Here is a 458,968-nt window from a genome sequence, read left to right as displayed (position 1 = left end):
GATGCGTTGCGCATCACCGTCGGCACGCCGGCGGAGAACGAACAGGTGCTGGCCACCCTGGCGTATCCGGCGACGGCGCGGGGAGCGGCTTCTCTGAAGAGTCCGGCCATGGATGGCCGGGGTTTTGCCGAGGGATCGGCAACATGAATGCAAATCGCAGGGTCCTCTTCGTCGATCGCGACGGCTGCCTGATCGAGGAACCGGCGGACGAGCAGATCGACAGCTACGAGAAGCTGGCCCTGCTGCCGGGCGTGATCGCCGCGTTGCAGCGCTTCGTCGCCGCCGGCTACGAGCTGGTGATGGTGACGAACCAGGACGGGCTGGGCACGGCCAATTTCCCCGAGGCGCATTTCAGCGGACCGCACGAGCTGCTGATGCGCATCCTGTCTTCGCAGGGCATCCGCTTCCGCGAGGTACTGATCGACCGCAGTTTTCCGCATGAAGGGCTGGACACGCGCAAGCCGGGCGTCGGCATGATGCACGCATGGCTTGCCGACGACGGCTGGAGCCGCGCTGCCTCGTTGATGGTGGGTGACCGCGAGACCGATCTGCGCTTCGCCGCCAACCTGGGCGTGCGCGGCTTCCGGGTGGGGTCGCAAGGCATGGCCTGGGACGAGCTGGCGCACCAGGTGCTGGACGCGCCGCGCATCGCCGACGTGGTGCGCAACACCAGGGAAACCCGCATCCGCGTGCGCGTGGATCTGGACCGCATCGCCGAGCCGAAGGCTCACACCGGTCTCGGTTTCTTCGACCACATGCTGGAGCAGATCGGCAAGCACGGTGGTTTCGCGCTGGAGCTGAGCTGCGACGGCGACATCCACATCGACGATCACCACACCATCGAGGACTGCGGCCTGGCCCTGGGCCAGGCCCTGAAGCAGGCCCTGGGCGACAAGCGTGGCATCGGCCGTTACGGTTTCGCGCTGCCGATGGACGAGAGTGCGGCGGAAGCGCGGCTGGATCTGTCCGGCCGCCCGTACTTCGTGTTCGAAGGCCAGTTTCCGCGTGAGCGCGTGGGCGAGCTGGCGGTCGAGATGGTGCCGCACTTCTTCCGCTCGCTGTGCGAGACGCTGGGTGCGAACCTGCATCTGTCGGTGCGCGGCGAGAACGCGCATCACATGATCGAGGCCTGCTTCAAGGTGGTGGCGCGCACGCTGCGCCAGGCGATCTGTCGCGAGGGCGACGAGCTGCCCAGCACCAAGGGGAGCCTGTAATGCTGCAATCGATGCGCATGGTTGTAGGAGCGCACCTTGTGCGCGATAGCTCTTCGTCACGTGACGGAAAGCATCGCGCACAGGGTGCGCTCCTACGCGCGAGGTGCACATGACGGTCGTGCTGGTCGACGCCGGCGGCACCAATATCGGCTCGGTGCGCTACGCGCTGCAGCGCCTGGGCGCGGATGCGGCGCTGACCTCGGATGCTGCGGCGATTCGCGCCGCCGACAAGGTGATCCTGCCCGGCGTGGGCTCGGCGGGGCCGGGCATGGCACGCCTGCGCGAGCTGGGTCTGGTCGAGCTGTTGCGCTCGCTGACCCAGCCGGTTCTGGGCGTGTGCCTGGGCATGCAATTGCTCTGCGCGCATTCGGAGGAGGGCGATACCAAGTGCCTCGGCCTGATTCCGGCAGAGGTGCGCCGTTTCGCCGAGCGCCCCGGGCTGCGCGTGCCGCACATGGGCTGGAACCGGCTGTCCGTGCAGCGCGAGCATCCGCTGCTGGCCGGGCTGGGAGAGGACGAACAGGCGTATTTCGTGCACAGCTACGCGGTGCCCGCGGGCGAGTGGACCCTGGCCACGGCGGATTACGACGATGCGTTCTCCGCCGTGGTCGCGCGCGGCAACTTCCACGGCATGCAGTTCCACCCCGAGCGTTCCGCCGCCGTCGGCGCGAAGCTCCTCAAGAATTTTCTAGTGCTATGACGTTCACTGTCATTCCCGCCATCGACCTGCGCGACGGCTGCGTGGTGCGCCTGAAGCAGGGCGACTACGCGCAGCAGACAACTTACTCGGACGATCCACGCGCCGTGGCGCGGCGCTACGCCGAGGCCGGTGCACGCTGGCTGCACCTGGTCGATCTCGACGGTGCGCGCTCTGGCAAGCTGGACAACCTGGCGGCGATCGAGGCGATCGCCAAAGACGGCATGCAGGTGCAGGCCGGTGGCGGCGTGCGCGAGGATGCCGACCTGCGCCGGCTGTTCGATGCGGGCGTCACCCGTGTAGTGGTGGGCAGCGTGGCGATCCGCGATCCCGACCGCGTGGCCGGCTGGCTGCGCGAACATGGCGCCGAACGCCTCACGCTGGCCCTCGATACCCGCCGCATCGACGGACGCTGGAGCCTGCCCAGCGCGGGCTGGACGGAAACCGAGGCGCGCACGCTGGACGAACTGGCGCCGTGGTATGCCGCACAGGGCGCGCGCCACCTGCTGTGCACCGACATCGACCGCGACGGCATGCTGGCCGGCTTCAACCTCGACCTGTACCGGCATCTTGCCGAAACCGCGCCGTCGCTGGCCGTGCAGGCCTCCGGCGGCGTGCGTTCACTGGACGACATTCGCGCGGCCCGCGAGGCGGGGGCGCGCGGCGTGATCCTGGGTCGCGCCTTGCTGGAAGGACGCTTCGACGTGGCAGAGGCACTGGCATGCTGAGCCGCCGCATCATTCCCTGCCTCGACGTGCGCGACGGCCAGGTGGTCAAGGGCGTGCGCTTCCGCGACCACGTGGCGATGGGCGGCATCGTGGATCTCGCACTGCGCTACCGCGACGAGGGCGCCGACGAGCTGGTGTTCTACGACATCACCGCCAGCCCCGAAGGACGCAGCGTGGACCGCGGCTGGGTGGAGAAGGTGGCGCGGGTGATCGACATCCCGTTCTGCGTGGCTGGCGGCATCCGCTCGGTGGACGAGGCGCGCGCGGTGCTGCACGCCGGCGCGGACAAGGTGTCGGTGAATTCGCCGGCGCTGGAGCGGCCGGAACTGGTCGACGAACTGGCCGCCGCCTTCGGCGTGCAGTGTGTGGTGGTGGGCGTGGATTCGCTGCGCGACGCCGACGGCGAGTGGCGCGTGCGCCAGTACACCGGCGATCCGTCGAAGACGCGCGCCCTGGCGCGCCGCACGCTGGACTGGGTGGCCGAGGCGCAGAAGCGCGGCGCCGGCGAGATCGTGCTCAACTGCATGGGCAGCGACGGCGTGCGGCAGGGTTACGATCTGGAACAACTCAAGGTGGTGCGCGCGCTATGCAAGGTGCCGTTGATTGCATCGGGTGGTGCGGGCGCGATCGAGCATTTCCGCGAAGCCTTCGCCGAAGCCGACGTGGATGGCGCACTGGCCGCGAGCGTGTTCCACTCCGGTGCGATCGCGATTCCCGAACTCAAGCGCTACCTGCAAGGGCAGGGCGTGGCCGTGCGAGCCTCTTAGCTCGTCATTCCGGCAAAAGCCGGAATCCAGAGTCTTTGGCCTTGATGCCGGACAAAAAGCATTGGATTCCGGCTTTTGCCGAAATGACGGAGAAACCATACTTTCCTGTATGCCTTGGCGCATACGACTGCAGGTACCGCCCATGAGCGACATCCAAACCGATCTTGCGCGGCTCGACTGGCCCAAGGGCGACGGCTTGCTCCCTGCCATCGTGCAGCACTGGCTGACCGGCGAAGTGCTGATGCTCGGCTATATGAATGCGGAGGCGCTGGCGGAGACGCAGCGCAGCGGCCGCGTCACGTTCTGGAGCCGCAGCAAGCAGCGGCTGTGGATGAAGGGCGAAAGCTCCGGCCACGTGCTGGCGCTGAAATCCGTCCGCGTCGACTGCGATGCCGATACCTTGCTGGTGCAGGCCGAGCCGCACGGGCCAACCTGCCACCTGGGCACGTCCAGCTGTTTCGGCGGGGACGCGCGTCCGCCGCTGGGTTTCCTTGCCGAGCTCGATGCGCTGGTGGCGCAGCGCCACGCCGAGCGCCCGCAGGGCAGCTACACCACGAAACTGTTCGAGGCCGGTACGCGCCGCATCGCGCAGAAAGTGGGCGAGGAAGGCGTGGAGAGCGCGCTCGCAGCGGTGGCGCAGGGCGACGAGGAACTGCTGGGCGAGGCGGCAGACCTGGTGTTCCACCTCACCGTGCTGCTGCGCGCCCGCGGGCTGTCGCTGGCCGATGCGGTGGCCGTGCTGGCCACGCGGCACGCTGCGCGCTGAGCGCGGCGCTTCAGGGCGTCGCTGCGGCGGCGCTGGTGGCAGGCGCGGGTGGGGCGGGTGCGAACGGCACTGCCGGTCCCGGCACGATGTTCTTGCGCCATGCATCGAGCTGCGCCTCGATGCCCTTGCCGACGTAGCTTTGCGGCTCCGATGGCGTGAGCTTGTCGCGTTGCTCCCATTGCCCGATCTCGGCCTTGGCCCGGGCGAAGGCATCGACGAAGTTGTCGGTGCGGTTCAGCGCATCGACCAGCCAGGCGTGGCCGAAATAGGTGAGCTCCGATTCGCTGCCGCAGCCGAATGAGCTGCGGTCGCTGCGGGCAGCGGTCAGCACCAGGGTGCCGTCGCCGGCAAGCGGCGGGATGAAGCCGCCGGAGTAGCAGGCGTTGACCACCACCACCTTCCACTTGAACGGGTGCTCCTTGAGGATGTCGGCCAGGTCCTGTGCGTCGATCTGGTCCAGCGGCAGCGGATCCATGTCCACCAGCAGTTCGTGGTCCTCGCTGCCGTGGGTGGCCATGTAGAGCATCAGGATATCGTCGGGCTGCATCACCTTGGCGAGGCCGTCCAGCGCGCCTTCCAGGTTGCTCCAGCCGGCCAGCGGGTGCGTGGAGAGCGAGGCCGGATTGTTCTCCAGCACCAGCGTATGGGCGCTGGCACCGAAGCGCTGGCGGAACAGCCTGGACGCGTATTCGGCCTCGTTGCGGAACACGTCCTCGCTGCCGTCGCCCGCGAAGGCGACCAGGTAGAGATTGGGTTTGCCGGGCACGCGCGGACCGAGCTTCGCCAGCGCGTCCTGCAGCAGCTGCGGCTGGGCGTAGAGCACCTGTTCGGGCGTGGGACCCTGGTCCGGCCAGTTGGCGTTGCCGTCATCGTCGTCGCCGCTGTCATTGTCTGCGACGGAGCTGGTGGTTGCAGCGCTGCTCGCTGTCGCCATGGCGGGGGCGGCCGTGTCGGCGGGGGCGGAAGCGCGGTTCGGCAGCCACAGCATCAGCAGCACGCCGGCGGCGAAGGCGAGCAGGGCGGTGAGTACGGTGCGCATGATGCGAAGGCTCGGCTCGTGGGTCAGGGCGTGATGGCGTCGAAATCGGTGTAGGCGGGGTGGCGTGGCTGCGCTGGCAGCGTCTGTGGCGGCCGCAGCAGCCAGCCGGTGTGGAAACCCGCGGCCTGTGCGGCGTCCAGTTCCTCGACGATGTCGGACAGGAACAGGAGATGTGCAGGCTGTTCGCCGATCGCCATGGCGATCTTCTCGTAGGAGGCCTGTTCGCGCTTGGGGCCGGTCTCGGTGTCGAAGTAGCCGGCAAACAGCGGCGTGAGGTCGCCCGCCTCGCTGTAGCCGAAGAACAGCCGCTGCGCGGGCACCGAACCCGAAGAGTACACGTACAGCCGCAGTCCTTCGGCGCGCCAGGCGCGCAGCCGCGCCGCCACCTCGGGATAGACATGGGCGCGGTAGTCGCCGGCCTCGTAGCCTTCCTGCCAGATCATGCCCTGCAGCGCCTTCAGCGCGGTGGACTTGCGATCCTCGGCTATCCAGCGCAGCAGCAGCTCGATCACTTCCTGCCGGCTGGCCTCGATGTAGCCGGCCTCCTTCGCCGCCTCGTGCAGCCAGTGTTGCACCTCGGGGCGATCGGCATGGGTTTCGACGAAGGCGGGCAGGCGCTTGCGCGCATAGGGGAACAGCACGTCCTTGACGAAGCTGATCGAGCTGGTGGTGCCTTCGATGTCGGTGACGATGGCGCGGATTTCGGGCATGGCCATGGGAACAGGTGGCGGAGCGGCCAGTTTACCCCGGCCATGGAACTCATCCCCTATCCCTTCGGGAGAGGGTGCCCGCAGGGCGGGAGAGGGTACGGGCGGAGCGTGGCGCCGCGCGCGGGACGTATCCTCTTCCCGGGCCCCTCTCCTCGCTCCTCAGAGCCGGCGCCATCCATGGCGCCTCCCCGCGTGCCCTTCGGGAGAGGGGAGAAAAGCTCAGCCCACGGCGGCGACGGGTTCCATGCGCGGGAAACCCTGTGCGATATCGCTGCCGGTGAAGTTCGCCACCCAGCCGTCCTTGTTGGTGAACAGGCGGATCGCCACAAAATAGGGTGCCTCGCTCATGTCGAACCAGTGGCGGGTACCGTCGGGCACGCCGATCAGGTCGCCTGCCTGGCACAGCACGTCGTAGACCTTGCCATCGATGTGCAGGGTGAACTGGCCGGCCCCGGCCACGAAGAAGCGCACCTCGTCCTCGCTGTGGGTGTGCTCGCTGAGGAACTTCTGGCGCAGCGCGGCACGGTCCGGATGGTCCGCCTTGAGACTGATCACGTCCACCGCCTGATAGCCTTCTTCGGCCATCAGGCGGTCGATGTCGCCGCGGTAGGCGGCGATCACCTCGTCCTGGCTGGCGCCGGGGGCGATCGGCTGGCTGGCGGCCCACTGCTCGAAGCGCACGCCCACCTTGTCCAGTTCACGGGCTATGGCCGCATGCACGGTGTGCGTGGAGAGCGGCGCCTCGGGGCGGTGTTCGTCGAAGATGCGCAGACGGCTCATGCGGATAGTCTCCTGAGATCGAGTTCGCAGCCCAGCAGGAATTCCAGCGCCTCCAGGTGGCGGCGCGCCTCGGCCATGTCGCGGCCCCAGGTATAGATGCCGTGCCCGTCGATCAGGTAGGCGGCGAGCGGCTTGCCGGCGTCCAGCCAGGCGTCCACGCGTTCCACCAGCTCGGGCATGTGCTGGGTGTTGGGAAACACCGGGATCTCCAGCACGCTCGCGTGCGTGGTGTGGCCGGCGATGGCCTTCTGCAGTTCCCAGCCTTCCAGGCGCACCACGCCAGCCTGCGCGAACAGCCGCGAGGCCACGCTCTGCGTGCGTGAGTGGGTGTGCAGCACGGCCTGCGCTTCGGGCCAGCGGCGGTAGACCTGGGTGTGCAGCGCGGTTTCCGCGCTGGGGCGGGCATCGGTGCCCACGGCGTGGCCCTGCATGTCCACCAGCATGATGTCCGCGCGACCCAGCTTGCCCTTGTCGCGGCCGGAGATGGTGATCGCGGCGTGGTCGGTGTCCACGCGCATCGAGAAGTTGCTGCTGGTGGCGGGCGTCCAGCCGGCGAGCGCCAGCTCGCGCGCGGCGTCGGCGATGGCATCGGCGCGAGCGGCGAAGAGTGGGGCGGGAATCGTTTCCGGGAGTTTCTGGTGCATGACGAATGGACGTCCAAACGGAGGGCGACTATAACACGCGTGGCGGAGATGCCCGGCAGTAATGCGATCCATTCTCGCAAGTCAGGAGGCATCGCGCACAAACGCGCTAAGATCGCCGCATCGTGCTTCACTCATCCCGCCGCATGCTGCGCCGGATTTTTCACAGACGGAGGTTTTGCCCATGTCGAACGAAAAAGATCTCGAATCGCGTCGCCGTTTCCTGAAGGTGGCTGCCGGTACCACGGCGGCTGCGGTGGTGATGGGCGGACTGCCGCGTTACGCGCGCGCCGCCGATCTGCCGCACGTGACCGATGCGGATCCGACCGCCAAGGCACTGGGCTATGTCGAGGATGCCAGCAAGACCACCAACCCCAAGCACAAGGCTGGCGACGACTGCGCCAACTGCCAGTTCTACTCCGGCGGTCCGACCGGCTATGGCCCTTGCGCATTGTTCCCGGGCAAGGCCGTCAACGCGAAGGGCTGGTGCGTGTCGCATTCGCCGAAAGCAGGCTGATCGCACGGCGCGCTTCCGATCGAAGCAACAGGAGGCCGGCACGTGTTGCCGGCCTTTTCGTGTGCGACATCTCGCAGGCACGCGCAGACTGCGCGCGATGGCGGCGCAATTGATATCGGAGAAGGGAGTGTCGCGAGAAAAGTGCTGCCCGGCGCGTCAGGCTGAGGAGCTACCCACCTGACGCGCCGGGCGGCGATCCGGGGCCCACTGCCAAGTGATCAACCCTCGGACTCGGGATGATACCCCTGGTCGGGCCAAATGGGCGGTCGCGAGTCGAGATTCTTTCGGAAAGATTCCGTTAAGTTGTTCAAAAACAACAACTTGTTTCGGCTTTCCAGCACAAGCCCGATAAGAATCGCGCTCTAGATTCGAGTAGTCGTTATGACTACGTTTCGCCGAAAATTCGTCATTTTCGGCGAAATTCCAGAGTGTTGAAGCGTCAGGCTCGCTGGACGCCCGCTTGCGAGCGACGCAACTGGCTGTGCCGGTAGCCGTAGCCGAAATAGATCGCCAGGCCGATCAGGGTCCAGATGCCCATCAGCAGCCACTGGTACCAGTTCTCCCAATACAGCAGGCCGAGGCAACTGACGACGCCCAGCGTGCAGATCACCGGCGCCCACGGCACGCGGAAGGTGCGTGGCAGTTCGGGGTGGGTGTAGCGCAGGATCAGCACGCCGGCGCAGACCGCGACGAAGGCGATCAGCGTGCCCATCGAGACGAGGTCGCCAAGGATGTCCAGCGGGAACACCGCCGCCAGCGCCGCGATGCCGAGGCCGGTGATCACGGTGTTGATGTGCGGAGTCTTGTAGCGCGGGTGGATCTTCGCGAACACCGGCGGCAGCAGGCCGTCGTTGCCCATGATCATGAAGATGCGCGGCTGCGCGATGATCATCACCAGCACCACCGAGGACAGGCCGATCAATGCGCCGATCTCCACCAGCCAGCGCAGCCAGCCCAGCTGCGGATGCGCCTTTACCGCAGTGACCACGGGTTCGCTGGTGCCCAACTGGTCGAACGGCAGCAGGCCGGTGATCACGGCCGCCATGCCGATGTAGAGCACGGTGCAGATCGCCAGCGAGACCAGGGTGCCGATCGGCAGGTCGCGTTGCGGATTCTTCGCCTCCTGCGCCGCGGTGGAGGTGGCCTCGAAGCCGATGTAGGCGAAGAACACCAGGGTCGAGGCGCGCATGATGCCGGCCCAGCCGTATTTCTCCGGCCCCTGCTGTGGCGGGATGAAGGGCTCCCAGTAATGCGGGTTCACGTACTGCCAGCCGGCCACGATCACGACCACGATCAGGCCGACCTTGAGGATCACCATCGCCAGGTTCGCACCGCTGGATTCGCGGATGCCCACGTAGCACAGCCAGGTCAGCGCCAGCGTGATCGCCACCGCGGGCAGGTTGAGCAGCGCGCCGGTGGCGACGAGGTGGCCGTCCTGGTAGGCCAGCGGCGCATTGGTGAGCGCCGCGGGCAGGTGCATGCCCATGTTGTCGAGGAAGCTGGTGAAGTAGCCGGTCCAGCTCACCGCCACCGCCGAGGCGGAGACGCCGTATTCCAGCACCATGTTCCAGCCGATGAACCAGGCCACCAGCTCGCCCAGCGTGGCGTAGGCGTAGGAATACGAACTGCCCGACATCGGGATCAGGGTGGCGAACTCGGCGTAGCACAGCGCGGTGAAGCTGCAGCAGATCGCCGCGATGACGAAGGACAGGATGATCGCCGGGCCGGCGTGCTCGGCCGCCGCCTGGCCGGTGATCACGAAGATGCCGCCGCCGATCACCGCGCCGATGCCCAGCGCGGTCAGGCCCCAGGGGCCGAGCGTGCGCTGCAGCGCGGTACCGTGGGCGCCGTCAGCGCCGGAAAAATTGGTCTTGCGGGCGAGCAGTTGCTTGAGCATGGGGCTTCCGGACGTAAAACCGGCACGACGTGGTCGTGCCGGCAGCGTGACAGTCGGTGTGCGCGGGTGCGGGAATCAGTCCGCCTCGACGCCGCGGGCCAGGTGGCTCTTGCGGTAGCCGTACAGGTAGTACACCACCAGTCCGATCGCGCCCCACACGAAGAAGGTGATCTTGGCTTCCTTCGACAGGTTGAGGAACAGCAGCAGGCAGCCGATCACTGCCAGCGGGCAGACCACCCACGGCAGCGGGGTGCGGAACGGGCGTGGACGCTCGGGCTGGGTACGGCGCAGGATCAGCACGCCCAAGGCCACCATGATGAATGCGAACAGCGTGCCCGAGTTGGTGATGTCGGCGAGGATGCCCACCGGGAACAGCGCGCCGAACAGCGAGACGAAGGTGCCGGTGATCAGGGTGATGATGTGCGGCGTGTGGAAGCGCGGATGGATCTTGGCGAGCTTGCTGGGCAGCAGGCCGTCGCGCGACATGGTGAAAAAGATGCGGGTCTGGCCGTAGGTCATCGTCAGGATCACCGACGGCAACGCAATGCCGGCGGCAAAGGCGATGAAGGCGGCGACGGTGTTGTGGTTGAGCAGGCGCACCACGTGGGCCAGCGCCTCCTTGCTGCAGACCAGTGCCTGCGAACCATCGCAGGCCGCGGCAAACGCCGGGGTGCCTGGTTCAAGGGCCAAGCCGTTCGGGCCCAGCATGGGCTGCGCGCCCACCGAACCCACGGCGGCGTAGCTCACCAGCAGGTAGTAGATGGTGCATACGCCGAGCGAGCCGATCAGGGCGATCGGAATGTTGCGGTTCGGGTTCTTGGTTTCCTCGGCGGCCGTGGAGATGGCGTCGAAGCCGATGTAGGCGAACACGATGGAGGCTGCCGCGCCCAGCACACCGATGCCACCCATCGGGCTGCCCCAGCCGTTCGGCACGAAGGGCGTGAAGTTCTGGTCCTTCACCGCCGGCAGCGCGACGAAGATGAAGGCAGTAAGCGCGATGATCTTGATCAGCACCAGCACGGTGTTGACCTTGGCCGATTTCGAGGTGCCGATCACCAGCAGGAAGGTGATCGCCAGGCCGATCAGGCAGGCCAGCAGGTTGAAGCTGCCGCCGTCCATCGGGCCCGCCTGCAGGAAGTGCGGCAAACCGAATCCGGCATGCGCGAGCAGGCCGTTGACGTAGCCGGCCCAGCCCACGCACACCGTGCTGGCGGCAATGGTGTACTCCAGCACCAGCGCCCAGCCCACGATCCATGCGACACCCTCGCCGAGCACGCCATAGGTGTAGGTGTAGGCCGAGCCAGCCACTGGCACCATCGCGGCGAGTTCCGCATAGGCCAGCGCGGCGAACGCGCAGACCACCGCGGCGATCACGAACGCGACCATCATGCCGGGGCCGGCCTTCTGGCCGGCTTCGGCGGTGAGCACGAAGATGCCGGTGCCGATGATCGCGCCGATGCCGAGCATGGTGAGCTGGAAGGCGCCGAGCTGGCGGGTGAGACTCTTCTTTTCCGCCGTGGCGATGATCTGGTCGATCGGCTTGATGCGCTTGAACAGCATGCGATGTTCCCCGGGAATACAAGACGTCACGCTCGTCCATACCGCGACGAGAACTGACGCGACGAGCCGGCGGACGGCCAACCATAGCGGAGCGACTGTAGGGGTACAAGACGCGATGCAGCTAGAATGCGCGTTGTTTTCGCGTCCCCTGCCACAAGTCATGTCACACGCTTTTCCGCAGTTTGCCGCCGCCCTGGGCGACTATCGCTCGCGCCATCCGGAGGAGGGTGGCGCCATCGATGGCTTCGCGGTTTTTCTTGCTTCGGATGCGTCGGTGTTCGAGCGCAGCCACGTCGCGGGGCACTTCACCGGCTCGGCGTGGCTGGTCAGCGCGGATGGCCGGCGCGTGTTGCTGATGCACCATCGCAAACTTGGGCGCTGGCTGCAGCCGGGCGGTCATGCCGACGGCGATGCCGACCTCGCACGCGTGGCATTGCGGGAGGCCGAAGAAGAGACCGGGGTAGTCGGGCTGCGCGTGGAAGATGGCATCTTCGACCTCGACCGCCATCGCATTCCGGCGCGCGGCCACGAGGCGGAACACTGGCATTACGACGTGCGCTACGTGGTGCGTGCAACGGTGGGGGAATCGTTCGCGGCGAACGAGGAGTCGCTCGGGCTGGCATGGCGACCGGTGTGTGAGGTCGCCGACGATGCGGATGTCGACGAATCCGTGCGGCGCATGGCACGCAAATGGATGGGGCGTTTGCTGTAGGAGCGCACCCTGTGCGCGATCGCTTTTGCTTCGATCAAACGCCCGTCGCGCACAGGGTGCGCTCCTACGCGTAGCGCGCGGGTGCGGGGTTGAGATGGCCGCAACCCTGGCAGGTGCGCGCCTGGCGTGAACGGTAGAAGCGTTCGAACACCGGCGGGAAATCACGCTCGATGCTGCCGAGGATGAAGTACTCCTCGTACAGCTTGCTGTTGCAGCGTTCGCAGAACCACAGCAGGCCGTCCTTCTCGTGCGGCAGGCGGCGGCGCTCGATCACCAGGCCGATCGAATCGGCCATGCGTTGCGGCGAATGCGGTACGCGCGGCGGCAGGTAGAAGATCTCGCCGGCGCGGATCGGGATGTCGCGCGCCACGCCCTCGTCCTGCACCTTCAGCACCATCTCGCCCTCGAGCTGGTAGAAGAACTCCGGGCCTTCGTCGTGGTGGTAGTCGGTGCGCGCGTTCGGGCCGCCGACGATCATGATGATGAAATCGCCATCGACGATGCACTTGTTGCCCACTGGCGGCTTGAGCAGGTGGCGATGCTCGTCGATCCAGTGCCTGAGGTCGAATGGGGGCGTCAGGGTCATGCGCGGCGATCCGTGGAAGCTCCGCCTACCTTAGCGCTGCAGACACCGCGGCGGAACCGTCCCGGCGTACCGGGACGGTTCCGTTTCCGTGCTTACGGCATCAGCACCTTGTCGATCACGAAGATCACCCCGTTGGACTGCATCACGTCGCCGATGGTGACGTGAGCGGTGTTGCCTTTGGCATCGGTGATCGCCCAGCCACTGCTGTCCTTGCTGACGGTGAGATCCTCGCCCTGGACGGTCTTCAGTTCAGCCTTGCCGCCACCGGCGGCGACCTTCGCGGCCAGGTCGCTCGCGGTCAGCCGACCGGGCACCACGTGATACGTGAGAATGCCTACCAGGGTGGCCTTGTTCGCCGGCTTGAGCAGGTTGTCGACGGTGCCGGCCGGCAGCGCGGCAAACGCTTCGTTGGTCGGCGCGAATACGGTGAATGGGCCCGGGCCTTCCAGCGTGCCGACCAGGCCGGCGGCCTTCACCGCAGCGACCAGGGTGGTGTGATCCTTCGAGTTGACCGCGTTCTGGATGATGTTGCGCGACGGATACATCGCCGCACCGCCGACCATCACGGTTTTATCCATACCCTGCGGCGCAGCGATGGCGGCCGGGGCGGCGGCGACGGTGGCAAGCGCGAGCGCCAGTGCGGCGGACAGCATGCGGCTACGGTGGCTGAGAACTTTCATGGTGCGATCTCCCTCGTCGATGACATGGACTTCCGGAGCGGAAGCACGGGGAGATACGTGGGCTGCGGCGCAATGGATGCAGCCGCAGCGGAAGTGGTTCAGGTGCCGCTGATCGCGCCCTTGGCGACGACCGGGCCGGTGGGCTGGCCGGTGGGCGAGCCGCCGAGCGGTTCCACCGACACTGCGAGCAACGCCTTGGCGCTCAGGTTGGCCAGCAGATCGGGGCGCAGCCTCACGGTGGTGGGTTTGTCGCGTGCGATAACGCCCAGAGCCATCGGCTTGCCGCCGGGCGGGATCAGCCACAGTTCGGGTGAGCGGTTGCTGGCGATCGCTGCCGGGGTGGCCGGCACCACCACCATTCGCGCATGCTGGATATCCATCGTGGCCGTCCAGCCGGCGACGCCGTTGTCCTGCTGGATGCTGGAGACCATGTAACCCGCACTGATGGCGGTCGGCGCCGGGCGCGGCGCGGTGAACAGCATCACCAGGCAGGCCGCAGCCAGCACGCTGGCGCCGATGCCGAGCCAGCGCCACAAGGGCAGGTTGTCCCACAGCCGTCGGCGTGTCGGCGCGGGAGTCGGGATGTCGCGGGTGAGGCCAAGTTCGGACTGCAACCGCGCCCATACGTAATCGGCGGGTGCGACAGCCGGGATGTCCTCGCTCAGCGGCAACAGGTGCCGTTGCCACAGCGCGACGGCCGCGGCGGCCTGTGGATCGTCGCGGACCTCCCGCTCCACCGCGGCACGCGCCTCGGCATCCAGCACGCCGAGTACGTACTCGGCGTAGCGCAGATCGTCGCGATCGTGGTCGGTAGGCGTGTTCATCGCGCCGTCCTATGACTCCAGGCAGGTCCGCAGGCGGATCAGGCTGCGCCGGATCCAGCTTTTCATGGTGGCCAGCGGCACGCTGCAGTGTGCCGCCAATTCGTTATACGTAGCGCCGCTGAAAAAGGCTGCGCGCACGGCTGCCTTGTGTCGGGGCTCGAGCGCATCGAGGCAGCGTTCGAGGCGCTGGCGTTCCTGGCTGCGTTCGGCATTCGCGGCGGGCGTGGGTTGCCCGTCGACGAGGTCCAGCGCGATCGATGGGGCCGCCACTGGTGCCTCGCGATGCTGGCGCAGGCGATCGATCGCCTTGTTGCGCCCCAGGGTGACCAGCCAGGTGATGGCGCTGGCACGGGCCGGGTCGAAGCTTTCCGCGCGGCGCCACACCGTGGTGTAGATCTCCTGCAGCACATCCTCCGCCTCGCCGCGATCACGCAACATGCGCAGGCATACGCCGAACAGCTTGGATGAGGTGCGCCGGTACAGTTCGGTGAAGGCACCTTGGTCGCCATGGCCGGCAGCGGTCAGGATCTGCGACAGTTCTTCGCGCTCGGCCGGACTGGCGCTCATGCGGCGATCGCTTCCCGCCCGCGTGTTGCGCGGAGCGGGATGCGGATGGCGAGGAGGGCCGGCATGCGCGACAGCATGCCGGCTGGACCGGTGGCCGGCAAGCGGCCGGACGTGGGTTGGGTTCAGACCTCCAGCGTGGCCAGGTCGCCTTTCTCTTCCAGCCAGGCTTTGCGATCACTCGCGCGCTTCTTGGCCAGCAGCAGGTCCATCAGCTTCGCGGTGCCGTCGTCGCCGTCCACGGTGAGCTGCACCAGGCGGCGGGTGTCGGGATGGATGGTGGATTCGCGCAGCTGCGGCGGGTTCATCTCGCCCAGGCCCTTGAAGCGGGTGACGCTGACGGCGCCCTTCATCTTCTCGCGCTCGATCTTCTGCAGCATCGCCTGCTTCTCGTTCTCGTCGAGGCAGTAGAACACCTGCTTGCCCACGTCGACGCGGAACAGCGGCGGCATCGCCACGAACACATGGCCTTCGCTGACCAGGTGCGGGAAGTGCTTCAGGAACAGCGCCGAGAGCAGGGTGGCGATGTGCAGGCCGTCGGAGTCGGCATCGGCGAGGATGATCACCTTGCCGTAGCGCAGGCCGGTGAGGTCGTCCTTGCCGGGGTCGCAGCCGATCGCCACGGCGAGGTTGTGCACTTCCTCGGAAGCCAGCACCGAGGTCGATTCCACTTCCCAGGTATTGAGGATCTTGCCGCGCAGCGGCAGGATCGCCTGGAACTCCTTGTCGCGCGCCTGTTTGGCGCTGCCGCCGGCGGAGTCGCCTTCGACCAGGAACAGCTCGGTGCGCGAGAGGTCGGTGGAGGTGCAGTCGGCCAGCTTGCCGGGCAGGGCAGGGCCTTGCACGATCTTCTTGCGCACCACCTGCTTGGCGGCCTTGAGGCGCGCGCTGGCACGCTCGATGGCGAGCTGGGCGATGCGCTCGCCGGTGTCCACGTTCTGGTTCAGCCACAGGCTGAAGGCATCGTGGATCACGTTCTCCACCATGCCGGCGGCCTGGCGCGAGGACAACCGCTCCTTGGTCTGGCCGGCGAACTGTGGATCGAGCAGCTTGGCGCTGAGCACGAAGGCGAGCCGTTCCCACACGTCCTCCGGCGCCAGCTTCACGCCGCGCGGCAGCAGGTTGCGGATGTCGCAGAACTCGCGGATCGCATTGGTGAGGCCGGAACGCAAGCCGTTGACGTGGGTGCCGCCCTGCGCGGTGGGGATCAGGTTGACGTAGCTCTCCTGCACCAGCTCGCCTTCCGGCAACCAGGCCAGCGCCACGTCCATGCCTTCGGTGTCGCGCGCCACATGGTGCACGAACAGTTCCGCCGGCAGTGCTTCGCCGCCGTCCAGCTCGCCGCGCAGGTAGTCGCGCAGGCCGTCCTCGTAGCGCCATTCGACGACTTCGCCGCTGGCTTCGTCGGTGAGCTTCACCGCAAGGCCGGCGCACAGCACGGCCTTGGCGCGCAGCAGGTGCTTGAGTTTCGACAGCGAGATCTTCGGCGAATCGAAGTATTTCGGGTCGGGCCAGAAGTGCACGGTGGTGCCGGTTTTCTTCTTCGGCACCGTGCCGACCACTTCCAGTTCGCTGACGCGGTCGCCGTGCTCGAAGGCCATGCGGTATTCGCTGCCGTCACGGCGGATCGTCACCTCCACCCGTTGCGACAGTGCGTTCACCACCGACACGCCCACGCCGTGCAGGCCGCCGGAGAAGTTGTAGTTCTTGCCGCTGAACTTGCCGCCCGCGTGCAGGCGGGTGAGGATCAGCTCGACGCCCGGGATGCCTTCCTCGGGGTGGATGTCCACCGGCATGCCGCGGCCGTCGTCCGTCACTTGGACCGAACCGTCCGCATGCAGCACCACTTCGATCGATTTCGCGTGGCCGGCCAGCGCCTCGTCCACCGAGTTGTCGATCACCTCCTGCGCCATGTGGTTCGGGCGCGTGGTGTCGGTGTACATGCCGGGGCGGCGCTTGACGGGGTCCAGGCCGGAGAGGACTTCGATGTCGGCGGCGTTGTAGCGACTGCTCATGCGGGAACGTCTGCTGGGATCAGGCGAGGGAGGATGGTCGGCGCGTGCGGGCAGGTCAAGGCTTGCCCTGTAGGAGCGCACCCTGTGCGCGAATGCTCTGGTGTTGACCGGAACAAAAGCATTCGCGCACAGGGCGCGCTCCTACTCGGTAGATTGCGTGGACATCACAAGGGCGCGCAATGGCGCTCCAGCCAGGCGAGGTCGGCGCCTTCCAGCAGCGGAGCCAGCGCGGCGCGCACGGTGGCGTGGTAGTCGTCCAGCCAGGCACGCTCGTCGGGAGCGAGCAGGCCGGGCTCCAGCGCGCGGCGGTCGAACGGGCACAGGGTGAGCGTCTCGAAGGCGAGAAAGTCGCCGAACTCGGTGCGGTCGGCTTCGACCACCACGGCGAGGTTCTCGTGACGGATGCCGTGGCGGCCGGGCTTGTACAGGCCGGGTTCGATCGAGGAGATCATGCCCGGCTCCAGCGCCACCAGCGCGCCGCCGCCCACTGGCGGACGGATGGACTGCGGGCCTTCGTGCACGTTGAGGAAGTAGCCCACGCCATGGCCGGTGCCGTGGCCGTAGTCGCAGCCGGCGGCCCATAGCGGCGCACGCGCCAGTGCGTCGAGCTGCGGGCCGCTGGCGCCCTTGGGGAAGCGGGCGCGGCTGAGCGCGATCATGCCCTTGAGCACCAGGGTGGCGTCGCGGCGCTGCTCGGCGGTGGTCTCGCCCAGCGCCAGCACACGGGTGATGTCAGTGGTGCCGCCGAGGTACTGGCCGCCGGAGTCGATCAGCAGCAGGCCCTTTGCCTGCAGCGCGCTGTGCGATGCCTGGGTGGCGCGGTAATGGGGCAGGGCGCCGTTGGCCTGGTAGCCGGCGATGGTGGCGAAGCTTTCGCCCACGAATTCCGGTTGCGCGGCTCGGGCGGCGTGCACGAGGCGGTGCACGTCCAGCTCGCTGAGCGGCTTGCCCTGGGCGAGCTGGTGCTCGATCTCGCGGAACGCGCCGGCCAGCGCCGCGCCGTCGCGGCGCATCACATCGCGCACGCGGTCCAGTTCGGCGGGGCTCTTCATCGCCTTGAACGCGGTGCTGGGGTTGGCGGTCTCGATGCGCTGCACGTCGGCGGGGATCGCGTTGCTGATCGCGCAGACCACGCGCGCGGGATCGAACAACAGGACGTCGCCCTTGCGCAGCTCGGCCAGCGCGCCGGTGATGCCGGCATAACCGGCGATCGCGACGCCGTCGGCGGCAAGCTGCGCGACCAGGGCATCGTCGAACTTGCCGCGCTCGGCGAACAGGGTGGCCTTGCCCTCGGCCGCGACCAGCAGGTGGGCGAGGAAGACCGGGTTGCACTCCACGTCGCTGCCGCGCAGGTTGGTGAGCCAGGCGATGTCGTCGAGGCTGGAAACGAGGTGATGCGTGGCGCCACGCTTGCGCAGCGCGTGGCGCAGGCGCGTCAGCTTGTCCGCGCGCGAGGTGCAGGCCCAGGCGATCGGGTGTTCGACGATGCGCGCGTGGGGCAGGGCAGGGCGGTCGTGCCAGGCCGCGCCGGGCAGGTCGAGATCGGTGCGCACGCGCACGCCGTGTTCGCCCAGCTTGGCTTCCATCGCGCGCAGGCTGGCCAGCGAGACGCTGTCGCCAGCCACGGCCAGCAGGTCGCCTTCATGCAGATGCGTGGCCAGCCAGTCCATATGCTCGGGCGTGTGCGGCACGTGCAGCTTCATCAGGACGATGCCGCTGCCAGCGAGCTGCTGCTCGGCCTGCGCGAAATAGCGCGAGTCGGTCCACAGGCCCGCCTGCTCGCGGCTCACCACCAGGGTGCCGGCCGAGCCGGTGAAGCCGGACAGCCACGCGCGGGCCTGCCAGTGCTCGGGCAGGTATTCGGAGAGATGCGGGTCGGCGCTGGGGACGATCACGGCGGCGATGCCGTGCTGCTGCATGGCCGCGCGCAGTGCGGCGATCCGGGCGGGAATGGGTGTGCTCATGCGCGGCATGGTAGCAGGCACGCCTGCCGCACGATGCTTGCCACAACGGCGCGGGGCAGACAACGCGCAAGATCATCGCGCAGCATGTTTCAGCTGCGGCATTGTGTCTCGGAAGGGTGTCATTTCGTGCCGTCACTCACTACGATGCGCGCGCCGCATCCCCACGGCATCCCCTTTCAAGTCGTCCAAAGAGTCGTTCGTGAGCAAACGTAGCGTCGTTTCCGCCTTGCGCTGGTCGTGCGCAGGTATGGCCGTGTTCCTCGCCGGCTGCAACATGGAGGTCCTCTCGCCGAAGGGCGACGTGGGCATGCATGAAAAGAACCTGATCCTGATCGCGCTCGGGCTGATGTCCGTGGTGGTGATTCCGGTGATCGTGCTGACCCTGTGGTTCGCCTGGCGCTACCGCGCCTCCAACACCAAGGCCACCTATGCGCCGAAGTGGTCGCACTCGACCAGGATCGAGGCGGTGATGTGGGGCATCCCCTGCGTCATCATCGCGATCCTCGCCGTCATCACCTGGCGCAGCACGCATGCGCTGGATCCGTACAAGCCACTGGTCTCGGACGTGAAGCCGGTGACCATCGAGGCAGTGGCGATGGACTGGAAGTGGTTGTTCATCTACCCGGACTACGGCGTGGCCAGCGTCAACCAGATCGCGTTCCCGGTGGACACGCCGGTGAACTTCAGGATCACCTCGGCCACGGTGATGAACGCGTTCTTCATCCCGCAGCTGGGCAGCCAGATCTACGCGATGGCGGGCATGCAGACCAAGTTGCACCTGATCGCCCGCGAGTCGGGCGATTACGACGGCCTGTCCTCCAACTACAGCGGTGCCGGCTTCTCCGACATGCGCTTCAAGGCGATCGCCACCTCGCAGCAGGGTTTCCAGGACTGGCTGGCCAAGGCGAAGGCCAGCGCGGCCACGCTTGACCTGCCGACCTACCAGGCGCTGGAGCAGCCCAGCGAGAAGGTGCCGGTGTCGTACTACGCGACGGTCGCGCCCGACCTGTTCGAGGACATCCTGCACAAGGACATGGGCGGCAATCCCGCCGGCGACAAGCCGACGGAAGGCGCGCCGATGAAGGACATGTCGATGCAAGGCATGCCGACGCACGAGGGCGTCGCCGTCGCCGCCTCGCACAACGATCACGCCAAGGCTGCGGAGTAGGCCATGTTCGGAAAGCTTTCCCTCTCGTCGATTCCGTTCGACCAGCCCATCGTGATGGGCACCCTGCTGATGGTGGCCATAGGCGGCGCGGCCCTGTTCGGCGGCATCACCTATTTCCGCAAGTGGGGTTACCTGTGGAACGAGTGGTTCACCACGGTGGACCACAAGAAGATCGGCGTCATGTACGTCATCCTGGCGCTGGTGATGCTGCTGCGCGGCTTCGCCGACGCGATCATGATGCGCGGCCAGCAGGCGCTGGCCGCCGGCGGTGCCCAGGGCTACCTGCCGCCGCACCACTTCGACCAGATCTTCAGCGCCCACGGCACCATCATGATCTTCTTCATGGCGATGCCGTTCATCGTGGGCCTGATGAACCTGGTGGTGCCGCTGCAGATCGGCGCGCGTGACGTGGCCTATCCGTTCCTGAACTCGCTGAGCTTCTGGCTCACGGCGTCGGGCGTGGTGCTGATCATGCTGTCGCTGTTCGTGGGCGAGTTCTCCACCACCGGCTGGCTGGCCTATCCGCCGCTGTCCGAGCTGCAGTTCAGTCCGGGCGTCGGCGTGGACTACTACATCTGGGCGCTGCAGCTGTCAGGCCTGGGAACCACGCTCAGCGGCATCAACTTCATCGTCACCATCCTGCGCATGCGCGCCCCGGGCATGACGCTGATGAAGATGCCGGTGTTCAGCTGGACCGCGCTGGTCACCAACGTGTTGATCGTGGCGGCGTTCCCGGTGCTGACCGTGACGCTGGCGTTGCTTGGTGCCGACCGTTACCTCGGCATGCACTTCTTCACGAACGACCTTGGCGGCAACGCCATGATGTACGTGAACCTGATCTGGATCTGGGGCCATCCCGAGGTCTACATCCTGGTGCTGCCGTGCTTCGGCGTGTTCTCCGAGATCATCTCCACGTTCTCGGGCAAGCCGCTGTTCGGCTACAAGTCGATGGTGTGGGCCACGGTGGCGATTGGCGGCCTGTCCTTCCTGGTGTGGCTGCACCACTTCTTCACCATGGGTTCGGGCGCCAACGTCAACGCGTTCTTCGGCATCGCCACCATGGTGATCTCGATCCCCACCGGCGTGAAGGTGTTCAACTGGCTGTTCACCATGTACCGCGGCCGTGTGCGCTTCACCGTGCCGGTGCTGTGGACGATCGGCTTCATGGTGACCTTCGTGATCGGCGGCATGACCGGCGTGCTGCTGGCGGTGCCGGGCGCGGACTTCGTGCTGCACAACAGCCTGTTCCTGATCGCGCACTTCCACAACATGATCATCGGCGGCGTGGTGTTCGGCTGCCTGGCCGCGCTGAACTTCTGGTTCCCCAAGGCCACCGGTTTCAAGTTGGAGGAACGCTGGGGCAAGTGGTCGTTCTGGTGCTGGCTGGTGGGCTTCTACGTGGCCTTCGTGCCGCTGTACCTGCTCGGCTTCATGGGCGCCACCCGCCGCATGCAGCACTACGACAACGTCGCCTGGCAGCCGTACTTCGTGGTGGCCCTGATCGGTGCGGTGATCATCATGGCCGGCATCGGCTTCACCGTGCTGCAGATCGCGGTGAGCATCCGCAACCGCGACAGCAACCGCGACCTTACCGGCGACCCGTGGGGCGGCCGCACCCTGGAGTGGGCGACCAGCTCGCCGGCGCCGTTCTACAACTTCGCCGTGGAGCCGCAGATCACCGAGCTGGACCAGTTCTGGGCGGACAAGGAGCACAAGCGCGCCTACCCGCGCCATGCGCACTACGCCGACATCCACATGCCGCGCAACACCGGCGTGGGCGTGGTGATGGGCGGCTTCGCCACGCTGCTGGGCTTCGGGCTGATCTGGCACATCTGGTGGCTGGCGATCCTGGGCCTGGTCGGCATGGTCGGTTCGTTCGTCGTGCGCGCCTACGACCGCGACGTCGACTACTACGTACCCGGCGCCGAGGTCGAGAAGATCGAGCGCGAGCGGCTGGTGCCGCTGCACAAGCTGATTGACCAGGTGGGTGCCGCTCCCGCCGAGCAGAAGGTGGCCTGAGCATGAATACTTCCGTCATCACCGCCGGCCACGACGTCGCCGGCCACCACGAGCACCACGACGACGGCTCCAAGACCCTGCTGGGGTTCTGGATCTACCTGATGAGCGACTGCCTGATCTTCTCGGGTCTGTTCGCCACCTTCGCCGTCATGGCCCATTCCTACGCGGGCGGTCCGACCGGCAAGGAGATCTTCGATCTCAAGTATGTGCTGGGCGAAACCATGCTGCTGCTGGTCTCCAGTTTCACCTTCGGCATGGCGATGCTGAACATGCACGCCGGGCGCCGCGGCAAGGTGCTGGCCTGGCTGGCGATCACCTTCCTGTTCGGTGCGGCCTTCGTGGGCATGGAAATCCACGAGTTCGTCCACCTGATCCATGAGGGCGCCGGTCCCGACCGCAGCGCATTCCTGTCGGCCTACTTCACCCTGGTCGGCACGCACGGCCTGCACGTCACCTGCGGCCTGATCTGGATCGTGGTGATGCTGGACATGGTGCGCCGTTACGGCCTGGACGGCCTCGTCAGGCGCCGCCTGTCCTGCCTCAGCCTGTTCTGGCACTTCCTCGACGTGATCTGGATCTGCGTGTTCACTTTTGTCTACCTGCACGGGGTGCTGTGATGTCGCACGCTCACGAACAAGCCGCCCACGGCGGCAAGCACGGCTCGCTTTCGTCCTACATGGTCGGCTTCGGGTTGTCGCTCGTGCTCACCCTGCTGTCCTTCGGCTGCGTGATGACCGGCATGGTGCCGCACCACCTGGTCGTGCCGGGCCTGATGGTGTTCTGCGTGGCCCAGGTGCTGGTGCAGCTGGGCTTTTTCCTGCACATGGGCATCGCCCCGGAGCAGCGCGAGAACCTGATGGTGGCCGTCTGCGCGCTGGTCTTCATCGCCATCGTGGTGATCGGCTCGCTGTGGGTGCTGCACAACATGAACGCCTACATGATGCCGGGGATGTCGCACGGCTGAAGCTGGCATTCCCGATTGTTCTGCTGCCGGCGGCTTTGCGAGGGGCCGCCGGTTTTGTTTGGGTGACGACGCAAGTTTCAAAGCGGTTTCGAGCGCCTGCCGGCGCCCGAGTTACTTCTCCTTTGCTTGTCTACACCACTGCAGGATGCAGTGGTGAGCAGCGCAGCTGGCCCGAAGGGCGGAGGGCAGGAGGCTCGGAGTCAAGGAGAAGGAACCAAGAGGAAACCACACCCTGATGACGCGCCCTCTGGGCCTCCTGCCCTGCGGGTGCGCAGGCGGGTTCCGGGGTTTTTCGACGAGACTCCTGTCCCGGCGAAAAACTGGCCCGCATCCCTGCGGGCCATCCTGCGGACTTTTCGCCACCCGCCCGCCGCGCCATAGGGGCCCCGGGTAGAGCAGCGCGCTCCCGGCGCGCAGAAGCAACGGCCAAAGCGAAAGCCGCGAGCTTGCGGCGCTCTGGCTTCGGCTTCTGGCGCGCGGGAAGCGCGCCTGCTCTTGTGGGGCCCCTGGGCGGCGGTGAGGCGGGGACGAAAAGGCCGCGCAGCGGGCGAGCCCAGGGAGGGGCTCGCCTTTTCGCGCGGGCAGGAGCCCGCTCGAAAAGCCCGGCCCCGCCTCACGGACTTGCCGGGCAGGAGCCCGGCAAGCGCCAACCGGGGTGGCCTTCTCTTTGGGTTACTTTTCTCTTGGCCACACAAGAGAAAAGTGACTCGGGCGCCGGCAGGCGACCGAAACCGCTTTGTTCCTCGTGAGCAAGGCAGTCAATTACTCGTCTCCCGCAAGGCAAAACGAACCCCGCAACCGCAATTCCGGATGAATCCGCCCACCGCGACATCTCGCGGCGGAGGCCGACTGCCGCTAGAATATGTATTTCCAGCACGGCTGCATTCCATGACCCCCCTGATTTTCGTCACTGGCGGTGTGGTGTCCTCGCTTGGCAAGGGCATCGCCGCGGCGTCGCTGGCCTCCATCCTGGAAGCGCGTGGCCTCTCGGTCACCATGATGAAGCTCGATCCCTACATCAACGTGGATCCGGGCACCATGAGCCCGTTCCAGCACGGCGAGGTCTATGTCACCGACGACGGCGCCGAGACCGACCTCGACCTCGGCCACTACGAGCGCTTCGTCCATACCCGGCTCACCGGCAAGAACTCGATCACCACCGGCAAGATCTACGAGAGCGTGATCCGCAAGGAGCGCCGCGGCGATTACCTGGGTGCCACCGTGCAGGTGATCCCGCACATCACCGACGAGATCAAGCACTGCATCCACGAGGCCACCCGCGGCTTCGACGTGGCGCTGGTGGAGATCGGCGGCACGGTGGGCGACATCGAGTCGCTGCCGTTCCTGGAGGCGATCCGCCAGCTGCGCATCGAGCACGGCCCGGAAAAGTGCCTGTTCATGCACCTCACCCTGGTGCCGTTCATCAAGGCCGCCGGCGAGATCAAGACCAAGCCGACCCAGCATTCGGTGAAGGAATTGCGCTCGATCGGTATCCAGCCGGACATCCTGCTGTGCCGCAGCGAGCAGCCGCTGCCCGAGGGCGAGCGGCGCAAGATCGCGCTGTTCACCAACGTGGCCGAGAACGCGGTGATCAGCGCGGTGGACGTGGACGTGATCTACAAGACCCCGCTGTGGTTGCATCAACAGGGCTTGGACGAGATCGTGGTGCGAAAGCTGGGCCTCGACGCCAAGCCGGCCGATCTTTCCGGGTGGCAGCGCACGGTGGACGCCGTGGTGCACCCGAGGGACGAGGTCACCGTGGCCATCGTCGGCAAGTACGTGGAACACAAGGACGCCTACAAATCGCTGGGCGAGGCGCTGCGCCACGGTGGCATCAAGCAGCAGACGCGGGTGAACCTGCAGTGGATCGATTCCGAGCAGGTCGAGGCCGAAGGCGCTGCCAAGGTGCTCGGCGGCATGGATGCGATCCTGGTGCCGGGCGGCTTCGGCAAGCGCGGCTTCGAAGGCAAGATCATGGCCGCGAAGTACGCCCGCGAGCATGGCGTGCCGTACTTCGGCATCTGCTACGGCATGCATGCGGCGGTGGTCGACTTCGCCCGCCATGTGGCCGGCCTGGCCGACGCCGACTCCAGCGAGAACGACCGCAACACGCCGAACCCGGTGATAGCGCTGATCACCGAGTGGACCACGTCCAGTGGCGAAGTGGAGCAGCGCAGCGAGCGCTCGGATCTCGGCGGCACCATGCGCCTGGGCGCGCAGGAATGCCGGCTCAAGGCCGGCACGCTGGCGCGCGAGATGTACGGCCAGGAAGTGGTGCGCGAGCGCCATCGCCATCGCTACGAGTTCAACAACCGCTACCGCCAGTCGTTCGAGGACCTCGGCCTGGTGATCTCCGGCAAGTCGATGGACGACCTGCTGGTCGAGATCGTCGAACTGCCGCAGCAGAAGCATCCGTGGTTCCTCGGCTGCCAGGCGCATCCGGAGTTCACCTCCACGCCGCGCGATGGCCACCCGCTGTTCATCGGCTTCGTGCGTGCCGCGCGCGAATGCAAGGCGGTGCGCGAGGGCGTGAAGCTGGCTAAGGAGCACGTGGCATGAAGCTGTGTGGCTTCGAAGTTGGCCTGGACCAGCCGCTGTTCCTGATCGCCGGTCCCTGCGTGGTCGAGTCCGAGCAGTTGCAGCTCGATACCGCGGGCAAGCTGAAGGAGATCACCGCCAGGCTCGGCGTGAACTTCGTCTTCAAGTCCAGCTTCGACAAGGCCAACCGTTCCTCCGGCACCAGCTTCCGTGGCCCGGGTATGGAAGAGGGTTTGCGCATCCTCGGCGAGGTGAGGCGCCAGATCGGCGTGCCGGTACTCACCGATGTGCACGAATACACCCCGTTCGGCGAAGTCGCCGCGGTGGTGGACGTGCTGCAGACTCCGGCCTTCCTGTGCCGCCAGACCGATTTCATCCAGGCGGTGGCGCGCGCCGGCAAGCCGGTGAACATCAAGAAGGGCCAGTTCCTCGCTCCCTGGGACATGAAGCACGTGGTGGCCAAGGCCAAGGCCGTAGGCAACGACGACATCCTGGTCTGCGAGCGCGGCGCCAGTTTCGGCTACAACAACCTCGTTTCGGACATGCGCAGCCTCAGCGCGATGCGCGAGACCGGCTGCCCGGTGGTGTTCGACGCCACCCACTCGGTACAGCTGCCGGGCGGACAGGGCTCCAGCTCCGGCGGCCAGCGCGAGTTCGTGCCGGTGCTGGCGCGCGCCGCGGTGGCCGCAGGCGTGGCCGGGCTGTTCGCCGAAACCCACCCCGACCCGAGCAAGGCACTCTCCGATGGCCCCAACGCCTGGCCGCTGGACAAGATGGAAGCCCTGCTGGAGACCCTGCTGGAACTGGACGCCGTGACCAAGCGCCACGGCTTCCTCGAAAACACCTTGTGATGCCGAGGCCCGCCTCGGATCGCCCCTGAATCGCCACTTCTGGACTGGAACCGCATGAGCACTGACATCACCCGCATCCACGCCCGTGAAATCCTCGACTCGCGCGGCAATCCCACACTGGAAGCCGAAGTCACCCTGGCCGGTGGCGGTTTCGGCCGCGCCGCGGTGCCCAGCGGCGCCAGCACCGGCACGCGGGAGGCGGTGGAGCTGCGCGACGGCGACAAGGCGCGCTACCTCGGCAAGGGCGTGAAGCACGCGGTGGGCAACGTCAACGGTGCGATCGCCAGCGCGCTCAAGGGTTTCGATGCAGCCAACCAGGGTGGCCTGGATGCGAAACTGATCCAGCTCGACGGCAGCCCGAACAAGGGCAAGCTGGGCGCGAACGCGCTGCTCGGCGTGTCGATGGCCGCCGCGCACGCGGTGGCGGCGCAGCGCAAGCAGGCGCTGTGGCAGTACCTGGCGGAGATCAACGGCACCACCGGCAAGCCCGGCGCGTTGCCGGTGCCGATGATGAACATCATCAACGGCGGCGCGCATGCCGACAACAACGTCGACGTGCAGGAGTTCATGGTGCTGCCGGTGGGCGTGTCCAGCTTCGCCGAGGCGCTGCGCGCCGGCGCGGAGATCTTCCATGCGCTGAAAAGCGTGCTGAAGGGCAAGGGCCTGAACACCGCGGTGGGTGACGAGGGTGGTTTCGCGCCGAACCTGCGTTCCAACATCGAGGCGCTGGATACCATCCTCGAGGCCGTCGACAAGGCCGGTTACAAGGCTGGCAGCGAGATCCTGCTCGGCCTCGACGCGGCCAGCTCGGAATTCTTCAAGGACGGCAAGTACGACCTGGCAGGCGAGGGCAAGCTCTACACCTCCGCACAGTGGGTCGATGTGTTGGCCGGCTGGGCCAGGCAGTACCCGATCGTCACCATCGAGGACGGCATGGCCGAAGGCGACTGGGATGGCTGGAAGCTGCTCACCGACGCCATCGGCAAGAACATCCAGGTAGTGGGCGACGACCTGTTCGTCACCAATCCGGCGATCTTCAAGGAAGGCATCGACAAGGGCATCGCCAACGCCATCCTGATCAAGGTGAACCAGATCGGCACCTTGTCCGAGACGCTGGAAGCCATCGCCATGGCCGACGCGGCGAAGTACGCGGCGATCGTTTCGCACCGCTCGGGCGAGACCGAGGACACCACCATCGCCGACATCGCGGTGGCGACCACCGCCACCCAGATCAAGACCGGTTCGCTGTGCCGCACCGACCGCGTGGCCAAGTACAACCAGCTGCTGCGCATCGAGGAAGCGCTGGGCACGGCGGCGCGCTATGCGGGCCGCACGGCTTTCGTGAGCCTCGACCACCTGCCGGGCTGACCCGGCGCGCCCCGGCCCATGCTGCGCTGGATCGCCCTGGTTCTGCTCCTGCTGCTGATCGGACTGCAGCTGAAACTGTGGTCCGCGCACGGCGGCATGCACGAGGTGGACGGCTTGCGCGTGTCGATCAAGAAGCAGACCGACGAGAACACGCGCCTGCAGCAGCGCAACCAGGCGCTGGCCGCCGACGTGTCCGACCTCAAGCATGGCGACCAGGCGATCGAGGCGCGTGCACGCACCGAATTGGGCCTGATCAAGCCGGGCGAGACGTTTTACCAGATCGACAACCAGCCCGCGGGCGCCAGCAGCACGCTGCCCCTGCCGCCGCCGGCCCGGCCCGGCGGCGCCACCGGTGGCGTCGTCAAATGAGCGCCACCTTGTGGTGTGTGGTGCCCGCCGCCGGGCGCGGCACGCGGATGGGCGCGGACTGCCCCAAGCAATACCTGCCACTGGCCGGGCGGCCGCTGATCGCACACACGCTGGAGCGGCTGGCCGCGCATCCGCGCATCGCCGGCCTCGTGGTGGTGCTGGGCGCGAAGGACGAGCACTGGCCAGGCATCACGACCCTGCGCGGCAAGCCGGTGCGCACCGCGATCGGCGGCGCCGAACGCAGCGATTCGGTGTTGGCGGGCCTGCATGCCTTGCCGTCCGGGGTAGATGACGCCGACTTCGTGCTGGTGCATGACGCCGCGCGCCCCTGTGTGCGTGCGACGGACATCGTGCGCCTGATCGAACGGGCGGCGCAGGCGGATGGCGGCCTGCTTGGCGCGCCGCTGCGTGACACGCTCAAGCGCGCGGACGAAGGCGGGTGCAGTCTCGCCACCGAACCGCGCGAGCAGCGCTGGCGGGCCTTCACGCCGCAGATGTTCCGTCGCGGCGAGCTCACCGCCGCGTTGCGCGCGGTGGCGCTCGACGGCCGGCCGGTCAGCGACGAGGCGATGGCGATGGAACTGGCCGGCTTCCGGCCGCTGCTGGTCGAGGGCGCCGAGGACAACATCAAGGTGACCACGGCGGCGGACCTCGCGCTGGCCGAATTCCTGCTGGCGAGGACGGCATGAGCATTCGTATCGGCAACGGTTTCGACGTGCACGCGTTCGGCGAAGGCGACCACGTCGTCCTGGGTGGCGTGCGCATCGCCCACAGCCACGGGCTGGTCGCACACTCGGACGGCGACGTGGTGATCCACGCCTTGTGCGACGCGATTTTCGGCGCGCTGGCGCTGGGCGACATCGGCAGACACTTTCCGCCATCGGACGAGCGCTGGCGCAACGCCGACAGCCGCCAGTTCCTACGCCACGCGGCACTGCTGATGGCGCAGCACGGCTATGCGCTGGGCAATGCCGATGTCACCGTGATCGGCGAATCACCGAAGGTGGGGCCGCATGCGCAGGCGATGCGCGAGAACCTGGCCGCCGACCTTGAGTGCGAACCCGGCCGCGTCAGCGTCAAGGCCACCACCACTGAAAAGCTGGGCTTCACCGGCCGCGGCGAAGGCATCGCCGCCCAGGCCTGTGTGCTGTTGGAGCACCGCTGAGCCTTTTGAACTTTTGCATGCCGGCACGGCCGGCGGAGCATCATGTCCGATTCCGAACTGCCTTTCGCGTACGGCACACCGCCGCTCGCCGCACGCCTGCGCAGCACCCCCGAGGATTTCGTGGTCGAGGAAATTCTCGGTTATGACGCCGACGGCAACGGCGAGCATGCGCTGCTGTGGGTGGAGAAGCGCGGCGCGAACACCGACTGGGTGGCGCGCGAGCTGGCGAAGTTCGCCAGCGTGCCGCCATTGGCAGTGGGCTACGCGGGCCTGAAGGACCGCCATGCGGTGACCCGGCAGACGTTCTCCGTGCAACTGGCAGGCAAGCCTGACCTGGACTGGTCCGTGTTTCCGCATGCGGAAGTGAAGGTACTGGCTGCCACGCGCCATGGCCGCAAGCTCAAGCGCGGAGCGCTGCGAGGCAACCGTTTCGTGCTGGTGCTGCGTGAAGTGCAGGGTGAGCGCGAACGTGCCGAACAGGTGCTGGCCGCGATCGCCGCGCGCGGCGTGCCGAACTACTTCGGCGAGCAGCGCTTCGGCCGCGAAGGCGGCAATCTCGCGCAGGCGCGGGCGATGTTCGCGGGGCGCCGGGTGGACCGCGACAAGCGCGGCTTCCTGCTTTCCGCCGCGCGCTCGCAGATCTTCAACAGCGTGCTCGCCGAACGCGTCGAACGTGGCGTGTGGGATGCGCCGCTGGATGGCGAGATCTGGTCGTTGGCCGGTTCCCGCTCCTGGTTCGGGCCGGAGCCGTACAACGACACGCTGGCGCAGCGCCTGGCCAGCGGCGACATCCATCCGTCCGGCCCGTTGTGGGGGCAGGGCGAGCCGCCCGCCACGGGCGAGGCAGGTTTGCTGGAGCGCGAAGTCGCTGCCGCTCATGCAGACCTCGCCGAAGGCATCGCCGCCGCGCGCATGGACCAGGAACGCCGCCCGCTGCGCCTGTTGCCGAAGGACTTGCGCTGGCGCTGGCTGGCGGACGACGCGCTGGAGCTGTCGTTCGAACTGCCGGCGGGGGCGTATGCGACGGTGGTGGTGCGGGAAGTGGCTGCTACGTCGTAGGGCGGACAATCAAGGGCGCCTTTATCGATGCCCGCGAAGTGCATCCTGCACCTCGCGGGCTCGCCAGCTCAGGGCCGTGCCCTGCGCCGGCTCCGTCCTGCTGGCACTGAGTGCCAGCAGGACGTTGGGCCAGTCATGGCCCAAGGTGCTCCTCAGTTCCTGAGGAGCACGATCACAGCTCCGGTGCCGCCCTGTGCAGGGCGCGCCGAAGCAAACGCCACCACGTCGTCGCGCCGGCGCAGCAAGCGGTCGGTGAGCGCCTTCAGCACCGGCCCGGCAGCCTTCGAGCGCAGGCCCTTGCCGTGGATGATGCGCACGCAGTGCAGGCCGCGCTGCCGCGCTTCGGCGAGGAAGCTGGCGATGGAGAGCTGTGCAGCAGCGGCATTCATCTGATGCAGATCGATCTCGTCCTGCACGCTGAACTGGCCGCGCTTGAGCTGGCGCAGCAGCTTCGGCGGATAGCCGTCGCGCAGGTAGCCCAGTTCCTCGCCCACCTCGAGCACGGCCGGGTCGAAAGCCATTTCCAGCAGTTCGCCCGGCACCGCGGCCTCGTCGGCTTCGAGCATGCGCGGCAGCGGCGCGGGTTTCGGCACCGGCGGCGGCGCGGCGACCGGGTCGATGCGGCGCACCTCGCCGATCGCCTCGCGGAACAGGCGGGCATCGTCTTCGCTGATCGGCGTGGACGGGCGGCGTTTCATGTCCCGATGCTAGCAAGCGGGAGGGCGCTACGCGTGCTCCCGATCCGTGAAACCACGGGTTCGCTCCGGTAAACTCGGGCGGCTACAGGGTGCGTACGCCGCGAATGGCGATGCGCTGCGGTCGACTCAACACGGATCAGCATGCGAGTTCTTGTCAGCAACGACGATGGCGTGGATGCGAAAGGCATCCATGTGCTTGCCGAGCGTCTCGGCGAGGTGGGCGAAGTGACGGTGGTGGCGCCTGACCGCGACCGTTCCGGTGCGAGCAATTCGCTGACCCTGGATGCACCGCTGCGCGTGCTGCACATGGAGGACGGCCGCTACCGCGTGGCCGGCACGCCCACCGACTGTGTGCACCTGGCGCTGTCCGGCATGCTGGAGAACGAGCCCGACATCGTGGTGTCGGGCATCAACAACTCGGCCAATCTCGGCGACGACGTGATCTATTCCGGCACGGTGTCGGCGGCGATGGAGGGGCGTTTCCTCGGCCTGCCGGCGATCGCCGTGTCGCTGGTGAGCCACGACCACCGCGGCATCCATTACGACTCGGCCGCGAACGCGGTGCTGCTGCTGATGCGCCGGCTGTTGGTCGATCCGCTGCCGGCCGATACCATCCTCAACGTCAACGTGCCGGATCGGCCGTGGGCGGAGATCCGCGGCTTCGAGGTCACCCGGCTGGGTCGCCGTCATCGCGCGGCGCCATGCATCGCGCAGACCGATCCGCGCGGCCGCCCGATCTGGTGGATCGGCCCGGCGGGCGAGGTGGACGATGCCGGCCCGGGCACCGATTTCGACGCAGTACGGCGCGGCTATGTCTCGGTCACGCCGATCCATGTCGACCTCACCCGCTTCCAGGCGCTGGAGAAGGTCAGCAGCTGGATGCAATCGCTCAGCGACGACATGGCCGTTCCCGGCCACAAGGTGGCCTGAGCGATGAACATGCATACGCTGCCTCCCGCGGCACTGAAGGGCGAGGGCATGACCTCGCAGCGCGCGCGCGACCGGCTCGCCGCCCAGCTGCGGGAAAGCGGCATCCGCGATCCGCGGGTGATCGACGTGATCCGCAACCTGCCGCGTCACCATTTCATCGACCAGGCGCTGCACTCGCGCGCCTACGAGAACACCGCACTGCCGATCGGCCACGGCCAGACCATCTCCCAGCCCTGGGTGGTGGCGCGGATGACCGAGGCGCTGCTCGAGCATTTCGACGCGCGCAAGGAGAAGCCCGGCCGGGTGCTGGAGATCGGTACCGGCTCCGGCTACCAGGCGGTGGTGCTGGCCGCGCTGGTGGAGCAGGTCTACACCGTGGAGCGGATCGAGGAACTGCTGCGCCAGGCGCGTCGCCGCTTCCGCCAGCTCGGCCTCGGCAACATCCGTTCGCGCTACGACGACGGCAAGCTGGGCTGGGCCGACGAGGCGCCGTTCGACGCGATCATCCTCACCGCTGCGGGCGACACCATTCCCAGCCGCATCCTCGAACAGCTCAGCCCCGGCGGCGTGCTGGTGGCTCCGGTGGGTTCGCCCAGCAGCCAGGTGCTGATCCGCCTGCGCGGCGACGGGCAGGGCGATTTCGCCCAGGAAGAACTCGGCGCGGTCAGTTTCGTGCCGCTGCTGGGCGGCATCGGCTGATGCAACGAAGAGTCTGCTCAATGTCTCCGCATAGCCCGCGTTGCCTTGTCGTGGTCGTCAGGTGGTGGCGCGTGGCGCAGCGCCTACCTGGCTGGCAGGTCAAGCCGCGCGCCACCGCATGGCGGCCACGGCAAGGCAACCCTTCGGGCCGGGTCTGTTTGCCCGCATCCCCGCGTCATCACTCGGTCGTGGACGGACGTCCACTCCTCGCTCCTCAAAGCCGGCGCCATCCATGGCGCCTCCCCGCGTACCCTCCTTCTTCCTTGGCCTGCGCGCAAACAGCTCCCGGCGCGGGCCATGCGGAGGCATTGAGCAGACTCTCCAAGGAAACCGACTAGATGCGCCTGTTCGGCAAGCTCTATGCCCGCGCCCTGGTGTGGGCGCGCCACCCCCACGCGATTCGTTACCTGTGCGGGCTCAGTTTCGTCGAGGCTTTCATCTTCCCGGTCATGCCGGAGGTGATGCTGGCGCCGATGATGCTGGGCAAGCGGCATCGGGCATTCTTCTACGCGAACGTCAGCCTGGCGTTCTCGCTGTTGGGCTCGCTGGTCGGCTACGCGCTGGGGCACTGGGCGTTCGAGGCGCTGAAGCCGCTGCTGGGCACGCTGCACCTGCTGGTGCCGATCGAGCAGGGCGTGTCCAGCCTTCGTGCGCAGATGGCCGAGCACCGCTGGGGACTTTACGGCGTGCTGGTCCTTGCCGCGCTGCAGCCGGTGGTGCCGATGAAGTTCGTGACCTGGGCCTCGGGCATCGTCGGCGTGCCGGTGCTGCCCTTCCTCGGCTGCGTGGCACTGGGCCGTGGCAAGCGCGTGTGGTTGCTGGCGCTGCTGATCTGGCTGTTCGGCGAGCGCGCCGAGCACTTGTTGCACAAGTACATCGAGTGGATCGGCTGGATCGTGCTGGTGCTGCTGGGCCTGCTGCTGGCGTGGTGGCTCTGGCGGCATTGAAGGTGCCAGGAGCCCGCATGAAAAAACAGGGAGCCCTCGCTATGCTGGCGCGCATGAATCGACTCCTTGCCCCGTTGCTGCTTGTCGCCGCCTTGCTGGTGTTGTCCGCCTGCAGCACCGTGGTGGTGGAGCCGGCCACGGGCCAGGGCGGCAGCCACATCCAGCCCGTCGCAGCACGCACGCCGATTCCCGGTGGCAGCTACGAAGTGGCGAAGGGCGACACCCTGTATTCGATCGCCTTCCGCAAGGGCGTGGATTTCCGCGACCTGGCGAAATGGAATGGCGTTGCCGCGCCCTACACGATCTGGCCGGGACAGCGGCTGCGCCTGTCGCCAGCTGCCGGCGGTGCGCCGGTTTCACACGCAGTGGCGGCTACCGCCGAACGGGCAAAGCCGGCACCTGTTCCGGCAGCACCGGCCGCGCCCGTGTTCGAGAACGTGCCAACGCCAGCCTCGACGCCACCGCCGTCAGGCTCCCATGTGCCGGTAGCGACGGGATCGGCCGCCGCGGCTGCGCCGGCAAGTGTCGCGGCTTCAGCACCGGCTACCCCGCTGAGCACCGAGGTGCCGGTGGCGGGAGAGCCCAGGATGGCCGTGCCGCCACCGGCACCGGTGGTGGCGGGCGGCAGTTCGCGTGCGTCCGGAGGCGTGACCTGGCACTGGCCGGCCGATGGCCAGATCATCAAGCGTTTCACGCCGGGTGACGCGGTGCCCGGCATCGAGATTGCCGGCAAGGCGGGCGACCCGGTGCGCGCCGCGGCCGATGGTGTGGTGGTCTACAGCGGCAACGGCCTGGTTGGCTATGGCGAGCTCGTCATCATCAAGCACAGCGACAGCCTGCTGTCGGCCTACGGGCACAACAGCAAGCGGCTGGTGAAGGAAGGTCAGCGCGTCAGCGCCGGGCAGGAAATCGCCGAGATGGGCTCCAGCGGCAGCTCGCGCGTCGAGCTGGGCTTCCAGATCCGCAAGGACGGCAACCCGGTGGACCCGATGAATTACCTGCCAGCGAAGTAGCGCCCCAGGGACGGAGCCGAGCCGGGCTTGCCCCAGCTCGGCGAGTCGGGAAAGTGCAGGAGCACTTTTCCGACCATCAGGCAAGGCTGTTCAAGCTGTTTATGACACCGTGCTTGAATCCCGCCGTGTCAGGCCGGAAGCATAAACGCGGCGACCACCTGTCGCCCTTCGCCGGCCAGCAGGTTGTAGGTACGGGCAGCGGCGGCATTGTCCATCACCTCCACGCCGATGCCCTTGCGCAGGAAGCCGGCCATGAACGCGGCGGCTGGGAATGTCTGCTGCGTACCGGTGCCCAGCAGCACCAGTTCGGGTTGCAGGTCGAGCAGGGCGTCGACGTGGCTGGCGTCGAGCGAGCCGGCCCCGTGCACCGGCCAGTGCTCGACGACACGGTCGGGAGCCAGCAGGAAGCTGTCGGTGAGCTCGCGGTCGATCAGGGTGATGCTGTTTTTGCCGACCCGGCGCACGAACAGGTAACCCTCGGGACGTTCGAGCGACAGGTCCATCAGCGGGGTAGCGCGATCTTCGGTTCGTCGGCGTTGCGGCGGAACAGCACGGCGACGTGGCCGATCTGCTGCACCGCCTCGGCGCCGGTGCCGGCAAGCAGGGTGTCGAGCTGGGCCTGCCGCTCCTCCTTGTCGCCGCCGGAGAGTTTCACCTTGACCAGCTCGTGGATCTCCAGGGCCTGGTGCAATTCCTTGACCACGGCATCGCTGGCGCCCTTGTTGCCGAGCAGGACGACCGGGTTCAGACCGTGGGAAAGGCTGCGCAGGTAACGGATCTGCGAGGGGGAGAGGGCCATGTGGCGGCTTCAATTCGCGGGGAGTCGGCCGCAAAGGGTATCATGCGCCCTGATTCCCCTGTAGCGATGCTGTCCCATGAGCCGCAGCAAGAGCAGCGCCGGCTGGCTGCGCGAACATTTCAGCGACGTCTACGTGAAGAAGGCGCAGGCCGAGGGCGTGCGCTCGCGCGCGGTCTACAAGCTGGAGGAGCTGATCGACCGCGACCGCCTGCTCAAGCCGGGCATGACCGTGGTGGATCTGGGCGCGGCGCCGGGTGGCTGGTCGCAGCTGGTACGCCAGCGGCTGGGCGATCACGGCAAGGTGTTCGCGCTGGACATCCTGCCGATGCAGGGCATCGCCGGGGTGGATTTCCTCGAAGGCGATTTCCGCGAGGAAAGCGTGCTGCGGGCGCTGGAGGCCCGGCTGGAGGGGCAGAAGCTGGATCTTGTGCTGTCCGACATGGCCCCCAATATGAGTGGTGTGGCCTTGGCCGACCAGATCCGGGCCATGGATCTGGCCGAGTTGGCGCTGGATTTTTCCCGGCAATGGCTGAAGCCGGGGGGCGCGTTCCTGATCAAGTTGTTTCAGGGCGCAGGCTTCGACGATTACCTGCGCAGCTTGCGCGCGGACTTCTCGCGCGTGACGATGCGTAAACCAAAGGCCTCGCGCGCGCGTTCGCGCGAGGTGTACGCGCTGGCAATCGGCCGCAAGGCCGCTGCGGCGCAACCGGGCGAGAACCGCGCATGAATGAAACAGCGAAAAACGTGTTGCTCTGGGTGATCATCGCGGTGGTGTTGTTCACCGTGTTCCAGAGTTTCAATCCGCACGGCTCCGCGTCGTCGAACATGGCCTACAGCAGCTTCGTGCAGAGCGTGGCCAACGGCAACGTTTCCAGCGCCGTGATCAGCGCCGACCAGCCGCCGGCCATCAGCGGCAAGCTGAAAGACGGCAGCAGCTACCGCACGGTGGCTCCGATGCTCGGCTTCTCCACCAATGCGGTGGTCAAGCAGATGCAGGACAAGGGCGTGGAAGTGCGCCAGGATCCGGCCGAGGGCTTCTCGCTGCTGGGCCTGCTGGTGAGCTGGCTGCCGGTGCTGCTGATCGTGGGTGTGTTCATCTGGTTCATGCGCCAGATGCAGTCCGGCGGCGGCGGACGCGGTGCGATGAGCTTCGGCCGTTCGCGCGCCAAGCTGCAGGGCGAGGACCAGATCAAGGTCAACTTCAGCGACGTGGCCGGTTGCGACGAAGCCAAGGAAGAGGTCGGCGAGCTGGTCGAGTTCCTGCGCGATCCGGGCAAGTTCCAGAAGCTGGGCGGCAAGATCCCGCGCGGCGTGCTGATGGTGGGCCCGCCCGGTACCGGCAAGACCCTGCTGGCCAAGGCCATCGCGGGCGAGGCCAAGGTGCCGTTCTTCTCGATCTCCGGCTCCGACTTCGTGGAGATGTTCGTGGGCGTGGGCGCGAGCCGTGTGCGCGACATGTTCGAGCAGGCCAAGAAGCACGCTCCCTGCATCATCTTCATCGACGAAATCGATGCGGTGGGTCGCCACCGTGGCGCGGGCCTGGGCGGTGGCCACGACGAGCGCGAGCAGACGCTCAATCAGCTGCTGGTGGAGATGGACGGCTTTGAAGGCAGCGAAGGCATCATCGTGATCGCCGCCACCAACCGTCCCGACGTGCTCGACCCCGCGCTGCTGCGCCCGGGCCGTTTCGACCGCCAGGTGGTGGTGGGCCTGCCCGACGTGAAGGGGCGCGAGCAGATCCTCAAGGTGCACCTGCGCAAGGTGCCGGTGGCCAGCGACGTCGATGCGATGACCATCGCGCGCGGCACCCCGGGCTTTTCCGGCGCCGACCTGGCCAACCTGGTCAACGAGGCGGCATTGTTCGCCGCGCGCGAGAACGCGCGCGAAGTGCGCATGGTCCATCTGGACAAGGCGCGCGACAAGATCCTGATGGGCACCGAGCGTCGCTCGATGGCGATGAGCGAGGACGAGAAGAAGCTTACCGCCTACCACGAGGCCGGCCATGCCATCGTCGGCCGCTTGGTGCCCGAGCACGACCCGGTCTACAAGGTCACCATCATCCCGCGCGGCCGTGCGCTGGGCGTCACCATGTATTTGCCGGAAGGCGACAAGTACAGCATGAACAAGGTGGCGATCGAGTCGCAGCTGTGCTCGCTGTATGGCGGCCGCGTGGCCGAGGAGCTGATCTTCGGTGCCGACAAGGTCACCACCGGTGCGTCCAACGACATCGAGCGCGCCACCAAGATGGCGCGCAACATGGCGACCAAGTGGGGTCTCTCCGACGAGCTCGGTCCGATCACCTACGGCGAGGACGAGGACGAGGTGTTCCTGGGGCGTTCGGTGACCCAGCACAAGAGCATCTCCAACGAGACCGCCAGCAAGATCGACGAGGTGGTGCGCGGCATCCTCGACCGTGCCTACGCGCGTAGCACGCAACTGCTGACCGACAACATCGACAAGCTGCACACGATGGCCGAAGCGCTGCTGCAGTACGAGACGATCGATGCGCATCAGATCGACGACATCATGGCCGGTCGCGAGCCGGGGCCGCCCGCCGACTGGAACCGCAACGCCAGTGGCGGTTCCACGCCACCCCCGCCACCGCCGCCCAAGGGTGGGGACTCCACGGTTGGCAAGGTGGGTGATCCGGCGACGCAGAACCGTTCCGGGCTGGATACCTGATACGGACGTCTGGACGTCCAGACGATTCGCGATGACCGATCATGCGAAGGGAGTGGCGGCCGCCACTCCCTTCATTGTTCGCAGGTGTGCGAGACGTGCCGCCTGTTGCCTGCGTGGCAGGGCCATTGCGTGGCGTGGCGAAGCAAAGGCGAGGTATCGACGGTGCGTGTGAAAAAAAATTTCACAAAAGTGTTGACCTTCGCGGCATGACCCTGAATAATTCCGCTCCTCGCTTCGGCGGTTCGGGAAACCGTCCGACGGAGTGGCAAGTTAGTGCGCGCCCGTAGCTCAGTTGGATAGAGTACCTGGCTACGAACTAGGTGGTCGGGAGTTCGAATCTCTCCGGGCGCGCCATTTGTACTGCATGGCGGGGTGTTCGCACTTCGACTTGCTTCCGCGGAACGGGCGGTTCGCCGAAGTCGCGGAATGGTGGGCATGGTGCCCTGAGCGATGCATGCGGAATGACGGACGGTATGGTCATCCACAGCATTCCAAGGCTCTGTTGATGAAGGTTGTCGCGGGCTCGATCGGGGTATAGCTCAGTCTGGTAGAGCGTTGCGTTTGGGACGCAAAAGTCGGGGGTTCGAATCCCTCTGCCCCGACCAACGTCGTGTTCTGCCGTAGGCGTCCGCGCCTGTAGCTCAACCGGATAGAGCATCGGCCTTCTAAGCCGACGGTTGCAGGTTCGAATCCTGTCGGGCGCACCACTGAAAGTGTTTATGGTGGACGTAGCTCAGCTGGTAGAGTCCCGGATTGTGATTCCGGTTGTCGTGGGTTCGAGTCCCATCGTTCACCCCAGTTCAAGTTTCAGGGCCGTTAGCTCAGTTGGTAGAGCAGTTGACTCTTAATCAATTGGTCGTAGGTTCGAATCCTACACGGCCCACCAACACCGAACGCCGACCCTTGCGGTCGGCGTTTCGCTTTGGGCAACGCAAGGCCGTTCAGCGTGTGCTGCACGCTTGTGCTGTGGCTTGGCGCGACCGTACAATGAGCCGCTTTAGCGCTGGTAATCATCGACTTAGGCTGCGGCTGGGCGGACGTGGCGAAAGCGCCGTTTCCGCCCCATAAGCCGGACATGGCAAGGCGAAAGTGGCGGAACTGGTAGACGCACCAGATTTAGGTTCTGGCGGGTAACCCCCGTGCGGGTTCGAGTCCCGCCTTTCGCACCAACCCCCGATGGTTTTCCGGCGCCGAACGGTTGCCGCCAGGGCGCTCGACGGGCGCCACAACAATCAGGTTCCAGGAGACGACATGCAGGTTTCGGTTGAGAACATCGGCACGCTCGAGCGCAAGCTCACGGTGAAGTTTCCCGCCGAGCGCTACGAGACGCAGGTGAGTGCGCGCATCGCGGAGCTGGGGCGCACGGTGCGCCTGAAGGGTTTTCGCCCGGGCAAGGTGCCGGTGACCGTCATCAAGCAGCGTTTCGGCGAGCAGGTGCGTGGCGAGGTACTGTCCGACCTGATCGGCAGCACGCTGCGCGAGGCTGTGACGCAGGAGAAGCTGCAGCCGGTCGCCAACCCCTCGATCGATACCACCGGCAAGCCGGAGAACGGCGAGATTGCCTACACCGCCACCTTCGAGGTGATGCCGGAATTCCCCGAGGTCGACGTGTCCGCGCTGGAGATCAAGCGCCCGCAGGCCGAGGTGGCCGATGCCGACGTGGAGAAGATGCTGGAAACGCTGCGCCAGCAGCGCCGCAGCTTCGAACTGGTCGAACGCGCCTCGGTCGATGGCGACTTCGTGATGTTCGAATATGCCGCGCAGGCGGGCGACTATCGTTTCCCGGCGGAAGGTTTGGAGCGTGCAGGCAGCGTGCTGGGCTCGGGCAACCTGTTCAAGGCGCTGGACGAGGCGCTGACCGGCCGCCAGGCCGACGACAGCTACGAGGCCGACATCGAATTTCCGGCGGATTTCCGCAACGAGAATCTGGCCGGCAAGAGCGCCAAGGTGAATTTCAAGGTCATCAAAGTGCAGGAACCGAAGCTGCCGGAGATAGACGCCGAGTTTGCCAAGTTGTTCGGTATTGCCGATGGCGACCTGGAGCACTTTCGCAAGGAAGTGCGTGCGAACCTGGAGCGTGAGCTGAAAGCCGCGCTGATGGGCCGGCTGAAGTCCGAGGTGGCCGAGAAGCTGGCCGACGCGCATGCAGCGCTGGACGTGCCGAAGCTGATGGTGCAGTCCGAGGCACAGGCGATGGCCGCGGGCAGCGTGCCGCGTGGCCAGCAACCGCCACCGCAGCTGGTCGAGGCCGCGCTGCCGATGGCGCGCAAGCGCGTGATCGCCGGTCTGCTGATGGGCGAGATCGCCCGCAAGCAGGAGCTGAAGATCGATCGCAAGCGCGTGGCTGAACAGCTTGCCGCGATCGCCTCGACCTACGAGGAGCCGGAGAAGGTCATTGAACTCTACAACGGCGACCCCCAATTGATGTCCGGGCTGCAGAACCGCGTGATGGAAGACCAGGTGGCCGAGTGGGTGGCGGATCACGCCAATACCACCAACCTGGACCTGAGCTTCGACGAGGTGATGCGCCCCGCGGGCGCCTGATCATCAGGTGCCGTCCGTCGGGTCTGGCGTGTGCCGGGCCCGATGGCATACTCAAGGCACACAACCGGAGAGCGCAAAGACCATGGAACCGATTCAGAACCTCAACCTGGTGCCGATGGTCGTCGAGCAGACTGCCCGCGGCGAGCGCTCCTACGACATCTACTCGCGCCTGCTCAAGGAGCGGGTGATCTTCCTGGTCGGCGAGGTCAACGACCAGGTGGCGAACCTGCTGGTCGCGCAGATGCTGTTCCTGGAGTCGGAGAATCCGGACAAGGACATCCATCTGTACATCAACAGCCCGGGTGGCGCGGTCACAGCGGGGCTGGCGATCTACGACACCATGCAGTACATCAAGCCCGACGTCAGCACCATGTGCATCGGCCAGGCCTGCAGTGCGGCTTCGCTGCTGCTGATGGCTGGCGCCAAGGGCAAGCGCTACTCGTTGCCGAACTCGCGCGTGATGATCCACCAGCCCTCGGGCGGCGCCCGCGGCCAGGCGACGGACATCGAGATCCAGGCGCAGGAAATCCTGTACCTGCGTCGGCGCCTCAACGACATCTACGTGCAGCACACCGGCCAACCGCTGGAGAAGATCGAGCGCGACATGGAGCGCGACCGCTTCATGAGCGCCGAGGCCGCCCGCGAGTACGGCCTGATCGATGCGGTGCTCGACCGCCGTGCCGTCGATACGGTCAAGTCGGCCTGACACGGGGCCATTGTTCTTGCGATCGTCCCTGATCGCGAAGGTCAAGCGGGCGGCCATCCATGGCCGCACTCATCACGATTTGAACCCAGGGGGCTTCGCGTCTGCCAGTCGACGCGGAGCCCTGTGCTATTCTCCGGCCGCGACCTGAATAACCCACAGTTTTACAGCGGAATCAATGTATGAGTGACGATCGGCAGGGACGTTCCAGCGACGGCGGGAAGATTCTCTACTGCTCTTTCTGCGGCAAGAGCCAGCATGAGGTGCGCAAGCTGATCGCGGGTCCGTCCGTGTTCATTTGCGACGAATGCGTGGAGCTGTGCAACGACATCATCCGCGAGGAGCTGGAGGAGAAGGCCGCCTCCGGCCGCACCCAGCTGCCCAAGCCCAAGGAAATCCGCGAGTCGCTGGACCAGTACGTGGTGGGCCAGGCGCGCGCCAAGAAGGCGCTGGCGGTGGCGGTGTACAACCACTACAAGCGCATGGAGTCGCGCCAGAAGGGCGACGACGTCGAACTGGGCAAGTCCAATATCCTGCTGATCGGCCCCACCGGTTCGGGCAAGACCCTGCTGGCCGAAACGCTGGCCCGTCTGCTCAACGTGCCGTTCACCATTGCCGACGCCACCACGCTGACCGAAGCCGGCTACGTGGGCGAGGACGTCGAGAACATCATCCAGAAGCTGCTGCAGAAGTGCGACTACGACGTCGAGAAGGCGCAGTCGGGCATCGTCTACATCGATGAGATCGACAAGATCTCGCGCAAGAGCGAGAACCCCTCGATCACCCGCGACGTGTCGGGCGAGGGCGTGCAGCAGGCGCTGCTGAAGCTGATCGAGGGCACGCTGGCCTCGGTGCCGCCGCAGGGCGGGCGCAAGCATCCGCAGCAGGAATTCCTGCAGGTGGACACCAAGAACATCCTGTTCATCTGCGGCGGCGCGTTCGCGGGTCTGGAGAAGGTGATCCAGCAGCGTTCCGAGAGCACCGGCATCGGCTTTGGCGCCGAGGTGCGCAGCAAGGAGCGCACCCAGAACCTAGGCAAGGTGCTGGCCGATGTCGAGCCGTCGGATCTGGTGAAGTTCGGCCTGATCCCCGAGTTCGTCGGCCGTCTGCCGGTGGTCGCCACGCTGGACGAGCTGGACGAGCCGGCGCTGGTGAAGATCCTCACCGAGCCGAAGAACGCCGTCACCAAGCAGTTCAGGAAGCTGTTCGAGATGGAGGACGTGGAGCTGGAGTTCCGTCCGGAGGCGCTGCAGGCGATCGCCAAGAAGGCGCTGAAGCGCAAGACTGGCGCCCGCGGCCTGCGCACCATCCTCGAGCAGGTGCTGCTGGACACCATGTACGAGCTGCCTTCGCTGGAGCACGTCAGCAAGGTGGTGGTGGATGACGCGGTGATCGAAGGCCAGGCCGAGCCCTACCTGATCTACCGCGGCAACCTGCAGCAGCGCGTGGCAGGCGAAGGCGGCGACGCCGCCTGATCGACGCAGGTTTCGCAAGCACGGCTCCGGCGCCAGCGCCGGAGCCGTTTTGTTTTGAAAAGTGCAGCCATGGTCGGCTGTCCGTTCGACTTTCGCGATCATGGATGATCGCAAAGGACGCCTTGAAAGTGCGGCCATGGGTGGCTGCCCGCCTGATCTTCGCGAACAAGGGCGTTCACGGGGTCAGCGTCGCTTGAGTAATCCCCGGTTAGCCTCCACTTGACGACTCATGGTGCCCGGCGCAGTGTCGGGCCTGTCCCATCGGATTTTCTGCGAGAACCCCTCAATGGCCAAGAACGCTCCTGCGCCCGCCGTACTCGACGCATTGCCCGTGCTGCCACTGCGTGACGTGGTCGTCTACCCGCACATGGTCATCCCGCTGTTCGTGGGCCGCGACAAGTCCATGCGTGCACTGGAGCGCGCGATGGAGAGCGAGCGGCAGATCCTGCTGGCGGCCCAGAAGAGCCCGGACATCGACGATCCGGCCGTAGGCGACCTGCACCAGATCGGCACGCTGGCGAACGTGCTGCAGTTGCTGAAGCTGCCCGACGGCACGGTCAAGGTGCTGGTCGAGGGGCAGTCGCGCGTGTCCATCGAGGACTGCCACGAGGATGGCGGCATGCTGGTGGCGCGTTCGCGCGTGGTCGAGCCGGTCTACAGCGCCAAGGAGCGCGAGCTGGACGTCGTCTCGCGCACGCTGATCTCGCTGTTCGAGCAGTTGGTGAAGCAGAGCCGCAAGCTGCCGCCGGAAGTGCTGGCCAGTCTGTCCGGCATCGAGGATCCCTCGCGTGTGGCCGACTCCATCGCCGCCCATCTGTCGGTGCGCATGGCCGACAAGCAGAAGGTGCTGGAAACCGCCGACGTCGGCGAGCGGCTGGAGCTGCTGATCGGCCTCGTCGACGGCGAAATGGACCTGCAGCAGGTGGAGAAGCGCATCCGCGGCCGCGTGAAGTCGCAGATGGAGAAGAGCCAGCGCGAGTACTACCTCAACGAGCAGATGAAGGCGATCCAGAAGGAGCTGGGCGAAGGCGAGGACGGCCCGAACGAGGTCGAGGAGCTGCAGAAGAAGATCGAGTCCGCCGGCATGCCCAAGGCGGTGCTGGCCAAGGCGCGCCAGGAGTTCGGCAAGTTGCGCCAGATGTCGCCGATGTCGGCCGAGGCCACGGTGGTGCGCAACTACCTGGACTGGCTGGTCGGCGTGCCGTGGAAGAAGCGCAGCAAGGTGCGCAAGGACCTTGCGCTGGCGCAGCAGGTGCTGGACGCCGATCATTTCGGTCTGGAGAAGGTCAAGGATCGCATCCTCGAATACCTCGCCGTGCAGCACCGCGTGTCGGTGATGAAGGGGCCGATCCTGTGCCTGGTCGGTCCGCCCGGCGTGGGCAAGACTTCGCTCGGCCAGTCGATCGCCAAGGCCACCAATCGCAAGTTCGTCCGCATGTCGCTGGGCGGCGTGCGCGACGAAGCGGAAATCCGCGGCCATCGCCGCACCTACATCGGCTCGATGCCGGGCCGCATCGTGCAGAATCTCAACAAGGCCGGCAGCAAGAATCCGCTGTTCGTGCTCGACGAGATCGACAAGATGTCGATGGACTTCCGCGGCGACCCGTCCTCGGCGCTGCTCGAGGTGCTCGATCCCGAGCAGAACCACGCCTTCAACGATCATTACCTGGAAGTCGACCTCGACCTTTCCGAGGTGATGTGGATCGCCACCGCGAACTCGCTGAACATCCCGGGCCCGCTGCTCGACCGCATGGAGGTGATCCGCATCCCCGGCTATACCGAGGACGAGAAACTGGCGATCGCGCAGAAGTACCTGCTGCCCAAGCAGCTCAAGGCGAACGGGCTGAAGCCCGAGGAGCTGGGCGTGGTCGAGGAGGCCGTGCGCGACATCGTGCGCTACTACACGCGCGAATCCGGCGTGCGCAACCTGGAGCGCGAGATTTCCAAGATCTGCCGCAAGGTGGTGAAGGAGCTCACTTTGGGCGAGGTGCGCAAGGCCAAGGGCAAGGCGAAACCGGCAGCGAAGTCCGCGAAGGGCAAGGTGAAGGCCGTGGCGGCTGTCACGGTGGATTCGGTCAACCTCGACCATTACCTGGGCGTACGGCGCTTCGACTTCGGCCGCAAGGAGCTGCAGAACGAAGTGGGCCTGGTCACCGGCCTGGCCTGGACCCAGGTGGGCGGCGAACTGCTCAGCATCGAAGCCTCGGTGGTGGCCGGCAAGGGCCGGCTGGTGCACACCGGCCAGCTCGGCGACGTGATGAAGGAATCGATCCAGGCCGCGCTGTCGGTGGTGCGCGCGCGCGTGGACCGGTTGGGCGTCGATCCGGAGTTCCACCAGAAGTTCGACATCCACGTACACGTGCCGGAGGGCGCCACGCCGAAGGACGGCCCCAGCGCCGGCATCGGTATGTGCACTGCGCTGGTATCCGCGCTCACCAAGGTGCCGGTGCGTTCGGAAGTGGCGATGACCGGCGAGATCACGCTGCGCGGCCGCGTGCTGCCGATCGGCGGGCTCAAGGAGAAGTTGCTGGCTGCGCATCGCGGCGGCATCACTACGGTGATCATTCCCGAGGACAACAAGAAGGATCTGGCCGACATGCCGGCCAACATCACCGCTTCGCTGGAGATCCACCCGGTGCGCTGGATCGACGAGGTGCTGGACATCGCGCTGGAGCGTCCGCTGCAGCCGAACGAGCCGAGGGCAGAGTCGCATACCGCGCGCGAGGAGCAAGCGGACGTCGACGAGGCGGAGTCGCACGCACGCCCCCATTGATGATCTTCCGTTGGCAAGGCGCCGCCGAGTCCCAACCGGTTCGTGGCGCCTTGCGTTTTCGTGCATTCCGGAAAATCCGCCCGTGTCGGGGGCGTTTTGTGATGCAGTCGCCGACAAAGTCGTCCGGCCGCTGCACGCCGCCTGAAAACCTTGTCGCAGCTTGTATTGCGGTGTTCGGCGAGGCACTGGTATAAAGGCGAAACCGCAATCCCGGCGTCTGCTGCAAGTGCCCGTGATGCGGAGGTTGCGATACGGCGCCATGCAGGTACCAACCATCCACGACGGCTGCGTGCGTCCATGCCACGGACGCGCCTGCCGCAAAACGTAATAGGGAGCTTTCAATGAATAAAACCGATCTGATCAATGCCATCGCCGACAAGGCCGAACTGACCAAGGCCGACGCCGGTCGCGCGCTCGAAGCGTTCTTCGAGGTGGTGCAGAAGTCGCTGAAGAAGGGTGAGGACGTGTCGGTGGTCGGTTTCGGTACCTTCACCGTGCGCAAGCGCGCCGCCCGTACCGGTCGCAACCCGCGCACCAACGAGACGATCAAGATCAAGGCTTCGAAGGTTCCCGCCTTCAAGGCTGGCAAGACGCTCAAGGACGCCCTAAACTGAGCGGCTGACGCTTGGTTTCGGGTGCTTAGCTCAGCGGTAGAGCGCCGCCCTTACAAGGCGATGGTCGTAGGTTCGATCCCTACAGCACCCACCAGAAAACTGTGGAGCGGTAGTTCAGTCGGTTAGAATGCTGGCCTGTCACGCCGGAGGTCGCGGGTTCGAGTCCCGTCCGCTCCGCCACGGTTCGCAAGGGCGCCCCTGTGGCGCCTTTGTCGTTTGGACGGCGTTCCCGGGGGAATCAGCCGTGACTGGCGTCTCGCCGGCGCCCGAATGGTTCATGCAACGTGCGCCGCGTGCGCCGATCAACACTGGCAGGAAGGTAGGCAATGCTGCAGGCAATGCGTAACAAGATGCATGGATGGCCAGCCGTCGTCCTTCTCGGCGTGGCCACCTTTGCGATGACGTTCTTCGGCATCGAGGGATACATCATGTCCCGCGCCGACACCTACGTGGCGAAGGTGGGCAAGCACGAAATCAGCCAGCAGGACTTCCAGGACCGCATGAACCAGTTGCGCCAGCAGCTGAGCGCCGAGCAGGGCGACAGCTTCGATCCGGACGCGTTCGAGAAGCCGGAGATGAAGCTGAAGGTGCTGGACGGCATGATCGACCAGCAACTGCTGCTGAAGGCGAACCAGGACTGGGGTGTCCGCGTGCCTGACCAGGCTGTGCGCGACTACATCGCGGCGATTCCCGCGTTCCAGATCAATGGCCAGTTCGACCCCAACACGTACCGCACCCTGCTGGCGGAGCAACGCAAGACGCCCGAGATGTTCCAGGACGACGTGCGCGCCTCGATGGCCACGCAGGCACTGCCGAACGCGATCGACGCCAGCACCATCGTCACCGACGCCGAGATCGATCATTTCCTCGACCTGCGTATGCAGCGCCGCGATATCAGCTACGCCGTGCTGCCCAAGCCGCAGCCTGCCGATGCCAACGTCACCGACGCGCAGATCGCGGATTACTACAAGGCGCACCTCGCCGATTACATGAATCCCGAGCAGGTGTCGCTGCAGTACATCGAAGTGAAGGGCAGCGAGCTCAAGCCGGAGGCACCGCCCAGCGATGCCGACCTGATGAAGCGCTACGAGAACGAAAAGCAGCGCTTCGTGCAACCCGAGCAGCGCGAGGTGTCGCACATCCTCGTCAATGTGCCCGCCAACGCCTCGCCTGACCAGCAGAAGGCTGCGCTGGCCAAGGCCGACAAGATCGCCGCCGAAGCCACCCCGGAGAACTTCGCCAAGATCGCCGCGCAGGATTCGGACGACCTTGGCTCGAAGCGCCAGGGCGGCGACCTGGGCTGGCTGCAGAAGGGCGTGACCAATGCCGCGTTCGACACCGCGATGTTCGCGCTGAAGAAGGGCGAAATCTCCAAGCCGGTGCTGACGCCGGACGGTTACGACATCATCTGGCTGCGCGACACCCGCAACGGCGAGGCCAAGTCGTTCGCCGAGGTGCACGACCAGTTGGTGGCTGAAGCCACGGCTGGCGACAAGGATCGCAAGTACAACGAAGTGGCCGGCAAGCTGTCCGACAACACCTACCAGAATCCGTCCTCGCTGGAGCCGGCCGCGCAGGCGCTGGCCCTGCCGATCAAGACCACGGCACTGTTCTCGCGCAACGGTGGCGAAGGCATTGCTGCCAATCCCAAGGTCATCAAGGCGGCATTCGGCAACGACGTGCTGGCGCAGGGCAACAACTCCAACCTGATCGAGCTCGGCAACGACGACGCGGTGGTGATCCGCATGGCCAAGCACGTGCCCGCTGCGGCCAGGCCGCTGGCCGATGTCCATGACGAGATCGGCAAGACCATCCTGGACCAGCGCATCGAAACCGCCGCGAAGCAGCAGGCCGACAGCCTGCTGGCGCGCTTGCGCAAGGGTGAGACGATGGCGGCTGTGGCGGCTTCCGCCAATGCCAGCGTCAAGAACGCCGCCAATGTGGTTCGCATCCAGCCGGATGTGCCGGCGGCGCTGCGCGACGAAGCCTTCCTGCTGCCGCATCCGGTCGACGGCAAGCCGCAGTACGCCACGGTGGACATGCACGACGGCAGTTATGCGCTGTTGGCGGTGGGCAAGGTGCAGGGCGCCGACCTGTCCAAGGTCACGTCCGAGCAGCGCGACATGCTGCGCCAGCAGATGATCCAGGCCTACGGTGCCGTGGCGACCGAGGAGCTGATCAAGTCGCTGCGCAACAGCACCGAGATCAAGATCGCCAAGGATCGCATGTAAATCCGGGCGATCGCGCGACTGAATGACGAAGGCGGCCAGCAGGCCGCCTTCGTCATTCAAGGATCGAGGAATTGCAGACTCAGTGCGGCGCGCTGACCCTGATCACCTGGCCGGGCCTGATGTGCTGTCCTTGCAGGTGGTTCCAGCGCTGCAGGTCGCGCACGCTCACCGAATAGTGGCGGGCCAGTTGCCACAGGTTCTCTCCGGACTTCACGCGGTGCGTGCGGGCGTACCCCATGGGCTGCCGTGTCGACTTCGCCCCGGCAGATGCCGTCGTCGAGCCGATGTCCGCGGCACCGGTGCCGGCCACGAGCGCGGCATCGGCGCTGGCGCTGGCCGACTGCTCCAGCAGCGCGTCGCGGAACTGTTGCGCGTGGTTGACCGGCATCATCAGGTAGGAGGCGACGCTGGTGTCGGCAATGTCGTTGCGGAAGGCGGCGTTGAGGTCCTTCAACTTGTCCAGCGGCATGCCGGCACGGTCGGCGGCGCGCGCCAGCGGCATCGAGTGCGGCAGCGGCACCGAGACGAGATGCTGGCTGGGCGACAGCGTGGGCAGGCTGACGTGGAAGCGGTCGGGTTCGCGTACCACGCAGGCCATCGCCAGCAACTTGGTGAGATGCTCGCGGGTGATGTCGTGCACCGGCCAACGCGGGATGACCGGCATCTCCGGTGGCGGTCCGTGTCGTTGGATCAACTGGAGCGTCTTGTATTCGCCGGCGTTGTACGCGTAATCAGCGATGCGCCAGTCGTGGAACTGGTCGTAATAGCGGCTCAGCAGCTTCATCACTGCGTCGGCGGCGGCCTGCACGTCGAGGCGGCCATCGTAGTGCCGGTCCACGTGCAGGCCCATCGCGGCTGCCGTGGCCGGCATGATCTGCCACATGCCGGCCGGGCGGCCATGCCGGCCGGGAATCGGGCGGAAACCGCTCTCGATCCATGGCAGCAGCGCGAATTCGCCGGCCACATGGTGCTCGGCCGCCACCTGCTGCACGTAGGCCAGCTTGGGCAGCGCCGCGCTGGCTTCCTGCTCGAAACGTTGTGGGTCCTGCGTGTAGCGGCGTGCCCAGGACAGCACCGCGGGATCGGCATCACAGTCGGCCATCGCGAAACTGCCACGCAGTCGATCCCAGACATTGCCGGTTTGCGGAGCCGGTTCAGCCGTTATGGCGGGCGGCACCGTTTCGACGGATGTGGACGTGGACGGGGCAGGGAGAGGCGCCGGTTCGGGACGCGGCGGTGGCGTGGTGGCGCAGGCGCTCAGGAGGGCCGACAGTGCCAGCGGCAATAGTCGCTTCGGGTACAGGTGCCTGCTCATGCGCGGAACGCGTCCTTGGCCGCCCGCACGGCGGCGAAGCGGGCGGTGCGATCCGTGGGATGGCCGGCCTGTTGCCGACACCAGTCGATCACCGTCGGCGCATCGGTGCGCAGGAAAGGATTGGTCGCCAGCTCCCTGGCCATGGATACAGGCAGGCTGGGATGTTGCCGTGCGCGCAGTTCGGCGACTTCCCTCAGGCGGGCTGACAATTCGGCATTGCCCGGTTCGATCCCGCGGGCAAAGCGACCGTTGGCGGCGGTGTATTCGTGCCCGCAGCAGAGCAGGGTGCTGGCCGGCAACGCCGCAAGACGGTCCAGCGAGGCCAGCATTTGTGCGGGCGTGCCTTCGAACAGGCGCCCGCAACCCAGGCTGAACAGAGTATCGCCGGCCAGCAGCACGCCTTCGCCGAAATAGGCCACGTGGCTCAGCGTGTGGCCAGGCACCGCGATGACCTCGAAGCTGGCGTGTGGCTGCGACAGGACGATGCGTGCGCCGTCGCGCACGCGCACGGTGGCTGTCTCGATCCGTGCATCTTCCGGTGCGTACACGGGCACACCGTGCTGCTGGCATAGCGCCGCCGCGCCGCCGATGTGGTCATGGTGGTGGTGGGTCAGCAGGATCGCCCGAAGTTTGAGTTCGCGTGCGGCCAGCGCCTGCTCCACCGGAGCGTCGTCGCCGGGATCGACGACGATGGCGTTGCCCGCGTCGTCGTGCAGCAACCAGATGTAATTGTCGGCCAGTGCCGGTAGCGGTACGAGATGCATGGCATGCTCCGCTGCGTTGGTCGAACGGCAGACGCAGCCATCCCGGCATGCGTGAATCGGTCGACTATAAACAGCCTTCCCCGGGGGCTCGTTAGCATGTCGTTAACGCGCGTAGCGACGGTTCAGCGATGTGAGATGTGCCCGCCTGGATCTGCGACACGGTCGACACCGTCAAACGCTACACTGCGAACTGGATTTCGATGATGACCGGAGCCCGGGTTCACCGGAGCCGGATCGAGTGCATGCCGCTTCAACGCGATCAGGACATTCACGCCAGCGTCCCCTTGAGGCAATTGCGCGGCGGGCAATGGCGCAGCATGGCGCCGTTGCTGCAGCGCGAGACGGGGCGGCGTGCCTTGCGTATCGGCGTGGCCGATGACGACGCGGTACCGCCCTTGCCTGGTGTGACATGGACGCGCCTGTGGCTGGCGCATGGCGACTATCAGGGCGATCTGCGTGGCCGTGCCGATGAGCCGTTGCCTTTCATCGATGAGGCTTTCGACCTCGTCTGGCTGCAGCACGCGCTGGAGCCGGCACCACAAGTCGCCGCGCTGATTGGCGAAGCCTGCCGCGTGCTGGCGGCCGGTGGCGTGCTGGCGGTGACCGCGCTACATCCGCTGGGCGGATGGGCCCCCTGGTTCTGTTGGCGCACGAGAGGGCAGCAGCAATCGCTGCTGTGGCCGTGGCGCCTGCGCCAGTACCTGCGGCGGGAAGGGCTGGAAATCGAAAGCCTGCGCCGGCTGGGCACGCCTTGGCCCGGCAATGAATTCCCGGCCGGGGGCGACAGCCGCTGGGGTGGTGGCTACCTGCTGCTGGCGCGCAAGCAGCGACGCCAGGCCATCCCGCTGAAGTTGCGGCCGTTGCCGGCACGTGCGCCGGTGAACGCGCGCTTGTCGCCGGGCACGCGGCGACACTCTGTATCTTGAGGAAACCATGCGTGACGATTGAAGAAGTGGAAGCATTCACCGATGGCGCCTGCCTCGGCAATCCGGGGCCTGGCGGCTGGGCGGCGCTGCTGCGCGCCAAGGGTCGTGAACGCCTGCTGGCCGGTGGCGAGGCCGACACCACCAACAACCGCATGGAGCTGATGGCGGCAATCGGCGCGCTGGAGGCGCTGACCCGGCCTTGCGTCGTGGTGCTTACCACCGACTCGCGCTACGTGATGCAGGGCATCGAGCAGTGGTTGCCGAAGTGGCGTGCCAACGGTTGGCGCACCGCCGACAAGCAGCCCGTGAAGAACCAGGACCTGTGGGAGCGCCTCTCCGCGGCCACCGGCAACCATCGCGTGCGCTGGCAGTGGGTGAAGGGCCACAACGGCCACGCCGAAAACGAACGCGTGGACCAGGCTGCGCGCGAGCAGGCCGAACAGCGCAGGAGCAACGCATGAGGCAGGTGGTGCTGGATACGGAAACCACCGGCCTGGAAGTGCGCCAGGGCCATCGGCTGGTGGAAATCGCCTGCGTGGAAATGGTGGAGCGACGCCTCACCGGCCGCTACTGGCAGACCTATCTCAATCCCGAACGGGCGATGGACGAGGGGGCCAGCCAGGTCACCGGCATCCGTGACGGCGACCTCGTCGACAAGCCGCTGTTCGCCGACAAGGTGGACGAGTTCCTCGCCTTTGTCGATGGCGCCGAGCTGGTCATCCACAACGCCAGCTTCGACGTGGGTTTCCTCGATGCCGAACTGGCACGGCTTGGCGGGACCCATGGCCGCATCGGCGACCGCTGCAGCGTGCTCGACACGCTGGCGATGGCACGCGAACGCTACCCTGGCCAGCGCAACAGCCTCGACGCGCTATGCAAGCGCCTCGGCGTGGACAACTCGCGGCGTGACCTGCACGGCGGCCTGATCGACGCCCAGTTGCTGGCCGACGTCTATCTTGCGATGACGTCGGGTCAGGTGGCGCTGGATCTGGCCTTCGAGCAACCGCAGGAAGCGGCGCTGACGGCGGCGGCGACACCACTGGTCCTGCATGGGCGGCCGCGCGTGCTGCGTGCATCGGCCGAGGAGTCCGCCTTGCACGAGCAACGCCTCGATGCGCTGGACAAGAGCGCCGGTGGCATCAGCGTCTGGCGCAAGCTGGAGACGGCCGAGGCGCCTGCGGAAGCAGGTTCAGCTTGAGCGCACCAGGATCGCGGTGATGTTGTCCTTGCCGCCGCGGTCCAGCGCATCCAGCAGCAGCTGATCGACGCATTCCTGCGCGGCCAGGTCGGTGCGCGCCACCGTGCGTGCGATCGACGCCGCATCGAGGTCCTCGGTCAGGCCGTCGCTGCACAGCAGGAAACCCATACCCGGCACGACACGGCCGTGCGCCATGCCGATGTGGAGCTGGGAAGCGGCGGTCACGCCCAGTGCCTGGGTCAGCACGTTGCGCTGCGGATGCCGTGCGGTATGCGCCGGGTCCAGTTGACCCGCCTCGACCAACGCCTGCACCAGCGAATGGTCGTGGCTGATCTGGCGCAGCTCGCGTCCCGTGGTGTAGATGCGGCTGTCGCCTACCCACGCCGCCTCGTAGCCATCCTCGCCCAGGCGCAACGCCGCGATCGTGCTGCCCATCGGCATCACATCGGTGCTGTCGTGCATCTGCGCCAGCAGGTGCTCGTCGGCACCGCGGATGGCTTCGGCGAGGCTGTGTCCGCGGCTCACCAGCTCGACCACGCTGTTGCGCACCAGGGCTGAAGCCACTTCGCCGTGCAGATGGCCGCCCATGCCGTCTGCAACCAGGAACAGGCCCAGCGTCGCATCGGCGTAGTAGGTGTCCTCGTTGCGCGTGCGGCGCAGGCCGACGTGGGTGGCGTGTCCGAATTCGATCATGGGGGAAGCATGGCGGATGTTGGGGGAGGGTGCAAAAGCGCTGGATTACGCGAGATTGTCGGGTGGGATTGTTCGGCTCATCCATGAGCCGAACCCCTCCGCGCTTGCGCGCTGCGGGGCCAGCCTGCGGCTGTCCAAATTCGCTCCCGGCGAATTTGTCGAACCTGAGTGGGCTCGTCCACACCACCCTCTCCGCCAGCCACAAAAACGCCCCACGAGGGGGCGTTTTTGTGTCTGGCGGAGAGGGTGGGATTCGAACCCACGGTACGCTTACACGTACGCCTGATTTCGAGTCAGGTACATTCGACCACTCTGCCACCTCTCCAAAAGGGTCGCGTGGTCTGCGCGAGCCGGCGATTTTACGTGGTGGCTGCGACCGTGGCAAGCGAGAGGCCCTTGCTTGCCACGGCTACCGTGGGGCTAGCCGGCCTTCTTCTTCGCCAGCCGCAGCCAGGTGTCGACCACGGTGTCGGGGTTCAGCGACACGGATTCGATGCCCTGGTCCATCAGCCACTCGGCCAGGTCGGGGTGGTCGCTGGGGCCCTGGCCGCAGATGCCCACGTACTTGCCCTTGGCGCGCGCGGTCTTGATCGCCATGGACAGCAGCTTCTTCACCGCAGGATTCCGCTCGTCGAACAGGCCGGCGACGATGGAGGAGTCGCGGTCCAGGCCCAGGGTGAGCTGGGTGAGGTCGTTGGAGCCGATCGAGAAACCGTCGAAGATGTCGAGGAACTCCTCGGCGAGCAGGGCATTGGAGGGCACCTCGCACATCATGATGACTTTGAGGTTGTGCTCGCCCTGCTTGAGGTGGTTCTTCGCCAGCACCTCGACCACCTTGCGGCCTTCGTCCAGGGTGCGCACGAACGGGATCATCACCCACACGTTGTCCAGGCCCATCGTCTCACGCACGCGCTTGACCGCCTTGCACTCCAGCCCGAACGCTTCGGCGAAGCTGGGATCGACGTAGCGGCTGGCGCCGCGGAAGCCGATCATCGGGTTTTCCTCGTGCGGCTCGTAGCGCGAGCCGCCGAGCAGGTTGGCGTACTCGTTGGACTTGAAGTCGCTCATGCGCACGATCACCGGCTTCGGGTACACCGAGGCGGCGATGGTGGCGATGCCTTCGGCGAGGCGATCCACGTAGAACTCGACCGGGCCGGGGTAGCCGGCGATGCGTTCGTCGATCTTCGCCTTGGTCTCGGCATCCTGCTTGCCATATTCCAGCAGCGCCTTGGGATGCACACCGATGTGGCTGGCGATGATCATTTCGAGGCGGGCGAGGCCGATGCCGGCGTTCGGCAGCATGCCGAAGTCGAACGCGCGCTCGGGGTTGGCCACGTTCATCATGATCTTCAGCGGCGCCTCGGGCATCGCGCCGAGGTCGGCGGTGATGCGCTCGAACTTCAGCTGACCCGCGTAGATCGTGCCGGTGTCGCCTTCGGCGCAGGATACGGTGACTTCGGCGCCGTCAGGGATGAGCTCCAGCGCATTGCCGGTGCCCACCACGGCGGGTACGCCCAGTTCGCGGGCGATGATCGCCGCGTGGCAGGTGCGGCCGCCGCGGTTGGTGACGATGGCGCTGGCGCGCTTCATCACCGGCTCCCAGTCGGGATCGGTCATGTCGGCCACCAGCACGTCGCCGGGCTGCACCTTGTTCATGTCGGCCAGCGAGCGCACCACGCGTGCGTTGCCGGCGCCGATCTTCTGGCCGATGGCGCGGCCCTCGGCCAGCACCTTGCCCTTCTCGTTGAGCTGGAAGCGCTCGAGCTGGGTGGCGTGCGCGCGCGACTTCACCGTTTCCGGGCGTGCCTGCACGATGTACAGCTTGCCGGTGTGGCCGTCCTTCGCCCACTCGATGTCCATCGGGCGGCCGTAGTGTTGTTCGATGATCAGTGCCTGCTTTGCGAGTTCCTCGACGTCGGCGTCGCTGATGCAGAACTTGGTGCGCAGGCCGGCCGGGGTGTCTTCCGTCTTCACGCGCTCACCGGGCTGGTTCGAATACACCATGCGCAACTGCTTGGCGCCGAGATTGCGGCGCAGCACGGCCGGCTTGCCGGCCTTCAGCGTGGGCTTGAACACGTAGAACTCGTCGGGGTTCACCGCGCCCTGCACGACCATCTCGCCGAGGCCGTAGCTGCCGGTGACGAACACCACGTCGCGGAAGCCCGATTCGGTGTCCAGCGTGAACAGGACGCCCGCGGCGCCCACGTCCGAGCGCACCATCAGCTGCACGCCGGCGGAGAGGAACACGTTCTCGTGGGCGAAGCCCTGGTGCACGCGGTAGGCGATGGCGCGATCGTTGTACAGCGACGCGAAGACTTCCTTCACCTTGTGCAGCACGTCCTCGATGCCGACCACGTTGAGGAAGGTTTCCTGCTGGCCGGCGAAGCTGGCGTCGGGCAGATCCTCGGCGGTGGCGGAGGAGCGCACAGCCACGGCGATGTCAGGATACTTTTGCGATCGTCCCTGATCGCCAGAATCAAAAACCGGCGATCCATCGCCGGACTTTTCAACAGGAGCAGCGTCCTTGCACAGCTTGGCATAAGCGTCGCGGATGGCCTGGTCGAGATCGGCCGGCAGCGGCGTTTCGGTGACCCACTCGCGGATCTCCTTGCCTGCCCTGGTGAGCGCGTCCACGTCGTCGACATCGAGGTCGGCGAGGCGCGCCTGGATGCGCTTGGCCACGCCGCTCTTTTCCAGGTACTGCTGGAACGCGTCGGCCGTGGTGGCGAAGCCGCCGGGCACGGAGACACCGAGCTTGGCAAGGTTGCCGATCATTTCGCCGAGCGAGGCATTCTTGCCGCCGACCTTGCCGAGGTCGGTCATGCGCAGTTGGTCGAGCCAAAGCACCAGATGGTTCAAGGCAATCTCCTAGAGGGAAGTGCGGTAAAGAGTGGAATGCACGCGCAGCGAAGGCCCGAAGCGGGCTGCAAAGGATTGGTATTGTCCGCTGTCGATGGTGCGCGGCACAAGAAGACCAATGCCAACCGGCGTCGAGCCAACTGCATACCAGTCAGGCTGGAGTCGGCGTAGGCGAGCGCGTCTGCGGCGGTCACGCGGCGCTGGCGACATTCGCCCCGGGGCTGCCGGGCGAGCGGCGACAGTTTTCAAGCCTTGCGCTAAGGTGCGCGGCAGGTAAGTGCCTCGACCAGCGGACCCTCCATGCAGCGCACGGTTTTCTTCATTTCCGATTCCACCGGCATCACGGCGGAGACGATCGGCAACAGCATCCTGGCGCAGTTCGAGGGCCTGAGTTTCGACAAGCACCGCTTGCCCTTCATCGACGATGCGCACAAGGCCGAGGCAGCCGCGCTGCGCATCAAGACACACTATGCGAAGAGCGGCGAACGGCCGATCGTGGTCAACACCATGGCCGACCGTGCGCTGTGCGAGATCGTTGCGGCCAGCGGCGCCCTGATGCTGGACGTGTTCGCGCCGTTCATCGGTCCGCTGGAAACGGAGCTGGGGGCCAAGCGTTCCGGTGCAGTGAACCGCTCGCACGGCTTGGTGGACTTCGACAAGTACGAGGCGCGCATCAACGCCACCAACTATGCGTTGTCGCACGACGACGGCATCGACGTGGACTACGCGCAGGCCGACCTGATCCTGGTCGGCGTGTCGCGCTCGGGCAAGACGCCGACCTGTTTGTACATGGCCTTGCATTACGGCGTCAGCGCCGCCAACTATCCGCTGACCGACGAGGATCTGGAAAAACTGGAACTGCCGGCGCGCCTGCGGCCGTACCGCGATCGCCTGTTCGGCCTCACCATCGAGCCCGAGCGCTTGGCACAGATCCGCGAGCAGCGTCGCGCGGGCAGCCGCTACGCCACGCTCAAGCAGTGCCGCTGGGAGCTGGAGCAGGCCGACCGGCTGATGCGCCAGTCCGGCATCCCGTTTCTCAACACCACGCACGTCTCGATCGAGGAGATCGCGAGCAAGATCTTCGCGAGCTTCGGCATCGAACGCACTATGTTCTGAAATTGCATTGGAGTAGCCAGCGCCCGCCATGAGTGCCGTACTCGACGATCGCCACAGCCTGTTGCCGGGCCGCTTCGAGTTCCTGATGGGCTTGTATGCGGAGAACTACCACCGGCTGACGCGGCTGTTCGCGCCACAGCAGCTGGTGCCGGGCCAGTACGTGTCGGACGTGGACGACGGGCTCAACGTGCACCTGGCGGTGCAGGAGCGACACCCCTATACGCTGGAGCTGGAGCTCACCTACGATTTCGTCGATGCGCATACCGGCCATCGCGCACCATCGGCGCAATTGCGCATGTACACCGACGCCCATGTGGCGGAAGCGCTGCATTGCCATCCAGGGCGGCACCTGTGGCAGGTACTCGGCCCGTTCGCGCCCGCGCACACGGTGTTCCAGCATCGCCTGCAGATGAACGGCTTTCTCGCGCGCTGGCTGGAGTACCTGGCGGAGCAGGGGCATTCCATTGGCACGCTGGTGCGCGCCGACTCTGGGCGCGTGTAGGAGCAACCGTAGGAGCGGCTTCAGCCGCGATTCCACACCCTATCTGTCGCGGCTGAAGCCGCTCCTACGAAGCCAACAAAAAAGCCGCCCAAAGGCAGCTTTTTTGTTGATCGTGGCGGAGCGGACGGGACTCGAACCCGCGACCTCCGGCGTGACAGGCCAGCATTCTAACCGACTGAACTACCGCTCCACATTTGTTTCCAGCCAACGTACAACGCGTTCCGCCCTTGGCGTCCCCACGGGGATTCGAACCCCGGTCGCCACCGTGAAAGGGTGATGTCCTAGGCCTCTAGACGATGGGGACGTTGCTTTTTCGAAAAGTCCGCACATGAGAAGTGCGGGTTCTCGCAAAGGACTTGCGTTGAATCAAACCCTGGTGGAGCCAGGCGGGATCGAACCGCCGACCTCCTGCATGCCATGCAGGCGCTCTCCCAGCTGAGCTATGGCCCCGCCGCTGGAAGCCGCAAAGAATAGGCGGGGGTCACATATCCGTCAAGCTTTTTTTCAAGAAATTCTCACGCGACTGCCGATGGCTGTTCCGCTGAGATTTGCCCGGCACCGGCCACGACACGTGCGAGGCATCGTTTAAGCTTCCTTCCCGGGCGCAACGAGAGGAAGACATGCACGAGATCGGCTTCATTCGCGACCTCGCGATGGTGATGCTCGTGGCCGGCGCCACCACGATCCTGTTCCAGCGCCTGCGCCAGCCGGTGCTGCTGGGCTACATCCTGGCCGGCGTGCTGATCGGCCCGCATACGCCGGGCATGCTGGTGGCCGATCCGCGCGCGATCGACGACATCTCCGACCTCGGCGTGGTGCTGCTGATGTTCACGCTTGGCCTGGAGTTCAGTGTGCGCAAGCTGCGCGAGGTCGGTATAGGCGTGCTCGCGGTGGCGGTACTCGAAGTGGGCCTGATGCTGTGGATTGGCGTGGGCCTGGGCAACCTGTTCGGCTGGAAGGGCATCGACGCGCTGTTCCTCGGCGCGATCATCGCGCTGTCCTCGACGATGGTCGCCACCCGCACGCTGAAGGAGGGCGGCAGCCAGGGACAGCCATTCGCGAAGCTGGTGGTGGGCCTGCTGGTGGCCGAAGACGTGCTCACCATCGTGATGCTGACCCTGCTCACCGCGGTGGCGATCGGCGGCACCGTGCATGCGGATACCGCGTTCGCACTGATCGGCCACCTCGGCCTGTTCGTGGTGGTGGGCATGATCCTCGGCCTGCTGCTGCTGCCGCGGCTGGTGGACTACGTGGCTGGCTTCGGGCGCGACGAAACCCTGCTGGTGAGCGTGCTCGGCATCTGCTTCGGCGCCAGCCTGCTGGCGGTATGGATGGGCTTCAGCGTGGCGCTGGGCGCCTTCCTCGCGGGCGCGGTGGTGGCCGAGGCGCGCAGCGTGGGGCGTGTGCTGCATCTGATCGAACCGCTGCGTGACATGTTCGCGGCGCTGTTCTTCGTGGCGATCGGCCTGAAGATCGATCCGGCCATGCTGTGGCAATACGCGTTGCCTGCGTTGCTGATCGCGGCGGTGGTGATCGTGGGCAAGACGCTGGCCTGCGGTCTGGGCATTCTCGCCGTGGGCCACGATGCCCGTACTGCCCTGCGCTCGGGGCTGAGCATGGCGCAGATCGGCGAATTCTCGTTCGTGATCGCCACGCTGGGCCTGTCGCTGGGTGCGATCAGCGATTTCATCTATCCGATCGCGGTGGCGGTGTCGGTACTGTGCATGGCGGTGTCGCCGTACCTGAATCGTTCCGCCGACCGGCTGGCCGGCGGCCTGTCGCGCATCACGCCGCGCCCCCTGCGCTTCCTGGCCGACAGCTACAGCGGCTGGCTGGAGAACCTCAAGCCGGTCGACGAGAACGCGGTACTGGCGGCGATGCTGCGCCGCCTGCTATGGCATATCGCGGTCAACGTGCTGCTGGTGGTCACGCTGTTCGTGATCGGCGCCTATGTGAACTCGCACAGCTGGGGCTGGTTCGCGCAATTCGGCATCCATCGCGACCTGCGCCACACGCTGATCTGGGCCTGTGCGCTGTTCCTGTCGCTGCCGATGCTGATCGCGGTGTACCGCAAGGCCGAGGCCCTGGGCATGCTGCTGGCCGAGCTGGGCATCCGCGAACGCTTCGCCGGCGCCTACACGCAGGCGATCCGCAATGTACTGGCGCGGATGATTCCGCTGGCCACCCTGTTTGCCCTGGCGCTGCTGGTCAGCGCACTGGGCTCGGCGATTCTGCCGCCACGCGGGGTGGCGTTGTCATTGCTGGTGGCCGGCGTGGTACTGGCGGTGGTCCTGTGGCGCACGCTGGTGAAGCTGCACGCGCGGTTGCAGGCTGCCCTGAAGGAGACGCTCGACAAGCCGGAGCCGCCCCGGCACGGTGATCCCACCTGAAAAGATGTCATCGCATGCATCCGGTGCTGCGTTTCCGGCGGGTCGCGGCTGAACCTTTCGGTGGCTTGACTGTCTTATCCGGACCCGATTGCAAGCCCGGCGCGGTCGCCCCACAATGGGCGACCATGCCTCCGCGGTGGGGGCCCGGCCGGCGGCACCGGCATATCCAATACGAGGGAGTTTCGAATGAAGCATTTTCTGCGCCCCACGCTGACGGCGGTGGCGATGACCGCGGCGCTGGGCCTGTCGGCGGGTGCATTCGCCGCCCAGAAGACCACCAAAGCCGCCAGCAGTGCCACTGGCACGGTCGACAAGGCCAAGGCCAGCTACGTGGTGGGCTGGGAGATTGCTTCCCAGGTTCCGCCGATCATGCGCGACGAGCTGGACCCGACCGAGGTGGCGAATGCGGTGAAGGCCGCACTGTCCGGCCAGAAGCCGACCATGAGCGAGGCCGAGGCCAAGCAGGTGCACGACACGTTCATGGCCAAGATCAAGGCCAAGTACGAGGCCGAGATGACCAAGCTGGCGGCCAAGAACAAGGCCGAGGGCGATGCCTTCCTCGCCAAGAACAAGACCCAGCCGGGCGTGAAGACCACGGCCTCGGGCCTGCAGTACCAGGTGGTCAGCCAGGGTACCGGTGCCCGTCCGGGTCCGAGCGATACGGTGAAGATCAACTACACCGGCACTTTCGTCGACGGTACGGTGTTCGACGCCTCGGCCAAGCATCCGGGTGGTGGCCCGGCCGACATCCCGCTGGCCGGCGTGATTCCGGGCTTCCGCGAAGGCCTGCAGCTGATGCAGGTGGGCGGCCACTACAAGCTGTTCATCCCGGCGAACCTGGCCTACGGCGCCGAGCCGCAGCCGCCGATGCCGCCGAACGCCACGCTGATCTTCGACGTGACGCTGGTCAGCACCAAGCCGACCCCGGCTTCCGCCGCCGGTAACGGTGGCCCCGGTGGTGGCGACACGGGTGGTAGCGACAACAGCCAGTAAGCGCTGCTGCCCAGTCCATGGCAAGAGGGCGCGAAGCGATTCGCGCCCTCTTGCTTTCCTGCCTTGTCCAACCGCGGCAATGGTCGCGCGGTTAGAATGCGCATTCGCGTTCCAGAGGAATCGACCGCACGATGAAAGTCACGATCTTCGGCACCGGCTATGTCGGCCTGGTCACCGGCGCCTGCCTCGCCGAGATGGGCAACCACGTGGTCTGCGTCGACATCGACGCGGACAAGGTCGAGCGCCTGAAGCGCGGCGAGATTCCGATCTACGAGCCGGGCCTGGAGCCCATCGTCAAGCGCAACCACGCCGATGGCCAGCTCGATTTCACCACCGATGCAGCCACCGGCATCGCGCATGGCGACGTGATCTTCATCGCGGTGGGCACCCCGCCTGACGAGGACGGCAGCGCCGACATGAAGTACGTGCTGGGCGTGGCGAAGACCATCGGCCAGCACATGGACCGTTACGCCGTGGTGGTGAACAAATCCACCGTCCCGGTAGGCACTGCCGACCGCGTACGCGCAGCGATCGTGCCGGAACTGGCGACGCGCGGCATCAGCGTGGAATTCGATGTGGTTTCCAATCCCGAATTCCTCAAGGAAGGCGACGCGGTGGAGGATTGCCTGCGCCCCGACCGCATCGTGATCGGCAGCGGCAGCGCGCGCGCGGTGACGGTGCTGCGCAAACTGTACGCTCCGTTCAACCGCAACCACGAGCGCATCGTGGTAATGGACGAACGCTCCGCCGAGCTGACCAAGTACGCCGCCAACGCGATGCTGGCGACCAAGATCAGCTTCATGAACGAGATCGCCAACATCGCCGAGCGCGTGGGCGCCGACGTGGAACTGGTGCGCCAGGGCATCGGCGCCGACCCGCGCATCGGTTACCACTTCATCTATCCCGGCGCGGGCTACGGCGGCTCCTGCTTCCCGAAGGACGTGCAGGCGCTGGAGCGCACCGCGCGCGGCGCGGGCTACGAGGCACGCCTGCTCGGGGCAGTCGAGGCGGTGAACCACGACCAGAAGACCAAGTTGTTCGAGCTGATCTCGCGTCACTTTGGCGGCGAGTTGAAAGGCAGGACCATCGCGCTGTGGGGCCTGGCTTTCAAGCCGAACACCGACGACATGCGCGAGGCCTCCAGTCGTCGCCTGATGGAAGCGTTGTGGTCGGCTGGCGCGCGCGTGCAGGCCTTCGATCCCGAAGCGCGCGGGGAAACCCGGCGCATCTACGGTGAGCGTGCCGACCTGATGCTGTGCGAGCATGCCTACGATGCGCTGCAGGGTGCCGACGCGCTGGCCATTATCACTGAATGGAAGGCCTTCCGCAGTCCTGACTTCGTGCGCATCCGCGGCGCGTTGAAGTCGCCGGCGATCTTCGACGGCCGCAACCTTTATGACCCTGCGGCAGTGGAAGAGGCTGGCTTGGCCTATTACGGCATCGGCCGCGGGCGCAGCCTGCGGGTGGCACGCTGATGGACGCGATCGAGCAACGCCTGGCCGATCTGGAAGTGCGGCTGACCTTCATCGACGACACCGTGCAGGCGCTGGCCGCGGCCGATGCCGAGCAGGCGATGCGCATCGTCGAGCTGGAGCGCCTGCTGCACCTGCTGCGCCAGGAACTGCAGAGCGTGCGGCTGGGCCCGGCATCCGACCCGCACAGCGAACCGCCGCCGCCGCATTATTGAAGAGTGCGGCCAAGGATGGCCGCCCGTTTGATCTTCGCGATCATGGACGATCGCAAAGGGTTGAAAGAGTGCGGCCAAGCATGGCCGCTTGTTCGATTTTCGCGATCATGGATGATCGCAACGGAAAGCATCACCGGAATCACGATCATGGGTGAATCCCTGCGCGACCAGCTGCTCAAGAGCGGCCTCGTCAAGCAAGTCCGCGAAGAAAGGCGCGGCACCGAAGGCAAGGGCAGGCCGTCCGGCAAGCCGCATGGCCAGGGTGGCAAGCCGCCGGCACCGCGCCGCAGCCAGGAAGACATGGATCTCGCCAAGGCCTACGCGATCCGCGCCCAGACCGAGGCGAACGAGCGCAAGCGGGCCCAGCAGGAAGCCGAGGAGCAGGCGCGCCAGCGCCGCGAGCGCAAGCAGAAGATCCAGCAGTTGCTGGACGGCAAGGCCTTGAACAAGGCCGAGACCGAGCTGGTGCGCAACTTCGAGTACGGCGGCAAGATCCGCCGCATCCACGTGGACGCGGCCCAGCTTGCGGCGCTCAATGCCGGCGAACTGGGCGTGGTGCAGCAGGCAGGGCGCTACCTGCTGGTCGCGCGCGAGATCGCCGAACAGGTGCGCGTGATCGATGGGCACCTGCTGGCCCTGCTGGTCGATCCGGATGCGGCCACTGCCGACGACGGTGTGCCCGACGATCTGGTCTGGTAGATCGCTTCGCGCCTGCCGCCGTCTGGAGAATGCGCCCGGTCATGTACCGGGCGTTTCCACAGGCGATGCGCGTGGATTCAGAGCATGTCGGTACCGGCTGCCAACGCCGGGTGATCCCAGCCTTCCTTGGGCGTGAAGCGGGCGCCGTGGCGCTGCGCCAGCTGTTCCAGCTTCGCCTTGACCGTGGCTGTACCTTCGCTGCGCAGGTACTGGATCGGGCCGCCGCGGAACGGTGCGAAGCCGGTGCCGAAGATCACGCCCGCGTCGAGCAGGTCGGCATCGTCCACCACGCCGTCGGCGAGGCAGGCCACCGCCTCGTTCACCATCGACAGGATCATGCGGTCCGTGAGGTCGGGGGCCGGGGTGTAGTCGGGATCGATTTCCGGCTTGATCGGCTTGCCGTCCTGCCACACGTAGAGGCCCTGGCCGTCCTTCTTGCCGCGCTTGCCGGCGTCGAGTTTTTCCTCCAGGCCGGGCGGCAGTTCCAGGCCGAGGAAGGGTGCCAGCTCCTTGCCGACCGAGGCGCATACGTCCAGGCCCACGGTGTCGGCCAGCTCGATCGGCCCCATCGGCATGCCGAACCGCTTCGCCGCCTTGTCCAGAACGGGGCCGGGCACGCCCTCGTTGTACAGGCGCAGCGCCTCCAGCAGGTAGGGCATCAGGATGCGGTTGACCAGGAAGCCGGGTGTGCCTTTCACCGCCACCGGCAACTTGCCGAGCGCCTTGCAGAAGGCCAGCGCGCGCTTCTCGATGGCGGGATCGAGCTGGTCGTGGCGCACCACCTCGACCAGCGGCATCTGCGCCACCGGGTTGAAGAAGTGCAGGCCAAGGAAACGCTGCGGCGACTTGAGGTTCCTGCGCAGCTCGTCCAGTGGAATGCTGGAGGTGTTGCTGGCGAGGATTTCCCCGGCCTGGAATTGCGGTTCGATGCCGGCGTACAGCGCCTGCTTGGCCTCGGCGTTCTCGTAGATCGCCTCGATGGCGAGGTCGGCGTCCTTGATGCCGGCGCCTTCCACGTCGGCACGCAGGCGGCGGGTGGCGGCCTCGATCTTTTCCGGCGTCTTCAGCTTCTTCTCGTACAGTTTGCGGGCTCGATCCAGCACGGGCTGGATGAACTTCAGTTCGCGGTCCTGCAGGGTCACCGCAAACCCCTTGAGTGCTGCCCAGGCGGCGATGTCGCCGCCCATCACGCCGGCACCCACCACATGCACGTGGGCGATACCGTGCTCGGTGCCGGCGCCCTGGTTCTTCAGCCGCTCCTGCAGGAAGAACAGGCGGATCAGGTTGCGTGCGGTGGGCGTCTGCGCCAGCTTCGCCACCGAGCGCGCTTCGTGCTGCAGCCGCTGGCGGATGTCGCCGCCGCCGCGCTGCCACACATCGATCAGCGCGAACGGGGCAGGGTAGTGTTCCTTGCAGACCTTGGCGGCGGTCTGCTTCATCACCATCGGTGCAAGGATCTGTCGTGCCGGCCAGCAGTTGGTGAGCCAGGCCTTGGCGCGCCGTGCGAACGGCCGCGACTGCGGGCGGCGCAGCAGCGCGCGCGCCTCGGCCAGCAGTTCCTCGGGGGGCGCCACGCGATCGATCATCCCCAGCGCCAGCGCACGCTTCGCCGACAACGACTTGCCGGTGAGCATCAGGGGCAGTGCATCGAGGGCGCCGATCAGCCGTGGCAGTCGCGCGGTCCCGCCCCAGCCGGGATGGATGCCGAGCATCACCTCGGGCAGGGCGATCCTGGTCTTGTCGTCGTCCGCGGCGATGCGCTGGTTGCAGGCCAGGATCAACTCGGTGCCGCCGCCCATGCAGGCGCCATGCACTGCCGCAACCGTGGGGCAGGGCAGCCGGGCCAGCGCTTCGTACACATGCTGACCGTTCTCGATGTTCTCCAGCACGCTGCCCTGCTTCGCGTACTCCACGAATTCCTTGATGTCCGCACCTGCGGCGAAACCGGCAGGCTTGGCGGAGTGCACGATCACGCCGGCCGGCTTCTCGATCGCCAGCCGCTCGACGATCTGGCCCAGTTCGTCGAGCACCGCACGGTTGATCGCATTGACACTGCTGCCGGCACGATCGAGGCTGAGCGTGACGATGCCGCGCTCGTCCAGGCTCGTCTTCCAATGGTTGAAGCGCAATCCTTCGAACATGGACAGGGGGAGGTGGTGGACGAAGTCCGAACCATACCGTTCCGTCCGGACGAATGCGAGATGTGTGCCGGGCGGGCACCGGCAGACGCCGCTTACGGACTTGCGTTGGTTTTCGGAATCTTCCGATCGGTCGAATGTGAAGCGGTTCGCCCTCCACGGCAACGATCAGGCTCCAGAATGGGTGCAAACCAGTGGAGAATGCGCCATGGGGACCGACGGCTGGCGTACCTCCCGCCGGCCGTCGCCGAACGACTCAGGGAGCCACGATGACATCGATGATGGACATGCCCTTGCCATCTTCCGGTGATGACGTTTTCGAGCGGATTCTGGCAGCGCCGGCCGGAGTGGTGGCCGTGCGCAGCGAGGACGGCGTGACCCTGCTCGAGCAGTTCCGCAGCATTGCCCGCCACAGCGGGCAGGCGGTGTATCTGTGGCAGCCGGGCCTGGGGCTGTCCAGCCTGCGCGATGCGCATGCACGCGTACCCGATGCGCAACGCCTCGGCCAGGCGTTGCGCTACATGCAGCAGAGCATGCATTTCGGCGTCTATGTACTGCAGGAACTGGAATTGCCGCTGGCGCCAGCCGATCTCGCACTGTTGCGGCAACTGGCGCGGGCGACTACCGGGCATCTGCGCCGCGTGGTGCTGCTCAATGCGCCGCTGGCACTGGTCGAGCAGCTGGGCGAGCTGATCACCTGCATCGACAGCGAACCACAGTTGCCGCAGCGCCTGCGCCTGCGCGATGGCCGCTGGCTGAGTTGAGGCGGACAGACATGAGCGAGGGCATTCTGGTACTGGCCGCACGACGCGATTTGCGGCGCCGCCTGTTCGACGTGTTCGATCAGGCGGGGTATCGACATATCCATAGCGCACGCGATGCGCAGCACGCGGCGATCCTGCTGGAGGGGCGTCAGCCGCTGGAATTGATGGTGGCCGTGCTGGGCCACGGTGCGGTGCAGGCGCGCCAATGCTGCGAGCAGTTGCGCGCCCTGGGCGCCGGCACGGGCGTGCCACTGCTGGCGATCCTCGACGAGGATGCGTCGCTGCAGGCTGCGCAACTGCCTGACGAGGTCACCGGCTGGCTGCACGCTGCGCAGATCGAGGCCGAACTGCTGACGCGCTGGCAGCAGCAGCCACCTGCCGTTCCGCCGGCGGCGACCCAAACCAGGAGTGCGGCGGAAAACGCCTTGGACCTGCTGACACGCATCTTCGCCAGCAGTGGCGGCGGTGCCACCCGCGACGCCACCGCGCGGCTGCTGTTTGACGAGATGGCGCTGGATTACCTTGCGGTGTGGCCGGTGCGCAACGAGGGCGGCGAGTTTCCGGTACCGCTGCTGCAGTTGTGGAATGGTGCGGAGCCCGCTTGGCCGCCGGTCGAGGCGCAGGTGCTGCTGCAGCGTGTTCTGGGCGGGGAGCCGGTGCTCTATCGCAGCGAAGTGCAGCAGCGGGTGTCTGCCGACGCGCTGCTGCCATTGCTCGATCTGTCCGGTTTCGTGGGCCTGCCGCTGTACGACGAGCGCCGGGTGGTGCTGGGCGCGATGCTGGCTGGCAGCCGGCGCGGCTTCGGTGACATGGCGATCGTCGAGCCGCTGCTGCGCTGCGCATCGGCCCGTTTCGCGCAGGGACTGGAGCTGGGGCTCACCCGTGAGCAGGGACGCGCCGAAGGTCTGCTCGATGCGCTCACCGGCCTGCCGAACCGGCTGCTGTTCGGCGACCGGCTGGAGTCGATCCTGCGCGAGGCGGTGCGCAACGGCGAGTGCTTTGCCGTGCTGTTCGTGGACCTCGACCATTTCAAGGCGGTCAACGACACGCACGGCCACGCCGCCGGCGACCAGGTGCTGCAGGAAGTCACCCGTCGCCTGCGCGGCAGCGTGCGCGCTTCCGATACGGTGGCGCGCTATGCCGGCGACGAGTTCACCGTGGTGCTGCGCCACATCGTGAAGAACGACGACGTGCAGCGGGTCGCCGAGAAGATCCTGCAGGTAATCGGCGACCCGCTGCAGCTGGAGAACGGCACGCGCCTGCAGGTCGGCGTGTCGATCGGCGTGAGCTTCTTCCCCGATGACGCGGCCGACGCGGAAACCCTGCTCAAGCATGCCGACGAGGCGATGTACGCGGCCAAGAGGCAGGGGCGCAACACCTTCCGCATCTACGAGGTGAGTCCGGAATACGCGCGCGAGCATGGCCTGGCGCTGCGCTCGCGCCTGCGCCACGCGCTGGGCAACGGCGAGCTGCGGCTGGTCTACCAGCCGCAGGTGGGCACCGAGAGCGAGGACATCGTGGGGATGGAGGCGCTGCTGCGCTGGGAGCATCCCGAGCTGGGGCCGATCAGCCCCGCGGTGTTCATCCCGCTGGCTGAGGAAACCGGGCTGATCGTGCCGATTGGCGAGTGGGTGCTGCGCACGGCCTGTCGCCAGGCCCAGGAATGGGAGCAGCGCTATGGCCTGCGCCTGCGCCTGGGCGTGAACCTTTCCGCGCTGCAACTGATGGAGCCGAAGTTGCCGGCCACGGTGTTCCGGGCACTGCAGGAGAGCGGACTCGACCCCACCCTGCTGGAGCTGGAGATCACCGAGAGCATCAGCATCAAGGCCGCGCCGAACCTGGTGGAGAACCTGCAGGCGCTGCACCGGCTGGGTTGCCGCCTGGCGATCGACGACTTCGGCACCGGCGCCGCCTCGCTGGACTATCTGCGCAAGCTGCCGGCCGACCGCATCAAGGTCGACCAGAGCTTCGTACGCAACATCGGCGTAGATCCGGATGACGAGGCGATCGTGCGCGCCACCATCGAGATGGCACACCGGCTCAACCGCAGCGTGGTCGCCGAGGGCGTGGAGACCGAGCAACACCTGGCCTTCCTGCGCGCCCACCACTGCGACGAGCTGCAGGGTTACCTGTTCTGCCGGCCGTTGCCGGTGGTTTCCTTCGATCGCCTGCTGGACGAGCGCCAGCACCTGCTGGGCCAGCCCGCTGCTACCGTGCCGGCTTGAGCCGGGCGTCCATCGTCCCCATAGCTCTGGCGACCCGCCGCGACGGGTCAACCGATGGCAGGTCCGTGCGTCAGGATGAAGTCGCTACACTGGCGCGCGACGCTGAACTTGCGCGCCTGGCCCCGGTCTGAGCAGCGCGCTCGTTCTGGCACAAGCTCCGCAGCGGAAGACGGCATTGACGACGGATACGGCCCGAACGGGCGAAAACGAACTGGACCGGGCACTGGTCGAACGCGTACAGGGCGGCGACAAGCGTGCTTTCGACCTGCTGGTGCGCAAGTACCAGCACAAGGTGGTGGGGCTGGTCTCGCGCTACGTGAAGAGCTACGCCGAGTGCGAGGACATCGCCCAGGAGTCCTTCATCCGCGCCTGGCGGGCGATCGGCTCGTTCCGCGGCGACAGCGCGTTCTACACCTGGCTCTACAAGATCGCGGTGAACACCGCCAAGAACCACCTGGTGGCGATGGGGCGGCGTCCGCCCACCGACGACATCGATGCGGACGAGGCGGTATTCCTGTCCGGCGCCGAGCGCATGCACGACAGCGCCACCCCCGAACGCGAGCTGATGCGCCAGGAAATTGAACATTCGGTGTTTTCCACTGTCCAAGCGCTGCCTGAGGAACTCAGGGTGGCCATCACGCTGCGCGAGGTGGACGGCCTGAGTTACGAGGAAATCGCCGAGGCGATGGGCTGCCCGATCGGGACGGTGCGTTCGCGCATCTTCCGGGCCCGTGAGGCGATCGATGAAAAGTTGCGGCCGCTGTTGTCGGATCGTGAGGACCAGACATGAACCAGTCAGATCAGCATGCGCGTGAGCACCTTTCAGCCGGTATCGACGGCGAGCTGTCGCATGAGGAACTGCGCTTCCTGCTGCGCCGCCTCGACCACGACGGCGAGCTGCGGCGCACCTGGGTGAGCTACCACGTAGTCCGTGATGGACTGCGCCGGCAACTGCCGCCACTGGCCGAAGCCGGCTTCGTGGCGCGGGTGATGCTGGCGATCGAGCAGGAATCCGTCGTGGCCGCCGCGCCGCGGCATCGCTGGTTGCGCTGGTCGGCCGGCGGCGCGATCGCAGCCGGCGTGGCTGCCGCCGCGCTGATGATCGCCCAGCCTACTGGCGACGCTGAACGGCACACTGCTCCGCAGACCGCGCAGACCACGCCGGGTATGCCGGCAGTGCACAGCGCACCGACCGTCGCGCCGGAGGTGGCGGTGGTACCGCCATGGCTGAGCGGCAAGGCTCCAGGGCTGCTCAGCGAGCGTGCTTCAGCCACGCTGGGAGCCCCGGTCGATGCCGGCCTGTCTTCGCCCTATGTCCGCCGCGGCATGTCGCCGTTCGGCGCGCAGCGTTACCGCACGCTGGACAACCACGATGGCAGCTACCTGATCCTGCTCGACCCTGCCCAGCAGCAGGTGCCGGACGCCATGCGCCAGGGCGCCGCCAGCACCCAGTAAGGCCGGGCCGCGTGCGCGCTCCGCGGTCCGTCACCCTCATCCCATCCCGCTCGCACACGGCCCCCTTCCGGGCCGCGGGCGACGCGTGTCCGTTCCCATGTCTGAACCGATACTAGGAGGCGTCATGACATCATCCATCCTGCGCAGCTCCCGCCTGAGCCTGCTGGTGTGCTGTGCCTTGGCCGGCACGGCCCTGACGGTGCAGGGCGTGCAGGCCCTGCCGGCGCCTGTCGCGGCTTCCCTGCCTGACTTCACCGGCATCGTGCAGAAGAACGCGCCAGCCGTGGTGCAGGTGGAGGCGAAGTACAGCGGGCGCAGCAAGCCCGGCGCGCGCAGCCTGTCGGGGTCCGGCGGCATGCCGGACGATCCCCAGGCCGAGATCTTCCGCCGCTTCTTCGGCATGCCGATGATGCCGTCCCCTGCGGAGCAGGCGCACACCTCGCTGGGCTCGGGCTTCATTATCTCCGCCGACGGCTACATCCTGACCAACAACCATGTGGTCGATCATGCGGACAAGGTGATCGTGCGGCTGCAGGATCGGCGCATCCTCGACGCCAAGGTGGTGGGCACCGACCCCACCTACGACATTGCCCTGCTCAAGGTCAGCGCCGGCGGCAACCTGCCCACGGTGAGCATCGGCGACTCACGCAGCCTGAAGCCGGGCCAGTGGGTGCTGGCGATCGGCTCGCCGTTCGGCTTCGACTACACCGTGACCCAGGGCATCGTCAGCGCGGTGGGACGCAACCTGGGCAGGGACGACCAGCCCTATACCTCGTTCATCCAGACCGACGTGCCGATCAACCGTGGCAACTCCGGCGGCCCGTTGTTCAATCTGCAGGGGCAGGTAGTGGGCATCAACTCGCAGATCTATTCCGGCACCGGCGGCTACCAGGGCGTGGCGTTCTCGATCCCGATCGACGTGGCGATGAACGCAGTGGAGCAGCTCAAGACCAAGGGCTACGTGACGCGCGGTCAGCTGGGCGTGATGGTGCAGGAGGTCAGCGATGACATGGAAAAGGCCTACAAGCTGCCAGACGCTTCCGGCGCGGCTGTGGCCCAGGTGACCCCGGACAGTGGCGCTGAGAAGGCGGGCCTCCAGCCGGGCGACATCATCCTCGACTACGACAACCATGCAATCCACAGCCCTGCGGACTTGCCACCACTGGTGGCCATGACCAAGCCGGGCACGCGGGTGCCGCTGGAGATCCTGCGCCAGGGCAAGAAGCAGACCGTGCAGGTCACCATCGGTACGATGCCGCGCGACCAGAACGCGGTGGACAACGGCAGCACGGCGCCGGGCGCGAGCAGCGGCAGCGCCGTGCTGGGGCTCACCGTGCAGCCGCTGGACAACGCCACCCGCAAGCAGATGGACCTGAAGCCGGGGCAGGGCGTGCTGATCGGCGATGTCACCGGCGACGTGGCGGCCCAGGCCGGCCTGCAGCCGGGCGACGTGATCCTGATGGTCAACCAGCAACCGGTGGGCAGCGTGGAGGCGTTCCGGGCCGCGACCAAGGATGTGAAGGCCGGTTCCACCGTCCTGCTGCTGGTGCGCCGCAATGACCAGAACCGCTTCTTCGGCCTGACCGTGCCGGACGACAAGTAATGCAGGCGGACGCAAAGGGTGGCGGCCTTGCTGGCCGCCGCCCTTTGCGGGGCCACGGACGTGCCAGGCCGCCGGAAAGGTGATGCGGCGACAATCCATGGTTCCATGCGACAATACGGGGTTCACGCCGCCGTTCCGGTGGCGTACCCAAGGCAAGGCTGGCTTCCTGCGCTCCATGGAACTGATCCGCAACTTCTCCATCATCGCCCACATCGACCACGGCAAATCCACGCTGGCCGACCGCATCATCCAGATCTGCGGTGGCCTTGCCGACCGCGAGATGGAAGCGCAGGTACTGGACAACAACCCGATCGAGCGCGAGCGCGGCATCACCATCAAGGCGCAGTCGGTGTCGCTGCCGTACAAGGCGCGCGACGGCAAGACCTACCAGCTCAACTTCATCGACACCCCCGGCCACGTGGATTTCAGCTACGAGGTGAGCCGTTCGCTGGCCGCCTGCGAAGGCGCGCTGCTGGTGGTGGACGCGGCGCAGGGCGTGGAGGCGCAGTCCGTCGCCAACTGCTACACCGCGGTGGAGATGGGCCTGGAAGTGGTGCCGGTGCTCAACAAGATCGACCTGCCCACCGCGGACGTCGAGAAGGTGAAGGGCGAGATCGAGGCGGTGATCGGCATCGACGCCACCGACGCGGTGGCGATCAGCGCCAAGACCGGCCTCAACGTGGTCGAGGTGCTGGAGGCGATCGTGGCGCGTATCCCGGCGCCGAAGCCGCGCGACACCGACAAGCTGCAGGCGCTGATCATCGATTCGTGGTTCGACAACTACCTCGGCGTGGTGTCGCTGGTGCGCGTGATGCAAGGCGAGATCAAGCCCGGCGACAAGCTGCTGGTGATGTCCACCGGCCGCGTGCACGAGGTGGACGACGTGGGCGTGTTCACGCCCAAGCGCAAGAAGCTGGAAAAACTCTCCGCGGGCGAGGTGGGCTGGATCAACGCCTCGATCAAGGACGTGCACGGCGCGCCGGTAGGCGACACGCTCACGCATGCTGGAAAACCTGCTTCCGAACCGTTGCCCGGCTTCCAGACCATGCAGCCGCGCGTGTTCGCCGGCCTGTTCCCGGTGTCGGCCGACGACTTCCCGGCGATGCGCGAGGCGCTGGACAAGCTGCGCCTCAACGACGCCGCGCTGTTCTTCGAGCCGGAAAGCTCCGAGGCGATGGGCTTCGGCTTCCGCTGCGGCTTCCTCGGCATGCTGCACATGGAAATCGTGCAGGAGCGCCTCGAGCGCGAATACGACCTCAACCTCATCACCACCGCGCCCACCGTGGTGTACGAGGTGCTGAGGACCGACGGCACGGTGCTGGCGCTGGACAACCCGGCCAAGCTGCCACCGGTGCCGCAGATCGACGAGATCCGCGAGCCGATCATCGTGGCCAGCATCCTCACGCCGCCGGACTACATCGGCAACATCATCACGCTGTGCGAGGAGAAGCGCGGCGTGCAGCGTTCGATCCAGTACCTCGCCACCCAGGTGCAGATCACCTACGAGCTGCCGCTGGCCGAGGTGGTGCTGGACTTCTTCGACCGCCTGAAGTCGGTGTCGCGCGGCTACGCCTCGATGGACTACCACTTCGAGCGCTTCGATGCCGGCCCGTTCGTGCGCGTGGACGTGCTGATCAACGGCGACCGTGTGGATGCGCTTTCGCTGATCGTGCATCGTACGCACGCGGATCGCCGCGGGCGCGAGCTGGTGGAGCGCATGAAGGACCTGATCCCGCGCCAGCAGTTCGACGTGGCGATCCAGGCGGCGATCGGCGCGCAGATCATCGCGCGCTCCACGGTGAAGGCACTGCGCAAGAACGTGCTGGCCAAGTGCTATGGCGGCGACGTCAGCCGCAAGAAGAAGCTCCTGGAAAAGCAGAAGGAAGGCAAGAAGCGCATGAAGCAGGTCGGCCGGGTGGAGATTCCGCAGGAAGCCTTCCTCGCCGTGCTGCGGACAGACAAATAAGCAGCGGTACTCTCGGGAGTAAGCATGGAATTCGACTTTTCCGCCATTCTGCTGGCCCTCACCGTGCTGTTCGGCGTGGTGTGGGGACTGGATCGCCTGTTCCTCTACAAGAAGCGCAAGGCACGCCTCGAAGCGGCCGGCAGCGAGTATCGCGATCCGGCACCGGTGGACTGGGCGCGCTCGTTGTTCCCGGTGGTGCTGGTGGTGCTGGTGCTGCGCTCCTTCGTGGCCGAGCCGTTCCGCATTCCATCGGGCTCGATGATGCCGACGCTGGACGTGGGCGATTTCATCCTGGTCAACAAGTTCGCCTACGGTCTGCGCCTGCCGGCGTTCAACACCAAGTTCCTCGATCTCGGCGAACCGAAGCGCGGTGACGTGGTGGTGTTCCGCTTCCCCGGCTTCCTGTGCCGGGACGCCAGCGGCAAGCTGGTGCGCAGCGGTGACATGAGCTGCGCCGATCCGCAGGCGCCCGTGCCCAGCCAGAACTGGATCAAGCGGGTGATCGGCTTGCCTGGCGATACGGTGGAGATCCAGGGTTCCGACCTGCTGATCAACGGCAAGCCGGTGCAGGCCGACGAGATAGGTCCCTACGTGGGCAACCCCCAGCGCGACGAGGAGCGCCTGATGCTGGACATGGGGGCCACGGTCTGGACTGAGCACCTGCAACGCGAGGATGGCCGTATGGTCAACCACCTGATCGCCCGCATGCCGGCCTACACCACGCCCTATTCGATCCCGAACGCAGTGGTGCCGTCCAAGGTGCCGCAGGGCTGCTACCTGGTGATGGGCGACAACCGCAACAACAGCACCGACAGCCGGTGGTGGGGTTGCCTGCCGGAACAGAACCTGGCGGGCAAGGCCTTCATGATCTGGATGAGCTGGAAGGGCTGGGGCACCGGCGGCGTGGACTTCCACCGCATCGGCAGGATCATCCATTGATGTGATCCAGCTGCGCTGCAGCCTGCATGGCCACTGGCATAATCGGCCCGGCGGCCACATGGGCATGTGGCCGCACGACACAATGACAGCCGGCCGTGCCGGTCACATAGCGAGGGGACTATGAAAACGAGACAGTCGGGCGTGACCCTGATCGGGCTCCTGGTGATCCTGCTGGTGGTGGGGTTCTTCGGCTACATGGCGATGAAGCTGGTACCGGCCTACATCGAGTACATGGGTGTGGTGAAAGCGATGAGCCAGGAAGCTTCGAGCGGGGCATCCGGCAAGTCGCTGGATGGGATTCGTCGTGATCTGGTGTACAAGTTCAGCATGCAGTATGTCGACGACAACACCATCACGCCGAGCGACATCACCATCGTGCGCGACAACGGTGGCACGAGCACGCTGCAGATCGCCTACGACAAGGATGTCCCGTTCATGTACAACATCGACTTCCTGCTGCACTTCGAGAAGAGCGTGCCGCTGCCGGGCAACGTGAACGAGTGAGCCGTCCCGCTTGACCCTGAACTACCGTTTCCGTGATCCCGAGCTTGCCGCGCTGGCGCTGACCCACCGCAGCGTCGGCAAGCCGAACAACGAGCGCCTGGAATTCCTGGGCGACGCCATGCTGGGCGCCTTTGTGGCCGAGATGCTGTACGAGGCGCACCCGAAGGCCAGCGAAGGCGAGCTGTCGCGACTGCGCGCACAGCTGGTCAATGGCCAGGCGCTGGCGGCGATTGCGCGCGAACTGGAACTGGGTGATGCCCTGAAGCTCGGTCCCGGCGAGCTGAAGAGCGGCGGCTTCCGCCGCGATTCGATCCTTGCCGATGCGTTCGAGGCATCGCTGGCGGCGGTCTTCCTCGATGGCGGCCTCGACGCCTGCCGGCAGGTGGTGCGCGAGCTGTTCGAGGAGCGCATCGCCGTGCTGCGGCGCTCCTCCAAGGATGCCAAGACCCGCCTGCAGGAATGGCTGCAGGGCAAAGGCTGCGCATTGCCGCAGTACGAATTGATCGACAGTCACGGCGAGGACCATGCCAAGATCTTCGACGTGCGCTGCACAGTGACCGAACCCGGGCTGTTCAGCGCCGAAGCCAGCGGCTCCAGCCGCCGCCACGCCGAACAGGATGCTGCCGAGCTCGTGTTGGCCCATCTGATCGAGCCGTCGCGCGCTGTCTGAAGCGCCTGGCCGTGCATCGAACGGGCTGCCGTCCGGTACGGGCCGGCGCACTACAATGCCCCATACCTATCCGAGTACCTTTCATTCCATGGACCATCCAATCGAATCCGGCGCCGACGGCGCGCTGCCGCACGCGGACTATCGCTGCGGCCTGGTGGCGCTGGCCGGTCGACCGAACGTGGGCAAGTCGACCCTGCTCAACGCACTGATCGGCTTCCGCCTCTCCATCGTCAGCCCGCGTCCGCAGACCACCCGCCACCGCATCCTCGGCATCGCGAGCAGCGAGGCGGGGCAGATCCTCTACGTCGACACGCCCGGCCTGCACCGCGGCGCCAAGCGTGCGATGAACCGCAGCCTTAACCGTGCCGCGCGCGCGGCGATCAGCGACGTCGACCTGGTGGTACAGGTGATCGAGGCGGGGCGCTGGACCGACGAGGACGAGGCGCTGTACGCCGCGCTCACCGAGCAGAAGGCGCCACGCCTGCTGGTCATCAACAAGGTGGACCTCAGCAAAGACAAGGCGGCGCTGCTGCCGTTCGTGGCCACGCTGAGCGAGCAGCACGATTACGACGAGATCCACTACGTAAGCGCCCTGAAGAAGAAGGGCCTGGCCGAACTGGAGCGCGCCATCCTCGCCCGCCTGCCGGTGCGCGCGCCGGTCTACGGCGAGGACGAGATCACCGACCGCAGCGAGCGCTTCCTCGCCGCCGAGATGGTGCGCGAGCAGCTGATGCTGCGTCTGGACCAAGAGCTGCCCTACGCCACCACGGTGGAGATCGAGCAGTTCAGCGACCGTCCCGACGGCGTCGCCGAGATCCACGCGGTGATCTGGGTGGAGCGGGACGGCCAGAAAGCCATCGTGATCGGCCAGGGCGGCGCCCAGCTCAAGGCCATCGGCAGCGCCGCGCGCCGCCACATGGAGCGCCTGTTCGAGCGCAAGGTCTTCCTCAAGCTGTGGGTGAAGGTGCGCGAAGGCTGGGTGGACGACGAGGCGATGCTGAAGAAGTTCGGCTACACCGACTGACGCCCGCCGGGTTGCCATGCGTCTCGACCAGCAACCCGCCTACGTGCTGCATGCGCGACCCTACCGCGAGACTTCGCTGTTGCTGGAATGCCTGACCCGTGACCACGGCCGGCTCGGGGTGGTGGCGCGCGGGGTGCGTGGCGAGCGGGCCAGGGTACGGCGGGCGCAGCTGGAACCGTTCCAGCCGCTGCTGCTGGACCTGCTGATGCGCGGCGAGTTGGCTGCGCTGGCCGCAGCCGAGACGGTAGGCATGCCGCTGCGGCTGGCAGGCGATCATGGTCTTGCGGGGCTTTATCTCAACGAGCTGGTAGTGCGCCTCACCGCGCGGCAGGACGCGCATCCGGTGTTGTTCGACGCTTACGCGCGCACACTGGCGCGACTCGCCGCTGGCGAGCCGGCGGGGTGGACGTTGCGCCGCTTCGAGCGGGATCTGCTGCAAGCGATCGGCTATGGACTGCAGTTGCGCCACGAGGCGGGTGGTGAGGCAGTGCTGCAGGCCCGGGCGTATTACCGCTACGACGTGGAGCAGGGCGCAATGCGCTGTGCTGCCGGTACGACCAGTGCCATACGCGGCGCAGATCTGCTGGCGCTGGCCGAAGACCGCATGCCGGACCACGAGGGCCTCACGGCGTTGCGCCGGCTGATGCGCGAGGTGATCCGTTACCACCTTGGCGGGGGTGAACTGCGTGCGTGGCGCGTGCTGGCGGGTATGCGACCAAGCCGCTGACGTGGCCTGCAACAGGCTCTCAGGTATCCAGCGCCAGCAGCGTGATCTGCACGGCGCCGCGGAATTGCGCGATGGCCGGGACGGCATCGTGCGGATCCTCGCGCAGCCGCCGCTGCAGGCGCGCCACTTCGGCGGCCAGGGCAGCGGTGCCGCAGAAGCCGCAGGACGAGCGCAGTCGGTGCAACCGGTCATCGAGCGCAGCATGGTCGCGGTCCGGCATGCCCAGTTCCTGGTACAGCAGGGCCAGTTCCCCGCGCAACAGCTGGCGCAGCGCCTGCATGGTGGTGACATCGCCGCTGGCGCGCAGGGCCGCTTCGTCGTCCAGCACCGGCATGTTGCCGGGCAGCAGGGCCAGCACGCGCTGTAGCTCGGCGATGCCGCAGGGCTTGTGCAGCACGTCGCTGAAGCCGGCAGCAAGCAGATCGCGCCGCCCGGCGGCGTCCAGTTCGGCAGAGCTGGCAACCGCAAGGCTGCCGGAGGAACAGGCCTGGCCCTCAGCGCGCAGCGCCGCCAGCACTTCCCGGGCACCGGCGCCGGGCATGCGGCAATCCAGCAGCAGCAGGTCGAAGGCCTCGTCGTGGGCCTGCTGCAGCGCTTCCATGCCATCGGCGCATTCCACCGTCCGGGCACCCAGTGAACGCAGTCCGTCGCCCAGGAAGCGGCGACTGGCGGGATCGTCATCGGCCACCAGCACACACGGCGGCGGGAAGGCGGCAGGGCTGGTTTGCATGACCGGGTCCTTGGTTCAGCTGATTTTGGCAGAATGGGCCGACATGCGCCTGACATCAAGCCATCTGCTGCTGTGCCTGTTCCTGCTGCTGGGTCTCGGCCTGGCGCAGCCTGTGCGGGCGGACATCACGATTGCCGCGAAACAGTTCAGCCTGCCGGGCCTGCGCCTGCAGGACCTGAATGCACAACTCGGCGATGATCCAGCCGGCGGCCTGCACCTGCAGTTGCAGGCGAGCCAGGTGGATATCGCCGCGATGGGCTGGCGGCACGTGGGCCTGCATCTCGATGGTCGACTGCAGCGCGATGCGCAGCTGCGCTGGGTGTTCGACGGCCATGTGCAATTGCGTGGGGCACCGGGCGGCGCGCTGAGCAATGCGCAAGTGACCTGGGTGGTGAACCCCGACTCCGACACCATGCAGGTCGAGCTGCAGCAAGACAAGGCACAGGCCAGCGCATGGCTGCCGCTGGACCAGCTCAGCCATGCAAAGATCAGCCTGCGGCAGCTGCCGGCCGGCTGGCTGCAGGGGCTGCTCGGCACGGTGTGGTCGGGCCGGCTCACCGGCGGCCGGCTGGATGCCGATCTCGCAGTGGATACGAGCGCCGCGGGCGTGCAATCGTCCGGGCAGTTCACGTTGGCCGGCGTGGGCTTCGACACTCCCGGCGGCACGCTGGCGGGACAAGGGGTCGACGGTACGGGGCGTTTCGGCTTCGACGGCGGCGACGATGGTGCACAGATCAGCCTGCAAGGCAGTCTGGGGGGCGGCGAGCTGTTGCTGGGGCAGCTGTACGCCAGGCTGCCCGCACATCCGGTGCAACTGGACCTGAGTGCCAGCGCCCGACGTGGCGCGGTCGAGCTGGAGCGGCTGCGCGTCAGCGATGCCGATGCGCTGCAACTGGACGGCGCGCTGGCATTTGACGCGAAGGGCGAACTGCAGACATTGCGGCTGGATCGCTTCCGCGCCAGCTTTCCGGCGGCCTATCAGCGCTACGGTCAGGCGTGGCTGGCCACGCTGGGCCTGCGCGACGTGCGTTCCTCCGGGCATCTGAGCGGCAGCCTGGACCTGCGCAGCGATGGTCTGCACGCTTTCGCGTTCGACACCGATGGGCTGGAGCTGGCCGACGGCGGTGGCCGTTTCGCGGTGAGCGGCCTGCACGGCGGCCTGGACTGGTCGGCGCAGGGGGATCGCCCCGCCACCACGCTGGGTTGGCGCAGCCTGCAGTTCTACCGCATTCCCAACGGTGCCGCGCAGTCGCGCTGGCAAAGCCGTGACGGTACCCTGGCCCTGTTGCAGCCGCTCGAGGTGCCGGTGCTGAAGGGCCGGTTGCGGCTGGCTAGCATGGACTGGCGTCCGGCAGCGGCGAAGGGCCAGCGCCTTGCCACCAGCCTCACGGTCACCGGTGTCGACATGGCCAGCTTCAGCCATGCGCTGGGCTGGCCATCGTTCCCCGGTACGCTGGGTGGGGCGATCCCCTCGTTGCGCTGGGTCGGTGACCGTTTCGAGCTGGAGGGCGGCCTCTCGGTGAGCGTGTTCGACGGTTTCGTGGACGTCACCCATCTCTCCGTGCAGCAGCCGTTTGGTGATGCGCCAGTACTGGCCGGCAACATCAGCCTCAGCCAGCTCGATCTCGGCACGCTCACCAGCGTATTCGACTTCGGCAGCATCACCGGGCGGCTGGATGGTTCCATCGATGATTTGCGCCTGGTGAACTGGAGCCCGGTCGCGTTCAAGGCCTCGCTGCTGGCCGGTGCTGGCGGGCGCATCAGCCAGCGTGCGGTGAACAACCTCACCGTGGTGGGTGGGGGGGGGCTGGCCAGCGGTCTGCAAGGTGCGATGCTGAAACTGTTCAAGACCTTCGGCTACAAGCGCATCGGTCTCAACTGCACGCTGCACGGGGCGGTCTGCCAGATGGGCGGGCTGGAGAGCGAGGATGGCGGTTACACTATCGTCGAGGGGAGCGGCCTGCCGCACCTGCAAGTGATCGGCCACCAGACCCGGGTCGACTGGCCTACCTTGGTGCGCCGCCTGCGCGAGGCAGTCAATGGTCACGCGCCGGTGGTCCGCTGAGCCGCGGTCGTTCCCGCCGTCGTTCTCAAGGAGTGGCACATGCGCAAGCTCACCTGCATCGTCCTGACCATGCTGGCCATTGCGCTGGTGGGCTGCGTCACGATCAACGTCTACTTTCCCGAGGCGGCTGCACAGAAGGCCGCCGACCAGTTCATCGGCACGGTGCTCGACGGCAGTGGCCCGAAGACATCATCCACAGCGGACAAGAGCGCGCCGGCGCCGGACAATCCGCCGCCCGCGCGCCAGCCTTCGGCGATGCTGCTGGACCTGCTGGTGCCGGCCGCCCAGGCCGCCGACGTGCCGAACCTGCGCGTGCAGACGCCGGCGGTGCAGGCGATCCACGACCGCATGCGCGTGCGCTTCCAGAGTTCGCTGCAGGCCTTGCTGGACAGCGGCGCGGTGGGTTTCACCCATGACGGCATGGTTGCCATGCGCGACGCTGCCAAGGTGCCATTGAGCGAGCGTGCCCAGGCCAACGCCACCGTGGCCGACGAGAACCGCGACCGCGCTGCGCTGTACCGCGAGATCGCCAACGCCAACAACCATCCCGAGTGGGAGGCGCAGATCCGCGCCACCTTCGCCCAGACCTGGATCGAGCACGCGCGCACCGGCTGGTATTACCAGGACGCTTCCGGTGCCTGGTTGCGCAAGTAGCGCCAGGCGGGCATGAGGCGAGGCATTCGGCCATAATGGACGGTCTGCCCTTGTCGTGTTGAAGCCCCGCAGACCATGTCCCGATCCAACTCCCGCTCCCGCGCGCCTGTTCCCGAGCTCGAAGCCGACATCACCGATCTGAGCCACGATGGTCGCGGTGTCGCCCGTGTGGACGGCAAGGCGGTGTTCGTCGCCGGCGCGCTCGAAGGTGAACGGGTACGCCTGCGCATCCGCAAGCGCCATCGCCATTTCGACGAGGCCGAGGTGGCTGAAGTGCTCAGTCGCTCGCCGCACCGGGTCGAGCCGAAGTGTCCGCACTTCGGGCAGTGCGGGGGCTGCTCGCTGCAGCACCTGGATGCCACGGCGCAGATCGCCGCCAAGCAGCGCGTGCTGGCCGACAACTTCGCGCGCATCGGCAAGGTGGAACCGGCACAGTGGCTGCCGCCGCTCGTCGACGAGCCCTGGGGATATCGCCGCAAGGGGCGGCTGTCGGTGCGCGCGGTGGCGAAGAAAGGGCGTGTGCTGGTCGGTTTCCGCGAGGAGGCCAATCCGCGCTACGTGGCCGACATCCGTCATTGCGACGTGCTGCACCCCGCGCTGGGTTCGAGGATCGAGCTGATCGGTGACCTGGTCGGTGCCATGGATGCCGCTGCCGATATCCCCCAGATCGAGTTCGCTGCTGGCGATGACGCGGTCGCGCTGGTGTTTCGCCACATGCAGCCCCTGAGCGAGCGCGATCGCGAGGCGCTGATCGCATTCGGCAAGGCGCACGGCTTCGCGATCTACCTGCAGCCCGGCGGCGTGAGCGGCGTGCATCCGCTGTGGCCGGAGGCACCGCGGCTGGCGTTCAAGCTGTCGCCCGGTGGCGGCGCGGACGATGTGGAACTGGAGTTCCAGCCACTGGATTTCGTGCAGGTCAACGCCGGCATGAACCGCAGGATGATGGCGCGCGCGATGGAACTGCTCGATCCGCAGCCCGGCGACCGCGTGCTCGACCTGTTCTGCGGGCTGGGCAACTTCACCCTGCCCATCGCGCGCCGGGTGGCCGAGGTGGTCGGCGTCGAGGGCGAGCATGGTCTCGTGTCGCGCGCTGCGGACAATGCGCGGCGCAACGGCATCGCCAATGCGGGGTTCCTTGTCGCCAACCTGTTCGAGGATCAGCGTGGCGTCGACTGGGCGCGGCAGCCCTGGGACAAGCTGCTGCTCGACCCGCCGCGCGCTGGCGCCGACCAGGTGCTGGCCTACCTGCCGCACAAGACCACACGGCGCATCGTCTACGTCTCCTGCCATCCTGCCTCGCTGGCGCGCGACGCCGGCATCCTGGTCAACCAGCACGGCTTCAGGCTCGGTGCGGCGGGGGTGATGGACATGTTTCCGCACACCGCCCACGTCGAATCGATTGCCCTGTTCGAGCGGTGATGATTGAGTGCGCCAGCTGCCGCGACGTCATTCCGGCGAAAGCCGGAATCCAGTTGGATACTCGTGCGCAGCACGCAAAATCTGTCTGGAGTGCTTCGCACGCATGTTTCACTGGATTCCGGCTTTCGCCGGAATGACGGACTTGGAGGCGAAGTTCCTTCATTGCCTGTGCTTGCTTTCGAGATAAAAGACACCCCATGCCCATCGAGATAGAGCGGAAATTCCTCCTGCGCGACGACAGCTGGCGCGAGCAGGTCGAGCGCAGCGAACGCATCGCGCAGGGCTACCTGGTCGGTGCGGCGGCGCTGGCGGCCGGGCTGGCGCGCGCCTCGGTGCGCGTGCGGCGGGCGGGCGCCGGGGCCTGGCTCAACATCAAGGCCGCGCGACTGGGCGTGGAGCGCGCCGAGTACGACTACCCGATGCCGCCGGACGATGCCGATGCGCTGCTGGCCACGTTGTGCGACGGCGTGCTGAGCAAGCAGCGCCATCACGTCACGGTCGACGGCACGTTGTTCGAGATCGACGAGTTTCTGGGCGACAATGCCGGCCTCGTGGTGGCCGAGGTGGAACTGTCGCATGCGGACGCGCCATTCCCGCGGCCGCCGTGGCTGGGGCGCGAGGTGAGCGCGCTGGCGCGCTACTACAACGTCAACCTGATCGCGCACCCGTATGCCCGCTGGACGCAGGCCGAGCGCGACGCCAATGATGGAGCGAGCGCCTGATGCTGCTGATCGGCCTGAGCGGACTCGAAGTCGCCGAGCACGAACGGGCGTGGCTCGCCGCGCCCGGCGTGGCGGGCGTGATCCTGTTCGCGCGCAACTACGCCGACCGTGCGCAGCTGATGGCCTTGTGCGAATCCATCCACGAGACCGGCGGCGAGAAACTGCTGATCGCGGTGGACCAGGAAGGCGGCCCGGTGCAGCGCTTCCGCGACGGCTTCACGCGATTGCCCGCGCTGGCGCGGATCGGCGAGATGTACGACCGCGATCCGGCCGAAGCGGTGCGCCTCGCCGAGGAGCACGCCTGGGTGATGGCCAGCGAGCTGCGCGCCTGCGGCGTGGACTTCAGCTTCGCGCCGGTAGCGGATCTGGCGCGCGGCAACGCGGCGATCGGCATGCGTGCCTTCCACGCCGACCCCGCCGTTGCCGCGGAGCTCGCCACGGCCTATGTGCGCGGCATGCACCTGGCTGGCATGGCCGCGGTGCTGAAGCACTTCCCAGGCCATGGTTCGGTGGCTGCCGACACGCACAAGGCGCAGGCCGTCGACCCGCGTCCGCTGGATGACATCCGTCGCGACGACCTGCGCCCGTTCGCCGAGTGCATCGCCGCGCGGGCGGAAGCGGTGATGATGGCGCACGTGGTCTATCCCGCCGTCGATGCGCAGCCAGCCGGCTACTCGCGGGCGTGGATCGGCGAGGTCCTGCGCGGCGAACTGGGCTTCGCCGGTGCGGCGATCAGCGACGACATCAGCATGGCCGCCGCGGGCGTGGCCGGCGGCGTGGCCGAGCGCGTGCACGGGCACCTGGACGCCGGCTGCGACCTGGTGCTGGCCTGTTTCCCCGAAGTGGTGGACGAGGCCATCGCCGCCATCGCCGACCGCGTGCCGGTGCATCCCGAACGGCTGGTTCCGCTGCGCGGCGCGATCGGCGCCAGCTGGGACAGCCTCACCGACAACCCCCAGCGCGACCGCTTCGTCGCGCGCATCACGGCGCTGGACGCCGCGCAGGGCACCGCATGAATCAGACGCATCCCTCCCTCCGTGACGCACTGGCGCACGCCGACGTACTGTTCGAACGCGCGGAGATCGAAACCGTGATCGCCGATCTCGGCCGGCGGATCGACGCCGCGCTGGAGGGCGAGCGAGCCGTGTTCCTCACCGTGATGAACGGCGCGCTGATGTTCGCCGGCCAGCTGGCGCTCTCGATCCGCACCGATCTCGAATTCGACTACGTGCACGCCACCCGTTACCGCGGCGCCACCTCCGGCAGCGACCTGCACTGGCTGCGCGAGCCGGCGGTGGATCTCGACGGGCGCACCGTGCTGCTGGTGGACGACATCCTCGATGAAGGCCACACGCTGAAGGCCGTGCGCGAAGATTGCCTGCGCCGCGGCGCGAAGCGCGTGCTGATCGCCAGCCTGTGCAGCAAGCAGCACGATCGCCTGGTCGAGGGCATCGCCTCCGACTTCAACGGCGTCGAGCTGCCCGACCGCTATGTGTTCGGCTACGGCATGGACTACCACGAGCAGGGCCGCAACCTGCCGGCCATCTACGCGTTGCGCTGAGCGGACCCTACGGGAGCCACGCATGGACATCCTGGGCATCTCCGGCAGCCTGCGCCGGGCCTCGTTCAACACCGTGCTGCTGCACGCGGCACAGGAGCTGCTGCCGGCAGGTACGACCCTCACGATCCATGACCTGCACGGCCTGCCGCTGTTCGACCAGGACGTGGAGGAGCAGGGCGATCCCGCACCGGTCGCCGCGCTGAAGGATGCGGTGGCGCAGGCCGATGCCCTGCTGCTGGCCTGCCCGGAATACAACGGCGGCATCACCGGCGTGCTGAAGAACGCCATCGACTGGATCTCGCGGCCCGGCATCGCCCGGCCGTCCGCGCCGCTGGCCGGCAAGCGCGCCTGCATCGTCGGCGCCAGCCCCGGCGTCACCGGTACGGTGCGCGCGCAGGACCAGTTGCGGCTGGTGCTGCGCCGGGCCGGTGCGGTGGTCGAACCGCAGGGCGAGGTGCTGGTGTTCCAGGCGCATACCAAGATCGTCGATGGCCGGCTTGCGGACGAGCGCACCCGCGAACTGCTGGCACGCCACCTGCACAACTTCCTCGGGACCCTTCCATGAGCAATCACCTGATCGACCTGGCCGTGATCGGCGGCAGCGGCCTGTACAAGTTTCCCGGCCTGGAAAACGCCGGCCGGCATGCGGTGGAGACACCGTACGGCGCGGCTTCGGGCGAGGTGGTGCTGGGTGATTTCGCCGGCGGGCGCGTGGCCTTCCTCGCCCGCCACGGCGAAAGCCACAGCCTGCCGCCGCACCGGGTGAACTACCGCGCCAACCTGTGGGCGCTGCACAGCCTCGGCGCGCGCACGGTGATCGGCGTCAACGCGGTGGGCGGCATCCGCACCGACATGGGGCCGCGCGCCATCGTGGTGCCCGAGCAGCTGATCGACTACACCCACGGCCGCTACACCAGCTTCTGCGACGTCGAGGGCGCCGAGGTGAAGCACATCGACTTCAGCGAGCCGTACACCGCGTCGCTGCGCCACCGCCTGCTGCAAGCCGCGCGCAAGGCCTGCATCGCGGTGATCGATGGCGGCTGCTACGGGGCCACCCAGGGGCCGCGGCTGGAGACCCGCGCCGAGATCGCCCGCATGAAGCGCGACGGCTGCGACCTGGTCGGCATGACCGGTATGCCCGAGGCAGCGCTGGCGCGCGAGCTGGGACTGGACTACGCCTGTCTCGCCCTGGTGGCGAACTACGCGGCGGGCTGCGGCGACGAGGCGGAGATCAGCATCGAGGAGATCTTCGCCCACCTCGCCGCGGCCACCGCCGAGGTGCCGCGCCTGCTGGAGGCGATGCTGCGCGCGTGACCGTGCGCTAACGCATTACCGCATAGCGCATTTTCATAAGCCCGAATGGGGATTCGCGCCGTGAATCGGCAGGCGCATATTGCGCTTTGCCTTGAAACATGTTGATACTTTCCGGGCACCAGGACGGTGAGCCAGGGGGATGGTTCGAGCTCGGTCGGGTGCATCCTGTCCATGCTTCCAGAGGTTCCAGCAATGCGTTTCGGTACGGTCAAGTGGTTCAACGACGCCAAGGGCTTCGGCTTCATCGCGCCCGAGGACGGTGGGGAGGACGTGTTCGTCCACTTCTCGGCGATCAATTCCAAGGGGTTCCGCAGCCTGCAGGAAGGCCAGCGCGTGAAGTTCGAAGTCACCACGGGCCCGAAAGGCGCCCAGGCTTCGGGCGTCGAAGTCGCGGGTTGAGTTCCATCGGCCGTCCTCGGGTCGGCCATGCAGTGAAATCGAGCCCCGCGCCTTGGCGCGGGGCTTTTTGCTTGGGCAGCGCGGCCACCGATGACTGCCCGCCTGATCTTCGCGATCATGGACGATTGCAAAAATTTGAAGAGTGCAGCCATGGGTGGCTGCCTGTTTGATTTCCGCGATCAGGGATGATCGCAAAAATACGGGAGCACACATGGCTGATCGTCGGCAATTCCTCAAGACCTCGTTGCTCGGCGCCTCGGCGCTGGCGATCAGCGGGCAGCTCGCCGCCACCGACGCGGCGGGCGCGGCACGCAAGCCCGCCACCGTGCGCGTGGCCTCCACCTGGGATTTCGGCATCGCCGCCAACCAGGCGGCGTGGGCGATCCTGGGCCAGGGCGGCCATGCACTGGATGCAGTGGAGGCTGGTGCGCGCGTGCCAGAAGCCGATCTCAAGAACCACAGCGTGGGCAAGGGGGGCTACCCCGACCGCGACGGCAAGGTGACCCTGGACGCCAGCATCATGGATGCCGAAGGCAACTGCGGCGCGGTAGCCGCGCTGAAACACGTCACCCATGCCATCTCGGTGGCGCGCCGGGTGATGGAGCGCACGCCGCACGTGCTGCTGGCCGGTGACGGCGCGCTGCAGTTCGCGCTGGAGCAGGGCTTCAAGAAGGAGAACCTGCTGACGCCGGAAGCGGACCAGGCCTGGCACGAATGGCTGAAGACCGCGCACTACCGGCCGGTGATCAACAGCGAGGTGCGTGACTACGGCGCCGGCAGCCCCGACGGGTTGCCGGGTGGCAAGGACAACCACGACACCATCGGCATGCTGGCGCTGGATGCGCACGGCAAGCTGGCCGGCGCATGCACCACCAGCGGCATGGCGTGGAAGCTGCACGGCCGCGTGGGCGATTCGCCGATCATCGGCGCCGGCCTGTACGTGGACGGCGAGGTGGGCGGCGCCACGTCCACCGGCGTGGGCGAGGAGGTGATCCGCAGCGCCGGCAGCTTCCTGGTGGTGGAACTGATGCGCCAGGGCCGCACGCCCACGGAAGCCTGCCGCGAAGCGGTGCTGCGCATCGTGCGCAAGAAACCCAAGACCGCGAAGGAAATCCAGGTGGGCTTCCTCGCCATGAATCGGGACGGCGAGGTGGGCGCCTGGGCGATCCAGCCCGGCTTCTCCTACGCCGTGTGCGACGCGAGGAACCAGCGTGCGCTGCTCCCCGCGAAAAGCGTCTACCCCGCATGAGCGCCCGACTGCTGGAAGTGGCCGCGAACTCGGTGGCCTCCGCGCTGGCCGCGCAGGCGGGCGGGGCCGGGCGGGTGGAACTGTGCAGCGCACTGGAACTCGGCGGCCTCACCCCTTCGCATGCCACCATCGCGATGGCACGCGAGCGGCTGCACATCCCGCTCTACGTGCTGATCCGCCCACGCGCCGGCGACTTCTTCTACGACGACGACGAATGCGAGGCCATGCGCCGAGACATCGAAACCTGCGTGGCGCTGGGTTGCGACGGCGTGGTGCTGGGCGTGCTCGACGCCGAGGGCGACGTGGACATGGAGCGCTGCTACGGCCTGATCGCCGCGGCAGGTCACCTTGGCGTCACTTTCCATCGCGCCTTCGATCTCGTGCGCGATCCGCACCGCGCGCTGGACGACGTGATCGCGCTGGGCTGCGAGCGCGTGCTCACATCGGGCGGGCAGGCGAGTGCGCCGGATGGCGCGGCGCAGATCCGCGAGCTGATCGTGCAGGCGACCGGCCGCGTCAGCATCATGCCCGGTGCCGGCGTCACGGCCGATAATCTGGCTGTACTCGCCGCGGCCACTGGCGCCCACGAGTTCCACGCCTCCGCCAAGCGGCAACTCGCCTCCGGCATGCGCCATCGCCCGCCGCTGCTCGCCGACATGCAAGGCGGCGAAGTGCGCAGCGACGCGGCGCAGGTGCGCGCGCTGGTGCAAGCTCTGCAGAGCACCGGCTGACAGCTTGTCTCCCTCTCCCCTCCGGGGAGAGGGCCGGGGTGAGGGGCCAACCTCGCGATGTCCTTGCATCGAAGCGCGTGTCGAACTGATGTTCCCGAGAACACCCGTTCTTCACCTCAATCCTCTTTCCTGCTCCTCGCATTGCGGCCATCCACAGCCTTTCGCCGAATCCGAAAGGGGCAGCCACGGCAAACGCCTCCCTACCGCAGCGCATGTTCCCCCACCTTCGCTAAGATGCCGCTTTGCAATTCCCTTGCGGAGCGAGTCCCAGTGATCATCAAACCCAAAGTGCGCGGCTTCATCTGTGTCACGGCCCACCCGGTCGGTTGCGAACGCAACGTGGCCGGGCAGATCGCCACCACCCAGGCCGCGATCCACGACGACGGCAAAGGCCCGAAGCGCGTGCTGGTGATCGGCGCCTCCACCGGCTACGGTCTGGCCTCGCGCATCACCGCCGCGTTCGGCTACGGCGCCGCCACGCTGGGCGTGTTCTTCGAAAAGCCCAGCAGCGAGGACAAGCCCGGCACCGCCGGCTGGTACAACTCCGCCGCGTTCGACAAGGCCGCCAAGCAGGCCGGCCTGTACAGCAAGTCGATCAACGGCGACGCGTTCGCCAACGAAACGCGCGCGCGCGCGATCGAGATCATCAAGAACGACATGGGCGGCCCGATCGACCTGGTGGTCTATTCGCTGGCCTCGCCCGTACGCAAGTTGCCGGACACCGGCGAAGTGGTGCGCTCCGCGCTCAAGACCATCGGCCAGCCGTTCACCAACACCTCGGTCGACACCAACAAAGACACTGTGATCGAGGCCACCATCGAGCCGGCCACCGAACAGGAAATCAAGGACACCGTCACCGTGATGGGGGGCGAGGACTGGGCGCTGTGGATCGACGCGCTGAGTGCCGCCGGCGTACTGGCGAAGAACGCCAAGACCATCGCCTACAGCTACATTGGCACCGAGATCACCTGGCCGATGTACTGGCACGGCACGCTGGGCCAGGCCAAGCAGCATCTGGACAACACCGCCAGGGCGCTGGGCCAGCGCCACGCCGCCGAAGGCCTCGACGCCCGCGTGGGCGTGATGAAGTCCGTGGTCACCCAGGCCAGCGCCGCGATTCCGGTGATCCCGCTGTATGTCTCCATCGCCTTCAAGATCATGAAGGAGAAGGGCATCCACGAAGGCTGCATCGAACAGATCAACCGCCTGTTCCACGATCGCCTCTACCGCGCCGACGGCGCCGCCCTGCCCACCGACGCCGAAGGCCGTGTGCGCCTGGACGACTGGGAGCTGCGCGACGACGTGCAGGACGCCTGCAAGACCCTGTGGCCCACCGTCACCACCGAGAACCTCAAGCAAATCACCGACTACGCCGGCTACAAGCACGAGTTCCTCAAGCTGTTCGGGTTTGACCGGGCGGACGTGGACTATGACGCCGAGGTGGAGACGGATCGGCGGTTTGATTGTCTGGAGCTTTGATATCGCGCAAGTCGCCGTACAGATAATCGTGGCTCGAATAGCAATGGCGATGATCAGGCTGCCGCTGTAGTAGGAACCGCACCAGCACCAGCTCCGCATGCAAGCTGTCTTCGGCCTGCAGACTCCCGTGTTTGCATTGGGCCACGATGATGAAGAGGCACCGCAATGCGGGCTTTTCCTGTGCGTCTGAAACGACGAAGCCCGGCGCCGTGACGGCGCCGGGCTTGCACATGGTGTCTGGGAAACGGATCAGTCGTGCGACTGGGCGACCACGCTGCCATCGTCCGGATCGGCCAGCAGGGCGACACTGTGGCCCTCAGGAGACTTCGCCTTCGCGCTCCACAGGCCGTGGTCGAATTTCACGTCCTTGACGTTCTGGTAGCCGGCGGCGGTCAGCTTGGCGCTGACCTCGTCCTCGTCGAGCCTGGACGGTGCATCGGACGGGTAGACCCTGCCGGAAACGGGGCCGACGGCGAGCTTGACCCACTTCTTGTTGCCGCCGCGAGCCTTGCTGCGCCACACGCCGTCCTTGAACTCCAGGCCTTTTACCTGCTTGTAGCCAGCGTTGGTGATCGTGGCCCTGATCGCGCTCTCATTCAATGCGCCGTTCGGTGGCTGCGTCGACCAGGTGCTCGTGGTGGTAGTCGTGATGGTCCGGGTCGTGGACGACGCGGCCACCGGCGAGGGCTGGGTTTGCGCGAAGACGGCACCGCCAATCGACAGTCCGATCAACAGGGGAAGCAGGCGCTTGCTCATGATGCACTCCTGGGTGATGGGGCCGGGTCGTGCCGGCAGACAGGCTCATGGCCCGACGATTGCGAACTGGTGGGGGCGTCGGATCGAGCCTGACAACACAGATAGGACCATCGCGTTCGGGACCGAGGCGTGAACAAAGCCGTGACCGGCAAGTGAAAGACGGGCTGCGGTTCAGTTGGCTCCGGAACCAGGCGCGCACAAACCCGGCCAGCGGCTTGTCGGGCTTCGCAGCACTGTCAACGGCGCAGTCGCATTGATGCAGCGTGCCGCGACCCCATATACTTGTGCAGCCATACCGTTTCCCCGGGGGTGTACTGGCTTCGACGGGGGTAGTGAGATGGCTTGGTGCATGCCGAGGGGGCAGCTTTCCTCGTTAATCCAGCCGCAAACTCATAGTTGCCAACGACGACAACTACGCTCTGGCCGCTTAAGGCCTAGCCCCGAACCCGCTTGTGCTCGTGCTCGCCGGTGTAGGGTCATTATCACGGGATCGCCCGAAGCCGCCGCCTGTCGGCCAGGGTCAAATCAAGCAGGCTGGTCCTTCGATGCGCTTCGCACATCGTGCTGTCGCGGGACGAGATTCAACGGTGGGCTAAGCATGTAGTACTGGGCGTCAAGCGCCTTCGGACGCGGGTTCGACTCCCGCCACCTCCACCAATACAGCGTCACGGGATATCCCCTGATCCCCCTGAAACCGCGCTCTGGCGCGGTTTTTTGTTGTACGCTTGTCCCGCAACGTCCCCGGGACGTACCCGTACATCACCCAATTTTGCGGGTACGGGTATGGGTAAAGAGACGACCGGCGGAACGCGTACCCGAAAAACCGGAGCGGTCCCAATGCCCAAGCGCGCAGACCCGTTGACCCCTTCCACCGTGACCAATGCCAAGCCGCAGGCGAAGCCGTACAAGATGCCCGATGGCCGGGGCATGTTCCTGCTGGTGAACCCGGACGGCAGCAAGCTATGGCGCTGGCGCTACCGCCGACCCATTACGGGTACGGAAAACATGCTGGCGCTTGGCGCGTACCCGGAAACATCCCTGCGCCTGGCGCGTGAGAAGCGCGAGGAAGCCCGCGCCCTACTGGCGGCGGGGATAGACCCCGGCGAGCACCGCAAGGCCGAGAAAGCGGCAGGAGAGGAGCGAGCGGCCAATAGCTTCGAAGTGGTCGCCCGCGAGTGGCTAGGTAAGCAAACGTGGGTCGAGCACTACCGGGTCAAGGTCGAGGCATGGATGGCGAACGACGTCTATCCGTACATCGGTGGCCGGCCCGTGGCCGAGCTGAGCGCGCCGGAGTTCCTGCGAGTAGGGCGCCGAATGGAGGAGCGCGGCGCCATCGAGTCGGCGCACCGTGTGTTGCAGACCTGCGGGCAGGTGATGCGCTACGCCATCGCCACCGGGCGTGCCGACCGGAACCCCGTGGCCGACCTGAAAGGCGCCATCGCCTCGCCGGCAGAGCGCCACCACGCCGCGATCACCGATCCTGCCGTGCTGGGCGGACTGCTGCGCGCCATCGAGGGCTACACGGGCGACATCACCACGCGGGCGGCGTTGCAGCTATCCGCACTGCTGTTCGTGCGCCCCGGTGAGCTTCGGCATGCGGAGTGGGCGGAAATCGACCTGGACGCGGCAGAGTGGAACATCCCCGCCGGCAAGATGAAGATGCGCCAGCCCCACTTGGTGCCGCTGTGCGAGCAGGCGGTGGCGATCCTGCACGAGCTGCGGCCGTTGACCGGACGAGGGCAGTACGTGTTCCCCGGTGGCCGCTCACCACGGCGCCCCATGTCGAACAACGCGATCAACGCGGCCCTGCGACGCATGGGCTACGGCACCGACACCATGACCGCCCACGGCTTCCGTGCCACCGCCCGCACGATCCTTGATGAAGTGCTGGGCTACCGGCCCGACTTCATTGAGCACCAGTTGGCGCATGCCGTGAAAGACCCGAACGGACGCGCCTACAACCGCACGGCGCACCTGCCGGAGCGGCGGAAGATGATGCAGGGCTGGGCGGACTACCTGGACGCGCTGCGTGCTGGTGGCGACGTGGTGCCGTTCAAGCGCAAAGCTGGGTGATGGCGCTAGCAGGGCTGGGGCTTAGGCAGTCAATTTCGACCTTTCAGGAAGGCGCCAGGCTGCTCCATTTGGCTTGGTAAGGTGGCTTACGCGGGCACGGGGCCGAGGGTGAGCTCAAGGACGCGGAATTTTGCTGTTGATCGTGTAGAGTGCGCGGCATGACTGCCGGACTAATTCCTGGTGGGCTGCTGATCGCTGTTGAGGGTATCGATGGCGCCGGCAAGACCACGCTTGCACGCACGCTTGCTGAGTCGATGCGTGGCAACGGTGTGCCCGTAGTCTTTAGCAAAGAGCCTACGAATGGTCCGTGGGGCACGCAATTGCGGAAGAGTGCCAGCGAAGGGCGGCTCTCCCCGGATGAGGAGGTGCGGTTGTTGTTACTCGACCGCCGTCAGCATGTGGATGAGTTAGTGCGTCCAGCGCTTGAAGCAGGAAAGGTGGTGATCTTGGATCGCTACTTCCCATCGATGGTCGCGTACCAAGGTGCGCATGGGCTCTCAGCATCGAGTCTCCTTCTGCAAAATGCCTTTGCGCCCGATCCTGACGTAACGCTCTTGTTAGACGTAGAGCCGGTGGTGGGTTTGGCTCGCATTCGTGCCCGTGGGGATGAGCCCAATCTGTTCGAGACGCAAGAGAACCTAGCGAAGTGCCGCTCCATCTTCCTGAACATGAAGTTGCCCAGCCGACATGTGATCGATGCCTCTCGCACGCCACCCGATGTGCAGGCCGACGCGTGGAAAGCGGTGCTCGTGGCAGCGGCAGACAAGCTAGGTCGCCAAGGCGGTGCTACGCCAGAAAATGCTGAGCGCATGAGACAGCTAGGAGCGGCAGTTTCGGCTTAGCAAAAGCCCCGCCAAGCGCGGGGCTTCTGCTTTCTGGGCTACTCGTCGCCTGGCCGATCTCGCTCGCGCCACTTGACGGTGTGCCGGCGTTGGCAGACGGTATCTCATGAGGATCTGGGGAGATCCGCGCCACAGGGGGCGTCGTGGGATTCTATCTACGCAAAAGCATCAGCGTCGGACCGCTGCGCTTCAACCTTTCCGGTTCCGGAGTCGGGGTTTCCGCAGGCATCAAAGGGTTTCGCGTCGGCACGGGGCCGCGCGGAAACTACATCCATATGGGGCGCGGTGGTTTCTACTACCGGGCCACCCTGCCGCCAGCAGGCAATGACACTCGTGCACCGCGACAACAGTATTCGTACACGCCGCCGATCCAACACACGCCGATCAGTGCCACGCACGAACCGCTGAAGGAGATCGACTCACTCGATGCGAATCACATAGTTGATTCGTCATCTAAGGCGTTGTTGGATGAAATCAACCAGAAGCGCAAGCGACCCCTGATGTGGCCCATGGTTCTCATTGGCGCCGTTATGTTGTTGGCGTGGTCAGTTCACGTGGACGCGCCGCAGTGGGTGAATTCGTTGATCGCACTCGCAGGTCTGATTGGCGCTGTGTACGTTGGCGTCCGAGACCAACTTGCGAAAACAGTGGTGCTTTTCTACGAGTTCGATCCGCATGTAGAGGCCGCATATGAGCAACTACACTCTGCGGCGCTTCAGTTGGCAGGTTGTGCCCGCGTGTGGCACATCGAGGCTAGCGGGCGCGTACTAGATCGCAAATATCACGCCGGTGCCGCAAGCCTTATAAGGCGCAAGGTGACTTCCATCCGGCGTGGGGCGCCATCACATCTCAAATGCAACATCGAGACAGTGGCTATAGGCGTCGGGCGTCAAGTGCTGCACTTCTTCCCCGACCGTGTGCTGGTCTATGCGCCTGAAGGTGTGGGAGGTGTGGAGTACAGTCATTTGAGCATAGCCGTAGTAGAAAAGAACTTCATCGAGGATGAAGGGGTGCCACGCGACACAAGGGTGGTCGGGCACACTTGGCGCTTCGTCAATAAGAACGGTGGTCCTGACCGTCGTTTCAACAATAACAGGCAAATACCCATCTGCCGGTACACCGAGATGTGCATTCAAAGCGCATCCGGCATCAACGAGGTCATCCAGCTATCGCAGCCTGGAGTGGGTGGAGATTTTGTCGGAGCCGTCAGGCGTTTGGCGCGAGTAACACCTGCCGCACCTGGCTGACACAAGATTTCCTGAATCCCGTTTCCACTAGGTACTTGACACAGTTCGGCGATCTCGTCGCGAGACAAGCAGAGACTCATCCGGGCACCCTTGCATTGCCGAGCGGCAGATGCGATGTCATAAGTTTGCGCGAGCCCCTATCCACCCACACGCGGCAGCGGATGCACTTCGTTTCCTTGCCTGGCGCTTGGATTCTCACAGTAAGTTCCGCTCCATCGGCTGGGACGGATAGACGGTTCCCTCCAAAACCAGCACCCACTGGACCGCAAAGGTTGATCTCCTTGTCGTCTGACGGCTCGACATCACGTGCGAACCAGTACGCGACGTAGACGTTCTTGGTCGACTGTGGCGGGAGGTCGAACTTCTCGACAAAGCGATCATGCTTCTCTCCGGCAGGCAGCGTCACGCCAAGAATGTGAGCTGCGCAGTCAAGCAGGTATTCGTGCGAGCGGTTCGTCACCTTCACGGTCGAGTTGAACCCGCGAGCGATCTCATGGAAGACATAGTCCGGAGACCGATCATCGCCGCTGATATGCAACACGAGTGGCCACATCAGCCGGTGTGTTTTTCCCGGAGCAACCAGCACGAGGTTGATGAAGAAGGCGATTACTAGGCCTACGAGGAAGCAGCCTGCCGCATAGAGAAGGATGCTTGGCCAGCCTTGGCTGGAATTGATCGCGATGCCTGCTCGGCCAGCCAAATAAACAAGCGCTGCACCATTGATCACGGTGGCCCAACCGAATGCAGCGCTCAGCGCATCAGTCGCCGCAAAGCGAAAGCAGTGACGCGCAAAGCTGGCCGCCACCAACAGCCGAGATACGAGCTTAGAAGGCCGAACATCTTCGTGCTTGGCGTCCTTCATCATGCCGCCCCTGTTGTGGTGCCAATCGCCAAATTCTCGCTGGTACTGGGGCGCTTGCAAATCCTCCAGGCGAGGAGCAATCTGTCCGTGTCCCCGCCAATTCGGGGGCCAGGTTTGGCGACCTGAATATTCAAACGGCGCAACGGCGCCGAGGAGCGTCGTTTTTTGTGCCCTCGGCAAGCGTGCGTTCCCACTTTGCGGTGGGCGTGCAGGGCAGCCTTCGGGCTGGCCGGTTTCCGTTTGAGCCGGTTCGCCAACCCTGCACGTCCGCCACCCTGCCGCAACGGCTTGGTGGCCTCTTCAACATGCAGAGGGGAACGACCATGGCAGACGGGAGTCTAGTAGCTCAGCGGCACATCAACATTTCGATAATGCAGCCGATACCGCACAACCCGGTTTCCGGCAGCGGTGTGGCCCTTCTCACGCCCGAAGTGTTCCTCGCACTGGATATGCGCGCCCGCGCCATCTGCGGGATGCCTATTGCCGTGAGAACACAACAAGAGATGGGGCGCGACTGGGGGCGTGTCAACATGATGGCCCAGGACGTCATCATCGACCTTGCGAAGCTTCGCGACAGGAGGGCGGGGCAGCGGTGCTACGACGAAATCGGCTTGATCGAGGTATCTCCTCGGGTGCCTGTTGCACAGATGCATGCAGTACATCGTCCAGAGCTGGATTGGTCGAAAGTGCCAGCCGATCGGATGTTCGAGTTCATCGTGATGCATGAAGTAGGCCACACGCAGAACAACTTCGAACCAGTCGAACGCGCCTTTTCCAAGTCATTTCCACACAACGACAGGGAGTGGGGGCTTGCGTATTTGGCGGTTGCGGAAGCGATCGCTGATCGCTATGCATGGAGTGCTCTCTTCCCTGGTGAGCCTCTACCTGCCGACCCTCAGCGGGTCGTCAGCGGTGACTACCTCAACGAGTGGATGGAGCGTCTTCCCGAGCATCTGAGGCGCACGACCCGTTCTCGTTCGCGTGAACAGGATCCGGGCAAGTGGGTGCCAACGAAGCATGTCAGCAAGGGGATTCCCTGGGCACCCGAAGTTGCACGAGATCTGCGCACCAATACGCCGGGCTGGCTCGCGAGGCTGAATCAGGCGCGTATCGATGAGCGCAACATGCAGCGGCGCAACGACAGGAGATGGGCGCGGGAGCTATCCCAAGCGTGGGCAGAGTACGCGCGGCGCCCCACAAAAAGCGGGAAGAAATTCCTGATGCGCGGCGACGTGTGGGGCTGGAAATATTCGGTAGCATCGGAAGCCGAGCGCGAAGAAATGCACGCGAGGCTGATTGCATGAGCGCGCAGATCATCCAGTTTCCGCGAGCAACGCAGACGCGCGCAAAGGCCGGGCGCGGATCGCCTGCCAACGTTAGCGCCATCCCGTGCTTGTACCCGCCCCACTGGGATGGCCACCAGCAGTACATTTTTGACCACCTGGTGCAAGACGGCCGCAGCGTTGAAGATGCGACGGCGCACATCGAGGCCGAGATACGCGATTTGGAGGATGCGAAGGCACTGCCGTCCGAACGGGATCAGCTGCTGTTTCTGGCCCGCCGAGCGATGCAGCGCATGAAGCCGATCAAGCGCTAACCGTTAAACGCCGCGCCTAGGACGGCCATCCGAACACTGGGCACCTTCCCCGGCTGGCGCGGCACCTCTTGAAGGGCGCAGAGGTGTGCGCGTGTGGACGTTATTCCGCTTACTACCGTTGATTTAAGCAACACCGATGAGGAGCTGGGTTGGTGGCTGGTGGCGACGTGGGTGGGTCATCACGCACTGAAGGCCGGTTATCAACTCAACGAAATACCACCGGCGTGGGCGGAACGCTTGATTGAAGACACGGGCAAGTTGGACTCCGATTCAGTGCGGAATGCGGCGCTTGAAAGCATGTTCCGTAAGGCATGTGCGGGGCACATGGAGACTGCCGGGAAAATGCTGCGCGAACATTTGCGTCTTTGTGCCGTCGAGATTGCAAAAGAAAAGGCGGCGCGCACCGGTGCGAAGGTGCGCAAGCCGTTTGCGGAGCATAACCGTGAACGTGGCCTTGCATCTGCAACTGCCGCTGCGACGTGGCAGGCACAAGCTGCCGCCCTATGGGCGATGCCGCAGCATGCCAACAAAACCAGTTCCGACATTGCGCGCCTGATTGATCCCGAGCAATGGAACACGATTCGCCGGAAGATCAAGAAGCCATGAAATAGTTGTCCGGGCCCGGGGCGCGGACAACTGCAACCACGGCATATTCGTCACCGAAGGCACCGCCATACGCGCCGGTAGTCATCGGAGACGCTGAAATGTCCATGCAGCCCCCGCTCGTCGCCAAGCTTGAACCCGGCAGCCTTGTAACAGACATCGAGGCTGCTGCGATTCTCGGCATACAGCCAAGGACCTTGAGAAATTGGAGGGCCTTGAAGAAAGGCCCGGTTTTTCGTCGCATCGGCGCGAGAGCCATTAGGTATCACATCGCCGACTTGGCCGAATTTCAGTGCGTCGTGGCTGGCGAGGCGGCGTAATGACCAGCCCCCAGAAACGACGAAGCCAGCCGGTGAGGGCTGGCTCCAAAAACAATCGTCTTGGCGGACGCGCTCAGTTTACCACCCCAGCGGAAGTCAGCAACACCAGTACCGCCGCCCAGCGTCAGCGCCTGCTGGCACACCTGCGCCACGACTCCCTTGACACGATCACCGCGCGCCGTGACCTCAACGTCATGCACCCGGCCATTCGCGTGAAGGAACTGCGCGAGGAAGGCCACCGCATCATCACCGTGCGCGTAGACCGCCACGATGACCAGGGACGTGCGCACCACAACGTGGCGCTGTACACGTTGTTGCAGGGAGTCGCCTGATGCAGGCCAACCGTCCCCTTACCGACATCCATGACGACCTGCTCGCCGCGTGTGTATGCATCGGTGTCTTGGCCGATCACATCGCCGAGCATGGTCTGAAGGACCAGGTGCTGATCAACTTGGAGCGTGCCATGGACGGCCTGCGCCGCTTGATGGTCGAGCGCCGCACGCTGGGGGGCACCGTATGAGCGCGGTGACTTCCCTTCACGACACGCTGCATGAGCGTCGCATTCGCGACCTTGGCAAAGCCTGTGCAGAAGCGCACGCAGCCGGAGATCGTGAGACAGCGTCCGCCCGCTGGGAGCAAATGCGCCGGGCTATCTCTGAGCGCTCGCCTTCGCAGATCCGACGCATGGAAGCATCGCTGCGGCGACGCGCTCGCCGCCAGATCAAGTCGAAGTTGATCGCCGGTTTTTGCCACGGAGTAGTTCCGGCCCCAGCAGTCGAGATCGCGTTTCGCCTCTTCGACTTGAAGGAGGTGTGACATGGCCCGCTCTCGCAACATCAAGCCCGGATTCTTCAAGAACGAGGTGCTCGTAGAGTTGCCCTACGAGTACCGGCTCTTGTTCGTCGGCCTCTGGACGATCGCTGATCGCCAAGGCCGGTTCGAGGATCGCCCGGCGCGAATCAAGATGGAGGTCTTTCCGGGCGACAACGTGGATGTCGAAGCCGGACTGCAGGCGCTCCACGACAAGGGTTTCATCCTCCGTTATTCCGCCGAAGGTGAGCGCTATTGTCAGGTGCTGGCATGGGACAAACACCAGACTCCGCATGTAAAAGAAGCCCAGAGCACCATTCCAGCACCAGACAAGCACAGTGCCCGCATCGTGCAGGCACCGGGCAAGAACCATGCGAGCACTGCCTTTTCCGGAACGAGCCCATCTGATTCTCTGATTCCTGATTCTCTGATTCAAAAACCTCTTGCTCAGCGAGCTGAGCGATCGACCGATCCAGCGGCGCACTTCGAGCGGTTCTGGTCAGCCTATCCCCGACATGTCGGCAAGCGGGCTGCCGTGAAGGCGCTCGCCAAGCTCCGACCCGATGTGGCACTGCTGGACGTGATGCTGGCTGCGCTGGCACGGCAACGGCAATCAGACCAATGGCAGCGTGACGGTGGGCAGTTCATTCCCCATGCCGCGACGTGGCTCAACGGGCGGCGCTGGGAGGACGAGACCGAGCCGGCGCGGAGCGATGGTGTCCACGGCTCACCGGGCAGCGGCGATGAAAGCTGGCTGCGGAGGGCGGTGTGATGCGAGCGACCGAGATCGCACAACGGCTATCCGCCCAGGTCGACGGCGTGGTGCGTCTGCTGCTGCCGAACGGTAAGCGCGTGGGCCAGGAATGGCGCGCCGGATCGGCGGATGGTGAAACAGGCCAGTCGCTCGGCGTACACCTCACCGGCGACAAGGCGGGCGTGTGGAGCGATTTCAGCTCGGGCGAGGGCGGTGACCTGGTCGGGCTGTGGATGGCCTGCCGGAAGCTCTCGCTGCGGGATGCGTGCAAGGAAGCTCTCGATTACCTCGGCATCCGCGAGGATCGAATCGATCCGCCACAGAAACGCTTCCAGAGGCCGACGAGGGAGGGGGTGGTACGTCTCCATTCCGAGCACGCCGCGTGGCTCACTGAGACGCGAAGAATCGCCTCCAGCACCATCGAGGCCTATCGCCTCGCCTCCCGTGACGGCTGGTTGATGTTTCCTTACTTGCGTGACGACGAATTGGTGGCTGCAAAGTACCGCAAGTTACCGAAGTCGTTCCGACAGGATGCCGAGTGCGAACCGTGCTTGTTCGGATGGCAAGCGATTGCCGAGAGCGCGCGTTGCGTGATCATCACTGAGGGCGAGCTGGACGCCATGGCCTGGCACACCTATGGCTTCCCGACGCTGTCGGTGCCGATGGGTGGTGGTGGTGGTGCCAAGCAGGGATGGATCGCCACGGAGTTCGATCGCTTGGCGGTGTACGACACGATCTACCTTTCGTTGGACAGCGACGGCCCCGGGCAACAAGCCGAGCGCGAGATCGCCGAACGGTTGGGGCGAGGACGTTGTCGCGTGGTCCGTCTCCCACACAAGGACGCCAACGATTGCCTGATGCAGGGCGTGTCGACTGTCGACATGGCGGCGTGTCTGCGAGATGCACGCACGCTCGATCCGTCCGAACTGAAAGGCGCCGCGGATTTCGAGGATGCAGTCTGGAGCGAGTTCACCCGCGTCGATGACGGGTTGCGGTTGCCATGGCAGAAAACCCACAACCTGCTGCTGCTTCGTCCGGGCGAGACATCCATCTGGGCGGGCGTGAACGGTCACGGCAAGAGTGCAGTCATCTCGCATGTTGTTGCCAGCATGGCCACGCAAGATGTCCCCTGCTGCGTCGCGTCGATGGAATTCCGGACACCGGTTTGGCTAATGCGGATGGCGCGACAGATCGCCGGTACACCGAATCCGACCGAAGCCTACATTCGGGCCATCATCCGAGCGCTCAAGGGGAAGCTCTGGGCCTTCGATGTGGCTGGTGCAGCCAAGGCGAAGCGGATTCTTGAGGTCTTCCGCTACGCCAGGCGTCGGTACGGCATTGAGCTGCTCGTGATCGATAACCTGACCAAGTGTGGGTTTGCAGACGACGATTACGCGGGCCAGAAGCAGTTTGTCGAGGAGCTTTCGGACTTCGCCCGACTGGAAGGCACGCACGTCGCCATCGTGGCCCACATGCGCAAGGTCGAGAGCGAAGACCACCCGGCCGGCAAGATGGCCGTGAAAGGCTCAGGTGGCATTACCGACATGGTCGACACCGTGATCGAGGTGTGGCGCAACAAGCCACTGGAACGCGCTCAGGAAGCGTTGGAAAGGACCGGTACGCCGATCCCGGATCGCATTGGTTCGGCGAGCACGTACCTCAACGTTCTCAAGCAGCGCGCCACTGGCAACGAACCATCGATCGCATTGTGGTTCGACAAGTCCACGACTCAATTTCTCGCGGGATCGGAGCATATGCCGCGCTCATTGCTGCCGTTGTCACTGGCCTGTACTGCCGCATGAAGAAACGACCTTTCTCCATGCTTCTGTGGAATTAAGGAGTGGAGCGCGTGAGCTATTTAGTCGTAGACAACTTTTGCGAGGACGTGGAAGCGGTGCGTCAGTCAGCGCTCGCAGCAGGTATCGGTACATGGCGTCCGAACCAGGGCGAGGTTGGGTCGTCGGTATACGAGGGCATGGGCTTCTGGGGCGAGCATGCCCTGATGGTTCGCGCCTTGATGCGAGCGACCGGTGGCATTGTCATTCCGAACGCCTTGTTCTTCCGTTCGACCAACGTGGGCATGGAAAAGGCGTACATCCACAGCGACCGCGAATCGGGCAACCACACCTGTATCTGCTACCTCACGGAACATCCGGAGCCCTATGGGACGGCGTTCTACCGGCACAAGCGCACCGGCTTGTGCGAGATGCCGTCGTTTCAGCAGATGACTGCCATGGGCATCCTGGACGAGCTGAAAGCCGATATGGTGTCCCGCGATCCCGACAAGTGGGAGCAACTCGATTTTGTGTGTGGTGCCAAGAACCGCGCGCTGATCTTTCAAGCGCCCCTGTTCCATTCCCGCATGCCGATCGAGGGCTTAGGCAACCTGCCTGAGAACGGCCGCATGGTGTGGGCGTGTCACTTCAAGAAACTGTCGCCGACTGGCGACTTCGCCTAGGAGAACGAACATGGCCGAGATATGGGGTGTAGCTGCTGCAGCCGGTGGTGCCATTCTGGGAGGCGTCATTTCTTCCAATGGTGCACAGGACCCCGCGCAAACGCAGGCCAACGCCGCGAACAACGCGACGCAGGCCGAATTGGAGATGTACAACCAGAACGTCCAGCGGCTGTCGCCATGGACGGGTGCGGGCCAGATTTCGCTAGGCAATCTGATGAGCTTGCTTGGCTCCAACGGAGCAAACGGCCTGCTGACCACGCCGTTCTCTGCGGCGCAATATCAGGAATCGCCGGGATATCAGTTCCAAATGCAGCAGGGCACGCAGGCGATCATGAATAACGCCGGTGCGCTCGGCGGGTTGAACTCCGGCAATACGCTGAAGGCGCTGCAGACCTACGGGCAGGGCTTGGCGAATCAGGACTACTACCAGGCTGCGAACCAGTATTCGAACTGGCAGAACCAGGTCTACAACATGTTGTCCGGCGCCTCGAATACCGGAGCTAATGCGGCGGGTCAGACCGCGGGTCTTGGTGCGAGTACGGCGAACCAGATCGGCAGCAACATGATGTCGGCGGGCAATTCGATTTCTGCCGGACAGGTGGCGTCTGCAAATGCCATGGGCAACAGCTTGAGCAGCCTTGGCAATCTCGCCATGTACGGGCAGATGAACGGCATGTTCGGAGGTTCGGGCGGTTCGGACCCGTGGAACCTTGGCGATGGTTCGGGTGCCGTCATGTATGGATCGGGCGGCCTTGGCATGAACATGCCTTCGTACTGACTGAGGCGAGCCATGGCAACTAACACTTCCACGGGGACATTCCAATGACTCAGACCGTGATCGTTCCGGGTGTCGGCACGCTGCAATTCCCTGATGGCATGTCGCAGGCCGACATGGCTGCGGCGATACGGAAGAACTTTCCCGAGATCCATCCGCCGAAGCCTCGCATGTCGCCAGCCGACATGAAGGCTTACCTCGCCGCGCACTACCAGGAAGTGCAGGACAAGATGGTCACGGACATGCCTTGGTATCAGAAGCTTGCAGCGGGCGCGGGCAAGGCTGTGGTCGATACTGGGCGCGGTTTGGGTCAGATCGTCGGTCTGGAAAGCAAGCAGGACGTGGCGGACGCGCGCGAACGCGATCAGGCCCTGATGAAAACCGGCGCCGGCAAGGTCGGCAATGCTCTCGGGTACGTCGGTATGGCTGCCCCCGCAGCGATGGCCGCCCCGGAAGTTGCTGGCGCTGGCTTGGGTGTTCGTGCGCTCGCTGGTGGCGCCTCCGGTGGCGCGCAGGGCTATGCCGCGCCCTATACCTCCCAAGGCGAGCACATTGCGAACACCCTCGTGGGCGCGGGCTTGGGCGCGGCTATTCCCGGCGCGGGCGCGGCAGCGGGCAAACTCGTTCGCGGGGTGGCTACTCCGGAAGCCAAGCAACTGCTGCAGGCGGGCGTGCGCCTCACGCCGGGGCAGATGTTGGGCGGCGCGGCAAAGCGCGTAGAGGATGGTTTGGCGAGCGTTCCCGGCGTGAGTTCGGCCATTCATCGCGGCCAACAACGGGCGCTTGATGACTTCAACCTTGCCACGGTGCAGAAGGCACTTGCGCCCATCGGGGTGAAGCTCGGCAAGGGGGTGTCGGCAGGTTACGACGCGATTGAGTCAGGCCGAAATGCCATCTCGGACGCCTACAGCAATGTGCTCGGTCAAATGCGCGGCAAGGTGGATAGCAAGTTCACCAATGGCATCGCCAGCACGTTGAATCAGCACCTGAACACGCTTCCTCAGCATCTCTCGAACAGGCTCGTGCAGATCGTTGATGAAGATGTAATGCAGAAACTTGGCCGTGGCGCTTCGGTAGGCGGCGACACGATCAAGAAGGTGATATCCAACTTGGGCAACGAATCCCGCACTGCCCTCAAGTCGCAAGACCCTGCCTATCGTCAACTCGGTGAGGCATTGCAGGAGGTGCAAAGCAATGTCACGAACATGCTTAAGCGGAATAACCCTGCGCATCTAAGTAAAGAATTGAGCAGTGTCGATGCTGCGCACGCGCGTATGTTGCGCGTGGAACGTGCGGCTTCGGTTGTCGGAGCGGACGAAGGCAAATTCACCCCTGCGCAGCTGCGCAATGCGGTTCGCGCCGAAGATTCGTCCTATAAGCATCGCGCATTCAGTCAGGGCAATGCGCTGATGCAGAATTGGGCGGACGCCGCGAAGTCCTCGCTTCCGCAAAAGGTTGCCAATTCGGGAACGACGGACCGCCTTCTTTTGGCTGACCTTGCTACAGGTGGCGCGCTTGGCGTGGCACACCTTCCTGGCACGCTTTCCGCTGCTGCTGCCGCGCATGCCGCCTATAGCCCCGCGGGACAGCGCTTGATGCAGGCCGCCCTTGCGCCACGCCCGAACCCGGTCACCAACTTCCTTTCCCAGCTGGCGCAGAACCGGATGCTAAACGCGCCGACCAATGCGCTTGTTGGCCGCGCCTTTGCGCCGCAGCCGATTCCAGCGCAAGTGCAGGGAGGCAGTCCAGCATGGTGACCTCTACCTCCGCTATTCAAGCAGCGAGAAAAGACTTCATCGCCTTCCTGGACGAGATCGGTACGACGCTGACGCAGGTGCAGGCCTATCGCGATGGATTACAGGACGTGGCCGCGATGGCTCCCGAGTTCGGCAACCTGCATGCCCGGTCATCGGCCATAGACGGCATTGGCCTGTTCACAGCCAGGGCGCTGCAGCGGAATGAGCTGGTCGCACCTGCACGCATTCAGGGCGTGGAGACTCTGGCAGGCCGGTACATCAATCACAGTCCCCACCCGAATGCCCGCATGGTCGCAGGCATGGATGGCACGCCGATGATCGTGGCCCTCAAGTCGATCAAGGGCGACTGCGAGCAGGAAATCACCATGGACTACCGGCAGGCGCGTCGCGAACTTGGGTTTACCAAGAAAATCGGCGGATCTGCAGATATCACCGGGCACAGCACATGACCGCCCAGCGGCCACCGCGTAAATCAGCCTGGAAGAAAGGCCAGTCAGGCAACCCGGCTGGTCGCAAGAAAGGCTCCATCAACGTTGCAACACGCCTGCGCACCATGATCGACGCCGAGGCTATCGTGAGGATGTTGGAGCTGAAGGCGCTTGAAGGCGACGTGCAGGCTGCGCGGACGCTGTTGGAGCGTGCGTTGCCGGTCTACCGGAGTACGGCGTCCCCGGTGGAACTGTCGGCGATGGAATCGGCTGAAACGCTTTCGGACAAGGCTCACGCGGTGCTGGCTGCGGTGGCCAGCGGTGAGTTGCCGCCCGACCTTGGCGCCTCACTGGTGACGGCTATCGGCAATGTGACGCGTGTAGTGGAAGTAGACGAATTGCTACGCCGGATCGAGGCGCTGGAGAAACACCGTGAAGAAGCTCGTTGATCGCATCGAACAACTGGAAAAGGGGAGCGCCGCTTGGGCGGGATGTCGCCTCATCCATATCAAAGAAAGCGAGGATGCTGATGCCGCCGTGGAAGAGGACAGGCGCGAAACGGGGTTCACGGGCGAGTATGTAGTGGTCGAGTTTGTCAGTCCTGCTCCGCACGTGCCGATGACCGCGTACACTTGATGTGCATGAAGTCGCAGGGGGCGAACCATGAAAACTTCGGCCGTGGCTTTGATCGTATTGCTGGCCGGATGCAGCGTTCAAAATGGCGACGCACCACAAATTGCCGCGTTGCAGAAGCAAGTGGACGCACTTTCTTCGCAGGTGCAGGTGCTCAATGCGCGATCTTCCGCGGCGGACAATCTGGATTTACAAAGCAAGTGCACGATTGACGCGAAAAGAACCTTTGAACTTCTCGGGTATAGCTACCGCGAAGCGAACCATGGCGGCACGGATTCGTTTGTCAGTCATTACAACGCTGCAATGCAGCGGTGCTTCATGGTGATCACGGACGTCGATGCTAGCTCTGGACATCTCTTGACCCAGATGTATCTATTAGACGCGAATGAGCAGCTTGGCTACGGAACATGGACAGGCAACGGCAGCGATCCGATCGAATGCACGTTGACACCTGCTGGTGGCAACGCCCAAGGGTGCAAGTCTGAGCAAGAGTTCGATCAGTATGTGGTGCGCTACATGGGAGCGGTTCCGCGCTGACTATTGTATGGCGTGAGCAATCACTAGACGCGCAAGCTGGCGTGGAACCGCGGTTCGCACCTTACACCGTACTGACCCAGCCGGCTTCGTGGCGAGCAGCTGCGTGCATCGGAACCTGTCGGCCTCGCAGCGTGCTCTGATCGCCGCGGGGTTCCTGGAGTACGAGAGAGAGCAGGCGAAGAAGCGATCCGGTGCACGGACAGACCTATGCGAAACATTTCACACAGGTTCCGAAGCGGGACGCGCCAGCGATAAAGCCGGCGAGCGCATGCACGTCTCCGGGCGCACGGTCGATGACGCGGCCAAGCCGCCCACATCGCGCGCGCGAGGCTGCCTCAGTGGCCTGATCGGTACGTCGCCCAGTTCGGCCCGAGAAACGCTACGGTGTCCGCGACGAGCCGCTCCGCTTCTGTGCGCCGCTGGACCGCCCGCTTCTTCTTCTGCGGCTCCAGCGCCTCCCGCTCCCGTGCCTCCGCAACGGGGTCCGGAGCGACCGTGAGGGTTCTGCGTACCTTCACCCGCTTAGGCGCATCCGCGGCGACCAGATACACCATCCTTCCTTTGTCCTGGAGAAGCCAGCTGCGACGCGCCGTGTGCCTTTCCTGGAGATCGGTGATGCGCGCCTGGGCTGCGCCGAGCCATCCCAGGTAGGACCCGTTCGGGCCGTGCGTATCGAGTTGGAAGTTGATGTCATGGCGCTCGCTCTGCCCCGCGGTTACGAACGCGGTCGCCTCATCCCACGAAAAGCCTCCGCCATGTCGCACGAGGTACGTCATCATCGCGAACGCCGTCCGACTGTTGCCATGCCCACAGTGGAGATAGACCTTGCGGCCGGGCGCGCCAAGGATGCGTTCGATCAGATCGGCCGCCGCGATGAAGCACGGGACGGCCTGATCGGCACTGTCGTCGACGCCGTGCGCCATGTCCGACAAGTCGATGGCTTGCAGATTACCGGCGCCGCCACGTCGCTGCCGGTTGATCCCCTTCCTGCTCCCGAAGATGATCGCTCCCTTCTGGTCGTGGCTCAGGGTTCCGTAGTTGTCACCGGCGGTGATCGTCCAGTTATGCTGTTGGTGTGGCATCGCGGGTTCCCACGGTGAGTGCGCGTCCTTCCTCTGGCTAATGCGCACGCAAGCCGAATATCCGGTCACCCAGTCGTCCAAGCCAACCATCGCGAGGCCTCCACGCTACCCACCCCTACTGTTCCAGACGACAAAGGGAAGCTTCGCGACCGAGTTGCGCTGCTGGTGACGCGCCCAAACTGCCCGCACTCGAGCCATGCGTTCATGCACGGGCCAATGCCATACATACCCCGTGGGGTGCTTAGGCTGGTGCTGTAGGGGCATACGTATGCACGGTGTGCGCGTGCGCCTGGATCGGACGGATCGCTACAGGGCTCCCCGACAGTCCTGTCAGGGAATGCCGACATCGGCCAGTTCGCCGCTCCGGCATCCTTGCTCTTGCCCCGCGAGCCCAGCTCTGGGGCGGCCATTGTCCAAGGCCTACCTTCGACCCAGCCCAAGGCGCTAAGCATGAACATCCTGTTCGCCATCCGGGAAGATGACGCTGGCATGTGGTGCATCTGTCGCGCACAGACCTGTCTGAGAAACCGCCTCACCCTGGCGCAGGCCATCACCGAGGCGCGCAAGCTGGCGCGGGATCACCACGATCGAACCGGCTTGACCGCTTCCGTGGATCTGGTCAGCCCGGAAGGCACGACACGCCTTGGTCACTACGCTCACCCCAGCGCCGAACCTGACGAAACCGCTGTGGCCTGACCAGGGGCGTCGTGCACGGGAACGGGTACGTTTGAGGGTATTTCTGTCGGCGCAACTCTCGAAGCCTTTGCAGCGCAACGCTTGCGGCTGATTGTTGGATAGACGCCACCCCAATTCGCCGTCCAACGGCATCCAATAAAGGCCGGTAAGCCCAGTAATACCAAGGCTTCCGGCCTTTTTCTTGTCCAAATATCGTCCGATGGCATCCATCTCGTCTGCGTTTTTGGCTATGCCCTCCGGATCGCGCTACTGCCCGGGCAGCTTGCCGCACTGTCGCTCACCTCGTGACCACAATCCGCGCAAGCGATCAAAGCCATGCTTCCCCCTTGGTTTGAGGCTCTCCGTTGAATTGAAAGCGATCAAAGCCAACGCGCCACACCACCATGATGCGAGCAGGTGCCCCGATGATGCTGGCTGAAACTGTACGTGCTGTCCCGGCATTGTGCAGTGGCACCTTCGGGAGGTCGACCGGACTCCGTGTGGGCCGGACGATGGATGCTCTGCCCACTGCTGTTCACGTAGCTGCCGGGCTCTACCAGATGGTTGTCATAGCCTTTTGCTGGTGCTGCTGGTGCTGCTGGTGCTGCTGGTGCCGTCTGTGCGCTTTGGAAGGTTGCCGCAGGTGCGATGGCAGCGAACGAGATGGCCGACGCGAACGCCAGCGTAAGTAGCTTGGACATGGTTTCCCCCTATTCCTGTAGGGAGATCATCCCGCAGACCTGCGCCTGCGACTACCTGTTGTCGGACTTCACCTACGTAGGCTGATATCCCCCACATCGCGCGCATGCACGATGCTCCCCAATCAATGATTCGCGTCTGAAAGCCCTGGCTAGTCACGATGACTTGCCGCTTTGTATCTAATTGGATACAATCCATCCATGCCTATACCGTCATGCAAACCGAAGCATTCGCGGCATGGCATCGCGGACTGCGTGACCTGAAAGCCCGTGTGGCGATTGCGCGACGGATCGAGCGCGCCAGCGCCGGCAACCTGGGCGACACCAAGGCGGTGGGCGACGGCGTTTCGGAAATGCGGATCGACGTGGGCGCAGGCTATCGCGTGTATTTCACGCTGCGGGCTGGCGTGCTGGTAGTGCTGCTGTGTGGTGGCGACAAGGCATCGCAGCGGCGCGACATACGCCACGCCCAACAACTGGCGAAGGAGGCATGACATGAACGCAAAACTGCAACCCTTCGAGATGGCTGACTTGCTGGACAGCGAGGTGGCGATTGCCGAGTACCTGTCGCAAGTGCTGGCCGATGGCGACACCGACGAGCTGCTGCGCGCGCTGGGGCATGTTGCCAAGGCGCGCGGCATCGCGGAGATTGCCGAGGCTTCCGGGCTGGGGCGCGAAAGCCTGTACAAGGCGCTGCGTCCTGGTGCCAAACCCCGATTCGAGACATTGGCAAAGGTCTGCCATGCCGTGGGCGTGAAGCTTGTCGCCGTGCCAGCCTGAGAACAGGTCGGAGCAAGTAGTCACCGTGACGCGCTGACGGTAACTTTGACGGTAGATTGGAAACTCAAACTGGCGAAATCGCTGCAGGGCAAGGCTTCTAGGGAATTGTTGGATAGACGCCACCCAATTCGGCAGCCTTCGATCATTAAAAGGAAAATTTGGTGCCTCGCGCAGCCTCCGGGTACTGCACGGGGTACCATGCCGAAACCCTGCTCCAACGGCCAAGCGGACTTTACGTCCGCTTTTCCGTGTCCAAAGACCTGCGGCCCCGGTCGGCTCCGAATATCTGGTTCGAAGCCTTCAAGGGGCGGGCCGACGCGGCGCAAGCCTCCAGACAGGGTGGGCGGCTGACCCGCCGATCAACGGCGATGGCCGCCCTTCTGATCCCTGGGGTTCAACGGCGCCTGGCCAGTGTGTGCGGGATCGCGCGCAAAACGTTTCGTCGAATGGAACTGCGTTGCATGTTCGGCTACAGAATCGACTTTCTTGCTTGAATACACCGCGTGGATGTCAGCGGCAGTCAGAGTCTCGGGTGCTTTGCTCATTCGGGTGGCTCGTGGCGAGAGGGAAGCATTGACCATACTCCCTATTCGTTGGCCGCGTAGCAGGAGGGGTACGCCGGCATGACCGGCCCACGCCGCACACATCGGGCACGAGGCGCCCCGGTCATCGACTTGCGCCTGATAGCACGGCAGTGCAGCACTTGCTGCATCGAGTCCAATCGAGCCTTTACAAAGGCGCTGCGTTCAGGCGGCAAACCCTGGTCCGAGATGCTGGCGAAGGTCTGCCATGCCGTGGGCGTGAAGCTTGTCGCCGGGCCAGCCTGAGGACAGGCCGGAACAGGTAGTCACCGCGGTGTGCTGGGGGCATCTTCGGGGGTATCCTGCTGGGTGCAGCTTCCGAAGTCGTTGCAGGGCAAGGCTTCTAGAGGATTGTTTGATGGATGCCACCGCGACGAAGGCCGGAGCCGCGAGGTTCCGGCCTTCGTGCTTTCGCAGGTCCGTGACGGGTTAACTTGCGTTCGTATTCATTCGCCGGTAACGCGGCCGGTCACATGCTCGGCACTCCAACCAATGCGGGAGGTCGTCATGGGGATTCTCGATACCCTGGGTGAAGTCGCTGGTGCCGTGGCTGCCGTTGAAGGCGCCGAAAAGCTCGATCCGAATGCAGGCCTGTTGACGAAGGGCATTGCGGCCGTGGCCGGCTTCAAGGGCGCGGGAGCGCTGGAATCGATGCTCGACAAGAAGGAAGAAGGCGAGGCTGGCGCGAACGATGCGGATGCCGCGCCAGGCGACGACAGCCAGTCCTGAATTCGTCATCCCCATGAAAATGGCCGCCCAAGGGGCGGCCTTTTTGCTTGCGGTACTGCAGCGATTGCTACGGCATGTCCTCTGATTCGTCGTCTTCGTCAGGATGCGACGGCTTCGCTGCCGCCAGCGTCACCGCGGGAAGATGGGCCGCCTGCAGTCGATGGTCGAGCTGCGGCAGGTCGGTATCGCGGACCGACTGCCACAGCGCCAGTGCCTTGCCGAGGTTGGCGTCGTATTCGGCGAGAGCCTGCTGCTGGCCGTCGGTGGGGGCACGGTCGGCGCCTTCGACATCGGTGGCGATGGCGGTGAGCGCATCGCTCATCGCGTGCAGGTTCGAGGCGTACTCGCCGCTGCCGCTGACCAGCGGCTTGGCCTTCGCGTCCAGCGCATCGACCGCGTCGAGCAGGGACTTGCGGGCGGCGTCGCCGGCCAACTTCGCGTGCAATGCGCCCAACTGCTTGCGCAGCGACTGCACCTCGCCGTAGTTGCTCCAGACCTGCTGCAAGGTGTCGCCGATGCGGCGCGAGAAGGCGAGGCCGGCGGCGAGGTCGGCGGTGGCCACGTGTTCGCGCGGATCCATCGTCACGGTGAGCGGGGCGCGGTAGTCCTTGCCGTCGGCGTGCAGCACCACCTGGTAGCTGCCGGGCAGCACCAGTGGGCCTTCCGGCGTGAGCGGGGTATCGCTGTCCCAGGTGGCGGCGATGCTGTAGCCGTATTCGATGGCGTGCGGGCGCGGGTAACGCAGGTCCCACACGAAACGGTGCATGCCTGCATCGGCCGAAAGCTGTCGCGGCGAGCCCAGCCAGCCCTTCTCGAAGTAGCGGTCGGCGTCGAGATGGGCGGGTTGGTCGTCGCTGCTGTAGCGGCGCACCAGCTGGCCCTTGTCGTCGTAGATGCTGAGCGTGACCGGGCCGTGGGCCGCATGCGCGAGGCGATAGTCGATGATGGCGCCGGTGGGCGGGTTGGTGCCCAGCGGCGTGCCGGGCGGCAGCGGCGTGTCCCTGTTCTCGTTGGCCCGCACGCGGATCGCCGGCGCCGGCGCATACAGCTGCACGGCGGCCGTGGTGCTGGCCTGGCGCATCGGACTCACGTCGTCGAGGATCCAGATGGCGCGGCCCTGGGTGGCGGCTACCAGGTCGTCGCCGTGCACCAGCAGGTCGCGCACCCAGGCGGTGGGCAGGTTGCGTTGCAGCGACGCCCAATGCGCACCATCGTCGGTAGAGACGTATACGCCGCGGTCGGTGCCGGCGTAGAGCAGCCCCGCCTGTTGCGGATCGGCGCGCAGCACGCTGACGAAGTCATGCGCGGGCAGGCCGGCGGCGATGTCGGTCCAGTGCGCGCCGTAGTCGCTGGTGCGCCACGCGTGCGGACTGAAGTCGGCCTGGCGATGGTTGTCCACCGCGACATAGGCCGTGCCGGGCTGCAGCGCGGAAACATCGATGGAGCCGACCTTGCCCCAGATCGGCAGGTCCTTGGGCGTGACGTTGTGCCAGCTCTTGCCGCCATCGCGGGTGAGCTGCACCAGGCCGTCGTCGGTGCCGATCCAGATTTCGTCGTTGTCGCGCGGCGAGGGCGCAATGGTGAAGATCACGCCATAGCCGCAGTCGCGGGCCTCCTGCGACGTGGGCTTGCCCTTGCAGTTCTGCGCACCGGCCGCCTTGCCGTTCAGTTCGGGGCTGATCACGCTCCAGTGCTGGCCCTGGTCGGTGCTGCGGAACAGCACCTGGGCGCCCATGTACAGCGCATACGGCGGCTTGGCCGAGAACGCGATCGGGGTGATCCAGGTGTAGTGGTACTTGAAGTCGGTGGCGCGTTGGCCGTAGCTGCTCACCGGCCACGGCGCGACGTTCTGCACCACGCCGGTGCTGCGGTTCCAGCGCGACACGCGGCCGCCGAGGCCGGAGCCGAACACGATGCCCGGATTGCCTGGGTAGGGCAGGTCATAGTCGCGCTCGTCGCCGCCCACCGGGTTCCAGTCGCGGAACGAGATCGAGCCGTAGTCGCTGCGGCTGGCTATGCCCACGGTGCCGGAATCCTGCTGGCCGGCGTAGATCCAGTACGGGAACTGGTCGTCGGCGCCCAGGTGGTAGAGCTGGGCGGTGGGCTGGTTGTACCAGCTGCTCCAGCTCTTGCCGCCGTTGACGGTGACCACCGCGCCCTGGTCGCTGGCGGTGATCATGCGCTGCGTGTCGGTCGGATCGATCCACAGGTAGTGGTAGTCGTCGCCGCCAGGCGCACCCTTGAAGACGTGCCAGCTCTTGCCGCCATCGTCGGAGCGGCGGATCGACTGGCCGGCCGAGTAGATGCGGTCCGGGTCGGTGGGATCGACGGTGATGCGGCTGAAGTAGTCGTTCGGCAGCCAGCCGGCGTGGCTTTGCGCCTGCCACGTCGCGCCGCCGTCGTCGGAGCGGTAGAGGCCGCTCTGTTCCGGGTGCGTTGCGTCGTTCACCACGGCGTAGATGCGGTTGCCGCGCGTGCTGGCGAGACCGATGCGCGCGAGGTCGCCGGTGGGCCAGCCGTGGCCGTCCAGGCGCTTCCAGCTCACGCCGCCGTCGGTGGACTTGTACAGGCCGCTGCCCGGCCCTGCGTTGGGCAGGTAGTACGACAGCCACGGCCAGTTGCGCACCTGCCAGGTTGCCGCGTAGACCACCTGCGGATGAACTGGATCGGCGGCCATGTCGACCACGCCGGTGTCGTCGTCCACGTGCAGCGTCTGCTTCCAGGTCTTGCCGCCGTCGACGGAGCGGAACACGCCGCGCTCGTGGTTGGGCCCGAAGTAGTGGCCGAGCGCGCCGACCAGCACGGTGTCCGGGTGATGCGGATCGACGAGGATCTTGCCGATGTGCCTGCTGTCGTCCAGGCCCAGGTGCTTCCAGGTCCTGCCGCCGTCGTCCGAGCGGTACACGCCGTTGCCGGCAGCGATGTCGTAGCGCGCGGCCACCTGGCCGGTGCCGGCATAGATCACGTCCGGATTCGACGGCGCCACGGCGATCGCGCCGATCGCGGCAGCCGGCACGTGATCCATCAGCGGATACCAGGTGCGGCCTGCGTCGATGGTCTTCCACACGCCGCCGCCCGCGGTGCCGATGTAGAACGTGTCGGGCTGCGTGGGCACGCCTTCGGCCATGGTGGCCCAGCCGCCGCGGAATGGTCCCACCAGCCGCCATTCCAGTGCGCCGGCCGCCGGTGCCGGCGGTGGCGCATCAGCCGCCGCGAACGAGGGAGCGCCCGGTGACAGCAGGCAGGTGAACACGAGCAGCGGACCCACGGCACGACGCAGCGACATGGCAGGCTCCAGGCAAGGCAGGCGGCGAAGATAACGCCGATGCCGCATGAATGCAGGTGTCGTGAGGCATGCGTGAGATCTTGCGTTGCGGGGTGCGGCCGGCTTCAGCCGGTCGTTGTGTGCTGCGCGCAGGTCGAGGCGCGCGCCTGCAGCAGCTCGCGTTCGCGCGCATTGCGAGTGAGCGCGGCGGCACGTTCGAATTCCACGCAGGCTTCGTCGTGGCGCTCGAGTTTTTCCAGCAGATCGCCGCGCACGGCGGGCAGCAGGTGATAGTTCGCCAGTGCGGGTTCGTTGCGCAATGCCTCGACGAGGGCGAGGCCGGCGGCCGGCCCGCTGGCCATCGCCACCGCCACGGCGCGATTGAGCTCCACCACCGGCGAGGGCGCGACGGTGGCGAGCGTGGCGTACAGCGCGGCGATGCGGTCCCAGTCGGTCTGCTGCGCGGTGGGCGCGCGGGCATGGCAGGCGGCGATCGCGGCCTGCAGGGTGTAAGGCTCCACGTCGCCACCCAGCTGGTGCGCGCGTTCCAGCGCCGCGAGGCCGCGCTGGATCAGCAGCCGGTCCCAACGTGAGCGGTTCTGCTCCAGCAGCCGGACCGGCTCGCCGCCCGGGCCGCTGCGCGCGTGCGTGCGCGAGGCCTGCAGCTCCATCAGTGCGAGCAGGCCGAACACCGGTGCCTGCCGCGGCATCAGCCCGGCGAGGATGCGGCCCAGCCGCAACGCCTCCTCGCACAGCGCGGGACGCATCCAGTCGTCGCCGGCCGTGGCGGTGTAGCCCTCGTTGAAGATCAGGTAGATCACGCCGAGCACGGCGTCCAGCCGTTCGGCCAGTTCCTCGCCGCGCGGCACCTCGAACGGCACCTGCTTCTCGGCCAGCGTGCGCTTGGCGCGCACGATGCGCTGGGCGACGGTCGGTTCCGGCTGCAGGAAGGCACGGGCGATCTCGACCGTGCTGAGGCCGCCCAGCATGCGCAGGGTGAGCGCCACCCGCGATTCGGCGGGCAGCGCCGGATGGCAGGCGGTGAAGATCAGCCGCAGCAGATCGTCGCCGATGTCATCGTCAAGCATGGCGTCGAAGCGGGGCATGGCATCGGCTTGTTCGGCCTCCAGCTCGCGGGCGATTTCCTCGTGCTTGCGCTCCATCAGCTGATGGCGGCGCAGGCGGTCGATCGCGCGGTGTTTCGCCGTGGTCATCAGCCAGGCGCCGGGGTTGTCCGGCACGCCGGTCTGCGGCCACTGCTCCAGCGCGGTCACCAACGCGTCCTGCGCCAGCTCCTCGGCCAGGCCCACGTCGCGCAGCATGCGCGCGAGCCCGGCTATGATCCGCGCCGATTCGATCCGCCAGATGGCCTCGATGCTGCGATGGGTGTCGGTCGCCGTCATGGCGACCGATCAAACCATCATCGTTCCGCGGCGGCAAGTGGAGCGGGTGCCGGCGGTGCAGTCGCCATCCCGCGATCAGGGACGACGAGCAGGATAGGTGCGCGGCGGCGTCATTGTGCCGGCGGGCAGTTGATCATCCACGGCACGCCATAACGATCCACCAGCGAGCCGAAGCGCGCGGCCCAGAAGGTCTGTTGGATCGGCATCTGCACCGAGCCGCCCTCGGCCAGCGCGTGGAAGATGCGCTCGGCCTGCTCGGGCGAGTCGAGCTGGATCGATACCGAGCAGCCCTTGATCGGCGTGTAGGGGCATTGCGGTGCCATCGCGTCCGAGGCCATCAGCACCTGGTCGCCCACTTCCAGCCGCACGTGCATCATCTTGTCGCGCATCTCGGGCGGCATGGGCATCTCGGGCGGTGCGTCGCCATAGCGCGCGCGCACGGTGACCTTGCCGTCGAAGCAATGGGCGTAGAAATCGAAGGCGGCTTCGGCGTTGCCGTCGAAATTGAGGTAGGCGACGAATTGCATTGCGGTTCTCCGGTAGGGGAAGGGATGGGATCAGTGGCGGCTGTCGATCTGCGCACGCAGTCGTTCTTCCTGCTCGCGCAACTCGGGCGTGAACTCGGCGCCGAAGTCCTCGGCCTCGAACACCGGACGGATCTCCACCTCGGTGCCGCCGTCGAACGGGGCGCGCTTCAACCATTCGACCGCCTCCGCCATCGACTTCACCTGCCACAGCCAGAAACCGGCGATCAGCTCCTTGGTCTCGGCGAACGGGCCGTCGGTCACCGTGCGCTGTCTACCGTCGAAGCGGACGCGTGCACCGCAGGAGCTGGGATGCAAGCCTTCGCCGGCCAGCATCACGCCGGCCTTCACCAGCTCTTCGTTGTACTTGCCCATCGCAGCGAGCAGATCCGTCTTCGGCATCACGCCGGCTTCGCTGTCCTTGTCGGCTTTCACGATCACCATGCATCGCATCGTCATTTCTCCTGTAGGAGGGCGGGGCGCCTCCAGTGGCGCTCCCACAGATACGACGAACGGCGAGCCGTGGGATCGACACGGCGGCGCCCGCGGATTTTCCTGCAGTCCGGAGATTCAGAGCCTGAGCTGGACGCCGGTGTACCAGGAGCGCCCGTAGGCCGGCTCGAGGCCGGTCTGCCACACGCGATCGAAGTAGCGGCGGTTGGCGAGGTTGCTGATGCCGGCCAGCAGCTTCACGTTGTGGTCGAGTTGCCAGTCGCCGGCCAGGTCGAGCACGGTGTAGGCGGGGATGCGCGCGGGCAGGTAGCTGGCGCCGCTGCCGAGCGGCTGGTCGGAGTCCTGCCAGTACTGCGCCGCGGACGAGACCGCGGTGAGGCTGAACTTCACGCGCTGCTCCATGCGCCAGGTGAGGCCGGCCTTGGCAAGGTAGCGCGGCGCGTAGGCCGGCACCTTGCCGACCTGGCCGGGAATCGCGCTGGCGGTGAACCTCGCATTGAGCAGGCTCACGCTCGCGAACGCTTCCAGGTGCTCGCCATGCGTGGCCAGCGCGGTGGGCGCGAGGAAGTCGTAGCTGAGCTGGCCCTCGAAGCCGCGGTTGCGCGTGTCGCCGGTGTTAACCTCGACCACGTCGACGTTGTTGATGTACTGCGCCTCGATGCGGTCCTTGAAGTCGATCCAGAACAGGCTGGCGTCGTAATACAGGCCGGTGAGCGGCACGCCGTGCACGCCGGCCTCCCACGACAGCGATTTCGATGGATCGGGCGCATGGCCGGGCACGATGTTGGCGAACGGTGAGGCCATGTCGAAGTAGCGCAACGGCCGCCAACCCTGCGACACGTTGAAATAAGTCTCGTTGCCGTGGCCGAAGTCGTTGCCGATGCCGAGGCCGAACAGCGGCACGGTGCGCGCGTCGGCCTCGTGGATCAGCGGGCGGCTGAGGAAGGGCGGCCGCACCGTCTCGTCCACCGCCACGCGCTCGTGCTCCAGTCGCACCGAAGGCACGATGTGGATTTCGTGCGGCAGGCGGAACACGTTCTCGGCGAACGCCGCGTAGTAGTCCGAGCTGCGCGCCTGGCGCAGGATCGGCGTGCCACTGCGGTCGAAACGGTCGACATAGAGATCTGAACTGCTCCACTGGCGGAACGGGTCGTTGCCGTGGAACAGCACCGTGCCTGCGGTGAACGCATTGCCGTGCCCCCAGGCCTTGCGCACGCGCAGGTCCAGCCCCTGGGTGCGGAACTGCTCGTCCTGCAGCGTGGTGCTGGCGGGCGGCGGCTGCGGCGGCAGCGCATTGTTCGCCGCACGACTGGCGAGGTCCTGGTAGGCGAACCACAACTTGCCGGTGACCCGCCAGCCGTCGCCGAATTCACGCGTGTGGCCCAGCACCAGCTGGTCGCGGTCCACCCAGTCGCGGTTCCATGGCGTGGGCGTGGCGCGCGGATCGGCCTGCCATTGCGGATAGCTCAGCCGGCCCGGGTCACCGGAATCGGCGTCGATCGCATGCAAGTCCAGCCACCAGTAGTTCTTGTCGCTGGGGCGATATTCCAGATAGAAGTCGGCCTGGCGCATCTGCGATTGCGCATTCGGTCGCGTGCCATCGCTGCGCACGTAGGCGGCGTCGGCGCGGAACGTCCATGCGCCGCTGCTGCCTTCGAGCGTGTTGTAGGTCGAGTACAGGCCGTGGTCGCCCACCACCTGTTCGGTGCTGGCCGAGAACGGCGCGCCGGGTTTCGGGCGCTTCGTGACCAGGTTGATCACGGGCGCTGGCTCGGGCCCGTACAGCAGGCTGGAGCCGCCACGGATCAGTTGCACCTCGGCCAGGTTTTCTGCCAGCGGCATGGCGTACAGCGTGGGAAAGCCGATCCAGTCGCTTTCCAGCGGAATGCCGTCCTGCATCACCAGCACATATTCCGATTCCTGCGGGTTGCCGAGGCCGCGATAGCTCAGGTTGAACTGGGTGGGCGTGGGCTGCTGCGAGACCAGCACGCCCGGCGAGCGCGCCAGGAGTTGCTGCAGGTTGTTGTCGATCACGGTGGGCTGCAGGTCGAGATGGGTGACCGTGGTCTTCTTCGTCACCGTGATCTTGGTGCCGGCCACCTCCGCCATCTGGTGCTTGAGCTTGGCCGCCACGTACTGGCGCCAGTCGTAGCCGTGCACGTCGATGCGCGGCAGGTTGGTGACCGACTGCGGTGTGGGCGTGGCGACGCCCGGTGCCGTGTCGGTCTGCTGCGCCGCAGCCGTGAAGGCGATGAACGTGAGGGCCGTGGCTAGCGCAAGGGGCAGGGCGGCGCGACGTGGCATCGTAGGTAATGGGTGTGATGGGAGAATGCCGGGTTATCGCGCATTCCCGGCCATATCGCCATAGGCCAGGCGTTTACCCGTGACGCGGCGTCGACACCGCCACGTGCCGGCGGGAGTAGGCTTGGGTGTCCCGCACCGGGAGGATCGCGTCATGCTGCGCCGAACCCGCAAGCTGCTGATCGTGCTGGCCGCGTTGCTGCTGCCTGGTCTGGCCGCGGCATCTTCCATCGCCACCTCGTCGCCTGAAGACACGGCCGCCTTGTTGCAGAAGGCCGTGGACGGCAGCTGGCGTTCCGCGGCGAACAAGGCGCGCGACCGTTATCGCCACCCGGTGGAGACCCTGCAGTTCTTCGGCATCCGGCCGGACATGACCGTGGTCGAGCTGGCACCCGCCGGCGGCTGGTACACCGAGATCCTCGCACCGTTCCTGCGCGGGCACGGCCATCTGGTCGAGGCGCCATCGCCATCACCCGCGTTCATGGCGAGGATGCAGGCCGATCCGGCGGTGTTCGGCCACTTCGAGCAAGTGTTGCCGTTCAGGCCGCCGGCATCGGTGAACCTCGGCGCGCCGGGTTCGGCCGACATGGTGCTTACCTTCCGCAACACCCATGACTGGCTCAACCACAGCCCCGAGACGCTGGCCGCAGTGTTCAAGGCGGCCTACGGCGTGCTCAAGCCCGGCGGCGTGTTCGGCATCACCGAGCATCGCGCCAAGCCGTTCGCCGATGCGCAGGAGAGCAGCAAGGCCTTGCATCGCCTGCCCGAGGATTACCTGATCGCGCTGGGCCTCAAGGCCGGCTTCCGCCTCGGCGGTGTGTCGGAGATCAATGCGAATCCGAAGGACCCCGAAGACGTCAACGTGCACCGCTTGCCGCCCGACCTCGCCGGCCCGGCCAGCGAGCATGCGGCGATGCAGGCAATCGGTGAGTCGGACCGGATGACGCTGCGGTTCGTGAAGCCATGAAGAGGATCGCGCACATGCTCGCTTCAGTCGCGGGCTGCTTCGGGTTTCGTGGAGGCCGCCTGACGACAGATCGCTCGATCGCGGGGTTGCAGATCGTGGTTTCCCTGCTGCTTGGCGTGGGCATCAGCGCGGCAGCGGTCGCCCAGAGTCTGCCGGCACAGGATTGGCCCATGTTCGGCGGTAACCTGGAAAGCGCCAGTGCCAATCCGGAGCCCGCCGGCATCACCGCGGCCAACATCGCCGGACTCACGCGCCGGCAGGTCAGGCTGGATGGCACCGTGGACGCCAGCGCCATCTACCTGCACGGCGTCGCCATCCGCGGTACCCGCCATGACGCCATCTTCGTCACCACTACCTATGGCAAGACGCTGGCGCTCGATGCCCACAGCGGCGCCGTCCTGTGGGAATACACGCCGCCCGGCTACCAGGCGCTGGCGGGTACGCGGCAGATCACCAACTCCACCCCCGTGGCCGATCCCGACCGGCAATCCGTCTACGCCGCCTCGCCCGATGGCTATATCCAGAAACTCGCCATCGGCGATGGCCACGTCGTCTGGCGCACCGCCATCACCAGGCTGCCGTTGCGCGAGAAGATGGATTCGCCGCTGAAGTTCTTCCGCGGCCGCGTGATCGCCGTCACGGCGGGCTACATCGGTGATCGGCCGCCTTATCAGGGCCATGTCGTCGCGCTCGACGGCGGCTCGGGCAAGTTGCTCGCGGTGTGGAACTCGCTGTGCAGCCAGCGCGCCGGCCTGCTGCAGCCGGACTCGTGCCCGCAAAGCGATTCGGCCATCTGGGGACGCGCGGGTGCGGTGATCGATCCCCGCGATGGCGACATCTTCGTCGCCACCGGCAATGCCGACTGGAACGGCACGACCGACTGGGGCGATGCGGTGATCGAGCTCGATGCCGCCGTCACGAAAATGCGGGGCAATTACGCCCCGGTCAATACTGATGAATTGAACGAGAAAGATCTCGACCTGGGTTCGACTTCGCCCGTGCTGCTGGGCGGCGACCTGATCGCCCAGGGCGGCAAGGACGGCAAGATCCGCCTGCTCAGCCGCAGGGCCATGGCCGGCGACGCTCCCAACAAAGGCCATGAGCTGCAGATCGTTGCCACGCCCAGCGGCTCAGACCTGTTCACCCAGCCTGCGGTATGGCAACACGGCGGCCAGACCTGGATGTTCGCCGCCGACAACGGCGGCACGGCGGCCTGGGAACTGGAAAACGGCCGGCTTCGGGAGAAATGGAAGAACGGCAGCAGCGGTACCAGCCCGTTCGAGGCGGACGGCCTGTTGTTCGTCTACGCGCGCGAAGGCGGGCTGAACGTGTACGAGGCCGCTTCGGGCAAGCGCGTCGCCACGCTGCCCTGCGGTCCGGGCCATTGGAACAGCCCCATCGTGCTGCAGGGCGAGGTCATCCTTCCCGAGGGCAATGCCAACGCCCATGCCACCAGCGGTGTGGTGGATATCTGGAGTTTGCCTGACGGGGCAGCGGGTCGCGCCCGTTCTGCGAGGGCCCCGTGACGAAATTTCCATGACTTCCGGCCCTTGAGCCTCGCGCAATGTCGCACCCACAGTTTCCCCTTGGCCTTGCCCATCCCCAAGGAAAATCGATCATGCGTCTGTCGCATCGTCTTGCCGTGCTTGTCCTTGGAATCGCGGTCACCTGGGCCGCGCAGGCCACGGTGGCGCCCTCGTCGTACCAGGCGCTGAACTGGCGATTGATCGGGCCGTTCCGCGGCGGACGCGTGCTGGCGGTATCCGGCGTCCCGGGCGACGCGCGGCATTTCTACTTCGGCGCGGTGGATGGCGGCGTGTGGGCCACCCAGGATGCGGGGCGCACCTGGCAGCCGATCTTCGACAGCGAACCGGTAGGCTCGATCGGCGCGCTGGCGCTGGCGCCGTCGAACCCGAAGGTCATCTACGTGGGCAGCGGCGAGGCCGACATGCGCTCGGACATCGCCCATGGCAACGGCATGTACAAGAGCGCGGACGGCGGCAGGCACTGGACGCACATCGGGCTGGCGGACAGCTACCAGATCGGCAAGATCCTGGTCGATCCGCGCAATCCGGACGTGGTGTACGTGGCCGCGCTCGGCCATGCCTACGGGCCGAATGCCGAGCGGGGCGTGTTCCGCAGCAACGATGGCGGCAAGACCTGGGCCAAGGTGCTGTTCAAGAACGACGACACGGGCGCGATCGATCTTGCGTTCAAGCCCGGCGATCCGGACACGATCTATGCCGCGCTGTGGCAGACCCGCCGCCCGCCGTGGAGCGTGTACCCGCCCTCGAACGGCCCGGGCAGCGGTCTGTACGTGTCGCACGATGGCGGCACGCACTGGAGCCAGGTGCAGGGTGGCGGCTTCCCCGCGCACCCGGGCCGCATCGGCCTGTCAACCTCGCCGGCGCGGCCGGATCGCGTCTATGTGCTGGTGGACGCCGGTGATGGCGAAGGCGGCCTCTACCGTTCCGACGATGCCGGGGCGCACTGGAAGCATGTCACCGGCGACCAGCGCCTGTGGCAGCGCGGCTGGTACTTCGGCGGCATCACGGCGGACCCGAAGGATGCCGACCGCGTTTACGTGATGAACACCATCATGCTGCGCTCGGATGACGGCGGCGCGCACTTCATCGCGCTGAAGGGCGACCCCACCGGCGACGACTTCCACACGCTGTGGATCGACCCCACCGACTCCGACCGGCAGATCCTCGGCGTGGACCAGGGCACGCTGGTCACGCTCAACGACGGCAAGACCTGGAGCAGCTGGTACAACCAGCCCACCGCGCAGATCTACCACGTCAGCACCGACAACCGTTTCCCGTACTGGGTGTACGGCGCGCAACAGGATTCCGGCGCGGTGGCGCTGCCCAGCCGCAGCGGCAGCGGCGACGGCATCACCATGGAGCAGTTCCACGAGATCACCCCGGGCGGCGAGAGCGGCATGATCGCGCCCGATCCGGACGACCCGGACGTCGTCTACGGTGGCACGGTGGACAAGCTGGACACGCGCACCGAACAGGTACGCAGCGTCGATCCCACGCTGGCCTATCCGCTGGCGCATTACCGCGGCGCGTGGACGCTGCCGCTGGCCTTCTCCAAGCGCGGCACCAGGACGCTGTACTTCGCCAACCAGCGCCTGTTCCGCACCACCGACGGCGGCGACCACTGGGCGCCGATCAGTCCCGACCTCACTCGCGAGGACGCCGGCATCCCGTCCAATCTCGACGCGCCTACCGCGGCCGACGACGACCACGTGAGCAAGCGCCGCGGCGTGATCTACAGCATCGCGCCCTCGCCACTGGACGCGAAGACGCTGTGGGTGGGCACCGACGATGGCCTGGTCTGGCGCAGCACCGACGATGGCGCGCACTGGCAGTCGATCACGCCCAAGGCACTCACGCCATGGTCCAAGGTGGCCGGCATCGAGCCCTCGCACTTCGATCCGGGCGTCGCCTATCTCGCGATCGACCGTCACCGCCTCGACGACGACACGCCCTACATCTACCGCACCGCCGATGGCGGCAAGGACTGGACGCGCATCGACAGCGGCATTCCCCGCGACAGCTTCGTCAACGTGGTGCGCGAGGATCCGCAGCACCGCGGGCTGCTCTACGCCGGAACCGAGCGCGGCATGTACGTCTCCTTCGACGACGGCGCGCATTGGCAGCCGCTGCAGCAGAACCTGCCGATGACCTCGGTGCGCGACATCGACGTGCACGGCGACGACCTGGTGATCGCCACCCATGGCCGTGGCTTCTGGATCATGGATGACGTCACCGCGCTGCGGCAGCTGGCCGAGGCGCGCACGAACGCCGTCACGCTGTTCAAGCCCGCGGTGGCGCTGCGCGTGCGGCCAGCCGGCTTCACCGGCACGCCGTTCCCCAAGGACGAGCCGATGGCGGCGAATCCGCCCGACGGCGCGATCATCGACTACCTGCTGCCCGCCGGCGTGCACGGCCCGGTGACGTTGACCGTGCGCGACGCACAGAGTCAGGTGGTGCGCAGCTACAGCAGTGCCGAAAAGGTCGCCAAGCCTGATCCGGCCAAACTGCCCATCGCGCCGGAATGGGTGCCGGTGCCGGTGCAGCTGTCCACCGCGCCCGGCATGCACCGCTTCGTGTGGAACCTGCGCTATGCGCTGCCCGGTGCCCCGAAGGAGGGCCGGCGGAAGATGGACGGCGTATGGGCGCCGCCCGGACAGTACAGCGTGGAACTCGATGTCGACGGTCACAGCCTGCGGCAATCCCTGACCCTGCAGCCTGATCCGCGCGTGCACCTGCCGCCGGCCGCCTACCAGCATCAGTTCGCGCTGGCCCGCCAGGTCGAGGATGCCGGCATGCAGGCGATGGAGGCCACCCAGGCCGCCACGGCCTCGCTGAAGTCATTGGAGGCGCGGGAGGCGCATGCCGATGCCGCTGCCCGTGCCCGCATCGAGACGGTGGCCGGCAAGATTGCCGACGTGTCCGGCGTGGTCGCCCATCCCGACCCGCGCAACTCGATGGGCGCGCCGCCGAAGCGCGTCGACAGCCTGCGTGCGCTGTCGATGGACCTGATGAAGCTGGAGCAGGCGGTAGATGGCGCGGACGCCGACCCCAGTCCGGATGCGCAGGCCTCCTATGCGCTGCTGTCGAAGACGCTGGGCGCCACGCTGGCCGAATGGCGGGCCCTGCAGACGGGCGAACTGGCGGCATTGGACGCCAGCCTGCCGAAGACGGGGCAGAAGTCCGCCGGCGCACATTGACGAACCATGCCGGCGAGCCTTGTGCCTCGCCGGCACGGGCAGGAGGCGAAGCCGGGATGCCGGGTCCCGGAAGTGCAGGGCGGGGTTTCAGGCCTGGCTCAAGCCTGGCGGTTGTGCGAGCGCATGGTGCGCTGTTTCTCGATCTGCCAGTCGCGCTGCTTCTCGGTGTCGCGTTTGTCGTGCTCCTGCTTGCCGCGCGCCAGGCCGACTTCCACCTTGACCTTGCCGTTCTTCCAGTACATCGCGGTGGGTACCAGGGTGTAGCCCTTGCGCTCCACTGCGCCGATCAGCTGGTCGATCTCCTTGCGATGCAGCAGCAGCTTGCGCGTGCGCCGGTCCTCGGCGATCACGTGGGTGGAGGCGCTGATCAGCGGCGGGATCGAGGCGCCGACCAGGAAGATCTCGCCCTTGATCACGATCGCGTAGCCATCGCCGAAGTTGATCCGGCCCGCGCGCAGCGCCTTCAGCTCCCAGCCTTGCAACGCGACGCCAGCCTCGTAGCGTTGGTCGATGTGGTACTCGAAACGCGCGCGCTTGTTCAGCGCGATGGTGCCCGTGCCCTTGGTGGTGTCCTTGTCCTTGCTCTTGGCCATGTCCGCTAAACTTCGGGCCTCTGGCGGCCGCGTTGCCTACGCGCCCCATCGGAGCGACGCTTTTATTGAGAGTGCGCCCATGGATGGGCGCCCGTTTGATCTTCGCATTCATGGACGAATGCAGAAACCACTGAATGCGTCCATGGATGGACGCTTCTTGATCTTTGCATTCATGGATGAATGCACAAATTTAAGGACTACCGTGATCGAGATACGCCGCAGCGCGCTGGTACGCCACTCGCCGGAGCAGATGTTCGATCTGGTCGACGTGGTGGAAGCATACCCAAAGCGCTTCCCCTGGTGCTCGTCGGCCACCGTGATCGAGCGCGCGGACAACGTGCTGGTGGCCCGGCTCGACCTGCATTTCGCGGGCCTGCGGCACAGCTTCACCACGCGCAACACCGCCGAGCGGCCGCAACGCATCGACATCCGTCTGGTCGATGGTCCGTTCCGTTCGCTGGATGGCCTGTGGAGCTTCACCGCGCTGGGCGAGGATGGCTGCAAGGTGGCTCTGGCGCTGGATTTCGACTATGCCGGGATCGGTGGCAGCGTGCTCAAGCTGGGCTTCCAGGGGCTTGCCAACCGCATGGTGGACGACTTCTGCCGCGCCGCGGACCAGGTGTATGGCTGAGCCGGCGATCATCGTCGAGGTAGCGCACGCCGGGGTGCATGACACATGGCGTCGTCGTGTTTCCCTGCCGGCCGGCAGTACCGCGATGCAGGCGGTCGAGGCCGCGGGAGGGTTGCAGGAACTGCCGGCGGAAGTGCTGAACCCGCTGCGGCTGGGCATCCATTCGCGCCGGGTGGAGGCCGACCATGTGTTGCGCGACGGCGACCGGCTGGAGCTCTATCGGCCGCTGGCGCTCGATCCGATGGCTGCACGCCGGCGCCGGGCTGGCCAAGGCTGAATTCCGCGGCAGTGGGCGATCAGTTGCTGTTGTCGCCGCCGGAGTCACCGCCTGAACTGTTGCCCGAATCGCTGCCGGAACCCTTGTCGTCCTTGCCGCTCATGTCCTTGTCGCCCTTGGCCTCGTCGACCGGGTAGTCGACGTGGTACTTCTTGCTCTCCTTGAGCAGGTTCTTGTTGTTTTCGAGGTAGGGGCTGCCCTCGACGCGTGCCAGCGTGTCATTGTCGAAATACAGGGTCATCGTGCTGACCTGCATCGGGCCGCCCCGGTGCGAATAGGTGGAGGTGTAGTCCCAACGGCTCTGGTCGAACGGCGAGGTCACCGATGGCGTGCCTACCAGCAGCAGCACCTGGCGCTTGGTCAGGCCGGGCTTGAGCTGATCCACCGCCTTCTGGTCGATGGTCTTGTCGAGCAGGTTGCCCTGGCGCACATCGGGCGTGTAGACCAGATGGCAGCCGGAAACGGCAAGCGCCAGCAGGGCGACAACCGGCAGGGTGATCAGCTTTTGCATGCGTGTCGCGTCCAGATCGTGAAGGAGTCGGATGATACACTACCGGTTCGGCATCGCCGCGCCGGCGTGAGGTGGCAACGATGGAACAGGAAACCAAAGAACTGCGCCGGGTCGGCCTCAAGGTGACCCACCCGCGCATGCGCATCCTGCAGATCTTCGACGAGGAGGAGGGCAACCATCTCACCGCCGAGGACGTCTACAAGAAGCTGCTCGCCCATCAGGAGGACATCGGCCTGGCGACGGTGTACCGCGTGCTGACCCAGTTCGAGGCGGCGGGCATCATCATCAAGCACAACTTCGAGGGCGGCCAGGCCGTCTACGAACTCGACCGCGGCAGGCACCACGACCACATGATCGATGTGGACAGCGGAAAGGTGATCGAGTTCGTCAGCGAGGAGATCGAGCGCCTGCAGCGAGAGATCGCGGCACGCCACGGTTATGTGATCGAGGATCACAGTCTGGTGTTGTACGTGCGCCCCAAGAACCACGCGCGCAAGGCCTGAGCCGGCGCCGGGCGTCGTTCCAGCTTGCCTGGCGACTCACGGAGGTGCCCAAAATCGCGTCGGCGAGGGCCCGAAAGGTCTCCGGGCGGGAATGATGGGCACAAAAAAATCGCGAGGAAGGACTCCTGTCCACCTCGCGATTGCTTCGATACCTCATTGGACGTACGGCAGGGCGAGTTGCTCACCCAAGCCGTGCGCGTCCCAGGTAACGACCAGATGGCATCCTGCCATCTCTCCGGAGTCGCCGTCCCCACGAGGACTCCGGCACGCCATCTCACGATGGCGGCTCCCCCACATCGATGGATGGATCGTAACGAAGCCTTTACGGTCTGTGTATCGGAAAATTTCCTAGATGCTCCGATTTGTGACCGGTGATTCGATGTTGCTGCGCAACAATACGCGCAGGTGCACGCCGCGCAGCACGGGACGCAGCCGGAACAGTCCGCCCAGCGAGGTAACCCGGTCGCGCATGCCCTGGAGGCCGCGGCCTCCGCGCGGCAGGCGCTCGGGCAGGCCGATGCCGTTGTCGCGCAGGTCGAGCAGGGCCAGCGCCATGCCGTGGCGTTCGCCGATGCGCAGGCGCACACGGAATTCACTGGCCCTGGCGTGCTTGACGGCATTGGTGGCGCTTTCCTGCGCCAGCCGGTAGATCGTTGTGCGGGTGTCGTCGTCGAGCAGGCGCGGATCGCCGCGCAGCTCGGTGTGATAGCTGATCCCTGCGGCGTTCAGCAGGTCGCGGATCGGTCCCTCGTCCAGCGCACGCAGCAGGCCGAATTCGTCCAGCACGGCGGGGCGCAGGTCGTCCAACAGCCGATGCAGGGCGCGGCGCATGTGGGCGAGGATGCCGTTGATCGAGGTGCTGATGTCCTCCAGCCCGGCCTGCTGCAGGCGCGTCTGCGCCAGCTTCACGTGGGTCTGGATGGCGGTGATGTTCTGGCCCAGTTCGTCGTGCAGCTCGGCGGCCAGGTGCCGACGCTGGTTCTCGTCAGCCTGCAGGTTGCCGCGGGCAGCGGCGCGCAGCTGCCGTGCCAACTGGTCCAGCCGTCGGTTGACGGCGGCCAGATGGGTATTCTGCTCGGCCACCCGCAGCTTGCTGCGGCGCAGGGCGTCGGTGGCGGAGCCGAGCATCAAGGTGCCGGTGCCGGCCACGGCCAGGAACAGGTAGCCGGCCGCCGAAGGAGCGTGGCCGAGCCGCTGGTCCAGCACCGTCATGCCGAGGCTGGAGACGATCATCGCCAGACTGGCGCCGCGCCAGCCGTGGCGGAAGGCGAAGAACAGCACCGGTGCCAGCGACAGCGCACGGGCGAACTGCGGCTGCGACGTGGCCTGCTCGGACAGCAACAGCAGGATGGCCATGGCCGGCAGCATCACCTGCAGGCCGTCCAGCAGCAGACCGGCCACCGCGCGACGGTCGGGCGGGGCGCGCAACAGCAGCACCATCACCGGCACCACCAGCAGCACGCCCAGGTAGCCGCCCAGCAGTTCGTTGCCCAGCACGTGGATCAGCGCATCCTCGGCAGCGGCGGTATGGATCACCGTGAGCAGGCCCACGTCCACCGCGGTGGTGGAGAGCACCACCAGGATCGCGGCCAGCAGCAGGCGAGCTGCTTCCTGCGGATTGTGCAGATTCGCGCCCGCATGGGGGTTGAGCCGGCGCAACAGCCACAGACCCGCCGCAGTCACCAGCGGCTCGGGCAGCTCGCCCAGGAAGTAGCCGCTCCAACCCATTGGCAATCCCGCGTGGATGCTCATGCCGGCAGAGGCGATCAGTTCCGCCCCGATCAGCCAGCCCCAACTGCGCATGGGCAGCAGCAGCAGCGCGCCGAAGCGCAGGCCGTAAGGCAGCATCCAGTACGGCTGCGAGGTGGGCCACAGCAGCAACCACAGCAGCAGGTAGAGCACGCCGAGCAGCGGGCCGGAGTGCAGTGGACGGAACGGTTTCAGGCGCATCCGCGGATGGTACATGGGCGTTCGGCGGTGCTGGCGCAGACCGGTCCCGGTCCGTATACAGTAGGCCCATGTACAGCATTGTCCTGGTCGACGACCACGCCATCGTGCGCGAAGGCTTCAAACGCCTGATCGGGCTGGAGCCCGATCTGCGGGTGGTGGCCGAGTGCCGCAGCGCCGACGACGCCGTGGAGGCGGTGTCGCAACAGCACCCCGACCTGGTGGCGCTGGATCTGTCGTTGCCCGACGGCAGCGGCCTGCCGCTGATCGAGCATCTGCGCAGCGTGGCGCCGGAAACACATATCGTGGTGCTGAGCATGCACGATGGCGAGCCCTACGTGTCAGAGGCCCTGCGCCGTGGCGCCAGCGGCTATGTGACCAAGGGCGTGGCGCCGGAAGAGCTGGTGGCCGGCCTGCGCGCGGTGATGCAGGGCGAGCAGTTCCTGAGCTCCGACCTGCGCCAGCGTCGCGCGGAGCAGCCGGAGTCCACGCTCGACCCGCTGCATCGCCTCACCGCGCGCGAGCACGAGGTGTTCCTGCTGCTGGCCTGCGGTCGCACGCCGAAACAAGTGGCAGCCGAACTCGGCATCGGCCAGAAGACCGTCTACATCCACCGCGCCAGCGTGATGGGCAAGCTCAACGCCGGCTCGGAACTGGAGTTGTACCGCATGGCCAGCGAGCGGGGGCTGTTGCCGGCTGCTGGCTGAGGCCTGCCCTCAGGCCTGGGCCTTTTCCAGCATCTGCTTCGCGTGGGCGCGGGTCTCGCGGGTGATCTCCACGCCACCCAGCATGCGCGCCAGCTCGTCGCGGCGGCCATCGGCATCCAGCACCTGGATCTGCGTGCGGGTGTGGCCGCCGTCGCTGTGCTTGCTCACATAAAGATGCGCGTGGCCTTGCGCAGCCACTTGGGGCAGGTGGGTGACGCACAGCACCTGGCGCTGGCCACCGAGCGCGCGCAGCTTCTGGCCCACCACCTCGGCCACCGCGCCGCCGATGCCGCTGTCCACCTCGTCGAAGACCATGGTGCCTATGCTGTCCTTGCCCAGGGTAGCGACCTCGATGGCGAGACTGATGCGTGCCAGTTCGCCGCCGGAGGCCACCTTGCGCAAGGCGCGCGGCAGCTGACCGGGATTGGCGCTGACCAGCAGTTCGCAGCGTTCGCGGCCTTGCGGATCGGGTTCCGCGCCTTCGGCCGGTTCGAGTTCGATCTGCAGCACACCACCAGCCATGCCCAGCTCGGCCATCAACGTGCTGACTTCCTTGCCCAGCAAGTCTGCAGCCTTGCGGCGCGACTTGCCCAGCACCGCAGCAGCCTTGTCGTAATCGGCTTGCACGCGGTCGCGTTGGGCGGTGAGCTTTTCCAGCACTTCGCCTGCGCCTTCCAGTTCGGTCAGTTCATTGCGCATCGAGGAAGCCTTGTCGTGCAGCTCGGCGACCGGCAGGCGGTGGCGGCGGCCGAGTTCGTGCAGGCGGGCGAGGTGGGTGTCGACTTCGGCGAACCGTTCGGGATCGAGATCGACGTCCTGCGCGTAGCGGCCCAGGCTGTCGGCGGCCTCGCCCAGCTGGATCGCGGCGTTGTCCAGCAGCTCCAGCGTAGGGTTCAGCGTCTCGTCCAGCATGGCCAGCTTGCCCAGCTCCACGTGGGCGCGACCCAGCGCGCGGCGCAGCGCGAACTCGCTGTCACCGTCGAGCAGCTCGACCACCCCGGCCGCGCCTTCGGCGAGCCGGCCGGCATTGGCGAGGCGTTTGTGGCTGGCCTCCAGTTCGGCCAGTCCCGCCGGGGGCAGCGCCCACTGTTCGAGCTCGGCCAACTCGTGATGCAGTAATTCCAGCCGCTGTTCGCGATCCTCGCCGCCGCTGAGGCGGCGGATGCGTGCACCCAGCTCACGCCATTGCGTGGCCAGCTCGCGCACTTGCGCAGCCAGTGCCTCGTGATCGGCAAAGGCGTCGAGCAGGGTGAGCTGGTGGGCGCGGGAGAGCAGGGCCTGGTGCTCGTGCTGACCGTGGATCTCCACCAGCAGGGTGGCCAGCTCGGCGAGCTGGCCAGCGTTGGCCGGGCGGCCGTTGATCCAGGCGCGCGAGTTGCCCTCGGCACGGATCACCCGGCGCAGTTGGCAGGCCTCGCCGTCGTCCAGTTCCTCCTGCGCCAGCCAGGCACGGGCCTCGGGCAACGCGGCCAGGTCGAATTCGGCGGACAGCTCGGCCCGGTCGCTGCCCGCGCGCACCATGCCGCTGTCGGCGCGGGCGCCGGCGAGCAGCAGCAGTGCGTCGACCAGCAGCGACTTGCCGGCGCCGGTTTCGCCGCTGACCACGGTGAGGCCGGTGCCGAAATCGACCTCGGCTTTTTCGACGACGGCAAATTGGCGGACGTGGAGCGAAGTGAGCATGGCGGGCTGGCGGCAGTCCGGGTGATGGTCGGGCGATTGTAACGGCAGGCCAGCCGCTACAATGCCCAGCCTGATCGGTGCCCGCCGGCTTGCACGGCGGGCCGACAGACCTTATCTCTTTGTCGTCTCATCCATTGCTACAGCAGCGCATGACCCGTCTCCACGACCAAGAACTCGATGCTCGCACGCGGCGCCTGCTGCGCAGCCTCATCGCGCAGTACCTGGTCGACGGCGAACCGGTGGGTTCACGCACGCTGTCGCGGTCGTCGGGGCTGGACGTGAGCCCGGCGACGATCCGCAACATCATGGCCGACCTGGAAGAAGCTGGTCTGGTGGCCTCGCCGCATACTTCGGCGGGACGCATCCCCACGCCGCGCGGCCTGCGCCTGTTCGTGGACAGCCTGATCGAACTGCAGCCCTTGCCGCGTGAGGAAATGGCCCGCCTGCAGCGTGAGCTACCGCCGGGACAGGCCACCACGCGCGACCTGCTCGGCAACGCCTCGGCCCTGCTGTCGGCGATGACCCGTTTCGCCGGCGTGGTGACCGTGCCCCGGCAGGTGGATTTCCCGCTGCGCCACATCGATTTCGTGCCGCTGCCCGATGCACAGGTGCTGGTGATCCTGGTGTTCTCCGACAACCAGGTGCAGAACCGCGTGGTGCAACTGGCGAAGCCGCTGGACGGCCGCGAGCTGGAGCAGGCGGCCAACTACATCAACACGCATTTCGTGGGCCTGCGCGTGGACGACATCCGCGCGCACCTGCTGGCCGAGTTGCGCGCGGCAGGCAGCGAGCTGAACCGGCTGGTGGCTTCCGCCACCGAACTGGCCACGGCCTCGTTCGCGCCGCAGGCCGGTGGCGACGAGGTGCTGGTCAGCGGCCAGACCAACCTGATGGGTTATGCCGAGCTGGCCGACCTGCAGCGCCTGCGCGAGTTGTTCGAGGCGTTCCAGCAGAAGAACGAGCTGCTGCAGCTGATGGAAGTATGCGCGCGGGCCCCCGGCGTGCGCCTGTTCATAGGCGAGGAATCGGGTTTCGCGGCGCTGGATGGCTGCAGCGTGGTCACCGCCAGCTACGGCGTGCAGGGCCGCGTGCTGGGGGCGGTGGGCGTGATCGGCCCGACCCGCATGGCCTACGAGCGGGTGATCCCGGTGGTGCAGGCCACGGCAGGCCTGCTCAGCGATGCCTTGAATCGCGCCGCGTCGGCCTCATAGAGGCCACGGGAGGCGGGGATGCCCGCAAGTTTGGAGCGGTCGGCAACGCATGCCGGCCATGGACGAGGTTTGGAGTCATTCATGCAGAACAACGATCCGCACGCGTCACAGGCGGCGCCTGACGCCGATGCCGCCAGCGAGGCAGCCAACGCCGATCTGGAGGCGCTCAAGGCACGCGTGGCCGAGCTGGAAGCCAGCAACACCGAGCTGCGCGAGACCGTGCTGCGCGAGAAGGCCGAGATCGAGAACCAGCGTCGCCGCCTGCATCGCGACCTGGAGCAGGCCCGCCGCTTCGCCAACGAAAAGCTGCTCAACGAACTGTTGCCGGTATTCGACGGCCTGGAAAGCGGCTTGGCGGTGGAAACCGCCGATGTGGCGGCGATGCGCGAGGGCCTTGGCCTGACACTGAAGTCGCTGCTCAAGGTGGGCGAGAGCCACGGCCTGGCGCAGGTCGATCCGCTGGGCCAGCCGCTGGACCCGGAGCGCCATCACGCGGTGAGCATGGTCGAGGCGCCCGGCGCGGTGGCCGGCACCGTGGTCAGCGTGCTGCAGAAGGGCTACGTGTTGAACGACCGCCTGCTGCGCCCCGCGCTGGTCGCCGTGGCGAAGGACTGAACCGCGCGGCGCTGAACGCAACGCATCCGGAGCTCCGTCGGCATTGATTCGCCGCACGCGGGCCCCATCTGGAAAACCATTGCGCGGTCATGGGGCCGCATACGAGATTCGGGAGCTACGTACATGGGCAAGATCATCGGCATCGACCTGGGCACCACCAACTCCTGCGTGTCCGTGATGGACGGCAGCACCGCCAGGGTCATCGAGAATTCGGAGGGCGATCGCACCACGCCGTCCATCGTGGCCTTCAGCAAGGACGGCGAAGTGCTGGTGGGCGCGCCGGCCAAGCGCCAGGGCGTGACCAATCCCAAGAACACGTTTTACGCGGTGAAGCGCCTGATCGGCCGCAAGTTCACCGACGCCGAGGTGCAGAAGGACATCCACATCGTGCCCTACGCCATCGTCGCGAACGACAATGGCGACGCCTGGGTGGCAACCGCCGACGGCAAGAAGATGGCGCCGCCGGAGGTTTCCGCGAAGGTGCTGATGAAGATGAAGAAGACCGCCGAGGACTATCTCGGCGAGCCGGTCACCGAGGCCGTCATCACGGTGCCCGCCTACTTCAACGACAGCCAGCGCCAGGCCACCAAGGACGCCGGCCGCATCGCCGGCCTGGAAGTGAAGCGCATCATCAACGAGCCGACCGCGGCCGCGCTGGCCTATGGCCTGGACAAGAAGGGCGGCGACCGCAAGATCGCGGTGTACGACCTGGGCGGCGGTACTTTCGACGTCTCGATCATCGAGATCGCCGAGGTCGATGGCGAGAAGCAGTTCGAGGTGCTGGCCACCAACGGCGACACCTTCCTCGGTGGCGAGGACTTCGACATGCGCGTCATCGACTACCTGGTCGAGGAATTCCAGAAGGACCAGGGCATCGACCTGCGCAAGGACCCGCTGGCCCTGCAGCGCCTGAAGGATGCCGCCGAACGCGCCAAGATCGAGCTGTCCTCGTCGCACCAGACCGAGGTGAACCTGCCTTACGTGACGGCCGACGCCTCCGGTCCGAAGCACCTCAACATCAAGCTGACCCGCGCCAAGCTGGAAGCGCTGGTGGAAGACCTGGTCAAGCGCACCATCGAGCCGTGCCGCACCGCGCTCAATGATGCCGGCCTGCGCGTGTCCGACATCGACGAGGTGATCCTGGTCGGTGGCCAGACCCGCATGCCCAAGGTGCAGGAGTCGGTGAAGGACTTCTTCGGCAAGGAACCGCGCAAGGACGTCAACCCGGACGAAGCCGTGGCCGTGGGCGCGGCGATCCAGGGCGGCGTGCTGGGCGGTTCGGTCAAGGACGTGCTGCTGCTCGACGTCACCCCGTTGTCGCTGGGTATCGAGACCATGGGCGGCGTGATGACCAAGCTGATCGAGAAGAACACCACGGTGCCGACCAAGGCGGCGCAGACCTTCTCCACCGCCGACGACAACCAGACCGCGGTGACCGTGCACGTGTTGCAGGGCGAGCGTGAGCGCGCCAACGCGAACAAGTCGCTGGGCAAGTTCGACCTGCAGGGCATCGAGCCGGCGCCGCGCGGCATGCCGCAGATCGAGGTGACCTTCGACATCGACGCCAACGGCATCCTGCACGTGTCGGCCAAGGACAAGAAGACCGGCAAGGAGCAGAAGATCGAGATCAAGGCCGGTTCGGGCCTGTCCGAGGAGGAGATCGCCCGCATGGTGGCCGACGCCGAGGCGAACAAGGAAGAGGACAAGAAGTTCCACGAGCTGGTGGGTACCCGCAACAAGGCCGACCAGCTGGTGCACGCCACCCGCAGCGCGCTGAAGGAGCACGGCGACAAGGTCGGCGCGCAGATCGGCAGCATCGAGGAGGCGCTGTCGGAGCTGGAGAAGGTCAAGGACGGCGACGACAAGGCACTGATCGAGTCGAAGATCTCCAAGCTGGAGCAGGCAGCGCAGGCACTGTACGCCGCTGCCCAGGGCGGCCCGGCCGATGCCGGCGCCCAGTCGGGCCCAGGCCCGGGTGGCTCGGCCCAGCCGGACGACGTGGTGGATGCCGAGTTCACCGAAGTGAAGGACGACAAGAAGTAAGCGCGCCTTGGCTCAAAACGAGCGCCGCGAAAGCAACGCTCGTTATTGAGTTATTGAAAAGTGCGGCCAAGGATGGCCGCCCGTTTGACTCTCGCGCTCATGGACGAGCGCACAAGCTTTTCTGGGGGAGCGATGGACAAGGGGCGGTTGGAAGCCTTCAGCGATGGCGTGATGGCCATCATCATCACCATCATGGTGCTGGAGCTGAAGGTACCGCACGGTGCCGACTGGAGCGTGCTCGCGGCGCAATGGCCGGTGTTCCTCAGCTACGTGCTGAGCTTCGTCTACGTGGGCATCTACTGGAACAACCACCATCATTTCCTGCATGCGGCCAAAAGGGTGGATGGCAGCGTGTTGTGGGCCAACCTGCACCTGCTGTTCTGGTTGTCGCTGATGCCGGTAGCCACCGGATGGATGGGTGAGAACGAGTTCGCCCGGTTGCCGGTGGCTGCCTATGGTTTCGTGTTGCTGATGTGCGCCATCGCCTGGCTGCCGCTGCAATACAGCCTGATCTGCGCGAACGGCGGCAAGACCTCGCTGCTGGCGCAGGCGCTCGGCGGCGACTGGAAAGGCAAGCTGGCCGTCGCCATGTACCTGGGAGGCATCCTGCTGGCGTTCGTGGCGCCGTGGGTGTCGTGTCTGTTTTATGCCACGGTGGCAGCGATCTGGTTCATTCCTGATCGGCGCATCGAATCGCGGATCAAGCAATGAGCAAGCGTGATTACTACGAAATCCTGGGTGTCGAACGTACTGTCACCGAGGTCGAGCTGAAGAAATCCTTCCGCCGCCTGGCGATGAAGTACCACCCGGACCGTTGTCCGGACGATCCCCACGCGCAGGAGAAGTTCAAGGAGGCCAAGGAGGCCTACGAGGTGCTTGCCGACGCGCAGAAGCGCGCGATGTACGACCAGTACGGCCACGCCGCTTTCGAAGGCGGCATGGGCGGCCGCGGTGGTGGCGGCTTCGGCGACATGGGCGACATCTTCGGCGACATCTTCGGCGACATCTTCGGCGGTGGCCGTGGCCGCCAGCCGCGCCGCGGCGCCGACCTGCGCTACATCATGGAACTCGATCTCGAAGAAGCCGTGTTCGGCGTCGAGCGGAAGATCGAGATTCCCACCCAGGTCAACTGCCATCACTGCAACGGCAGCGGCTCGGCCGACGGCAAGACGGTGCAGTGCAAGACCTGCCACGGCCACGGCCGCGTGCGCATGCAGAACGGCATCTTCTCGATCCAGCAGGCCTGCCCGCATTGCGGCGGCAGCGGCCAGGCCATCGAGAAGCCGTGCAGGCAGTGCCATGGCGAAGGGCGGCTGGAGGAAACCCGCACGCTGTCGGTGAAGATTCCCGCCGGCGTGGACAACGGCGACCGCATCCGCCTTACCGGCCAGGGCGAAGCCGGCCCGGCCGGCGCGCCTGCCGGTGACCTGTACGTGGAAGTGCAGGTGCGCGAGCACCGCATCTTCCAGCGCGAGGGCAGCGACCTGTACTGCGAAGTGCCGATCCGCTTCTCGCAGGCGGCGCTGGGCGCCGAACTGCCGGTACCCACTCTGGATGGCGAGGTGCCGATCAACATCCCGCCGGAAACCCAGACCGGTCAGAGCTTCCGCCTGCGCGGGCGTGGCGTGAAGTCCGTGCGCAGCGGTCGTGCCGGCGACCTGATCTGCCGCGTGGTGGTGGAAACCCCGGTGCGCCTCACCAGGCAGCAGCGCGAACTGCTGGAGCAGCTCGAGGCCAGCTTCAACGACGGCGCGGCCGAGGAGCACATGCCGCGCGCGAAGAACTGGGTCGACGGCGTGAAGCAGTTCTGGTCGCGGGTGACTTCGTAAGTCACGCCGGTCTCTGCTAGTTTGGACGTCCGTTTGCCGTTCACGCCGGGATGTCCGTCATGACCAGTTCGCCACTACGCCTAGCTATCAATGGTGCCTCCGGCCGCATGGGGCAGGCCCTGCTGTCGCTGCTGCGTGCGGATGGGCGCTTCGAGCTGATGCATGCGGTGGTATCGCCGGGCTCGATGCACGACGGCGAGCCGGTCTGGCTGGGGCAGGCCTTGCGTCACGCACATGACTGGTCGAAGGCGCCCGCGCTCGACGTGGTGATCGACTTCAGCGGCCCGGCCGGTCTGGCCGCGGCGCTGGACCATTGCCTCGCGCACGGCATTCCCCTGGTGACCGGCACCACCGGTCTCGATGCAGCCCTGCAGGCGCGGCTGGAGACGGCCGGTACGCGCATCGCGCTGCTGCGCGCCGCGAACTTCAGTCTCGGCGTGGCGCTGCTGACGCGGCTGCTGCGCGAGGCTGCCGCAGCCTTGCCGGATTGGGACCTGGAAATCGTCGAGGCCCACCACGGCCGCAAGCAGGACGCGCCTTCGGGCACGGCGCTGGCGCTGGGGCAGGCCGCCGCCGCCGCACGCGACACCACGCTGGATGAGGTGGGCGTCTACAGCCGCGAAGGGCGTACCGGCGAGCGTGTTCCCGCCAGCATCGGCTTCGCGGTGGTGCGTGGCGGCGACATCGTGGGTGAGCATCAGGCGCTGCTGATCGGGCAGGGCGAGCGGGTGGAGCTGGGTCATCGCGCCACTGACCGCGCGATCTTTGCGCGGGGGGCGTTGCAGGCCGCGCACTGGCTGGTCGGCCGCGCGGCCGGTCACTGGCAGATGGAAGACGTGCTCGCATCGCCGGCCTGATCCCGCCCGGCTTGCCCCACCCGGCCGCCGTCGCTACCATCGTCGACCTGTCATTGGGGAGTAGCCAGCCTCGTCCCCAGAGGCGTTCGCATCAACAGACTTGGTCGCCGTTTTCCGGCGCCATGGTGCGGACAGCAGGCGCCACCGTCCGGTGGTGCTTCGCCCGGCGAGACCTTTGGCCAGCGACGCATTCACCCGGCCGGGCGAACGGTGTCGTTGAGCCATCGGTTTATCCGTTCGCCCGGCCCCGCGCATCCCATGCTGCTGACCCTCTGCCTGTTCCTCGTCTCGGCCGGCGCGATCTATCTCGCCTGCGAATACTTCGTCAACGGCATCGAGTGGCTGGGCCGCAAGCTGCGGCTGGGCGCCACGGCCACCGGCACCGTGCTGGCGGCATTCGGCACGGCCTTGCCGGAAAGCGCGGTGACCTTCGTGGCGGTGATCTTCGGCAAGACACCCGGGGCACGCGACATCGGCGTGGGCGCGGCGATGGGCGGCCCGCTGGTGCTGGCCACGATTGCCTATGCGGTGGTCGGCGTGGCCTTGTGGAGCAACCGCCATCGGCTGCAACGCAGCGACCGGCTGGTGCGGGTCGACCATCAACGACTGGCGCGCGACCAGTCGTGGTTCCTGGCGATCTTCGCGGTGAAGGTGGGCCTGGGTCTGGTGGCGTTCGCGCTCAAGCCGCTGCTGGGCGTGTGGTTCCTGCTCGCTTATGCGCTGTACGTGTGGCGCGAGATGCGCAGCGACGACAGTGCGCCGGAGGACGAGGAACTGGAGCCGCTGAAGCTGCGCCCGCACCAGGCCGAACCCGCGATGCGCTGGGTGATGGCGCAGACGGTGGCCGCGCTGGCGGTGATCGCCGTGGCTTCGCGGGTGTTCGTGGGGCAGTTGGAGGCGATCGGCGAAGCCTTCGCGCTGCCGCCGCACCTGGTGGCGCTGGTGCTGAGTCCGGTGGCGACGGAGTTGCCGGAAACGCTCAACGCGCTGATCTGGGTGCGCCAGGGCAAAGAGCGCCTGGCGTTGGCCAACATCTCCGGCGCGATGATGATCCAGGCGACGATTCCCAGTGCGCTGGCGATCTTCGCCACGCCGTGGCTGTTCGACCCGCCGCTGATCGTGTCCGGCGTACTCACCGCAGCCGCCATCGTCTATCTGTGGTGGCTGTTCCGGCGTGGTCGCGTGGATGCGCGCCGGCTGTTGCCGGTCGGCCTGCTGTACGGCGTGTTCGCCGCCTTCGTGGCCTGGCACTTCATCGGTTGACGCTTCAGTCCGGATGCGCGGCGTTGCGGTCGCGATCGGCGCCGTAGCGCGTATCCAGCTTGCCGAACAGCTTCTTGAACAGGCGGGAGAATTTGCCGCGCTTGGTCTTGCGCAGCTTTTCCTCCTCGCTGGTGAGCCAGGCCACCTGGATCACCCGGCGCTCGCCCTCGTAGGGCAGGTGGCCGTGGAAGGAATTGTCGCAGCGCTTGAATACCGCGAATTCGCCATACAGCGGCGGCAGTTCGGGGGCCACCGTGGCGTCGATGTCGTTGATCTTGTCGAGGAAGCGCAGGCAGCCGTCGCTGGTGTCGGACCACTGCGGATTGAGGTAGAGCAGGGCCGTGGCCACCTTGGATTTGCTGTCGGTGTGGATGGTGCCGTGGCGCTTGTTCAGCAGCCGGCACAGCGTCACCAGGGTGGGGTATTGGCCGAGGTCGGCGATGCCCAGCCGTTGGCCGATCAGCCCGGCGAAGGCCGGCGTGGTGAGCTGTTCGACCAGCGCATTGACCGAGGGGCCGCAGTCGGCCGGGTCCCAGGGAAAGAAGCCGGCGCTGGGGTAGCGTGGAAAGTCGCGGTCCAGGTCGCCACGCGCCTCATCGGGCAGCTGGCCGTGGGCAATCATGAACGGAAACGGCGCGTGCCGTACCAAGGTGTCCGGGCGATCGAGGCGCGCGGGATCGAGCAGGGCGTCCGGACTCATGAACAGGCTTCACTCCCCAGGAAACTTTGCACCAGTGTAGCGCCGGACAGCGATACGGAGGCTGACGGATGCGGCGTCTTTTGCCTCGATCGAAGTGGACAGCCGGCGCCGCTGCGCCTATCATTGCGACCCGCCCGAATGTCCTCCCTTCCAAGGTTCTCAAGCCTGCTTCCTGCGGCTTGCGGACTTTGCTGCACCCGAAAGGCGGTTCCCATGCCCATCCCCGCACTGCTTGCCCTCGAAGACGGCAGCGTGTTCCACGGCCATGCCGTGGGCGCGACTGGTGAGACCGTCGGCGAGGTGGTCTTCAACACCGCCATGACCGGCTACCAGGAGATCCTCACCGATCCCTCGTACAGCCGGCAGCTCGTCACCCTGACCTACCCCCACATCGGCAACACCGGCTGCAACGCCGAGGATGTCGAATCCGGCAAGGTGCATGCCGCCGGTCTGATAGTGCGCGACGTGCCACGCAGGGCGAGCAACTGGCGCAGCACGGAGAGCCTGCCCGATTATCTGAGGCGCCAGGGCGTCGTGGCGATTGCCGGCATCGATACCCGCCGCCTTACCCGCATCCTGCGCGACAAGGGCGCCCTGAACGGTTGCATCGTCGCGGGCGAGCAGATCGACGTCGAGGCCGCCCTGGCCAAGGCGCGTGCCTTCCCCGGCCTCAACGGCATGGATCTCGCCAAGGTGGTGTGCACCGACCAGGCCTATGCGTGGAACGCGGGCGTCTACGACCTCGACCGCCAGGCCTTCAACCAGCCAGCCAGGCGCTTCAAGGTGGTGGCCTACGACTACGGCGTGAAGAACAACATTCTGCGCCTGCTGGCGGAGCAGGGCTGCGACATCACGGTGGTGCCGGCGCAGACGCCAGCATCCGAAGTGCTGGCGATGCAGCCCGACGGTGTGTTCCTCTCCAACGGCCCCGGCGACCCGGCGGCCTGCGATTACGCGATCGTCGCCGCCAAGGCCTTCCTCGACGCGAGGATCCCGCTGTTCGGCATCTGCCTCGGCCACCAGATCATGGGCCTGGCGCTGGGCGCGAAGACGCTGAAGATGAAGTTCGGCCACCACGGCGCAAACCATCCGGTGAAGGACCACGGCGATGGCCGCGTGCTGATCACCAGCCAGAACCATGGTTTCGCGGTGGACCCGGCCACGCTGCCGGCGAACGTGCGGGTCACGCACACCTCGCTGTTCGACGGTTCGCTGCAGGGTTTCGCGCTCACCGACCGCCCGGCGTTCTGCTTCCAGGGCCATCCGGAAGCCTCACCCGGTCCCCACGACATCGGTTATCTGTTCGACCGGTTTGCCAAGCTGATGCAGGAGGCCCGCTGAGATGACCAAGCGTAGCGACATCAAGAGCATCCTGATCATCGGCGCCGGCCCGATCGTGATCGGCCAGGCCTGCGAGTTCGACTACTCCGGCGCCCAGGCCTGCAAGGCGCTGAAGGAGGAGGGCTACCGGGTGATCCTGGTGAACTCCAACCCCGCCACCATCATGACCGACCCGGAAATGGCCGATGCCGTCTACATCGAGCCGATCAACTGGCAGACGGTGGAGCGCATCATCGCCAAGGAGCGCCCGGACGCGGTGCTGCCCACCATGGGCGGCCAGACCGCGCTGAACTGTGCGCTCGACCTCGCCGACCACGGCGTGCTGGACAAGTACAAGGTCGAGCTGATCGGCGCGAAGCGCGACGCGATCCGCATGGCCGAGGACCGCGAGCTGTTCAAGCAGGCGATGGCCGAGATCGGCCTGGACTGCCCCAAGGCGGAAGTCGCCAGGAGCTACGAGCAGGCAGTCGAGATCCAGGCCAAGGTCGGCTTCCCGACCATCATCCGCCCCAGCTTCACCCTGGGCGGCTCGGGCGGCGGCATTGCCTACAACAAGGAAGAGTTCGAGGAGATCGTCAAGCGCGGCCTCGATCTCTCGCCGGTGCACGAAGTGCTGGTCGAGGAGTCGGTGCTGGGCTGGAAGGAGTTCGAGATGGAAGTGGTCCGCGACACCGCGGACAACTGCATCATCGTCTGCTCGATCGAGAACCTCGATCCCATGGGCGTGCACACCGGCGACTCGATCACCGTGGCGCCGGCGCAGACGCTCACCGACAAGGAATACCAGCGCCTGCGCGATGCCTCCATCGCGGTGCTGCGCAAGATCGGCGTGGACACCGGCGGTTCCAACGTGCAGTTCGGCATCAATGCCGAGAACGGTCGTGTCGTCGTCATCGAGATGAACCCGCGCGTGTCGCGCTCGTCCGCGCTGGCCTCCAAGGCCACTGGCTTCCCGATCGCCAAGATCGCCGCGAAGCTGGCCGTGGGCTACACGCTGGACGAACTGAAGAACGACATCACCGGCGGCCTCACTCCGGCCTCGTTCGAGCCGACCATCGACTACGTGGTCACCAAGATTCCCCGGTTTGCGTTCGAGAAGTTCCCGGCCGCCGATGCGCGCCTCACCACCCAGATGAAGTCGGTGGGCGAGGTGATGGCGATCGGCCGCAGCTTCCACGAGTCGCTGCAGAAGGCGCTGCGCGGCCTGGAGATCGGCAAGACCGGCCTCAACCCGACCGGGCTGGACATCGGCACGGACGATGGCCTGGCCATGCTCAAGCGCGAGCTGCGCGAGCCACGGCCCGACCGCGTGTTCCACCTCGCCGACGCGTTCCGCGCAGGTCTCACGCTGGAAGAGGTGTACGGGCTCAGCCGCGTCGATCCCTGGTTCCTCGCCGCGTTCGAGGACATCGTGCTGGCCGAGAAGGAAGTGCAGGCGCAGGGCATCACCGCACTGGATGAGCCGCGCATGCGCGAACTGAAGCGCATGGGCTTCTCCGATGCGCGCCTCGCCGAACTGACCGGCTCCGGCGAGGCCGCCGTGCGCCACCTGCGTCGCACCCTGGGCGTGCGCCCGGTGTACAAGCGCGTGGACTCCTGCGCCGCCGAATTCGCCACCACCACCGCCTACATGTACTCGACCTACGAGGAAGAGTGCGAGGCCAACCCGACCAGCCGCGAGAAGATCGTCGTGCTCGGCGGCGGCCCGAACCGCATCGGCCAGGGCATCGAGTTCGACTACTGCTGCGTGCACGCGGCGCTGGCGCTGCGCGAGGACGGGTTCGAGACCATCATGGTCAACTGCAACCCGGAAACCGTGTCGACCGACTACGACACCTCCGACCGCCTGTACTTCGAGCCGCTGACGCTGGAAGACGTGCTGGAGATCATCGACCTCGAGAAGCCCAGGGGCGTGATCGTGCAGTACGGCGGCCAGACCCCGCTGAAGCTGGCGCGTGCGCTGGAGGCGGCCGGTGCGCCGATCATCGGTACCTCGCCCGACTCGATCGACCTGGCCGAGGACCGCGAGCGCTTCCAGCAGATGATCGAGAAGCTGGGCCTGCGCCAGCCGCCGAACCGCACCGCGCGCAACGCCGACGAGGCGCTGGCGCTGGCGCGCGAGATCGGCTATCCGCTGGTGGTGCGCCCCAGCTACGTGCTGGGCGGCCGCGCGATGGAAGTGGTGTACGACGATGCCGACCTGTCGCGCTACATCCGCGAGGCGGTGCAGGTGTCGAACGATTCGCCGGTGCTGCTGGACCGCTTCCTCGACCACGCAGTCGAGGTGGACGTGGACATCATCGCCGACGCCGCCGGCAACGTGCTGATCGGCGGCATCATGGAGCACATCGAGGAGGCCGGCGTGCACTCCGGCGACTCCTCCTGCTCGCTGCCGCCGTATTCGCTCACCGCCGAGGTGCAGGACGAGATGCGTCGGCAGGCGGCAGCGATGGCGAAGGAGCTGAAGGTCGTCGGCCTGATGAACACCCAGTTCGCGATCCAGGGTGACACCGTGTTCATCCTCGAGGTGAACCCGCGCGCCTCGCGCACCGTACCGTTCGTCTCCAAGGCCACCGGCGTGCCGCTGGCCAAGATCGCCGCGCGCGCGATGGCCGGCAAGTCGCTGCCGCAGCAGGGCGCCATGAAGGAAGTGATTCCCTCGTACTACTCGGTGAAGGAGGCGATCTTCCCGTTCCTCAAGTTCCAGAACGTGGATCCGATCCTCGGCCCCGAGATGCGTTCCACCGGCGAGGTGATGGGCGTGGGCCGCAGCTTCGGCGCCGCCTTCGCCCGCGGCCACGACGCGGCCGGCATCAAGACGCCGCCGAAGGGCAAGGTGTTCGTGTCGGTGCGCGACGCCGACAAGGATCGTTTGCTGCCGGTGGCGCAGGAGGTATTGCGCCGCGGTTTCAGCCTGGTCGCCACTTCCGGTACGGCGACCTATCTCAACGGCCACGGTGTGGCTTGCGAGCGCATCAACAAGGTGCTCGAAGGCCGCCCGCACATCGTCGACCTGATCAAGAACGGCGAGATCGTCTACATTGTCAACACCACCGAGGGCAAGCAGGCGATTGCCGACTCGTTCTCGATCCGGCGCGAGGCGCTGCAGCAGCGCGTCACCTATTCCACCACCGTCGCGGGTGCGCGTGCGCTGGTCCATTCGCTGGATTTCCACGGCAGCGAGGACGTGCACAGCCTGCAGGAACTGCACAAGGAGCTGAATGCATGAGCGCCCGTGCCCCTATCACCAAGGCCGGTTCGGAACGCCTGCGCGCCGAACTGGAACGCCTGAAGTCGACGGAGCGTCCGCGCATCATCGCGGCGATCGCCGAGGCCCGCGCGCACGGCGACCTCAAGGAGAACGCCGAGTACCACGCCGCGCGCGAACTGCAGAGCTTCATCGAGGGCCGTATCGCCCAGCTGGAGGCGCTGCTGTCCACGGCCCAGGTGATCGACGTGTCGCGGCTGAGTCCAGGCAGCAAGGTGGTGTTCGGTGCCGTGGTGGATCTGGCGGACGAGGACAGCGGTGCCGAGGTGACCTACCAGATCGTGGGTGACCTCGAGGCCGACATCAAGCAGGGCCTGATCGCCGTGTCCTCGCCGATCGCGCGCGCATTGATCGGCAAGCTCGAAGGCGACAGCTTCGAATTCAACGCGCCCAACGGCGTGAAGCGTTACGAGATCACGGGTGTGCGCTACGAGTGAACTGGCGACCCGGTTGAAAGCAAAGGCCCCGCTTTCGCGGGGCCTTTGCTTGGATGGCTTGCGTGGTTCCATTCCCAGGGCCAAGGCAGCAAAAAGGCCGCGCATGGCGCGGCCTTTTCGTCGGCACAAGCCGCGCTGGACTCAGCGCTGGCGAGCCTTGAAACGCGGGTTGCTCTTGCAGATCACGAACACCTTGCCGCGACGGCGCACGATCTTGCAGTCGCGGTGCCGCGCCTTGGCGGACTTCAACGAGTTAAGCACCTTCACGGCCAGCTCCTGATACCAAACGGAAAACATCAGCGAGCAAGTATAACTTGCTGAATCGCCAGCCACAAGTCATCGGGTCAGCCCCCAGGGCCAGCGGCCGATTGCTCAACCGTGGCGAGGAATTGTGCCAGCACCGGCGACGGGTCACCGATGCGGCTGGCCACGGCGAGCAGCAGATGGGCCGAGTGGTCGGCCAGCGGTACATAGCTGACCCCGGCGAGGTGCACGACCCGCATCGTCGCCGGCACCAGCGCCAGCCCCAAGCCGGCGGCCACCAATGCCAGCAGGCCGTTGATCTGCTGGGCCTGCTGCACGATGCGGGGCTGGAAGCCGGCCTCGCCGGCCAGCTTCCTGAGTCGGTCGTGCAGGGTGGCAGCCAGTTCGCGCGGCTGGGTGACGAAGGCCTCATCAGCCACGTCGGCCATGCGCAGTTCCTCGCGGGTGGCCAACGGATGGCTGGAGGGCAGGGCGAGCAGCAGGGGTTCGCGGTCGAGCACGCGCAACTGCAGCTGGCGGGCGTCCTGAATGTGGCGAGGCTCGTCGCGCACGAAACCAACGTCTATTTCGTTGGCCAGCAGGGCCGCGAATTGCGGCTCGGTGTACATCTCGCACAGCTGGATGCTCACTTCCGGTGCCGCCTGGCGATGACGCAACAAGGCGCGCGGCAAGGCGGGATGGAACGATACCGACACCGTGTAGGCCAGCCGCAGCTGGCCACTGTGGCCGGCCGCGACTGCCGCAGTGCGGCTGCGTGCCAGCTCGGCCTGGGCCAGGATCTGGCGCGCCTGTTCCAGAAAGACCTGGCCGGGTTCGGTCAGGGCCACCTTGCGTTTGCTGCGTTCAAGGAGAGACACGCCCAAATCCCGCTCCAGCGCCTGGATCTGCTGGGAGAGCGGCGGCTGGGAGATGTGCAGGCGGATCGCGGCACGGGTGAAGCTCAACTCCTCGGCGACCGCGATGAAGTAGCGCAACTGGCGGAAGTCGAACATAGTCGCTTTCCATATAAGAATCGATCTAAATATATATTAGATACTTGAACGTGTCGCTCATAAAATACCCCTCGTCCCATCATCCTCCCCCCCTCCCCCGGATGGTGGCGACCTCGCCTCGCAGCGACGCTGGACACGATACTGGCCACCTCCCCCCCGGGCCCTATCGATGCGTCGTTTCGCGAGGCGTTTTCTTTGGGCGCGTGCCAGGAACGACCAGCTAGCCGATGCCCGGTGGCTTGCCATCGCAGGCAACCAAAGGGTTTAGATCCGGCAGGCCAGTCGCATTCCTTGGTCGATGGCCCGCTTGGCGTCGAGTTCGGCGGCCACGTCGGCGCCGCCGATCAGATGCGACGTGACACCCAAGGCCGCCAGTTCGTCGGCCAGGCGACGGTCCGGCTCCTGGCCGGCGCAGACCACCACATTGTCGACCGGGAGGATCTGCGGCTGACCATCGACGGTGACGTGCAGGCCCTGGTCGTCGAAACGCTCGTAGGTGACCTTGCCCAGCATGGTCACGTGCTTGGCCTTGAGGGTGGCCCGATGCACCCAGCCAGTGGTCTTGTTGAGCCTGGCGCCGGGACGGCCGTCGCTGCGCTGGAGCAGCCAGACCTGCCGCAGCGGCGCTTCAGGCTGTGGCGGCTGGAGGCCACTGCGCTGAACGAACTGCATGTCCACACCCCATTCGCGCGTCCAGCGTGCCACGTCGGTAGTGGGGGAGGGCTGGTGTTCGACCAGGAATTCGGCCACGTCGAAGCCAATGCCGCCGGCACCGATGATCGCCACCCGCGCGCCCACCGGCCGGTCGCGTGCCAGTACGTCGAGGTAGCCCAGCACGCGCGGGTCGGCGCTGCCCGGAAAACTCACGCGGCGCGGCAGGACCCCGGTGGCGACCACCACCTCGTCGTAGCCGGCTGTCTTGAGCGAGGCGGCATCGGTCTCGTGGTCCAGCTTCAGCTCGACGCGGGCATCGGCGAGACGGTGGCGGAAATAGCGCAGGGTTTCATGGAATTCCTCCTTGCCCGGAATGCGCTTGGCGTAGTTGAACTGGCCGCCGATCTCGCTGGCGCGATCGATCAGGGTCACCGTGTGGCCGCGCTCGGCCAACATGGCGGCGCAGGCCATGCCGGCCGGTCCCGCGCCGACCACGGCAATGCGTTTGCGCCGCACCGCCGGCTCGATCTTCAACTCGGTCTCGTGGCAGGCGCGCGGGTTGACCAGGCAACTGGCGCGGCGATTCTGGAACACATGGTCGAGGCAGGCCTGGTTGCAGGCGATGCAGGTGTTGATGCGTTCGCTGCGGCCGGTTTTCGCCTTGTTCGCCCATTCGGGGTCGGCCAGCAGCGGACGTGCCATCGACACCATGTCGGCATCGCCTTCGACCAGCACGCGCTCGGCCACCTCGGGCAGGTTGATGCGGTTGGTGGCGACCAGCGGGATCGACACTTCGCCCCTGAGCTTCCTCGTCACCCAGGCGAAGCCGGCGCGCGGCACGCTGGTGACGATGGTGGGCACACGCGCCTCGTGCCAGCCGATGCCGGTGTTGATGATGCTGGCGCCGGCGGCCTCGATGGCCTTGGCCAGCGCCACGATCTCCTCCTGGTTCTGCCCGTCTGCAACCAGGTCCAGCATCGATAGCCGGTAGATGATGATGAAGTCGCGGCCGGTCGCCTCACGCGTGCGGCGCACGATTTCCACGGGGAAACGCATGCGCCGTGAGGCATCGCCACCCCAGGCGTCGCTGCGGTGGTTGGTACGCGCGGCGATGAACTGGTTGATGAGATAGCCCTCCGAGCCCATCACCTCGATGCCGTCGTAGCCCGCCTCGCGGGCGAGTACGGCGCAACGCACGAAGTCGCGGATGGTTCGCTCCACACCACGCGCGGACAGCGCCCGCGGCGTGAATGGGGTGATCGGCGACTTGATCGCCGAAGGGGCGACCGACAGCGGGTGATAGCCATAGCGTCCAGCGTGCAGGATCTGCAGGCAGATGCGGCCGCCTTCGGCATGCACAGCATCGGTGAGCTTGCGGTGGCGCGGCTTGTGCCAGGGCATCGTGAGGCGGCCGCCGAAGGGTTTCAGCCAGCCACGGATGCTGGGCGCGATGCCGCCGGTCACCATCAGTCCCACGCCGCCGCGGGCGCGCTCGGCGAAATAGGCGGCCAGCTTGTCATAGTCGGCGGCCTTATCCTCCAGCCCCGTGTGCATCGAACCCATCAAGATGCGGTTGGGCAGGGTGATGTGACCCAGGTCCAGCGGGGCGAACAGATGAGGGTAGTTCATGGTGCGACCGTGTTCAAACGATCGTATGAATGTGCCCGTTGCGGGGCTCGGACGCAAGCGGCGTCCAAGACTCAGGCCCGCAACTGCTCCACCAGGGCGACGTAGCGGTGCATCGCCTCGTCTTGCGGGAGGCCGCGCAACTGCATCCAGGCTTCGAGTTTGGCAGTGCCCACGAAATCGAAGAAACCGGGCTGTTCGCCACGGGCATCGCCTTCCGAGCCCTGCTTGTAGAGCGCGTACAGCTTGAGCAGGGTGTCATTGTCGGGGCGGTAATCCAGCCGCTTCACGTCCTCGGCGGCCTGATCGAATGCGTGGCGAAGATCGTTCATGGCGGCTCGGCGGAACGCACGGTGCAGAATTTCGCCATGGTACGCGATGCTGCGGGGACCGGCGCGATACCATGCGAACCCCTCGCCCGACCAGGATCCGTCATGAGCCGAACCGCTCCCGTCCCCGTGCTGACCATCGACGGCCCCTCGGGCTCAGGCAAGGGCACGATCAGCCGACAGGTGGCCGAGCACCTGGGCTGGCGGCTGCTCGACTCGGGCGCCTTGTACCGGGCGGTGGGTTACGCCGCCGGGGCGGCGGGGCTGGACCTGTCCGACGCCGAGGCGGTGACCCGCTGTGCGCAGACCACGAAGATCCGCTTCCAGCCCAGTGCCGACGGCAGTGACACCCGCATCCTGGTCAATGGCCACGATGCCACCGACGAGCTGCGCACCGAGACCGCCGGCGCGGCGGCCTCGGCGATCGCCTCGATCGCCCCGGTGCGGCAGGCGTTGGTGGAATTGCAACTGGGCTTCCGCAAAGCCCCCGGCCTGGTGGCCGACGGGCGCGACATGGGTACGGTGATCTTCCCGGATGCGCCGTTCAAGGTGTTCCTCACCGCCAGCGCCGCCGAACGGGCGAAAAGGCGCTATAAGCAGTTGAAGGAAAAGGGGCTGAACGTTACACTAGCGAGTCTGCAGCGCGAGATCGAGGCGCGTGACCACCGCGATGCGTCGCGGGCGGTCGCGCCGCTCAGGCCCGCGCCGGAGGCCGTGCTGGTGGATACCACCGGCATGGACATCGACCAGGTAGTCGCAAAAGTTCTCACTGTCGTGCAGCCCTGAACGGGGCGGCGCGGCGGTTTCCGTTCCCGGCCATGACGGTCGGGACTCAACCATGGTGGCGACGGGCGTCCCGTAAGGACGCTCCATAGACACCCCAACCGGTGGATCGCTGTCGATACAGCCCTTCGCAGGGTTATGGCAGCCTTCCTTTCCCATTCTGGAATCAACATGACTGAAAGTTTTGCCGAACTGTTTGAACAGAGCCAGCAGGCCATCGCCAAGCTGAAGCCCGGCGCCATCGTCACCGGCATCGTGGTGGAAATCCGCAACGACGTCGTCGTGATCAACGCGGGCCTGAAGAGCGAAGGCATCGTCCCGATCGAGCAATTCAAGGGCGAGGATGGCACCCTCGAGGTGAGCGTCGGCGATCCCGTGAAGGTGGCCCTCGAAGCCCTGGAAGACGGTTTCGGCGAAACCAAGCTGTCGCGCGAGAAAGCCAAGCGCTCGATGGTGTGGGACGACCTCGAAGAGGCGTTCGACAAGGAAGAGACCATCAAGGGCATGATCTCCGGCAAGGTCAAGGGCGGCTTCACCGTCGACATCAAGGATGTCCGTGCGTTCCTGCCGGGCTCGCTGGTCGACGTGCGCCCGGTGCGCGAGCCGACCTACCTCGAGGGCAAGGAACTCGAGTTCAAGATCATCAAGCTCGACCGCAAGCGCAACAACGTGGTGGTCAGCCGCCGTGCCGTCGTCGAGACCGAGTTCTCCGCCGAGCGCGAGCAGCTGCTGGAGCGCCTGGTCGAGGGCGCCATCATCAAGGGCGTGGTCAAGAACCTCACCGACTACGGCGCGTTCGTGGACTTGGGCGGCATCGACGGCCTGCTGCACATCACCGATATGGCGTGGAAGCGCGTGCGTCACCCGAGCGAAGTCGTCAACGTCGGCGACGAGCTGGAAGTGCGCGTGCTGAAGTTCGACAAGGAGCGCAACCGCGTCTCGCTGGGCCTGAAGCAGCTGGGCGACGATCCGTGGGTGAACATCTCGCGCCGTTACCCGGTGAGCTCGCGCCTGTTCGGCAAGGTCTCCAACGTCACCGACTACGGCTGCTTCGTCGAGATCGAGCCGGGCGTCGAGGGCCTGGTCCATGTGTCCGAGATGGACTGGACCAACAAGAACGTCAACCCGGCCAAGGTGGTGCAGGTCGGCGACGAGACCGAAGTGATGGTGCTGGACGTGGACGAGGAGCGTCGCCGCATCTCGCTGGGCATCAAGCAGACCCGCTCCAACCCGTGGGAAGCCTTCGCCGCCATGCACAAGAAGGGCGACAAGGTCTCCGGCCAGATCAAGTCGATCACCGACTTCGGCGTGTTCATCGGCCTGGAAGGCGGCATCGACGGCCTGGTGCATCTGTCCGACATCTCCTGGCAGATGTCCGGCGAAGATCTCGTGCGCAACTTCAAGAAGGGCGACGAGATCGAGGCCGTGGTGCTGGCCGTGGATCCGGAGCGCGAGCGCATCTCGCTCGGCATCAAGCAGATGGAGCAGGATCCGTTTGGCCAGTTCATGGCCAACCACTCGCGCGGCAGCGTGGTCACCGGCACGGTGAAGGAAGTGGACGCCAAGGGTGCGGTGATCGACCTGGGCGAGGGCGTGGAGGGTTACCTGCGCGCCAACGACATCGCCAAGGAGCGCATCGACGACGCCACCCAGCACCTGAAGGTGGGTGACAAGGTCGAGGCCAAGTTCACCGGCATGGACCGCAAGGGCCGTCAGCTCTCGCTGTCGATCCGCGCCAAGGACGAAGAGGATGTGCAGGAAGCGCTGGCCGAGTATTCCTCGGCGGCCGGTGGCACCACCAAGCTCGGCGCGCTGCTCATGGAGCAGCTAAACAAGGCCGTGTACGCGTTGCGCAAGGGGCGCGGGGCGGCACGACCGCCCCGCGCCACGCAGCGTAGAGACACACGTCGCGGACATGGGGACCATGACCAAATCCGAATTGATCGAGGCGCTGGCCAGGCGCCAGACCCATCTTGCGTTTGCCGATGTCGAACTGGCGGTCAAGAGCGTGGTCGAGCAGATGAGCCAGGCGTTGTCCCAGGGCGAACGGATCGAGGTGCGCGGCTTCGGCAGCTTCGCGCTGCATTACCGGCCGCCGCGCATGGGGCGCAACCCCAAGACTGGCGACTCGGTGGCGTTGCCCGGCAAGCACGTACCGCACTTCAAGCCCGGCAAGGAACTGCGCGAACGCGTCAACCTGCGGCTGGAAGAAGCGGCGGCTGGCTGACGGCATACACGAAAGCACGATGCTCAAGGGCAGGCGGCGCGAGCCGGTCCTGCCTTTTTCTTTGCTTTTGCACTTGTCGCGGGAATCAGGCGGACGGCCCCTCATGACCGCACTTTCCATTTCTATCTTCACGGCTGAATCGCGGCAGCATGGCCGGGCCTGTTTGCTGCGCCATGCACGAACGATCGGGTAAAGTCGTCGAATGCGCTTGATCGTGATTATCGTCCTGGTGTTCTTCGCCGCCGCCGGCGTGGTGGTGGGCGCGCTCAACGCCGACCTGGTCGGTTATGATTTCGGCTTCGCCCGCCTGCAGCTGCCCAAGGGCGCGGCCCTGCTGGCCGCGCTGGTGCTTGGCTGGCTGCTTGGTGGCCTCACCGCGTGGCTGGGTGTGAGCATGCGGCACCGGCGCCTGCAACGGCGGCGGCGCAAGGAGGCCGGCAAGACGCCGGCCGGCGCATGATGCCCTGGTACGTGCTGCTGCCGCTGGCGATCGCGGCCTTCGCGCTGGGCTGGTGGGCTTCCCGCCGCATCAGCGCGCGGCGTTCCGGCGCCGCGGTCAACGAGCTTTCCTCGGACTATTTCCGCGGCCTGAACTACCTGCTCAACGAGGAGCAGGACAAGGCGATCGAGGTGTTCCTGCGCCTGGCCGAGTACAACCGCGACACGGTGGAGACGCATCTCGCGCTCGGCAACCTGTTCCGTCGCCGCGGCGAGGTGGATCGGGCGATCCGCCTGCACCAGCACCTGGTGTCGCGGCCGAACCTGTCCGAGCCGATGAAGACCGTGGCCCTGCTCGAACTGGGCGAGGACTACATGCGAGCGGGCCTGCTCGACCGTGCCGAGGCGCTGTTCTGCGACCTGGTGGCGATGAATGCCCATGCGCCCTCGGCATTGCGCCACCTGATCGCGATCTACCAGCACGAGCGCGACTGGAACAAGGCGATCGAGCACGCACGCCGGCTGGAGGTGATGACCGGCGAGGACGAGGCGCCGATGATCGCGCAGTTCTACTGCGAGCTGGCCGAGCGTTCGCGCCAGCATGGCGCCCGGGTCGAGGCGCGCGACTATCTCGAGCAGGCCTTCCGCTGCCAGCCGGATTGCGTGCGCGCCTGGATGCTGACCGGGCGACTGCAGGCCGAGGAAGGGCAGCACGCCGAGGCGGTGCAGGCCTACGAGGCGGCGATCGGTGCGGACATCGCGTTCGTCCCCGAGATCCTGCCGCCGCTGTTGAATAGCTATGCCTGTTCGCAGCAGATGGATCGCGCCGAGCGCTTCCTGCGCGAATTGCTGGAGCGCTACCACGGCATTTCACCAGTGCTGGCGCTGACCCGGCTGTACCAGCAGCGCGACGGTCAGCGGGCATCGGTGGGCTTCCTCACCGCGCAACTGCGCCAGCGCCCTTCGGTGCGCGGGCTCATGGCATTGATCGACGCCACCATGGACCGGATCGAGGGCGAGGCGCGCGAGAATTTCCTGATACTGCGCGACCTCACCAGGAAACTGCTGGAAGGGCAGGCGATGTACCGCTGCAGCCGCTGCGGCTTTGGCGCCAAGGCGCACCACTGGCAGTGCCCCAGCTGCAAGAGCTGGAGCACCATCCGGCCCATCCACGGCGTCGCCAACGAGTGACATCCGTGATCACGGCCATCGGATGGTTGCTGTTGTCGTTTCTCATTGCGTGGGTATCGGCGCGGGCGGCGATCGCCTATGCGCACCGCCGCGGCATGCTGGATCGTCCCGGTCAGCGACGGTCACACAGCATCCCCACCCCGCGCGGCGGTGGCATCGGCATCGTCGTCGCAAGTCTGGTGTGTCTACCCGGGGCACTGCTGGCGGGCACGGCAACGCCTTGGCCGCTCGGGGTAGTGGCCGGCCTGCTCGTGGCCCTGTTGCTGGTGGCACTGGCCGGTTGGTGGGACGACCATCGATCCCTGCCGATCCTGCCGCGCTTCGGTGCGCAGTTGCTGGCCGTGCTGCTGTTCACTGCCGGCCTGGGCGCCGGTGGCATGTCGTGGTGGTGGCTACCCGTGCTGTTGCTGGCCGGTGCCTGGAGCATCAACCTGCACAATTTCATGGACGGCATCGACGGCCTGCTGGCCCAGCAGGCGATGTTCGTGGGGACGGGGCTGGCATGGCTGGCGTGGAGTGATGGACAGCCGGGGCTGGCGCTGGCTGCTGCCTGCCTCGCCACGGCCAGTTTCGGCTTCTGGTGCCTGAACCGCTCGCCGGCACGCATCTTCATGGGCGACGTGGGCAGCGGCAGCGTGGGGCTGCTGATCTTCGCGATCACGGCGATGCTGTGGCAGACTGATGCGCGCTTGTTGTGGCCGGGGCTGATCCTGTCCTCGGCCTTTGTTGCGGATGCCAGCCTGACCCTGTTGACGCGCTTTTTCCGGGGGCGGCGCTGGTACACTGCGCACCGCGAGCACCTGTACCAGTGGCTGGTCAGGTGTGGTCTCACGCATGCCGGGGGAGGCGTGATCTACATGACATGGAACTTGCTGCTGGCGGCGCCGCTGGCTTGGTTGGCCTGGAGTCATTCTGGACTGGGCTGGCCGATTACCATGGCGACTTATGTGGTTGCGGCGGCGCTCTGGCTGCTGCTCAAGCGTCGCTGCCTGCGACGCCACTCGCCAAGGGATCGCCATGTCGCTGCGTAGGCTCATCGGCATCATCCATCCTCGCGTGGCCGTCATGTTGCACGACCTGGCCATGGCCGCGCTTGCCTGGTGGGTCGCCAAGCTGCTGCGCTACGCGGTGCGGCCGGAAGACGTGGTGCATTTCCGCTGGTTCGAGTTTCCGGTGGTACTGCTGGCACAAGGACTGATCTTCCGCTGGACTGGCCTGTACAAGGGCGTCTGGCGTTTCGCCAGCCTGCCGGACCTGTGGAACATCCTGCGTGCCGTGGTGCTTGGTTCGGCAGCGGCCTGGTTGCTGCTGTCGATGTTCGACCGGCTGGAGGGTGTGCCGCGTTCGATGCTGCTGCTGTATCCAGTGGTGCTGGCCATAGTGCTGGGCGTGCCTCGGCTGGCCTACCGTTACTGGAAAGACAGCCGCCGCGGCATGACCGGTGTGCATTCGGTGCGGCGGGTGATGATCCTCGGCGCGGATCGTGCCGGCGAGGTGCTGTCGCGCGATCTCCACCGGGATGGTGGCTACATGGTGGTGGGTTTCCTCGACGACCGCCCCGCATTGCGCGGCGCCAGCATCAACGGGTGTCCGGTGCTCGGGCAGTTCGATCAGCTGCCGGAGATCGCCCGCGAGGCGGCCGTGGAGATGCTGCTGATTGCCTTGCCAGCCGCCTCGGTGAGCGAGATGCGCCGAGTGGTGGCGCTGTGCGACGCCAGCGGCCTGCCGTACCGGACCATTCCGCGGCTGGAGGACGTGGTCGCCGGACGCGCGCAGTTCAACGAGATCAAGGAAGTAGCGATCGAGGACCTGCTCGGCCGCGACGCGGTGGAACTGGACTGGACTGCAATCCGCGAGACGATCAGCGGTCGTCGCGTGCTGGTCACCGGCGGCGGCGGCTCGATCGGCTCCGAACTGTGCCGCCAGGTGGCGCGACTGGGAGCCCAATCGCTGGTCGTGGTCGACCATAGCGAATACAACCTCTACCAGATCACCCGCGAATTGCGCGCAAATTATCCGGAGCTGCTGCTCGACGGCGTGCTGGCCAGCTGCGGCGACAGCGTGCTGATGCGCAAGGTGCTGGCCGAGGCTCAGCCGCAGGTGGTGTTCCATGCGGCTGCCTACAAACATGTGCCGATGCTGCAGGGGCAGCTGCGTGCCGCCTTCCTCAACAACGTGCTGGGTACGCGCACCATGGCCGACCTCGCGCGCGACGCGGGCGTCGAGTGCTTCGTGCTGATCTCCACCGACAAGGCGGTCAACCCAACCAGCGTGATGGGGGCCTGCAAGCGCATCGCGGAAATCTGGTGCCAGAACCTCGATGCGCATGCCAACACCCGCTACATCACGGTGCGTTTCGGCAACGTGCTCGATTCGGCTGGTTCGGTGGTGCCGCTGTTCCGCCAGCAGATCCGCGAAGGCGGCCCGGTCACCGTGACCCATCCGGAAATCTCGCGTTATTTCATGACCATCCCCGAGGCCTGCCAGCTGATCCTGCAGGCGGCCAGCCTCGGCAAGGGTGGCGAGATCTTCGCGCTGGACATGGGCGAGCCGATGAAGATCCGCGATCTCGCCGAACAGATGATCCGGCTGGCCGGCAAGAAGCCGGGCAGCGAAATCCCCATCGTCTACACCGGCCTGCGTTCGGGCGAAAAGCTGTTCGAGGAGCTGTTCCACCCGCTGGAACAGTACAGCGCCACCACGCACGCGAAGATCTTCCTGGCGCAGCATCGCCAGGTGTCGTGGGAGTTGCTGCAGGCCATGATGCACAAGGCGGCCGAGATGGTTGCTACGGACAACGACGAAGAACTGCGGCGCTGCGTGTCGAGCCTGCTGCCCTCGTTCCGCTGGAGCGAAACGGCGCAACCGGACAACGTGGTCTCGATCCGCCGTCAGGAAACAGGAGAGAAGTGAGTGAGCAAGCCCCTGCGCAAGGTGGTGTTCCCCGTGGCCGGCCTTGGTACGCGTTTCCTGCCTGCCACCAAGGTGGTTGCCAAGGAAATGCTGCCGGTGCTGGACAAGCCGCTGATCCAGTATGCGGTAGACGAGGCCGTCGACGCCGGTGCTGACACGCTGATCTTCGTCACCAACCGTTACAAGCACGCCATCGCCGACTACTTCGACAAGGCCTACGAGCTGGAGGCGAAGCTGCAGGAGAAGGGCAAGGACGCGCTGCTCGCCTTGGTGCAGGGCACGCTGCCGAAGCACGTGCGCGCGATCTTCGTCACCCAGCCCGAAGCGCTGGGCCTGGGCCACGCCGTGCTGTGTGCCAGGCCGGTGGTGGGCGACGAGCCGTTCGGCGTGATGCTGCCCGACGATCTGATCTGGAATGGTGCCGGCAAGGGTGCGCTGCGCCAGATGGCCGAGGCCGGTGAGCGGGAACATGCCGGCGTGATCGCGGTGGAGGAAGTGCCGCGCGAACAGACCGACAAGTACGGCATAGTCGATGCCGTGCCGGTGGACGAGCGCAGCGCGCGCATCCGCCACGTGGTGGAAAAGCCCAGGCCCGCCGAGGCGCCGTCCAATCTCGCCGTGGTGGGCCGCTACGTGCTGCCGGGGCGCATCTTCGAGCTGCTGGAACGCACCACGCCGGGTGCTGGTGGCGAGATTCAGCTCACCGACGCCATCGAGGCGCTGCTCAAGGAACAGGGCAAGGTGCTGGCCTGGCGTTTCGAGGGCACCCGCTTCGACTGCGGCAACAAGGCCGGCCTGGTGCGTGCCACCATGCACATGGCGCTGCAGGACCCGAGCCTGGCACCGGTGGTGCGAGAGATCGCCGCCACACTCTGACGCCCTGCATCAGATCCAGATACCACGCGCACCCGCAATCCTCGCTATGCTCGGCCTCTTGCCGTCGCACAGGGGCGTTCGCGCATGAAGCAACCACCAGTTCCGTCGTACTACCGCGCCACGGCCACGCCGTACGAGGCGTATGCACCGCTGCAGGGGCGGCAGGAAACGCGCATCGCCATCGTGGGTGGTGGTTATGCGGGGCTCAATACCGCATTGGGCCTGGCCGAGCGTGGCATGCGCGACGTGGTGTTGCTGGAACGTGAGCAGATCGGTTTCGGTGCTTCCGGGCGCAACGGCGGTTTCGTGTTCGCCGGCTACTCGCTGGGCGAGCAGGCGCTGCTCGACCAGCTCGGCGAGGCACGTGCCCGTGCACTGTTCGACCTCACCACGGCAGCGGTGCAGCGTATCCGCGAACGCGTGGCGTCCTATGCCATCGCCTGTGACGCGGTGGACGAGGGCGTGATCTGGGCCAACTGGTTCCGCGATCCCGGTGTGCTGCGCCGGCGCCAGCAACTGCTGGCCGACCGTTACGACGTGCACTGGGGCTGGCTGTCGCAGGAAGAGCTGCGCGAGCGCGTGCAGAGCGAGCGTTATCACGACGGCCTTTACGAGCGCAACGCGTTGCACCTGCATCCGCTCAACTACGCGATCGGCCTTGCCGCGGCTGCAAGCGGGCTGGGCGTGCGCATCCATGAGGAGAGCGAAGTGTGGCGCCTGCAGCGCGAGGGTTCGCGCTGGCTGCTCAGCACGCCGCACGGCGAACTGTTGGCCGAGCAGGTGGTACTGGCCTGCGGCGGCTACCTTGCCGGACTCCGCAAACGCATCGATCGTGCCGTGCTGCCCATCGCCACGTACGTGATGGTCACCGAACCGCTGGGCGATCGCCTCACCGAATGCCTCGCTACGCGCGCGGCGGTCTACGACAGCCGCTTTGCCTTCGACTACTACCGTCCGTTGCCCGACACGCGCCTGCTCTGGGGCGGCCGCATCTCCATCCGCAACCGCCCGCCGCAGGCAGTGCAGCGCCTGCTCAGGCATGACTTGTCGCGGGTGTTCCCGCAGCTCAAGGATGCGAAGATCGATTACGCATGGTCGGGCCTGATGAGCTACGCGCGCCACCAGATGCCGCAGCTCGGTCGGGGCGAGGGCGAGGATGCCGGCCTGTGGTGGGCGCAGGCCTTCGGCGGCCACGGTCTCGCACCGACCTGCGCGGCGGGCGAACTGCTGGCTGCGGCGATCGCCGAAGGCGACGAGGGTTGGCGCCAGTTCGCGGACTACGGGCTGGCCAGCACGCACAAGCCCTTCGGCCTGCTCGCCGCGCAATGCAGCTACTGGTGGCAACAGGCACGTGACGGATTCAAGACGAGGCTGGAAGGATGAGCGAGACGAACGAGACGAGCCAGGCGAGCGAGATCGGCTGGGCCGACTTCGAGAAAGTGCTGATCGTGGCCGGTACCGTGACCAGGGTGGAAACCTTTCCCGAGGCACGCAAGCCGGCGTGGAAGGTATGGGCCGACTTCGGCCCCTACGGTGAGAAGAAGACCAGCGCGCAGGTCGTGGCGCTGTACAAGGCCGAGGATCTGGTGGGCCGGCAGATCGTGGGCGTGATCAACTTCCCCGAGAAGCAGATCGGCCCGTTCCGCTCGCAGTTCCTGCTTACCGGCTTTCCCACACCCGACGGCGTGGTGCTCACCGCGATCGAGCGCCCGGTGCCCAACGGCACGCGGCTGGCCTGAGATGGCTATGCTGCGCGCGGCACGTGTCGAGGACGCCGCAGAGGTTGCACGGCTGGCCGGCGAGCTCGGTTATCCGGTGGAAACGGCGGCGATGGCCGCCCGGCTGCGCGCGATCCTGCCGTTGCCGCAACATCGCGTGACGGTGGCACAGGGCGGGCACGGCAGCCTGCTTGGCTGGATCGCGGTCGAACGGCGATTCTCGCTGGAGTCGGGCGAGCGCATCGAGATCGTGGGGCTGGTGGTGGATGCCGCCGCGCGCGGCGGCGGTGTCGGTCGCGTGCTGGTGGCGGATGCGGAGCAGTGGGTGCTTGCGCAGGGTTTCGACGCGATCGGCGTGCGTTCGAACGTGATGCGCGAAGGTTCGCATCCGTTTTACGAGAGCCTTGGGTTTGCACGGGTGAAGACGCAACACATGTATCGCAAGGTACTGGAGTGATGCCAGCGGCTTTGATTGCATTTGTCGCAAGCGACTAGGTGGTCTCGAGCTGCTGCCGCGGCCCGGGTTGCTTTCTCTCTTTGCGTGCGCAACGAGAAGGAAGCACCCCGATGCAGCGCTCCCCAGGCCTCCTGCCCTGCGAGTGCGTGAGGTGTGGCCGTATGGTCTATCGCGTAGGCGGGAGTGGCTCCAAAACCCTCGATACAGCCTGCTTGCAGTACCGGCGGATTGAACCAGGCCATTTCCCTGGGTTGCTTCTCTGGCTCCGGACATCCCGCTCTCCGCCCTTCGGGCCGGCAGGCGCCCGAGACCGCTCTGTCATCTGCGATCACGCCAGCAAAAACCGCGGCAACATCAAGCATCGCCTGTTGGCCGATCCAGCCACACCTCCAATCCCTGCGCATTCAATTCGATATCCATCGACAGCAACGCGACCAGCGCCTCGCGCCCCCGCGTCCAGCCATGCGCAACGGCGCGTTCGGCGTACAGGTCGGTCAACGCCTCGGCCATCGCGGCATGCCGATCCGGTTTGCCGTGCGCGGCGTGCGCGATCGCCACCATCGCGTCGATCTGCGTGTGCAGGTCGTCGGCGAGGCGCGCCACGCCTTCGACGCGACCGTAATGGGTGAGGTGCATCGCCGTCGGGTCCAGCGCGACGAGGCGGCGGATCGAGGCGTGCAGCGCCACGGGATCGAACTGCACCGGCGAGGTGGTGGGCAGGACGAAGGGGCCGTTCGCGGTATCGAAGTCGCGGTAGGACAGGCCGAACACGTCACCCGTGAAACAGGTATTGCTACGCACATCGTGCACCGCGAGATGGTGTTTCGCATGGCCGGGCGTGTCGAGACAATGCAGGGCGCGTCCGGCGAGATCGACGACATGGCCATCAGGCGCCTCGACCACGCGTTCGACGGGCACCGGGCGCAGGCGGCCGTAGGTCGACTCCATCACGCTCTCGCCGTAGACCGCGCTGGCGCCGGCCCAAAGCTTCGCGGGGTCGATCATGTGCCGCGCACCGCGCGGGTGCACCACCAGCTTCGCGTTCGGCAGCCGCGCGACCAGTTCGCCGGCACCGCCGGCATGATCCAGGTGCACGTGGGTGAGGATCAGCCAGTCCACGTCGGCAGGCGCGAGGCCGGCATTGTCCAGCGCGGCCAGCATGCGCGGCACCGCGTAGTTGGTGCCGCAGTCGATGAAGGCGCCGCGGCCACGTTCCACGATGAGATAGGCCGCATCGAAGCGTGGCCGCACGAAGCCGGTGTCGATGGTGTGGATGCCTTGTGTTGCCGTCATGCCCGATCCCTTCGCCGTGAAGGCGGCAGCGTAGCAAACGCGCGCCGGGCGCTCCGTTGAACCTTGGTCGAAACCAATACGAAGCCGTATGGTGGGTGGTGCAGCCATGTGCGAAAATTGTGTCAACCTTACGTAAATTCGTCCGTTTATCTGGCGTTGATACAACGCGCCAGCAGCGCCCACACAGGGGGCATACCCATGCAACGCATCTTCATCGTCGGCTGCCCGCGTTCCGGTACCACGCTCGTGCAGGCCATGTTGGCGCGGCATCCGGCCGTGCTGACCCTGCCGGAGACGGCATTCTTCGAACACCTGTGCGGCGATCTCAGGTGGCGCTGGGGCGATCGCGACGCCAGGCCGCAGCGACGACGCCTGCGGCAGCGGCTGGGGTTCGCGCACAAGCGGGCGCGTGTGGCGCTGGCGACATTGCAGCGCCGGATGTCGTGCGAAACGACGAGGCGCCCGTGGCCTTTGCGCACCGAAAGCTGCGTGCGCCGTTTCATCGACATGCTCGACGCACGTGCGCAAGCCGAAGGGCGCTCGGCCTGGGTCGAAAAGACGCCGTATCACCTGCTCTACATTCCCGAGATCGAGCGCCATGTGCCGGATGCACGCTTCGTGCACGTGATCCGTCCCGGCGAGGACGTGCTGGCCTCGATCGCGGATGCGAACATGCGCTACGAGAACAACAATGCTTTCGGCGGTGGCACCTTGCACTGGTCGCGACGCTGGAACCGTGCCGCCCAGATCCATCGTGAGTACGCGCAGCAACCACACCACCATTTCGTCTTTCTCGACGACCTGACCCGCGACTTGCAGCGCGAATGGCGTCGCCTGTGCGCCTTCCTGCACATCGATGTCACGGCGGAGCTTGATGCCAGCTGCGACCAGTCGATTGCCGATCTGCGCAACGAGCCGTGGAAGCGCGAGGCGGTGAGCGGTCTTCCCGGAAAGGCCAGGCGCAAGGCCGAAAACATGTTCGGGCCGCAGGTGCGCGAGTGGCTGCATCGGCAGCTGACGCCGTACGAGGAATTGCGCCGCAGTTGCAAGGGGTGCGAGGAGCAGGGCGAGCGCAGCGTCCGCTACCTGTTCCGCTGACGCGCCAGGCTGGCCTTCCTTCGCGACCGGTCCGGGCGCCTGGTCGCGGGGACATCCTCCGCCTGTCGTCCCGGGCAAGACCGGCCGAAGCCGTATACGCTATCCCGCGCGTGACGGGGTGAGGGCATCGCAACGGCAATCGCATCCTTCAGACGGGGAGGGGATGGCATGAATTTCGACAGGAAATACCTGGTGTGGGCGTTGGGTTATCTGATCGTCGGCATGGGCCTGGGCCTGTACATGGCGGCATCGAAGAACCACGCGCAACTGGTGACACACGCACACATCCTGATGGTCGGTTTCGCGGTGTCTTTCATCTACGGCATCATCCACCGGCTGTGGCTGAAGCAGCCCGGCAAGACGCTGGCCACCATCCAGTTCGCGCTGCATCAGGCAGCCGCTTTCGCGATGTGCACGGGATTGCTGCTGCTCTACGGCGGCGTGCTGCCGGAGTCCACGCTCACGCCGCTGTTGGGTGCCGGCTCGCTGGGTGTATGGCTGGCTGCCCTGTTGATGATCTGGCTGGTGCGCCAGTCGGGCCGGACTACATCCGCGGCATTGCGCTGATCCTCGATTGACGCACGCTCAGCGCTTCACGCTGGCGTCCTTCCGTCGCAGGCGATGGACGCTGGTGTGAAGCGCCGTCACGCCGGCTTCCCGGAACCGCGGCTCGCTGTCGAGGATGTCGCGCCGGTCCAGCACGCTCATGTCCCAGTCGCGGCTGAACAACGCATCGACGTTGCCGGCGTCGACCGAGAACGGTGGGCCGTCCATCTCCCGCTGCGGATACTCCAGCGTGACCATCAGGCCCTGGCAGCCGGCGGGCAGGCGCGCATAGACCTCGCGCGCATAGCGTGCCCGCAGCAGCGGGGGCAGCGCGACCACGGCGGCGCGGTCATAGAACGCGGTGCAACTTGCGAGCGTGGCGTCGTCCAGCGCGAACACATCGCCCTGGATGATTTCGATGTTGCCGGCCACGTGGTGCACGCCTATGGGGGACCGATGCCGTGCGGTCGCCAGGCCATGCTCGGCGAAGAACTGCTCCACGGCCAGCGGCGACAGCTCCACGCCCAGCACGCTGTGGCCCTGCGCGGCCAGCCAGGCCATGTCCGGCGTCTTGCCGCACAGCGGTACCAGCACGCGGCAGTCCTTCGGCAAGGCCAGTGCGGGCCAGTGTTTCAGCAACAGTGGCAACGGCTGCTCGCGGTGGAAGCCGATGCGGCCCTCGCGCCATTGCTGCAGCCAGAATTCCGCTTGCATGGTTTGTGCTCCATCGGATGGCGTCGAGCCAGAGTTTGTCAGGCTTCCCACGCCAGCATGATCTTGCCGATATGCATGCTGCTCTCCATCAGTGCATGTGCGCGATCGGCCTCGCGGGCGGGCAGCACGGTATGGACCACCGGGCGTACCCTGCCGGCTTCCAGCAATGGCCAGACCGCATGGTGCAACTCGCGGGCGAGGCCGGCCTTGAAGGCCACGGGCCGGTTGCGCAGGGTGGAGCCGGTGAGGGTGAGCCGTCGTCGCATCAACAGGCCGGCATCGATGCGTGCCTCGCGTCCGCCCATGGTGGCGATCAGCACCAGCCGGCCACCCTCGGCCAGCGCGTCCAGTTCGCGCGGGACGTAGTCGCCCGCCACGTTGTCGAGGATCACGTCCACGCCCCGACCGTCGGTAGCCTGCTTCACTTCGGCCACGAAGTCTTGCGTGCGGTAGTTGATGGCCTGCTCCGCGCCAAGCTTCTCGCAGGCGGCGCATTTCTCCGTGTTGCCGGCGGTGGCAAACACGCGATGGCCGAACGCGCGCGCCAGCTGGATCGCGGTGACGCCGATGCCGCTGGAGCCGCCCTGCACCAGCAGGCTTTCCCGCAGGCCGCCTTCGCCACGGCCCAGCCGGCCGCGCACGAACACGTTGTTCCATACGGTGAAAAAGTTTTCCGGCAACGATGCCGCCTCGACCATCGAACAGCCCTTCGGTACCGGCAGGCACTGCGCGAGCGGCGCCACGGCATATTCGGCGTAGCCGCCGCCGGCGAGCAGGGCGCACACGGCATCGCCCGGCCGCAGGCCGAACGGGTTGTCACCGTCGAAGTCGCCTTCGACCAGGATGCCGGCCACCTCCAGCCCCGGCAGGTCGGAGGCGCTGGGCGGCGGCGCGTAGTGGCCCTGTCGTTGCAATACATCCGGCCGGTTCACGCCCGAGGCCGAGACCTTGATCAAAACCTCGCCAGGACGTGGCTGCGGTATCGGGCGTTGTACAAGCTGCAGTACGTCAGGTTCACCGAAACGGGTGATCTCGATGGCTTGCATGACGGGCATGTTGATTCCTGGCGCTGCGCAGATTGCTTCTTCAGTGGAGGTGCTTGTCTGCCGGCGCAAGGGTCAATTTGCAGCATCGGTCTGAAACCGCCGTCAGGTGAGCGGATTGTCCTTTGGCACGAGCGTGATGGAGCCATCGACGTGGTTCATGACTCCTCCATGGCCGGGGATGGAAGCGACTCGTGCGAGGTGGCCGCATGCGACCGGGGACGCAACAGGCTGCCACCCAGCACGGCGGCCAGCGTGGCAAACAGGGCGCCGGCGAGGAAGGCGGACTGGTAGCCGCCCACCAGCGCCACGGCCTGCGAGTTGCCCGTCGCCAGCAGGCGATCGCTGTGTGCCGCAGCAAGACTGGCCAGCACTGCCAGACCCAGTGCACCACCCATCATGAAGGATGTGTTGACGATGCCCGAGGCCAGCCCGGACTCCTCCGGCGGCACATCGCCCATCGCCGCCAGCAGTACCGGGTTGAACGCAATGCCGGCGCCGAGGCCGAGCAACAGCATGCCGGGCAGCACATCCGTCGCGAAATGTCCGTCCACCGGCGCCCGTGCGAACAGCGTCAACCCCGACGCGGCCAGCAGCAGGCCGATGGCCAGCGGCACGCGGATGCCGAAGCGCATCACCATCTTCGCCGACAGGCCCAGCGAGAACGCCGCCATGATCAGGTTGGCCGGCAGGAAGGCCAGCCCCACCTGCAGCGGCGGATAGCCCAGCACCCACTGCAGGTACAGCGCGGAGAGAAAGAACCACGCGAACATCGCCGCTGCCCACAGCACACCGGTGGCGTTGGCCACCGCGATGTTGCGCAGGCGAAACAGGGTGAGCGGCATCAGCGGCGCGCGCACCCTCGACTCAACGAACAGGAAGGTCGCCAGCAAGACCAGGGCGACGCCGAGCAGGCCCAGCGTGCGCACCGACAGCCAGCCCGCCGCATTGCCGTTTACCACTGCATACACCGCCAGCAGCAACGCAGCGGTGACGCTTACCGCTCCGGCCACATCCAGATGCCGGTGCGCCAGCGCCACGCGCAGCGTCGGCAGCAGGCGCAACGAAAGCAGCAACACCGCCACACCAATCGGCAGGTTGATCAGGAACACCCAGTGCCAATTCAGCGCGCCAGTCAGCGCGCCGCCGAGCAGGGCGCCGAGGCTGCCGCCGCCGGAACAGACGAAACCGTACACGCCCATCGCCTTGGCGCGGTCACCGGGCGTGGTGAACAGGTTCATGATCAGCGACAGCGCCACTGCGGTGACCACGGCGCCGCCCAGTCCCTGCACGCCGCGCGCCACCACCAGCATCGTGCGCGTGGCGGACAACCCGCAGGCCAGCGAGGCCAAGGTGAACAGCGCGATGCCCAGCAGGAACAGCCGCCGGTGGCCGTACAGGTCGCCCAGCCGGCCGCCCAGCAGCAGGAAGCCGCCGAAGGTGAGCATGTAGGCGTTCACCACCCAGGCCAGGTCGGTCTCGGTGAAGCGCAGGTCGGCGCGGATCGATGGCAGCGCCACGTTCACCACCGTGGTATCCAGCACGATCATCAGCACGCCCAGGCACAGCACGGCGAGCGCCAGCCAGCGGCGGTCGTGCGGCGCGATTGCGGAAGCAGCAACGTTCACGGCGTGTCCCCGCAACAGGAAGCAGTCGCTGCGACAGGCGCAGGCGCTTCATCGTAGCGGTCGTGCAGGCGCTGCCATCCCATGCCCTTGCCGTCGAGGTCGGGCATGCCGCCCCAGCCCTCGCCGCGGCCGAACGGCGTGAGGTCGAGGTAGTGATAGGTAGTCAGCAGCATGTCCAGCCCGCGGGCATAGCTGGAATAGCTGTGGAAGACCTGCTCGCCGTCGCGCAGGAACACGCTGACGCCAGGTAGTTCGCCCGCGAGGTTGCCTTGCTCGCCGCGCGCGAGCATCTCGGCCTGGTCGCGGTAGTTGTATTCCACCGGCGCCACCGCCTCGTCCTGGCTCACGTGGAAGTCGTAGTTGAAGTCGCTGCCCCAGGACGAATACCACGGCAGCGTCCAGCCCATGCGCACCTGGAAGCGCAGCAGCTCCGCCAGCGGCGCGCGCGAGACCAGTGCGAGCGTGGTGTCGCGCGCGTGCAAGTGGGCGAGGTGGCCGAGGTTGTCCACCAGGAAGGAGCAGCCGTGGCAGCCCTCGCCGCGGTCGCGGTGGAACATGAAGTGGTAGACGATCAGCTGGCGCCGGCCTTCGAACAAGCCGAGCAGGGTGGCTTCGCCGTCCGGCGTGTCGAACAGGTAGGGCTTTTCCACCGGCACCATCGGCAGGGCGCGGCGTTGCGCGTTCAGCCGGTCCAGCATGCCGGTGGCGGCCTTCTCGGCAGCGAGCAGTTCCTTGCGGGCGGTCAGCCAGGCTTCGCGGCTGGCAATGGCGGGGAGTGTCGGCATCGTGCGTCTCCAGGTTCGGGGATTCCTGGAGGCGACGAACGGGGCAGGTTGGAATCGACAACGCCCCGTGGTCACCCGGTCGCCGCCACGGCAACCGGGCGAAGCTTCAGGCGGCCACGTCCACCAGCACCAGCTCGACATCTTCCAGCGCGGTGACGCGCAGGCTGCGCTCGTCGCGGATCGCCGCGCCGTCGCGGGCTTCCAGCTTCACGCCGTTCAATTCCACCGAGCCGCGGGCCGGCACCAGGTAGCCGTGGCGACCCGGCGCCATGGCGTATTCCGCCGTCTCGCCGGCCTTCAGCGTGGCGCCCAGCACGCGCGCATCGGTGCGCAGGGGCAGGGCGTCGGCATCGCCGGGGATGCCGCTGGCCAGCGCCACGAAACGCCCGGCCCGTTCGCCCCTAGGGAACGGCCGCGTGCCCCACGACGGCGGCTGGCCGTGCGCATCGGGGATGATCCAGATCTGGAAGATGCGCGTGGTCTCGTCTTCCATGTTGTACTCGGCATGGGTGATGCCGCTGCCCGCGCTCATCACCTGCACGTCGCCCGCCACGGTGCGGCCCTTGTTGCCGAGGCTGTCCTGGTGGCTGATCGCACCCTCGCGCACGTAGGTGACGATTTCCATGTCCGCATGCGGATGCGGCGGGAAGCCGGTGTGCGGCGCGATGGTGTCGTCGTTCCACACGCGCAGCGCGCCCCAGCCCATGTTCGCCGGGTCGTGGTAGCTGGCGAACGAGAAGTGGTGCTTCGCCTTCAGCCAGCCGTGGTCGGCGTTGCCGAGGCGGTCGAAAGGCCTGCGTTCGATCATGGGAATGCCCTCATGGATGGATGGGCACAGCATGGGGCTCGGCGTGGTGCAGGGGAACCGGCAGCCAGTGAACGGATTGTTTCCGCCGTGAGCCTCAGCGTGCGGTCCCAGTGAGTGTCAGCACCAGTCCCACACAGGCGCCAAGGCAGGTGATCGCCAATACCGCGCGGAACACATGCAGCAGCCAACCGCCTCCCGCGCAGCGCACGCCGAACAGGAACGCCGCCAGCGCGGCCACGAACAAGGCACTGCCGACGGCGACCAACGCAGGCGAGACCCGCAGTGTTCCGGCGATCACCCCGGCATTGCCGGCGTTGAACAACAGCCATTCGCCGGCGCGCCAGCGCGGCGCGGGCGGTTGCGCCGGCAACAGGGCCTGGCCCAATCCCAGCACGCCTTGCGCCACGCCGGCCACCAGCACTAGGTAGGCCACCATCCACACCAGCGGGCGGGTCGGCGCATGGGCCACCGCGGCGGCCACGAAGCCGGCGATCAACAACGCAACCAATGCCGTCAGCAGGAATGGCCACGCCACATCCAGGCGTTTGCACGGGCCGGAAGGGAACGGGGCATTCATGCGATTCTTTCCGTTGACAACGCGTCGGCACGCCACGCAGTGACGGGGGCGGCCAGCGCCGCGACCTGCGCATGCCAGTGTTCCAGTGCGCAGGCGTCCTCGTCGTCCACCTCGATGCGTGGGAACCACGCCTGCGCGCCGTTGGCCTGAAGCCACGCGTCGAGCGTGCGGCCGAAGCCGCAGAAGTCTTCGTAGCCGCGATCGCCCAGCGCCAACAGGCCGTAGTGCAGTTGCGCGAGCGATGCGGATTGCACCATCACCATGTGGCTGAAGGTCTCTGCCATGTCCGGCCGATCACCGTCATACGTGGTGCTGACGAGGAACAGCACCTGGCTGGCGGATTCCAGCATGGCCCTGTCCAGCGCCTCGAAATCCACGACCTGCGATGCGACACCCGCGCCGCGCAATTGCTCGTGGGTGGCTGCGGCCAGATCCTCGGCCACACCGGTCTGCGAGGCATAGGCGATCAGCACCGGGTCCGGCACGAAACGCATACCCGTGACGGGTTCGGCCGGCGCCGCTGGGCGGCTGCCGGCCGGTTCACCGATCAGCTCCTGCAACCACACGGGTTGAAACATGCCCATGACGTCTGTCGTTGTTCCTGCTGCCTGCGATTCATCCTAGCCGCCGGCGTCTGGAGCGCGCTGATATGGGTCAAGCGTCGTCCGCGCTGGAATTCCGGCTCGCGCGGCCGCATATTCCAGTGTCAGCCATAGCGTGCGGAGGTTCCCATGGCTACCGGATGGGCCGGCGACGGCGCCGTGCAGGACCAGATCGATGCCACCGTTGCCGATGCGGTGCAGCGCGCCCGCAGCCAATTGAAGCGTGGGCCCAGCCTCGCCCGCTGCGAGGAATGCGACGCGCCGATTCCCGAGGCGCGCCGCCAGGCCGTGCCCGGCGTGCGCCTGTGCGTGGCCTGCCAGGAGGCGCAGGACGCCGAACGCGCCGCCAACCTCTACAACCGCCGCGGCAGCAAGGACAGCCAGCTGCGCTGAGCGCCCGCACTTCCGCGCATTCATGCAAGACCCAGCGCGATTGCGCGACACTTCGCCTCTTTGCTCCCCGCGAGGCGCGTGATCTTGCCCGATTCCCTTCTTTCCCGCGGCGCGACGCTGTTGCTGGCTGTGGTGGGCTGCGCACTGACGGTTCCGGCGATGGCGAAGTCGAAACCGTCCCCTGGCTTCGACGGCCCACTCACCGTGCACCTGCGCAGCGACAGCATCACGCTGCGCATGGCCAAGGCGCCGCAGCTTTACCTGGCGGGCACCATCAATGCCGCCGCGGTGGAACAGCTGCGCAGGCTGCTGCAGTCGGACAAGGCCCCGCCGGGCACGGACGTCTACCTCGACTCGTCCACCGGCGATGCCGCCGCGGGCATGGAACTCGGCAGGCTGTTCCGCGCCGCGCGCTTCAACACGCACCTGGGCACCTGGCATACGGGTTCCGCGCCCGCGCTGCCGGCGACCTGCCTGGATGCCTGCGCCTACGCCTGGCTGGGCGGCGTGTACCGCTGGTCGCCCAGCGGTACCGACCGCATCGGCCTGCACGAAAACCTGCTGCCGAACCGTGACACCGCCTCACCCGGCGCACCGTCGCCCACGGAGCTGCGCAGCTACATCGCTGCGATGGACGTGCGGCCCGAGCAGGTTGCCCAGGTCAGCAACCTGGTGATGAACGGCATTGCCTGGTGGAACACGGAGCAACTGCTGCCCGCGCAGGTGGCGAACAACGGCCGCCTGCCGCTGGAGGCGTCCTACCAAAAGGCTCCCGGCGACGCTCCCACCCTGCTGCTCTCGCAGATCGTGCGCGGCCATGAGAACCAGGTCACCCTGCAATGTGCACCCGGCCAGATCACCGTGAGCGCCCGCTACGCCGTGGGCGGCGAACGCGCCCCGAACCTGGCTGCGCGTGCGATGTATGCCTATTTCGAGGTGGGCGGACAGGCCTGGGAACCACGGCTGGGCAAGCGCCCGCAGGCCGATGGCGATGCGCTGGTATTCGAACGGCAGATGCCGTTCGCTCAACTCGCGCCCATGCTGCACGCCGGGTCGCTGGCCGCCTGGATCGAGATCACCGGCAGCCCAGTGCGGCTGGGGTTCTGGATCGCACCGTCATCGGCCGAAAAACTCACGCAACCGTTCTATGCGGATTGCCAGGCGCTGCAGCCGGGCTACGTGCCGCCGAAGGCGCCTGCGGAACAGGCCAAGCCGTCGTTCTGGAAACGGATCACCAGCAAGTTGCGGCACCAGTGAGCTTGCCTCCCGGTTGACCCGGGTGGCGTGGGCCGCGCACGTCACGTCGCATCCATTGCGACGGCGCACGTCGATCCTGCCGCGGGCCGCGCCGGTGCATGGCATCATCCGAGGCTGCGTCGACCTCATGCGTCGTGCCACCGGTGCGTCGGCGCATGGGGGAGCGTCCGCAGTTGCAGTCCAGGTGGCAGATGGACGTGCCCGACCCCGAGCTGCGTCGGGCATTCGAGGCGCAGCAGGCCAGTCACGGATAAGGCCGGACCAAGGTGGAAGCGCAGACGGCACCGCATTGTTGCGGTGCCGTCTGCGCTTCGGGCGGAAGTCACTGGATGCCAGCCTGACCCGCCTCGCTGTCGAGGCGGGTCAGGCTGGCAATGACGTAAAACTTAAAGCGCCTCGAAGATCCCCGCCGCACCCATGCCGGTGCCAATGCACATCGTCACCATGCCGTACTTCTGCTTCCTGCGGCGCAGGCCGTGCACCAGCGTGGCGATGCGCACCGCGCCGGTGGCGCCGAGCGGGTGGCCGAGGGCGATGGCGCCGCCGACCGGGTTGACCTTGCTGGGGTCGAGCTTGAGGTCGCCCATCACGGCCAGCGCCTGCGCGGCGAAGGCTTCGTTGAGTTCGATCCAGTCCAGCTGGTCCTGGGTGATGCCGGTCTGCTTGAGCGCCTTGGGGATCGCTTCCTTCGGGCCGATGCCCATGATCTCGGGCTTGACGCCGGCGACGGAGAAGCCGACGAAGCGGGCCAGCGGCTGCAGGTTGTATTCCTTGATCGCTTTTTCGCTGGCGAGCAGCACGGCGCCGGCGCCGTCGGACATCTGCGAGGAGTTGCCGGCGGTGACGGTGCCGCCGAACTGGCCGTTGCGGAACACGGTCTTGAGTTTGCTCAACACCTCGAGTGTGGTGCCGGCGCGCGGGCCTTCATCGGCGGCGATGCTGCGGCTGTCGGTGACGATGCTGCGGGTGGCGAGGTTCGGGTAGTGGTCGTCCAGTGCGAACGGGCTGATCTCGTCGTTGAACTCGCCGGCGGCCTGGGCGGCCAGTGCACGGCGGTGGCTTTCCACTGCGAACGCGTCCTGCTGCTCGCGGCTGACCTTCCACTGCTTGGCCACGTTCTCGGCGGTGATGCCCATGCCGTAGGCGATGCCGATGTGTTCGTTGCTGAAGATCGCGGGGTTCATCGCGATCTTGTGGCCCATCATCGGCACCATGCTCATGCTTTCGGTGCCGCCGGCGAGCATCAGGTCGTCCTCGCCGAGGCGGATGCGGTCGGCGGCCATCGCCACGGCCTGCAGGCCGGACGAGCAGAAGCGGTTGATGGTGACGCCCGGCACGGTGTCGGGCAGGCCGGCCAGCAGCACGCCGATGCGCGCCACGTTCATGCCTTGCTCGGCCTCGGGCATGGCGCAGCCGATGATGGCGTCGCCGATGCGGTGCGGATCGATGCCCGGCGCCTGAGCCATCACGGCCTTGATGACGTGGGCCAGCATGTCGTCAGGACGGGTGTTGCGGAATACGCCGCGCGGCGCCTTGCCGACCGGGGTGCGGGTGGCGGCGACGATGTAGGCGTCTTGCACTTGCTTGGTCATGATTTTGCTCCGTGGCGTCGCGCTTTCAGCGGCGACGCTTTCAGTTTTTGATCGTCATTCCGGCGCAGGCCGGAATCCAGTCGTAGCAGTGATCGGTTTTCGCCACTGGATCCCGGCCTGCGCCGGGATGACGTGCCTGTGAAGTTCGGTCAGTTCCTGAGCGGCTTGCCGGTGGTCATGGTGTGTGCGATGCGGGCCTGGGTCTTTTCGGTCTTTGCAAGCTCCACGAAGTGCTTGCGCTCCAGTTCCAGCAACCATTCCTCGTCCACGAGCGAGCCGCGTTCCACGCTGCCGCCGCACAAGGTGTCGGCGATGCGGGTGGCGATGGCCACGTCGTGCTCGGAGGCGAAGTAGCCGGCCTGCAGGTTGGCCAGCGAGGCCTTGAAGGTGGCGGTGCCCACGTCGCCGGCGACCGGAATGGCGCGCTGGTACAGCGGCGGGCGGTAGCCGGAGTCGGCCAGCGACAGCGCCACCTTCTTCGCCACGTAGAGCAGCTCGTAGGCGTTGAACACCACCACGTCGCTGTCGCGCAGCAAGCCCATGTTCTTCGCCTCGATGGCGCTGGGCGAGACCTTGGCCATCGCCACCGTCTCGAACACCTTCTTCAGCGATTCGAACGGATCGGCCGGGTTGGCCTTGGCTGCGCGCACGGCCAGTTCGTGCAGGCCGCCACCGGCGGGCAGCAGGCCCACGCCGGCTTCGACCAGGCCGATGTAGCTTTCCAGCGCGGCCACGGTGCGCGCGGAGTGCATCTGGAACTCGCAGCCGCCGCCCAGGGCGAGGCCGCGCACGGCGGAGACCACCGGCACCAGCGCGTGCTTGATGCGCATGCTGGTGCGCTGGAAGTTGGCGACCATCTTCTCGAAGTCGTCGAACTTGCCGGCCTGCAGCAGGCCCAGCGCGCCCTTGAGGTCGGCGCCGGCGGAGAACGGTTCGCCGTTCTGCCAGATCACCACGGCCTTGAGTTTTTCCTCGGCGATGCCGATGGCATGCTGGATGCCGTCGAGCACCTGGTCGTTGACCGTGTGCATCTTGGTCTTGAACGAGATGATGCCCACGCCGTCGTCGCCCAGCGTCCACAGGCGAACGCCGTCGTTCTCCCAAACCGTGCTGCCCTGGTCGAACTGCTCGTCCAGGATGGGATCGGGGAACAACTGGCGCGCGTAGACCGGCTGCGCGGAACGCGGCTTGTAGCTGCTGGACGCTGCGGACCAGGAGCCGTCCTTGCCGTGCACGCCGGCGCGGCCGTCCAGCACCCACGCGGGCAGCGGTGCCTTGCTCATCGCCTTGCCGGCGTCGATGTCTTCCTGCACCCACTGCGCCACCTGCTGCCAGCCGGCGGCCTGCCAGGTCTCGAACGGGCCGAGCTTCCAGCCGTAGCCCCAGCGGATCGCGAAGTCGACGTCGCGCGCCGTATCCGCGATGTCGGCAAGATGGTAGGCGGTGTAGTGGAACAGGTCGCGGAAGGTGGCCCACAGGAACTGCGCCTGCTTGTCGCCGGAGGCGCGCAGCTGGGCGAACTTCTCGGCCGGGTTCTTGATCGCGAGGATCGCGGCGACTTCATCCGAAGCCTTTTGCTCGGAGGCGCGGTAGTCCTGCTTGGCGACGTCGAGCACCACGATGTCCTTGCCGGCCTTGCGGTAGAGGCCGGCGCCGTTCTTCTGGCCAAGCGCGCCCTTCCCGATCAGCGCGGAGAGCCACGCCGGCGCCTTGAAGTAGGCGTGCCACGGGTCGTCGGGCAGGGTGTCGGCCATGGTCTTGATGACGTGCGCCATGGTGTCCAGGCCCACCACGTCGGCGGTGCGGTAGGTGGCGCTCTTGGGGCGGCCCACGGCCGGGCCGGTGAGCGCATCGACCACGTCGAAGCCCAGCCCGAACTGTTCGGTGTGGTGCATGGTGGCCAGCATCGAGAACACGCCGATGCGGTTGCCGATGAAGTTCGGCGTGTCCTTGGCGATCACCACGCCCTTGCCGACGGTGGTGACGAGGAAGGTTTCCAGGCCCTCGACCACCTTCGGGTCGGTGAGGCGGGTGGGGATCACTTCGACCAGGTGCATGTAGCGCGGCGGGTTGAAGAAATGCACGCCGCAGAAGCGGTGGCGCATCTCCTCTGGCAGCGCCTCGGCGAGGCCGTTGATCGACAGACCCGAGGTGTTCGATGCCAGCACGGCGGTGGGCGAGACGTGCGGGGCGATCTTCCTGTAGAGGTCCAGCTTCCAGTCCATCCGCTCGGCGATCGCCTCGATCACCAGGTCGACGTCCTTGAGGTGGCCCATGTCCTCGTCGTAGTTCGCCGGGATGATCGCGCTCGCGAGGTCCTTGTCGGCCAGCGGCGCGGGCGACAGCTTGGCCAGGTTGGCGATCGCCTTGAGCGCGATGCCGCTCTTCGGGCCGTCCTTGGCGGGCAGGTCGAACAGCACGGTCTCGACGCCGGCGTTGGTCAGGTGCGCGGCGATCTGCGCGCCCATGACGCCGGCGCCCAGCACGGCAGCCTTGCGGATGCGCAGTGTCGGGGTGGAAGTGGATGGAGCGGTCATCAGGATTCTCCAGTCAGAGACTGCTTGGGAGTACGAACGAAAGCCGTTCAAGATGGGCGCGCGACCGTGGCCGCACGGTGAAGTCAGGTGGCATTGAGGCCGGCGGCGGCGAAGCGGATCAGGTGCTGCACGGTCTGCTCGCGGTGGGCGCGTTCGCTGACGTCGCTCTTGCGCTGGATGATGCCGAAGCCGGACATCGCATGGGTCAGCGCCCCGGTCGCCAGGTCGATGCGCCAGTACAGCTCCTCCTTGCTCAGCCGCGGCAGCAGCCGGGCGAACTCGGCGGTGAACTGGCGCATCACGTGGCCGTAGTTCTCGGACAGGAATTTGCGCAGGCTGTCGTCGTGCTCGGCGAAGGCGCGCGCCAGCACGCGCATGAACAGCGAGCCGCTGTCGTCGTGCGAGAGCTCCAGGGCAGGGCGGATGAAGGCATCGAGCACATCCTCCAGCCGGGTGTCGGGCTGGCCGGCCACCTTGGCCAGCGCGGCCAGGCGCTGGGCGTTCAGTGCGTCCAGACGGCGCCGGAACACCTGTTCGACCAGCTTCTCCTTGGAGCCGAAGTGGTAGTTGACCGCGGCGAGATTGACCCCGGCAGCGCTGGTCAGCTGGCGCAGCGAGGCGCCGTCGAAGCCGCGCTGGGCGAACAGGGTCTCGGCGGCGCCGAGTATGCGTTCCTTGGTGGAGCCGGTGCGGTTCACGGATCGGTTCTTCCCATGTGGCCAAGGGATGTCGTTCAAACGATCGTTTGAGCATACGCGGGCGGCTTCGCTGCCGTCAAACCATGGGGCTGGCCGGTCCGTCGTCGACTTGCGAATGAGGTAGAATCTGTCAAACTTCGCAGGCTAAACCCGCATTCCGAGTCGGTTTTGGCCGATTCGCGGCGCGACGCCGACCCATCTCACCATCCTGTTTCCCGGAGCACACCCATGGCGCTGGAGCGCACCCTTTCCATCATCAAGCCCGATGCCGTTGCCAAGAACGTGATCGGCGAGATCTACGCCCGTTTCGAGAAGGCCGGCCTCAAGGTCATCGCCGCCAAGCAGAAGCAGCTGTCGCGCGCCGAGGCCGAAGGCTTCTACGCCGTGCACAAGGAGCGTCCGTTCTTCAAGGCGCTGGTGGAATTCATGATCTCCGGCCCGGTGATGATCCAGGTGCTGCAGGGCGAGAACGCCGTGCTCAAGCACCGCGAGCTGATGGGCGCCACCAACCCGAAGGAAGCCGCGCCGGGCACGATCCGCGCCGACTTCGCCGACTCTATCGACGCGAACGCCGTGCATGGTTCCGACGCGGTCGGGACGGCCGCCGTCGAGATCGCGTACTTCTTCGCTGCTACCGAGATCCACAGCCGGTAATCCGTTACTTGTGCGTTCGTCCATGAACGCGGGGATCAAAAGGCGGCCGTCCATGGTCGCACTCTGAAACAAGGACATGAACCAGGTACTCACCACTCCATCCGACCAGTCCGGCACCGCCGGCAAGGTCAACCTGCTCGACTTCGATCGCCAGGGGTTGCGCGACTTCTTCGCGCAGCTCGGCGAGAAGCCGTATCGCGCCGAGCAGGTGATGAAGTGGATCTACCACCACCTCGAGTCCGATTTCGCGAACATGACCGACGTGGGCAAGGCGCTGCGCGCCAAGCTCGAGGCGAGCTGCCACGTCGGGCCGCCGCAGACGCTGGTGGACAAGGCGGCTGCCGACGGCACGCACAAGTGGCTGCTGGGCATGGACGGCCGCAACGCGGTGGAGGCGGTGTACATCCCCGAGCCCACTCGCGGCACGCTGTGCGTGTCCTCGCAGATCGGCTGCGCGCTGAACTGCCAGTTCTGCTCCACCGGCGCGCAGGGCTTCAACCGCAACCTCGCCACCGCCGAGATCATCGGCCAGATGTGGGTGGCGGCGAAGCACCTGGGCAACGTCACCCACCAGAACCGCCGCATCACCAACGTGGTGATGATGGGCATGGGCGAGCCGCTGGCGAATTTCGACAACGTGGTGCGCGCGATGAGCCTGATGCGCGACGATCTGGGCTTCGGCCTCGCCTCCAAGCGCGTCACGCTGTCCACCGCCGGCATGGTGCCGATGATCGACAAGTTGTCGGAAGTCATCGACGTGTCGCTGGCGGTATCGCTGCATGCGGCCAATGACGAGCTGCGCACCGAACTGGTGCCGCTCAACAAGCGCTACCCGCTGGCCGAACTCACCGCAGCCTGCCAGCGCTGGATCGCGCGCAAGCCGCGCACCTCGATCACCTTCGAATACACCCTGATGAAGGGCGTGAACGACCAGCCCGAGCACGCGAAGCAGCTGATCCGCTTCATGCGCAGGCTGCCGACCTGCAAGGTCAACCTGATCCCGTTCAATCCCTTCCCGGGCACGCGCTTCGAGCGCTCGGACGCCGAGACCATCCGTGCGTTCCAGACCCAGTTGCTGAACGCCGGCATCCTCACCATGCTGCGTCGCACCCGCGGCGACGACATCGACGCCGCCTGCGGCCAACTGGCTGGTCAGGTGAACGACCGCACCCGGCGCAGTGCCGGGATCCGCCAACGTGTGGACCAAGAGGTGACGCATGCGCTGTAAGCCGCTGCTGGGGTTCGGCCTGTCGCTGGTGCTGGCTGGCTGCGTGACGGTGGGTGGCAACCCCAACAGCGGGCAGGACAGCAGCCACTTGCCGCAAACCAGCAAGGCTGACCAGCGCCAAGCCGCGGCGCGCATCCACACCGAGCTGGCCCAGCACTACTTCGCCGACGGCGACCTGCAGGATGCACTGGCCAAGCTGCAGCTGGCGCTGAAGTTCGACCCGGACTACGCGCCGGCCCACACCGTGATCGCGGTGGTCTACGAAAGGATCAATAATCTCCCGGAGGCAGAGATCCACTACCGCAAGGCGGTGGCGCTGGAGCCGACCAAGGGTGCCCCGAACAACAACCTCGGGCAGTTCCTGTGCCGTACCGGCAAGGTGCAGGAATCGATCGGCTACTTCCGCAAGGCGGTAGCCGACCCGTTCTATGCCACCCCCGACGTGGCGCTCACCAATGCCGGCATCTGCCAGCTGCAGATAGGCGATACGGCCGGCGCGGAAGCGAGTTTTCGTGACGCAATCGCGCGAAATCCCGGCAACGGCGATGCACTTTTCCATCTTGCCGAAGTACTCTACCGGCAGGGGGATGCGTTTCGTGCTCGGGCCTTCATCCAGCGCTTTGATGCGCTGGGCAAACCCAATCCGGCCGCTCTCAAGCTTGGTTACGATATCGAGTCGCGCTTGGGCAACACGGACGCAGCCCAGACCTATCTCAGGCGTTTGCAGAGCCAGTTCCCGGACTCGGAGCAGGCTCGCGCCCTGAAAACCACTGCCAGCAGTCAATGACCACGATGCAGCCTTCCAAGCCCGGCCACGACGAGGTCGCGCACGATCTGTTCGCCGGCCGGCCGGACGTCACGGAAGAGACCTCCGCCGCCAGTCACGTCCATGTCAGTCCCGACGTCGCCTTCGGCAATCGCCTGCGGGCGGCGCGCGAGGCGCGCGGCATGGAACTGGACGCCTGCGCCCACGCACTGAAGCTGCCCTTGCGCGTCCTGCGCAAGCTGGAGCAGGGTGAGCACGACGGCATCGACTCCCGGGTCTACCTGGCCAGCTACATCGGCAAGTACAGCCAGTATCTGGGTATCGACGAAGCGGCGATCCAGGCCGAGCTGGTGCGTATCCGCCACGTCGAACCGCCGCTGGTGGCCACCGGCGGTGTTTCGCATTCGCGTTTCCTGTTCGACCGTTACGCCACTGCCGCCACCTACGTGGTGTTGACCCTGGTCATCGCGGTGCCGACGATCTGGTTCGGCGTGCGCAGCACGCTGGATCGCGACCTCAGCCACCTGACCCCGCTGGATGCCTCGCCGGTGGCGCAGCAGGATGCGCAGCAGGCCGCCGCACCGGGCAAGCCGGGCGTGGCATTGACGACGGCGACGGCAGGGAAGGCGCCGGCGGCACAGCCGGCCCAGGATCAGCCACTGTTGGCCTCGATGGCTCCGTTTCCGAACCTTGGCGACGACGCGCTGCAGCCACCGAAGGTTGCCGCACCCGCGGTCACCGCGGACGAGGGAGCCGGTGGTCATAGCCTCAGCCTGAATCTCAGCGCGGCCAGCTGGGTCGAGGTGATCGGGCAGGACGGCACGCGCCTGGAGTATGGCCTGCTGCCTGCCGGCACCAGCAAGACCTGGCGCAGCGATCAGCCGCTGGACGTGCGCATCGGCAACGTCGTCGGTGCGCAGGTGAGCATCGATGGCCAGCCGGTGACGCTCGACGGTTTCCGTCACGCCAACGTGGCACATTTCCGCATGCAGATCGCGGACGGCAAGGCCGCTGCGGCCAGCCTCTGATCGCCGCGCCACGCGCGCTCGCCGCGCCTGCAGGCCATCCATTTCGGTTATGCTTGCCCATTCTTCGCCCGTGACCGGGCGAAGGGTGCCGGTGGGTTGTTTTTCGCCCTCCTGCACGCGGTGCGCGACGCGCACGATTTCCACCAACGGTGAAGCATGGCATTCGACGCATACGACGATTACGAACAAAGCGAACGTGTCCAGAAATGGCTGCGCGAGAACGGCCTCTCCATCGCCGTGGGCATCGCGATCGGCCTGGTCGGCATCTTCGGCCTGCAGCAGTGGCGCAAGCACCAGGCGAACAACGAAGCCGCCGCTGCCGGCCTGTACCAGCAGGCCGAGGTGGCACTGGCCAGCGGCAAGCCGACGGCGGCGACCGCCTTCGTCGATGAGCTGATGAAGGACTACGCCAAGTCGCCGTACGCGCTGTTCGCCGTCAGCGATCGCGCAAAGCAGGAAGTACAGGACAAGCAGCTGGACAAGGCCATCGCCTCGCTGCAGTGGGCCGAGGCCCACGCCGCCGATCCGGTGCTGAAGGGACTGGTGCAGTTGCGCATCGCCCGCGTGCAGTTGGCCAAGGGCGACGGCCAGGCCGCGCTGGCCACGCTCGAGGCGATGCCGGCCGGCCAGTACACCGGCCTGAACCAGGAACTCCGTGGCGATGCGCTGGTCAAGCTGGGACGCGCCGACGACGCACGCAAGGCCTACCAGGCGGCGATGGCGGCATTGGGTGAGGACGCGCCGCAGCATGCCGTCCTGCAGATGAAAATCGACGATCTGGCCGTGGCCGGAAAGCAGGGTGCATGAAAGCTGTGGTGAAGAAGAGCGTATGGCTGGTTGCCTTGGGTTCGCTGGTCCTGCTGGCCGGCTGCAACTCGTTCAAGAAGAAGAACCTCGAACCACCGACCCCGCTGGAAAAACATTTCACACCCACGGTGCAGGTCAGCAAGGTGTGGACTGCACGCATCGGTGACGGTCCAGGCATCAGCGGCGTGCTCCTGCGCCCGACGGTGGTGGATGGCGTGCTGTATGCCGTGAGCACCGACGGCAGGATCGCGGCGTTCGACGCCGCCAGCGGCAAGCAGTTGTGGGAAAAGACCACCAAGGTCAAGAAGGGCTGGTTCGGCTTTGGCGGCAAGAAAGGGAAGGCGGTCCCCGAGGGCTCCTACGCCGGCGGTCCGACCGTGGTCGGCGACCTGCTGGCGGTTGGCACGCTGGACGGCTACGTCTACGGCATGAATCCGAAGGACGGCAGTCAGCTGTGGTCGTCCGAGCTGGATTCCGAAGTGATCTCCGCGCCGGCGATCAGCGGCGACCTGGTGATCGCGCGCACCCAGGACGGCCGCGTGTACGGCCTCGACGCCGCCACCGGCAAGCGCCGCTGGGTCTACGACCAGGGCAACGTGCCGCTGCTCAGCCTGCGCGGCAACGGCGTGCCGCTGACCGCGAACGGCGTGGTGTTCATCGGTAGTGACGACGGCAAGCTGGTCGCGCTGCGCCAGGACAACGGCGAGAAGCTGTGGGAGCAGCGGCTTGCCAGCGGCGAGGGGCGCACCGACATCGAGCGCCTCAATGATGCCGACGGTTCGATCCTGCTCGACGGCAGCACGCTGTATGCCGCTGCCTACCACGGCAATCTCACCGCGATCGACGGACCCAGCGGCCGCCCGCTGTGGAGCCGCGCGTTCTCCACCTACACCTCGCTCGCCATCGGTGGTACTGCCATCTACGGCGTCAACGACCAGGGCGAAGTATGGGCGTTCGACCGCAGCGGCGGCGCGGACATGTGGAAGAACGACAAGCTGAAGTATCGCTGGCTCACCGGCCCCGCCGTGCAGGGCAACTACGTGGTGGTGGGCGACGCCTATGGCTACGTGCACTGGCTGCAGGCCGGCGACGGTGCGCTGGCCGCACGCATGCGCCTGTCGAAGAAGGCGATCCAGGCCCAGCCGCTGGTGGTGGGCGACACCGTGTACGTCGAAGACGTGAAGGGCCACATCGGCGCCTACCGTCTCGCCGCGCACTGATCGCGCAGGAACCATGCCTCGTCATGCTGCCCGTCGTCGCCCTGGTCGGTCGCCCCAACGTCGGTAAATCGACCCTGTTCAACGCGCTGACGCGCAGCCGCGACGCCCTGGTGGCCGACCTGCCGGGCGTCACCCGCGACCGCCATTACGGTGTCTGCCATCTCGGCGAACGGCCGTTCGTGGTGGTCGACACCGGCGGCCTGTCCGGCGTGGACGAGGGCCTCGATGCGCTCACCGCGCAGCAGGTGCGCCTCGCCATCGACGAGGCGCAGGCGCTGGTGTTCGTGCTCGATGCGCGCGATGGCCTGCTGCCACAGGACCGCAGCATCCTCGACGAGCTGCGCCGCAGCGGCAAGCCGATCATCGCCGCGGTCAACAAGACCGATGGTCTGGACGAACAGGCCGCGCTGGCCGAGTTCGCCGCCTTCGGCATCGCCACCACGCTGCCGCTGGCTGCCGCGCACAACCGCGGCACCGACCAGCTGTTCGCCGCGCTGCTGCCGCTGCTGCCTGAAGACGCTCATGAGGAGCTGGCGCCGGACGAGAACGACAGCATCCGCGTCGCCATCGTCGGCCGGCCGAATGCGGGCAAGTCCACCCTGGTCAACCGCCTGCTCGGCGAAGACCGGCTGATCGTCTCCGACGTGGCCGGCACCACCCGCGACCCGATCCGCGTGCCGCTGGAACGCGACGGCCGCAAGTACACCCTGATCGACACCGCCGGCGTGCGGCGCCGTGCGCGCGTCGAGGAGGCGGTGGAGAAGTTCAGCGTCATCAAGACCCTGCAGTCGATGGCCGCCGCACAGGTCGTGGTGCTGATGGTCGACGCGCGCGAGAACCTCGCCGACCAGGATCTCACCCTGATCGGCCATGCGCTGGACGAGGGCAGGGCGCTGGTGATCGCGGTCAACAAGTGGGACGGCCTGGACACCTATCAGCGCGAGCAGTGCCAGCGCGCGCTGGAGCGCCGGCTGCAATTCGTGGACTGGGCAAAGAGCGTGTTCATCTCCGCGCTGCACGGCTCCGGCCTGCGCGAGCTGATGCGCGCGGTGGTGCGCGCGCATGCTGCCGCCACCAAGGAACTCGGTTCCTCCGATCTCACCCGCACGCTGGAAAAGGCCTATCAGAACTACCAGCCGCCACTGGTACGCGGGCATGCGCCCAAGCTGCGCTTCGCCCATCCCGGTGGCAGCAACCCGCCCACCATCGTGCTCCACGGTAGCCGCACCAAGCACATCGCGCCGGCCTACCAGCGCTACCTCGAGAACTTCTTCCGCAAGCGTTACAAGCTCGAAGGCACGCCGATCCGCATCGTGTTCCGCGAGGGCGAGAATCCCTACGCCGGCAAGAAGAACGTGCTCACCGAGGCGCAGCAGCGCAAGCGCCAGCGCATGATCCGCGAGATGAAAAAGCGCAAGCGCTGAACGTCGACCGCACTCGCGCTGCTGGGTCTAAACTGACGCGATGAATGATTCCCTGAATCGCGAAAGCTGGCTGGATTCGCTGCGTGCCAGCATCCCGGAAATCCCTCCTAGCGAAGCACTGGCACGCCAGGCACGGGGCGCATTGCTGATCGACGTGCGCGAGGAGGGGGAGCGCGTTGCCGGCATGCCGGCCGGAGCGCTGGGACTGTCGCGTGGCTTCCTCGAATTGCGCATCGAACAGGCCGAACCGGATCGCGCGCGACCGCTGCTCGCGCTGTGCGGCAGTGGCATGCGTTCGCTGCTCGCGGCCGAAGCGCTGCGACGCATGGGCTACCGCGAAGTCGCTTCGGTGGCCGGCGGTTTCGAGCGCTGGAAGACCGAAGGGTTGCCGGTAAGCGCCGGCGTGCTGGACGCGGATGCCGCGGAACGCTATGCGCGCCAGCTGCGCCTGCCGCAGTTGGGTGAGGCGGGGCAGGCGAAGCTGGCGGCGGCGAAGATCGCGTTGCTCGGGGCCGGCGGCCTGGGTGCACCCGCGGCGCTGTATCTCGCCGCGGCCGGCGTGGGCCAGCTCACCCTGATCGACGACGATCGCGTGGAACGCTCCAACCTGCATCGCCAGGTGATCCACGCTGACGCGCGCGTAGGCATGGCCAAGACCGAGTCGGCACGCCTTGCGATCAACGCACTGAATCCGCGCGTGCGCATCGAGACGCGCGACGAACGCCTGTGTGCCGACAATGTGGAGCGCCTGCTCGACGGCCACGATCTGGTGATCGACGGCGCCGACAACTTCCCCGCGCGTTACCTGCTTGCCGCGGCGACGCGGTGCCTGCGCCTGCCGATGGTCTACGGCGCGGTGGAACGCTTCACCGGGCAGGTCAGCGTGTTCGATCCGCGCCGCGACGATGCGCCGTGCTATCGCTGCCTGTTCCCGGAGCCACCCTCGGCCGCCGAGGCACCGAACTGCAGCGAGGCCGGCGTGCTCGGCGTGCTGCCCGGCATCGTGGGCCTGCTGCAGGCCACCGAGGCGCTGAAGCTGATCCTCGGCATCGGCGAGCCGCTGGTCGGGCGGCTGCTGTCGTTTGATGCGCTGGGCATGCGTTTTCGCGAGACGCGCCTGCCGCGCGATCCGGCCTGCCCGGGTTGCGGCGCGGCCGCGCGCTTCGCCGGTTACGAGGACATCGCCGCGCTCTGCGCGGCAGCCGGCTGATCGAGGTCGGCGGGTATCAGCGCATATACCGCGGCATCGTGAGCGCGATCCCAAGCCCACAGCCGTTGCCGTGCCATGCCTTCGAACACGGCGCCCAGCTTTGCGGCGACGCGGCGGCTGGCGTGGTTGTAGGGCAGGGTGACGATCTCGATCCGGACCAGACCCAGCTCGGCGAAGCCGAAGCGCGCCACCAGCCTCGCGGCTGCAGCGGCGAGGCCCTGGCCCTGGCGCGAGGCGCGTACCCAGTAGCCCAGGTTGGCGCTGCGGTGCATGGCATTGAGCTGGTTGAGCCCGCAACCGCCCAGCAATTCGCCGCTGGCCGCATCGCGCACGGCAAATGCGAACTGCTCGCCGGTGTGCCAGTTGTCGCGGCACTGCGTCGCCCAGGCCTCGGCTCGTTCCAGCCCGTAGTCCTCGTTGCACCACGGCAACCAGCGTCCCACGCTGACCACCGACTCGCGTACCGCGGCATGCAGCTCGATGGCATCCGTATCGCGCCACGGCTGCAACAGCAGACGGCCGTCGGCAAGCGCAGGCGCGACGTGGGTGATGGCTTCGACCATGGCTTGGCGTTTGTGCACTGCGGTTGGAGCTTGGATAATGGCGCGTCTTTCGGCCTGGCACCAACATGAGCGCACGCATCCTCGACGGCAAACGCATCGCGCAGGAACTGCTGGAGCGGATCGGCCGGCGCGTGGCCGAACGCAAGGCGCAGGGCCACGCCGCGCCCGGGCTGGCGGTGGTGCTCGTGGGCGACGATGCCGCCTCGTCGGTATACGTGCGCAACAAGCGCAAGGCCTGCCACCAAGTCGGGTTTCGCTCCTTCGATTTCGACCTGCCGGCGAGCACCACGCAGGACGAGCTGTTCGCGCTGATCGACCGGCTCAACGCCGATCCGGCGGTGCACGGCATCCTGGTGCAGTCACCGTTGCCGGAGCATATTGACGAGGACGCACTGGTCGACCGCATCGACCCGGCCAAGGACGTGGACGGCTTCCAGGCGGTGAACGTGGGGCGCCTCGCGCTGCGCCGCTTCGGCCTGCGCCCGTGCACGCCGAAGGGCGTGATGACCCTGCTCGGCCACACCGACCGCCCGGTGCGCGGCCAGCATGCGGTGGTGGTGGGCGTGTCCAACCACGTCGGCCGGCCGCTGGCGCTGGAGCTGCTGATCGCCGGTTGCACCACCACCTGCTGCCACAAGTTCACCCGTGATCTGGAAGGCCACGTGCGCCAGGCCGATATCGTGATCGTCGCGGTGGGTCGTCCGGGCCTGGTGAGGGGCGAATGGATCAAGCCCGGCGCGGTGGTGATCGACGTGGGCATCAACCGGCTCGACGATGGCCGCCTGGTGGGCGACGTGGAATTCGAACCGGCCGCCGAGCGCGCCAGCTGGATCACGCCCGTGCCCGGCGGCGTGGGCCCGATGACCGTGGCCACGCTGATGGAGAACACGCTGGAAGCGGCCGAGGCGAGTGCCGCAAGCTGATTTTCGCGGTGGCATTCAGCCGCCGCGCTGGCGACATGCTGCACTGCCGCGTATAATCCTCTCTTTGCCGCGGGGCATACCATGCGCATTCTCGCCGAGGCTCTCACCTACGACGACGTCTACCTCGTTCCGGGCCATTCCGTCGTGCTGCCACGCGACGTCGATACCTCCACCCGGTTCACCCGCGGCCTGCGCCTGAACATTCCCATCGTCTCCGCTGCGATGGATACCGTGACCGAAGCGCGCCTCGCCATCACCATGGCACAGCAGGGCGGCATCGGCATCATCCACAAGAACATGACGTTCGAGCAGCAGGCGGCCGAAGTGCGCCTGGTGAAGAAGTTCGAGGCGGGCGTGATCCGCAACCCGTTCAGCGTGAGCCCGGACACCTCGATCAGCGAGGTGCTCAAGCTCACCCGGGCGCACAACATCTCCGGCGTGCCGGTGGTGGAAGGCGAGAAGCTGGTCGGCATCGTCACCAGCCGCGACATGCGCTTCGAGCGCAAGCCCAACGACCCGGTGCGCAACATCATGACCCGCCAGGAGCGCCTGGTGACAGTGAAGGAAGGCGCCAGCCAGGACGAAGTGCTGCAGCTGCTGCACAAGCATCGCATCGAGAAGGTGCTGGTGGTCAACGACGACTTCCAGTTGCGCGGCCTGATCACCGTGAAGGACATCCAGAAGGCGCGCGACAACCCGAACTCGGTCAAGGATCGCAACGAGGCGTTGCTGGTCGGCGCGGCCGTGGGCGTGGGCGGCGATACCGAGCGCCGCGTGGAAGCGCTGGTCGAGGCCGGCGTGGACGTGCTGGTGGTGGATACCGCGCACGGCCATTCGCAGGGCGTAATCGACCGCGTGGCCTGGGTGAAGAAGCGGTTCCCGCAGGTGCAGGTGGTGGCCGGCAACATCGTCACCGGCGATGCCGCGCTGATGCTGCGCGACGCCGGCGCCGATGCGGTGAAGGTGGGCGTGGGCCCTGGTTCCATCTGCACCACCCGCGTGGTGGCCGGCGTAGGTGTGCCGCAGATCACGGCCGTCGACCTGGTTGCCACCGCGCTGAAGGATTCCATCCCGCTGATCGCCGACGGCGGCATCCGCTATTCCGGCGATATTCCCAAGGCACTGGCAGCCGGCGCGTCCACCGTGATGCTCGGCTCGATGTTCGCCGGCACCGAGGAATCGCCGGGCGAGGTCGAGCTGTTCCAGGGTCGCTCGTACAAGAGCTATCGCGGCATGGGTTCGATCGGCGCGATGCAACTCGGCTCCAAGGACCGCTACTTCCAGGACAACGAAGCCGACGCAGACAAGCTGGTGCCCGAGGGCATCGAAGGCCGCGTGCCGTACCGCGGTCCGCTGCGCAACATCATCCACCAGCTGATCGGCGGCCTGCGTGCCTCGATGGGTTACCTCGGTGCGGCCACCATCGACGACGTGCGCAACAAGGCGCAGTTCGTGAAGGTGACTTCGGCCGGCGTCACCGAAGCGCACCCGCACGACATCCAGATCACCAAGGAAGCGCCGAACTACCGGCTGAATTCCTGACGAATGCGGGAGCGCTTGCGCTCCCCCGCGTCATTCCGGCGCAGGCCGGAATCCAGTAGCGATGTCGCAGGTGGCTTGCCTGGTTGCGCCAGGTGTCATCCGGAATGCACTCGCGATAACCGGAACGCGTGGCCACTGGATTCCGGCCTGCGCCGGAATGACGACAACAGAGATTTCCAGCTCTTGGCCAGCCACACATGACCGCCAACATCCATTCCGACAAGATCCTCATCCTTGATTTCGGCGCGCAGTACACGCAGCTGATCGCGCGCCGCGTGCGCGAACTCGGCGTGTACTGCGAGATCTGGGCGTGGGATCACGACCCGGCCGAGATCGCCGCGTTCGGCGCCAAGGGCATCATCCTCTCGGGTGGCCCTGAATCCACCACGCTGCCGGGTGCGCCCAGGGCGCCGCAGGAAGTGTTCGATGCGGGCCTGCCGATCCTCGGCATCTGCTACGGCATGCAGACGCTGGCTGCGCAGCTGGGCGGCGCGACGGAAGCGGCCGACCAGCGCGAGTTCGGTCACGCGGAAGTGGACATCGTGGCGAAGAGCCGCCTGTTCGACGGCTTGAGCGACCACGCCGGCAGCCACCGGCTCGACGTGTGGATGAGCCATGGCGACCACGTCAGCAAGGCGCCGCCGGGCTTTGCCATCACCGGCGCCACGGACCGCATCCCGGTCGCGGTGATGGAGGACGAGGCCAGGCGCTGGTACGGCGTGCAGTTCCATCCCGAAGTGACGCACACGAAGCAGGGCAGTGCGCTGCTCAAGCGTTTCGTCACCGGGATCTGCGGCTGCGCCACGCTGTGGACGGCGGCCAACATCATCGAAGACCAGATCGCCCGGGTGCGCGAACAGGTGGGCGGCGACCACGTGCTGCTTGGCCTTTCCGGCGGCGTGGATTCTTCGGTGGTCGCCGCGCTGCTGCATCGCGCGATCGGCGAGCAATTGACCTGCGTGTTCGTGGACACCGGCCTGCTGCGCTGGAAAGAGGGCGACCAGGTGATGGCCACGATGGCCGAGCACATGGGCGTCAAGGTGATCCGCGTCAACGCCGCCGAGCGCTATTTCAAGGCGCTGGAAGGCGTGGCCGACCCGGAGGCCAAGCGCAAGATCATCGGCCGGCTGTTCGTCGAGATCTTCGACGAGGAATCCGCCAAGGTCACCGCCGCCGGCCACGGCCAGGTGAAGTGGCTGGCGCAGGGCACGATCTATCCCGACGTGATCGAGTCGGCCGGCAGCAAGACCGGCAAGGCCCACGTCATCAAGAGCCACCACAACGTGGGCGGCCTGCCCGAGCACATGAAGCTCAAGCTGGTCGAACCGCTGCGCGAACTGTTCAAGGACGAGGTGCGCCGCATTGGCGTGGAACTCGGCCTGCCGCGTGCGATGGTCTATCGCCATCCGTTCCCGGGCCCGGGCCTGGGCGTGCGCATCCTCGGCGAAGTGAAGCCGGAGTACGCCGAGTTGCTGGCCCGCGCCGACGCCATCTTCATCGAGGAACTGCGCAAGGCCGACCTGTACGACAAGACCAGCCAGGCCTTCGCCGTGTTCCTGCCGGTGAAATCGGTGGGCGTGGTGGGCGACGCGCGCGCCTACGAGTGGGTGATCGCGCTGCGTGCGGTGGAGACCATCGACTTCATGACGGCGCACTGGGCACACCTGCCTTACGACTTCCTTGGTCAGGTTTCCAATAGAATCATCAATGAGCTGCGCGGTGTTTCTCGCGTGGTTTATGACATCAGCGGCAAGCCGCCGGCGACGATCGAGTGGGAGTGAACCGGGCGGCTGTCGGCAATCCGGCTCGACGGTCAGCCGTCGGGCGGCCTTCGATGTAGCGCGAACCGTTCCAGAGGTGGTGTTGCGTTGAAGCCGGATGACGCGGGCCGGCCACAGTCAGGTCGTAGGCTCCCTGGTACTGGGGTATGTCGAAATGCGCGATCCTGCTGTCCTGCTCAGCGCCATCCCCAGTCTTGTCGATCTCCGAATGGCCGATCCTGGTCGCGAGGACCAGGGCCAGTTGCCCGCTCTGCCGGTGGCTGAGGTAATGCGTGGTTGCACTGGCGCTGGTGGAGGTCGAGTTGAATTCCGCCGTGACCGCACGGCGAAGGCGTTCTCGTTCTCGGCAAGCGCATACGGGACCGGATCGACATCGACGTAATAGTTGGTCACCGGATCGAACGGGGCATCCACGGCCGGTAACCGACCCTCCGGCAAGCGGGCGAGCAACGCGTAACCATTCCTGGCTGGCCCCTGGACCAGTGCCACGCACAGCGTCGGTGCAGCCACGGTGCCACTTGGTGGTTCCAGCGCGGCAAGTACCCGGGCATCGGCGTTTCTTGCCCCATGCCATGGAGCCGAGGCGATGGCGTGCGGGAAATCCGGACTGGTCGCACAGCGGCCAACCGATTCGGCTGCAGCGATGGACAATGCGTCGTCGTCTGCGCTCCGGGCCACGCAGGGCTGGACGGGCAGCCACCACAGCAGCATGGTTGCCGCGTGTCGCCTGATCTGCCGCGCCAGTCGCCTGCCAAAGTTGCGTGTGCAGGTAGGCTTGTCCAATCCGCGGGTACATGGGTGTACCCGGTGGCCATCTCCCTGGGACTCCTTGTGTCGACACGGGCACTGCACCCGATTGTTCGGCGGTGCCGACGACCACGCAAGATTGCGTGGCAAATCCCGCAGCCATGGCAGCAGCTCGGCAGGACGCAGACGGTACAATCGACGCAGCGCCTGTACGGCAGAAGCCTTCCATGACCGATATCACCACGCCCCAGGCGCCCGTCTTTTCCCCCGGGGACGAGGCCCACATGCGCCACGCGTTGCAGCTGGCTGCGCATGCCCGCGATGCCGAGAACGAGGTGCCGGTGGGTGCAGTGCTGGTGCTGGGCGGAGAGATCGTGGGGCTGGGCTGGAACCGCAACATCACCCTGCACGACCCCACAGCGCACGCCGAGGTGATGGCGCTGCGCGCGGCGGGAGAAAAACTCACCAATCACCGGGTAGTGGGTGCCACCTTGTATGTGACCCTGGAGCCTTGCGCGATGTGCGCGATGGCCTTGATCCACGCCCGCATTGGCCGCGTGGTGTACGCCGCGACCGACCCCAAGACCGGTGCGGCTGGCAGCGTGTTCGATACCCTGATCGACCCGCGCCACAACCACCGCCTGGAAGTGCAGGGCGGTCTGCTGGCCGAGGAGTCGGCCACGATGCTGCGCGAATTCTTCCGCGCCCGGCGCTGAGCCGGGCGATGCGATCGATGGCTTTGGTCAGTCCCACGCGGGTGCAAGATCGGCCGGATTGACCTCGCTGCCGTTGCGTTGCCCCATGGCGCTATTTGACCGACTTGGAAAATCGGTACCTGAGATACTGGCCGAGGGTGGGGTGATACCAGAGTCCGGAAGGGCTGACGCCGTCGTGGCTGACGAGGGTGTCGTCGATCACGTCGCGCAAGGCCTGCTTCATCAGCGGGATCCCGGCGGCGAGCTGATGCAGCGGATAGGTATTGAAGCCGTCGCTGTCGTCGATGGAGATCCGTTGCTGGTACAGCACGCCGCCGGTATCCACACCTGCGTCAACCAGGTGGACGGTGACGCCGCAGTTCGCGGCATCGTCGTGGACCAAGGCCCAGTAACCGCCGTGCACGCCACGGTACCGCGGCGTGATGCCGGCATGGGTATTGATGAAGGGGCGCTGGATGCAGTCGATCACCTTGTGCGAAATGATCCGTGTACCGTTCACGACCACTGCGTCCGGGGCGAGCTTTCTGAGCAGGCGACGCACCGCTGCCGTGTTGACGCTGTCCACCCGGTGGGTGATGGCCGCCGGGGGCGAGGCGGACTGCAGGCCGTAATGAAGGATCAGCTCGTCGCTGCGGTGGCGTTGGAGTCGTGCCAGGAGCTTGTTGAATGCAATGAAGGCAAGCTGGCCGATGACGGTGAACCAACCCAGTTGGCGCGCCCGATACCGGATCATGGCCCGAGCCGACGGTTTGCGTTCCATCACGACAGCGAGGACTTCCACCTCGGCCGCCAGTGCGTTGTACATGAATCGGGATGAAGGCCCGTCACCGCACAGCATGACGATGCGTGGAATCCGCCGATTCATCACGCGGCCACTGCGTCGGCAAGTTCGGCCATGCCCAGCGAGCGCATGCCGTCCTGACGTCGCAGGGATTCGAACTCCTCGATCACCCGTTCCAGGAAATCGATGTTCTGATCGGTGTCGACGCCGAAATTGTGGGGATGCCACCACAAGTGGAAGACCTCGTGGTTCCGGGAGGCATGGCGCATGGCTCGCGTGATCCGGCGCAGCCGCAGGCCCTCCAGCCAGGCCAGCCGGGGGTTGTAGGGACGCAGGAAGCGACTGGCCGGAAAGTTGAGCGGCAACCTGCCGACGCAGCTTTCCAGCGTATACGTGTGATGCCCGCTGAGATCGACGTAGCTGTCGAGCAGGCGGCCGATGCGGCGCACGGCGTTCTGCCCGTCGTGATCGGTGGCGGCATAGAGCCAACCCCGCTCGTTGCCGCGATAGGCGGTGATGCCGTGTTCGACCAGCACCTCCAGATAATCGGGGTTCCACTGGTTGCGCGGAAACACCAGGCTGCGCAGGGTGATCCCTTGCGTCGCTGCAATGCGAACGGCTGCAGCGAGGTCGGCACGGAATGCCGCCGCCGTCTGGCCGGCTTCGCGGCAGTAGTAGTGCGAGAACGTGTGGCTTGCCACTTCCTGTCCTGGCGTCGCGGCAATCAGTTCGACCAGCTCGGGCGCGAAGTGATAGCGCTCATCGAGGTCTGCCGACTGTTCCAGATAACGGTATGGGCACAGTGCGCTGTTCTTGTAGCCGGGTCTTTTGGATGGGGCCGCCGACAGTGCTGCTTCGCGATCACGGCAAAAAATCAGGCCCACGGTCGCCCATGTGGCGTGAATGCGATGTTGCTCGAACAGGTTGAGCATGCGGGGGATGGCCTGCCCGACGCCATCCAGATGATCGCGGAAAGCATCAAGGCTGCGAGTGTCGCGCACGCCCCAATACAGTTCGAAATCGATGGATATGGTGAATGTGCCGGTGTTCATTCCAGTTCCAGCCCGCTTCACGTCGGTGAAAGCGTACCAGCTTCACGGGATCGCGAATCCGTCGACTGCACGCCGCAATACTTCCGGTGCCTGCTCACGGAGTTGGCACCGCAACGCCAGCCGGAACTCTTGGCGCATATGCGAGTGCCCACATGAGCGCCGACGGCCCCGTCAATGCATTCAGGCATGGCAGCATCACATGTGAACCGTTGAAACTGACGGCACCAGCAGCCGACACTTTCATGGCATGAAATCCTGATCAAAGGCGGCCGTCCACCGCATCGCGCGGCAGCACATACTTGACGTCGTAGATCACGGACGACGGCTTGCCGTAGGCGCGCACGCCCGCGGCGCCGAGCGCCACGAACTGCCGGTGGCCCACCGCCACGATCACCGCATCGTAGGCGCCCGTTGGCGGCTCGGCCAGCGGCGTGAGGCCGTATTCGTGCGCGGCCTCGGCGGGGTTCACCCAGGGATCGTGCACGTCCACCGTGGCGTTGTAGCCGCGCAGCGCCTGCACGATGTCGACCACGCGCGTGTTGCGCAGGTCCGGGCAGTTCTCCTTGAACGCCAGGCCCAGCAGCAGCACGCGCGCGTGCACCGGGTTGATGCCCTTGCGCACCATCAGCCGGATCACCTCGCCGGCGATGTACGGGCCCATGCCGTCGTTGGTGCGCCGGCCGGCCAGGATCACGTCCGGGTGGTGCCCCACCTCCTGCGCCTTGTGGGTGAGGTAGTAGGGATCGACGCTGATGCAGTGGCCGCCGACCAGGCCGGGGCGGAACGGCAGGAAGTTCCACTTGGTGCCGGCCGCCTGCAGCACTTCCAGCGTGTCGATGCCGAGCTTGTTGAACAGGATCGCGAGATCGTTGACCAGGGCGATGTTGAGATCGCGCTGGGTGTTCTCTATCACCTTGGCCGCCTCGGCCACCTTGATGCAGCTGGCCCGGTGCGTGCCGGCGGTGATGATCGAGCCGTACAGGCGATTGACGAACTCCGCCACTTCCGGCGTAGAGCCGGAGGTGACCTTGAGGATGCCGGTGACGCGGTGCTGCTTGTCGCCCGGGTTGATCCGCTCGGGGCTGTAGCCGGCGAAGAAGTCCCGGTTGAAGACCAGCCCGGAGCCCTCGGCGAGGATCGGCACGCACACTTCCTCGGTGCAGCCGGGGTAGACGGTGGACTCGTACACCACGATGTCGCCCGGCTTCAGCACCTGGGCCAGGGTCTGGCTGGCCTTCACCAGCGGCGTCAGGTCGGGCCGCTTGGCCTGGTCGATCGGCGTGGGCACGGTGACGATGTAGACGTTGCACGCGCGCAGGTCGTCGAGTGCGGCCGAGCAACGCAGGCGCGCGGCGGCGGCCAATTCGGCGGCATCCACTTCCAGCGTCTGGTCGTGGCCGGCGCGCAGCTCGTCGATGCGAGCCTGGTTGATGTCGAAGCCGAGCGTGTCGTAATGCTTGCCGAACTCCACCGCCAGCGGCAGGCCGACGTAGCCCAGGCCGATGATGGCGATCTTGCTGTCTTCCAGATTCCGCATACAGCCATCCCGAGATGTTTTGGACCGGCGTCTCGATGCGCATGCAGCGCGCGTCGGCGTTTCGACAGGGACTCGCGCTTGCGCTTGGGCAAACGCGGCGCCGACTATGCCAAGGTATATCGTGCGTGGGCTGTGCAGGATCCTTCGCCGTGAAGCGAAGTCATCTCGAGTTAATGTGCATTGTCGTTGGATGACACTGTGATCGCTTCAGCCTGACGCACATCATCGCGGCGTCTTTGCCGCATGCCAGCGGCTGCTCTGAATGCGTGGCGCGCTTCGGCCATCGAGCCGGCGCGTCAGAGCCAATGGCTTCAATGTACGGCTTCGGGCGCTTGGTACCGAAGCATGGTCCGACCGGCAATGATTCTGTGGCCGGAGTCCAGGATCAATGGAGGATGCCCATCTGAAACATCAACCAGCCAGCCACTGCACTGATCATCAGGCAGACAATGAGCCAGAACCCCCGGGAATTTTTTCCCCAGAACGGCTTGTTCTCGTTGTTTTCCATGTTTCTACACATCCGTAGCGGTTGGCTGAACAGGCTGCTGAGGGCCCTCAGTTGAAGCCAGTATCGTGCCAAACGGGAGTGTTGGAACGATTGGACGTTGCCCGTCGCGATTTCAGGCATGGATTTGCGATAAGCATCGCAATTTGATCTTGGGCGCTGGCTGGCTGGTGTGACCGACCGCCTTCTGGCGGACATGCCCATCCCCGCGGGGATGCCAGGAGCTGCGCTGGCATGTCGCGGCGCCAAGCACGTGGTGGCGCTGCGAGTCAGCGAAGGACAAAAATTGTCAGCGAATCGTGGCGGTACCGAGGCACGCAAGTACATCCGGCGCAGCCTGCGGTGCGGCGCTGGAAGACCGAATCGCTCCAAAGATTCCGTCTGGCATCTTGAATCTCTGTGGACAAAGATTTTGCAGTTGAAAATACGTTCAGCTTGACACGGCGCAGTTAGCAGTCGATGGCGTGATTAGGTGTACGGTCTCTAAATGTGGTTTTCTATTGTGATGTTCCTTTCACGCAATATGTGGCATCACGTCTTTCCCACTTATGGCGGTTGATTCTTGCCGCAGCTATTAAACGATTAGGTTCAGCTGGCCACTCCTGAAAAGCGGATTTTTGCTTTCCGGGACAATGATCGTATGGCCGAAATGTCCGAATCCACAGAACCATGCGTGCCGTTGGTTGGCAGTTGCGAGTGTGCCTGGTAAATCGAATCTGCGAGGTCCCGTTGATCATGAAAAAGACTTGCACCTTTGTCGTTCTTGGGTTCGCGCTGCTTATCAATGGCTGCGTGTGGGCACCGGGACAGAAAATGTCCGAGAAAGGACTGGTCCGCGGCACGCCAACTGACAACAGTCAGATCCAGCTGGTGACGATCACACCGCAATTGTTGGCGGAGAATCAATCGCCAGCATTGAATGCAGCGGTGCCGCAGGATCTGTTGTCCTACCAGCCCGGGCCCTATCGCATTGGCCCGGGAGACTCGCTTTACATCACGGTCTGGGATCATCCGGAGCTGACGTCACCGGCGGGTACGCAGCAGCAGACTGCGGCCAACGGTCGTCTGGTGCGTTCGGATGGGACCCTGTTCTATCCCTATGTGGGCAGCATCAAGGTTGGGGGAATGACGATTGAAGAGGTACGTCAGACCATTCAATCGAAGCTCGCGAAGTACGTGACGAAGCCGCAGGTGGATGTCAGCATTGTCGGCTACAACAGCCAGCATGTGATGTTCCAGGGCGCATTCATGAAGACCGACCCACAGTCGATCACATCGGTTCCGTTGACTTTGGCGCAGGCGCTTGGAACGGCGACCATCAATCCCGATCAGGCCAACATGTCGGGTCTGGTACTGAATCGCGACGGGCGCAACTACCACCTGGACCTTGCCTCTTTGTACGACAATCGGGGCCTGGCGAAAGATATTTACCTGAAGTCGGGAGACCGCCTGCTGCTTGCCTATAACGACTCCGAGGAAGTGTACGTGATGGGGGAGGTGATGCGTCCCCAGGCGGTCACCTTCAGGACCCTTCCCTATATCACACTGACCCAGGCGCTGGGCCGTGTTGGAGGCCTCAATCCGATCACGTCCAATGGCAAGGCGGTCTATGTCGTCCGTGGCGCGAACGACATCGAAAACGCTCCGGCCAAGGTCTTCCATCTCGATGCTCGTTCACCGTCTGCCTTCGCACTTGCGGACGACTTCAAGTTGAAGCCGGGCGACGTGGTGTTCGTCGGCGCGGCTGGCATCACCCGTTGGAACCGCTTCCTGAGCCAATTGCTGCCCGCGGCCACCCTGGTTTCCAGTGCAGCCGCTGCAAATTACAGCGCGAGCCACTGATGCGGCCCTAAAAGTCCTGTCCGTGCTGATATCAGACTGGACCCCGGCCTTGGTCACCTCCGAAGTTCACGCCTTGGTGACCAAGGCTCGGGATCGCACGATGTCTTGTTGCGGTTGTCGGAGTCTAAGCAACGGCGCAACAGGGCGGAGTCAGGCTCGCGCGCATCGTTTCACATAGAGGAGCATGCCATGGCACCTTCTTCTTCAGAGGGTGCATCGGTCTGGTCACGCATGATCATCCCTTGGCGTCACTCGGGCATTCTGTCGCGACGCCCTGTGCGACACACGCACTCTGCATGCCACATCCCGGAGCCCTGGAGAAGTCATTTTATTGACGTGATGGGATTCACCATTTGAGCGACTAATTCATGAAATAGACAGGTGGCTTGAAACGTTATTTGAACACATTATTCAGGCAATGCTCATATAGGCTCTTAACGGCTGAATAAGACATTGGGGTTGTACAAGAATCGACATCCAAAGGTGATAGGTTCAAAAGCCTGGTGTTTGCGTGATGTCTCATGTCGCAGCAATCGCCGTCGTGCTGTACACCTGGCTGCTAATTGATTCATGCAAGAGAAATGGTCGACCTAACAAGGTTGCGCCGTAGACACAAGCAGTGTGGTTTCGCCACCTGCTGATTGAGCCACTCACAAATTAAGCTCGCTCGGACCTTGGGGACCCGCTCGAGATTGGTAGGAGGCGATGGTCCTATGCAGGAATTGCGGTTTGTCCTCGATGCCATGGTTGCCGCATGCATATCCGCAGTAGCCATCGTCGTCATGCGCCGGTTCGCCATCGTGCTGGGCCTGGTGGATCATCCCGATCAGCGCAAGCAGCATCTTGGCGACGTACCACTGGTGGGCGGCCTGGCGATTTTCGTGGGAATGCTCGCAGGGGTAGCCTGCTACGGTGCCTTCCACGGATTCGAGGGGACTTTGCTTGAAACCGCTGCGGTGCTGGCACTGCTCGGCGCGCTGGATGATCGCTTCGGTCTCAGCGTGCGGGACCGCCTGCTGATCCAGACCATCGCGATCCTGACAGTGATCGCTACCACCGGTGTCTACATTCACACGCTGGGATACATCTTCGGCCATGAAGTAGAGCTCGGCTGGTTTGGCGTACCCATGACGGTGACTGCCGTCATCGGCCTGGTGAATGCGTTCAACATGATGGACGGCATCGATGGCCTTGCCGGCTGCCTGACCCTGGTCAGCATTGGTGCCATCATCCTGTTTGCCTTTCCCACTCCCTTGCATGGGATCATCACGCTGTTGGCCCTGCTGGCCGCGGCGACGCTGCCGTACCTGGCCGTCAACCTCGGCTTGATGGGCGGAAAGATCTTCCTCGGTGATGCGGGTAGCACACTGATCGGCTACCTGCTGGCGTGGTCACTCATCCGCCTGAGCCAGATGCCTCAGACGCACCTGTCGCCGGTCGATGTGCTCTGGTGCGTGGCGCTGCCGGTGTTCGACACGCTTGCAGTGATGTATCGGCGCATGCGCGGAGGCCGCTCGCCGTTCAATCCGGATCGTGGCCATATCCACCATATCCTGCTGGATGCGGGCTTTGGGCCTCGCGCCACCCTGATTGCACTTGTCATCCTTGCCATCGGCCTCGCGTCCGTCGGAGCGATCGTCAGCAGTGTGGCTCATTCGGCAGGGGCGAATCTCACGGCGTTTTGTCTGATCCTGGGCGTATACATGGCAGCGGTCATGCGCGCGCGGCAGCGCCAGGAGGTGCGACGGCAAGGTGGGCTCAGTCCGCAACGCGGCGCCAACGCAAAGATCAATTCGCCAGGCGCTGGCCGGCAATCCATCCCGTCCGATCTCGCCCCGCGAGGGGGCAGGGGCGGGGCGGGGGGCAGCGAAAACGAGGCATTCCGCTCACCGGAACGCTCCAATCGCCGCTGAACTGGCGCACGGTAATCTTCCGCAAGCCCACGGAAGTTCGAAACATGGTTGCATCGAGGCAATGACGACGTTCGCTTGCAGTCGTCATGTTGGCGGTTGGGCGATTCCCACAAGTTCGACCATCGCGCCGGCTGCGACGTGCTTGATGCCATCTTCGATGTCGTTGGCGTATTCGATAGAACGCTTCACCACCACGTGACCCTTGGTGATGCGCATCTGGTTGCTCGTGCTGAGGAAAGACATGGCGCTGGTGCCCGGCGCAGTGGGCGCGCTGCGCCTGATCCTGTTGCCGGAAATGATCACTGCCTCCATGTCCCTGGAGTTGTCGGGAGTATTGCCTTCGGCGAAGTTGATGCAGGATCCGTGGATGTCGACGAATACATTGCCCGCGCAAACCACTCCGTTGGCGCCGAGCACGCCGATCGCGCCCATCTGCGGACGTATGCCGATGAACGTGTTGCCCGTGATCACCGTGTTGATGGCGTTTTCGCTGGTCTTGTAGGCGAAGGATCCCAGCCTTATCGCATCACCACCCGGGCCGGAACCCGGCGGCGAGCGCTGGAAAGTGCAGCCACTGATCTGTGTGCCGCTCAAGCCATTGACTGCCACGTCGACGCGGACCGAGTTGAGGAAGTGGCAATTGAGCACGGACAGGTTGTCGGCAACGGCCGTGGTGGTCTTGGCCTTCGTCGCGGAGTCGATGCCCCAGTAGCAGTTCGTGAACTGGCAATCCGACACGACCCAGTCGTGGATGTTGTCGCCCGCCTGGTGGCCGTTGAAGAACGTGATGCCCGCCGTGTTCACGGTGTCGATGTCGATGAACCTGCAGCGGGCGATGGTCACGTCGCGATACACGCTCCAGTTGTGGTCCGGCTCGAAATCGATGCCGCCCACCGAGTGCGACAGTTTCGCGTTGCCGATGTTCTGGAAGAGGCAGTTCTCGACCGTCAGGTGGTCGCAGTCGATGATGGACAGGCCGTTGCGGTTGTCCTTGACCGCGCCGTCGAACACGCAGTCGCGCACGACGACGCGCTGGTTGTGGCGCTCTGTGCTTCGCAGCGTTCCCGACCCGACATACATGCCGTCCCCGCGAAAGCCGTGGAAGGTCACCCGCTCGACCGTCAGATCCGACGTGGCATTGACGGCCAGCAGATAGAAGTACTGCTGGTAGCCGAACTCGGCCACCCGTCCGTCGAGCTTGAGGTCGTGCAGATGGATGTTCCGCATGTTGTCCGCGACATCGGGAGTGCCGCCGTCGCGGACATGAGTGGCGAGCATGAACTCGCAGGCCAGCGAACTGTCGTATGCCCTCAGTTCGCTGGCCTGTCCGTCGCCGTACAGCTCGATGCCCGACCTGAGGTTGAGCTGCTTTACGGGGTAGACCCCGGCGGGCACGAACACCCTGCTTTTGGCTCTGTCGATGGCGGCCTGGATACCGCTCGTGCAATCGTATGAGCTGTTGCCTGCGCGGATGGCGGCATGTTCCGGCGTGGGCAGAAAATCCAGGACATTCGTCACTTGTGGCGGGGATCGCATGGCGCAGTCTCCTGTCGTGTACGGCTGTGGAACCGGGTGTTGCAGTTCCGGCAAAGCTCATCAGTCGATTCCATGACGAGTGGATGCGGTTCTCCGAACGGCGCACGGATCGTGTCGTGACAGGATACGCATGACACGGAAAATGGACGTCTACAGGGATGACTCGGCAGGCACCGCCGACGGATCGCACAATTCCGCATAGACCTCCAGGGTACGCTGGATGACGATGCGTTCATCGAACTGCGATCGTGCCTTGAGGCGGGCCGCTTCACCCAGCCGGTGAGCGAGCTCCGGGTCTTCGAGCAAGCGCCGGATGGCATGGGCCAGCGCCCCGCTGTCTCCCTTGGGGACCAGCAGGCCGTCGACGCCATCGGTCACCACTTCGCGACAGCCGGGTACGTCCGTGGTGATCAAGGGAAGTCCGCAGGCCGCGGCTTCGACCAGCGTCCTCGGCAATCCCTCCCGGTGGCTTGGCAGCACCACGACATCGACCGAACCGAGCAGGCCGGCCATGTCGTCGACATGGCCGAGCCAGGTGACCAGCTTCTCCTCCACCCAGCCGCGTATCGCCGCTTCCGGGACCGCGGCAGGGTTGCCGGGGTCCGGCGTGCCGGCGAGCAAGGCGTGGACCGCGCAGCCCTGGAGGCGGAGCTGCCGCAGGGCAGCGACGAACTCGTCGAGGCCCTTGTCCCAGAGCAGCCGGCTTGCCAGGAGCACGCGCATGCGTCCATCGCCGGACGCTTTCGTGCGCGCTCTTGCGGCGAATTGCGCGCAGTTCACACCCGAGCCGCGAATCAGGCGGATGTGTGCCGGATCGACGAGCCCGGCCTGCCGGAACAGTGCAACGTCGTCTGCATTCTGCAGTATGAGCCGCGCGTTCCTGCCGCCCAGCGCAAGGTGCAGCAGGCCGCGCACCACTGGTCGCAGCAATCGTGCCTTCACCTGCGGACTGGTGAACACGTAACCCATGCCGGCCACGGCATTCACCCGGGCGTGCACGCCTGCCAGCCGCGCCGCCAGCGAACCATACACGGCGCACTTGATGGTGAAGCCGTGCACCAGCACCGGCCGCTCGCACCGCAGCAGGCGGACGAGATGCCACAGCAGCGCCGTTTCCCGCAACGGATTGAGGCTGCGCCGTGCCATCGGCAAGGGTTCCCAGCGCAGGCCGAGGGACCGAAGCTTGTCGCCATAGGGCCCCACCGGGGAAATCAGCAGAACGTCGTACCCCTGCCGTTGCAGGGACAGCGCCAGCGAGCGGCGGAAGTTGTAGAGATACCAGTCCGTATTGGCGAACAGGACAGCTTTCATGGACATGCCTCGTGCGGAGCCGCGGGCGCACTGTGCCGCGCGCAGGCGGGAAGGCCGGTCGTACGGCTGGCGTGCGGCAGCGTCATGCTGACGCTCGCCGGTTTTCATCCAGCCATGCCTGGAACATCAGCACCGTCCACAACAGGTGCTGCCAGTTGCGCCGGCCGCTCAAGTGCTCCTTCCATTTCTGCCGGATCGGCATCGGGTGGAAATAGCCTTCCTGCCGCAGGCGGCGCTCATCGAGCAGGGCTTCCGCCCAATCGCGCAGGGGACCGCGCAGCCAGCTGTCCAGCGGGATGCCGAAGCCCATCTTGGGGCGTTCGATCAGCTCCCTGGGCACATGTCGATACAGCACCTGGCGCAGGAGCCACTTGCCTTCGCCGTCGCGTATCTTCTGGTGCAAGGGTATGCGCCACGCCAGTTCGACCACGCGATGGTCGAGCATGGGCACGCGAGTCTCCAGGCTGTTGGCCATGGCGGCCCGGTCGACCTTTACCAGGATATCGTCGGGCAGGTAGCTCTGCGCATCCATCGCCATCATCCATTGCGCCAGGCTTTTGGTGTCCGGCCACGCCGTGGGATCGGTCAACAGGGTCGTCGGTTCGTGCGCGCCGATCACGATGCTTCCAGGGTTCTTCCACTGGCTGGCGAGATGGAGGAAGAAGGCATGGCCGCTCGACAGCGGAAGCACGCCGGCCAGCTTCTGTGCCTTGTCACCGGGCGTGGCCAGGTGCCAGCGCTTCGGCAGCAGCGGCTTGGCGCGTTCGAACCACCGGTTCCACGTGTCCGGCGACACGGACCGCAGGATGCCGGCGCCGGCAAGTCGCGCAAACGATGGCAGGCGACGCATCCGTTCCCAGGTCGTGCGAGCGCCGAGATAACGGTTGTAGCCACCGAAAAGCTCGTCGCCGCCGTCGCCGCTCAAGGCCACCGTCACCTCGCGGCGGGTCAGCTGGCTGATCAGGAAGGTGGGAATCTGCGAGCTGTCGCTGAAGGGTTCGCAGAAGATCGATGGGAGCTTCGGGATGACAGCCAGGGCATCGTCGGGGCGCACGTAAAGTTCGGTGTGCTCGGTGCCGAGGTGTCTGGCCACTGCCTTGGCGTGTGCGGCCTCGTCATAGCCGGCCTCGCCGAATCCCATGGTGAAAGTCTTGACGGGGCGACGGCTGCGCGCCTGCATCAGGGCCACGATCGTGCTGCTGTCGATGCCGCCGCTGAGGAACGCGCCCAGTGGCACGTCGGCCAGCATCTGCGCCCCGACGCTGGCGCCCAGCTGCTCCTCCAGCGCATCGGTTGCTTCGGCGTCCGAACCGTGGAGCGGATCGCCGAGACCTGCACTGACGACGTCGTTGTAGCGCCAGTACGCCACGGCTTGCGCGCTTCGCGGCGCACCGGCAGTGATGCACAGCAGGTGCCCGGGGCGAAGCTTGAAAACGCCGCGATAAATGGCATGCGGGGCAGGGATGCAATCGTGGCGCAACAGCAGCGCCAGCGCGTCGCGATCGACGTCGGCGCGGAAGGCCGGGTGCGCCCGCATGGCCTTGAGCTCCGAGCCGAACAGCAAGGTATCGCCTTGCCACGCGTAGTACAGCGGCTTCTCGCCCATGCGGTCGCGCGCGAGCGTGAGTGCGCGTTGCTGGCGATCCCACAACGCGAACGCAAACATGCCCACGCAGGCACGCAGGGTCTGCTCGACACCCCAGGCGACGAAGCAGGCAAGCAGGGTTTCGGTGTCCGAATGCCCGCGCCATGCCGGCGCCGCGCCTGCTGCGTGGAGGCGTTGGCGCAGGTCGAGATGGTTGTAGATCTCGCCATTGAACACGACGACGTAGCGCCCGCAGGCCGATGGCATCGGCTGATGGCCGGCTGGCGAGAGATCGAGGATGGACAGGCGTCGCTGCGCCAGGGCGATCCCGGCCGATTCGTCGCACCACGAGCCGCTGTCATCGGGGCCGCGATGGGTCAGCCGGGCCGACATGACCTGCGCCTGTCCCAGCAGTGCGTCCCGTGCACCTCCATGCCATTGCCAGAACCCGGCCACGCCGCACATCAGTGCTGCCCCACGCCGTGCAGCACGTCAGCAAGCCGCGACACTTGCACGGTCACGTTGTATTCGTTCTCGACGCGTGTGCGTCCCGCCAGGCCCATGCGTGTACGCAGTGACCGGCTCAGGATCAGCCGCTCGAGATCATCCCGCCAAGCGGTCGTTCCCGCCGCCAGAAACCCGTTCTCGCCGTGCCGCACGATGTCGATGTTCGCACCGACCGTCGAGGCGACCACCGGCAGGCCGCACGCCATGTACTGGATGATCTTGTAGCCGCACTTGCCGCGTTCCCACGGACCGTCGCGCAACGGCATGATGCCGATGTCCATCCGGGCAATCGTGGCGGCCTCGCTGTCCTCGGACCATGGCACTATCTCCGGTACCAGGCTGCCGAACTGGCCCGCGACCTCGGTTCGCGGCCCGACCAGGAGCAGGCGGGCGTGGTGCCTGGTGCAGACCTGCTCCAGCACGTCACGGTTGTCCAGCAGATATTCTTCTGTGGCCGGTGATCCGACCCAGCCGATGACCGGTTGCGCGGCGTCCGCGTGGTTCACCACCGCATAGCGTTTCTCGTCCACGACGGTCGGAATGATCTCGATCCGCGTTGCACCTGCCTGCGAAGCGCGCGTGGCCAGGTAGCGGTTGCCGACGATCACGCAGGCAGCCTCGCGCATGACCTGGTCGATCTTGCGGCCAAGCAGGCGTCGCACCAGCGGGTTGGCCGACAAGTCGTATTTGTGGAACAACGCGTCGTCGTAGTCCACGATGTACGGCTTGGCGGAGCGCGCCAGCACCGACTCGAGCCAGTGGGGCAGGTAGGGAAAAAGCTCGCCTTCGATCCAGGCGAGGTCGTGCGTGTCGCGGCGCAGGGTTTGCCTGATCCGCCGTGCGTAGTATTGCCACGCGATGCATCGGGCGGCTGCAGGGCGGTTCCCGTACAGTTTCTCGAGATAGGCGTCGGGAAACAGCGCATGCACCTCCACATCGATGCCGCGGTCCCGCAACAGGGGCAGATACTGCAGGCTGCGCAGCCGGGTGCTTGGACCCAGCCTCGAATATCTGGAAAACAGCAGCACCTTGAGCCGCTTCATTCCGGTGCCTTCCTGAAGCATTCCGGATAATCGATGAACAGTGCCACCAGGGGGATGACGTACATCCACTGGAAGGCGAAGGCTTCGATATAAGGGTTCGTGTTGGTGGCGAGCAGGGCGCAGACCAGGCCACAGAACATGAATTTGTGCTGTGGCGGAAGCCGGCGGCCATATGCCAGGCGGAGCACGCCGAGGATGTAGAGCAGGAACGGCAGGGCGTAGACCACCGTGCCGAGTATCCCGACCCGGTAGAGCGTGGCCAGCCACACCAGTTCATAGCGCCAGGGATGGATGGGGTCGCTGACGTAGTCGACGCCGACGCCATGGCCGGAGCCAAGGCCGCCGTTGTCGAGAATGCCGGCAAGCAGCGAATGGCCCATCTGCACGCGTGCGCTGCCGCCGCCGGAGGCGAGCTTGTCCGTGACGACGTTCAACACCGCGCCCAGACTGATTTGCGTATAGGCCTGCAGCAGGAAGAGCGCCGCCACCGTCGCAACCAGCACCGGCAAGCCGTAGCGGATGAAAAGGGTGAACGACGACCGGTGTGGGCGTTCGGTCGTGCGCGATGCCAGCATCATGCCCATCAGCCAGCCCATCGGCACCGCGAGGATCAGCGCCGAACGGCCGGAGGTGAGCGCACAGACCAGCAGTGCCGCCAGCAGGACCAGCCGCAGCAAGCGGTTCCTGATGAGTTCGGGCGAACTGAAAAAGCCGCCGCACAGGAAGATCAGCGAGCCATACACATGCATGGTGGCGCCGGAAAATCCCTCGTTCTGATTGATGTTGGCGCCCTGGAAGAAAAAGGCCACGGCTGCCGCGCCATGCCTGAAGTACAGGTAGAAGAACAGGGCGACGCTCGCGGCGCACAGCAGGCTCAGCAGGACGAACCAGTCGATCAGCCGGTCGGCTCCGAGCCGTCTCAACAGGGCCTCGGCAATGATCGTCCACATCAGGGGCGATAGAATGTAGATCGCCGCCACCTGCACAAGGGCGACCAGCGGCGCATCGTGCATGCCGCCCACGATCAGGTAGACGATCGTCACGATCACTGTGCAGGCATACATCATCAGCAGGTTTCTGAAGCCACCGCCGATGTGCAGTCCCGGCAGCGCCAGCAGGAATGCCAGGCCCATCGCCGCCGCAGTGGGAATGGGTAGCGAATTCGGTATGACCACGGCCAGGAACATCGTCAGGGATGCCGCGCCCAGGAACATGTGGCCCACGGTGAAACGGTACCTGCCAGCATCCTGCAGCGCCGGCGGCGGCAGGAGCAGGTTCGCCGTCGATGCCGGCGCTGGACCGTGATCGTGGCTCATGGCTGCACCATGTCCGAGATCCAGCGGTCGAGCATGCCGGCCTGCGACAGCTTGCTGTAGGGACTGATGTCGCGATGCGCATCGGCGGCGCGGGGCGACAGCGCGACCCGCAGGGCGTCGCCAGCCGACGCTCCCGCACTGGTCAGCAGGCTGCACCCCGCGCCTGTCTCGGCGAGAATGGCGGTGGCTGCGTTGCGCACCCCGGAAACGCAGACGATATCCGCTCCCGCGGCGAGATACTCGAACAGCTTGCCGGTGGCACAACTGGCACGCGAGCCGGTCAGCAGCAGCAACTTGTCGCAGCGTTGCATGAGCTGCAGTGCCAGCAGGCGCTCGACCGACCCGAGCGCACTGACGGAAAACCTGGCCCGTTCAAGCGTCACCCGTTCGGCTTCCGTCAGCTCGCCGACGAACATCACGTGCTTGTCCGCCATGCTTGCGGGAAATTCGTTCAGCGCATCGACGAAGAAATCGAGGCTTCTCGATGCCGAGCCGTCGCTGGCGCCAATGCGCCCGAAATGCCCGATCAGTTGCGTACCCGTCGGAACCTCCCGGGCGAGAATGGCGGCGACACGCGGATCGTCATCCGCGGTCCTGCCGGGTGCGGCGAAGTCGGCCGGGTCGTAGCCATTGGGCAGGATCGCGGTGGCCTTGCGCGGGTAGCGCCGCTGGAAATCCGCGACGAGAGGCGGGCTCACCGAGGTGATCAGGCCGGCGGCAGCCACCACGCGCGCCTCGATCAGCTTGCGCATCCACGTCCGCAACCGGCCTGGTTTGCCCAGCGGCTCGAACACGAGGCCGTCGCGGAAATCCTGCAGGCAGTCGATGCGGTGCCGGCTGGCCAGGCTCGCGGCGGCGACCAGGGCATCGATCGGCGAATACGTGCCGATGGCCACGCAGCGCTCGCCCGCAGCCCGCTTTTCGGCACACAGCCGGTCGGCCGCGGCCAGCGCCTGGACCAGCCACGGCCGCTCGCGTCCGGCGTCCCGGGCAAACAGGAACGGCAGCGGACGCAGGAAGGCCGTCGCAAGGGTCAGCAGCGACGCTGTGGCGGAAGACTCGCTGCCTACGCAGTGGCCCGGCAACGGGAAGATGGTGATGCCTGCCGTCGACGATGCCGCGGCCGCTCCGGACGCAGGCTCGCGGGCGAACACGAAGATCCGGTATTTCGCCGGGTCCAGATACTTCAGCAGGCCCTTGAACCGCTGCGCCGCAATGTTGCCGGACAGGTGATGCGCCGCGAAGACGAACACGTTGATCTTTGTCATCGGCACAGCCTCGATCCGCGCGCTGTGGCGGCGTCGGGCGCGGCGATAAAGCCATGCGGCGATGTGGCATGGAGCGGTAGCGTGATCCTGCTGCTCATGGCAGGCCCTCGGTTTCCTCGGCCGGCTGCGGATAGGTGCGCTCCGACTTGAGCGCATCGAGCAATGAGCGGTACATGCCGCTCCATTCGTCGCGGAAGCACCAGACGATGACCGGCAGCAGCGCCAGCCAGACCAGGCTGAAATGGATGGGGGCGCGGGGGCCGTACACCAGCGTGGCGATGGAAAGGCCCACGCCGATCGTGACGAACGCATACAGCCGCGCGCGCGGGAAAGGCCGCCAGACGTAGACCGAAGCCTCGGTCCGCGCCACGAAAAAAACGAGGAACGCAATGGCGTTGGCCACCACGGCACCGGCGGCGCCATGACCGGGCACCAGCCACACGCTCAAGGCGACATTGACGACCAGCCCCGCGACGGTCGACCACAGCGACAACATGGACCGGCGGGTGATCCCGATGCCGACACAAGTCACTTCGGAAAGGGTATAGAGCAGCGGCTCGCCGATGCAGCACAGCATCAGGTACTTCACCTGGGAGTAGTGCGCGGGCAGCACGAAGTCGATCAGCCACGACAAGGCCCCGCTCAGGACCCAGATGGTGCAGACCACGGCCAGGGCCTGATGGGCGACGTGGTCGACCCGCCGCATGTCCACGCCATGGGCCACCCATTTGTAGACCATCGGCGCCCACAGCACGGTGAAGATCGTCTGGAAGACCACGCCCACGCCCGCGAAGCTCATCGAGACCGAATAGATCGCCAGCTCCGGCAGAGTGGAGAGCGAACGCAAGGCCAGCGTGCTGGTGGCGTCCAGCCCCCAATAGGCCACGCCGGCAAAGATCAAGGGCACGCCGTAGTCGAGCAAGCCGCGGACTTGCGTGCGCAAGACGGGAGCCCGCAAGGCCGGACTCCATTCGCGTCGTGTGTTCCAGCTGTAGATCAGCAGAACGGACAGCAAGGAAGCCAGATAGGCCGCCTCCAATTCCCCGAACGTCCGGGAAAAGACCGGCAGCGCAAGTGCGCCGACGGCCAGCAGGAGGATCATCTTGGGCAGGATCTGGCTTGCGGAGAACGCCATGCCGCGATCCTGCATGCGCAGGATGAGCGAGAGAAACCGGGAGATGAAGCTCACGACCACGCAGGCCATGAGCGCCCAGTAATACGCGATGTGTCCGACGCCGAACAGCCAGCAGGCAAGGCGCTGGTCGATCGGCATCGTGGCCAGCATCACCAGCAGCATCAGCAGCAGCCCCGGCGCGAAGCAGGCTTTCAGCAGCGCGCCACGATCGTTCCACTCGTGGTACTCCCGCACATAGGCGCGGTCGAGGCCCAGGTTGAACAGCAATACGCCGAACGACACCGCGATCTGGACGATGTTCAAGCGACCCACGTCGGCGGGCGGAAAGACCCAGGCGATCGCCGGCACCGTCAGCAGGCCAAGCCCGGCGGTGGCGATGGGGCCGATGGCAAATGCCAGAACGGTTCGTATGTTCACCCGTCGACCTGTCTTGTTGAGCCACTGCCACGGTCACCGTCGCGTCGCTTGCCGGAGCCGGTATGCGGCCCGCAGAAGATGCCGGGCCGGTCGTATGTCGTCGGATGCGCCGATGGTGAGGACACTTGCGACGAAGTCGCGGTAATTCCTCGCGGCGTCGAACCCCGATTCGATCGCCTGCCGTGCCTGCGTGCGCAGGCTGTCCCGCCCGTCCGCAAAGGCGACCCGATCCATCGCATCGGCGATTTCCCGGGCATCGGGACACGCGCTCAGCAAGGCGCCGCATCGGTCGGACACCAGGCTGGAAACACCGCCCACGTCGGGGGCGATGGCCGGCACGCCTGCGCTCATGGCCTCCATGATGGAAACCGGGACGCCTTCGGATTCGCTCGCGTTGACCAGCATGTCCACCGGGGCGCCGAGGTAGTACGCCTTGACGGCATCGTTGGGCAGCTCGCCGGTGAACGTGCACATGACGTTTCCCAGGCCGGCCAGCTTCGCCTGCGCCAGCGCCCTGGTCTCCTCCAGCAGCGGGCCGCCGCCGATGTGCGTCCAGCTCATGCTGACGTCCGGATGACGGCGTGCAAGCAGCTCCATGGCGTCGACGATCTTGTCCAGCCGCTTCACCGGAAGGCAAAAGGAAACCGACAGGATATGCCGGCATCCGGCCGGGCTCGGGCGTGCAGGCGTTCCGGCCAGCGGCACACCCAGCGGGCTGATGCGGATGTTTTCGGACGTCGCGTCGTAGGTCTGCCGCAGGTAGTCCCGTGCCTCGCGTGACAGCGCGAAGATGGCGTCGTAGTGGGCGACGAATTGACGCTTGAGCGGCATGTATCCATGCCTGCGGCGCGCCTCGTACAGGTCGAAGCCATGCACGCGGGAGACGACCTTGCGCACCGCACCCGCTTTCCTGGCGAGCACGGCGGCACAGGCCTGCGTCTCGTTCCAGTAGCAGTAGGCCACGTCGATCCGCCCGTGGGTCCTGGCGTGTCGCCGCAGCTGCGCGGCCTGTTCGAGCACCTTGGACACATGCAGCAGGGCCCGCGTGACGGTAGACAGATTCATTTTCCGCGACCGCCGCAGATAGCCCAGCTCGCGCCGGAAGATCGCGGAGCCCAGCGCCAGCAGCATGAACCACAGTCGTCCCGACCTGGCGGAGCGCGCCATGCCGAGATCGATCGCGATACCTGCGGGCACGGGCCGCGGCGTTCCCTCGGCCAGCGCCGGCAGCAGCGTCACGTCGATGCCGGCGTGCGCGGTCCAGTAGCCGATCTCGTCCTCGATGAACTGCTCACCGGGCGGGTAGGGATAGGCGTTGGTCAGGATGGCTATCCTCATGGCTTCACGGTCAAGCTCGAGACGATGATGTCGGTCACGCTGTCTTCGTAGACGGCGTGGTCCACCTTGAGTGGAATGCTGATCTTGAAGCAGCCGACCTTGGCGAGGCTTGCCGAAAGCACCCGCCGCCAGTTCGCGGTCACCTCCTCCATCGTCAGCATGGCGGTGCGCATGGTGGCCAGCGCGTTGTATTTCTCCCAGTAGAGGTGGTCGTGGAAGACGCTGTATTCGGCACTGACGACGGCGATCGTCATGTCGATGGCATGGCCCGGGTCCAGCGCGGACACCCGGATATCGGGCACGTCCTCGCGCACCAGGTAATACAGGCGCGAAAGCGCCGCCGAGGTGGATTCCACGTGGGGATAGAGGCGGTCGGGCGACATTTTGCGCCGCACGTTGGCCGAGTTCAGACGGTTCTTGATGCTGAAATGGGCGCGATCGACCCAGCTGCGCCCCGCGAGGATCTCGCGCTTCATCGCATTGCCGATGCAGTTGTAGCCATAGATCTTCGGCCAGGCCATGTTTCCGTAGACGCGCGCGTTGGCGGACATGACCACGATGTCGTCGCTGACGAAGCCGGCGTCCTGGTTGCGCCTCAACGCGAGCATGGCCGAGGACTTGCCGGAGCCGCCGGTGCCGGCGAGCAGGCAGGCCTGGCTGCCAATCATCACGGAGGCTGCATGGATCGGCATCACGTCCTGGAAGAAATAGACCGACGGCACCAGCACGAATTCGTGCAGAACCTGCTCGAACACCTCGATCTCGCGCGGGTACTCCATCGACAGCAGCCGGTGGATCAGGCGCCGGATGCCGCGACGCGGCTTGATCGCTACTTCCACGTTCAGGCGGCCGTTGCCGGTGCGTTCCCAGTAGACGTCGATCGAGGGGAACGAGGTGAGCATCCCGTGCTCGAACGTGTCGTGTACCGAGGGATTGATCGACGAAGGCCTGCGCTTGGTGATGGCGTGGCCGACATGGATGTTTACTTCGGGCTCCCGGCCATCGGCATCCACGTAAAGGCTCAGGCTTTCCGCCAGCAGCTCTTGCAGAGCCGCATCACAGGAAAAGGCGTAGCACTTGCCGAATATGATCTTCTTCATGCGCGCCAACCCGGCACGGGCCGCGACTGCGGACAGCAGATCACGCCGGCCCCGCATTCATGTCGACGTAGCACGGGCGCTTGTCCCTTGAAGAAATCTCCGTTGATATCGCCAGGTTTGCGCGAATGCCATGATGGGGCGGGCAGTACATGCATGTCATAGCTCCTTGATGAATCTCGCAGGGACGCCGGCAATCACCTGGTTGTCCGGTATCGATCGCGTGACCACGGAATTGGCACCGACGATCACGTTGTTGCCCAGCGTGACGCCCTCCCGGATGTAGACGTTGTCGCCTATCCAGCAGTCATCGCCGATGACGATGTCACGCTCCAGGTGAATGATCGGACCCGACGCATTGTTGGTCGGCTTGTCCAGTGAATGCGTGATCGCCTTGATCGATACGTTGTAGCCGATGGCGCAACTGCGGCCGATGACGACCTTGGAATGCAGACCGCATGACAGGTGTGCCTGATTGAGGTAGCTCATTTCGCCGATCAGGAAATGCTGCTTGGGACCGATCAGCTTTGACCCGAGGCCGACCGTGGCACGCGGTGATATGCCGCTGTATTCCCGCAATCGACGGGCGTGGCTCCTGCGCTGCGCCCAATTGACGGAACCGCTTATCAACCTGGCAAGGAGATCGAGCATGCCGGAACCTGCTTCATGGATGCCGTGACGAGGTTTTCCACGATCAGTCTGGTCTGCGACTCCGTCAGGTACGGGTGCATGGGCAGACTAAGTACCTGCGTGGCCACCTCGTCACCCACCGGAAGGCGCGCGCCGGCATCCGCCACCGCCGGCTGTCTGTTGATCGGAATCGGGTAATGCACCACGGTGGGGATGCCCGCGTCCTTCAACCGCACCTGCAATGATTCGCGATCGTCCACGCAGATGGTGTATTGGGCATAGACGCTGGTGTTGTGCGGCTCGATATGAGGCGGCGTGGCAATGCCGGCTTGCGCGAGCAGCGCGTCGTAACGGGCCGCGACCTGCTGCCGCAGTTCGACTTCGTCTTCGAATATTTCCAGCTTGGCCAGCAGGATGGCCGCCTGCAGCGTATCCAGCCGGCTGTTCACGCCGACGCGGATGTGGTGATAGCGGCGGTCCTGGCCGTGGCGCGCGATCTGCCGCATCGCCAGGGCAAGCTGATCGTCGTTGGTGAATATCGCTCCACCGTCGCCATAGCAGCCCAGCGGCTTGCTCGGGAAGAAGCTGGTGCAGGCGACCGTACTCAGATTGCACGAACGACGACCTTTGTAGAGCGCGCCGAAACTTTGTGCGCCATCCTCGACCACGGGAATGCCATGCCTGCCTGCGATCGCGTTGATCGTGTCGAAGTCCGCGCATTGCCCGTAAAGCGAGACCGGGATGATCGCGCGGGTCCGCGGGGTGATCGCCGCCTCGAGTCCGGCCGGATCGAGGTTGTAGGTGCGCGGATCGATATCCACGTACACCGGCCTGGCGCCCAGCAACGCCACCGTCTCCGCAGTGGCGATGTAGGTAAAGCCAGGCATGATGACTTCATCGCCGATGCCGATGCCCAGCGCCATCTGCGCGATCTGCAGCGCATCCGTTCCGTTCGCGCAGCTGATGCAATGCCTGGCACCCGCGAAGGCGGCAAGCTTCTCTTCCAGTTCGGCCACCTCCGGACCCAGGATGTACCGGCCATGCGCCAGCACGCGGGCGATCCCCGCATCGAGGCGGTCCTTGATGCGGATCTGCTGGGTTCCAAGGTCGACGAAGTCCATCACTTTGCCAGCTCCTCCTTGTGCAACACATGGCCCCGCAATACGTAGCGCGCGGCGGTGTGTGTGCAGATGGCGTCGCCATGCCCCTCCAGCGGCAGGTCCAGCTGTTCGCCGAATTCGCTCATCCAACCGATTTGCCGGGCCGGTACGCCCACCATCAGGGCATAGGCCGGCACGTCCCGGTTGATGACCGCACCGGCACCCACGAAGGCGAACTCGCCGATGGTGATACCGCAGACGACGGTGCAGTTCGCGCCCAGCGTGGCGCCGCGCTTCACCACGGTGTCGCGGTACTCGTCCTTGCGCTCGATCAGCGAGCGGGGGTTGTAGACATTGGTGAACACCATGCTTGGACCGCAGAAGACACCTTCCTCCAGCGTCACGTTGTCGTACACCGACACGTTGTTCTGGATCTTGCAGCGGTCGCCGATGATCACCTTGTTGCCGACAAACACATTCTGGCCAAGCGAGACATCCTGGCCGATGCGGGCGCCGCCGCAGACATGCACGAAGTGCCATATGCGCGAGCCCGCGCCGATCCGGGCTCCCTCGTCGACGATGGCGGAAGGGTGCTGGTAGTGGTCCATGCTGTGCGCTCTTCAGGCTTGTCGTTTCAGGGGAGGGCGGGCGACGTCCACGGCGGGCACAATGCTGCCGGTGCGGATCGTGGCCACGGTTTCGATCGCGGTACGGTTTTCCTCCAGGCCGAAGCCGCGGCCTGCGAGGATTTCCTCGTAACTGCGGTTGTGCAGGTCGGCAAAGCCGCCGGAGAACTCGATCTCCTCGCCGTCCACCGTGATCGATCGATAAGTGCGCTGCCCGCTTTCGCGCAACAGGGTAGGCACGTCCTCGATGTCCACCGACAGGAACCAGCGCACACGGGCGTTTTCGTATTCCAGATAGCCGGCCGCTTTCGTGTCATTGCGCTGATGCACCAGGTTGGTCTGCAACTCGCCGAAGATGTAATGCAGCATGTCGAAGAAGTGCACGCCGATGTTGGTGGCAATACCGCCGGACTTCTTCGAATCACCTTTCCAGCTCTGCAGGTACCAGTGGCCACGCGAGGTGACATAGGCAAGCTCCACTTCGTGCTTGGTGCTGCGCTGCTCGCGTCGTACACGTTCGCGCAGGGCAATGATCGCCGGGTGCAGGCGCAGCTGCAGAATGGTATTGACGTGCTTGCCGGTCTCGCGCTCGATCTCCAGCAGACCGTCGATGTTCCATGGATTGAGCACCAGTGGTTTCTCGCAGATCGCATGAGCCCCGGAGCGCAGGGCGAAGCGCATGTGCGAGTCGTGCAGGTAGTTCGGTGAGCAGATGGAAACATAGTCGATCTGGCCGCCGTTGCCGGCGCGCCGGCGCAGGTCGACATGCCGGTCGAAGCGCTCGAACTCGGTGAAGAAATCGGCGTCGGGAAAGTGGCTGTCGATGACGCCGACCGAATCGTTCGGATCAAAGGCAGCCAGCAAGCGGTTTCCGGTGGCCTTGATGGCCTGCATGTGGCGCGGCGCGATGTAACCGGCGGCGCCGATGAGTGCGAAGTTCTTCGACATGATGGTCATGGAAACTGATCCTGGTCCTGCACGGGTCCCTGCCTGTTTTCATGCGATCGCGGCTGCCGCGTGCGCTGCGTGCGGCATGCTGCTCTCGGAATCGTTTCGTCGTTGCCTCGGGTTGCAGCCTTTCACCCGGTTGCGTTGCCGACGCCGTAATAGGCATAGGAGTAGTAGCCGCTGCTGCGTTTCTCCACGGCGTTGAAGATGGCGCCTCTGAGATGGATGTTGTTCTGCTCGAAGCGCTGTCTGGCCAGGGCGACTTCGCGCGCCTGGTTGAGGCCGAAGCGCACCACCAGCAGGGCGGTGCCGGCGTGATGGCCGATGATGGCGGCATCGGTCACCGCCAGGATGGGCGGGGTGTCGATGATGACCAGGTCGAACATCTTCTTCACGTGGTCGAGCAGCGTGGAGAAGCGGGCGTTCATCAGCAGCTCGGAGGGGTTCGGCGGCAGCTTGCCGCGACCGATGAAATACAGATTCTGCGACGTACCGATCGGGCGCGCCGTCGCCTCCAGGTCGGCCTGGCCCGAAATCAGTTCGGAAAGGCCGGCTTCGGCGTGACCGCCCACGATCCGGTGCAGCGAGCCCATGCGCATGTCGCCGTCGATCAGCAGTACCCGCTGGTTGCCCTGGGCAACCAGCGTGGCGAGATTGGCGGAGACAAACGTCTTGCCGACATCCGGGCTGGAGCCGGTGATCATGAGCACATTGTTTTTCGCCTCCAGGCGGGCGAAGTGCAGGCTGGTACGCAGGCTGCGCAAGGCCTCGGTGGCCATGTCCGCTGGTGAATCCATGACCAGCAGGCGTTGGCCACCGCTGCCGTAACTGCGGCCGCGCTTGTCGTGCAACGCCTGCTCCCGCAGGCTGACCGGGATGGAGGCGTACACGGGCAGGCCGAGGTTCTCGATGATGGCGGGGTCTTCGATGCCGCGATTGAGCGCCTGCCGTATGAAGACGCACAGCAGGGCCACGAAGCCGCCGAGGAACGCGCTGCCGAGCACCACGATGACCTTTTTCGGCCATATCGGCTGCGTGATGTCCACCGCCGAGTTGTCGATGATCCGTACATTGCCCACCGTACCCGCGCGGGCGATGTCCAGCTGCTGGGCCTGGTTGAGCAGGCCGGTGTAGGTGTCGTTGCTTACCTGCACGTCGCGGGTCAGCTTCAGCAGCTCCTGCTGGGTATTCGGCAGGTTGCCAACCTTCTTGTCGATCGCGCTCTTTTGCGCCTGCAGCTGGCCTATCTGCTGCATCAAGGCCTTGTAGGCCGGGTGCGCCGGCGTGTACTGGCGCTGCATGTCCGCCTGCTGCAGTTGCAACTGCTGGAGATTGGTCTGGATGGCCACTTCCTGATTCAGCAGGCTTTGGGTCTGCATGCTGATATCAACTGAACGTGCCTTGAGCTGGAAGGCGTTGAGCGCCGCGGTGGCCTTTTCCAGCTGGCTGCGCACCTTGGGTAGCTGCTCGCGGACGAACTGCAGGCTGTTCGCCGCCTCCGCGGAATTGCGGTCCACATCCTGGCGCACGTAGAGCTCGCCGACCTGTCCCAGCACATTCGCCGCCAGCACCGGATTGGTGTTGTCATAAGTCATGTCGAGGATGCCCGAATCCTTGCCTTCCTCGTTGACCTTGATGGCTTTGCGAAGCTGGTTGGTCACGGTGAGCCGGCGATGGCGGAAGACACGGAAGTGGGTGCCTTGATTGGCGGCCAGAGTCTCGACCTGGATGGTTACGCCCTGGCCACTGGCGGATTGTCCCGCCTTGCCGGCGACCAGAAGGTTGCCCTTCTCATCCTGCAGGACGTATTCCCCGTTCGTACCGGCAATCAGGGTCAGTGGCCTGTCCAGGAGTCTGTCGGGCACATCCAGCTGGAAGATGTCCAGCTTCGCACCGCCCCAGTCGTAGCCGTTCATTCCGAACCATGGCGCAGCCACCTTGCCGGGATCGTGCGAGGCAAAGAGGCGGGCGATGAAGTTGCCGAACAGGGGAAGGCGCTCGGGGCTGCTCTGGACCGTGAGCTTGAGCTTGTCGACCACGGCGCCGACCACCATGCGCGAAGTGATCAACGCGGACTGGGTGGTCGCTTCGGGATCCTCCGCTCCCAGTGTCTGGGTAAGCGCACTCAGGCCGGGCAGGTCCGGAACTTTCTGTTCCACCTGCGCCGTCGAAGTGGCCTGATAGATCGGTGTGGCCACTATTGCATAGATGATGCCGAGTACGACAAAAAATCCGGTGATGCGGGCGATAAGCCACTTGTGATCACGAAGCGTGCCCAGCAATTCGCCCAGATCGATTTCATTATCGCGTTGCACAGGATTTAGAGTGCCGGCCATAGGGTTACCATCTCATGACTTGAAGAATTCAATTACAGGTAGGGTTTCCAGCTGTCGACATCCCTCGCAATCATTTCGTAAACGTAATCAAATGCAGTTCGTTGCTGGCGATAGGGGTCCGGGATGTCATTCCCATCCAGCCATTTGTCGAGCAGATAGACCTTGCCGCGAATTTCGGGCACGAGTTGAATCATTGCCGCGACGTGACTCTTTTCCATGCCCAGAACCAGATCGGCTTCGCGCAGCATCAGGGGCGTCAGCTGACGGGCGCGGTGCATCGTCCCGTCGATACCGCTTTCGGCCAGCAACTGCAGGGAGGTCGCATCCATGGGCCTTCCGGCAGGCGCACAAAGTCCGGCGCTGCTGAATGCAACGTGGCGCGATCTCGTGCGCTGTCGAAACAGGTATTCGGCCGTAGGGCTGCGGCAGACATTACCCATGCAGACAATCAGTATCCGCTCAAACACAGCGCCGTCATACTCCCGATCCCGAGTCAGCGTCGATCCAAGGATGCTAGAAATGGCGGTCTTGGCCTCCTGTCACATTTCAGGAAAACTCACGTCGAGGTGAGTTTCGTGGCCCTGTTTCGAAATGCAAATTGCAGGCCTCGCAGAGAGGCTTGAACAGTGGACAACAAACAGGCTGCACGCCTGCTTAATTATTCCACTCCCGGCGTTATGCAAAGTGTTTGCGCATCTGGCGCAAGCCGGAGACGATCGGTCATTGCCTGACCGGATGAGGTATCGATCATTGCACGTCCGGATTGCCTGTCAGTGAACAGCAGCCAAATGATCCACCCATTGCCGCAAGTCATTCACCGATGGCGGATGGACGTCTGTAATGGTGTTGCGACACGAATGTGAAATTTCACGCCGGCTTGTCCTGATCACGGGGATCATCGAACAGATGTCATCTGGACTTGCGATGCTGTCATGCGTGCCGATCCGGAGCGCGCGTGCATCCTGGTGCATCGAGAACAGCCATGTGTGTCCCGGGAAGCCCGGTGACGCTGCGTCGGCTCACTCCACGGTCACGGACTTGGCGAGATTGCGCGGCTGATCCACGTCGGTGCCACGCAGCACGGCGACGTGGTAAGCGAGCAGTTGCAGCGGCACCGTGAACACCGCCGGCGCGATGAAGCTGCAGCCCGAGGCGACCCGGAGCATCGCGCCGTGTCCGGTCATGTCGTCCATGCCGGTGCCGCCGTCGGCGAACACGATCAGGCGCCCGCCGCGGGCGCGCACTTCCTGCAGGTTGGACTTGAGCTTGTCCAGCAGCGGACCGCTGGGTGCCACCGCCACTACCGGCATGTCCTCGTCGACAAGTGCCAGCGGCCCATGCTTGAGTTCGCCGGCCGGATACGCCTCGGCGTGGATGTAGGAAATTTCCTTGAGCTTGAGCGAGCCTTCCAGCGCCACCGGGTAATGCGCACCGCGCCCCAGGAACAGGGCATGCTCATGGCGGACGAACCCGGCCGCCAGGTCGATGATCGCCGGTTCCAGCTTCAATGCATCCCTGATGGCGAGTGGCATGCGCCGCAGCTCGGCGCACAGCATGTCGAGGCGCTCCGGATCGAGCCCATGGCGGTTGGCCAGTTCGAGCGCCAGCAGCGCCAGGCCGGCGAGCTGGGTGGTGAATGCCTTGGTCGAGGCCACCCCGATTTCCGGACCGGCGCGCGTCATCAGCTTCAGGTCGGCTTCGCGTACCAGCGATGACTCGGGCACGTTGCAGATCGCCAGCGTGCCGAGATAGCCGCGGCGGCGCGATTCGCGCAGCGCGGCGAGCGTATCGGCGGTTTCGCCGGACTGCGAAATGGCCACCAGCAGCGTGTCGGCAGGCACCACCACTTCGCGATAGCGGTACTCGCTGGCCACTTCGACGCTGACCGGCAGGCGCGCGTATTCCTCGATCCAGTATTTCGCGACCAGGCCGGCGTGGTAGCTGGTACCGCAGGCGATGACGTGCAGGCCGCGCGTGCGCCGCAGCAGCGTGTCGCTGTCGCTGCCGAAGATGTTCGGCAACACGCCACGTGGCCCAACGCGTGCCTCCAGCGTGTTGGTCACTGCGCTCGGTTGATCGAAGATTTCCTTCTGCATGTAGTGGCGGTATTCGCCACGCTCGACCTCGTCGGTGGAAAGTTCACTTTCGTGCACGGTGCGCTCGACCGGACGGCCGTCAAGGTCGCAGACCTGCACGTGGTCGCGGGTTATCTCGACCACGTCGCCTTCGTCGAGGTAGAGCATCCGGTTGGTGACCTGGATCAACGCCTGTGCATCGGAGCCGAGGAAGTTCTCGCCGATGCCCACGCCGACCAGCAACGGCGCGCCGCACCGCGCACCAACCACGCGGCCGGGTTCGTCGCGACTGATCACCGCGATGGCGTAGGCTCCTTCCAGTTCCCGCACGGTGGTCAATACCGCCTCGCGCAGCGTCATGCCCTGGCCGATGCGCCCGTCGATCAGCGCCGCCATCACTTCGGTGTCGGTGTCGGACTGGAACGTGTGGCCGCGCGCCTTCATCGAATTGCGCAGGCTGACGTGGTTCTCGATGATGCCGTTGTGCACGATGGCGACGCGGCCGGCGACATGTGGATGCGCATTCGCTTCGTTCGGAGCGCCATGTGTGGCCCAACGGGTATGCGCGATACCGGTGCCGCCCGAAAACGGGTCGGCCAGGTAGCGTGCCTCCATCTCGCGCACCTTGCCCTTGGCGCGCACGCGCTTGATCGATCCATGATCGAGCACGGCCACGCCGGAAGAATCATAGCCGCGGTACTCCAATGCCTTGAGACCAACGATCAGCAGCGGAGCGACATCCCGCTGGGCAACGACAGCAACGATTCCGCACATGGCAAAGTTTCCCGATGCCGGGCATGGGCCGTGAATCTCGCCGCGGGCGATCAGCCCGACGGGGCCGTACCGTTGCCAGCCTTCATGCGTGAATCAACGATGGGCGCCTGCGAGGCAGGCAATCACGCCGTGAAGCTGCCCGCCCTCTGTCACGACAGTCACGCTCCGTGTCCGGGCGCCGGCAATCAGGTAAGTCGTACAGCTCCATCCGTGTAGGGATGGTGAGCTGCAACCCGCCTGGGTCGGCCGCCACGGCCTTGCCGTGTTGACGCAGGGAGAAGGGTGCATGCACACGACGACGATGGCGAACGGCCCGGGCGCACGATAGCCAGGGCCGGATGCGGCTTGCCGGTGTTCGATGAAGCCCGACAACGCGGCATCGATCACGCCGCATGTTGCCATTCGGGCACTTGGTGGGTAGTGGGCGACGATTCAGGTTTCTGACGAATAACCGCTGGCTGAACCGGCCGGCCAATCCCCGGCACCGTCGTCGTGGATGCGAAGCTGGATACATTCCGTCGGTGCGTGGCGGTGTGTGGCCGCTGCTTCTCCGATGGCGTGCAATCGATCCGGCAGACCGACTGCACTTCATGGCTCATGCCATCAGTTCGCCTGCAGCAGCGTCCACTGCTGATTGGCGGTGCCATGGCAGGGGTACTGGATGAGCTTGGTGCGTTCCAGGGTGGAGGAGTCGGGCACATCGAGGCACTGGCCGCTGTTCCGGTTGACCAGTTCGTAGCCGCTGCCTTGAGGTTGGAGCTGCCACTCCTGTCCGGCACCACTCGCGCAAGTCGCCTGGACCACGGCTGCACGGGCGGATGTCGAGGCATTCTCGGCAGCCATGCACAGTCCACTCAGCGCGTTCTTGATGGTCCGTGAGCCGTCGGTATTCGGCACAAGCGTCCATTTCTGGTTGTTGTGCCCGGTTTCCGGAAACTGGATCAGTCGCGTATTGCTGGTGGTCGAGCTTTCCGTATCGTCGATGACCAGGCCCGAGTTGATGTTCTTGATCCAGTACGCCACGCCAATGGGCGCATTGACGGTGAGGTTGACGGAGCTGTTGTGGCTGAGCGAGCCGGCATTGCCGGTGACGACAACCGTCGCGCTGCCGATGCTGGCCGTGGGCGACGCGGACAGCGTCAGCACGGAGGTGGCGCTTCCGTTGTTCGCGGGCGTCAGCGAGATGGGCGAAAGCGTCGCTGTCACGCCGCCCGGAAGACCGGAGACGGACAGCTTGACCGGCGAACTGAAGCCGTTGAGGCTGGAGACGGTGACTGTGTCGCTGGCTTGCGCTCCCTGGCTGACGCCGACCGATGTCGGTGATGTGGCCATGCCGAAGTCGAGCACGGCCGAGTTCCAGACATCGGTGATCGGCGTGGCGGTGGAAGCATCGCCGAGTGCGGCCAGGCCATACATGTCTTCCAGCGTTCGCAGCACGCTGTAGTGATTGATCTTCTCTCCATAGCTGCCCGGCTTGATGTTCGCGCCGGCGAACAGCGTGATGATCCGGTTGGCCAGGCTGAGGTCGTCGTCTTCGTCCCAGGTCAGGATCAGCAGGCTGTTGTGGGTCCTGGCCCAGTCGATGTAACTGCTGAGGTGTGCGCTCATCCAGCTGTCGCCGGTCGATACGGGGCAATCGTGCATGTCGTCGCACAGGTTGGGAATCACGAACGACAATGTCGGCAACTGGGTGAAGTCGCCCGGGAACGAGGTGAAGGGCAGGTTCGTCGATGGCGGAACGTTGCTGAAGTTCACCCACGGGTCGTGCCGGCGGGCATATCCGGACGACCCGTATGCGCAGCCGGTGTACCCGATCGACGGCATGGTCTCCGAGTAGCTGGCAAAGCTGTAGCCGGCGGCAATCAGCTGGTGGCCAAGGTTGTCCGTGTTGAAAGTATGCGGGCAGCTGTCATCCGTGATGCCCTGGGTGGATCCGGAAAACAAGGCCAGGTAATTCGGCTGGCTCGGATGGGTCTCCGCGTAGGACTGGGTGAAGTACACGCCGCTGGAAAGGAGCGAATTGATATACGGCGCATCGGCGGTGTCGCCCACGATGCTGTTGATGCTGGCGTTTTCCATGACGACGACCACGACGTGGTCGTAACGGGGAATCACGCCGCTGGTTGCTGCCGCAGCAGACTGGGAACGAAACTGCCCCGTGTCGCCCGGAGCATTGCTCAGGGCCTGCATCGCTGTCGCGCCCTGCTGGGCGGTGGGACTTGCCCCGGACGCAAAGGTAATGCCGCAGGCGCCGGCGGAAGCGGCGACGAGCAACGTGCAGAGCAGGGACTTTGTCAGGCGGCATGCTTTCATGGCTACGACCTCCCCATGACTGGACGGATCGGGAACGCACCGGCCTGCATGCCGAAAGCACGCACTGATCCACCCTGGTTCAACTCGCAAGCGGCAGCGATGTGCCTGAAGGTTCGAGCAGTGTCATGTCGCGCGGAGAGCCTGATCTCGCGGCTCATGGCGCATCGGACACTCGGGTGGCATGCATGCGCCGGGCGCACCTTGGAGCGATGCCCGGACTGGACAATCGCCTTGCCGGAGTATGGTGCCATCGGGCACCCGGGCAGGGAGTGGATGCATCAAAGTGTGATGCAATCCGGATAACCCGGAGATGGGCTCGCTCTCGCCGCAGTGAAGTGCGGCGTGCGGCACGCGGTGGGCGGAGCAGGGGATGGCCCGCGTCAGCGCGCTCACGCGCCTGTTGCACCAGGCGCGTCAACTCATACCTGCAGGCGGTCGTCCTTGCGCGCGACGAGACTGTACAGCGCAGGCATCAGGAAGATGCTGATCGCCAGTCGCGTGAACAGGCCGCTGACGATCACCAGCGCAAACGGCTTCTGCGTATCGGTGCCGACGCCGACCGCGACGGCAGCCGGCAGCAGGCCCAGCGCGGCCACGAGCGCGGTCATCATGATCGGGCGCAGGCGCAGGATCGCACCCTCGCGGATGGCCTCGTCGATCGGCGTGCCGCTCAACCGCAACTCGTTGACATAGGAGATGTAGACCACGGCGGTCTGCACCGACACGCCGAACAGCGCCAGGAAGCCGATGCCGGATGAAACGGAAAACGGCGTGTGCGTGAGCCAGAGCGTGACGATGCCGCCGACCGGCGCCGACAGCAGCACACCGAGCACGGTGATCAGCGGGAACTTGAAGTTGCCGTACAGCGCGAACAGCAGCAGGAAGATGACGGCCAGCGTGAGCGGCAGCACGATGTTGAGCTGCCGGTGCGAGGCCGTGTATTCCTTGTATTCGCCGCCCCAGTCGAGATGATAGCCCTGTGGCAGTTTCACCTGCTTCGTGACTTGCGCCATCGCGTCTTCCACTGCACCGGCGAGGTCGCGGCCCTGCACCGAGAACTGCACGCCGATGTAGCGCGAATCGTTTTCGCGGTAAATGAAGGACGCGCCGTTCTCGACCGTGATGCTGGCGAATTCCTTCAACGGGATTTCCTGGCCGCCCGGCGTGGCGACCGGGATGTCGCCGATCTGCTGCGGGTTGTTGCGGTACTGTGGCAACAGGCGCACCACCAGGTCGAACTGCTTCTCGCCCTGTACCACCTCGGTCGCGACGTCGCCGCCGACCGCGGCATTGATCAGGTTGTTGATGTCGTCGACGTTGATGCCGTAGCGCGCGGTCTTGGCGCGGTCGATCTTGATCGCGAGGTTGGGCTGGCCCAGCTCGTGCACCAGCGTCACGTCGGTGATGCCGCGCACCTTCTCCATCGCCGCCTTGATCTGTTTGCCTTTCTCCTGCAGCGTGCGCAGGTCCGACCCGTACACCTTCACCGCCAGCGCGCTCTTCAGGCCCGTCTCGGCCTCGTCCACCGCATCCTCGGCGGGCTGGGTGTAGTTGAACTGGATGCCGGGGAATTTCTGCAGCTTCGCGTCGATCGCGGCGATCAGTGCCTGTTTGTCACGATAGGCGCCATGCCATTCCGAGTACGGCTTCAGGCCCACGAAGAACTCGTCGTTGAAGAAGCCGGTGGAATCAGTGCCGTCGTCGGGACGCGCCAGCTCCGAGGCCACCGTGGTGACGACCGGGAACGAACGCAGGACCTCGCGGATCTGGGGGGAAATTTTCGCGGCCTCGTCGAACGAGATCGTGTAGGGCATCGTCGCGCGTACCCACAAGGCGCCTTCATCCAGTTGCGGCATGAATTCCGCACCCATGAAAGGCACCAGCAGCAGCGACAGGCCGAGCAGCACGGCCGTGGCAATCGTGATCCGCCACGGATGCGCCAGGCACGCATCCAGCCATCTCGCATAGCGCGTCTTGATGGCCTCGAAGATCGCGTTGCGGCGCTCGCGCACGCCCTTGCGCATGAACCACGCGCACAGCACCGGCAACAGGGTCAGCGTGACGATCAGCGAGCCGACGATCGCGAAGATCATGGTGTCGGCCATCGGCTTGAACAGCGTCCCGGATGGCCCGCTCAGCACGTAGATCGGCAGGAAGCCGGCCACGATGACCCCCACCGCGTAGAACAGCGGGCGATCGACCTCGGCCGCCGCGTCGCGGATGACGGCGATGATGTCCAGCGGTCCGTCCTGGCGAAGGGCGAGTTGGCGATAGATGTTCTCCACCATCACCACCGCCGCATCCACCAGGATGCCGAAGTCCACCGCGCCGATCGAGAGCAGGTTCGCCGAGGCGCCCTGCAGGTGCAGCCCGCAGAACGCGAACATCAGTGCCAGCGGAATGGTGACCGCGACGATCAGGCCGGCGCGCAGGTCGTACAGGAAGAACACCAGCACCGCGATCACCAGCAGCATCCCGACCAGCAGGTTGTGCCGCACCACTTCCTTGGTCTGCTGGATCAGGTCGGTGAGGTCGTAGAACGGGTGGATCTTGACGTCTTTCGGCAGGACCTCGTCATTGAGCTCCCTGGTCTTGGCCTCGACGCGCTGCAGCACGTTCTGCGTCTTCGAGCCGGTCAGCGTCAGGATCACGCCCTCGACCGCATCGTCCTGGTCCATGTAGCCGAACTCGCCCAGGCGTGGCGCGATGCCGATCTTCACCGTGCCGACATCCTTCACCAGGATCGGCGTGCCGTTGTGCACCGCCAGCACCACGTTGCCGATGTCCTGCAAGGTCACCAGCCGGCCCAGCCCGCGCACGTAGAAGAACTGGCCGCCCTGCTGATAGAAGCCGCCGCCGGCGTTGCTGTTGTTCGCACCCAGCGAGGCCTCGATCTGCGTCACGCTCAGGCCGAGCGCCGCAATCTTCACCGGATCGAGCAGCACCTGGTACTGCATGTTGCCGCCGCCGAACGCGGAATCGTCGGCGACGCCCGGCACCGACCGGTATTGCGGCGCGATCACCCAGTCCTCCAGCGTCTTCAGCTCCATCGGCGAACGGTCGGAACTCTGCAGCACGTAGCGGTAGACCAGGCCGGACGGTGGTGACATCGGCGAGAGCGAGGGTGCGACGCCGCTGGGCAGCGTGATGCCGGGCAGGCGGTTGTACACCTGCTGCTGCGCGAAATAATCGTCGACGCCGTTGGCGTAGGTCAGGGTGACGTCCGACAGCCCGTACAGCGAGATCGAACGCTTGGTCACCAGGCCCGGGATCGCGTTCATCCCGAGCTCCACGGGTATCGTGATCAGGCGCTCGACTTCCTCCGCCGAGTGGCCGGGCCACTGGGTGATGATTTCCGCCATCGGTGGCGACAGATCGGGGTACGCATCCATCGGCAGCGAGTTGTAGGCCCAGATGCCGGCGACCGTGAGCGCGCACGACAGCAGCACGACGAGCAGCCGCTGCTCCAGCGCGAACGCCACGATGCGGTTGATGATGGAGGCCGGACGCGCTCCGGGCGGCGGAGTCAGCTCGCTCATTGGGTCTGGATGAATCGCACGAAGATGCCGCCCTCGGTCACCACCTTGTCGCCGGCCTGCAGGCCGCTGGCGATCAGGTAGCGGTCGCCTGTGCGCACACCCAGTGTCACCGGGCGTTGCGCGTAGCTGCCGTCCGCTTCCTGCACATACACGAAGGGCAGGTTTTCGTCGTCACGCAGGACCGCCGCCACCGGCACCAGCAGGCCCCGTTCCGATTTGGCGGAGCTGATCCGCACGCGCACATACATCTGCTTCTTCAGCAGGTCGCCGGAGTTGTCCACCACCACGCGCGCGGTCACCGAACGGGTATCGGGGTCGACTTCTGGCGACACGTTGGTCACTTTGCCGGGCAGGGTCTTCGTGCCAGCGCCGGTTTCCACCACGGCGCTGTCGCCGATCTGCACCGTGGCAAGGTCGCTGTCGAATACCTGGGCCAGCACCCACACCTGCGACAGGTCGGCTACGGTGAAGCAGGCCGTGCTGCCGGCCTGCAGCAGCTGGCCGGGCGTGATCGAACGCTGCACCACGGTGCCGGCGACCGGTGCGCGGATCACGCCTTGCACGTTCGCCACCGGGCGGCCTTGCTCGATGGCCTTCACCACCTGCGGATCGACGGGCAGGGACAGCAGCGCCTGCCGTGCCGCGTTGCTGTCGGATGCGGCGCCGATCGCGTCGGACTGCGCCTGCGCATTCTCGCGCTGCGAGATCGCGTGGTGGGCGTACAGGTCCTTGTCGTTGGCGGCCACCTGGGCTGCCGCGCGCGCAGCGGCCAGTGCCTTGCGATAGCCGTCGACGGCGGCAGCGAAGTCGGGCGAAACCACGGTCGCCAGTGGCTGCCCCTGCTTCACGGATTCGCCCAGGCTGACCAGTACCTTCGTCACCGGGCCGGAGAATGGCGCCAGCACCGCGGTGGAACGGTTCTGGTCGTAGTCCACCACGCCGGTGGTGTCGGTCACGGTCTGATAGGACGAGGGTTCGACCGTGTAGAGCTGGATGCTCTGTTGCTGCGCCTGGGTCAGGGTCACATTGTGCGGCGTCGTGGCTGCGGATTCCGGCGCGCCCGTATCGGACGAGCAGGCGCCAAGCGCGACGGTCGCGAGCAGGACCGCGAGCGCGGCGCCATGGCGCATGGAGGCGGGGAAGGGCGGTGCAGGCTTGTTCATCGTCACTGCTTGCTCAAATCGGAGTGGTGCCACCAGCCGCCACCCAGCGCCTGGTACAGCGCGGCCGTGTCGGCGAATCGGTTGGCCTGGGCTTGCACGAGGGCGATTTTTGCCTGCTGCCAGGACTGTTCGGCGTTCAACAGCTGCAGGTTGCCGGCATAGCCGTCCTTGAGCTGGCGCAGCGCAAGATCGAGCGTCAGCCTGGCGGCCCGCTCGGTTTTCGCCGTGGCTTGCAGCGCCTTCGCGTCCTGGTCCAGAGCGGCCAGCGTGTCGGCCACGTTCTGGAACGCGGCGAGCACGGTGCTGCGGTACTGCTCGGAAGCTTCGACATACGCCGCCTTCGCCGCGCGCTGCTGATGCAGCAGCGTGCCGCCCTCGAAGATCGGCGCGGTGATGCCTGCCGCCACGTCCCAGAAGCCGGTGCCGCCGGTGAACAGCCTGGAGAATTCGAGCGCCGTGCTGCCGGTGTCGGCCGTCAGCGTGATGTTCGGCAGTCGTGCCGCGGTGGCGACGCCGATCTCGGCGCTGGCGGCGTGCAGGTCGGCTTGCGCCTGGCGCACATCCGGCCGCTGCGCTACCAGGGCCGAGGGCAGGGAGAGCGGCAGGGACTCGGGCAGGTGCAGGTTGTCCAGCGTGATCTGGTCTCCTGTTGCCTGCGACGGGAAACGGCCCGCCAGCACCGCCAGCTGGTCGCGCTGCTGCACCAGTTGCTTCTCCAGCGGCGGCAGCGTGGCCTGGGTTTGCGCCAGTTGCGACTCCTGGGCGGCTAGGTCGACCCGGCTCGCATAGCCCTTGTCGTACTGGTAGTGCAGGATGTCGAGCATTTTCGTGTTCGCGTCGACCAGTTGTCGCGTGGTGTCGACCTGGGCCTGCAGCGACGCCAGCTGGATCGCTGCCACCGCCACGTTCGAGGCCAGCGTGTTCCAGGTCGCGATCATCTGGAAGCGCGCGGCCTGCTCCTGCGCCTTGAGCGACTCGACCGAGCGCCGGTTCGCACCGAACACATCGGGCGTATAGGAAATCGAGAGCTGCGGCGTGTACAGGTTGTACAGGAAGGCGTTGGAATTGGGCACCGGCGCCAGCGAACCGGCCTGGCGCTGGCGGCTGGCCGACAGGTCCGCCGATACGCTGGGCAGGAACGCGCCGCGCTGGGCCAGCATGTTCTCGTGCGCCACGCGCAAGGCGGCCTGCGCGGCCTTCAGGTCATGGTTGTGCGCCAGCGCCTGCTTGATCAGGGCATCGAGCGATTCGGAATGGAACAGCGTCCACCAGTCGCCGGGAATATCCGCGCCCGGCTCGAAATGCTGGGCAGAGCCGCCGGCCACATCCGGTGTGGCCGCTGTCGTCGAAACCGGATGGGGCGTGTAACCATTGACGGCGGGCGGCGCAGGCGCCTTGAAGTCCGGACCGACTGCGCAGGCTGCCAGCAGCAACGATGCAGCCACCGGCATGACAAGCCGCAAGGACACTCGGGCGAACGACAAGGCAATCATGGTGGACCCGCACACTCCTCATGCATCGTTCTGACAAGTAACACGACAGTTCGAACCTGGTGTCTTCGATCATGGTCGACTCTGGGCGACAGGCCGGCTCCAGCAAACATATCGATGAGCACAAGTCGCTGAAGATATTCCCTGAGGAAAGGAGCGGCAACGGTGAAATTTTTTGCGCCACATGACGAGCACAGGCAGGGAGCCTGGAGGCAGGACGGCAGCGGAGTCGGTTTCCTGCTCGCGGGCATCCTTTATTGCGCATAATGTATATTATGTAAAATTCAAGAAGCTGGCCTGGAGTGTCGGTCTGCAGGTCCAACAGATAAATGCATTCCCCAGGGGTTAATTGCGCTGGATCCAGCGCTTTAGTGCAGCCAAACCCTCGGTTCTCTGCACTATCGGGGTTCACCGGACATTGTGGTCAGCAAGCTGCTGACTCACTTTGTTGGTTTCTTAGCCTTGGCAGCCTTCGACGATCCAACCGACCGGGACGTGCGCTTCGCTCTCGTGCGGGCGCTGGCTTTGGCGAGCGAGGTTTCAAGCGCGGCAGCTTTTCCTGACACCCGCGCTGGTTTCGTACCCCCGATAACACGGGCCAATCGCAAGACAAACCCGACTGCAAACTCTTCAGCAGGTTCCCAGGCAGTGACCCCACCGTGCGTTCAATCGCACGCACAAGCTTGCCTGAGGCGACACGGCCCCCATCTCGAAAGCTTCGCGCCCCGCCACACGCTTCACGACACCTCCCCTGTGCCGCCTCACGCAGCCCCTGCCGCTCCACCGAAAGAACTCGCCCGAAGTTTTCTGGGCGTGTTCCGGTACAGCGGGCGTGCGCTGGAACTGGTCTGGAGCACCAGCCGCACGCTGACCATCGCGCTGGCCCTGCTCACTCTTATTGCCGGCCTGCTACCGGCTGGCATTGCCTACGTTGGCGCGCACATCGTTGACGCCGTGCTCGGTGCCAGCAAGTTGTGGGCAGCGCACGGGACAGCCCCACTGCGATCGGTATTCGAATGGGTGGTGCTGGAGGGCGTGCTAGTGGCGGCGATGGCCGGTGCGCAACGCGGCCTGTCGTTGTGCCAGTCGCTGCTGCGTGCGCAACTGGGCCAACGCGTCAATGTGTTGATCCTGGAAAAGGCGCTGACGCTCGAACTGGCGCACTTCGAGGATTCGGAGTTCTACGACAAGCTCACCCGCGCGCGACGCGAGGCGTCGAGTCGGCCGCTGTCACTAATCACCCGAACATTCGGCCTGGGCCAGAACGCGATCTCACTGCTTAGCTACGGCAGCCTGCTGTTTCAGTTCTCGCCGTGGGCGGTAGCGGTGTTGCTGCTGGCCGGCTTGCCGTCATTCTTCGCCGAGACGAAATTCTCCGGTGATGCGTTCCGGCTGTTCCGCTGGCGCTCTCCGGAAACACGCATGCAGCTGTATCTGGAAACCGTGCTGGCCCGCGAGGACCACGCCAAGGAAGTGAAGCTGTTTGGCCTTGGCCCCTTGTTCCTGCAGCGTTATCGCGACATCTTCCACATGTTGTATCGCGCCGATCGCGATCTGGCCGTGCGTCGCGACAGTTGGGGCTTCGGCCTGGGCCTGCTCGGCACGTTGGCGCTATACGGCGCCTATGCATGGATCGCCGCCAGCACCGTGATGGCGCGCATCACCCTGGGCCAGATGACGATGTATCTGTCGCTGTTCCGTCAGGGCCAGTCGGCGGTATCCGCGATGCTGTCGGCGATCGGCGGCATGTACGAAGACAACCTCTATCTGTCCACGCTGTACGAGTATCTGGAAACGCCCGTGCCCGCAGCCACCGGCACCGTGCGGCATGGCGCCACACCCGAGGACGGCATCCGCTTCGAGCGGGTCAGTTTCACCTACCCCGGCGCCGGCGAACCGGCACTGCGCGACATCGACCTGCATATCCGTCCCGGCGAATCATTGGCCCTGGTAGGCCAGAACGGTTCGGGCAAGACCACCCTGATCAAGCTGCTCACGCGCCTGTACTCGCCTGACAGTGGCCGCATCCTGCTCGATGGCACCGATCTGCGCGAGTGGGATGAATCCGTCCTGCTGCAGCGTATCGGGGTGATCTTCCAAGATTTCGCCCGCTATCAGATGCGCGTGGGTGAGAACGTCGGTGCCGGCGATGTCACCCATTTCAATGACGAAGCGCGCTGGCGCGAAGCCAGCGACAAGGGCATGGCCAGCGACTTCATCGACAACCTGCCGGCAGGCTTCGAGACGCCACTGGGCAAATGGTTCAACGACGGGCGCGAGCTGTCCGGCGGGCAATGGCAGAAGATTGCCCTGGCCCGCGCCTTCATGCGCTCACGCGCCGACATCCTGGTGCTGGATGAACCCACCGCCGCGATGGACGCGCAGGCTGAGGCCACCATATTCGAACACTTCCGCGAGCTCTCCGGCGGCCGCATCGCCATCCTCATATCGCACCGCTTCTCCACCGTGCGCATGGCCGACCAGATCATCGTGATCCAGGACGGCCGCATCATCGAGCGCGGCAATCATGGGCAGTTGATGGCCGAGGACGGCCACTACGCACATCTGTTCTCGTTGCAGGCGCAGGGATATCGGTGAGCTGTCACTTGGTAAGCCACTGCAATCCGTAACGACCGGCAGCTTGGCAGGCAAACCTCGAAAACCTCCCACGCTGTCATTCCCGCGCAGGCAGTAACTCCGGACTCTAAACCGACGCGCTACTCAAAGCGGGGGACGTCGACGGGGTAGTACCAAACCGGGGCGATCGCGGATAGTCCTGGCAGCTTGGGTTCCACCGCGTTTCTAAGGTTCAGAAGGCGACCGATCGAGCGTACCCACCTTCGAAGTCCGCCTCGCCCTACCCGCGATAACACGGGCTAATCGTCAGCCATCGCCATATTGTGAGATTCTAGGTCAACGAGGCGGCTTCCTAAGCAATTGGGTAACTGGTTCATGATTTGGCACAGGTTGCCGACCTACTGACGGCGGCATCAATAATTAAGGGAGCGGAAACCTGATTTGTCGCCCCCCTCAGCCTGATGGCCGGCTTCACCGCCGCACGCTTGTTCAGAATGCCTTGGAAAAACCCAGACTCAATGCGTTGTCGTTGAGGTGGCTGGCGAACTGTCCCTGGTAGTCTAGATATAGGCTCCACGAAGCGCCTGCTTGCGCAGTGATACGTGCACCCATTGTAGTCATGCCACGACCCATCGCATCACTCCTTGGCGCAAACGAAGTGCCGTCCTGGCTGAGCGTGTCGACGACCGCGCCATTGTTGTTGCGCGCATCGTAGCGGTAGCCCAGCACGAACTGCGGCACATAGCTGATGCCGCTTGCCACGAACGGACGCGTAAACGACACGGTCGCATACGGCTGCATGGTGGTGTACGCGCTGTCCATGCCTTGTAGTGCGAACGCCGACGCGAGAGGGCTGGTGCCATTCACCGTTTCGTGGAAGCCCTCCAGACGCTGATGCTGATACAGTGCGCCCACCATCGGCGTCACCTGCCATTGCGCCGCCGAGATCGACCATGCGACCTGCAGCGCAGCAGCCGTAGTGTCGCCATCCGGGCTGGCCGAGGCGTGGCCGATACCGGTCTGGCGATACAGGCGATAGATGCCGCGCGCTTTGTCGACCATGCCAGATATCACCAGCGGACCGGCATCGGCGAACACATAGATGCCTCCATGCATGTTGTCGACGTGACCGTAGCTGCCACTGCGGCTGCTACTGTTGATTCGATCGAGGCCCGCTTCCACACCCACGTGTATAAACTCACCCGTCGCCATGTCGGCGCCGGCCTGCAGACCAAAGGCTGTGCTGTTGAGGCCGTTGTTGCCGATGAGTTCGTTGCTGCTGCCGCTGTACTGAGCCCACAGGCCGTTGCTGCACGATGGTGTCACAGTGTTCGCCTGCGCCGAGCCGCCGTTGCCGCATGACACATCGGCCGGACGCAAGGTGGCATCGAGCACAGTGGTCATCGATTGCTGACCGATCAAATTGGCGGCTTGCATGACGTTGGAGTAGAACCCGCCGTCTTGCGGCGTGACCACGGTGGTCGAGTTCGGCGGTGTCGGGGAGGTGAGTACCAGGTTCGCCTGCGTCGGGGTGTACGTCACCGTCGAAGATAGCATCGTCGGCACTGCACCACTGGACGTCGTGCTGGCGAACTTGCCCGTCAGCGCGTCGGCCTGCACCAACGTGTAAGTCGTAGCTGTATAGGTACCTGGTGCATAGATAAGGCTAAGCGTTCCATCGAGCGTAGCGCTGCCGTGCACTAGTAGCTGCGAGGCTTCCGTGGGCGTCACGTCGATTTGCAGGGTGGCGCTGGCGTTCTGAGTGTAGTTGCCGTTGATGGTCAGCACGCCCACCGAACCGCCCGGCCATACAGTGCCATCGCTCACGACGTCGCCATCGATGGCGCCGTGGCCACGCAGCGTGCCCTGTGTATCGACCCGCACGTTGCCGCCCAGCACCGCGCTGACGTTGTCTGCATCGCCAACGGCCAGCGTGCCGCCCGATATGGTCGTGGTGCCGGTGAATGCACTGCTCGTGCCGTTGAGTATGAGTGTGCCGGAACCTTGTTTAACGAGGCCGCCACTACCCGCCAGGCTGCCACCGAAAGTTTGCGATGTGTTGTCGGTTAGCGTCAGCGTGTTGGCGCCAAGCGTCACCCGGCTACCCGACACACCTGACAGATGTGCCACCGACTGGCTGCTCCCAGCCGACAGATCGAGCGTCGCGCCGGCGCCGGCCAGCGCCACGCTGGTGGCGGCGGCCAGGCGACCTGCCCCGGACAGCGCCAGGGTGCCGCCATTGATAGTTGTGGCGCCCGTGTATGTGTCTACGCCGGACAACGTCGTCACCGCCGCACCTGACTTCACGAGATTGCCAGCGCCGGAGACCACGCCACTCAGTTCCAGGGCGCTGCCGCCGCCGATGGTAAGCGCGGTGCCCGCGCCAAGATTGATCGTGTTGCCAAGCACCACGTTCGTCGTCGAATCGAGCACTACCTGGCCACCGATGTTCAAGGTGCCTGTGCCCAGTGCTGCGTTGTTTCCGACAACGAGCCCGCCGCTATTGAGGTTCGTGCCGCCCGAGTATGTACTGGCGCCGGTCAGCGTCAGCGTGCCTAGGCCCGTCTTCGTCAGGCCACCCGTGCCGCTGAGGCCGCCTGCCAGCGTCACGTTATTGCCGTTGGTGTCGAGCGTGCCGCCGCCCGCGCCCAGCGCATTCAAGCGACTGGAAATATCGGTCGTGTTTCCGGAGGCCCACTGTAGACCACCACCATTCAAGGTGACGTTGCCCGTGCCCAGGTTGCCGCCGTTGGCGAAATCGATGAGCCCAGCGTTGATGGTCGTGCCGCCAGAATACGAATTCGACCCGGTCAGGAAAGTCGTGCCGCTGCCGTTCTGCACAACCCGGCCAGTACCGGCAATGGACGTGGAGAATGTGTAGGCTGCGTCGGACTGGTTGAAATTGATCGTGCCGGCGTTTGTGATGCTGCCAGCCAACCCGGTGATCGTGCCGGCGGTCGTGCCGTTGGCTGTGGCGTTGCCGATATTGAGCGTACCGTTGCCATTGATGGTGAGGTTGGCGCCGGTCAGGATGAGCGTGCTGGCATCGCCCAGGTTGAGTACGCCTGCACCGCCGGCCCCTCCGTTGCCGGAGCAGCCGCAGTTGCCGCCCGTGCCACCGAGGCCGCCAATGTATACTTGGGTGCCGACGGTGAGGACTGCACCGCCGGTAGCCGTGAGCGTTCCATCGCCGCCCGTGCCACCGTTACCTCCGCGGGTACCACCGGCTCCCCCCGAGCCGCCGCCGCCGCCAGCCCCTCCGATCAGCAGTGTGCTGGTAACGTTCAGTGCTGTCCCGTCGAGGTTGAGCACCCCCGCACCGCCGTTGCCTCCATTGATGCCGCCCAGGTTGCCACCGTCCCCGCCACCCGCGCCACCGCCAATGCCGACATAATCGTAGGCTGCCAGAAGGCTGCTGCCATTGGCTGGACTGGTGATCGTCTGCGTTGGATCGGGAATACCGCCGGCACCGCCTGAGCCTGGAAGGAAAAAGTCTGCCCCTCCGTTGCCGCCGCGTATGGTGCCCGTGCCACCATCGCCGCCCCCAGTACCCCCCTTCCCCACAAGAAGCACGTTGGCCGCGTGCGCTAACGGCGCAACGAGACTCAGTGACAGGGCTATCGCTGCCGTACAGCGCCGGAGTTTGTGCCCGCCTCCCATACCGGCTCTCTTGGCGCGCGACATCGCCAGTTCCGATACGGCCTGCCAGACCCCCAAAGCGACATTCCAGACCACCCGGTACGAGCGATTCATCGTTTCAATCCCCTGGTTTCCCTATTGGATCCGGTTTCTGCGGTGCTGATCACGGCACCGCGCATGCGAACCGGTCGACTTCGAACGGATGAAAACAAGTAAATATAAAATTGGCAGCCGGAAGTTCCCATTACCCGGAAGAGTAGTCATGTTCGCCGAGCCTCTCCTGCTGCAGGAAGTCGTCCGCCTATATGAGGCCGAGCCCGATCTGTTGACGTTGCCCGGCCTTCTTTTTGAGGGCGTGACGCGGTTGACCGATGCCGACGTGGTGACTTGGACGGAGGTTCACCTCAGCAGCGGAGAGCTACGTGCATTGCTGTCGGTGGAAAGCGATCCGGAGCTGCGCAAGGCTGCCTTCGAGGCCTATGCCAGGCACGCGGCCAGCCATCCTTTCTGGCAGAAGTCCCCGGCTTTCTTCGGCGAACGCGCGGTACGTGAGTCGGACGTCTTTACTGACGAGGAATTCATGGCGCTTCCGATGGCGCAAGAAGTGTTCCTGCCATCGGGCGCCCGCCGCATCATGGGTATCGTGATGCTGCACGACGAATATCTGCTGGAGCTGAGTGCACATCGCATCGTTGGTCGCAGTGCCTACAGCGATATCGAGCGCGATCGACTCCAGGCCTACCGCGCGCATGTGCTTCGTACTTATCGCCAGGCGCAGCAGCGCACCATCGACAAGCTTCCTTCGGCCGATCGTCTTCGCTATGCCTTCCCCGGACTGACACAGCGTCAGGTAGAAGTTGCGGTATGGTTGGCGCAAGGCAACTCGAATGAGGCTATCGCCGCCGCCCTGGACATCAGCCTGGATACGGTCAAGGCGCATCTGAAAGCCATCTTCAGCAAGATCGGTACCGACAGCCGCCTCGCGCTGGCCAGGCTTGTCCATACCGTGCCGCCATTCTCACATATGCCGCCGCTGTGGAAACTGCCGATGGAAACTTGGGGCACGCAGACGCGACCGATCAACCAGCCAGCGATGAACCAACCAGCTTGACTCGACCTGTAAAGGACGGGGCAAAATCGGGTGCTGGTGGCACTCCAATATCTCACTTTGGGATGCAAACATTTTCCCTACCCTCGATAACCCCGCCTAATCATCGACGATTGCCTCTAGTCGTAGTCGCCCTACCTTGATCAGTAGCTGGCTACGCCGCGCTCGCGTCCCCAGACCACCGCGGCACTGCGCCGTTTGACGTCGATCTTGCTATACAGGTTCGCAACGTGATTGCGGATGGTGTTGCGTGAAAGCTTCAGCGCGCTCGCGATTTCGGCATCGCCGTGGCCTTTGCAGATGAGTTTGAGGATTTCCAGCTCACGCGGTGTCAGCGCTGCCAGTTCACCGCCGGCACTCCCTGGCTGGCGTATCTGCGCAAGCTTTTCCATTACCGTGTGACTGAACCACGTGGTGTCCTTCATCACGGTTTCGATGGCAAGGATCACATCGGCTTCCGCGCGTTTGCGTTCGGTGACGTCCTGTACCACGCACAGCACACAAGCTTCGTCTTGAATCGTCACCGGCTCGGCAGAAAGCAGGCAATCGATGGCAGAGCCGTCGCGTGCTACCAGCGGAACTTCTAGGTTGCGTGTCTCCTGCCCAGCATCAAGGCTGATGCGCAGATCATCAAGGATCTTGGCGCTTTTCCAGAGCCCGATTTCGCGTATGGTTTGATCCTGGATATCGGGGTGGTGATATCCGGTCGTATCGCCAAAGGCGTCATTCGCCGCCAAGATACGCCAGCCCGATCGCGCGCAGATCAGCATCGGCACAGGCGCCAACCGGAACGCCTTGGCGAATTGCTCCTCGCTGCGGCGTAGTGACATCTCGGCCCGTTTGCGCGCATCGAGGTCGGCGAAGGTGAACAGCATGCAAGCTTCTTCGTCCATCTCGATCGGCTGGGCTGCGACGATCACGAATTTGTCGGTGCCATCGTTCACCCGTGCCAGCGCCTCCTGTTGTGGGATGGAGCGGTGTTCGCGCATGGCTTCGAGCGCTGCCTCCCGGTGCTCGGCTTCGCGGAGTACGTCCAGCTCATGGAAGGGGCGGTCGACCACCTCTTCCTGCGTGAAGCCGGTCATTTCAAGGAAGCCGCGGTTCACCCTCACATAGCGCGAGTCCGCAAGCCGCAGGATCACTGCGGGTGCCGGATTGGCCGCGAACGCGCGTTCGAAACGATCGGCGGCACTTTCGAGTTCGGTCACATCCTTGATGATGAGCACCAGCGATTCGATGATCTTCAGCGTGCTGACGACCGGGAATCCGCGCAGCTCCAGCACGCGGCGGAATTCGTCCCGCGACCGATGGTTCACTTCCACCCTCATGTCGTCGAAGTGTTCTCCGGCGACAAGCCGGTCCAGCGGGTATTGCTTGGCCGTGAGCTGATGGTTGTTGAGATAGCGCAACGCGAAGTGCTTGCGGTAGCCAACGCTGCCGGCGCCCAACTGGGCGAGCTCTGCGCAGCCATGCATCTCCAGCGCGGCGTCGTTCGCCCATGCGATCGAGCCGTCCAGTTCGGCAACCAGAACGCCCTGGACCAGGTTCGCGACGATTTGCTGAAGTTCGCTGCGGTCCCTCGGTATTTTCGATGCTTTGGCGCTCATCGGCGATCCTGCATGTCTCTGGGAGGTGACCATTTCGGGAGCGGACAGTGCACATTGCAACCGGTAGAAACCTACCAGACGCGCTGGTAGCAACTTCTCTATCACAAAGCGCACGCGGGCCATAGGGTTGGTTCCGGCCCACAACCGGCCCTTCGAAAGAGGAGTTCCCCATGCAAACCACACGTACACCCAAGCAGAGCGGCCATCCCGACAAGCAACCGGAGCCGTCGCCGCAACATCGCCCGGAGCGGAAGTCACCGGGCCGCGAGGATCGGGATGACGGACGCCATTCCGACGCGCCGCGCCGTCCCGGTGAGGACAAGCAGCATGAAGTCCGCAAGCCAGCGAACCGCCGCTAAGGCGGAGCCGCCGACCGAACTTGGAGACAATCCCGCATGAAAGCATTCCGCACGATGTCAGTACTCGCCCTTGCCGCGGCGCTGGGGATTGCCGGCGCCGCGCTCGCGGCACCGCAAATGTCGTCCAGCAGCGATCACTCGGCCGATGCTAGCCAAGCGGTCAGCGACGCATGGATCACGACCAAGGTGAAGAGCGAACTCGGAACTACCAAGGGCGTGAAAAGCATGGACGTGACCGTGAAGACCGTAAACGGCGTGGTAACGCTGACCGGGGTACTCGCAACCCAGACGGACGTCAGGAAAGCGGTCGCCGCAGCCAAGAGTGTGAAGGGCGTCAGGGACGTTGATGCGTCCGGGCTGAAAGCGAAGGATTGACACCCGGTCCAGGCATTGCTGCCGCGGCAAAGAACGAATCAACACATACCGGAGAACCAACCATGAATGAAGACAAGATCAAGGGCCAATGGAAACAGCTCCATGGCAAGCTCAAGGCGCGCTGGGGCAAGCTGACGGACGATGACCTCATGGTCGACGACGGGAGTAGCGAGTACTTGGCAGGCAAACTGCAGGAGCGCTACGGCATCGCCCGCGACGAGGCGAAAAAACAGATCAAGGATTTCGACCTGGATCTGGATCTGTAAGAGTCCGGGGTTCGGACGCTCCGCGTTGGAGACGTCCGAGCCCAGGTCTTTGGAACACGAGAAGCGCCATCCCATGGGCGTATCCGTGTTGATCAATGGATAGCGCTAAGCCGGGGCGGATTGGCCGCTGCGAGCCTACCCAGCACTCGCACGTAGCCGGTGAGGATGTTGGCCGTCGGGTGCGCGCGGTGCCCAGCCATGGGATGCCCGTCACGCGGGACAAACAGATCGACCCTACACCATCGAGGAAATCGCCATGCTTTGGTACGCCGTCGTGTTCCTGATCATTGCAATCATCGCCGGCTTCTTCGGATTCCTTGGCGTTGCAGGCCTTGCCGCGATGATCGCCAAGATCCTGTTCGTCATCTTCCTCATCCTGTTCGTCGTTTCGCTCATCTCCGGGCGCAGACGTGGTTAGGCGTGGCCTTGCGTGGGCGATGCCCATGTTTCGGGCTACTGCCATGCGTTCGGGCGCGGAGGTTTCTTCAGCGATCCCTGCTATCCGCCAATCCCCATCCCAACGCCAGCAACGACATGAATGCCATCGTCAGCCACATGCTGATGACGGGCATCGATAGCTCTCCGGCCAGCCAGTCACGCCAGCCGGCATCCAGCAGCGGCACATTGGCCAGACAGATCCAGCACGCCGCCACCCCTATCAGCACGCCCAGCCACATCGGCCATGCGGTGCGACAGCGGCGCGGCGGCAATTGCTGCATCAACCGCTCGCTGAATCCGTCGTCGGCGACCGGTCCCTCGAATTGCTGGCGCAGCAGCGCTTCAATCGTATCGTCGTGCGATTCGTTCATGATGCTTTCTCCGTCCTGGCATCGCGCCAGTCCGCCAGCCACGTTTTCAATTTTGCCTTGCCGCGCGCTGCATGGGTCTTCACCGTGCCGAGCGGCATCGCCAACACATAGGCGGCTTCCTCGTGGCTGAGACCCAGCTGCACGCAATGCAGCAGCACCGCCTGCTCGGCCGCGGACAATCGCTGCATGGCACGCTCCAGATCGAGCTGCAGGTCAATGGCGTGCGTCGGCGCCTGCAGTTGCTCGATCATCTCGCCGTCGACACTGTCGTGCTTCGAGGGGATTCGGTGCGCCTGCAGGAAGCAGGTGTAGGCAATGCGATATAGCCAACTGGAAAACCGCGCTTCGCCGCGAAACTGATCCAACTTCCGCCATGCCAGTATGAAGGCTTCCTGTGCCAGATCGTCCGCCATGGCTTCATCGCCGTGCAGCAGCCGACGTAATTGTGCACGCACCATGCCCTGGTTCCGTCGTACCAGTTGCTCGAATGCACAGCGGTCGCCATCCAACCGTATGCGTGTGACCAGTGCCTGATCGATGCGCGCCTCGGCGGCGCTATCAGCCACGCACTTCCCCTCGCTGGTTCAGCCACCAACTGGCGAGATAGCCCAGCCCGGTCATCAGCGGCAGCAGCCCGATGCCCCACAGGCGGTCGACGCCGAGCCCGCTGTCGAGCTGGCCGGGCAAGGCCAGGAACATCGCCATCAGGCCCAGGCCGCCGCCGATCAGCACCAGCGCACGGCGCCGTTCGCAATAGGCCACCTGCGGTTCCACCAACAGTTGCGGCGGCAGCTCCACACCCTTGTCGGCCAGTTGCATCAAGGTGCGGTAACGCGCCTGTGTCTGCAGATAGCGATAGCGCAGCAGGATCAGGACGATGAGTACAGGGGCCGACATCACTACGAGGGGAATGAAAAGGAATTCCATGGTCTTGCTCCAGAGGGTGTATCGGGTCGAAAGCTTGCAGGGGCGGATGAGGGAACAGTGCGCTTTGCGGAACTCAGTTTTTCGCATCCTCGGCGGCCAGCAGGTCGGCAATCTGCTCGGCCAGCAACCAGTGTTGCGATGGCCCTTCGTTGCTGGTCAGGGCCACGGCTGCGCCGGTTTCCCAGACCATCTCCAGGTTTGCCGTGGTGCCTTCGATGCCCCCCTGATGGCCGCGGATGTGGCGGCCGTGCGAGAGCCGTTCGTCGATGCCGGCTCCAATGGCGCCGGGGCCGGCCGGCACTTCGCCGTCAAACATCTTCGCCAGCGTCGCGGACTTGAGCAGCTTGCCTCCGTGCAAGGCCGCGGCGAACCGCAGCAGATCGGCATTGGTGGAATAACCGCCACCTGCGGGGCTGCCCTTGTAGACGCCTTGCACCCAGTTTGCTTTCCACGTACGGGAGAACACTCCGTCATCGTGGTAGTAGCCGACCGCCAGTCCGGGCACGATCTCGTCCTCGCTGTCGAAGCCGCTGGATGTCATCTTCGCGGGTTCGAAGACGTGGTGCTGGATATAGTCGAAGTAGCTTTCGCCGGAGACGTTCTCGATGATGCGGCCGAGCAGAACGTAGCCAGCGTTGCTGTAGCTCAACCCCTTGCCTGGCTCGCCCACCTTGGGCTGGCGGGCGATCAGCCCAAGGTAATCCACCGGATTGACGTAGCGTTGGGAGTGCTCGAAATACGCCGGCACCATGAAATCGCCCAGGCCCGATGTGTGGTGCAGCAGCTCCCACACGGTGATCTTCTTCGCCGTCGCCCGGTCGGGATATTCCGGCACCAGCTTCGCCAGCGTGTCGTTCCACGACAGCTTGCCGGCCTCGACCAGCTGCGCGATGGCGACCGCGGTGAACATCTTGCCGACCGAACCGACGTGGAACTTGGTCTGGTGATCGACCGGCACGTTGAAACTGCGATCGGCCACGCCGCGGCATTCGTCGAACACGGTCTCGCCACCATCGGAAACGGTCACACAGCCGGAGAAATCGGACGTGCTCACCAGCCGGTCGAGCGCGGCGTGGATCAGCTTCCGCAGTTCCGCATGCGACACCGGCCCCTTGGGCCAGTCGGTATAAAGCGGATTGTCCATCGGGACCACCATCGCCTGCACGAGCCGGTCCGGATGCGCCGGGTCGGCAGCCAGCCAGAACAGCGCGGCCTGCGCGTTGCGGCGTCCCTTGACGGCGACTTCGAGCATCCCTGGCTGGTGTGGATCGGTGCGCACATCGAACACGTCCACACCGCCCTCGTCGCGCACGGCCGAAACCAGTCCGGCGATGAAATCCGCCTTGTCGTCCGCTGCGATGGACGCAGCAAGGATGCTGGGAGCCCACTGCCGGATCTGCGCAGGATTGTCGCTATCGATATGCCGGACCAGCGCGCCGGCGAGCCGGCCCACCGGCGTATCGGGCAGTTGAGCGTGCATAGGCGTAGCGGCCATGGATGGAGTGGCGACGCAAAACAGCGCAACGGAGACACACAAAGGAGCGAACCTGAGCGCGCGGATCATGGCCCTGACGATGGAGGTGCGGTTGATCATGGGGGATGTTCTCTGGGTCACCGGCCGACATGGCGGTGTTGATCCCTTAGAGCCGCTAACAAAACCTTGCCCTCAGGCATCGCGATGATGCATCGTGCAGGGCATGGCAAGAAAGAAAATCAGCAAGACGTTCTGGAAGACGTTGGAGCCGCTGTTTCCGCAGGCGACCGTATCGCCTCAGGGAGGACGTCCCCGCGTCGATGACCATGCGGCGCTCAACGGCATCCTTTTCGTGCTGCAAACAGGGATTCCCTGGGAAGATCTGCCGCAGGAACTGGGTTTCGGCAGCGGCATGACCTGTTGGCGTCGCCTGCGTGATTGGCAGGCCAGCGGTCTGTGGCAACGGCTGCACAGGGCGTTGCTGACGAAGCTGCATGAGCACGATCAGATCGACTGGACGCGTGCAAGCATCGACGGGGCCAGCGTGCCCAGCCCCCGGGGGGCGAACAGACTGGCCCGAACCCGACTGACCGCGGCAAAAAGGGCAGCAAACGGCACCTGATCGTGGATCGCCGGGGGCTTCCCTTGGCCTTGTGCGTCACCGGTGCCAACCGGCATGACTCCATCGTCTTCGAGGCGCTGGTGGATGCGTTGCCCGCGATTCCGGGGCGTCGTGGCCGACCACGGCGACGCCCGGACAAACTCCATGCCGACAAGGGATATGACTTCAAACGCTGCCGCCAGCATCTGCGCAAGCGGGGCATCGTGGCGCGGATCGCCCGACGCGGGATCGAGAGCACCGAACGTCTTGGTAAGCATCGCTGGGTGGTCGAGCGCACTCACGCCTGGCTGGCGGCTTTTGGCAAGCTCCGTGTCCGCTTCGAGCGTCGTCTCGATACGCACCTTGCGTTGCTCACCCTTGCCTGCGCCATCATCTGTGCCAGATGCGTTGATAGGTTTTGTTAGCTACTCTTAGATGCAGCGACACCACCAATCGGATTCAGCCGAGTTGATTTCCCGCGCGAACAACGCAGGCCTTGTGGATCTGGCCGAAGTGGACTTGCAGCAAGTCGGCACCCGAGCGGCCCCATTAAGAGGGCCGCAGTTCGGGCGGAAACTGCTCTCCCGTTTCCTCGACAACCCCACCTAATCGTCCTGCAGCCGCATCATCTTTTCGTCGCTCGCTCATCCCGGCGGCGTCAATGCGGTGCTCTACCTCGAGATCTTCCGGCAGGCCGATGGATGAGTCGCGTCCCACGATTCCGATGGCTGCCTGCCCAAGGGCGACTGGAGTTGGCTCGCCTAACCGGATGCCGAGCCGAACCTGGGATGACAGCGCCGAGCTACAACAACATCTAGATGTGAGGTTTCAAGAGGTTGTTCCCCTCTGACCGGAAGGAGAAGCTGATGTCGCCAAACAGTCAGTTTCGTTCCGCGTGGGGAACGACCATGCACAAGAATGCGCGCCTGACCTCGAAGGATCGCAGTAGCCGGCCGCACTGCAGCCCGCGCGCGGTGCCGCCTGATTGGCGCACTCAGATCGAAGCCATGCGCCGGCAAGGCCGTACTGCCGCCTCGCCTTCGATTTGATTTCCTCGTCCATGATGGTGGTGGGATAGCCAAGCAAAGCGGTGCCATATTTATAACCAATCGTTATATGGACGAGCCGAATCGTCATGCCGGCAAGCCTTTAAACCGATTCAGGGATGCGATTACATCGACATCGAGCCCGGCACCCCGCGTCGTGACGCGAGGCGGACCGGCAAGCCGCCAGGAGTAGTTCCCCTCCCCTGCTCCTGGCATGGGGTTACGCATCGCCATCAATCCCGGCTTGCACCCTGCGCATGGAAGCGCCGGGCGGCACACCCACGTCATGTCCCTATCGAGAGAAATCCCTCCCTTGAATCGTTCCCGCCTTCCCCGTCCACGTATCGGCGCCCTTGCCGTCGCCACCTTGCTCGCGCTGCATGCCGTGCCCGTTCTGGCCCAGTCCACCACCGGCAGCATCTTCGGCCAGGTAGCCGACGCCCGTGGCGACAGCGTGCTGATCAAGAGCAGTACCGGCATCAGCCGTACCGTGGCGGTGGACAGCCACGGCCATTACAACGCCTCGGAGCTGCCGCTGGGTACCTATGCCGTGTCGCTGCTGCGCGGCGGCAACGTGGTGGACACGCGCAATGCCATCTCCCTGCGTGTGGGGGCGGGCACCGAGGTATCGTTCGAGGTGGCCAGGAACCTGGGCGCGGTCAACGTCACCGCCAACGCCACGCCTGCCATCGACGTGACTACCGTGGACTCGCGCACCGTCATTACCTCCCAGGAACTGGCTCGCCTGCCGCTGGCCCGTTCGGCCGAGGCGATCGCCCTGCTGGCACCCGGCGTGGCCGACAACAGCGGCGGCTACACCGGTCCCACCGGCCAGTCGCTGGCGAGCTTCGGTGGTTCGGCGGCCAGCGAGAACGCGTACTACATCAACGGCTTCAACACCACCGAACCGCAGCGCGGGTTGGGTGGCCTCACGCTGCCCTACGGCGCCATCGAGCAGCAGGAGATCTACACCGGCGGCTACAGCGCACAGTACGGGCGATCGGACGGCGGCGTGATCAACATGGTGGGCAAGCGCGGCACCAACGAGTGGCATTTCGGTGCGCAGGTGCTGTGGGAGCCGGAGTTCGCCCAGGCCAACGGCACCAACACCTACTACACCAATGGGCTGCCCGCCTCGCCCATCGCCGGCAAGCTGTACGACCCGAACAGCAGGGATAGGCAATGGACGACCACCTACGACGCCTACCTCGGCGGCCCGCTGATCCAGGACAAGCTGTTCCTGTTCCTCGCCGTCGAGGCATCGAAGCAGGAAGGCAACACGCTGAACAACGTAACCAGCGCCTCGCCCTACGTGAACTATCGCTACAACCAGCCCAAGTGGTACGCCAAGCTGGACTGGAACATCACCGACAGCAACATCCTGGAAGTGACCGCCGCGTCCAACAAGGACGAAACGTCCGGCACCATCTATGGCTACGACTACAACACACTGACGCGCGGCAACTTCATCAACGACGCGGACAACACCAAAACCGGCGGCAACCTGTACACCGCCAAGTTCACCAGCTACGTCACCGACAACCTCACCTTCTCGGCGCTGTACGGCGAGATGAACCTGGCGAACTACGACGTGCCGGGCAACTATGACGGCGACCTCACCTACGTCGCCAATGCGCAGAACCAGAACCCGGCCTACCTCAACGGCGCATCGCCCATCGGCAACAGCCAGATCACCTCCTCGCTGTACAACCCGAACCGCCACGACACCACCAACAACCTGCGCATCGACCTGAGCTGGCAGTTGGGCACGCATACGCTTTCGGCAGGCATCGACAACCAGAACTCGCGTGCCATCGACCAGGGCAGCCAGACTTCCGGGCCGGGCTATTACTGGGACTACGCCTACACCACCACGCCCACGGTGGCGCTGATTCCCAACCTCGGCGTGGGCGCGCCGGCCAGTTACCCAAACGGCGCCTCGGGTTACTACGCCATCAAGTATGTCGACAGCTCCATCGCCAGCGTGCGTTCGGCGCAGCGCGCGCAGTACGTCGAGGACAAGTGGCAGCTCAACGACCGCTTGCTGCTCTCGCTGGGCCTGCGCAACGACCAGTTCACCGACTACAACGCAGACGGCCAGCCCTACATCCGCCAGCACAGCGCGCAGTGGGCGCCACGCCTGGGTTTCAGCTGGGACGTGAACGGGGACGCCAGCTTCAAGGTGTATGGCAACGCCGGCCGCTACTACCTCGGGCTGCCGCTCAACCCGGCACTGAACGCGGCGGGCGCCTATGTAGCGACCCAGCAATATTTCACCTACGGCGGCATCGCCGCCGACGGTACGCCGACCAACCTCACCGCGTTTTCCAACCCGGTGTCGCCCAACAATACCTACGGCGTGCTGCCCGATCCCAAGACGGTGACGGCGCAGAACATCAAGGCGGAGTACCAGGACGAATTCATCCTCGGCTTCGACAAGGCCCTCGATGCTTCGTGGACCTACGGCGCAAAACTGACCCGACGTGTGCTGCGCAACGGCATCGACGACTATTGCGACGTATCCACCATCGAGACCAAGGCCGCCGCACTGGGCTACGACGTCGACGCCACCAACAGCTGCTACCTGATCAACCCAGGCCGCGCCAACACCTTCACCGTGGTGGATACCGGCGGCGCCTACCGCAGCGTCACGCTGTCCAACGCGGAAATGGGCTTCCCGCCGCTCAAGCGCCAGTACTACGCGCTGGAAACCTTCCTGGAGCACCCGTTCGATGGCCACTGGTACGGCAAGATCGACTACGTGTTCTCGCGCAGCTACGGCGATACCGAGGGGCAATTGCGTTCGGATATCCAGCAGACGGCGGCGTCCACCAGCATCGACTGGGATTTCCCGGAGCTGATGTCCTACAGCAACGGCGCGCAGAGCAACGACCACACGCACCAGATCAAGCTGTTCGGCTACTACCAGTTCACGCCGGAATGGCTGGTCTCGGGCAACGTGTCGCTGGTCTCGGGCAACCCGCGCAACTGCCTCGGCTTCTACGGCCCGAACCAGACCGACCCGGACGGCTACGGCAGCTATTACCACTGGTGCGGCGGTCAGCCCTCGCCGCCGGGAACGCACCGCCTGCCGTGGAACAAGCAGGTGGACGTGGGCGTCACGTACCGCCCCGCCTTCGCCGGCCACAGGCTCGGCCTGTCGCTGAACGTGTTCAACCTGTTCAACTCGCAGGCCATACTCAACGCCTACCCGTACTACCAGATTTCCCCGAACACGCCTGACCCGCTGTATGGTTCGGCGGTAGTCCGCCAGCAGCCGCGCTACGCGCGATTGAGCGCCACCTATGATTTCTGAGGCATCCCCCGGCAAGGTGATCTCCATGTGCATTCCAGCCTCGTTCCGCCGCGCCATGCTGGCGTTCACCCTCATATTGCTGACGCCCGTGCTGGCCCGTGCGGCCGACGGGGAGCCACCCACCACCATCGCCGACGCACTCAAACAAGCCGCACGGCAGCATCGCCCGGTACTGGTCGATTTCTCCGCCGTGTGGTGCTATTCCTGTTACTACATGGCCAGCCACGTGCTTACCGGCCCCGAGTGGAACGCAGTGAAGCGCAAGGCCATCGTGGTGGAATCCGACGCCGATTCGCCCGACGCGCAGCTCTGGATGAAGAAACTCAATATCAGCTTCCTGCCCAGCTACGTGGTGCTGGACGCCAACGGCAACGAGCTGGGCCGCATCGCGGCGGAGCAGCCGCGCGACAAGTTCTACGCGCGCATCAACGCCATCCTTGCGCATGGCGACACGCTGCAGGACTTCGAAAAGCGCGCCACGCAGGGTTCGATCAATGACGTGGCCAACGCGCTGGAAGCCTACCAGGCACGCAACGATGGCACGGCAGGCTTGAGCTGGTTCGCCAGCCTGCCTGCCGCCACACAGCAAAACGCGCGCAAGCAAGCGCGCGTCACGTTGGCGCTCGACCAACTAGTCTTGCTGAAAGCGGCTGCCGCCAACGACGATCCGGCCGTGATACGCAACGCGCAGAAAGTGCTGGCGCAGAACATCGGCTGTCAGCGCCCCTACGTATTGGACGATTTGCTCGACGCCAGCGCCAAGCTTTCCGAGGCCAAGCGCAAGGCGCTGCTGGCGCCGCAACGCGCCTCGCTGGACAATTACGTTAATACCCGGGTGTTGATCCCCACGCCTGCGTGTGCCGACCAGCGCAGCGCTGTGCTCACCAGCGCCGACGTGGACAAGGTGCTGGGCGACAGCGCCGCCGAGAAAGCCGTGCTCGGTCGTGCTATCGCGCTCACTCGCCAGCATCTTGGCAACAACCTCGCCAGCGACCGCAACCAGGCCGACAACCTGCGCGTCTATCTGGCGCGTGCCGGTCGCAAAGACGAACTGGATGCCGTGCAGCGCGAATTGATCGCCGCCTACCCCAATGATTACGTCTACGCCTACCGCTATGGCCGCAGCCTGCTGGACGCCGGCAATCCGGCCGATGCGCTGCCCTATTTGAACAAGGCGGCAGACAAGGCCTACGGCGCCAATCGTCTTGCCGTGACACTGCAGCAGGTGCGTGCGCTCAAGGCGCTGCACAAGGACGCCGAGGCCAAGAGGCTCGCCAGCGATGTGCTCACGGCCAACGGCCCCTGGTATCCCAAGCAGGCGGCCGCACTGAAGGCGGCACTCCAGTCGTAACGCGATACGCAGCCAGGCTCTCGCATCACCTTTATGGCCACACCGGAAATTGAAACGACGTCCTCGCTCCAACGGGTGCTTTCTCATCCCCTCATGGGAGGGAAAGCACCCGTGTCGCCTAGCCATCAACTACTCCGTGCTCCAATTTTCTGGTTGCGCATAAGCTGGTCCGGGCGCTCCCGCCTTCGCTTCGTGAATCGGCAAGGATGCCTTATGCATCGGGCAACGCGCCGTCCGCTGCATTGGCATAGGCTTTTCCTATGCGGCCATGCTTTCACGAAGAAAAGCAGACGCGTCGCTAGCGGCTTTTTAACCGCTGCCATGCTCTCCTCGAATCCGAGTACGCCGACATACGAACGAGGGCCTCCATGCACGACGCACTCTTGCGTAACCAAGCCGACGAAACGCCGACGCTCACCGATTGGTCGAACCGCGTGTCGGCTCTCATCAATGATTACATCGACCGTCATGCCATCGTGGATGTGCAATCGCTGGCCGAAACACTCGCGGCGGCAACAGGCTGGCCAGGGTGTCCGCACGCACGCGACGTGGCAGGCGATGGCGTGGCAGCCTATCGGCGCATCCCCCTCTCGAACCATGAGTCCCGCAACTACGAGGCGCTGCTGATCCTGTGGCCGCCGGGCCACGCGACGCCAATCCACGACCATGCCGGCTTGTGGGGGCTCGAACTGGTGCTTGATGGCGCGCTGGAGGTCGAGGCCTTCTCGCTCTCACTGCAACCCGCGCCGCGCCTGGTCCCACGCGACCAGGCGATGCTCGGCATCGGTGACCATGCGGCCTTCTCCGGTGCCGACTATGCGCATTGCTGCCGCAACCTCTCCTCGCAGCAGCCGGCACTGAGTCTGCACATCTACGGTGGAGCGCTCGACGCCTATCGCAGCTTCCACCAGCAGGGCAGCGGTGACTGGACCAGCGTCGAGCACCAAGTGCAGCGGGAACTCGCGCTCGTCTGACCATCCCCTGCCACGGTCGTCCCTCACGCGGATTCGGCCACGTATCCGTCACGTAGCGTCCGCCCCGCGGAAGGAGTGTTGCATGACTGAGATCGCGATCATCGGCGGCGGCGCGGCGGGAGCAGCGGTGTTCGGCGCCCTGCTCCGGCACGTCAGCCATGCGGGTATCCATTGGATCACCGGTCCTTCCGCGACTGGCCGCGGCGTAGCCTATGCCACCAACGACGAGTGGCATCTGCTCAACGTGCGCGCTGCAGGTATGGGACTGTATCCCGACCAGGGCGAGGAATTCGTGCAGTACGCCGAGCGCCGGCTGGGTGACGTGCAAGGCGCGGATTTCCTGCCACGCCATCTCTTCGGCGACTTCATCGAGTATCAGTTGCAGAATCGCATCGAGACGGCACATCGGCAGGGCCGGCACTTCACAATCTACACGCAGGAAGCATTGCACATCGAATCCAGCCAGGGCGGCTACCGCGTATGCCTAGCCGACGGAACCGGCGTGGAAGCCGATATCGTGGTGCTGGCGCTCGGTGCGCTGGCACCACGCCCGCTGCGTGCAGTCAACTCCGACGCATTGGTTAGTGGAGCCTACGAACTCGATCCGTGGCGCCTGCCTCAACGTGTGGAGGCGCCGCATCGGTTGCTGGTAATCGGTACCGGCCTTACCGCCGCCGACACGCTGCTGTCGGCGGCGCATCGTTGGCCACGTGCAGAACTGGTCGCCGTCTCGCGGCATGGCCTGTTGCCGTTCATGCATCCATCGCTGCCGGCGGCGCCTTACCCGCTGCAGCAGGGTCTCAATGATGTGCTGCTGGCCTGTTCGGGGACGGCGTCAATGCTGAAATGCGTGCGGACCGCCTGGCACGCATCGCCGCAGACCGACTGGCGCAGCGTGATCGACGGCATGCGCCCGATCAATGCACGACTGTGGCAGCACCTGACACTGGCACAACGCAAGCAGTTCTTGCGCCACCTGCGCTGGCTATGGGAAGCGGCGCGCCACCGCACTGCGCCGCAGACGGCAGAGACCCTGCAACAGCTGCTCGATGAAGGACGGTTGCAGGTACACGCGGCGCGCGTGTTGGCCGTGGGTGGCCGCGGGCCGCTCGACGTCACCGTGCGTGCCCGCACCAGCCAGCTCCAATCCACCCTGCAGGCCGACCTGGTGGTGCAAGCCACCGGGCTGGACACCGCAGCCGCCTATGCCGAGCACACGCTACTGTCACATCTTCTGCAGGACGGCCTTGCCGTGGCCGACCCATTGCAGCTCGGCGTGACGGCCCGGCCCGATGGTCGTCTGCTCAATGCACACGGCGAAGTACAGCCGGGCCTCTATGCGATCGGCTCGCTGCTACGCGGCAACCTGTGGGAGTGCACGGCAATGCCGGAAATCCGTGCTGCCGCACACGTGCTGTCTCAGACACTGGCCTCGGGGCCAGTGACAACCTTCTCGCCAGCCACCAATCCAGGGCCAGCCCAGCGCGAGGACGGCAGTGGAACTGGACACCTTTGCACGGCTGTGCTGGTTCAACCACCGGCGGATGCTTTCGTCGACCAGCGCTCGACCATCGGCTGAAATCGAAGCCACCTCTCCGATAACTTGGCCTAATCGCTCTGCTTCGGCGCCCACCCCGACTGGGAGCAGGTGCCGAGAATGGTGTGACTCCCACTCGTTCGAAGCATTGACATCGGTTGATTGCTGGCGTCGAGCAGCTTGCCTGCAGGGGAATATCCGCTGTCCTCCTCAATGCCCAAACTGCGTCAACCAGGTAACTGCCTCTTTCGACAACGCATGGGTGTTGCCATAAATGTCTCGCTCGACATTTTGTCGGATGAGGATGTGCGCCAGCTCGACAACTCCTGCTCCTCCACACTGCAGCCGTGCGCGGCATGCCTGGGACAGTGGAAGGTATTCGCTCAGAGCGCCGTGTAGCAGGCGCTCGACTCCCGATGGATCCGGCACGTCCATGAGCAATGTCGCGGCGGCACTGACAGCGGGATGGGCATGTGCGGTACGACGTTCCATCGCGAGCGGCAACCGGACGTGCAATCGCTCCAGGACCAGAAATGCCCGGACCAATGCGAGCCGGCTTCGCACATTGATCGGTTCCTCGTCGAGCAGATCCCACCCAGCCACCAGGATGGCGGAGGCGCCTGCGTCGCCCAGATCGGCCAGCGCGTCACGCGCCACACGTTCAAGCACATCGTCGCGCAGCATTGCCACGAAGTCGGGGGCAAGCAATGCCGAGCCATGCCGGCCGGCTGCCGCAACCGCGGCCGGTAACCGTTCCGATTGCACGCCGAATGCAATGTCGATGGATCGCTCGGGATAATCGCGTTCCGCCAGTCGTTCAAGCACCATGTTTTTTACCTGATACTCGGCCTCGTGCTGGCTCGCCGGAAGCCCGTGAAGCCGGCTGCCATGCAGCACATCACGCAGGCCGGCGAGTGCGGCCGGCGATGAAAGGCGTGCGAGCATGGCAGCCGCAAACAGCCGCCCTTGTGGATTCGCCTGCGGCCCCTCCGCCAGGTAGCGGCACAACGGTTCGATGGCATCCGTACCCGCGCAAGCGATGCATTCGGCGGCTACGGCGTGATTCGCGTAATCGTCGATGATCCAACGGAACGCCCGCGCCGCCTCTTCTGGAGAGGCACGCCGGGCGATGATCTCGGCCTGTTGCCACGGGCAATGGTGTACCGAAAGGCCGAGATCGACGAGGCATCTGGGACAGAAAAACGCAGGCATGGGTCCATGCAATCCGGCCTCGACCAAGATGCTTGTCGAGGCATTGCAGGAGTCATCAGCCCCAGGGCGGTCGCAGGCGGACTCCATCGCCCATGCAGCCATATTCTAGCGCGCGCTCCACCGCTCCGAAGGCGGCCGAACGGACCGCTTGATTTTCACGTGGCCACACGATTAACGTCTGGCGCAGGAGATGGCATTCTCCTCGAACCGCCGCAAGGCTGATGATGCCTACCGATCGGGTTGTTCCCGCGGGCGGTGTCTTGTGTCCTCCCCTCGGAACGGCCTGCCCTTCACCGCCTAGCGGTGGCATGCGCACGCCACCGGAAGCGATCTTCCTGCCATTGCCGGCAGGCCTATCGGGGAGGTTCCATGAAAGGTTGCTCGCTGCGTTTCTACATGCACGAAAACCAGAAGCACCGCGGCATGCTCCTTTACGAATGGCTGATCGAACAGGCCAAGAAGCAAGGCATCCACGGTGGGTCCGTGTTCAAGGCGATCGCTGGTTACGGGCGTCATGGAGTGTTGCACGAACAGCATTTCTTCGAGCTTGCCGGCGAGAACACCGTGCTCGTGGAATTCATCCTTGGTGACGATGAAACCGGAGTCATGCTCAAGATCGTTCAACAGGATGGCGCCCCGCTGTTCTGGGCGAAATTTCCCGCCGAGTTTGGCATCGTCCACGCCACCGACTCTGCCTTGTGACACAACCTATCCACGATGAACCGCCTCGTATCCTTTGCAGTCATCGCGTGAAAGGCACGAATGCCACTAAGGAGGCTCTCCTGCCGATACTGCTGACGGACCTTCGTCCAGCAGGATATGGAGGCGTGCCAGGTCCTCACGGATCGCAGTCTGGTCAGTACGCGCGCCATCGGTGGCGAGAACCACCCCACCAACGGATTGGCGCAAGGACTCGCAGGTCCGGGTCAGCCATTCCTTGAGTTCCTGTGCATAGGCGAGAAACGTCTGCTGTAAAGGAAACTGCATGTCCTGGCGCAAGCGTTGCCGCAGCCGATACCGGCGCCACGGCGGGGGACCGCGTACGGTATAGCGCTGTGGCGAAGCGTCCGGCAATGCGGCAAGCACGAACGGTGGGGCGCCGCGCAGGCTCGCCGGCCATTGGCCGTCATCCGCCTGGCGGTTGACGGCCTGCAGGCGCGCCACCATATCGCGCACGACCTGATCGGCCAGTTGGCTGGCCAGGGCGACAACCTGTCCGGCGATATCCGATGCATCCGCCATGGCCAGCGGTAGCGCGTCGTTGAGCACCACTGCAGCCCCGTGCTGCCCCAGCTCGCTGCACAGGTTGCGCAATGCAGTTTCGGCATCCGACAGCGCGGCGAGGGCCGCCCCGCTACCTTGTCGCGCCGTTGTCTCCGTCGCGGCTGGGCTTTCGTGCAATGCCTGTTCCAGCGTCACGCAAACGCGGCGCGCCAGTTGGTCCAGGCGTTGCGCGGCGCGCTCCCCGCTCCGGGCGGCACACTGCGCCAGCACCGGTCGCAGCACGGTATCGCGCCAGTGCCGCATTGCCCCGGAATGCGCAGGTGCCACGCTGACGTCGGCCACGCGAATCGGCTCACCCAGCGCCTCGGAAAGGGAACGTTGGACATAGTCCCGCTGTTGCTCCAGCGCGTCGGCCGCCACGGTATCGGCCTTGGTCAGCAGCACCAGCAGAGATGCGTGCGCCTGCTGCAGGGCTCGGGCGAGGTCCGCATCCTGCATGGATAGGGTGGCCGAGGCGTCGATCGTGATGATGCCGAGATCGCAGCGTGGCAGGTAGGTCAACGCGTGTGCGGACGCCGTCGCATGCAGCGAACCCAGTCCCGGCGTATCGGTAAGCACGATGCCGCCATGCAGGATGTCCGCCGGCGCTTCGATGGTGACCTCGCGTAAACGGCGCCGGTTGCCGGCATTACCGCTTTCGGCGATGTACTGCGGCAGGACCGCCGCGGTGATCTCCTCGACATGGCCTTCTAGATCGATGGCGCGGATGCGCAAGGCATCGCCATGCCGGACGCGCGTGACCACCGCCGTGACCGGCACCGCGCCCACCGGCAGCAGCGGCTGTTCGAGCAGGGCGTTGACGAGCGACGACTTGCCGCTGCTGACCCGCCCCAGCAGCGCCACTTCGACCCGGTCGCTCTCCTGCCCTTCCAGCAGGTTGCGGACGGTACCGCGCAGTTCCAGCAACTGGTGCCGCTCGATCGCCTCGGTCAACGCCACCAACAAGGCGTCGTCGCGGCGGCTTTCCGGTATGGCCAGGGGCTGGCGCCGCAGCTCGTGGGTGATGTCGTCAAGCAGCAGGCCGAGTTCGGCCGCCAATGCCCGACAATCCTGTTCGCCCTGCGCGTCCAGTTCGCCGTAGCCGCGTACATAGCGTGGACGCAGCTCGAACACCGCGTTGCGGGCCATGCTCATGCGCGTCTGAAACCCCCAGGACGCGTCGACGGCCGGCAACGAGGCTTGCTGCGCGATCGACTGCGCATCCATGAAGCGGCGCATGAGCGAGCGCAGGCGCGCCAGATGCGTCCGCAGCACGGCGATGCGCGCGGCGTCGGGATAGTCCGCATAGCGCGGGAACAGCGCGGCGGGATCGTCGCCTTCCAGCATCGCGATGCCATCCTGTACCTCGTGTTCGACGTGGGCCAGCAGGCTGCGGATGTAGTGGCAATGGTTGCTCGTCAGCATAGGCCCGGATCAGATCAGCGCCACGGCGAGGATCAGCACCAGCAGCAGGCCGACCAGGCCGAGGTAGATGTTCATGTTGCCCGACTGCAGGGCTCCGAGTTTCTGCGCAAGCCATTGCACGCAGCGCGTCGGGCCACGGAACACCGCGGCCTCGAACAGCGGCGACACGTCGGCACGGTGATGTACCTGCCGCACGAAATAGGGGCTGCCGCTGTGCTCGTGCCGGACCTCGCTCGCGGGACGATAGACGAAGCTGTAGAACGTGCGCATCGCGTTGGAGAAGGTCAGCGCGGTGGTCGTTCCCCGCGGCGGCGGCGCGCAGCCCCCGTACCACACCGGGGCGCGACGCCCGTGCAGGCGCCAGCGCGCCCGCAGCAGCAGGGCCAGCGGCAGCAGCGCCAGCAATGGGCAGACGACCACCAGCAGGGTCGGCGAAATGAAGGCGAACGTATCCGTCAGCGGCACCAGGATCGGACCGTTGTGCAACGCGGCGCTGCCCTGTCCGGCGAAATGGCTCGCCATGGCGCCGTCCAGCCCCTGCAACCACCACGGCATGCCGACCGCCAGCGCCAGTACGAGCAGCCCGAGCAGGCCGCACGACCAGGCATGACTGCGCTCGACGCCCGGCGCCGCATCGTTCGACGATGGCCGGCCCAGCGTTCCCAGGCCGACCAGCTTGACGAAGGTGGCGAACGCGATGGCCGCCGTCAGCGCCATGCCGGCGCCGGCCAGCGCCAGGGTCAGGCGCCCGGCCAGGCCGTCCAGATGGAAACCCTGGAACAGCGTCTGGAACGTATACCACTCGCTGACGAAGCCCGCCTGCGGCGGCATCGCCGCCAGGCTCATGCCGGCGAACACAACGCCAAGGCCGTAGAGCCACGGGCTCCGACGCAGCAGACCGTGCTGGCTCACCGCATAGCTTCCCGTCGCGTGGAAAGCGCCGTCCGCCGCCAGCATCAGCGCGCCCTTCGCCAGGGCATGCCCGGCCAGGTGCAGCAATGCCACCACGAACCCCAGCGAAGCCAGCGCCAGCAGGCCTTCGCCGCGGAACACCTGGACGGCGCCCAGCAGGGTGATCGCAATGGCGGCGTTCTCGGCCGAGGAGAAGGCGAGCAGGCGCCGCCAGTCGTCTTCCTGGAACGCATAGAGCACGGCCAGGATCGCGCTCGATACGCCCGCGATCACCGTGACGATCGCCAGCAGGCCGCCGCCTGGCAGCCACAGCGTGAAGGCGCGCTCCAGCGCGAAGAATGCCGCGTTCAGCACGATGCCGGAGAGTAGCGCGCCACTGGCGCCACTGCCCTGCCCGTAGGCGCCGGGATACCACTCGTAGAACGGCAGCAAACCGAGTTTGGCGCCGAAGCCGATCAGCAACAGCACGCCGATCCACAAGGCATGGCCGTGCGCATGTGGCGACAACACATTGTCGAACGCGGCGAAATCGAGACTGCCCGCCGCATGGGCGAGCATCAGCATGGCCGCCAGCAGCGCCACCGCACCGACCTCCAGCAGGGCCAGCATGAACAACAGATGGCGTCCGTTGCGCATCGTGCCGAGCCGCTCGCCGATCAGCAGCACGGCGCCGCCGAGGCTCATCACCTCCCAGGCCACCAGGAAGCCCGTCACGTCCTGCAAGCCGAAACAGCCCAGTGCGCCGAGCATGCTCAGGCCGGCACCCGCCACCCAGCTGCGCCAGTTCCGCGAGGGCGTGCCCAAAGCCGTCGCAAAGAACGCGGCGATGGCGCCGAACAGCAGCAGCCACAACGCGTCCGGCGCGAGCTGGAAACGGCTACCGATCACGCCGGGCCAGGTCGCGATCGGCCACGGCATGCCGCCGGGCAATTGCCACAGCGCGACCAGGACCACAACGGCCGCACCTGCCGCCAGCGCGGCGCGCGCAAGCGCACGGCCGCGCCCCGCGCAGCCCAGCACGATCGCCAGCAACCACAGTATCGGGGCCAGCAGGATCCAGCGGTCAGGGCTCATGGATACGACCTCCATGCACCCGCTGCGGCTTGCGCTCGAGCAAAAGCAGCAGGGCCTCGATGATGGCGGCCGGATTCGGCGCGCAACCCGGCAACCAGACATCCACCGGCAACACGCCGTCCAGTCCCTTGCCGCTGGCGTAGGTGTCGCCGCAGACACCGCCGCTCACCGCGCAGGTGCCGCACGCGAGCACGCGCCGCGGCTCGGGCATCGCCTGCCACGTCGCGAGCAGGGGCTCGTGCATCGCCGCCGTCACGGTGCCGGTGACCAGCAACAGGTCCGCCGCGCGCGGCGATGCGGTGAAGAAGATACCCAGCCGGTGCAGGTTGTAGAACGGGTTGTTGAGCGCCTGCAGCTCCGACTCGCAACCGTTGCATGAACCGGCATCGACGTGGCGGACATGCAGGCTGCCGCGGAAGCTCTTCTCGATGCGCGACGCGAGCCGCTTCGCGGCCGGCGCGGAGGGTTCGAGCTCCCAACGCAGATCGTCGCGATCGCGCACGCCGAACGCCCACGCGTCGCTGGTCTGCAAGGTGCCCGACGGGCACGCTTCCACGCACAACTGGCAGGCGATGCAGCGTCCGTAGTCGAGCGCAGCCAGGTGGCCGCGGTCATCGAGCCCGATCGCCCGCGTGGGGCACGCCTGCTCGCAGCGCCGGCAATCGTCGTGACAGGGTTCGGCGGCGATCCGTGGCATGCCGAACGTGCCGTGCTGGCCATGGTCGCCGTCGGCATGCAGCGGCCAGTCCGTGCTGGCGGCACCCTGGAGCAGACCTCGAAGCGTCCACAAGGCCATGACAGTCTCCTAGCGGTCGCAACCGGCAATGGTGAGGCCGAAGCTGGCCTCGTTGATCGCGTAATCCATCATATTGCTGCCGTTGACAGTGAACGGGAACGCGCGCCAGTTGGAAAACGAGGGCGACTTGATCTTCACCCGTGCCAGGCGCCCATCGGCATCGATATGTACGGCGTAGTACAGCGAGCCGCGTGGCGACTCCGCCCAGCCCAAGCCGCAACGCGACGGCCGCACGGCACACGTTGCCCGCACCTCGCCGGGCTGCAACTGCGGAAGCAGCAACTCGATCAGGTCGAAACTGACGCGCACCTCGGCGGTCCGCACCCGCGCCCGCGCCCAGGCATCGCCCTCTTCCGCCAGCGGCACGGCGACGGGGAGCCCAGCATAGGCCGCGTACGGATGGTCGCGTCGCAGGTCGCGGTCGAGGCCCGACGCGCGCTCCACCGGCCCGGTGGCGCCCTGGTCGAAGGCGACCGCGCGGGTCAGCACGCCGGTGGTAATGAGGCGGTCCAGATAACTGGTGGTGCGTTCGAGCTGGCGCAGGTACGACTCGACTTCGCCGCGCAGGCGGCCAAGCGTGCCCGCCAGGTCGGCAGGCAGGTCGAGGTCGCGGCGCAGCCCGCCGGGCACCAGCACATTGCGCATGAAACGCTGGCCACTCAGGCGGCCGGCCAGTTGTTTGAGCCTTTCCTCCAGCAGGCGCCCTTCGGCCTGCCCTGCCTTCAGCGTGGTGGCATCGGCCAGCGCGCCGAAATAATGCAGATGGTTGTAGAGGCGCTCCAGTTCGGCCAGCAGCACGCGCAACTGCCTGGCTCGCGCTGGAACTTCGCAGTCGGCGGCATCCTCCACCGCCTGGCAATACGCCAGGGCGTGCGCCACGCTGCCCACGCCCGACACGCGTTCGGCCAGCACGCACCCGGCCAGCGGATCGTCGCCTTCGAAGCGCGTTTCCATGCCGCGATGCTTGAAGAACAGGCGTGGCCGGTAATGCATGATCGCCTCGCCCAGGTAGAAGAACAGGAACTGCGCCGACTCCACCACGTCGGCGCGCACCGGCCCGAACCCGAGCAACTGCACCTGCGGGTCGCCCACCTCCGGCAGCACCAGTGGCGCGCGCAACGCCGGGTTGGGCGTCCCATCGGCTGCATCGCGCGCGGCGCCGTCGATCACCAGCGGGTACGGCTCGGGGTGTCCGTCGAAGCAGAGGCCGTACAGATCCTGCATTTCGCGCTCGTACCAACCCAGCAGCGGCGCATGCAGCGCGAGGCTCGGCAAGCGTGCCTCGATGACGGGACACTGCCAGACTTCCAGTCGATGTGGCCCCGGCGCCGCCAGATAGCGCACTTCCGTCGTGCCGGGTCGGGGATGCCAAGCGTACGCCATCTGCATGCGTCCGCCGTCGGCGAGCAGGGACTGCAGGCGCCCGACCAGCGCGTCCGGTGTGACATGGAGGTACTCGACGCGCTCGCTCACGGGCCGGCTCCCAGCGCACTGGCAATGATGCGGAACAGCGCCGTCCACGAGGCGGGCCACCACAATCCGAGCAACAACAGCGGCACCAGCGGCAAGGCCATCGGCAGCACGCGCCATGCCGCATGCCAGCGCACGGATTCGTCGGCCAGGTGATTCGCCGGCGCACGGGCAGGTGCAGCCAGATACATCACGCGGAAATGGTTCAGGAACCCCACGAAGATCACGATCAGCAACACCAGCATGACGATGGCCGCCCACAGGTACGGCGTCGCCCAGCCGGCGCGTAGTACCGTGAACTCGCTGAGGAACAGGCCGAACGGCGGCGCGCCGGTGATCGCCACCGCGCCGCACAGCCAGAGCGCGCCGGATACCGGGAACACCCGCCAGACCCCGCGCATGTCGGCGATACGCTTGCTGCCGTAGCGATGCATCGCATTGCCCGCGCCGAAGAACAGCAGCGGCTTGGCCAGCGAATGGTTGATCATGTGGTACAGCGCCCCGGCGACGCCGAGCGGGCCGCCGAAGCCGAAGCCCAGTGCCAGCACACCCATGTGCTCCACGCTCGAATACGCCATCAGCCGCTTGATCTGTGTCTGCCGCACGATGAACAGCGCGCCCACCAGCAGCGACAGCACGCCCAGCACGACCAGGGCGGTGTGCGGCAATGCGCCCTGTCCGGCGGCATCCGTCGCCGCGAGGAAACGCACGATGCCGAGCATCGCCGTGTTGAGCAGCGCGCCGGACAGCATCGCCGACACCGGCGCCGGGCCTTCGCTGTGCGCGTCCGGCAGCCAGGTGTGCATCGGCGCCAGGCCCACCTTGGTGCCGTAGCCGATCAGGGTGAGCAGGAAGCCGAGCTTCAGCAGCACCGGCGGCATGTGCGGCGCGGCTTGCACCAGCGATGCCCAGGTCAGCCGGTAGGTTTCGCCATAGACGAAGGTGCCGCCCCAATACAGCAGGGTGGTGCCCAACAGCGCCAGGCTGATGCCCGACGACACCACGATGATGTACTTCCAGGCGGCCTCCATGCTCTCGGCATTGCGCTCGAAACCAACCAGGAAGGTGCTGACCAGGGTGGTCAGCTCGATCGCGATCCAGTACACGCCGATGCTGTTGACCAGCGGCGCGGCCAGCATGGTCAGCGCAAAGCCGGCCAGCAGCGCGTAGAACAGCGGCAGCTGCGTCTGCCGGTGCACATCGCGGCGCATGTAGCCGATGGCGTAGATCGAGGACAGCAGGTACACCACCGCCACGCACATCGCCACCCACGCGCCGAGCGGATCGACGATCAGGTAGCCGCCCAACAGGGTCGCCGGCAGCCCGGCGGCGAACGGTAGCGGCGCCGCGATCAGCAGCGTCGCCACGCTGGCGGCGAGGTTGAGGTACTCGCTGAAGCGCGGGCGGCGCACGGCCAGTCCCAGCACCACCACCAGCAGCGGCGCCAGCAACAGGATGAGGACGCGCAACCCCAGGCTCATCCGGTCAGCCTACGCAATTCGTGGCTGCTGGTACTGCCGATATGGGCCAGCAGGTAGCTCACCAGCACGCCGAAGCACGCCACCGCCACCAGCAGGTCGAACAGCAGCACCAGTTCGATCATCAGCGGCATGCCGGGCACCAGGATCTGCGTGCCGAGGAAGATGCCGTTCTCCAGCACCAGGATGCCGAGGATCTGGCTGATCGCCTCGTGCCGCAGGGTCAGCATCAGGAAGCCGATCAGCTTCATCGAGAACATCACCGTCAGCGCCAGCACCACCACGGTGGAGGCGATACCGAGATCCGCGGCGATGCGCATGCCCACCACCAGCGCGAAGATCACCGCCGCCGCGCCGATCACCAGGCTGGTCGAAGTGCTGAGGATCACGTGCAGCTCGCGCGCGGTGCGCAGCCGACGCAAGATGCGCAGGATCAGCCACGGCAGCACGATGCCGCGGAACAGCACGGTCAGCAGGGCCACCCAGTACAACTCGCGATAGCCGCCGTAGTAGCCGATCAGGGCCGACAGCAGGCCGATCAGCCACGACTGCGCGGCGAACGCCAGCATGTAGTCCTTGAGCCAGCGCGAGCCGAGCATCACGAATGCCAGCAGCAGGCTGGCGATCGCCAGCAGGCTGAACAGCGAGGCGGCCAGCGGATCGAGGTGGGCTGCGAGCATGGCGTTCACCGGATCTGGTTCGCGACGATGGCCAGCACGGCCAGCAGGAAGGCGGCGGCCAGCGGCTCCTGGTAGCGGTAGAAGCGCAATCGCGCCTGCGCCGTCTCCACCGCGATCACCGCGCAGCCGACGATGCCGAACTTGACCAGGATGGCCAGCACGGCTCCGGCGAGGCCCAGGGCCGAGCCCAGCTTCGACAGGCCCCACGGCAGTACCAGCACGTGGCAGAAGATCGTGTAGAGGATGAATTGCTTCATCATCCCCGACCACTTCAGCAGGCCCAGCAACGGTCCGGAATACTCCAGCACGCGGGCCTCCTCGATCATGTACACCTCGATATGGGTGCTCGAATGGATCGGCAGGCGATCGGTCTCGGCCAGCAGCAGCACGAAGAACGCGGCCACCAGGAACAGGTGCGTGGGCCCCCAGTAGATCGCCGGTTCGGCCACCAGCAGGTGGTTGGCCACGAACGGCAGCATCGAGTGCGCCATCAGGGTGATGCCGACGAACACCAGGATCAGCGTCGGCTCGGCGAGGATGGTGATCATCACCGTGCGGCTGGCGCCTACGCCGCCGTAGGCGCTGCCCGAGTCGAGCGCCGCCAGATTGACGAAGAAGGTGCCTACCGTGAGCACCAGACCGCCACCCAGGATGTCGCCCATGTCCGACAGCGGCAGCGGGAAATTGGTCAGCACCGGGATCAGCAACGGCACCGTCAGCATCGCGGTGAACGCGACGATAGGCGCCGTCCAGAAGATCCAGCTGGCGGTCTCCGGCACCACCAGCTGCTTGCGGAACAGCTTGCGCAGGTCACGGTATGGCTGCAGCAACGACGGTCCGCGCGCACGCTGTACCCGCTCCTCGCCGCGGAGGATGAAGCCTTGCAGCAGCGGCGAAAGCGCTGCCACCGTGACCACCTGCGCTATCTGGTCGAGAATGTCGCGCAGCATGGCGGCGCGTCAGCGCGACAGGCGGCGATTCGGGGCGCTTGTCGAACCGGCCCGCCGCGGTCGCACCGCGACGTGGCGCAAGATGCCGCTGGCGCGCTGCCGCGCCGCGAGCATGGCGGCGATCAGGATGGGAAGACACAAGGCAATACAGGTCATGGGCGGCTCCCGGAAGGGTCGCGATCGATACCTGTAGGAGTCATCAGCCCTGTGGGCGGTCAAAGGTGAACTCCATCACCCTGCGTCGCAACTTAGCACGCGTCCGGGCGGGGTTGGAATACCCGCCCGGACGCCTGCCGTCTTGTGTATCGGCCGGACCGTGCAATGGCCGTGAAGCCGTCCGCGTTGCTTTCCCACCATGTCCTGCGTGACCGTCGGAACAGGGAGATGGCATGCCTCCTGTCGACGAACCACTACAACGTTTCCTGACGCACCCCGAAGTCGCCATTGCCGGTCTGGCAGTCCATATGGCCAATGCGCCTCGGCTTGATGCGCGGCAGGGCCTGGGGTAATGTTGATCGCGGGAGATGGCATTCCTCCCTGCATGACCCAACCGCCGCAAGGCTAATGATGCCTACCAACGACGCGCTTCGGTGACGAAGCTTTTGGTAGGCGTGGCTTTCCTCCGAAAAGTCCGTCTCCGGGTGCGCGCTTGATAGGCCCACTGGGAGCTTGGTCATGCACGGCGCTCACCCGGAATTTCCCGCAAAAGAGGAACACGGCACCGGGCACATCCTGGTGCTCTACGATGGCTCGCCAGGCACGGATGGCGCTGTCGAACACGCCCTGGCGCTCGCCCGGCAAGTGCCGGCACGGCTGTTTGTCTTGGCCGTTGCCCCCACCGGCGCCACCCCGTCCACACGTACCTCCCTGACCGACGATCTCATCGCCTTCGCCCGACTGGGACGCCGCCTGGGCGTGGAAGTCGATGGCAGCTGCCTGGACGAGGCAGCCCACGATGTCGTCGAGCAGGTCATCGCCAGCCATGGCATCGACCGGGTCGTGCTGCCGGGAACGGACAGCGCGTCGAAGTCGCCCATCGCTGATCTGCTCCGCGATCTCGGCCAGGACTGCCCCGTCCCGATCGTGTTCAGCGCAGATCCTGTCGAAGGGGCCGCGTCATGACCCGGCTGCTGCTGATCCGCCATGGCGAAGTGCAAGGCATCGACCCACCCACGTTCCGCGGAAGGCTCGACCTGCCGCTGACCCCGCGTGGCCTGCGGCAGGCGGAATCCACCGCCGCATACCTGACCGGCCGCCAGGCGCTGGGCGCGGTCTATTGCAGCCCGCTCAGTCGCTGCGTGCGGACGGCGGACGCGATCTGCGCCCCGTTCCACACGGCTTCGATCCCCCACCCGGAGATCAACGACATCAACTACGGCGCCTGGACCGGTCTGGGCGTCGACGAGGTGTGCAAACGCTGGCCGCACGAGGCGGCGTTGTGGAAGGTGGCGCCGCATGTGTTCCGCATCCCCGGCGGGGAGTCACTGCAGGATCTGGTCGCGCGCGCCACGGACGCGCTTACCGCCATCCTGCACAAGCATCCGCACGGCAGCATCGCCATGGTCACCCACGACAGCGTGATCCGCGCCCTGCTCTGCCACGCGCTCGGGCTGCCGCTCTCTGCCTACTGGCTGTTCGCCCCGTCGCCGTGCGGCATCAGCACGTTGAGCTACGCCGACGACCGCTTCACCGTCGTGGCGATCAACGAAACCCAGCATCTCTCGAACCCCTGAAGGAACACGCATGGCTTTTTCCAATGTATCCCCCGGCCGGAACGTGCCCCACGACGTCAACGCCATCGTGGAAATCCCGATGGATGCCGACCCGGTGAAGTACGAGGTCGACAAGGTGTCCGGCGCCATCTTCGTGGATCGCGTGCTTTCCACGCCGATGCGCTATCCGTGCAACTACGGCTACATGCCGCAGACGCTGTGCGGCGACGGCGACCCGCTGGACGTGCTTATCGTCATGCCGATCCCGCTGATTCCCGGGTCGGTGATCGCCTGCCGCCCGGTCGGGTTGATGATGATGTCGGACGAGAATGGCGAAGACGCCAAGCTGATCGCGGTTCCCGGCGACCAGGTATTCCCCGCCTACCAGCACATCCGGGACATCACGGATGTGCCGGAAACCACCCGCGCCCGCATCCAGCATTTCTTCGAACACTACAAGGACCTGGAGCAAGGGAAATGGGTCCGCATGGAGGGTTGGCGCAATGTCGACGCTGCCCACGATGAAATCCGGCGCTCAATCGAAGCCTACGCCAGCACGCGCCAGGACTGACGCGGATACGGCCATGGCGAAACGGGATCGACAGGCGGAACCCGTCGCGGCGACGCCCGCCGACAAAGCGCGCCGCGTGTTGATGGATGCCATCCAGCAACTGCCGCTGGCTGTGCATTTCAGCCGCGCCGTGCTCAAGGAGGCCGAACGCATGGCACGTACTGCGCAGCATTGGCGCAAGCCGCTGGCGTGGTACCACCTCGACGGCAGCCGTGGCGACGCACTGCAATGCGCCGTGACGCATGAAGGCCGGCTGCTGCGGGTAACCGTCTTCGTCTATCCACTGTTCGGGCAACTGCGGGTGGCCTCCGAATGCAGCTGCGCACAGCCGCTATGCGCGCATGCCGCCGCACTGTTGCTGCGCCTGCAGCAGTTGCTGGACTGGCCACGTGCGATGTCTCCCCTCGAGCGCTGGCGGCAGAGCCTCGGCATGTACGAAGAAGCGGCAACGCCCATGGCTCATCCTGAAGCTGCCGCGCCGCGGCAGCTGGTCTGCCTGTTACAGACGATGACCGAGCAGGACAGCGTGCGGTTGGTCGCGCGACTCGTGCTCGTGCCCGCCGTCGACGGCCTGGCGCAGCCGCAACGCTGGATTCCCACGGATCAGGCCCGGGCCCAGCCGCACCTCTCCCGCCAGGCACTGATGTGGCAGGCGCTGCTCGCGCTCGGCCAGCGCCCCCCGGGCAAGGCCGATGCAGGCTACTTGTTGCAAGGCCATAACGGTGCGGCACTGCTGGCCGAATGGCTGGAAGCCGGGCTTTGCCATCACGCACGCAGTCTGCAGCCACTCGCAGCCGGGCCGCCCCGACCGGCACCGTGGCGCTGGAGCTTTGATGCACGCGGCCACGCCGTGCTGGAACTGGCATGGGACGACGGTCGGGAATTGCAACCAATCGAACTGGATACGCTCTACTATCTCGACGAACACGGCGGCAAGATCGGCCGTCTGGAACTGGCCGCGTCCACTTGGGCGATGACCAGGCACATGCCCCCGGTCGATCCGCGTGAACTCGGCGCGCTGCGCACCGCGTGGCCGCCGCATCCATCGCTGGCCGCCCTGCCTGCACCGCCGCTACCGCCGCCGCTGCGCGAATTGCATGCGCCGCTGCGGCCAGTGGTCGTGCTCGGTGCCTCGCGCCATGCCCTGCGCGGCGACTACGTGTTTCATCTGCAGGCCTGGGCCGACTACGACGGACACCGTCTGCCGCTGGCCGACGAGCCGTGGCGCGCCGACTGGATGCGCGTGGAGCACGACAGCCTCATCGCGATCCAGCGCGACGTGGAGATGGAGTTGCGAGCCGAGCAGGCACTGGCCGCACTGGACCTGACAAGCCTCGGCACATTGGTGCCGGAGGCATGGCGCCAGTTGACTCCGCCGCCATCCGCCAATGCGCTGGGTTGTCGCGAGCTGTACCAAGGTGGCGCAGAGACTTTCACCGCGCTGGAAGAACGCCTGCAAAAGTTGGGCAATGCCGGCATCCATCTCGAATACGATCCGGAGTTGCCGTTCACCGTGCTGCCGCACGAGCCGCGTTTTCGCGCCATGCTGGCGCCCGGCGAAGGGGCCGCATGGACGCAATTCGAGCTCGCTGCCACGCTCGATGGCGGCGAGGAGATCGACGTGCTGCCGATCGTGCTCGGCGGCCTGGCTCGCCGCGAGTTCGCGCTGGTGCCGGTGGCGGATGAGCCACCCGACGCGCATTGGTTGGCACCGCTCGGCCATGCGCACTGGCTGCCGCTGCGACTGGCATGGTTGCGCGAGTGGATGACGCCGCTGCTGGAATGCCTCCACCGTCCAGGGCGGCGTGCAGATGCTGCCAGACTGGACTTGTCACGTTCACAGGCGATGGCGCTGAGCGACGCATTGCGCCATCAAGGCATACCGACGGAGGGGCCGCAGGCCGCGGATATCGCCGGCATGCTCGCCGCGCTGCGCGAAGCACTGGCCGCGCCGGCACCGGAGCTGCCGGCCGGTTTCCGAGGGCAACTGCGCAGCTACCAGCGCGATGGCCTGCAGTGGCTGCAGGCGCTGCGCCGGTACGATCTTGGCGGCGTGCTCGCCGATGACATGGGCCTGGGCAAGACCGTGCAGATCATCGCCCATCTACTGATGGAAGATGAGGCAGGCCGGCTCGACCGGCCGGCGCTGATCGTTGCCCCGACCAGCCTGGTGTTCAACTGGCTGGACGAGATCGCCCGTTTCGCACCCTCCCTGCGCCGCGTCAACTTCACCGGTCCGGCACGCGCGACGCGGCTGCCGGAGTTGCCCGGCGCGCACGTGATCGTCACCAGCTATGCGCTGGTGGCCAACGACATCGACGCGCTGGAAAAGCTCGACTGCGCCATGCTGGTGCTGGACGAGGCGCAATGGATCAAGAATCCATTGACCCGCACCGCGCGCGCGGTGCGCCGGCTGCGTGCACCGCACCGGCTGGCCGTCACCGGCACGCCGCTGGAAAACCACCTGGGCGAACTGTGGGCGCACTTCGACGCGGTGCTGCCCGGCTACCTCGGCGACTATCGCAGTTTCAACCGCAGCTTCCGCCTGCCGATCGAACGCCGCGGCGACGACGTGCGCGGCGGAATCCTGCGCCAGCGCATCGCACCCTTCCTGCTGCGCCGGCGCAAGGCCGAGGTCGCGCCTGAGCTGCCGCCCAAGACCGAAACAGTGCTGCGCGTGTCGATGGGCGACGCGCAGCGGCGCGTCTACGAATCGCTGCGGTTGGCGATGAACGAGCGGGTACGCGAGGCGCTGGCCAGCTACGGCGCTGAGCAGTCGCACGTGGTAGTGCTGTCGGCCCTGCTGCGCCTGCGCCAGGCCTGCTGCGATCCGCGCCTGCTCGACCTCGCCGAGCCGCCGCCCTCGGCCAAGCTGGACGCGCTGCTGGAACTGGTCCAGGCGCTGCGCGGGGAGGAGCGCCAGGTGCTGGTGTTCAGCCAGTTCACCTCGATGCTGGCCCTGCTCTCCAAGGCCTTGCAGGAGGCCGGCTTCGGGCACGTCCTGCTCACCGGCGACACCACTGACCGTGCCGAACCCGTGCGACGTTTCCAGCAGCGCGAGACACCGATCCTGCTGGCCAGCCTGAAGGCCGGCGGCGTGGGGCTCAACCTCACCGCCGCGGATGCGGTGATCCACTACGACCCGTGGTGGAACCCGGCGGTGGAGCAGCAGGCGGTCGATCGAGCGCACCGCCTGGGCCGCGAGCAGCCGGTCTTCGTCTACAAGCTGCTGTGTGAAGACACCATCGAGGACAAGATCGAAGCGATGAAAACGGAGAAGAGCGACCTGGCCGGCCTGTTGCTCGATGCCGCCAGCGCGTCCGGCGCGCTGGACGCGCGCGACCTGCGGGCCTTGTTTGACTTGCCTGCCGACCTGCCCACCCACTGACCCCACAGCCACGGAGCCATCCCCATGCGTATCACCCACCTGGATGCAATCGAAGTCCTCGACTCGCGAGGCAATCCCACCGTCGAGGCATGGCTTCGGCTGGAGGATGGTTCCGAAGGTTGTGCCCTGACCCCGTCGGGCGCCTCCACCGGTATGCACGAAGCGGCGGAGCTGCGCGACGACAACCCGCGCCGCTACGGCGGCAAGGGTGTGCAACTGGCCGTTGGCCACGTACGCGGCGAGATCGCCGAAGCGCTGGTCGGCAGCGCACCAGCCGACCAGCGCGCGCTCGACGATCAGCTGCGCGAGCTGGACGGCACGCCGGACAAATCGCGCCTGGGCGCCAATGCCCTGCTCGCCGTGTCGATCGCCTACGCACGCGCCGCGGCAGCCGCGCACAAACTGCCGCTGTACCGTTACCTGGGCGGCGACGAGGCCACGCTGCTGCCGGTGCCCTGCCTCAATGTGATCAACGGCGGCCGCCACGCGGACAACACGGTGGACTTCCAGGAATTCAAGATCGTGCCGCACCACGCGTCCAGCTTCGCCGAGGCGATCCGCATGGGCGAGGAAGTGTTCCACGTGCTGAAATCGCTGCTGCACGCGCACGGGCTGTCCACCGGCGTGGGCGACGAAGGCGGCTTCGCCCCCAACCTGCACAGCAACGAGCAGGCGATCGAGCTGATCCTGAAGGCGATCGAGGACGCCGGCTACCGGCCCGGCGACGACGTGGCGCTCGCGCTCGACCCTGCCGCCAGCGAGATGTGGCACCACGGGCGCTACCGCTTCTTCAAGTCCAACCAGTCCGAACGCGACAGCGCGGCGATGATCGCGCTGTGGGACGACTGGCTTCAGCGCTACCCGATCGTGCTGCTGGAAGACCCGCTTTCCGAACACGATTGGGACGGCTGGAGCGAAATCACCCGCCAGCTCGGCGACCGCGTGGAACTGGTCGGCGACGACATCTTCTGCACCAACCCGGATCTGCTCCGCCGCGGCATCGAGGAGGGTGTGGCCAACTCCATCCTGATCAAGCCGAACCAGATCGGCACGGTAACCGAGACGCTGGACTGCGCCGCCGAAGCGAAGGCCGCCGGTTACGGCCGCTACGTGTCGCACCGTTCCGGCGAAACCGAGGACACCTTCATTGCAGACCTTGTAGTGGCGCTGGGCTGTGGCCACATCAAGACCGGTTCGGGCTGCCGTGGCGAGCGCACCGCGAAGTTCAACCGCTTGCTGCGCATCGAGCACGAACTGGGTGAACGTGCGCGCTTCGCCGGGAGAGCCGCCTTCGTGCGCTGAGCCCTCACCCCGTGCCCGCCTGGGCGGCAACCGGCAGGTTGCCGCCTTGTGCCGCGTCGTTGCCGAAGACCTCCCGGTAGAGATCGATGCCGTAACTGGTCTCCTGCGGTGCGCCGGCGATGATGCGGAAGCTGCGGCGCCCGTCTTCCAGGCGCTCCGCGCGCAGGAAGACTGCACCTTCCGGCGGATGGTCGAACAGCCCGCGCGCAAACGCGTACAGGTGGGTCACGAAGAACACCTTGATGCCCCGTTCCAGCAAGGCGCCAACGACCTGTCGGGCAATCTCCGATCCCTCCAGTTCGTTGGTCGAGGCGAACGACTCGTTGAACAGGATCAAGGCGCCAGGGCGGATGTGCTCGATCAGCGTGCTCAGCCGGCGCAGCTCTTCGTCGAACTTGCCGCTGTGCAAGCTCACGTCCTCCTCGCGCTTGTAGTGGGTGAACAGCCCGGTACAGAGTTCGCCGGCAAAGGATTCGGCGGCCACGAACAGGCCGCTCTGCATCATCAGCTGGGCAAGCCCCACGCTGCGCAGGAAGCTGGATTTGCCGCCCTGGTTGGCACCGGTGACGATCGCCAGCTGCCTGCCGTTCGCGTCCAGGGTGTTGCCCACCACACCGCGTGCCATGCCAAGCGCCAGGCTGGCATCGCAGAGGCCCTCGAACTGCAGGCATCGCGTGCCGGCCGCCCGTGGCTGGGGAAAGCAGCACGGCACGCCGAGCGCCGCCAGTTTCGCGTGCAGATTGATACAGCCGACATGGAAGGCGAGTTCAGTCCGCAGCATCCCGAAGAAGCCGAGGATGTGGTCCATCGACTGGGCCAGCGCATTGGCCACCTCGTTAATCCCGCGGTTGCGCAGCTCCGACAGGGCCTGGGCGCCCGCCTGGTCGCGATCGGCAATGCGGAACGAGTAGCCGGATTCACGCCGGTTCCACAAGTGATCGAGCCAGTACGGCTTGCTGTCGGTCATTTCGTGCAAGGCGTAGTCCGCGCCTTCGTTACCCTGGCTCAGGCGTGCGCTGAGCAGCATCCCATGATCGAGCTTCAACTCGACAAGGCGTGCGCGCACGCGCGCCAGGTAGTCGGCGTCGAATCCCGACCGCAGCATACTGCACAGCGCCTTCATGCCCCTGGACTCGAAGGATCGACCGTGGGCGACGACCAATTCCCGGAGCTTCTCCAGCACGTCCACGAGCGCGCCGAGCACATGGACGGCGCCATACAGGGTCGATGTGGGGTAATTGCCGACGAAGCTCCAATGGCTCTTGCGCTTGACCTCGGTGGCCTCGACGGCAAGCTCGTAGCACTGGCGCAGCACATCCGTGTGGGCCAGCGCGTCGCGCACGACCTCCTGCCGGTAGACGATGGTGTCGATGTCGTTGCTCGGGCCTGACAGCAAGGCCCGACGCACCACCTCGAACAGGAAGGCGTCCTCGCCGGCCATCGCCCGCAACAGCACATCCAGTGCGAGATCCTGCCGCAGGTCGTGCTCATGTTCCGGCAACGACTGTTGCAGGTCGAAATCGCGATCCGGGTGCATCAGCAGGGCCTTCATGCGGCGATCCTCCGCCGCAGCCACTCGCCCGTGACCCGATATTTGCGTGCGATCGCCTGCGCATAGGCCAGCCCGTCGGCCGGGCGCCGCTCCACCCGGTAGGTGCGTATCGTCGGGTCCTGCGGGTCGACCGTGCCGACCATGCTCACCGTTTTCCCGTCGAACACGGCCAGTTCGGCCAGGAAGGTGACACACACGGCCAGCAAGTCCCTGGCCGACAGGGTGGCCATGATCCGTTTGCTCAGATACGACGCGTCTTCCAGCGTCGTCGAGGAGAAAATCTCGTTCAGGATGACGATGCTGTCAGGCGTGGCGGCCTCCAGGATGCCGTGGATACGCACCAGGTCGTCCTTGAGCTTGCCGCGCAGGCTGGCGATGTCCTCCTGCTTCTCGAAGTGGGTCAGGATGCGGTCGCACAGGAACAGCCGCACCCGGGTGCCCGGTACGGGACACCCCAGGCTGGCGAGATAGTGCAGCTGTCCGAACATGCGCGCGAAGGTGGTCTTGCCGCCCTGGTTGGGACCGGACACCACCAGCAGGCGCTCTTCACCATGCAGGAAGAAGCCGTTGCGAACGATCGATTGACGCGCGTCGACGAGTCTGTCGGCCAAGGCCAGGTCGCAGGCATCGTGAGCCTCGAGTTCCTTCTCGGTCGCGGACAGCTCCGGGTAGCAGAAATCCAGGCCGCGCTGCCGATGCTTGTCCATGTATGCCAGGTAGGCTAGGTAGAACGGCACCTCACGGTCGAAGCGCGTGATCGTGGCATCCTCGAACTGTGCATGCTCGGCACAGAAGGCTTCCAGCCGCTGGAAGGATTCCGGATGCAGCAACGCCACGCGCTCCAGGATCTGCGCCTCGACGTGGTTGAGGCCGCCCAGCCGGCGGAACCCGACCCGGTAATCCTTCGAGTCTTCGCGATGGAACTTCTCGAAGGTCGCCTCCACCGCCCGGCTGTAGTCGGCTTCGCCTCCGTACGGGCGCACCGTCACGCGACTGCCCTTGATGAGCAGCGCGTAACGGATGTTCGAGAGTTCGACGACCAGTGACTTCGCCGAGGTCGCAAGCCGGACGAACGCGGGCGATGCGATGTAGGCGGCAAGGAACGCATCCAGCGCACGCAGGCCGCGCGAGGCCGGCTTGCCGTTGCCGAGCAACTGGGCCAGGCGCTCGACGGCGTCGCAGTAGTCGAGAACGGCATCCAGGAACCAGCGCTCCTTCTCTGGCTTGCAATGGAGTTTTCCGGTCCGGGCCAGGCGTTCGCGCATCGTGCGCATGCGCTGGCGAAACGCCGAGACGGCTTGCCGCAGCGCCCCGGTCCCGAGATCCCGCATCACCTCCTGTCGATAGGCGATCGAGTCCAGGTCCCGCAGCGGGAGGTGGAAAATCGGCGCCAGTTCGTCGTCGGGACAGGTCGCGGCGATCGTCGCGATCACCTGGTCCAGGCCCAGGTCGTGGATGCAAGACGGAGCCTCATCCGGCCACGCGGCTTCCGCGGAATCCGGGTGGAGGATGCTGGCAAAGGGTGGCACACGGACGGCGACGGCGTCGTTCATGCTCGACTCCTGCTGGCGGAGCGCAAGGCGCTCCGGTGGGCAGGCATCATCGGTCACCGTGACGGTTTCCCCGGTTGCCGGGGCGGAGGAATGCCACCTCCTTCACTCCAATGTACACCGCTCGTGGCGGCGCCTCCAGACCTCGACCCAGATGCCTCCAAGCACCATCCGATGGCGTGTCCGCAACGGTCGCTGCCAGATCGGGTTGTGGCCGCGCCGTTTGCCTTACCATGTAGCCACTCCACGGAGATGGCATTCCTCCGGCCCTGAACCTCTCAGGGTAAACCGCCGCCCACGGCTGATGATGCCTGCCAACCCTGGAGACCGGGGTGTGCGCAGGCGCCGGCATCGCGACGATGGCCCCGTGTACCACCGTGTTTCCTTGAACTTCCAAGGAGACATTCCGTGGGTACGCAGACCGTTCGGGTGAAGGCTTATGAAGCCCGCTTTCGATGCCTCTCGCGCAACATCCGGAGGCACTCATGAATTGTGTTCATCTGCGTTTCTACACTCGCGCGCTCGAGGAATACCACTCGGTATTTCTTTACGAATGGTTGTTGCTGCTCGCCCGCCGCTTGGGCATACACGCAGGCGTGGCTATCCAGGCAATCGCTGGTTTCGGGTACCTCGGTGACGCAGGTTCATGCCACGTCGAAGAGCTGGCGACCAGCCGCCCGATCATTGTCGAGTTCAATGTCAGCGACGAGGAAGCGGACAAACTCCTCGGCATGATCGCGGCGGAAGACTTGCGTGTGCCCTACACGCGTCATGTCGTGGAATATCACGGCGGGTTCACCGCATGAGCGGCGGCGGCACGAAGGCTGGGAACGCCACGCCTGCCAGCCGCATTGCCATGCGCTTCGTATTGCTGATCGGCATCCTCAGCTTCTTCGCCGACTTCACCTACGAGGGCGCACGCAGCGTGCTAGGGCCGTATCTTGCCTGGTTGCAGGCATCCGCCTTGGCGGTGGGCGCAGTGACCGGCTTCGGCGAACTGCTCGGCTACGGACTGCGCTTCTTCTCCGGGCGGTTGGCGGATTCGACGGGCAAGTTCTGGCCGATCACCATCTTCGGCTACGTGCTGCAGATGGCGGCGGTGCCTGCACTGGCACTTACCGGCAGCTGGCAGACCGCGGCGGCGTGCATCATCGCCGAACGCGTGGGTCGCGCGATCCGCAATCCGCCACGCGACGTGATGCTTTCGCATGCCGCGAAGAACATCGGTGGCTACGGCTGGACCTTTGGCATCCACGAGGCCTGCGACCAGTTCGGCGCCATGTTCGGCCCCCTGGCCGTGGCCGCCGTACTCGCCTACCGCGACAGCTACCACCTCGCCTTCGCCGTGCTATTGGTACCGGCACTGGTCAACCTGGGCTTCGTGCTGACCGCGCGCCTGCTCTACCCCAAGCCACAGGATCTGGAGCAAGACGGGCACGATACCGCACCAAACGCGCGATTCCCCCGAGTCTTCTGGATCTATCTTGCGGGCGCATCGCTGGTGGCTATCGGTTTTGCCGACTACCCGCTGATCGCCTATCACTTCGCCAACGCCAGCACCGTCCCTGTCCACTGGATTCCGGTTTTTTACGCGGTGGCCATGGCCGTCAGCGGAAGTTCCTCGCTGCTGTTCGGGCGCCTGTTCGACCGTTTCGGCTTCCGCGTCTTGATCGCGCTGACGTTGGTTGCCGCTTCGTTCGCGCCCTTGGTCTTCCTTGGCGGCTTTTGGGTCGCGTTGGCCGGCGCTGCGGTCTGGGGCATGGGCATCGGCGTGCACGAATCGATCATTCCCGCCGCGGTGACGCCGATGGCGCCCTTGCAGCGCCGGGCGTCGGCGTTTGGGTTGTTCACGGCTGGCTACGGCATCTTCTGGTTTCTCGGCAGTACGGCGATCGGCTTTCTCTACGAGCGTTCGTTGTCCTGGACGATCGCCTTCTGCGTGGTGACTCAACTGCTGGCGATTCCATTTTTTGCCAGGGTTGCGCGTCGCCGGAGCAGCGAGCCCACCCCGCCAACTGCCGTGTAGTTCGACCATGGGAAAGATCGAACGATGCTGATCGACCAGGCACGTGCAGGGCTGGCTGGATGTATGCCTGGCCGGACGAACCCGTCATGAATGCGCCCTCCCTCCCGAGCGTGTTCTGGGAGCCGTGGAACGTGGCGCTGTTCCAGCGCATGCACGCCACGGCCTCATCGCCGCACCTGCTTGTCGCCATAGCGACCGCGCTTGCCGAGTGGCCCCTGGTCGTCGCCGCCAGCCTGACGGGGTGGCTGTTGTGGCGGCAACGGGATCGCCTTGGCTTGATCCGGTTGATCGTGGCCTGCGGTATGGCGTTACTGACTGAGGCGCTCGTGGGCCTGCTGGCCTTTCACCCACGACCGTTCGCGGCCGGCTTCGGCCCAGCCTGGGTGACACACGCGGCGAACAATTCCATGCCGAGCACACATGTCGCCCTTGCCATGGTCATGGCGATCACGCTGGGGATGCGGAAGCATCGCCGGGCGAGCGTCGCCGTGCTGGGGCTGGCCGCGATGCTGGCCTGGGCCCGCATTTACGTCGGCATCCATTGGCCGGCGGACATGCTTGGCGCGATCATCAACGCGGGCGTCTCGACAATGATCGCCGCGGGCGTTGCCCGCCTCCTTCCGATTCGTTGCATCCCTTCTTTTCCCTGACATTCCCATTGGAGAAGCCCATGAAGAAATGTTTCCTGCTCGCTCTTGGCATCATGCTTTCGGTGGCGAGCAGATTGTCGTGCGCGGCACCGACTGCCGCCCACGTCGCGGTACCTGTGCGCCACGTATTCGTGATCGTTCTGGAGAACGAACCGTTCGACGTGACTTTCGGCGCGCAGTCGCTCGCCCCCTATCTCGCCCACGAACTGACCAGGCAGGGCGCGCTGCTCACGCAGTACTACGGCACCGGCCATTACAGTCTGGACAACTACATCTCGCTGATCAGCGGACAGGCTCCCAACCCCGCCACACAGGAAGACTGCAGTCAGTATGTCGAGTTCAAGGCAACCACCGGCAAGCTTGATGCAAACGGCCAGTTGGCCGGCAGCGGTTGTGTCTATCCGTCGCAGGTGAAGACCGTGGCTGACCAGTTGCGCGCCGCCAGGTTCTCGTGGAAAGGCTACATGGAAGGCATGGGCAGCGACCCGTCGCGCGAGACGGCGCAGTGCGGGCATGCGGCCATCGGCAGCCGCGATCATAGCAACGGCGAATCGCTGAAGGATCGCTACGCCGATAAGCACGATCCGTTCGTCTACTTCCACTCGATCATCGACGACCCGGCCTATTGCGGCGCCCACGTGGTACCGCTCAACGACATGGCGAAAGACCTGGAGAACGTGGCGACCACACCGAACTACGCCTTCATCACCCCCGACCTGTGCCACGACGGCCACGACGCGCCGTGCAGGAACGGCGAACCGGGTGGATTGGTTTCGGCGGATGCCTTCCTGCGCACCTGGGTGCCGCGCATCACCGCCTCGCCGGCGTTCCGCAAGGACGGCGTGCTCATCATCACCTTCGACGAAGGCACCGATGGCACGGCGTGCTGCGGCGAGCAGCCGCTGCCTCGTGGCTCGCAGCCGGGGCAATATGGACCGGGGGGCGGACGCATCGGTGCGGTAGTGCTGTCGCCCTTCGTCAAGCCGGGCACTATTTCCGACCACCCGTACAATCACTATTCGACGCTGCGCAGCGTGGAGCAGTGGTTCAGCCTGCCCTACCTGAGCTATGCGCAACCGGCGTCGGTGCCAGTGTTCGGGAACGACGTGTTCAACCAACGGCCTGGCGCAAGCACCAGCCGATAACCCTTGCGACCCACTGCCTCATGCGTATTGGAATTGATTTTGGAACAAGTTACTCGGCAGCGGCGGCCGTCGTCGATGGTGGCCTGGAGCTGATCCGCTTCGGCGAAGCCCACCAGTTCCGCACGGCCGTGTTCTTTCCTGAGCAAGTGCCCAGCCCCGACGACTTTCAGCTGACGCCCGCGCTTGCCGCGCAAGTGGAATCCATCGTGCGCCGTCTGCGCTCGCAACAGGCCAAGGGTTCCGAGGAGCAATGGCAGCGCGACGCCATCCGCGTGGTGCGACGGCAATGGATGGAAGAACAGGCACGCAGCACCGCGGTCTCCATCGCCGACTTCCAGCACGCGCTGTTCGGCGAGGAAGCGGTGGAGGCTTACCTGGAGGAAGGTGCCGGCCATCTCATCGAGTCGCCGAAGTCGATGCTCGGCTACCGGCTGGATCCGCCCGTGCGTCGCGTCATCGTCCACATCGCGGCGCACATCCTGGAACATATCCGCCTGACCGCTACGCGCCAGCTCGGCACACCGGTGCGTGGCGCGGTCATCGGACGGCCGGTGGAATTCCGCAGCTCGATGGGGCCGGCCGGCGGTGAGCAGGCGCTCGACCTGCTGCGCGAGGCCGCCGCCATGGCCGGCTTCGACGAAGTGTCTTTCCTGGAGGAGCCCGCCGCTGCCGCGATGCATTACCACCTCGGCCTCGCGCAACGGCAGAGCGCATTGATCGTGGACATCGGCGGAGGCACCAGCGATCTTGCCTTCGCCGAACTTGGCGGTGGGCGAGCACCGCACGTGCGTCGCAACTGGGGCCTGCCCATGGGCGGCACCGACCTGGACGTCGGCATCAACCTGCACAGCTTCATGCCACTGTTTGGCCGGGGAACCGCCAAGGTGCCGATGCACCACTTTGTGGAAGCGGCCAGCGTACACATCCTCCCCAAGCAGCGCGAGTTCCGCCGGCAGAACTACCGCCTGGTGGATGAACCATTCGGCTCCCGCCTGCGCGCCCTGCAGCAGTTCGGCGCCACCACCCGCCTGAACCGCCTCGCCGAACGCGCCAAGATCGAACTAGGCCAGGCCGATCGCAGCGATGCGGTGCTCGATTTCGTGCACCGCGACCTGGCCGTCTCGGTCGATCACGAGGCCTTCCATCAGGCATCCGAGGGTTTCATCAAGCCCTTGGGGGCGCTACTCGAACAAGCCCGTTCGGAACTCCCAGGAGAACCCGCCAGCCTGTTCCTGACCGGCGGCAGCTCCCGTTCCTCACAACTGCGGGCTTGCGTGCAACACATTTTCCCAAATGTAGAGCTGGTGCAGGGAGACGCTTCCCTCGGCGTTGTGTCTGGCTTGGCGGTTGCTGCAAGCAGCTAACCACGTCTTTACCTATGGATAGAGATCCGCCATCTCCTACCACTGATAATATGGGCAAATCGCCCACCCTGGCGTCCACGTTCTGCGTCTCTGTAGCGAGACAGCTTCGACCACTCCATAGATTGTCTTGGTGCCTAGCGATCTCAGTTACAACGGCAGCATCGACGCTAACTGGGAAGCTGTTTCCGCCACGCGATCCAGCCGACGACTATCGATAGTGTCGCCGCAACAAGCGGCGCGATGCCATGTCCGTATTCGCCATGGAGAGTGACGGTTGCGAGCGCCGCCAACATCACGGTGCAGCCGAGCGCCGCCCCCCGCAGCCTCGTTCGTTCCCGTGCCAGCAGAACGGCGGTCGCGAGTTCCAGTGATCCGGTGACGAAATGGAACCAGTGCGGGTATCCCCACTGCAGATATTCCCTGTAGATCGACGGAGGGGCGAAGATGTTGCTGAGTGATCCCGCGACGAAGAAAGCGGCAAGTGCCCAGGCCGAGATTTGGCGCCAGGAAATCTTTGACATAAGTCCAACCTTTTCCGTTGTGGGCGCCACCGGCGATTGGCCGACCGGTTGCGCCGGTTGCCCCAAAACCAGGATCTTCATGTTTGCCCGCGATCCATCCTGATGGTCACGGCGCGGTTCACGCCGTGACGGCCTGCCGCGCCGCTGCGAACACATCACGGGGAGGCGTCGTGCCGGCGACGTGCTCAGTGCCCGCGGCGCCGAGATCCATCCAGCCCGCGTTGACAGCCTCGAACATCGCTTCAGCCGGTCCGGTTTGGCCTTTAGGGACGCCGAACTGTTCGAACGCTGCCGACCACTCGGCCCGCGGGATGGCGAAGGCCTTGACGTCGCAGTGCATGACATCGCCCAGTTGCGCCGCGACTTCGTCCGCGCTGAACATCGAACCAAGTTCGATGATGCGATGCCCCGACCACGCCGGCCCGGTCAGCAGCGTCGCTACCTCGGCGCCGATGTCGTTCGTCGCGACCATCGTCGATTTCCGGCCGGTCGGGTTGTAGTAGACGGGAAGTGTGCCGCCCTGGGCGACGTGCAGGCCGTAAAGGAAGTTCTCGAAGAACCCGCCGGCGCGCACGAAAGCGAGCGGCGACGCCAAGTCGCGAAAGCCTTGCTCCAGCAACGACAGAGCGGTGATCATCCCCAACCCGCTGGTCCGGTTCGCCCCCATCGACGAGAGCGCGATCACCCGCGGCGGCGGGGCCTTGGTCAATGCCTCGACATAGTTCGCGATGACGCCCCTGGCTTCCCTGAAATCCGGTGACGGAGCCCAGACAGCCGGCAACATCACGAATGCGCCGTTGACGCCGTCGAGCGCCCGCTCGATAGCGGCCGCATCATTCCAGTCGCCATCGACCAGTTCGACACCATGCTTCGCCCAGCTTGCGGCCTTGGCCCGGTCGCGGACCAGCGCGCGGACCGGCTGGCCGTGGTCCAGCAGATGTCTCGCCGTTGCGCCGCCGACTTTTCCTGTGATTCCCATAACCAGAAACATGCGTTTTCTCCCGGCACTTTATGGTCTACAATTTAGACTATGTCTAATATATAGACCATGTGACTGCTCCGTAAGGAGGCAGTTTTTTGTAACCAGGTGAGATCACGGGAACCCGCATGAGCTCCGCAATAAGCGCGGTCGAGCGTTTCAGCCGATACCAATCGGACGATGCCCAGTCAGAGGGATCTGCCCACTGCCCCGTGCGCGACGTGCTCGACCGTATCGGCGACAAGTGGAGCATCCTCATGATCATGACCCTCGCGACGCGACCGCAGCGCTTCAGCGAGCTTCACCGAGCTGTTCGTGGTATCTCCAAGCGCATGCTCACTCAGACCCTGCGCGATTTGGAACGCGACGGACTGATCACTCGCCATGTCTTTCCAACCAAGCCGCCAAGCGTTGAATATGGTCTCTCGGCGCTGGGCCAATCCCTGCTGGAACCGATGGCGGCCCTCATCGATTGGGCTGACCACCGCTACTCCGATATCCATGACGCGCGTGCCCGCTTCGACAGCGCACCGTGTGACGCGGCACGCCATGAAACGGACGTCCATAGGTCCGCGATGAATATCGCGACATCACGAAAAGCCGCAACGCGGCGAGCACGCCAATAGGCAGTTCCTCCGCAGGCGCCGCGACAGTACAGCGTGCAGGGTATCCAGTGGTGAGCTGTGCCGCGCCACCCAGCGTTGCGCCGGCGGCAGCAGGCGATGCTCCGCCTTGGGTAGAGCAGCCCTCGCCTACTCCCGATAGCCCATCTAATCATCCCGCCTCTCGGCGGCACCTTGGGGAGCTCATTCCTCGCGAGTCACCCGCCACCACGCGAACTCTCGTGCGAGGTGCTCGATGGATCGGCACATCGGCTGCGTTGAGATGTGCTGCGCAGGGCTCGCAAAGTTTCCGGCGCGATGGCACCGCGACGGCATTCAGAGCGGTAGGATGTTCCGGGTCACTCGGATGCAAGGAGACACGCACATGATGAAGCTGACAAGCGGGATCTTTCTCGTGGCGCTGCTGACAAGCGCCGCCCATGCGCAGACCAATGCAGGCGAACAGAAATCCGATCCCAACCTTCCCTTCACCATCACGAAAGTGGCGAGCTTCGATTTGCCTTGGCGCATCGCGTTCCTGCCCGATGGCCGTATGCTCGTGACCGAGAAGGTCGGCCGCGTCGACTTGGTTACCCCGCAGGGCGCCAAAACCGAAATCGGGGGCGTCCCGCCCAGTTATGTTGAAGGTCAGGACGGCATGCTGGGCGTCTTCCTTTCGCCTCATTACGCCATTGACCACAACGTGTATCTCACCTATGTCGCACCGGGCGACTATGGCGGCGGCGTGGCGCTGGGCCGGGGCCGGCTCGTGCTGGATGGCAAGCAGCCCCGGCTGGACGGCTTCCAGGTGTTGTGGCGCCAGATGCCCACGGGCAAGGGTGGCCAGCCCGGCGGCCAGATCGCCTTCTCGCCGGACGGCAAGTACCTCTTCCTCACGCTGGGCGACCGCCAACGCTTCACTCCCGCGCAGGATCCCAACCAACCGGTAGGCAAGATCCTGCGGCTGACGCTGGACGGCAAACCCGCGCCGGGCAATCCGTGGGCAGGCAAGGTCGGTGCGCGCACCATTCCGCTGATTGATCCGGCAGCCGACACTGAGAAAGCCAAGACGGCGCCGGTAGTCAGCACCTATACGTTCCCCGGACCCAACCTGACGCCGGCCGAAACCTGGACCACCGGCCACCGCACACCTTATGGCCTCGCCTTTGCTCCCGATGGTCGACTGTGGGAACTCGAGCATGGCCCGCGCGGCGGCGACGAACTGAACCTGATCCAGCGCGGCAAGAATTACGGCTGGCCGCTGGTCTCGTATGGCATCAACTATGACGGCGTACCCATTCCCAGCCCGGATACGCGGCCCGATCTCGCCAAGCCAGTGATCTATTGGACGCCGGTGATCGCGCCGGGCAATCTCATGTTCTACAAAGGCAGCCTGTTCCCGCATTGGAATGGCAGTGCCTTGCTCAGCGGCCTTGTCAGCGAGGCCATCGTTCGCGTCACGTTTGACGGCAAGGGCGGCGCCACCGCGGTCCAGCGCTGGAGTATGGGCAAACGCATCCGCGATATCGAAGAGGCACCGGACGGCTCGCTCTGGATGCTGGAAGACGCTGAAACTGGCGGCCTGTTCCATCTCACGCCGAAATAATTCGACGAATCAGCCGTCGCTTCGGGCACACGGCTTGGCACGAAGTACAAGGACGCCGATACAGCCGCAGGATGGATGAGGCGACGAACGTGACCAAGAAATGCTCGGGCGATATTCTCGCAGCCAGTAACCCTACCCCGGATAACACCGACTTATCCTTCCCCGGCGTCCGCTTCCAATAGCTGACATTGCCGAACTACAAAGCCGATCCCAAATCCGCCGAGAAGAATTGTTCGAAGCCGGCAACTGGGTGGATGGTGCCTGCCGCCGAGCTAGTCCCTGCACATCGCAACCATCCTCACCCATGGATCATCACATGTCTGCAGTGGCATGTCCGATGGTTCAAAACATCGAAGGACACACGCAACTCTACCGCGCTCTGATAACTCCGCGAGCGCTTCGCAGGCCCTAACCTGCTGCCTTCAATGCAGCCCCAAGGAAGCGTTCGACGACCTCCGGCAGCATCGGCTCGACGGGGAGCGTGTAGTGGGTGGTGTTCGGCAAGATGGCGAGCTCGTTTGCGGGTCGCAGGGAGCCATCGATCCCGGCATCGCGCTGGCCGCCTCCCAACGCCTTCCAGAACTCGACCATGTGTTCGGGCCGGATGGCGTCAGCGTCGGCAAAGACCAGCAATGTGCGTGCCTGAAGCTTGGCGACGTCGGCGCTCCAGTCGAAGGGGCGTTTGGTCAGGTCACCGACCTTCCTGAAGAGGTTGGTCCAATCGACATCGGGATAGGTCTTCCCTAACGGCGATGCCTTGACGGCAGGGCCGAGCGTGGCAGCGTTGGCCTCCAGCTGTTTGAAGGCCGCCACCCCCTCCGGATAAAAGCCGTCCTGCCTCATCGCCGCGGACACGAGCACAAGCCGGCCGACCACGTCCGGATGGCGGATGGCGGTCTGCAGCGCGACGCTGGCGCCCAGCGAGTAGCCCATGACGTCGGCTTTGCCGAGTTTCAGATGGCCGATCAGGGCAGCAATGTCGTCACCCATCGTTTCACTGCGCAGTGGCCTGTCAGTGTCCGGTGTGCGTCCATGTGCCTGGAGATGGGGGGCGATCACCTGCCGGCCCTTGGCCAGTTCGGCCAGATTGCTCCCGAAGCTGTCCGGGTTGATGCCACCGTGTAGAAGAATGAGCGGCTTGCCGTCGCCATGCACGCTGTAAAAGAGATGCTGGCCATTGACGTTGGCAAAATGCTCGTTCGACATGGTGGGAGTCTTCCTGGCTTGAACGGGAAGGACCGCAGTCAGCACTGCGGTCGCCATGGCGGTCTTCAGGAAATCGCGTCTGAGCATATCGTCCTCACGTGGCGCCGAAGTGGCCAGCGCGGTGTGATCGTGTGTTTCATCGATACGCCGGCGGCCGCGGTGTGGTTACGATCTGCCTGCGAGCAACTCGTCCAGCTGCGCGAACTGTTCGGGCAGGCCTTCCGCCGAACCGGCGAGGGCTTCGTCGCGGGCCGCTTCCGTGGGGTAGAGTTCGTGCAGGGTGACCAGCGTCTTGCCGGCACGTTCTTCGAACGTCACGGTGGTCACCGCCCCCTGGTCGCTGTCCTCGTTCGTCCATATGAGGCGTTTGTTCGGCGTTACTTCCTTGTACGTGCCGAAGAACGCCATCGGTTGATCGAAGTCCGGATGGCTGAACACGAGGCGATACATACCCCCGGTGCGAATATCCATGTCGCATGAGAGCAGCGACATGCCCACCGACTTCGGGACCCACCAGAGTTTGAACAGTTCGGGTTTGCTCCACGCCTCGAAGACGAGGTGCACCGGGGCATCGAACGTTCGAGTCACGACGAGTTCACGGTCGGACTTGCGTTCCACGACGGTGTGGTTCATGGCAGTGGCACTACCTTCTTTTGCGTGGGACATCTGTCTTCTCCCTGCGTTTCAAGTGTTCGACAAGCTCGTCCAGCGCATCGAAACGCGCGCTCCAGAGTTGGTGGTGCCGCTCGATCCAGGCGGCCTCTTCTTCCAGCCGGCGCGGTCCGAGCTTGCAGGTTCGTACGCGCCCGACCTTCTCCGTGGTCACGAGCCCTGCCTGCTCCAGGACGCTGACGTGCTTCTTCATGCCCGTGAGGGTCATGCGAAACCTTTGGGCAAGGTCGGTGACGGAGGCGTCTGAATCCCCGAGCTGCTCCAGCACGCCGCGTCGGGTGACGTCGGAGAGCGCGGCGAACGTTGTATCGAGGCGTGTTTGATAGTGAACCATATGGTTCACTGTAAAGTGCGCATAGGCGATTTGCAAGTGGATGGTCCCACCGGTGCAAATCGCACGTAGCTTCTCTGCCAGCCCGAACCCAAACTGCGCATGCCGAGCGTGGGCAAAGTTCCGACCGGCGGCTTTGTGGCAGCCAGATCAAGGCGCCGGATGACTCCGCAGTCGAAAGCAGACGCTGGCCCTACTCCCGATAACAGTCCCTAATCGCCCTACCCTAGTGCCCCACACGAGGGTTCTGGTCGATTTTGCGGGCCGGGTGCATAGCTAGCTGGCACGCAGCCTCGTAGGCTGCGTCGTGGCCCCTGTTCCAATCTTCAAACTTGAGCGGTACGACGATATCCGGCTGCAGACTCTTCACCCTGACCGGATAGAACCAGTTGAGCCAAAAGCATTCGCGCCAGTTGTCGCAGGAGTGTTGGTAGTCGTGCTTCGCCGTCTGCGGGTAGGCGCATACCTTTAGATTGGGCAAGCAGGCTTTGTTGCCCTCGGAGAAAAAGGACAAGCGGTCGCCGACCGGTTCGCCAATGATCGTGACCCGGTCGCCGCCGGCGTCTTTGACGAATGCGGCAGTCGTGATGGCGGCGGAAAAAGTCTGCGAATTGGTGAGTACGAAGATACGACCGCCTGGCGCAAGCAAGCCCGGCAGCACATGTGCGAAGTGCCAGGTGTTGGTGTAATCGCCACCGCCATCGCCGCGCAGGTCGAGTATCACGGCGCAAGGCGGGTTTGCGCGAAGCGTCGCTTCCGCCGCGGCGAGAAACGGTGCAATCCGGCGGCTGCCGACGTCCCCGATACTCTGCAATCGCACAACCTGGGCACAGCTGCCCGCGGCAGGGAATATCCGGAAAGGATTATCGAAATCCCGCCAGGTTTCCGGCAGCTCGGCGGATTGCGGATGGTAAGCGCTCCAGTCTTGCTCGACGCCCTTGCTCGGTTCGGGCGACAACCAGCGTCCGCTCGAAGGTATGCCGTCGCCCTTGTGCATCGAATAAGCATCCAGCCGACGCGTCACGGTTCGACCGTCGGGCAGAACGACAGTCCAGGTCGAAGCCTTCGAGTCGGTAGCGATGCCCAAACCGTACAGCAAGTCCTGCACGATGATATATGTCGCATCGTTCTCCCGACGAAAACCCTCCACGCCGCCGCGAAGCGTATCCAGCTGAAGCAATACCTGATCGATCGGATGCCCGTCGATGCTTGTCACGCGGCCGCCGAGCATTTCGCGATAGGCAGCCGCCGCCCGGGTTACGTAGAAGCCTTCCGCGAAGCGCGTCACCCTTAGCGGAACGATCAGCGTGCCCTGATCGGCCGTTGCATCCATTCGAGAATGACCATTGTCGGCCAGTGCCATCACTTGCATTAGCGCTACGTGCAACTTGGGTGACGGCAGCGCATCTGGCAGGGCTTGGAGAGCGGCGATGCGTGCTTCCGCCATTTCGCGTGCGGCAGGTGAAAAAGCACGATCGCGCGCTATCACTTTGGCGAAATAGTCGACATCTTGCTGCTGTGCCTCAAGTGGCGATGCCGGCGTCGGATAATTGGCATCTGGCGCAGCGCGATGGAAATTGAAGTGGAACGCAAGGTTCAATCCGCCCACGATCACAACGAGGGTCAAGGTCGCACTTGCGAGAATAAAAACCACTCGTCGGAGGATTGCGCGCACTGGTCACCCGTTTATCCAGCCCATGACGCTCGGCAGCATCGATAGGTTGCATCGGCAGCAGGATAAGCCAGTAGTGCCGCAAGTCACATGGGCCTCGGCGCTTGCAATGCGCCTTGGGTTGCGGACACAGAGTTAGACTGACTCATGGGCGATCTGATACCCACGACAACCAACCCCAATCGCACCCATCGCACACAGGGTCAACTGCTTATCCCCTTGGCTAGTGCGAGCGGCTATGGGCCGAATTCCTGCCTGCCCGCTAAACCGATTTGACCTCGCCGCCGTCCATGCGAAGCATGGCTCCAGTCATCCAGCGCGCGCCGGGCGACACCAGGAATGCCATCAGTTCGGCGATCTCCTCCGGTTTACCGTAACGGGCGATGCCGGCTTCGCGCGGGAAATGCTCGGTCGCTTCGGCGACGCTCATGCCGTGCAGTGGTGCCCAGTGCTCCAGATACGAGCGACGGCGACCCGTCATCACCGGGCCCGGCAACACGCTGTTGACCTGCACGCCGTCGGCGATGCCGCGATCGGAAAACGCCTTCGCCAGCGCAGCGATCGCCGCGTTGATGGTGCCGACGGCGGCATACGGCGCCTTGGGAAAGATCGCCGAATTGCCCGAGGTGAACACCACCGACCCATTGGCTTGCTTCAGCGCAGGCCACGCTTCGATGGTCAGGCGCCGTGCGCCGTGCAGTTTCAACGCCATGCCGTCGTCCCACTGCTCGTCCGTCATCTCGAACAGGTCTATCTGCGGCACGGCGCCGGCGATGTTGAGCAGCGCATCGACGCGGCCGAATGCGGAGAGTGTCTGCTCGACGACGGCTTTCGCGGCGGCCTTTTCCGAGAGGTCGAGATCCAGCACCAGGGCTTTCGCGCCTTGCGCCTCAACCATCCCCGCCGTTTCCAGCAAGTGATCGCGATTCCTCGCCACCAGTACCAGCGAACCGACATCCTTCGCCAGGCGCACCGCCGTGGCGCGACCGATGCCCTGGCTCGCACCGGTGACTATGGCCGTTGAGTTGGACATGTTGTTCTCCACATCTGATGGCAGGGCAACCGTCGCCCGTTGGGGGTATCCAGGATCCCGATGAAATACCGTGTCATTCTCATCGCCCGGCCAGCAGTTCCGAAAGCCGGTCCGGTGTACCGGCGATGCGTTCGAGATGCGGGTAGCGTAGTCCGCCCCGGTAGCCAAGCACTACCGTGCGCGTGCTGCCGTCCATGTCGACGTGGATGCTCAGTGGCGTCGATACGGAAGCCCGGACTGCATCGAGCATGACATGCGTCGAAAAGGCTTGCCCGTTTACCCTTGTCAAGCGTGCACCAGGCGACAGGCCGGCCTGGAAAGCCGGTCCGTTCCATTGCACGGATTGGACGCGTCCATCCGGATCGACCTCGAAGCCGATCGAATCGTCGAGGTCGGTGACGCCGGCTTCCGCTTCGCTCTGGCGAAAGGTTTCAGTAGGTATATCCGTATGCACGAGTTTCCAGCCGGCACGGGCGAGGCCGGCGAGCGCCTCGTTCGTATCGCGGGTATGCAGGTGCCGGTCGAGGAACGCCGCCCAATCACCCGGTGCGATCTTGTCCAGCGCCGCGCAAACATCGTGGAAGGTATAGGTGTGCGTAGTTTGTGAGTCGTTCTTGGCGAAAAAGAGGCGCGCGAAATCGTCGAGGCTGCGCCTGCCATGGCTCAACTCGCGCAGCCGCGCGTCGACGTCCAGCCACAGCAGCACCCCTTCGGGATAATAGTCTTCCCTGCCCTGCCAGCTACGCCACCCGACATGGTGCTTGGCCATGTAGACCGCGTCATTGGTGCTGTCTTGCAGATCCTTCCAGCGGCGGCGGGTGCGGTTGGCGACGAGGTCCGCGTCCAACGCCAGCTTGTCCAGTGTCTGCTGGCGAGTACGCAAGCCGGCACGCGCGGCCAGTATGCGCCCCCAGAATTCGGTCTGCCCTTCATACACCCAGAGCAACGATCCCCTGGCCGGCCAATTGAAGGTGGGCGACCACAGGTCGGCCGGCGTGCGCCAGAGGCCGTTCCACACATGGACGTATTCGTGCGCAATCAGATCGAGGTTGTTCAGTTGCGCCGGGGCATCGGTGAAGTAAGCGGCAGGAAGATTGTCTTCACCCTCCTCCAGGTGTTCGATGCCGCCACCGCCGCCATCGGGCGAAAGCGCATCGCTCAAGGTGACGATCGCGTCGTAGTGGCGGTACGGTGCCGCGCCGAATGTTTTGAGACCCCCGGCGATCAGCGCTTTCAAGCGCGCCACTTGTGCATCGGTGACGACGAGGTTCGCCCTCTCGTCGGCCAGCAGGTCCAGGAACACCGGCTTGGCCGCACCCTTGTCGAGTGCGATCCGGCGCGTGTATCTGCCGGCATAGACGGGGGCGTCGACCAGCCGGTCCAGTGCGACCGGTTGGAAATCCAGCTTGTCATCGCCGCCGGCCTGGAAAGCGAGCGATGTGTACGACGTGAGCCCGTGCGGAAGCGCGAGCGTCGCGGCCACGGGAATGTCGCGCACATACCAGCCGGCCGGATAGAGCAGCACGCGCTGCCACGGCACGATGACCATGTCCGGTCGCAATAGGTGTGAAGAGGATGGCGCGAGGAACTGGAAGTCCAGCGTGATCGAACGGCCACCCTTTGGTACCTCGACATGGAAGGCGTGCATGTTCACCGGATCACGCGTCCAGTCCACCGGTTTGCCATCAACCCACACCATCAGACCGGCCAATTCCGTCACCGTGGCGGTCGGGGCGTGGCTGCCGGCCTCCCATTCCGGATAGAGCAGGACCGTATCGCCGGGTGCCTGCACCGGGATCGTCTCGTGCACGGCAAACACCTGGTGATCGGTGTCGCTGGCATCGACGGCCAGTTCCATGGTGCCCACGAATGGCCGGTCCGACGGGATGGGCGGCGCCGGAGGCAAGGGCGCCGCCGTCGGCCCTGTGCCGACCTGCGCCGCGGCACCGCCTGTCACCGGGGCAAGCACCGTCAGAGCCGCCAGGCCGGCACGCAAGGGAACAGACCAACCCACCGTGGAACGGCGCCGGATCGGGTGTTTGGTCATGCTGGGGTACATCCGTCAATTGGATTTGGATAAATAGTCTACTGTGGACAATATATACAACATCGCGTAGAAACAAGGCGCTGCCCTCCCCCCAAACCAGAAACCATGGCCAAGACCCGAAAGCCCTCCCGCACTGCACTGGCCCGCTATTTCCCCATTGCCGAGGCGGTGGCCGCCCTCTTCAAGCCGCACGTCGAGGTGGTGATCCACGACCTGGCCCGCAACCAGATCGCCTACATCGCCAACGCCTTCTCCAGGCGCCGCGTGGGCGATTCCTCTGCCGGGGACCGGTTCGACGAGGCCGTGCTGGAACAGGACGTCATCGGTCCCTATCGCAAGGTCAATCGCGATGGGCACAACCTGCGCTCCATCACCGCCACGCTTCGCGACGACGAGGCGCGGCCGGTAGCCATGATGTGCATCAATTTCGACGTCTCGGCACTGGAGCGCATTGGTGAACAGGTAGCTTCGCTGGCATTCCTGCCGGGGTCACTGGAGCCGCATGCACCGTTCTTCCACGACAACTGGCGCCAGGCGCTGGAACGCACCGTTGGCGAGTTCGAGGCGAAGCGTGGCATGGCCACCCGCCTGATGGGGCCGGAGGCGCGGCGACAACTCGTCAGCGAGCTGGAGGCGGCCGGTCTGCTGAGCATCCGCAATGCGCCGTCAGTCGTGGCCCAGCGCATGGGGATTTCCCGCGCCAGCCTGTACAACTACCTGAAAGAAATCCGCGGCGGCTGATGCCCTCTGGCATCCAGCCAACAGGGCATGACCGGTGATCTGCCCGAGTGCTACCCGGAAGCCTCTCCCATGCGGCAAGCGCATCGGCGATGTTCTTGCCGTGCGAAGGTGACTGGTCTGGAAGACGGGATACAGCCCCCGGGAACGGCAGGGAATGGTGGCGCCTGCCGGCCATCCAGACGTCCAGTCACATCGCGATGCCGCGTCTTGCCACTGGATCGTCATTACCCATCTGTCCACTCCCGTCTGTCCACGGCAGGCCAGGTCGCATGGAGAATGGTATATAAAATTCATTGACACAGTTTTGTTATACTGATATCAGTGCATCCACGGGCCATCCGTATCTCTTGGGGGAGTTGACGTGGACATGTACCGCTCGCCGTATGCACGCCGCTGCATCTGCCTGGCCGTCGCCATGGCATTGGCCGGTCCCGCGCTTCTGCGGGCGCAGGACAACAACACCGGGCAGGCCGCAACAACACCTGCTGCCGGCAAGAGCCGCCATCGTGCCGCCGACAACCAGGACACGGACGGAAAGACCACACGCCTGCCCACCATCATCGTGACCGCCGACAAGCGCAGCGAACCGCTGCAGAGCGTGCCGATGGCGGTGTCGGTGCTGACGCAGAGCCAGCTCGACCGGCAGAGCGCCAGCAGTTTCAGCGACTATGTCAGCCAGGTGCCCGGCCTCAACGCGATCTCCTCGGGCGAGGGCTGGACCCAGCTGGTCCTGCGCGGCATCACCTCGGGCAGCCACCAGCCCAACGCCACGGTGGGTACCTATATCGACGACTCGCCGTACGGCTCCAGCACGATCTACGCGGCCGGCAGCATGCTCACGCCTGATATCGACCCCAGCGACCTGGAGCGCATCGAGGTGCTGCGCGGGCCGCAGGGCACGCTGTACGGATCGAACACCCTGGGCGGCCTGATCAAGTTCGTCACCACCCCTCCCGACACCACCGCAGCCAGCGCCCATGTCGATGTCGACACCCACAGCGTGGCTGGCGGCGGCAGCGGCTCCGGCTCGCATGCGACGGTGAACATCCCGCTGGTGAAGGACACCCTGGGCCTGCGCGTCAATGCCTATGCCCGTACCGATCCCGGCTACATCGACAACGTCTCCACCGGCCAGACCGAGGTGAACGAGGCCCAGGTCCGCGGCGGCCGCGCGCAACTGCTGTGGACGCCCAGCGACAAGGTTTCGGTGCGCTTCTCCGCGCTGGCGCAAAACCTGAGCAGCGACGGCCTGGCCAACGGCGGCATCGACATCGATCCGGCCACCATGCAGCCGCTCTACGGCTGGAACAAGCAGGCGCGCGCCGCCGGCACCGGCCTGTTCAAGGTGAAGTACCGCCTCTACGACCTCACCGCCAGCGCCGACCTGGGCTGGGCCAAGCTGGTCTCCACCACCAGCTACGGCACGCTGCGGCTCAACGAGAACGTCGACAACACCGCGCTGTACGGTCCGCTGCTCAACCCGCTGTTCGGCCTGTCCGACGGCGGTTATTCGGAAGTGCAGCCGATCGCGCTGAACAAGGTCACGCAGGAACTGCGCCTGCAGTCGCCGGAAGACCAGACCTGGGAGTGGCGCACCGGCCTGTTCTTCACCCACGAACGCACCGTGGACCAGCAGGACATGGCCACTTTCGACGCCAGCACCGGCCAGCCGATCGCGCTGCCCACGGTCGCGCACGTGTCGGTGGGCCCGGCGTTGTTCACCGAGTGGGCCGGCTACGGCGACCTGACCTGGCACGCCACCGACCGCTTCAGCGTGCTGGTCGGCGCGCGCTACAGCGACGACCGCACCACCTATACGCAGACCAGCACCGGCCTGCTGATCGGCGACACCGATTTCACCTTGCGCAGCAGCGACCAGCCGATCACCTACCTGTTCAATCCCAGCTTCAAGTTCAGCGACAACACGATGGGCTATCTGCGGGTGGCTTCCGGCTTCCGTCCGGGCGGCGCCAATGTCGGCGTGTCGCCCGGCATGGGGGCGCCGCTGACCTTCGACCCGGACAAGCTGGTGAACTACGAGCTGGGCCTGAAGACGATGATGCTCGACGGTCGCATGAGCCTGGACATGGACGCCTTCTACATCGACTGGTCCAAGGTGCAGCTCACCTCGACCGTGGACGGCATCAGCTTCCTGGGCAACGGCGGCAAGGCAGTCAGCGAGGGCTTCGAAGCAAACCTCAACTATCACCCGGTGAGCGGCCTCACGCTGTGGGCGAACGCCTCCTACACCGATGCCCGGCTCGCCGAGGACAACCCGGCCGGCAGCGTCTACGGCCTCAAGGGCAATCCCCTGCCCTACGTGCCGAAATGGAACGCCAGCGTGGGGGCGGACTACAACTTCCCGCTAGGCGGCTGGTCCGGCTTCGTGGGCGGCAACTTCAGCTATGTCGGCCGGCGCGCCGCGGAGTTCAACCAGGTTCCCGCACCGCGCATCTACCTGCCTTCGTACAACAACATCGACCTGTATGCGGGCGTGAACTTCGGCGACTGGATGTTCAAGGTCTACGCCAAGAACCTGGCCAACAGGCACGGCATCACCTCGGTATGGCCGGAGACGCTGAACCCGATGGGCAGCCCGTACAACGCCACGGTACAGACGCCGCGCACGGTCGGCGTATCCGCCAGCGTGGATTTCTGAGCCGGCCCTTCCTTCCGCACGCCACGGGGATTCCCGCATGAACCGAGTATTGAGGGGTCTGGCCGCCTTCGTCGCCAGCGTCAGCCTGGGCACGGCGATCGCACAGCAGGCGGCTCCGGCACCTACCGCCAGCGTGCCCGCAGATGCAAGCGGGGCCCAGCCGGCGGACATCGCGCCGGCGCTGACGGCGCAGGATCTCGGCTCGTTCTTCGACGGCCTGATGCCGTACGCGCTGCGTCGCAACGATATCGCCGGCGGCGTGGTGGCGGTGGTCAAGGACGGCCAGCTGCTGTTCGCCCGCGGCTACGGCTACGCCGACCTGGCCACGCGCACCCCGGTGACGGCCGACAACACGCTGTTCCGGCCCGGCTCCACTTCCAAGCTGTTCGCATGGACCGCGGTGATGCAACTGGTCGAACAGGGCAAGCTGGACCTGGACCGCGACGTCAACGCCTACCTCGACTTCCGGATTCCGCCCTATCAGGGCAAGCCGGTCACCCTGCGCGAGCTGATGACGCACACGCCGGGTTTCGAGGACGTGACCCGCGGACTGATGCCGGCCACGCCCGACCAGCTGGACCTCGGACGCTACCTGAAAGCGCACTTGCCCGTGCGCATCTTTCCGCCAGGCCAGCTGGTGGCCTATTCCAACTACGGTTGCGGGCTGGCCGGCTACATCGTGCAACGCGTATCCGGCCAGCCGTATGCGCAATACATCGAGCAGCACATCCTCGAGCCGCTGGGAATGGATCATTCCAGCTTCGGGCAACCGCTGCCGCCGGCGCTGGCGCCGCTGATGTCCAAGGGCTACCTGCGCGCCTCGGACCGCAAGCCGCAACCGTTCGAGCTGGTCGATCCGGCACCCGCCGGCGCGATGAGCACCACGGCGACGGACATGGCGAAGTTCATGATCGCCCAGCTGCAGGACGGCCGCTACGGCAATACCGGGATCCTCAAACCGGCCACCGCGCAGCTGATGCACAGCCCGCAGTACGCGCCGGCACCGGGCATGCCCGGCTTCGACCTGGGCTTCTACCAGGAGGACCGCAACGGCCTGCGCATCATCGGCCATGCGGGCGACACCGTGGTGTTCCACAGTGACCTGCACCTGCTGCTGGACAAGAACGTGGGCCTGTTCCTGTCCTTCAACAGTGCGGGCAATCCCGACGCCGGCGGCACGTTGACGCTACGCCGCTCGATCTTCCACGCCTTCCTCGACCGCTACTTCCCGTCCCCGCTGCCCGTGCAGGCGCCGGCACCGGCGAGCGCGAAAGCCGATGCCGCCAGGGTGGCCGGCTGGTACCAGAGCACGCGCCGCAACGACAGCGCGATGAAGCTGTTCAACCTGCTCTCGCAATTCCAGGTTGCCGCGGCGCCGGATGGCACGCTCACCGTGTCGCCGATGCTGGTCGACACTGCCGGCCAGCCGCTGCACTGGCGCGAGGTCGCGCCGCTGCAGTACCGCGAAGTGAACGGCCGCGACCGGCTGCGTTTCGTCGCCGGTGCGGATGGCCACATCCGCTACTGGACCACCACGTACATTCCGGCCGTCATGCTGTTCCAGCGCGTGCCCGCCGCACACGGCAAGGGCACCGTGCTGCCGCTTGCCGGCCTGTCGCTGCTGATCGTGCTGCTGGCGCTGGCCGGCTGGGGTCTGGGGCGCTGGCTGCGCCGCCACTACCGCGCCACGCTGGAACTGCCGCCCGGCCTGCGTCGCACGCGCCTGTATTCGCGGCTGGGTGCGCTGGCGCTGTTCCTCGATCTGGCTGGCTGGTTCGTGCTGCTGGGTTCCGTCGGCACGCACCTGTCCCTGCTGCTGCAGGGCGGCGCCGCACCGTGGATGACCCTGCTTTACATCTCCGGCATCGTCGCGCTGCTTGGCGTGCTGGCGATCGTGCTGCATGCGGTGAACAGCTGGCGGCCGGGCGGCCGCAGCCTGCGCGTACGGCTGGGCGAGACCCTGCTTGCGCTCGCCGCGCTCTATCTCGGCTGGTTCATCCTGGTGTTCGGGCTGGTCAGCTTCAACACGCATTTCTGACCGGGAGCGATGATGACCAGCGACCTCCACCCGCCGCTCACGCTGAGTGCGCACATCGAAAAGCTTCCGCTCAAGCAGCCCTTCCATATCACCGGCTACACCTTCACCGCCTGCGACGCCGTGGTGGTAAGCCTGCACGACGGCGAGTTCACCGGCCAGGGCGAAGGGCTGGGCGTCTACTACCGCGACGACACGCCGGCCTCGATGTTGCAGCAGGTCGAACGCCTGCGCGGGCGCATCGAACGCGGCATTACCCGCGAACAATTGCTTGAACTGTTGCCCGCCGGCGGCGCACGCAATGCGCTGGACTGTGCGCTGTGGGACCTCGAAGCAAAACGCGGCAACACCTCCGTCTGGCAGCTCACCGGACTGTCGCGGCCCGAGTCGCTGCTGACCACCTATACGTTGAGCGCCGACGACCCGGACGAGGTGGCCGAAGCGGCGCGCAGCTACCAGGGCGCGCGCGCGCTCAAGCTCAAGCTCAAGGACGACCACCTCAACGCCGAGCGCGTGCGCGCGGTGCGCGCGGCCTGTCTCGGCGTGTGGCTGATGGTGGACGCCAACCAGGGGCTCACCCGCGAGTCGCTGGCGCAGATGCTGCCGACCTTCGTGGAGAGCGGCGTGGCGGTGGTCGAACAACCCTTCCCGGTCGGCCGCGAAGCGTGGTTCGACGGGCTGCACTACCCGGTCCCGCTGGCCGCCGACGAGAGCGTGCAGGACCGCGCCGACCTGCCCGGCCTCGGGGGCCGCGTGCAGGTGATCAACATCAAGCTGGACAAGTGCGGCGGCCTCACTGCCGGGCTGGCGATGGCGCGCGAGGCGCAGCAACGCGGCTTCCGCCTGATGGTGGGCAACATGGGCGGCTCGTCGCTGTCGATGGGGCCGGCCTTCGTGCTCGGCTCGCTGTGCTCGGTGGTGGACCTGGACGGCCCGATGTTCATCCGGTCCGACCGCGAGCCCGGGGTAAGCTACCGCGACGGGCACATCTGGTGTCCCGACGGGATCTGGGGCGGACCATGCGCCTTGCCCGCATGAGTTTCCCGGAGGATCGACGTCCATGACCGCGGCCCCGCCACCTGCGCGCGAACGCCGCTTTCTAGGCCACCCGCTTGGCCTGAGCGTGCTGTTCCTTACCGAAATGTGGGAGATGTTCTCCTTCTTCGGCATGCGCGCGCTGCTGGTCTACTACATGACCATGCGGCTGGACTTCGGGCAGGAATACGCGTCGCTGGTCTACGGCACCTACGCCGCCTTCGTCTACTTCACGCCGGTGTTCGGCGGCATGGCAGCGGACCGCTGGCTGGGCAAGCGCAAGGCCGTGGTGATCGGCGCCGCCACCATGGCACTGGGCCATTTCATGATGGCCTTTCCGGCACTGTTCTATCCCGCGCTGGCCACCATCGCGCTGGGCAACGGCCTGTTCCTGCCCAGCCTGGCCAGCCAGATCAAGGGCCTGTACCGCGAGGGCGACCCGCGCAGCAAGAGTGCCTACAACATCTACTACGTGGGCGTGAACCTGGGCGCCTTCCTGGCGCCGCTGGTGTGCGGCTTCCTGGGCGAGGCCTATGGCTGGCACTGGGGCTTTACCGCCGCCGGCGTGGGCATGCTGGCCTCGCTGGTGATCTACCTGGCCGGCAGCCGCCACCTGCCGCCGGAACCCACGCGCGCCGCCGCGTCGCACGCTCCGCGCACGCCGCTGGATCGTGCTGTGTGGCGCCGCCTCGCCTTTCTCGGCGGCATCGCCGCCATCGTGGTGCTGTTCCGCGGCGCCTACGAACAGGTCGGCAACACCATCGCGCTGTGGGCGGAGGTGGGCGTGGACCGGCAGGTGACCGCCGGCTGGAGCATCCCGATGGCCTGGTTCCAGGCGCTGGATCCGCTGATGGTGTTCGTCGCCACGCCGCTGCTGGTGGCGCGCTGGGCACGCCTGGCGAAGCGCGGCGTCGATACGCCGTCGCTGCAGCGGATGGCCTTCGGCGCGGCCGTGGTCGGGTTGTCGTACGTACTGCTGGCTGCGGTGACTGCGTGGAGCGAGGCGCGTGGCGTGCATGCGAACTGGCTGTGGCTGGCGGGCTGGTTCGTGCTGATGACGCTGGGCGAGTTGTATATCCTGCCGGTGGGCCTGGGCCTGTTCGGCCGCCTGGCGCCGGAAGGTTTCGGCGCCACCTGCATTGCCTTGTGGTTCTTCGCCGGCTTCTTCGGCAATTTGCTGGCCGGCGCGCTGGGCACGCTGTGGAGCCTGCTGCCGCACGGCGGCTTCTTCCTGCTGATCGGCGGCATCGCAGGCGTCGCCGCGGCCCTACTGCTCGCGGTGGGCCTGCGCGTGGGACACGCGGAAAAACGGGATAATCCGGGCCTGACCGCTACGATCTCATGACGAGGCCCTCCTGATGACCAAGGACCTGAAGCAGAAGCTCAAGGATCACTGGGACGGCTTCACCGCCTCCGAGCGGAAGATCGCCAATTACCTGATGCACAACATCCGCGACCTGCCGTTCGAGACGGCGGCGTCGCTGGGCAAGCGCGTGGGCGTGAGCCCGATGACGGTGGGACGCTTCCTGCGCACGCTGGGCTACGAAGGCCTGGGCGAGATGAAGGAGGAGTTCCGCGGCGACGGCACCTGGCGGCATTTCTACAAGCCGCCGGAACTGCCCCAGGACGGCGACGCGATCGCCATGCACTTGCTGGCGGAAACGCGCGCGCTGGCCGGCGTGCACGAGGTTGCCCGCACGAAGGAATGGAAGTCGGTGATCCGCCAGCTGGTCGCGGCCGACCGCGTCTCGGTGGCGAGCTTCCAGCACAGCAGTTTCCTCGGCCTCGGTCTCGCCAAGCTGCTGCAGCAGGTGCGCCCGCGCGTCGCCTTCAACGACGGCGCCGACAGCGCCTGCGTCGACATGCTGCTGGACTCGGACAGGAACAGTTGCGTGGTGCTGATCGACCAGCGCCGCTACTTCAGGCAGTTCCGCGAAGTCGCCGAACATGTGGCGCGGCGCGGCATCCCGCTGGTACTGATCGCCGACATCGAATGCTACTGGGCGCGCGAACTCACCCCGCATGCGCTGCTGATCCCGGCCAGCGAGGTGTGGCACAGCTACTGTGCGATGTCGAGCCTGTTCAGCCTGATCGTGGCAGCGGTGACCGAGCAAAGCGACGGCGTGATGGAACGGCTTAGCGAGATCAACGAACTTCGCCAGGAACTGGACTGCTACATCGACCCGCCACGCGGCAAAGTGCGGAAGAAACCACATCGCTAGTACGCGATGCGAGCATCGCAGATGCCACTCCCCTAGCCTCGATGACTTGCCCTGATCATCCCTCTCCAGCACCAGTGCCTCGCCACTGAATCCGCCTCCAGGTTCAAGCGCCCCTCGTCGCCACCACCGGCGGCACCGCGGCGGCACGAAGCGCGGGGCCGAGCACGGCGAGCTGGCCGATGGCCCACAGAGCCAGCGCGCCGACCGGCAAGTAGATGCCCGGCAGCCGCGGCAATTCGTAGTGCATCATCAGGAACAGGTTGATGCCATAGGCGAGCGCCATGCCCAGCGCAATACCGGTGGTCGCCAGCAGGAAGTTCTCGGTCTGGAAGTAATGCAGGATGTTGGCGCGCGTGGCGCCCAGCGCGCGGCGCACGCCGATGGTGCGGCGGCGCTGTCCGACCCAGAAGCTGGATAATCCCGCGATACCCAGCGCGGTGACGATGAGCAGCGCCACGATGACACCCAGCAGCATGCCTGCCATGGCGCGGTCGTTCTCGAAGAACCCATGGCGTAGTTCGTCGTAGGTGCGCTGCTCCAGCACGATGCGATTGGGGTCGAGGCGCTTGAGCGCAACCAGTGCGGATTTCAGCACCTGCTCGCGATCCTCCGGTGTGGTGCGGATCACGTAGCTCCCTCCCTCCGTCGCGGTCAGGCGTATAGGAAGCACGACGCTGTACTGGGCCCCCATCTGCAGATTGTCCGGTCGTGCCAGCGGCGCGCTCACGCCGACCACCTGCAACGGTATGTCGTTGCCAACATAGATCGTCTTGCCCAGCGCATTCTGGTCAGGCCACAGGCGCGCGGCGACCGCCTGGGTGACGATCATGGTGTGCGGCAGGTTTTTCATGTCGCCGCTGTGCAGCGCAGGCATGACGGCTTTCAGGTCGAGCAGCTCATCGGGCTGAAAATCGCGCCCCGAAATCAGCCGTACACCCAGCGTAGCCAGCAGGTTCTGCCCGTAGTAGCTCGCTGCCTCGAGCGTGTTTTGCCGCTGGTGGGGGTGCAGCTTGAGGCCGCTGCTGGACATGTCGTAACCACTGAGCGGCAGCTGGTTTGCCAGGGCCACCGCCTGCGCCCCGGGGATCTGCCGCAATGTCGCCAGATCGGTTTGCGCCTGCGTGTAGGCATCCGGTCGGTCGCCGATGTAAGCAAACTTGATCTGCACCAACTCGTGTTCGGCGACGCCGCTGGCAATGTCCATCTGTTGCAGGCGTTGATGGATCAGGAACACCGCGTTGCACACGATGGCGCAGGTCAGCGCAATCTGCAGGATCAGCAGCCATGCGGTGATCTTGTGCCGGTTCAGGGTGGAGAGAATCGGTCGGATATCCATCTCAGTTGCTCTTCAGTTGCAGGCCGGGGGCGACACGGCAGGCACGCCAGGCCGGCAGTCCACCGGCCAGCAGGCTGGCGCCCACCGCCAGCAGGAATGTCACCAGCAGCATCGCGCCATCCAGATGCGCCAGCGGCGCGTAGTCCGCCGGCTGCCGGCGCACCAGCCACAGACCCAGATACGCCAGCAACAGGCCGCCCAGGCCACCGGCCAGCCCGATCACGCCTGACTCCACCAGCAACTGCATGAACAATGCACGCCGCGATGCGCCCAACGCGCGGCGTACTCCCAGCTCGGCGGAGCGGCGCAGAAACTTGGCCAGCATCAAGCCCACCGTATTGACCAGACACACGAGCAGGAAACCCAGCGCCAGCCAGGTCTGCAGCTGCACGTCGCCGGGCACGACCTGCTCGTAATCCAGCCACTGCATCAGGTTGCGCAGGCGTACGTTGGGCGGACGCTGGAAGCGGCCCAGCGACTTTTGCTCTTGCGAGTAATGGACCAGGAACTGCCGGTACGCGGCGGCCTGGGCCGGCGTGTCCAGTTGCACCCAAAACTGCAACCACACGCAAGGTGCCGTGGGCGTGGCGTCGGCACCACCATTGCCCCAACAGTCGGCGCCTCCAAGATGCGCCAGATGCAAATCCTGCGACGTGGACAACGGCAGATAGACGCCTTCGCTCCCGCCATAGTTCTTCACGTTGAGATCGTAGAAATGCGGATTCGGCCGCCAGTCGCCCAGCACGCCGATGATGCGCAAGGCATGCCCCTCCACGCGCAGCATGCGCCCACTGCTGTCGCGGCCGCCGAACAGCTTGTCGTTGAGCCTGCTGCTGATTACCACCACGGCCGCGCTGGCCGCATCCTCGGATGCGCCCCAGGCATGGCCATACTGGAACGGCACGCCGAACATGGGAAAGAAATCGGCCGTGGTGTAGCGCGCCGCCTCGTAAAACGGATCGAGCGCGGACTGCGCCGGCTGGATGGCCACCGAACCGCCCGTCATCAGCGCCTGGCGATCCGCCCGTTTCGCCTGCAACAGGTTCATGCCGTCGATCCAGCTGACTCGATCCGGCGGTTCGCCATGCGCTTGGTAGTCACCCATGTCGCGTGGGTCAAGCTGTGGTGCGTACAACGTGCTGCTGCGCCCTGGCAACGGATCACCGGACAGCACGTGCAGTACGGTCAGCGTGGTCATGCTGGCACCGATGCCCAGCGCGATCGCCAGCACCATCAGCGCGGTGAGCACCTTGTTGCGCCGGAGGCTACGCAAGGCGAGGTCGAAGTAGTAGCCGAACATTCCTTTCCTCCTCAGTTCACTTCCGCCGCTGCAGGACGGGGTGTAGATAACCCGCACGCTTCGCATGGCCGCAGACAGGACTGGCCATGCGCGTATCAGGCGGCAAGTAGGAGCCTGATCCGCCTGCGATCGGCTGGCAGCAGGTTGGGGGTGAACGGAGACGTCGGGGTGGCGAAGCGGACGCTATCGGCCCATGCGGGCGAACAGCGCATCGCGATATCGGCGGCTGAGCCGGAGAATGCGGCCGTTGCGCAGATGGATTTCGTGGTCGCCCTTGAAGAGCGGAGTGAGCGATCCGATGGAGCCGAGGTTCACCGCTGTCGACTTGTGGACCCGCACGAAGCGTTGCTCGCCCAACTGGGACAGCAGATCCTGCAATGTCCTGCGCAACAGATAGCTGCGCGCAGCCGTGTGCACGTGGACGTAGTTGTCGTCGGCTTCGAGCCATTCGACGGAGGCTGCATCGATCAGCTGCAGCCGTTCGCCATCCGGCACGAGCAGGCGCTCGCAGGAAGTCGCCTGTGTTCGCCCGATCGCTACCGCTGCAGCGCCGGACTCGTGGATGCGCAGCCTTTCCCTGACACGCTGCACGGTGCGCGCGAAACGATCCCGGTCGTAAGGCTTGAGCAGGTAGTCGATCGCATTGAGGTCGAACGCGTTCACCGCATGCTCGTCAAATGCGGTCACGAACACGATCAGCGGCGCGCTCGATGGCTCGAGCTGCGCCGCGACCTGGAGTCCCGACAACGTCGGCATCTGGACATCGAGAAAGGCCACATCCGGGCGCAGCCGTTCGATGCACTGCGCTGCGGACAATCCGTCCTCGGCTGATCCCACCACGGCCATGCCCGGTTGCTCGGCTACCCAGCATTCGAGTTTCTCGCGCGCCGGCGCCTCGTCATCGGCGATCACGGCACGGATCATGGAAGGCTGTCCGCCAGTGGTATGGAGACACGCGCGGCAACGCCGTCGCCCTCGTTGGAGACGAGCAGGGACGCTGCATTGCCGTAGATGATGCCCAGCCGCTCCCGGCAATTGCGGAATCCCACTCCGTCACGATGCTCCGGCGCCAGTATGGAGCCGGAGTTGCTGACGACGATTTCCAGGGAGCCGTTTTCGCGGCGGGCGCCGACATGGATGCGCACTGGCGTCACCGTACGCTCGACACCGTGTTTGAACACGTTCTCGAGCAAGGGCTGCAACAGCAGTGCCGGAACGGGGATGTCGAGGACCGTCCGATCGATCTGCCAGTCCAGCGCCACGCGATCCCGGAACCGCTCATGCATGATGCCCGCGTACAGCTCGAGCGTGCGCAGTTCCTCAGCGAGCGGCGTCATCTCATGCTCATTGGAGCGAAGACTGATACGCAGCAGATCGCCGAGCGCCGCGACCAATCGGTCCGCTCGCGCCACGTCCGTATGCATCAGGGCCGAGACGGTGTTGAGTGCATTGAACAGGAAATGCGGCCGCAGCTGCCCCTGAAGCTGTGCAAGCTGCGCCTCGGCCAGCGCTTTTTGCGTTTGCAACAAGCGGCGCCACTGGAGTTGCCACTGCCCATAGGAATCGATGCCAAACAGCACCCCGAGCCACAGTCCTGTGTTGTACGTAATCTTGAGGCTCTCATATACAACGACGAAGCCCCAGCCCGGGTGCTCGTAGGTACGGCCCACGGCAGCGTAGACGCCGTGTCGTATCGCGTAGACCACCGCAATCCACGTGATGAAGATCAACGGCAACCACCGCAGATAGCTGGCGAACCAGATCAAGGGCTTGTCCAGATACCGCGCATAGCGTCCGCGAACCTGGACGGCAAACCACATCCATCCGGTCGAGACCAGCGCCGAACTGCCCTCCGTCAGGATGGGCTCCCACCACCGGGTGAGCGGATCACGGAGCTGATCCTCGATGGCAACGCCGATCATGAGCAGCCAGAACACCGCCCACAATGCCCACAACGCGGCCATGCTTTTCTGAGGGAACGTCGCGCCGTAGTCGGCGTGGACACCCGTCGAAGGTAGGCGAGATAGCATGTTCATCAGGTTCGAGTGTAGTCGCGCCCGCGATGACGGACGTCTGATATGTGGCAAGCGGGACTTGCGATGGGTAAAGCGGACATTTGCGTAGTCCTACCCCCGATGCCACGTCTAACCACCTTTGTTCATGTCCGCCACCGGCCCAAGTCGAAAACAGTTCGCCCTGGATGTCGCACGCTAAGGCTCACGGGCCATTTGAGGGAGCATGTCCGCAAGGCTCGTGCCAGTCAGTATTCCGGCCCTGAGCCCGGGATGACGTCGCGCTGACCCTCATACCCTCGCCGGGGCAAACCTTGGATGAGGAGGCGCCGTGATGGGACGCTCCGGGCTGTGACCCGGAGCGTCATACCGTCACCGCTGGCTGTCAGTGCAGCGGTCCGGCAATCCGGATTAGGTCCCAGATGTAAGCTGTGGTGCTTCTCGACCCACCATGGCCAACTGCTGCGGCGCATAGCGCTCGCCCTCGGCCTGGAGCTGCGAGGCGGCCTCGGCGATCTCGTTCAAATCGTCGCGCGTCAGCTCGATCCGGGCCGCACCAAGGTTCTCCTCCAGGCGATGCAGCTTGGTCGTGCCCGGGATCGGCACGATGTAAGGCCGCTGTGCGAGGAGCCATGCGAGTGCAATCTGCGCCGGTGTCGCCCCCTTCGCGCTGGCCACGCGCTTCAGGAGATCGACGAAAGCCTGGTTCTTTTCCATGGCTTCGGGAGAGAACCGGGGCACGCTGCTCCGGAAATCGTTATCCGCCAGCCGAGTGTCCTTGCCCATCGCGCCGGTCAGGAACCCCTTGCCCAGTGGACTGTAGGGCACGAAGCCGATGCCCAATTCGTCGCAGGCCTGCAGGATGCCGTTGGTTTCCGGTGCACGCCACCAGAGCGAATATTCGTTCTGCAGCGCCGCGACGGGCTGCACGGCATGGGCTCGGCGCAGCGTCTGGACACCGGGCTCCGACATGCCGAACTGCTTCACCTTGCCTTCGGCGATCAGCTCCTTGACGGTGCCGGCCACATCCTCGATCGGCACGTTGGGATCCACGCGGTGCTGGTAAAGCAGGTCGATGGTGTCCATGCCAAGACGCTTCAGCGAACCTTCGACGGCCTGTCGAATGCGTTCCGGGCGGCTACTTACACCGCGATTCTCGCGTGTGTCGAAATCGATGTCGAAGCCGAACTTGGTGGCGATGACGACCTGGTCCCGGAACGGCCGCAAGGCCTCGCCGACAACCTCTTCATTGGTGAACGGGCCGTAGACTTCAGCGGTATCAAAGAAGGTGACGCCGCGTTCCACGGCTGCGCGGATCAGGGCAATGCCCTCCTCCCTGGTGAGCTGGGTGGCGTAGCTGAAGCTGATACCCATGCAGCCGAGGCCAAGCGCCGAAACCTCGAGGCCGCTCTTTCCGAGTGTGCGTGTCTGCATCTGTTGTTCCTCCAAAGGATTATGGATCGCGTGGCGTGACCTTGATCGTCGCCGAACGCGCGCGATCACCGATCATCGAGTCCAGATAGGGATTTCCGTGATATTTGGCACGGTAGGCGTCATCGATCCGGTCGTTGACGGCACCTTCGACCGGCGCGAAGCTGGCCTCCCTGATCAACCCGGCCGCGATGATGCGACCGGCTTTTTGCCGAAGGGCCGCCTGGTACCAGCGGGAGCGCTGGCCGTGGTAGGCGCGCGCATAGAGATTGCCGTCCAGCGCGACCGACCAGATCCAGGTCGGCGTGCCGAAAGTGACTCCGTCGTCCCGGAGCGGCGCCATGTGGAGGTCGTCGGCTTCGGCGATCCGCCGGAGCGTTTCCGCCGGCCAGGACGTCATGGGTCGCCCGCCTCGTCGAAAACCTTGCGCGCGATCTGCAGCGCCGTCATGGCGGGCGGCCAACCAGCATAGAAGGCAAGATGCGTGATCGTGCCGATGATCTCTTCGCGCGTCACCCCGTTCTCCAGGGCCTTCTTGAAGTGGAACGGCATCTCGTTGACGCGGTAGAGCGAGACGAGGCTGGTGATCGTCACCAGGCTGCGGTCGCGCGGCGACAGGGCCGCCTGCTCCCAGACATCCCCGAACAGCACCTTGTCGGTGACCTCCGCCAGATGGGGAGCGATGTCCCCGAAGGACTTGCGTGCGTTGGTGGGTACTTCTTTCATGGGGCGACTCCTGGAATTCAATCCGTTCGCTTCACGGGACTAGACCCGCAAGAGGGTCTTGATGGCGCGCCGCTCGTCCATGGCGCGATAGCCCTCGGCCACGTCGGCCAGCGGCAGGTCGAGATCGAAGACCTTGCCCGGATTGATGGTGCGGCTCAGTACCAGATCCATCAGGTGTGGAAGGAAACGACGCACCGGTGCGGGACCACCCAGCATCCCGGTCTGCGAGAAGAACAGCGACTGCCCGTCCAGTTCGACGCCGTGCGGGACGCCGACATAGCCGATCATCGCGCCGGGGCGTGCGCTCCGAATCGCCTGTTGCATGGATTCCTGCGTCCCTACGCATTCGAGGACCGAATCCGCGCCGATGTTATTCGTCAAATTCCGGATCTGTGCCACGCCGGCGTCGCCACGCTCGGTCACGATGTCCGTTGCACCGTATTCGAGCGCGAGCTCCTGCCGCTGCTTGTGGCGGCTCATGGCGATGATTCGCCCGGCGCCCATCTGCCTGGACGCAAGTACACCCATGAGGCCGACCGCACCATCCCCGACCACCACCACGGTCGAACCCGGCTGGACCCGTGCGGCGTCGGCGGCATACCAGCCCGTGCCCAGTACGTCCGAAACAGCCAATAGGCCCGGGATCAGATCATCGGAAGGTACGGTAGCCGTCGGCACCAGCGTGCCATCGGCCAAGGGTACCCGCGCATAGGGCGCCTGGGCGCCGCTCATGAATTCACGTTGCACGCAGGACGATTGAAAGCCGTACCGGCAATGCGGACAGGTGTTGTCGGAAAGGCAGAACGAACCGACGACGAACTGTCCCGGTTTGACGGTTTTGACTTCGCTGCCCACTTCGACGACCACGCCGCAGTATTCGTGGCCCATGTGGGCGGGGCTACCCATAGGCTGAAGCCCGCGGTAAGGCCACAGATCCGACCCGCAGATGCATGTGGCCGACAGCTTGATGATGGCGTCGGTGGGCTTGAGGATTTTCGGCTCTTCGACGTGCTCGTAACGCACATCGCGCGGGCCATGCAGGACGGTTGCTAGCATCGTTCGATCTCCTGGGTCTTCACATCGTGTAGCCGGGCTTCTTGTAGAGCTTGCCCTGCCCCTGCTGGATATCCTGCTGGTAAACCTTTGCCGCCCAGTCGCGCGGATTCACTTCCTCGAACGCGACCGAGACCGACTCCTCGCCGTAGCCGAGGACATCCACGACGTCCACGGTGATGCGGTCGGTCAGCGCCTGCTTCTGCTGCTCGGTCTTTCCCGGCCAGGCTTTGACGATCACGTGTGGCATGGCGCCCGCTCCCCGGCCGTCATTGGTCGGGTTCGACCGGGCCGAGGTAATCGGCATCGGATACCTGCTCAAGCCAGGTGACTGGCGATCCGTCGAGCCATTCCTGCACGGCGATATGGCTCATCGCCGTCGTGTCGGTGGCGCCGTGCCAGTGTTTCTGGCCGCAGTCGCAAAACACGACATCGCCGGCGCGGATCTCCTTTTTCGGCCCGCCCTCGCACTGCGTCCAGCCGCATCCGGAGACCACGATCAGGTGTTGGCCCAACGGGTGCGTATGCCACGCCGAACGCGCCCTCGGCTCGAAGGTCACCAGGGCGGCGGATGTACGGCCAGGGCCGGCAGGGTCAAAGAACGGATCGACCCGGACGTCACCGGTGAAGTAGCTGGCCGGCCCCTTCACCGAGGGGCGTGAACCGTTGCGGTCGATGCGCATCTGCATGGCGTGGACTCCTGAACCTGGAATGGTTTTCGTCGAATGCACGAAAGTTTCCCGTGCAGCGGGCCTCGCGACTAGCTAATGGATGCTTAAAGACTATATAAGTGTGGCTAATAAATAACCTGTGCCACAGTGCGCCATGGCAAGACGCAACCTCAACGACCTGCTCGCCTTCGTCACCATCGCCCGCGAAGGCAGCTTCACTCGTGCCGCGGCGCAACTGGGCGTGACCCAGTCGGCCCTGAGCCAGACCATGCGGGCACTGGAAGACCGGCTCGCCATCCGTCTGCTCACGCGCACGACACGCAGCGTGTCGCCGACCGAAGCGGGCGAACGGCTGTTGAAAGCCATTGGCCATCGTTTCGACGACATCGAGGCCGAGCTGGAAGCCCTCACCGTGTTGCGGGACAAGCCTGCCGGAACCGTGCGCATCACCTGCGGCGACCTCGTGCTGCGGACGATATTGCTGCCGAAACTCACGCCCCTGCTCCACGCATACCCAGACATCGAAATCGAGTTCGACGTCAACTATGGCTTCCGGGACATCGTCGCCGACCGCTTCGATGCCGGCGTGCGCCTGGGCGAGAGCATCGACCAGGACATGATCGCCGTGCCGATCGGGCCGCCACTGCGCATGGCGGCCGTGGCCTCGCCGGATTACCTCGCCTCGCGCCAGGCGCCGGCAAAGCCGGAAGACCTGGTCTCGCACCGCTGCATCAATCTCCGGCTGCCGACCTATGGCGGCCTGTACGTGTGGGAATTCGAACGTCGCGGTCGCCCGCTGAACGTGCACGTCGAGGGGCAGCTCACGTTCAACACCTCGCCCCCCATCGTCGAGGCCGCCCTGGATGGGATGGGCATAGCCTTCCTGCCCGAAGACGAGGTCTCGCCATACCTGCAGCAAGGTCGCCTGGTCCGCCTGCTGGAGGACTGGTGTCCGCCGTTTCCCGGCTACTACCTCTACTACCCGAGTCGTCGCCAACCTTCGCCCGCCTTCTCGCTGGTGCTGGAGGCACTGAAGCTGAAACAGGTTCGATCCTGACATCCACTTGGCAGTTGCCTGGCGGGGCGGAGCCACAGCCTGCGTACGATACAGCTGCACGTCGGCATTTCCCGCGCAGGCCTGCATACCTACCTGAAAGACATCCGGCGAAGCCAGCGCCCGCCGCCGGTATAGGTCCTGCTGATGCGCCTGCGGAACTGGCTGGCGGCTCGCGGCGGCATCCTGCGGGTGGTCCGCCGTGTGCCTGGCTACGCAAGCAACCCGGCGATGCCGGCATACAGGCCAAGTCCGGCGGTCAGCGCGATGATGGTGCCTGCCACGATCGCATAAGGGCCCCTGAGGCAATATGGCTCGGGCAGTACGCGTCTGGCCAGCAGGAACAGGAAGCCCAGCACTATCGGCAGCAACAGTGCGTTCATCACCTGCACGCCGACGCTCAGCTCCACCAGGTCGGTACCCGAGGCGACCAGTACGCCGCCCAGCACCAGGATCAAGGTATAGGCGCCGTAGAACCATGGCGCCTCCTGCGGCCGGTGGCGCAGCGAGTGCTCGAAACCCATCACCTCGCCCAGCGCACGCGCCGCGGTCAGCGTCACCACGATGGCGGCCACCAGCGAGGCGCCGATCATGCCCAGCGCGAACATCAGCGTGCCCGCCCAGCGGCCGAGGAAGGGCGTCAGCGCCTCCACGATCTGCTGCACGGTGTCCAGCGACCGGCCGGGTTCCGTACGTCCGATGGTGGCCGCCGCGGCGACCAGCACCGCCGCCATCACCGCCTGGGTCAGCACCGAACCGATCGCGGTATCCCAGCGTGCGGCATTCAGGTCGGCGGCGGTCAGCCCCTTCTCTGCCACCGACGACTGCTGGTAGAACACCATCCACGGCATGATGACCGCGCCCATGTTGGCGGCCACCAGATACAGGTAGCGGCCGTCGGCGAACGGTACCTGCACGGCCTGCGTCAGCATCGCCGACAGATCGGGTTTCGCCAGCCACGCCACCACGAGGAACACGCATTCGAACAAGCCGATGGCCAGCGCGATGCGCTCCACCGTGAGGTAGGAGCCGCTGCACACCATCGCGGTGAGCCCGCCCACCACGATGAGCATGCTGAGCCAGGTCGGAATGCCCAGCAGCGCGCCTACGCCGGCGATGCCGCTCAGTTCGGTGACCAGCGCACCCGCGCAGGCAAGCAGCAGGGTCGACACCGACACCCAGGCCCAGAACCACCCGAAGTGCCGGCGGATCGCGTAGCCGTGCCCGTGGCCCGTGAAGATGCCCAGGCGCACCGTGAGCTCCTGCACGATGAACAGGATCGGCACCATCACCACCTGCAGCAACAGCAGGCGATAGCCCGATTCCGCACCACTCTGCGCCGCGGTGATGAGGCTGCCCGCATCGGTATCCGCCAGCATCACCACCATGCCCGGACCCGCCACCGCGAGAAAGCGCAGCCAGCGCGGCCTGTTGCGCATCGTCACGCCTGCGGGGCCGGCAAGCGGATGCCCCGGAACCTGTCCGGTGCGCAATGCCTTCCCGGTTGCCTGCGTGTCCATGCCCTGCCCTGGTCAGATGTGAGAATGATTCCTTGTCGTACTGTCGAGCCGCAGCCACGCCGCTTGCACTGATCCAGGTCATGACCACGTCACCGGGCCTACGAATGAAGCCCCGACTTGTCGTAAGCAACCCGCGCAACAGCGACGGGCGGCCAAGGTGATTCGGCGCTTGCCTGCATGCGCAGACTTCGCAGCTCTGCGAAGGGTGTTCGAATGCCGGGCGCGTCACCGTGCCGCACGATCGCCCGGATTGATCCCGCATTCGCATGACGCAGATCAGCGCTGCCCGGCAACGACGCTCGCAGAATCGCTCCGGCCACTTTTCCCAAGGAGCGATACCCATGCGCAGACTGATTGCCCTCGTCCTGCTCGGCTTTGCCTGCAGCCCGTTGCTTGCCGCCGAGTGCACCGCCACCGTCGAGGCCAGCGATGCGATGCAGTACAACGTCAAGTCCATCACCGTGCCCAAGGCCTGCAAGAGCTTCAAGGTCACGCTGAAGCACACCGGCAAGTTGCCGGTGGCCGCGATGGGCCACAACTGGGTGTTGTCGCATGCCGCCGACAAGGCCGGCGTGCTCGCCGACGGCGCCTCGGCCGGCGCCGCCAACAGCTACGAGAAGCCGGGCGACACGCGCATCATCGCCCACACCAGACTGATCGGCGGCGGCCAGTCCGACACCGCGACGATCGACGTGGCCAGGCTCAAGGCCGGCGAGCAGTACGCCTACTTCTGTACCTTCCCCGGCCATGCCGCGCTGATGAACGGCACGCTGAGCCTGGGCAAATAAGCCAGCCTGGGCGACTGCCATCCCGAACGTCCCAGCCGGCGCAAACACGCCGGCCAGAACCATGCCGGAGCCCCCATGGAAAGCATCTTGCCGGCGGTTCCGCCGCTACGCGAAAGCTCCCGCCGCTGGGTGCACGACGCACTGGAAATGCTGGCACAGGAAGCCGCGCGCTCGGCCGACACCCACCTGCTCAAGCTCAACTTCCCGGGTTTCGACGGCATCGACTTCTACTTCAAGGACGAGTCGACGCACCCCAGCGGCAGCCTGAAGCACCGCCTCGCCCGCTCGCTCTACCTCTACGCGCTGTGCAACGGCCGCCTGCGCGAAGGCCAGGCCGTGGTCGACGCCTCTTCGGGCAGCACCGCGATTTCCGAAGCCTGGTTCGCACGCCTGCTCGGCCTGTCCTTCACCGCGGTGATGCCGGCCTGCACCGCGCCGCGCAAGATCCGCGACGTGCAGGCGCTGGGCGGCCGCTGCGACCTCGTCGGGGACCCGGCCCAGGTGCATGCGCGTGCTGCCGAACACGCCGCACGCGGCGCCTGCCATCTCGACCAGTTCGGCCTCGCCGAACGCGCCACCGACTGGCGCGGCAACAACAACATCGCCGAATCGATCCTGCAGCAGATGGCGCGCGAACCGCAGCCGGTACCGGCCTGGATCGTCTGCGGTGCCGGCACCGGCGGCACCTCGGCGACCATCGGCCGCTACCTGCGTTACCGGCGACTGGACACCCGCCTGTGCGTGGCCGAGCCCGGGGGCTGCGGCTTTGCCGAAGGCTGGCGCACCCGCAATCACGCCGCCGTTGCCCGCCACCCGACCCTGATCGAGGGCATCGGCCGCCCACGCGTGGAGCCGGGTTTCCTGTTCGACGTGGTCGATCAGGTGATCGAGGTGCCCGACAGTGCGTCGATCGCTGCCGCGTGGCTGCTCGAAGATCTGCTCGGCCGCCGCTACGGCGGTTCCTCCGGCACCAACCTGGTGGCCTGCCTGCAACTGGCCGCGGCCATGCACGCGCGCGGCGAGCGCGGCAGCATCGTGAGCCTGCTGTGCGATCCGGGCGTGCGTTACGCGGAGACCTTGTTCGACCCGGCGTGGCTGGCCGACCACCACATCGAGCTCGTCCCCGCGCGCGAGGCGCTGCAGCGTTGCCTCGCCAGCGGCCGCTGGCAGCCGTTGCGGGACTGATCCGGGCTGACCGGCGTCAAGGCGCGCATGTCCGCACGCGGCGAGCCTAGTGCCATGAGCCACCATGACCTGCGTTCCTTCCTCGACCGGCTCGAACGCCAGCAGCAACTGCTGCGCGTGCCGGTGCCAGTCGATCCCCATCTGGAAACCACGGCGCTGTGCCACCGCGCCCTGCACGAAGGCGGACCCGCCCTGCTGATCGAGCAGCCGCTCGGTTCGAACCATGCCTTCCTCGGCAACCTGTTCGGCCATCGCCGCCGCATCGAGCTGGCGCTGGCCGGGCGGTCGCTGGCGAGCCTGCGCGAACTGGGCCAGTTGCTGGCCGCGATCAAGGAGCCACGCTGGCCCGCCAACCTGCGCCAGGCGCTGGCCACCTGGCCGGAGCTGGCCCAGCTGGCCCACGTGGCGCCGCGCCACGTCGACGGAGCCGCGTTCCTGGACGAAACCGTGGAGTGCGGCGACATCGACCTCGCCCGCCTGCCCATCCAGCATTGCTGGCCGGGCGATGCCGGGCGGCTGGTCACGCTGGGCCTGGTGGTCACCCGCGGCAGCCGCAAGCGCCGGCAGAACGTGGCGATCTACCGCCAGCAGGTGATAGCGCCGAACCGCGTGATCATGCGCTGGCTACCGCATCGCGGCGGTGCGCTGGACCATGCCGACTGGCGCACGGATCGCCCGCGCGAGCCCTTCCCCGTGCTGGTGGCGATCGGCACCGACCCGGCCACCCTGCTCGCCGCGGTGGCGCCGGTGCCCGACACGCTTTCCGAATACGAATTCGCCGGCCTGCTGCGCGGCGAGCGCACGCGGCTGTGGCGCAGCGAGCTCACCGGGCTGGACGCGCCGGCCGGCGCGGAGATTCTGCTGGAAGGCTTCATCCATCCCGACGACACCGCGCTGGAAGGTCCGTTCGGCGACCACACCGGCTACTACAACGCGCAGGACCGTTTCCCCGTGCTCACCATCGAGCGCATGCACCTGCGCCGCGGTGCGATCTATCAGGGCAGCTACATGGGCCGTGCGCCGCACGACGAGCCCTCGGTACTGGCGATGGCGCTGAACGAGGTGTTCGTGCCTATCCTGCAGAAGGTGTTTCCCGAGATCGCCGACTTCCACCTGCCGCCCGAGGCCTGCTCCTACCGCATCGCCGTGGTGGCGATCCGCAAGCAGTACGCCGGCCATGCGCGGCGCGTGATGATGGGCGTGTGGTCGTATCTGCGCCAGTTCACCTACACCAAGTTCGTGATCGTGGTGGACGCCGATATCGACGCGCGCGACTGGAAGCAGGTGATCTGGGCCATCGCCACCCGCGTCGACCCCGCGCGCGACACTCTGCTGGTGGAGAACACGCCGATCGACTATCTCGACTTCGCCAGCCCCGTGGCGGGCCTCGGCTCCAAGCTCGGCATCGACGCCACCAACAAGTGGCCGGGCGAGACCAGCCGCGCCTGGGGCATGCCGATCGCGCCCGACGCCGCGGTGGAGGCGCGGGTGGATACCCTGTGGCGCTCGCTGCGAGAATCGGCGGCAGACTCTCTGCCCGACCGCCGGAATCTTCAATGATCTTCGCCCTGTTCGGCTATGGCCGTTTCGGCCACGCCTTTGCCGACCTGTTGCAACGCGCTGGCCATGTCGTGCGCATCCACGACCCGCAGGCCGAGGTGCCCGCTGCCCTGGCCTGCGCCACACCGGCTGCCGCACTCGCCGGTGCCGAGTGGGCGGTGCTGGCGATGCCGGTGCCGCAGCTGGAACCGGCGCTGCGCGAACTGCGCCCCTTGCTGGAAGCGCGGCACACCGTGATCGACGTGGGCAGCGTGAAAGAACATCCCTGTGCGCTGCTGGACGAGCACCTCGGCGCGGCGATCCCGCACGCCGGCACCCACCCGCTGTTCGGCCCGCTTAGCCTCGCCCGCGGCGAGCCGCTGCGCACGGTGCTGTGCGCCAGCGCGCGCCATCCTCAAGCTGCCTGGCGCACGCGGGCGCTGTTCGAAGCGCTGGGCTGCACGGTGATCGCGCAGGACGCCGCCGCGCACGACCGCGCGATGGCGAAGACCCATGCACTGGCCTTCTTCATCGCCCGCGCGCTGGTGGAGATGGGCGTGGGCGACGACCTTTCGATGGCGCCGCCCTCCTTCCTCGGCCTCGCCAACATGCTCGCCGCGGTGCGCGGCGACGCCGGCCACCTGTTTGCCGCGATCCAGCGCGAGAACCCCTATGCCGAGTCGGCCCGCGCCGAACTGCTGGAGCATCTCGACGCGATCCATCGCCGGCTGCTCGCCAGCGATGAGGCCCTGGCGATCCCGCCATCGGTACCGTGAGGCGTAGGAGCGCACCCTGTGCGCGAATGCTCTGGTGCCGATCGGAACAAAAGCATTCGCGCACAGGGTGCGCTCCTACGGTTTCCAGCCACCCGGATCCGCAAGCGTCGCCAGCGCCTCGCGCACCTGCGCCTGCAGGGCGTGCCATGAGCTTTCCCACTGCCCGGGCTTGGGTTCGGCCTGGCCGAAGCGCAGCAGCATGGCATGTGCGCGTTCCAGCTGCGCCTGCAGTGCGGTGTTCGCAGCCAGCGCGTGCTCGTGCTCGTCCTTGCCCACCATGAACACCTTGCGGTCCTTGCACACGCCGATGCAGGGTTGCGGTGCCTCGATTCTGCCGCAGCCTATGCATTGCCAGGCCTGGATGTAGTCGTTCATGCGCGTCGCCCGTTTCGATGGTGGCAGCGTGCGCCGCGGCGACGGCGGAACGCTTGATCCGGATCAGCGATTCAGTGCATGTGCCCGGTTTCCGCCGTCCAGCCCGGCGCTTCGAAATAGCGCGGATATCCCGCCACCGCTTCGCGCATCGCCGCGAGCTGGCCCATGTCCGCGGGATCGGCCTTGAACTTCCGCACGGCGGCGAGCAGCGGCACCAGCATGCCGTGCAGCACGGCGTCCTGCTCGGGTGCGAGCCTGCACTTGGCGAAGATGTCGGCGGCCGACTCCTCGATCGCGCTTACGCGGTCCAGCGCCAGCGTGGCGTCCATGTGGCCCATCTCGTAATGGCGCAACTGCTCCAGCACGGTGTGGATCTGTCCCATGTCCGTGCCCAGCGTGGCGTCGGCGGCCCAGCGCTGCGCGGGCGGTGGCACCGGCGCCGCGGCGTGTGCGTGCGCGGCGTGGTCGTGCTGCGCGAAGGCCGCGCCGGGCGCCAGCGCCAGCACGGCGAGGACGCCGCACAAGGGAAGGGAAAGCTTCATCGGACGCATGCGACGCACTCCAGTCCGCAGCGGATGCCGCAGTCGGATCGATGCTAGCGATCGATCCGGGCCGCCCGCTTGATCCACGATAAACTGACCCGCGTCAAGGGCGCGGCCGCTTGTCGCAGCCACGATGCGCGCACCTTCCTCGCGCGGAGCGCCGCCCATGCAACTGGTCTGTCCCGCCGGCAACCTGCCGGCCCTGCAGGCGGCAGTCGACGCCGGCGCCGATGCGGTTTACGCCGGCTTGCGCAACGAGACCAATGCGCGCGCGTTCCCCGGCCTCAACTTTTCCGACGCGGAGCTGGCGCAGGGCATCGCCCATGCGCATGCGCGCGGCCGCAAGGTCTATCTCGCGCTGAACACCTACCCGGACAGCGCGCGGCTGCCGCAATGGCATGCGGCGGTGGACAAGGCCGCGGCGCTGGGCTGCGACGCGATCATCGCGGCCGAACTGGCGGTGCTGGACTACGCAGCGCGCACGCATCCCGCGCTGGCACGGCATCTCAGCGTGCAGGGCTCGGCCACCACCGCGCCCGCGCTGCGCTACATGCACGAGCGCTTCGGCATCAGCCGCGCGGTGCTGCCGCGCGTGCTCTCGGTGCAGCAGGTGGAACGCCTGTGCGAGACCAGCCCGGTGCCGCTGGAGGTGTTCGCCTTCGGCAGCCTGTGCATCATGGTCGAGGGACGCTGCCAGCTTTCGAGCTACGTCACCGGCGCCTCGCCGAACCGCCACGGTGTGTGCTCGCCGGCGAAGTTCGTGCGCTGGGACGAGCACGACGACGGCCACCGCAGCGTGCGCCTCAACGAGGTGCTGATCGACCGGTTCGAACCCGCCGAACCCGCCGGCTATCCCACCGTGTGCAAGGGCCGCTTCGAGGTAGGCGGCGAAACCTTCCACGCGCTGGAAGAGCCCACCAGCCTCAACACGCTGGAACTCCTGCCGCGCCTGGCCCGGGCCGGCGTGGCGGCGCTGAAGATCGAAGGCCGCCAGCGTGGCATGGCCTACGTGGCCTCGGTCACTCGCACCTGGCGCGACGCACTGGACCGCTACCGCAGCTCGCCCGGGGACTGGTCGGCGCAGCCGGCGTGGCAGCAGGCGCTGACGAAGCACGCCGAAGGCCACCAGACCACGCTCGGCCCCTACCACCGTCACTGGCACTGACATGAACCACCCGATGAAACTCAGCCTGGGCCCGCTGCAATACTTCTGGCCGCGCGAACGCACGTATGCCTTCTACCGCGCGGCGGCGGACTGGCCGGTCGACATCGTCTACCTCGGCGAAACGGTGTGCAGCAAGCGCCGCGAACTATCCACTGGCGACTGGATCGCGCTGGCTGCGGAACTGGCCGCAAGCGGCAAGCAGGTGGTGCTCTCCTCGCTCGCCCTGATCGAGGCCGAATCCGAGCTGGGCGTGCTGAAGCGCCTCGTCGCCGAAGGCCGGGGCTGGATCGAGGCCAACGATCTCTCCGCCGTGCAGCTGTGCCGCGAACGCGGCGTGCCCTTCGTGGCCGGCCCCACGCTCAACGTGTACAACCACGCGGCGCTGCAGCTGCTGATGGACGATGGCTTGGTGCGCTGGGTACCCGGCGTGGAACAGGGCCACGTGCTGATCCGCGAGCTGCGCGACGCGGTGCTGGCCGCAGGCCTGTCGATGCCGGAACTGGAAGTGATCGCCTACGGCCGCCTGCCGCTGTCGTACTCGGCGCGCTGCTTCACCGCGCGTGCGCTGGACGTGCCCAAGGACCAGTGCGGCTTCCGCTGCATCGACTACCCCGACGGCCTGCCGCTGGCCACCCGCGAGGGCAAACCCTTCCTGCGCATCAACGGTATCCAGATCCAGGGCGACGAGATCACCGACCTCGGGCCGGAACTGCCGCGACTGCGCGAGCTGGGCGTGGACGTGCTGCGCCTCTATCCGCAGGCCGAGGGCATGGCCGAGATCGTCGCCCACTACCACCTCGCCCGCCGTTCGCCGCAGCCACCGCCGCGCATCGCCGCGCGCAACGGCTACTGGCATGGCGAACCGGGGATGCAGGCGGCGGGCTGAGCGATGTTCCGGCCGCTCCACACGGGGCAGCCGGAACCATTCCGCGGCGACTCACACCCTGGCGAACACCAGGCTGGCGTTGGTGCCGCCGAAGCCGAAGCTGTTGGACATCACGGTGGCCAGCCGCGCCTCGCGGCTCTCACGCAGTATGGGAAAGCCTTCGGCGCGCGGATCCAGCGCGTCGATGTTGGCCGAGCCGGCCACGAAGTCGTCCCGCATCATCAGCAGGCTGTAGATCGCCTCGTGCACGCTGGCCGCGCCCAGCGAGTGGCCGGTGAGCGCCTTGGTCGAGGAGAGCGGCGGCATCGCCTGCCCGAACACCTCGCGCACGGCCTGCAACTCCACGATATCGCCCAGCGGCGTGGCGGTGCCGTGGGTGTTGAGGTAGTCGACCGGGCGTGCGAGGTTGGCCAGCGCCATCCGCATGCAGCGCACCGCGCCTTCGCCGGAAGGCGCCACCATGTCGGCGCCGTCGGAGGTGACGCCGTAGCCGACGAGTTCCGCGTGGATGCGCGCGCCGCGCGCCTTCGCGTGCTCGTAGTCCTCCAGCACCAGCATGCCGCCACCACCGGCGATCACGAAGCCGTCGCGGTCGGCGTCGTAGGGGCGCGAGGCGACCTGCGGCGTGTCGTTCCGGCTGCTGGAGAGCGCGCCCATCGCGTCGAACTGCGCGGTCATGCCCCAGTGCGCCTCCTCGCCGCCGCCGGCGAACACCACGTCCTGCGCGCCGTGGCGGATCAGCTCGGCCGCCGCACCGATGCAGTGCGCCGAGGTGGCGCAGGCGGCGGCGATGGAATAGCTCAGCCCGAGGATGCCGAACGCGGTGGCCAGCGTGGCCGATACGGTGGAACACATCGTACGCGGCACCATGAACGGCCCCACCTTGCGCACGCCCTTGCCGCGCAGCAGGTCGGCCGTCTCGATCTGCCATTGCGCCGAGCCGCCGCCGGAACCGGCCACCACGCCGGTGCGCGGGTGGCGCACCTGTTCCAGCGCCAGCCCGGCGTCGGCGATGGCCGAGCGCATCGCGAGGTAGGCGTAGGCCGCCGCGTCGCCCATGAAGCGGCGCAGCTTGCGGTCGATCGCGGCCTCCAGATCCACCTGCGGCTCACCCGCCACCTGGCTGCGCAGGCCGCGCGCGGCGTAGTCGGGGATCGCGCGGATACCGCTCTTCAATTCCTGCAGTGCGCGCGTCACCGTGTCCGCCACGTCGCCGAGGCAGGACACGATGCCCATGCCGGTCACCACCACGCGGCGCATGTCAGAAACCCTCCGTGGACTGGAACAGGCCCACGCGCATGTCGCTGGCCACGTAGATCAGGCGGTCGTCGACGAAGGTCTTGCCGTCGGCGATCACCAGCGCCAGCTTGCCGCGCATCACCCGGCGGATGTCGATCTCGTAGCGCACCCGCTTCGCACTGGGCAGCACCTGGCCGCTGAACTTCACCTGGCCCACGCCCAGCGCGCGGCCGCGGCCTGGCTCGCCCAGCCAGGGCAGGAAGAAACCGGAGAGCTGCCACATCGCGTCCAGGCCCAAGCAGCCCGGCATCACCGGATCGCCCTCGAAGTGACAGTCGAAGAACCACAGCCGCGGATGGATATCGAGCTCGGCGTGGATCTCGCCCTTGCCATAGGCACCGCCCGTCCCGGCAATCTTCGTGATGCGGTCGAACATCAGCATCGGCGGCGCCGGCAGCCGTGCATTGCCGTCGCCGAACAGTTCGCCGCGGCTGCAAGCCAGCAAGGCCTGGAAATCGAAAGAGGTGGGCCGTGTCATGGATCGCTCGCAGTTCAGGGATTCGGCAGTGTGCGGGGCGCAGCGGCCGCGCTTCTTGACCCACGTCAGCGCAACGCCGGCGTACGGAATCCGCTGCATGGGATACCCGGCCGCGGGTCTCGCCGCTGCCACGGCCGCCTGCAAAACCGCGCGTCCTGCGCAGAAGGTTGCGCAAAGCAACGGCGAAAGCCGGCGCGTCTGGGGTATTGCCCTACATGGGGCAGCCCCGGTCCTCGCGGCAGTGCGCACCCAGGCTGCGCCGGCGCCGGCGCATCGCGCGCAACAGTGCCTTGGCCAGGCGCATCTGCCAGCCGGCGGCGGCCGCTGCCGTGCACACCCGCCATGCATCGCGCAGCGCCATGCCTTCGCGCACCGGTCCGGCCGCACGCCACAGCAGTTCGCGCAGCGCGGGCAGGTATTCCCGCGGCAACGATGCGCCGCGCTCGCTCCAGCGATGCGTGCCCTGCATGGCCACGGGCGTCGCCACAGACAGTGCGGCGCCGAGCCGGCGTCCGCCGGCCACCGCCTCCAGCAGCGAATTGCTGGCCAGCCGGTTGGCGCCATGCACACCGTTGCAAGCCACCTCGCCCACTGCGTACAGGCCGGACAGCGAGCTGCAGCCATCGAGGCCGGTGGCCACGCCGCCCATGTGGAAATGTGCCACCGGGGTGATCGGCAGCGGCTCGCGTCGCGGATCCAGTCCGTGGGCCAGGCAAGCCTTCAGCACCGTGGGAAAGCGGATACTCCAGTCGCCCTGGATGGACATGGCATCCAGCCAGGCTCCGCCGCCCTGTTGTCGTGCCTGCCACACGCGTCGCGCCACCACGTCGCGCGGAGCGAGGTCGCCGAGTGAGTGCAGGCCTCGCATCAAGGGTTCGCCTGCAGCATCGACGAGACCTGCGCCGGCACCGCGCAGCGCTTCGGTGAGCAGCGGCAGGCTGTGGCCATCCACCGCGAGCGCGGTAGGGTGGAACTGCACGAACTCCAGGTCGCGTGTGGCCGCTCCCGCGGCCATCGCCAGCGCCAGGCCCGCACCGTCCGCACCCGGCGGATTGCTGGTGTGCGCGTACAGGGCACCTATGCCGCCGGTGGCGAGCACCACCGCGGCGGCCTCGATCACTTCCTGCCGGCCCCGTGCGTCGCGCACGCGCACGCCGGCCACGCAGCCGTCGCGCAGCAGCAGCGCCTCCGCGTCCACGCCGCGGCGCCACTGCACGTGGGGCGCAGCCTGCACCTTCGCGCGCAGCGCGTGCACCAGCGCCGCACCCGTGGCGTCGCCGCCCGCGTGCACGATGCGGAAGGCGCCGTGGCCACCCTCGCGGCCGAATTGCAGGCAACCATCGGGCCCGTGGTCGAAAGCCACGCCCTGCGCTTCGAGCCACGCCACCGTGGCCGGCGCCGCCTTGCACAGCCAGCGCACCGCGGCCACGTCGTTGTGGCGGGCGCCTGCCTCCAGCGTGTCGCGCACATGCGCCTCGACACCATCACCCTCATCCAAGGCGGCCGCGATGCCGCCCTGGGCCAACGCGCTGGCACTGCCGCTGCCATCCTTGGCACGGCAAAGCAGGCGTACCGGTGCGGGCGCGGCGGCCAGCGCCGTGGCCATGCCGGCCACGCCGCTGCCGATCACCACGATGGGCAGGCGGCCACGCCTTACGCGGCTTCGCACCGGCCCACCGCCAGCATGCGATCCAGCGCGCGGCGCGCACCCGCGATGGTGTCGGCGGGGATCTCGATGGCGTGCCTGAGGTCGCGCAGCGCGGCGTAGATGTTCTGCAGCGTGATGCGCTGCATGTGCGGGCATAGGTTGCAGGGCCTGATGAACTGCGTGCGCGGAAACTGTGCGCGGAGATTGTCGGCCATCGAGCACTCGGTGATCAGCGCCACCCGCGCCGGCTGCTTGCGCGCCAGCCATTTGCCCATGGCCGTCGTGGATCCCACGAAGTCGGCCTCGGCCAGCACCTCGGGCGGACACTCGGGGTGCGCCACCAGCCTGGCGTCGAACTGCTCGCGCGCGTGGCGCGCCTGCTGCGCGGTGAACCTCTCGTGCACCTCGCAGCGGCCGTGCCACAGGACCAACTCCACGTCGGTCTGGCCGGCCACGTAGCGACCGAGGAACTCGTCGGGCAGGAAGATCACCTTCGGCGTGCCCATGGCCTCCACCACCTGCACCGCGTTGGCCGAGGTGCAGATGGCGTCGGACTCGGCCTTCACCGCGGCCGAGGTGTTCGCGTAGCTCACCACCGGCACGCCGGGATGCCGCGCCTTGAGCGCGCGCACGTCGGCGGCGGTGATCGACGAGGCCAGCGAGCAGCCGGCCTCCAAATCCGGGATCAGCACGGTCTTGTCCGGCGCGAGGATCTTGGCGCTCTCGGCCATGAAGTGCACGCCGCACACCACGATCAGGCCGGCGTCGCAATCGCGCGCGGCCTGCGCCAGGCCCAGCGAGTCGCCGGTGACGTCGGCCACGCCGTGGAAGATCTCCGGCGACTGGTAGCTGTGCGCCATGATCACCGCGCCGCGCTGCTTCTTCAGCTTGTTGATGGCATCGATCCACGGCAGGTGCAGCGGGATCTCCAGGCACGGCACCAGCGGTTCGAGGCGCGCGGCCAGCGCGGCGTACTCGGCTTCGAGATCGTCGCGCCACACGGGCACGGGCAGGTCGGCGAGATCGTGCATGGCGGTCCGCGGCGGAAGGGAAAGAGTGGGAGAGCTGCGTCAGCGCTGCCGGTGCGCTTCGCGCGCGGCGCGTGCGAAACGCGCGCCGCGGTTCAGCGCGATGCGCAGGCCCAGCGGCACCGACTCCCACGGCAGGCGGTCGAGCAGGTTGCGTGCGGTGAGGCCGAGTTCGGTGTCGCCGGTGAGCACCAGGTTGCGCTGGAAGAACAGGGTATCGGCGTCTTCCAGCCGGCTGGCGAGCAGCAGCAGGTCGGTGGCGCTGCCGCGCACGCTGGCTTCGGGCCGGTCGTCGACCACCACCAGGCGCCCGTCGCGCAGGCTCAGCACCCAGCACAGGCCGAGGTCGCTCACCTCGATGCCGAGCCGGCGGCCGGCCATGAAATCCAGCGCGCCGTCGGCGATCGGAGCGGCGAGCACACGCGCCATCGCGCGTTCCAGCAGGGCGTGCTGCCAGCGCGCGGGCAGCACACGCAACAGCGGTGCGATCCGGCGTGGCGGCGGCAGCAGGCGCAGCATCGGTGCGGCACGGGAAAGATCGTTCGGCGGATTCATGCCGTCGAGCATGACGGGACTCCTGTCCTGCCCGCCTTGATCCGCGTCATCCGACAGGCCTTGTTGTGCCCGCGCATCGGCAATCATCAGGTCGAACAGATGCGCCGCGGTGCCTGCAGGCACGTCGAGTCGTCGTGCCAGCCGCTGTCCACGCTGGCGCACGGCGGATTCACGCGCGGGATCGCTAGCCACCAGACCGGCGCTTGGCTTGAGCCGCGCCGCCAACCGCACCAGACGCCGGCGCGCCGCAAGCAGCAGCAACATGCCGTCGTCCACCGCATCGATGGTGGCGCGGGTGCGCGCCAGTGCGAAACGCTCAGCACGCATCGTCGATGCCTCCTGCATGCAGGGCCAGCGCGGCGGGAAGCACGTGGCCTTGATAGATGCGCCGCGCTTCGACGGGATCGAAGTCGGCGTGCTTGCGCTTCTTCACGCCATGGTCGGAAAGCACCAGGTGGGTGTCGGCCACCACGCCCGCGTTGGCGAGGCAGGCTGCGGCGCATTTCAGCACGCAGCCGTCCAGCGCGAGGATGCGCCGGCCGCCCTGCGCGGTGCGCACCAGGCCGGTCACGCCGCCCCCCACGCCGGCGATGCAGGACATCTCCGCGGCGCCGGCGCGGTCCAGCCGCAACGCGAGATAGTTGGCCATCTGCGCCGCGCTGGAGCAGCCTGAACAGGAATACACCAGTGGCAAATCGTGACTCATCGATGCGTCCTCAGACAGGTTTTTCCGCGCCGCGGGCGAAGCCCCGCGCGTTGCGCAGTGCGCTCCACAAGGCATGGCCGTGCACGGCCCATGCACCCAGTTGCGCCAGTCCCGCCAGCTGGGCCAGCCACGGCTGCGGCCATAGCACCGCAAACATCAGCCATGGCGCGGCCATGGCCTGGGCCAGCAGCGCACGCCGCTTCGCCGCATCCGGCAACAGGCGCTGTACGCCGGGGATCTGTACGCCACGCGGTACCCGGTGGCGCAGGCCGATCCAGGCGACGAAGGGCACGATCTCCATCGCCATCGCGCCTAACAGCAGCGGCAGGCCAACGCCCAGCGCCAGTGCGCCGGCGAGCAGGCCGCGACCGGCGAGCAACGCCATGGCGGCCGACAGCAACGCCAGTAGGCCCAGCTGCCAGTGCTGGTACAGCGCATTGCGGCGCGCCACCGGTACCGGCCACTGCAACCACAGCGCGGCCAGCGCGAATGCGGCGCCGCCCATGGCCACCACCGATGGCAGCGCGACGCCCGCACCGTGCGCGAGATGCCATGCCGCAGCCAGCGGCAACGCCAGCCCCACGCCGGCCAGCCAGATCGCCTGCGCATGTGCGGGCATGCTGCCGGTGGCCTGGAACATCGGCATGGTGAGCCGCCCCACCGCGGCCAGCAGCAGCGCCATCCAGCCCAGCACGCCGAAAGCCGCATGCATGTCCACCGCGGCCAGCGGCCACGGCTGCCGGCCGGCGAGCAGCAGAGCCAGTCCGCCGCCCGCCAGCGCGGTTGCCACGCCATAGGCCAGCGCGGCACCGATGCCCACGCGCAACAGGCGTTCGCCCACGGCCGTGAACAGGCCGGGCAGCGTCATCGCGGCCAGCCACAGGAAGGCCGACGGCAACAGCAGGCCCGCGGTGAACAGCAAGCCGCGCGCGTTGCCATGCAGGCCGGCCACCAGGAACAGCACGCCGAGGTTGAACACCCCATGCAGCCATGGCGCGCCGCGGCGCCAGCGCAGCTCGGCCCCCACCGCCACCGGCAGGAGCTGCAGCAGGCTGCCGAACATCGCATTGCCCAGTACGCCCAGCGTCCACACGTGCACCAGCGCCAACGTGGCCGGATGCCAGCGCGAATGCAGAGCCGCGTCGCCGTCGATCAGCAGCAGCAATCCGCCCGCCATGCCCCAGCACGGCATGGCGAGCAGGAAGCGCAGCGGCAGCGCGGCCGCGGGCGCCCGTTCAAGCCGCAGTTTCGGCATTGCAGGGGCGTCGGATCACCACGCGCACGCTGCCGTCGGCCCGCGGCGCTTCCGGTTCCGCGTCGAAGCCGAGATGGGCCAGCTCCATCAACAGGGGCCGTGGCAGCCTCGGTGCCACGATGGCCACCGCCTCGCCCGGCGCCAGCCGGTTTGCGGCATCGAGCGCGCGCAGCATGGGCTCGGGCGCGTCCAGGTGGCGCAGGTCGAGTTCGTCGGGAATCATGCAGGCATTGCAGCATCGGCCATGCCGCGCCGGCGCTGACGCAAGTCAAGCGCCGGCACGATGGCCGTTGCGACCGTGTCAGAACCTGTACGCGATCATCACGCGGTCATAGACGAAGGACTGGTTGTCCGGGTTCAGTCCGATGCCGCCGGTGGAACGTTCCCAGCGGTTGCGCAGCGACAGGCCCTTGAGATAGCCGTCGAAGTTGTAGCTGACGTCGAAATACACATCGTGGCTGTTGCCGCGCAATAACGTGGTGTACTGGGCATAGGCGGTGGTCAGTTGCAGGTGGTCGTCGAAGAAGCCATAGCTGAACCTGGCCTTCCAGGCATGGCCTGGCCCCTGCTCCACCAGGCCACGGATCATCGATGTGGTGTACAGCGGGTCGCTGCCCCAGCCTGCCGTGTACGGCGAGATCAGGGCACCGTCGCCGACTGCACCTTCCTGTTGCTGGAGCCTGTTCCAGGACACGTCGAACTTGCCGTGCGGAATGTTGACGCCGACATCGGCGCCCAGGGCCTGGCTGTCCACCTTGCTGCCCGCCACACCGAACAGTTGCGCCTGGTTCGCCACCAGAATGCTGCCCGCGCCGGCATGCTCGCCCACGTATTGCGCGGCGACGAACGGATCGAAACCGGTTCCCGTCCGGAACGTGTAGCTGCCTTCGGCATAGCCCATGTGCACGAAGTCGATGAAGTCGTAGTACCAGGCCTGGCCCTTGAAACCGCCCGCCGCATAGGTGGTGCCCAGCGCCCAGGTGCCCGGCGTGCCCCGGGTCGTGGCCGGCAGGCCGCCGATGCCGCCGTACATCGTGTCGTTGCGCCAGGCGGTCGGGTAATAGAGGTTGTCGAAGCTGTAGTCGTCCGACGTGCGGCTCTTCCAGCCGTAGCTGCGCAGCGCATAGATCTCCCAACCCTTGGCCGGAGCGAAACCGGCCAGCAAGGCCTGGTACGAGGCCGGCAGCACGCGCGAATCGCTGCTGCCCATCCACGGCGTGTCGAGGTACTGCTGGCCGGCGCGCAGCAGCAAGCTGTCATCGCGGTATTGCACGTAGGCCTGGCCCAGTGCGCTGACGGTGTTGTCCGCGCCCATCAGCGTGGTATCGACCCTGGCGGGGTTGGACGGAAGCGTGCCGAACGCGTTGGCGCTCAGCAACGAGGCTCCGAGGCTGAAGCCGCCGCCGAAATCCGCCGTGCGCAGGTTGAGCAAGACGGCGCCGGACAGCGCGCTGGCGTCGGGCTTGGTGTCGCTCGAATACATGCGGTTGAAGTCGTAGAGGCGCAGCTCGCCGTCGACGTGGCCCTGGGTGAAGATGTCGCTGAGGGCGTCGGCATGGCTGCCAAAACTCAGGCTGCCCAGCACGGTGGCGGCAGCAAGGGCGATCAGGGTGTGGCGCATGGAAAGGCTCCGAACATGGGGAAAGGGAGTGTTGGACCGGATGCGCGACGCAACCGCCGCGCACGGCGCACCGCCCGCCAGACGTGCCTGCCCGGCTTCACGGTACTTGAAAGGATTTGCCGCAACCGTGCAGGCATGCAGCGCATGGGCATGCTCGCTGCGCGATGCCGCTGCCTGCGCCGATGCCGCATGGCTGCTGATTACGCTCCGCCGAGTTGATGCCTGATCGCTTCGACAAACACCGGATCGAGCCGGCCGATGTGGCTAGTGCGCGCCACGATGCGGCCATCGGCATCGAGCAGGATCAGCTCGCTGGAATGGTTGAACTCGCCGTCGGGCAGCTGGCGATATTGCAGGCCGAGTACGCCGGAGAGCTGGCGCACCTCGGCCGGCCCGGTGCGTGCCAGCGTCCAGGCGGGTGCATCGAGCTTGCGCTTCTCCGCGTAGTTGCGCAGCGCCGCCACGCTGTCGCGGGCCGGATCGAAGCTCACCGCGAGCAGGTCGATCTTCGCGCGCTCGACCGGATCCAGTGCGTTGCGGGTAGCGCGCATGCTGTCGATGATCATCGGGCAGACCATCTGGCAGGAGGCGTAGAACATCGTCACCAGCTGCGGTCGGCCGCGTCGTTCGGAAAGCGGCTGCCGGTGGCCGTTCTGGTCGGTGAGCTGCAGCTTGAGGTTGTAGATGGAGTCGCCGGGCAACGGCTGGGTGGCATGTGCGACACCGAGCGTGAGCATCAGGACGAGAAGCAGGAGCAATCGTTTCATGGTGGGCCTCGCAAAAAGCACGGCACTTTGCTGGATGTCGGTGGGGGCTCTCCTGCCCTCCACCGACTCGCCCAGGCCGGCCATTGGCCGGCTTGGGCTCCGCCGCGGAATCGCTTTGCGATTCCGCGCGTGCGGCCCATCCATGGACCGCGTGAACTCCGGGCCGTCATGTCGCGGCTTGTCGCTCAGGGTTTCGCGCAACGGAAACCCAGGTTGTTGGTGGTGTCCGAAGCCTTGAGCGCGGAGAGCATGGCGACGCGCATCAGCACTGCGTAGTTCTCCTTCTGCTGCAGGCTGATGGCGCCCGCGCCGCAGAACTTCAGGACGTCGGAATCGTCCGGGTCACGGCTGTCGCTGGCGACCAGCAATGCGTTGAAGTCGTCCACCCACTCCCACACCGGCTGGGTGATGTCGCGTATGCCGAAGGCGTTCGGCGCACCGCCGATATCGGGCAGCGGCGCGTTGGACGGACGCGCATACCAGGCCAGCAGGTTCTCACGCCACGCAGGATCGCTGCGCGCGTCGCGCCGGGTGGCGTCGGCGGCCGCCGCGTATTCCCATTCATACCAGGTGGGCAGGCGCGCTCCCTCGCTCCCGCAATAGGCCTGGGCGGCGAACCAGCTCACCCGGGTCACGGGCTGGCGTGGCTTCGCTCCTTCGCCCAGCGCGACGGGGCCGGCCCAGTGGCTGAGATAACGCGCGTCGGCAAGGATGCTGGCGACGCGGTCGCGACGCCATTCGGGATGGGCCTTCACGAAGGCGAGGAATTCGGCATTGGTCACCGGCTCGGTACGCAGGCGGAATGGCGCGAGCTGCGCCGGCGCCGACTTGCCGTCGGCCGGAAGCACGCTGGCGAAACGGCCTCCCGGCAGGGCGGCGTAGTTCGCCGCCGCCGCCGGGAGGGCCAGCACCAGACCCAGCCATGCCAGTGCCAGGCGCGCGCGCATGCTCAGTGTTCCGCCACGACCACGGGTGCCGATCCGGCGCGGGCCTTGGCCACTTCCTTCGCATTGAACTGGCCACCGGGGTTGCCCCAGCTGTTGATCACGTAGGTGAGGACGTTGGCCACGTCGTCATCGGTAAGCTGGCTCAGCGGCGGCATCATCGAGTCGTACTCGTGCCCGCCCACTTGGATCTTGCCGCTGAGGCCGTGGGTGACGATGCTCATCGCGCGCCTGGGATCGGCCGCCAGGAAGTCCGATTTGGCCAGCGGCGGAAACACGCCAGGCAGGCCCTGGCCGTTCGCCTGATGACAGGCGGCGCAGATACCGTCGAACAGCTGTTTGCCCGCGGCGATCTGCCCTTCCCTGGTCAATGGGGCGGCCGCAGGCGGATTCACCGCCGGAGCTGCCACTTGCGGATTGGCCGCGTCGTGGTCGCCCGTGTACTCGGCATCGGCCAGTTTCCCCGAGTAGACGGCCTTGTTCTCCGGACCATCCACCTTGAGGGCACCCAGAGCGCCCTTGTTGAACGCCCGGAATATCGCGTGATCCACCAGGGCGTAGGTGCCAGGCACCGTGGTGCGGAACTGCACCGTGACCGCGCTTCCCGGCGGCACCGGTACGGTCTGCATGTCCTCCTGCGGATGGGCAAAGCCATCCAGCCATACCCGGTCGAAGACCTCGCCGATCACGTGGAAGCTCGACAACAGACTCGGGCCGCCGTTGCCCATGAACAGCCGCACGGTCTCGCCGGTCTTCGCGGTGAGCGCGTTGGCGCCCGTGAGCGCACCTTCGCTGCCGTTGAACAGCACATAGGTGGGCTGCTCGGCGATCGCCTTCTGCATGTCGAAAGACTGGTGGCCTTTCGCGTGATAGTCGCCCGTGGTGTAGAAGTCGCCCTGCATCACGTAGTACTCGTGATCCACCTTCGGCAGGCCCTGCGGCGGCTCCACCAGGATCAGCCCGTACATGCCGTCGGCAATATGCATGCCCACGGGCGTGGTGGCGCAGTGGTATACGTACAGGCCCGCGTGCAGCGCCTTGAAAGTGAATGTCGACTCATGGCCGGGCGCGGTAAAGCTGGCCGCCGCACCGCCGCCCGGGCCGATGACGCTGTGCAGGTCGATGTTGTGCGGCATCTTGTTGCCGGGTGCGTTCTTCAGGTGGAACTCCACCGTGTCGCCCTGGCGCACGCGAATGAAGCTGCCCGGCACGGTGCCGCCGAAGGTCCAGAACGTGTAGGTCGCACCATCGGCGATCGGCATCTCCTTCTCGATCACTTCCAGGTCAACGATGACCCTGGCGGGATAGTTGCGCTGGATCGGCGGCGGCACGTGCGGCGGGCTGGCCAGCACCGCGTGGATCGGCTCGCCCTGCGGGGGGCCGAAGTCGATGGATGCGGGAACCGTCGGCGCAGGCGCTGCATACACGGCACCTGCCCCGGCCGGCGATACGCCTCTGTCGCGTGCCCCTTCGGTGCATGCGGCAAGAAACGCCATGGCGGTCATGGCGGCGACACACACTACATATTTCATGACATGGCTCCTCGGTTTTCGAGGCCATGCTGCATGGCTCATCCGGGGCTGCGCTTGATCGCAATCAGTTCCGCATCCGCAAGGCACGAGGTGCGTCAAGTCACCACATGCGGGGGCAATTCGGCCGGTGATTGACGACAAGAAACCGGAGATTCGCATGCGCACCGAGTGGTGCGCGCAAGCGGAGTGGCTCGGGGAATAATCGCGAGTCCCGGTGGCAAGAAAGCGGGATTGCCACGCGCACCCTGCAGTGCGGCACGCCCGTCACATGGGCGGCGGTAGACGCAGCGACTGCTCAGGCCGCCAGCAGTTTCCGACCCAGGTCGCGCAGCCGCTGCGTGTCGTGCAGATGCAACACCCTTCCCCTGATCCCTATCAGGCCCTTCGCGCGGAAGCGGCTCAGAATGCGGCTCACCGTTTCGGCGGCAAGGCTGAGATGGTTGGCGATGTCGCTGCGCGACATGCTGAGCTGGAAATGTGTGCCCGGGAATCCGCGTGCCGCATAGCGTTCGCCGAGATCGACGAGGAAGGCCGCCATGCGTTCGCCTGCGCTGTAGTCCCCAGCCAGCAACCTGCTCATGCCAAGCTGCCGGCTGATCAGCCGGAACAGGTGCCGCTGCACCGCCGGCTGGCGAGTGGCCAGCGCACTCATCGCGGAGAACGAGAAGCGGCAGAATTGCGCATCCTCCAGCGCCACGGCATCGCAGGGAAAGCGATCGGGATAGATGGCGTCGAGACCGATCACTTCACCTGGCAGGAAGAAGCCGAGCACGCGCTCGCGGCCTTGATGATCCAGCTGGCGGGTCTTCACGGTACCTGCGCGTACCGCGAACACGGCCTCGAACGGATCGCCCTGGCGGAATATGGTCTCGCCGGCACGATACGGACCCAGGTGCTCCATCAGGCCGTGCAGGGGCGACAGCTCGGGTTTGCCGTAGCCCACCATGGCACACACGCTGGACAGGGCGCAGCTGCGGCAGAAATCCGAGGCCACGTCGGGGACGAAACCCGCCGGGGCACGCTGGCGGCCGACAGCATGGGAGAGGCGGCCTTCCGTGGCAGGCCCGTGCATCGGCCCGGCGCTCATATCGCGCGCGAGAACCGCGGCGCCGCCGCCTTGCCGAGATAGACGTCGAAGCACATCGCCACGATGCGCAGCAGCAGCCGGCCGCGCGGGGCGACCCGGATCATCCGCTCGTCGAGCGTCACCAGGCCATCGCCAGCCAGTGCGCGCAGGCGCTCCAGCTCCGCTGAGAAGTATTCCGCGAACACGATGCCGTGCTGCGTGCTGAACTCGAGCATGTCCAGTTCGCCGTAGCACATCAGCTGGCCGATCACCTCGCGACGGATCAGGTCGTCCATGTTCAGCGACAGCCCGCGCGCGATCGGCAGGTGGCCGTTGTCCAGCGCGGCGTAATAGCCGGTGAGGTCGCGTGCGCTCTGGCTGTAGCTGTCGCCGATGCGCCCGATCGCGCTGACGCCCAGGCCCACGATGTCGCACTCGCCATGGGTGGAATAGCCCTGGAAATTGCGCTGCAGCGTGCCAGCGCGCTGTGCCGACACCAGTTCGTCGTCGCCGCGCGCGAAGTGGTCCATGCCCACGTAGACGTAGCCCGCCTCGTTGAGGCGTGCCAGCGCGCAGCCGATCAGGGCGAGGCGCGTGGCCGGGTCGGGCAGTTCCCCGGCCTTGATCTGCCGCTGCGCCTTGAACATCTCCGGCAGGTGCGCATAGGCGTAGACCGCCACGCGGTCCGATGCCAGCGCAATCACCTCGTCCAGCGTGCGCTCGAAGCCCGCCACGGTCTGCCGTGGCAAGCCGTAGATCAGGTCCACGCTGGTCGAGCGGAAGCCGCTGGCGCGCGCCGCCTCCAGCACCTCGCGGGTCTGCGCCACGCTCTGGATGCGGTTCACCGCCGCCTGCACCGCGGGATCGAAATCCTGGATGCCCACCGAGATACGGTTGAAGCCCAGCTCGCCGAGACCACGTATGTAGTCGGCGTCGGCGAAGCGCGGGTCGATCTCGATGCCGAACTCGCGGCCATGACCCTGGCTGAAGCTGAAGTGGCGCGCGAGCACGCCCATCAGCTCCTGCATGCGCGGCACGTCGAGGAAGTTCGGCGTGCCGCCGCCGAAATGCAGCTGGGTCACCTGGCGGTCGCGGTCGAACAGCCGCGCCACTAGCTCGATCTCGCGGTACAGCCGCTCCAGGTAGCGGTCGGCCTTGCCCACGTCGCGGGTGATGATGCGGTTGCAGCCGCAGTAGAAGCACGGACTGACGCAGAACGGCACGTGCACGTAGATCGACAGCGGGCGCGGGATCGGATCCTCGTTGGATGCCCGGATCGCCGCGCGCAATGCTCGTTCGTCGAAATCGCCATGGAACTGCGGCGCCGTGGGGTAGCTGGTGTAGCGCGGCCCGGCCACGTCGTAGCGCGCGATCAGTGCGGGATCGAATTCGGGAATCTGGATGGCATGGTTCATGGGCGCAGTGTGCGCAGGCGCCGATGGGAAGGCTTTGACACACGTCAAACCCGCCTGCCCACCGGAAGCGCGGTGCGTGTGCGTTCTGCCGCGCCACGCCGGGCGCCGACACGCCTGCCCCACCGACCATGCCCATGAGTCGAAATGCCGCAGCCGCGGCAGCCGCGTCGCGTCGCGGCCTGCTCCGCCAATGAAGGATTGGCTGATGTAGATCAGGAGGTGGCACGTGTCGATGTCTAGCATGCGTCCCGCTTTCCCCGCATCGACACATCAGAGAGAGACGCATGAACACAAGCATATGGCCTGTGGACCGCAGCGGTCCGCAGGATCGCGTCAGCCGAGTACTGATCTGGATTCTCGTCGCCGTCACCATTGCCTGTTCGGCCGGCATGCTGGCGGCCACCCGCACCACCTACCAGCAGGCCGCCCCGATCCCGCAGCTGATGGCGACGACCGACGGCACGCCGGTGATGACCTACGCCGACATCGTCGCCGGCAAGTCCGGCTTCCAGAAGGCCGACCTGATGGACTACGGCAGCCTGTACGGGATGGGTTCGTCCTTCGGCGAGGACTACACCGCCGAATACCTCGTGCAACTGGCGAAGGAAGTGCAGAACAATCTGGCGCTGGCGCGCTACGGCCAGCCGTTCGACGCCATCGACGCCGGGCAGCAGTCCGGCATCACCGCCACGATGCGCACGGAGCTGCAGGGCATCGACCTCAGCCGGTCGCAGGTGGCGTTGCCCGATGCGGTGGCCAAGGCCGTCGTCGCGCTGCGCGAGCGTATCGGCGAATCGCTGCGCCGGGACGACTTCACCAAGGGCTATACCGGCACCCGCGCGCTGAACCCGGAGAGCGCGCGGCAGACCGCCAGCTTCCTGCTCTACTCCTCGCTGACCACCGTTGCGCGCCGTCCCGGCAAGGACTACTCGTGGACCAGCAACTGGCCGTCCGAGCCGCTGGTGGGCAACAGCCCCACGCCTGCCACATTCACCTGGACCTGGGCCTCGTTCACCATGGTGTTCTTCGCCATCGGCGCGATCCTGGTGATCTTCCGCCTGTGGATCGAGCCCAAGGCGCCGAACGAGACCTTCGAACCCGTGCTGGAGAAGTTCCGCACGCCCACGCCCAGCCAGAAGGCCTTGTGGAAGTACTTCCTGGTAGTGGCCGGCGTGCTGCTGGTGCAGATCCTGGTCGGTTCGATCATGGCGCACTACTACACCGACCGGTCGGGCTTCTACGGCATCGACGTGGACAAGTGGCTGCCGTTCGCCTTCCTGCGCAGCGTGCACCTGCAGGCGCCGATCGTGTGGATCGGCGTGAGCTGGATCGCGGGTGGCCTGTTCCTCGCCCCCATCATCGGCCGCGGCGAGCCGCGCGGGCAGCGCTTCCTGGTGAACCTGATCTTCTGGGTGCTGGTGGTCATCGTGGCCGGCGCACTGATCGGCAACTACCTCGGCATCGCCGGCATCGTCGACCAGCACTGGTTCTGGCTCGGCAACCAGGGGTTGTCCTACCTGGAGATGGGCCGCTTCTGGCAGATCCTGTTCTTCGTCGGCCTCGCCGTGTGGTGCCTGGTGCTGCTGCGTGCGTTCCTGCCCACGCTGCGGACGCTGTTCCGGCAGAGCGGTTCGCTGTACGGCCTGTTCCGCATCGAGCACCTGGTGTGGATCAGCACGCTGACCGTGGCCTTGTTCTACGTGTTCGGCATGATCCCGCTGGGTACGCCCAATCCTTCGTTCTCGATCACCGACTTCTGGCGCTGGTGGGTGGTGCACCTGTGGGTGGAACTGGCCTTCGAGCTGTTCGCCGCCTCGGTCACCGGCTACTTCCTGATGGCGCTGGGGCTGGTGTCGCGGCAGATGGCCGAGCGCGCGGTGCTGTTCGAATGGATCCTGATCGTGATCGGCGGCGTGCTCGGCACCGGCCACCACCTGTACTGGGCCGGCGAGCCCGGTCTGTGGGTGGGCGTGGGCAGCATGTTCTCCTTCATCGAGGTGCTGCCGCTGGTGCTGCTGGCGCTGGAGGCGATCGACCAGCACCAGCACGTCAAGGCCAAGCAGGACTTCCCGTACAAGCTCGCCTACCTGTACATCCTGGGCGCAGCATTCTGGAACTTCGTGGGCGCCGGCGTGTTCGGCGGCGGTACGCTCAACGCGCCGCTGGTGAATTATTACGAGCATGGTACCTTCCTCACGCTCAACCACGCGCACACCTCGATGTTCGGCGCCTTCGGCCTGCTCGCCATCGGCCTGCTCTACATGGTGCTGCGCTACTTCAACGGCGAGCGTCCGTGGAGCGACCGCTGCGGCGTGTGGGCATTCTGGCTCTACAACATCGGCGTGGTGATGTGGATCGTGATGAACTTCTATCCGGTGGGCTGGCCGCAGCTGGAAGCGGTCTACACCCACGGCTATGCCTATGCGCGCAGCCTAGCGTTCTACGACACCACCACGTTCTGGCAATGGATGCGCATGCCCGGCGACATCGTGTTCGCCGCCGGCGCGGTGCTGATGGCCTGGGACTTCCTGGCCAAGCTGTGGGGCCAGCGTCAGGCTCGCCTCGCCGCTCCCGGCCGCTAGGCGGCCACGTCGACAGCCGGTGGACAAGTTCCGCCGGCTGTCGGTCTTGGAGCCTTTGGCTTCCCTCAACCGGACCGTCCGCTTGCAGAAGCCCATCAAGATGCATGGGCAACACCAGACTTGGGTCGACAGTCGCCTCTCACCTGTCCTCGATGACGCGCCCTGATCGCGATGCCCGCTGCGTGGTGGGTTGGGCTGCTGCTCGACGAAGCCCTACCGCCGGAAGAATCCGGCAAACCCGCGACTGGCGGGTTGAAACTCAACCTGCCAAGCCGGCGCAAGCGGCGTCTGCCTGATCGCACTCGCAAGCCACTGGAGATTCCGGGTCGGGCATGGCGGACTTCATGGCTGATGCCCTGTGGCCCGGACAGCGTTTCCGCACCTTCAAGCTCAACGACGATCACGGATCGCTGCGGATCGAGATTGATAAATCGATGGGCTTCTGGACGATGGCCGGGTCACCATGCATGACTTTCGGCATGGAGCGGTTGTCCTTTTTGTTGCTCCGGCGTGTCAACCATAAATTGTCTAGACAGTTTATCTATGGTTCTCACCCGCCAATCTCAGCGCTTGGCCATGGCGATGGGCTTGCCTGTCTGCAGCCTTGGTCGACGGAAGTCAACGGATCATGTGGATCGTAAAAATCGCCCTCGAGCGACCGCTGACGTTCATCGTCCTGGCGCTGCTGCTGCTGATACTCGGGCCGCTCGCGATCCTGCATACACCCACCGATATCTTCCCGAACATCGATATCCCCGTCGTCTCGGTGGTGTGGCAGTACACCGGCCTGCCCGCCGACGACATGAACAACCGCATTGTGACGGGCTTCGAGCGGGCGATCACCACCACCGTGAACGACGTCGAGCACACCGAGACGCAGTCGTTGAACGGCGTCGGCCTGGTCAAGGTGTTCTTCCAGCCGAACGTCAACATCGACATGGCGGTGGCGCAGATCACCTCGATTTCGCAGACCGTGGTCAAGTCGATGCCACCGGGCACGACGCCGCCGCTGGTGATCGTCTACAACGCGTCGAGCGTGCCGATCCTGCAGTTCGCGCTGTCGTCGAAGAACCTGTCCGAGACCACCATCTTCGACGATGCCAACCAGACCGTACGCCCCTTCATCACCGCCGTACGCGGTGCGGCCACGCCCTACCCCTACGGCGGCAAGCAGCGCCAGATCGAGGTCGACCTGAACCCGCAGGCCTTGCTGGCACATGGGTTGTCGCCGAGCGACGTGGTCACCGCGATCGGCGCTCAGAACCTGATCCTTCCCGCCGGCACCGAAAAAATCGGCGACATCGAATACAGCGTGCGCCTGAACGGCAGCCCGCAGCAGATTTCCGAGCTCAACAACGCGCCCATCCGCACCGTCAACGGCATCACCACCTACATCCGCGATGTGGCGCATGTACACGACGGCTCGCCGCCGCAGACCAACGTGGTGCGCGTGGACGGCCAACGCGCGGTGCTGATGTCGATCCTGAAGATCGGCAATGCCTCCACGCTGGACATCGTCGACAGCCTGCGCGCCATGCTGCCGCGGGTCCGCGCGGCGATACCGAAGAACCTGCAGATCAATGCGATCTCGGACCAGTCGCTGTTCGTGCGGGCAGCGATCACGGGAGTGATCCGCGAAGGCGTGATCGCGGCGGCACTCACCGGGCTGATGATCCTGCTGTTCCTGGGCTCATGGCGTTCCACGCTGATCATCGCCATCTCGATCCCGCTGTCGATCCTGGCCTCGATCATCGCGCTGTCCGCGCTGGGCGAAACGATCAACATCATGACCCTGGGCGGCCTGGCGCTGGCGGTGGGCATCCTGGTCGACGACGCCACGGTGACCATCGAGAACATCAACTCGCACCTGGAGGAAGGCAAGGAAGTCTACGAGGCGATCATGGAAGGCGCGCACCAGATCGCGGTGCCGGCGCTGGTCTCGACACTGTCGATCTGCATCGTGTTCGTGCCGATCTTCTTTCTCGGCGGTGTCGCCAAGTATCTGTTCGCACCGCTGGCCGAGGCCGTCGTGTTCGCCATGCTGGCCTCGTACGTGCTGTCGCGGACGCTGGTGCCCACGCTGTCGCTGTACTGGCTGAAGAAGCATGTGCACGGCGAAGTGCCGAAGGGGCCGCTTGGGCGTTTCCAGGCCGCTTTCGAAAAACGCTTTGCGAGTATCCGCGACAGTTATCGCGGCGCGCTGGAAACCGCGGAAGAACACCGTGGCCTGTTCGCCGTGCTGTTCTTCGCCAGTTGCATACTCTCGGTGGCGCTGCTGGTGCCGTGGCTGGGGCGCGATTTCTTCCCGTATGTCGACGGCGGCCAGATCAAGCTGCACTTCCGCGCCGAGACCGGCCTGCGCATCGAGGAGACCGCGCGCCTGGCCGACGGCATCGAGGGCGTGATCCGCCGGACCATCCCGGCGAACGAGCTGGACAGCATCGTCGATACGCTGGGCCTGCCCTACAGCGGCATCAACCTCTCCTACAGCAATACCGGCGTGGTCGGCACGTCCGACGGCGACATCTTCGTCACCCTGAACGGCAATCACCACCCGACCATCGATTACGTCCGCTCGCTGCGGCGGCAACTGGCGCAGAAGTATCCCGGGGTGATCTTCTCGTTCCTGCCCGCGGACATGGTCGGCCAGATCCTCAACTTCGGCTCGCCCGCGCCGATCGACGTGCAGGTGAGCGGGCATGATCCCAAGGCCATCGCGAAGGTGGCGGACGACCTCTACCACCAGCTCGCCCGCGTGCCGGGACTGGTCGACCTGCGCATCCAGCAGGCGCTCAACCTGCCACAGATCAACGTCAACGTGAATCGCACGCGCGCCAGCCTGGTCGGCCTCACCACACAGGACGTGGCGAGCAACCTGCTGACCGCCCTCGCCGGCTCCTCGCAGGTCAGCCCGACCTTCTGGGTCGATCCGCGGACGGGCATCAGCTACACCATCGCCACGCAGGCGCCGCAGTACCGGATCGATACCCTGCAGGAACTGAAGACGCTGCCGATCACCAGCACGACGGGCGCCGCGGCACCAGCCGCGAGCAATACCAGCAGCCTCGATACCAGTGGTTCGGCCAGCCAGATACTCGAGAACCTGGCCAGCTTCTCGCGCAGCGTCGGACCGGCCATCGTCACGCACTACAGCACCCGGCCGACCATGGATCTGTATGCGTCCGTCGACCACACCGACCTGGGCAGTGTCGCCACCAGCGTGCAGCGCATCGTCGACGCCTATTCCAGGCACCTGCCGCGTGATGTGGACATCGATGTGCGCGGACAGGTGCAGACCATGGCCGCGTCCTATCGCGGCCTGCTCGGCGGCCTGGCGTTCGCGATTGTGCTGGTGTACCTGCTGATCGTGGTGAATTTCCAGAGCTGGCTGGACCCGCTGATCATCATCGCGGCGCTGCCCGCGGCACTGGCCGGACTGGTCTGGATGCTGTTCCTGACCGGCACGCCGCTGTCGGTGCCGGCCCTGATGGGCGCGATCATGTGCATGGGTGTGGCCACCGCCAACTCGATCCTGGTGATCAGTTTCGCGCGCGAGCAGCTGGATCGGCACGGCGACCCGGTCAAGGCCGCGATCGATGCCGGTTTCGCCCGTTTCCGCCCGGTGCTGATGACCGCCTTCGCGATGATCATCGGCATGGTGCCGATGGCGCTGGGGCTGGGCGAAGGCGGCGAGCAGAATGCCCCCCTCGGCCGCGCGGTGATCGGCGGCCTGCTGCTGGCGACGGCGGCCACGCTGTTCTTCGTGCCGACCTTCTTCAGCCTGTTGCACCGGCGTCGCCAGGCGCGCCTCGATGCTGCCGCCGCTTGAGACTCTTGATCATGCCAACCCGGAACGTCCGTGCCCCAGCCCGCCCCGCCAAGCCATCGCACCGAGCGCGACTGGTGCTCATCGCGCTCGGCATCGTGCTGATCGCGCTCGCCGCACTTGGCATCCTCCAGCGCATGCATGCGCAGCATGAGTTGAGCGAGAACACCGACCGCAATGCCGTACCGATCGTGGCCGTCCTGATACCAAAGGCGGCTCCCGCGGACCAATCGCTGACCCTGCCCGGCACCGTCGACTCGTGGCAGGACGCGCAGATCTACGCACGCACCACGGGCTACGTGGCCAAGTGGTACGTGGACATCGGTGCCAGGGTGAAGAAGGGCCAGCGTCTCGCCGACCTGGATACGCCCGACGTCGACAACGAGCTGCTCCAGGGCCAGGCGCAGATGCGCACCGACGAAGCGAACGAGAAGCTGGCCAAGGTCACCGCCGACCGCTACGAGACACTGGTCAAGCAGGGCCTGGTGGCGTTGCAGACCGGCGACCAGTACGTCGCCCAGTTGAACGCCGACATCGCCACCGTGGAAGCGGACCGCGCCAACGTCGCCAAACTCGAGAACATGGAGCAGTTCAAGTACATCACGGCCCCGTTCGACGGCGTGATCACCCAGCGCAACCTGGATGTCGGCGCGCTGGTCGATGCCGGCTCGACCGGCAGCAACCTGTTCGTGATCGCCGACACCAGCAAGCTGCGCGTGTTCATCGACGTGCCCGAGAGCTATGCCAGCAGCGTGCACATCGGCATGCCGGCCACCGTGACCCTGAGCAGCTATGGCACCCAGCCATTCGCGGGCAGCGTGGCGCGCACCGCCGATGCGCTTGATCCGAACACCCGCACCCTGCGCACCGAGATCGACGTGGACAACGCCGGCCAGGCGCTGGTCCCCGGCGTGTACGCCAACGTCAAGCTGGCGCTGGCAACGGCTACGCACAATTTCATCGTGCCGGCCAATACCCTGCTGTTCCGCAGCGAGGGGCTGCGCATCGCCTTGGTCGATGCGCAGCAGCACGTGCACCTGCAGCCGATCACGCTGGGGCGCGATTTCGGCAACACGATCGAAGTGACCAGCGGCCTTGATGTGCAGGATCGCATCATCCTCAACCCGGCCGATTCGCTGTACGAAGGCGAGCCGGTCAGCATCGCCAGCCACGACCGCTGATCAAGGCTTGCGGCTCGACACCCATCCGTGACTGCGCATGTCTGCAGGCGTTCCGTCGGACCAGTTTGGGGCCGCGACCAGGAACACGAGAATCGCCGGCAGTCCCTTCATTGCGGGATGCTCTCCCGGCGAGATGAACCGATAGGCGCTGGACATGGCCGACGAGCCCGCAGCACCGGAACCCCAATCCCTGCCATCCCTGACCAGGGTGTCAAACATGCTCCGCCGTTGCCGGCGGAGCGCTGCGGGTTTCCCGAGGACATCCCGTTGGTCCATGAAGTGCGTGGCGCCGGCGACCAGCGCCACGCTTCGAGGCGGCTCAGGGATGCGGCCGGCTCCTTCCCTGCCCCGGCAATGCTCCCGGATCGATATCCCCCGGCGGCCGCTTTCGGTCAGGCCATGATCAGGGTGCGTGCGCGCCCGCCTGCAGCTTCTGCACGATGGCCAGCGAACGCTGGACGTGATCCTGAGGGTGCAGGTGGTCGGCTTCCGAGGACAGCGTGGCGATGATCCTGCCATCGCGACCGATCACGAAGGTGGTGCGCGGAATGAAGCCGTGGTCGATGGCCACGCCGCGCACGTCCTTCAGACCGGACTGTGCAGCCTGCATCGTGAGCCCATACGAGGCGGCGATCTTGCCACCGGCATCGGAGGCGACCGGGAACTTGCCGGCGCAGTAGTTCGGGTCGGACGAAAACGCGTTGAGCCGCTGGATGCTGTCGGCCGAGACGCCGATGATGGTGGCGCCGGCCGCGTCGAACTTGTCCTTCTGCGTGGCGAAGGTATGCGCCTCGATGTCGCAGCCGCCGGTGTAGGCCGATGGATAGAAATACACCACGACCGGTCCCTTCTTGAGCGCGTCCTTCAGCGAGAAACTGAAGTCCTTGCCGGCGAGGCTGGCTTCGGCGGTAAAGTCCGGTGCGCGGTCCCCCTGCTTCACTGCAGCGAAGGACGGTGCGGCCAGGAACGACGTCGCCACCACACACGCCGCGATCAAACCCACGAGATGCTTGTTCATATCAACCATCCTCTGTTTGGAATACTTGACCACTTTACGCCGCCTTGAACCCGTCGGGCCTGTGCCCAAAGTCCGGCAGTGGGTTCATGCGGTGCAGAAAAATCCCCGTGAGTTCATGCGCACGTCGCACTGCCGGATCAATCGGCATGGCTTCTTGGTTCAGCGCGCCATTGCAACGCCCTCGGTGTCGCTGTTCGCTGGAAGACGCCGGACGAGGCCGCCTGCCATGCTCCGGTAATCGCGCGGCGTCATGCCCACGATGGCCTTGAACTGGCGGGCGAAGGCGCTCTGGTCGGCGAAACCGCATGCCAGGCCGATGCCGGCGATGCGCTCGTCGCCGTGCAGCAGGCGCATGGCCTCCTCGATGCGCAGCTTGGTCAGCCACTGCTGCGGCGTGAGCTGGAACACGCGCCTGAAATGCCGTTCGAGTTGCGCGACGGACAGGTTGGCCAGCCGGGCCATGGCGTGCACGCGCACCGCTTCGGCGTAATGCTCCTGCAGGTAGTCGAGCACGCGGCGCAGGCGGTCATAGACCGGGTGACGTCCGTCGGGCTGGCCCAGGTCGCGCGAAATGCCGATCACTCCCCTCACCCGCCCGCGGCTTGCCAGCGGCCGCTTACAGGTCAGGCACCAGCCGGCGGCACGGTTGGGGAAGATGTGCACTTCCAGCTGGTTCTCGATGGTCTCGCCGGCCAGCACGCGGCGATCCTGCATGGCATAGGAACCGCCCAGGCTGGACGGGAACAGGCTGTCGACGGTGCGGCCGATGACCTGGTCGCGGCGCTTCAGGCCCAGGCGGCGGATCAGGGTGAGGTTGGCGTGCGTGTAGCGCCCGGCATCGTCCTTGACGAAGAAAACCACGTCCGGCAGCGCGTCGAACAAACGCTCCAGTTCATCGGCGGAAATCTTCATCGTCGTCGCCCCTCCGTGCTGCGCAGCCGGGCTGCGACAACATCGCGTATCCACCGAACATAGCATGCTCGCCGGGGCATCGCGGCGCCCCCCCGCTCACGCGGGTGACTATGCGGAATTCCGCATCGGATGCCCGCAATGCCGTCTATACGTGCTGCCCCGCTAGGGGCCAGCATGGCGGCATGCACACCGTATCCGTCATCGATTCGCATACGGCCGGCGAACCGACCCGCGTGGTCATCGGCGGTTTCCCCGATCTCGGCTCCGGCACGCTGGCGCAACGCCTGCGGGTCTTCCGCGGGCAGCACGACCGCTGGCGCAGCGCGATCGCCTGCGAGCCGCGCGGTTCGGACACCATGGTGGGCGCGCTGCTGCAGGCCCCGCAGGATCCCGGTGCCTGCGCCGGGGTGATCTTCTTCAACAACGTCGGTTATCTCGGCATGTGTGGCCACGGCACCATCGGCGTCATCCGCACGCTGGCGCACCTTGGCCGCATCGACACCGGCCGGCACCAGCTGGAAACGCCGGTGGGAACGGTGGGCGTGGAGCTGTGCGCCGATGGCCGCGTCTTCATCGACAACGTGGAAAGCCATCGCCACGTGAAGGCCGTCGACGTCGACGTGCCCGGCTACGGCACGGTGACCGGCGACGTCGCCTGGGGCGGCAACTGGTTCTTCATCACCGGGCAGACGCCGGCGCCGCTGACCTTGGCCAACGAGCGCGCGCTGACCGCCTACACCGAGGCGATCCGCCATGCGCTGGAACGCGCCGGCATCACCGGGGCGGACGGCGCCGAGATCGACCACATCGAGGTCAACGCCGGTTCCCCCGAGGACGCCACCCAGGCGCGCAACTACGTGCTCTGCCCAGGCATGGCCTACGACCGCTCGCCCTGCGGCACCGGCACTAGCGCGAAGCTGGCCTGCCTGGCTGCCGACGGCAAGTTGGCGCCGGGCCAGGTCTGGCATCAGGAAGGCATCCTGGGCACCGCCTTCGAGGCCAGCTACCGCCCCGGCCCCCGTGGCGTGTTGCCGCGCATCGGCGGCCGTGCCTGGATCACCGCGCAGGCGCAATTGCTGATCGACGACGACGACCCGTTCGCCTGGGGCATCCGCGTCCGATGAATGTGCGCGGCTCCTGCTACGACCTGATCGTGGTCGGTGCCGGCATCGTCGGCACCGCCTGCGCCGAGGCGGCCTCCGGCGAGGGGCTGCGGGTGGCCGTGGTCGAGCCGGCGGCGATCGGCGGCGGCGCCACCGCCGCGGCCATGGGGCATCTGGTCGCGATGGACGACGATCCGGCGGAACTGGCCCTGTCGCGCTACTCGCTGCGCTGTTGGGACGAATACGCGAGCCTGCCCGCAGCCGAATTCAGCCGCTGCGGCACACTGTGGGTGGCCGGCAACGACGAGGAATGCGCGGCCATCGGCCGTCGCGTCGGGCGACTGGCCGCAGCCGGCATCCACGCCGAAACGCTGGATGCCACCACGCTCTACGAAGCGGAACCGGCGCTGGCGCCGGGTCTGGCCGGCGGCATGCTGGTGCCGGCCGAAGCGGTGGTCTATCCGCCGCGCATGGCGCGCCATCTGCTGGCCCAGGCGCAGACGCGCGGCGCACACCTGTTCGCCGGCCGCCGCGTGGTCGCCCTGCATGCCGACGGCGCCACGCTCGACGATGGTGAGCGCCTGCATGGGCCCGTGCTGGTCGCCACGGGCTGCGCCACACCGACGCTGCTGCCGCAGCTGCCGCTGCGCGGACGCAAGGGGCATCTGGTGATCACCGACCGCTACCCCGGGCTGCTGCGCCACCAGGTACTGGAGCTGGGCTATGCCGCCAGCGCCCACGGCAGCGAGAGCAGCAGCGTCGCCTTCAACGTGCAGCCGCGGCCAACGGGGCAGATCCTGATCGGCTCCTCGCGCGAATTCGACGCGGACGACGACGGCGTTTCGCGGCCGCTGCTGCGCCGCATGCTGGCCCGCGCCTTCCACTTCATGCCGGCCCTGCGCGAACTGCAGGCGCTGCGCGTATGGACCGGCCAGCGTCCGACCAGCCTCGACGGCCGTCCCTACCTGGGTGCGGTGGGCGACAGCGGGCGCCTGTGGGTCGCCGCCGGCCACGAAGGCTTGGGCGTCACCACCGCGCTGGGCAGCGCCCGCCTGATGGTCGACCTGATCCTCGGACGCGCGCCGGCGATCGACTCCACGCCCTTCGCACCTGCGCGGGTGATGGCATGAACCGGATCACGCTGCGCGTCGACGGCATACCGCTGCAGGTGGACGCGGGCATCAGCGTGGCCGCGGCCGTGGCCCACGTGCACACCGGTCCGCGACGCTCCTGCAGCGGCCAGCCACGTGCGCCGTTCTGCGGCATGGGCGTGTGCTTCGAATGCCGTGTGCGCATCGACGGCGTAGCGCAGCAGCGCGCCTGCCTGGTCGTGGTACGCGACGGCATGGAGGTCGTGACGGATGCTTGAGCATTGTCACTACGACGTGCTGGTGGTGGGCGCCGGTCCCGGCGGCCTGGCGGCTGCGTGTACCGTGGCGACTCATGGAAAGCGGGTCGCACTGGTCGACATGCAGCCGCGGCCCGGCGGTCAGGTCTGGCGGCACGACATTGCCCACGGCGCACCGCGTGCGGCCCGGCGCGCCATCGCCCGCGCCGCCGCCGGTGTCGAATTGCTGGCCGGCACCCAGGTGGTCGACGCCGAGCACGGCACGCTGCGCCTCGAGCGCGGCGACGACACCTTCGACGTCAGCTACGGCGCACTGATCCTGGCCACCGGCGCGCGCGAACTGCTGCTGCCGTTCCCGGGCTGGACACTGCCCGGCGTCAGCGGCGCCGGCGGCCTGCAGGCGCTGGCCAAGCAAGGCTTCCCGGTGGCCGGCAAGCGCGTGCTGGTCGCCGGCAGCGGACCACTGCTGCTCGCGACGGCGGTCACCTTGCGCCGGCACGGCGCGCAACTGCTCGGCATCGTCGAGCAGGCCCCGCATGCGCAGGTGATGCGTTTCGCGCGCGGGCTGTGGCGCTGGCCGGCGCGCGCCACGCAGGCGCTGCAGCTGCAGGCACAGCTCATGGGCGTGCCGCGTTTCGATGGTCACTGCGTGGTGGCTGCGCATGGCCGCGACGCGCTGGAAGCCGTCGAACTGGAAGACGCCGATGGCCAGCGCCGTCGCATCGGCTGCGACCTGCTCGGCACCGGTTACGGACTGCTGCCGAACGTGGAACTGGCCGCTTTGCTCGGTTGCGCGCTGGAGCCCGAGGGCGCGCAGCAGCGGGTGCGCGTGGATGCCTGGCAGCGCACCAGCATCGACGGCATTTATGCGGTAGGCGAGGCCTGCGGCATCGGCGGCTTGCACAGCGCCCGGCTGGAAGGCGCGATCGCTGCCCACGTCGCCTGCGGCCGGCCGCAACGGACGCAGGCGCTGCTGCGTCGCCGCGACCACGCACGCCGTTTCGCCGCGACGCTGGCGCAGACCTTCGCGCTGCAACCGCGGGTGCGTCGGCTGGCGGACCCCGACACTTTGATCTGCCGCTGCGAGGATGTGCCGCTGGCCGCCCTCGACGGCTTCACCGATGCCCGCGCCGCCAAGCTGGCCACGCGCTGCGGCATGGGCGCCTGCCAGGGCCGCATCTGCGGCGCGGTGCTGGCCGAGCTCGGCCGCTTCCCGCGCGGCGGCGGGCGCCCTCCCCTGTTCCCCGCGAGGCTGGCCACGCTGGCCGCGGTTTCCGAATCCCGCGAACCCCTGTCTGGAGTGCAACCATGAGCAATGCTTCATTCTGGCGTGGCGTCATCCCCGCCATCACCACGCCGTTCACCGCCGACGATGCCGTCGACCACGCCTTCCTCGCACGCCATGCCAAGTGGATGATCGACGCCGGCTGCACCGGCGTCGTGCCGCTGGGCTCGCTGGGCGAAGCGGCGACGCTGGGCTTCGAGGAGAAGGTGGCGATCATGCGCACCCTGGTCGAGGCGCTGGCCGGCCGCGCGCCGGTGATCGCCGGCATCGCCGCGCTGTCCACCGCCGAGGCGGTGCGCCTGGCCAAGGCAGCTGCCAAGGCCGGCTGCGGCGGCCTGATGGTGCTGCCGCCCTACGTGTATTCCACCGACTGGCGCGAGATGGGGGCACACGCGCGCGCCATCATCGAGGCCACCGACCTGCCGTGCATGCTCTACAACAACCCGGTGGCGTACAAGACCGACTTCCAGCCCGGACAGGTCGCCGAACTCGCGACCGCCTATCCGCACCTGCAGGCGATCAAGGAATCCTCCGGCGACGTGCGCCGCTTCGCCGCCCTCCGCGCCCTGCTGGGCGATCGCCTGAACCTGCTGGTGGGCATGGACGACGCCATCGTCGAAGGCGCCGCAATGGGCGCCACCGGCTGGATCGCCGGCCTGGTCAACGCGTTGCCGCGGGAATCCGTGCGCCTGTACCAGCTGGCCACCGAAGGCGGCGCCGATGCCGCGATGGCGCTATACCAGTGGTTCCTGCCGCTGCTGCGGCTGGATACCGTGCCCACCTTCGTGCAGCTGATCAAGCTGGTGCAGGCCCAGGTGGGCATGGGCAGCGAGCAGGTGCGCGCACCGCGCCTGCCCGTCGCCGGCGCCGAACGCGAGGCGGCGCTGCGCGTCATCGGGCACGCCCTCGCCCATCGTCCGGAGCTCTGAACATGTCACGCACGGCCCCTGTCCTGATTGCCGGCGGCTGGCGCCAGGCCTGCGATGCCATCGGCAGTTTCCATGCCGAGAACCCTGCCACCGGCGAAGCGATCGACGGCGACTTTCCGGTTTCCGGCCCCACCGACATCGAGGCTGCGCTGGCTGCCGCCAGCGTGGTCGCGGCAGAGCTGGCGGCGACTGCGCCCGAACGCATCGCTGCCTTCCTCGACGCCTATGCCGACGGCATCGACGCGGCCAACGCGGAGCTGGCCGTGCTCGCCCATGCGGAGACCGGTCTGCCACGCGACACGCGCCTGGCCAAGGTCGAGCTGCCGCGCACCAGCGGCCAGCTGCGCCAGGCTGCCGTCACGGTACGCAACCGCAGCTGGACGCAGCCGGTGGTCGACACCGCCGCCGGCCTGCGCACACACCTGGCCCCGTTGCACAAGCCGGTGCTGGTGTTCGGGCCGAACAATTTTCCGTATGCCTTCAACGCCATCGCCGGCAGCGACTTCGCCTCGGCGATCGCCGCGCGCAATCCGGTGATCGCCAAGGCGCATCCCGCGCATCCGCACACCAGCCGGCGCCTCGCCGAAATCGCCCATGCCGCGCTGCTCGCCAGTGGGCTGCCGGCGGCTGCCGTGCAGATGCTGTATCACTTCGACAGTACGCTCGGCCTGCGCCTGTGCGGCGACAGCCGCCTCGGCGCGATCGGTTTCACCGGCAGCCGCGCCGCGGGACTGGCGATCAAGGACGCGGCCGACCGCGCCGGCATCCCGGTCTACGTGGAACTTTCCAGCGTGAATCCGGTGTTCCTGCTGCCCGGCGCCTTGGCCGAGCGCGGTGCGGCGCTGGCCGAGGAGTTCTTCACCTCCTGCACCATGGGCAGTGGCCAGTTCTGCACGAACCCCGGCGTGGTGATCGTGCCCAGCGGCGTGGACGGCGAAGCCTTTGTCGAAGCAGCGCGCGAACGCTTCGCCGCGGCACCCGCCGGCGTGCTGTTCTCGCGCGGCGTGCTCGACCACCTGGTGCGCAGCGTCGACGCCCTGCGCGCCGCCGGCGCGCACTGCCTGGCCGGCGGCCAGCGTGGCGATGGCCCGGGCCATCGCTACCAGCCGACCCTGCTCAGCGTCGATGCCGCGGCATTCCTCGCCAACCCGATCGCGCTGCAGACGGAAGCTTTCGGCCCGGTCAGCCTGCTGGTACGCGCCGAAGGCGTGGACAGCATGGCCGCGCTGGCGGCGGCTTTCGAAGGCAACCTCACCGGTACGATCTACCGCGCCGGCGACGGCCGCGACGACGACGCGTGGCAACGCGTGGCGGCGGCGCTGCGCCCGCGGGTGGGCCGCCTGATCGGCAACAGGATGCCCACCGGCGTGGCCGTGAGTGCGGCCATGAACCATGGCGGTCCCTATCCCAGTACCGGCCACCCGGGCTTCACCGCCGTCGGTATGCCGGCGGCGATCCGTCGCTTCGCCGCGCTGCATTGCTACGACCACGTGCCCGATCCGCTGCTGCCGCCCGAGCTGCGCGACCGCAATCCCGGCGGCCTGCCCCGGCTGGTGGACGGTCGCTGGAGCGAGGCCGACCTGGGTTCCGCATGAGCAACCGGATCGAAGGACTGGCGCCATGGACGACGTTGGCCATCGACCCATCCTTTACCACCTGACACGGAAAGACCGCCATGTCCATGCTGATGCTCGGCCTTGCCTGCGCCGCCGGCCTCGCCACCGCCGCTCCGGCCCACGCCGCCGGCACGCCGGACGCCGCCTTCAAGGCTCTGTACACGCAGGAATGGGCATGGCGCCAGGACCAGTTCACCGCCGACGAGGATTCGCATCCCGGCGATCCCGCGCCACACCTGCCGCATGTCGATGCGGATACCCAGGCCAGGCGGCAGGCCTGCTGGCAGCAGGTGGCGGACCGACTCGCGACGATCCCGCGCGACCAGCTCACGCCGGCGGACCAGGTCAACTACGACGTCTACGCCTACCAGATCCGCAGCCTGCTCGACGACCAGAAATTCCGCACCTGGGAAATGCCGTTCAACAGCGACACGGCGTTCTGGAGCGACCTGGGCTTCACCGCGCGCAGCCATATCCAGAGCCTGCAGGGTTACCGCGACTACCTGAGCCAGCTCGGCGACATCCCGCGCTATTTCGACGAGCAGATCGCCAACATGCGCCTGGGCCTGGCGCGCGGCTTCAGCCAGCCCAAGGTGATCCTGCAGGGGCGCGACGCCTACATCGCCGGGATCGCAGCCGCCCAGGGCGAAGCCAACCTGTTCTACACGCCATTCAAGCAGATGCCGGGCAACATCCCGGCCGCCGAACAGGCCGCGTTGCGGGCGCAGGCGCTGCAGGAGATCGCCACGAAGGTGATCCCGGCCTACACGAAGCTGCTGCAGTTCATGCGCGACGTCTACATGAAGCAGGCGCGCGACTCGATCGCCGCCTACGACCTGCCCGACGGCAAGGCCTTCTACCAATCCCAGATCCGCGAATACACCACGCTGGACATGAGCCCGCAGCAGATCCACGCGCTGGGGCTCAGGGAGATGGCGCGCATCCACCAGGAGATGCTCGACACCATCAGGCAGACCGGCTTCAAGGGCAGCTTCGCCGACTTCCTGCACTACCTGCGCACCGATCCGCGCTTCTACGCGAAGACGCCGCAGGAACTGCTGATGGATGCCGCGTGGATCGCCAAGGAGGTGGACGGCGTGATCGGCCAGTACATCGGCCACCTGCCGCGCGAGCGCTTCGCGATCAAGCCGGTGCCGGCGGACCTGGCGCCGTTCTACACCGGCGGCCGCGGCGGCCCCGGCGTCTACCTGGTCAACACCTATGACCTGCCGTCGCGGCCGCTGTACTCGCTGCCGGCGCTGACCCTGCACGAATCCTCGCCGGGACACGCGCTGCAGATGCCGCTGGCGGCCGAGTTCCCCTGGCTGCCCGACTTCCGCCGCTACAGCTACATCTCCGCCTACGGCGAAGGCTGGGCGCTGTACTGCGAGTACCTGGGCCAGGAGATGGGCATCTACAAGACCCCGTACGACCGCTTTGGCTACCTGAGCTACCAGGCCTGGCGCGCGGCGCGGCTGGTGGTGGATACCGGCATCCACGCGATGGGCTGGACGCGCAGACAGGCGCAGGACTACCTGCGCGAGAACACCGCCCTGGCCGATCACGAGATCGAGACCGAGGCGGACCGCTACATCGCATGGCCGGGCCAGGCGCTTTCCTACTACCTGGGGGAAATGGCCATCCGCGACGATCGCGCGAAGGCCGAGCAGGCGCTGGGGACGAAGTTCGACATCCGCGCCTTCCACGACGCGGTGCTGTCCACCGGCTCGGTGCCCCTGCCGGTGCTCAACGCACGCATCGACCGCTTCATCGCCGACGGCGGCAAGTCGCCGTATGCCGACGGCAAGGCTGCCGACGGCAAGGATTGCAACTGCGCTTCGCACTGACCCCACCGCCACCGGACCGTCGCCCATGCCAGCCAGCGGAAGCTTCCATCGGGAGCTCAGCCTCACCGACCTGACCTTCATCGGACTAGGCGCCATCTTCGGCTCCGGCTGGCTGTTCTCGGCCAGCCACGTGGCCGCCATCGCCGGCCCCGCCGGCATTGTGTCGTGGCTGATCGGCGGCGCCGCGGTGCTGCTGCTCGGCCTGGTGTACTGCGAGCTGGGCGCGGCGCTGCCGCGCGCGGGTGGCGTGGTGCGCTATCCGGAGTATTCGCACGGCGTGCTGTTGGGTTCGCTGATGGCCTTCGTCACCCTGATCGCCTTCTCCAGCCTGATCGCGATCGAGACTGTGGCCTGCCGCCAGTACGCGGCCGCCTGGTTTCCCGCGCTCAGCCGCGACGCGGCCGGCGATCCCACCGTGCTCGGCTGGTTCGTGCAGTTGGCCCTGCTCGCGCTGTTCTTCGTCCTCAACTACTTCAGCGTCAAGACCTTCGCCAAGGCCAACAACCTGGTCAGCATCTTCAAGTTCCTGGTGCCGCTGCTGGTGATCGTGGTGCTGCTGACGCATTACCAGCCGCAGAACATGCACCTGCACGGCTTCGCGCCGCACGGCTTCGGCGGCGTGGAGCGCGCGGTCTCGGCCGGCGGCGTGATCTTCGCCTACCTCGGGCTGACGCCGATCGTCTCGGTGGCCAGCGAGGTGCGCGACCCGCAGCGCACCATCCCGATCGCGCTGATCCTGTCGGTGCTGCTGTCCACCGCGATCTACCTGCTGCTGCAGCTGGCCTTCCTCGGCAGCATCCCCGCGTCGTTGCTGGCCCATGGCTGGAGCGACATGGGCACCCTGTTCGCGCTGCCCTACCACGACATCGCGCTGACCCTTGGCATCGGCTGGCTGGCCACGCTGGTGGTTTGCGATGCAGTGATCTCGCCCAGCGGCACTGGCAACATCTACATGAACGCCACGCCGCGCGTGGTGTATGCATGGGCGCGCAGCGGCGCCTTCTTTCCATGCTTCACGCACATCGACGAACGCTCGGGCATCCCGCGCGCGGCGCTGTGGCTGAGCTTCGCCCTGTCGGTATTCTGGACACTGCCGTTCCCCTCCTGGCAGGCGATGATCAACGTGGTCTCGGCGGCCCTGGTGCTGAGCTATGCGATGGCGCCGATCACGGTCGCCGCGCTGCGCCGGAACGCGCCACAGCTGGCGCGGCCGTTCCGGGTCCGCGCGATCAGCCTGCTCGGCCCGCTGTCCTTCATCGTCGCCACCCTGATCGTGTACTGGTCGAGTTGGCAGACCGTGTCCTGGTTGCTCGGGCTGCAGATCGCGCTGTTCGCGGTCTACGTGCTGTACCGCCTGCCGACGGCGGACGGGCGGGCACGGTTGCGGCACGAAGTCTCCGCGACGTGGTGGCTGGTCGCCTATTACGCGCTGCTCATCGCGCTGTCCTGGCTGGGCAGCTTCGGCGGTCGCGGCAGCCTGGCGCATCCCTGGGATTCGCTGGCCGTCGCCCTGGTCGGACTGCTCATCTACCACTGGGGCGCGCGCAGCGGCCTGCCCGCGCAGCGGCTGGACCTGGGCACCGACGCCGACTGAGCCATCCAGCTCACCTGTGTTCGTGCGCGGGCCGCTTCGTGTTGCGAGTTGCGCCTTGGTCCCGCAGTACGGGGCGTCGAGGTGATCGCGAATCCGTGCGGTTTGCAGCCTGGGATGTAGCGATCCGCATGTCTGATAAGCCCCATGGGTGCGCGACATCGGCACAGTCGGTGGATGGTTCGCGCAGACGGGCGAGAGATTGGCGAGCAGCCCTATTCCAGTCGCCACCATGATCATTCCACAGCGTTTGGCCGAAAATGATGCGACGCATCATCAATGGCTCGTATCGAGCACTCATATTTTTCATTGTTTTTATATAAAACAATGAATTGAACTATATCCGCGATTCCGATCCAGCATGCCGCTTTGCAAATTGACAGCGGTGTCAATGGCTCGCAAGCTGATGCCCGTTCTATTGCGGGGGAGCGCGATGAACGCGGCAACCGACTATCCGGGTCGACAGGCGAATACCCCGACGACGTCATTTCTGGCGGCGGACGTCGGCGGGACGCACGCCCGTGTCGCGTTGATGCGGGTCTCGCCGGACCCCGGACGCGGCGTCGAGGTGCTTGCCTACCGCAAGTTCGTGTGCGCGGACTTTCCGGGGCTGGCGGAGCTGCTGCAGGCATTCATCGATGGCGACGCGCAGGTACCGGTGCGGCACTGTGTACTCGCCTGCGCGGGCCAGGTGATGGGTGACGAGGTCTTGAACGACAACCTCGCCTGGCCCATCCACCCGCCGCAATTGCGCCAGGCGCTTGCCCTGGATGACGTTGCCGTCCTCAATGACTTCGAGGCACTGGGGTACGCATTCGACACCTCCATTGCCCGCAACGGCCGCCGCCTGTGCGGACCGGCCATCCATGCCGATGGTCCGGCCCTGGTGATCGGACCGGGAACCGGCCTTGGCGCGGCGGTTCGCTTGCCGGGTCCCGCAGGCGACGTCGTGTTGACGACGGAAGTCGGTCAGATGGATTTTGCGCCGCATTCGATTCGCGAGCGCGAGCTCCTGGCGTACCTGGCGCCGGATGGCGGTTATGTGCCGTATGAGCACATCGTGTCAGGCCCCGGCCTGCTGACCGCGTATGCAGCCTTGTGCGTGTTGCATGGAGAAACGCCGAGGCTCGCCACGCCGGAAGCCGTCACCGCAGCGGCTGCGGCATGCAGCGACGCGCGGGCCGTGGAAGCCGTGGAGGTCTTTTGCGCAGCGCTGGGGAGTTTTGCCGGCAGCCTCGCCATGGCGTTCATGGCCGTCGGCGGCGTGTATCTGGCCGGCGGGTTCCTGTATTCCATGTTCACGCTGCTCGAGCGCAGCGCTTTCGAAGAGCGGTTCCTGCACGGTCGCAGCGCACGCGCGCTGCTGTCGCGGGTTCCGGTGTGGGTGACGGAACACGGCCGCCATGGCGTGCTGGGGGCAGCCAGGTGGTATCTCCGGCGCGGAGCGGCGGCTGGCGCGATACCGCGTCATGCCGGGTCGATCCCATGAACCGCGCCACGAGTCTCGCCATGGGCGGTCCCTTCACGGCCGACAAGCGCTGGCCCAAATGGCATTTCTGAATCAGGCGGCGCGCAGGACGCGCGCTGCGTAAGGGGAATACCGAATGGAAGCGGTCATGGCACGCAGGACCATGACCGATGCATCGAGCAGCGGCATGGCGACGCGCCATGCCGCAGGCGTCGTCCAGCTACGCACGTATTGAAGTACCGCGGAGCACCAGAGGTTCGACAGACATCCACCAAGAGGGAAAGCTCATGTCCACCGTACATCGCAGGCACCCCTTGTCATTTGCCATATCCATGTCATTGCTCGCCGCCGTGGCGACGTCGGCCATGGCATCGCCGCGTACGGGTGCCCAGGCGGACAACCCGGGGACGCAGGCCACCACGCCGCAAGACACGTCGGCAACATCATCGCCCGATGCCAAGAAAGCCAAGTCCAAGACCAGCAACGCCGATGCGGCCAAGAATGCAGTCACGCTGTCCACGGTCAATGTCTCCGGCGTGCGCGCATCGCAGATGCGCGCGATCGACCTGAAGCGCACCGCCCAGGATATCCAGGACAGCATCACGGCGGAAAACATCGGCGCCCTGCCCGACGTGACCATCACCGACTCGCTGCAGCGCGTCACCGGCGTGCAGATCAACCGCGATGCCGGCGTGGGCACCTCGGTGGACGTGCGCGGCCTGCCGCAGGTCGGCACCATGCTGAACGGCGAGGTGTTCATCACGGCGGACCAGATCGACTCGCAGCAGCCCGACTTCACCATGCTGCCGTCAACACTGTTCCACGGCGTGGACGTGGTCAAATCGTCCACGGCCAACGAGACCGACGGCGGCATCAGCGGGGCGATCGACCTGCACACCTACCGCCCCTGGGACCTGCCCAGCGGCTTCACCTACAGCTATTCCACCAATGGCGAACGCGGCAGCACCACCGACCGCTGGGGTCCCGAGGCCAACGGCCTGATCTCGTACAACGACAATGGCAAGTGGGGCCTGCTGATTTCCGCCGACTTCTCCAACACCACGCGCGAGAACTCCACCGAGGGCCTCGACCAGTACGGCGTGGTGCTGAACGGCGAGAACGCGGCCAGCGCAGGCGGCTACAACGGCTTCCTGACACCGTGGAACGGCGCGCCCATCCCGTCGCAGATCCGCCAGAACGCCGACGGCAGCGTGGACGTCAATGGCGACGGCAAATCCAACGGCGTGTTCATGGGCAGCCAGGACATCAGCCTCTACGACACCATCACCCAGCGCAAGCGCAAGTCCGGCAACATGTCGTTCCAGGCGGATCTCGGCAACGGCTTCAGCCTGACCAGCGACTACTTCTACTCGCAGCAGCGCGAGTGGGACACCAATGTCGGCATCCAGTTCAACTCCACCAACTGGCAGGGTGCGACCTACGTGCCGCTGCAATCGCGAAATACTGGCAGCCCTGCCCTCGGTTCCTACGGCACACCCGAGCCCGGCTGGAACGGCATGCAGATGTTCACCACGCAGGTGTACGAAAAGTGGCCGGGCGACGTGGAGTCGTTCTCGCAGATCACGCAGAAGAGTTCCAACGCGAAGAACTTCAACCTGCAACTGGACTACGACAACGGCGGTTCCTTCACCGGCAGCCTGCGCGGCATCCACGACACGGCATTCCAGTCGAATGTCGAAACCGACCTCAACATTTCCGACTCCGACGGCGCGCTGTGGCCCAACGTGTTGAATGACGGCGTCTCCGTGCCGGCCGGCACGATGGTCTACCCGTCGCAACTGGGCGGCGACCGCGTGTTCAATGCCAATGGCGTGCCGCAGAACACGGTACCGATCATCGCGAATTTCGGGGGCCGCTATCTTACGGTCAGCATGCCCCAGTCGCTGGCCAGCGATTTTGCCAATCCCTCCGGCTGGACGATGAAGACGCTGGAATCCTCCGGCAACTACGACCGCCAGGTGAGCCTCAACGCGCTGCGCTTCGACGGCAAGTACGACTTCCAGGATGGCTTCCAGCTCGAGTTCGGCGTGCGCGACAGCGTCCGCAGCGCCTACAACATCGGCTGGACGCTGGAAACGCCGGTCTATGCCGGCATGGGGGCCAGCGACCCGAACGGGTGCCTGGTGCGTTACGTCGGCGCCGACGTGGTGATGGACAGCGGCTCGTGCACCGCGGGCAACGCGGAGGGCTACTACCGCGCCGGGCCGCTGTCCGCGATCTCGATGCCGAAGACTGCGGCGCCGCTGTCGGGCAACTGGCAGCAATACACCAACCTGCTCGGCTCGGGCATCAATTTCTGGGCGGTCAACCCGAACGCGCTGATCAACCCCGTTTCCTATTGGAAATCGCTCTACCCCGACACCATCATCGCGGACGATCCGAGCACCACCTGGGGCGTGGGCCTGCGCGAACTGACCGGCTATCTGCAAGGCGATTTCAGCGGCACCTGGGGTGACATGCCCTATAGCGGCAACGTCGGCGTGCGCATGATCCACTCCGACCTGAACGTGACCCAGCACCTGGTCGGCGCCCCGGGTTCCTACGGCGACGTGGCTGCCCCCGCCGGCACCTCCATCACCAACCGCAGCTACCAGGACGTGTTGCCGTCGGCCAACTTCTCGCTGGATATCACCGACAGCCTGAAGTTCCGCCTGGCCTATTCCAAGAACATGATGCCGCTCGACCTCAGCCAGTGGGGCGGCGGCCTGCAGCTGAACTACTCGCTGATGGAAACGCCGCAAGGCCCGATCTTCCGCGTCGCGAACGGCACCTCCACCGGCAACCCGGATCTCAATCCGTGGCGCTCCACCAACTACGGCGCATCGCTGGAGTACTACATCAATCCCACCAGCATGGTCAGCCTCGCGCTGTTCCGCATCGACATGGAGAGCTTCATCAAGGACGGCAACGTGACCAACTGCACCTTCCCGGACGAGGACGGCGTGGTGCGCGACCATTGCATCGTGATCACCGAACCCGTGCAGGGGTCCGGCAACAGCATCCACGGCGCGGAGTTCGATTACCGCCAGGGCTTCACCTTCCTGCCGGGCATCCTGTCCAAGACAGGCATGGAAGTGAACGCCACCTACGCACCCAGCAACTCGGGCGAAAGGGACTTGTCTGGCGCCAAGATCCCGTTCCAGGACAACTCCACCAAGTCCGGCAACTTCATCCTGTGGTACCAGGACGACCGCTTCCAGGCCCGCGTCGCTTACAACTACCGCTCGCGCCGCGCCGTGGAAGACAGCGTGGGCGGCATCACCGGCATGGAGATGTACGAAGCGCCGCAGAAGTACCTCGATGCGTCGGTGTCGTACAAGCTCAGCAAGTACGCCGAAATCTTCCTGGACGGCACCAATCTCACCAACGAGTACCAGCACTACTATCTCGTGTGGCCTGACCAGCCGGCGCATTCGAATTTCTCCGAGCGCATGTTCATGTTCGGCATACGTGGGCAATGGTGATCCGGGCAGTTCCCCTCGCTGCCCGGGTCTTGCTCCCCTCTCCCGCCTGCGGGAGAGGGGGTGGGGGAGAGGGTTCGGACTTGCTTCGACATTTCGCTCCGCCCGAACCCTCTCCCGCCCTTCGGGCACCCCCTCCCGCAAGCGGGAGAGGGACTCGCTAGGCAAGGTTCGACGAACAACTCAAAACAACCAAGGCCACCATGCAGGATTCCAGCGCGCCCCAGCCCGTCCGCGACAACGCCTTCCATCGCTCCATCGGCCTGTTCTCGGGAACGGCGATCAACATGACGCAGATGTGCGGCATCGGGCCGTTCATCACCATCCCGATCATGGTCGCCACCATGGGCGGCCCGCAGGCGGTGATCGGCTGGATCGCCGGAGCCATCCTCGCGGTGGCCGACGGCATGGTCTGGGCGGAACTCGGCGCCGCCATGCCGGGTTCCGGCGGTACCTACGTCTACCTTCGCGAAGCCTTCCAGTACCGCACCGGCAAGCTGATGCCGTTCCTGTTCATCTGGACGGTGCTGCTGACGATCCCGCTGCTGATGTCGACCGGCATCATCGGAATGGTCGAGTACCTGGAATATTTCTTCCCGCGCCTGGGCTGGTGGCCGGTGCATCTGGTCAGCCTGGCGGCGACCGGGCTCGTCACCTGGCTGCTGTACCGGCGGATCGAATCGATCCGCGCGATCACCATCGCGCTGTGGGTGATCATGCTGGTATCCGTCATCGGCGTGTCGGCGGCGGGTTTCTCGGACTTCCATGCGGGCTACGCCTTCAGCTATCCCGCCGGCGTGTTCGGCAGCCACTTCTTCGTGGGTCTGGGCGCGGGGCTCATCCTCGGCATCTACGATTACCTCGGCTACTTCACCACCGCATACATGGGCGACGAGCTGCGCAATCCGGGCCGCACGATGCCCGGCTCCATCATCATCTCGGTGATCGCGATGATGATCGTCTACCTCATCCTCAACATCAGCGTGCTTGGCGTGGCACCGTGGCAGGAGATCGCCCGATCCCAATCCGTGGCCTCGCTGGTGGTGGAGCGCAGCTGGGGGCATCTGGCCGCCTCGGGCATGACCATCCTCATCATCGTGACGGCGTTCGCCTCGGTCTTTGCCGGTCTCCTTGGTGGCTCGCGCGTGCCGTTCCAGGCAGCGCACGAGAAGGTGTTCCTGTCGGTGTTCGGCAAGCTGCACGCGAAGCACGGTTTTCCGCACGTGGCCCTGCTGACGATGGGCGTGGTGACGGCCATCGGCACGTTCTTCGACCTCACCGAAGTCATCAACATGCTGCTGGCCGCAACCATCATCGTGCAGTCGATCGCGCAGATCGCCGCGCTGGTGGTGCTGCGCAGGCGCCAGCCGGCACTGCGGCGGCCGTACAGGCAATGGCTGTACCCGGTGCCGTGCGTGATTGCCCTGCTGGGCTGGGTCTACGTGTACGTCTCGGCGTCCGCCTTGTCGCTGATCCTGTCTGGCGCGTGGATCGTCGCCGGACTGGTGGTGTTCGCGATCTGGGCCAGGGTCAACCGGTCCTGGCCGTTTGCGCCGGTGGAAATCCGCGAAGCCTATCTCGGGAGCGACTGACTCCATGCGAATCCTGGCCAAACCCCTGTTCCTGGCGATGCTGCTGGTGGCATCGACGGCGATACCGCTTGCTCGCGCCGGGGCCGCCTTCGCGCCCACGCGGGTGGACGGCAGCGCGGGCTCCACGACCGCCGTGGCCCGATGGCAGATCCAGGCCAGCGACAAGGCGCAGCAAGGTGGCGCCGAGATTTCCGCCGCGGGTTTCTCCACCCGGGGCTGGTACCCGGTGAGTGGTCGCGCGACAGTGATGGCTGGGCTGCTGGAGAACGGTGCCTACAAGGATGTGTTCTACAGCGACAACCTGCGGGCGGTGCAGGTGCCCGACGCCAGCGGCAACCTGTTCGTGAATCCCTGGTGGTACCGCACCGAATTCACCCTTGCCGAAGGAGCACGGGGACTGCACACGCTGCTCCGAACCAACGGCATGATCGCGAGCGCCGACGTGTGGGTGAACGGCCACCAGGTTGCCGGTCACGGCGACATCGCCGGCGCCTACCCCGTGCACGAGCTCGACGTGACGCGCTGGGTGCATGCGGGCACCAACATCCTCGCGCTGCGCGTGCATCCGGGCGACCCGAGAAAGAGTCTCTCGATAGGCTGGGTCGACTGGAACCCGACGCCACCTGACAACAACATGGGTCCGTGGCGGGGCGTGGACGTCGTGCGGACGGGAGCGGTCGAACTACGTTTCCCGCAGGTGATGCCGGCGCTGTCGCTGCCCGATCTCGCGCATGCCGCGCTGACCGTGAAAGTGCAGGCGCGCAACCTCGACACGATGGCGCACGAGGCAACGATCACGGGCGAGGTGGCCGGCGTTTCGCTGCGACAGACGATCCATCTTGCGCCCGGCCAGACGCAGACCGTGTCGTTCTCGCCCGGCACCGACCCGGGCCTCGACCTCAGCCATCCGAAGATCTGGTGGCCGGCCGGCATGGGGGCGCATCCGCTGTACCCGCTTGAGATGAGCGCTCTTGTCGATGGCGCGATTTCCGACAAGGCCAGCGCCACATTCGGCATACGCAGCGTCAGTTCGAATCTCACCAGACAGGGCTACCGCCAGTTCTTCGTCAACGGCAAGCCGGTCCTGATCCGTGGCGCGGGCTGGGCGCCGGACATGTTCCTGCGTGACGATCCCCGGCGCATGGAGGCCGAGTTCAGCTACATCCGCAACCTCGGGCTCAACGCCATCCGCAGCGAGGGCAAGCTGGAAGACACGCGCTTCTACGACCTTGCCGACCGCGACGGCATCATGATCCTGGCCGGCTGGGAGTGTTGTGACAAATGGGAGTCGGCGGCGAAGACGGGCGGCGCACCATGGGACGCATCGGACGAGCAGGTAGCCAAGGACTCCATGGCTAGCGAAGCACGCCTGCTGCGCAACCACCCGTCGGTGATCGGCTTCCTGATCGGCAGCGACAATGCGCCACCGCCAGCCGTCGCGAAGATGTATGTCGACACCCTGCATGCCGAAGACTGGACGATGCCGATCATTGCCGCGGCATCGGACCAGGCCACGGCCGAGACCGGGCCATCCGGCATGAAGATGGCCGGACCCTATGCATGGGTTCCGCCGGCATACTGGTACGCCGACAAGCTTGGCGGGGCGTTCGGCTTCGATTCCGAGGTCAGCGCAGGTGCCGACATCCCGCGGCTGGAAGACCTGGTCCACATGCTCTCGCCGCAGGAGCAGCAAGCCCTGTGGATGTACCCGCAGACGCGGCAGTACCACGCCTCCGCGGCCTGGTCGCCGTTCGCGAGCATCGCACCGTTCGACACGGCGCTGGCCCGGCGCTACGGCGCCCCCCGCAGCCTCGCGGACTACGTTGCCAAGGCCCAGCTCGAAAACTACGACAACGTCCGCGCGCAGTTCGAGGCGTTCAACGCGCACATGGGCGCGGCGAACCCCTCGACCGGCGTGATCTACTGGATGCTCAACAACGCCTGGCCTTCGCTGCACTGGCACCTGTACGACTACTTCCTGAATCCGGCCGGCGCCTACTTCGGCGCCAAGAAGGCCAACGAACCGTTGCACATCCAGTACTCGTACGACACGCGCGCGGTCATGCTGGTCAACCAGACGTCCACCGCCGAACGCGGCCTGCAGGCACACATACGCGTACGCAACCTGGACGGCAGCGTGCGCTACGAGCAACGCTTGCGGGACATCGATCTCGCCGGCAACGGCACGCGGCAACTGGCGACGTTGCCGACACCGGCCGGCTTGTCGCGCACCTATTTCGTCGAGCTCGAACTCGCCTCCGCCGACGGCCAGCCGGTCAGCCGGAACGTGTATTGGCTCTCCACCCAGGCCGACGAGCTCGACTGGGCGCATTCGAACTGGTATCTCACGCCGGTGACGCGATACGGGGACCTGACCGCGCTGCAGTCCTTGCCGGCCGCCGCGAACGAGGTCCGTGCGACGATGCGGCGCGAGGGCAGCGAAAGCGTCGTCACGGTCGCGCTGGCGGTACCTGCTTCATCCAGGGCCCCGGGGTTGTTCCAGCACGTGTCGATCAGGCGTGCCGCACATGGCGATCTCGTGCTGCCGGTCCTGTGGAGTGACAATGACGTCACGTTGTGGCCGGGCGAGTCGCTTACCCTCACCGCACATTACGGTGCGCAGGACACGACGCCGCCGGTCATCGAAGTGGGCGGCTGGAACGTTCCGACCTGGAGCGTCCCGGTCACCATCGAGAACCCGTCCGGCGCCTTGCAGGGAACGAATCATTGAAGACGGCCAGACTTACATGACGCGCGTGACCATCGACGACGTCGCCCGCACGGCGGGCACGTCGACCAAGACCGTTTCGCGGGTGCTCAACAACGAGCCGAACGTGCGCGAGTCCATGCGCCAGCGCGTCCTGTCCGCCATCGCGGCGCTCAACTACCGGCCGCTCACCTCGGCGCGTAGCCTGGCCACCAGTCGCTCCTTCATGATCGGCCTGCTGTACGACAACCTTTCGCCCAGCTATATCATGGAGGTGCAGGCCGGCGTGCTGGAGGCGTGCGAGGCGCAGCACTACAGCATGATGGTGCAGCCGCTGGTCTCGGCGTCGCCGGACTTCGTCGAACGGATCGACGACATCCTGTCGCGCCACCAGCCCGATGGGCTGATCCTCACGCCGCCGATCACCGATCATCCGCGGTTGCTGGAACATCTGCGCAAGAGCGGCCTGCCGTTTGCCTCGATCGCGCCGCACCACCCCAAGGACTGCATCGGCGTGATGCTGCGCGAACGCGAAGCTGCCGCGGCAATGGTGGACCACCTGGTGTCGCTCGGCCATCGTCGCATCGCCCATATCCTTGGCGATCCCAAGCATGGCGCGGGTATCTGGCGCCTGGCGGGTTTTCGCGATGGCCTCAGGCGTGCCGGACTTGAAGAGGACCCGGCGTACATGGTCCAGGGCCGGTTTTCCTTCGAGTCGGGCGTGGCGGCCATGCGCCAGCTGCTGGCATTGCCACAGCGGCCAACCGCCATCTTCGCCGCCGACGACGACATGGCCGTCGGTGCGATCTGGGCCGCGGCGGAAGCCGGAATGTCGGTTCCCGGAGATGTTTCCATCTGCGGATTCGATGACACCACGATCGCAACACAGGTGTGGCCGCCCCTGACCACCATCCACCAGCCCGTGCGCGAGATGGGCCGGCGGGCCACCGAAGAACTGCTGCTGCGCGTGCTCGGCAAGGGGGACGCCAGGATGGTCGAGGTCGGCTACGAAATGCGCATCCGCGCCTCGACCGCGCCCACGTCATAGCCCGGGCCGCGTACCATTCGCCGGGCACCCTGCGGGGCCGCTTCCCGCAGTCCACAGTACCGATCCAGAGGAGAGTGCCCGCATGCCTGCCGCACCCGACGCCACGAAGCCGCCCCGGAAATTCCACTTCATCTCCGGGTTGCCGCGCTCGGGCAGCACGCTGCTGGCGGCCATCCTCAACCAGAACCCGCGCTTCCGCGCGGGCATGACCAGTCCGCTGGCCGACATCATGGGTGTGGTGATCGCGGAGGCGAGCAGCAAGAACGATTTTTCGTTCGACGTTTCCGACGAGCAGCGCGTCGCCATGCTGCGCGGCCTGGTCGAGAACTTCTATGCGGGGCACGCGGGCGGCGACGCCGGCATCGTGTTCGACACCAGCCGGCTGTGGTGCAGCCGGATGCAGCTGCTCGACATGCTGTTCCCGGAGGCGAAGGTCATCGCCTGCGTGCGCCAGTTGTCCTGGGTGCTGGACAGCATGGAGCGGCTGGTGCGCCGGCAACCGGTCGGCGTCAGCAAGGTGTTCCGCTTCGACACCAACACCACGGTGTACTCCCGCGTCGAGGCACTGACCGACCCGCGCGGCATGGTGGGCTTCGCCTTCCAGGCCACCAAAGATGCGTTCTACGGCCAATATGCCCCGGGCCACCTGCTGGTGCTGACCTACGAAAGCCTGGTGCGCAACCCGTCCGCGGCCATGCGAGCGGTCTACCAGTTCATCGGCGAACCCTGGTTCGAACACGACTTCGAGCACATCGCCTACACCGCGGACGAGTTCGACGCCCGGGTCGGCATGCCCGGCCTGCATACCGTGCGTCCTAAGGTGGAGCCGATCGAGCGCACATCCATCCTGCCACGCGAGATCTTCGGCCGCTTCATGAACGAGTCGTTCTGGATGGACCCGAAGAACAACGTCAGCCAGGTGCCTATCGTGTAGGCGCTCGCCGGGAAGTCTCCAACAGCCCGATGGCAATGTGATCGACGGCTGCCGCGGTCTGGCTGGATACGGAGCGGGTTGGCGTACCCGACAACATTCGCTGATCCCGCGCTGCCGCGGCCGGCGGAGCAGCAACGCCATCGTGGAACACTGCGTGCGACACCTGGCCGTCATCGACGACCGGAATCGCCTGGTTCAGAAGTGCCGGCAGCCCGGCCTGTTCCGATCACGACGGCCGGCGCACCCCCGAGACTGTCGTCCGCGCTCAGCGCCCGAAGTGGATTTCCTCGCCTTCGTGGTCGCGGTCCCAGCCGCGCAGTTCGTCGCGGATATGGGCGATGCGCTGGCGGCCGAGCGCGTTGCGTTCCTCGTCCAGCACCTGGCCGTCCAGGAGTTCCGCCATGCGTTGCGCGGTGGGCAGCATGGTGTCCCACGCGTCGAGTGCGGGCAGCGGCGCGGGCAGCGTCATGAAGAAGCTGAGGCCGGGCGTGCGCAATGCGTCGAGCCGGGACAGGTCGAAGCTGCCTGGCTTGAGCATGTTGGCGACGCTGAAGATCGGGCCGAGCTCGCGCTTGCCGTCGACGAGACGGTGGTAGATGCCCATGTCACCGAATTCGAGGCCGGCCTTCTCGGCCGCCACGATCAGGTCGGAACCGTTGAAGTGGCTGCCTTCACGCGCCATCACGAACAGGGTGACGATGCGCTCCACCGCGACCTGCGGCGGACGGCGGCCGAGATCGGAACGCGGCGGCATGCGGGATGCCTGCGGCGCGGGCGCAGCTGCAGCCGGTGCAGGCGCTGGTGCCGGACCCGGCGCCGGAGCAGCCGGTGTCGCTGCCGCCGGCGGAGGCGACGACGGCGCGCGCAATGCATCGACGATCGAGGCAGCCTGCCCTGCCAACTTGCCGCGCGACAGCGGTGCGTTGCGTTCGCCGGCGAGCGTGGCGCCAAGGCGTTCGAGTTCCTCGCGCAGGCCTACATCCAGCTCGCCCTGCTGCGGCGGCGGTTCGTCAGCCAGATCATGGTCGGTGGCGCTGAAGGAAAGGCCGTCTTCGTCGCCGGGTTCGCCCAGCGTGGGTTCACGGCGCTCGCCGCCATGCGTGCCCTGTCCGGCCGGTGCACGCCGCCTGCCTTGCTGCTCCTTCTTCGGCTTGCCGAACAGCCAGATCAGGGCGAGCACGACCACGCCGACGATCAGCAGCGGTATGCCGACCGCCGGATTCCAGGCAAGGGCAAGCACGGGTTGCAGCGTCATCATCGGTTCCTCGTGTAGTTCGAGCACCACCCACAGGCGGTTTTCGAATCCGCGAACCCGGCAGTCGTCCGGGTTCGCTCCTCAATGCATGCCAGCGCGCCGGCGACGGCTCAGGCGGTGCCCGCCAGTTTAGCCGCTTCGGCCAGGTCCACCTGCACCAGGCGCGACACGCCGGGTTCGCGCATGGTCACGCCGCACAGCTGGCTGGCTGCCTCCATGGTGGCCTTGTTGTGGCTGATGAAGATGAACTGCACCCGTTCGCTCATCTCGCGCACCATGCTGGAGAAGCGGCCCACGTTCGCTTCGTCCAGCGGCGCGTCCACCTCGTCGAGCAGGCAGAACGGCGCGGGGTTGAGGTTGAAGATGGCGAACACCAGCGCCACCGCGGTGAGCGCCTTCTCGCCGCCGGAGAGCAGCGAGATGTTGGACGGGCGCTTGCCGGGCGGACGCGCCATGATCGCCACGCCGGTGTCGAGCAGGTCGTCGCCGGTGAGTTCGAGGTAGGCATGGCCGCCGCCGAACAGGCGCGGGAACAGTTCCTGCACGCCGGCGTTGACCTTGTCGAAGGTTTCCTTGAAGCGCGCGCGCGTCTCGCGGTCGATCTTCTTGATCGCACCCTCCAGCGTTTCCATCGCACTGGTGAGGTCGGCGATCTGGTTGTCGAGGTAGACCTTGCGCTCACTCTGTTCGGCGTGTTCCTGGATCGCGGCGAGGTTGACCGGTTCCAGCCGCACGATCTTCTGGGCGAGCTCGGCCAGCTGCTGCTTCCACTGCGACGCGTCCACGTCCTCGGCCAGTTCGGCGAGCAGGGTTTCCAGCTCCAGCCCGGAGGCGGCGATCGCCTCGGCCAGCTGTTCGGCACGCAGTTGCAATGCCTGAGCGGCGAGGCGCTTCTCGGACAGGCTTTCGCGCAGGCTGGCCAGGCCCTGCTCGGCGAGGTGGCGGCGCTGCTCCAGCTGGCGGAAGGCGATGTCGCATTCCTCCAGCGCACGGCGCGCCTCGACCAACTGCTTGTCCACCAGCAGGCGCTGGTCGAGATAGGTCTGCCGTTCGGCCTCGAGTTCGGCGATGGGGTCGGAACCGGCGGCGAGCTGCTCGGCGATCTCGCCGCGGCGCGCCTCGATCTGCCGCAGCTGGTTCTCCATGCGCGCCAGCGACTGTTCCAGCGAGGTGAGCGAGGAACGCTTGGATTCCAGCGACAGCGCCAGCGCGTGTGCCTGGTCGGCCGCCTCGCGCGCGTTCATGCGCGCTTCCTCGCGGGTTTCCAGCAGGGCGCGGCGTTCGTTTTCCAGTTCGCGGCGCTGGTCTTCGAGGTCGCCCATGTGGCCGACCGATTCATCCAATCGGGCACGGGCTTCGCGCGTCTGCGCCTGCAATTCGTCGAGCTGTTCGACCAGGGTGGACAGTTCGCCGGCGACCTTCTCGCCACGGGCGCGGGCGGTTTCCAGCTTGCCGCGATGGCTCTGCAGCTGGCCGGCCAGTTCGCTCTGGCGACGATGCGCGTTGTACAGCTCGCGCTGGGTGTCGTCGCGGGCGCGTTCGGCCTCGAACTTGCGCGTGCGCAGGTCGTCGAGCTGCGCGGTGCATTCCTCGATACGTGCTTCCAGCGCGGCGACCTGTTCGGCCAGCATGCGGATCTCGCGCTCGCGTGCCAGCACGCCGACCTGGTTGCCTTGCGCACGTCGCACGCGCGCCCAGCCCGGGCCCAGCCATTCGCCGCCACGGGTGATCACCGACTGGTACGGCGCCAGCGCGGACAGGCCACTCACACGCTGATGCGCTTCGTCCAGTGTATCGGCGATCAATACATGGCCAAGGATGGCCATGGCCGCGGCAGGACCGCGCACGTGCGCGGCCAGCGTACCGGCGGTGTTGGCGCCGCCTTCAGCGGCATCGAGCAGGGCGACGTCGGCGTTTTCCAGCGCGCTGAAATCCGCGGCCAGCGCATGCGCGCCATCCACCAGCACGCTGTCGATGAAACCGGAGAGCACGGTTTCCACCGCGGTTTCCCAGCCGGCTTCCACCTGCAGCGCCTCGCCGAGGCGCGGCGACTTGTCCAGGCCCAGGCGGGCCAGCCACTGGCTGGCGGCGTTCTCCTCCTGGCCCAGCGCGGCATGCTGCAGCGCCTCCAGCGAGGACTGCCGGCCGCGCGCGGTCTGCAGCTGCGAGCGCGCTTCGTTGAGCGCGGACTGCAGCTGGCGTTCCTCGTCCAGCACCTTTTCGTGAGAGGTCTTGTGCTGGTCGAGCAGGCCGCCCAGCGACTCCACCTTCTCGCGCTGGGTGTCGTGCTCCAGATGCATCTGCTCGGCGGCGGCGTCCAGCGCGGCGAGGTCGGTGGCCTTCTGTTCGGCTTCCAGCGCCTCGCGGCGCCGGGCGAGGTCGATAGCCTGGCGGTCGAGGTAGTTGAGCTTGGTGCGCTCCACTTCGGCGGCGCGGTTGGATTCGCCGGCGGTGCGGGTGTGCGTGTCCCAGCGCTGCTGCCAGTCGGCGAGTTTCGTCTCGGCGCTGCGCTGGGCTTCGGCGGTGTCGTCCTGCATCTGCTGCAGGGCTTCGAGTTTCGGCTCGCCCTCGGCCAGCGCCAGGCGCAGCGTTTCGACCTGGCTGCGGTCGCCGGCGATGTGCTCGGCCAGCTCGTTGTGTTCGCGCTCGGCCTCGCCCTGCGCGCGCTGCAGGCGGTCCGCGGTTTCGCGGTTGTGGCGCACCTGCTGTTCCACGCGGGCGATTTCGGCGCCGACCTTGTAGACCTCGGCCTGCACCTCGTTAAGGTGTTCGCCGGCCCCGGTGTGGCGCTCGCGCATGGCTTCGATCTGCGCCTCGATCTCGCGCTGGCCGGCCAGCTGCTTCTCGATCTCGATCTCGGCGGCGGAAAGCCCTGCCCCCTCGCCGTCGTGCTGGCCCTTCAGCGCGCGGTATTCCAGCGCGCGCAGCTCGGCTTCCTTGCGGGTCTGCTCTTCCTTGTAGGCCTTCCAGCGCTCGGCCGCGCGCGCCTGGCGGTTGAGGTGTTCGAGCTGTTTGTCCACCTCGTCGCGCACGTCCTTCACGCGGTCGAGGTTCTCGCGGGTGGACTTGATGCGGCTCTCGGTTTCCTTGCGGCGCTCCTTGTACTTGGAGATGCCGGCGGCTTCCTCCAGGTGCGTGCGCAGTTCTTCGGGGTGCGCCTCGATGATCTGCGAGATCATGCCCTGCTCGATGATCGAGTAGCTGCGCGGGCCAAGGCCGGTGCCCAGGAACAGGTCGGTGATGTCGCGGCGGCGGCAGCGTGCGCCGTTGAGGAAGTAGAAGGACTGCCCATCGCGCGTCACCTGGCGTTTCACCGAGATCTCGGCGTACTGGCCGTACTCGCCCTGCACCGTGCCGTCGGCGTTGTCGAAGATCAGTTCGACGGTGGCCTGCCCCACCGGCTTGCGCGAGGTGGAACCGGAGAAGATCACGTCGGTGAGCGAGTCGCCGCGCAGGCGGCTGGCCGCGCTCTCGCCCATCACCCAGCGGATCGCGTCGATGATGTTGGACTTGCCGCAGCCGTTCGGACCTACCACGCCGGTCATGTTGGCCGGCAAGTGCAGGGTGGTCGGATCGACGAAGGACTTGAAGCCGGCGAGTTTGATCGTGGTCAGGCGCATGCGGTCATCGCAGGGGAATCGGAGGGCGCCCGCAAACAGGGGCGACAAGGCACTGTGCCAAAGGAGGGGCGGTGCCGCAATGCATTTCTACGTGATATTTCACTGCAGAAATGCACTACATCGTTTTGTTTATGTTTGTCTTTTTATTTTGCGTCTATCGACAACGCATGGATGCCGCGGTTCATCAGGTCGTCGAGTGTGGCGTAGATCATCCGGTGGCGCTTGATCGGCAGCACGCCGGCGAACGCGGGGCTGACGATGCGCACGTGGAAATGCCCCTTGCCCTCCCCGGCGTGGCCACGGTGCAGATGGCCCTCATCCACCACCTCCAGCTCGGTGGGCGAGAACGCGGCCGCGAGACGGGCGCGGATCTGCTCGACCATCGCCTCGCTCATGGCAGGGTCTTGCGGAACGGCTTGACGCTCACCTCGGCATAGACACCGGCGGCCACGTAGGGATCGGCAGCCGCCCAGGTCTCGGCGTCCGCCAGCGAGGCGAACTCTGCCACGATCATGCTGCCGGTGAAGCCGGCCGGGCCGGGATTCTCCGACTCGATCGCGGGAAACGGGCCGGCCAGCAGCATGCGCCCCTCATCCTGCAGCTTGTTCAGCCGTTCCAGATGCTCGGGGCGGGCGGCAAGGCGCTTGTCCAGCGAACCGGGGTGATCCTGGGCGATGATCGCAAACCACATGGGCAGGGCTCCGTTGCATTCGAAACCACAATTTTACCCGACTGTGTCGTCGGTCACGCGTTTCGCGCACTTGAAGCGGCCGCGGCAATGCCCACCATGTGTGTTTCATCACCGATGCGGTGGGGGGAGAGCCTCATGTGGACGATGTTCGTGGACGGAATTGCCGCACTACTGAACCAGCTGGCGGCGTGGCTTGATGGCAGCTACGGCCTCGCGGTGATCGCGCTCGCACTGGCCGTGCGCCTGGCGATGCTACCGATGACCCTGCAGGCCGCCGAACAGGGTTGGCGGCGCCAGCGCAAGCTGGCGGCGCTGAAGCCGCAACTGGAACGCCTGCGCGAGCGCCACGCGAAGGATCCCGCGGCGCATGCCGCCGCCATGCAGTCGCTGTACCGCGAGCACGGCATCGCCAGCGGGCTCGGCAGCGGCCTGCTCACCGCGCTGGTGCAGGCACCGATGAGCGCAGGCATCTACGCCGCGATCCGCCAGGGTGTGGCCAGCGTGGGCTCCTTCCTGTGGATACCGAAGCTGGCGCGGCCCGACCTGTGGTTGGCCCTGCTGGTGGCGGCGCTCGGCATGGTCGCGATGCTGTTCAATCCCATGCTGCCCGAGCAGGCACGCACCCTGCTGCACTGGCTGCCCGTGGCGATCTCGTTCCTCATGGTGTGGCACGTGGCCGCCGGGCTTGGGTTGTACTGGCTGGGTTCGGGCAGTGTGACCGTATTGCAGAACCTGCTGCTGCGGCAGCGCGTCCGAAGCCTGTCCGCCTGAAACGCGCAAGGCCCGCGATCGCGGGCCTTGTTGTGTCACACGCCGACGAAGAGGCTCAAGCCTCCGGCCGCATGTACGGAAACAGCAGCACGTCGCGGATCGAGGCGGAACCGGTGAGCAGCATCACCAGGCGGTCGATGCCGATGCCGAGACCGCCGGTGGGCGGCAGGCCCACTTCCAGCGCGCGGATGTAGTCGGCGTCGAAGTGCATGGCTTCGTCGTCGCCGGCATCCTTGGCTTCCACCTGGGCCTTGAAGCGGGCGGCCTGGTCTTCGGGGTCGTTGAGCTCGGAGAAGCCGTTGGCGAGCTCCTTGCCGTTGACGAACAGCTCGAAGCGGTCGGTGATGCCCTTGTCCGTATCGTTTTCGCGCGCCAGCGGCGACACCTCGACCGGGTGCTGGGTGATGAAGGTGGGCTGGATCAGGGTGTGCTCCACCGTCTTCTCGAAGATCTCCAGCAGCAGCTTGCCCCAACCGTAGCCGTCCTTGACCTGCACGCCGAGGCGCTTCGCGTGCGCAGTCATCGCCGCGCGGTCGCGCAGTTCCTCGCGCCTGATTTCCGGGTTGTGCTCCAGCACCGCGTCTTCCATCGTCCAGCGGCGGAAGGCCGGCCCGACGTCGATGGCCGCACCTTCCCAGGTCAGCGCTGTGGTGCCGATCACCTGCTGCGCCGTCTCGCGGATCACCGCCTCGGTGAGATCCATGATCTCGTTGTAGGTGGCGTAGGCCTGGTACAGCTCCAGCATGGTGAACTCGGGATTGTGCCGGGTGGACACGCCCTCGTTGCGGAAGTTGCGGTTGATCTCGTAGACGCGGTCGAAGCCGCCGACCACCAGGCGCTTCAGGTACAGCTCCGGCGCCACGCGCAGGTAGAGGTCCATGTCCAGCGCGTTGTGATGGGTGATGAAGGGCTTGGCCGTGGCGCCGCCGGGGATCACGTGCATCATCGGCGTCTCCACTTCCATGAAGCGGCGCGGCGCGGCCTCCAGCCACTGGCGGATGAAGCCGATGATGCGCGAGCGCTTCTGGAAGGTGTCGCGCGCTTCCTGGGTCACAATGAGATCGACGTAGCGCTGGCGGTAGCGCTGCTCCACGTCGGCCATGCCGTGGTGCTTGTCCGGCAGCGGGCGCAGGCTCTTGGTGAGCAGGCGCAGTGCGCCCACCTTCACCGACAGCTCGCCGGTCTTGGTGCGCATCAGCACGCCTTCGGCGCCGACGATGTCACCCATGTCCCAGCCCTTGAACGCCTCGTAGGTGTCCTCGCCCACCGTGCCCTGGTGGATGAACAGCTGGATGCGGCCAGTCATGTCCTGGATCTGCGCGAAGCTGACCTTGCCCTGCACGCGCTTCAGCACGATGCGGCCGGCGACCTTCACGCGGCGCTGTGCGGCCTCGATGGCCTCGGCGGTGTGCTTTTCCTTGTCGGCGTATTCGTCCTGCAGGTCGCCGACGAAGCTGTCGATCTTGAAATCATTCGGGAACGCGATGCCCTGCCCGCGCAACGCCGTGAGTTTCTCGCGACGCTCGGCGATCAACTTGTTCTCGTCGACAATGGGCTGGGTATCGGTGGTTTCGCTCATGGGGCTTCCGTGGTGGCCGGCGCATCCGCACCGGCTGATGCTGGGTTCGTGGTGGAATAGCTCGAAATCACCGTTCGCGCTGAGCGTAGCTTGCGACAGCAAGCGGAGTCGAAGCGCCAGGTGGCGCGGCCCTTCGACTCCGGCCCTGCGGGCCTACGCTCAGGGCGAACGGGACGCGGGTGAAAAGCCGGGACGATCAATTGTCCTTGCCGAACACTTTCTTGGTCGCGTCCTTGGTGGCGTCCCAGCCTTCCTTCGCGCCGTGGCCGACGGCGGTGCCTGCACTCTTGGCGCCATGGCCGACGGCAACGCCGGCCTTCTTCGCACCATGGCCAATGCCGGTGCCGGCCTCCTTGGCGCCGTGACCGATCTTCTTCGTGACGTCGCGGGTGGCGTGGCCCACCGTGCGCGCGCCGTTGGCGACACCGTGGCCGACGTCCTTCGCGCCCTGCTTGATGTCCTGCCCGGCGCTCTGCGCGCTGGCGCCAAACGCCGCCAGTGCGGCACAGGCAAACAGGATGCTGCAAATCTTCCTGGCATTCATGCTGGCTACCTCGTCAATGGTGGGATTCTCGGACGATTCTACGGGTCGCGGCTGAAGCCGCTCCTACAAGGCCGAGGTACCGTAGGAGCGGCTTCAGCCGCGATTCCGACCCCGTCACGCGTCGACGCGCTTGGCCCCCGCGTCCAGGCCGGATTTCAGGCTGGCCTCGATGAACTCGTCGAGGTCGCCGTCCAGCACCTTCTGCGTGTCGGAACGCTCCACGCCGGTGCGCAGGTCCTTGATGCGGCTCTGGTCGAGCACGTAGTTGCGGATCTGGCTGCCCCAGCCGATGTCGGACTTGGTCGCTTCCAGCGCGTCCTTCTCGGCGTTGCGCTTCTGCACTTCCAGCTCGTACAGCTTGGCGGCCAGCATCTTCATCGCGCGGTCGCGGTTGGCGTGCTGGCTGCGCTCGGTCTGGCAGGCCACCACCACGCCCGAGGGCATGTGGGTGATGCGCACCGCGGACTCGGTCTTGTTGACGTGCTGGCCGCCGGCGCCGGACGAGCGGTAGACGTCGGTCTTCAGGTCGGCCGGATTGATCTCGATGTCGATGTCGTCGTCGACTTCGGGCGAGACGAACACGCTGGTGAAGCTGGTGTGGCGGCGGTTGTCGGAATCGAACGGCGACTTGCGCACCAGGCGGTGCACGCCGATCTCGGTCTTCAGCCAGCCGTAGGCGTAGTCGCCTTCCACGCGGAAGGTGGCCGACTTGATGCCCGCCACTTCGCCGCCGGAGGCTTCCAGCAGCTCGGTCTTCCAGCCGCGCGATTCGGCCCAGCGCAGGTACATGCGCAGCAGCATTTCGGCCCAGTCCTGCGCCTCGGTGCCGCCGGCGCCGGCCTGGATGTCGACGAAGGCGTTCGCCGAGTCCATCTTGCCGGAGAACATGCGCTGGAACTCCAGCTTGCCGACGCGGGCTTCGAGCTTGCCCACATCGTCCGCGACCGAAGCGACGGTTTCCTCGTCGCCGTCGGCGGCGGCCATTTCCACCAACTCCCCCGCATCGGAGAGGCCGGCGGTGAGCTCATCGATGCCGGTGACCACGGTGTCGAGGCGCGCGCGTTCGCGACCCAGTTCCTGCGCACGCGGCGGGTCGTCCCACACGGTGGGGCTTTCCAGTTCACGGCTTACTTCTTCGAGGCGCTCACGCTTGGTGGCGTAGTCAAAGATACCCCCTAAGCGACTCGACGCGGGCCGTGAGGTCCGCGATCTGCGCGAGGATCGGATTGGTCTCGATCATGGATGGTCGTGTCGTGCGAATGGCCTGCCATGGTAGCAAAATTGCCGCACTGCGACAGACGTCCGATGGCGACCGGACACGCCGTCGGGGTCTACCATCAGCGACTGGTACCGCTTGCCGGAGCACCGCCATGTCCAACCGCAGCCTGAACCTCGACGACACGCTGTACGGCTACATGCTCGCGCATTCGCTGCACGAGCATCCGGAACAGATCGCCCTGCGCGAGGCGACGCGCAGCCACCCCCATGCCGGCATGCAGATCTCGCCCGAGCAGGGCCAGTTCATGGCCCTGCTGGTGAAACTGCTCGGCGCGCGCCGCACCCTCGAGATCGGCGTGTTCACCGGCTACAGCGCGCTGTCGGTGGCGCTCGCCCTTCCCGATGACGGCCGCATCCTCGCCTGCGACATCAGCGACGAGTACACCCGCGTCGGCCGGCCGTACTGGGAACGTGCCGGTGTGGCGCACAAGATCGACCTGCGGCTGGCGCCTGCATTGCAGACGCTGGACGCGGAACTGGCTGCAGGTGCGGCCGGCCGCTACGACTTCGCCTTCATCGACGCCGATAAGACCGGCTACGCCGCCTATTACGAGCGCTGCCTGCAGCTGTTGCGCCAGGGCGGCCTGATCGCGATCGACAACGTGCTGTGGGACGGCGCGGTGGCGCAGCCGGCGCGGGACGACGACACCCGCGCGCTGCAGGCACTCAACGAGCGCCTGCATGGCGACGAGCGCATCGACCTGTCCATGCTGCCGGTCGGCGACGGCCTCACGCTGGCCCGCAAGCGCTGATCCCGGCACCGGCCGGCTTCAGGTCACCGCCTGCTGGTGCACCCCGCGCACGGCGCGGCCGGAAGGATCGGCCATCGCCGCGAACGCCGGATCCCACGCCAGCGCCGCAGGCGAGGAACAGGCGATCGATTTGCCGCCCGGCACGGTGGCCGCGCAGGCTTCGCCCGGGTAGTGCTGCTCGAAGATGCGGCGGTAGAAATACGCCTCCTTGGTGGCCGGCGTGTTGAACGGGAAGCGCGCGGCGGCGGCGGCGAATTCGCGGTCGCTCACCATCTGCTCGGCATGTGCCTTCAGGCCGTCGATCCAGCCGTAGCCCACGCCGTCACTGAACTGCTCCTTCTGCCGCCAGAGGATTTCCTTGGGCAAGGCGCCATCGAAGGCCGCGCGCAGCACGTGCTTTTCGATCTTGCCGCCGCCGGCCATCTTGTGGGCGGCATCCATGCCCATCGCCGCGTCGATGAATTCAAGATCGAGGAACGGCACGCGCGCCTCCACGCCCCAGGCCATCATCGCCTTGTTCGCGCGCAGGCAGTCGTAGCTGTGCAGGGCGTCGAGCTTGCGCACGGTTTCCTCGTGGAAGGCTTCGGCCGAAGGCGCCTTGTGGAAGTACAGGTAGCCGCCGAACAGTTCGTCGGAGCCTTCTCCCGACAGCACCATCTTCACCCCCATCGCCTTGATCCGCCGTGCCAGCAGGTACATCGGCGTGGCAGCGCGGATGGTGGTGACGTCGTAGGTTTCCAGGTGGCGGATCACCTCGGGCACGGCGTCCAGGCCTTCCCAGAAGGTGTAGACGAAGCCGTGGTGCACGGTGCCCAGCGCGTCGGCGGCGATCTGCGCGGCGGCGAGGTCGGGCGAGCCTTCCAGGCCGATCGCGAAGGAATGTAGGCGCGGCCACCAGGCCTCGCTGCGGTCGCCATCCTCGATGCGCTCGCGGGCGAACCTGGCGGCACAGGCCGCGACCAGCGAGGAGTCGAGGCCGCCCGAAAGCAGCACGCCGTAGGGTACGTCGGTCATCAGCTGGCGATGCACGGCCTGCTCGAAGGCGTGGCGCAGCTCGCCCGGCGCCGGCGCATGGCCCCGCGTCGCCGCGTAGTCGCGCCACGACCTGGCGTAATAGCTGCGCAGTTCGCCGGTGGCGCTGTCGTAGACATGGCCGGGTGGGAACGTGGCCACGTCCGCGCACATGCCGGCCAGCGCCTTCATTTCCGAGGCCACGCACAGGCGGCCCTGTGCATCGTGCCCCCAGTACAGCGGGCACACGCCGATGGGGTCGCGCGCGACCAGGTAACGCTGCGCCTCACTGTCCCACAGTGCGAAGGCGAAGATGCCGTTGAGCTTCGGCAGGCCATGCTCGATGAATGCAGCGGCGCCATGCTCGCGGTAGAGGGCACTGATGACCTCGCAGTCCGAGCCGGTGGTGAAGTCGTAGCTGCTGGACTCGCGCAGCTCGCGGTGGTTGTAGATCTCGCCATTCACCGCCAGCGCCAGCGCGCCGTCGCGCGAGCGCAGCGGCTGCGCACCCGAGGCCGGATCGACGATGGCCAGGCGCTCATGCACCAGGATCACCCCGGCATCCACGAATACTCCGCTCCAGTCCGGGCCACGATGACGCTGGCGCTGCGACAGCTCCAGCGCCTGCCGGCGCAAGGCAGCCAGGTCGTCGCCCGGCTGCAGGTCGAACATTCCGAAAATCGAACACATGTTGAAAGTTCCTCGGTTGCAAACCATAAAAAAACCAAGGCCCGCACTGGGCGGGCCTTGGTCGCGTGTCTGGTGGTGTTGCTTTCAGCTACGCGCGGGCCCGCCAACGATTGGCGTTATTGTTCGCGCGATTATTGTTGGCGGCCGCCACGAAGCTCCGCGCGGCAAGCGCGGTGGCGTTCGGGAAGTTGGCGGTCGTGAAGGTCATGTGTCGACTAGAACAGAAGATCGACGGCGGCGCAAGTGACGATTCGACATGAAGGCATTCGGCCGTCCATTTGCTTGTCCGCCTTGCTTATCCGCCCTGCTTATCCCTCCACGGGCTCGGCGATCCAGCTCGCCGCCTGCTCCAGCTCGGACAACCCAAACAGGCGGAAATCGGCCGGCACCAGGAAGCGCGTCGCCTTGGTCGCGGTGCGCAACCACGGCACGTCGGTCACCAGCGCCACGCGATCCCAGCCACTGATGTGGCGCATGCCGAGCATGAAGTCCTCCCACATCGCGCCGGCGTCGAAGCCGGTGAAGTCCGGCGCCACCACGAACAGCATGCGCAGCTTGCGGCTAAGTGCGAACACCGCCTCCACGTCCGGCACCAGCACCTGCTCGTAATCGGCGGCGGTCACCTGGCCGTGCGCGCGGAAGCCCAGCGTGCCGGGCGGCAATCCATCGATCTGTTCAAGCATGACGGTCTCCCTGACGGACGGGCGACCAGTGTGGCGCGCAGGCCGTGAACACGGTGCGAGTTCACATGGGTTCTTCGATGTGCCGCAACAGCAGGCGCGGCGACTCGCGCCCCTGCCAGTCATTGACGACCAGCTCGTAGACCGCGCGCAGGCGCGACGGTGGCGCAGTGGTGCCGACGTTGAACATCACCGCGTCGTGAATGCTGCCGTCGCGCGGGTCGCGCAGGCCGAGTCGCCAGTGGCCCTCGCCCATCGGCTTCCAGTGCGCGCATTCGAACAGGTTGTCGAACAACGGTTCGGGGAAGGCCTGGCCCCACGGACCGGCGTTGCGCAGCTGCAACGCCAATTCCAGCGACAGGCTGCCGGCAGGGAGTTCACCATCGGTATAGAGCGCAGCCTGCAGGCGTTCCGGCGCGATCAGTTCACGCGCGGCAGCATCGAAGGCCGCGGCGAAGCGCGGGAAATCGACGGCGCGCAGACTCAATCCCGCCGCCATTGCATGTCCGCCGAAGCGCTCGATCAGGCCGGGTTGGCGCGCATCGATCATCGCCAGAGCGTCGCGCAGGTGAAAACCGGGGATCGAGCGGCCGGAACCACGGAGGTGTTCCAGATCGTCTTCGCTGGCCGGAGCGAAGGAAATCACCGGGCGATGCAGGCGCTCCTTCAATTTGGAAGCCACCAGCCCCACCACGCCCGCATGCCACGATGGCTCGTACAGCGCCACGCCCACCGAGTCGATGTCGCGCAAGCCAGCTGTCATCACTTCCGCCTCGGCCACCATCGAGGCCTGCAGGTCGCGGCGCTCGCGGTTGATCGTATCGAGCTCACCGGCGTAACGGCGTGCCTGCGCGGCGTCATCGATGAGCAGGCATTCCACGCCGAGCTGCATGTCTTCCAGCCGCCCTGCCGCGTTGAGCCGCGGCCCCACGGCGAAACCGAGATCGCTGGCACACAGGGTGGCCATACTGCGTTTGCCGCATTCGACCAGTGCGGCGATACCAGCGCAGGCACGACCGCTGCGGATGCGTCGCAGCCCCGCTTCCACCAGCACACGGTTGTTGAAGTCCAAAGGCACCAAGTCGGCCACCGTGCCTAGCGCAACAAGGTCGAGCAAGACAGAAAGATCAGGCGCCTCCGCGGCAAACATGCCCTGCCCGCGCAACTTCGCACGCAGCGCCAGCAGCAGGTAGAACATCACCCCCACGCCAGCCAGCGCCTTGCTCGGAAACCCGTCCCCAGCAAGGTTCGGGTTCACCATCGCATCGCAATCCGGCAACTGTTCGCCGGGCAAGTGATGGTCGGTGACGATCACCCGCATGCCGAGCTCGCGCGCCCGCGCCACGCCGGCCACGCTGGCCACGCCGTTGTCCACGGTGACGATCAGTTGCGGGCATGGCTGCAGCGAATCGACCAGTGCGGGCGTGAGGCCGTAGCCATGCACGAAGCGGTTGGGCACGGCATAACCCACGTGCTTCGCACCCAGCATGCGCAGGCCGCGCACGGCCACGGCCGTGCCAGTGGCGCCGTCGCAGTCGTAATCGCCTGCGATGAGAATGGACCAATCGCCACGGATCGCTTCGGCCAGCAGCTCGGTGGCAGCATCCAGGCCGCCCAGCGACTGCGGCGGCAACAGGCGCTGCAGGCGGTGCGCCACGCCATCCGGTTGCAGCACGCCGCGCGCTGCGTAGATGCGCTGCAGTACCGGATGCACGGCAGCGTCCCAGCCGGATGGCTCGCCCTGCAGCTCGCGCCGCCGCAGCTCCATCGTGTTCACCGCGGCGCCCTGCGCCAAAAGCGCCAGCGATGCAGCGGCCGCCACGACCAGCGCTCATCGCTGGCGAATGCGATGTGCAAGGGCTGCCGCTGCGCCAGCGTCTGGATCGCCGGCCACCATGCGTCGCCGAATTCGGCGGCAGGCAAGTCCTGCAAATCGACCAGCCGGCCGGCTTGCGCCGCCGCCACGGCTTCTGGTGTGCGGGCCTGCGATGAAATGCCCGCATGCGATGCCAATGCAAGCAGCAAAACGTCGCTGCCTATCACGCCAGCAAACCCGCTTTGCAACGACGCAGGCAACCGCCCTGCCCCCCACAGCCACACGCTGTTGACCGGCGGCAGGCCGCGCGACTGGCGCGCAGCATTCAGGGGATGCTGGTGCAGCAGCACCTGCACTTCGTTGAGCAATACGCGCCAAGGGCGACCTTCCGCGCCCTGCGGCAGATGCTGGTACAAGTCCTCACCCAGCGCCTGTTCGGGCGTGGTGAAATCGGGCAGATGCACGTCGGGCGCGAGGCGCAACTGCCAGCAATCCGGCGCGCTGATTTCCAGTTGCAGGCCGAGTTCGGCGAACGCTGGCTGCAGCACCTGTGCGAAGGCCTGTGCCTCGTCCATCTCCAGCGGCATCGAACCGCAGGCAAGCAGGCGCACGCCGGTCATGTCCGGCTGTACCCAGGCCGGGTCGGCATTGAGCCAGCTGGCTTCGCCCGCATCGCCGGCCAGCTGTTCGCGGATCAGCGCGGCTACCGGCAGTGTCGCTGCATCGGCATGGAAGGCATCGGCGAGGCAGTCCAGCCGGCTGCGCGGGTCGTCGGCCAGGCGATCGGCCTGCGACAGCAAGCGGTGCAGCGGGTGCGTGCGGTCGAAGCGAGCCAGCGCCGGCAGCCACAGCTGCGTCGGTTGCGCGCTCATCAGGCTTCCAGTTCCTCGTACAGGGCCATCCATTCCGCTTCCAGCGTTTCCTTTTCGCGACGCAGTTCGGCCTGCTGCTGGCCCAGCTTCATCAACGCGGCGGTGGAACCGTTGTAGGTTTCCGGATCGGCCAGTTTCGTTTCGAGCAACGCCAGTTCGGTCTCGATGGTGGCCACGCGCGTCTCGATCTTCTTCACGCGCTGGCGGGTGACTTTTTCACTCTCGCGCTGCTGGGCAGCATTGCGGCGACGCTCCTCCGGCGATTCGACCGGTGCCGCGGGCTTCGCCTCGGCCTTGGCGGCCTTCTTGTTTGCCGAGCCGCGCGAGCGCAACCAGCGTGCGTAGTCGTCGAGATCGCCATCGAACGGTTCCACCACGCCGTCGGCCACGCGCCAGAAGCTGTCGCTGACCATGCCCAGCAGATGGCGGTCGTGCGACACCAGCACCAGCGCGCCGTCGAAATCGGCCAGCGCATCGGCCAGCGCCTCGCGCATGTCAAGGTCGAGGTGGTTGGTGGGTTCGTCCAGCAGTAGCAGGTTGGGTTTGTCCCAGGCGATCAGCGCCAGCGCGAGGCGTGCGCGCTCACCGCCGGAGAAGCCGTCCACCGACTCGAAGGCGCGGTCGCCGGCGAAGTTCCAGGTGCCGAGGAAATCGCGTAGCGCCTGCGCGGCCGCGCCGGGCGCCTTGTCCTGCAGATGGTCGAACGGGCTGGCGCCTTCGCGCAGGCTTTCCACCGTGTGCTGGGCGAAGTAGCCGATCTTCAGGTCCTTGTGCGCCTTGCGCTCGCCGCCCAGCGGCGCGAGTTCGCCGACCAGCGTCTTCACCAGCGTGGACTTGCCCGCGCCGTTGGGGCCGAGCAGGCCGATGCGCTGCCCCGCTTCAATCGAATAACGCACGTCCGACAGGACGACCGCCTTTGAACCATCAAGCCCGCCCGCCAGGGCGACGTTTGCACCCTCTCCCCGCCGGGGAGAGGGTTGGGGTGAGGGGCCAAGGCTTGCGAGTTCGCCCGTCGAAGCCTCTTCGCCAGCACCGCCCCTCACCCCGCCCCTCTCCCCAAAGGGGAGAGGGAGAAAATCGGGATAACCCGCCGCCACGTCCTCCAGCTGCAACATGGAATCGGGCACGCGTTCGGGCCTGGCGAACTGGAAGTGGAACGCGCGCTCGGCGCGCACCGCCTCGGTGCCGGCCATCTTCTCCAGCCGCTTCATGCGCGACTGCGCCTGCTTGGCCTTGCTGGCCTTGGCCTTGAAGCGGTCGATGAAGCTCTGCAGGTGCGCGCGCTCGGCCTGCTCGCGCTCGTGCGCGATCTGCTGCTGGCGCAGCTGTTCGGCACGCAGGCGCTCGAACGCGCTGTAGTTGCCGGTGTAGAGGCGTGCGCCGCCATCGACCAGGTGCAGGGTGTGGTCGATCACGCCGTCGAGGAATTCGCGGTCGTGCGAAATGATCAGCAAGGTGCCCTGGTAGCGGCGCAGCCATTCCTCCAGCCACAGCACGGCGTCGAGGTCGAGGTGGTTGGTGGGCTCGTCCAACAGCAGCAGTTCGGACGGCGCCATCAGCGCGCGCGCCAGGTTCAGGCGCACGCGCCAGCCGCCGGAAAACTCCTTCACCGCACGTTCGTGCGTCTCCGGCGCGAAACCCAGGCCATGCAGCAGGCGGCCGGCACGGGCACGAGCGTCGTAGCCATGCAATTCCTCGATGCGGTGATGCGCACGCGCCATCGCCTCGCTGTCACCGCGGGCCTGCGCATCGGCCTCGTCGCGCAGCACGGCAGCCAGTTCGGTGTCGCCGCCCAGCACGTAGTCGATCGCCGGATCGGGCAGCGCGGGCGTCTCCTGCGCCACCGAGGCCAGTCGCAGCTTCGCCGGCAGGTCGATCTCGCCGGCGTCTGCCTCGACCTGGCCCTGCAGGGCCGCGAACAGGCTGGACTTGCCGCAGCCGTTGCGCCCGATCACGCCCAGCCGCCAGCCGGACTGGATCACCAGGTCGATGTCGGACAGCAGCAGGCGGCTGCCGCGGCGCAGGGCAAAATGGCGGAACGCGATCATCGAGGCACTTCAATCGGGCGAACAGTCGCACATGATAACGGTTGTGCCGGTCACAGCCGCCGCGGTTGCCCGTGGATAGTCGCAAACAGTTCTGCTACAACGACGCGGCAACGCCTTGCGCGGAGAGGGGACCATGTTCAAGCATCGCCACAGCCTGCCCTTGCTGGCAGCCATCGCTTTTGGTGCCGGCAGCCTGGCCGTGCCGCAGACGGCCCACGCCGACAACCTGCTGATCCATCGCGTGCAGCAGGAAAAGGGCATGCACCTGCCCGCGCGCGGCATGACCATGGCGCAGGTCGAGCAGCGCTACGGGGCGCCGCAGCGCAAGCTTTCGCCGCGCGGCGGCGACACGAAGAAGCACCCGGTGATCAACCGCTGGGAATATTCCGACTTCATCGTGTACTTCGAGCATGACCACGTGATCCATTCTGTGCTGAACACGCCGGCCGGCAACAACACCCATCCCGCCGCGGCGAACTGAGCATTCCGGCCATGACGCGCCCCGCGGTGACGCGGGGTGCGTCCCTTTGTGCGTCAGCGGCCGTACTCCCGTAAACTTCGCGGCCCGATGCCATGCCGGCATCGATCCGACACGCACGAGAGTTCCGCCATGACCGAACCCCGCTGGCGCCTGCCCGCCGAATGGGAGCCGCAAGCCGCGGTGCTGATCGCCTGGCCACACGCCGGCACCGACTGGGCCGAACGCCTGGCCGAGGTGGAAACCACCTATGTGGCGCTGGCCGCGGCGGTGACGCGCTTCCAGCATCTGGTCGTGGTGGTGGCCGACGCCGACGTGCGCATCCATGCCGGGGCGCTGCTGCACGCGGCAGGCGTCGAGCTGGAGCGCATCCGCTTCGTCGAGCTGCCCTACGACGACACCTGGCTGCGCGACTCCGGCCCGATCACGCTGAAGACCGACGACGGCCGTTTCCAGCTTGCCGATTTCCGCTTCACCGGCTGGGGCGGCAAGTTCGGTGCCGAACAGGACGACGCCCTGATCGCCGGCCTGGTCGAGGCCGGCGTGTTCGGCCACGCCTCGCACCGGCGCATCGACTGGGCGCTGGAAGGCGGCGGCATCGAAAGCGATGGCGCGGGCACCGTGCTCACCACCTGGAAGTGCCTGCACCAGCGCCATCCGGAGCAGAGCCGCGAGGTGATGAGCACGATCCTGCAGGACAGCCTGCACGCCGGACGCATCCTGTGGCTGGACCACGGCTATCTCGAAGGCGACGACACCGACGCGCACATCGACACCCTCGCCCGCTTCGCGCCCGGCGAGCGCATCGTGTACCAGGCCTGCGACGACGCCGGCGACAAGCACCACGGCGAACTCGCACGCATGGGCGAAGAGCTGGCCGCGCTGCGCACCCTGGACGGCCGCCCTTACCAGCTGCATCCGCTGCCGTGGGCGCAGCCGATCATCGACGAGGGGCGCCGCCTTGCCGCCTCGTATGCGAACTACCTGATCGTCGACGGCGCAGTGCTGGTGCCCGCCTACGGCGATGCGGCCGACGACGAAGCCGCGCGCATCATCGGCAGCGCGCATCCGGGCCGCGTCGTGGTGCAGGTGCCCTGCCGTCCGCTGATCTGGCAGAACGGCAGTCTGCACTGCATCACCATGCAGCTGCCCGCCGGACTGGTGTGACTGCCGGATCGACGCACCCGCGTGCGTTGATCCGGGCTAGCTCTTTCCCTCGTTGCCCGCAGCGGGCTTGCCGTTGCGGAAGAAACGTTCGCGCACCTTTTCCTCGTCGTGGTAGTGCGTGTACGGCTTGAGCAGGTCATAGCGGGTGACCATGCCGAGCAGGGTGCGGCGGTCCGGGCCGACCACCGGGATGCGGTCGAGCCTTTCCACCGCGGCGCGCACGGCCACGCTCTGGCAGCTCTCGTCGGGCAAGGCGACCACCGGCTCCTTGCCCACCACGTCGGCCAGCCGTGCGCTGCCCGCCGGATCCTCCCTGAGCCAGCGCTGCACGTCCTGCCGGTTGACCACGTTGAGCAGCCCACCGTCGGCATCCACCACCGGGAACGCGCGGTATTGCTGGTCGGCGCCGAAATAGCGATCCGCCAGTTCGCGCACGCTGAGGCTGCCGGGCACGGTGATCATCGCGGTGGTCATCACCTCGCGCACCGGGGTGTGTTCGAGCCGGTCCACCGTGTACTCGCGGAAGATGTCCAGGCCGCGCCGGGCGATCTTCTCGGTGAGGATCGAGCGCTTCATCAGGAACACGCTGACGCCGTAGGCCGTGGTGCAGGCCACCAGCAGCACCGGCAGCGCACTGGCGTTATGGGTGAGTTCCAGCGCGAACATGATCGAGGTGAACGGCAGGCGCATCACGCCGGCCAGCATCGCGCCCATGCTGAGCAGCGGCCACAGCAGCGGATCCGGGCCGGGAAACACCATCGCCTCCAGCCCGCCCAGGCCAGCGCCCAGCGACAGCAGCGGCGCCAGTACGCCGCCCGATGTGCCCGAACCGAGATAGATCACCCACATCGCCGACTTCACCAGCATGAACACCAGGATCGCCATGCCCACCAGTTGACCGGTCAGCAGCCTGTCGATCACGCCGTAGCCCACGCCCAGGGTCTGCGGGTCGATCACGCCGCCGATGCTCACCGCCGCTGCGCCGATCAGCGGCCACCACATCCAGTGCACCGGCAGCTTGTGGAAGGCATCCTCGGCGCGATACACCAGCGCGGTGAGCGCCGTCGCCAGCAGGCCGGCGAGGAAGCCGCACACCGCGGCCAGACCGAAGCTTGGCAGGCTGATCTCGAACGATTCCGCCAGCGGGAACAACGCGCCCGGGCCGAGCAGCCACATGCGCAAGGCATCGGCGACGAAGCAGGCGATCGCCACTGGAATCGTGCTGCGCGGACGCAGCTCGAACAGCAGCAGTTCCACCGCCAGCAGGGTCGCCGCGATCGGCGTGCCAAAGGTGGCTGCCATGCCCGCGCAGGCGCCGGCCACCAGCAGGGTGCGGCGCTCCATCGAGGTGAGATAGAACATCTGCCCGAACAGCGAACCCACCGCGCCGCCGGTCATGATGATCGGTCCTTCGGCGCCGAACGGGCCGCCGGTGCCGATCGCGATCGCCGCCGACAGCGGCTTCAGGATCGCCACCTTCGCCATCATCTGGCTGCGGCGGAACAGGATCGCTTCCAGCGCCTCGGGAATGCCATGGCCGCGGATGCGGTCGCTGCCATAGCGCGCCATCAGCCCCACCAGCAGCCCGCCAACCAGCGGCGCCAGCACGATCGCCCACACGGGCGCATGCAGGCCAGGCGCGACAAACGCGAAGGAGAACTCCTGGCGGAACGACAGGTTGGTGACCAGGCCGATCATGCAGTACAGCACGTACGCGACGAAGGCCGCGGCGATGCCCACGAACACGGCCATCAGCGAGAGCTTGAGGATGCTGACGCTGGGACGGAAATCGCTCTGGCTCAGCGTGTCCTGCTTCCAGCGTTCGTACTTGCACAGCAGCCAGGTGGTGACGACGTTCACGCGCCACCTCCGCCACCGGTGCCGCAGCACGGGATCGCGCGTCCGTCGGCATCGCCCATCGGCCACCTCCGTCAGGAAAGCATCGCTGCGATCCAGAGTAGCGGAAGCGCGTCGCCGCGGTCATGACGGCGCCCCTTGTTACACTATGTGGCGCAAACCCTCACGCCGAACGCCCATGACCCGCAAGATCCTGAAAGCCGCCCTGTTGCAGGAAACCGACCGCGGCAGCCGCGACGCCAACCTCGACGCCATCGAGGCCGGCCTGCGCGAAGCCGCCAGGGCCGGCGCCGAACTGGTACTGCTGCAGGAGCTGCACAACGGCCCGTACTTCTGCCAGCACGAGTCGGTCGACCTGTTCGACCTGGCCGAGAGCATTCCTGGCCCCGCTACCGCGCGCATCGGCAAGCTGGCCGAGGAGCTGAAGCTGGTGGTGGTGGCCTCGCTGTTCGAGCAGCGCGCGGCCGGGCTGTACCACAACACCGCGGTGGTGTTCGATCGTTCGGCGGTGATCGCGGGCAAGTACCGCAAGATGCACATCCCGGACGATCCGGGGTTCTACGAGAAGTTCTACTTCACCCCGGGCGACCTCGGCTTCGAGCCGATCGACACCTCGGTGGGCCGTCTCGGTGTGCTGGTGTGCTGGGACCAGTGGTATCCGGAAGCCGCGCGCCTGATGGCGCTGGCCGGCGCGGAACTGCTGCTCTACCCCACCGCGATCGGCTGGGATCCGAACGACGCACAGGACGAGAAGGATCGCCAGCGCGAGGCCTGGGTCACCGTGCAGCGCGGCCACGCGGTGGCGAACGGCCTGCCGCTGCTGGCCTGCAATCGCACCGGCCACGAGGCCGATCCCTCGGGTACGGGTGCCGGCATCCGGTTCTGGGGCACCAGTTTCGTGGCCGGACCGCAGGGCGAATTCATCGCCAAGGCGGGCACTGACCAGCGCGAGTTGCTGATTGTCGAGATCGACATGCAGCGCAGCGAGCATGTGCGCCGCATCTGGCCGTTCCTGCGCGACCGCCGCATCGATGCCTACGGCGATCTGCTCAAGCGCTTCCGGGATTGAGTTTAGTTTACCTCTGCGATCGTCCCTGATCGCGAAGATCACACGGGCGGCCATCCTTGGCCGCACTCTTCGATACTGCGTTCATCCCTGCATCGTGGAAATCAGATGGGCAGCTGTCCCTGGCCGCACTTCTGACTTGCTTCGCGCGGGGTACGTCCCCATGCTTGGACTTTCCCCGTGACCGGCACGCCCTGCGCATGAGTGTCCCCGAACCCGCCCTGCCGTTGCCCGCCGTGCTGCAGGACCAGCCGATCGAGCGTGTCGAGCGCGACGGTGTCGAATACGTGGTACTGGGCACCGCCCACGTCTCGCGCACCAGCATGGAGGCGGTGCAGGCGCTGCTGGAGCACGAGCACTTCGACGCGGTGGCGGTGGAGCTGTGCGAGAGCCGCGCGCAGGGCATGCGCGATCCGGATGCGTTCAAGCGCATGGACCTGTTCCAGGTGATCCGCCAGGGCAAGGCCGGCATGGTCGCGGCCAGCCTGGTGCTCTCCACGTTCCAGAAGCGCCTCGCCGAGCAATCCGGCATCCAGCCCGGTGCCGAGATGAAGGCGGCGATGGATGGTGCCGGGGCACGCGGCCTGCCGTTGTGGCTGGTCGATCGCGAGGTCGGCACCACGCTCAAGCGCGCCTGGCACAGCGTGGGTTTCTGGCAGCGCTTCGGCCTGCTCGGCGGCCTGCTCGCCAGCGTGTTCGAGCGCGAGGAGATCGAGGCCAGCGAGATCGAGAAACTGAAACAGGGCGACATGCTGGAGAGCGCATTCAGCGAATTCGCCAGCGAATCGAAGCCGCTCTACCAGAGCCTGATCGGCGAGCGCGATGCCTACATGGCCGCGCGCCTGCGCGAGGAAGCCGCGCGCACGGCTACCGGGACGCCACGCCGCGTGCTGGTGGTCATCGGTGCGGGTCATCTGAAGGGTCTGTGCCGTCTTCTGCGCGAACAGCAAGGCGACCCGGCAGCGGCCGCCACGGAACTGGCGCAGACACCGCCGAAGGCGCGCTGGCCGAAGTGGCTGGCCGTGGGCCTGGTGCTGGTGGTGTTCGCGGCGATCGCCTGGGCCTTTCACCACAACACCGCGCTGGGCAAACAGGCGCTCACCGCATGGGTGTTGTTCACCGGTGGCTTCGCCGCGCTGGGCGCGGTTGCTGCCGGCGCGCATCCGCTCAGCATCCTCGCCGCCTTCATCGCCGCGCCGATCAAGCCGTTCCGGCCCGGCATCCCCTCCGGCGGCATCAGTGCGATGGTCGAGGCCTGGGTGCGCCGTCCGCGCGTGGCCGACTTCGACACCTTGCGCGACGACATCGTGCACTGGAGCGGCTGGTGGAAAAACCGCGTGGCACGCACCCTGCTGAACTTCTTCCTGGTCAGTCTGGGCACCATCGTGGGCGAGTACAGCGCGGGTATCCACATCTTCCGCAGCCTGGTCTAGGCGCGCCACCCAGCGACAATACGCCACCTTGCGGCATGCGCTGCGGCAGGTTGTCCATGCCGGGAGGTGCTGTCTATACTGCGACAGCTGCTGCACTCATTCGCATCTGTCGCCGCACCTGGGGAACGATCTCGATGATTCGACTGCAATTGCTTGGTCTGGCAGCCGCTGCCGCCCTGCTGGCCACCGCCAGCGCGCACGCCGAAGGCGACAAGGCGGCGGGACGCACGCTGGTCTACACCTGTGCCGGCTGCCACGGCGTACCGGGCTACTCCAACGCCTACCCGGACTATCCCGTGCCGAAGATCGCCGGGCAGAACGAGCAGTACATCATCAGTGCGCTGAACGAGTACAAGAGCGGCGACCGCACGTATCCGACGATGGTGGCGCAGGCGCAAAGCCTGTCCGACCAGAACATCAAGGACATCGCCGCCTACCTGTCCAGCCTCACGCCGATCAAGTGATCGCGAACCTCAAGGATCCACGCATGCAACGCGCACTCGCCCTGCTTTCATGCGGCGCCGTCCTGGCGTTCGCCTCCGCTCCGCTGCTGGCCAGCGGCAATGCCGCGAACGGCAAGACCAAGGCCGCCGCCTGCTTCGCCTGCCACGGTGCCGACGGCAACGCGGTCGATCCGCAGTACCCGCGCCTCGCCGGCCAGTACAACGAGTACCTGCAGCAGGTGTTGCACGAGTACAAGGATGGCCGCCGCAACAACCCGATCATGAAAGGCATGGTGGCCACGTTGTCCGACCAGGACATCGAGGACATCTCCGCCTACTTCTCGAGCCTGCCGACCAAGCTCGACACGCTGAAGGGGCACGTGCAGGGCGATTGAGTCGTCCCGCAGCACGCTTCGCGACGGGAAAGCCCGCCTTCCGGCGGGCTTTCCCGTTCAGCGAATCGCTTGCCTCAACCCAGCGCCGACTTGCCTTCGTGCTTGCTGTAGTACGGCTGCTTGCCATCGCTGTGGTCGGTGGCGTCGCGCACCGCGGTCACTTCGGGCACGCGCTCGCGCAAGGTTTTCTCCACACCCTGCTTCAGGGTGACATCGACCATGCCGCAGCCGTGGCAACCGCCGCCGAACTGCAGCTTCACGACACCCTCGGCATCGACCTCCAGCAGGGTGACGCGGCCGCCGTGCGAAGCCAGCCGCGGGTTGATCTCGGCATCGAGCACGTAGCGCACGCGTTCGATCACCCCGGCTTCCAGCCCCGGCACGTCGCCCTTGATCTTCGGCGCACGGATGTTCAGCAGGCCGCCGGTGGCGTTCGGTTCGAAGTCGATGCTCGCGCCGTCCAGCCACGGCGCGCTGTCGCCCTCGACGTGAAAGTCGAAACCGGCGCATTCGATCGTCCACTCGTTGCCGGCCAGCTCGGCCGGTTCGCAGAACTCCAGTTCGCAACTGGCCGCCGGCGTGCCTGGCTCGGTCACATGCAGGCGGATGCCCAGTCCTTCGTTGCCTTGTTGCGCCAGCAGGCGGCGGAAATGCTGCTGCGCGCGTTCGGAAATCTCGATCATGCTTCACCTGTGACGAATATCGCAGCGGGCGCGTTCACCCGCCCGCTGAATCAGCACCATTTTAGTACTGTTTTGTCGCGCGGGGAGAGTGGTCCATGGATGACCCGGCTTTGAGGAGCGAGGATCGCTGCCGGCTTTGACTTTTGCGCGCGCAACTTCGACGCTGCGCAGCCTCGCCTTTGCCTACCGATGGAGTTGCCATGAACATCCACGATTTCGCCAGCCAGCACTGCCAGCCGCGCAAGGGCAAGGAACATGCGCTGAGTGCGGACAAGATCACCCAGTTGCTGCAATTGCTGCCCGACTGGAAGCTCGCCGCGGATGGCCACGCGATCGTCAAGGACTTCCGCTTCCGCGACTTCCACCACACACTGGGCTTCATCAACGCGGTGGGCTTCATGGCCAACCACGAAGATCATCACCCCGACATCGAAGCCGGCTACGGACACTGCCAGCTGCTGTGGTCCACCCACGACGTGGGCGGCCTCTCGCTCAACGACATCATCTGCGCAGCCAAGGTCGAGGCGCTGCTGGCGCGCTGAGCGTGCGGCGATCCCTCGCGCCTATGATGCGCCGCTGGCTGTTCGCCGCGGGTTTCGCGCTGCTGGTGGCGCTGCTGTTGTTCGGCCTGCGGGAACTGGCCGCGCGAATCACCGCGGCCCACCTGCAACATGCGGCGGACCGGCAACTGGCCCTGATCGAGCACGGCCAGCCGCTATGGCAATGGCGGCTGCGCCAACCACATGACCTCGTCGCCGGCCGCGCCTTTGGTGCCGCCGATGTGCAGCGCGTCGGCGACGGTCTGCGCATCCGCAGTCGCGACGGCACGCCATTCGAACTGGGCCTGCCGGTAAGCGGCATGCTCGATCCGGGTCACTGGCCGTTGCTGGCGCTGCACGGTGAAGCCGATGCACCGTTCCGGCTGGGCATGGCATGGCGGCCGCGGCTGGGGCAACCGGGCTGCGTCGGCTGGCAGGACGTACCTGTCGTGGCCGGCACGCTGAACGTCGTGGTCGACCTGCGCCAGCTGCACTGGCGGGCTGCCGACGGCAGCGACTGCGCCGCGCCGCAGCGGATCGAGATGCTGCGGCTGAAGCTGGCGCTGCCGGCCGGTGCGTCACTGCATCTGGATGAAGTGGCGCTGCATCGCGATGCTCCATTGCCCGCACCAGCACGCCCCTCGCTGCAGCTGTCGTCCGATCCGGCAACAGCCACACGGCAACTTGCGGATCCCGCCTTGCCGGCCGCGCCCTGGATCGCCCTGCCTGCCGACGCTTCGTCGGAAACGCAACTGGCCCTGCGCCAGCTGATCTGGCGGCAGCGGCCGGGCGCCCTGATCCTGCCGCATGGCGACACGCCGACCGCTGCGGGTGACCTAGGTGACCACGGCTGGTTGCCCTGGGGCGGTACCATCGGCTATTTGCTGGCGCTGGCCGGACTGGCCTGGTGGTCGCCGCGCCTGCGTCGGCGCCACTGGCTGGAACTCGTCGCCTGCGTGGCCGGTCCCTTGTGGCTGGTCACCGGTCTGCAACTGGGCCTGCGTCTGTCCTTGCCCGGTTTGCTCTGCTTCACCGGCGCCTTGCTGTTCGCGGCACAGGCCGAATGGCGGCAACGGCCCAGCAACTGGCGCTGGCTGGGCGACTGGCGTGCCTGGCTGATGCCGTTCGCCCTGCTTCCGCTGGCTCTGTTGCTGATCGCCGGGTATGGCGGGCATTTCAAGGTGCCCGCGCCCGGGCACGTGCTGGTCTATCTGCTGTGGGCCGTCCTGCAGCAATGGTTGATGCTGGCCGTGGTGTTGCGCCGCCTGGAAGGCGGGCGGCTCCACCCCGCCCTCGCCGTGCTGCTCACCGCCCTGGTGTTTGCCCTGATGCACACGCCGAACGGTGCCCTGATGCAACTCTGCCTGCTGGCCGAGCTGTGGTGGGCGTGGTGCTTCCGGCGCTCACGCACGCTGCTGCCGGTCGCCGCCGCGCATGTGGTCTGCGCCCTGCTGGTGGAAGCCGGCCTGGTGGGCGACGTGCTGCGTTCGCTGGAGGTCAGCGCCCGTTTCTTTCTTTGAAGAGTGCGGCCATGGATGGCCGCCCGTTTGATTCACGCGATCAAGGACGATCGCCAAGGGACTTCCGAGCCGCCTGGATGTATGGCAGGTGCTTGCCTTTCACCATCAGCACGTCGAGGAAGGTCTTCAGGTCGTCCGGCAGCGGCGCCGAGAAGCTGTACAGGCGCCCGTCCAGCTCGAAACTGAGATGCGAGGCATGCAGGAACAGCCGCTGCAACCCCATCTCGCGGAAACGCTTGTTCATCTCGCGGTCGCCGTATTTCGGGTCGCCCGCCAGCGGGTAGCCGATGTGCGCGGCGTGCACGCGGATCTGGTGAGTGCGCCCCGTGCCCAGCGTGGCCTGCATCAGGCGGGCGCCGGGGTACTGCTCCATCTCGCGGAAGAAGGTGAGTGCGGGCTTGCCGTCGTCGCTGACCCGCACCATGCGCTCGCCGCCCTGCAGGGCGAACTTGCGCAGCGGCACGTTGACATCGAATTTGGCCTTGGGCGGGTGGCCCGTCATCAGGCACAGGTACTGCTTGGTGACCTCGCCGGCACGGATCGCCGCCTGCAGGCCGGTCAGGCCAGCGCGGGACTTGGCCAGCACCAGCACGCCGCTGGTGTCGCGGTCGAGCCGGTGCACCAGTTCCAGCGATTCGTGCGGACGTGCCGCGCGCAGCAGTTCGATCGCGCCGTGGCTCACCCCGCTGCCGCCGTGGCTGGCGATGCCGGAGGGCTTGTCGATCACCAGGAAATGCTTGTCCTCGAAGATCACCGCCTCGGCCACCGAGGCCACCATCGTCTCGGGCGCCGCACGCGTTTCGGCGGGCTCAGCCTGCCGGATCGGCGGAATTCGCAGCATATCGCCGTCGGTTAACCGCGTGTCCGGCTTGGCACGCTTGCCGTTCACCCGCACCTGGCCGGTGCGCAGCAGGCGGTAGATCATGCTCTTCGGCACGCCCTTGAGCAGGGTCACCAGCGCGTTGTCGATGCGCTGGCCGTCCCGCTCCGGACCAATCGTGACTTGACGCACACCTTGAGGTACGTCGCGGGAAGTTGCCGTCTGCATTGAAAAAAACCTGTATGAATGGGATACTCGGCGGGCGCCATTCCCTGCCCGCCGAGACCGGTTCGGGCCGGGGCCCCGCCCGTCACGCCGGCGAGGATTGCGCCGACTGCCCAAGGATCGATTCCCAAGCAGCGGTCGCGACTCCCTTTCATCGTAACGGTTCGGGCTGTCGTTTGCCCGAAGCCTGTCGCTTGGGCGCGGCTGGTGCAGCAGACCGAACATCCGGGCGCCGGGAACGGCGCCGTCACATGAGCCGCTCCACCGCAGCGGCGCGATCCACGGCAGGCCGCCATCCCGGCGCCACCGCGGCACGCGACGCGCGGGCGAGCTGAGGAAAACTACAATGAAGCGCATGTTGATCAACGCAACTCAGCGTGAAGAGTTGCGTGTGGCCATCGTCGATGGCCAGAACCTTTACGATCTCGACATCGAAATCCCCTCCCGCGAACAGAAAAAGGCCAACATCTACAAGGGCCGCATCACCCGCGTCGAGCAATCCCTTGAAGCCTGCTTCGTCGACTACGGCGCCGAGCGCCACGGTTTCCTGCCGCTGAAGGAAATCGCCGACCAGTACTTCACCCCCGGCCTCAACCCGCACAAGTCGGGCATCCGCGACCTGCTCAAGGAAGGTCAGGAAGTCGTCGTGCAGGTCGAGAAGGAGGAGCGTGGCAACAAGGGCGCCGCGCTGACTACCTTCATCTCGCTGGCCGGCCGCTACATGGTGCTGATGCCGAACAACCCGAAGGCCGGCGGCGTCTCGCGCCGGATCGAGGGCGAGGACCGGCAGGCCCTGAAGGAAGCGCTGGAGCACGTCACCGTGCCCGACGACGTCGGCCTGATCGTGCGCACCGCCGGCCTCGGCCGCGATGCCGAAGAGCTGCAGTGGGACCTGGACTACCTGCTGACCCTGTGGCGCTCGATCTCCGAGGCCGCCAGCAAGCGCAAAGCACCGTTCCTGATCTACCAGGAATCCAAACTGTTCATCCGCGCCCTGCGCGACTACCTGCGCAGCGACATCGGCGAGATCCTGATCGACGAGGAATCGCTGTACGAGGACGCCCGCGAGTTCATGCAGCAGGTGATGCCCACCTCGCTGCGCAAGCTCAAGCTGTACAAGGACGACACCCCGCTGTTCAACCGCTACCAGATCGAGACGCAGATCGAGAGCGCGTTCGACCGCCAGGTGCGCCTGCCCTCCGGCGGCTCGATCGTGATCGACCAGACCGAAGCGCTCACCGCGATCGACATCAACTCGGCCAAGGCCACCAAGGGCTCGGACATCGAGGAAACGGCGTTCAACACCAACCTCGAAGCCGCGGTCGAGATCGCCCGCCAGTGCCGCATCCGCGACGCCGGCGGCCTGATCGTGATCGACTTCATCGACATGGACAGCCCGCGCCACCAGCGCGAGGTGGAAGAAAAACTCAAGGACGCGCTCAAGCTCGACCGCGCCCGCGTGCAGGTGGGCCGCATCTCGCGCTTCGGCCTACTGGAGCTGTCGCGCCAGCGCTTGCGCCCCAGCCTCGGCGAAGCCACCCAGATCGTCTGCCCGCGCTGCGAAGGCCACGGCCACATCCGCAGCGTGGAATCGCTGGCGCTGTCCACCCTGCGCCTGATCGAAGAGCACGCGATGAAGGACAACACCGGCCAGGTGCTGGTGCAGGCGCCGCCCACGGTGGCCAACTTCCTGCTCAACGAGAAGCGCGCCAGCGTGGTCGAGATCGAGCTGCGCCACAAGGCGCACGTGGTGATCGTGGCCGACGACAAGCTGGAAACGCCGCATATCGAGATCCAGCGGATCAAGGAAGCGGACATGGGCGAGCACAGCAAGCCCAGCTACGAACGCCTCACCGCGGTCGAAGCCGCGCCGTTGCCCAAGATGGGCCAGGCACTGGGCAGCAGCGAGCAGCCCGCCGTCAGCGGCATCGTGCCCGCCACGCCGGCCCCGGTGCGCGAAGAAGCACCCGCTCCCGCGCCGCAACCGGTGCAACCGCGCCGCGCCGCTGCTCCTGCTCCGGTCGCTGCCGCCCCGGACGGCGGCATCATCTCCCGCCTGTTCGGCTGGTTCCGCCACAGCGCCGCGGCAACGGCTACCAGCGAGCCTGTCGCCATGCCGGCCGGCGGCAAGGACCGCAGCAACCAGGCACGCGACAATCGCCAGCAGCAGCCGCGTCGCGACGAGCGCAACCGCAATGCGCAGGGCAACAGCGGCAACCGCCAGCGCCGCGAGGCCGGCACGCCGTCGGCCAAACCGAACCAGCAGCAGAACCGCAACAACCGCCAACAAGGCAACGAGGGTGGATCGCGCCAGCAGGCGCAGGCCAATCCCCAGGTGCCGAAGCAGGAGCGTCAGCAGCAATCACGCAACACTGCCGTGGACACCAGCAAGGCCGCCCAGCCGGAGCGTGCCGAACGCAAAGCGGCGGCACCGGCTCCCGCTGCGGCCCCGGCGCCGAAGCCGGAAACAGCGGCCACGCGCCCTGCTGCCGCACCCGCCGAACCGGTCGACGAGGCCAAGCTGGCCATCCTGCCGGCCGCCGTGGGCCAGGAAACCGCCGATGCCGCCGCCGGCGACGCCGAAGGCCCCTCGCGCCGCCGTCGCGGCCGCCGTGGCGGTCGCCGCCGCCGTCGTCACGAGGACGCAGCTGCCGACACGACGCAGAACGCCGAACAGCTCAACGAGCTGGACGACGAGGATCGCGATGAGGCCGATGCCGCCAGCGAGGAAGCCAGGCCAGCAGCGGTGTCCCCGCCTGTCAACGCAGCAGCGCCGGTGCCTGCAGAAAAGTCTGCCGACGAGATCGTCGAACAGGCAGTGATTTCGCCCGCGCCCGTCACACCCCGTGTTGCTCCCGCGCCGCGCAATACGCCGGCGCAGGCCGAGCGCTCCGAGCCTGCGCGCGTGGTGCTGACCGAGGCGCCATTGGCAGCCGCCGTCGCTACCGCCTTCAGCCTGCCGCCGCTGCCGCCGATCCCGGAGAAGCCCGCGGCACCTGCGCCCGCCACGGACGCGGCACGACCGGCCGAGGCGGACACCGCCACCGGCGGCGAAGCCCATCAGGCACGTGAGTCCGCGCCGCAGGCCGCCGAGAAGAAGGACGCCGCGGAGGCATCTGCCCCGGCTCCGTCCGCAGGCACGGAGGCTCACGCAGAATCTCCGCATGCAGGCATCAATGGTCATGCCGCACCTGCGCCGGCCACGGTGCAGCCGCAACAGGGTGACCTGCTCGTCGATTCCGCCAGCGTACCCGCGGTGACCAAGCCCGAGGCCGAGGTCAAGGCCGCCGATGCAACCATGGAGCCCGAAGAGGAACCCAGGCAGGACGCAGCGCCCTGAGCGCCGTGATCACCCGCCCACGAAAAAGCCGGACCAACGTCCGGCTTTTTCGTGGGCGGGATCCGAGTCAGATGGACTCAGGCGCCTACCTGGTGGTTTGGCGCATCGATCAGGCCATGCACCGTCATCAGGTGGGCAAGCCCCAGCACGTGCTCCACGTGCAGTTTCTCCATCAGCCGCTGCTTGTAGGTCGATACCGTCTTCGGGCTCAGGTTGAGCTGCTCGCCGATGATCGTCAGCGGCTTGCCGCGCACCAGCATCAACGCCACCTCCAGCTCGCGGCTGGACAGGGCATCGAACGGCGAGCTGCTGCCGTCCAGCGTGGCCAGTGCCAGCTGCTGCGCCACCGCCGGCGCCAGATAACGCCGGCCGGCAGCCACCTGGCGCACCGCCGTCACCAGCTCATCGGCGCTGCAGCCCTTGGTCAGGTAGCCCGAAGCACCGGCATCGAGCAGGCGCTTGGGAAAGCGGCCGTCGTCGACCACGGTAACCACCACGATGCGCGTCGCCAATTCGGCGCGACTTACCCGCTCGGTGAGCTCGATGCCGCTCATGCCCGGCATGTGCACGTCCACCAGGGCGATCTCGGGCTTGAGACTCCGGACCAGGCGCAGGCCTTCCTCCGCGCTGGCCGCCTCGCCGCAGATGCTCATGTCCGGCTGCTGTTGCAGGATCATCCGGAAACCCGTGCGCACGAGTTCGTGGTCGTCGATGAGAACGATCTGGATCATGTCCTGCCCTCCCTGATGGCTGCTCCTGGTTGCCGCTATGCCGCGAGGATGTGGCGCATGAGTGCGCCAGGACACCACTCGCGCTGGAAGCTAGGTGGCTTTGCCGAAGGATGCAAGCGAAACCCTGGCACTGATCCGACCCGGGTCGCCATGGAGTCATCAAATGCGAAGTACGTCACATCAGGCAATGATTTCGCATGCCGCACTACGCCGGCCGGACCACCTGCATCGAGCGTTCCAGCACGGGCGTTGCGATCTCTGCTGTGCAAACGGATGTTCCAGGACAAACACCATGCAGGCGTTCCCCGTGTACGTGCCGCGATACGGCAAGACGATGGATGGACGCGCCAAGATCCTCCGTCGATCGCACGCACTCCATCAATCCATCAATGCCTTGCACGCACTTTCGACCGATGCCTGCATACTCATCCCACACGAGCATCGATCACCATCACGCGTAAACCAGCTTGCCGGATATGTCGTGAGTTTTACTGACATATCGCGACAAGAAAAAACCCGCCAAGTAGCGGGTTTTCCTGAAATTTCCGGTTACCCGGAGATTTGCGATTGGTGCCAAGAGGGGCACCGAATCTCGCATAGGATCAGGGTTGCACGAGTCGTCCAAAAAAATATGCCCCCATAAGTGCCCCCAGCTCGTAGCCGTTTACGCGCCCTCTCAACCAACCCAGCAAAACGCCAGCCACCGGCCAGGAGCTGACGGTCGCCCCCCCTGAGCCGAGTAGCGCGATAGCGGGCGTTGAATGTTCGCCTTGTCGGTCGTTGTGGTAGTAATCAGATGCCCAGGCCGAGCGTCCGCTGTGCCCGGCTATAATCCATTGTGATGGCCGCACCAAGCACGTAGCGCTGTACTTATTCATTCATTGGGCAATGGAGCCACGGCATGAGAGTGGTCATCAACGGAGCAGGCATTGCGGGTTCCGCACGGATCAGGGGGAGGTGCGTGCTAAAACCGCCCTCGTGGGGCTGGCACAGCACCATCCTTTGACGTCGTTCAGAACGAGCCTAACAAGCTCTTCATGGACAGCAAATACGGGGCTGACGTAAGGCAACGTGTACTCGGAAAAGTCTCGATCGCGAGGCAATGGCCCTCTCCGATTCCCGCTGCTTAATGCGAAGAGATCCAATGCGGCTTTTTGGAGCATCCACCCTTCACTAGCATGATCCTCGGGAACAAGGCCCTTGTCTATTTGTTCGCGGATACTGCACAGCACCCACTCGAGTCTCGCCTGTACATCGGCTTCACTCAAGCTCGGCAGCCGTCCTTCGTACTCTTCTTTAAAGGCGGCTCGAGCAGCATCGTAAATTACGTCCCAATTTACGGTCTTTGCAAGACTAGGGATTTGTTCCTTTATGAAGAGATCGTGCCCAATAACTTGAAATCCGGCGGAGGATCGTCCCCAAAGGTTGCAGAGGTAGTTCAATTGCTTGCTGTTCGTTTGAGATAATTCATCTAGAATCTTCTGTAATTCGTGAAGCAGGCCGAATAGAAGATTTACTTTTCGCTTTCCAGCGCAGATATCGAGTTCGGACCAAAAAAAAGGATTCGAGGCGCAAATGGGAGCGCCGTCATCGATGAAGGCGAGCAGCGCTGGTGGGAAGACGATATGGGTTGGTGCTGCCGGAAATCGGATCCGCTTCTCATGTACGAGGGTCAATAGCCTCTCTTTTGTAGACGGATCAATGGGCTCGGTTCTGGACCAGTCCTTCACCTCGAGCGCGAGTGGAATAATTCGCTCACCAAGGTGTTTCTTCAGCGCCTTGTGGAGCTTTAGGAAGCGAGTGCCTGTAATGACTTCGTCTGGAAAGAGAACAGGGTGCGATCCTGCGCGCAACGGCTTACAAAACATCGCCGCAGCACTACTTATCGAGTTTTTCGTCCCATGACGATCGAGCCGAGGCGAGAGAAATACGTGAACTCCAACCTCTATCCCGGCATCCCGAAGTGTTTCAGCTAGTACGCGGACAGGTAGTGTGGCCCCGATAGGCGATTCGATGATATCGAGCTGCTTGATTCCGCTGACTTGACACCAGCGAAGTAGCTTAAACGCGACGTTAGCGAGAACTACGGATTGTTGGCGCCCATAGTCATGGAGCTGGGAGGCTCCCCAACGATAGAGAGCGTCGATTCCAGGTGGCGTCTCGGGGTGAGTTACGAATGGCGAAAACTTCGAAGGGACAGCAACAACTTGGAATTCGATGAAGTTAGCCAAGCTTGTGACCAGACGTTCACTTGCGTTGCGAAGTCCCTTGCATTCGAGGTGCGAATGGAGAATGACGTCTAGTTCGCCCTCTCTCATGTCTCTTGCTAGATAGGCGATCCAATCATCCCTCAGTTCGCCCGGGTAGTTCTGAAGCGATGCTTTCACGGCTTCAGAAGCCTTCAGTGGGTCAGTAAAGGAAAACTTCTCAGCCAATATCGCCGAAATGAAGGCATTGTCGTCAATGTTTGCCTCAGACGTCATATCTGGCGTGCTCATTCGTTGCTTTAATAATCGGGCTGGCGAAACAGCGAGATTCTTCGCCTAAGTCGACATAGTGTGTACTGTTGTTGCTTACTTGGACTCCAAGTCCACGCAGAAATGGCCGGTTAGGGTCGGCTTGCGCCCATCGCGGCATGCTATCTCGCCACCAAGAATCCCTAAAGTGTCCAGACTCAGCGATGAGTTATCAAATGAATATCCCCTGTTCTTCTAGCCTCATTGGCCGCGACGACATGTTCTTGCCATCCTGGAGCGTGGGTAATGACCTGATAGGCTAACTTCGGACCAAAATGGTTGAACAACGCAATGTTGACAACAACGCATTGCAAGCCAGATTTAGTGGTGACATCCTCGATAAACATCTCATGCATCGATGCTTGCGGGTCCTGACCTGATGAAACGGATTTGCTCCCGATCCAATTTGAATAATCAGTTCGTTCTGACTTCAGAATGGCAATAGCGGGACTTTCCTCCAGAGGAAAAAGTCCACGTTCCCATATATGAAATCCGTGGGCAACCTTGCACAGAAATCGAATTACTTGTGGTGGGACGATTTTCGATGACAGGTCAATTTTAGTAGCACCGTAAATCCTACAGAGCCTCGCGATTGCTCCTGTAAGCTTTTCTGAGTGTGCAGCACCGGCATCTTCAACAGCACCTCGATATATAATTGCGTCGTTGGTGGAATATAACTCCATCCCGTCTTTTGCCATCAAGGGCAGTGAGTTCGTGAGATATCGTGGTGCGATCAAGCCTGGCATTGAAATCAATGCCACCGCTTCCTCCTTACGCACGTATCGAGTGAACTTTTGACCGCGAGCGTTAGCAAATGTCATTTTGACATGCGTTTGTTGCTTCTTTGGCTTATAGGACCTAAGGCCCATCACTAGGCGTGGATCAGACAACCATCCTGACTTAAGTACAGCGGTCTCAATATAGCCAATTATTTTCTGACACCTCGCGCAGCATGACTTTGGAAACAGCAGATCTCCATTCAGGCCACGTGGCATTACATGCTCATCAGTAAATGGTGGCTTGCCATCCTCACAATACATGCACCTTCCAAGTGGCTCATGGCGTACCGTGTCCATCATATAGCGCTCTGATTGCAAAGGCCGATCCGGGCGGATGCACGACAAGGCTTAGTTGACCTGTAGCCGGCATCGGCGTTCATATCGGGCAGCCTACCCGAAACCCTACTGTCGCGACTGGCGGGTTTGGGTCGGCTGCTGCCAGTCGATTGTGCCCGACCGGTGACCCAATACGCACAACCTCGAGCGTTCCAAGCTGAATTCATCGGGATATCCAGTGTGATTGACCGGCACCTGGGATTTGATCCGTCATTGCCATCTCGGTGAAATCAACGCTTGCGTCGCGGCGCGAGCAGTTCCGACCGCCCCACGGGCATCCGGGAAGGTTCCGGCGGTTCCGGATCCGAGAACCCCGCAGCCTTGATCGCCGCATCCAGCCCGCGATACCCGGCAACACGCTTCGGACCACGCAGTGTGTTCGTCCCTTCGTTCCAGGCATGCACCATCTGCTTGGCGATGCCTCGCCATGGCGGCTCATTCTTCGCGGCTTCGATGATCTCGCGACCCACCTCCAACGCTGACTCGCACAGCTGCTCCACCATCTGCGCGTAATCCCGCGGCGCGATGCCCAGGCGCGTGTTGAAGAAGCGCTCCAGCGACTTGCCCGGCGCCCAGGTCTGACGCCCCTCGATGGACAGGCCCGGAGGATTGGTGGCATAGCGCGGATAGGCCTGCGTGGTCACCACGTCATAGACCGGCGTATAGGCCACATCAGCCAAGGCGGTGTAGTACAGGGCCACGTTCTTGGCATGACAGTCGGCATTGCGCACGACATAGTTGGTCAGCAGCTGCCACCCTAACTGCAGCAACTGCGCCCGCGTCGTACCCGCGGGTAGATAGGCCCGGGTTGCGTTGAGCACCCTTTCCGTCGTCGTGGCGTACTTCTCGTGCGGTGGCAGGCCCAGCAACCCGCACGCATCTTCCAGCCCACAGAGCGGCAATCCGTTCGCATCGACGTCGAAACGATCCACGACCAGCACCCGGCCGTCCTGGGACATCTGCGCTTTGACGACCGGCGCGACGTTCAAACGTTCTAACACCCGCAGACTGTAGAACTCGTTGAAGCCCAGGTATGGGGTGCTGTCGTCCGAACCCTTGATGATGTGACGGCTGGTCCGCAACGTCGGCTTGCCCAGCGGCATGGTCTCGTCGCCGTCCGACTCCGGTGCGATGAACTTGGGCACGGCACCGGAGATGGCTGCCCGCGCATACCGGCGCACGAGATCGGCAAAGTGCCCGGCTGTATTGTCCCCCGTCAGCAGTTCCTCGACATGCAAGGGCGCCAGGTCCGTGCCGGGCGGCACGCCTTCCGGCGTCACCGTCACGCGCCCGATGCCCATGCCACCCACCACGGCCAGCAAGGACAAGTCGGTGCCGTCGAGCAAGGGACCGAAGGCTTCGCGGATGACCCCGAGCAGATACCCTTCGGGCAGGTTCTGCCGAAAGAACGGATGCAGGTCACGCGGCCAGCGCCATGCCTGTTCCCGCACCGGCATGGTCAGGCTGACGAAATCCGTCGGCGCCACGCCTGCGTCGTACTGCAGGACGTACTCGTCGCGCTCGCGATAGAGCTGCGCCACCTTGCGTCCCAGTACCTGGACATCGAGCCTCATGCGCCGTCTCCGCGGCGCTGTTCGGCCAGGATGTCTTCGAGCGTCCTGGCATGACCGTGCTTGACCGCCTTCAGGTCGTAACCGGCCGCCTCCAGCAGCCGTACCAGGGCGGACACGCTCATGTCCCCCTTGGCCAGGGTTTCCATGCGTGCCACGGTGGTGCGCGCCACGCCGGCCCGGCTCGCCAGTTCTGCCTGGGAGAGCCCGGCTTCCCGGCGCACCTGCTTCAGCAATTCCGCCACGTTCGCGAGCATCGTCATTTGTAGCCCCAGGGCATCATGGACGAGAGAACATGGATAAAATGTAGCCCGGGGGACACATTGTGTCAAGCCAATTTGTGGCCCAGAAGCTACAGAAATCGCGTCAAGCAGCCATTTTGTGGCCCATGGGATACAAAATATAGCAATCAGACGGAACCGAAAACCGAAGGGGGGAGTCAGTTCGATGCAGTCCAGTCCCTCGAAATCCTGTCAATCGGCGCCCCCTGGCATCGGCCCTCCCGCCCGTACGATGAAGCCATGGCAGATGCCCGACGTCCCGATCACCACCAAAGAGCCGGCTTCTCCGGCTCCGGGGCATCCAGAACGAGGTCGGAGACGCGGATCATCGGATCCAGCCAGTCGGCCTTGGCCCTGGCCCAGCCAATCCAGTCCACCAGCTCATCGGTAAGCTCGCCTTTCAATGTCGCCGCGTGTTCGGCGGCATCCACGTAGGCACGAAGGCGCGTTGCCCGCTCCCACTTCGTCGCCTCGGTTTCCAGAGCTTCGAACAGCCCGCGCTCCCGTTTGCGCTGTTCCATGATCCGGGTGTAGCGCTCCTTCGCCAGGCGCCGTTGCTCCGCTTCCCTCGCCTGCTTCTCCTCGCGCGTCCGGATTTCCGTGGCAAGGAGAATGAGGCCGGAAACAACCTCCGGGAATCGCCGCTCGAGTGGCGTGCGTTCCGTATCGTTCCAGCTTCGGGCCGGCCATCGCCCGGCCGTTATGGTGAGGATGCCGGTCGCGAGATAGTCGTATCTCGGCGTCCCCGGATACTCACCCCGGGCGTAATGGGACAGTTTCCAGTAGCGCTCCTTGGCCTTCGTTTCCTCCGGGGTGTCCACATGTTCCTTGCGCCTGACACGCTCAGTGAGGCTCAGCTCCACCCGGGTGCCCTCGATGGTCAGCACGGTGCGCTTCTTCTCCGGATCCACTTCCACCGAGGAACCGCGCCTGGCGAACTCGAGGATCAACGCATTGAACAAATCGAGCGCACGCTCCAGTGAACCACGTGACACCTCGACATGCAGGACTTCGGCCGGTGCCGAGACCAACCCCTTCTCCGACTTGACGTCACCCTTTGCCAGCCGCTTGCCTGCCGCCGCCACCAACGGATGCCGGTCGATGGGGCCGGCGGGAACCTCGATCACCTGCCTGGTTTCCCGCACACGACGCCTGACCTCATCTTTTTCCTTGACTGCTTCCGGGCCGAGGCGCGTCAGGCTGGCGGTCTGCCGATAACGTCCGTGCGTCGACAACGGCGTGCGCTTAGGCTTTGCCCCGGCCCGCACCTTCGCCCAGTACCCGCGCGCCGGCAGCGGAATGCCCATCGTCCTGCAGAGCTTGGCCAGCCCGACATCCGACAGTCCGTAGCGCTTGGCCACCTCCGTCACCGGGTCCGCCCACACCTCGTCGTAGAGAGTCTCACGACTGACCTTTTGGCTCATGGCATCCGCTCGCTAGGGCTCTGGCACTGTTGCCGGTACACAACAGTTTCAGGAATGTCGTCGATACGGATGCCGGCAAAGGCACCCACCCGGATCGCTCGGCGCCCCGCCATCTCCTCTCGGGCCGATCCTCTCACAGGAATTCACTGATGATTATTTCAAAATCGGTCTCAATGAAAATCCAGCGGCGCGCATCCAGTGCGCCGGACAGAGGCGCGGGACCCTTCGGTCGATGCGCGACCAGGTGACTGACGCTACCCACGGCCCCACCTTCTTTCCACCACGGGCGATCGTGATCGGCCGGCGATCTACCGCAAAGTGCGCATGATGCCGTGCTGTTCAATCAGTGACCTCACGTCTTCCACACGCCATGCCGTGATTCGTGGCCCCAACACGTGGGTGGGTTGCGGGTAACGACCGGATTTGACCCCTGCCCACCAGGTGGATCGCGACACCGGGATGATCGGTGGCGTTGCCGGCCGCCCCTTCGTCGCCGGCCTCCCGATGATCTGCGCCAGACGCAGATAGCCGGTGCCAGGCAGGATGTCTGCGGTGGCAGCTTTCTCTTCCATGGTCTTCTTCCGGCAACTCATGTGTTCCCCCCACGCGCCTTGATCGCGCACACCTGTCTGTATCCCCGATCCCGTGCCATGAACGCTTCGAGCATGTGCGGGATGAGCGTCACGGCGTCAACCGGCTCGCCATAGGTCTGTCCGTGCATCGTCGCGTAGCGTTCCAGTTCCACCTTGAGCGCCGCCGCGCAGGCAAAGGTGACTTTTACGACCTCCGTCCGAGGTAACGGGCCAAGCCGCAGTTTCTTCGGAGACGGACTCATGGCATCGGTCCTCGCTGAAAGAACATCGGCTGATACGGTCGCAGCACCAGATCCTTGTCCACCATCACGCTGACCTGGAATCCTGGCCGCACGGTCAGCGTCGGCTGAATGCTCAGGTTGCGTCGCGTGATCTCCTGACCGACCTGGTTGGCGGTGTCCTGCGCACTGTCGCGCAGGGCGATGACCGCGTTGCCGTTGACGTTGCCCTCGTTCGAGACGGCCAGCTCGGAACTGACACCGAGCAGCGTGGACAGCGCCGCGCCACCCAGGATGCGACCCCAGTGCCAGTCCACCCCGTCCTCCAGGCCGGCATAGCCGGCCGGATCGATACCGGGCAGCTTGTCCAGGGCGATCGATGAGGTGTCTGGCAGCACCAGTCGCAGCCAGACCAGCAGCACGCGCCGCTGCCCGAACGCCACCTGGCTGTCGTAGCGACCGATCAGCCGCGAGCCCTGCGGGATCAGCAGGTAGCGACCCGTCGCGGTGTCGTACACCGGTTGGGTGACCTCGGCGATGATCTGCCCCGGCAGGTCGGAATTGATGCCCGTCACCAGCGCCGCCGGAATGATCGTCCCGGCCATCACCGTGTACGGTGAAGCCGGCGCCTGCAGGGTGCCGGTATTGCGGGTCGCGGCATCGCCGCCCTTGGCCAGGAACGCTTCCTTCTGGTCCTGCCGGTTCTGGATCGCCGTCGGATCGTTGGGCTGCGCGGCCGTCGACGCCGGCCCGGCACCCATCGGATTGAACGACCCGGCCGAAGCGGTCGGTGTGGTTGGCACCTGGGCTATCGTGACCGCCGCGTCCGTTTTTCCCGTGGTATTGCTGGTGCGGAAGAACACCGACGAGTGCGCGATTTCCTCGGCCTGACGCTGCCGATCCACGCTCTCGGCCGATGGACCGGGATTCGTTGCGCCACTGGGCAGCGGCGGCGCAGCCGAAGCCGCACCCCAGTCGCCTGGCAGCGGTGGCCCGAGCTGCGGCACGCTGGCGGCCGGTGCCGGCTTGGCCGGCAGTTTCGAGTAGTCAGCCGGCAACTGATCCAGGTCATCGGCCCTGGCGACCCGGTCGACGTTGACCAGGTTGGTCTGATCCTCCGAACCGCGCCGCCCCTTCGATTGCAGTGCCCACATCGACGCGCCGGCAATGGCCGCCGCCAGCACCGTGGCGGACACCGCCAGGGTGCGACGGTTGAGCCGTGTCACCGGACGCGGCGCGGCACGCAGCGCGACACCCTCGGGCGCGACCTTCGACGCAGACGAGGCAACGCGATCAGTCGTGTCCATGACCCGCTCCTGCCGCGACGCCGTCGGTGCGCGCGATGCGCACCACGGCCGCCTTGTCACCGCCCAGACGCAGCTCGGCCGCACCGAACAGGCGATCCACGATGTCGTAAGGCGCGTGGAACCGGTAGTTCACCAGCTCGCCCTTCCCATCCGGTCCGACCACGAACAGCGGTGGCAGCTCGCCCTGCGCGATGCCGGCCGGGAACTGGATATAGACATGCCGCCCGTCGTCGAACGCGCGTACCGGTTTCCATGGCGGGCTGTCGCCCGTGATCGCGTAGCGGAAGTGCAACTGGTCGAGCGACAGTCCTTCGGCGGCGGGCGCCTGCGCCTCGTCGGTCTGCGCCTGGGCCTGCAAGGCCAGCATCTGGTCCTTCGGATACTCCCACGATACGGACGCCATCCACGCCTTCGCGGTGGACGTGAGCTCCAGCAGGTAGGTGCGCCGGCTCGTGGTGATGACGAGGTTCGTCGTGATGTCCGTACGCACCGGCTTGACCATCACGGCGACGCGCCGGCCCGCACCGCTGCCGCTCGCGGTATCGCCCACGATCCATTGCACGGTATCGCCAGCGGCGACCGTCACCAGTGCCTCGCCCGGCTGCAAGCTGATGACCGTCACGCGGCCGGGGCTCGTATAGACCTGATACAACGCGCCGTCCGAGAACGGCCAGACCTGGATCGCGTTGATGTAGCCCTCGCGCGTGGGCGACACGCTGGCCTCGGCGTTCGCCTGCTCCACACGCGACTGGGGATCGGCGGGCACCGATGGAGGCTTTGCATCCGCCGCATCCGGCAGCGGCTTCATCTGACCCGGCAACGGCAAGGGCTTGGGCACCTCCACGACCGCGACGGGCTTCGCCGGCTCGGGCAGCGGTTCGGCTTTCACGGGCTCATCGAGTGAAATGGACGGCGGCGGCCTGCCCTGCGTGGCACAGCCCGCAAGCACACTCGATAAACCGACGATCGCAAGGGCGGTAATGGCGTGTTTCATAACTTCTTCGCTCCTTCGGGCGCGTCCAGGTCGCGGCTCCAGGACAGCCCGTTGATGTAGATGCCGAGGGGATTGCGGCGCAGCTGCTGTTCGGTGCGCGGGGTCTGCATGACGAGGGTGAGCATCGCGGTCCACTGCTCGATGCCGGTGGGCGTGCCCTCGCGGTAGTGCTGCTCGGTCCAGCGCACCTGAAACGAGGTGTCGCTGACACGCACCACGCTGGTCACGTCCACCGATATGGAGTCCTGACCGACGTGGGCGAACGGATCGTGGGCGCGCGCGTAGTCGTTCAAAGTGGCCGCGCCCCGGTCGGTCGTGTAGCCGTAGGCTTCGAGCCAGTGCTGCCGCACCACGACCGGATCGATCGACAGCGCGCGCACGTCGGTGATGAAGCGCGCCAGGTACCAGGCGATCTGTGCGTCGGTCGGCTTGTACGACGTCACCGCTGCGCCCACCGCGCGTACCTCGCCGGCATGATCGACCTCGACCACGTAGGGCGTGACGCGCGACTGGCCGGATTGCCAGACGAGGCCGGCGGCCATCAGCAGCGCCAACCCCAGGCAACCGAAGGCCATCAATCGCCAGTTCTTTGCCTGCACGCGCGCGCTGCCGAGGCGTTCGTCCCAGACCTGCGCTGCGGCCTGATACGGCGTAGCGGGTACGGGAGATTCGCTGTAACGCACGCCAGGTCGTCTGAAGCGCATGATTCGCCCCCTTACTCGTTCGAGGAATCGTGGAGTTCCGGCGCGGCCCCGCCGCCGCCGTGATCGGCCGAGCGCACGACGTGCGCAGCCGTCGAGGTGCCATGCGCAACGCGCTGCCGGCGTTGCAGGCGCTGCGCCCAGTCGGGTGCCTTGTCGTGAGATGCGGGGGGATTACCGGCCACCGTCGACGATGCAGAGGCTTCGCTGGCGGTTTCGCGCGAAGCGGAAGGCGCACCTGCACCGACCGCCGACGCCGCGCGATCGCGCATGGCGCGTGCACGCGCGGCGACGCGCTCGCCCGCCGCGTGGGCGCCGCGGCGGGCGACGTTGGCCATCCCGGCGCCGAAGGCCCGTGCACCGGTCACGCCCGATGCGGCGGCACCCGTGCGATACGCCGAGGTAGCGCCGCTGGCTACGCGCGCCGTGCCCACGGCACCGCGGGCCGCCAGGCGTGTACCGGCCGCGACCGCAGCGCCCCCCGTCGCGACGGCCGCGCCACCTGCCACAGCGAGCCCGGCTGCACCGAGCGCCGTACCGGCGGCGGCGCCCGCGCCGAGCTGCGGCGCGCCGGATACCAACCCGGTCGCGATACCTGGCCCGAAGATCCCCAAGCCCAGCATCGTGAGCGACGCCAGCATGATGGCGAGGGCATGATTCAGCGACGGACCGGCGCCAGCCGGTGTCTGGAACTGTCCGAAGATCGTCGAGCCGATGCCGACGATGACGGCCAGCACCAGCACCTTGATACCGGACGATACGACGTTGCCCAGCACTTTCTCGGCGAGAAAGGCCGTCTTGTTCCACAGCGCGAACGGCACCAGCACGAAACCGGCCAGCGTGGTCAGCTTGAACTCCACCAGCGTCACGAAAAGCTGCACGGCTAGGATGAAGAAGCTGATGACCACCACGACCCAGGCGAACAACAACACCACGATCATGTCGAGGTTGCTGAAGACGGCCGTGAAGCCGTGTGACATCGTGCCGACCTGTTGCAGGATCGGCTGCCCGGCGGTAACGCCGATCTGCGCCAGCCGCCCCGGTTGCAGGAAGTGGTCGATGCTCACCGTCGAGCCGGCCGCGAGCAGCCCGAGGCCCGCGAACGAGCGGAACACGATGCCGGCGAGCGTGTTGAAGTTGCCGATGATGTAGGCGAAAGCGCCGACGTAGAGCGTCTTGCGGATCAGCTTCGCCAATACTTCTTCGCCGCCCATCGCCCAGAACAGGCCGGCGAGCGTCATGTCAATGACGATCAGCGTGGCGGAGAGATACGCGACTTCGCCGTGCAGCAACCCGAAGCCGGAGTCGATGTACTGCGAGAAGACGGCCAAAAACTGGTCGATGACGGAGATGTCGTTCATCGCCGTACTCCGGCGTCGGGCTCGTCGAAGCTCACCGGAATCGGCGGCAGCGAGGCCAGGGTCTGGTATTCATCCGGGCCGCCGAGGCCGAGGAAGAAACGCCGCGCATACGCCGCGTCCGCGATACGGCAGGTCTCTTCACCGACCTGCGCACGAGCCGCCGCACAATGGTGATGCAATGGCCTCAACCGCTGCGGATCGTTGGCCAATGCGTCCACCGTCAACGCCGGTGCGTGCCGGCCACAAGCGGCCAGCACCACGACGACGGACAGGACGCATGCGCGATTCATCGCATCAGTTCCCGTAGAAGTTCACCGGCTGCGGCGTGTACTGCGGGCCGTTGCCGATGAAACGCGAACGCACCTGCTCGGCCTGTGCCTCGTCGGCCGCCGCGCGTGCCTGATCCAGCGCGGTCACGCGGTCCTGCGACACGGTGAGCTGTTGCGCCTGGATCGCCTGGCGCGCGATCAGCGCGAGCAACTGGTTGGTGGCCTGACTCGCCTGCAACGCACCGACCGCGCCCTGGCTCTGCGTCACCAGATGGCTCAATACGCCCTGATCCGACAGCAGGTTTTGCGCAGCCTGCGACTGCATCTGCGTCGCGGTCTGCAAGGCTTGCACCGAGGTCTGCCAGCGCGTTTGCGCGTCCTGCACCATCTGCACGGCGCTGGTGCCGGCGCCGTAGGACGCTGGATAAAGCCGGTTGAACGTCGCCTGCGATTGCGCGACGTTGAAGGTCAAGCCCTGCGCCTGCGCCATCAACTGGTTGGTGCTCGCCAGCGTGGCCAGCAACTGCGACAGCGCGCTGTAGTTCAGGCTCGTCAGATTGCGGCCCTGGTTCATCAGCATCTGCGTCTGGTTCTGCAACTGCTGGATCTGGTTGTCGATCTGTTGCAGCTCGCGCGCGGCAGTGAGCAGGTTTTGCGAGAAATTCGCCGCGTCGAACACCGCCCATTGCGCAAAGCTCGCCGACGACCACGTGAGCCACACGGCCACCGCCGCGGCCAGCCAGGTCTTCTTCATGACTGCATCTCCGATGACTTCGGGAACGAAGGGATGAGGTCGGCGGCCCAATCGAGGCCGCGGTGGCGCAGCCAGGCGCCAGCGAAACCGGGCGTACCCGCGTCCAGCCACACGCGGTCGATGTCGCGCTGGTCCTGTGGCGTGGATGCACCCGCGAACGCCAGCGCGATCGGCCCGAGGTCGAGGTCGAACAGGCGGTTGCCGAGACGCGACTGGTAGTAGTAGTCGCGCTTCGGTTCGGCAGTGGCGACGATCTCGATTTGCCGACTGTTGAGGCCAAAGCCTTCGTAGATCGTGCGAATCTGGGGCTCGACGGCCTGCGGATTCGGGAGGTAGATGCGGCTCGCGCAGCTCTCGATGATCGCGGGTGCGATGGTCGAGTCCTTGATGTCGGCGAGCGACTGCGTGGCAAAGATCACGCTGACGTTCTTCTTGCGCAGCACCTTGAGCCATTGACGAATGCGTGCCGCGAACACCGGGTCGTCGAGGAACAGCCAGGACTCGTCGAGGATCAGCGCCGTCGGTGCGCCATCGAACCGTTCAGCGAAACGCGCAAAGAGATACCCCAGCACCGCCTGCACCGCGGCGTGGCTGGTCATCAGCTCCTCCATCTCGAAGCCCTGTACATCGGCCGTGCCGAGCCGATCGTGGTCGGCGTCGAGCAGGCGGCCGTGCGCGCCACCGAGCACATAAGGCGCGAGTGCCTGGCGCAGCGCATTGGACTGGAGCAGTACCGTCAGGCCGGTGAGCGTGCGCTGCTCGACGGGTGCCCCGGCGAGACTGCCCAAGGCTGACCAGATGGCGCCCTTCTCGTCAGGGCCGACCGCGACGCCCTCGTGCACGAGGCGCCCTTCGACCCACTCGGCCGCCCATGTGCGATAGCCATGCTGGTCGATACGCGCGAGCGGCTGGAACGCGATGGCACCCTCGTTGCCGAGGTCGTAATGCTCGCCGCCTAAACCCAGGATCGTGGCGCGCATCGAGCGCCCCATGTCGAAGGCGAAGATGCGCGAGCGCAGGTAACGCCGGAACTGCATGGCCAGCGCCGCGAGCAACGCGGACTTGCCCATGCCGGTCGGACCAACCACGAGCGTGTGGCCCACATCGCCGATGTGCGTCACCAGTCGGAACGGCGTGGCGCCGTCGGTGCGCGTGACGATCAGCGGCGGACCATCCAGATGCGCGTTGCGGTCCTGGCCTGCCCAGACCGCCGACACCGGCATCACGTGCGCGAGGTTCAGCGTGGAGATGATCGGCTGGCGCACGTTGGCGTAGGCATGGCCCGGCACCGACGACAGCCACGCCTCCACCGCGTTGAGGGTCTCGGGGATGGTGACGAACCCCCTGCCCTGGATGGTGCGCTCCACCTGGCGCCGCTTTTCATCCGCCGCCGCGGCGTCCGCATCCATTACCGTGACGGTCGTGGTCACGTAGCCGAAGGCCACCTGGTCGCTGCCGAGTTCCTGAAGGGCCGCGTCGGCATCGGTGGCCTTGTTGGCCGCGTCGCTGTCGACCAGCGGTGATTCCTGCTGGAAGATCGTTTCCCGCAAGAGCGCCACCACGTTCTTGCGCTTGGCGAACCACTGCCGGCGCAGCCGCGTCAGCTCCTTCTCCGCTTCCGCCTTGTCCAGGCACAGGAAGCGCGTGGACCAGCGATAGGCGAAACCCAGGCGGTTGAGGTCATCGAGCAACCCCGGCCAGGTCGAGGTCGGAAAGCCGCGCACCGTCACGACGCGCAGGTGCTGATCGCCCAGCATCGGCGCAAGACCACCGACCAGCGCCGCGTCGGCCAGCAGCGCGTCCAGATGGAACGGCACCTCGGGTACGCCGATGCGATAACGCCGCGTGGCAATGCAGCCATGCAGGTAGGTCAGCGTGTCGCCGTCATCCAGCCACGCGATCTCCGGCATGACGCCATCGAGCAGGTCGAACACGCGATCGGTCTCGGCGACGAAAGCAGTGAGCCGTTCGCGCCAGTCCACGCCCGCCGTGAGCGTGTTCTCGTACAGCACTTTCGCGGCGCGCGCCCTGGCTTCCTCCGGCGGCAGGTAGACCAGTGTCAGGTGATAGCCACTCTCGTAGTGACTGCCCGCCGACTCGAACGCGGCGCGGCGTTCCTCGTCCACCAGCCAGGACAGCGGTTCGGGAAAGGCCGAATGCGGATAGTCGGCCGCCGTCCGGCGCTCCGCCTCGATGAACAGTGCCCAGCCCGAACCGAGCCGGCGCAACGCGTTGTTCAGGCGCGCGGTCGTGGCCACCAGCTCGCCTTGCGTCGCGCTGTCCAGATCCGGTCCGCGAAAGCGGGCCGTGCGCTGGAAGGAACCGTCCTTGTTGAGCACTACACCGGGCGCGACCAGTCCCGCCCACGGCAACCAGTCGGCAAGCGACGCGGGACGCTGGCGGTATTCGGCGAGGTTCAACATGGCGTCGACCTCACACGTCCAGCAGCGACTTGTGCTTCAGGTGCCGCGCGAAGACCTGCATGAACTGCGGGTCGACTTTCGCGCCCCACACGGCCAGCGAGTGACCGATCAGCCACAGGGCGATGCCGGGAATCCACAGCTGCAAACCCAGCCCCAGGGCAGCGGCGAGCGTGCCGTTGGCAATCGCCACGGTACGCGGCGCGCCGCCCATCAGGATCGGCTCGGTCAGCGACCGATGCAGCGGCACCTCGAAACCGAGGGTGATGGTGGCTGGCTCGTTCATGCCACCACCGCGCCGCCGGAGAAGCTGAAGAACGACAGGAAAAACGAAGATGCCGCGAAGGCGATCGACAGGCCGAAAACGATCTGAATAAGACGCCGGAAGCCGCCACTGGTGTCGCCAAAGGCGAGCGTGAGGCCCGTCACGATGATGATGATGACCGCAATGATCTTGGCGACCGGTCCCTGGATGGATTCGAGGATCGATTGCAGCGGCGCTTCCCACGGCATGTTGGAGCCCGCCGCGTGCGCGACCGTCGCCGCCAGACACATCAGCGGTAGGAACAACCACAGCCAGGCGCTACGGAAAAACGGATCGTCGTAAAGACGGATTCGTGTCATGACGGTTCTCCAGGGGTGGCGGACGGGGAAGACGACGCACCGGCCACGGGATCGAGCCGGTAGCCGCGCGTGTCGAAACCGACGACACGGGCGATGTCCCGGATGCGCCGGGCGCGGCCACGTCCGGCGATGAAGACGACGACGTTGATCGCCTCGGCGATCAGCGCCCGAGGCGGGGTCACGGCAACCTCGAGGATCAGTTGCTCCACACGCAGCAACGCGCCGTGCGCCGAGCCGGCATGGACCGTGGCGATGCCGCCGGGATGGCCGGTGCCCCAGACCTTGACCAGGTCGAGCGCTTCACCGCCACGCACCTCGCCGACGATCACGCGGTCGGGGCGCAGCCGCATCGTGGCGCGCACCAGTTCGGTCATCGACACGACGCCAGGGAGCGTGCGCAGGGGCACGTGGTCGCGCGCGGCGCATTGCAGCTCCACCGTGTCTTCGAGCACCAGCACGCGATCACCCGTAGCGGCGATCTCCGCGAGCAAGGCATTGGCGAGCGTGGTCTTGCCGCTGCTGGTGCCGCCAGCGATCAGGATGTTCTGGCGCTCGCCTATGGCCTGGCGCAGGAACACGGCGTGTTCCGCGCCCAGGATGCCGTCCGCGATATAGCGATCCAGGCCGATGACCCCGACCGCGCGCTTGCGCAACGCGAAAGCAGGGCCGGGCACCGCCGGCGGCAACACGCCCTCGAAGCGTTCGCCGGTCTCGGGCAACTCCGCCGACAGCAACGGCTTGCCCGCATGGACCTCAGCGCGTACGTGCGCGGCGACCAACCGGATGATGCGCTCGCCGTCAGCGGCCGACAGCGAGGCGCCCATCGGCGCGCGCCCCGTGGAGAGTCGGTCGATCCACAGCGCACCGTCCGGGTTCAGCAGCACTTCCACCACGTCCGGGTCGTCCAACGCAGCGGCGATCAGCGGCCCCATCGCCGTGCGCAGCATGCGCACGCGCCGATCGAGCGCACGCGCCGCCGGGCTCAGTTCGTGCGGCTGTGCCGTCATGGCGCGCTCCCCTCCGCCAACTCCACCGACGCGGCCTCGCGCCGCGCCGTATCGGGCTGGATCTCTTCTGCCACGTCGCGCAGCAAGCCATGGCCACGCAGGAGATGCCGGCCGAGCTGTTCGACGAACTGCGTGAAGCGTGCCTTGCCCTGGGCTCGCGCAGCGTCCTGGTGCGCCTCCGGTACCGGCGTCGTGACCGTGAGGTAGTAGCGCACGTATAGCGCGACGGTCTCGATCAGGATGGCCTGGTCACGCTCCAGGCGCTCGTACTGGCGGGTGAGCCGGTCCAGTCGGCGTGCGATGGCGACCTCACGCTGGTCGCCGGCGTCGGACGACAGCCAGGATGCGAGTGCCGCGGCGACGATGGAGGACTTGGACACGCCTTTCTTGGCGGCCAACTCACCGAGCCGCCGTGCGTGCTCGGTGGAAATGAAGAGGTTGAGGCGGTATTGGCTCATAGCGCGATCCCGTCGTCAGGGTCGAGGGCCGCGAACCGTGCGCCGCGCTGCAGCCGTCGATCGAGCTGCACAGGCGGCGGTAGCGGCAAGTCGTCGTCATCGAGCAAGGCCAGGTCGCTGGCCTGCGGATCAAACTCAGGGACACCGATCGCCACTTCGATCAGCTCGGGCTGGCGACGCAGATCACCGTCATCGGCTGCCCCGCCTTGACTGCCGACGGGCGCGAGCACGGGCGCCGGAGGTACGGTGGGAATGGCCATGCCGCTCCAATCGTCGGAGCGCAATGGCGGTACATCGGCATAGCGACCGCCCGACAAGACCGGAGGCGGCAGCACGCGCCGCCTGAAGTTGGCATCGGTGTAGTAACGCAACTTCCTGGCCTTGATCGGCGCCATGCCCGAGACCATCACCACTGCCTCGTCGGACGGAAGCTGCATCACCTCGCCGGGGGTGAGCAGCGGACGCGCCGTTTCCTGGCGCGACACCATCAGGTGCCCGAGCCACGGTGCAAGGCGATGTCCGGCGTAGTTGCGCTGCGCGCGCAGTTCGGTCGCGGTGCCGAGCGTTTCGGAGACACGCTTGGCGGTGCGTTCGTCGTTGGTGGCGAACGTCACCCGCACATGGCAGTTGTCGAGGATCGAATGGTTCGGCCCGTAGGCTTTGTCGATCTGGTTGAGCGACTGCGCGATCAGGAAACTGCGGATGCCGTAGCCCGCCATGAACGCCAGCGCCGACTCGAAGAAATCCAGCCGGCCCAGCGCCGGAAACTCGTCGAGCATCAGCAGCAACGTGTGTCGCCGCACGATGCCGTCGGAGCCGTCGAGCGATTCGGTCAGGCGTCGTCCGATCTGATTGAGGATCAACCGGATCAGCGGCTTGGTGCGACTGATGTCAGAGGGCGGCACCACCAGATACAGCGAGACGGGATGCTCCGCGGAAATCAGGTCGGCAATGCGCCAGTCGCAACGCGACGTGACCTCGGCCACCGTGGGGTCGCGGTAGAGGCCAAGGAACGACATGGCGGTGGACAGCACACCCGACCGCTCGTTGTCGCTCTTGTTGAGCACTTCGCGCGCGGCCGACGCGACGACGGCATGCGGCGCATTGCCCAGGTGCCTGGTCGTCATCATCCGGTGCAACGTCAGCTCGAACGGGCACGCCGGATCGGAAAGGAAGTTGGCGACGCCTCGCAGCGTCTTGTCCTCGCCCGCATAGAGCACGTGCAGGATCGCGCCGACCAGCAGCGCGTGCGACGTCTTCTCCCAGTGGTTGCGCCGCTCCAGTGCCCCTTCGGGATCGACGAGGATGTCGGCGATGTTCTGCACGTCGCGCACTTCGTATGCGCCGCGCCGGACTTCGAGCAGCGGGTTGTACGCGGCCGAGGCCGGATCGGTCGGATTGAACAACAGGCAGTGCGAGAAGCGCGTGCGCCAGCCGGCCGTGATCCGCCAGTTCTCGCCCTTGATGTCGTGGACGACGGCCGAGGCCGGCCAGGTCAGCAGGGTCGGAACCACCAGGCCCACGCCCTTGCCCGAGCGTGTGGGCGCGAACGCGAGGACATGCTCCGGCCCATCGTGGCGCAGGTACTGGCGGTCGTAGCGGCCAAGGACGACGCCGGCCGGCTTGTCGAGCCCCGCCTTGCGGATGTCACGAGTCGCCGCCCAGCGCGCCGAGCCGTAGGTGGTGACGAGCCGCGACTGTCGCGCACGCCAGACCGACATGCCAATGGCAACGAACGCGGCAGCCACGCCACTCCCGGCGGCAATGGCCCCACCCTCGAGAAACAGGCGCGGGGCATAGGCGTCGTACCAGTACCACCACTGGAACAGTTGCCACGGGCGATAGACGGGAACACCAAGGCAGTCGAACCAGGGCGAGCCGAGGCGCAGCTGGTAGTTCAGGTGTGCGGCGGTCCATTGGGTGGCACCCCAGGCTCCCGCGACCACGATGCCGAACACCATCAGCACCGGGCCGAACAGCACGCTGGTTCCGTTCATGCCGGCCTCCGATTCTCACTTGCCTCATACGGCGGGGACGTGCCGCATGAGCAGGAAAATTGAAGCCGTCACCAGCCCCGGTCAAAGACCGTTTCAGCCGTAGAAATGGCCAGAAATGCCACAATTCAAGAAGCGTCCGAAACGCGGGTGACGCCGCCAGTCGGGGCGTGCCGCAGCGCAATTCGCTACCCGTGGTCGAAACAGGCCGTCTTGCCAGAAATCAGAACTTCGGCGGCTCTTTCGGAGGCGTGTACTTCGGCCCGTTACCCATGAAAAGACGGCGCCGTGCTTCGGACGCCGCGTCGCATTCGGCAGCGTTCATCGTCGTGTCGTCGTTCGCACACTGCCGTTCCACTTGGTGCAGTCGGTCGGGATGCGCCACCAGCGAGTCCACCGTATCGGTGGGCGTCGCTTTACCACACGCTGCCAACATGCACGCCGCCAGCAAGAGACTGGACTTGTTCACAGGACACCTCCTGCAACAGGCATTCGACGAGAAAGGGTTCCTCAAACCTTGTCACCCTGCGAACCCACGAATCCGGGCATAACCCGCTCAATGAAATGCCGCAGCGGTTCGGACGGCTCACGGTCGGGCCGCAGCAGATACGTCGTCAACATCACCGCGCGACCGGCCAATGGCCGGGCCACGACTTCGGGGTGGCGGAAATCCTCGATGTGGGTCGCATTGGTCAAACCGATGCCATAGCCCGCGGCCACCAACGCCAGCAGCATGTCGTGCGTGGTCACCCGATCAGCCACGATCGGTTCCGCGTCCAGTCTGCGCAACACCCGCTCGATCTGCCGTGCGCAACCCTCGCATGCCTCCGGATGGCACAACACCAGCGGATAGCGCAGCATTTCCTCCAACGGAATACGCTTGTATGCGAGCAACGGGTGCCGTGCCGGCACCGCCGCCGCCAGAGGGTCGCGCCATACGGGTTCGGCCACAAGCCCCTCCCCTACCGCGTCGGATTGCGCAAACCCAACGTCGTACAGGTCGGTGCGCAGCCCTTTGAGTTGCCGTGCCAGAGGCGTCTGGAACAGACGGATTTCCACTTCGGGGTCTTCGGCCCGACACTGCGCCAGCAAGGCCGCCAACCGCGATGGCACGATGCTGTCGGAGACAGCCACGCGCAGCACCCCTCGGTAGCCATTGGCTGCCGCCTTTACGTTGACCTTGGCTTGGTCAAGCGCTGCGCGCACACGGCGCACATCTTCCAGAAAGACCTGGCCCGCCCAGGTGAGCCGGGTGCTGCGGGTGGTGCGCTCGAACAACTGCACACCCAGATCGGACTCCAGCTCCTTGATCGCCCGCGACAACGGCGATTGCTCGATATGCAACCGCTCCGCAGCCCGAGCGAAATGGAGCTCCTCAGCCACGGCCACAAACGCACGTAGATGGCGGAATTCCATGCCTCAACGTCCTTGGGCGCTGCACCGGCGCACCGTTAAACTCCGAACCCGTAGCTCCACAAGCACGTGTACAGGCTTCCACGCACAACCAGCTCGAAGCGCGTGCAGATCATGAAACCCTCTGCTTGACGGATGCCTGCTCCAGCCAGCGCTCGGCGTCCAGCGCGGCCATGCAGCCGAAGCCGGCCGAGGTGATCGCCTGGCGGTAGACATGGTCGGCCACGTCGCCGGCGGCGAACACGCCGGGCACCGAGGTCATGGTGGCCATGCCGCTCTGGCCGCTCTTGATCTTCAGGTAGCCGTCGTGCATCTCCAACTGGCCGGCGAAGATGCCGGTGTTGGGCGTGTGGCCGATCGCGACGAAGAAGCCGGTGGCGGCGATGTCGCGGGTGGCGCCGGTGTTGACGTCCTTCACGCGCACGCCGGTGACGCCGGAGTCATCGCCCAGCACCTCGTCCACGGTGTGGTTCCACACCAGTTCGATCTTGCCGGCGGCGGCCTTCTCGAACAGCTTGTCCTGCATGATCTTCTCGGCGCGCAGCTTGTCGCGGCGATGCACCAGGTAGACCTTGCTGGCGATGTTGGAGAGGTACAGCGCCTCTTCCACCGCGGTGTTGCCGCCGCCGATCACCACCACCTCCTGCTCGCGGAAGAAGAAGCCGTCGCAGGTGGCGCAGGCGGACACGCCCTTGCCCTTGAACTTCTCCTCGCTGGCGATGCCGAGGTACTTCGCGGTGGCACCGGTGGCGATGATCAGCGCGTCGGCGGTGTATTCGCCGGAGTCGCCGGTGAGGCGGAACGGGCGCTTGGCGAGGTCCACCGTGTGGATGTGGTCGAAGATCATCTCGGTGTGGAAGCGCTCCGCGTGCTCGGCCATGCGCTGCATCAGCGCCGGGCCCTGCAGGCCTTCCACGTCGCCCGGCCAGTTGTCCACGCCGGTGGTGGTCATCAGCTGCCCGCCCTGCTGCAGGCCGGTGATCATGGTCGGCTTGAGGTTGGCGCGCGCGGCGTACACCGCGGCGGTGTAGCCGGCGGGGCCGGAGCCGAGGATGACAAGACGTCGGTGCTTCCCTGTTTCCATGCTTTGACGACCTTATGCTGCTCTTTTAGGAGGTGAGAAGTTCAATGCCGGAGCTCACGACGCTTCCGAGGCGTCGATGAGGAATTGCGAGAGCAGAGACACCGGTCGCCCCGTACCTCCTTTGTGGGGACCACTCTTCCATGCAGTACCCGCAATATCGAAATGCGCCCACTTGCCTTTGACGAACCGCGCAAGGAAGCAGGCCGCCGTAACGCTCCCTGCTGGTCGACCACCAATGTTGGCGACATCGGCAACAGACGACTTGAGTTGCTCCTGATAATCATCGTCCAGCGGCATTCTCCAAGCGGTATCGCACACCTTCGATCCAGCCGCGAGCAGGCTGCTGGCCAGAACATCATCGTTGGCATACAGGCCACTGTGGACCTTCCCGAGGGCGACCACGCAAGCCCCGGTCAATGTCGCAATGTCGATGGTCATCGCAGGGGAAAAGCGTTGCTGAACGTAGGTAAGCGCATCGCACAGGATCAGCCGACCCTCGGCATCCGTATTGAGCACCTCGATGGTCTTGCCCGAAAGGCTGCGAATCACGTCCCCCGGCTTGAGCGCAGCGCCGCTTGGCATGTTTTCGCAAGCGACGATGACGCCGACCACATTGATCGGAAGCTTCAACTCCGCGCATGTGCGCAGGACACCGAATACGCTGGCTGCACCGCACATGTCGTACTTCATCTCGTCCATGGCTTCCGACGGTTTGATGGAGATGCCCCCCGAGTCGAACGTCACCCCCTTCCCCACCAACGCTATGGGTGCGGACGCGTCCCGGCCACCCCGATAGTTCATGACAATCAATCGAGGGGGCTCCGCGGAGCCTCGGGAAACCGCCAGAAAGGACTCCATGCCCAGTGCATTGATCTCGTCGTGACCAAGAACCTCGACTTCAAGCGCCAGATCCCGCGCCAATGCTTCCGCTGCGTTGCCAAGGTACGCAGGCGTGCAAACATTGGCGGGCGCGTTGCCAAGGTCCCGCGCGAGATCCACCCCGTTGGCCATGGCGACGGCCTGCATCACGCGACCCCGGGTCGATTCGTCATCGGCTGCCGAAAAAAGGCAGACGGTACGCTCCAAAGGTTCTTCTTCCACTTGCCGATAACTGTCGCATCGGTAATGGGCATCTCGCAGTGCCAGCACCGATAACGCCAGCAACTCAGACGAGTCGCCCAACGCCCATCCGATCGACCTCGCCCGGCTGGTCTCGATGGCAACAGCCGCTGCGCGGGCCCCCTTCAGGAGTTTGGCGGGGATGCTTGATTCGCCATCCTGAATGCCCACCAGCAGGAGCCGCCGGGCGGAAAGACCACCCACAGCATGCAGAAACAATGTCTGTCCCGCCTTGCGGGGTAGTTCGCGCTCGTCACGAAGTCGTGTAAGCAACCCGCCGCTGACCCGGTCGATCAACGTAAGCACCGTCGCCCACCGGCTATCCGCCCCAACGCCGACTCCCACGACCAGGCAGTCGCACTGATACTGGAGGAGGAGTTCATCCGACGGCATGCGTTGCAATTCGATCTTCAGGGGATGGCTCATGGTGTATTTCACGTGTGGTTTGAAAAAAAGCCGGGGCCACCGCCAACCGGCTTGGGGAAATTGGCTGAGGCCGCTAATGCATGCTGGTCCGCACAAGGGAATCCATCTCAATCCAGCGTGCCTTCGGAAAAGATCTCGTCCTTGTGGATTGTCTGAACGACCCGCAAGGCCAAACGCATGGCCGACAGCTGGGTTTCCAGGGACATCGCCGGAGCCTTGAGATAGCGCATGACCTGCTCGGGCAAGTAGGGGAGATGGATGAACCCTGCGCGCTTCAAGCTCTCGCGGCGACCCGCCTCATGCATCAATCCGTAGAAAACGTGGTTGCAGACATAGGTGCCGGCGCTGTGTGAAACCGAAACTGGAATGTGTACCTTGCGTAGGGCTGACGCCATCGCCTTGATCGGCAGACCGCTGAAGTAGCCCGTTGGTCCGCCATGGACGACAGGAACATCGACCGGCTGCTGACCCGCGTTGTCGACCATGCAGGCATCGTCCAGGTTGATAGCCACTCGTTCCAGCCGGACGCAGGGACTGCCACCCGCCTGGCCCAACGCTACCGCGGTCTGTGGCCGAAGCGAATCCAGCCGTTCCTCGAGTACGCGCAAGGCGCGCTCGAACACACACGGCAACTGCATCGCGATCACACGGCTACCATCCTCCGCCAGCGTGCCATGCAATCGTCGCGCCACTTCCCATGAGGCATTCAAGGTCTCGCCCGCAAAAGGTTCGAAGCCTGTAAGCAGGATCGTCTTCATCGTATTGGAGGCCTTCGTTTAGATGCCCGCTGTGCTTTCATCCCCGCCACGCCATAGCGTGGCAGCGGCAGGCATCCGCTCCAGTTACCCCTCCTCCGCCACATCGAGCACGCTCACCTCGCCAAGGCGTAATGAACGCACCGGCGTCTCGATCTTCGACAGATCGCCCTCGATGAGCCACGTGAAAGCCTCGGATGAAAACAGTTCCCCTGCGGCTGCCGCCACCTGCGCCACGGTGAGCCCCTCCAAACGCTGGCTCAAAGCCAAGGCATAGTCGTCCGGTCGCCCGTATAGCTTGTTGGTGCACAAGGTCTGGAGCACCGCTGCGCTTGACTCGTAGCTCCCCGGGAGCATGCGCAGGCCCTGCATCTTGACCTTGTCGATCTCATCCTGGGTTGGCGGCCGATCGCTGGCGATCGCTTCCATCTCGCGCAGCATCTCGCGCATCGATTCTGCCGTCTTGTCCGTTTGTACCGGAGCGGAAACTGTCAGAAGACGCTGCCCGATGGCGTCCCCTAGGTTGCTTCGTGCACCGTAGGACCAACGCTTATCTTCGCGCAGGTTCATGTTCAAGCGCGAAGTGAAAGTGCCTCCGAATGTCGTATTCGCCAGTCGCATCGCCGTGTACCCTGGCGACGAAGTCGGCGGTGCGACATTGACGGCGCTAATGTGCGATTGCAGGGCATCAGGTCGATGCACCAGAAGAACGCGTGGCGCAATGCGGTCTTGCACATAGGCAAGATTCTTGTGGGGCCTCGGCACTTCCGGTGCAATCCAGTCGCCGAACACCGTGTCGAGCAGAGTCAGAAGCGCATCCAGTCGAGTATCGCCAACTACCAGGATGGTCGCATTGTCCGGCCGGATCCATACACGGTGAAAAGCATGCAGGTCATCGGTAGTTAGCGCATTGACCGAGGCACCCGTGCCGATACCCGAGAAAGGTATCCCGTACGCGTGATCCTTGCCGTACAGCAGCGGCGGCAACACACGCCCGCCGAAACTGCCAGGCTGGCTACGCTCGCGCTGAATGGCTGCCAGTGCTAGTGCCCGCTGGCGTTCGAAGTCGGCTTCCCGGAACGCCGGGTGGCGAACCATATCGGCCAAAAGCTCCAGCGCACCAACCAGGCTGGAGCTCAATGCATTGACGCCGACGTTGCTGGTGTCCAGTCCCATGGAAACGCCGAGCTGCGCGCCCAGGCGCTGCTGTTGTTTGGCGATCTGCACCGAATCCAGACTCAGGGTGCCCTGATCGAGCATGGAACCAGTCATCCTCGAGAGGCCGAGCTGGTGCCTACGGTCTGCAGCGAATCCGGCATCGAACTGCAATTGCACCTGGACCATCGGAATCGCATGGCGCTCAGCCAGCACCACCTCAATGCCGTTCTTCAAACGACCACGCTGAACGGCTGGAAAGGTCAGCTCCGGGAACCTCTCGACTGAAGGCACACCCGCACTACGGTCGACCTTGCTTTCAGCCCTCGCGAATTCACGCACCGGTACGATGACGGCAGCAGGTTTGTCGGGAACGGCCGGCAAACCTTGGTCCGCCGTCGAGTCGGTCGTCGCCTGATCGGCAATGGCCGGCACCACGGTCAACGTATAGTCGCCCTGTGCAATCCATTGTCTAGCTGCAGCGAGGACCGATACCGTCGTCGCCGCGTCACGACGCGCAAGGTCGATCCGATAGGCAGCCGGATCGCCGCGGTAAAGCTCGCCCTGCGCGAGAATCGCGGCCTTGCCGCCGAAACCACCCACCTTTTCCGTCTGGCTGACAAAGCTTAGGTGCAGCACTGCCTTGGCACGAGCCAGTTCGTCCTCGGTCGGACCATCCTTGAGGAAAATCGACCACTCCTCCGCGATGGCCGCCTCGACAAGTGCAGGATCGACACCCTGCCTGACACCCACTTCCAGCATGAACATGCTGACGAGGGCCAGCGACTGCACGCCAATGCTGACGCTGTCGGCCAACCCGTCGCGGTACACAAGACGCTGATACATGCGTGAGGTTGTGCCTCCGCCAAGCACCCACGCCGCCAGTTCCAGCAGCAAAACGTCCTTGTGACCCATCGGCGGTACGTTCCATTCCTTCACCATCCGTACCTGGGGAACATGGTCGGCCAACGTGCCACGGGTGGATACCTGTCGCGGCGCGATCCAAGACGCCGGGCGTATCACCGAGGGTCCGGACGAGATATGACCAAAATACCGTTCGGCTTTTTCCCTGGCCATTGCTGGCGTGATGTCGCCGGCCAGCACCAGAACCGTGTTCGCCGCACCGTAGTAGTCACGGAACCACTGCTTCACATCGTCGAGCGAGGCTGCCTCGAGATCAGCCATGGAACCAATGGTGGTGTGCTGATAGGGGTGGTTGGCCGGAAACGCGTGGAGCTGGATGTTCTCCATGCTCCGGCCATAAGGCTGGTTTTCGTTCTGGCGCTTCTCGTTCTGTACGACCCCACGTTGCGTATCGAGCTCCTGCTGACCGATTGCGTCGAGCAAATGGCCCATGCGATCGGACTCCATCCATAGCGCCACGTCCAGGGCGGTACTCGGCACCGTCTCGAAGTAGTTGGTCCGGTCGAACCAGGTGGTGCCGTTCTGGTCCGTGGCGCCAATAAGCTCGAATGGCCTGAAGTACGAGCTCCTGTGGTGTTCGGAACCCGAGAACATCAGGTGCTCGAACAGATGCGCGAAACCGGTCTTCCCGGGCGGCTCGTTCGCCGAACCGACGTGGTACCACATCGATACCGCCACTACTGGCGACTTGTGATCTTCGTGCACGATCACGGTGAGGCCGTTATCGAGATGGAACTTCGAGAAATCGATCACGGGTATGTCCACTGTCATGCCCCCTGCTGCAGTGTCTTCGCAAGAGCCTGCATCAGCCCTTGGTGCCAGTGTTTGCCCAAGGTGTGCTGAAGCAGTTCCAACTGTGCGATGTCGGTGGGTCGAGCGTCCTTCAACATTGCGAAGAACGCCTTCGTCTCTTCCCAGGCGAAAATCGCTTCCCTACCAGCGTCGGGCTCGGACTCCTTCTTCTTCTGGTATGTCGTCGCGATTGCCTCGCGCTCCGCCCAGGCTGCTGCGGAATACCCATGCCTGACGGCTATCTCACGTAGCGAGGAAAAAAGCGTGTTGAGACCTTCTCTCGCAACGAAAGGCAGTTCATCCGAAGGCCAACTCGTCGCCTCGGCACATGTGGCCACTCCCCAGGAAACGGCGTCTTCCTGGTAACTGGGGCGTGCCTTGCCTGCCGCCTCGCGCGCCGCCTTCCACTCCGCAGCCGATGGCACATCTCCCTTGGCCATGCGCCCATGTAGCACGGCTACATCGCGTACAGATGCCTTGATACTGTCCGAGCTCGTCGCGCCGAACGGCAATGACGGGGAACCCTCGACCAGGTCAAGCAACAACCAATGCAGAAAATAAGAGGTCGTGTGCCTAAGATCGACGCCGGGGGGGATGCCTTCAAACCATTCCAGGGGATAGTCACGCATCGCCCCTCGAAGCGTATAGCTCAGGCTGCCGAGCGGATCCGCCGACACCTGCATGGGGAAGACGTGTATGAAATCCTCCAGAATGGCCGCGCTCGCGGGAATGCCGATAGCCGCTTCATACTGCTCCATGCTGGTGCCGTGTAAGGCCGCACCAATCAACGTGTATTGCTCCCTTTCCGTCTCACAGATGGGCGCCGTCGGCGGGAATTGGCCTCGCACCTGGATCTGTCCGGCCTCAATGTGCTTACGCACCTGATCGATCACCTTCCGCTTGAGCTCGCCATCACCGTGAAATGCGCGCAAGGATTTCACCGGGGCCAATGGCTTCCCGCTCGTCTGCGCAGTGACATGTTGGTCGAGAAGGTCGACCAGTGCTGACCTGCTCTGCGCGCCAAGCGTCTGTGCGACGACTTCGCCCGCTTTCAGCAACAGCAGCGCAGGCACGCTACGCACCCCGAAGCGCTTGGCGAGCGCCTGGTTCCCGTCGATGTCGATCTTGGCGAACTTGACGCGACCCTGATACATCTGCGCCAGCTCGTCGAACCGGGGCGTAAGCTGCTTGCAGGGGCCGCACCAGGGTGCCCAGAAATCGACGAACACAGGCAATTCGGCTTGCTCGATTTCGTCAGCAAAGGTGGCTTCTGTGACATCAACAGCGTGCTCGCTCATTGGCTCTCTCTCGGTTCGTTTCGTACGCGTACCAGCCTTGTCGCAGCTTCGATACGCACAAGCTCTCGTTGCGTGGGATCAGCTGGTTCACATCGCATCCTCGACATGGCAACCGCTTCCCATTCACGTCTTCACGGCGATGACAACCCGCTAATGCACTGATTGCAATTCGTGCATTTCATGGCATCACCCGTGCCATTGCCCGGCTTCGGGTACCGACTCCAGACCCGTTGTGCTACCCGATGCCGCCGTCACCAACTCCTTCGCCGGCATCAAGCGGTAGCGCCCTCCCGGATAAAGACACAACGCTCGGTCGTGGAAATGCAGCAGCGTTTCGCGGTGCCCTACGCTGACGTAGGTTGTCCCGGCTTTCCTGAGCTGCGCGTACACCGCGGCCTCGGTGGCAACGTCCATGGCGCTGGTGGCTTCGTCGAGGAAGATGTACTTCGCCCCGGATATCAGTACCCTCGCAAAGGCGATACGCTGCTGCTCGCCGAGCGAAAGCACCTTGGCCCAATCGCGCACCGCATCCAGGCCACCATGCTTTTCCAGCAGATGCGGCAAAAAGACCTGTTCGAGGATGCCTTGCAACTCTGGGTCCGAAAGATCCTTGCCCTTGCGGACTCGCGGGTAGAGCAACTGAGAGCGCAGATTGGAAAGGATCATGTACGGCCGCTGCGGCAAGAACATGCTGTCCTCGCGGGGCGGCATGACCATCGAGCCCGTGCCGCGTTGCCATAGACCAGCCATCGCACGGAGCAAGGAGCTTTTCCCGACCCCGGTCTGGCCGACGATGATCAGGTTCTCACCCGGATGTAGCGTGAAGTCGAGCTCGTGGGCGAGCAGTTGCTCGCCGCCTGGCGTTTCCAGATCCACGTTGTCTATGACGAGAAAGGGGCCTTCCGTAACCGCGATTCGCGGCGCATCGCTCTTCGCGCGTTCCGCATCCATGGCATCGAAGCGTTCGAGGATCTGCGCCAGACGCACCGCACCAGGTGCCATCTGGGTCAGCATGGGGATGAAGCTGCTCAATGTTGTCAGGGCCGAGAGCATGGTGCCCGCGGCGGTTGTCGCCATGGCGATAGCGCCGAACTCGATCTTGCCAGCAAAGAACAACGGAGCGATCAAGAAGAACGGCGCTATCTGCCAGATGACCTGCATGCCCTGGGTGGCTCCCGTAAGCTTCATCGTATAGATCAGCACGGCCATCCTGGTGCGGGTGACCGCCTTCAGGCGCTCCCAGATCTGCGTGTGTTCGCTGTCCTCGCCACGATAGAACGCAACCGTTTCAGCGTTTTCGCGTACATGCAGGATGCCGTGGCGCAAGTCCGCTTCGGCCACGGTATTGTCGAACTGCAGCCGGATCATCGGCGTGTACATCACCAGCGTGACGACGGTCTGCAGTACGGCGTAACCGATCACGTACAACGTCATCGTCGTGCTGATCGACGAAATGATCACCCCTCCGCTGATCAGCATCAGTGTCTGGCTTAGGAGCTGGCGCGGAATCTGGATGACCGCCTCGACGAAGGGCAGGACCTGTTCCTGGATGCGTTGGTCGGGGTTGTCCAGATCCTCACGCAAAGCGATGTCGTAATACGTCTTCTTATCCAGATATCGCTTGACCATGTAGTCGGTCAGCCACTGGCGCCAGTCCACGCTGAGCCAGGTGGAAAGAAACAACATGGCCATGACGATGACCACCGACAACGCCCCCACGCCCGTCGTGGACCAGAACAAGACGGCATAACCCGCGTGCTCCTTGGCGACGATTGCGTTGGTCATGTCCTTCGTGAGTATCGCTATCCAGACGGCGATGCCGCTCTGGACGGGAACCAGCACCAATAGGCCGATCATGCTCAAGCGTGCTAGTCGGTTCTCCTTGGCAACCCAGTACGGCCGGGCCAACCTCCAGAGGCGTGCGAACAGCTGGCGCGACACCTTGTAATCTGCCGGATCCGAATGAAGGGTACGTGCGTCCATCTAGACTCTGATTAGGGTGAATGACATGAGACGCTCAACGTCTTATCTGCATCGATGTCTACGATCAGGAAGCTGGCTTTTTGGCATAAAGGTTGCCGTCACCAAACGCCGGAGCACGTGCGATGTGTCAATGCGGCGCTCATGTCATAGACGCCGCAGCTGGAAAATCCGGACATTCGTTTTGACGAAAGCGCAACAAGACGGCCAGCAAATTGCACAGGTCGCCCTGGGCCGTCCTTGGAACAGCCCAGTGCGGGTTGCCAAATCGCTTTCATTGCCCGAGTTGCACTGGTGTGAAGTGGCGCACCTTAGTTCCGTAGCCACAAGAAAGTGGCTACGAGACCGGATCACACCGATAGGTCACAGCTGCCCCTTGATCGTCAGCATGAAGCTGCGCGGCGTGCCATACCAGTTGTACCCGTAGATTTCCCCGGTCGTCTGGTAATAGGTTCGATCAAACAGGTTGTCGATATTCAATGCCATCGACCAATGCCTGTTGATCTGATAGCCGGCACGCAGGGTAGCTACCGTGTAGAACCCCTGCCGGATGGCGTAGGGAGCGAAGGTCCCCAGACAGTTGCCTGACGCATCGTAGGTTGGACAGGCCTCACCGGTAGCGTAGCTTGAGGTCTGCGCGCGCAACCCGCCACCGATGCTCCAGCGATTGTCCATGCCCGGCAGTCGATAATCGGTCCAGACCTTGAACATATGCTTCGGCGTGATTGAGCTCAGTACACCTTGCGTAACCCCCGGCGCATTGGCCAGGTTGGCATTTTCCCTGTTGACATCGAAGGTATATCCAGCGCTTATTTGCCAATTTGGCGTCAAGCGACCACTAAGTTCGGCTTCAACACCTTTGCTGGTATTGTCTCCATCGACAAAGCAGCAATTCGGGTTATTGTAATTTCCACCCGGGTTGAAATATGTCGGATTGTTGCGCTGATCGATCCTGAAAAGGGCGATGGAGCCGTTGAGCAGCCCTCCATACCAGGCACCCTTCGCACCCACTTCGATATTGACACCACGAACGGGAGGAACAAGTCCACCAGAAGCCGTCAACTGACCACTGTTTGGCTTGTAAATATCAGCGTAACTGGCATAGAGCGAATAATCTTTACTGATATCGTAGGTCAGACCCGCATAAGGGGTAATCACACCGGTGGAGACATTCCTGATTGGTGCCCCCGAAAACCCGAAGCTACCGAGTGGCGGCCCGTAGTCAAGGTTTTCCGAGAATTGCGTTTCGCTTCGGTAGTAACTGTCGCGCGCCCCGATGACAGCCGACCAGCCGTCCAGAAAGCGCAGGCGAAGCGCAGCATATCCGCCAATTTGCTTGGTATAGGCGTAATTGTATTCATCAATTACTGGAGTGAGGAGTCCCGGTGGAGCTGCCGTATATGCCGAAGGATCGAAGGACCATGGGTTCAGCGGAGGACCTGCAAGTTCACTATCCTGTTGAGGTAATGAGTAGGCTTGTCTCGTGTAGTCCATACCTGCGATAACGTCCTGACGATGACCGCCCACCTCAAAAGATCCAGTCAAGGTCGCGTCCCCAGTGACCGCCAGGTTTGATTCGGACGCGACACCCTGGCCTAGGACACCTGGAATAGTATTCGTAACCGGATTGATGCCAGAGGAAGACGACGCCCCAATTCTGGAACGGCTGTCCTGGTCGATCATGGTCGACTCGACCTTCAGCTTCCAGTCGTCGTTGAATCGCTGCTCCAACTGCACGAAGGCTTCACTGTTGTGCGCGGTGCTCCGATTCCACGGGAAAGCCAGCGCAGTGGAGCGCGGCAGATGCGGGTCGGCGCCATCGATATAACGTGGCAGCCCTACGTCGAATGGCACAGCGTTGACCTGCTCGAGGGAGCCTCCGACGGTCAACATCGTCGTGGACGTCAGGTCGTACTGCAGGATGCCATAGAGCTTGTGCTGCTTGCGGCTCGCTATGTCGTAGAAATAATCCTGGTCCGTATTCGATGCCACGATGCGTCCGCGCAACGCCCCGTCGAACCCCAGTGAGCCCGTGGCGTCGAACATTTCCCGGTAATAGTTGTACGAACCTATCGTAACGGTGGCACTGACTTCGTCATTGGCCTGCGGTTGCTTGCGTTGCAGACTGATCGTAGCGCCGGGATTGCCTGCTCCACCGAAAAGGGCATCCGAACCGCGCAATATCTCGATGTGGTCATACTCGGAAAGATCGTCGAGCGGCGAGCCGGCTGCAGTCGTGGTGTTTGGGCTCAGCGTGATGGGGCCACCACCATCCACGTGGACTTCGTCGACGCCGAAACCTCTTGCAGAAAAGGTCGTATTCGCGGAAGTGCCGTTCTGCTGAACGGTTATACCGGTCGCCCAATCAAGTGCATCAGCCAATCCATAGGCATTCTGCTGCTGCAGCGTTTCTTGTGAGATCACCGAGACCGATTGCGGGATTTCCTTCAATGCGGTCGCTACGCGTGTCGCCGCCAGGCCCTCGACCGTGGCTTGAACCAAGACGTCGGGGAGCTCCTGGACGCCTTCGCCGGCCGATGCAGCACCGGGCAGAATGATCACCACGCCTGATGGCGCGATCACCGCATGCAGACCGGTCCCCAAAAGCGCCCGCTGCAGTGCGTCGATCGCCGTAAAGCGGCCGATGACGACATCAGCTTTTTTTTTAGAAACCAGATCCGCGCCGAAATCGATCCGCTGCCCGGTGGTGCGTGCAATCGCACGCAACGTGTCTGCCAGGTTCTGCGGATGGATATTGAAATCAAAGCCCTGTCCCTGCGTCGCCGCCGAAGGCGCCTTGCCAGTGGCGTCGCCCATCTCCACTAGAAACGAACCGCCTTGCGTTGTCCGCAAGACCAGCCCGGAACCTGCTAGCAGATGATCCAGCGCTTGCCGCACGGAATAGCTGCCCTTTAGTGCGGGGGCATTATGACCTCGCACCGTGGCTGGCTCGAACGTGACATTGACGCCACCCTGGCTACCGACGGCGCGAAGCGCGTCGGCCAGCGACTGCGCTGGCAGGTTGAAGTTGTAACTGGCCTGCGCGTACACAGCTGGCACCGCCCCCAGGGCCAGCAACACCGCGGTCGCCACAACGTTACGACGTGCAAAAAACATAGCATCCCCTCCGATCACTATGTCCCGTCGACGACGGGCTCTTTAGCAGGAGACGAAGGGTCGACACGATCCGGACATGTAGCCGTCATCTTTTTTGCACACGCCTCAACAGGATCCTCAGGAGGTGCTACTGGGTGATCACGACGCCTTGACCAGAGCGCATGACATTCAGGTTGTGCAACCGGGCAATGGCATTGGCGGCCTCGACCGGGTCACGGGTGACGAACACACCCGACACGCGCAGCTGTGCCAAGGCTGGGTTGCCCAGAAAGACATGGGTGTTGCCATAACGGTTGAGTTCCGACACGACCTTTCCCAAGGTGGCGTCATCGAATATCAGCTCGCCTCGTTGCCACGCGGTTATTTCTTCAAGGTTGGGGCGGTCGACTGTCTGTTCACCACCAGGACGCAAGATCACTCGCTCACCAGGGGACAGTACCGTTTCGCCGTGTTGCGTGTCAGCCTGCCCAGAGGCGGCTGGGCCCACCTTGACCTTCCCATCGATGAGGGTCACCTCGAAAACATGAGGATCGTTTCGCACGTCGAAGGTCGTACCCAACGCGGATATCGCCCTGTCGCCGGCTTGCACGATGAACGGTCGCCGGGAATCCTCTGTGTCATCGAATATCGCCTCGCCGCGATCGAGCAGAATGCGGCGCTCGGTCTTGCTGTAGGCCACCGTGAGCCGGGTATCCGTGTTGAGCGTAATACGCGTTCCGTCGTCCAGTGTCACCGTCTGCTGGCCGCCAACCGCGGTTTGGTACACCGGGTTGCGCAATGCATAGAACGTGATACCGCCCCCCACCAAAGCCAGCAGCAGGCATGCCGCCACAGCCGCCAACATGCGCCGTCGCGGGCGCGTCCTGGCCAGAGCTGGGACCGTGGCTAATTGAGCGGCGCCAGGAATGATGTCCCAAGTCTCGGTGACCCGCGCAAAGGCACGCGCATGCGTGACGTCCTCCGCCAACCAAGCCCTGAAGGCGGCATCGGCCGCCGCGGTGCGCGAAGGGCTCTGCAACCGAACCAGCCACGCCGATGCTTCGGCCAGCACCAAATCTTCGAAGATTTCATGATTCGTGCGCATCACTGCTCGTCCATCCACTTCGTGAGGAACAACACCGCCCTGGCGACGCGCTTTTCGACCGCGGCTACCGACATGTTCTCGCGTTCCGCAATCTGGGGAAACGTCAGCCCGTCCAGCCTCTGCGCCAGAAGACAGCGCCGAGTCACCGGATCGAGCCGCGCCATGCCTGTCTTGGTACGACGCAAACGCTCCTGTAGAAGCAGTTGCTCTTCCGGCTGCGGCGCTGCGTCAACGATCGTATCGAGGTCGAACTCGGTGGCCTGGGCAGGTGTGCGTCCCCGACGCCTTGCAGCGTCGCGACCGATATTCACCGCGGTCGTGACCAGGAAAGCTTCCTGCGAGCGCAGCTCCTGCCGGCGCGTATAGGATTCCAGACGCGCAAACGCCTCTTGCACGATATCGTCGGCATCCTGTGGTGCTACGCCCTGTCGCAAAATGACAGCGCGGACCTTACGAAACATCTGTAGAACGTCGCCCATGCGGCTACCCTGAGTGAGCCGGCCTCTTTATCCGTCATGGATGTAGACGTTTCCACCATACCATCCGGACACCCTAATTGTGCGACGCATCACAAAATGCTGCGGCGTTCAGCTTGGCCCGGGCGAGTACTTCGAAGGAGAGCGCCCATACAAGTCGAGCGTCTATAAATGGCAGCGCAATTTGGCTCCGACCCTAGCCATCGGTCGATCGCGTCAGGCTCTCCCAGGTATCGATAGCCGCCGACATGGTCGCGAGCTTTTCGCGTACGAGAGAAAGCGCATCGCTGCCGAGCAAGAGATGCGCGGGCGGGATCGGCAGGCCGATCAGAGTCAGGATGGCCCTGGCCGCCTTCGCGGGATCCCCGAGCTGCTTGCCACTCTTCTCGCACCGAGCCTGACGGATGGGGTTGAACATATCGTCATAATCGGCAATGCGTCTCGGCGATCGTTGCATCGACCGCCCCGCCCAATCCGTCCTGAAGCTGCCCGGGGCGACGGCGGTCACATACACCCCGAACGGCCGCAATTCCTCGCCAAGCACCTCGCTGATGCCCTCGAGCGCGAACTTGCTACCGCAGTAGTAAGCGATGCCCGGCATCGTGATGAAGCCGCCCATCGAAGTGATGTTGACTATGTGTCCGCAGCGGCGCTCGCGAAAGCGTGGCACGAACGCCTGGGTGACCGCCACGGCGCCGAACACGTTGACTTCGAACTGGCGTCGCATCTCGTCGAGGGGGGATTCCTCGAAGATGCCCTCGTGGCCGTATCCCGCGTTGTTCACGAGCACATCGACGGGTCCAGCGCGAGATTCCGCGTTGGCAACGACGCCCGGGATCGCGTCAATGTCGGTCACGTCCAACATGACGGCCTGCGCTCGTCCGTCGCTCAGGGCCTCGAAGGTGCGGCGCGCCTCGTCGGTGCGAACCGTACCGATCACCCGATGACCCACGGACAGGGCCTCGCGGGCAAGTGCAAGGCCGAAGCCGCTGCTGACGCCGGTGATGAAAATGGTCTTGGTGGTCATGGATGGACTCCTGGTCAGGTATGGAAGCGATCCTAGGTGCCCGGCGCCATGTGGCCCATAGCCCTCCGTGTGGCGTCATTGCCTGATCCTATGAGAGGCGCTTGCGGCGTAGCCTGGGAAGCCGGAGAGTGGAGGCATGGACACGCCTTCCCGCCGCCATATGATCGACCTGCTCCGGGAACTCGCGCCGACAGAGGGATACACGCTGACGCCGTTGCCGGACGTGCGCCTCCTCCGCTCTGATCGGCCGTTAAGCCGCACTCCCGTGCTCTACGAGCCCGGCGTCGTCGTCGTGGCTCAGGGACGCAAACGCGGCTTCCTGGGCGACAAGGTCTTCGTCTATGACGACCAGCATTATCTCGTGGTGTCCGTGCCCGTGCCTTTCATGATGGAGACCGATGCCTCGGCGGACGAGCCGTTGCTGGCGATCTACTTCCGTCTCGACCATGCCGCGGCCGCGGAAGTCTGCATGCAGATCGACAAACGGCACGGAGCACCGTCGGCGCCGCCTCGCGGACTGTATGCCTCGCCCATGGAGGACGCCCTCGCGGCATCGGTCCTGCGCCTGCTCGAAGCGCTGGCGAGTCCTCCGGATGACGAGGTGCTCGGCCCTGCGCTCGTGCGCGAGGTCTATTACCGGATACTGTCCGGCGCCCAGGGCGGTTCTTTGCGTGCGGCGCTGGCGCAGCAGGGCAAGTTCGGCATGGTGGCGCGCGCGATCCGCATCATCCACAGCCGCTACGCCGAGGCGCTCAGCGTGGACGAGCTTGCCAGCGAGGCGGCGATGAGCGCGCCCACCTTCCATGCACACTTCCGCGCGATGACGGGCACCTCGCCGATGCGCTACGTGCAATCGACGCGCCTGCATCAGGCACGCCTGCTCATGCTTCGCCGGCACGCCACGGCGGCAGCGGCGGCGGCCGCCGTGGGCTACGCAAGCGCGTCGCAGTTCAGCCGCGAATTCAAACAGCTCTTTGGGAGACCGCCGGTTGAAGAAGTCGAGCGGATGAAGCGGGACTTTGTCATGCCCGCGGCACAGGTACCGTCCGCCTACGTGTCATCGCACTGAATCGTCGCCCAAGATGGCAAGCGTCCAGCGCATTCGCCATGTGATGGGTCAGACACAAGATTCATCGCATTTCATGTACACGAAACACTTCTATTGCGCGAATGGATCATCCAGCACTGCGCAACAAACCCCACAATGAAAAACACGAGCAAGCCAAACAATGTGTGCAATACCACCGGAGATAGAGGCGTATTGGCCAGCGGGTGCGAGGGCGGCACTCGGGTCAGCGTTTCGTTCGTGCCGGGAACCAGCGTCAGAAAGAAACTGAAAGAGAGTCCGAACACGGATAGATACGGTCGAAGCCTTCCCAGAAAGGTCAATTTACTCACGAACGCACCACCGAAAGCGACAAGCAGAACCACGACTCCGAATGCATGTCCGGCATTTAGGCCACCTGTACTCGACACTCCGAAGGACGTGATTACCGACAGCACCAAGCCAATAAGATAGATCCTGCCGGAATGCACCGCCGTGTCGATCTTGCGATAACGGACAAAGCCGTAGATACCTGCAACAACGGGAACCAAGCTGACAACAGTATGGAATGCGCCCAAAGGCGTGATGGCATGCGTCATGGGAAACCTCTCTCAAAGCAATTGGCAAAAGGCCAGCACCGTGTCAGCGATGCCGAGGAAACAGGCCACGTCCGGATTTGCGATCTCCATTACACATGGCCATAACTATCTACTAGTTGGTAGATATGCGACTCAAAAAAAATCGGCCCTCATCCCTCCCAAGGCGACTCAAGCCGCCGAGGTCAATCTGCCAATTGAAAACTGGGCGAGCGCCCGAAAGTTTTCTGGATCACCGGTACCTCGCGCTGCCAGCATGGCCCCATGCACCGCTGCCATAAAAGCCTTGGCTTCGAGAGCTGGGCTACCTTGCAGATGGAGTTGCCCCTTGGCCTTGCCCTTTTTGAAGAGGGATGCAAGCCAGGCGGTCAAGTCTTGAAAGTGCCCACGGACCTCATCGGCAACCTCGCTGGGAATTGCAGGCAATTCGGCGGCCAGCATCGCGCAAATGCAAAACGAAGAAGTGCCTCCACGAATGCACGTGGCCCAATAATCCACATAGGCCTTGAGTTCCGCCAACGGATCCGCAAGCTCACGGTCGAGTGCCTCCATACCTCCCCTAGCCTCCTCGCGATACCGCGCAACGACGATCCGGACCAACTCTGCCTTGCTTGGGAAATGATGATGGATACTCGCCTTGCTGATATGCACTCGCGCAGAAATATCGGCATAGCTGAAGCTGTTGTAGCCGCCAGCTTCAAGCAACAACCTTGCATATGTGACGATCTCAGCCGCCTTCGGAGAAAGCGCTGCATTCATGACAAGGCTTCATCTGGCCAACAAGCGAAGTTAAGCACCACTATGCTCACTATGTAGCGTGCGATGCAGTGTAACCTACTAGTAGGTAGATTACATGTCAAGCATAACCGCGCGAAAGCAGACCGTCGTTCCGCGTAAGGAAGATGCCTTGTCCAGTGACATCAACGTCGAGCTCTATCCCTGCCTGCTGACATCCTGCTGATGTGGTTGTCACCAACGCATGCCGCCGCAACAGCTTCCGCCACTAAAGCTGGGGACCGCGTTGCCGCCCAACCTCCCATAACACCTTGCTACCACGAAACCTCGCGGCAAGCTGCTGCCCCAGACGCTGTTCGACCACCGGCTTCCATGGCACAAGGCTGAATCCCATGCCGTCGTCGAGCATAGCGTAGCGTCCACTAATAAGCATGACGCTGCGCCGGTAGATGCCTGCCGCGCGCTGCCCCTCGAGCAACGGGCGATGCTCCAGCCCGGTTTCGGCGGCAATGTTCTTTGCAACCTGCTCTAGCTCGCGCCCGCGCAGCGTCGCCAGCAAATTCCGCGGGAGAACGACGCGCTGTCCGTGCCGTTCGGCCAACCCCTGTTCGGCCAGGAAGTCGGCACGCTGGCGTAGCGCCTCCTTCACTTCACCGCCAAAACCCAAGTCGCCCAGACCCGTGCCGCCACCGATCAACTGCTGGTCGAGCCAGGTGGCACCGATCACGCGGGCCTGCCGTTTGATCGGCAGGTGCGATTTCAGCTCCACCGCCACGCCGCCGCCAAAACGCCGCGCATCGTACTGGCGGCCGTGCTCGGCCAGGTCGCTCGGCACACGCCAGACGCCTTCGGCCTCGCGCTCCACGATGCCGGCGCGGCGCAGGGCTTCGAGCCGGCGCACGTGCGCGGCGACTACCTCGCGCGGATCGCGGTCGGGATTGGCCTGACCATGGGCGACGGCCAAGTGATGATCGGTGCGGTACACGCCATCGACAGCCAGCGCGGCAATGTTTCGATCAGCGGCACGCACGTCGGCCGCGCCTTTCACCTCCACCACGGCGCCGGCCGGGTATTGCTCCAACTCCGACCGCGACGGCAGCGGGACATAGTGCGCCTTGCCGTCCGTACCATCGACGATCAGGTAGCCCTTGTCGTACAGCTCGTCGGCCAGCCCCTTGCCGGCCACCCGGCCGATGAGGGTGCGGCCATCGTCATTCGGCTCGAATACGGCCAGCTCGCGCGACTTGCCGCGCATGGCCCGCTGCAGGGCACGGAGGATGTCGCCGCGCTCGCCCATGGCCCGCAGGGTCGGCTCGGCGCTGGCGTGCATCATCCAGATGCCGGTCTGCGATTCGGTGGCCAGTCCCATGCGCTGCAAACACTGCAGGCGGCCGATCAGCACCTGCCGCTGGCGTTGCAGCCGTGACTCGGCGAAGCGCTCGGTATGCACCCGACCATGCTCGTCAGCCTCGCGCTGCAAGGTGCGGTCCAGGGTCGTCCACCGCTCCTGATCGACCTCGCGCTGCATGGCGTGCTGCATCTCCCGCTCGGTGCGTGGCCCCAGCCATTCGGTCGCCAGCTCCGACGCCCGCCGGCGCATCCCTGCGGCAATGTAGTCACGGGCGATGATGAGATCCTTGCCGGTGTCGTCCTTGCCGCGCAGGACGACGTGCGTGTGCGGGTTGTCGGTGTTCCAGTGATCCACCGCCACCCAGTCCAGCCGCGTACCCAGGTCGGACTCCATACGAGCCATCAGGTGCCGGGTATAGGTACGCAGGTCGTCGAGCGACTCGGCATCCTCGGCCGAAACGATGAAACGGAACTGATGCCGGTCGTCGACACTGCGCGCCTTGAACGCATCGAGGTCGGCTGGGTCCATCGTCGGTCCGTAGGCGTGCCCTGCGCCGCCCTGGCGATCGACGCCTTCGCGCTCGATGTAGCGCAGATGGGCATCGGTCGAGCGTCGTCCAGCCTGCTTCAGGTTGACCAGCCGCGCTTTGATGGTGACGCGTCGCGCACGGGCGTCGAGCAAGCGCCCGGCGAAGCGGGCCGCGACGTGGCCGCGGCCCAAGCGCGCGCCGGGCTGTTGGCCGGTTTTCCTGACGGCCTTACCGGCTTTCGCGCCGACCTTGCTGGTCTGGCGCAGTACCTGGTTGATGAAGGCGTCGCCACGCTGCTTCGGCACACCGTGCCGGACGCGGAAACGGTCGTCGTCGCGCTGGCTCATGCGACATCTCCCTCCAGGGCCGGCGCAATCCGGTCAACGAAGCACGTGGCTTCGCCAACGCCAATGCGGCATTGCGCACCATCACGGCACCCCGCCACACCCAGGCGTGTGCCACGCCACCCCCATGTGCAGACAGGCTCCTCGCGCCACGGAGTGCCGCGACCTTTTATCTTGCCCTCCGCCGTTGCCCTGCGCTGTCGCTCCAGGCGTCGACGTCCCGGCGGTGCTGCGCTGCCTTCGGCCTGCGCGTCAGCGGACACGCTGACGACCGCAGGCAGGGCACGTCCGAGACAGGACGCCTTCCCGTGGAAGGGCGGCGCCGGAGATTGCGCAACGTGCGGCGCGAATGCGCCCGCACGCCACGCGCGACGACACGGCGAGGGCCCACGGGACGACACGCCGGATCGCACGATGAAGCGCAGCGTATCGGACGTCATCATCGGCGCGCCTCCCATCCCACCGGATGCGCGATGCCGAGCGCGGCGGACGCGCGCACCGGGCCGAAGTAGCGGCTGTCGAACGACGCCGGGTTGGTCGTGCTGAGCAGGAACAGTTCGCCGGGACGAAGGCGCCGGCACTGCGACCAGGCCCGCAACGGCCGACCCAATCCGTCGGTGCGCAGCGCGGCGGCCACCGGCACGCCGTCGATGCGCACGATGCCGTCGCTCGCGCACACCCGTTGTGGCGCGACGGCGGCGACCGGCTTGAGCAGCGGAATGCCCTGCGGCAGATAACCGCGGCGCGCGGCCAGTGTCGCGGCGGCTGCAGGCAGCGGCACCAACACGAGGCTGCCGACACGCGATGCGATCAGGTTGCGTGTGCGTGGATCGACGCGATACCAGCCGACCGCCACGCTGTCGGACGGGTTGTAGACGAAGCGTGGCAGGGGCGACACGAAGGACGCCCAACCCAGCGCCGTCAGGCCAAGGGCAGAGAGGCTTGTCAGGATCATGCGAGCGCGCCCGCGCGAGCGCGAGCGCGAGCGCGGGGGCGGGGGCGGGGGCGGGGGCGGCGTCGATTCGATTGCCTGACGTGCGGTCATTGCAACACCCTCCCCGTCCGCCAAGCCGCATGCCGCACGGCGGTGCAGTCCGATGGCGACAGGCGCGCGCCCAGGCGTCGGCCCAGCGCGCGCCAGTACGCGGGCGACACGTCGCAGGCGGCGATGCCGTGCGCTTCGATGGTGTCGATGCGCTCCAGCACGGCACGCACCGGACGTTCGCCCTCGGCATGCAGCAGCAGGCGCGCGCCGGGCCATACCCCGGGAATCCGCTGCATGGCGTCGAGCGGCGTGCAGGCTTGTATCACCCTGCACTGCCAGCGGAGCATGCCGTCGTCGTCAGCTTCGCAGCGGATGCGACCAAAGATCGACCCCGGCAGGAACACGGCGACGCGCCGCCCGCGGTCGAGCGGCATCACGCACGCGGGCCGTCCGAAGCGCAGATAGAGGTTCAGGCGCTGCGCAACGAAAGCCAGCGAGACGCGTGTCGGCGCCGCGTGGCCGGGAAGCGTGGCAACCGACGGCGGCGATGCGCGCATGGCCGTCCGAGCGGAAACGTTCATGGTGTGGACTCCGGAAACGCGCGTTCCAGCAAGGCGCGCAGCAGCTCGGCCACCGTCACGCCCTGCGTGAACGCCGAGACCTTGATGCGCGCACGCAGCGCGGGCGTGATGTCGAGGGTCAGGCGCGCGGTATAGAGGTCGCTTTTCTGGAGACCGTCGCCGTCGCCCTGGCGAACCCACGCCTCGGCGTGCGGGTTCGCCGGCGGGCGCGCGCCGATGGCGATGCGCCGGGTGCGCACGTCGGTCATGCCGGCCACCGCAGCAGTTCGTCGGTGAGAGCCGCGATCTCGCGCGCGGCGGCGCTGTCGGGTGCCGTCTCGCGGGCGAGCCGGCCGGCAGCCACGCTGTCGGCGAACACGATGCGCTGGCGCACTTCCGCGCACAGGACCGGCAGCGGTTGATCGACCAGCGCGCCACGCGCCTCGCGACCGATGACCGTGGTGCTGATGCGCCGGTTGATAACGAAGGCTGCGCGCAGCGCCGGCCGGAACACCTGCGCCTCGCGGATCAACGCCACCATCTCGGCGCAGGCCCACACGTCGTAGGGGCTGGGCTGCACCGGGACCAGCACGCGCTCGGCCGCCAGCAGCGTCGAGCGCGCCAGCGCGGCGATGCGCGGCGGTCCGTCGATGACGACGTGGTCGCTGCGCCGCGCCAGTTCCGGCGCTTCCTGGTGCAGCATCTCGCGTGCGAGGCCTACGGTGCCGAACAGGCGCGGCAGGCCCTGCTGGCTTCTCCGCTGCGTCCAGTCCAGTGCCGAGCCTTGCGGGTCGGCGTCGAGCAGGATGACCTGCTGGCCACGCAGCGCCAGCTCGCCGGCGACGTGCGTGGCGAGCGTCGTCTTGCCCACGCCGCCTTTCTGGTGGAGGAAGGCGATGATCACGAAGGCGCCCTCTGCGTCAAGACATCGGCCCCGGGTCGGACTGCGAAACGTCGTGTCGCGGGCAGCCGTTTTCGCCTTGGCTGTGGTCGCGCAGCGGTTATCCACCGCGACCTCGCTGGCCTACTACGAGTTAGTGCTTTTACGTTAGGAACGTTAGGGCACGCGCCAACTCTTGCCGCGTCTCGCTTCGCCGCGAATCCGTACTCCCGATAGCACGAGAGCCGCACTCCCGATAGCACGCGTCCCGGTGCGCCTGATGGCACGACGCCATGCACCGCTTGTCCCCGGGTTATCCCCGTGCCGTGGACGGCACGGGTCGGAACGCCAGCCATTCCAGTCCATCGTCCGGCCGCCGTTCGACGCTGAGCACATAGCCGGGCAGCGACTGGCGCGCCACCAGGGCGCGAAGGTCGTAGGCAAAGTCCGAGTAGCGCGCAGCGCTGCCGGACTTGCGGTGCAGGTGCCGGAAATCGAACTGCCAGCCATGGGGCTGGCGTCCGCCGTGCTTGCGCACCAGGCGGTACAGCCAGCGTTCGATGCCACCCGTCAACTGGAAGTACGCCGGGTCGATGGTCAGCACCAACGCGGCGTCGAGCACGCCCGCGTAGAACCAGTCCGGCACGATCAGCTCGATGCCAAGTGGCGTGCCGCAGGCATCGGAACGTTCCTTCCATTCGTTGATCCACGAGAAGCGGTGCAGACGCCGCCGGGTCGTCTCGCGGATGGACGTGGCCACGGTGGTCGACTGCAACCGATCCAGCGCAGCCTTGAGGCGCTGGTAGTCGCGCAGCGACGTACCGCGCCCGATGAAGCGCAGGATCTCGTAGGGCGTGGCCCGCATCAGCCGCGAAGTCGGGATACCCGCGTCGCGCGCCTCGACGATCTGGCTGGCAGCCCAGATCAGGATGTCCGCATCCCAGATGGTGGCGATGCCATGCTCGGCCGTCCCTTCCACGCGGATCGTCACGCCACCGGCTTGGAAGTCGATCGGCGCCGTGCGCCGCGACTTCGCCAGCGAGAAGAACGGAAAGGCCATCAGGTCCTGGCTGTCGCGCGGCACCATGTCGCCCGGCAGCGCGCGGAACAGCGCAAGCTGTTCGCTGGCGGGTCGGGACATGGCGAGGGCCGCCTGCGCGCGGCCGCTCAGCGCGCACGGCTGTCCGCCGCGTGGCGCTCGGCGTACTCGGGATCGGACGTGGAGCCGAAGCCGCGCTGATCGGCCCAGACATCGAGGTCCGCGACGGCGTACATGACGCGCCGGCCGAACTTGCGAAAGCGCGGGCCGCCACCCAGTACGCGCTGCTTCTCCAACGTGCGCGGCGACAGCCGCAGGTAGTCGGCGGCCTCGTCGTTGGTCAGGTAGCGCGGCAGCGCGGAGGTTGCGACGGGCGGTGGGGTAGCGGCGTGGACGGCAAGGGGCCGCACGGGGTCGGGGCGCATGGGGTCAGCCTCCATCGGTCAAGAGCGCCGGCAACGACAGCGCTGCCGGGGGGAGGCAGTCTCGGGAAAGATCGGCGGCTTGCTCAGGGACGTTTGGTGGGGTCGTGCAAACGTCCCTGCCCGACCTGAGTGCGCTGGAGCAAGCGGCGATAGCCGCCGCGCATCAGCATGGCACCACGTCGCGTGAGCCGACGCACGCGGGCGCGCAGCGCACTGTCGGCATGCCAGTCGGCCGCGACCACGGCGATCCCGTGCAGCACCTCGGCCACCTGACGCAACGTCGCGCCGGCCAACGTGGCATCCAGCGCCTGCAAGGTGTGGGCTTCCAGCAGCGTGGCGCGGCCTGGCCGTGGCCGGCTGCAGAACCATGCAGCCTCGTCCGCCACGGGCGACAACCCGGCGTCGCGGTCGTGGCCGACATGCACGCAGGGCATGCCGTACTCCAGCGCGGGGGCGAGCGCGAAGCGCCGCCAGCGTCCCGGCAACCAGGCCGTCAGCACCAGATGCCGCCCCTCATGGAACAGGTGCTTGTGACCGGCGGTGCGCCACACGTCGAACAGCACGGCGTCGCCGCCCGGCGCCAGGTCGGGATGGATCTGCACGAGATGCGCCGGCTCGGAACACCAGGCCGGATGTGCCTCGCGTGCATCCAGACCGGGATTCTCCAACCCGTGCAGTCCCCAGCGTTGCGCGACGGCGCCCATACGGCCGCGACGGCGATGCCAGTCGCGGCGGTAGTCGGGGTGGCGACGCAGGTATTCCCAGGCGAGCGCCGGCCCATCGAGGTGCAGTACGTAGAGGTAGGCGGCGCAGGGATGCCAGGCCTCCGGATACGGATCGATCATGACGCAGACTCCGATCGCTTGGCGGATCACCGCTCACGCGCCATCTGCGCCGGCGTCGCATCGTCACCGGGCCATGCGATACAGAACCCATTCGGCATCACCGCGTGGTGTGGCGCACCCGTTGGCGCATGCGGCCTGTCTTCCGCCGTCAGGCAACGTTGAAGCACGATGCATCAAGCCGGCCGTGGGATTGCGACGGTTTGCGTCCGATGCGTACCGCGAAACACGGGAATCCGCATTGATGCCTGGGCGATCTCCCGCCAGACCTCCACGGACACAATGCGCCTGACCACGCCGGTGCCGGTCAGTCCGGGATCGAACCATCGCGCTGGGCCAGCCGGGTGTACTCCGACAACGTGCGCGCCGCCTGAAAATAGATGTCGCGCGTGACCGGTCGATTGCGCGGGCCGACGATGGACGCCAGGGCGGAGAGGCGCACCGTGCCCAGCGCGGGCATGCCGAGGCCCGCGTCGCACAGGCCGTACGCGGTATCGCCGTCGTCGGGATCGAGCGCCACCAGCAGCCAGATGGCATGCGCGTCGGGCGTGAACAAGCGGACCACGGGCCGGAAATCGAGGTCCGGCAATGCCGTGCGGGCACGGCCGTTGGCGAGCAGTTGCGCCCGCTCGTCGTCGGTGACGAGGGTGTTCATGGCACGTTCCCCCTGTAAGGATCGTTGCTGCCCCCAAGTATCGGCATCGCCGGTCCGAATGCCAGTGCAACACGCCACTTAACCGCTGCAGCGCCGATCCGCTTTGGCGCGGATGCGCTTATGCACGAAACCGGTTTTGCCGATGGACGGTCAAGCACGGAGGCGGATACGTGGGCCCCCGTGGAAGCGCACAAGCGCAACAACGTCATGGCGGAAAACCGGAAAAGCACAGTCATCGCGATAGGCGCAAAAGTTCAGATCCATAAAGCCACAAACGCGCCGGAACCGGCTTGGCGCTATTGCGGAAAGCCACCGGCCACGGCCAGCCCCCGGCAACGGTCATTGAGTTATCTTTAACGTGGTTTTAGTTGGACTGTCAATCGACGCTTCTGTTCATGCAGAAGCGTTCGATCCAGCGCGGGCGCCCCGCCGGCGCCACCACCTACGAAGCCGAGCCGGCCAAGGCGTTCGGTGCGACGGTGCGCGCACTGCGCATGGAACACGGTGTCGCGCAGGAAGACCTTGCCAACCTGGCCGGCATCGAGCGCTCGCACCTGGGCAAGATCGAGCGCGGCACACACATGCCGACGCTCGCGCTCATCCTCAAGATCGCCCGTGCATTGGGATGCAGCGCGGCCGATCTGATGGCGGAGACCGAAAGCCGTCTCGCGGCGTCCGTCTCCTAGCTAAAGAGGCGCCCCGCCGTTCGGATGGGCCGCGACGGGCGGCTGGATCGGTGTGGTGCGTGATGTCGCCCTCGGTTACCTGCCTATGCACTTTCCACTCACAGGTGGAACCGGTTAGTCGTGCGCCGACCCGCGCACACCTTTATCAATGGCAGACCGAAGCCGGCCCCGAAGGGCCGGCCCGGTGACGGCGGGTCATTCCGCCGGCTGCTCCTTCGGCTCGTAGAGCCGCACCACGATCACGCCGTCGAGCGGCAGCGCGTTCAGCGCGAGGCGGAAGCCCTTGCCGTCGGCGTTGGGGAACGCCACGCCGATCTTCGTCCAGTCGTGGCGGGTTTCACCGGCCACCTGGTACTCGCGCACGGTGAAGGCGTCGTAGCGGTCGGTGGTCTTCGGGGCGGGCTTGCTGTTCTTGCTCATGAGATGTCTCCGGTTGGGTTCTGCGCGGTTGCGCGAGCCCAGGGCCGCGCGCCGGTCAGGCTCGGCAGCACCGGAGCGACGAACGCGAGTGAGGAACGCAGGGCGGAACAGCGTGGAGCACCCCTTGCGGGTTGCGCGGAGACGAGGCGCGCTACCGTCGCTCGCCATCAGCAACCGCACCCAACCGGAGTCCATGAGCATGCGTCACGGACCCGCCCCTGCCGATCACGACAACGCTCCGTGCACCGATGACATATGGCATCGACAGGACTGGATCAGGCATGGCGTTCCCGATGGCAAGGATGCCGCCTCATCGATAGCCTATGCAGCGATGTGATCGTGGTGCTGGAACAAGCGACCTCGAGGGCCCCAGGGCGGCAACTACAGGGGCGACGTCAATGCGACCCAGGCAAACGGCGCATGCCGGTCGGGTGGTTCTGGCTCCCAGCCAACAGTGCCGCAAGGGCATTCCTCCAAGGCTCGAAGAGCCGGCGCAAGGCTTCCCTGTCATGTTCAAGTTGAGTCATAACATGTACCCACCATGCTCATCGGCGACAGAGGCTCATCATGGAAGATCTCTCGGAGATCGTGACCGCAATCCAGCAGAAACTGGTCGGAACACCGCTGGCCGACTTTTACACTGCACGGAAAAAGCTCAACGGCGGCCACAAGTGGAGTGGCCCCCTGCTACTCATTCAGCGCGATGGCAAACAACCTCGCCAAGGGTACGCATACCATAAAGGCGGCCGCGAAGAACTCCAGTTCAATGTGGGCTTCGAAGATGGCGGCGCATACTTCCGCTACGGCGTCGCCTTCAGCCTCGAACCCGGCCAGGACCTGCCCGATCCAGCCGCGGCGCTGGTGTCAAAGATCCTGCAGTTCAATCGCCTGATCGCGTACTTCCCCGAGTTGTCCAAACTCGAGATGCGGATCAATGAAGAAGGCAGAAGCCACTCCCTTCCAGTAGGTCCGATCGGCAGTCATTGGGTGCGCAACGGAGCGTTCATCTTCCTGGGCAAACGTTCGCGGGTTTCTGAGTACGGCGTGGAACGCCACGTGATCTCGAGAGCCGCCAGAGTGCTGAACATGCTATGGCCGCTGTATGAAGCCATCGAAAGTGAACACTCCGGCACCACTCGAGCCGCGGAATACAAAGTGGCACGGCTATGCTGGAACACCAACTACTGGCATTGCCCAACCGGCCGGGAGGGGAAACTCACCGACGAGGACACATTCGAAGGCGAACACGGATTCGGCCACGAAGAATGGCTGTTCGATCACAGCACCTTGATCGACGGCTGGAAGTACGGCTCCATCCAGGCGCTTAATCGCTCTCAGAAGAAGTACGAAGGCCAACGTCTCAACCTACTTCTCTACACCATCAACCACGCCAGCAAGCAGCGTTATTGGGTCGGAGCCATCGATGGCATCGAAGTTCTGACCAAACAGGACGCTCGACAAATTGGTCGAACGTACTGGCGGCTGGGCTGGCTGAAGACAATGCGCGAACAGGTTAAAAGCTTGGGACTGAAAGCAGGCACGCTCAACCGTGTCGAAACGCTGGTGAATGTGCGCTATCGACCTGAAAGCCTGCGCATGTTCGAGTCACCCATGCCGTTTCCCTCGGAGGACCTTCGCTCGGCTCGGTATGGTCAGTTGCAGAATCTGCCGCCTTCGCAATCGGCCATTCTCGCCGATGACGGCAACGCCGACGAACCGGCCGAGCGCAACCTGCGCAAGACCAAGGCTACCCGCAATGTTTCCGGCGGCTCATACGAAGTCGAGCTGGTTCAAACCCAGTGGCAGCAGTCGCTGAAAAACACGCTGAAAGAGGACATCAAGGACGCACGAGTCGATGTCGAACGAGAGGTTGGTGGGCACCGAGTGGATGTCGTTCTGACCGTGGACAAGCGAGAGATCTTCATCGAGCTGAAGACATTCGGCTCCGTGCGCCAGATCATTCGCACCGCCTTATCGCAACTCATGGAATACGCCTACTGGCCCGATCAGCGCCGTTGCCAGGCCCTGCTCATCGTAGGTCCATCCGAGGCGAGGACAGCCGAGAACACGTATCTGGCGATGCTCCGCGAACGCTTCGGATTGCCGGTCCACTACCTGCCCTACCGGAACGGCCGCATTGCGGGCGTGGCAGATTGGGTCAAGACACTGCCCACGCCGACTGATAGCAATTGAAAGGTGTTCGCGAGAGTCCTCCTCCACGACATGCACTACAACGTCCTTTCGTCTCTGCCTGACTGGAGCAGGAGGGTTCCATGCACTGCTACCGCGATCTCCGGATTACTTCCCATGCTTTCGACGAGAGCGGGATCATCGATTTCGTAGAGACCTTCGCTCAATCGACCCTGGGCTGGTCGCTTCCGCAGGGGAAGAGTCGGGAGTATGCAGCCCTTTGCGGCGTACCGTCGTGCTGCCTGATCCATGAACCCACGACCCTCCCCAAGGCAGCCCTACACCTGACCCTGTACGAAGCCAAACGCGGGGCGAACGGCGTCTACATGCCGAACATCATTCCGCTGGACTGCAGCTCCATAGCCTCGCCCGAGTACAACGGAATTGCGCTGCGGTTTGCGCGCGAGCTGCGTTTACGGGCTCGTCAGGAAGACATTTCAATCCGCGTCACTCTCTCGAAATCCGAACTTCGACTGCGCGACATCATCGGCGGCAAGGTCGCGTGGAGACTGTTCCAGCGCTATATCGGCTTGTTCCACGAGAGTGGCCATCCAAACGACCTCGCGCGCCTGGATGCGTTCATCTGCGCGCTGTCCCGCTACTCAAAACGTTGGTTCGATCTCGATGCCTTCGAATTCCTGCTTCGCGAGGAGCTCAGGTGGTCCGAAGCGATGGCGTTGCGGTGCAGGACCCGCGTGGGAATCGGCCTTGATGTACTGGCCGCCAGCAAGAAATTCAGTCCCAAGTGATGGCGGACCGTCGAAAATCGGTTCGGTGACGTATTCGCTCAGGTGCGCACAAGCACGCTTCGGGCGCTGGAGGTGCCGGCAAGCCGGACCGGAGCGGGCGCAATGCGGTGCGCGTGCACAGCACCCGGGGCCCGACCCGAACGGCGACGCGCCGGCCCTCCCCCCTTTCGCTGGTAATCTTCCGGGTGCCACCCATCCACGCAGAGGAGCCTCCATGGCTGTCAAACTCGACGGACTGTCACCGAAGGAACTGCAAGCCCTGATCGCCCAGGCCCAATCCAGGATGGAGTCCGCACGCGCGGAGCACATCCAGGGCGTCAAGGCCAAGATCGATGCGCTGCTCAAGGCCGAGGGCCTGCAGCTCTCCGAGGTCTACGCGGGACGCGGCGGCAAGCGCGGCAAGCGTGCCGGCGCGGGCATCCCCAAGTACCGCAATCCGGCCGACCCTTCCCAGACCTGGACCGGCCACGGCAAGAAACCGACGTGGTTCCAGCAGGCCCTGAAGAAATCCGGCGTGACGGCGGATTCACTGCTGATCACCCGGGCGGCCACGAAAAAGGCTCCAGCGAAGAAAGCCGCCAAGAAACGAACCACGAAGAAAGCGACCAGAAAGGCGGCCAAGTAATTCAGCGGACACGAGGCCTCACAAGAGGCCCCGGGCGGCCATCGACACGCACTCGGCCGCCGAGACCACGATGTGATCCAGCACCCGTACACCGACGTGCTGGAGGCCTTCACTCAGTTCCTTCGTGATCGCGCAGTCAGCCGCACTGGGTTCGGCCACGCCACTGGGGTGGTTGTGCGCCATGACGCACGCGGCTGCGTTGTGCTGCAGCGCCGAGCGGATCACCTCGCGCGGATGCACCGAGGATCCATCGACCGTGCCGCGGAAGAGCTTCTCCACCGCCAGGATGCGATGGCGATTGTCCAGCCAGACGATGTGGAATTCCTCGTGCGCGAGCGCGCCGAGCCGCATGCGTAGGAAGTCGGCACTGTCCCTGGGATTGCCGAGGCTGCCCAGCCGTTCCAGCCGGCGCCGCAGGATATCCTCGGCGGCTTCGAGAATGTCGTTCTCCGTCTGTGGCCCGTCGACCGTGTAGTGCCCGAGCACGTCACGTGTGATGCCCATGTGCCTTCTCCCCGACGCGGGATTGCGCCGTGGGCACCGGGTGGCGAAGCGGGAAAGGCCGGTAGCACCGGAAAGCGTCGGCCATGCCGACGCTGGAAGGCGGGAACGTAAGTGGACGAGGGCTGGCCCCTTGCGCCGGCCGACCGCACAGCCAACGTCGCCCACATCAGCGAAATCCCGCGTCGGGGACCATGGGCAGTAGGACGTTTCAGTCGCACGTCTCGACGGATGCAGTGTGACGCGGTGGATAAGAGTCCGCGATCATTCCGCCGACGGCGCCATCGTCGACTGCAGCCGCTCGATGATGCCTGGCTCGACAAACACGCACGGTTGATTGGGCGTGATATCCACATTGAAGATGGGGACGAACACGTTGCGTTTCATATGCGCCAGGCGCCCCGTGCGATACGCCTGTTCTGACTCCATCCGATCAACACCAGTAAAGCACCGCTGCGTTGCAGGTCGTACTCGATCAGCGCAACAAAGCCCCCATCGGACAACTTCTGGTATTCGGGCAGTTCAAACACAGATATCGAACCGACGGCGCATTCTTGCTTGGAATGGTGAAGTCGATGCGTCGAGGGTTGAATGGCGAGCTCTTGATTTTCGATTGCAAAAAAGCCCCTTTGAAGGACCCGCAATCATTAAAGCCCCGGCTTTACCGGGGGATACTTATCTAGTTCTTACTGGGTCGTGGCCACCGGCTCTTCGCCCAGTCCGCAAGAATGCCGCTTCGTGTCTTTATCTGATCCGGCCCCCAAGAGACGTTGTCCTTTGCAAGGCGTCTGGTACTGGTAAACATGGACTCATCCAGGAAGAATGGACGTTTCTCGACGTAGGGCAGTTGGTCGACGCTGTCGTTCATTTCCTTGGATACGGGAACCAGGTTGGCCCACAGGTGCCTCAACTTACCATGCTCTACTTTGGTGACTACGCTTGTCCATGCATCGCAATACGACTGCGGCATGACGTGCTCAATGGTCGCAAGAGTGCCCGGATGGTCTGCTCCAAGCGAACGATCGTACTCAAGAATCGCATATCGAGCGATGGACGATCCGTATAATGGCCGATTCCGAATCGCCTCCGCGAGGCGCTGGTCATCCGGCCACTCCACAGTTAGACGTTCCAGGATGGTTTGCGCAACCCGGATCCCCGTTGGGTGCCCATTGACCTTCGACCACATGGTCCTAAACAACCCGAGCAACCCCGTGGGCTCGATCCCGCAGATGGCGCGCCGCGCCAGGAATGCCTCTACGGTTGAAAGGACGTCAAGTGTGTCCTGTTTCGTAGCTATAGAATTCGCGTATTCTTGGAGCACTCGCATAAGGAAAGGGTATGCCGAGGAGGGACACTTCATGTCGGCCAAGCGTTTGATCGCCCTACCCACTTCCTTCCCGTATGGAACGACTGGATCAATGAGGCCGTAGAGTGCCCGGAAAGGGTCGGAGTACTCGTCCAGGTTCGCAATGATGGCGGATGCGTCTTTTCCAACCCAAAGTTTACGTAATTCCCCGAACATCTCTGTTCGGCTTGTATTGCTTCGATGGATTACGGAGAACGGGAAGAAGTAATCGTTGAAGGCGTCTCCAAACTTGTCTCGGAATGGAATCCACCTCGTATCGTGGAGTAGGCGGGCATTTGGCTCGTCGTAGCCAATCTTGGAAAAAACCTCGTTCTTGACCAGGTCGCCAACCGAGATGGGGATGCCAGGGTCATTGAGGCCCTCGAAGACCGTTGTGGCAGATCCGGGGTCTTTGAGTAAGATGAATACGAAGGTCATCGAATTTCTAACGACCTCAACAAGCGCTTCAACTGCGTCGAACCCATCATCGGCAAGTCGCTGTAGCAAGTATTTTCGTATTCGCTCGTACTGGCGAAGCAGCGCACCTTGCTCAGGTCCGCTTGGCAACGGCAACTTCGCCCGTACGGGCAGCCAATCAGATAGCGAGCCGGAGTTGGACAGATTGTCAAATATGCCCTTGAACTGGGCCCGGTCAGCGATCGAGGGTTGAAGTTTGGTGTTGACCTGAACTTCTTGGGCCCAGTCAACGATGAGGTTCGTGCTAATTAGGCCCTTGGCGTAAGCGTCCTGGCCGTGTTTTGCGGCAACCTGGGCTGCAGCGGCTAAGAACATGTAGAGCGTCGTCAACCGTTGCTGGCCATCCACGATCTCGTGTGGGCTGGGTTGAGAAGGGTTCGTAGGCCGCGTGACAGCGATGATAGCGCCGAGAAATCGCGTCGTATCCTTGCCACTTGCGATGGCCTCGATCTCAGCAATCATCCGCTCTAGTTGCCGGTTCGTCCAGACGTATTCTCTCTGAAAAAGCGGCACCAAAAGTACGGAACTAGTGCTTGTGAGACCGTGAAAGCTCAGTTCGTTGCTGTTGTCAGTGATCTTGGCCATAGGCGACCTCTGGTGAATTCGTCATGCTGACTGGGATCGACATTCCCCGCCTCGAGTAGCGGGACGGTTTAGAGTCCGAGCTCACTTTAACTGCTTCGCATAGGCGGCGGGTGTCAGCCCGCTCAGCGCCTTCTTCGGCCGCTCTTCGTTGCCAGCGTTCGATCTCGGCGCGTGCATACAGCAGGCTGGGAAACCAGTGCTCGCTGAGGTATTCGTCGCGCAGACAGCGGTTGAACGATTCGATGTAGGTATTCTGGTTCGGCTGGCGCGGCCCGCAGCGCAATGGGGACACGGACCGAACCCTGGCCCTTGACTAGGGAAGGCAACCGGAGGGCCACTCCTGACCTACACCCGTGGCTGCTCGGTCTCTGCGCTTTCCACCCGCAGGTGCAATCAACACGTCGTGCGTCGACGACGCCCACATCCTCGCAAACAAACCGAGGCCGGCCCGAAGGGCCGGCCCGGTGCCGGTGGATCACTCCGCCGGTTGTTCCTTCGGATCGTAGGGCCGCACCAAGATCACTCCGTCGAGCGGCAGCGCGTTCAGCGCGAGGCGGAAGCCCTTGCCATCGCCGTTCGGGGACGCCACTCCGATCCTCGTCCAGTCGTGGCGGGTTTCACCGGCCACCTGGTACTCGCGCACGGTGAAGGCGTCGTAGCGGTCGGTTGTCTTCGCCGCGGGCTTGCTGTTCCTGCTCATGATGCTGGCCGCTTCCAGGATGTCGCTCTCCGTCTGCGGCCCGTCGATCTTGTAATGCCCGAGAACGTCGCGTGTGATGCCCATGTGCCTTCTCAATCGACGCTGGATTGCGCCGTGGGCTTCGGACAACGAGGCGGGAAAAGGGCGGCAGCATCTGGAACAAGCGCTGCGCGCGCCGTGGAAGGCGGAAACGAAGTGGACGAGGGTTCGCCCCTTTCGCCGGCCGACCGCACAGTGAAGATGCCCCACATGAGGTGCAAACCAGTGCCGAGGGACACTGGGTGAGTTCTCCCAACGAGTAATACGCAGGCCCTGGCCAGAATGAAGGGCAGCGCGATGAGCAGTCCAGAAGCATTCCTTCGCAAACAATTGAACGAGACGCGACCGATGCGAATCGGCTAAAATCGTCTACTTCAATGGTGACCAAGACTTCCTTTCCGGTGATCGATTTGTTCGCGGGCCCTGGTGGGCTGGGCGAAGGCTTTTCGTCGCTTGTGGACGCCGACGGCCGAAGGAAATTCACGCTTCGCGTCTCGATCGAAAAGGATGAGGTAGCTCATCGCACTCTGTCGTTGCGCGCCCTGTTCCGTGCGTTCAAGAAGGACCAGGTTCCGGATTGCTACTACGACTACCTGCGCGGGGATATTTCCCGAAGCGCACTGTTTGCGCATCCTTCTGTCCCGGACGATGCCCGCCACGCCGCATCGGAAGCCAGGCACGCCGAGCTCGGCAAGACACCGGTTGCAGACGTTGACGCCTGGATATCCAGCGCGCTAGATGGTGCGAGCGAATGGGCTCTGATCGGGGGGCCACCATGCCAGGCGTACTCGGTAGCCGGTCGATCGCGTCGTCGCAAGGTGGATCCGGTGGGGTTTGAGAACGACGAAAAGCACTTTCTCTATCAGGAATACCTCCGGGTCATTCGAAAATTTGCTCCGTCAGTATTTGTGATGGAGAACGTCAAGGGCATTCTGACATCCACGCATAACGGCTCTCCGATTTTTCAGCGGATCCTTGCCGACCTTTCCTCTCCTGGAAACGGCCTCGAATACCGAATTCGCTCATTTGTCGTGGATGGTGAAGGCGCTGAGCTCGACCCGGCCGACTTCGTGATCCACTCCGAACGCTATGGCGTCCCCCAGAGTCGCCATCGCGTAATTCTGTTCGGCATTCGCTCGGATGTGGCGGCGCGCGCAACCAGCCCGAACGGTGCTGATCACCGATACGCGCTTAGTCCCGCCAGGGAACGTGTGGGGGTTGCTCAGGCACTATCGGGACTTCCACCACTTCGCAGCCGCTTATCCAGAGGCATGGACTCCCACGAAGCGTGGTTGGATGCCATGCGACAGGCGCAGACGGGACTCAAGGGCTGGCGAAGTTCCCAGCGCGCGGGAATCGAAGAGGCGATGAACCATGCGTTTCATAGCGCGCAGGCACATACCGCTTACGGTGAAAGGTTCATCACCCGCCGAAAGATAGGCATCGACGGCACGATGCCCAAGCCTCTTCGCAACTGGTTTTATGACCCAAAGCTCGGCGGCGTGTTACAGCACGAGTCCCGCTCTCACATGCCTTCGGATATTCACCGGTATGTTTTCGCTGCCTGCTACGCGAATCTGTATGGCACTTCGCCAGATCTGTCGTTGTTCCCGCCGCGCCTCTTGCCGGACCACGCCAATGTGGATGCCGCCAACATTCCGTTTTCCGACCGCTTCCGGGTGCAACGGGCGAACCTTCCCTCGACCACGGTCGTGGCTCACATCGCAAAGGATGGTCATTACTACATCCACCCCGATCCCTCACAGGCACGCAGCCTGACCGTACGCGAAGCAGCTCGCTTGCAGACATTTCCCGACAACTACTTCTTCGAGGGAAACCGCACCGAGCAATACACTCAGGTCGGCAACGCAGTGCCACCGTGGTTGGCAAGGCAGATTGCCGAGGTGGTTCTCAGCTATCTGGAAGGGTCGAAAACCCTCTGATCTGACCACTGGCCTCGGAACCCTGAACCCACGCATCCATCGTGTCACGAAGGGATGCCAGCACCAAAGGATCACGCGTCGCGCATTCCCAAACTGTCAGCACACGCCAGTGATCGGCCAATAGCGCGTCGACTGCGCGCCGATCTCTGGCGACGTTACCTTCAAGTTTATTGGCCCAGAACTCGGGGCGCGAGGCCGGCAACTTCGCAAATTTGCAGACTTCGTGCTGATGCCAGAAGCAGCCATGGACAAAGATGGCGATCTTCCGACCCGCCATCACAATGTCAGGGGCACCCGGAAGATCACGGCGATGCAGACGAAATCGGAAGCCTGCTGCAAACAGTGCCTTTCGAACGATGATCTCGGGGCGCGTGTGCTTGACCCGGATTCCGGACATCATGCGACTTCGCGTTGCTGAATCGACCACATCCACGACGTTGCCTTAAGCCAGTTCGGGGATTCCTTCCATCACCTTCGAATACGGGGCTTTCAACACGGCTTCGCTGCAATCCGGTTTTTTCGACCATTCCGAAATCATGCGACCAGAAGCCGTGCGTTGCAGCTCTTCATGAACCTCTTTGGCCCAAATGGCAATCTGGGCCAGCAACTCGGGAGAAAGACCTTGCCGGATCCAGACACGATCAAGCTTGAACTGCTCACCCACGAGCTTTGATACCAGCGCCACCGTGTAGGAAGCGACATTTCCCTGAAACGCCTGAAACATCGGTCGAACCAGCTTCTGCACAGCCTTGTAGAGAATGGCCTTGGCCACCATGGCTTTATAGGCAGTGCTGTCAAGGACCGGAGCCACCCCGCCTTCCTCCGGGGAGGGCATCGAAGCCATAAAACGATCGAAGCACTTTTGCGCACCCAGACTGACCACGTCGGGCCTGCCATCCCACGCGAGCACATACTTGGCGAGGTCGGTCTTGGTCAGCTTGCGCGCAGGTGGAACTGTGTCCTTCAGCGCCCGCAACCTGGCAGGCGTGGTTCCCTCACGAGCAAGCATCGTCATGTAGCTCCCCGCGGCCCGTTCATAGAACCATCGCCCGACGCCATCAGGGCAATACACCGTCAGTGATAGCCGCTCGATATCCACATGGAACGGCTTGTTCGCCGAGAGATCCGACTGGCGCACCGCATTTTGACTATTCGCAAAGCGCGAAATGTCGGAGACCAGGGCTTCCTCCTTGGCGGCATCCTGAATCTTCATGATGATGATTTTGGCCGGCACCCTCACCTGCGCAAGATCCGTATCCGGATACTTCTTTTTCGCAAAGTAGAGGGATGCTGTCGTCTGGCCACCATTGACGATCTGCATGCCTTTCAACCAGGCAATGCCGGGGGACCCGTCCAGAGCATTCGACAACCGCGCTTCGTCCGCGACCAGAACGATGCCGTTGTTGTAGGCCATGAACCGATCAGGCGCTTCGCGAAGCGTTTTCTGGATACCTGCATTGACACCCTTGCCCTTGACGCTAAGAAACGAACGCACATTCGCTTCCAGCAGGCGGGCGCCGTATCGCTCATAGAGATAGCGAAGCGCTTCACCCGGAACCGCTGCCAGCGCATAGTCATAGTCGGCCTGACCTGGCACAAATACGCATGGCAATGCGGAGCCGGAGATCTGGGTGAAGTCCACAACAAGCTCATCGCGCGGCTTGCCTTCCGACATGTGCCGATACAGGCGCTCGATGTCCATCACTTCAAGGTGGACACTTTTCTTGCCGATCAGCCGGGGCTTGAAATTCTTGGCCTTGGCAACCTTGTCTGTCAGAACAAATACCCGAACCTGATCGAGGCCGTTGTAAATGGACTGGATGGTCTCGGCCAGCGAGCGCGCCTCACTCGTTGGGTCAAGCCTGGATGCCATCCTTCCTTCAGCGCACAACAAGAGGAAACGCAGGCACTGGTCGGCAACTGTCTTGGTCTCCGCATCCGCGATGGGCGAAAGTGTGTCGACGCCATCGTAGAGGCTGACGAACAGGTCCAGCTGATCGCAATCATCCGAAATCGCATAGCCACTCAATCGAAAGTTCGCATTCCCGATCTTGCCTTGGTAGTGGCATCCGTTCGGCTCAAAAGTCATTCCGATATCGGCCATGTGCTGCATGACGATTTCGGAGAATGCGAGCTCGGCAAACGGCGAGCCATCCAGCATGCGAGCGCGAACGTCAGCCTGTGTTTCGCTTAGAAATTCCTGAAGATCCACCCTCAGAGCACTCCCAGCAAAGTCAGTGCCTGATCAAGGGGCACGACCTCGCTTTCAACTTTATCGAGATCAATTTCATACGCTGCCTGCGCAATGCCAACGGGAACGCTACCTTTGGTCAACCTCGGAAATCCCTCACCAATCCGCATGGTTTGCATCCCTGTAAAAGCAAACTGTCGCGGATAGCGATCCGCATGAATGTCAAAAAAGCCAACGGCAATCAGCCGATCACACAGGCGACGTTCGGCCTCGGCGTCGCCATGGATCGCGAGGCGCAACGCGGCCACAGCTGCAGGCAGGGACTGACCTTCTGTCGTTTGACGCAAACGCACGCCGACAAGAAACAACGGCTGTCGAATCGCATCATCCAGTTGTTCGAGGGATCCAATCTTTGCTGGAAAGCCGGAAGTAGACAGGGTCGTCTTCACCTCCAGCGCCCCTGTTCCAAGTTCAAAGTCCTGCATCGCATCCAGCGGACCTACCCAGGCCTCGATACAGTTCGCCGGTGCAAGGCCGCATGCAATCAATGCTGTCAGAACTGTCAGTTCACCGACGAGCCCTATTTCTGCCTCCGGACTCAGCGACTGGGTTCCCTTGCGCATGAATTCCTGCCACGCGCGCACCCGCCCAAGAAAGCGCCTCACCTGCAGCGGACCAGATGAGGCCATTTCTTCGTCGAGCGCACCGGCAACATCACAGACCATCGTCAGGAACAGATCGGCGTTGCCGGAAGATTTGCGGGAAAGGGCCAACCAGGTTGCGCCATCGCCAAACGGGTCGACACGCTCCACGTTGAAGCCGCCACCATCCGGGAGTTTTTCAGCCGCAGGTATGCTGACGTTGGAAAAGCCGACGAGCAGCGCCTCTTCCTTGCCAGGGAAGCGGCGCCCTGCAGCTAATTTGCATGATCGCGATGGTGTTACTGCGATCGTGCGCCAACCGGTCGCATCCTCCGAGTTGCCCATAGAGCCCCACGCAAGCTCGAACTCACTACTCGCCCGAGCCATATTCCTGCTCCCATGTGAGGTGATCGACCGCATATTCCACCTTGACGCCGTTGTCACTGGCGGGAAAGCTGACGCCGAATGCAATTACGGGATCGGTGTAATCGCCGAATCCCTTCCCTGTGGCCGACGCTGCGTCGTTGGCCGACCGTGGATCCAGCGGATAAAGCAGCAACAGTCCTCGCTCGGGAGCCGGAGCAACGCCTTCAGCGCCCTTGCCCCGGACACGCCGAATGGCAGGGCCGTTCGGAACCTCGGGGGCTTTGGGTTGTGTGCTCTTTTGCTTGGCCTCCCAGGCCCGGATGGTCATTGCCAGTGCCGCGTCCCAGGCTTTCTCGTCCAAGTCGATTGCCTCGTCACGCGGTGACAACAAACGACCGATGGAATAGCGGTCACTGCCCGGCAATTCATCAACACGTTTGAGCATATCGACGGTCAACCCGGTTTCGAACGTATGGCCGTTCTCGGTGCGTCCACCTCCCATCAGCACCACAGTCCAGGAAGTGAGCTCATTGGCCCGCGCCATGTTGCGGACGAACTCAGCCAGCAACTTGCTGTTGACCTTGCGCGCGTTGGGATGCGTGGCATATGCCTCGAAGAAATCAGCAATGGCGTCCGGACTCACTGCATTCCAGAGATGGCTGCCACTCCAGTTTTGCTGAACGCCTCCCCTTAGGCGCATCGGGCTGCTTTCACTGGGCTTACCCATGGCGATCATGAGCTTGTTTGTGGTCCCCAGGTTGCGTTCCAGCAACCGGCGATCTTTGAAAAGCGACACGGTTTCCAGAAGCTCGCCACTGAAGGAAAGCTGGAGATTTTTGGCGGTGCGCATCTTCAGTGGCGATGTCACGAGAAGCACCGGATGCGACTGCACGCGAAGACCGTAGTTTTCTGGTGTGGCGTTGCGTTCGGCCATGGCTTCGAATTCTTCCCGCAGCTCCTCCGACGCATCCGCAATGTGTCCGAACCACTCAACGAGGTCTTCCGAGGTGTAGAGACGACACAGATCCACATAGCCCGACCGATAGCCGAACCATCGCCCCATTTGCATGAGCGTGTCATACATTTTGGTGGTGCGAACAAAGTAGCTGGTGCACAGACCTTCCAGCGTCAGGCCTCGCGCAAGCTTGTCACCGCCAATGGCAATCATCTTCAGGCCAATCTGATCATGCTCGGCGTAGTCGAGCGCATCCTTGGCCGTGCCGTTGACGATTCTTACCGTGATGTCCCGGATCGTGTCGGGAAGCACGAGCATGATGTCGTCCCAAGACGGCATCACCAGGACCTCGCCACTATCAGAGAGCGCGGCAGCCACCGTTTCACTGGTTGGAATGAAGTCGGTGTCCCAGAGCTTGCGAAGGCAATCCACCAGCCGTTCATGGTCGACCCGCTGGGTAATTTGCTGCCGCATGCGATTCATCGCGTGAGCAACCTGATCGTGAACTTCCTTCTGGACGTTTGTGAAACGCGTAACGTGAACCAGCATGGACGCGTGCTCAGAACCTTGTCCGCGACAAACACGCGCAGCACAAGCCAGCACGAATGAATGGAGTGCTTCCACGAGAGACGGCGGCAAGGCTGCCTCGCCATCATGCACCGGCACGTGATCCTTCTTGTGCTTGGCAGGCATCCAGCCACCAGGTTGATCCCTAGGCACGTGATCGGTGATGTAGCGTGCCAGCGGCAATCCACCCTGCCGCCCTTCCGGCGTGCGCAAACCGAACATCCGCGTCGGTCCCACATAGTTGGAAGGCGCAGCCAGATTGATGATGAATGCCTGAGGGAACAGGTCCGGACCTTCCTCGATCGTGGTACCCCGCCGATGAATAAAGATGTTGGCGAAGGGCGTCGCGGTGTATCCAACGTAAGCAGACTTCTCGAATGCGTGGAGAACCTGACGAATAAGGCTGTTGATTGTCTTCGGCTGGTGTTCTTCGTCAGGAGTGCCATCAGCGTTGAACCACTGCTCGCCAGTGTCGACGGATGCGTTGTCCGCTTCATCGTCGATCACAAGCAGCGGAAGGTTCGTCACGATCCGACGCCCCGTCTTCGTATCGGTGCCATCCGCAACGTGCCCGCGAATCCACTTGAGAAGCTGGGTCAATACCGTCTTCTGTTTCTTGACGACGAACAGCCAGGGCCGTTCTTCGGGAGAAATGGAAAAATGCTTTGCCACACTGGCGTTGAAGTCGCCGTTGTCGGCGCGCGTTGTTGCGCAATGCGGATGAATTTTTGGATCACTATCGATTTCGGCAACACCCAGTGGCTTGCCGGGATCGCGGTTTTCAGACGTTTCGTAGCCAAGGAAGCTTTCTTCCAGACGGATCTGCGTCTGTGATCGAAGGTTGTTGTGCAGGCCGGCGAGCACGATGATGATCTTGTAGCCCGCGTCGGCAGCCTTACAGACCAGACCCGAATAGTTGCCGGTCTTCCCTGACTGAACATGGCCGACCACCAGACCACGACGATCCCAGGCACCTTCGCGCGTCGGATCTTCAAGCCGGCCGAGGATGCCATCGGTCGACTCGTCCAGTGCCGCCACAACATCCACCGAAAGTCGCTTCTGCAAAAAGGTCTCGTAGCGCTGCCAGTATCGCCAGTCTCGTTTTCTGGCAGATATCAGCCAGGGAATATGGCCCTCGGAATCATGAAGCGCCGAATCCTTGCCAATCCAGTGGCTGAAACGACGGATGAGTTCCGAAATGACTGTGTCGCGGTCATTGGCCGACAGGTCGATGGCGAACGTGGTAACCGCAAAATCGACCTTTTCAGCGATCAGCGCCGGCGTGATCGCCTGCTTCTCGCGTTCGGCATGAAGCACAGGCTGAGCAATATTCAGCACCAGCGTCACGGTTTTTTCGTTATCGGACATGAATAACCCTGGCCTAGGCGTCTGTTGACGATGGGGCAGCAACAGAAAGAGAAGCAATCAGCTCCGGAAAATTCTGAAAGGGCTCGGTGACCAACAGCTGTCGTCTGGCCGCCTCGACACTCATGCCGCGGCGGCCAACCATGTCCTTGAAGAAGGTGTTGAGAAAACCCATGACTGCAGCCGATGGTTCGCCCGCAAATGATGTCTGCGGCGTCTCCTTGTTCTCGGCCGTATCGAGCCAGATGCGCTGGACAGGGACGGTCTCTTCAATCACGCGCAACATCGCCTGCACCAGCGGGCGATGTTCTACAGACAAATCGAGAACCGCACTGATTGCGGGATGACGCTCATCGATTTGATAGCGCATCCCGGACTTCGTGCGTTCCACACGCCACGCCTGCTCAAGCGGTGCCGTCCCCGGTCGCGAGACTGGCGCGCCCCGATAGGCGAAAACGCGGCGCGCGCGTTCGCGGGTGTCTTCGGCAAGGCGCATCAACCATGGACGGAGAGACACCGGTGGCCGGGCAGTGGCCTTGCGGATGTCGATCTTCCACTCGGCATCGGCCGCATTCGTGATGTCAAGCCGAATACGTGCAAGTCGATGGGATTCCTCGCGGTTCCACGTTCGCCCCTGTCCCAGCCCCAGCCACCCACCAGCGACGAGAAGCCGTTTGTTCCGATACACGTAGAAACCCTGCTGAGCCGTCCAGCCGTTCGGGCCAGCGCCACTATCAAACTCGCGTTGCGAAAGCCGATCCTTGTGTGGCAGGACATGGCACTCGACCTCGACTGGGCCGGCGCTCGTGCTGGTCTTCGCAATGGGGGATGCCCATGGCTTTGCAGGATGCCCCACCATAAACGGATCCCACGGCAACACCGGCTGGCCGTTGAGAAAAATCCGCAAATGAGGTTTCTGACCTTCAAGCAGGCGATGAAAGACCATGGCCAGATGGGCGTTGACGCGGTCAATCAGATCACTGAAGTCTGCGGACGTATAACCCGTCGTCACGATCCGATCGAGCTTTTCCCACAGCACCATCGTGCCAGAGCGCTGAGCAGCCAGCGGTGAGACAAACGCCTCAGATCCTGGCTGAGTGCCTTCAAACAGCGTCCACCCACCTGAAGGATTTGCCGCAAGGGCATCGAGATCCCACCGCAGACAGGCGTTGCCATCTTTGACCGTCGCGACGGTCAGCGAGCGGCAGTGGGAAAACGAGGCAGTCTTCAAACCCATGCCGAAGCGCCCCAGATCCAGCGGGTCCCGCACTTCCAGCGGGCTCTTCGCACCAAGCTGCATGGCGCGTTCCAGTTCGCCATCGGTCATGCCGAACCCGTTGTCGAGAATTGCCACCCGGCTGGCCATCCCCTCCCAGGAAAACTCAATCCGCACTTCGGTCGCCTCCGCCGAAATACTGTTATCCACAATATCCGCCAGCGCAGCTTCCACCGAGTAACCAAGACCACGCAGGGCTTCAATCATTGCGCCCGCCCGCGGCGGAAGATTGCGTGTGCCAGCTGTCTGGTTCATGCGTCTGACTCCGCCGGTTCAGACAGATTGCCTGGTTCGGAATCGATGAAAGTTCTCAAGGCAACCGATCGTGCTGGATGGCGAAGTTTTCTCAGCGCCTTGGTCTCGATCTGGCGAATCCGTTCACGCGTGACATCGAACTTTTTCCCCACTTCTTCCAGCGTGTGATCGGTGTCCATGTCGATCCCGAAGCGCATGCGCAGCACTTCGGCTTCGCGCGTCGTGAGCTCCGAAATCGCCGCATCCACCGACTTCTTGAGGTCACTTTCTCCGACGAGATCGACCGGAGAAGAGGTTTGCTTGTCTTCGATGGACCGACCCCATGGCGTAGGGTCATCTTCGCTTTCGGGTGTATCGAGTGAAATCGGTTCCGCCGCGATCTTCAGGACTTTGTGGATTCTTTCCTCGGCAACCTCCATTTCAGATGCAAGCTCAGCAGGAGTCGCTGCGCGACCGAGCTGTTGCTGCATCCGGCGCGAAACGGCGCCCAGCTTGTTGATCGTTTCAATCATGTGAACCGGGACGCGAATGGTGCGTGCCTGATCGGCGATCGCGCGCGTGATGGCCTGACGAATCCACCAGGTGGCATACGTCGAAAACTTGTAACCACGACGATGCTCAAACTTGTCGACCGCCTTCATGAGGCCGATGTTTCCTTCCTGAACCAGGTCCAGAAACTGGAGGCCACGATTGGTGTATTTCCTTGCGATCGACAGCACCAGCTTCAGGTTGGCTTCGATCATTTCCCTTTTTGAGCGGCGCGCACGTGCATAGCCGACATGGATCGCGCGGTTACAATCCCGGATGTCTGCCACCGGCAACAGAAGGTTGCGCTCAATGGCGGCCAAACCCTGCTGTTCTCTCTCGATGGCATCGCGAACAGCAAGAATGCCTGAAGCCCATGGCTGCCCACTTCGCGAGAGCTGACCTGCCCATGGAGTGTTGGCCTCATTCCCGGGGAATGCCCGAATGAAATCTGCTTTGGGCATTCCTGCGCAAGTGACGATGATTTCGGTGAGCGCGCGCATATGGCGCGGGATGTCAGCCACCAGTTCCCCAAACATTCGCACGAGAGTGCCAATCAACGCAGTCGGCAGCTTCAGTGTGCGGAACTCTTCGGCCATTCGTCCCCGAAGCCTGGAGACTTCCTCACTGGACAAATCATTCGAGGTTGATGCCATCTTCCTGAAAGCCTCGTAAGACTCGCGCAATAAGGCCATGCGGCGCGCAACCTCATTGGGATCGAGGCCAACAATCGTCTCCTCCTCATCGAGCAGGGTTTCATCCTCCATGCCAGCCAATGCAACGCCTTCATCACTGCGTGCAGCTTGATCAGCCCTGGATGCCTCAGCATCGATGGCCAAATCAACGTCGGAAAAACCTGCAAGAACTTCACTTAAACGGCGTTTTCCACTTAGGTGTTGCTCATACTCTTCCAGCAGAAACTCGACGACCTGGGGGAAACCAGCCAGTGACGCCTGCACCTGACCCAACCCGTCTTCGATCCGCTTAGCGAGGGCAACTTCGCCCTCGCGCGTCAGCAACTCAAACGAGGCCACATCGCGGAGATAGCGCTTTACGCAACGGTCGCCCGACGACGTTACTTCGTCGTAGAACGCAATCGCGTCCTCCAGATCTTCCTCTTCACTGTCATCTGCCTCGTTCTGAAGCGGCTCGGAACGCAGCACCTGCCTTTCATCCGTTGAGACGTTGATTTCACCGAGGACCAATCGGAGCCGTGCTTCGCTCTCCTCGTCCCGGTTACCTTCCGCGTCCTCAAAAAGCGCCTGTACGTCCAGATCGGGAATACTCCCTTCCCGAATGCCCTTAAGGATCAGACTCTGCAGTGGCCATCGATTCCCGCCATCAAGCACGCGTACCGGCCGAGCAGACTTCTCCGGCAAATAGACAGAAACATCGGACCAGTCGACCAGTTCGTCCAACGCCCTGTGATTTGTGATGGCAACATGCAGCTCCTTCGCTGCATTTGCCAGCGACTCGTCACCCTCGGGCGCAACGATTTCGTCTTCCTCCTCCCAACTGGCGCCCGGCTCCGCTTCGGGCAAATCCGTTGAAGAGCGGATTGTGGTGACCTCTTGCGAGGTTTCTGCGTCCAGTACGTCCAGCTCTGCGCTGACCTGGTCCACGAATGCGTCCGCCGCTTTTTTTCGCTCCCGAATGAACGCTTCAATGACCCCGAAAGCATCAAATGCCTTGGCCGCTCTGGCGAGGGCCAGGGCGTCAAGCCCGGAAGGATCGATCAGTTCGACTATTGCTCCCGAGTCCAGGAGCACCCGACAGGTCGACGCGCGGTTGTTTCGCGCGGCCAGCATCAGAGGCGTAAGTCCTGCCCCATCACGGGCATTCAGGTTGTCACCACGGGCGATGTGTAGCTGGACAGCAGTATCCACGCCAGCGGCAGCAGCCAGTTTGAGTAGCCGATTTAGAGGCAGCGCAGTACAGGAGGCAAGCGCACTCACACCCGGCCCTTCGAGCAGGCAAATTTCGGAATTTGTGTGCAAATCCCATGAAGAAACTTCAACCGCACCGGCATTCCGGCCCCCCCTGTTAACGCGATCCTTCAGCTTGGGATTATGCACTTCCTTATCTCACCGTTCGAGACGCCCCCTCAGCCCTGCAGGATTTGGACCACTTCCGCTCCAGAAGACACAGCGTTACCAGTGCCAGGCTTGCATCTGCTCCAGCTTTGATAAGGCAGGGGAAGCTACAGCCCTCGCCTGCCCTTCTGTGACCATTTCCGCCCAACTCCACGCACCGCAAGGGCATGGATCACGCTCGCGCAGCCCCCGCGAAACGGATGGCGGCGGCCTTCCTTTCTTAGGGTGACGCTTCGATCAACCAGTCTTGGGGTTGAAGGCAACTACCTTGCCACCCGCGCGCAGCGCATCCAGGTAGTCCGCCCATGCCTGCATCATGCGTTTGCGCTCATCCAAGTATTGCGCGGTATGGGTGTAAGCCTCGCGCACTTTGTTCGATTCCGAATGCGCCAGCTGTCGCTCGATCGCATCCGCGTTCCAGCCCATCTCGTTCAAGCGCGTTGCCGCGATGCTGCGAAACCCGTGTCCAGTCATCTCCTCGCCGGAATAGCCCAGACGACGCAGCGCCGCATTCACGGTGTTCTCGCTCATCGGCCGGCTGGCGGAGCGCAGACCTGGAAACACATAGCGACCCTCGCCGGTTAACGGATGAAGATCACGCAGAATCGTCAGAACCTGTTTGGAAAGCGGCACCAAATGAGCGGCATTCATCTTCATGCGCTCGGGTGGGATCCTCCACATGGCTCCGTCCAAGTCGATTTCGGCCCACTCCGCCTGCCTCAGCTCACCGGGACGCACAAACACCAGCGGCGCCAATTTCAGGGCAGCCAGCGTGACAGGCTGTCCGTTGAAACCCTCGATAGCGCGCAGCAATTCACCGACCTGAACGGGATCAGTAATGGCAGCGTGGTGCCGATTCTTCGGCGGCTTCAACGCGCCGCGCAAGCTGGTGGTCGGATCAGTTTTGACCTTGCCTTCCAGCACCGCATAGCGAAATATCTGCCCCGCCTTGATCTTGGCCCGTTTGGCCGTTTCCAGCTTGCCGCTTTCCTCGATCTTGCGCAGGGCGGCCAGCAACTCGCGCGGGGTGATCTCTGAGATAGGTCGGCTGCCGATCTCGGGGAACAGGAAGGTCTCCAAGATCCATCGGGTCTTGTTCGCCGTCACCTCGGCCACCTCTTGCCGCCCCATCCATTCGCGACCGACGGCTTCGAAGGTGTCGGCCGCCATCGCGATTACCTCCGCTCTCGCCTGCTTGGCTTCCTGGCGTGCTGCGCTGGGATCGACGCCCTGCACCAGCAGCTTGCGGGCTTCCTCACGTCCCTGCCTGGCACTGGCCAGGGACACCACCGGATACACACCCAGTGCAAATCGCTTCTCTCTGCCGGCTATCCGGTACTTGAGCCGCCAGTATTTCGCACCGGTCGGCATCACTTCCAGATACATGCCACCTCCATCCGACAACTTGTACGGCTTCTGGTGTGGGGCAGCTTTGCGAATGGCGGTATCGGTCAGGGCCATGGGGGCATCTCCAAAGTAGAGGCGACTATCTTTGGCTCATGTGCCCCTAAATATGCCCCCAATTTTCGTCGGATTCAATCGGACGCCATTGCACTGAGTCGGATGCTCAGGCACAAAAAAACCCGCCAAATAGCGGGTTTCGTTGTGTTTTTTGGACTCTATCGGACGTCCTCAAACAATGCATTGGTGCCCAAGAGGGGACTCGAACCCCTACGCCTTGCGGCGCTACCACCTCAAGGTAGTGCGTCTACCAATTCCGCCACCTGGGCAGGTGTGCTTGCTTTAGTGCTGCTTCTGCGGCGACGGCGCGGCCGGTACTTCGCCTTGCTGCTTGCTTGCCGCAGCAGGTGCCGCCGTGTTCGCTGCGGCCGGCGCGGCCGCAGGCACTTCCGGATTCACCGGCGTGGTCGCTGCCGGGGCCTGCTTGACAGGCGCCGGCTGGTTGCTCATCCCGGCCATCACGCCGAGATCGGCGCCGCTGTTCTGCTGCGTGCCGTGGCTGTGCAGATACACGCCCATGCCAAGACTCAACGCGAAGAACAGCGCGGCCAGCACGCCGGTGGCACGGGTCAGGAAGTTGGCCGAACCACGCGCGCCGAACACCGTGGCCGAGGCACCGCCGCCGAAACCGGAACCGGCGCTGGCGCCTTCCCCGTTCTGCAGCAGGATCAGCACGGTCATGGCCGCGGCAATCAGGATGTAAAACACGCTGAAAATGACGAACATCAATCGAGCCCGTGGCGACTAACGCGCCGCTGCACAGATTCCAAGGAAATCGGAAGCGGTCAACGAGGCTCCACCAATCAGCCCCCCGTCCACATCCGACTGCGCGAAC

The 458,968-nt window shown here is 65.5% G+C and carries 406 protein-coding genes, 13 tRNA genes, 1 other RNA gene, 3 pseudogenes and 7 riboswitches (2 of these 430 running past the window's edge); of the genes and pseudogenes, 214 read left to right on the top strand and 209 right to left on the bottom strand.

Annotated elements, in window-relative coordinates:
• The 6 genes from hisC to hisIE form a co-directional block, all read left to right on the top strand.
• Window positions 1-147, top strand: partial view of a histidinol-phosphate transaminase gene (hisC, locus tag ABQJ54_RS02645; protein ID WP_367852714.1) — the 3' end only. 984 nt of this gene lie to the left of the window's left edge; the window shows 147 of its 1,131 coding nt (coding positions 985-1,131); the start codon falls outside the window, past its left edge; the stop codon is at window positions 145-147.
• On the top strand, window positions 144-1,214 hold the full coding sequence (hisB, locus tag ABQJ54_RS02640; protein ID WP_367852713.1) for a bifunctional histidinol-phosphatase/imidazoleglycerol-phosphate dehydratase HisB: 1,071 nt from the start codon (window positions 144-146) through the stop codon (window positions 1,212-1,214). Before hisC ends, hisB begins: the two co-directional genes overlap by 4 nt.
• Window positions 1,215-1,323: 109 nt before the next feature.
• Window positions 1,324-1,914 (top strand): imidazole glycerol phosphate synthase subunit HisH, encoded by a 591-nt coding sequence (gene hisH / locus ABQJ54_RS02635; RefSeq protein WP_367852712.1) that lies wholly within the window; start codon window positions 1,324-1,326, stop codon window positions 1,912-1,914.
• Window positions 1,911-2,639, top strand: a complete 729-nt coding sequence (hisA, locus tag ABQJ54_RS02630) for a 1-(5-phosphoribosyl)-5-[(5-phosphoribosylamino)methylideneamino]imidazole-4-carboxamide isomerase (protein WP_367852711.1) — start codon at window positions 1,911-1,913, stop codon at window positions 2,637-2,639. The genes hisH and hisA overlap by 4 nt, the downstream gene beginning before the upstream one ends.
• Window positions 2,633-3,406 carry an imidazole glycerol phosphate synthase subunit HisF gene (gene hisF, locus ABQJ54_RS02625; protein ID WP_367852710.1) on the top strand — a complete coding sequence of 258 codons (774 nt, stop codon included), beginning with the start codon at window positions 2,633-2,635 and terminating at the stop codon, window positions 3,404-3,406. The genes hisA and hisF overlap by 7 nt, the downstream gene beginning before the upstream one ends.
• 142 nt (window positions 3,407-3,548) lie before the next feature.
• Window positions 3,549-4,172 carry a bifunctional phosphoribosyl-AMP cyclohydrolase/phosphoribosyl-ATP diphosphatase HisIE gene (gene hisIE, locus ABQJ54_RS02620; RefSeq protein ID WP_367852709.1) on the top strand — a complete coding sequence of 208 codons (624 nt, stop codon included), beginning with the start codon at window positions 3,549-3,551 and terminating at the stop codon, window positions 4,170-4,172.
• A gap of 10 nt (window positions 4,173-4,182) precedes the next feature.
• On the opposite strand, the gene ABQJ54_RS02615 is transcribed toward hisIE, so the two are convergent.
• From ABQJ54_RS02615 to ABQJ54_RS02600, 4 genes are all read right to left on the bottom strand, one after another.
• Entirely contained in the window at window positions 4,183-5,211 is a 1,029-nt protein-coding gene (locus ABQJ54_RS02615; RefSeq protein WP_367852708.1) for a C13 family peptidase, read from the bottom strand.
• 23 nt (window positions 5,212-5,234) lie between these two features.
• Entirely contained in the window at window positions 5,235-5,921 is a 687-nt protein-coding gene (gene mtnC, locus ABQJ54_RS02610; RefSeq protein WP_367853556.1) for an acireductone synthase, read from the bottom strand.
• 219 nt (window positions 5,922-6,140) lie between these two features.
• Entirely contained in the window at window positions 6,141-6,701 is a 561-nt protein-coding gene (locus ABQJ54_RS02605) for a 1,2-dihydroxy-3-keto-5-methylthiopentene dioxygenase (protein WP_367852707.1), read from the bottom strand.
• Window positions 6,698-7,345, bottom strand: a complete 648-nt coding sequence (locus ABQJ54_RS02600; RefSeq protein ID WP_367852706.1) for a methylthioribulose 1-phosphate dehydratase — start codon at window positions 7,343-7,345, stop codon at window positions 6,698-6,700. Before ABQJ54_RS02600 ends, ABQJ54_RS02605 begins: the two co-directional genes overlap by 4 nt.
• 181 nt (window positions 7,346-7,526) lie before the next feature.
• On the opposite strand from ABQJ54_RS02600, the gene ABQJ54_RS02595 reads away from it, so the two are divergent.
• Entirely contained in the window at window positions 7,527-7,859 is a 333-nt protein-coding gene (locus ABQJ54_RS02595; protein ID WP_367852705.1) for a high-potential iron-sulfur protein, read from the top strand.
• A 439-nt stretch (window positions 7,860-8,298) separates the two neighbouring features.
• Here the strand turns inward: ABQJ54_RS02595 and ABQJ54_RS02590 are convergent, their stop codons facing one another.
• Together ABQJ54_RS02590 and ABQJ54_RS02585 are read right to left on the bottom strand one after the other, a co-directional pair.
• Window positions 8,299-9,756 carry an amino acid permease gene (locus ABQJ54_RS02590; protein ID WP_367852704.1) on the bottom strand — a complete coding sequence of 486 codons (1,458 nt, stop codon included), beginning with the start codon at window positions 9,754-9,756 and terminating at the stop codon, window positions 8,299-8,301.
• 75 nt (window positions 9,757-9,831) lie between these two features.
• A complete protein-coding gene (locus ABQJ54_RS02585) occupies window positions 9,832-11,316 on the bottom strand; it encodes an amino acid permease (protein ID WP_367852703.1) in 1,485 nt (494 codons plus the stop codon).
• Between the two features lie 160 nt (window positions 11,317-11,476).
• Here ABQJ54_RS02585 and ABQJ54_RS02580 point away from each other — a divergent pair, with 160 nt between their 5' ends.
• The gene (locus tag ABQJ54_RS02580; protein ID WP_367853555.1) at window positions 11,477-12,028 is read left to right on the top strand and encodes an NUDIX hydrolase; all 552 of its coding nucleotides are present in this window, start codon (window positions 11,477-11,479) and stop codon (window positions 12,026-12,028) included.
• 64 nt (window positions 12,029-12,092) lie between these two features.
• Here the strand turns inward: ABQJ54_RS02580 and ABQJ54_RS02575 are convergent, their stop codons facing one another.
• The 6 genes from ABQJ54_RS02575 to ABQJ54_RS02550 form a co-directional block, all read right to left on the bottom strand.
• Window positions 12,093-12,614, bottom strand: coding sequence for a 3-hydroxyanthranilate 3,4-dioxygenase (locus tag ABQJ54_RS02575; protein WP_367852702.1), 522 nt, complete (start codon window positions 12,612-12,614; stop codon window positions 12,093-12,095).
• 92 nt (window positions 12,615-12,706) lie between these two features.
• Window positions 12,707-13,267: a fasciclin domain-containing protein gene (locus ABQJ54_RS02570; protein ID WP_367853554.1), complete on the bottom strand. Its 561-nt coding sequence runs from the start codon at window positions 13,265-13,267 to the stop codon at window positions 12,707-12,709.
• Window positions 13,268-13,392: 125 nt separating this feature from the next.
• Window positions 13,393-14,118, bottom strand: a complete 726-nt coding sequence (locus ABQJ54_RS02565; protein ID WP_367852701.1) for an anti-sigma factor — start codon at window positions 14,116-14,118, stop codon at window positions 13,393-13,395.
• A gap of 9 nt (window positions 14,119-14,127) precedes the next feature.
• A complete protein-coding gene (locus ABQJ54_RS02560; RefSeq protein ID WP_367852700.1) occupies window positions 14,128-14,685 on the bottom strand; it encodes a sigma-70 family RNA polymerase sigma factor in 558 nt (185 codons plus the stop codon).
• Window positions 14,686-14,807: 122 nt separating this feature from the next.
• On the bottom strand, window positions 14,808-16,697 hold the full coding sequence (gene parE, locus ABQJ54_RS02555; RefSeq protein WP_367852699.1) for a DNA topoisomerase IV subunit B: 1,890 nt from the start codon (window positions 16,695-16,697) through the stop codon (window positions 14,808-14,810).
• 164 nt (window positions 16,698-16,861) lie between these two features.
• A complete protein-coding gene (locus ABQJ54_RS02550) occupies window positions 16,862-18,661 on the bottom strand; it encodes an aminopeptidase P family protein (RefSeq protein ID WP_367852698.1) in 1,800 nt (599 codons plus the stop codon).
• A 247-nt stretch (window positions 18,662-18,908) separates the two neighbouring features.
• On the opposite strand from ABQJ54_RS02550, the gene cyoA reads away from it, so the two are divergent.
• The 11 genes from cyoA to truD all read left to right on the top strand — a co-directional run bounded on the left by cyoA (window position 18,909) and on the right by truD (window position 30,162).
• Complete coding sequence (gene cyoA / locus ABQJ54_RS02545; RefSeq protein WP_367853553.1) at window positions 18,909-19,829, top strand: ubiquinol oxidase subunit II; 921 nt, start codon at window positions 18,909-18,911, stop codon at window positions 19,827-19,829.
• Window positions 19,830-19,832: 3 nt separating this feature from the next.
• Window positions 19,833-21,848, top strand: a complete 2,016-nt coding sequence (gene cyoB / locus ABQJ54_RS02540; protein ID WP_367852697.1) for a cytochrome o ubiquinol oxidase subunit I — start codon at window positions 19,833-19,835, stop codon at window positions 21,846-21,848.
• A 2-nt stretch (window positions 21,849-21,850) separates the two neighbouring features.
• Window positions 21,851-22,465: a cytochrome o ubiquinol oxidase subunit III gene (gene cyoC, locus ABQJ54_RS02535; protein ID WP_367852696.1), complete on the top strand. Its 615-nt coding sequence runs from the start codon at window positions 21,851-21,853 to the stop codon at window positions 22,463-22,465.
• The gene (cyoD, locus tag ABQJ54_RS02530) at window positions 22,465-22,812 is read left to right on the top strand and encodes a cytochrome o ubiquinol oxidase subunit IV (protein ID WP_367852695.1); all 348 of its coding nucleotides are present in this window, start codon (window positions 22,465-22,467) and stop codon (window positions 22,810-22,812) included. The genes cyoC and cyoD overlap by 1 nt, the downstream gene beginning before the upstream one ends.
• A gap of 888 nt (window positions 22,813-23,700) precedes the next feature.
• Window positions 23,701-25,371 carry a CTP synthase gene (gene pyrG / locus ABQJ54_RS02525; protein WP_367852694.1) on the top strand — a complete coding sequence of 557 codons (1,671 nt, stop codon included), beginning with the start codon at window positions 23,701-23,703 and terminating at the stop codon, window positions 25,369-25,371.
• A complete protein-coding gene (gene kdsA / locus ABQJ54_RS02520; protein ID WP_367852693.1) occupies window positions 25,368-26,201 on the top strand; it encodes a 3-deoxy-8-phosphooctulonate synthase in 834 nt (277 codons plus the stop codon). Before pyrG ends, kdsA begins: the two co-directional genes overlap by 4 nt.
• Window positions 26,202-26,255: 54 nt before the next feature.
• A complete protein-coding gene (gene eno / locus ABQJ54_RS02515) occupies window positions 26,256-27,569 on the top strand; it encodes a phosphopyruvate hydratase (protein ID WP_367852692.1) in 1,314 nt (437 codons plus the stop codon).
• An 18-nt stretch (window positions 27,570-27,587) separates the two neighbouring features.
• Window positions 27,588-27,938: a cell division protein FtsB gene (gene ftsB, locus ABQJ54_RS02510; protein ID WP_367852691.1), complete on the top strand. Its 351-nt coding sequence runs from the start codon at window positions 27,588-27,590 to the stop codon at window positions 27,936-27,938.
• The gene (gene ispD / locus ABQJ54_RS02505) at window positions 27,935-28,627 is read left to right on the top strand and encodes a 2-C-methyl-D-erythritol 4-phosphate cytidylyltransferase (RefSeq protein ID WP_367852690.1); all 693 of its coding nucleotides are present in this window, start codon (window positions 27,935-27,937) and stop codon (window positions 28,625-28,627) included. The genes ftsB and ispD overlap by 4 nt, the downstream gene beginning before the upstream one ends.
• Window positions 28,624-29,103: a 2-C-methyl-D-erythritol 2,4-cyclodiphosphate synthase gene (gene ispF, locus ABQJ54_RS02500; RefSeq protein WP_367852689.1), complete on the top strand. Its 480-nt coding sequence runs from the start codon at window positions 28,624-28,626 to the stop codon at window positions 29,101-29,103. Before ispD ends, ispF begins: the two co-directional genes overlap by 4 nt.
• Window positions 29,104-29,145: 42 nt before the next feature.
• Window positions 29,146-30,162 (top strand): tRNA pseudouridine(13) synthase TruD, encoded by a 1,017-nt coding sequence (truD, locus tag ABQJ54_RS02495; RefSeq protein WP_367852688.1) that lies wholly within the window; start codon window positions 29,146-29,148, stop codon window positions 30,160-30,162.
• A 152-nt stretch (window positions 30,163-30,314) separates the two neighbouring features.
• On the opposite strand, the gene ABQJ54_RS02490 is transcribed toward truD, so the two are convergent.
• The gene (locus tag ABQJ54_RS02490) at window positions 30,315-30,860 is read right to left on the bottom strand and encodes a Smr/MutS family protein (RefSeq protein WP_367852687.1); all 546 of its coding nucleotides are present in this window, start codon (window positions 30,858-30,860) and stop codon (window positions 30,315-30,317) included.
• A 141-nt stretch (window positions 30,861-31,001) separates the two neighbouring features.
• Here ABQJ54_RS02490 and surE point away from each other — a divergent pair, with 141 nt between their 5' ends.
• The 4 genes from surE to ABQJ54_RS02470 all read left to right on the top strand — a co-directional run bounded on the left by surE (window position 31,002) and on the right by ABQJ54_RS02470 (window position 34,449).
• Window positions 31,002-31,790, top strand: coding sequence for a 5'/3'-nucleotidase SurE (surE, locus tag ABQJ54_RS02485; protein WP_367852686.1), 789 nt, complete (start codon window positions 31,002-31,004; stop codon window positions 31,788-31,790).
• A gap of 3 nt (window positions 31,791-31,793) precedes the next feature.
• Window positions 31,794-32,489: a protein-L-isoaspartate(D-aspartate) O-methyltransferase gene (locus tag ABQJ54_RS02480; RefSeq protein WP_367852685.1), complete on the top strand. Its 696-nt coding sequence runs from the start codon at window positions 31,794-31,796 to the stop codon at window positions 32,487-32,489.
• 338 nt (window positions 32,490-32,827) lie between these two features.
• Complete coding sequence (locus ABQJ54_RS02475; protein ID WP_367852684.1) at window positions 32,828-33,436, top strand: YqaA family protein; 609 nt, start codon at window positions 32,828-32,830, stop codon at window positions 33,434-33,436.
• A gap of 41 nt (window positions 33,437-33,477) precedes the next feature.
• Entirely contained in the window at window positions 33,478-34,449 is a 972-nt protein-coding gene (locus tag ABQJ54_RS02470) for a peptidoglycan DD-metalloendopeptidase family protein (RefSeq protein WP_367853552.1), read from the top strand.
• Between the two features lie 128 nt (window positions 34,450-34,577).
• On the opposite strand, the gene ABQJ54_RS02465 is transcribed toward ABQJ54_RS02470, so the two are convergent.
• Together ABQJ54_RS02465 and yhbY are read right to left on the bottom strand one after the other, a co-directional pair.
• Window positions 34,578-34,952 (bottom strand): Mth938-like domain-containing protein, encoded by a 375-nt coding sequence (locus tag ABQJ54_RS02465; protein ID WP_367852683.1) that lies wholly within the window; start codon window positions 34,950-34,952, stop codon window positions 34,578-34,580.
• Entirely contained in the window at window positions 34,952-35,248 is a 297-nt protein-coding gene (gene yhbY, locus ABQJ54_RS02460; RefSeq protein WP_367852682.1) for a ribosome assembly RNA-binding protein YhbY, read from the bottom strand. The genes ABQJ54_RS02465 and yhbY overlap by 1 nt, the downstream gene beginning before the upstream one ends.
• Window positions 35,249-35,324: 76 nt before the next feature.
• Between yhbY and rlmE the strand changes: the two genes are divergently transcribed.
• The 16 genes from rlmE (at window position 35,325) to ABQJ54_RS02380 (ending at window position 48,270) form a co-directional block, all read left to right on the top strand.
• Entirely contained in the window at window positions 35,325-35,975 is a 651-nt protein-coding gene (gene rlmE, locus ABQJ54_RS02455; protein ID WP_367852681.1) for a 23S rRNA (uridine(2552)-2'-O)-methyltransferase RlmE, read from the top strand.
• Window positions 35,972-37,930 carry an ATP-dependent zinc metalloprotease FtsH gene (ftsH, locus tag ABQJ54_RS02450; RefSeq protein WP_367852680.1) on the top strand — a complete coding sequence of 653 codons (1,959 nt, stop codon included), beginning with the start codon at window positions 35,972-35,974 and terminating at the stop codon, window positions 37,928-37,930. Before rlmE ends, ftsH begins: the two co-directional genes overlap by 4 nt.
• Before the next feature lie 277 nt (window positions 37,931-38,207).
• Window positions 38,208-38,284 (top strand) — tRNA-Arg (locus ABQJ54_RS02445).
• 174 nt (window positions 38,285-38,458) lie between these two features.
• A tRNA-Pro gene (locus ABQJ54_RS02440) sits at window positions 38,459-38,535 on the top strand.
• 25 nt (window positions 38,536-38,560) lie between these two features.
• Window positions 38,561-38,637 (top strand) — tRNA-Arg (locus ABQJ54_RS02435).
• A 15-nt stretch (window positions 38,638-38,652) separates the two neighbouring features.
• Window positions 38,653-38,728 (top strand) — tRNA-His (locus ABQJ54_RS02430).
• A 12-nt stretch (window positions 38,729-38,740) separates the two neighbouring features.
• Window positions 38,741-38,816 (top strand) — tRNA-Lys (locus ABQJ54_RS02425).
• Window positions 38,817-39,013: 197 nt separating this feature from the next.
• Window positions 39,014-39,099, top strand: a tRNA-Leu gene (locus tag ABQJ54_RS02420).
• Window positions 39,100-39,181: 82 nt separating this feature from the next.
• Entirely contained in the window at window positions 39,182-40,474 is a 1,293-nt protein-coding gene (gene tig / locus ABQJ54_RS02415) for a trigger factor (protein WP_367852679.1), read from the top strand.
• 82 nt (window positions 40,475-40,556) lie between these two features.
• Entirely contained in the window at window positions 40,557-41,180 is a 624-nt protein-coding gene (clpP, locus tag ABQJ54_RS02410) for an ATP-dependent Clp endopeptidase proteolytic subunit ClpP (protein ID WP_367852678.1), read from the top strand.
• Window positions 41,181-41,359: 179 nt separating this feature from the next.
• A complete protein-coding gene (clpX, locus tag ABQJ54_RS02405; protein WP_367852677.1) occupies window positions 41,360-42,652 on the top strand; it encodes an ATP-dependent Clp protease ATP-binding subunit ClpX in 1,293 nt (430 codons plus the stop codon).
• Window positions 42,653-42,938: 286 nt separating this feature from the next.
• Window positions 42,939-45,425, top strand: a complete 2,487-nt coding sequence (lon, locus tag ABQJ54_RS02400; protein ID WP_367852676.1) for an endopeptidase La — start codon at window positions 42,939-42,941, stop codon at window positions 45,423-45,425.
• Window positions 45,426-45,766: 341 nt separating this feature from the next.
• Window positions 45,767-46,039 (top strand): HU family DNA-binding protein, encoded by a 273-nt coding sequence (locus ABQJ54_RS02395; RefSeq protein ID WP_077483600.1) that lies wholly within the window; start codon window positions 45,767-45,769, stop codon window positions 46,037-46,039.
• A 19-nt stretch (window positions 46,040-46,058) separates the two neighbouring features.
• A tRNA-Val gene (locus ABQJ54_RS02390) sits at window positions 46,059-46,133 on the top strand.
• A gap of 9 nt (window positions 46,134-46,142) precedes the next feature.
• A tRNA-Asp gene (locus ABQJ54_RS02385) sits at window positions 46,143-46,219 on the top strand.
• A 146-nt stretch (window positions 46,220-46,365) separates the two neighbouring features.
• Complete coding sequence (locus ABQJ54_RS02380; RefSeq protein WP_367852675.1) at window positions 46,366-48,270, top strand: SurA N-terminal domain-containing protein; 1,905 nt, start codon at window positions 46,366-46,368, stop codon at window positions 48,268-48,270.
• A gap of 79 nt (window positions 48,271-48,349) precedes the next feature.
• Here the strand turns inward: ABQJ54_RS02380 and ABQJ54_RS02375 are convergent, their stop codons facing one another.
• Both ABQJ54_RS02375 and gloB read right to left on the bottom strand, forming a co-directional pair.
• Complete coding sequence (locus ABQJ54_RS02375; protein WP_367852674.1) at window positions 48,350-49,585, bottom strand: LysM peptidoglycan-binding domain-containing protein; 1,236 nt, start codon at window positions 49,583-49,585, stop codon at window positions 48,350-48,352.
• Window positions 49,582-50,349 (bottom strand): hydroxyacylglutathione hydrolase, encoded by a 768-nt coding sequence (gene gloB / locus ABQJ54_RS02370; protein WP_367852673.1) that lies wholly within the window; start codon window positions 50,347-50,349, stop codon window positions 49,582-49,584. Before gloB ends, ABQJ54_RS02375 begins: the two co-directional genes overlap by 4 nt.
• Window positions 50,350-50,591: 242 nt before the next feature.
• Here gloB and ABQJ54_RS02365 point away from each other — a divergent pair, with 242 nt between their 5' ends.
• Genes ABQJ54_RS02365 through dnaQ form a run of 3 tightly spaced genes read left to right on the top strand, consistent with a single transcriptional unit; the run spans window position 50,592 to window position 52,473 of the window.
• Window positions 50,592-51,275 (top strand): methyltransferase domain-containing protein, encoded by a 684-nt coding sequence (locus tag ABQJ54_RS02365; RefSeq protein WP_367852672.1) that lies wholly within the window; start codon window positions 50,592-50,594, stop codon window positions 51,273-51,275.
• Window positions 51,276-51,292: 17 nt separating this feature from the next.
• The gene (gene rnhA, locus ABQJ54_RS02360; RefSeq protein ID WP_367853551.1) at window positions 51,293-51,736 is read left to right on the top strand and encodes a ribonuclease HI; all 444 of its coding nucleotides are present in this window, start codon (window positions 51,293-51,295) and stop codon (window positions 51,734-51,736) included.
• Window positions 51,733-52,473 (top strand): DNA polymerase III subunit epsilon, encoded by a 741-nt coding sequence (gene dnaQ, locus ABQJ54_RS02355; RefSeq protein ID WP_367852671.1) that lies wholly within the window; start codon window positions 51,733-51,735, stop codon window positions 52,471-52,473. Before rnhA ends, dnaQ begins: the two co-directional genes overlap by 4 nt.
• On the opposite strand, the gene ABQJ54_RS02350 is transcribed toward dnaQ, so the two are convergent.
• From ABQJ54_RS02350 to ppsA, 3 genes are all read right to left on the bottom strand, one after another.
• Window positions 52,465-53,166 carry a PP2C family protein-serine/threonine phosphatase gene (locus ABQJ54_RS02350; protein ID WP_367852670.1) on the bottom strand — a complete coding sequence of 234 codons (702 nt, stop codon included), beginning with the start codon at window positions 53,164-53,166 and terminating at the stop codon, window positions 52,465-52,467. The genes dnaQ and ABQJ54_RS02350 overlap by 9 nt on opposite strands.
• A 235-nt stretch (window positions 53,167-53,401) precedes the next feature.
• Window positions 53,402-53,491 (bottom strand) — tRNA-Ser (locus ABQJ54_RS02345).
• Between the two features lie 95 nt (window positions 53,492-53,586).
• The gene (gene ppsA / locus ABQJ54_RS02340; protein WP_367852669.1) at window positions 53,587-56,025 is read right to left on the bottom strand and encodes a phosphoenolpyruvate synthase; all 2,439 of its coding nucleotides are present in this window, start codon (window positions 56,023-56,025) and stop codon (window positions 53,587-53,589) included.
• A gap of 300 nt (window positions 56,026-56,325) precedes the next feature.
• On the opposite strand from ppsA, the gene ppsR reads away from it, so the two are divergent.
• On the top strand, window positions 56,326-57,141 hold the full coding sequence (ppsR, locus tag ABQJ54_RS02335) for a posphoenolpyruvate synthetase regulatory kinase/phosphorylase PpsR (RefSeq protein ID WP_367852668.1): 816 nt from the start codon (window positions 56,326-56,328) through the stop codon (window positions 57,139-57,141).
• 28 nt (window positions 57,142-57,169) lie between these two features.
• Window positions 57,170-57,643: a DUF1249 domain-containing protein gene (locus tag ABQJ54_RS02330; protein WP_367852667.1), complete on the top strand. Its 474-nt coding sequence runs from the start codon at window positions 57,170-57,172 to the stop codon at window positions 57,641-57,643.
• A gap of 113 nt (window positions 57,644-57,756) precedes the next feature.
• On the opposite strand, the gene ABQJ54_RS02325 is transcribed toward ABQJ54_RS02330, so the two are convergent.
• From ABQJ54_RS02325 to ABQJ54_RS02315, 3 genes are all read right to left on the bottom strand, one after another.
• Window positions 57,757-57,833 (bottom strand) — tRNA-Asp (locus ABQJ54_RS02325).
• Window positions 57,834-57,871: 38 nt separating this feature from the next.
• A tRNA-Glu gene (locus ABQJ54_RS02320) sits at window positions 57,872-57,947 on the bottom strand.
• Window positions 57,948-58,017: 70 nt separating this feature from the next.
• A tRNA-Ala gene (locus tag ABQJ54_RS02315) sits at window positions 58,018-58,093 on the bottom strand.
• Window positions 58,094-58,263: 170 nt separating this feature from the next.
• On the opposite strand from ABQJ54_RS02315, the gene ABQJ54_RS02310 reads away from it, so the two are divergent.
• The 4 genes from ABQJ54_RS02310 (at window position 58,264) to ABQJ54_RS02295 (ending at window position 62,713) form a co-directional block, all read left to right on the top strand.
• The gene (locus ABQJ54_RS02310) at window positions 58,264-60,033 is read left to right on the top strand and encodes a cation:proton antiporter (protein WP_367852666.1); all 1,770 of its coding nucleotides are present in this window, start codon (window positions 58,264-58,266) and stop codon (window positions 60,031-60,033) included.
• A gap of 186 nt (window positions 60,034-60,219) precedes the next feature.
• Window positions 60,220-61,026, top strand: a complete 807-nt coding sequence (locus ABQJ54_RS02305; protein WP_367852665.1) for an FKBP-type peptidyl-prolyl cis-trans isomerase N-terminal domain-containing protein — start codon at window positions 60,220-60,222, stop codon at window positions 61,024-61,026.
• A 131-nt stretch (window positions 61,027-61,157) separates the two neighbouring features.
• On the top strand, window positions 61,158-62,501 hold the full coding sequence (locus ABQJ54_RS02300) for a UDP-glucose dehydrogenase family protein (RefSeq protein WP_367852664.1): 1,344 nt from the start codon (window positions 61,158-61,160) through the stop codon (window positions 62,499-62,501).
• Window positions 62,501-62,713: a SlyX family protein gene (locus tag ABQJ54_RS02295; RefSeq protein ID WP_367852663.1), complete on the top strand. Its 213-nt coding sequence runs from the start codon at window positions 62,501-62,503 to the stop codon at window positions 62,711-62,713. The genes ABQJ54_RS02300 and ABQJ54_RS02295 overlap by 1 nt, the downstream gene beginning before the upstream one ends.
• Here the strand turns inward: ABQJ54_RS02295 and ABQJ54_RS02290 are convergent.
• On the bottom strand, window positions 62,707-62,862 hold the full coding sequence (locus ABQJ54_RS02290; RefSeq protein ID WP_367852662.1) for a hypothetical protein: 156 nt from the start codon (window positions 62,860-62,862) through the stop codon (window positions 62,707-62,709). The two genes, ABQJ54_RS02295 and ABQJ54_RS02290, sit on opposite strands and share 7 nt — an antisense overlap.
• Here ABQJ54_RS02290 and ABQJ54_RS02285 point away from each other — a divergent pair.
• Window positions 62,861-63,412, top strand: a complete 552-nt coding sequence (locus ABQJ54_RS02285) for a DUF2058 domain-containing protein (protein WP_367852661.1) — start codon at window positions 62,861-62,863, stop codon at window positions 63,410-63,412. The two genes, ABQJ54_RS02290 and ABQJ54_RS02285, sit on opposite strands and share 2 nt — an antisense overlap.
• Before the next feature lie 77 nt (window positions 63,413-63,489).
• Here ABQJ54_RS02285 and ABQJ54_RS02280 read toward each other — a convergent pair whose 3' ends face one another.
• Entirely contained in the window at window positions 63,490-65,553 is a 2,064-nt protein-coding gene (locus tag ABQJ54_RS02280; protein ID WP_367852660.1) for a 3-hydroxyacyl-CoA dehydrogenase NAD-binding domain-containing protein, read from the bottom strand.
• A 266-nt stretch (window positions 65,554-65,819) separates the two neighbouring features.
• Here ABQJ54_RS02280 and ABQJ54_RS02275 point away from each other — a divergent pair, with 266 nt between their 5' ends.
• The 11 genes from ABQJ54_RS02275 (at window position 65,820) to recO (ending at window position 77,427) form a co-directional block, all read left to right on the top strand.
• Window positions 65,820-66,314 (top strand): Ycf46 family AAA ATPase, encoded by a 495-nt coding sequence (locus ABQJ54_RS02275; protein WP_367852659.1) that lies wholly within the window; start codon window positions 65,820-65,822, stop codon window positions 66,312-66,314.
• 11 nt (window positions 66,315-66,325) lie between these two features.
• Complete coding sequence (locus ABQJ54_RS02270; RefSeq protein ID WP_367852658.1) at window positions 66,326-68,539, top strand: putative bifunctional diguanylate cyclase/phosphodiesterase; 2,214 nt, start codon at window positions 66,326-66,328, stop codon at window positions 68,537-68,539.
• Between the two features lie 175 nt (window positions 68,540-68,714).
• Window positions 68,715-69,329 (top strand): RNA polymerase sigma factor RpoE, encoded by a 615-nt coding sequence (gene rpoE, locus ABQJ54_RS02265; RefSeq protein WP_367852657.1) that lies wholly within the window; start codon window positions 68,715-68,717, stop codon window positions 69,327-69,329.
• Window positions 69,326-69,994 (top strand): sigma-E factor negative regulatory protein, encoded by a 669-nt coding sequence (locus tag ABQJ54_RS02260; RefSeq protein ID WP_367852656.1) that lies wholly within the window; start codon window positions 69,326-69,328, stop codon window positions 69,992-69,994. Before rpoE ends, ABQJ54_RS02260 begins: the two co-directional genes overlap by 4 nt.
• A gap of 124 nt (window positions 69,995-70,118) precedes the next feature.
• Window positions 70,119-71,597, top strand: a complete 1,479-nt coding sequence (locus ABQJ54_RS02255; RefSeq protein ID WP_367852655.1) for a DegQ family serine endoprotease — start codon at window positions 70,119-70,121, stop codon at window positions 71,595-71,597.
• A 175-nt stretch (window positions 71,598-71,772) separates the two neighbouring features.
• A complete protein-coding gene (gene lepA / locus ABQJ54_RS02250; RefSeq protein ID WP_367852654.1) occupies window positions 71,773-73,563 on the top strand; it encodes a translation elongation factor 4 in 1,791 nt (596 codons plus the stop codon).
• Window positions 73,564-73,587: 24 nt separating this feature from the next.
• Window positions 73,588-74,502, top strand: a complete 915-nt coding sequence (gene lepB / locus ABQJ54_RS02245; RefSeq protein WP_367852653.1) for a signal peptidase I — start codon at window positions 73,588-73,590, stop codon at window positions 74,500-74,502.
• Window positions 74,503-74,622: 120 nt separating this feature from the next.
• Window positions 74,623-75,006, top strand: coding sequence for a DUF4845 domain-containing protein (locus ABQJ54_RS02240; RefSeq protein ID WP_367852652.1), 384 nt, complete (start codon window positions 74,623-74,625; stop codon window positions 75,004-75,006).
• A 10-nt stretch (window positions 75,007-75,016) separates the two neighbouring features.
• Complete coding sequence (gene rnc, locus ABQJ54_RS02235) at window positions 75,017-75,676, top strand: ribonuclease III (RefSeq protein WP_367852651.1); 660 nt, start codon at window positions 75,017-75,019, stop codon at window positions 75,674-75,676.
• 88 nt (window positions 75,677-75,764) lie between these two features.
• Complete coding sequence (era, locus tag ABQJ54_RS02230; RefSeq protein ID WP_367852650.1) at window positions 75,765-76,700, top strand: GTPase Era; 936 nt, start codon at window positions 75,765-75,767, stop codon at window positions 76,698-76,700.
• 16 nt (window positions 76,701-76,716) lie between these two features.
• Entirely contained in the window at window positions 76,717-77,427 is a 711-nt protein-coding gene (gene recO / locus ABQJ54_RS02225) for a DNA repair protein RecO (protein ID WP_367852649.1), read from the top strand.
• A 19-nt stretch (window positions 77,428-77,446) separates the two neighbouring features.
• On the opposite strand, the gene ABQJ54_RS02220 is transcribed toward recO, so the two are convergent.
• Window positions 77,447-78,157, bottom strand: a complete 711-nt coding sequence (locus ABQJ54_RS02220; protein WP_367852648.1) for a response regulator — start codon at window positions 78,155-78,157, stop codon at window positions 77,447-77,449.
• Window positions 78,158-78,200: 43 nt separating this feature from the next.
• Between ABQJ54_RS02220 and ABQJ54_RS02215 the strand changes: the two genes are divergently transcribed.
• The 12 genes from ABQJ54_RS02215 (at window position 78,201) to fabV (ending at window position 89,750) form a co-directional block, all read left to right on the top strand.
• Window positions 78,201-80,222: an AsmA family protein gene (locus ABQJ54_RS02215; protein WP_367852647.1), complete on the top strand. Its 2,022-nt coding sequence runs from the start codon at window positions 78,201-78,203 to the stop codon at window positions 80,220-80,222.
• A gap of 39 nt (window positions 80,223-80,261) precedes the next feature.
• Window positions 80,262-80,876 carry a YdbL family probable chaperone protein gene (locus ABQJ54_RS02210; protein ID WP_367852646.1) on the top strand — a complete coding sequence of 205 codons (615 nt, stop codon included), beginning with the start codon at window positions 80,262-80,264 and terminating at the stop codon, window positions 80,874-80,876.
• A 75-nt stretch (window positions 80,877-80,951) separates the two neighbouring features.
• The gene (gene rlmD, locus ABQJ54_RS02205) at window positions 80,952-82,295 is read left to right on the top strand and encodes a 23S rRNA (uracil(1939)-C(5))-methyltransferase RlmD (protein WP_367852645.1); all 1,344 of its coding nucleotides are present in this window, start codon (window positions 80,952-80,954) and stop codon (window positions 82,293-82,295) included.
• 197 nt (window positions 82,296-82,492) lie between these two features.
• On the top strand, window positions 82,493-83,017 hold the full coding sequence (locus tag ABQJ54_RS02200; RefSeq protein ID WP_367852644.1) for a CYTH domain-containing protein: 525 nt from the start codon (window positions 82,493-82,495) through the stop codon (window positions 83,015-83,017).
• Window positions 83,017-84,033 carry a beta-N-acetylhexosaminidase gene (nagZ, locus tag ABQJ54_RS02195; RefSeq protein ID WP_367852643.1) on the top strand — a complete coding sequence of 339 codons (1,017 nt, stop codon included), beginning with the start codon at window positions 83,017-83,019 and terminating at the stop codon, window positions 84,031-84,033. Before ABQJ54_RS02200 ends, nagZ begins: the two co-directional genes overlap by 1 nt.
• Complete coding sequence (locus ABQJ54_RS02190) at window positions 84,030-84,578, top strand: hypoxanthine-guanine phosphoribosyltransferase (protein ID WP_367852642.1); 549 nt, start codon at window positions 84,030-84,032, stop codon at window positions 84,576-84,578. The genes nagZ and ABQJ54_RS02190 overlap by 4 nt, the downstream gene beginning before the upstream one ends.
• A 22-nt stretch (window positions 84,579-84,600) precedes the next feature.
• Window positions 84,601-85,143 (top strand): NADPH-dependent FMN reductase, encoded by a 543-nt coding sequence (locus ABQJ54_RS02185; RefSeq protein WP_367852641.1) that lies wholly within the window; start codon window positions 84,601-84,603, stop codon window positions 85,141-85,143.
• Entirely contained in the window at window positions 85,140-85,892 is a 753-nt protein-coding gene (locus tag ABQJ54_RS02180) for an S-methyl-5'-thioinosine phosphorylase (protein WP_367852640.1), read from the top strand. The genes ABQJ54_RS02185 and ABQJ54_RS02180 overlap by 4 nt, the downstream gene beginning before the upstream one ends.
• Before the next feature lie 192 nt (window positions 85,893-86,084).
• On the top strand, window positions 86,085-86,291 hold the full coding sequence (locus ABQJ54_RS02175; RefSeq protein ID WP_367852639.1) for a cold-shock protein: 207 nt from the start codon (window positions 86,085-86,087) through the stop codon (window positions 86,289-86,291).
• Window positions 86,292-86,502: 211 nt separating this feature from the next.
• Entirely contained in the window at window positions 86,503-87,540 is a 1,038-nt protein-coding gene (locus tag ABQJ54_RS02170; RefSeq protein WP_367852638.1) for a glycosylasparaginase, read from the top strand.
• Window positions 87,537-88,271, top strand: a complete 735-nt coding sequence (locus tag ABQJ54_RS02165; RefSeq protein ID WP_367852637.1) for a copper homeostasis protein CutC — start codon at window positions 87,537-87,539, stop codon at window positions 88,269-88,271. The genes ABQJ54_RS02170 and ABQJ54_RS02165 overlap by 4 nt, the downstream gene beginning before the upstream one ends.
• Window positions 88,272-88,541: 270 nt before the next feature.
• The gene (gene fabV / locus ABQJ54_RS02160; protein ID WP_367852636.1) at window positions 88,542-89,750 is read left to right on the top strand and encodes an enoyl-ACP reductase FabV; all 1,209 of its coding nucleotides are present in this window, start codon (window positions 88,542-88,544) and stop codon (window positions 89,748-89,750) included.
• Window positions 89,751-89,999: 249 nt separating this feature from the next.
• On the opposite strand, the gene ABQJ54_RS02155 is transcribed toward fabV, so the two are convergent.
• On the bottom strand, window positions 90,000-90,506 hold the full coding sequence (locus tag ABQJ54_RS02155) for a PepSY domain-containing protein (RefSeq protein ID WP_367852635.1): 507 nt from the start codon (window positions 90,504-90,506) through the stop codon (window positions 90,000-90,002).
• A gap of 305 nt (window positions 90,507-90,811) precedes the next feature.
• On the opposite strand from ABQJ54_RS02155, the gene ssrA reads away from it, so the two are divergent.
• The 4 genes from ssrA to ABQJ54_RS02135 all read left to right on the top strand — a co-directional run bounded on the left by ssrA (window position 90,812) and on the right by ABQJ54_RS02135 (window position 94,668).
• Window positions 90,812-91,163, top strand: a transfer-messenger RNA (tmRNA) gene (gene ssrA / locus ABQJ54_RS02150).
• A 180-nt stretch (window positions 91,164-91,343) separates the two neighbouring features.
• Complete coding sequence (locus ABQJ54_RS02145; protein ID WP_367852634.1) at window positions 91,344-92,579, top strand: tyrosine-type recombinase/integrase; 1,236 nt, start codon at window positions 91,344-91,346, stop codon at window positions 92,577-92,579.
• Between the two features lie 158 nt (window positions 92,580-92,737).
• Complete coding sequence (gene tmk / locus ABQJ54_RS02140; RefSeq protein ID WP_367852633.1) at window positions 92,738-93,421, top strand: dTMP kinase; 684 nt, start codon at window positions 92,738-92,740, stop codon at window positions 93,419-93,421.
• Between the two features lie 143 nt (window positions 93,422-93,564).
• Entirely contained in the window at window positions 93,565-94,668 is a 1,104-nt protein-coding gene (locus tag ABQJ54_RS02135; protein WP_367852632.1) for a DUF4236 domain-containing protein, read from the top strand.
• A 76-nt stretch (window positions 94,669-94,744) separates the two neighbouring features.
• Here ABQJ54_RS02135 and ABQJ54_RS02130 read toward each other — a convergent pair whose 3' ends face one another.
• Window positions 94,745-95,533: a hypothetical protein gene (locus tag ABQJ54_RS02130; protein WP_367852631.1), complete on the bottom strand. Its 789-nt coding sequence runs from the start codon at window positions 95,531-95,533 to the stop codon at window positions 94,745-94,747.
• A 368-nt stretch (window positions 95,534-95,901) separates the two neighbouring features.
• On the opposite strand from ABQJ54_RS02130, the gene ABQJ54_RS02125 reads away from it, so the two are divergent.
• From ABQJ54_RS02125 to ABQJ54_RS02055, 15 genes are all read left to right on the top strand, one after another.
• Entirely contained in the window at window positions 95,902-96,834 is a 933-nt protein-coding gene (locus ABQJ54_RS02125) for a hypothetical protein (RefSeq protein WP_367852630.1), read from the top strand.
• On the top strand, window positions 96,831-97,127 hold the full coding sequence (locus ABQJ54_RS02120; protein ID WP_367852629.1) for a hypothetical protein: 297 nt from the start codon (window positions 96,831-96,833) through the stop codon (window positions 97,125-97,127). Before ABQJ54_RS02125 ends, ABQJ54_RS02120 begins: the two co-directional genes overlap by 4 nt.
• A gap of 93 nt (window positions 97,128-97,220) precedes the next feature.
• Window positions 97,221-97,733, top strand: a complete 513-nt coding sequence (locus ABQJ54_RS02115; protein WP_367852628.1) for a hypothetical protein — start codon at window positions 97,221-97,223, stop codon at window positions 97,731-97,733.
• Between the two features lie 98 nt (window positions 97,734-97,831).
• Window positions 97,832-98,050 (top strand): helix-turn-helix transcriptional regulator, encoded by a 219-nt coding sequence (locus ABQJ54_RS02110; RefSeq protein ID WP_367852627.1) that lies wholly within the window; start codon window positions 97,832-97,834, stop codon window positions 98,048-98,050.
• Window positions 98,050-98,382, top strand: coding sequence for a helix-turn-helix domain-containing protein (locus ABQJ54_RS02105; protein ID WP_367852626.1), 333 nt, complete (start codon window positions 98,050-98,052; stop codon window positions 98,380-98,382). Before ABQJ54_RS02110 ends, ABQJ54_RS02105 begins: the two co-directional genes overlap by 1 nt.
• Window positions 98,382-98,570, top strand: a complete 189-nt coding sequence (locus tag ABQJ54_RS02100; protein WP_367852625.1) for a hypothetical protein — start codon at window positions 98,382-98,384, stop codon at window positions 98,568-98,570. Before ABQJ54_RS02105 ends, ABQJ54_RS02100 begins: the two co-directional genes overlap by 1 nt.
• Before the next feature lie 297 nt (window positions 98,571-98,867).
• Window positions 98,868-99,632 (top strand): LvrA C-terminal domain-related protein, encoded by a 765-nt coding sequence (locus tag ABQJ54_RS02095; protein ID WP_367852624.1) that lies wholly within the window; start codon window positions 98,868-98,870, stop codon window positions 99,630-99,632.
• Window positions 99,632-101,416, top strand: coding sequence for a toprim domain-containing protein (locus ABQJ54_RS02090; RefSeq protein ID WP_367852623.1), 1,785 nt, complete (start codon window positions 99,632-99,634; stop codon window positions 101,414-101,416). Before ABQJ54_RS02095 ends, ABQJ54_RS02090 begins: the two co-directional genes overlap by 1 nt.
• A 47-nt stretch (window positions 101,417-101,463) precedes the next feature.
• Window positions 101,464-102,072 (top strand): DUF6445 family protein, encoded by a 609-nt coding sequence (locus ABQJ54_RS02085; protein ID WP_367852622.1) that lies wholly within the window; start codon window positions 101,464-101,466, stop codon window positions 102,070-102,072.
• A gap of 10 nt (window positions 102,073-102,082) precedes the next feature.
• Window positions 102,083-102,850 carry a hypothetical protein gene (locus tag ABQJ54_RS02080; RefSeq protein ID WP_367852621.1) on the top strand — a complete coding sequence of 256 codons (768 nt, stop codon included), beginning with the start codon at window positions 102,083-102,085 and terminating at the stop codon, window positions 102,848-102,850.
• Window positions 102,851-102,894: 44 nt separating this feature from the next.
• Window positions 102,895-104,604, top strand: a complete 1,710-nt coding sequence (locus tag ABQJ54_RS02075) for a hypothetical protein (RefSeq protein ID WP_367852620.1) — start codon at window positions 102,895-102,897, stop codon at window positions 104,602-104,604.
• Window positions 104,598-105,053: an SET domain-containing protein gene (locus ABQJ54_RS02070; RefSeq protein ID WP_367852619.1), complete on the top strand. Its 456-nt coding sequence runs from the start codon at window positions 104,598-104,600 to the stop codon at window positions 105,051-105,053. The genes ABQJ54_RS02075 and ABQJ54_RS02070 overlap by 7 nt, the downstream gene beginning before the upstream one ends.
• Window positions 105,050-105,481 carry a DUF5681 domain-containing protein gene (locus tag ABQJ54_RS02065; protein WP_367852618.1) on the top strand — a complete coding sequence of 144 codons (432 nt, stop codon included), beginning with the start codon at window positions 105,050-105,052 and terminating at the stop codon, window positions 105,479-105,481. Before ABQJ54_RS02070 ends, ABQJ54_RS02065 begins: the two co-directional genes overlap by 4 nt.
• Window positions 105,465-105,668, top strand: coding sequence for a hypothetical protein (locus tag ABQJ54_RS02060; protein WP_367852617.1), 204 nt, complete (start codon window positions 105,465-105,467; stop codon window positions 105,666-105,668). The genes ABQJ54_RS02065 and ABQJ54_RS02060 overlap by 17 nt, the downstream gene beginning before the upstream one ends.
• A gap of 27 nt (window positions 105,669-105,695) precedes the next feature.
• Window positions 105,696-106,202: a hypothetical protein gene (locus ABQJ54_RS02055; RefSeq protein WP_367852616.1), complete on the top strand. Its 507-nt coding sequence runs from the start codon at window positions 105,696-105,698 to the stop codon at window positions 106,200-106,202.
• A 335-nt stretch (window positions 106,203-106,537) separates the two neighbouring features.
• Here ABQJ54_RS02055 and ABQJ54_RS02050 read toward each other — a convergent pair whose 3' ends face one another.
• A complete protein-coding gene (locus ABQJ54_RS02050; protein WP_367852615.1) occupies window positions 106,538-107,284 on the bottom strand; it encodes a protein-tyrosine phosphatase family protein in 747 nt (248 codons plus the stop codon).
• Window positions 107,285-107,734: 450 nt separating this feature from the next.
• Between ABQJ54_RS02050 and ABQJ54_RS02045 the strand changes: the two genes are divergently transcribed.
• Window positions 107,735-107,980, top strand: coding sequence for a hypothetical protein (locus tag ABQJ54_RS02045; protein WP_367852614.1), 246 nt, complete (start codon window positions 107,735-107,737; stop codon window positions 107,978-107,980).
• Between the two features lie 359 nt (window positions 107,981-108,339).
• Here the strand turns inward: ABQJ54_RS02045 and ABQJ54_RS02040 are convergent, their stop codons facing one another.
• A complete protein-coding gene (locus ABQJ54_RS02040; protein WP_367852613.1) occupies window positions 108,340-108,660 on the bottom strand; it encodes a DUF3761 domain-containing protein in 321 nt (106 codons plus the stop codon).
• Here ABQJ54_RS02040 and ABQJ54_RS02035 point away from each other — a divergent pair.
• The 4 genes from ABQJ54_RS02035 to ABQJ54_RS02020 all read left to right on the top strand — a co-directional run bounded on the left by ABQJ54_RS02035 (window position 108,608) and on the right by ABQJ54_RS02020 (window position 110,747).
• On the top strand, window positions 108,608-108,745 hold the full coding sequence (locus tag ABQJ54_RS02035) for a hypothetical protein (protein WP_367853580.1): 138 nt from the start codon (window positions 108,608-108,610) through the stop codon (window positions 108,743-108,745). The two genes, ABQJ54_RS02040 and ABQJ54_RS02035, sit on opposite strands and share 53 nt — an antisense overlap.
• A gap of 127 nt (window positions 108,746-108,872) precedes the next feature.
• A complete protein-coding gene (locus tag ABQJ54_RS02030; RefSeq protein ID WP_367852612.1) occupies window positions 108,873-109,151 on the top strand; it encodes a type II toxin-antitoxin system RelE/ParE family toxin in 279 nt (92 codons plus the stop codon).
• A gap of 1 nt (window position 109,152) precedes the next feature.
• On the top strand, window positions 109,153-109,437 hold the full coding sequence (locus ABQJ54_RS02025) for an addiction module antidote protein (protein ID WP_367852611.1): 285 nt from the start codon (window positions 109,153-109,155) through the stop codon (window positions 109,435-109,437).
• 1,088 nt (window positions 109,438-110,525) lie between these two features.
• Window positions 110,526-110,747, top strand: coding sequence for a hypothetical protein (locus ABQJ54_RS02020; RefSeq protein ID WP_367852610.1), 222 nt, complete (start codon window positions 110,526-110,528; stop codon window positions 110,745-110,747).
• A gap of 67 nt (window positions 110,748-110,814) precedes the next feature.
• On the opposite strand, the gene ABQJ54_RS02015 is transcribed toward ABQJ54_RS02020, so the two are convergent.
• From ABQJ54_RS02015 to ABQJ54_RS01995, 5 genes are all read right to left on the bottom strand, one after another.
• Window positions 110,815-114,033 (bottom strand): WD40/YVTN/BNR-like repeat-containing protein, encoded by a 3,219-nt coding sequence (locus ABQJ54_RS02015; protein ID WP_367852609.1) that lies wholly within the window; start codon window positions 114,031-114,033, stop codon window positions 110,815-110,817.
• Between the two features lie 104 nt (window positions 114,034-114,137).
• Window positions 114,138-115,415: an RNA polymerase sigma factor gene (locus ABQJ54_RS02010; protein ID WP_367852608.1), complete on the bottom strand. Its 1,278-nt coding sequence runs from the start codon at window positions 115,413-115,415 to the stop codon at window positions 114,138-114,140.
• 110 nt (window positions 115,416-115,525) lie between these two features.
• Window positions 115,526-115,942, bottom strand: coding sequence for a VOC family protein (locus ABQJ54_RS02005; RefSeq protein ID WP_367852607.1), 417 nt, complete (start codon window positions 115,940-115,942; stop codon window positions 115,526-115,528).
• Between the two features lie 30 nt (window positions 115,943-115,972).
• Entirely contained in the window at window positions 115,973-116,392 is a 420-nt protein-coding gene (locus ABQJ54_RS02000; RefSeq protein WP_367853550.1) for a YciI family protein, read from the bottom strand.
• 117 nt (window positions 116,393-116,509) lie between these two features.
• Window positions 116,510-118,696 (bottom strand): TonB-dependent receptor family protein, encoded by a 2,187-nt coding sequence (locus tag ABQJ54_RS01995; RefSeq protein ID WP_367852606.1) that lies wholly within the window; start codon window positions 118,694-118,696, stop codon window positions 116,510-116,512.
• 151 nt (window positions 118,697-118,847) lie between these two features.
• Here ABQJ54_RS01995 and ABQJ54_RS01990 point away from each other — a divergent pair, with 151 nt between their 5' ends.
• From ABQJ54_RS01990 to ABQJ54_RS01980, 3 genes are all read left to right on the top strand, one after another.
• On the top strand, window positions 118,848-119,660 hold the full coding sequence (locus ABQJ54_RS01990; protein WP_367852605.1) for a class I SAM-dependent methyltransferase: 813 nt from the start codon (window positions 118,848-118,850) through the stop codon (window positions 119,658-119,660).
• A gap of 14 nt (window positions 119,661-119,674) precedes the next feature.
• Window positions 119,675-121,186: an outer membrane protein assembly factor BamB family protein gene (locus tag ABQJ54_RS01985; RefSeq protein WP_367852604.1), complete on the top strand. Its 1,512-nt coding sequence runs from the start codon at window positions 119,675-119,677 to the stop codon at window positions 121,184-121,186.
• Between the two features lie 92 nt (window positions 121,187-121,278).
• Window positions 121,279-124,404, top strand: a complete 3,126-nt coding sequence (locus tag ABQJ54_RS01980) for a WD40/YVTN/BNR-like repeat-containing protein (RefSeq protein WP_367852603.1) — start codon at window positions 121,279-121,281, stop codon at window positions 124,402-124,404.
• A 98-nt stretch (window positions 124,405-124,502) separates the two neighbouring features.
• Here ABQJ54_RS01980 and smpB read toward each other — a convergent pair whose 3' ends face one another.
• Complete coding sequence (smpB, locus tag ABQJ54_RS01975) at window positions 124,503-124,997, bottom strand: SsrA-binding protein SmpB (RefSeq protein WP_367852602.1); 495 nt, start codon at window positions 124,995-124,997, stop codon at window positions 124,503-124,505.
• 202 nt (window positions 124,998-125,199) lie between these two features.
• On the opposite strand from smpB, the gene ABQJ54_RS01970 reads away from it, so the two are divergent.
• Window positions 125,200-125,628, top strand: coding sequence for a type II toxin-antitoxin system RatA family toxin (locus ABQJ54_RS01970; protein ID WP_367852601.1), 429 nt, complete (start codon window positions 125,200-125,202; stop codon window positions 125,626-125,628).
• On the top strand, window positions 125,621-125,905 hold the full coding sequence (locus ABQJ54_RS01965; RefSeq protein ID WP_367852600.1) for an RnfH family protein: 285 nt from the start codon (window positions 125,621-125,623) through the stop codon (window positions 125,903-125,905). The genes ABQJ54_RS01970 and ABQJ54_RS01965 overlap by 8 nt, the downstream gene beginning before the upstream one ends.
• Window positions 125,906-125,924: 19 nt before the next feature.
• On the opposite strand, the gene ABQJ54_RS01960 is transcribed toward ABQJ54_RS01965, so the two are convergent.
• Entirely contained in the window at window positions 125,925-126,416 is a 492-nt protein-coding gene (locus tag ABQJ54_RS01960; protein ID WP_367852599.1) for an outer membrane protein assembly factor BamE, read from the bottom strand.
• A gap of 80 nt (window positions 126,417-126,496) precedes the next feature.
• Between ABQJ54_RS01960 and fur the strand changes: the two genes are divergently transcribed.
• Entirely contained in the window at window positions 126,497-126,919 is a 423-nt protein-coding gene (gene fur / locus ABQJ54_RS01955; RefSeq protein ID WP_367852598.1) for a ferric iron uptake transcriptional regulator, read from the top strand.
• Between the two features lie 348 nt (window positions 126,920-127,267).
• Here the strand turns inward: fur and ABQJ54_RS01950 are convergent, their stop codons facing one another.
• Window positions 127,268-128,869, bottom strand: coding sequence for an MASE1 domain-containing sensor histidine kinase (locus tag ABQJ54_RS01950; RefSeq protein ID WP_367853549.1), 1,602 nt, complete (start codon window positions 128,867-128,869; stop codon window positions 127,268-127,270).
• A gap of 68 nt (window positions 128,870-128,937) precedes the next feature.
• On the opposite strand from ABQJ54_RS01950, the gene ABQJ54_RS01945 reads away from it, so the two are divergent.
• Complete coding sequence (locus tag ABQJ54_RS01945) at window positions 128,938-129,573, top strand: response regulator (RefSeq protein WP_367852597.1); 636 nt, start codon at window positions 128,938-128,940, stop codon at window positions 129,571-129,573.
• 9 nt (window positions 129,574-129,582) lie between these two features.
• Here ABQJ54_RS01945 and recN read toward each other — a convergent pair whose 3' ends face one another.
• The gene (gene recN, locus ABQJ54_RS01940; protein ID WP_367852596.1) at window positions 129,583-131,253 is read right to left on the bottom strand and encodes a DNA repair protein RecN; all 1,671 of its coding nucleotides are present in this window, start codon (window positions 131,251-131,253) and stop codon (window positions 129,583-129,585) included.
• A gap of 149 nt (window positions 131,254-131,402) precedes the next feature.
• Between recN and hrcA the strand changes: the two genes are divergently transcribed.
• The 7 genes from hrcA to ABQJ54_RS01905 all read left to right on the top strand — a co-directional run bounded on the left by hrcA (window position 131,403) and on the right by ABQJ54_RS01905 (window position 139,071).
• Window positions 131,403-132,464 carry a heat-inducible transcriptional repressor HrcA gene (gene hrcA / locus ABQJ54_RS01935; RefSeq protein WP_367852595.1) on the top strand — a complete coding sequence of 354 codons (1,062 nt, stop codon included), beginning with the start codon at window positions 131,403-131,405 and terminating at the stop codon, window positions 132,462-132,464.
• 81 nt (window positions 132,465-132,545) lie between these two features.
• Complete coding sequence (gene grpE / locus ABQJ54_RS01930; protein ID WP_367852594.1) at window positions 132,546-133,079, top strand: nucleotide exchange factor GrpE; 534 nt, start codon at window positions 132,546-132,548, stop codon at window positions 133,077-133,079.
• Between the two features lie 123 nt (window positions 133,080-133,202).
• Window positions 133,203-135,122, top strand: a complete 1,920-nt coding sequence (gene dnaK, locus ABQJ54_RS01925) for a molecular chaperone DnaK (protein WP_367852593.1) — start codon at window positions 133,203-133,205, stop codon at window positions 135,120-135,122.
• An 84-nt stretch (window positions 135,123-135,206) separates the two neighbouring features.
• Window positions 135,207-135,833 (top strand): TMEM175 family protein, encoded by a 627-nt coding sequence (locus ABQJ54_RS01920; RefSeq protein ID WP_367852592.1) that lies wholly within the window; start codon window positions 135,207-135,209, stop codon window positions 135,831-135,833.
• Window positions 135,830-136,951, top strand: coding sequence for a molecular chaperone DnaJ (gene dnaJ, locus ABQJ54_RS01915; protein WP_367852591.1), 1,122 nt, complete (start codon window positions 135,830-135,832; stop codon window positions 136,949-136,951). Before ABQJ54_RS01920 ends, dnaJ begins: the two co-directional genes overlap by 4 nt.
• 59 nt (window positions 136,952-137,010) lie before the next feature.
• Entirely contained in the window at window positions 137,011-137,808 is a 798-nt protein-coding gene (dapB, locus tag ABQJ54_RS01910) for a 4-hydroxy-tetrahydrodipicolinate reductase (protein WP_367852590.1), read from the top strand.
• Between the two features lie 43 nt (window positions 137,809-137,851).
• Window positions 137,852-137,968: riboswitch (yybP-ykoY riboswitch) on the top strand.
• Window positions 137,969-138,066: 98 nt separating this feature from the next.
• Window positions 138,067-139,071, top strand: coding sequence for a sodium:calcium antiporter (locus tag ABQJ54_RS01905; protein WP_367852589.1), 1,005 nt, complete (start codon window positions 138,067-138,069; stop codon window positions 139,069-139,071).
• Window positions 139,072-139,075: 4 nt separating this feature from the next.
• Here the strand turns inward: ABQJ54_RS01905 and ABQJ54_RS01900 are convergent, their stop codons facing one another.
• A complete protein-coding gene (locus ABQJ54_RS01900) occupies window positions 139,076-139,771 on the bottom strand; it encodes a 2OG-Fe(II) oxygenase (RefSeq protein WP_367852588.1) in 696 nt (231 codons plus the stop codon).
• A 213-nt stretch (window positions 139,772-139,984) separates the two neighbouring features.
• On the opposite strand from ABQJ54_RS01900, the gene carA reads away from it, so the two are divergent.
• The 3 genes from carA to greA are packed head-to-tail and all read left to right on the top strand — an operon-like array spanning window position 139,985 to window position 144,817.
• Window positions 139,985-141,112 (top strand): glutamine-hydrolyzing carbamoyl-phosphate synthase small subunit, encoded by a 1,128-nt coding sequence (gene carA, locus ABQJ54_RS01895; protein WP_367852587.1) that lies wholly within the window; start codon window positions 139,985-139,987, stop codon window positions 141,110-141,112.
• Window position 141,113: 1 nt separating this feature from the next.
• Window positions 141,114-144,341, top strand: a complete 3,228-nt coding sequence (gene carB, locus ABQJ54_RS01890; RefSeq protein ID WP_367852586.1) for a carbamoyl-phosphate synthase large subunit — start codon at window positions 141,114-141,116, stop codon at window positions 144,339-144,341.
• On the top strand, window positions 144,338-144,817 hold the full coding sequence (gene greA, locus ABQJ54_RS01885; RefSeq protein ID WP_367852585.1) for a transcription elongation factor GreA: 480 nt from the start codon (window positions 144,338-144,340) through the stop codon (window positions 144,815-144,817). Before carB ends, greA begins: the two co-directional genes overlap by 4 nt.
• 141 nt (window positions 144,818-144,958) lie before the next feature.
• Here greA and ykgO read toward each other — a convergent pair whose 3' ends face one another.
• From ykgO to ABQJ54_RS01865, 4 genes are all read right to left on the bottom strand, one after another.
• On the bottom strand, window positions 144,959-145,084 hold the full coding sequence (gene ykgO / locus ABQJ54_RS01880) for a type B 50S ribosomal protein L36 (RefSeq protein WP_007080705.1): 126 nt from the start codon (window positions 145,082-145,084) through the stop codon (window positions 144,959-144,961).
• A gap of 77 nt (window positions 145,085-145,161) precedes the next feature.
• Complete coding sequence (locus ABQJ54_RS01875; RefSeq protein ID WP_367852584.1) at window positions 145,162-146,073, bottom strand: LysR substrate-binding domain-containing protein; 912 nt, start codon at window positions 146,071-146,073, stop codon at window positions 145,162-145,164.
• Between the two features lie 264 nt (window positions 146,074-146,337).
• Complete coding sequence (locus ABQJ54_RS01870) at window positions 146,338-148,356, bottom strand: FAD-dependent oxidoreductase (RefSeq protein WP_367852583.1); 2,019 nt, start codon at window positions 148,354-148,356, stop codon at window positions 146,338-146,340.
• Window positions 148,357-148,427: 71 nt separating this feature from the next.
• Window positions 148,428-148,685, bottom strand: coding sequence for an acyl-CoA-binding protein (locus ABQJ54_RS01865; protein ID WP_367852582.1), 258 nt, complete (start codon window positions 148,683-148,685; stop codon window positions 148,428-148,430).
• A gap of 102 nt (window positions 148,686-148,787) precedes the next feature.
• Between ABQJ54_RS01865 and cmk the strand changes: the two genes are divergently transcribed.
• The 11 genes and pseudogenes from cmk (at window position 148,788) to ABQJ54_RS01810 (ending at window position 159,285) form a co-directional block, all read left to right on the top strand.
• Window positions 148,788-149,468 (top strand): (d)CMP kinase, encoded by a 681-nt coding sequence (gene cmk / locus ABQJ54_RS01860; RefSeq protein WP_367852581.1) that lies wholly within the window; start codon window positions 148,788-148,790, stop codon window positions 149,466-149,468.
• Window positions 149,469-149,636: 168 nt separating this feature from the next.
• Window positions 149,637-151,298, top strand: a pseudogene (gene rpsA, locus ABQJ54_RS01855) (30S ribosomal protein S1); the annotation flags it as partial.
• A gap of 91 nt (window positions 151,299-151,389) precedes the next feature.
• Window positions 151,390-151,692: an integration host factor subunit beta gene (locus tag ABQJ54_RS01850; protein ID WP_367853548.1), complete on the top strand. Its 303-nt coding sequence runs from the start codon at window positions 151,390-151,392 to the stop codon at window positions 151,690-151,692.
• Between the two features lie 202 nt (window positions 151,693-151,894).
• On the top strand, window positions 151,895-152,152 hold the full coding sequence (locus tag ABQJ54_RS01845) for a lipopolysaccharide assembly protein LapA domain-containing protein (RefSeq protein WP_367852580.1): 258 nt from the start codon (window positions 151,895-151,897) through the stop codon (window positions 152,150-152,152).
• Window positions 152,149-153,321 carry a lipopolysaccharide assembly protein LapB gene (gene lapB / locus ABQJ54_RS01840; RefSeq protein ID WP_367852579.1) on the top strand — a complete coding sequence of 391 codons (1,173 nt, stop codon included), beginning with the start codon at window positions 152,149-152,151 and terminating at the stop codon, window positions 153,319-153,321. Before ABQJ54_RS01845 ends, lapB begins: the two co-directional genes overlap by 4 nt.
• A 32-nt stretch (window positions 153,322-153,353) precedes the next feature.
• Window positions 153,354-154,352, top strand: coding sequence for an MraY family glycosyltransferase (locus ABQJ54_RS01835; RefSeq protein ID WP_367852578.1), 999 nt, complete (start codon window positions 153,354-153,356; stop codon window positions 154,350-154,352).
• Window positions 154,339-156,234, top strand: a complete 1,896-nt coding sequence (locus ABQJ54_RS01830) for a polysaccharide biosynthesis protein (RefSeq protein WP_367852577.1) — start codon at window positions 154,339-154,341, stop codon at window positions 156,232-156,234. Before ABQJ54_RS01835 ends, ABQJ54_RS01830 begins: the two co-directional genes overlap by 14 nt.
• Window positions 156,235-157,110, top strand: a complete 876-nt coding sequence (gene galU / locus ABQJ54_RS01825; RefSeq protein ID WP_367852576.1) for a UTP--glucose-1-phosphate uridylyltransferase GalU — start codon at window positions 156,235-156,237, stop codon at window positions 157,108-157,110.
• An 84-nt stretch (window positions 157,111-157,194) separates the two neighbouring features.
• Complete coding sequence (locus tag ABQJ54_RS01820; protein ID WP_367852575.1) at window positions 157,195-158,493, top strand: NAD(P)/FAD-dependent oxidoreductase; 1,299 nt, start codon at window positions 157,195-157,197, stop codon at window positions 158,491-158,493.
• A complete protein-coding gene (locus ABQJ54_RS01815; RefSeq protein ID WP_367852574.1) occupies window positions 158,490-158,849 on the top strand; it encodes a tRNA-binding protein in 360 nt (119 codons plus the stop codon). Before ABQJ54_RS01820 ends, ABQJ54_RS01815 begins: the two co-directional genes overlap by 4 nt.
• Before the next feature lies 1 nt (window position 158,850).
• Window positions 158,851-159,285 (top strand): GNAT family N-acetyltransferase, encoded by a 435-nt coding sequence (locus tag ABQJ54_RS01810; RefSeq protein ID WP_367852573.1) that lies wholly within the window; start codon window positions 158,851-158,853, stop codon window positions 159,283-159,285.
• Between the two features lie 354 nt (window positions 159,286-159,639).
• Here ABQJ54_RS01810 and ABQJ54_RS01805 read toward each other — a convergent pair whose 3' ends face one another.
• Complete coding sequence (locus ABQJ54_RS01805) at window positions 159,640-160,578, bottom strand: MBL fold metallo-hydrolase (protein WP_367852572.1); 939 nt, start codon at window positions 160,576-160,578, stop codon at window positions 159,640-159,642.
• 198 nt (window positions 160,579-160,776) lie between these two features.
• Here ABQJ54_RS01805 and ABQJ54_RS01800 point away from each other — a divergent pair, with 198 nt between their 5' ends.
• The gene (locus ABQJ54_RS01800) at window positions 160,777-161,676 is read left to right on the top strand and encodes a sulfotransferase family protein (protein ID WP_367852571.1); all 900 of its coding nucleotides are present in this window, start codon (window positions 160,777-160,779) and stop codon (window positions 161,674-161,676) included.
• Window positions 161,677-161,844: 168 nt separating this feature from the next.
• The gene (locus ABQJ54_RS01795) at window positions 161,845-162,243 is read left to right on the top strand and encodes a TonB-dependent receptor (protein ID WP_367852570.1); all 399 of its coding nucleotides are present in this window, start codon (window positions 161,845-161,847) and stop codon (window positions 162,241-162,243) included.
• Between the two features lie 18 nt (window positions 162,244-162,261).
• Here ABQJ54_RS01795 and ABQJ54_RS01790 read toward each other — a convergent pair whose 3' ends face one another.
• The 7 genes from ABQJ54_RS01790 to ABQJ54_RS01760 form a co-directional block, all read right to left on the bottom strand.
• Complete coding sequence (locus tag ABQJ54_RS01790) at window positions 162,262-162,936, bottom strand: thiopurine S-methyltransferase (protein WP_367852569.1); 675 nt, start codon at window positions 162,934-162,936, stop codon at window positions 162,262-162,264.
• Window positions 162,937-162,974: 38 nt separating this feature from the next.
• Window positions 162,975-163,982 (bottom strand): NAD(P)H-quinone oxidoreductase, encoded by a 1,008-nt coding sequence (locus tag ABQJ54_RS01785; protein ID WP_367853547.1) that lies wholly within the window; start codon window positions 163,980-163,982, stop codon window positions 162,975-162,977.
• A gap of 155 nt (window positions 163,983-164,137) precedes the next feature.
• A complete protein-coding gene (locus ABQJ54_RS01780) occupies window positions 164,138-165,607 on the bottom strand; it encodes a DHA2 family efflux MFS transporter permease subunit (RefSeq protein WP_367852568.1) in 1,470 nt (489 codons plus the stop codon).
• Window positions 165,604-166,392 carry a DUF899 domain-containing protein gene (locus tag ABQJ54_RS01775; protein ID WP_367852567.1) on the bottom strand — a complete coding sequence of 263 codons (789 nt, stop codon included), beginning with the start codon at window positions 166,390-166,392 and terminating at the stop codon, window positions 165,604-165,606. Before ABQJ54_RS01775 ends, ABQJ54_RS01780 begins: the two co-directional genes overlap by 4 nt.
• A 106-nt stretch (window positions 166,393-166,498) precedes the next feature.
• Complete coding sequence (locus ABQJ54_RS01770; RefSeq protein ID WP_367852566.1) at window positions 166,499-167,200, bottom strand: pirin family protein; 702 nt, start codon at window positions 167,198-167,200, stop codon at window positions 166,499-166,501.
• 94 nt (window positions 167,201-167,294) lie between these two features.
• On the bottom strand, window positions 167,295-167,777 hold the full coding sequence (locus ABQJ54_RS01765) for a hypothetical protein (protein ID WP_367852565.1): 483 nt from the start codon (window positions 167,775-167,777) through the stop codon (window positions 167,295-167,297).
• A complete protein-coding gene (locus ABQJ54_RS01760) occupies window positions 167,774-168,361 on the bottom strand; it encodes a flavodoxin domain-containing protein (RefSeq protein WP_367852564.1) in 588 nt (195 codons plus the stop codon). Before ABQJ54_RS01760 ends, ABQJ54_RS01765 begins: the two co-directional genes overlap by 4 nt.
• 147 nt (window positions 168,362-168,508) lie before the next feature.
• On the opposite strand from ABQJ54_RS01760, the gene ABQJ54_RS01755 reads away from it, so the two are divergent.
• Complete coding sequence (locus ABQJ54_RS01755) at window positions 168,509-168,772, top strand: DksA/TraR family C4-type zinc finger protein (protein ID WP_367852563.1); 264 nt, start codon at window positions 168,509-168,511, stop codon at window positions 168,770-168,772.
• 84 nt (window positions 168,773-168,856) lie between these two features.
• Complete coding sequence (locus tag ABQJ54_RS01750; RefSeq protein WP_367852562.1) at window positions 168,857-170,029, top strand: hypothetical protein; 1,173 nt, start codon at window positions 168,857-168,859, stop codon at window positions 170,027-170,029.
• Between the two features lie 386 nt (window positions 170,030-170,415).
• Here the strand turns inward: ABQJ54_RS01750 and ABQJ54_RS01745 are convergent, their stop codons facing one another.
• From ABQJ54_RS01745 to ABQJ54_RS01735, 3 genes are all read right to left on the bottom strand, one after another.
• A complete protein-coding gene (locus ABQJ54_RS01745; protein WP_367852561.1) occupies window positions 170,416-171,621 on the bottom strand; it encodes an acetyl-CoA C-acyltransferase in 1,206 nt (401 codons plus the stop codon).
• A gap of 149 nt (window positions 171,622-171,770) precedes the next feature.
• Window positions 171,771-174,158, bottom strand: coding sequence for a 3-hydroxyacyl-CoA dehydrogenase/enoyl-CoA hydratase family protein (locus ABQJ54_RS01740; RefSeq protein WP_367852560.1), 2,388 nt, complete (start codon window positions 174,156-174,158; stop codon window positions 171,771-171,773).
• Between the two features lie 83 nt (window positions 174,159-174,241).
• Window positions 174,242-174,856 (bottom strand): TetR/AcrR family transcriptional regulator, encoded by a 615-nt coding sequence (locus ABQJ54_RS01735; RefSeq protein ID WP_367852559.1) that lies wholly within the window; start codon window positions 174,854-174,856, stop codon window positions 174,242-174,244.
• 228 nt (window positions 174,857-175,084) lie between these two features.
• Between ABQJ54_RS01735 and ndk the strand changes: the two genes are divergently transcribed.
• The 9 genes and pseudogenes from ndk to moeB all read left to right on the top strand — a co-directional run bounded on the left by ndk (window position 175,085) and on the right by moeB (window position 183,193).
• Window positions 175,085-175,510, top strand: a complete 426-nt coding sequence (gene ndk, locus ABQJ54_RS01730; RefSeq protein WP_367852558.1) for a nucleoside-diphosphate kinase — start codon at window positions 175,085-175,087, stop codon at window positions 175,508-175,510.
• A 76-nt stretch (window positions 175,511-175,586) separates the two neighbouring features.
• On the top strand, window positions 175,587-176,738 hold the full coding sequence (gene rlmN / locus ABQJ54_RS01725) for a dual-specificity RNA methyltransferase RlmN (protein WP_367852557.1): 1,152 nt from the start codon (window positions 175,587-175,589) through the stop codon (window positions 176,736-176,738).
• On the top strand, window positions 176,728-177,525 hold the full coding sequence (gene pilW / locus ABQJ54_RS01720) for a type IV pilus biogenesis/stability protein PilW (RefSeq protein ID WP_367852556.1): 798 nt from the start codon (window positions 176,728-176,730) through the stop codon (window positions 177,523-177,525). The genes rlmN and pilW overlap by 11 nt, the downstream gene beginning before the upstream one ends.
• Window positions 177,522-177,779, top strand: a pseudogene (locus ABQJ54_RS19115) (helix-turn-helix domain-containing protein); the annotation flags it as partial. The gene pilW and the pseudogene ABQJ54_RS19115, both read left to right, overlap by 4 nt.
• A 396-nt stretch (window positions 177,780-178,175) precedes the next feature.
• Window positions 178,176-178,532: a DUF4115 domain-containing protein gene (locus ABQJ54_RS19110; RefSeq protein ID WP_437343320.1), complete on the top strand. Its 357-nt coding sequence runs from the start codon at window positions 178,176-178,178 to the stop codon at window positions 178,530-178,532.
• Between the two features lie 156 nt (window positions 178,533-178,688).
• Window positions 178,689-179,339, top strand: a complete 651-nt coding sequence (locus tag ABQJ54_RS01710) for a YfgM family protein (RefSeq protein WP_367852554.1) — start codon at window positions 178,689-178,691, stop codon at window positions 179,337-179,339.
• Window positions 179,336-180,559, top strand: a complete 1,224-nt coding sequence (gene bamB / locus ABQJ54_RS01705) for an outer membrane protein assembly factor BamB (RefSeq protein WP_367852553.1) — start codon at window positions 179,336-179,338, stop codon at window positions 180,557-180,559. The genes ABQJ54_RS01710 and bamB overlap by 4 nt, the downstream gene beginning before the upstream one ends.
• Before the next feature lie 23 nt (window positions 180,560-180,582).
• Complete coding sequence (gene der, locus ABQJ54_RS01700) at window positions 180,583-181,983, top strand: ribosome biogenesis GTPase Der (RefSeq protein ID WP_367852552.1); 1,401 nt, start codon at window positions 180,583-180,585, stop codon at window positions 181,981-181,983.
• A 40-nt stretch (window positions 181,984-182,023) separates the two neighbouring features.
• Window positions 182,024-183,193, top strand: coding sequence for a molybdopterin-synthase adenylyltransferase MoeB (gene moeB, locus ABQJ54_RS01695; protein WP_367852551.1), 1,170 nt, complete (start codon window positions 182,024-182,026; stop codon window positions 183,191-183,193).
• On the opposite strand, the gene ABQJ54_RS01690 is transcribed toward moeB, so the two are convergent.
• On the bottom strand, window positions 183,154-183,756 hold the full coding sequence (locus ABQJ54_RS01690; RefSeq protein WP_367852550.1) for a GNAT family N-acetyltransferase: 603 nt from the start codon (window positions 183,754-183,756) through the stop codon (window positions 183,154-183,156). The two genes, moeB and ABQJ54_RS01690, sit on opposite strands and share 40 nt — an antisense overlap.
• A 65-nt stretch (window positions 183,757-183,821) precedes the next feature.
• On the opposite strand from ABQJ54_RS01690, the gene folD reads away from it, so the two are divergent.
• The 4 genes from folD (at window position 183,822) to tadA (ending at window position 189,465) form a co-directional block, all read left to right on the top strand.
• A complete protein-coding gene (gene folD / locus ABQJ54_RS01685) occupies window positions 183,822-184,679 on the top strand; it encodes a bifunctional methylenetetrahydrofolate dehydrogenase/methenyltetrahydrofolate cyclohydrolase FolD (RefSeq protein WP_367852549.1) in 858 nt (285 codons plus the stop codon).
• Window positions 184,680-184,760: 81 nt separating this feature from the next.
• A complete protein-coding gene (guaB, locus tag ABQJ54_RS01680; protein ID WP_367852548.1) occupies window positions 184,761-186,221 on the top strand; it encodes an IMP dehydrogenase in 1,461 nt (486 codons plus the stop codon).
• Between the two features lie 197 nt (window positions 186,222-186,418).
• Window positions 186,419-188,002, top strand: coding sequence for a glutamine-hydrolyzing GMP synthase (gene guaA, locus ABQJ54_RS01675; protein ID WP_367852547.1), 1,584 nt, complete (start codon window positions 186,419-186,421; stop codon window positions 188,000-188,002).
• 974 nt (window positions 188,003-188,976) lie between these two features.
• Window positions 188,977-189,465 carry a tRNA adenosine(34) deaminase TadA gene (gene tadA / locus ABQJ54_RS01670; RefSeq protein ID WP_367852546.1) on the top strand — a complete coding sequence of 163 codons (489 nt, stop codon included), beginning with the start codon at window positions 188,977-188,979 and terminating at the stop codon, window positions 189,463-189,465.
• Window positions 189,466-189,556: 91 nt separating this feature from the next.
• Here the strand turns inward: tadA and ABQJ54_RS01665 are convergent, their stop codons facing one another.
• The 4 genes from ABQJ54_RS01665 to ABQJ54_RS01650 form a co-directional block, all read right to left on the bottom strand.
• On the bottom strand, window positions 189,557-190,270 hold the full coding sequence (locus tag ABQJ54_RS01665) for a formyl transferase (protein ID WP_367852545.1): 714 nt from the start codon (window positions 190,268-190,270) through the stop codon (window positions 189,557-189,559).
• A gap of 59 nt (window positions 190,271-190,329) precedes the next feature.
• Window positions 190,330-191,298 carry a polysaccharide deacetylase family protein gene (locus ABQJ54_RS01660; RefSeq protein ID WP_367852544.1) on the bottom strand — a complete coding sequence of 323 codons (969 nt, stop codon included), beginning with the start codon at window positions 191,296-191,298 and terminating at the stop codon, window positions 190,330-190,332.
• Between the two features lie 259 nt (window positions 191,299-191,557).
• A complete protein-coding gene (gene tviB / locus ABQJ54_RS01655; RefSeq protein ID WP_367852543.1) occupies window positions 191,558-192,835 on the bottom strand; it encodes a Vi polysaccharide biosynthesis UDP-N-acetylglucosamine C-6 dehydrogenase TviB in 1,278 nt (425 codons plus the stop codon).
• Window positions 192,836-193,220: 385 nt separating this feature from the next.
• The gene (locus tag ABQJ54_RS01650) at window positions 193,221-193,343 is read right to left on the bottom strand and encodes a hypothetical protein (RefSeq protein ID WP_367852542.1); all 123 of its coding nucleotides are present in this window, start codon (window positions 193,341-193,343) and stop codon (window positions 193,221-193,223) included.
• Window positions 193,344-194,075: 732 nt separating this feature from the next.
• On the opposite strand from ABQJ54_RS01650, the gene ABQJ54_RS01645 reads away from it, so the two are divergent.
• Both ABQJ54_RS01645 and ABQJ54_RS01640 read left to right on the top strand, forming a co-directional pair.
• On the top strand, window positions 194,076-195,182 hold the full coding sequence (locus tag ABQJ54_RS01645) for a polysaccharide biosynthesis/export family protein (protein ID WP_496430683.1): 1,107 nt from the start codon (window positions 194,076-194,078) through the stop codon (window positions 195,180-195,182).
• A 713-nt stretch (window positions 195,183-195,895) separates the two neighbouring features.
• Window positions 195,896-197,095 carry an undecaprenyl/decaprenyl-phosphate alpha-N-acetylglucosaminyl 1-phosphate transferase gene (locus ABQJ54_RS01640; RefSeq protein WP_367852541.1) on the top strand — a complete coding sequence of 400 codons (1,200 nt, stop codon included), beginning with the start codon at window positions 195,896-195,898 and terminating at the stop codon, window positions 197,093-197,095.
• An 84-nt stretch (window positions 197,096-197,179) separates the two neighbouring features.
• Here ABQJ54_RS01640 and ABQJ54_RS01635 read toward each other — a convergent pair whose 3' ends face one another.
• From ABQJ54_RS01635 to ABQJ54_RS01540, 20 genes are all read right to left on the bottom strand, one after another.
• Window positions 197,180-198,631 (bottom strand): glycosyl hydrolase family 28-related protein, encoded by a 1,452-nt coding sequence (locus ABQJ54_RS01635; RefSeq protein ID WP_367852540.1) that lies wholly within the window; start codon window positions 198,629-198,631, stop codon window positions 197,180-197,182.
• 150 nt (window positions 198,632-198,781) lie between these two features.
• Window positions 198,782-199,942 (bottom strand): glycosyltransferase family 4 protein, encoded by a 1,161-nt coding sequence (locus tag ABQJ54_RS01630; RefSeq protein ID WP_367852539.1) that lies wholly within the window; start codon window positions 199,940-199,942, stop codon window positions 198,782-198,784.
• 82 nt (window positions 199,943-200,024) lie between these two features.
• On the bottom strand, window positions 200,025-201,992 hold the full coding sequence (gene asnB, locus ABQJ54_RS01625; RefSeq protein ID WP_367852538.1) for an asparagine synthase (glutamine-hydrolyzing): 1,968 nt from the start codon (window positions 201,990-201,992) through the stop codon (window positions 200,025-200,027).
• On the bottom strand, window positions 201,992-203,077 hold the full coding sequence (locus tag ABQJ54_RS01620; protein WP_367852537.1) for a glycosyltransferase family 4 protein: 1,086 nt from the start codon (window positions 203,075-203,077) through the stop codon (window positions 201,992-201,994). Before ABQJ54_RS01620 ends, asnB (ABQJ54_RS01625) begins: the two co-directional genes overlap by 1 nt.
• Entirely contained in the window at window positions 203,074-204,393 is a 1,320-nt protein-coding gene (locus ABQJ54_RS01615) for a hypothetical protein (RefSeq protein WP_367852536.1), read from the bottom strand. Before ABQJ54_RS01615 ends, ABQJ54_RS01620 begins: the two co-directional genes overlap by 4 nt.
• Window positions 204,390-205,646, bottom strand: coding sequence for a glycosyltransferase family protein (locus ABQJ54_RS01610; RefSeq protein WP_367852535.1), 1,257 nt, complete (start codon window positions 205,644-205,646; stop codon window positions 204,390-204,392). Before ABQJ54_RS01610 ends, ABQJ54_RS01615 begins: the two co-directional genes overlap by 4 nt.
• Before the next feature lie 109 nt (window positions 205,647-205,755).
• Entirely contained in the window at window positions 205,756-207,213 is a 1,458-nt protein-coding gene (locus ABQJ54_RS01605) for a lipopolysaccharide biosynthesis protein (protein WP_367852534.1), read from the bottom strand.
• Between the two features lie 33 nt (window positions 207,214-207,246).
• Complete coding sequence (locus ABQJ54_RS01600; RefSeq protein WP_367852533.1) at window positions 207,247-208,551, bottom strand: glycosyltransferase; 1,305 nt, start codon at window positions 208,549-208,551, stop codon at window positions 207,247-207,249.
• A complete protein-coding gene (locus ABQJ54_RS01595; protein WP_367852532.1) occupies window positions 208,548-209,651 on the bottom strand; it encodes a hypothetical protein in 1,104 nt (367 codons plus the stop codon). Before ABQJ54_RS01595 ends, ABQJ54_RS01600 begins: the two co-directional genes overlap by 4 nt.
• A gap of 156 nt (window positions 209,652-209,807) precedes the next feature.
• Window positions 209,808-210,299, bottom strand: a complete 492-nt coding sequence (locus ABQJ54_RS01590; RefSeq protein WP_367852531.1) for an acyltransferase — start codon at window positions 210,297-210,299, stop codon at window positions 209,808-209,810.
• Entirely contained in the window at window positions 210,275-211,399 is a 1,125-nt protein-coding gene (locus tag ABQJ54_RS01585) for a DegT/DnrJ/EryC1/StrS family aminotransferase (RefSeq protein ID WP_367853545.1), read from the bottom strand. The genes ABQJ54_RS01590 and ABQJ54_RS01585 overlap by 25 nt, the downstream gene beginning before the upstream one ends.
• The gene (locus tag ABQJ54_RS01580; RefSeq protein WP_367852530.1) at window positions 211,399-211,986 is read right to left on the bottom strand and encodes an acyltransferase; all 588 of its coding nucleotides are present in this window, start codon (window positions 211,984-211,986) and stop codon (window positions 211,399-211,401) included. The genes ABQJ54_RS01585 and ABQJ54_RS01580 overlap by 1 nt, the downstream gene beginning before the upstream one ends.
• A gap of 12 nt (window positions 211,987-211,998) precedes the next feature.
• Complete coding sequence (locus tag ABQJ54_RS01575; protein WP_367852529.1) at window positions 211,999-212,961, bottom strand: Gfo/Idh/MocA family protein; 963 nt, start codon at window positions 212,959-212,961, stop codon at window positions 211,999-212,001.
• A gap of 122 nt (window positions 212,962-213,083) precedes the next feature.
• Window positions 213,084-215,288, bottom strand: coding sequence for a polysaccharide biosynthesis tyrosine autokinase (locus ABQJ54_RS01570; protein ID WP_367852528.1), 2,205 nt, complete (start codon window positions 215,286-215,288; stop codon window positions 213,084-213,086).
• 32 nt (window positions 215,289-215,320) lie between these two features.
• A complete protein-coding gene (locus ABQJ54_RS01565; protein ID WP_367852527.1) occupies window positions 215,321-215,755 on the bottom strand; it encodes a low molecular weight protein-tyrosine-phosphatase in 435 nt (144 codons plus the stop codon).
• 552 nt (window positions 215,756-216,307) lie between these two features.
• Complete coding sequence (gene glmS, locus ABQJ54_RS01560) at window positions 216,308-218,137, bottom strand: glutamine--fructose-6-phosphate transaminase (isomerizing) (protein WP_367852526.1); 1,830 nt, start codon at window positions 218,135-218,137, stop codon at window positions 216,308-216,310.
• Between the two features lie 603 nt (window positions 218,138-218,740).
• Window positions 218,741-220,450, bottom strand: coding sequence for an RICIN domain-containing protein (locus ABQJ54_RS01555; RefSeq protein WP_367852525.1), 1,710 nt, complete (start codon window positions 220,448-220,450; stop codon window positions 218,741-218,743).
• A 419-nt stretch (window positions 220,451-220,869) separates the two neighbouring features.
• Complete coding sequence (locus ABQJ54_RS01550; protein WP_367852524.1) at window positions 220,870-223,989, bottom strand: efflux RND transporter permease subunit; 3,120 nt, start codon at window positions 223,987-223,989, stop codon at window positions 220,870-220,872.
• Complete coding sequence (locus ABQJ54_RS01545) at window positions 223,986-225,152, bottom strand: efflux RND transporter periplasmic adaptor subunit (RefSeq protein ID WP_367852523.1); 1,167 nt, start codon at window positions 225,150-225,152, stop codon at window positions 223,986-223,988. Before ABQJ54_RS01545 ends, ABQJ54_RS01550 begins: the two co-directional genes overlap by 4 nt.
• A gap of 2 nt (window positions 225,153-225,154) precedes the next feature.
• Complete coding sequence (locus ABQJ54_RS01540) at window positions 225,155-226,603, bottom strand: efflux transporter outer membrane subunit (protein ID WP_367852522.1); 1,449 nt, start codon at window positions 226,601-226,603, stop codon at window positions 225,155-225,157.
• A gap of 459 nt (window positions 226,604-227,062) precedes the next feature.
• Here ABQJ54_RS01540 and ABQJ54_RS01535 point away from each other — a divergent pair, with 459 nt between their 5' ends.
• A complete protein-coding gene (locus tag ABQJ54_RS01535; protein ID WP_367852521.1) occupies window positions 227,063-229,240 on the top strand; it encodes an ABC transporter ATP-binding protein in 2,178 nt (725 codons plus the stop codon).
• A 468-nt stretch (window positions 229,241-229,708) separates the two neighbouring features.
• Here the strand turns inward: ABQJ54_RS01535 and ABQJ54_RS01530 are convergent, their stop codons facing one another.
• Window positions 229,709-232,972 (bottom strand): autotransporter domain-containing protein, encoded by a 3,264-nt coding sequence (locus ABQJ54_RS01530; protein ID WP_367852520.1) that lies wholly within the window; start codon window positions 232,970-232,972, stop codon window positions 229,709-229,711.
• Between the two features lie 148 nt (window positions 232,973-233,120).
• On the opposite strand from ABQJ54_RS01530, the gene ABQJ54_RS01525 reads away from it, so the two are divergent.
• A complete protein-coding gene (locus tag ABQJ54_RS01525) occupies window positions 233,121-233,969 on the top strand; it encodes a helix-turn-helix transcriptional regulator (protein ID WP_367852519.1) in 849 nt (282 codons plus the stop codon).
• Window positions 233,970-234,109: 140 nt separating this feature from the next.
• On the opposite strand, the gene ABQJ54_RS01520 is transcribed toward ABQJ54_RS01525, so the two are convergent.
• A complete protein-coding gene (locus ABQJ54_RS01520) occupies window positions 234,110-235,573 on the bottom strand; it encodes a helix-turn-helix transcriptional regulator (protein WP_367852518.1) in 1,464 nt (487 codons plus the stop codon).
• A 395-nt stretch (window positions 235,574-235,968) separates the two neighbouring features.
• Here ABQJ54_RS01520 and ABQJ54_RS01515 point away from each other — a divergent pair, with 395 nt between their 5' ends.
• From ABQJ54_RS01515 to ABQJ54_RS01505, 3 genes are all read left to right on the top strand, one after another.
• Window positions 235,969-236,307 carry a BON domain-containing protein gene (locus ABQJ54_RS01515; protein ID WP_367852517.1) on the top strand — a complete coding sequence of 113 codons (339 nt, stop codon included), beginning with the start codon at window positions 235,969-235,971 and terminating at the stop codon, window positions 236,305-236,307.
• Window positions 236,308-236,369: 62 nt separating this feature from the next.
• Entirely contained in the window at window positions 236,370-236,573 is a 204-nt protein-coding gene (locus ABQJ54_RS01510; protein WP_367852516.1) for a CsbD family protein, read from the top strand.
• 256 nt (window positions 236,574-236,829) lie between these two features.
• Window positions 236,830-236,991 carry a DUF1328 domain-containing protein gene (locus ABQJ54_RS01505; RefSeq protein ID WP_367852515.1) on the top strand — a complete coding sequence of 54 codons (162 nt, stop codon included), beginning with the start codon at window positions 236,830-236,832 and terminating at the stop codon, window positions 236,989-236,991.
• Between the two features lie 67 nt (window positions 236,992-237,058).
• Here the strand turns inward: ABQJ54_RS01505 and ABQJ54_RS01500 are convergent, their stop codons facing one another.
• From ABQJ54_RS01500 to ABQJ54_RS01485, 4 genes are all read right to left on the bottom strand, one after another.
• Window positions 237,059-237,382, bottom strand: coding sequence for a DUF5056 domain-containing protein (locus ABQJ54_RS01500; protein ID WP_367852514.1), 324 nt, complete (start codon window positions 237,380-237,382; stop codon window positions 237,059-237,061).
• Window positions 237,379-237,948: an RNA polymerase sigma factor gene (locus ABQJ54_RS01495; RefSeq protein WP_367852513.1), complete on the bottom strand. Its 570-nt coding sequence runs from the start codon at window positions 237,946-237,948 to the stop codon at window positions 237,379-237,381. The genes ABQJ54_RS01500 and ABQJ54_RS01495 overlap by 4 nt, the downstream gene beginning before the upstream one ends.
• Complete coding sequence (locus tag ABQJ54_RS01490; RefSeq protein WP_367852512.1) at window positions 237,941-238,309, bottom strand: DUF6249 domain-containing protein; 369 nt, start codon at window positions 238,307-238,309, stop codon at window positions 237,941-237,943. Before ABQJ54_RS01490 ends, ABQJ54_RS01495 begins: the two co-directional genes overlap by 8 nt.
• Before the next feature lie 73 nt (window positions 238,310-238,382).
• The gene (locus ABQJ54_RS01485; protein ID WP_367852511.1) at window positions 238,383-239,903 is read right to left on the bottom strand and encodes a serine hydrolase domain-containing protein; all 1,521 of its coding nucleotides are present in this window, start codon (window positions 239,901-239,903) and stop codon (window positions 238,383-238,385) included.
• 103 nt (window positions 239,904-240,006) lie between these two features.
• Between ABQJ54_RS01485 and ABQJ54_RS01480 the strand changes: the two genes are divergently transcribed.
• From ABQJ54_RS01480 to ABQJ54_RS01460, 5 genes are all read left to right on the top strand, one after another.
• A protein-coding gene (locus ABQJ54_RS01480; protein WP_367852510.1) for an IS5 family transposase occupies window positions 240,007-240,809 on the top strand; the annotation gives its coding sequence in 2 pieces (ribosomal slippage) (window positions 240,007-240,328 and window positions 240,328-240,809; 804 coding nt in all).
• 907 nt (window positions 240,810-241,716) lie between these two features.
• Complete coding sequence (locus ABQJ54_RS01475; RefSeq protein ID WP_437343306.1) at window positions 241,717-244,746, top strand: TonB-dependent receptor; 3,030 nt, start codon at window positions 241,717-241,719, stop codon at window positions 244,744-244,746.
• A gap of 25 nt (window positions 244,747-244,771) precedes the next feature.
• Window positions 244,772-246,097 carry a thioredoxin family protein gene (locus ABQJ54_RS01470; protein WP_367852508.1) on the top strand — a complete coding sequence of 442 codons (1,326 nt, stop codon included), beginning with the start codon at window positions 244,772-244,774 and terminating at the stop codon, window positions 246,095-246,097.
• A gap of 368 nt (window positions 246,098-246,465) precedes the next feature.
• Window positions 246,466-247,071, top strand: coding sequence for a cysteine dioxygenase (locus ABQJ54_RS01465; RefSeq protein ID WP_367852507.1), 606 nt, complete (start codon window positions 246,466-246,468; stop codon window positions 247,069-247,071).
• An 82-nt stretch (window positions 247,072-247,153) separates the two neighbouring features.
• Complete coding sequence (locus tag ABQJ54_RS01460; RefSeq protein ID WP_367852506.1) at window positions 247,154-248,650, top strand: FAD/NAD(P)-binding protein; 1,497 nt, start codon at window positions 247,154-247,156, stop codon at window positions 248,648-248,650.
• A 168-nt stretch (window positions 248,651-248,818) separates the two neighbouring features.
• Here ABQJ54_RS01460 and ABQJ54_RS01455 read toward each other — a convergent pair whose 3' ends face one another.
• Complete coding sequence (locus ABQJ54_RS01455) at window positions 248,819-249,820, bottom strand: hypothetical protein (protein WP_367852505.1); 1,002 nt, start codon at window positions 249,818-249,820, stop codon at window positions 248,819-248,821.
• Window positions 249,821-249,859: 39 nt separating this feature from the next.
• Window positions 249,860-249,920, bottom strand: a riboswitch (Fluoride riboswitch).
• Between the two features lie 77 nt (window positions 249,921-249,997).
• A riboswitch (Fluoride riboswitch) is annotated at window positions 249,998-250,058 on the top strand.
• 131 nt (window positions 250,059-250,189) lie between these two features.
• On the opposite strand from ABQJ54_RS01455, the gene ABQJ54_RS01450 reads away from it, so the two are divergent.
• Entirely contained in the window at window positions 250,190-250,522 is a 333-nt protein-coding gene (locus ABQJ54_RS01450) for a DUF190 domain-containing protein (RefSeq protein ID WP_367852504.1), read from the top strand.
• A gap of 66 nt (window positions 250,523-250,588) precedes the next feature.
• Here ABQJ54_RS01450 and ABQJ54_RS01445 read toward each other — a convergent pair whose 3' ends face one another.
• The 8 genes from ABQJ54_RS01445 to ABQJ54_RS01410 all read right to left on the bottom strand — a co-directional run bounded on the left by ABQJ54_RS01445 (window position 250,589) and on the right by ABQJ54_RS01410 (window position 260,024).
• On the bottom strand, window positions 250,589-252,430 hold the full coding sequence (locus tag ABQJ54_RS01445; RefSeq protein ID WP_367852503.1) for a dynamin family protein: 1,842 nt from the start codon (window positions 252,428-252,430) through the stop codon (window positions 250,589-250,591).
• Window positions 252,431-252,517: 87 nt separating this feature from the next.
• Window positions 252,518-254,494, bottom strand: a complete 1,977-nt coding sequence (locus ABQJ54_RS01440) for a proton-conducting transporter transmembrane domain-containing protein (protein WP_367852502.1) — start codon at window positions 254,492-254,494, stop codon at window positions 252,518-252,520.
• Window positions 254,484-255,191, bottom strand: a complete 708-nt coding sequence (locus tag ABQJ54_RS01435) for an NADH-quinone oxidoreductase subunit B family protein (RefSeq protein ID WP_367852501.1) — start codon at window positions 255,189-255,191, stop codon at window positions 254,484-254,486. The genes ABQJ54_RS01440 and ABQJ54_RS01435 overlap by 11 nt, the downstream gene beginning before the upstream one ends.
• Before the next feature lie 108 nt (window positions 255,192-255,299).
• The gene (locus tag ABQJ54_RS01430; RefSeq protein ID WP_367852500.1) at window positions 255,300-256,763 is read right to left on the bottom strand and encodes an NADH-quinone oxidoreductase subunit D-related protein; all 1,464 of its coding nucleotides are present in this window, start codon (window positions 256,761-256,763) and stop codon (window positions 255,300-255,302) included.
• The gene (locus tag ABQJ54_RS01425; protein WP_367852499.1) at window positions 256,760-258,229 is read right to left on the bottom strand and encodes a proton-conducting transporter transmembrane domain-containing protein; all 1,470 of its coding nucleotides are present in this window, start codon (window positions 258,227-258,229) and stop codon (window positions 256,760-256,762) included. Before ABQJ54_RS01425 ends, ABQJ54_RS01430 begins: the two co-directional genes overlap by 4 nt.
• A gap of 8 nt (window positions 258,230-258,237) precedes the next feature.
• On the bottom strand, window positions 258,238-258,918 hold the full coding sequence (locus tag ABQJ54_RS01420) for a hypothetical protein (RefSeq protein ID WP_367852498.1): 681 nt from the start codon (window positions 258,916-258,918) through the stop codon (window positions 258,238-258,240).
• A 5-nt stretch (window positions 258,919-258,923) separates the two neighbouring features.
• Window positions 258,924-259,868 carry a respiratory chain complex I subunit 1 family protein gene (locus tag ABQJ54_RS01415; RefSeq protein ID WP_367852497.1) on the bottom strand — a complete coding sequence of 315 codons (945 nt, stop codon included), beginning with the start codon at window positions 259,866-259,868 and terminating at the stop codon, window positions 258,924-258,926.
• 9 nt (window positions 259,869-259,877) lie between these two features.
• Window positions 259,878-260,024: a hypothetical protein gene (locus ABQJ54_RS01410; RefSeq protein WP_367852496.1), complete on the bottom strand. Its 147-nt coding sequence runs from the start codon at window positions 260,022-260,024 to the stop codon at window positions 259,878-259,880.
• 27 nt (window positions 260,025-260,051) lie between these two features.
• A riboswitch (Fluoride riboswitch) is annotated at window positions 260,052-260,113 on the bottom strand.
• A 266-nt stretch (window positions 260,114-260,379) separates the two neighbouring features.
• Window positions 260,380-260,449, top strand: a riboswitch (Fluoride riboswitch).
• Between the two features lie 94 nt (window positions 260,450-260,543).
• Between ABQJ54_RS01410 and ABQJ54_RS01405 the strand changes: the two genes are divergently transcribed.
• From ABQJ54_RS01405 to eno (ABQJ54_RS01385), 5 genes are read left to right on the top strand one after another with little or no spacing between them, the layout of a single operon-like run.
• On the top strand, window positions 260,544-260,990 hold the full coding sequence (locus ABQJ54_RS01405) for a universal stress protein (protein WP_367852495.1): 447 nt from the start codon (window positions 260,544-260,546) through the stop codon (window positions 260,988-260,990).
• A complete protein-coding gene (locus ABQJ54_RS01400) occupies window positions 260,987-261,601 on the top strand; it encodes a histidine phosphatase family protein (RefSeq protein WP_367852494.1) in 615 nt (204 codons plus the stop codon). Before ABQJ54_RS01405 ends, ABQJ54_RS01400 begins: the two co-directional genes overlap by 4 nt.
• Window positions 261,602-261,611: 10 nt before the next feature.
• On the top strand, window positions 261,612-262,151 hold the full coding sequence (gene ppa, locus ABQJ54_RS01395; RefSeq protein ID WP_367852493.1) for an inorganic diphosphatase: 540 nt from the start codon (window positions 261,612-261,614) through the stop codon (window positions 262,149-262,151).
• Between the two features lie 13 nt (window positions 262,152-262,164).
• The gene (locus ABQJ54_RS01390; protein ID WP_367852492.1) at window positions 262,165-265,539 is read left to right on the top strand and encodes a DEAD/DEAH box helicase; all 3,375 of its coding nucleotides are present in this window, start codon (window positions 262,165-262,167) and stop codon (window positions 265,537-265,539) included.
• Window positions 265,540-265,563: 24 nt separating this feature from the next.
• Entirely contained in the window at window positions 265,564-266,841 is a 1,278-nt protein-coding gene (gene eno / locus ABQJ54_RS01385; protein WP_367852491.1) for a phosphopyruvate hydratase, read from the top strand.
• A gap of 4 nt (window positions 266,842-266,845) precedes the next feature.
• Here eno (ABQJ54_RS01385) and ABQJ54_RS01380 read toward each other — a convergent pair whose 3' ends face one another.
• The gene (locus ABQJ54_RS01380) at window positions 266,846-268,282 is read right to left on the bottom strand and encodes a MutS-related protein (RefSeq protein WP_367853544.1); all 1,437 of its coding nucleotides are present in this window, start codon (window positions 268,280-268,282) and stop codon (window positions 266,846-266,848) included.
• A gap of 107 nt (window positions 268,283-268,389) precedes the next feature.
• Window positions 268,390-269,946, bottom strand: a complete 1,557-nt coding sequence (locus ABQJ54_RS01375) for a MutS-related protein (protein ID WP_367852490.1) — start codon at window positions 269,944-269,946, stop codon at window positions 268,390-268,392.
• Between the two features lie 33 nt (window positions 269,947-269,979).
• Window positions 269,980-270,056: riboswitch (Fluoride riboswitch) on the bottom strand.
• 126 nt (window positions 270,057-270,182) lie between these two features.
• Window positions 270,183-270,264, top strand: a riboswitch (Fluoride riboswitch).
• A 164-nt stretch (window positions 270,265-270,428) separates the two neighbouring features.
• Here ABQJ54_RS01375 and ABQJ54_RS01370 point away from each other — a divergent pair.
• The 5 genes from ABQJ54_RS01370 (at window position 270,429) to ABQJ54_RS01350 (ending at window position 275,128) form a co-directional block, all read left to right on the top strand.
• Window positions 270,429-270,749 carry a DUF190 domain-containing protein gene (locus ABQJ54_RS01370; protein ID WP_367852489.1) on the top strand — a complete coding sequence of 107 codons (321 nt, stop codon included), beginning with the start codon at window positions 270,429-270,431 and terminating at the stop codon, window positions 270,747-270,749.
• A gap of 50 nt (window positions 270,750-270,799) precedes the next feature.
• Window positions 270,800-271,969, top strand: coding sequence for an MFS transporter (locus ABQJ54_RS01365; protein WP_367852488.1), 1,170 nt, complete (start codon window positions 270,800-270,802; stop codon window positions 271,967-271,969).
• An 86-nt stretch (window positions 271,970-272,055) separates the two neighbouring features.
• Window positions 272,056-272,619: a phosphatase PAP2 family protein gene (locus ABQJ54_RS01360; protein ID WP_367852487.1), complete on the top strand. Its 564-nt coding sequence runs from the start codon at window positions 272,056-272,058 to the stop codon at window positions 272,617-272,619.
• 20 nt (window positions 272,620-272,639) lie between these two features.
• Complete coding sequence (locus ABQJ54_RS01355) at window positions 272,640-273,764, top strand: alkaline phosphatase family protein (RefSeq protein ID WP_367852485.1); 1,125 nt, start codon at window positions 272,640-272,642, stop codon at window positions 273,762-273,764.
• A gap of 20 nt (window positions 273,765-273,784) precedes the next feature.
• The gene (locus ABQJ54_RS01350; RefSeq protein WP_367853543.1) at window positions 273,785-275,128 is read left to right on the top strand and encodes an Hsp70 family protein; all 1,344 of its coding nucleotides are present in this window, start codon (window positions 273,785-273,787) and stop codon (window positions 275,126-275,128) included.
• 167 nt (window positions 275,129-275,295) lie between these two features.
• On the opposite strand, the gene ABQJ54_RS01345 is transcribed toward ABQJ54_RS01350, so the two are convergent.
• Window positions 275,296-275,730 carry a DoxX family protein gene (locus ABQJ54_RS01345; protein ID WP_367852484.1) on the bottom strand — a complete coding sequence of 145 codons (435 nt, stop codon included), beginning with the start codon at window positions 275,728-275,730 and terminating at the stop codon, window positions 275,296-275,298.
• A gap of 37 nt (window positions 275,731-275,767) precedes the next feature.
• Window positions 275,768-276,640, bottom strand: coding sequence for an NmrA family NAD(P)-binding protein (locus ABQJ54_RS01340; RefSeq protein ID WP_367852483.1), 873 nt, complete (start codon window positions 276,638-276,640; stop codon window positions 275,768-275,770).
• 116 nt (window positions 276,641-276,756) lie between these two features.
• Here ABQJ54_RS01340 and ABQJ54_RS01335 point away from each other — a divergent pair, with 116 nt between their 5' ends.
• On the top strand, window positions 276,757-277,254 hold the full coding sequence (locus ABQJ54_RS01335) for a winged helix-turn-helix transcriptional regulator (RefSeq protein ID WP_367852482.1): 498 nt from the start codon (window positions 276,757-276,759) through the stop codon (window positions 277,252-277,254).
• 361 nt (window positions 277,255-277,615) lie between these two features.
• Window positions 277,616-278,836, top strand: coding sequence for a PQQ-dependent sugar dehydrogenase (locus ABQJ54_RS01330; RefSeq protein ID WP_367852481.1), 1,221 nt, complete (start codon window positions 277,616-277,618; stop codon window positions 278,834-278,836).
• Between the two features lie 408 nt (window positions 278,837-279,244).
• Here ABQJ54_RS01330 and ABQJ54_RS01325 read toward each other — a convergent pair whose 3' ends face one another.
• From ABQJ54_RS01325 to ABQJ54_RS01300, 6 genes are all read right to left on the bottom strand, one after another.
• Window positions 279,245-280,042, bottom strand: a complete 798-nt coding sequence (locus ABQJ54_RS01325) for an alpha/beta fold hydrolase (protein ID WP_367852480.1) — start codon at window positions 280,040-280,042, stop codon at window positions 279,245-279,247.
• A gap of 165 nt (window positions 280,043-280,207) precedes the next feature.
• Entirely contained in the window at window positions 280,208-280,675 is a 468-nt protein-coding gene (locus ABQJ54_RS01320) for an SRPBCC family protein (protein ID WP_367852479.1), read from the bottom strand.
• A gap of 10 nt (window positions 280,676-280,685) precedes the next feature.
• Entirely contained in the window at window positions 280,686-281,084 is a 399-nt protein-coding gene (locus ABQJ54_RS01315; protein WP_367852478.1) for an ArsR/SmtB family transcription factor, read from the bottom strand.
• Between the two features lie 187 nt (window positions 281,085-281,271).
• Window positions 281,272-282,672, bottom strand: coding sequence for a hypothetical protein (locus tag ABQJ54_RS01310; RefSeq protein ID WP_367852477.1), 1,401 nt, complete (start codon window positions 282,670-282,672; stop codon window positions 281,272-281,274).
• 307 nt (window positions 282,673-282,979) lie between these two features.
• Entirely contained in the window at window positions 282,980-283,762 is a 783-nt protein-coding gene (locus tag ABQJ54_RS01305; RefSeq protein WP_367852476.1) for an SDR family oxidoreductase, read from the bottom strand.
• A gap of 67 nt (window positions 283,763-283,829) precedes the next feature.
• Complete coding sequence (locus tag ABQJ54_RS01300) at window positions 283,830-285,797, bottom strand: M61 family metallopeptidase (RefSeq protein WP_367852475.1); 1,968 nt, start codon at window positions 285,795-285,797, stop codon at window positions 283,830-283,832.
• A 105-nt stretch (window positions 285,798-285,902) separates the two neighbouring features.
• Here ABQJ54_RS01300 and ABQJ54_RS01295 point away from each other — a divergent pair, with 105 nt between their 5' ends.
• The 6 genes from ABQJ54_RS01295 (at window position 285,903) to ABQJ54_RS01270 (ending at window position 294,489) form a co-directional block, all read left to right on the top strand.
• Window positions 285,903-286,538, top strand: coding sequence for a helix-turn-helix transcriptional regulator (locus ABQJ54_RS01295; RefSeq protein WP_367852474.1), 636 nt, complete (start codon window positions 285,903-285,905; stop codon window positions 286,536-286,538).
• A gap of 367 nt (window positions 286,539-286,905) precedes the next feature.
• On the top strand, window positions 286,906-289,197 hold the full coding sequence (locus ABQJ54_RS01290) for a TonB-dependent receptor (RefSeq protein WP_367853542.1): 2,292 nt from the start codon (window positions 286,906-286,908) through the stop codon (window positions 289,195-289,197).
• Between the two features lie 37 nt (window positions 289,198-289,234).
• Window positions 289,235-291,235 carry a serine hydrolase domain-containing protein gene (locus ABQJ54_RS01285; RefSeq protein WP_367852473.1) on the top strand — a complete coding sequence of 667 codons (2,001 nt, stop codon included), beginning with the start codon at window positions 289,235-289,237 and terminating at the stop codon, window positions 291,233-291,235.
• A 12-nt stretch (window positions 291,236-291,247) separates the two neighbouring features.
• Complete coding sequence (locus tag ABQJ54_RS01280) at window positions 291,248-292,270, top strand: dipeptide epimerase (RefSeq protein WP_367852472.1); 1,023 nt, start codon at window positions 291,248-291,250, stop codon at window positions 292,268-292,270.
• A 22-nt stretch (window positions 292,271-292,292) separates the two neighbouring features.
• Window positions 292,293-293,612, top strand: coding sequence for a peptide MFS transporter (locus ABQJ54_RS01275; RefSeq protein ID WP_367852471.1), 1,320 nt, complete (start codon window positions 292,293-292,295; stop codon window positions 293,610-293,612).
• A gap of 13 nt (window positions 293,613-293,625) precedes the next feature.
• Entirely contained in the window at window positions 293,626-294,489 is an 864-nt protein-coding gene (locus tag ABQJ54_RS01270) for a MurR/RpiR family transcriptional regulator (RefSeq protein WP_367852470.1), read from the top strand.
• A 103-nt stretch (window positions 294,490-294,592) separates the two neighbouring features.
• On the opposite strand, the gene ABQJ54_RS01265 is transcribed toward ABQJ54_RS01270, so the two are convergent.
• The 10 genes from ABQJ54_RS01265 to ABQJ54_RS01220 all read right to left on the bottom strand — a co-directional run bounded on the left by ABQJ54_RS01265 (window position 294,593) and on the right by ABQJ54_RS01220 (window position 303,030).
• Complete coding sequence (locus tag ABQJ54_RS01265) at window positions 294,593-295,825, bottom strand: ABC transporter permease (RefSeq protein WP_367852469.1); 1,233 nt, start codon at window positions 295,823-295,825, stop codon at window positions 294,593-294,595.
• A gap of 1 nt (window position 295,826) precedes the next feature.
• Entirely contained in the window at window positions 295,827-297,125 is a 1,299-nt protein-coding gene (locus ABQJ54_RS01260) for an ABC transporter permease (RefSeq protein WP_367852468.1), read from the bottom strand.
• Between the two features lie 183 nt (window positions 297,126-297,308).
• The gene (locus ABQJ54_RS01255; protein ID WP_367852467.1) at window positions 297,309-298,049 is read right to left on the bottom strand and encodes a LytR/AlgR family response regulator transcription factor; all 741 of its coding nucleotides are present in this window, start codon (window positions 298,047-298,049) and stop codon (window positions 297,309-297,311) included.
• A complete protein-coding gene (locus ABQJ54_RS01250; RefSeq protein WP_367852466.1) occupies window positions 298,046-299,161 on the bottom strand; it encodes a sensor histidine kinase in 1,116 nt (371 codons plus the stop codon). Before ABQJ54_RS01250 ends, ABQJ54_RS01255 begins: the two co-directional genes overlap by 4 nt.
• 387 nt (window positions 299,162-299,548) lie before the next feature.
• Window positions 299,549-300,571 carry an aldo/keto reductase gene (locus ABQJ54_RS01245; RefSeq protein WP_367852465.1) on the bottom strand — a complete coding sequence of 341 codons (1,023 nt, stop codon included), beginning with the start codon at window positions 300,569-300,571 and terminating at the stop codon, window positions 299,549-299,551.
• Between the two features lie 19 nt (window positions 300,572-300,590).
• A complete protein-coding gene (locus tag ABQJ54_RS01240) occupies window positions 300,591-300,968 on the bottom strand; it encodes a DUF2255 family protein (RefSeq protein WP_367852464.1) in 378 nt (125 codons plus the stop codon).
• Entirely contained in the window at window positions 300,965-301,294 is a 330-nt protein-coding gene (locus ABQJ54_RS01235; protein WP_367852463.1) for a carboxymuconolactone decarboxylase family protein, read from the bottom strand. Before ABQJ54_RS01235 ends, ABQJ54_RS01240 begins: the two co-directional genes overlap by 4 nt.
• A 39-nt stretch (window positions 301,295-301,333) precedes the next feature.
• Window positions 301,334-302,350 (bottom strand): zinc-dependent alcohol dehydrogenase family protein, encoded by a 1,017-nt coding sequence (locus ABQJ54_RS01230; protein ID WP_367852462.1) that lies wholly within the window; start codon window positions 302,348-302,350, stop codon window positions 301,334-301,336.
• 19 nt (window positions 302,351-302,369) lie between these two features.
• Window positions 302,370-302,597 carry a tautomerase family protein gene (locus tag ABQJ54_RS01225; protein WP_367852461.1) on the bottom strand — a complete coding sequence of 76 codons (228 nt, stop codon included), beginning with the start codon at window positions 302,595-302,597 and terminating at the stop codon, window positions 302,370-302,372.
• Window positions 302,598-302,616: 19 nt separating this feature from the next.
• On the bottom strand, window positions 302,617-303,030 hold the full coding sequence (locus ABQJ54_RS01220) for a (R)-mandelonitrile lyase (RefSeq protein WP_367853541.1): 414 nt from the start codon (window positions 303,028-303,030) through the stop codon (window positions 302,617-302,619).
• A 142-nt stretch (window positions 303,031-303,172) separates the two neighbouring features.
• Between ABQJ54_RS01220 and ABQJ54_RS01215 the strand changes: the two genes are divergently transcribed.
• Window positions 303,173-304,075 carry a LysR family transcriptional regulator gene (locus tag ABQJ54_RS01215; RefSeq protein ID WP_367852460.1) on the top strand — a complete coding sequence of 301 codons (903 nt, stop codon included), beginning with the start codon at window positions 303,173-303,175 and terminating at the stop codon, window positions 304,073-304,075.
• Window positions 304,076-304,284: 209 nt separating this feature from the next.
• Here the strand turns inward: ABQJ54_RS01215 and ABQJ54_RS01210 are convergent, their stop codons facing one another.
• The gene (locus tag ABQJ54_RS01210) at window positions 304,285-305,511 is read right to left on the bottom strand and encodes an NRAMP family divalent metal transporter (RefSeq protein ID WP_367852459.1); all 1,227 of its coding nucleotides are present in this window, start codon (window positions 305,509-305,511) and stop codon (window positions 304,285-304,287) included.
• 422 nt (window positions 305,512-305,933) lie between these two features.
• Here ABQJ54_RS01210 and azu point away from each other — a divergent pair, with 422 nt between their 5' ends.
• From azu to ABQJ54_RS01190, 4 genes are all read left to right on the top strand, one after another.
• Complete coding sequence (gene azu / locus ABQJ54_RS01205; protein ID WP_367852458.1) at window positions 305,934-306,380, top strand: azurin; 447 nt, start codon at window positions 305,934-305,936, stop codon at window positions 306,378-306,380.
• 75 nt (window positions 306,381-306,455) lie between these two features.
• A complete protein-coding gene (locus ABQJ54_RS01200; RefSeq protein ID WP_367852457.1) occupies window positions 306,456-307,565 on the top strand; it encodes a PLP-dependent cysteine synthase family protein in 1,110 nt (369 codons plus the stop codon).
• 54 nt (window positions 307,566-307,619) lie between these two features.
• A complete protein-coding gene (locus ABQJ54_RS01195; protein WP_367852456.1) occupies window positions 307,620-309,125 on the top strand; it encodes a UbiD family decarboxylase in 1,506 nt (501 codons plus the stop codon).
• On the top strand, window positions 309,122-309,880 hold the full coding sequence (locus ABQJ54_RS01190; protein WP_367852455.1) for a prephenate dehydrogenase/arogenate dehydrogenase family protein: 759 nt from the start codon (window positions 309,122-309,124) through the stop codon (window positions 309,878-309,880). The genes ABQJ54_RS01195 and ABQJ54_RS01190 overlap by 4 nt, the downstream gene beginning before the upstream one ends.
• Before the next feature lie 75 nt (window positions 309,881-309,955).
• Here ABQJ54_RS01190 and ABQJ54_RS01185 read toward each other — a convergent pair whose 3' ends face one another.
• A complete protein-coding gene (locus ABQJ54_RS01185; protein WP_367852454.1) occupies window positions 309,956-310,255 on the bottom strand; it encodes a hypothetical protein in 300 nt (99 codons plus the stop codon).
• A gap of 71 nt (window positions 310,256-310,326) precedes the next feature.
• Window positions 310,327-310,806, bottom strand: coding sequence for a DnrO protein (locus ABQJ54_RS01180; protein ID WP_367852453.1), 480 nt, complete (start codon window positions 310,804-310,806; stop codon window positions 310,327-310,329).
• Between the two features lie 157 nt (window positions 310,807-310,963).
• Here ABQJ54_RS01180 and ubiU point away from each other — a divergent pair, with 157 nt between their 5' ends.
• Together ubiU and ABQJ54_RS01170 are read left to right on the top strand one after the other, a co-directional pair.
• Window positions 310,964-311,962, top strand: a complete 999-nt coding sequence (gene ubiU / locus ABQJ54_RS01175) for a ubiquinone anaerobic biosynthesis protein UbiU (RefSeq protein ID WP_367852452.1) — start codon at window positions 310,964-310,966, stop codon at window positions 311,960-311,962.
• 13 nt (window positions 311,963-311,975) lie between these two features.
• Window positions 311,976-312,848 carry a U32 family peptidase gene (locus ABQJ54_RS01170; protein WP_367852451.1) on the top strand — a complete coding sequence of 291 codons (873 nt, stop codon included), beginning with the start codon at window positions 311,976-311,978 and terminating at the stop codon, window positions 312,846-312,848.
• A 51-nt stretch (window positions 312,849-312,899) separates the two neighbouring features.
• Here ABQJ54_RS01170 and fabB read toward each other — a convergent pair whose 3' ends face one another.
• The 14 genes from fabB to hemN all read right to left on the bottom strand — a co-directional run bounded on the left by fabB (window position 312,900) and on the right by hemN (window position 327,162).
• Window positions 312,900-314,108 (bottom strand): beta-ketoacyl-ACP synthase I, encoded by a 1,209-nt coding sequence (gene fabB, locus ABQJ54_RS01165; RefSeq protein ID WP_367852450.1) that lies wholly within the window; start codon window positions 314,106-314,108, stop codon window positions 312,900-312,902.
• 1 nt (window position 314,109) lies between these two features.
• Window positions 314,110-314,625, bottom strand: a complete 516-nt coding sequence (fabA, locus tag ABQJ54_RS01160; protein WP_367852449.1) for a 3-hydroxyacyl-[acyl-carrier-protein] dehydratase FabA — start codon at window positions 314,623-314,625, stop codon at window positions 314,110-314,112.
• A gap of 211 nt (window positions 314,626-314,836) precedes the next feature.
• Window positions 314,837-316,294 (bottom strand): L-aspartate oxidase, encoded by a 1,458-nt coding sequence (locus ABQJ54_RS01155; RefSeq protein WP_367852448.1) that lies wholly within the window; start codon window positions 316,292-316,294, stop codon window positions 314,837-314,839.
• A complete protein-coding gene (gene nadA, locus ABQJ54_RS01150; RefSeq protein ID WP_367852447.1) occupies window positions 316,279-317,304 on the bottom strand; it encodes a quinolinate synthase NadA in 1,026 nt (341 codons plus the stop codon). The genes ABQJ54_RS01155 and nadA overlap by 16 nt, the downstream gene beginning before the upstream one ends.
• 39 nt (window positions 317,305-317,343) lie before the next feature.
• On the bottom strand, window positions 317,344-318,183 hold the full coding sequence (ubiT, locus tag ABQJ54_RS01145; protein WP_367852446.1) for a ubiquinone anaerobic biosynthesis accessory factor UbiT: 840 nt from the start codon (window positions 318,181-318,183) through the stop codon (window positions 317,344-317,346).
• Window positions 318,173-318,562: a putative zinc-binding protein gene (locus tag ABQJ54_RS01140; protein WP_367852445.1), complete on the bottom strand. Its 390-nt coding sequence runs from the start codon at window positions 318,560-318,562 to the stop codon at window positions 318,173-318,175. The genes ubiT and ABQJ54_RS01140 overlap by 11 nt, the downstream gene beginning before the upstream one ends.
• A gap of 10 nt (window positions 318,563-318,572) precedes the next feature.
• Window positions 318,573-319,817 (bottom strand): hypothetical protein, encoded by a 1,245-nt coding sequence (locus ABQJ54_RS01135; RefSeq protein WP_367852444.1) that lies wholly within the window; start codon window positions 319,815-319,817, stop codon window positions 318,573-318,575.
• Window positions 319,798-320,040, bottom strand: coding sequence for a DUF2249 domain-containing protein (locus tag ABQJ54_RS01130; RefSeq protein ID WP_367852443.1), 243 nt, complete (start codon window positions 320,038-320,040; stop codon window positions 319,798-319,800). The genes ABQJ54_RS01135 and ABQJ54_RS01130 overlap by 20 nt, the downstream gene beginning before the upstream one ends.
• 78 nt (window positions 320,041-320,118) lie before the next feature.
• Window positions 320,119-321,438: a hypothetical protein gene (locus ABQJ54_RS01125; RefSeq protein WP_367852442.1), complete on the bottom strand. Its 1,320-nt coding sequence runs from the start codon at window positions 321,436-321,438 to the stop codon at window positions 320,119-320,121.
• A 200-nt stretch (window positions 321,439-321,638) separates the two neighbouring features.
• Window positions 321,639-322,205, bottom strand: coding sequence for an SCO family protein (locus ABQJ54_RS01120; protein ID WP_367852441.1), 567 nt, complete (start codon window positions 322,203-322,205; stop codon window positions 321,639-321,641).
• 185 nt (window positions 322,206-322,390) lie between these two features.
• Window positions 322,391-323,152 carry a formylglycine-generating enzyme family protein gene (locus ABQJ54_RS01115; RefSeq protein WP_367852440.1) on the bottom strand — a complete coding sequence of 254 codons (762 nt, stop codon included), beginning with the start codon at window positions 323,150-323,152 and terminating at the stop codon, window positions 322,391-322,393.
• Between the two features lie 2 nt (window positions 323,153-323,154).
• On the bottom strand, window positions 323,155-324,681 hold the full coding sequence (nirK, locus tag ABQJ54_RS01110; RefSeq protein ID WP_367852439.1) for a copper-containing nitrite reductase: 1,527 nt from the start codon (window positions 324,679-324,681) through the stop codon (window positions 323,155-323,157).
• A gap of 295 nt (window positions 324,682-324,976) precedes the next feature.
• Window positions 324,977-325,768, bottom strand: a complete 792-nt coding sequence (locus tag ABQJ54_RS01105; protein WP_367852438.1) for a helix-turn-helix domain-containing protein — start codon at window positions 325,766-325,768, stop codon at window positions 324,977-324,979.
• The gene (gene hemN, locus ABQJ54_RS01100; RefSeq protein WP_367852437.1) at window positions 325,765-327,162 is read right to left on the bottom strand and encodes an oxygen-independent coproporphyrinogen III oxidase; all 1,398 of its coding nucleotides are present in this window, start codon (window positions 327,160-327,162) and stop codon (window positions 325,765-325,767) included. Before hemN ends, ABQJ54_RS01105 begins: the two co-directional genes overlap by 4 nt.
• A gap of 284 nt (window positions 327,163-327,446) precedes the next feature.
• On the opposite strand from hemN, the gene ABQJ54_RS01095 reads away from it, so the two are divergent.
• The 4 genes from ABQJ54_RS01095 (at window position 327,447) to ABQJ54_RS01080 (ending at window position 334,751) form a co-directional block, all read left to right on the top strand.
• The gene (locus tag ABQJ54_RS01095) at window positions 327,447-329,744 is read left to right on the top strand and encodes a nitric-oxide reductase large subunit (protein ID WP_367852436.1); all 2,298 of its coding nucleotides are present in this window, start codon (window positions 327,447-327,449) and stop codon (window positions 329,742-329,744) included.
• Between the two features lie 344 nt (window positions 329,745-330,088).
• Entirely contained in the window at window positions 330,089-330,385 is a 297-nt protein-coding gene (locus tag ABQJ54_RS01090; RefSeq protein WP_367852435.1) for a hypothetical protein, read from the top strand.
• Window positions 330,373-333,573 (top strand): efflux RND transporter permease subunit, encoded by a 3,201-nt coding sequence (locus ABQJ54_RS01085; protein WP_367852434.1) that lies wholly within the window; start codon window positions 330,373-330,375, stop codon window positions 333,571-333,573. Before ABQJ54_RS01090 ends, ABQJ54_RS01085 begins: the two co-directional genes overlap by 13 nt.
• A gap of 74 nt (window positions 333,574-333,647) precedes the next feature.
• On the top strand, window positions 333,648-334,751 hold the full coding sequence (locus ABQJ54_RS01080; protein ID WP_367852433.1) for an efflux RND transporter periplasmic adaptor subunit: 1,104 nt from the start codon (window positions 333,648-333,650) through the stop codon (window positions 334,749-334,751).
• Here the strand turns inward: ABQJ54_RS01080 and ABQJ54_RS01075 are convergent, their stop codons facing one another.
• The 3 genes from ABQJ54_RS01075 to ABQJ54_RS01065 all read right to left on the bottom strand — a co-directional run bounded on the left by ABQJ54_RS01075 (window position 334,752) and on the right by ABQJ54_RS01065 (window position 336,681).
• Complete coding sequence (locus ABQJ54_RS01075; RefSeq protein ID WP_367852432.1) at window positions 334,752-334,970, bottom strand: hypothetical protein; 219 nt, start codon at window positions 334,968-334,970, stop codon at window positions 334,752-334,754.
• Window positions 334,971-335,154: 184 nt separating this feature from the next.
• A complete protein-coding gene (locus ABQJ54_RS01070; RefSeq protein ID WP_367852431.1) occupies window positions 335,155-335,769 on the bottom strand; it encodes a peroxiredoxin in 615 nt (204 codons plus the stop codon).
• Between the two features lie 159 nt (window positions 335,770-335,928).
• Window positions 335,929-336,681, bottom strand: coding sequence for an AraC family transcriptional regulator (locus ABQJ54_RS01065; protein WP_367852430.1), 753 nt, complete (start codon window positions 336,679-336,681; stop codon window positions 335,929-335,931).
• Between the two features lie 182 nt (window positions 336,682-336,863).
• On the opposite strand from ABQJ54_RS01065, the gene ABQJ54_RS01060 reads away from it, so the two are divergent.
• From ABQJ54_RS01060 to ABQJ54_RS00995, 14 genes are all read left to right on the top strand, one after another.
• Complete coding sequence (locus ABQJ54_RS01060; protein ID WP_367852429.1) at window positions 336,864-337,805, top strand: 4-hydroxyproline epimerase; 942 nt, start codon at window positions 336,864-336,866, stop codon at window positions 337,803-337,805.
• Window positions 337,802-338,914: an NAD(P)/FAD-dependent oxidoreductase gene (locus ABQJ54_RS01055; protein ID WP_367852428.1), complete on the top strand. Its 1,113-nt coding sequence runs from the start codon at window positions 337,802-337,804 to the stop codon at window positions 338,912-338,914. The genes ABQJ54_RS01060 and ABQJ54_RS01055 overlap by 4 nt, the downstream gene beginning before the upstream one ends.
• Window positions 338,911-339,153: a (2Fe-2S)-binding protein gene (locus ABQJ54_RS01050; protein ID WP_367852427.1), complete on the top strand. Its 243-nt coding sequence runs from the start codon at window positions 338,911-338,913 to the stop codon at window positions 339,151-339,153. Before ABQJ54_RS01055 ends, ABQJ54_RS01050 begins: the two co-directional genes overlap by 4 nt.
• Window positions 339,146-340,444, top strand: a complete 1,299-nt coding sequence (locus ABQJ54_RS01045; protein WP_367852426.1) for an FAD-dependent oxidoreductase — start codon at window positions 339,146-339,148, stop codon at window positions 340,442-340,444. The genes ABQJ54_RS01050 and ABQJ54_RS01045 overlap by 8 nt, the downstream gene beginning before the upstream one ends.
• Window positions 340,441-341,346, top strand: coding sequence for a dihydrodipicolinate synthase family protein (locus tag ABQJ54_RS01040; RefSeq protein ID WP_367852425.1), 906 nt, complete (start codon window positions 340,441-340,443; stop codon window positions 341,344-341,346). The genes ABQJ54_RS01045 and ABQJ54_RS01040 overlap by 4 nt, the downstream gene beginning before the upstream one ends.
• A 2-nt stretch (window positions 341,347-341,348) precedes the next feature.
• Window positions 341,349-342,941 (top strand): aldehyde dehydrogenase (NADP(+)), encoded by a 1,593-nt coding sequence (locus tag ABQJ54_RS01035; RefSeq protein WP_367852424.1) that lies wholly within the window; start codon window positions 341,349-341,351, stop codon window positions 342,939-342,941.
• Between the two features lie 80 nt (window positions 342,942-343,021).
• Window positions 343,022-344,809 carry a DUF885 domain-containing protein gene (locus ABQJ54_RS01030; RefSeq protein ID WP_367852423.1) on the top strand — a complete coding sequence of 596 codons (1,788 nt, stop codon included), beginning with the start codon at window positions 343,022-343,024 and terminating at the stop codon, window positions 344,807-344,809.
• Between the two features lie 25 nt (window positions 344,810-344,834).
• Window positions 344,835-346,403 (top strand): APC family permease, encoded by a 1,569-nt coding sequence (locus ABQJ54_RS01025; protein ID WP_367852422.1) that lies wholly within the window; start codon window positions 344,835-344,837, stop codon window positions 346,401-346,403.
• A 430-nt stretch (window positions 346,404-346,833) separates the two neighbouring features.
• A complete protein-coding gene (locus tag ABQJ54_RS01020; RefSeq protein ID WP_367852421.1) occupies window positions 346,834-347,889 on the top strand; it encodes a glucokinase in 1,056 nt (351 codons plus the stop codon).
• Window positions 347,890-348,233: 344 nt separating this feature from the next.
• Window positions 348,234-351,353, top strand: a complete 3,120-nt coding sequence (locus ABQJ54_RS01015) for a TonB-dependent receptor (RefSeq protein ID WP_367852420.1) — start codon at window positions 348,234-348,236, stop codon at window positions 351,351-351,353.
• 200 nt (window positions 351,354-351,553) lie between these two features.
• A complete protein-coding gene (locus ABQJ54_RS01010) occupies window positions 351,554-352,942 on the top strand; it encodes an APC family permease (protein ID WP_367852419.1) in 1,389 nt (462 codons plus the stop codon).
• Window positions 352,943-352,946: 4 nt separating this feature from the next.
• Entirely contained in the window at window positions 352,947-355,673 is a 2,727-nt protein-coding gene (locus ABQJ54_RS01005; protein WP_367852418.1) for a glycoside hydrolase family 2 protein, read from the top strand.
• A 16-nt stretch (window positions 355,674-355,689) separates the two neighbouring features.
• Window positions 355,690-356,697 (top strand): LacI family DNA-binding transcriptional regulator, encoded by a 1,008-nt coding sequence (locus ABQJ54_RS01000; protein ID WP_367852417.1) that lies wholly within the window; start codon window positions 355,690-355,692, stop codon window positions 356,695-356,697.
• Window positions 356,698-356,779: 82 nt separating this feature from the next.
• Complete coding sequence (locus ABQJ54_RS00995; protein WP_367852416.1) at window positions 356,780-357,631, top strand: sulfotransferase family protein; 852 nt, start codon at window positions 356,780-356,782, stop codon at window positions 357,629-357,631.
• A 265-nt stretch (window positions 357,632-357,896) separates the two neighbouring features.
• Here the strand turns inward: ABQJ54_RS00995 and zipA are convergent, their stop codons facing one another.
• The 4 genes from zipA to ABQJ54_RS00975 all read right to left on the bottom strand — a co-directional run bounded on the left by zipA (window position 357,897) and on the right by ABQJ54_RS00975 (window position 363,197).
• Entirely contained in the window at window positions 357,897-358,886 is a 990-nt protein-coding gene (gene zipA / locus ABQJ54_RS00990) for a cell division protein ZipA (protein WP_367852415.1), read from the bottom strand.
• Window positions 358,887-358,996: 110 nt separating this feature from the next.
• On the bottom strand, window positions 358,997-362,506 hold the full coding sequence (gene smc, locus ABQJ54_RS00985) for a chromosome segregation protein SMC (RefSeq protein ID WP_367852414.1): 3,510 nt from the start codon (window positions 362,504-362,506) through the stop codon (window positions 358,997-358,999).
• 143 nt (window positions 362,507-362,649) lie between these two features.
• Window positions 362,650-362,901, bottom strand: a complete 252-nt coding sequence (locus ABQJ54_RS00980; protein WP_367852413.1) for a BolA family protein — start codon at window positions 362,899-362,901, stop codon at window positions 362,650-362,652.
• A complete protein-coding gene (locus ABQJ54_RS00975) occupies window positions 362,898-363,197 on the bottom strand; it encodes a YciI family protein (RefSeq protein WP_367852412.1) in 300 nt (99 codons plus the stop codon). Before ABQJ54_RS00975 ends, ABQJ54_RS00980 begins: the two co-directional genes overlap by 4 nt.
• Window positions 363,198-363,332: 135 nt before the next feature.
• Here ABQJ54_RS00975 and ABQJ54_RS00970 point away from each other — a divergent pair, with 135 nt between their 5' ends.
• Window positions 363,333-363,968, top strand: a complete 636-nt coding sequence (locus tag ABQJ54_RS00970; protein WP_367852411.1) for a YidC/Oxa1 family membrane protein insertase — start codon at window positions 363,333-363,335, stop codon at window positions 363,966-363,968.
• Between the two features lie 55 nt (window positions 363,969-364,023).
• On the opposite strand, the gene lysS is transcribed toward ABQJ54_RS00970, so the two are convergent.
• From lysS to prfB, 3 genes are all read right to left on the bottom strand, one after another.
• Window positions 364,024-365,547, bottom strand: coding sequence for a lysine--tRNA ligase (lysS, locus tag ABQJ54_RS00965; protein ID WP_367852410.1), 1,524 nt, complete (start codon window positions 365,545-365,547; stop codon window positions 364,024-364,026).
• Window positions 365,548-365,743: 196 nt separating this feature from the next.
• Entirely contained in the window at window positions 365,744-366,091 is a 348-nt protein-coding gene (locus ABQJ54_RS00960) for a hypothetical protein (RefSeq protein ID WP_367852409.1), read from the bottom strand.
• A gap of 114 nt (window positions 366,092-366,205) precedes the next feature.
• Window positions 366,206-367,331, bottom strand: a protein-coding gene (prfB, locus tag ABQJ54_RS00955) for a peptide chain release factor 2 (protein WP_367852408.1) whose coding sequence is annotated in 2 segments (ribosomal slippage) — window positions 366,206-367,255 and window positions 367,257-367,331 — 1,125 coding nt in all. Because the reading frame shifts where the segments join, the coding sequence is not laid out codon by codon here.
• Window positions 367,332-367,461: 130 nt separating this feature from the next.
• Between prfB and ABQJ54_RS00950 the strand changes: the two genes are divergently transcribed.
• Window positions 367,462-368,121 (top strand): class I SAM-dependent methyltransferase, encoded by a 660-nt coding sequence (locus tag ABQJ54_RS00950; protein WP_367852407.1) that lies wholly within the window; start codon window positions 367,462-367,464, stop codon window positions 368,119-368,121.
• A gap of 18 nt (window positions 368,122-368,139) precedes the next feature.
• Here ABQJ54_RS00950 and asnB (ABQJ54_RS00945) read toward each other — a convergent pair whose 3' ends face one another.
• From asnB (ABQJ54_RS00945) to ABQJ54_RS00925, 5 genes are all read right to left on the bottom strand, one after another.
• Entirely contained in the window at window positions 368,140-369,822 is a 1,683-nt protein-coding gene (asnB, locus tag ABQJ54_RS00945; protein ID WP_367852406.1) for an asparagine synthase B, read from the bottom strand.
• Between the two features lie 308 nt (window positions 369,823-370,130).
• Complete coding sequence (locus ABQJ54_RS00940; protein WP_367852405.1) at window positions 370,131-370,505, bottom strand: SpoIIAA family protein; 375 nt, start codon at window positions 370,503-370,505, stop codon at window positions 370,131-370,133.
• 61 nt (window positions 370,506-370,566) lie between these two features.
• Window positions 370,567-372,270 carry a single-stranded-DNA-specific exonuclease RecJ gene (gene recJ, locus ABQJ54_RS00935; RefSeq protein WP_367853540.1) on the bottom strand — a complete coding sequence of 568 codons (1,704 nt, stop codon included), beginning with the start codon at window positions 372,268-372,270 and terminating at the stop codon, window positions 370,567-370,569.
• Window positions 372,271-372,275: 5 nt separating this feature from the next.
• Window positions 372,276-373,190 (bottom strand): phosphoglycerate mutase, encoded by a 915-nt coding sequence (locus ABQJ54_RS00930; RefSeq protein WP_367852404.1) that lies wholly within the window; start codon window positions 373,188-373,190, stop codon window positions 372,276-372,278.
• Window positions 373,190-375,238, bottom strand: a complete 2,049-nt coding sequence (locus ABQJ54_RS00925) for an ABC-F family ATP-binding cassette domain-containing protein (protein WP_367852403.1) — start codon at window positions 375,236-375,238, stop codon at window positions 373,190-373,192. Before ABQJ54_RS00925 ends, ABQJ54_RS00930 begins: the two co-directional genes overlap by 1 nt.
• A 133-nt stretch (window positions 375,239-375,371) precedes the next feature.
• Between ABQJ54_RS00925 and ABQJ54_RS00920 the strand changes: the two genes are divergently transcribed.
• Window positions 375,372-375,719 carry a hypothetical protein gene (locus ABQJ54_RS00920; RefSeq protein ID WP_367852402.1) on the top strand — a complete coding sequence of 116 codons (348 nt, stop codon included), beginning with the start codon at window positions 375,372-375,374 and terminating at the stop codon, window positions 375,717-375,719.
• A 129-nt stretch (window positions 375,720-375,848) separates the two neighbouring features.
• Entirely contained in the window at window positions 375,849-376,883 is a 1,035-nt protein-coding gene (locus ABQJ54_RS00915; protein ID WP_367852401.1) for an agmatine deiminase family protein, read from the top strand.
• Window positions 376,884-376,919: 36 nt separating this feature from the next.
• Here the strand turns inward: ABQJ54_RS00915 and ABQJ54_RS00910 are convergent, their stop codons facing one another.
• Complete coding sequence (locus ABQJ54_RS00910; RefSeq protein WP_367852400.1) at window positions 376,920-378,743, bottom strand: chloride channel protein; 1,824 nt, start codon at window positions 378,741-378,743, stop codon at window positions 376,920-376,922.
• A 175-nt stretch (window positions 378,744-378,918) separates the two neighbouring features.
• Here ABQJ54_RS00910 and ABQJ54_RS00905 point away from each other — a divergent pair, with 175 nt between their 5' ends.
• The 4 genes from ABQJ54_RS00905 (at window position 378,919) to ABQJ54_RS00890 (ending at window position 382,077) form a co-directional block, all read left to right on the top strand.
• Complete coding sequence (locus ABQJ54_RS00905) at window positions 378,919-379,809, top strand: carbon-nitrogen hydrolase (RefSeq protein WP_367852399.1); 891 nt, start codon at window positions 378,919-378,921, stop codon at window positions 379,807-379,809.
• Window positions 379,810-380,006: 197 nt separating this feature from the next.
• A complete protein-coding gene (locus ABQJ54_RS00900; RefSeq protein WP_367852398.1) occupies window positions 380,007-381,239 on the top strand; it encodes a TraB/GumN family protein in 1,233 nt (410 codons plus the stop codon).
• Window positions 381,240-381,373: 134 nt separating this feature from the next.
• Complete coding sequence (locus tag ABQJ54_RS00895) at window positions 381,374-381,703, top strand: c-type cytochrome (RefSeq protein WP_367852397.1); 330 nt, start codon at window positions 381,374-381,376, stop codon at window positions 381,701-381,703.
• 23 nt (window positions 381,704-381,726) lie between these two features.
• Complete coding sequence (locus ABQJ54_RS00890; RefSeq protein ID WP_367852396.1) at window positions 381,727-382,077, top strand: c-type cytochrome; 351 nt, start codon at window positions 381,727-381,729, stop codon at window positions 382,075-382,077.
• 74 nt (window positions 382,078-382,151) lie between these two features.
• Here the strand turns inward: ABQJ54_RS00890 and ABQJ54_RS00885 are convergent, their stop codons facing one another.
• Entirely contained in the window at window positions 382,152-382,760 is a 609-nt protein-coding gene (locus ABQJ54_RS00885; protein WP_367852395.1) for an NfuA family Fe-S biogenesis protein, read from the bottom strand.
• Between the two features lie 200 nt (window positions 382,761-382,960).
• Between ABQJ54_RS00885 and ABQJ54_RS00880 the strand changes: the two genes are divergently transcribed.
• Entirely contained in the window at window positions 382,961-383,302 is a 342-nt protein-coding gene (locus ABQJ54_RS00880) for a 4a-hydroxytetrahydrobiopterin dehydratase (RefSeq protein ID WP_367852394.1), read from the top strand.
• Between the two features lie 26 nt (window positions 383,303-383,328).
• Window positions 383,329-384,819, top strand: a complete 1,491-nt coding sequence (locus ABQJ54_RS00875) for a CPBP family intramembrane glutamic endopeptidase (RefSeq protein ID WP_367852393.1) — start codon at window positions 383,329-383,331, stop codon at window positions 384,817-384,819.
• Window positions 384,820-384,859: 40 nt separating this feature from the next.
• Here ABQJ54_RS00875 and ABQJ54_RS00870 read toward each other — a convergent pair whose 3' ends face one another.
• A complete protein-coding gene (locus tag ABQJ54_RS00870; protein ID WP_367852392.1) occupies window positions 384,860-385,867 on the bottom strand; it encodes an RluA family pseudouridine synthase in 1,008 nt (335 codons plus the stop codon).
• Window positions 385,868-386,210: 343 nt separating this feature from the next.
• Between ABQJ54_RS00870 and ABQJ54_RS00865 the strand changes: the two genes are divergently transcribed.
• Entirely contained in the window at window positions 386,211-389,204 is a 2,994-nt protein-coding gene (locus ABQJ54_RS00865) for an Rne/Rng family ribonuclease (RefSeq protein WP_367852391.1), read from the top strand.
• Between the two features lie 77 nt (window positions 389,205-389,281).
• On the opposite strand, the gene ABQJ54_RS00860 is transcribed toward ABQJ54_RS00865, so the two are convergent.
• From ABQJ54_RS00860 to ABQJ54_RS00705, 32 genes are all read right to left on the bottom strand, one after another.
• Window positions 389,282-389,935 carry a response regulator gene (locus tag ABQJ54_RS00860; protein WP_367852390.1) on the bottom strand — a complete coding sequence of 218 codons (654 nt, stop codon included), beginning with the start codon at window positions 389,933-389,935 and terminating at the stop codon, window positions 389,282-389,284.
• Between the two features lie 947 nt (window positions 389,936-390,882).
• On the bottom strand, window positions 390,883-392,433 hold the full coding sequence (locus tag ABQJ54_RS00855) for a hypothetical protein (protein ID WP_367852389.1): 1,551 nt from the start codon (window positions 392,431-392,433) through the stop codon (window positions 390,883-390,885).
• A gap of 176 nt (window positions 392,434-392,609) precedes the next feature.
• On the bottom strand, window positions 392,610-393,212 hold the full coding sequence (locus tag ABQJ54_RS00850) for a hypothetical protein (RefSeq protein ID WP_367852388.1): 603 nt from the start codon (window positions 393,210-393,212) through the stop codon (window positions 392,610-392,612).
• A 584-nt stretch (window positions 393,213-393,796) separates the two neighbouring features.
• Entirely contained in the window at window positions 393,797-395,140 is a 1,344-nt protein-coding gene (locus ABQJ54_RS00845) for a type II toxin-antitoxin system HipA family toxin (protein ID WP_367852387.1), read from the bottom strand.
• Window positions 395,137-395,400 carry a helix-turn-helix transcriptional regulator gene (locus tag ABQJ54_RS00840; RefSeq protein ID WP_367852386.1) on the bottom strand — a complete coding sequence of 88 codons (264 nt, stop codon included), beginning with the start codon at window positions 395,398-395,400 and terminating at the stop codon, window positions 395,137-395,139. Before ABQJ54_RS00840 ends, ABQJ54_RS00845 begins: the two co-directional genes overlap by 4 nt.
• A 281-nt stretch (window positions 395,401-395,681) precedes the next feature.
• Window positions 395,682-396,842, bottom strand: a complete 1,161-nt coding sequence (locus ABQJ54_RS00835) for a hypothetical protein (protein ID WP_367852385.1) — start codon at window positions 396,840-396,842, stop codon at window positions 395,682-395,684.
• Between the two features lie 308 nt (window positions 396,843-397,150).
• The gene (locus ABQJ54_RS00830) at window positions 397,151-397,414 is read right to left on the bottom strand and encodes a helix-turn-helix transcriptional regulator (RefSeq protein ID WP_367852384.1); all 264 of its coding nucleotides are present in this window, start codon (window positions 397,412-397,414) and stop codon (window positions 397,151-397,153) included.
• Window positions 397,415-397,431: 17 nt separating this feature from the next.
• Window positions 397,432-397,677, bottom strand: a complete 246-nt coding sequence (locus ABQJ54_RS00825; RefSeq protein ID WP_367852383.1) for a DUF2274 domain-containing protein — start codon at window positions 397,675-397,677, stop codon at window positions 397,432-397,434.
• Window positions 397,674-398,960 carry a TraB/TrbI/VirB10 family type IV secretion system protein gene (locus tag ABQJ54_RS00820; protein ID WP_367852382.1) on the bottom strand — a complete coding sequence of 429 codons (1,287 nt, stop codon included), beginning with the start codon at window positions 398,958-398,960 and terminating at the stop codon, window positions 397,674-397,676. Before ABQJ54_RS00820 ends, ABQJ54_RS00825 begins: the two co-directional genes overlap by 4 nt.
• Window positions 398,947-399,954 carry a P-type conjugative transfer protein TrbG gene (gene trbG / locus ABQJ54_RS00815; RefSeq protein WP_367852381.1) on the bottom strand — a complete coding sequence of 336 codons (1,008 nt, stop codon included), beginning with the start codon at window positions 399,952-399,954 and terminating at the stop codon, window positions 398,947-398,949. The genes ABQJ54_RS00820 and trbG overlap by 14 nt, the downstream gene beginning before the upstream one ends.
• Complete coding sequence (gene trbF, locus ABQJ54_RS00810) at window positions 399,951-400,658, bottom strand: conjugal transfer protein TrbF (protein ID WP_367852380.1); 708 nt, start codon at window positions 400,656-400,658, stop codon at window positions 399,951-399,953. The genes trbG and trbF overlap by 4 nt, the downstream gene beginning before the upstream one ends.
• Before the next feature lie 11 nt (window positions 400,659-400,669).
• Window positions 400,670-402,016: a P-type conjugative transfer protein TrbL gene (trbL, locus tag ABQJ54_RS00805; RefSeq protein WP_367852379.1), complete on the bottom strand. Its 1,347-nt coding sequence runs from the start codon at window positions 402,014-402,016 to the stop codon at window positions 400,670-400,672.
• Window positions 402,013-402,306, bottom strand: a complete 294-nt coding sequence (locus ABQJ54_RS00800; protein WP_367852378.1) for a hypothetical protein — start codon at window positions 402,304-402,306, stop codon at window positions 402,013-402,015. Before ABQJ54_RS00800 ends, trbL begins: the two co-directional genes overlap by 4 nt.
• A gap of 4 nt (window positions 402,307-402,310) precedes the next feature.
• Entirely contained in the window at window positions 402,311-403,039 is a 729-nt protein-coding gene (trbJ, locus tag ABQJ54_RS00795) for a P-type conjugative transfer protein TrbJ (RefSeq protein WP_367852377.1), read from the bottom strand.
• Entirely contained in the window at window positions 403,036-405,462 is a 2,427-nt protein-coding gene (gene trbE / locus ABQJ54_RS00790; RefSeq protein ID WP_367852376.1) for a conjugal transfer protein TrbE, read from the bottom strand. Before trbE ends, trbJ begins: the two co-directional genes overlap by 4 nt.
• A 10-nt stretch (window positions 405,463-405,472) precedes the next feature.
• Entirely contained in the window at window positions 405,473-405,745 is a 273-nt protein-coding gene (locus ABQJ54_RS00785) for a VirB3 family type IV secretion system protein (protein WP_367852375.1), read from the bottom strand.
• Entirely contained in the window at window positions 405,742-406,083 is a 342-nt protein-coding gene (locus ABQJ54_RS00780; protein ID WP_437343305.1) for a TrbC/VirB2 family type IV secretion system protein, read from the bottom strand. Before ABQJ54_RS00780 ends, ABQJ54_RS00785 begins: the two co-directional genes overlap by 4 nt.
• Entirely contained in the window at window positions 406,080-407,030 is a 951-nt protein-coding gene (gene trbB / locus ABQJ54_RS00775; RefSeq protein ID WP_437343319.1) for a P-type conjugative transfer ATPase TrbB, read from the bottom strand. The genes ABQJ54_RS00780 and trbB overlap by 4 nt, the downstream gene beginning before the upstream one ends.
• A 56-nt stretch (window positions 407,031-407,086) precedes the next feature.
• Window positions 407,087-407,548: a CopG family transcriptional regulator gene (locus ABQJ54_RS00770; RefSeq protein WP_367852373.1), complete on the bottom strand. Its 462-nt coding sequence runs from the start codon at window positions 407,546-407,548 to the stop codon at window positions 407,087-407,089.
• Entirely contained in the window at window positions 407,545-409,545 is a 2,001-nt protein-coding gene (locus ABQJ54_RS00765) for a conjugal transfer protein TraG (RefSeq protein WP_367852372.1), read from the bottom strand. Before ABQJ54_RS00765 ends, ABQJ54_RS00770 begins: the two co-directional genes overlap by 4 nt.
• A gap of 220 nt (window positions 409,546-409,765) precedes the next feature.
• Window positions 409,766-410,011, bottom strand: coding sequence for an EexN family lipoprotein (locus ABQJ54_RS00760; RefSeq protein WP_367852371.1), 246 nt, complete (start codon window positions 410,009-410,011; stop codon window positions 409,766-409,768).
• Between the two features lie 41 nt (window positions 410,012-410,052).
• The gene (locus ABQJ54_RS00755) at window positions 410,053-410,958 is read right to left on the bottom strand and encodes a LysR family transcriptional regulator (RefSeq protein ID WP_367852370.1); all 906 of its coding nucleotides are present in this window, start codon (window positions 410,956-410,958) and stop codon (window positions 410,053-410,055) included.
• Between the two features lie 109 nt (window positions 410,959-411,067).
• Entirely contained in the window at window positions 411,068-412,039 is a 972-nt protein-coding gene (gene trxB / locus ABQJ54_RS00750; protein ID WP_367852369.1) for a thioredoxin-disulfide reductase, read from the bottom strand.
• 54 nt (window positions 412,040-412,093) lie between these two features.
• A complete protein-coding gene (locus tag ABQJ54_RS00745) occupies window positions 412,094-413,584 on the bottom strand; it encodes a leucyl aminopeptidase (protein WP_367852368.1) in 1,491 nt (496 codons plus the stop codon).
• Window positions 413,585-413,691: 107 nt separating this feature from the next.
• The gene (pcp, locus tag ABQJ54_RS00740; protein WP_367852367.1) at window positions 413,692-414,342 is read right to left on the bottom strand and encodes a pyroglutamyl-peptidase I; all 651 of its coding nucleotides are present in this window, start codon (window positions 414,340-414,342) and stop codon (window positions 413,692-413,694) included.
• Between the two features lie 84 nt (window positions 414,343-414,426).
• Complete coding sequence (locus ABQJ54_RS00735) at window positions 414,427-417,240, bottom strand: M16 family metallopeptidase (protein WP_437343318.1); 2,814 nt, start codon at window positions 417,238-417,240, stop codon at window positions 414,427-414,429.
• A complete protein-coding gene (gene trxA, locus ABQJ54_RS00730) occupies window positions 417,186-418,508 on the bottom strand; it encodes a thioredoxin (RefSeq protein ID WP_367852365.1) in 1,323 nt (440 codons plus the stop codon). The genes ABQJ54_RS00735 and trxA overlap by 55 nt, the downstream gene beginning before the upstream one ends.
• A gap of 186 nt (window positions 418,509-418,694) precedes the next feature.
• Window positions 418,695-420,491, bottom strand: a complete 1,797-nt coding sequence (locus tag ABQJ54_RS00725; protein WP_367852364.1) for an ABC transporter ATP-binding protein/permease — start codon at window positions 420,489-420,491, stop codon at window positions 418,695-418,697.
• A gap of 360 nt (window positions 420,492-420,851) precedes the next feature.
• Window positions 420,852-423,605 (bottom strand): TonB-dependent siderophore receptor, encoded by a 2,754-nt coding sequence (locus ABQJ54_RS00720; RefSeq protein WP_367852363.1) that lies wholly within the window; start codon window positions 423,603-423,605, stop codon window positions 420,852-420,854.
• A 127-nt stretch (window positions 423,606-423,732) separates the two neighbouring features.
• Entirely contained in the window at window positions 423,733-424,689 is a 957-nt protein-coding gene (locus ABQJ54_RS00715) for a FecR family protein (RefSeq protein WP_367852362.1), read from the bottom strand.
• Complete coding sequence (locus ABQJ54_RS00710) at window positions 424,689-425,168, bottom strand: RNA polymerase sigma factor (RefSeq protein WP_367852361.1); 480 nt, start codon at window positions 425,166-425,168, stop codon at window positions 424,689-424,691. The genes ABQJ54_RS00715 and ABQJ54_RS00710 overlap by 1 nt, the downstream gene beginning before the upstream one ends.
• Window positions 425,169-425,361: 193 nt before the next feature.
• Window positions 425,362-426,192, bottom strand: a complete 831-nt coding sequence (locus ABQJ54_RS00705) for an oxidoreductase (protein ID WP_367852360.1) — start codon at window positions 426,190-426,192, stop codon at window positions 425,362-425,364.
• A 136-nt stretch (window positions 426,193-426,328) separates the two neighbouring features.
• Here ABQJ54_RS00705 and ABQJ54_RS00700 point away from each other — a divergent pair, with 136 nt between their 5' ends.
• The gene (locus ABQJ54_RS00700; protein WP_367852359.1) at window positions 426,329-427,261 is read left to right on the top strand and encodes an AraC family transcriptional regulator; all 933 of its coding nucleotides are present in this window, start codon (window positions 426,329-426,331) and stop codon (window positions 427,259-427,261) included.
• Window positions 427,262-427,332: 71 nt separating this feature from the next.
• On the opposite strand, the gene ABQJ54_RS00695 is transcribed toward ABQJ54_RS00700, so the two are convergent.
• From ABQJ54_RS00695 to ABQJ54_RS00645, 11 genes are all read right to left on the bottom strand, one after another.
• Entirely contained in the window at window positions 427,333-427,836 is a 504-nt protein-coding gene (locus tag ABQJ54_RS00695) for a hypothetical protein (RefSeq protein ID WP_367852358.1), read from the bottom strand.
• Between the two features lie 168 nt (window positions 427,837-428,004).
• On the bottom strand, window positions 428,005-428,592 hold the full coding sequence (locus tag ABQJ54_RS00690; RefSeq protein ID WP_367852357.1) for a TetR/AcrR family transcriptional regulator: 588 nt from the start codon (window positions 428,590-428,592) through the stop codon (window positions 428,005-428,007).
• 244 nt (window positions 428,593-428,836) lie between these two features.
• Entirely contained in the window at window positions 428,837-430,795 is a 1,959-nt protein-coding gene (locus ABQJ54_RS00685) for a DUF3363 domain-containing protein (protein WP_367852356.1), read from the bottom strand.
• 436 nt (window positions 430,796-431,231) lie between these two features.
• Window positions 431,232-431,837, bottom strand: coding sequence for a S26 family signal peptidase (locus ABQJ54_RS00680; protein WP_437343304.1), 606 nt, complete (start codon window positions 431,835-431,837; stop codon window positions 431,232-431,234).
• Window positions 431,834-432,358, bottom strand: a complete 525-nt coding sequence (locus ABQJ54_RS00675) for a DUF2840 domain-containing protein (protein WP_367852354.1) — start codon at window positions 432,356-432,358, stop codon at window positions 431,834-431,836. Before ABQJ54_RS00675 ends, ABQJ54_RS00680 begins: the two co-directional genes overlap by 4 nt.
• A complete protein-coding gene (locus ABQJ54_RS00670; RefSeq protein WP_367852353.1) occupies window positions 432,355-432,606 on the bottom strand; it encodes a chromosome partitioning protein ParB in 252 nt (83 codons plus the stop codon). The genes ABQJ54_RS00675 and ABQJ54_RS00670 overlap by 4 nt, the downstream gene beginning before the upstream one ends.
• The gene (gene parA, locus ABQJ54_RS00665) at window positions 432,603-433,241 is read right to left on the bottom strand and encodes a ParA family partition ATPase (RefSeq protein WP_367852352.1); all 639 of its coding nucleotides are present in this window, start codon (window positions 433,239-433,241) and stop codon (window positions 432,603-432,605) included. Before parA ends, ABQJ54_RS00670 begins: the two co-directional genes overlap by 4 nt.
• Window positions 433,242-433,530: 289 nt before the next feature.
• Window positions 433,531-434,358, bottom strand: coding sequence for a replication initiator protein A (locus ABQJ54_RS00660; protein WP_367852351.1), 828 nt, complete (start codon window positions 434,356-434,358; stop codon window positions 433,531-433,533).
• Between the two features lie 26 nt (window positions 434,359-434,384).
• Window positions 434,385-434,681, bottom strand: coding sequence for a helix-turn-helix domain-containing protein (locus ABQJ54_RS00655; RefSeq protein ID WP_367852350.1), 297 nt, complete (start codon window positions 434,679-434,681; stop codon window positions 434,385-434,387).
• A gap of 83 nt (window positions 434,682-434,764) precedes the next feature.
• Entirely contained in the window at window positions 434,765-435,526 is a 762-nt protein-coding gene (locus ABQJ54_RS00650) for a DUF2285 domain-containing protein (RefSeq protein WP_367852349.1), read from the bottom strand.
• 304 nt (window positions 435,527-435,830) lie between these two features.
• Window positions 435,831-436,178 carry a DUF2958 domain-containing protein gene (locus tag ABQJ54_RS00645; protein WP_367852348.1) on the bottom strand — a complete coding sequence of 116 codons (348 nt, stop codon included), beginning with the start codon at window positions 436,176-436,178 and terminating at the stop codon, window positions 435,831-435,833.
• 395 nt (window positions 436,179-436,573) lie between these two features.
• Between ABQJ54_RS00645 and ABQJ54_RS00640 the strand changes: the two genes are divergently transcribed.
• Entirely contained in the window at window positions 436,574-436,864 is a 291-nt protein-coding gene (locus ABQJ54_RS00640; protein ID WP_367852347.1) for a helix-turn-helix domain-containing protein, read from the top strand.
• Window positions 436,865-437,059: 195 nt separating this feature from the next.
• Here the strand turns inward: ABQJ54_RS00640 and ABQJ54_RS00635 are convergent, their stop codons facing one another.
• Window positions 437,060-437,284 (bottom strand): hypothetical protein, encoded by a 225-nt coding sequence (locus tag ABQJ54_RS00635; protein WP_367852346.1) that lies wholly within the window; start codon window positions 437,282-437,284, stop codon window positions 437,060-437,062.
• 567 nt (window positions 437,285-437,851) lie between these two features.
• On the opposite strand from ABQJ54_RS00635, the gene ABQJ54_RS00630 reads away from it, so the two are divergent.
• The 3 genes from ABQJ54_RS00630 (at window position 437,852) to ABQJ54_RS00620 (ending at window position 440,848) form a co-directional block, all read left to right on the top strand.
• A complete protein-coding gene (locus tag ABQJ54_RS00630; protein WP_367852345.1) occupies window positions 437,852-439,477 on the top strand; it encodes a PDDEXK family nuclease in 1,626 nt (541 codons plus the stop codon).
• Window positions 439,478-439,557: 80 nt separating this feature from the next.
• The gene (locus tag ABQJ54_RS00625) at window positions 439,558-440,223 is read left to right on the top strand and encodes a hypothetical protein (protein ID WP_367852344.1); all 666 of its coding nucleotides are present in this window, start codon (window positions 439,558-439,560) and stop codon (window positions 440,221-440,223) included.
• 214 nt (window positions 440,224-440,437) lie between these two features.
• A complete protein-coding gene (locus ABQJ54_RS00620; RefSeq protein WP_367852343.1) occupies window positions 440,438-440,848 on the top strand; it encodes an H-NS histone family protein in 411 nt (136 codons plus the stop codon).
• Between the two features lie 18 nt (window positions 440,849-440,866).
• Here the strand turns inward: ABQJ54_RS00620 and ABQJ54_RS00615 are convergent, their stop codons facing one another.
• From ABQJ54_RS00615 to ABQJ54_RS00595, 5 genes and pseudogenes are all read right to left on the bottom strand, one after another.
• Window positions 440,867-441,352 carry a JAB domain-containing protein gene (locus ABQJ54_RS00615; protein WP_367852342.1) on the bottom strand — a complete coding sequence of 162 codons (486 nt, stop codon included), beginning with the start codon at window positions 441,350-441,352 and terminating at the stop codon, window positions 440,867-440,869.
• A 261-nt stretch (window positions 441,353-441,613) separates the two neighbouring features.
• Window positions 441,614-441,778 carry a hypothetical protein gene (locus ABQJ54_RS19105; protein ID WP_437343303.1) on the bottom strand — a complete coding sequence of 55 codons (165 nt, stop codon included), beginning with the start codon at window positions 441,776-441,778 and terminating at the stop codon, window positions 441,614-441,616.
• A 250-nt stretch (window positions 441,779-442,028) separates the two neighbouring features.
• Complete coding sequence (locus tag ABQJ54_RS00605) at window positions 442,029-443,756, bottom strand: DUF262 domain-containing protein (RefSeq protein WP_367852341.1); 1,728 nt, start codon at window positions 443,754-443,756, stop codon at window positions 442,029-442,031.
• Between the two features lie 81 nt (window positions 443,757-443,837).
• Window positions 443,838-444,027: pseudogene (locus tag ABQJ54_RS00600) on the bottom strand (integrase core domain-containing protein); the annotation flags it as partial.
• A 204-nt stretch (window positions 444,028-444,231) separates the two neighbouring features.
• Entirely contained in the window at window positions 444,232-444,540 is a 309-nt protein-coding gene (locus tag ABQJ54_RS00595; protein WP_367852340.1) for a hypothetical protein, read from the bottom strand.
• Between the two features lie 332 nt (window positions 444,541-444,872).
• Between ABQJ54_RS00595 and ABQJ54_RS00590 the strand changes: the two genes are divergently transcribed.
• Window positions 444,873-446,438 (top strand): DNA cytosine methyltransferase, encoded by a 1,566-nt coding sequence (locus ABQJ54_RS00590; RefSeq protein WP_367852339.1) that lies wholly within the window; start codon window positions 444,873-444,875, stop codon window positions 446,436-446,438.
• Here the strand turns inward: ABQJ54_RS00590 and ABQJ54_RS00585 are convergent.
• From ABQJ54_RS00585 to tpiA, 10 genes are all read right to left on the bottom strand, one after another.
• The gene (locus ABQJ54_RS00585; protein WP_367852338.1) at window positions 446,407-446,871 is read right to left on the bottom strand and encodes a very short patch repair endonuclease; all 465 of its coding nucleotides are present in this window, start codon (window positions 446,869-446,871) and stop codon (window positions 446,407-446,409) included. The two genes, ABQJ54_RS00590 and ABQJ54_RS00585, sit on opposite strands and share 32 nt — an antisense overlap.
• Window positions 446,872-446,880: 9 nt before the next feature.
• A complete protein-coding gene (locus tag ABQJ54_RS00580) occupies window positions 446,881-448,650 on the bottom strand; it encodes an AIPR family protein (protein WP_367852337.1) in 1,770 nt (589 codons plus the stop codon).
• 2 nt (window positions 448,651-448,652) lie between these two features.
• A complete protein-coding gene (locus ABQJ54_RS00575) occupies window positions 448,653-449,657 on the bottom strand; it encodes a PD-(D/E)XK motif protein (protein WP_367852336.1) in 1,005 nt (334 codons plus the stop codon).
• Entirely contained in the window at window positions 449,641-452,526 is a 2,886-nt protein-coding gene (locus ABQJ54_RS00570; RefSeq protein ID WP_367852335.1) for a Z1 domain-containing protein, read from the bottom strand. Before ABQJ54_RS00570 ends, ABQJ54_RS00575 begins: the two co-directional genes overlap by 17 nt.
• Before the next feature lie 13 nt (window positions 452,527-452,539).
• Window positions 452,540-454,054 carry an ATP-binding protein gene (locus ABQJ54_RS00565; protein ID WP_367852334.1) on the bottom strand — a complete coding sequence of 505 codons (1,515 nt, stop codon included), beginning with the start codon at window positions 454,052-454,054 and terminating at the stop codon, window positions 452,540-452,542.
• Complete coding sequence (gene rpoD / locus ABQJ54_RS00560; RefSeq protein WP_367852333.1) at window positions 454,051-456,654, bottom strand: RNA polymerase sigma factor RpoD; 2,604 nt, start codon at window positions 456,652-456,654, stop codon at window positions 454,051-454,053. Before rpoD ends, ABQJ54_RS00565 begins: the two co-directional genes overlap by 4 nt.
• A gap of 255 nt (window positions 456,655-456,909) precedes the next feature.
• A complete protein-coding gene (locus ABQJ54_RS00555; RefSeq protein ID WP_367852331.1) occupies window positions 456,910-458,133 on the bottom strand; it encodes a tyrosine-type recombinase/integrase in 1,224 nt (407 codons plus the stop codon).
• Window positions 458,134-458,317: 184 nt separating this feature from the next.
• Window positions 458,318-458,402: transfer RNA gene (locus ABQJ54_RS00550), tRNA-Leu, on the bottom strand.
• Between the two features lie 13 nt (window positions 458,403-458,415).
• Complete coding sequence (gene secG / locus ABQJ54_RS00545; RefSeq protein ID WP_367852330.1) at window positions 458,416-458,859, bottom strand: preprotein translocase subunit SecG; 444 nt, start codon at window positions 458,857-458,859, stop codon at window positions 458,416-458,418.
• Between the two features lie 18 nt (window positions 458,860-458,877).
• A protein-coding gene (tpiA, locus tag ABQJ54_RS00540; RefSeq protein WP_367852329.1) for a triose-phosphate isomerase crosses the window boundary here: on the bottom strand, window positions 458,878-458,968 show its end. Its footprint extends 659 nt past the window's final position; 91 of the gene's 750 nt are visible here — the last part of the coding sequence; its start codon lies off the right edge, out of view; it ends in the stop codon at window positions 458,878-458,880.

It is taken from the genome of Rhodanobacter lycopersici (assembly GCF_040812335.1).
Taxonomy (GTDB): Bacteria; Pseudomonadota; Gammaproteobacteria; order Xanthomonadales; family Rhodanobacteraceae; genus Rhodanobacter_A; species Rhodanobacter_A lycopersici.
Note: the sequence above shows the minus strand (reverse complement) of the source record. Positions and strands in the feature narration are given on the sequence as shown.

Coding starts and splice junctions, on each gene's coding strand:
- ABQJ54_RS02145 (WP_367852634.1), top strand. CDS start 91,344: ATGCCCAAGCGCGCAGACCCGTTGACCCCTTCCACCGTGACCAATGCC.
- ABQJ54_RS01045 (WP_367852426.1), top strand. CDS start 339,146: ATGCTTGAGCATTGTCACTACGACGTGCTGGTGGTGGGCGCCGGTCCC.
- ABQJ54_RS01960 (WP_367852599.1), bottom strand. CDS start 126,416: ATGCAAAAGCTGATCACCCTGCCGGTTGTCGCCCTGCTGGCGCTTGCC.
- ABQJ54_RS00705 (WP_367852360.1), bottom strand. CDS start 426,192: ATGACCACCAAGACCATTTTCATCACCGGCGTCAGCAGCGGCTTCGGC.
- trxB (WP_367852369.1), bottom strand. CDS start 412,039: ATGGAAACAGGGAAGCACCGACGTCTTGTCATCCTCGGCTCCGGCCCC.
- ABQJ54_RS19105 (WP_437343303.1), bottom strand. CDS start 441,778: ATGGAGTCAGAACAGGCGTATCGCACGGGGCGCCTGGCGCATATGAAA.
- ABQJ54_RS00860 (WP_367852390.1), bottom strand. CDS start 389,935: ATGATCCAGATCGTTCTCATCGACGACCACGAACTCGTGCGCACGGGT.
- ABQJ54_RS01420 (WP_367852498.1), bottom strand. CDS start 258,918: ATGCTCGCAGCCCACCTCGATCCGCTGGCCGCCTCGCTGTTCAGCCTG.
- ABQJ54_RS01190 (WP_367852455.1), top strand. CDS start 309,122: ATGATCTTCGCCCTGTTCGGCTATGGCCGTTTCGGCCACGCCTTTGCC.
- ABQJ54_RS02210 (WP_367852646.1), top strand. CDS start 80,262: ATGCGCAAGCTCACCTGCATCGTCCTGACCATGCTGGCCATTGCGCTG.
- surE (WP_367852686.1), top strand. CDS start 31,002: ATGCGAGTTCTTGTCAGCAACGACGATGGCGTGGATGCGAAAGGCATC.
- ABQJ54_RS00830 (WP_367852384.1), bottom strand. CDS start 397,414: ATGGAAGAGAAAGCTGCCACCGCAGACATCCTGCCTGGCACCGGCTAT.
- ABQJ54_RS01240 (WP_367852464.1), bottom strand. CDS start 300,968: ATGACGTCCTGGCCGGCGGAAACGCTCCGGCGGATCGCCGAAGCCGAC.
- ABQJ54_RS00680 (WP_437343304.1), bottom strand. CDS start 431,837: ATGACCGCACGTCAGGCAATCGAATCGACGCCGCCCCCGCCCCCGCCC.
- ABQJ54_RS01220 (WP_367853541.1), bottom strand. CDS start 303,030: ATGCGCATCGACCGCAACGGTTCACGCCCCTCGGTGAAGGGGCCGGCC.
- ABQJ54_RS00825 (WP_367852383.1), bottom strand. CDS start 397,677: ATGAGTCCGTCTCCGAAGAAACTGCGGCTTGGCCCGTTACCTCGGACG.
- ABQJ54_RS02200 (WP_367852644.1), top strand. CDS start 82,493: ATGCCCATCGAGATAGAGCGGAAATTCCTCCTGCGCGACGACAGCTGG.
- ABQJ54_RS01765 (WP_367852565.1), bottom strand. CDS start 167,777: ATGAATGCCCCGTTCCCTTCCGGCCCGTGCAAACGCCTGGATGTGGCG.
- trbL (WP_367852379.1), bottom strand. CDS start 402,016: ATGAACGACATCTCCGTCATCGACCAGTTTTTGGCCGTCTTCTCGCAG.
- ABQJ54_RS02465 (WP_367852683.1), bottom strand. CDS start 34,952: ATGGACCTGTCGCTCGAACGTCCCGAGGGTTACCTGTTCGTGCGCCGG.
- ABQJ54_RS00650 (WP_367852349.1), bottom strand. CDS start 435,526: ATGATCGATCCGTATCCGGAGGCCTGGCATCCCTGCGCCGCCTACCTC.
- ABQJ54_RS02350 (WP_367852670.1), bottom strand. CDS start 53,166: ATGATCGAATTCGGACACGCCACCCACGTCGGCCTGCGCCGCACGCGC.
- ABQJ54_RS02600 (WP_367852706.1), bottom strand. CDS start 7,345: ATGCACCAGAAACTCCCGGAAACGATTCCCGCCCCACTCTTCGCCGCT.
- ppa (WP_367852493.1), top strand. CDS start 261,612: ATGGCTTTTTCCAATGTATCCCCCGGCCGGAACGTGCCCCACGACGTC.
- ABQJ54_RS01035 (WP_367852424.1), top strand. CDS start 341,349: ATGTCACGCACGGCCCCTGTCCTGATTGCCGGCGGCTGGCGCCAGGCC.
- ABQJ54_RS01235 (WP_367852463.1), bottom strand. CDS start 301,294: ATGAAAGAAGTACCCACCAACGCACGCAAGTCCTTCGGGGACATCGCT.
- ABQJ54_RS01410 (WP_367852496.1), bottom strand. CDS start 260,024: ATGACCTGTATTGCCTTGTGTCTTCCCATCCTGATCGCCGCCATGCTC.
- ABQJ54_RS00960 (WP_367852409.1), bottom strand. CDS start 366,091: ATGAATGCCAGGAAGATTTGCAGCATCCTGTTTGCCTGTGCCGCACTG.
- ABQJ54_RS01445 (WP_367852503.1), bottom strand. CDS start 252,430: ATGCTGGAAGGCGACGATCCCGCCGCGCTGTTCCCGCGCTATGCGGAC.
- ABQJ54_RS02275 (WP_367852659.1), top strand. CDS start 65,820: ATGACATCGATGATGGACATGCCCTTGCCATCTTCCGGTGATGACGTT.
- ABQJ54_RS02100 (WP_367852625.1), top strand. CDS start 98,382: ATGCAGGCCAACCGTCCCCTTACCGACATCCATGACGACCTGCTCGCC.
- ABQJ54_RS00700 (WP_367852359.1), top strand. CDS start 426,329: ATGGACACGCCTTCCCGCCGCCATATGATCGACCTGCTCCGGGAACTC.
- asnB (WP_367852538.1), bottom strand. CDS start 201,992: ATGTGCGGCGTGGCCGGGTTCTGGCAATGGCATGGAGGTGCACGGGAC.
- ABQJ54_RS01530 (WP_367852520.1), bottom strand. CDS start 232,972: ATGAATCGCTCGTACCGGGTGGTCTGGAATGTCGCTTTGGGGGTCTGG.
- ABQJ54_RS00715 (WP_367852362.1), bottom strand. CDS start 424,689: ATGCGCACGAATCATGAAATCTTCGAAGATTTGGTGCTGGCCGAAGCA.
- ABQJ54_RS01320 (WP_367852479.1), bottom strand. CDS start 280,675: ATGAACCACACCGTCGTGGAACGCAAGTCCGACCGTGAACTCGTCGTG.
- cyoC (WP_367852696.1), top strand. CDS start 21,851: ATGAATACTTCCGTCATCACCGCCGGCCACGACGTCGCCGGCCACCAC.
- ABQJ54_RS01820 (WP_367852575.1), top strand. CDS start 157,195: ATGAAGCAACCACCAGTTCCGTCGTACTACCGCGCCACGGCCACGCCG.
- ABQJ54_RS01550 (WP_367852524.1), bottom strand. CDS start 223,989: ATGAGCGAGCTGACTCCGCCGCCCGGAGCGCGTCCGGCCTCCATCATC.
- eno (WP_367852491.1), top strand. CDS start 265,564: ATGCGTATCACCCACCTGGATGCAATCGAAGTCCTCGACTCGCGAGGC.
- ABQJ54_RS02065 (WP_367852618.1), top strand. CDS start 105,050: ATGACCGCCCAGCGGCCACCGCGTAAATCAGCCTGGAAGAAAGGCCAG.
- smc (WP_367852414.1), bottom strand. CDS start 362,506: ATGCGCCTGACCACGATCAAACTCGCCGGCTTCAAGTCCTTCGTCGAT.
- dnaJ (WP_367852591.1), top strand. CDS start 135,830: ATGAGCAAGCGTGATTACTACGAAATCCTGGGTGTCGAACGTACTGTC.
- ABQJ54_RS01585 (WP_367853545.1), bottom strand. CDS start 211,399: ATGGACTTCGTCGACCTTGGAACCCAGCAGATCCGCATCAAGGACCGC.
- ABQJ54_RS01690 (WP_367852550.1), bottom strand. CDS start 183,756: ATGGTCGAAGCCATCACCCACGTCGCGCCTGCGCTTGCCGACGGCCGT.
- ABQJ54_RS01030 (WP_367852423.1), top strand. CDS start 343,022: ATGTCCATGCTGATGCTCGGCCTTGCCTGCGCCGCCGGCCTCGCCACC.
- ABQJ54_RS02280 (WP_367852660.1), bottom strand. CDS start 65,553: ATGTTCGAAGGATTGCGCTTCAACCATTGGAAGACGAGCCTGGACGAG.
- ABQJ54_RS01225 (WP_367852461.1), bottom strand. CDS start 302,597: ATGCCACACGTGATCGTCAAAGCCTGGCCGGGAAAGACCGAGCAGCAG.
- ABQJ54_RS01740 (WP_367852560.1), bottom strand. CDS start 174,158: ATGACCGCTCCATCCACTTCCACCCCGACACTGCGCATCCGCAAGGCT.
- ABQJ54_RS01125 (WP_367852442.1), bottom strand. CDS start 321,438: ATGCGCCACACCCTGATCGCCCTTGCTGCCGCCACCGTGCTGGGCAGC.
- ABQJ54_RS02005 (WP_367852607.1), bottom strand. CDS start 115,942: ATGCAATTCGTCGCCTACCTCAATTTCGACGGCAACGCCGAAGCCGCC.
- guaB (WP_367852548.1), top strand. CDS start 184,761: ATGCGCATTCTCGCCGAGGCTCTCACCTACGACGACGTCTACCTCGTT.
- ABQJ54_RS01665 (WP_367852545.1), bottom strand. CDS start 190,270: ATGTACAACGCACTGGCGGCCGAGGTGGAAGTCCTCGCTGTCGTGATG.
- yhbY (WP_367852682.1), bottom strand. CDS start 35,248: ATGGCCCTCTCCCCCTCGCAGATCCGTTACCTGCGCAGCCTTTCCCAC.
- ABQJ54_RS02055 (WP_367852616.1), top strand. CDS start 105,696: ATGAAAACTTCGGCCGTGGCTTTGATCGTATTGCTGGCCGGATGCAGC.
- ABQJ54_RS01775 (WP_367852567.1), bottom strand. CDS start 166,392: ATGCCGACACTCCCCGCCATTGCCAGCCGCGAAGCCTGGCTGACCGCC.
- ABQJ54_RS01490 (WP_367852512.1), bottom strand. CDS start 238,309: ATGGAATTCCTTTTCATTCCCCTCGTAGTGATGTCGGCCCCTGTACTC.
- ABQJ54_RS01755 (WP_367852563.1), top strand. CDS start 168,509: ATGGCTACCGGATGGGCCGGCGACGGCGCCGTGCAGGACCAGATCGAT.
- ABQJ54_RS00920 (WP_367852402.1), top strand. CDS start 375,372: ATGTTCAAGCATCGCCACAGCCTGCCCTTGCTGGCAGCCATCGCTTTT.
- ABQJ54_RS01580 (WP_367852530.1), bottom strand. CDS start 211,986: ATGGACCACTACCAGCACCCTTCCGCCATCGTCGACGAGGGAGCCCGG.
- ABQJ54_RS02110 (WP_367852627.1), top strand. CDS start 97,832: ATGTCCATGCAGCCCCCGCTCGTCGCCAAGCTTGAACCCGGCAGCCTT.
- ABQJ54_RS01900 (WP_367852588.1), bottom strand. CDS start 139,771: ATGAGTCCGGACGCCCTGCTCGATCCCGCGCGCCTCGATCGCCCGGAC.
- ABQJ54_RS01545 (WP_367852523.1), bottom strand. CDS start 225,152: ATGAACAAGCCTGCACCGCCCTTCCCCGCCTCCATGCGCCATGGCGCC.
- ABQJ54_RS01060 (WP_367852429.1), top strand. CDS start 336,864: ATGCACACCGTATCCGTCATCGATTCGCATACGGCCGGCGAACCGACC.
- ABQJ54_RS01620 (WP_367852537.1), bottom strand. CDS start 203,077: ATGAAGCGGCTCAAGGTGCTGCTGTTTTCCAGATATTCGAGGCTGGGT.
- ABQJ54_RS01115 (WP_367852440.1), bottom strand. CDS start 323,152: ATGCGCGCGCGCCTGGCACTGGCATGGCTGGGTCTGGTGCTGGCCCTC.
- ABQJ54_RS02095 (WP_367852624.1), top strand. CDS start 98,868: ATGGCCCGCTCTCGCAACATCAAGCCCGGATTCTTCAAGAACGAGGTG.
- ubiU (WP_367852452.1), top strand. CDS start 310,964: ATGCAACTGGTCTGTCCCGCCGGCAACCTGCCGGCCCTGCAGGCGGCA.
- ABQJ54_RS01600 (WP_367852533.1), bottom strand. CDS start 208,551: ATGAGGATAGCCATCCTGACCAACGCCTATCCCTACCCGCCCGGTGAG.
- ABQJ54_RS01540 (WP_367852522.1), bottom strand. CDS start 226,603: ATGCCGGTGGCTGCATCGTTGCTGCTGGCAGCCTGCGCAGTCGGTCCG.
- ABQJ54_RS01805 (WP_367852572.1), bottom strand. CDS start 160,578: ATGACGGCAACACAAGGCATCCACACCATCGACACCGGCTTCGTGCGG.
- hisB (WP_367852713.1), top strand. CDS start 144: ATGAATGCAAATCGCAGGGTCCTCTTCGTCGATCGCGACGGCTGCCTG.
- ABQJ54_RS02025 (WP_367852611.1), top strand. CDS start 109,153: ATGAACGCAAAACTGCAACCCTTCGAGATGGCTGACTTGCTGGACAGC.
- ABQJ54_RS02125 (WP_367852630.1), top strand. CDS start 95,902: ATGCAGCCGATACCGCACAACCCGGTTTCCGGCAGCGGTGTGGCCCTT.
- ABQJ54_RS01350 (WP_367853543.1), top strand. CDS start 273,785: ATGCGTATTGGAATTGATTTTGGAACAAGTTACTCGGCAGCGGCGGCC.
- ABQJ54_RS00855 (WP_367852389.1), bottom strand. CDS start 392,433: ATGAGCACGCCAGATATGACGTCTGAGGCAAACATTGACGACAATGCC.
- ABQJ54_RS02375 (WP_367852674.1), bottom strand. CDS start 49,585: ATGAGCAGGCACCTGTACCCGAAGCGACTATTGCCGCTGGCACTGTCG.
- trbJ (WP_367852377.1), bottom strand. CDS start 403,039: ATGAAGAAGACCTGGCTGGCCGCGGCGGTGGCCGTGTGGCTCACGTGG.
- ABQJ54_RS00755 (WP_367852370.1), bottom strand. CDS start 410,958: ATGGAATTCCGCCATCTACGTGCGTTTGTGGCCGTGGCTGAGGAGCTC.
- ABQJ54_RS00565 (WP_367852334.1), bottom strand. CDS start 454,054: ATGAACCAGACAGCTGGCACACGCAATCTTCCGCCGCGGGCGGGCGCA.
- clpP (WP_367852678.1), top strand. CDS start 40,557: ATGGAACCGATTCAGAACCTCAACCTGGTGCCGATGGTCGTCGAGCAG.
- ABQJ54_RS02015 (WP_367852609.1), bottom strand. CDS start 114,033: ATGTCGCTGCGTCGTGCCGTGGGTCCGCTGCTCGTGTTCACCTGCCTG.
- ABQJ54_RS00865 (WP_367852391.1), top strand. CDS start 386,211: ATGAAGCGCATGTTGATCAACGCAACTCAGCGTGAAGAGTTGCGTGTG.
- clpX (WP_367852677.1), top strand. CDS start 41,360: ATGAGTGACGATCGGCAGGGACGTTCCAGCGACGGCGGGAAGATTCTC.
- ABQJ54_RS01645 (WP_496430683.1), top strand. CDS start 194,076: ATGAAAAAGACTTGCACCTTTGTCGTTCTTGGGTTCGCGCTGCTTATC.
- der (WP_367852552.1), top strand. CDS start 180,583: ATGCTGCCCGTCGTCGCCCTGGTCGGTCGCCCCAACGTCGGTAAATCG.
- recO (WP_367852649.1), top strand. CDS start 76,717: ATGCGTCTCGACCAGCAACCCGCCTACGTGCTGCATGCGCGACCCTAC.
- ABQJ54_RS01360 (WP_367852487.1), top strand. CDS start 272,056: ATGAATGCGCCCTCCCTCCCGAGCGTGTTCTGGGAGCCGTGGAACGTG.
- ABQJ54_RS02580 (WP_367853555.1), top strand. CDS start 11,477: ATGTCACACGCTTTTCCGCAGTTTGCCGCCGCCCTGGGCGACTATCGC.
- ABQJ54_RS01875 (WP_367852584.1), bottom strand. CDS start 146,073: ATGTTCGACTTCCGCCAGTTGCGCTACTTCATCGCGGTCGCCGAGGAG.
- truD (WP_367852688.1), top strand. CDS start 29,146: ATGTCCGATTCCGAACTGCCTTTCGCGTACGGCACACCGCCGCTCGCC.
- ABQJ54_RS01345 (WP_367852484.1), bottom strand. CDS start 275,730: ATGAAGATCCTGGTTTTGGGGCAACCGGCGCAACCGGTCGGCCAATCG.
- ispF (WP_367852689.1), top strand. CDS start 28,624: ATGAGCATTCGTATCGGCAACGGTTTCGACGTGCACGCGTTCGGCGAA.
- ABQJ54_RS00605 (WP_367852341.1), bottom strand. CDS start 443,756: ATGGCCAAGATCACTGACAACAGCAACGAACTGAGCTTTCACGGTCTC.
- ABQJ54_RS02080 (WP_367852621.1), top strand. CDS start 102,083: ATGGCCGAGATATGGGGTGTAGCTGCTGCAGCCGGTGGTGCCATTCTG.
- ABQJ54_RS01065 (WP_367852430.1), bottom strand. CDS start 336,681: ATGAAGATTTCCGCCGATGAACTGGAGCGTTTGTTCGACGCGCTGCCG.
- ABQJ54_RS00820 (WP_367852382.1), bottom strand. CDS start 398,960: ATGGACACGACTGATCGCGTTGCCTCGTCTGCGTCGAAGGTCGCGCCC.
- ABQJ54_RS00635 (WP_367852346.1), bottom strand. CDS start 437,284: ATGAGCAAGAACAGCAAGCCCGCCCCGAAGACCACCGACCGCTACGAC.
- fabB (WP_367852450.1), bottom strand. CDS start 314,108: ATGCGCCGCGTGGTGGTGACCGGCATGGGCATCGTGTCCTGCCTCGGC.
- dapB (WP_367852590.1), top strand. CDS start 137,011: ATGACCAGTTCGCCACTACGCCTAGCTATCAATGGTGCCTCCGGCCGC.
- ABQJ54_RS00930 (WP_367852404.1), bottom strand. CDS start 373,190: ATGAGCGCGCAACCGACGCAGCTGTGGCTGCCGGCGCTGGCTCGCTTC.
- ABQJ54_RS00710 (WP_367852361.1), bottom strand. CDS start 425,168: ATGGGCGACGTTCTACAGATGTTTCGTAAGGTCCGCGCTGTCATTTTG.
- ABQJ54_RS00670 (WP_367852353.1), bottom strand. CDS start 432,606: ATGACCGACGTGCGCACCCGGCGCATCGCCATCGGCGCGCGCCCGCCG.
- trbB (WP_437343319.1), bottom strand. CDS start 407,030: ATGCTGCGCACGGCGATGGGGCCGCTGATCGCCGCTGCGTTGGACGAC.
- cyoD (WP_367852695.1), top strand. CDS start 22,465: ATGTCGCACGCTCACGAACAAGCCGCCCACGGCGGCAAGCACGGCTCG.
- ABQJ54_RS02590 (WP_367852704.1), bottom strand. CDS start 9,756: ATGCTCAAGCAACTGCTCGCCCGCAAGACCAATTTTTCCGGCGCTGAC.
- ABQJ54_RS01435 (WP_367852501.1), bottom strand. CDS start 255,191: ATGCCACGGATCGCCGCCGAACCCTGTCACGACGATTGCCGGCGCTGC.
- ABQJ54_RS01230 (WP_367852462.1), bottom strand. CDS start 302,350: ATGCTAGCAACCGTCCTGCATGGCCCGCGCGATGTGCGTTACGAGCAC.
- ABQJ54_RS00690 (WP_367852357.1), bottom strand. CDS start 428,592: ATGAATGCAGCGCTTTCTCCGAAGGCGGCTGAGATCGTCACATATGCA.
- ABQJ54_RS01475 (WP_437343306.1), top strand. CDS start 241,717: ATGTCCCTATCGAGAGAAATCCCTCCCTTGAATCGTTCCCGCCTTCCC.
- ABQJ54_RS02105 (WP_367852626.1), top strand. CDS start 98,050: ATGACCAGCCCCCAGAAACGACGAAGCCAGCCGGTGAGGGCTGGCTCC.
- ABQJ54_RS02550 (WP_367852698.1), bottom strand. CDS start 18,661: ATGAGCACACCCATTCCCGCCCGGATCGCCGCACTGCGCGCGGCCATG.
- ABQJ54_RS01090 (WP_367852435.1), top strand. CDS start 330,089: ATGGCTGATGCCCTGTGGCCCGGACAGCGTTTCCGCACCTTCAAGCTC.
- ABQJ54_RS02240 (WP_367852652.1), top strand. CDS start 74,623: ATGAAAACGAGACAGTCGGGCGTGACCCTGATCGGGCTCCTGGTGATC.
- recN (WP_367852596.1), bottom strand. CDS start 131,253: ATGCTCACTTCGCTCCACGTCCGCCAATTTGCCGTCGTCGAAAAAGCC.
- ABQJ54_RS02000 (WP_367853550.1), bottom strand. CDS start 116,392: ATGCGATGCATGGTGATCGTGAAAGCCGACAAGGACAGCGAAGCCGGC.
- ABQJ54_RS00970 (WP_367852411.1), top strand. CDS start 363,333: ATGTGGACGATGTTCGTGGACGGAATTGCCGCACTACTGAACCAGCTG.
- ABQJ54_RS01790 (WP_367852569.1), bottom strand. CDS start 162,936: ATGCAAGCGGAATTCTGGCTGCAGCAATGGCGCGAGGGCCGCATCGGC.
- ABQJ54_RS01040 (WP_367852425.1), top strand. CDS start 340,441: ATGAGCAATGCTTCATTCTGGCGTGGCGTCATCCCCGCCATCACCACG.
- ABQJ54_RS01095 (WP_367852436.1), top strand. CDS start 327,447: ATGAACACAAGCATATGGCCTGTGGACCGCAGCGGTCCGCAGGATCGC.
- ispD (WP_367852690.1), top strand. CDS start 27,935: ATGAGCGCCACCTTGTGGTGTGTGGTGCCCGCCGCCGGGCGCGGCACG.
- ABQJ54_RS02030 (WP_367852612.1), top strand. CDS start 108,873: ATGCAAACCGAAGCATTCGCGGCATGGCATCGCGGACTGCGTGACCTG.
- ABQJ54_RS02480 (WP_367852685.1), top strand. CDS start 31,794: ATGAACATGCATACGCTGCCTCCCGCGGCACTGAAGGGCGAGGGCATG.
- ABQJ54_RS01135 (WP_367852444.1), bottom strand. CDS start 319,817: ATGCCGAAACTGCGGCTTGAACGGGCGCCCGCGGCCGCGCTGCCGCTG.
- ABQJ54_RS01570 (WP_367852528.1), bottom strand. CDS start 215,288: ATGGCCGGCACTCTAAATCCTGTGCAACGCGATAATGAAATCGATCTG.
- zipA (WP_367852415.1), bottom strand. CDS start 358,886: ATGACGCTGCAACCCGTGCTTGCCCTTGCCTGGAATCCGGCGGTCGGC.
- ABQJ54_RS01255 (WP_367852467.1), bottom strand. CDS start 298,049: ATGATCCGTGCCGTGATCGCCGATGACGAGGCGCCGGCGCGCGAGAAA.
- eno (WP_367852692.1), top strand. CDS start 26,256: ATGAGCACTGACATCACCCGCATCCACGCCCGTGAAATCCTCGACTCG.
- ABQJ54_RS00995 (WP_367852416.1), top strand. CDS start 356,780: ATGCCTGCCGCACCCGACGCCACGAAGCCGCCCCGGAAATTCCACTTC.
- ABQJ54_RS02170 (WP_367852638.1), top strand. CDS start 86,503: ATGGCTGATCGTCGGCAATTCCTCAAGACCTCGTTGCTCGGCGCCTCG.
- ABQJ54_RS01085 (WP_367852434.1), top strand. CDS start 330,373: ATGTGGATCGTAAAAATCGCCCTCGAGCGACCGCTGACGTTCATCGTC.
- greA (WP_367852585.1), top strand. CDS start 144,338: ATGAGCGCCCGTGCCCCTATCACCAAGGCCGGTTCGGAACGCCTGCGC.
- ABQJ54_RS01465 (WP_367852507.1), top strand. CDS start 246,466: ATGCACGACGCACTCTTGCGTAACCAAGCCGACGAAACGCCGACGCTC.
- trbG (WP_367852381.1), bottom strand. CDS start 399,954: ATGAAACACGCCATTACCGCCCTTGCGATCGTCGGTTTATCGAGTGTG.
- ABQJ54_RS02165 (WP_367852637.1), top strand. CDS start 87,537: ATGAGCGCCCGACTGCTGGAAGTGGCCGCGAACTCGGTGGCCTCCGCG.
- ABQJ54_RS02305 (WP_367852665.1), top strand. CDS start 60,220: ATGAAGCATTTTCTGCGCCCCACGCTGACGGCGGTGGCGATGACCGCG.
- ABQJ54_RS00655 (WP_367852350.1), bottom strand. CDS start 434,681: ATGCGCCCCGACCCCGTGCGGCCCCTTGCCGTCCACGCCGCTACCCCA.
- ABQJ54_RS02285 (WP_367852661.1), top strand. CDS start 62,861: ATGGGTGAATCCCTGCGCGACCAGCTGCTCAAGAGCGGCCTCGTCAAG.
- ndk (WP_367852558.1), top strand. CDS start 175,085: ATGGCGCTGGAGCGCACCCTTTCCATCATCAAGCCCGATGCCGTTGCC.
- ABQJ54_RS01515 (WP_367852517.1), top strand. CDS start 235,969: ATGAAAGCATTCCGCACGATGTCAGTACTCGCCCTTGCCGCGGCGCTG.
- ABQJ54_RS00630 (WP_367852345.1), top strand. CDS start 437,852: ATGGAAGATCTCTCGGAGATCGTGACCGCAATCCAGCAGAAACTGGTC.
- dnaQ (WP_367852671.1), top strand. CDS start 51,733: ATGAGGCAGGTGGTGCTGGATACGGAAACCACCGGCCTGGAAGTGCGC.
- ABQJ54_RS01945 (WP_367852597.1), top strand. CDS start 128,938: ATGTACAGCATTGTCCTGGTCGACGACCACGCCATCGTGCGCGAAGGC.
- hisIE (WP_367852709.1), top strand. CDS start 3,549: ATGAGCGACATCCAAACCGATCTTGCGCGGCTCGACTGGCCCAAGGGC.
- ABQJ54_RS01950 (WP_367853549.1), bottom strand. CDS start 128,869: ATGCGCCTGAAACCGTTCCGTCCACTGCACTCCGGCCCGCTGCTCGGC.
- grpE (WP_367852594.1), top strand. CDS start 132,546: ATGCAGAACAACGATCCGCACGCGTCACAGGCGGCGCCTGACGCCGAT.
- ABQJ54_RS02565 (WP_367852701.1), bottom strand. CDS start 14,118: ATGAACACGCCTACCGACCACGATCGCGACGATCTGCGCTACGCCGAG.
- ABQJ54_RS01340 (WP_367852483.1), bottom strand. CDS start 276,640: ATGTTTCTGGTTATGGGAATCACAGGAAAAGTCGGCGGCGCAACGGCG.
- lepB (WP_367852653.1), top strand. CDS start 73,588: ATGGAATTCGACTTTTCCGCCATTCTGCTGGCCCTCACCGTGCTGTTC.
- ABQJ54_RS01075 (WP_367852432.1), bottom strand. CDS start 334,970: ATGTTTGACACCCTGGTCAGGGATGGCAGGGATTGGGGTTCCGGTGCT.
- ABQJ54_RS19110 (WP_437343320.1), top strand. CDS start 178,176: ATGGCTCCGTTTCCGAACCTTGGCGACGACGCGCTGCAGCCACCGAAG.
- glmS (WP_367852526.1), bottom strand. CDS start 218,137: ATGTGCGGAATCGTTGCTGTCGTTGCCCAGCGGGATGTCGCTCCGCTG.
- ABQJ54_RS01500 (WP_367852514.1), bottom strand. CDS start 237,382: ATGAACGAATCGCACGACGATACGATTGAAGCGCTGCTGCGCCAGCAA.
- cyoA (WP_367853553.1), top strand. CDS start 18,909: ATGGCCGTGTTCCTCGCCGGCTGCAACATGGAGGTCCTCTCGCCGAAG.
- mtnC (WP_367853556.1), bottom strand. CDS start 5,921: ATGCCCGAAATCCGCGCCATCGTCACCGACATCGAAGGCACCACCAGC.
- cyoB (WP_367852697.1), top strand. CDS start 19,833: ATGTTCGGAAAGCTTTCCCTCTCGTCGATTCCGTTCGACCAGCCCATC.
- ABQJ54_RS00770 (WP_367852373.1), bottom strand. CDS start 407,548: ATGAGCCAATACCGCCTCAACCTCTTCATTTCCACCGAGCACGCACGG.
- ABQJ54_RS00835 (WP_367852385.1), bottom strand. CDS start 396,842: ATGAGCCAAAAGGTCAGTCGTGAGACTCTCTACGACGAGGTGTGGGCG.
- ABQJ54_RS01460 (WP_367852506.1), top strand. CDS start 247,154: ATGACTGAGATCGCGATCATCGGCGGCGGCGCGGCGGGAGCAGCGGTG.
- ABQJ54_RS01020 (WP_367852421.1), top strand. CDS start 346,834: ATGAACGCGGCAACCGACTATCCGGGTCGACAGGCGAATACCCCGACG.
- fur (WP_367852598.1), top strand. CDS start 126,497: ATGGAACAGGAAACCAAAGAACTGCGCCGGGTCGGCCTCAAGGTGACC.
- ABQJ54_RS00800 (WP_367852378.1), bottom strand. CDS start 402,306: ATGAATCGCGCATGCGTCCTGTCCGTCGTCGTGGTGCTGGCCGCTTGT.
- ABQJ54_RS01555 (WP_367852525.1), bottom strand. CDS start 220,450: ATGAAAGCATGCCGCCTGACAAAGTCCCTGCTCTGCACGTTGCTCGTC.
- ABQJ54_RS01010 (WP_367852419.1), top strand. CDS start 351,554: ATGCAGGATTCCAGCGCGCCCCAGCCCGTCCGCGACAACGCCTTCCAT.
- rlmD (WP_367852645.1), top strand. CDS start 80,952: ATGTCCCGATCCAACTCCCGCTCCCGCGCGCCTGTTCCCGAGCTCGAA.
- ABQJ54_RS01635 (WP_367852540.1), bottom strand. CDS start 198,631: ATGCGATCCCCGCCACAAGTGACGAATGTCCTGGATTTTCTGCCCACG.
- ABQJ54_RS02045 (WP_367852614.1), top strand. CDS start 107,735: ATGAACATCCTGTTCGCCATCCGGGAAGATGACGCTGGCATGTGGTGC.
- ABQJ54_RS02020 (WP_367852610.1), top strand. CDS start 110,526: ATGGGGATTCTCGATACCCTGGGTGAAGTCGCTGGTGCCGTGGCTGCC.
- ABQJ54_RS02475 (WP_367852684.1), top strand. CDS start 32,828: ATGCGCCTGTTCGGCAAGCTCTATGCCCGCGCCCTGGTGTGGGCGCGC.
- ABQJ54_RS01275 (WP_367852471.1), top strand. CDS start 292,293: ATGACCGCGGCCCCGCCACCTGCGCGCGAACGCCGCTTTCTAGGCCAC.
- ABQJ54_RS01760 (WP_367852564.1), bottom strand. CDS start 168,361: ATGGGCATGTTTCAACCCGTGTGGTTGCAGGAGCTGATCGGTGAACCG.
- ABQJ54_RS01470 (WP_367852508.1), top strand. CDS start 244,772: ATGTGCATTCCAGCCTCGTTCCGCCGCGCCATGCTGGCGTTCACCCTC.
- ABQJ54_RS02010 (WP_367852608.1), bottom strand. CDS start 115,415: ATGACGGCGACCGACACCCATCGCAGCATCGAGGCCATCTGGCGGATC.
- ABQJ54_RS01025 (WP_367852422.1), top strand. CDS start 344,835: ATGCCAGCCAGCGGAAGCTTCCATCGGGAGCTCAGCCTCACCGACCTG.
- ABQJ54_RS01485 (WP_367852511.1), bottom strand. CDS start 239,903: ATGATCAACCGCACCTCCATCGTCAGGGCCATGATCCGCGCGCTCAGG.
- ABQJ54_RS01245 (WP_367852465.1), bottom strand. CDS start 300,571: ATGCAGACACGCACACTCGGAAAGAGCGGCCTCGAGGTTTCGGCGCTT.
- ABQJ54_RS01130 (WP_367852443.1), bottom strand. CDS start 320,040: ATGATTCCCGACGAACTCGACCTGCGCCACCTGGACGCGCCCGAGCCC.
- ABQJ54_RS01120 (WP_367852441.1), bottom strand. CDS start 322,205: ATGAAACGATTGCTCCTGCTTCTCGTCCTGATGCTCACGCTCGGTGTC.
- moeB (WP_367852551.1), top strand. CDS start 182,024: ATGAATGATTCCCTGAATCGCGAAAGCTGGCTGGATTCGCTGCGTGCC.
- hisF (WP_367852710.1), top strand. CDS start 2,633: ATGCTGAGCCGCCGCATCATTCCCTGCCTCGACGTGCGCGACGGCCAG.
- ABQJ54_RS01195 (WP_367852456.1), top strand. CDS start 307,620: ATGAGCCACCATGACCTGCGTTCCTTCCTCGACCGGCTCGAACGCCAG.
- ABQJ54_RS00615 (WP_367852342.1), bottom strand. CDS start 441,352: ATGGGCATCACACGTGACGTGCTCGGGCACTACACGGTCGACGGGCCA.
- tviB (WP_367852543.1), bottom strand. CDS start 192,835: ATGCGGAATCTGGAAGACAGCAAGATCGCCATCATCGGCCTGGGCTAC.
- ABQJ54_RS00685 (WP_367852356.1), bottom strand. CDS start 430,795: ATGAGCCAGCGCGACGACGACCGTTTCCGCGTCCGGCACGGTGTGCCG.
- ABQJ54_RS02570 (WP_367853554.1), bottom strand. CDS start 13,267: ATGCTGTCCGCCGCACTGGCGCTCGCGCTTGCCACCGTCGCCGCCGCC.
- ABQJ54_RS02180 (WP_367852640.1), top strand. CDS start 85,140: ATGAGCAATCACCTGATCGACCTGGCCGTGATCGGCGGCAGCGGCCTG.
- ABQJ54_RS01415 (WP_367852497.1), bottom strand. CDS start 259,868: ATGCTGCGCGACATTCTCGACCAGATAGCGCAGGTGGTCACGGTGGCA.
- lapB (WP_367852579.1), top strand. CDS start 152,149: ATGATGCCCTGGTACGTGCTGCTGCCGCTGGCGATCGCGGCCTTCGCG.
- ABQJ54_RS01870 (WP_367852583.1), bottom strand. CDS start 148,356: ATGAACTACCCTCATCTGTTCGCCCCGCTGGACCTGGGTCACATCACC.
- parE (WP_367852699.1), bottom strand. CDS start 16,697: ATGAGCAGTCGCTACAACGCCGCCGACATCGAAGTCCTCTCCGGCCTG.
- ABQJ54_RS01795 (WP_367852570.1), top strand. CDS start 161,845: ATGAATTTCGACAGGAAATACCTGGTGTGGGCGTTGGGTTATCTGATC.
- ABQJ54_RS02130 (WP_367852631.1), bottom strand. CDS start 95,533: ATGATGAAGGACGCCAAGCACGAAGATGTTCGGCCTTCTAAGCTCGTA.
- ABQJ54_RS01990 (WP_367852605.1), top strand. CDS start 118,848: ATGCTGCGCCGAACCCGCAAGCTGCTGATCGTGCTGGCCGCGTTGCTG.
- ABQJ54_RS00745 (WP_367852368.1), bottom strand. CDS start 413,584: ATGAGCCATCCCCTGAAGATCGAATTGCAACGCATGCCGTCGGATGAA.
- ABQJ54_RS02330 (WP_367852667.1), top strand. CDS start 57,170: ATGAGTGCCGTACTCGACGATCGCCACAGCCTGTTGCCGGGCCGCTTC.
- ABQJ54_RS01280 (WP_367852472.1), top strand. CDS start 291,248: ATGACCAGCGACCTCCACCCGCCGCTCACGCTGAGTGCGCACATCGAA.
- ABQJ54_RS01590 (WP_367852531.1), bottom strand. CDS start 210,299: ATGCTCGATCTCCTTGCCAGGTTGATAAGCGGTTCCGTCAATTGGGCG.
- ABQJ54_RS01000 (WP_367852417.1), top strand. CDS start 355,690: ATGACGCGCGTGACCATCGACGACGTCGCCCGCACGGCGGGCACGTCG.
- ABQJ54_RS02310 (WP_367852666.1), top strand. CDS start 58,264: ATGCACGAGATCGGCTTCATTCGCGACCTCGCGATGGTGATGCTCGTG.
- tig (WP_367852679.1), top strand. CDS start 39,182: ATGCAGGTTTCGGTTGAGAACATCGGCACGCTCGAGCGCAAGCTCACG.
- ABQJ54_RS00625 (WP_367852344.1), top strand. CDS start 439,558: ATGCACTGCTACCGCGATCTCCGGATTACTTCCCATGCTTTCGACGAG.
- ABQJ54_RS01845 (WP_367852580.1), top strand. CDS start 151,895: ATGCGCTTGATCGTGATTATCGTCCTGGTGTTCTTCGCCGCCGCCGGC.
- ABQJ54_RS01405 (WP_367852495.1), top strand. CDS start 260,544: ATGCACGGCGCTCACCCGGAATTTCCCGCAAAAGAGGAACACGGCACC.
- ABQJ54_RS01260 (WP_367852468.1), bottom strand. CDS start 297,125: ATGTTCGGCTACTACTTCGACCTCGCCTTGCGTAGCCTCCGGCGCAAC.
- ABQJ54_RS01365 (WP_367852488.1), top strand. CDS start 270,800: ATGCGCTTCGTATTGCTGATCGGCATCCTCAGCTTCTTCGCCGACTTC.
- hrcA (WP_367852595.1), top strand. CDS start 131,403: ATGACCCGTCTCCACGACCAAGAACTCGATGCTCGCACGCGGCGCCTG.
- ABQJ54_RS00925 (WP_367852403.1), bottom strand. CDS start 375,238: ATGATCGCGTTCCGCCATTTTGCCCTGCGCCGCGGCAGCCGCCTGCTG.
- ABQJ54_RS02260 (WP_367852656.1), top strand. CDS start 69,326: ATGAACCAGTCAGATCAGCATGCGCGTGAGCACCTTTCAGCCGGTATC.
- ABQJ54_RS02255 (WP_367852655.1), top strand. CDS start 70,119: ATGACATCATCCATCCTGCGCAGCTCCCGCCTGAGCCTGCTGGTGTGC.
- ABQJ54_RS02380 (WP_367852675.1), top strand. CDS start 46,366: ATGCTGCAGGCAATGCGTAACAAGATGCATGGATGGCCAGCCGTCGTC.
- ABQJ54_RS01285 (WP_367852473.1), top strand. CDS start 289,235: ATGAACCGAGTATTGAGGGGTCTGGCCGCCTTCGTCGCCAGCGTCAGC.
- lysS (WP_367852410.1), bottom strand. CDS start 365,547: ATGAGCGAAACCACCGATACCCAGCCCATTGTCGACGAGAACAAGTTG.
- ABQJ54_RS02215 (WP_367852647.1), top strand. CDS start 78,201: ATGCGCCTGACATCAAGCCATCTGCTGCTGTGCCTGTTCCTGCTGCTG.
- ABQJ54_RS01830 (WP_367852577.1), top strand. CDS start 154,339: ATGTCGCTGCGTAGGCTCATCGGCATCATCCATCCTCGCGTGGCCGTC.
- pilW (WP_367852556.1), top strand. CDS start 176,728: ATGCGCTGTAAGCCGCTGCTGGGGTTCGGCCTGTCGCTGGTGCTGGCT.
- gloB (WP_367852673.1), bottom strand. CDS start 50,349: ATGCATCTCGTACCGCTACCGGCACTGGCCGACAATTACATCTGGTTG.
- ABQJ54_RS00915 (WP_367852401.1), top strand. CDS start 375,849: ATGACCGAACCCCGCTGGCGCCTGCCCGCCGAATGGGAGCCGCAAGCC.
- ABQJ54_RS00950 (WP_367852407.1), top strand. CDS start 367,462: ATGTCCAACCGCAGCCTGAACCTCGACGACACGCTGTACGGCTACATG.
- ABQJ54_RS01070 (WP_367852431.1), bottom strand. CDS start 335,769: ATGAACAAGCATCTCGTGGGTTTGATCGCGGCGTGTGTGGTGGCGACG.
- ABQJ54_RS01290 (WP_367853542.1), top strand. CDS start 286,906: ATGTACCGCTCGCCGTATGCACGCCGCTGCATCTGCCTGGCCGTCGCC.
- ABQJ54_RS01450 (WP_367852504.1), top strand. CDS start 250,190: ATGAAAGGTTGCTCGCTGCGTTTCTACATGCACGAAAACCAGAAGCAC.
- ABQJ54_RS01200 (WP_367852457.1), top strand. CDS start 306,456: ATGGAAAGCATCTTGCCGGCGGTTCCGCCGCTACGCGAAAGCTCCCGC.
- ABQJ54_RS01170 (WP_367852451.1), top strand. CDS start 311,976: ATGAAACTCAGCCTGGGCCCGCTGCAATACTTCTGGCCGCGCGAACGC.
- ABQJ54_RS02090 (WP_367852623.1), top strand. CDS start 99,632: ATGCGAGCGACCGAGATCGCACAACGGCTATCCGCCCAGGTCGACGGC.
- ABQJ54_RS01250 (WP_367852466.1), bottom strand. CDS start 299,161: ATGAACATGCTATCTCGCCTACCTTCGACGGGTGTCCACGCCGACTAC.
- ABQJ54_RS00890 (WP_367852396.1), top strand. CDS start 381,727: ATGCAACGCGCACTCGCCCTGCTTTCATGCGGCGCCGTCCTGGCGTTC.
- nadA (WP_367852447.1), bottom strand. CDS start 317,304: ATGCACGATCTCGCCGACCTGCCCGTGCCCGTGTGGCGCGACGATCTC.
- nagZ (WP_367852643.1), top strand. CDS start 83,017: ATGCTGCTGATCGGCCTGAGCGGACTCGAAGTCGCCGAGCACGAACGG.
- asnB (WP_367852406.1), bottom strand. CDS start 369,822: ATGTGTTCGATTTTCGGAATGTTCGACCTGCAGCCGGGCGACGACCTG.
- ABQJ54_RS02035 (WP_367853580.1), top strand. CDS start 108,608: ATGGCAGCGAACGAGATGGCCGACGCGAACGCCAGCGTAAGTAGCTTG.
- ABQJ54_RS01865 (WP_367852582.1), bottom strand. CDS start 148,685: ATGAACGATCTTCGCCACGCATTCGATCAGGCCGCCGAGGACGTGAAG.
- ABQJ54_RS00785 (WP_367852375.1), bottom strand. CDS start 405,745: ATGAACGAGCCAGCCACCATCACCCTCGGTTTCGAGGTGCCGCTGCAT.
- hisA (WP_367852711.1), top strand. CDS start 1,911: ATGACGTTCACTGTCATTCCCGCCATCGACCTGCGCGACGGCTGCGTG.
- ABQJ54_RS00590 (WP_367852339.1), top strand. CDS start 444,873: ATGGTGACCAAGACTTCCTTTCCGGTGATCGATTTGTTCGCGGGCCCT.
- ABQJ54_RS01850 (WP_367853548.1), top strand. CDS start 151,390: ATGACCAAATCCGAATTGATCGAGGCGCTGGCCAGGCGCCAGACCCAT.
- ABQJ54_RS02040 (WP_367852613.1), bottom strand. CDS start 108,660: ATGTCCAAGCTACTTACGCTGGCGTTCGCGTCGGCCATCTCGTTCGCT.
- ABQJ54_RS00720 (WP_367852363.1), bottom strand. CDS start 423,605: ATGTTTTTTGCACGTCGTAACGTTGTGGCGACCGCGGTGTTGCTGGCC.
- ABQJ54_RS02595 (WP_367852705.1), top strand. CDS start 7,527: ATGTCGAACGAAAAAGATCTCGAATCGCGTCGCCGTTTCCTGAAGGTG.
- ftsB (WP_367852691.1), top strand. CDS start 27,588: ATGCTGCGCTGGATCGCCCTGGTTCTGCTCCTGCTGCTGATCGGACTG.
- ABQJ54_RS00725 (WP_367852364.1), bottom strand. CDS start 420,491: ATGGACGCACGTACCCTTCATTCGGATCCGGCAGATTACAAGGTGTCG.
- carA (WP_367852587.1), top strand. CDS start 139,985: ATGCCCATCCCCGCACTGCTTGCCCTCGAAGACGGCAGCGTGTTCCAC.
- ABQJ54_RS02575 (WP_367852702.1), bottom strand. CDS start 12,614: ATGACCCTGACGCCCCCATTCGACCTCAGGCACTGGATCGACGAGCAT.
- ABQJ54_RS02120 (WP_367852629.1), top strand. CDS start 96,831: ATGAGCGCGCAGATCATCCAGTTTCCGCGAGCAACGCAGACGCGCGCA.
- smpB (WP_367852602.1), bottom strand. CDS start 124,997: ATGGCCAAGAGCAAGGACAAGGACACCACCAAGGGCACGGGCACCATC.
- ABQJ54_RS01440 (WP_367852502.1), bottom strand. CDS start 254,494: ATGAGCCCTGACCGCTGGATCCTGCTGGCCCCGATACTGTGGTTGCTG.
- ABQJ54_RS00765 (WP_367852372.1), bottom strand. CDS start 409,545: ATGAACGGAACCAGCGTGCTGTTCGGCCCGGTGCTGATGGTGTTCGGC.
- ABQJ54_RS02270 (WP_367852658.1), top strand. CDS start 66,326: ATGAGCGAGGGCATTCTGGTACTGGCCGCACGACGCGATTTGCGGCGC.
- ABQJ54_RS01140 (WP_367852445.1), bottom strand. CDS start 318,562: ATGAGTCACGATTTGCCACTGGTGTATTCCTGTTCAGGCTGCTCCAGC.
- ABQJ54_RS01300 (WP_367852475.1), bottom strand. CDS start 285,797: ATGACCAAACACCCGATCCGGCGCCGTTCCACGGTGGGTTGGTCTGTT.
- ABQJ54_RS00975 (WP_367852412.1), bottom strand. CDS start 363,197: ATGTGGTTTGCGATCATCGCCCAGGATCACCCCGGTTCGCTGGACAAG.
- ABQJ54_RS00875 (WP_367852393.1), top strand. CDS start 383,329: ATGCGCCGCTGGCTGTTCGCCGCGGGTTTCGCGCTGCTGGTGGCGCTG.
- lepA (WP_367852654.1), top strand. CDS start 71,773: ATGGAACTGATCCGCAACTTCTCCATCATCGCCCACATCGACCACGGC.
- ABQJ54_RS01615 (WP_367852536.1), bottom strand. CDS start 204,393: ATGAGCCACGATCACGGTCCAGCGCCGGCATCGACGGCGAACCTGCTC.
- ABQJ54_RS01650 (WP_367852542.1), bottom strand. CDS start 193,343: ATGGAAAACAACGAGAACAAGCCGTTCTGGGGAAAAAATTCCCGGGGG.
- ABQJ54_RS02560 (WP_367852700.1), bottom strand. CDS start 14,685: ATGAGCGCCAGTCCGGCCGAGCGCGAAGAACTGTCGCAGATCCTGACC.
- ABQJ54_RS01185 (WP_367852454.1), bottom strand. CDS start 310,255: ATGAACGACTACATCCAGGCCTGGCAATGCATAGGCTGCGGCAGAATC.
- ABQJ54_RS01595 (WP_367852532.1), bottom strand. CDS start 209,651: ATGAAGAAGATCATATTCGGCAAGTGCTACGCCTTTTCCTGTGATGCG.
- ABQJ54_RS00885 (WP_367852395.1), bottom strand. CDS start 382,760: ATGATCGAGATTTCCGAACGCGCGCAGCAGCATTTCCGCCGCCTGCTG.
- ABQJ54_RS02290 (WP_367852662.1), bottom strand. CDS start 62,862: ATGATCGTGATTCCGGTGATGCTTTCCGTTGCGATCATCCATGATCGC.
- ABQJ54_RS01005 (WP_367852418.1), top strand. CDS start 352,947: ATGCGAATCCTGGCCAAACCCCTGTTCCTGGCGATGCTGCTGGTGGCA.
- hisH (WP_367852712.1), top strand. CDS start 1,324: ATGACGGTCGTGCTGGTCGACGCCGGCGGCACCAATATCGGCTCGGTG.
- ABQJ54_RS01965 (WP_367852600.1), top strand. CDS start 125,621: ATGGCTGAGCCGGCGATCATCGTCGAGGTAGCGCACGCCGGGGTGCAT.
- ABQJ54_RS00570 (WP_367852335.1), bottom strand. CDS start 452,526: ATGTCCGATAACGAAAAAACCGTGACGCTGGTGCTGAATATTGCTCAG.
- ABQJ54_RS02470 (WP_367853552.1), top strand. CDS start 33,478: ATGCTGGCGCGCATGAATCGACTCCTTGCCCCGTTGCTGCTTGTCGCC.
- kdsA (WP_367852693.1), top strand. CDS start 25,368: ATGAAGCTGTGTGGCTTCGAAGTTGGCCTGGACCAGCCGCTGTTCCTG.
- ABQJ54_RS00845 (WP_367852387.1), bottom strand. CDS start 395,140: ATGAGGCTCGATGTCCAGGTACTGGGACGCAAGGTGGCGCAGCTCTAT.
- lon (WP_367852676.1), top strand. CDS start 42,939: ATGGCCAAGAACGCTCCTGCGCCCGCCGTACTCGACGCATTGCCCGTG.
- ABQJ54_RS01270 (WP_367852470.1), top strand. CDS start 293,626: ATGACCAAGGACCTGAAGCAGAAGCTCAAGGATCACTGGGACGGCTTC.
- ABQJ54_RS01455 (WP_367852505.1), bottom strand. CDS start 249,820: ATGCCTGCGTTTTTCTGTCCCAGATGCCTCGTCGATCTCGGCCTTTCG.
- ABQJ54_RS02605 (WP_367852707.1), bottom strand. CDS start 6,701: ATGAGCCGTCTGCGCATCTTCGACGAACACCGCCCCGAGGCGCCGCTC.
- ABQJ54_RS00880 (WP_367852394.1), top strand. CDS start 382,961: ATGAACATCCACGATTTCGCCAGCCAGCACTGCCAGCCGCGCAAGGGC.
- ftsH (WP_367852680.1), top strand. CDS start 35,972: ATGAATGAAACAGCGAAAAACGTGTTGCTCTGGGTGATCATCGCGGTG.
- ABQJ54_RS00870 (WP_367852392.1), bottom strand. CDS start 385,867: ATGCAGACGGCAACTTCCCGCGACGTACCTCAAGGTGTGCGTCAAGTC.
- ABQJ54_RS01215 (WP_367852460.1), top strand. CDS start 303,173: ATGGCAAGACGCAACCTCAACGACCTGCTCGCCTTCGTCACCATCGCC.
- ABQJ54_RS01050 (WP_367852427.1), top strand. CDS start 338,911: ATGAACCGGATCACGCTGCGCGTCGACGGCATACCGCTGCAGGTGGAC.
- ABQJ54_RS00645 (WP_367852348.1), bottom strand. CDS start 436,178: ATGAACACCCTCGTCACCGACGACGAGCGGGCGCAACTGCTCGCCAAC.
- ABQJ54_RS01810 (WP_367852573.1), top strand. CDS start 158,851: ATGGCTATGCTGCGCGCGGCACGTGTCGAGGACGCCGCAGAGGTTGCA.
- trxA (WP_367852365.1), bottom strand. CDS start 418,508: ATGAGCGAGCACGCTGTTGATGTCACAGAAGCCACCTTTGCTGACGAA.
- ABQJ54_RS00940 (WP_367852405.1), bottom strand. CDS start 370,505: ATGCTTGAACAGATCGATGGATTGCCGCCCGGCACGCTGGGCTTCCGC.
- ABQJ54_RS02585 (WP_367852703.1), bottom strand. CDS start 11,316: ATGCTGTTCAAGCGCATCAAGCCGATCGACCAGATCATCGCCACGGCG.
- ABQJ54_RS01380 (WP_367853544.1), bottom strand. CDS start 268,282: ATGGCCGGCGAGGACGCCTTCCTGTTCGAGGTGGTGCGTCGGGCCTTG.
- ABQJ54_RS02190 (WP_367852642.1), top strand. CDS start 84,030: ATGAATCAGACGCATCCCTCCCTCCGTGACGCACTGGCGCACGCCGAC.
- ABQJ54_RS01745 (WP_367852561.1), bottom strand. CDS start 171,621: ATGACCAAGCAAGTGCAAGACGCCTACATCGTCGCCGCCACCCGCACC.
- ABQJ54_RS01355 (WP_367852485.1), top strand. CDS start 272,640: ATGAAGAAATGTTTCCTGCTCGCTCTTGGCATCATGCTTTCGGTGGCG.
- hemN (WP_367852437.1), bottom strand. CDS start 327,162: ATGAACCATGCCATCCAGATTCCCGAATTCGATCCCGCACTGATCGCG.
- era (WP_367852650.1), top strand. CDS start 75,765: ATGGACCATCCAATCGAATCCGGCGCCGACGGCGCGCTGCCGCACGCG.
- ABQJ54_RS02155 (WP_367852635.1), bottom strand. CDS start 90,506: ATGAGCAAGCGCCTGCTTCCCCTGTTGATCGGACTGTCGATTGGCGGT.
- ABQJ54_RS01330 (WP_367852481.1), top strand. CDS start 277,616: ATGATGAAGCTGACAAGCGGGATCTTTCTCGTGGCGCTGCTGACAAGC.
- ABQJ54_RS00895 (WP_367852397.1), top strand. CDS start 381,374: ATGATTCGACTGCAATTGCTTGGTCTGGCAGCCGCTGCCGCCCTGCTG.
- recJ (WP_367853540.1), bottom strand. CDS start 372,270: ATGGAGCTGCGGCGGCGCGAGCTGCAGGGCGAGCCATCCGGCTGGGAC.
- ABQJ54_RS02075 (WP_367852620.1), top strand. CDS start 102,895: ATGACTCAGACCGTGATCGTTCCGGGTGTCGGCACGCTGCAATTCCCT.
- ABQJ54_RS00840 (WP_367852386.1), bottom strand. CDS start 395,400: ATGACGATGCTCGCGAACGTGGCGGAATTGCTGAAGCAGGTGCGCCGG.
- ABQJ54_RS02615 (WP_367852708.1), bottom strand. CDS start 5,211: ATGCGCACCGTACTCACCGCCCTGCTCGCCTTCGCCGCCGGCGTGCTG.
- guaA (WP_367852547.1), top strand. CDS start 186,419: ATGACCGCCAACATCCATTCCGACAAGATCCTCATCCTTGATTTCGGC.
- ABQJ54_RS02365 (WP_367852672.1), top strand. CDS start 50,592: ATGCCGCTTCAACGCGATCAGGACATTCACGCCAGCGTCCCCTTGAGG.
- folD (WP_367852549.1), top strand. CDS start 183,822: ATGAGCGCACGCATCCTCGACGGCAAACGCATCGCGCAGGAACTGCTG.
- nirK (WP_367852439.1), bottom strand. CDS start 324,681: ATGAAATATGTAGTGTGTGTCGCCGCCATGACCGCCATGGCGTTTCTT.
- trbE (WP_367852376.1), bottom strand. CDS start 405,462: ATGTTGAACCTCGCCGAATACCGCCAGCGTCCCGCGTCGCTTGCCGAC.
- fabA (WP_367852449.1), bottom strand. CDS start 314,625: ATGACACGGCCCACCTCTTTCGATTTCCAGGCCTTGCTGGCTTGCAGC.
- bamB (WP_367852553.1), top strand. CDS start 179,336: ATGAAAGCTGTGGTGAAGAAGAGCGTATGGCTGGTTGCCTTGGGTTCG.
- ABQJ54_RS00660 (WP_367852351.1), bottom strand. CDS start 434,358: ATGTCCCGACCCGCCAGCGAACAGCTTGCGCTGTTCCGCGCGCTGCCG.
- ABQJ54_RS02070 (WP_367852619.1), top strand. CDS start 104,598: ATGGTGACCTCTACCTCCGCTATTCAAGCAGCGAGAAAAGACTTCATC.
- tadA (WP_367852546.1), top strand. CDS start 188,977: ATGACCGATATCACCACGCCCCAGGCGCCCGTCTTTTCCCCCGGGGAC.
- pyrG (WP_367852694.1), top strand. CDS start 23,701: ATGACCCCCCTGATTTTCGTCACTGGCGGTGTGGTGTCCTCGCTTGGC.
- secG (WP_367852330.1), bottom strand. CDS start 458,859: ATGTTCGTCATTTTCAGCGTGTTTTACATCCTGATTGCCGCGGCCATG.
- ABQJ54_RS01390 (WP_367852492.1), top strand. CDS start 262,165: ATGGCGAAACGGGATCGACAGGCGGAACCCGTCGCGGCGACGCCCGCC.
- ABQJ54_RS01265 (WP_367852469.1), bottom strand. CDS start 295,825: ATGGATATCCGACCGATTCTCTCCACCCTGAACCGGCACAAGATCACC.
- ABQJ54_RS02220 (WP_367852648.1), bottom strand. CDS start 78,157: ATGCAAACCAGCCCTGCCGCCTTCCCGCCGCCGTGTGTGCTGGTGGCC.
- ABQJ54_RS01985 (WP_367852604.1), top strand. CDS start 119,675: ATGCTCGCTTCAGTCGCGGGCTGCTTCGGGTTTCGTGGAGGCCGCCTG.
- ABQJ54_RS01575 (WP_367852529.1), bottom strand. CDS start 212,961: ATGACCATCATGTCGAAGAACTTCGCACTCATCGGCGCCGCCGGTTAC.
- ABQJ54_RS01785 (WP_367853547.1), bottom strand. CDS start 163,982: ATGCAAGCCATCGAGATCACCCGTTTCGGTGAACCTGACGTACTGCAG.
- ABQJ54_RS00620 (WP_367852343.1), top strand. CDS start 440,438: ATGGCTGTCAAACTCGACGGACTGTCACCGAAGGAACTGCAAGCCCTG.
- ABQJ54_RS01525 (WP_367852519.1), top strand. CDS start 233,121: ATGTTCGCCGAGCCTCTCCTGCTGCAGGAAGTCGTCCGCCTATATGAG.
- ABQJ54_RS01325 (WP_367852480.1), bottom strand. CDS start 280,042: ATGTCGAACGAGCATTTTGCCAACGTCAATGGCCAGCATCTCTTTTAC.
- ABQJ54_RS02300 (WP_367852664.1), top strand. CDS start 61,158: ATGAAAGTCACGATCTTCGGCACCGGCTATGTCGGCCTGGTCACCGGC.
- ABQJ54_RS00675 (WP_367852354.1), bottom strand. CDS start 432,358: ATGAACGTTTCCGCTCGGACGGCCATGCGCGCATCGCCGCCGTCGGTT.
- ABQJ54_RS01295 (WP_367852474.1), top strand. CDS start 285,903: ATGGCCAAGACCCGAAAGCCCTCCCGCACTGCACTGGCCCGCTATTTC.
- ABQJ54_RS01505 (WP_367852515.1), top strand. CDS start 236,830: ATGCTTTGGTACGCCGTCGTGTTCCTGATCATTGCAATCATCGCCGGC.
- ABQJ54_RS01055 (WP_367852428.1), top strand. CDS start 337,802: ATGAATGTGCGCGGCTCCTGCTACGACCTGATCGTGGTCGGTGCCGGC.
- ABQJ54_RS00640 (WP_367852347.1), top strand. CDS start 436,574: ATGCAGAAGCGTTCGATCCAGCGCGGGCGCCCCGCCGGCGCCACCACC.
- ABQJ54_RS01640 (WP_367852541.1), top strand. CDS start 195,896: ATGCAGGAATTGCGGTTTGTCCTCGATGCCATGGTTGCCGCATGCATA.
- ABQJ54_RS00695 (WP_367852358.1), bottom strand. CDS start 427,836: ATGACGCATGCCATCACGCCTTTGGGCGCATTCCATACTGTTGTCAGC.
- ABQJ54_RS02395 (WP_077483600.1), top strand. CDS start 45,767: ATGAATAAAACCGATCTGATCAATGCCATCGCCGACAAGGCCGAACTG.
- ABQJ54_RS02490 (WP_367852687.1), bottom strand. CDS start 30,860: ATGAAACGCCGCCCGTCCACGCCGATCAGCGAAGACGATGCCCGCCTG.
- ABQJ54_RS00575 (WP_367852336.1), bottom strand. CDS start 449,657: ATGGCTCGGGCGAGTAGTGAGTTCGAGCTTGCGTGGGGCTCTATGGGC.
- ABQJ54_RS01660 (WP_367852544.1), bottom strand. CDS start 191,298: ATGAACACCGGCACATTCACCATATCCATCGATTTCGAACTGTATTGG.
- ABQJ54_RS00980 (WP_367852413.1), bottom strand. CDS start 362,901: ATGAGCGAGGCGATGGTCGAGCAGATCCGCGCCCGTCTCGCGGCCGCG.
- ABQJ54_RS01710 (WP_367852554.1), top strand. CDS start 178,689: ATGGCATTCGACGCATACGACGATTACGAACAAAGCGAACGTGTCCAG.
- ABQJ54_RS00905 (WP_367852399.1), top strand. CDS start 378,919: ATGACCCGCAAGATCCTGAAAGCCGCCCTGTTGCAGGAAACCGACCGC.
- ubiT (WP_367852446.1), bottom strand. CDS start 318,183: ATGCGTGCTGAGCGTTTCGCACTGGCGCGCACCCGCGCCACCATCGAT.
- ABQJ54_RS01335 (WP_367852482.1), top strand. CDS start 276,757: ATGAGCTCCGCAATAAGCGCGGTCGAGCGTTTCAGCCGATACCAATCG.
- ABQJ54_RS02295 (WP_367852663.1), top strand. CDS start 62,501: ATGGACGCGATCGAGCAACGCCTGGCCGATCTGGAAGTGCGGCTGACC.
- ABQJ54_RS01510 (WP_367852516.1), top strand. CDS start 236,370: ATGAATGAAGACAAGATCAAGGGCCAATGGAAACAGCTCCATGGCAAG.
- ABQJ54_RS01815 (WP_367852574.1), top strand. CDS start 158,490: ATGAGCGAGACGAACGAGACGAGCCAGGCGAGCGAGATCGGCTGGGCC.
- ABQJ54_RS01980 (WP_367852603.1), top strand. CDS start 121,279: ATGCGTCTGTCGCATCGTCTTGCCGTGCTTGTCCTTGGAATCGCGGTC.
- ppsR (WP_367852668.1), top strand. CDS start 56,326: ATGCAGCGCACGGTTTTCTTCATTTCCGATTCCACCGGCATCACGGCG.
- ABQJ54_RS00555 (WP_367852331.1), bottom strand. CDS start 458,133: ATGGCCCTGACCGATACCGCCATTCGCAAAGCTGCCCCACACCAGAAG.
- ABQJ54_RS01520 (WP_367852518.1), bottom strand. CDS start 235,573: ATGAGCGCCAAAGCATCGAAAATACCGAGGGACCGCAGCGAACTTCAG.
- ABQJ54_RS02175 (WP_367852639.1), top strand. CDS start 86,085: ATGCGTTTCGGTACGGTCAAGTGGTTCAACGACGCCAAGGGCTTCGGC.
- ABQJ54_RS00780 (WP_437343305.1), bottom strand. CDS start 406,083: ATGACACGAATCCGTCTTTACGACGATCCGTTTTTCCGTAGCGCCTGG.
- cmk (WP_367852581.1), top strand. CDS start 148,788: ATGAGCCGAACCGCTCCCGTCCCCGTGCTGACCATCGACGGCCCCTCG.
- ABQJ54_RS01105 (WP_367852438.1), bottom strand. CDS start 325,768: ATGAGCGCCGGGCCGATGCACGGGCCTGCCACGGAAGGCCGCCTCTCC.
- ABQJ54_RS01370 (WP_367852489.1), top strand. CDS start 270,429: ATGAATTGTGTTCATCTGCGTTTCTACACTCGCGCGCTCGAGGAATAC.
- dnaK (WP_367852593.1), top strand. CDS start 133,203: ATGGGCAAGATCATCGGCATCGACCTGGGCACCACCAACTCCTGCGTG.
- rlmE (WP_367852681.1), top strand. CDS start 35,325: ATGAGCCGCAGCAAGAGCAGCGCCGGCTGGCTGCGCGAACATTTCAGC.
- pcp (WP_367852367.1), bottom strand. CDS start 414,342: ATGAAGACGATCCTGCTTACAGGCTTCGAACCTTTTGCGGGCGAGACC.
- ABQJ54_RS01180 (WP_367852453.1), bottom strand. CDS start 310,806: ATGCGTCCGATGAAGCTTTCCCTTCCCTTGTGCGGCGTCCTCGCCGTG.
- ABQJ54_RS01995 (WP_367852606.1), bottom strand. CDS start 118,696: ATGCCACGTCGCGCCGCCCTGCCCCTTGCGCTAGCCACGGCCCTCACG.
- ABQJ54_RS01800 (WP_367852571.1), top strand. CDS start 160,777: ATGCAACGCATCTTCATCGTCGGCTGCCCGCGTTCCGGTACCACGCTC.
- ABQJ54_RS01015 (WP_367852420.1), top strand. CDS start 348,234: ATGGCATCGCCGCGTACGGGTGCCCAGGCGGACAACCCGGGGACGCAG.
- ABQJ54_RS02050 (WP_367852615.1), bottom strand. CDS start 107,284: ATGCCACACCAACAGCATAACTGGACGATCACCGCCGGTGACAACTAC.
- ABQJ54_RS02185 (WP_367852641.1), top strand. CDS start 84,601: ATGGACATCCTGGGCATCTCCGGCAGCCTGCGCCGGGCCTCGTTCAAC.
- trbF (WP_367852380.1), bottom strand. CDS start 400,658: ATGCGCTTCAGACGACCTGGCGTGCGTTACAGCGAATCTCCCGTACCC.
- ABQJ54_RS01770 (WP_367852566.1), bottom strand. CDS start 167,200: ATGATCGAACGCAGGCCTTTCGACCGCCTCGGCAACGCCGACCACGGC.
- ABQJ54_RS00900 (WP_367852398.1), top strand. CDS start 380,007: ATGAGTGTCCCCGAACCCGCCCTGCCGTTGCCCGCCGTGCTGCAGGAC.
- ABQJ54_RS01400 (WP_367852494.1), top strand. CDS start 260,987: ATGACCCGGCTGCTGCTGATCCGCCATGGCGAAGTGCAAGGCATCGAC.
- ABQJ54_RS01210 (WP_367852459.1), bottom strand. CDS start 305,511: ATGCGCAACAGGCCGCGCTGGCTGCGCTTTCTCGCGGTGGCGGGTCCG.
- rlmN (WP_367852557.1), top strand. CDS start 175,587: ATGAACCAGGTACTCACCACTCCATCCGACCAGTCCGGCACCGCCGGC.
- tmk (WP_367852633.1), top strand. CDS start 92,738: ATGACTGCCGGACTAATTCCTGGTGGGCTGCTGATCGCTGTTGAGGGT.
- ABQJ54_RS01905 (WP_367852589.1), top strand. CDS start 138,067: ATGCTGCTGACCCTCTGCCTGTTCCTCGTCTCGGCCGGCGCGATCTAT.
- ABQJ54_RS00595 (WP_367852340.1), bottom strand. CDS start 444,540: ATGGGCATCACACGCGACGTTCTCGGGCATTACAAGATCGACGGGCCG.
- azu (WP_367852458.1), top strand. CDS start 305,934: ATGCGCAGACTGATTGCCCTCGTCCTGCTCGGCTTTGCCTGCAGCCCG.
- carB (WP_367852586.1), top strand. CDS start 141,114: ATGACCAAGCGTAGCGACATCAAGAGCATCCTGATCATCGGCGCCGGC.
- ABQJ54_RS01630 (WP_367852539.1), bottom strand. CDS start 199,942: ATGAAAGCTGTCCTGTTCGCCAATACGGACTGGTATCTCTACAACTTC.
- ABQJ54_RS01375 (WP_367852490.1), bottom strand. CDS start 269,946: ATGAACGACGCCGTCGCCGTCCGTGTGCCACCCTTTGCCAGCATCCTC.